Origin of the sequence: Pseudoalteromonas sp. 13-15 (assembly GCF_001468205.2) — a bacterium.
Lineage (GTDB): Bacteria > Pseudomonadota > Gammaproteobacteria > Enterobacterales > Alteromonadaceae > Pseudoalteromonas > Pseudoalteromonas marina.
In genome coordinates this window covers 288,356-749,728 of the sequence record NZ_CP019162.1, presented here as the reverse complement: position 1 = coordinate 749,728, position 461,373 = coordinate 288,356, and the positions used below count along the sequence as shown (strand labels likewise).

The following is a 461,373-nucleotide window of genomic DNA, read 5'->3' as shown; positions in this document are numbered from 1 at the left end:
CCGCTGGCTTGCAGAGCAAGCTGAAAGTTTAGGCGTAGAAATATTTCCAGGCTTTAGCGCACATTCACTTATTATTGAAGACGACACGGTAAAAGGTATTGTTACGAGTGACATGGGTGTTGATAAAGAGGGTAATGAAAAAGATGGCTACATGCCAGGCATGGAGCTAAGAGCTAAATATACTATTTTTGCTGAGGGCTGCCGAGGCCATTTAGGCAAACAACTTATAAACCAGTTTGCACTTGATGCTGACTCATCTCCTCAACATTATGGCTTAGGCTTTAAAGAAATATGGCAAGTAAATGAGTCTAAGCATCAACAAGGTAAAGTAGTTCATGGCACAGGTTGGCCGTTAAGTGGTGATACGAGCGGTGGTGCATTTATGTATCATAGCGAAAATAATCAGGTCGTTGTTGGCTTAATTGTTGATTTAAATTACACAAACCCGCATTTAAGCCCGTTTGATGAATTCCAGCGAATGAAACATCATCCTGTTTTTAAACACGTACTTGAAGGCGGTGAGCGTATTGCTTATGGCGCGCGTGCTATTGCAAAAGGTGGATTACACTCTTTACCTAAAATGCATTTTCCTGGCGGATTATTAGTAGGCTGTGATGCAGGCACATTAAATTTTGCAAAAATTAAGGGAAATCACACAGCAATGAAATCGGGCATGATAGCCGCTGAAGTCATTTTTGAAGCATTAGAAAATGAACAAGCTAATACTGATTTAGTAAATTACCACACGCAGTTTGAACAATCTTGGGCTTATAAAGAGCTTTATCAGTCTCGTAATTTTGGTCCGGTGATGCATAAGCTAGGTAAATTTTTAGGGGGTGCATATAACACGCTCGATCAAAATGTATTCAACGGTGCTTTACCATTTACCTTTAAAGATGATGTACCAGATTACTCTACGCTGGTTGATGCTAACATTGCTGAAAAAATAGCTTACCCTAAGCCTGATGGTTCACTTAGTTTTGATAAACTTTCAAGTGTGTTTTTATCAAACACTAACCATGAAGAGTCTCAACCTTGTCACCTAAAACTTAAAAACACAGCAATACCAATAAAAGTTAATCTTGTGAAATTTGATGAACCTGCGCAGCGCTATTGCCCAGCAGGTGTTTATGAGGTGCAAGAAATAGAAGGTAACAACGAGTTTGTAATAAATGCACAAAACTGTGTTCACTGTAAAACCTGTGACATTAAAGATCCGAGCCAAAACATCACGTGGGTTACCCCAGAGGGCGCTGGCGGCCCTAATTACCCCAATATGTAATATCTTTTACATATAAATTATAAACATATCCTAAATTGCAGGGGCTTCGGCCCCTTTTTTGCGCTATGCTGATTGTATAACTAATAAAAAGAGTAAAGCTTATGCCGTCGTCAAATGTTGTTTTTCGTTTTTTAGCAGAACCTACCGACGTTAATTTTGGTGGGAAGGTACATGGTGGTGTGGTTATGAAGTGGATTGACCAAGCTGGCTATGCCTGTGCTGCTGGCTGGAGTGGTCATTATTGTGTAACCGTATCGGTGGCAGGTGTTAAATTTAGACGCCCTATTCTGGTTGGTCAAATAGTAGAAGTGGAAGCTAAAATTGCACATACCGGTAAAACAAGTATGCAAATATTTATACAAGTTCGGTGTGGCGACCCTAAAACACAGAACATGGTTGAAACAAATCACTGTGTAATAAGCTTTGTTGCCATGGATGAAACAGGTTACCCCGTTGCAGTGCCAGAGTTTAAAGCGGTCACCAATGAAGATGTAAAATTAGAAAACTACGCAATTAAAATGAAAGAAATTGCGATAGAAACCGAAAACTTACTTCATCAAGTGTAAATACGCATTAGCTAATTTTTGTACTGTAAAAATCACCTAATGCTTTGTAAAAAATACAATTTATTTAAAATCGCTAAGCCCCAGTAGTTAGCGATTTGTTTAATAAAAAAACTAAATAACCCAAATTTCTAATCCAAAAATACTAGTTTAGATGTTTTAGTAATCAATTTAATCATTGGCATGTTCACTGCAAATAAGTAATTGAAGTTTGAAAAATCAAACCATTTTATTTTTTAAAGGAGCTATTTAATGATTAAATCACTTTCACTTTCAGCACTGGCGCTAGCAACACTTGGTTTTAACTCTGCGGCGCAGGCAGATATTTCCGATTTTGATTCTCCACGTATTTATACCGGTATAGGTTACGGACAGTACTCTTTTGAATTTGAAGACAGTGAAAACGATACTGATTTTGATGATGACGCACAAATGCTCAAAGGATATGTTGGTACGCAATTTAATAAATATTTAAGTGTAGAGCTGGCTTATCAAAACTTTGATGAAGTTAGCGATATTGATAGCAAAGCTGAGATTGACGGTGTGTCATTGGCCGCGCGTTTAGGTATCCCATTAACTGAGAGCTTTTCGGTTTATGCCAAAGGTGGTTGGTTAGAATGGGATGCAGATATAAAACAAGAACTCCCTGTTGGAAGCGTTTCTACTTCACAAGACGGCGGTGATGCATTTTATGGTGCTGGTTTAGAGTTTGCTTTTTCTAGCAATGTGCAAATGCGTTTAGAGTACGAGCGTTACAAACTAGACGATGATATTGATCCTGATATGGATGTAGCATCAGTGTCACTGCAATACATGTTTTAAACTATAAACAGGTTGTTTAACAAAGGTAAGCTTAGGCTTACCTTTTTCTACTTTATATAAACCACTCAGTCTAAAAGCTATTTTAAACCACTTAGTCTAATTAAATAAATTGCTATGCTGTGATGCGATGGTCTGCAAATAAAGGTAGAATGCCCGCCTATTCTATTTGTACTTGAGTGACATGAGCGACTACAACATTTCGGCCGTTGGCCACATACAATCTCCCTATAAACAAAAGTTTGCCATACCAAGACAACCTCGTTTAGTACCTGAAGCCAAAGCAAAACTTATTTTTGCGCCTGATTTTAACCGCGAAGAATTTGTACGCGGTATTGATGAATTTACCCACATTTGGTTATTGTTTCGCTTTCATGAAACCGCAGATAAAGGCTACTCGCCCATGGTACGCCCTCCTCGCTTAGGCGGTAATGAACGCAAAGGTGTATTTGCTACTCGTGCTACTTTCAGACCAAATGCCATTGGTATGAGTGCAGTAAAGCTTGAGGGCATAGAATATAAAAATGGCCAACTCAGTTTATTACTTGCCGGAATAGACCTGCTTGATGGCACGCCCATCATTGACATAAAACCCTACTTGCCTTATTCAGATGCCATGCTTGACGCAAGTGCTGGCTTTGCAGATACACGCCCAGAAACACAAATGAGCGTAGAGTTTACCCCTGAAGTGACTTTATTCATTGAGCAACAAACTCTATACCCTGATTTATTAAACTTTATTAGTAATGTTTTAAAACAAGATCCACGCCCTGCTTACAAAAAACAAAAAGACGGCGAGCAGAGCTATGGAATGACATTGTATGATTACAATATACGCTGGCAAGTTAATGGCGAGCACAACCTAGTAACAAGTATAGAAAAAAGCTAAATAACTCACTTAGCGCTTTTGTGTAAAAGCAACCGCTGGTAAACTTAAGCTCTATTAAAAGAACATATTACTCTATTTCGGAAAAATAATGCGTACCAGTCAATATATACTCGCAACACTTAAAGAAACGCCTTCAGATGCTGAAATTGTATCGCATCAGTTAATGCTTAGAGCCGGTATGATCCGTCGCGTCGCTTCGGGTTTATACACTTGGTTACCCTCTGGTTTACGCGTTTTGCGTAAAGTTGAAAACATTGTTCGTGAAGAAATGGACAAAGCAGGCGCAATAGAAATGCTGATGCCTGTCATACAGCCTGCTGATTTATGGGAAGAGTCAGGCCGTTGGAGCGAGTTTGGTCCAGAGCTAATGCGCTTTACAGACCGTCATAATCGTGAATTTGCACTTGGTCCAACACATGAAGAAGTAATCACCGATTTTGTTCGCAAAGAAGTGAATAGCTATAAACAGTTACCACTTACTTTATATCAAGTACAAACTAAAGTACGTGACGAACGACGCCCTCGTTTTGGTGTTATGCGCGCACGCGAATTCACCATGAAAGACGCTTATTCATTTCATTTGAGTGAAGAATGTTTAAATAATACGTATCAAGCAATGCACAAAGCATACTGTAATATTTTCGAACGTTTAGGCCTAGATTACCGCCCAGTAATTGCTGATACAGGGTCTATTGGTGGTAGCGTGTCTCATGAATTCCATGTTTTAGCCGAATCAGGTGAAGACGCTATCGCATTTAGCGATGGTAGTGATTACGCCGCTAATATTGAAAAAGCCGAAGCCCTTGCCCCAACAGAGCCTCGTGCTGATGCTACAAAAGAATTAAAAGCGTTCCCGACTCCAGATGCTAAAACAATTGAAGAGCTTAAAAAGCATTACGGTGTTAAACCACACCGTAGTGTTAAAACGTTAATCGTTTATGGTGCCCCAGATGAAAACGAACAACGTGGTTTAGTTGCCCTTGTTATTCGTGGCGATCACGAATTAAACGAGTTAAAAGCACAAAATCACCCACTTGTTGACTCGCCTCTTGAAATGGCAAAAGAAGCAGACATCATTGCTGCAATTGGCGCAAAACCTGGCTCACTAGGTCCTGTAGGATTAACAATGCCAATTATTGTTGACCGCACAGCCAACGTAATGGCTGACTTTGTAGCCGGTGCTAATAAAGACGACGAACACTTTAGCGGCATAAATTGGGACCGTGATGTAACTAACTACGACGTTGCTGATATTCGTAACATTGTAGAAGGCGATCCTAGCCCTTGCGGCCAAGGCACATTACAAATTAAACGTGGTGTTGAAGTAGGACATATATTCCAACTTGGCACAAAATACTCAGAAGCCATGAAAGCAGGCGTATTAAACGAAGATGGTAAAAACCAAGTAATGACCATGGGTTGTTACGGTGTAGGTGTATCGCGTATTGTGGCTGCTGCTATTGAGCAAAACAACGATAAATACGGTATTATTTGGCCACAATCTATTGCGCCGTTCGACCTTGCTATTGTACCAATGAACATGCACAAGTCGCATCGTATTCCTGATATTGCAAACAGCCTTTACCAAGGTTTAAAAGATGCAGGTGTGGATGTGTTATTTGACGATAGAAAAGAGCGCCCAGGTGTCATGTTTAATGATATGGAGCTTGTAGGTGTGCCTTTCACACTTGTAATTGGCGAACGTAACCTAGACGAAAATAAAGTAGAGCTTAAAAATCGTCGCACAGGTGAAAAGCTAATGATTGACATAGATACCGCTATTGAAAGCATTAAAGCAGCTATGCAAGCCTAAACACTTATTCGTTATTCAATAACGTGAATGCAAAAACCGCTTTTTTGAAGTGACCCCAATAAGTTGGACTCATTTTTAAGCGGTTTTTTTATGCCTAAATTTTGTGTCATATAGCTTTACTAAAAATGTCGTATCACTGTCATTTTTTCTCTCTAAAGTAATTTATAGCTAACAAAACTAACGAGGGACAATATGAAAAGTGCTGAACAAAAGGCTAAATACCCTGCTATATGGATATCAGATGTTCACCTAGGCTATAAAGATTGTAGAGCTGATTATTTACTCGATTTTCTAAGCGCTGTTGAGACTGACGTTTTATATTTAGTTGGCGACATTATTGACTTATGGTCTATGAAGCGCCAATTTTATTGGCACCCCTCGCACTATCAAATACTTAATTGCATTCAACAAAAAGCGGCCAACGGAACACGCGTAATTTATATACCAGGAAACCATGACGAAACCTTTAGAAACTATATAAATCAAACCCTGTTTGGTATAGAGGTCCACCAGCAGTATATTCATGTAACTCAAGCCAATAAACGCTTTTTGCTCGTTCACGGCGATGACTTTGATAGCGCAACTCGTTATAACAAAATTATTAGCATTGCTGGCGATGCAGGCTACGATTTGCTTTTATTTTTAAATCGTTGGAGCAATAAAATAAGAAAGTTGTTTGGGGGTAATTACTGGTCGTTAGCGTCGTGGATAAAAGCACGAGTTCATAAGGCACGCGAAGCAATAAATGCATTTGAAGACGCAGCTATTCATGAGGCAAAAAAACAAAACGTAGATGGAATTATTTGTGGGCATATACACCACCCTAAAATAAAAGTGTGCGACGGCATAGTGTATTGTAACGACGGCGACTGGATAGAAAACTGCACCGCCTTAGTTGAACAAGCCGATGGGAAAATAGAACTACTTCACTGGTCAGATACACACACAGTTTTAGACAGCGCCGACATATCTAACATTTCATCGCCACTAATGAGTAATGACGATGCGAAACCTAAAAAGTCGGCAGCCTAATTGCTGACTTTAAACCAAGTCATAAATTTTAACCCTTGTTGACGGTCTTAAACAAAAAAGCATCACTTAAGTGATGCTTTTTTAAGATGAGTAGCACACTATCTAAATAGTACATCTTCTCGGTTAAACCATTTAACGCAAAATGCGAGTAACGCACCTGCAATAAGAGCGGTTGCTAAAAATATGAGCCCTACAAACGTGTAATCTACAGTGCCTTTAATTATGTCTTTAATGGCTAATGCAACGTTGGTTACCGGAATAAACGCGGTTTTAGCAGTCAATTCCATATTTGGCATTATTGAAATAATAATAGGGAAAAACACCCCCATACTTAAAGGAGCCATGTAGTTTTGTGCTTCTTTAAACGTACGCGCATAAATAGATATAGCTAACGCTAAAGAAGAAAATATGGCAGCCAATGGCAGTAATAATACAAAAATCATCAGCAAATCGGTAACCGCCAAAGTACTAAATGCCGTTTTTATAAAGTCTAAGTCTGCGAACGCCAGTGCAACAGCAACCCAACACCCCATACTCACAACCGTAATAGTGGTTGATGCAATAGAGGTGGTCAGTAATGTTATAAATTTACCTAATACCAGCTCTGTGCGTGTTATGGGTGTAAGTAAGAGTGTTTCTAGTGTGCCGCGCTCTTTTTCACCGGCCCCTAAGTCAATTGCAGGATATGTAGCGCCCATTAACACCAATGGAATAAGTAAATATGGTAAAAAGCCACCTATTTTTTCACCTAAGTTTTCACGTTTATCGGCCGTATCTACTTTAACAACTTCAATAGGGGTAAGGATAGCTTTGTGCGTAGACTCTTCTATCCCAAAGCTTTTTAATTTTTTGGCTTGCAATACGTCGCTGTATTCTTGAGCTAGTTCTTTGACCCGATCAAATAAAAAATTTATTGATTTTGCGTCGTTAAATACCACTTCCCATTTGCTTTGTTCACCACTGTCGAGTGTATCTTCTGCGTTACTTGGCAAATAAATACCCATATCTATATCGCCGGCAGTAACACCTGCTTTGAGCTCTTCTATTGTATTAAAGGTTTTACTGCCCTTATAAAGTTCAAAGCTTTTGTGGTAAAACACTTTGTTGGTAAATTCTGGTGCATATTCACCATTAATAATTACGTAAGTATTAACTTTTTGGTCAGCTTCAAGTGCCGCTTGCGAACTAATAAAAGCCATAACGGCAAAAATTATTGGGAAAATAAGTACTGGCAGCGCCACAACAAACATAAGCGTTTTTTTGTCGCGAAGGAGCTCTTTTAATTCCTTTTTATATACTTCAAACATTATGCTTCTCCGTTAATATGTTCATAAACGCTTGGTTTAACTCTTCACTGTTTCCGGCTTGTTTAAACTCTTCAACTGTGCCATCAAAGCAGCTTATGCCTTCGTTAATTACCGCTACACGGTCACATAACAATGCGACTTCATCTAAATGATGGGTAGAAAAAATAACCGGTGTGCCTTGTGCTTTTAAACCTTTGATAAATTCGATCACTGTTTGTGTGGTCATGATATCAAGGCCTGTTGTAGGCTCATCGAGCACAACTACTTTTGGGCGATGTACAACTGCACGGGCTATATTTGCTTTTTGCTTCATACCAGTTGATAAATTTTCAGCGCGTTTATCTATAAATTTATGCATATCGAGTAATGTAAAAAGCTCATCACAACGTGATGCTATATCGCTTTTTTTCATCCCGTGAAGTTTTGCAAAGTACTCTATGTTTTCTTTAACGGTCAGACGACCATACAAGCCAGTAGAGCCTGATAAAAACCCAATCGACTTTCGCCCTAAAAGAGGTTTTTTAACAATATCGTTGCCATCAATTGTAATAGAGCCTTCATCAGGCTTTAAGGCTGTTGAGATCATTCTTAAGGTGGTTGTTTTACCTGCGCCATTTGGGCCTAACAACCCTAATACTTCGCCTTCAGCGCAGCGAAAACTGACATCTCGTACTGAATGAAAGTAGTCTTTATCTTCACGCGGATCGATATCATCTACTTTATTTTTTTTATGGTCTTTCGTCAGCTTAAAACGTTTTTTAAGCCCGGCAACTTCTATCATGCGCATGTCCTTCGTTTGGGTCTAAAGTAATCCGTATTATTGTAAAATGTGTCGTTTTTATTATCTTCATGCCAGCCAGGCACACCTAATAATGGTAAAGGCGAAAGGTGTGAGTTATCGGCTAAGCAATGTTCTATTTTAATCTTCTCATAAAGTACTTGATCAAGGTACTGGTATTGCATTGCTAAATCTTTACAAAATATTTCGTCGGGCACATTTATAAATAATGCTTTTCCTGTGAGCCCTATATAAGGGCGAGTCAACATTTCGTAATTGGCATGACCAAACATAAAAGCCTGAATTGACTCTCCCCACTCATGGCGGTGCTCTACAAATGCTTTGTGCCATTGATGATCACGCAGCCAGGTTTGCCATTTACTGTCACTAATGGCAAGTACAACACCACATTCATCAAATAGTGTGAGTGCGTTTCTGTGTTTGGTGCGCTTCGTTAAACCATATTCGGCAATGTCCTGAACATGCCGATGATTTATAAGTGATTTTGTTTTAGGAAATAAGCACCAAATAAAACCACCGAATAGATCGTGCCAATTTTCTGTCCGTGTGGGTACTTCACCCGTTTCAAAAATTACTTGTTCGTAATAGCGCTCAGCAAAGTCTATTTGTGCATCGTCAACAAACTGTATCGGTAAATTATTCTCGTTCGTTGCATTTAAATAAGGAGTAAACCATTTTGGTGAAGGCCATTGAGTTTGCTCATTAAGTTTAAACAAGCTGTTTAGGTGATTAAATGCACCCGTTTTTAGGCAATTGGGTTGCCATTGTTCAGGAGGAGTAAAACGCTTCATTATTATAAATTTCTAACTTGTATAGGCCTTTAATTTTGTAACAGTTTACCGCAAAAGCTAGCCCTACTTAATAGAAGTTAATATACTTATTTAATCTTAAAACAATAATCGAGTTAATATGAAACGCAATTTATCTCTCACACTTCTTGCCAGCGCTGTTTTAGCTGGCTGTGCAGCAACAAGCATAACTCCTTCAGATGTAACTAATGGCTATAACAGTATAAAAGCCGATGAGTTAGCAAAACACATAAAAGTATTGGCATCTGACGAATTTGGTGGCCGAGCGCCTTCGTCACCTGGCGAAAAGCTAACATTAGATTATTTAACAACCCAATTTAAAGCATTGGGTTTTGAGCCAGGCAATGGCGATAGCTTTTTACAAGAAGTCCCCCTTGTATCACTAGAAGCTGATTCAAACATGGTTTTATCAATTGGTGGCAAAGATTACCAATACAAAAAAGACATGGTTATGGGCAGTAGCCGCATTAGTGAAAAAGAAGGCATTGAAAATTCTGAGCTTGTGTTTGTAGGCTACGGCGTTAATGCACCAGAGTATAACTGGAACGACTACGAAGGAATTGATGTTAAAGGTAAAACCGTGGTCATGCTTGTAAATGATCCTGGTTTTGCAACTAAAGATCCTGCTTTATTTACTGGCGACGCAATGACGTATTACGGTCGTTGGACCTACAAATATGAAGAGGCAAGTCGCCAAGGTGCTGCAGGCGCTATTATTATTCACGAAACAGCACCCGCTTCGTATCCTTGGTCGGTTGTTGAAAATTCGTGGAGTGGCGAGCAATTTGGTTTTCAAAAAGAAAACAACAATATGGACCGTGTTGCTGTAGAAGGCTGGGTTACTAGTGATGTGGCAAAAGAGCTTTTCAGCAAAGCTGGTTTAGATTTCGATACCGTCAAAGAAAATGCCGCAAAAGGTGCTTATCATGTTGATATGGGTGATTTAACCGCCTCTGTTAATGTGAGTAATACAATTAAAACGTCAGTGTCTTACAACTTTATTGCGACCTTACCGGGCAGCGAATCGCCAGACGAACATGTTGTATATTCAGCGCATTGGGATCACTTAGGCACAGATACAAGCCGCAAAGGTGACCAAATTTATAACGGTGCTCACGATAACGCAACGGGTACTGCAGGCTTAATAGAAGTTGCAGAAGCATTTACTAAATTGCCAAAGCACCCTAGCCGCTCAATGACATTTTTAGCAGTAACCGCTGAAGAGCAAGGGTTACTTGGCTCTAAGTATTACGCCGCAAACCCTGTTATTGCAGCTAACAAGACGGTTGCTAATATCAATATGGATAGCTTAAATTTATTAGGCAAAGTAAAAGATATGAGTGTGGTAGGCATTGGTAAATCTCAAATGGATGAGTTTTTAGCTAATGCAGCAAAAGATCAAGGTAGAACTTTATCAGGCGATCCTAAACCATCGTCGGGTGGTTATTACCGTTCTGATCATTTTGCGTTTGCCAATATGGGCATACCTGCAATGTACGCTGGTGGTGGTACTCAAGCAGCGGATGAAGAAACAGCCAATTATCGCAAGCGAATGAGCTTAGTATTACGCGGTTGTTACCACCAGCCTTGTGACCGTTACCGCGATGAGTGGGATTTATCGGGCGCTGTTCAAGACTTACAATTATTTTATAAAGTAGGTTTTGATATTTCTGAGCAAGAGCAATGGCCTACTTGGAATGCAAACTCAGAATTTCAACGCAAATAGCCAAGGTTTTAATATCGAAAAACTCAATGTGAGTAATCGATTTAAATACGATTAAATGATATTGATTATCATTTACTAAAATTATACAGTGTTACCCTGTTTATTAATTTGGTAACACTGTATGAACTCAATTACACAAATAGGACTAGTTACGCCCGCTTCAAAACGCTTTGTTAGCCAAAATAAACGTTTATTACTCCCTCTTTTTTTGTTGGTATGCTTTGCTGTGCCAACACTTCGTGATATTGCAGTTACCGCACTAAGCGACGCGTTTTTTCAAGTCAGTGTATTTGTTGCTGCTACGTTACTGATTTATTACTACGCTATTGAGCGTTTACCTCAGTTGGAGCTTAGTTATCTAAGTGCCAAGTCACCGGCTTTAGAGGTCTTTTTTGCGGCTTTACTAGGTGCCTTACCCGGCTGCGGGGGCGCTATAATAGTGGTTACACAATTTACCAAAGGCCAAGCAAGCTTTGGTGCTATTGTTGCCGTACTGACAGCAACAATGGGCGATGCTGCATTTTTACTTTTAGCTACACGCCCTTCTGAGGGCGCTGTAATAATGGCTATAGGATTAGTTTTTGGAACTATATGTGGTGCTTTTGTAAATACAGTTCATAAACACGACTTTTTACGCCCTTCATTAAAAGAACAAACGCACCAAGTTAAAATATTGCCTACGCGCATTATTAGAGTCAGTAAGCCTATTTGGATGTTGGCGATTTTTCCAAGTTTAATCATCGCGTTTTTAATCGCATTTAACGTGGACTTTAACCAATTTGGAAGGCACACAAGCACTGGAATACATTTATTTGGTGCGGGCATGGCTCTATTTATTGTCACGGTATGGGCTTACTCGTCTAAAGGCGAAACATATAAACAAATTACCAGTGAGGAGGATGAATGTAATCCACCCTCTAAAGTGGTTAAAGTGCTCCAAGACACACACTTTGTGACTGCATGGGTAGTGGCGTCGTTTATGTTATTTGAAATACTCGTGAATGTAGCCGGACTTGATTTAAAAACATGGTTTGCCCACTACGCTTATTTAGCACCGATGATTGCTGTGATCATTGGTTTTTTACCCGGTTGTGGGCCGCAGATAATAGTCACAACGCTTTATATACAGGGGATTATTCCATTTAGCGCTTTAACAGCCAATGCAATTTCAAACGACGGAGATGCGTTATTCCCTGCAATTGCGTTAGCCCCCAAAGCCGCAATAATAGCTACGTTATATACCGCACTTCCTGCACTCGGAGTTGGCTATGGCTTGTATTTTATTTCGTATTGAATTTTAGGCATAAAAAAGCTCAGCGACCACTGAGCTTTTTTAGGTTAAAACTTTACTTTATACAGCAGCAGGTTCTGCAGCTAACTCTTTTGGATTAGGGCCATAATCGTTCTCGCCTTCATGCGAGTCTTGTGCAAGGAACACAATTAAAACAATCCAACCAATAATTGGCACTAACCAAAGTAACTGCCACCAGCCAGAGCGGCCTGTATCGTGTAAACGGCGTGCACCTGCGCTCAATTGAGGGATCAATAAAGCCAAGCTGTATATTGTGCTTACAAACATCGTGTTTGTAATACCATCTATAACACTTGTTAAAAGTGAAAAAATAAAGTTAATTAGCACAAACATCCAAAATGCTTTGCGGCGATTACGTCCTGAAAAATCTGCGTAGCTACGCAGTGCGTTCATATAATGTTCCATAATATTTCCTTAGTGTTATTTTTTATATTCCCTAACGGGGTCTTTAAATTACTTATTAGTAACATTTGTATCTTAATTAAAAACGGTTTGCTTTAAAACAAAAAACCAGCAAATTGCTGGTTATTTATTAGGGCGTGTTGACCTTTGCGGATTGAAATTTGTTCAATCTAGGGTCGATTAAATCGCGGCGCGAGGTTTGTAACCTAGTGGGCTAAGTAAAAACCGAGTAACAAAGAGTTTATCGCCCCTAGGCAGAACCCGAAGGGCAGCGCATGTTTGGCATTTATGCTACGTTATCGCCTATTTATGGGGAATAACCACACTTCATAGGCTCTGCCTTGCCTAAAAACCAAACATACTGCTGCAAATTAAACCATCAAAGATCAACACGCCCTAGGTTAAAAAATTATATTTTTAACTCATTGCCATCATCATTGCCGATGGATTTTCTAAGTACGATTTCCATAAGTTATTAAAGCGAGCAATTGTTCCGCCATCAATAACACGGTGATCACCAGACCAACTGACTTGCATAATAGCCTTACTTACAACATGGCCGTTTTCATCAAAGCGTGGTAAATGCTGCAATTTACCTAGCGCAACAATAGCTACTTCTGGTTTATTAATAATTGGTGTGGCAATTGTGCCGCCAATTGCACCAATATTCGAAATGCTAATTGTACCGCCTTTTAAGTCTTCAGGTGGTACTCGCCCTTCGCGAGCAGACTCAGTAAGGCGTGTAAGTTCATTAGCCACATCAACAATATTTTTACTTTGGCACGACTTAATATTTGGTACCAATAAGCCAATTTTAGAATCGACTGCTATACCAATATTATGATCGTTAAAATAAGTAAGCTCAGAGCAATCTTGATTTACTTTAGAATTAAGAACCGGGAATTCTTTCATCGCAAGCGACAGTGCTTTAACAAAGAAAGGCATCATAGTGAGCTTAACGCCTTGTGCTTTGTATTGCTCTTTCATTGAAGCTCTTAGTGCAATAAGGTCTGTTAAATCTATCTCATCACAAAATGTAAAATGTGGAATGGTTGAAACAGAAGCAACCATTTGTTTTGCCATCGCCGCTTTTATGCCTTTAATTGGCTCTACACGCACGCCAGAGCTCTGCGTTTTACTTTGTGTGTTGGCTACATTGCTATTAAGCGGTGATGTATCAATACTGTTAGGTACTTCACCTTTAATAAACTCTTCTATATCTTGCTTATAGATACGTCCATTTTTACCACTACCCGGCACTTGTGTTAAATCAACATCAAGCTCACGTGCTTTACGTCTAACAGCCGGTGATGCAACGGCCTTTGTGTTAACCACTTTTGCTGTTTGATTAACTTTTACTGGTGCTGCTTGCTCTGCTGCATTTGTTTGCGCTTTTACTACGGCTTGGTTTACATCTATGTTTTGTTTAGGTGCACTTCCAGCAATAGTCATTTGAAACAGTGGGCTATGTACTTTAGCTATTTCGCCTTTCTGATAATACAGCTTTTGTACGGTACCGGTGTACTTGGCCGGTATTTGCACAAGGGCTTTATCAGTCATTACATCACAAACAGCTTGATCTTCTTCAATTTCATCGCCTTCGGCGACTAACCAGTCGACTATTTCGCACTCAACAATCCCTTCGCCAATATCTGGTAAAATAAAATCTTCTAATTGTTCAGCTGTATTGTTGTTTTGGGGTGCACTGTTATGTTCTTGCGTTTCAACGTCAGCCGCTTCGCCTGCTACATCCATTGCAAACAAGGGTGCATGCACTTTAGCTATTTCGCCTTTTTGATGGTAGAGCTTTGTAATTACTCCATCGTGCACAGCAGGTATTTGTACTAGGGCTTTGTCGGTCATCACGTCACAGATGGGTTGATCTTCACAAACGCTATCACCTTCTTTTACTAGCCATTCAACCACTTCGCACTCAACAATGCCTTCACCAATATCGGGTAATATAAAATCTTTAGCCATGGGAACCCCTAAAAATCCATTGATTGTTTAATTGCAGCTAATACTTTGAGCGCATCAGGCACGTACTCTTTCTCAAGCGCCAGTGGGTAAGGTGTATCTAAACCACACACACGTAAAATAGGTGACTCTAAATGGAGGAAACACGCTTGTTGAATTGAGGCAGCAATTTCTGCACCAAATCCATTTGTAATAGGTGCTTCATGGCTTATCACTAAACGGCCAGTTTTAGTGACTGATTTAGCAATTGTGTCTATATCCCACGGCAAAATACTACGTAAATCTATAACCTCACAATGTATCCCTTGCTCACTTGCTTGTTTTGCAGCATCTTCAATAATTTCCATTTGAGCGCCCCAAGCAAGTACTGTAATGTCACTACCTTCTTGCACGACTTCAGCTTTACCTAACTCTATTGAATAATCTTCTTCAGGTACTTCACCCGTCGATGCGCGGTACAAACGTTTGGGCTCAAAAAATATAACCGGATTGTCATCTTTAATACTTGCACGCAGTAAGCCTTTAGCTTGATATGGATTACGTGGCACCACTATTTTTAAACCTGGCGTATGTGCAAAGTAAGCTTCTGGTGATTGCGAATGATATAAACCACCAGCAATACCACCACCATATGGTGTACGTACAGTTAAGTTACCTACATTAAACTCATTACCACTACGGTATCTGAATTTTGCTGATTCATTTACTATTTGGTCAAAGGCCGGGAATATATAATCTGCAAATTGAATTTCAGCTAACGCGGGTGCACCAAATGCCGCTAAACCATTTGCAAAACCTAAAATACCTTGCTCAGTTAAAGGCGTATTAAATACACGGTGTTTTCCGTATTTTTCTTGTAAACCTGAGGTCGCTCTAAATACACCACCAAAATACCCAACATCTTCGCCAAATATACACGCTTGCGGGTGTTCATTCATGGTTATATCTAGAGCAGAATTAATTGCATGTAGCATGTTCATTTTAGCCATTACTTAATTCTCCCTGCAGTAACTGGGTAAGCATCTGGGTGCTTTTGTATATGTTCTTTTAGTTCATTGTATTGACGAACAAGTGAAGGGATTGGCGCATCGTAAACATCTGATACTAGCTCTTCTAAAGCAGGCTTTTGCACTACTTCTGCACGCTTTAATGCCGCTAATATATCTTCACGTATAGACTCTTTTGCTTTTAAATCGTCTTCTTCGTTGAGCCATTGCTGTTTTACTAGCCACTTTTTAAATTTTTCTATTGGGCATGTTTTGTAATTAGCCTCTTCGTCTTTTGAACGGTAACCACTTGGGTCATCAGACGTAGAGTGAGCGCCTAAACGGTAAGCTATCGATTCAATTAAAACAGGTTCGCCTTGTGTTGAGGCAATTTCACGTGCTTTTTGCGTTGCCGCAAACACAGCAAGTGCGTCTGTGCCATCGACCCTAATTGTTTTAATGCCATAACCCACACCACGTGAAGCAATACCATCACCTTTAAATTGCTCATCTGCCGGGGTCGAAATCGCATAGCCGTTGTTACGTGCAAAAAATATCACGGGTGCTTTATGCACTGCAGCCATGTTTAATCCTGCATGAAAGTCACCTTCAGATGCAGCGCCTTCGCCAAAGTAACAAATAGTAACGTTATCAATAGTGCTTGCAAGCTCGCCTGTTTTCGCATCTATATGCTTTACTTTTTGTCCATATGCATACCCTGTAGCTTGTGGTATTTGTGTGCCAAGAGGAGAAGAAATAGTCATATAGTTTAATTCGTTCGAACCATAATGAATTGGCATTTGACGACCTTTGCCTAAATCTAATTCATTTGAAAACATTTGGTTCATAAATTGGTCTAGCGTAAAACCACGGTAATGCAGTGCAGCTTGCTCACGGTATTGCGCCATTATCATGTCTTCTTGGTCAAGCGCAGCAGCGGATGCCGTAACGGCTGCTTCTTCACCTAAACATTGCATGTAAAAGCTTACTCGGCCTTGGCGCTGAGCACCTTGCATACGTTCATCTAATAAACGTATAAAACGCATAGTCTCATAAAGTTTAATTGCGGTATGTTTTGAAATAGCGGGTGCTGTCGCACTTGGGTGAATGTCGCCATCCTCAGTTAAAATACTAAGGGTTGGAATATTAAGCGCATTGCCGTCAATAAATTCTAGCGCATGGTTAATATTCAGCGATACGTTATTTGGATTACTCATAACCTACCTTCTGTTGTTGTCAGTAAAATAGTGCCCCTTTTACATTATTATTATGGGTGATCATTGCTGAATAAACTTTGCAATATCTGCACTATATTTAATTAAAGCTGCCAACACTTTACGTTAACGTAAAGTGTTATTCAACAAATCTGTGACGAAACAAAAGTAAATATTGGTTAAATAAGTGGCAAGTTAACAATACAGCTACTTAAATTATTAGTAATCAGTTAGTTAACTTGCAGGGCAAAGAGGTCTAATGAGTTGAATTATACAAAGTTACTGTCTATTGCCATTGGAACAACGGTGAGTAATGCACGTTGCCCTAAGGCTACTTTTGCATTTGGGAATATGATTGCTTCTCCTTCAACGTCCGCATAATAAGGAGTATTACCATCGGTTGCGAGCAGTTCTCCTTTTGCAAAGCCAGTAAAGTTCTCTGCATCATCAGAAAATGGAAAACTAAAATCCTCTTGAGTACGATTAATTGTACGGTGAACAGCGAACAGCTCAAAGTCGCTTGCATTAAATTGTGGGTATTCAACTTCTTTTTGACTAATTAATGCAGTTAACGTTTGTTTTGTTTTTTCAAAACGTGTCATATCGTTTTGGCCAAATGGTTTTACTTGCCCAAGCTCAACTGTAAACGAATCTGCACTATGAACAAAGGATGAGTAATAACTAAACGTTGTCGCTGGCGACTTCATCATTAATACAGTATTTACACCACAACTTAGTAAAAATTGTAGCTGTGCTTTTTTCCATGGTTTACCGTGCAAAAATGGATACACAGCAAATTTTTCATTTTTTGAACCACGAATAGCCGTGTGCAAATCGTAATGACTGCGCTCACTGCCCTTTTCGCCTCTGGCAAAAAAGTCAGTTACGTAGCGTTCAAGTTTTGCCGCTCGAACGCGCTCGTCATTCATTTCAACACCATCAACAGTGTGGTGTCCATTAAATAAACGATTAAGATTTTCTTCAACAAAGCGCAAACCAATATTAATTGATTTAGGGTTACCGTATATAAAAAGGACTCGCTGATTGAGCTCAAGGTTTTGGGAAATAATTTGCTTTATTAGCTCATCACAAATTTCAATAGGCGCCGTTTCGTTACCGTGTACAGCACTTGATAACACAATATCTTTTGAGGTAGTAACCGCTGGCTGAAACTCAATAACCCCAGTATCGTGTACATTAACTTGGGTTCCATTGTTGAGCATAAACTGGCTCGGTGCTAGGTGCCATTCATTATCTCGGCTAATGGTTAGAAAATCACCGGTTGATTGCAATAAATTTAAATAATTGGGTGTGGCTGACATAATAAAAGCCCTTTATAGTGTGAGAGATACAAAAAAACGGCTGAATAATTCAGCCGTTTTTAAATAGTTTAAGCAGGTTTAGCTAATAACTGAATCAACTAATTGTTTAGCTTCTTTTTCTAAAAGAGCTAAATGTGCTTCGCCTTTAAATGATTCTAGGTATATTTTATAAATATCTTCAGTACCGGATGGGCGAGCAGCAAACCAGCCATTTTCTGTAACAACTTTTAAGCCGCCAATCGCTGCATTGTTACCAGGAGCATGAGTTAATTTTTGTAAAATAGGCTCTCCAGCCAACGTTTCGGCTTTCACGTCGTCTGCACTTAAAGCTTTTAAACGCGATTTTTGTGCACTACTTGCTGGCGCATCTAGACGCTTATAAAGTGGCGACCCAAATTCTTGTTCTAGCTCTTTATAAAGCGCTGATGGTGTTTTGCCCGTTACTGCTAGTATTTCAGCTGCAAGTAAACCCATAATAAAGCCGTCTTTGTCAGTACACCATACGCTGCCATCAAAACGTAAAAACGCAGCACCTGCACTCTCTTCACCACCAAAAGCAAGATTACCTTTGTTTAGGCCTTCAACAAACCATTTAAAGCCTACCGGTACTTCTTTTACCTTTCGCTCATTACGCGCAACAACACGATCAATCATCGAACTCGAAACAAGCGTTTTACCAATCTTTACGCTAGTATTCCACTCGCGATGGTTTAATAGGTAATCAATAGCAACAGCTAAAAAATGATTCGGATTCATTAGGCCATCGGGTGTAACAATGCCGTGACGGTCGTAATCAGGGTCGTTACCAATCGCTATATCAAAATCGTCTTTTAATTTAATTAAATTAGCCATCGAGTAAGGCGATGAACAATCCATACGTATCTTGCCATCTTTATCAAGTGGCATAAATGCAAAACGCGGATCAACACTGTCGTTTACTACGGTTAGATCTAAATTATATTTTTTCGCAATGACTGGCCAAAAATTTATACCTGAACCACCTAATGGATCAATACCTATTTTAACGCCCGCATCACTAATGGCTTTTAAGTTAACGATATTTTCTAAATCGTTAATATATGGAGTCATTAAATCTTCGTAGCGGATAAACCCTGAGCGAGAAGCTTTAGCGAATGGGAAAAGTTCAACCTCTACTAAATCTTCAAGTAATAACTTGTTAGCCCTGTCTTCAATCCAGTTAGTTACGTCTGTATCAGCAGGCCCGCCGTTAGGTGGGTTATATTTAAAGCCGCCATCTTCAGGAGGGTTATGTGAAGGCGTAACAACAATGCCATCTGCAAGCTCATTAGGATTGCGTTTATTGTGACAAACAATTGCATGGCTAATAACAGGGGTTGGAGTAAAGTCGCCATCTTGCTGAGTAATTACTTGTACTTCGTTAGCAACAAGCACTTCTATTGCAGAGTTAAAGGCAGCTTCACTAAGCGCATGGGTATCTTTACCTAAAAATAATGGCCCAAAAATATCGTTTTGTTTACGGTAATCACAAATGGCTTGTGTAATTGCTAAAATATGGGATTCATTAAATTTTACATCATAAGAGCAGCCGCGGTGTCCAGATGTACCAAAGGCAACGCCATGCTCTGGGTTTTGTTCTAAATCTGGCTCATTTAAATAATAAGCCGAAACTAATTTAGGAACATTAACAAGTGCTGATTGTGGAGCAGTTTTGCCTGCGCCTGAGTGAATAGCCATTATATTTCCTTACAGGTAATCGCGAATTTTTTCAGCTTGCTCTGCACTGTAACCTAGGCAAAGAGCTACTTCATGAAGCATCATTTTTTTACGTGTTGTATTAGAGTTAGTCATTACCCAATATTCACTGTCGGTGATATTTTTAGGGTTCATGCTACTTCCACTATTTACTAAATCTTCTTTGCTCGTTGCGAAATAAACACGGTCACGGCCTTTAATATCCAACACAGCAGAAAAATCAGATTTATGAGTGCGATAAAAAGCACTTAAAATAAATAAGAAGCGACCCACCACGCCTTTTTGCATTGCTAGTTCTTCTTTATTTAATACATTAAAAACGTTAGCATTTTTTTGCTTCACTGGTGTGACAGTTTTTGGAACTTCAGCTTCTGCTACAGCGTGCTTTAATTCTGGCGCAGTAGATGGCGCAGATGTAGTTGTTGTTTGTTGATTTTGTGTTATTTCTACGTCAGCGGTTAATTGTTTTTCGCCGCTCATGTTTAATAAACGACGCAAAATTGTGGATGCACTTTCACCAATACTTTGCGTGTTGCTGGCAATGTATTGATATAACTCGTCGTCTATGTCGATTTGTTTCATGGTCTTCCTGTCATTACGGGTCACATTTTTTTCTCACGCCTGATTATACCCAATCCAATAATAAATGCGAGTTACAACAAGCACTCGCAGGCATTTCGAAAATCTATAACTAATTAGGTAAATTTTTAGTCAATCAATTTCTCTAATTTTCGAATATCATTTAATAAAATGGTTAATTAGACACTATTTTTTGCTTTTTTAAGTATTGCTCGGCAAACTAAGGCGAAATTTTTAGGAGCAACGTATGCAGCTAAATTATAAGCAACTGGGACAAGGTCCTGATGTTATTTTAATACATGGACTATTTGGTTCATTAGAAAACCTGAACGTAATTGCTAAGCCGTTAAGTGAGCATTTTACAGTTACCAATGTAGATTTGCGAAACCATGGCCTCTCCCCTCACAGTGATGAGATGAGTTATCCTGCTATGGCAAAAGACATTGTTGAGTTACTTCGACACTTGAATATAAAAAAAGCACATATAATTGGTCATTCTATGGGTGGCAAGGTTGCTATGGAGCTTGCATTAACTCAACCCGAGTTAATTGAAAAATTAATTGTGCTTGATATAGCACCCGTTACCTACCCACCGCGGCATACTAAGATATTGCAGGCGCTTAACGCAGTTGCATCTGAGCATATAGAAGACAGAAAGCATGCCGATGATTTAATGCAGCCTTATATTGACGAACTTGGCGTTCGTCAGTTTTTATTAAAAAGCCTAGCTAAAAACGAAGCAGGAAAATTAACGTGGCGATTCAACTTACCTGTTCTAGATAAGAAATATTCAAATATACTCTCAAACGTTAATGAAAACAATTCTTGTTTGTGCGATACTCTTTTTATCAAAGGTAACGATTCAGATTATATTTTACCCGAGTACCGCACTGCAATTGTCACGCGTTTCAAGAATACGAAAGCAAAAATCATTCACGGTGCTGGTCATTGGTTACATGCGCAAAAACCTATGGCTGTAAATAAGGCAATAAGTGACTTTTTAATTCAAAATTAAAGTAATTTTAATCGCTTGTTTTTGATTACACGTACTAAATATATAAATATTTTTGTGCTATAGTACGCGCCGTTTAATTTAAAGGTTATACGTTGATGGTCAGTCAGTTAATTAACGAATTTGATACCCTAGGGTTGTATTTTGGCTTAGCCGGTATTTTGATATTCATCGGCTTGGCAATTAAAGACGTACTTAAAAGTGGTAATGTGCCTAAGTTTGGTCGCTATATAGTATGGACTGTACTCTTTTTAGGCTGTTCAGGCTTTATTGCTAAAGGACTTATTCAAGTATTTTGGCAAGGCGCAGGTGTAGGTTAGGCATGGCGAAGTCAGAAACAGATAGAACAACACTCGATTTATTTGAATACGAAAAGCGTCCAGGCCGACCTAAGACCAATCCTCTTTCGCGGGATATGCAGTTAAAGGTTAATAAACGTAATCAAATAAAAAGAGACAAAGCACGTGGTTTAAAACGTGTTGAATTTAAAGTTTCATCGCAGTTGTATCAAGCGTTAAGTGATATGGCAGATGCACAAAATATTAGCCGCAGTGCGCTGATTGAAACGATTTTACAAGAAAGATTGGCTATTGATACATAAAAGGTTATAAATCCATGGCAAGTGTAGGCATTTTTTTCGGAAGTGACACAGGTAACACAGAACACGTAGCAAAAATGATCCAAAAAGAATTGGGTAAAAAGCTTGTGGCTGTGCATGATATTGCAAAAAGCTCTAAAGAAGAGATTGCAGATTTTGATTTAATCTTATTTGGTATTCCAACGTGGTACTACGGCGAAGCACAATGTGATTGGGATGATTTTTTCCCTGAGCTTGAAGAAGTAGACTTTGAAGGCAAACTTGTTGCTATTTTCGGTTGTGGTGATCAAGAAGATTATGCTGAATACTTCTTAGACGCTATGGGCATGATCAACGATATTGTTACTGAACGTGGTGCTATTGTTGTAGGTCACTGGCCTACTGAAGGCTACGATTTCGAAGCCTCAAAAGGTATGGCAGACGATAATCACTTTGTCGGTTTAGGTATTGATGAAGATCGTCAACCAGAGCTCACAGAGCAACGCGTAAAAGCATGGTCTGCCCAAGTATTTGATGAAATGTGTTTAAGCGAGCTTGCTGACTAATCCATCCGATATACCGCTAACTGTTTAAATAGTTATCAAACAGTTAGCGTTTTCTTTATTTACTGCAATATAAATCATTTCTTCTTTGCACTTGAGGCCTAGGCACGTTATCCTATTTGTTGCTTATGTATCGTGAGCATCTTTGCAAGATGTCTAGTATAACCAAATAAAATTGAGACAGATTTAATGACTGATCATAACTTGGAACTTAAAAAAGCCGGTTTAAAAGTGACTTTACCGCGTATTAAAATTTTAGAGATTTTACAGTCTCCAGATAACCAACACATCAGTGCTGAAGATGTTTACAAAATTCTTTTGGATTTAGGTGAAGAAATTGGCCTTGCAACTGTATATCGCGTACTCAACCAATTTGATGATGCAGGCATTGTAAGCCGTCATCACTTTGAAGGCGGGAAATCGGTATTTGAATTATCGGGCAGTACTCACCACGATCACTTAGTATGTTTAAAGTGTGGAAAAGTTGTTGAGTTTGAAGATGAGATGATTGAACGTCGCCAGCTTGAAATAGCTCAAGAAAACGGTATTACTTTAACAAACCATTCTTTATACCTTTACGGAGAGTGTGATGATAAAGCTGCATGTAAAGCGTTTAGTGATGCAAATAGTTAGTATATCCTAGCTATAAAAAAACCTGCTATTTGCAGGTTTTTTTGTGCCTATTATTTAAAGTATTACTACACCCACAAGTGAGCGGGCGTAGTAAAAATAAGCTTATTGTGTTTTAGACCATGAGTCACGAAGACCTACTGTTTGGTTAAACACAACATTTTCTGACTTAGAATCTCTTGAAAAGTAACCGGTACGTTCAAACTGGAACCCCTGCTCTGCTTGTGAATTAGCAAGCGAAGGCTCAAGTTTAGCATTAGTTAAAACAACTAATGATTCTGGGTTTAATGTCGTTTCAAACTCATCAGCTGCAGCTGGGTTTGGCACATTAAATAAACGATCGTACAAACGAACTTCAGCTGTAATAGCCTCAGAAGCTGATACCCAATGAATAACGCCTTTAACTTTACGACCATCACTTGGGTTTTTGCCTAGTGTTTCATTATCATAAGTACAATAAATAGTGGTTATTTCACCGTTTTCGTCTTTTTCTACACGATTAGCTTTAATAACATAAGCGCCACGTAAACGAACCTCTTTATCGAGCACTAAACGTTTAAACTTATTATTTGCTTGCTCTTTAAAGTCTTCTCGTTCAATGAATATTTCACGCGTAAATGGCACATCGCGACGACCCATCTCTTCCTTATTCGGGTGATTAGCCACCGATAAGGTTTCTGTGGTGTCTGCATCGTAGTTTTCGATGATCACTTTAACCGGATCGAGTACAGCCATTGCACGAGGAGCATTTTCATTTAAGTCATCACGAATACACGCTTCTAGCATACCCATTTCAACCATGTTCTCTTGCTTAGTAACCCCTATTCGTAAACAAAATTCACGAATTGAAGCCGGTGTATATCCACGGCGACGTAAACCTGCAATAGTAGGCATACGTGGGTCGTCCCAACCTTCAACGTAATTATTTACAACAAGGTCATTTAACTTACGTTTAGACATAATTGTGTATTCAAGATTTAAACGAGAAAACTCAATTTGCTGTGGATGACATTCAATGCTGATGTTATCAAGTACCCAGTCATATAAACGACGATTATCTTGGAACTCTAGTGTACATAGTGAGTGCGTAATACCCTCGATTGCATCAGAAATACAATGCGTGAAATCGTACATTGGGTAAATACACCATTTATCGGCAGTTTGATGGTGATGAGCAAAACGAACACGATAAATAATTGGATCGCGAAGCACCATAAACGAGCTTGCCATATCAATTTTTGCACGAAGAACACATTCGCCTTCTTTGAAACCACCCGCACGCATTTTTTCAAATAATGCTAAGTTTTCTTCAGGAGATGTATCTCTGTATGGGCTATTTTTACCTGGCTCCGTTAAAGTTCCGCGGTATTCACGTGCTTGGTCTGCTGTTAAAAAACAAACATAAGCTAACCCTTTGTTTATAAGCTCAACAGCATAGCCGTATAAAATATCAAAATAATTAGAAGAATACTTTATATCACCATCCCAGTTAAAACCTAACCATTGAACGTCTTCTTTTATAGAATTAACGTAGTTAATGTCTTCTTTTTCTGGGTTTGTATCGTCAAATCGTAAGTTACATAAACCGTTATAATCTTTTGCAATACCGAAATTTAAGCAAATTGATTTTGCATGGCCTATGTGTAAAAAACCATTGGGCTCAGGTGGAAAGCGCGTGTGCGTTGCTGCATGCTTTTTACTTGCTAAGTCTTCATCAATTCGGGTTCTAATAAAGTTACTTGGGCGATTCTCAATTTCCGCCATAGGAGTACGATCCTCTAAATATTACTTAATTACAAAACTAATGCATTATTACAAAAACAGTCACTAACATACAGCAATAGATTACACTTTATCTTACTTATTGATTAACTTTAATTCATCTAATCTGTTTTTAACGAATAAAGTTTGTTTTAGCGCAATATTTAATTCATAGAAGCGCTTTATAGTGCGTCAATACCGTACTTTATAAGGATTAAGAGATGGCTACACTTAACCAGCACCGTGTATATATACCCAGTAATGCACGTGCTAATCATTACTTACTTGCAGAAATTACCCCTAACGATAGTTTTTACTCGAGCTTTAACTCAATAAACTGTTGTTACGAAAGACTAGCACGTCAATTATTTGCAGCATGCGATGAATATGAGCTCCATAATGTGCATATTTTAGCAAACGACAAACTTCCTGTTGTGAGATTCCATGATGAGTCTTATCAGTTAGAAACTAATAAGCAAATGCTCATATTTTATAACCCACGTTATCACGAAGCGCATAAACTCTATTATTCAACAGACACGCAAAGTAAAAAGGTACGCTTACTCTTTTTAGCTACGGGCGAAGATATACGAGCTAACTCCGCTGTATTTCACAAAAAAGTCCAAAAAGTATTAACGGTAATGCAAGAACAATTATTTATTGATCAACCCCAATTTAAAGTGCGTGATCATCAACATTTAACTTACGACTTATTTGCTAAAAATAAAGGGAACAAAGAAACCTACGGCTACAAATTAAGAAGTTTGTACCCAAGATATCAAAATCGCCAATGTGAAATACCTATAAACCATGCCGAGATGACATACGCCACATTTTCTATCCCTGTATCAAGGGCTATTAAAACTCAATTTCAAACTTTAATTAATAATGGCGATTTTAAACAATTTTATAATTACTTTTTAGATAGCTTCAAACGGTGCTGCGAGCTTAATAAGCTAACACATGGGGCATTAATAGCTAATGGTGCCAAACCTATTGTTAGAAATAGTAAAGTGGATATTAACGAAGGAAACGAAGAGCTTCAAAAGCTGAGCTTTGACATAGACTCAAATAAAACACAGCTAAAGTGCTTTTACGATGAACAAAGATTAGTTGAAACAATTCATTTTGTTATTGCAGCTGCCAATCATAACAAGCAAGAAATTGGTTATGGCAAATTTATGAATCAGGTTGAAAAAACGATTTTTCAACTTTGTGATGAGCTAGATATAAGTAAAGAAAGACAAGATCTAACCGTCAGGTTTTTTCAACATATCAGTTACCCGTTTTAATTAAGTGCTCAAAACAAAAAGGCTCGCAAATGCGAGCCTTTTCAAAGATTAAATAAACTGATTACCAGCCTGTTTTCTCTTTAAGTGCTTTACCGATATCAGCAAGTGAACGTACAGTTTGTACGCCAGCAGCTTCTAATGCAGCAAATTTCTCATCTGCAGTACCTTTACCGCCTGCGATGATTGCGCCAGCGTGACCCATACGCTTACCTTCTGGTGCAGTAACACCAGCAATGTAAGATACAACAGGTTTAGTTACGTTAGCTTTGATGTACTCTGCAGCTTCTTCTTCTGCAGTACCACCAATTTCACCAATCATTACGATTGCTTCAGTTTGTGGATCTTTTTCGAACATTTCTAAAACGTCGATAAAGTTAGTACCTGGGATTGGATCACCACCAATACCAACACACGTAGACTGACCAAAACCAGCATCTGTAGTTTGCTTAACCGCTTCGTACGTTAAAGTACCAGAGCGAGAAACAATACCTACTTTACCAGGCTTGTGGATGTGACCAGGCATGATACCAATCTTAGTCTCACCAGGAGTGATAACACCTGGACAGTTAGGACCGATCATACGAGTACCTGTTTGATCTAGTTTAACTTTAACGTCAACCATATCAAGTGTAGGGATACCTTCAGTGATACAAACAATAAGCTCGATGCCAGCATCGATTGCTTCTAAGATTGCATCTTTACAGAAAGGTGCTGGTACGTAGATAACTGAAGCAGTTGCGCCAGTTTCTTGTACTGCATCACGTACTGTGTTGAATACAGGAAGACCAAGGTGCGTTTGACCGCCTTTACCTGGGCTAACACCACCAACCATTTGTGTACCGTACTCAAGCGCTTGCTCTGAGTGGAAAGTACCTTGGCCACCAGTGAAACCCTGACAGATAACTTTTGTATCTTTATTGATTAATACAGACATTATTTGCCCTCCGCAGCAGCAACAACTTTTTCAGCAGCGTCTGTTAATGATTCAGCAGCGATGATGTCTAAGTCAGAGCTCTTAAGAACTTCACGACCTAATTCAGCATTAGTACCTTCTAAACGTACAACTACAGGTACGTTTACGCCAACTTCTTTAACTGCGCCAATGATACCTTCAGCAATCATGTCACAACGTACGATACCGCCAAAGATGTTAACTAAAACAGCTTTAACATTGTCGTCTGAAAGGATGATTTTGAATGCTTCAGAAACACGTTCTTTAGTCGCGCCGCCACCAACATCTAGGAAGTTAGCTGGCTTGCCACCGTGTAGGTTTACGATGTCCATAGTACCCATTGCTAGGCCTGCACCGTTAACCATACAACCTACGTTGCCATCTAGTGCTACGTAGTTAAGCTCAAAGCTTGCTGCATGTGCTTCACGCGCATCTTCTTGAGATGGATCGTGGAACTCACGGATTTTTGGTTGACGGTAAAGTGCATTACCATCGATACCGATTTTGCCGTCAAGACAGTGAAGGTTACCTTCGTCTGTGATTACTAACGGGTTGATTTCAAGTAGTGCGAAATCGAAATCGTTAAACATTTTACCAAGACCCATGAAGATCTTAACGAACTGTTTCATTTGTGTTGGGTTAAGACCCAATTTGAAACCAAGTTCACGTGCTTGGTAAGCTTGAGGACCTACTAGTGGATCGATCTCAGCTTTGTGGATAAGTTCTGGTGTTTCTTCAGCAACAGTTTCAATTTCAACACCGCCTTCAGTAGACGCCATGAAAACAACTTTGCGAGAAGCACGATCAACTACTGCACCTAAGTACAATTCGTTGGCGATATCTGTACAGCTTTCTACTAAAATTTTAGCAACTGGCTGACCATTTTCGTCTGTTTGGTAAGTAACTAGGTTTTTACCTAACCAGTTAGCTGCAAACGCTTTAACTTCATCGATAGTTTTAACTAGCTTTACACCGCCAGCTTTACCACGTCCACCTGCGTGAACCTGAGTTTTAACAACCCACATATCACCGCCGATTTTTTCAGCAGCTGCTGCAGCTTCTTCAGGTGTATCGCAAGCGAAACCTTGAGAAACTGGTAAACCATATTCGGCAAAAAGTTGTTTTGCCTGATACTCATGCAAATTCATGATGCTTTATCCAATTTTTTATACTAAAAGAGCTGAATATTTATTCAATAAACAACTATCCCAAATTGCGCACCTAGTATAGTTGCCAAGGCTTAACATGAAAACCCCAGTACGACCAAAGGCGCAAAAAAAAAGCTGTGAATTGTGGTTCACAGCTTATATTTCATACTACTTGATTAAACATCCAGTAATAAGCGAGTTGGATCTTCAAGTAACTCTTTAATAGTTACTAAGAAACCAACAGATTCTTTACCATCTATTTGGCGGTGATCGTAAGAAAGTGCCAAATACATCATAGGAAGAATTTCAACTTTACCATTTACTGCCATTGGACGGTCTTGAATTTTGTGCATTCCCAAAATTGAAGACTGTGGCAGATTAATGATAGGTGTAGATAGTAATGAACCGAATACACCACCATTTGTAATAGTGAAGTTACCACCTGTCATGTCGTCAAGCGTTAGCTTTCCGTCACGGCCTTTAAGTGCTAATTCACGAATGCCTTTTTCAATTTCAGCAACTGATAACTTATCACAGTCTTTAAGAACTGGTGTTACTAGACCACGAGGTGTAGAAACAGCAATGCTGATATCAAAGTAATTGTGGTAGACAATGTCGTCCCCATCAATTGACGCATTTACATCAGGGAAACGTTTAAGTGCTTCAGTAACTGCCTTCACGTAGAAAGACATAAAGCCTAAGCGAATACCGTGACGTTTTTCGAATACTTCTTGGTACTGCTTGCGAAGGTCCATGATTGGCTTCATGTTAACTTCGTTAAACGTAGTTAACATTGCAGTAGAGTTTTTAGCTTCTAGAAGACGGTTAGCAATCGTTTTACGTAAACGTGTCATAGGAACACGCTTTTGAGTACGATCACCCATTGGCGCAACTGGAGCAGCAGCTTCTGCTTTCTTCGCTGATGGTGCCGGTGCTTTCAAGAACGTATCAACGTCTTCTTTAGTTACACGACCATTTTTGCCAGTTCCTTTGATTTTAGAAGCATCTAGTCCTTTTTCAGCAATTAAACGACGAACAGATGGAGTTAATACATCTGAGCTATCAGTTGAATCTGCAGCAGGAGCCGCCTCTTCTTTAGCAGCAGGAGCTGCAGGTGCACCACCTGCTTTTACTGAACCGATTACTTGCTCACCAAGAACAGTATCGCCTTCAGCGTTAATGATGTCGCCCATGATACCGTCTTCTTGAGCTACTACTTCAAGAACAACTTTATCTGTTTCGATATCTACCAGGTTTTGATCGCGCGTTACTGCGTCTCCTGGTTGAACATGCCATGTAGCAATTGTTGCGTCTGCAACTGATTCTGGGAGTACAGGTACTTTGATGTCCACTTCTTTACCTTCTGATGCTGGTGCTGATGGCGCCGATGGCGCGTCTTCTGATTTTTCTGCTTCACTTGAAGATGTGCTTTCGCTTGAAGGCGCTGCATCAGCATCGCCAAGTAAACCCATAACTTGATCACCAAGTACGGTAGCACCCTCTTCTTGAGAGATTTCTGTAATTACACCGTCATGTTGTGCAACTACTTCTAACACTACTTTGTCTGTCTCAATATCTACTAAGTTCTGATCACGAGTTACCTTGTCGCCAACACTTACATGCCATGTAGCAACGGTAGCATCTGCAACCGACTCAGGAAGAACAGGAACTTTAATTTCTGTGCTCATCGCTTATCCTTTATTTTCTATAGTAAGCGCGTCAGCAACGAGCGCTTGTTGTTCTTTAGTATGTACTGACATGTAACCACACGCTGGTGATGCAGATGCTTTACGCCCAGCGTATTTCAACTTAGCACCTTGTGGAATTGCGTCAACAAAATGGTGTTGAGAACAGTACCATGCACCTTGGTTTTGTGGCTCTTCTTGACACCATACAAAATCAGTAACGTGTTGGTAACGTTCCATAATAGTTTTCATTTCGTCATGTGGGAACGGGTATAATTGCTCTACACGAACGATGGCAATATTATTTTGTTCCAGCTTACGACGCTCTTGTAGTAACTCGTAATAAACTTTACCACTACAGAAAACAACGCGTTCAACGTTCTCAGGTTTAATATCATCAACTTCGTCGATCATATTATGGAATACACCGTTTGAAAGTTCTTCAAGTGATGAAACTGCAAGAGGGTGACGTAGTAACGATTTAGGCGTCATAACAATCAATGGACGACGTAAAGGTCTTACTGACTGACGTCGTAACATTGCATATACTTGCGCAGGTGTAGACGGAACACAAACTTGCATGTTGTGATCAGCACAAAGCTGTAAAAAACGCTCTAAACGTGCAGAGCTATGCTCTGGACCTTGGCCTTCATAACCGTGTGGTAACAAAATAGTAAGACCACATAAGCGACCCCACTTTTGCTCACCTGAACTCAAAAATTGGTCAAATACAACTTGCGCACCATTTGCAAAGTCACCAAACTGAGCTTCCCAAAGTACAAGAGAAGTTGGTTCGGCAGTCGCATAACCATACTCAAATGCAACTACTGCTTCTTCAGACAGTACAGAGTCGAAAACTTGGAAAGCGCCTTGATCTTCACTTAAGTGTTGTAAAGGAAGATAAGTCGCACCATCTTTTTGACTGTGAACAACGGCATGTCTATGGAAGAAGGTACCGCGACCAGAATCTTGGCCTGTCATTCTAATGTCAGTGCCTTCGGTTGCGATAGTTGCATAAGCAAGTGTTTCTGCCATTCCCCAATCAAGCGGTTTTTCACCAGTAGCCATTAACTTACGATCATCGTAAATCTTTTTAACGCGCGACTGAGCTTTATATTCTTCAGGGTAGCTCGCTACCTTTTCGCCAAGTTCTTTGAGCTTTTCAACCGAAACACTTGCGTCGTAATCAACATCCCAATCGTGGCCCACGTATTTAGCCCAATCTGAAGAATGAGAGGTTTCTGGTTGAATTTCAGATACAACGCAATTACCGTCGTCTAACCCATTACGGTATTCATCGGCAAGTGCTTTAATTTCTTGTTCTGAAAAAGAGCCTTCAGCGATTAGTTGATCTGCATAAATAAGGCGCGGAACTGGGTGTTTTTTGATTTTTTGGTACATCAAAGGCTGAGTAGCATTTGGCTCATCAGCTTCATTGTGGCCATGTCGACGATAACAAACTAAGTCAATAACTACGTCACGCTTAAATTTGTTTCTAAAATCAAGTGCTATTTGTGTAACAAATGCAACCGCTTCAGGATCATCAGAGTTAACGTGGAAAATTGGTGACTGAACCATTTTGGCGATATCAGTACAGTAATCTGTAGAACGAACATCGTCTTGTTTAGAGGTAGTAAAACCAACTTGGTTGTTAACAACAATTCGAATACTGCCACCACAACTAAACGCATTAGTTTGAGACAAGTTAAACGTTTCTTGTACTACACCTTGACCTGTTACAGCAGAATCACCATGAATTGTGATCGGTAATGCTTTTATTCCCGTAGTGTCACCTAAACGATCTAAACGAGCGCGTACAGAACCCATAACTACTGGGTTAACTATCTCAAGGTGAGAAGGATTAAAAGCAAGTGCCATATGAACGTTGCCGCCCTTAGTGGCAAAGTCCGATGAATAACCCATGTGGTACTTTACATCACCAGAACTTAATGAATCTTTATGCTTGCCAGCGAATTCATCAAAAAGCTCTGATGGATTTTTACCTAAAACGTTCACTAAAACGTTCAAGCGTCCGCGGTGAGCCATACCAATTACGGCTTCTTGTTGGCCACTTTCACCAGCTCGGTGAATTAGCTCTTTAAGCATAGGTACTAATGCATCCCCACCTTCTAGTGAGAACCGTTTTGCACCAGGGAACTTAGCACCCAAATATTTTTCAAGACCATCAGCTGCAGTTAACCCCTTGAGGATACGTAGCTTTTCTTCTTTTTCGAATTTAGGCCTAGATTGAACAGATTCTAAACGTTGTTGTAACCAACGCTTTTCTTCTGTAGATGTGATGTGCATATACTCTGCACCGATAGAACCACAATATGTAGTTTTAAGTGCTTGGTATAATTCACCTAAAGGCATAGAGTCTGAACCAACTGCAAAAGACCCTACATTAAACTCTCGCTCAAAATCAGCTTCTGACAAGTCGTGGTAATCTAGCTCTAAATCTCGAACACGCTCTCGTTCCCAAATACCTAATGGATCTAGGTTTGCATTTTGGTGTCCACGAAAACGGAAAGCATTAATAAGTTGCAGAACTTTAACCTGTTTAAGGTCACCGCCGCTACCCTCTGCTACCACTACTTCTCTATGCTTGTTTTTTGCAAGCTGTGCAAACTGTGCACGAACTTCTGAATGCTTAACTTCAACATCCACACCATTAACTTTTGGTAATTGTTCGAACACTTCTCGCCATTCATCTGGCACAGAAGTCGCATCATCTAAATACGCTTCATAAAGCTCTTCTACATAAGCAACGTTACCGCCGTTTAAATGTGAAGATTCTAACCATGCCTTCATCACACCTTCGTGCATTTATAAGCCCTTTTCTTTAGCGCAGAAATTAATAGTTATAATAACAAGATGGCTAGTAATGAAAACTAGCCATCTTACGTTTCTATGTAGTTAAACTGAACGGTTTAATAACATAGATTTGATTTGCCCAATTGCTTTGGTCGGATTAAGACCTTTAGGACAAACGCTAACACAGTTCATGATACTGTGACAACGGAACACACTGAACGCATCGTCTAGGTCTGCTAGACGCTCTTCTGTTGCTGTATCTCGGCTATCAGCTAAGAAACGGTAAGCATGAAGAAGGCCTGCTGGACCAATGAACTTGTCTGGATTCCACCAGAACGAAGGACACGATGTTGAACAACATGCACATAAAATACACTCATATAAGCCGTCTAATTTATCACGTTCTTCAATAGACTGAAGACGTTCACCTGCAGCAGGCGTGTCATTAATTAGATAAGGTTTAACTTTTTCGTATTGAGTGTAGAACTGACTCATGTCAATAACAAGGTCACGTACCACAGGTAATCCAGGAAGAGGACGAACTACTATTGTACCTTTACCGTTATTTTGTAACGTAGATAAAGGAGTAATACATGCTAAACCATTCTTACCATTCATGTTAACACCGTCAGAACCACACACGCCTTCACGGCATGAACGACGGAATGAAAGTGAAGGATCTTGCTCTTTTAATAATAAAAGTGCATCCAGAACCATCATGTCGTGACCATCGTCAATTTGCAAGGTGTAATCTTGCATACGCGGTGCGTTGTCAACATCTGGATTGTAACGATAAACTGAAAATTGTACTTGTGCCATCGTCTCGCTCCTAGTATGTACGTGCTTTAGGTGGAAATGCTTCACGCGTCTTAGGCGCGTAGTTTACGTCACGCTTACTCATTTCATCCGTAACAGGATTGTATACTGAGTGACATAACCAATTCGTGTCATCACGATCTGGGAAGTCGAAACGAGAGTGTGCACCACGGCTTTCTGTACGGAAGTTTGCAGCTACTGCTGTTGAGTAAGCTGTTTCCATTAAGTTATCAAGCTCAAGACATTCGATACGCTGCGTGTTGAAGTCTGACGATTTATCGTCAAGACGAGCATGTTGTAAACGCTCGCGAATTTCTTTAAGTTCTTGAAGACCAGTCGCCATTGAATCACCTTCACGGAATACCGAGAAGTTAAGCTGCATACATTGTTGAAGATCTTTCTTAATTTGAACAGGATCTTCACCTTGACCAGCTGTTGAGTTTTCCCAACGGTTATAACGTGCAAGAGACGCTTCTAAGTCTGATTCAGAGGCAGCTTTTGATACTTCAACATCTCTGAGGTATGTACCTAAGAAATTACCTGCAGCACGACCAAACACTACTAAATCAAGTAATGAGTTACCACCAAGACGGTTTGCACCGTGCACAGATACACATGCAATTTCGCCTACAGCAAATAAACCTTCAACTACTTTTTCATCGCCTTGAGCGTTGATTTGAAGTACTTGACCATTCACGTTAGTAGGTACACCACCCATCATATAATGACATGTTGGTATAACTGGAATTGGTTCTTTAGCTGGGTCTACGTGAGCAAATGTTTTTGCAAGGTCACAAACACCAGGAAGGCGTAGGTTAAGTGTCTCTTCACCTAAGTGGTCAAGCTTAAGCTTGATATGAGGACCCCAAGGACCATCACAACCACGGCCTTCACGAATTTCTGTCATCATTGAACGTGCAACAACATCTCGAGAAGCTAAGTCTTTTGCGTTAGGTGCATAACGTTCCATGAAACGCTCGCCATCTTTATTTAAAAGATAACCACCTTCACCACGACAACCTTCAGTTACAAGTGTACCTGCTCCTGCAATACCCGTCGGATGGAACTGCCACATTTCCATGTCTTGCATAGAAATACCAGCACGTGTAGCCATACCAACACCGTCACCAGTGTTAATGTGAGCATTTGTGGTTGAAGCGTATATACGACCAGCACCACCAGTAGCTAGTACAACCGCCTTTGATTTGAAGTAAGTGATTTCACCTGTTTCAATCTCAATTGCAGTACAACCAACAACATCGCCGTTATCATTTTTAACTAAATCAAGTGCATACCACTCAGAGAATACATTTGTTTTATTTTTAACGTTTTGTTGATAAAGAAGATGTAATAAAGCATGGCCAGTACGGTCAGCTGCTGCTGCAGTACGTGCTGCTTGTTCGCCACCAAAATTCTTTGATTGGCCACCAAAAGGACGCTGGTATACACGGCCATTTTCAAAACGTGAAAATGGTAAACCCATGTTTTCTAATTCAGTAATTGCTTCTGGCCCAGTTTGACACATATACTCGATAGCGTCTTGGTCACCGATAAAATCGGAACCTTTAACGGTATCGTACATATGCCATTCCCAGTTATCTTCGTGTGAATTACCAAGCGCTACTGTAATACCACCTTGAGCGGATACGGTATGTGAACGCGTTGGGAATACTTTCGATATTAGTGCACACGTTTTGCCAGATTCAGTAATAGCCAAGGCAGCGCGCATACCTGCACCACCTGCACCGATTACTACGGCGTCAAATTCACGAACAGAATATTTCACTTAAACACCCCATAATACAATTAGACCAATAGCTACGTAAGCAACGGCCATTAGGTTTAGAACAAACCCTAAAAATGCGCGTAACTTTGAGTTTTTAACATAGTCTGTTAAAACCTGCCAAAGGCCAATGCGGGTATGAACCATAATGCATACTAGGGTTACTAGTGTAAACCCTTTCATAGCTAGGTTAGAGAAGAGGCCTGTCCAGGCTTCGAAAGTGACTTCCGGCGTCGCTAAAAAATAGCCGATAATAAAAATAGCATATGCGCTAATTATTAATGCCGTGGTACGTAAAGATACATAATCTTGTACACCATCACGTTTAAGAGTTGCTTGATTTAAGACCATATCCACACTCCCGCTAATACAGCGAATACAACGCCAAGAGCCATTGCAATTTTAGCGCTTAGGTTACCTGATTCAAGTTCTTCCCAGTGTCCCATATCCATTACCATGTGACGGATACCACCAATAAGGTGATAGCCTAGTACTGAAATAGTGCCCCAAGCTATAAATTTGGCAATGAATCCGTTAAACAGACCCTTGACGAATTCAAAACTTTCAGCTGACGAGAGAGACTCAGACCAAGCCCAAATGACAAACGTTAAAGCAAAAAATAATGCAACACCGGTGACGCGGTGAAAAATTGATGCTTTAGCCGTTGCCGGCATAGATATAGTTGTTAGATCTAGATTTACAGGTCTTTGCTTTTTCACAGTTACTTGCCCATCTTGCTCACATTGGAGCTCATCTACTTGCTTTTCTAAAAACCCACCAAATGTTTCTGGTGGAACTATCAAGATAAACGAATTAAAACATTAAAAGTTCACATTAATGTAAATTTTTTGAATGTAAAAATATCTTTACCCAAATACAATACGGTTTTAAAACCTCCGTTAGTATATATACCCATAAGGCTTTTTACAATTCTTGTTTATTTAGAGATGTTTGCGAATTAGCCAATAGTATAATACATATATGATACAGAATATTTATTATACAAATGTGCATAATGTTTATAAAAATTGACTTTAACCCCCTCTTTCACGTTAAAATGCGTAGATGTGCTTAAAACAGATTTCAGAACTTTAAAAATCTAAAAATCAGAATAGATATCTTAATAGGAGATACATAGCGATGGCAGATAAAAAAGCCACAGTTCATATTGATGGACTTGATCCAATCGAACTTCCAATTTATCAAGGCACTGCTGGCCAAGATGTAATCGACGTACGTACGTTAGGTTCACATGGCCACTTTACCTATGACCCAGGTTTCATGTCGACTGGTTCTTGTGAATCTGCAATCACCTACATTGATGGTGGTAAAGGTGTTTTACTTCACCGCGGTTACCCAATTGAGCAACTTGCTGAAGAATCAGACTATATTGAACTTTGCTACTTACTTCTTAACGGTGAGTTACCATCTAAAGAGCAATATGATGCATTCGCAGAGAAAATTACTCGCAGCACAATGCTAGATCAAAAAATTGCTAATTTCTTCCAAGGTTTCCGCTTTGATGCACATCCAATGGCAATGCTTTGTGGTGTTGTGGGTGCTCTATCTTCTTTTTATCATGAAGATTTAGATATTACTGATGCTGAACAACGCAAAACAAGTGCTATTAGATTAGTTGCTAAATTACCTACAATTGCTGCAATGGCATACAAAACAAACATTGGCCAGCCTTTTGTATACCCACGAAATGACCTTAGCTATGCAGAAAACTTCTTACACATGATGTTTTCTGTTCCAGCTGAAGAGTACAAAGTAAACCCGATTACTGCTAAAGCAATGGACAAAATATTCATGCTTCACGCAGACCACGAACAAAATGCTTCTACATCTACAGTTCGTCTTGCGGGTTCTTCGGGTGCGAACCCATATGCGTGTATTTCAGCTGGTATCGCTTCTTTATGGGGCCCTGCTCACGGCGGTGCTAACGAAGCATGTTTAAACATGTTAGAAGAAATTGGCTCAGTTGATCGTATCGATGAATACGTAGCTAAAGCAAAAGATAAGTCAGACCCGTTCCGTCTAATGGGCTTTGGACACCGTGTTTACAAAAACTTCGACCCACGTGCAACAGTAATGCGTCAAACGTGTCACGAAGTATTAGAAGAGCTTAACATTCAAGATCCTCTTCTTGATATTGCAATGAAGCTTGAGCAAATTGCCCTAGAAGACCCATACTTTGTTGAGAAGAAACTATACCCTAACGTAGATTTCTACTCAGGTATTATCTTAAAAGCGATTGGTATTCCAACAAGCATGTTCACTGTAATTTTTGCAATGGCACGTACTGTTGGTTGGATCACTCACTGGGACGAAATGCTTTCTCAGCCTGGTCATAAAATCAGCCGCCCTCGTCAAATGTATACTGGTTACACTGCCCGTGACTACGTATCTACCGACAAGCGCTAATATTATTTAGCTTAAAAAGGCCGCTTTTGCGGCCTTTTTTGTGTTCAATACTTGAGAATTATTATAAACCCATTACAATTTGCGCCTCAAAATGACCATGTTGAAGAGCTATGCCTGCTTTAGAATTTGATATTAATAAAATTAGAAATGACTTTCCTACTTTAAAGCAGCAGATAAATGCTAACCCACTTGTTTATTTAGACTCTGCAGCAACCACTCAAAAACCCCAATCAGTCATAGACGCTATAAATGAATTTTATACTAGCCAAAATGCAAATGTACATCGCGGCCGTCACACATTGAGCGAGCGTGCAACAAGCTTATACGAGCAAGCTCGTGACAAAACAGCCAAGTATTTTAATGTATCAAGTAAAGAAATTGTTTGGACTAAGGGTGCTACAGAGGCAATAAATTTAGTAAGTAATGGTTTACGAAGCCGATTTAACCAAAACGATACTATTATTATCTCAGTATTAGAACATCATGCTAACATTGTGCCTTGGCAAGTACTTAGTGAGCAAACAGGCGCAAAATTATTAGCACTACCAGTTAATGATGATGGAACATTAAATATTAAACAATGCTGTGATTTTATTAAGCAGTCTAAACCTAGTTTGTTTGCAATTACACAAGCATCTAACATGCTTGGTAATATCACAAATTTAAAGCCCATTATTACTGCTGCAAAAGAAGTAAATTCACTCGTTTTAATAGATGGCGCTCAAGGCGCAATGCATTTAAAGCCTGATTTACATAACTTAAACTGTGATTTTTACGTGTGCTCAAGCCACAAGATGCTTGGCCCCACAGGTTTAGGTGTACTTTATGGCAAATATCAAGAACTTAATTCTTTAGATGTGTATCAAACTGGCGGGGAAATGATAGATAAGGTGTACCTTACGCATAGTACTTATCGCCCTGCACCTGCAAAATTTGAAACAGGTACTCCTAATATTTCTGGCGTAGTAGGTTTTTCTGCGGCTTTGGATTATTTAAACGCCTTACAAAACGAACAATTACAAAAGTATGAGCAAAAACTGTTTAATTATGCGGCTGAAAAACTGGTAACCATTAAAGGTATTATAATTTACAGTAATCTATCTGACAATACTGGCACGCTAAGTTTTAATTTTAAAGATGAGCATCCTTACGATTTGGCAACATTACTTGACGGTTATGGCGTTGCAGTCAGAGCAGGCCACCATTGTACGCAACCGCTTATGACTCATTTAGGAATAAATGGCACCTTAAGAGCCAGCTTTTGTTTTTACAATACCTATGAAGATGTTGACATATTCATCAACTCACTCAAAGAATGTATCGCCTTATTAGATTAAATGTCGCTTTTATATATTTTATTAGGATAACTCATGACAAATACGTTTAAAAAAACCACTGAGTCAATTGAAAAAGCGTCTTCTTGGCAGCAAAAGTATCGTGAAATAATGCTTTTAGGCAAAACTTTACCCGCTTTACCTGATGCTTTAAAAACAGAAGCTTCACTAGTTCCCGGCTGTGAAAGCAAGGTATGGATGTTCGTTGAATTTGATTTAAAAGAAAATACGTTAGTAGTCATTGGTGATTCAGATACACGTATCGTAAAAGGTTTGCTAGCAATTATTTTATCTTTATATAACGGACTGACACCAGAGCAAGTAGTGAAAATAGATGCGTATGAGGAGTTTGATAAGCTAGGTCTTATTAGCCACTTAAGTACATCACGTGGTAACGGAATTAAAGCCATGGTTGATAGAATCCAAACCATGACACAGCAAAAAATAAGCTAAGTAGTGCTAAACCTGCAAACGCTGCTTTTTATCTAGGTATTTGCGAATAGCTTTGGCTGCTACAAAAAAGCCGAAACTTCCTGTAATCATCGTTACAGAGCCAAAACCGTTATTGCAATCCATATTCATGCTGCCATCTGCACTTTGCTTTGCATGGCAAACACTACCATCACTCCCTGGATAAACTAATTGCTCTGTTGAGTAAACGCAATCAACATTAAATTTTCGTTTAGGGTTATTACTAAAGTTATACTGTTTACGTAATATGTAGCGCACCTTTGCAAGTAAAGGATCTTGCGTTGTTTTAGCTACATCACCGAATGTAATTTGACTAGGATCGGTTTGACCACCAGCACCACCAGTGGTAATAATAGGCATTTTATTTCGCTTGCAATGGGCAATGAGTGCTGCTTTTTCTTTGACTGCATCAATGCAATCGATTACATAGTCAAAGCCGTGAATGTGCTCTTTAATATTTTCAAGTGTTATAAAGTCATCAATGACATCAATGTTGCATTCTGGATTTATAAGTTCACAACGCGCTTTCATTGCGTCGACTTTAGCATGACCAATCGTTCCAGATAAGGCATGGATTTGACGGTTTACATTGGTCGCACAAATATCATCAAGATCTATGAGCGTTATTCTACCTAAACCGGTGCGCGCAAGCGCCTCAGCTGCCCAACTCCCCACTCCACCAATGCCAACAACACAAAAGTGAGCCTCTTGAAGCCAATCAAATTGCTGATGACCATATAAACGTTTAATGCCACCAAAGCGGATGTCAGTTATTTTTTCACTCATTTACCAGTCCAGTTCCCATGGCGAACGCCATGCTTGAAAATTATCATGTTGTAACAAGGTTAAAAACGCATCACCGTTACTAGGCAAAAGCGTAAATTGTAAGTTCTCACCCTGCCAAGTAAAGCTCAATGCATAAGCATGCAAATATGTTCTATCTGAAGCCGTGCCTGAGTAAGCAATATCACCCAATATTGGGGATCCTATACTTTTTAAGGCAACTCTTAGCTGGTGTGTTTTACCCGAGAAAGGTTTTAAAATAAACGCTCTAAAACCCGCTTTAAAACTAATTGAATAAAAACGGGTAATTGCAGGATTTAAATTAGATGCCAATAGCTTATAGGTACCACGGCGCGATTTGGCCATGTCTCCTTTAACCCAACCTTGCTTTTTTTTAGGTTTAGAGTCTGTAATAGCAAGATAAAACTTATCAATAGTATGCTGTGCGAAAAGCTCAGTAAAAATTGCTGCAGCGCTTTTATTTCTTGCTAAAATAATTAGACCCGAAGTTACTTTATCTAGTCTATGAACTGCGTAAAGTTTCTCATTAAATTGTCGCTCAGCTAGCACAACAAAGCCAGGTCCATCTTCTGAATGAAAGCTGAGTTCTGCTGGTTTTTCGACAACATAAAAATCAGCATGCTCACATACCACGTTTAATATTAAGTTCATTCAAAGGTCACGCGTTTTTATTTTGTAAAAACGCAATTACTTTTGCTAAATCTTCAGCGGTATCAACACCTGCATGCGGAGCTACTTTTGCCTGCTCTATTTTAATACTATAACCGTGATATAAAACACGCAGCTGCTCTAATGACTCTAATAACTCCAAAGGTGAAACACTAAGTGCAATATATTGATTAATAAACCCTGCTCTGTAAGCGTAAATACCCACGTGGCGTTGAAATGATGAAAGCTCTAAATCTCTTTTTTCTTCTAACATCGCATGTCGATCAAACGGAATACTTGCACGCGAAAAATACAACGCGTTTTTATTTATATCGCTAACAACCTTGACTGCATTAGGATTAAATATGTCGTCTTTATGTTCAATGGCAACGCTTAATGTAGCCATGGGTGCTGATGATTCATTTAACAACTTAGCTACTTGTAAAACGTTATCGGGAGCTAGTAATGGTTCATCACCTTGAACATTTACAACTATGGTATTGCTATCTAAATTTAATAAAGCAACTACCTCCGCTAAGCGCTCGGTGCCTGACTGGTGATCTTCACGCGTCATCACAACATCATTAGTAAACTTACTAACCTCATCAAATACTTTTTGATGATCGGTTGCAATTATCACTTGGCTTGCACCTGATAAACATGCTTTCTCATAAACATGTTGAATCATAGGTTTACCACAAATATCTGCTAGCGGTTTTCCTGGTAATCTTGTTGAAGCATAGCGCGCAGGTATAACGACTACGAATTCCACTTTTCAACCTCTTCTAACGATAACTCTCTTGCTTCATTTTCAAGTAATACCGGAATATCATCTTTAACAGGGTATGCGAGTTTTGCAGCAGTACTAATTAGTTCACTGTTGTCTTTATCAAAACGTAATTTTCCTTTACATACAGGGCATGCAATTATGTCGAGTAATTTAGTATCAAAGGCCATTTAGGATCCCTTTTTCTTTTAATATTGAAGTTAATTTATTTATTACAGCCTGTGTTGGCTTTGCATTTACTGGTAAATAATACCAATTATCTTTGGCAAACTCGCTGCATTTTACGGCGTCTTTTTCGGTCATTAGAATATTATCGTTACCAAATTGGGTAAAATCTTCGGCTGTGTATAGGTGATGATCCCTAAAGTGATTTGAAGATAATAAAGTTATCCCCTGTTTTTTTAAGGTATTTTCAAAACGCTTAGGATTACCTATTGCGCTTACTGCATGGCCATTTTTAATCGATTCACTAACAGGAAAAGAACTTTTTACTGACCTGAGCGCTGCGGGCTCTAATGTGTAGTTATTACTATTCTGCCCTCCGTTTTCAACAATCAAATCAACCGACTTCAAACGTGCAGGAGTTTCTCGTAATGGCCCTGCAGGCATTAGCAACCCATTTCCAAATTGGCGTTCACTATCGACGATACAGCATTCAATAGTGCGTGCCATTTTGTAATGCTGCATACCATCGTCAGAGATAATGATATCTAAATTATAATCACGCGCTAGTAACTCAATATTGCGTTGTCGGTTTGGCCCTATCGCAATTGGGCATTTTAGACGATGAAACAGAAGTTTAGGCTCATCACCCGCCTCAGCAGCTGGCGTATTATCTTTAACAATTAAAGGATAATTACTCGCCTTACCACCATAACCTCGGCTAATGATTCCAACTGACAACCCTTGTTTTGTTAAAAAGTCATAAAGCCATAATACAAATGGTGTTTTACCATTTCCACCCACACTAATGTTACCAACAACAATAATAGGTATGTCGCTTTTAAATTGCTTAAATATTCCAAAACGATACATCTGCTTTCTGGTAATCGAAATTAGCCAAAATAAAGCTGACAATGGCAAAAAAAGTAATGTAATAAGTCCAACTGGTTCATACCAGCTTTTTTCGATTTTATTCACGGTTACTCGCCAAACTGCATTTTACACAACGCTGAATAAGTTCCATCGTTTGAAAGTAAGCTGGTGTGATCGCCACTTTCAATAACACGGCCATTATCGATAACGTAAATTTTATCGCTATTTTCAATTGTAGATAATCGATGTGCAATGACAATTGATGTTTTATCTTTCATTAAGTCATCAAGCGCATGTTGAATCAGTTTTTCGGACTCTGTATCTAAAGCGGATGTTGCCTCATCTAATATTAAAATAGGGGCATCTTTTAAAATAGCTCTGGCTATAGCAATGCGTTGACGTTGACCACCAGAGAGCATCACTCCGTTTTCACCTACCATCGTATTTAGCTTTTCAGGTAAGTCTTTTACAAACTCCCACACGTGGGCCTGCTTAGCTACCTGTAATAACTCGGCATCTGAAATATCTCGCTGAATTCCATAACATATATTGTTAGCTATAGTGTCGTTAAACAGCACAACCTGTTGCGATACTAGCGCAAATTGGCGTCGCAGATCTGTAAGCTTATAATCATTTAAAGGAATACCATCTAACAGTATTTGACTTGGTAAGTCTAAATCATAATAACGTGGTAATAAATTAGAAATTGTTGATTTACCTGAACCCGAACGCCCAACTAACGCAATACTTTCGCCGGCTTGAATTGTAAGCGTTAAGTTATTTAATACAGGTTCATCTTTTGTGGGATATTTGAAAGTCACATTTTTGACCTCAATTAAACCTTTGGCTTTTGTTACAGATACTGTGCCTGTATCTTTTTCTATATTTTCGTCAAGTATTAAAAATATACTTTGCGCTGCAGAAATACCGCGTTGCATATCACTATTAACGTTAGCTAACTGTTTTAGCGGACGAAGTAACATCATCATCGATGAAATAAGCACAACAAAGTCGCCTGAGCTAATGCTGTCTATCATTGAGGGCATTGATACCACCCACAAAATAACGGCCATAGCACTTGCTGCAAGTATTTGAATAACTGAAACACTTAATGCCTTTGTAGCATCCATTTTTATACGTTGTTGTCGGTTATGATTGTTAATTTTAGAAAATTGATTAATTTCTCTCTCTTGACCGCCAAAACCATGAATCACTTTATGGCCACTGAGCATTTGCTCTGAGCTTCTTGTTACTTGCCCCATAGCTGATTGTATATTTTTAGAAATATGACGAAAACGCTTAGATACTATTGCAACGATCAGCGCAACTAAAGGAATAATAACTAAAAATATCAGAGATAATTGCCAGCTTGTATAGAACATTACACCAAGCAGAAACACAACAAATGCCCCTTCTCGCACTACAATCAGTAATGCTTTGGTTATTGCTTGTTGAACTTGTTCTGTATCAAACGTGATTTTAGAAATTAGGTCACCTGTTGAATTTTTATCGTGAAATGAAACAGGTAGATGTAAAATATGTTCAAATAATTCCTGGCGGAGTGAACGAACAACTTGCGAGCCTACATAGCTTAGGCAATAAGATGACATAAAATTAAAAATACCACGACCAATAACCAAAGCTATTACTACAAAAGGAGCGTATTTTAATACTTCGTTATTTCGTTGATTTAAACCTTCATCAATAAAAGGCTTCATTAATTGAATAAATAAAGCATCCATACCTGAATAGCCAATCATGCCGACAATAGCAACTATTGCCACGCTTTTGTAAGCACCTACGTAAGAAATTAAACGCTTGTAAATTTGTGTAGTACTTTGATCCATAATACTCTCTTTATTCAATTACAGACCCTATTGTATCCTTGCTAGAACTAAAACAAAACGTCAATCTTTTATAAACCAGTGGCTTTGGTAATCTCGTGCTGTAATAACAGTCACAGTCTTTTCGTAAAACTCCACCGTAATTTGCCCGTGTTGCCCAGTAACATACTGCAAGGCATTAATATTTCTATAACGCTCAACAACCTCAGTTTTAGGAAATTGCCACTGCCCTTTGTAAGCACTTGAATGAATAACAACCTGTGGCATAACTGCAGTAATAAATTTATTACTTGATGACGTACTACTACCGTGATGGGGACTAAGTAACACTGTACTTTTTAAAATATCGCTAGAGTTTATCAGTTGCGACTCTCTATTTTTTGAAATATCGCCTGTAAACAAAACGCTGTACTCTTTATATGAAACCTTTATTACGCACGACTCATCATTTTCATTACCATACAAGGGAGTTGGGAAACTTTTAATTATTAGCCCAGCCATGTTTACTTCATTTGGAATACACCCCTTTGAAGGTCCATTAGGGTGAAATTCATTAAATGAAAACTTTAAACCTGCACCGATAAAATGAGATAAACCACCGGAATGGTCATTATCAAGGTGACTAACTACAGAATGAGTCACTGCAATATTATTTATATCAATAAAAGGTAACAAAATACTTTTAGCACGGCTAAAACGATTAAAGTAACTAGGTCCAAAATCATAAATAAACCCTTTATCATCTTTTTCAATAAGCGCCATAAGACCGTGCCCAACATCGAATACATGTAATTTCCATGTAGGCTTATCAGCAAGTAAATAATCAATATAGAGCATGACTAAAGGTAAAAAAGCGAGCCGCCTATATGGCGAAAAATAAAAAATTAAAAGAGCAAGATAAGCATAAATAATGACACTTAGACCAATAATTCCTATGTTTAGCCAACCAAAACCTGCTGGTAATTTATTTAAACAGGTAAAAATAAAAGCTAGACCGCTATCGATAAAAATAATCACCATACTAATATCAAATACGGCACTTATAGCCGTTAATAAAATTAAACAAGGCATTAAAATAAATGAAAGAAATGGAATTGCGACTAAGTTTATGACTAAGCCAGCAATACTCACGCCATTAAAAAAGTAAAAAGACAGAGGCAGTAAACCAATAAATAGTGCAGCCTGAATAGTAATTAATGCAAAAAGTACCTTTAGAAATGAATTGGTAAAGTGAGGTACATTTTTAATAACTAAAAAAATAACCACGACTGCAGAAAATGAAAAATATAATCCAGGATTAAGGGTATTGAACGGATTAACAACGAGTACAATAACAAGCGCAAACAAAATACTGCGCCATCTCATTTGCTGCCTTTGAAAGTAATATAGAAGTAAATAACAGCCAAGCATTATTAGTGCACGAGTCGCTGAAACCAAAAAGTTACTTAAATAGACATAAACAAACGCTGATACAAAACCAATCGCACTGTAAGCAATTGAAAAATTGATCGTTTGATTATTAAACAACTTAACGTGGATAAATACCCACTTTGTAATGAAGAAACCAAACCCGAACACCAACCCAATGTGTAAGCCTGAAATAGCAAGTAAATGGCTTAAACCCAGTGATTGCATCAGCTGCTTATCACTCGGTGTCATTAACGTCTTATCCCCTGTTAATAAAGCATAGTAAAGCCAATTTAGTGTTGTATTTTCGTAAGTATTTTTAATGAAGCTTTTATAACTTTGAACACTATTTTGTTCTGAATTGCTTTTGATTTTTAATTCTTTATTAAGAACTTTTCCTTTAAAGAAAATTCGCTGCTTAAATGCATACAGTTCGTTATCAAATACATTAAAGTTCTTATTACTTCTAAATTTTTTTAAATTAACACTTGCCACAAAACGATCATTAGCACGCAATGGGTGATCTAAATTAACGCTTAACATCGCACTAGGTGCACTCAAATTAGAATAGTATTTTCCATTAATACGCACTAATTTTGCTTTGACATATTGGGGAGCTTTGTTTGAGATGACTTCTTGTATTACAACTTCGACTGGATATGCGTACTTTTCATCATTAATTATGTGCTCAAAGTTATAAAAAATATGATAATGCGCTATAACGATACAAATTCCACAAATAAAGCCTAACAATAAAGACAAAAACGGCTTAAAATAAGCGCCTATTATTACAATGGACACTGTAATAATAATAAATTCGAGAGTTTCGTAATAAAACACGGTTGAAATACAGCCAATTACAAAACCAAGACTGATCCACACTGATGTAAATGGTTGCTTTAAATGGCTAAGAAAACTATCCAAAGATTTTTACCCGATCCGAATAAAATTAGACATCACAAATCGTTAAAAATTTTTGGTAAGCTTTTGCAAGATGCAAATCTTTGGCACTTAAACAGACGTTCTGCTCGAGGAGCCTTTGCAGTTGGTTTATTTTTTGCTTTCATCCCTGTTCCCTTTCAAATGGTTTTAGCCGCAGCGACTGCTATTTTATTTAGAGTTAACTTACCTATCTCAGCAACACTTGTTTGGCTTACTAATCCGTTAACCATGCCACCTATTTTTTATGGGTCTTACCTCGTTGGTACTCTTGTTTTAAATCAACCAGAACAACACTTTGCTTTTGAGCTTAACTGGACTTGGTTTGAGCAGAGTATCGAAACTATTGGTCCTGCATTCTTAGTTGGCTCACTTGTATGTGCCTCTATAGCATCAATCATAGGCTATTTTGGCATTGATATTTTATGGCGCCGCTCTGTTGTAAAGGCAAGAGCTGCACGCAAATAATATCGATCCTTTGAATAGTATAGACGAAAAAAAACCCAGCTAGAAAGCTGGGTTTTTTATTCAAAAATATTTAAAAACGAAATACGCGTCGAATACCAATTAATGGTAATAGAAATAACGCTAACCAAGAGGTACTGGCTGAACTTCTTTCAAAAAATTCGGCCTCTGGCGGTGCGCAATCTTCAATTTCACCATTCTCCAGAGGAGTTAATTTAACTGCAACAGCGACGGTTTCAAATTCAATATTACCGTTAATATCGGTCACTACACCACCAAGTGTGTCACGCTTTTCTACTGTTTTGGTGGCAACACCAAACACTTCGTTATTCTCATTAATAACATTAGCTTCAACAACTGTGTATGGGTAATCAGTTTCACCATCTGATTCATAACATGGTAAAAAGTCATTAATGTTAGTTATTTTATCTTCACCAATTTTATAAATAAATGCGGCTTTATCTCGTGAACTGTCCGATCCACCTAATTCACTCTCACCAACAATATAACCTTGATTATTGATATCGTTAGCAGTCGAGTTTGCTGCTAAAAAGAAGTTTGTAGGGTAAACAGTGTTACCAGTAGCGATATCATGATAAAAGAATTTTCTTACCCGAGTGTTTTCAACTATTCGAGTTACATAACCAGCAATAATATTTTCATCATTTATTGCTGAAGAAATCCCTGTCTGATTAGAGTCATTTTCTTGGTCAATATAAGTAACAACTTCGCCATCTTTGAAGTACACAGGCATTGTAACAAATGTATTATCATTATTTTTATAACGTGTATGTGAGGAGCCTACTGCAACACCATTTGCATTTACTGCAAAAGCAGTACTGGTAAATGTGTCTTCTTCCACTTCATCTTCATCTGGAGTTAAAGCTAACCCAAGTTCTTCTACAGAAGTAATATTAAGGGAATCATCCAACTGCCACTTGACAGCTCGCTTGTTAAAAATTCCGCCAAGAAAATTGCTATTTAATAGATTAATACAAGAAGAAACAGGTTCATCTTCGCCATCGCAATTTTCATCAATATCTTCTAATCTTTCAAAGTTAATATCCGTTGACACATTGCCTACAACAATATAACCGGTATTAGTTTTAACAATATCATTGGCTCGGCTTGTACCCCCGTATTCATTGAATTCAGGAACAAGAGGTACTTCTGTGCCATCAGCACCTATTACAATTCCTCGTTCGATAAAATCATGAGTAAACCAAGTCTCAGCTTCATCTTCATCCTCTGGTGTGAAAGAAACTTTGTCATAGGGTGCACTCCCCCAACCAACTGAAACTCCATCTTCGCTCACAGCGTTGTAAACGTTAAAAGTGGAACGAGTTAAACCATCATAGTCTACTGAAGAAACATCAAAAAGAGACTGTTCAACAACTTCATTTTCGTTAAATCTAATACCGGTAAACGAATTTAGTTTTTGATATTCAAAATTAGTCGATAAACCAGATAAAAATCTAACCATAAAGTTATGCGCATCAGGATTAGTCAAAGCTGCATCATTATTCTCGATATCATCAAGAGTAAAAGTTATAACCTTATCACTTAATTCAAAAGATCTAACTTCATTATCGTAGGCGCTTTCAATTAAGCTATCAGTAAAATCAATATAACTGGTATCTATGGGTAAGTTATATAATCCATTTGCTAAACCAATTATGTGCCCGCTTTCACTTGCATCAGTAACGTAAGAAAATTTTGCATTATCGAGTGTGCCTAATTCACTTAATTGATATGTTGCACTAATAGCTGATGTACTCAATGTCGCTAGGATACTGGCAGCGAGTAATTTATATTTCATTTTAGTCCTTACTACTGATTCTGTAATTCTTCAAGTTCTTCCCATCGCTCAAAAGCGGCTTCAAGGTCAGACTCAAGTTGTGCTAAATGGTTCAATGCTTTGGTTGTTATGTCACTGTCTTGTTTAAAAAAGTCAGGATCGCCTACCACATTTTGCTGGGCTTCTACGTCAGCTTCAAGTTGCTCCATTTTATTAGGCAACTGCTCTAATTCAAGTTTTAATTTGTAAGAAAGCTTATTCGTTTTAGCGGCTGGCTTTGCAGCAGGGGTCGGTTGCTTCTCTACTTTTTTTGCAGCTGGTTGAACAGCTTGTTTTTCTTGTTCTGCTAAATAACTTACATAAGCTTCATAGTCACTATAACCGCCGACTATATCTGTCACTTTTCCGTTACCTTCAAATGCCCATACACTAGAGCATGTATTATCGATAAATTCACGGTCATGGCTTACAATAATAACTGTACCTTGATACTGATTAATAATGTCTTCTAACAGCTCAAGTGTTTCAATGTCTAAATCATTGGTTGGCTCATCCAATACCAGGATATTCGATGGTTTTAAAAATAGCTTAGCAAGTAATAATCGGTTTTTTTCGCCGCCAGATAAGGCCTTAACGGGTGTTCTAGCGCGCGCAGGTGGAAACAAAAAGTCTTGTAAGTAACCTAATACATGACGAGAGCGCCCCCCCATCATGACTTCTTGCTTACCTTCTGCAACATTGTCTTGTACTGTTGCTTCTTCGTCTAACTTTTCACGGTATTGATCAAAGTAAGCAAATTCTAGATTAACACCCTGCTTAGTTTCACCGCTGTCAGGTGCTAAGTCACCAAACATTAGTTTTAATAGAGTTGTTTTACCCACACCATTAGGACCGACTAAACCGATACGGTCGCCACGCATAACTAAAGTAGAAAAATCGCTTACAATCGTTTTCTCTTTAAAAGCATGAGATAAATGCTTAGCTTCAAAAACTAATTTACCTGAGCGGTCTGCGGTTTCGATATTGAAATCTGTTTTACCAACTTGATCAACTCGTTGCTTACGCTCATTACGCAATTGTTTTAATTCACGAACACGGCCTTCATTACGAGTTCTTCGGGCTTTTACGCCCTGACGGATCCACGCTTCTTCTTCAGCTAATCGTTTATCAAAGAGTGCATTTTGACTTTCTTCTACTTTTAAGTCATGCGCTTTTTGTTCTAGGTAAGTGGCGTAGTCACCTGGGTATGAAATAAGTTTGCCGCGGTCTAAATCCAAAATACGCGTAGCAATTGCACGAATAAACGCACGATCGTGAGATATAAATACAATCCCACCTTTAAAGTCTTTTAAGAACTGCTCTAACCACATTACACTTGTCATATCTAAGTGGTTTGTTGGTTCGTCTAATAGCAACAAGTCTGGCTCACTAACTAATGCACGTGCCAGTGCAACCTTACGTAACCATCCACCTGAAAGCGATTCAAGTTTAGCATCAGGTGTCAGCTCAAGCTTAGTTAATACTAATTGAATACGGCTATCGAAGCGCCAGCCATCAGCGGCTTCTAACTTATTAGATAAGCGCTCAAGTTTATTTAATAATTGATCGGTACATTCAGTTTGTAGTTCATTACTCACATGGTGATAATCGATAAGTAAATTGGCAATTTCTGGCATACCTTGTGCAACATAATCAAATACGGTACCGCTGGCCCCTTTAGGTGGATCTTGTTCAAGACGAGAGATCTTTAAACCACCGAGCTGGTTTATTTCACCATCATCCAATATTACTTGGCCGTCTAATACTTTTAACAGCGTTGATTTACCTGCGCCGTTACGCCCCACAATACAAACTCGCTCACCACTTTCAATAACAGCATCTGCGTTGTTAAGTAACGCATGTGTACCAAAGGCAAGCTGTGCTTTCGAAATTCTTATTAAATCCATAATTCTACAATGCTCTTAATCTGCCAGTGCTAAAAATATTTGCACTTGTTCTGCAGTAAAAGGCCAAAACAATTGTTGGCCATGTTCATTTTTTAAAACAGGAATACTTACCTGATATTGCGCAATAAGCTGTTTGTCAGTCATTATGTCTGTTAACAATAAACTGCCCTCGCTCATTAATAACGGTGTTATTAATGCGTGGGCTTGTTCACATAAATGACACCCTTCCGTATGGTATAAAGTCCACTTAGCCATGGGTAATTAACCAGCTGTTATGAATTTTTTTATTACGCTTAAAGTCTGGTGAGAGTGTTTTCTCAGAAATATTAACGGCTTTTAAACCTAAACCAATCAATCCAACTTCATCCATAACAAAGCCACGCTTGTTGTTAGAAAAAATCAATGTTCCAGACGGGCTAAGAATTTTTTTAACCCAAGTAAGTAACTTAATGTGATCGCTCTGCACATCAAACGCATCTTTCATTCGCTTTGAATTTGAAAATGTTGGAGGGTCAAGAAAGATTAAATCATATTGCGCAGTCGCATGCTCTAGCCATTTAAGGCAATCTGCTTGCTCAAAACGGTAACGCGTGTTGCTAATATTATTTAAATCAAAATTATCTTGGCCCCATTTTAAATAGGTCTTGGATAAATCAACTGTGGTTATAGCCTTTGCCCCACCAATGGCTGCATGAACTGATGCACTTCCTGTGTAGGCAAATAAATTTAAAAAACGTTTGTCCTTGGCATTTTCTTGAATGAAGCGACGGACTAAACGATGATCTAAAAATAACCCCGTGTCTAGATAATCAAATAAATTAACCTTAAATTTAGCACCAAACTCTTCAACAACCATCGTTCTATTTTGCTTAGCCATAGGGGTGTATTGCTCTTCACCTTTTTGCTTTTTGCGAACTTTTACAGCTATGTTTTCAGGTGCTATGTTTAGTTGTTGCGCTGTTAAGCTAATGACGTCCTGAAGGCGCTTATCAGATACTTTTTCATCTATTTCTTTTGGTGCAGCGTACTCAAAAATTACAGCGCTATCGTTATATACATCAACCGCTACATTGTATTCTGGAATATCAGCATCATAAACGCGATACGCGTCGACTTTGTTTTGCTTTAACCAATTTTTAAGACCTTGTTTATTTTTTTTAAGACGGTTAGCAAACGACATTGAACCTTCATAATTAAGGGCTTTTTTGTCATCAGTCGTCAAACTAACTTGCTTGTCATCTAGTTGATATAAGTTAAGCTCAACATCTAATGGACCATTTTTAAATTTATAACGTTTTAATTTAACAAGCTTTAAAAGTTTAAATAAACTCTCATCCATGCCCAATAACGCCAGTTTCCAATGGTTAAAATGCTTTTTAAAGCCAACACCTAAATTACGGTGTAAATCAACTAACTCAGCCATAGAGCCAATACGTTCACCATAAGGCAAATTTGAAATAACCACACCTGGTAATTTAGCTACTGCGGTTAACTTGGTTGCATCGCTTTGCTTAAATTTAATTATGTCATCAAGCTCTGCACGCTTTGCATTATCAATGGCTTTACTTAATACCTGAGCATCGTAGTCGTGGCCTATTAGCCAAAGTTTCGGATCGGTTATATTCGCAAGTAGTTCTTCTTTTAGCGCTTTAAATTTTGCCACTCTAAAACTAGGTAAACGTTCAAAAGCAAAACCTTCACGAAACAAACCTGGCGCTTCATTACGTGCCATACCTGCGGCTTCTATTAAAATAGTACCTGCACCACAACAAGGGTCAAACAGAGGTTGTTTAACGTTATCTAGCCATCCGCTGCGTTTAATAATTGCAGCCGCTAAATGCTCTTTTATCGGCGCTTTACCTTGTCCCTGTCGGTACCCACGTTCAGATAGTCTTGGTCCTGAGTAGTCAATATATAAAGAAACACCGTGGCGATTTAAACGTGCAACAACACGAACATTGGCATCCTGTTTATCAACATTAGGGCGTTGCTCGTACAAATCATTAAAGTAGTCAACAATAGCATCTTTAATTACTAAACCTGAAAACTGTGTATTCTTTAACGAATCATTAGTACCGTTAAAATCTACAGCAAATGTTTGCGTTGGGCCAAACCATTCTTGCCAAGGTTGAAAACGAGCAAATTTATACAAGCTATCTTTATCATCAACGCCTTCTTTTTCTTCGATAAGCATAAGCACACGAGTTGCAAAACGGCTTGATAAACAAACCTTTTGCGCTAGTAATGAGTCAGCCTCAAAACGAACAGAACCAACAGTTTGCTTAGACACAGCAGCGCCAAGTTCTGTTAACTCATCAACCAATAAATTTTCGATTCCGATAGAAGTAAGTGCGATAAATTGCAAAGTAGTAACCCTTAATAGCTAATTGCGCAGGATTATACCATAGGTTGAGGGACAAACACGCCATAACACATGCTTAATAGCGTAAATTACTTAGGCAGTTTTAAATTTAATTTGCTGAGGTAAGATGGGATGAACACGATTATTTAAAATTTTGATAACTTCAAATTGAGCAAGAGATAAATTTTCGTCTAATTGAAAATTCTCGCTTAAATTTAAGCAAACCGAGGCATCACTACAGTGATCGACAATCAAAAAGTCGCCCGTTTGCGCCTTAGAGACTAATTTAACGACTGCTTCAACACTTGGTTGGCTGCCGGTATATTCATTAAAAAACCAGCTTTTTGCTAGCACAGGTTTTAAATGAAACTTGACCGCTGTAGCATTTAACGCTATTTGACATATTTGTGCACCAGACCAGATTTCAAACCCGTCCAGATAATTATAAACTTGTTCGTAAAATGCAGCATCTTCTAAACTAAAGTTAGGGTTTTTGATAACTAAATCTGTTAGCTGCCTTATTTTATAAGGTGTGCAAAGCTGCATTTTATCGTTCAAATCAAGTAATAAACGATTTTTATTAGGACAAGCAATCCACTGCCATTGCTTTGATGCTTGTAACATTTGCTCCTCCTTGTGGGCTTTATTAAAAACAGTATCAGTTCAAAGTATAACTGCTTTTGACCATTTTATACATAAATGCTTAGAACATTTATCGAACGATCAAAAGCTTAGATAACTGATCCTTATAAGCCGTTTACGATCGATTTTACCAATTCAGGGCCTTTATAAATAAAACCTGTATAAACTTGGACTAAACTAGCACCCGCATTAAGCTTCTCTTTAGCTGAATTAGCATCATCAATTCCGCCAACACCAATAATAGGTAACTGGCCTTTTGTTAATCGTTTTAATTCACTAACTACTTCTGTAGAACGTGTTCTTACAGGGTGTCCTGATAAACCACCGGCTTCCTCAGCATACTGCTGACCGATCACATCACTTCGTTCTAGTGTTGTATTAGTTGCAATTACCCCGTCAATTTTATTGTTTAGCAGTGATTCACTTACCTGTTCGATTTGAATAGGATCAAGATCCGGGGCAATTTTAACAAGCATCGGAACTTGCTTATTATGTTTTGAAATTAAATCTAGCTGCTCATTTTTAAGACTTTGCAATAAATCATCAAGTGCAGCACCGTATTGTAAATCTCTCAGGCCGGGTGTGTTTGGTGAAGAAATATTCACGGTAATATAAGAGGCATGCTCAAAAACTTTTCTCATACAATGTATGTAATCGTCTTTACCTTGCTCATTAGGGGTATCTTTATTTTTACCTATATTAATACCTAATATGCCGTTGTAATTTGCTGCTTTTACATTACTAATTAAATTATCAACACCTTTATTATTAAAGCCCATACGATTAATAATAGCGTTTGATTCTGGCAATCTAAATATACGGGGTTTATCGTTACCTGCTTGCGGGCGAGGTGTAACAGTACCCACCTCTATAAAACCAAAACCCATTTGGCTAAATGCATCTATGCACTCTGCATTTTTATCTAAACCTGCAGCTAAGCCAACCGGATTTTTAAATTCAAGACCTAAAAAGTTAACGGGCTTATTTGCTACAGATTGCGACCATGCGGCACTCAAAGGCGTATTAGCAAAGCGGCTTAAATTATTAAGAGCAAATTCATGTGCCCACTCCGCATCACGGGTAAACATAAAACGGCGAGCTAAATCGTAAAACATGAATATATTCCTCTTTAAATTACAGACAAAAAAATACCTCAGTCAAGGCTGAGGTATTATATAACATTTTTAATAATTAGCTTATTACTTAGTTAATAAATAATAATGCGCGTAATTATTTTATTTTGCTGGTGTATCACAATTGTGACTCAATAGCATTAGTTCACGCAATGCCACTGAGAACTTGGCAAAATCATGACTTTGCGACGTTTTAAATTCAGCCAGCATTTGCTTCCAACGAGTAAGTAATAACTCTTGCTTATCCATCCACTCATCAATTTGGTAATCAACGTCTTTTTCATCTGCTTCAAAGCTATTTAAAACAACCTGAGCCAATGTTCGTTGCTGCCAATCTAACTCTTCACGATAAGATGAACGGGCCAACGCTTGCCAATGGTTAGCAACAGGTTGGTTAGTTATTTGATCTAAGAACCAATGTAAGCCCATTCTTGCACCAAGCTTAAAGTAAGTATTAGACACCATAGCAATGCCTCTACGCGAATTGTTAGCAATTTCTGCTAAGTCCATCACCGAGAACAAGCTAGATAATGAAACGATGCGCTTAGCTATATCTAGTGGTACTCCACTATCGGTTAATTTAGTTGCAGCTTCATCTATGCGAGCACTTTCCTTTTCAACAATATAAGTGTTCAAGTTATCACTCAAATCACTAAATGTTGGTGAGAAATACTCAATACCTTGCTCAATCGTTTGTGATTTATTGCGATGACGCAAGAACCAACGAGTTGCTCTGCGAACAGTTCTACGAAGCTGATAAAGCATTTCTGTTTGTACAGCAGCAGGAATTTTATTATCTAAAGCGCTGATTGATGACCACGTATCACGCATTTCAAATATTTCACTTGCAATTGAGTAACACATCGCAATTTCTGCTTCGCTTGCACCTGTTTCTTCGTGCATACGAACCATGAAATTTAAGCCCATGTCATTAACAATATTATTAGCAAGTTTGGTTGCTATAATTTCTTTACGAAGTGGGTGATTATTCATGGCGTCATTAAATTTCTCACGAAGTGGACGTGGGAATGATTTAACAAGTAATTGGCGATAATACGGGTTTTCTGTAATATCATCCGTTACAAGCGAATCTTTTAACACCATTTTAGCGTATGAAACTAACACTGAAAGCTCAGGACGCGTTAGATCTTTGCCTGATGCTGCTCGCTCTGCTAGCTCTTCATCACTTGGAATAAACTCTATAGCACGGTCTAATTTACCATCTTTCTCAAGGGCATGAATAAAGCGAATTTTTTCCTTAAGTGTCGATGTACCACGAGATTGCGTGATTGAAATTGTATGTGTTTGACGATAACAGTCTTTTAATACCAATTCTGATACTTCATCAGTCATAGAATAAAGCAGTTCATCACGCTGCTTAAGTGTTAAATCACCTTCAGCAACTAAACCATTAAGTAAAATTTTAATATTTACTTCATTATCTGAACAAGCAACGCCGCCAACGTTATCAATAAAGTCAGTATTTACGCGTCCGCCTTGTTCAGCAAATTCTATGCGTCCAAGTTGCGTAGCACCTAAGTTACCACCCTCACCTAGCACTTTAGCACCCAGTTCTTTACCATTTATACGTAGCGCGTCGTTTGCACGGTCGCCAACGTCAGCATCGGTCTCTTTTGTGTGCTTGATGTATGTACCAATACCACCATTCCAGAGCAAATCAAACTCCATCATTAATGATGCTTTCATTAACTCGTTAGGTGTCATGCTTGCTTTTTTTGTACCCAGCATTTTTTTCATTTCTGGGCTAAGTGTAATCGATTTTGCAGCTCGAGAGAAAATACCACCGCCGGCTGAAATAAGGTCTTTGTTGTAGTCTTCCCACGAAGAACGAGGCATATTAAATAAACGTTCACGCTCTACATACGATTTTGAGGCATCAGGATTAGGGTCTACAAATATATGCATATGGTTAAATGCAACTTGTAAACGAATGTGCTTAGACAGCAACATGCCATTACCAAATACGTCTCCAGCCATATCGCCAATTGCAACTACAGTAAAATCAGTAGTTTGGCAGTCAATATCCATCTCACGGAAGTGACGCTTAACAGACTCCCATGCACCTTTAGCGGTTATGCCCATTTTTTTATGGTCGTAACCTACAGAACCACCCGATGCAAAGGCATCACCAAGCCAAAAGTTGTACTCATTTGCAATACCGTTAGCTATATCAGAAAAAGTTGCTGTTCCTTTATCAGCAGCCACTACTAAATACGCATCATCTTCATCATGACGAACAACATTACTTGCTGGCACTATTTCACCACGTGCAATATTGTCAGTGATATCTAATAAACCTCTAATAAAGATTTTATAACACTCTTGGCCTTCTTTAATGAAAGCATCGCGCTCTGATGGTAGCTGTTTACAAACAAATCCACCTTTAGAGCCAACAGGTACAATTACGGTATTTTTAACTTGTTGCGCTTTAACTAATCCCAAAACCTCTGTTCGGAAGTCTTCACGACGGTCTGACCAACGTAGTCCACCGCGAGCTACCTTACCAAAGCGTAAATGTACGCCTTCAACACGAGGCGAATAAACAAATATTTCAAAAGCAGGTAACGGTAACGGTACGTCAGGGATCAAACTAGGTTGTATTTTAAATGATACGTAAGATTTAAACTGGTTCTGAGCATCTTTTTGGTAGTAGTTAGTGCGCAGCGTAGCCACAATCATATCTACGTATAAACGTATAATGCGGTCATCATCAAGGTTGGCTACGTTTTCAAGCTCAAGGTAAATTTGTGCTATTAACTTGTCCAGTGTTTTAGAACTCGCAGGGCTCTTAACAGAAAAACGTTTAGCAAATAAGTTAACGATTTGAGACGCAATATGTGGGTAGTTAGCAAACGTACTTTCAATATATGTTTGAGAAAAAGTAACACCAATTTGGCGCATGTATTTAGCATAAGCACGCAAAATAGAGGCTTCACGACCCGTTAAGCCACCCATTAGCACTAAACGGTTAAAACCGTCATTTTCTAAACGGTTATTCCATACATTGGTTAAAGCCGCACGAAAACGAGCAGACACCTTATCAAAATCATCCATCCCTTTACTGTCAATCAGCATAGAGAAATCCATAATCCAATTAATTCGGCCATCACTAGTTTTAACCGAGTAAGGTGTTTCACCTATTACACGTAAACCAAAGTTTTCTAGCATTGGCATTACATCTGATAAATGAATTGGCTCATCTTTATGAAATAAGCTCAAACGAACAATATTTGTATTCGCCTCTTCTTGAGGGCGATAAAAAAGCATCTCAAGTTTATTTTCTTCACTTAATAGCTCTAGTTTTTCAATATCAACTACTGCGGCACTCGGTAACACTTCATCTTTGTATGAACGGGCGAACGCGTTACAATATTTACGGTTTAAATCATTTCCACGCGCTTCACCTGCAGACTCTAAAAGCGCAGATTGTAGTTTGTCTTCCCAAGTACGGGCAGCTTCTATTAAATTATTTTCGATGTCTTTCACATTAAATTCGATATTGTTGTCAGTCACACGAACAGTGTAATGAGTACGTGCTAGTGTTGACTCGGAGAAGTAAGTGGTAAATTCGACTTTTTCGTCAGAATTAAATGCATTGCCTAAAATATCTTGAGTTTCCCTGCGCAGAGCTGTGTTGTAGCGCTCGCGAGGAACATAGACCATACAAGAGAAAAAACGACCATAAGCATCTTTTCGCACAAATAAGCGACACATATCACGCTCTTGCACTTGTAATACACCGGTTGCAACTTCAAGTAACTCATTTTCGCGTGCTTGTACTAACTCATCACGCGGATAAGTTTCTAAAATATTTAATACGGCTTTGTAAGCGTGAGTGCCTTTTGCAAAATCACACATATCCATTATGCGTGTAATTTTGCTTTTTAAAACAGGAACATCAGCAGCACTATTATTATAAAAATTAGATGAAAATAAACCAATAAAACGGTCTTCACCAATAACATTCCCTTTATCATCAAAACGTTTTACACCAACGTAATCGATATAAGCGGGACGATGCACACGAGACTGTGAATTAGTTTTAGTTAAAATCAGTAAATTACTGCTGCGTGCTTCCTGGCGAGCCACCTCAGGTAACTCAGAAAGCAAGCGAGTATGCTCTTCAGTAGAGTTTTTTAACAACCCTAAACTTGTATCCATTTTACCTTTAAGCTGATAATCACCCTGAACAGGACTTAACTCGTATTCACGATAGCCCATAAGGGTGAAATTATCGCTAACTAGCCAATCTAAAAATTCAACGGTTTCTGCCACTTCACTTTTATTTTTGCCGTGGCGGCGCTTAGGTAGCTCTTTACTTACTTCAATTAGTTTTTTTCTTATCGGCTGCCAGTCTTCAACAGCAACAGACACATCAACAAGTACGGATTCTAATTCTTTTTTGAAAGACTCAATGGCAGACGAATCTGTTTGGCGGTCAATTTCTATGAAAAAAACTGTTTTTGTAGATGTAGATTCTTGCTCTGCTTTTAAATTAGATAAGCCTGAGATTTTAGCGCTGTCATCGCGTTGAATTTTAAGTGGGCTATGAAGTAATAAGTGAGAGGCGATATTTTCACGAGTCATGGCCATACGAACAGAATCAACTAAAAACGGCATATCTTTAGCAATAATTTCTACGATGGTATGTGATGACTGCCAGCCATCTTTTGCCACTTCGGGATTGAAAACGCGAATAACGGCGTCGTCAGTAGTATTTTTTTCTAGCGAATTCCAAAGGCTGAGTGCAGCACCGTATAAGTCACTGTCGTTTCGATTTGCCAAATCCTCTTTAGACATATTGCTGTACAAGGCTTTGGCGAATTTCTCAACGAGTAACACATTATCAGCGTGAACTTTTTTCTGGATAAGCTTACAGACATTATCTAGGATAACCGAGGCTTGGCCTTCATTTCGTGTCATTGTATGTTCCTTAATCTATTACTGCTCAAGAGCAGGAATTTGTACAGCCATTTATTAGTGTGGAGTCAGATAAATTCTAACCCTTTTACAGCTAATAAACAGCTTTTTCGATGAAAACATTTCAAGCTTTTCAGCTATTTGGTCATCTATTCACAAATTATAGATATAAATGGCCAATAGTGGCCATTTAGGAGCAATATTATTCACATTATTTTTTCTGGTCGGTCCACAGAAGACTTCCAATTGCAGGTAATAACAGGACTGCACCTAACATATTTACTAAAAACATGAAGGTAAGAAGTATCCCCATATCAACTTGGAATTTCAAATCTGAAAAAATCCATGTGCTTACACCAATGGCAAGAGTAATACCGGTAAATAGTACTGCACTACCGCGTTCAATGAGTGCATTACGATAAGCAATCGACAATGGTACATTTTGTTTAAGCTGCCCCATCATCGACGAAAGTATATAAATACCGTAATCCACACCAATACCTACACCTAGGGCAATAACAGGTAAAGTTGATACTGTTAAGCCAATTTCTAGCTGTACCATTAACGCTTGCGCAAGCGTTGATACTATATAAAGCGGTAACACCACAGCAATAGTCGCTTTTACGCTTCTAAAACTCAGTAAGCATAATGCAATAACAGCACCGTATACGTATAGCATCATTGGTATTTGGGCCTCAGACACTGACTCGTTTGTAGCGGCCATTACGCCGACAGGACCAGACGCTAATTTAAATGCAAGCTTTTCTGTCCCTTCTTCATTTGCGAACTGTTTAACGCTTGCAATGACGCGGTCGATAGTCTGCGCTTTGTGATCATCTAAAAAGATAATAACAGGCATCACAGAACAATCACCGTTAAGTAAACCCGTGCTTGTTTCAACACGTGCTGTAGACTGCACTAATGAAGCCGAATTACGCGGCAAGCTCTGCCATTTTAAATTACCTTCGTTGTAACCCGCATTAACAGACTGAGCAACCGAACTTAAACTAACGGCAGATTGAACACCTACAACATTTTCAACTTTGTATTGAAAACGGCTAATGCGCTCCATTACATCATACTCTGTACATGCTGCTGGGTAAGCTTCAACTATCACTTTTAAAATATCTGACGAAATAGTGTATCTGTCCGATATTAAAAAAGTATCCTGGTTATAGCGAGCATCTTGATGAAGTGACGGCGCGCCTGCATGTAAATCACCTATCCGCATTTTATCAGCTTGCCAGTAACCCAAAGCAAATAAAACAAGTGTAAAGCCAATAATGATTTTAGCTACTTTAGGGTCGGTCGCTTTAACCAATAAATCCCTAACTTTATCAAGCATATTTGGCTTGTTAGCATCACCTGATTGAATATGTATGCTATTTTCAAATTGCATGTATGATGCCCAAACAGGCAATAGAATTAAGTTAGTAAATATAATAACCGCAACACCTAAGCTAGCAGTAATTGCAAGCTCACGGATAATACCTATATCAATCGTCAACAAAGTTAAAAAGCCAACAGTGTCTGATAAAAGAGCAATACCACCTGGAATTAAAAGCGCTCTAAAACTTGATTGACAGCAAACTCGCGTACTTTTCCCTTCGCTTACTTTTTTACCTATCGCGTTTATCATTTGCACGCCATGGCTCACACCAATAGCAAATACTAAAAATGGAACTAATATCGACATTGGATCAAGTCCAAAGCCAAGGCTTGAAAGCAACCCTAACTGCCATGCAACCGCAATGATCGAGCATGCAATGGGTAAGATTGTAAGCTTTAAGCTTCCACAGAACAGCCAAACCATAATAAATGTGAAGGCTATGGCAATTGCAAAAAATAACACAACGCCTTTAGCCCCTTCTGCAATATCACCAGCCATCTTTGCAAAACCGATAATATGAATACTTACTTTATCGGTACTCAGAGGCTCTCTTAACTCTGATTCGAGCTTTTCTGCAAAGGCTAACGTGTCTAACTTTTCTTGCGTTTGTGGGTCAGTTTCTAATAATTGCGCTGTTACCATTGCACACGAATAGTCGCTTGCAATCATACGACCAACAACTTTTGCTTTTTCTATATTTTCTTTAACAACGGCTAAGCCACGTTCATTTGCCTTAAAGTTTGCAGGAATAATTGGGCCACCGGCAAAACCATCCTCAACCACTTCGACAAATCGGGCGCTAGGAGCAAATATAGAGTTTACGAGCGGTCTGTTTACACCGGGTATAAAATAAAGCTGATCATGAACAGCTTTTAACTGAGTAAAAAATTCTGGATTGAATATGTTACCACTGTCATCACACACTGAAATTAAAATACTATTTGCACCACCAAACTGCTTTTCATGCTTGGTATACACTTTCATGTATTCGTGATTTAAAGGGATATTTTTATTAAACGAAGCATCTAGTTGAATGTGCGTGGCTTTAAAAATAAGCAAACAAGTAATAATTGCAAAACTTATAAGCACAACTAAGCGATGTCTAAAAATCGCTTTTTCTATAAAATCTAAAATAGTATGCATTAAGGGGTCAACTCCTTCACTTTAATGCCATCTTCAGTAGCCATTACCAATTTATTATTTTTAATCACACCATCAAGTATCGCTTTACCATCGGCAAGTTGCTCATGAGTTAATAAACCATCCTGTAAGTGAAAAATCACCCCGCTATTTGCTAGCATTAACCACTGTTTGTTATTGTAATTAATAATGCTGTTTACAGTAGCAGCTTTCGTACTTTCAAGGTGAAGCCACTCTTCTTCATCACGCTGCTTGCTGAAAACATTACCTCTAAGCCCTGCGACTACTTCTTGAGAATTATCTGAATTAAAAGCGAAGAAAGAACCTGGGTATATTTCTTCAAGACGCAGCCAAGTTTTACCGTTATCTGTGCTTCTCGCTAGTAAGCCCATCTCACCAACAAGCATTAAGCCTTCAGAAGTTTGTTCAATTCGATTGAAATGTGGCAGGATTGATGCTGTTTCGGCCTCGTATCCTTCAGGATCATTGTTTTTTAAGTCGTTTAAATAATCTCTGTCTTCACTGAACAATAGAGAATCTAAAAATCGTTTTTCCCACTGTTTACCACCATCGGTGGTATGGTAAAACATGCCATACGCACCCACGGCAAAGCCTTCTAATTTATCTTTAAATAAAATATCTAAACACGGCTTATCTAAAGAAGGCTTAGCCTGTTGTAATTGCCAATTATTACCACCATCAACAGTGTTAATAATTGTGGCATCGTGCCCACATGCCCAACCGTTGTTTTCATCACTAAAATCAACAGCGGTTAATAACACTTGCGTAGGCACTAATTCTGCTTGTTGCCACATTTCACCATTTGTACTTTTTATAACTGTGCCATGTTTACCTACAGCAACTAATTCATTACCTGTATTGATAATGTCAGTTAATAGTGTTTTTTGTGCATTAGGCGCACTAATTGCGTTTTTTGGTGTATCTTGAGCAAAACTCGCACCGCTTATAATCAGGCTGGCACATACCAAATACTTCATAAATTTTAATCGCCTTGAACTGAAAGGAGTGTTTGTCTTTGTAAACGAGGAAAGTTTTTGCGTTGAAAGACAAACGCGATGAGAAAGGAAAAAAGCACCTAACTTAAAATTAGGTGCCTAGTTTTAATTTATCTACCTGCGCGACGTAATGCGCTAGATGTAAATTCATTATCATTAAATGATTTTGAAAAATCGTACATTTTTTCTTGGTTATCTAAACCAATTGCTAAATAACGACGTGAATTCAGATCATGATAAACTTCTAACGTACTCCACTGAGTGGGTACTTCGTAGTAGTTAAGCCCGTAAGCCATTGCTACACGGTAAAGCTGATCACGGTTATCGTAAATGTCTGTTACCGTTACTTGCCAGCTATCTTCATCTATATAAAACACACGTTTTTTATAAATGTGACGCGTATCATCTTTAAGGTTAGCCTCTACTACCCAAACACGGTGCTTTTCATAACGAGTATGCTCAGGATTGATGTGGCCAGGCTTTAAAATGTCATCATACTCTAGCTTGTCACTGTGAAGCTTGTAGCTATTATATGGAACATAAAGCTCTTGCTTACCTTTAAGCGTCCAGTTGTAACGGTTTGGTGAGCCATTGAACATATCAAAGTCATCAGTAGTACGTAAGCTATCTGCTGCAGTACCCGGTGCGTCATAAGCAACATTTGGTGCACGGCGAACACGACGCTGACCAGAATTATATGTCCATGCTTGGCGTGGCGTTAATATTTGGTCCATAGTTTCATGCACTAGTAACGCAGTACCCGCAAGACGTGCCGGTTGAGTAACACTCTGTTTAAACTTAAATAATATGTTTGAGTCTTGCAGCTCGGCAGGTGTAGCACTTGGATCAGAATATTTAACAAGTAGCTGTTCATCAAAACCAACATAGTTGTAAGAGCCTGATGCTGTAGGTGCAGCTTGTCCACCAAAACGCTCGATTGACTCACCTCTAAAACGTAATAAATGGTTCCAGATTGCTTCTAAACCTGTTTTAGGGATAGGAAATGGAATACCAATAGCCGTATTTTTAATTCCGTTTCCGCCTTCAATTAATTCGGCAGTAGGCGCAAACTCTTTAGTTGCATCATAAACAAACTGAGGATATGAGGCCGAACGGCGTGTCTCATACACTGGCATTTTGAATGTGTCTGGATACGCTTCAAACAAAGCAATTTGGCCTGGGCTCAAGTTAGCTTTATATTTATCGATGTTTGATTTATCAATAGTGAAAAGCACTTTATCACTTGAAAAAGGGTCTAGGTGATGCATGCCAACTTCGTACCCTGCAGGAGCTGCAGTAATACCATTGTTCCATGCTGGAATTGAGCCGTCAGCGTTACCTGCTTTTTCGGCGCCCATTGGCGTTAAATCTTGACCTAAACGCGCTACTTCTTCAGCTGATAGTTTTGCTAAAGTAGCATTACTTGCAAACAAGCTAGCAAAAGCTGCTGCAATGAGGGTAGGTTTTTTAAGCATAATAATGTTACCCCTAAATAGAATATTTTAAATTGAAAGAAACGTAATCGCGGTCTGAGAAGGTGTTTACACCACCACCGCCCCAAAATGAGTTGTAGCTCACGTCAAGTGACCATGCATTTTGGTAGTTAAAGTTCATAGTAGCACCTAATGACTTACGATCTTCAATGAACAAGAACATCGGATCAGGTGTGTTACCATTTACGTCATGTGAAAATACAAAGCGAGGTGAAAAGTTAATACCGTTGTAAAGGTTAAAATAGTCACCCTTAGCAATTAGTCGGTAACCCCACGATGAACCCGTTGCAAACGACTTTTCTTCAGGACCATTTGAAAGACCTAAATGCAACGTTGAGTAATCTGTTGTACCTGGGCCAGTGATAACACCACTTCGACCAGTACCTGACACATTTAAACGCATTTCATCGTAATCTGGCATATCGTGAATTTTAACGGCGCCCACTTCACCTACCACAGCCCAACTGTCAGCTCCTAGAGATGGGCCAAATAAATGCGTTGCAGTAAACTGAATTTGTGAGGTATCCCGTTCAATATAACCTTTTGCAACTTCACCTGGACCTACAGAACTGATTGCATCACCAATACTCATTTGCGAAATACCGGCAAAATCAGGACGAATACCAGCAACAGCTAGCTGTTCAGGCATTGCTGTGTAAAGTAATTCTACATCATCAATTTGCAGAGGCTCGTCTTGTCTAAAAGCAAATTCACCTGCAAACGCAGTCTCGCCAATAGTCGTATTAAAGCTCACACCATAAAGTTTTATATCTTCAGGGTATTCATTCTCAGCTTTAGAAAATGCAACTAAGTCAGCAACATTATCATCAGTGATTTCTGTTGTAGAAAGCATTGCTAAATCTTGTGCAATGGCAGCTTGAGAAAAATTAGATACACGCCCTGAAATAAGAGGACGACGGCTGTGGTAATTTACGTGGTAAAGCGCAATTTCAGTGTCATTCCACTCGGGTAAAAATATGCCTAATCTTAAACCATATTGACCACCATCATCTGGTTCAGTTTTACCGTTACTACCTTTACCTTTAAGTGCAACCTTGGTTGGGTGCGCTAGGTACATATTAGCTAGTAGAGCTTGGCCTTCTGCACTTGTAGGATCAATACCCTGAGCCGCAGCTACTTGAGCATAGGTTGCAGTTAAGTTATTTAAACTTTCAGTTAAAAATGCAACATCTATATCAGGGTTAGACGTAAAGCCTAGCTGAACGTTTTGTTGGTAACCATTTTCTGCTGCAAAGTCATTGGTAGAAAAATAAGTACCTGCAGCTGGCAAGCGAGTCTCATGCCATTGGTACTGATAAAAACCTTCTAGGGTGATGTTATCAGTAATACCCAATGATGCCCAAAGCATACCAACAGGAATAAATGCTTCTTTAAGCTCTGCGCCTGGCGCTTTCAATCTATCGATATCTACAGGGTTAACATTTATACCATGAGATATAAGCGTGCTTTCACCCCAGTTAACAACTTGTTGACCAAGACGAACTGAAAGTGGGTTTTTGCCGTCGTTTAAATCAAAGTCAGCCCACACAAACGCATCTAATAAGCGAATATCTGCACAGCTTTGTTCTTTTGTATCTTCATCATCACAAGGATCTACGCTTTGACCTGATGTAGGGTTTGCATAGGCAAAGTCACCATCCATCAAAGCAAAGTCATAAAAGTACATAAAACGAGTAAATAGACCGTAGTTATCTTTGTTTATTGAAAGGTCATGTGTTCCCTTTAACAGTTTGGAAAATGAATCACCGCTGTCAAAGTTAAGATTACCTGCGTCACCATTATTTGAATACGATCCAGGCTGTGCCCAAACATCTTGTGAAGAATAAATAGTATTTAAGGCTGGGTTGTAACCAGTCCAATCAAAAGCAGGGTTATTACTTTTACCTATTAAGCTAAAGTCTCTATCTTCTACACGAATACTTTGGCCGTAAGAAAAAGTTGAATCGAAGGTTATATCAAACCCTCCGGCGTCGAATGTTACAGCCTGTGAACTTGCTGTAGTTAAAGCTAAACTAGCGGCTGCTAAACCTATAGCGATTTTGTTTTTAACAAAAAGCGATCTTCTTATCATTGTGGTTCCCCCCTGTCGCGGGTCATATTGTGTGATCAAGTTATTGTTTTTAGTGTAATCGTAACGATAGAAGCGAATTGTATAAATTACAAATAGTCGCATTCAATCTGTCATATATATAGTGTGTCAGCTGACGTTTACGTATTGGTAAGACGTCATACCAGATAATTTATACACGTTATTTAACAATAGAACAAATTGAAATTAACAAAAAGACAATATTTTTATGGTTTTATAACATAAAAATAGCGCTCTAAGCCACTCGTTCAATACGAATAAATTTATTTTCAGGGGTGAGTAACATTCTAAAACGCCCTCTGACACCTAAACTTGTAACAAACGGTCTTAAATGATCGGCAGAAAACCGAATTGACTTCCCACCCTCTTCAACCACTTGCACAGAACTATACCGACCGTGGTAATAATCCATACAGTCGTTATAGCTCAATCTTAAATTAAAGTAATATTCAAGCATTTAATTAAGCGCTTTTTCAACCTTCTCGAATAAGTCGTCACTTAGTCCATCTAAATTAGATAAACGTTCTAATTGCGTCTTCATAAGCGCTGAACGTGTTTTATCATAACGTTTCCAAGACATAAACGGTGTTAGCATTCTTGACGCATTTTGTGGATTTATTGCATTCAGCTTAACAAGTAAATCACCAAGCAATTCATATCCTTGCCCGTCAGCACGGTGAAATTGCTGAGTGTTAAAGTAGCTAAAACTCCCCACTAAAGCACGGACTCTATTGGGATTGGAAAAATCAAAACTTGGGTGCTCGTATAATGACTTAATATTAATAATAGCATCTTCACCTGTTTGCATTGCTTGAAGCGCAAACCATTTATCCATAACAAGTACATCATGTCGCCATTGACTATCAAAGTGCGACAATAGGTCATCACAAAGTGAATGAGAGGCTTTTACCACAGCGCTAAGTGCACCCAATACATTGGTCATATTTGACGAGCTAGCAGCTAACTTAATAAATTTATCTGTTTGTTTGCTCGGCACCTTTGCAAGATAATGCAGGCAAATTTGCTGTAGTGAGCGCACAGCAACCGCTTCGGCGCTTATGCTGCCATCGTCATGTAATGAACCAAAACATGCAATAAGCTCATCATTAAGGCTTGTGGCAATTTGTATTTCGAACTGTGCTAGAACACGAATAATTTCATCAACAGGAATAATTTCAAATTCTGCGGCTAAAGTGTCAAAGCTAGGTAATTTTAATAACTCTGCAATTAACGCTAAATCGCCTTGTTTTGAAACAATTAAAACACGCAAGGCTTCAATTATCTCGTCACTTAATTGAAATTGTGTATCTGAGTTAACTGCTGCTTTTACTGCTTTTATGAACAATTGTTGCTGCGCATCCCAACGTGAAAAATCACTTCGTGCAAAACGCATAATATGCAAAAGCTCAAGCTCAGTTGTTTGTTGAGTTAGAATACACGGAGCAGAAAAGTCTTCTAACAACACAGCAACGGGTTTGCAAGTCACATTCTCAAAAGTATAACTCTGCTTTTTATCAGTAACATCAAGCACATTACTAACTTTTAAACCTTTGTACTGTAATTCGATACTATTGCCAGATTCGTCCAACAACTCTATGGCAAACGGGATGTGCAACGGTTTGCTATCGGGCTGATTAATCGGTGCTTTTTGCTCTATTGTTAGTGTGTAGGTGTTTGAGGCACTGTCGTAATGCTCTATGGCATTCAAGCGAGGCGTACCCGCCTGACTATACCAACGCTTAAATTGCTCTAAATTAACACCTGATGCGTCACTCATAGCACTGACAAAGTCGTCACACGTAACTGCTTGACCGTCATGGCGTTTAAAGTAAAGCGCCATCCCTTTTTGAAAGTTAACCTCACCAAGCAAGGTATGCATCATTCTTATTACTTCAGCACCCTTGTCGTATACTGTTACGGTATAAAAGTTATTCATTTCAATAACTTTTTCTGGTCGAATAGGATGTGCCATAGGCCCTGCGTCTTCACTGAACTGATGCGTACGCATCACCTTAACAGCATCAATGCGGTTGAGTGCACGCGATCCAAGATCACTACTAAATTCTTGGTCTCTAAATACAGTTAGCCCCTCTTTAAGTGATAACTGAAACCAATCTCTGCACGTAACACGATTACCAGTCCAATTGTGAAAGTATTCATGACCGACTATGGACTCAATAGTATGGTAATCTTTATCCGTTGCTGTTTCTTGATTGGCCAAAACACATTTACTGTTAAATATATTTAAGCCTTTGTTTTCCATTGCACCCATATTAAAGAAATCTACGGCTACAATCATGTATATATCAAGGTCATATTCTAAATTAAAACGCTCTTCATCCCATTGCATAGATTTTTTAAGTGATTGCATCGCATGCGGTGTTTTAGGCAAATTACCCTTATCTACAAATAATGCTAAATCAATTTTTCGGCCACTTTTAGTTGTATAGGTATCGTTTAATACATCAAAATCACCAGCAACTAATGCAAATAAATAGCTTGGTTTTTTAAATGGGTCTTGCCATTTAGAAAAATGACGGCCGTCAGGTGTCTCACCTTTGTCAATTTGGTTACCATTAGATAATAAATGCGTATAACTTGAATCAGCAATAATAGTCACATCAAACGTAGACAACACATCAGGACGATCCATGTAATATGTTATCTTTCTGAAGCCCTGCGCCTCACACTGTGTACAATACGCTCCACCAGATAAGTAAAGACCTTCTAAAGATGTATTTGTCTCAGGAGATATCTCAGTCACAATACGTAATTTACAACGCTCTGGTAAGTTATTAATAATTAGCTGCTCATCAACAACGCTATAATCTGTTATTTCAATCGCATCTATCGATAAGGACGTTAAACGTAAATTTATGCCATCTAGTATTAGAGGTGATTGATTATCACCAACACGCGTTAACGTCAGTACGCTTGTTACCGTTGTATTTGTAGGCTGAAGATCAAACGTTAAGTCTGTGTGGTCTATTAAAAAATTTGGTGCTTTATAGTCTTTGAGATATTGAGCTTGAGGGGTTTTTGAGTCGGTCATGATTACTCCAAAAAAAGCGCCTCTATATGAAGAGGCGCTACTAAATTTAGGCTGATTGTTTCGGCTTAATACGTAAAATTTTAATACCGAGATACGCATATATAACAGCTAAAACGGGATTAATTAAGTTAAAGAAAGCGTAAAGTGCGTAATCGAAAGGGTTTATTAAAAGTACACTTTGCATGTAAGCACCACATGTATTCCAAGGAATAAGTGGACTGGTAATCGTACCGCCATCTTCTAAGGTACGAGATAAATTAACTGGCTTTAAACCGCGCTTTTCATATTCATCTTTAAACATACGTCCAGGAACCACAATAGCAATATATTGATCGGCTGCAATGAGATTAGTACCAATACACGTTGCAATGGTAGAGGCAATTAAAGAGCCTGTACTTTTCGCTATTTTTAAAATACTTTTTACGAAAATGTCTAACAAGCCTGTTTTTTCCATAATAGCGCCAAACATAAGCGCAGTCATAATTAACCACGTCGTTGTTAACATTCCCGCCATACCACCACCGCTAAGTAGTGAGTCCATTTTGTCATCACCGGTATCGATGCTAAAACCGTCAAAAAATGTCGTCCATACTAATTTGAAATACCCAACCACTTCGCCTTGAGAAGTATCAATTTGAGAACCAATTAAGTCAGACTGAAATAGCATAGCCCAAACAGCACCAACCACAGCACCAATAGAAATAGCAGGAAAAGCAGGCATTTTTTTAATTGCTAGCACTAAAAGCACAATTAAAGGAATGAGCATCTCAAAACCAATATTGAAGTTTTGCTCCAAAATTAGCGTAATTTCGTCTAAACGCCCAGCCTCATTAGAAGCCGTTGCGTTAAAGCCCATAAATATAAATATAATAAGCGCAATCACAAAGCTAGGAACTGTTGTCCATAGCATATGCTGAATATGTTCAAATAAGTCAGAGCCAACCACTGCGGGCGCTAAGTTAGTTGTTTCAGAGAGTGGGCTTAGTTTGTCACCAAAATACGCACCAGATATAACAGCACCAGCTGTAACTGTCTGATCTAAACCAAGACCCGTAGCAACACCTAATAAAGCAACACCAATTGTAGCTGCAGTGGTCCACGAGCTACCAATGCTCATAGCCACAATGCCACAAATTAAACAACTTGCTGCATAAAACCAACTAGGGTTAATTACTTGCAGGCCATAATATATTAGCGTTGGTACTGTGCCCGATAACAACCAAGTACCTATCAAAGCACCTACCATTAATAAGATGAGTATAGCGCCAAGAGAAAGTGTTATGCCCTCTATCATAGCTTGCTCAAGCTTTTTCCACGTGTAGCCGTTTTTTAGGCCAATTAGAGCAGCTGCGAAGGTTGCAAATAAAAGTGCAATTTGGTTTGGTCCAGATGACGAGTTGTCACCAAATAAGTAAACCGCAGCCCCTAACAAGCAAATTAAAACTGAAATAGGAATTAATGCATCAAGAAATGAGGCGGGTTTTACTGGTTTATCATCCAATGGGTTCAAAGTTGAGACTCCTACACACATACAGCGTGTTTAATTATTATTTTTAGCACTTAGTGCGTATTAACTGAGCATTTCTAAGCCGGCTCAATTTTTAATAGTTAGAGATTATAACAATTTAGGCTGTGATAGGTAGCAAAAAAGGCGCACGAGCGCCTTTTTTGTAGTGGTAAAACCAGTTTTTACTTTTTGGCGATGCGACCAAAGTTAATGTAGTCCTGAGTAATTAAGGCAGCTTCTTCAAGGAACGGGTCAAGCTCATCAATTACATCTGGTACATCATCTAGGTTTTCAACCGGATCTTTACCTAATCGTTTCAAGCGCTCATTTGTACGAACTAATGCACGCGCTTCACCTTCTTCTTTTTCTTTAATACGCGTGGCTTCAACTAAAGAAATCGTTTTACGATCTTTTTCTTCGTTGTACAACGCTATATCATCAAACACGTAGCCGAACTCAGGTTCAGATTTAATACGATCTTTATGCTGCTTTTCTAGGTAAGGAATAACTGGAGTTAAATTTCCTAACTTTTTATATTTTGCTTTAACAATGCTATCCCAAGGAAGTGCATTATCTTGTTTACTTTCACCCCACTCGGCAGGATCTATAGCCGATGGAAATGAAATGTCAGGAATAACACCTTTGTGCTGAGTACTGCCGCCATTAATACGGTAAAATTTAGCTATGGTGTATTGCACGCTACCTAATGGGTTATCGTAAAGATCATACGCTCTTGCAAGACCTTTATGTTGCTGCACAGTGCCTTTACCAAATGTTTGTTCGCCAATAATAACAGCGCGACCATAATCTTGCATTGCAGCGGCAAAAATCTCAGAGGCAGACGCACTGTAACGATCAACTAAAACCGTTAATGGCCCGTCGTAATAAGTAACGCCATCACGATCTCTTTGCTCTTCAATTCGGTTATTTAGAGTATGTATTTGTACAACAGGACCTTGATCGAAAAATAAGCCAGAAAGCTGGGTCGCTTCGTATAACGAACCACCACCATTTTGACGTAAGTCGATAATAATACCGTCTACTTTAGCCTCTTTTAATTTAGCTAACTCAACTTTTACGTCTTTAGACAAATTATTGTAAAAACCTGGGATTTCAATAACCCCAATCTTGCTTGATAAATCAGAATATTTAGCTTCAAACACTTCTGACTTTGCAGCTCTGTCTTCAAGACGGATTTTGTCACGAGTAATTTCGACCACTTTAGGTGTGCCATGAGCATCTGCACCTTTCAAATATTGCAAACGTACTTTCGTACCTTTAGGGCCTTTTATTAAATCTACAACATCGTCTAAACGCCAGCCAATCACATCGGTAAAATCTTCACCGTCTTGTGCTACGCCAATAATACGGTCATCTGCTTTAATTTGTTCGGTTTTGTCTGCGGGACCGCCTGGTACAAGACTACGAATTACGGTGTAATCTTCGTCAGGAGTTAGTACAGCACCAATGCCTTCAAGTTCTAAGTCCATATCCATTTTAAATTGTTCAGCACGTCTTGGTGATAAGTAAGACGTATGCGCCTCAATAGTGCGAGCTAAAGAATTTAAAACAATTTGAAATGCATCTTCTGAGTTAGATTGAACTAGACGCTTTTCAGCGTTTTTGTATCGCTTGGTAAGAACCTCTTTGATTCCTTCCCAATCTTTACCAGTCATTTTTAATCGCAGTGCATCGTACTTAACACGCTCTCGCCAGATCTCGTCTAGCTCTGCTTGCGATGTTGGCCACGTTGCATCTTCACGATCAAAAAAGTATTCATCTTGTTTTTCGAACGTCATTTCATTTTCTAATAAAGAAAGTGAATATTCGTAACGTTCAAAACGGCGCTTTAGGCTTAAATTAAAAATATCAAACGTAAAGCCTAGCTTGCCGGTAGTTAAAGCGTTGTCAAAGCTATCGCGATATTGCTCAAAGGATGCAATATCACTGGCTAAAAAAACGCTTTTATTAAAATCAAGGGATTCGATGTAACGATCGTACACTTTACTAGAAAGTTCATCGTTAAATCGAACCGGGATATAGTGTGAACGAGTAAATAAGCTTGCCACGCGCTTACTGGCAGTGCCATGTTGACTTTCTTGCTTGAGTAGAGGTAAATCATCAATGGTGACAGGCTCTACAGCAGCAAATAATGAACCTGAAAACAGGGCTGCAACTACCGGAATGAGCGTAAACTTTTTACTCATACAAACTCCTTAATTTATGTACAACTTAAACAGTGTATAAGCTGTCTGCTTTGGTTTTAACTTGCATACCAGTCACTAATTCAACATGAACGTCGTCTTTATTTACTTCAGTGATTACTGCATTTACAAGTGCTTGGCCTAGTTTAACTTTAACCTTGTTATTAACCTTGACCTCTGTTGCTGGTAAAGGTTCAATTTTACCTGAACGTTTAGCGGGTGCAGATTTAGTTGCTTTGCTAGCTGACGCATTTTTATCAGCGCCCTTGTTTGCATGTGCAGGCTTCTTCTTAAAGTTTTTAGAATCTGAGTCTTGACGTGGACGCTGTTGTTTTTTGCGCTTAGCCATTTTTGCACGGCTTTCTTCTAGTGCTTTTTGAGCATGATCAATGTGCTCTTGCTCAACTTTTTCACCTTCATTGCCATCAAGGTCAATACGAAACTCCGACTTTGTCACAGCTTCTAAATAACGCCAGTTAGACGTGTATTTTCTTAGTGCTTGACGAACTTGAGTCTTGCTTACTTTTTCAGACCCTTCAATACGCTCAGCAATATCTTTAAAAATACCGACTTTAAGCGGTTTGATACCGTCTTTTTGTTTAAAACATTGTGGAAATTCTTGGTACAAGAACTCCAATACTTCATTAATATCTTTTAGCTTGTTTGTGGTTTCCATTTTAGAACCTATTTTTCACATCTTTTCATCAAGGGACGAATCAACATAGTGTATTACCCAGTCGACCAGTTCTTCGAAATCGGCTTCAAGTACAGCCATATCACCTCGAAGGTGTTCCCAAATACCATTTATTATTTCATCGATTGATTCACAATCTAAATCATCTGGGAGTTTGTCCCAAGCAATGTGAATCAAATCATTGAGCGTTTCCGCTACATGTTCTTCTTCGCCTTCCCAGTCGCCTACATCTTGTATAGCAAATAGGTAGTCTTGAACATTTAGCAAATCTTTCATTACAAGCTAGCCTCAAAGCATTTAACCAATGCTTCTAATCCCGCTTTGTCATCAGTGTCAAATCTAGAAATACTAGGACTATCAATATCTAGCACTGCAAATATTTTACCATGTTTCATGATAGGTACAACAATCTCAGAGTTCGATGCTGCATCACAGGCAATATGCCCATCGAAGGCATGAACATCTTCAATTAGTTGTGTTTGCAACGTAGCTGCAGCCGTTCCACATACACCCTTTCCAACTGGAATACGGATACATGCTGGGTTACCCTGAAATGGGCCTAGCACTAATTCTGACGGCGAATCAATAAAGTAAAAGCCCGCCCAATTTACATCCTCTAAAGAGGTAAATAACAGCGCGCTTATATTTGCCATATTAGCAATTACATTCGACTCACCGGCAATCAGCGATTCAGTTTGTTTAACTAATGACTGGTAAAAATCGTGCTTTTGCATACCAAACTACTTCTTATTAAACATACAGTAGCTAAAGGTACTCTTTGTGATGAAAAATTGGAACCTTTTGCAGGTAAAAAAAAGGAATTTCCGTAGTTTAAAAGCGTCCTTGGTTAATAAAGACGCGATTATGATTTTGAAGTTTTACGAAGACCAAATAAAAACAGCCCTGCCGCTATTGCTGACATAACACTATTTATTAAAAATATTTCGCCTGTGGAGGCACTTAAAAGAAAGCTAAAAATAGCACCACCAAGTAAACCAAGCGTTAAAACACCGGAATAGTTTACTTTTGAATATTTAAACATTAATAAATAGCCTGGGACAACAAATGCAGCCATTGTTAAGCCAACAATATGCGCATTAGATATGGCTGTCATCAATAATGAAAAAAATATAGAGACAAATTCACCTTGTAGCGTTATTGAATAATAAATACCTAATAGGCTACCCACAATCACAGGAGAAAGTAATGAAAGCGCAACGCTTTTTGCTAATTGGTGTTTCATTTAATAGTCCTTAACAACACACTTAAACTCTATTTATAAGCATGCACCAAGAACCCAAAGTTAGAAACAGAGACTATGGTCGTAAATTACGAACAAAAATAAAACACATTAAACTACAAACGACCTACCGTTTTCGGCTAATAATTTTAATAAAGGTAAAGTTATTGCTTTTGAGTAACAAGACAGGTGATTCATTTTCAGATGTTAAACAGGAGAGTTATTTGATGTCTTCAGCTTCATGCTTAATTTTAAAATTGATCAAACATAAATGCCAATTGCAATTGATAGTCAAATTCAAAAAACAAAAAAGCCCGCTGTTTAGCGGGCTTTATTATAATGGTGGAGAGATAGGGATTTGAACCCTAGATAGGCTACAAACCTATGCCGGTTTTCAAGACCGGTGCATTCGACCACTCTGCCATCTCTCCTAAAGTGCTATAAACTACAAGTAAGAGTGTACTCATAGTTATTGTAATAAGTGGTGGAGAGATAGGGATTTGAACCCTAGATAGGCTACAAACCTATGCCGGTTTTCAAGACCGGTGCATTCGACCACTCTGCCATCTCTCCGCACGGCCTGCATAATAGGGAAACCCGTTGGCTTTGTGAAGCTTTTTTTTAAAAAAATTGCTTAAGTGCTTAAAAAACAATTAATTTGTTCAAAGATAAAACAAAAACTTTCTTTTTGGTGGTTAAATGAACTTTAATTAAAAAATTAATGTCTATTGATCCACAAAGGTTTGCCCAAACATATAAGAGTTGGTAATCTAATTCTAGTTAAATTATCGAAACACACGTTTCACTTAAAGGAGCTCTACAATGGCGTTTAATCAATCGTACAATACCGCTAAACCGGTAATGTCTACCATTGAAACAAACAAGGTACTTAAAAACACCTACTTTTTACTTGCGATGACACTTGCATTTAGTGCAGTGACTGCCGGTATCTCAATGGCACTACAATTACCTTACTTTATGGGAATTGTGTTCACACTGGTTTCGTTTGGTTTATTATTTGTTGTAAACAAAAAAGCTGACACCGCATCTGGTGTATTTTGGGTATTTGCTTTCACAGGTTTAATGGGGGCTGGTTTAGGTCCAATGTTAAACCATTACGCTGCCATGCCTAATGGCCCAATGCTTATAATGCAAGCTCTTGGTTCAACAGCACTTATTTTCTTTGGTCTATCTGCATATGCGCTCAACACCAAAAAAGACTTCTCTTTTATGGGCGGCTTTTTAACGGTTGGCCTAATTGTGGTTATTGTTGCAAGCATTGTTAACATATTCATCGGTAGTTCTTTAATGTTTATGGTGCTTAACGCTGCGGTTGTATTAATTATGTCTGGCTTAATTTTATTTGATACAAGCCGCATTATTAACGGCGGAGAAACTAACTACATTCGCGCTACAGTATCTTTATACCTAAATGTGTACAATCTATTTACTTCACTACTGCACCTACTTGGCGCAAGTGATGACTAATTAAATAGTTCTGTTAAAATAGCCCCTTTATTGGGGCTTTTTTATTGGAATTGTTTTGGCACGATTTGTTCTTTCATTACACACACCACCATCAGATCACGACACCAGTCAACGCATAATTAAGTTTGCTAATGCGTGTTTATCTCAAGGGCACACCATAGACGCAATATTTTTGTATCAGCAAGGCGTTTATCATGCATCAACACATTTTGACTTAGCCTCTGACGAACTTCAAATTAGCGCATTATGGCAAGCGCTATCAAGTCAAAATATTAATCTTATGCTGTGTGTAACCGCGGCAGAAAAAAGAGGCTTAGATACGTCAAACACAGGCGTATTTTCTGTTGCAGGTTTAGCTGAATTCGCAATGCTTGTAAGCGACGCTGATAAATGGGTGCAATTTAAATGATTAATGTATTAGTAATGAGTCAAAGTAGCCCATTTGATGATCTTAACCTGCGCGATGCCCTCGATATGACGTTAATTTTTGCAGCTGTCGATCAAAACATAAGCTGGTTATTTAGTGGCCCCGCTGTTTTAGCATTAAAAAAGAATCAAACCCCTTCCACCATAGGTATTAAAGATTTTTTTAAAAACATAAAAACGCTAGAAGTTTATGACGTAGAAAACATCTATGTATGTGAAAAATCGCTCCTTGATTATGGCCTAAGTAAAACTGATTTACTCATAAACGCGCACGCGGTTACATTTGGTGAACAACAAACACTTATCAAAAAACAACATCACGTGGTGACCTTATGAGCACACTACATATTTTTTCAAAACCATTAAATTACTATTCTGCTAACCAGCTAGAAAACTTAATTTGTGCTGATGACCGTATATTGCTTTTAGGTGACGCATGCTTTGCTAATAAACAATTTAAACAATTTTCAGATACCCTCTTAGTACTTGAAGAGGACGCACTCGTTCGTGCAATTAAGCTATCAAATAACGACACTGCCATTAGCTATGACGAGTTTGTGTCTCTTACTTTAACCTCTACGCAATTAATTACTTGGTAACCCATGCTTGAATTTAACCAAAAAACAATAGACACAGATAAGCAAGGTTATTTACTCGACCATACACAATGGTCTAAGCAACTAGCCCCCATTATTGCAGAGCAAGAAAACATATCGCTTAGCGAACAACACTGGGAAGTGATTAACTTCGTCCGCGAATTTTATCTTGAATACAACACAAGTCCAGCCATCCGCATGCTAGTAAAAGCCATGGCCAAAGCACTCGGAGAAGATAAAGGTAATAGTATTTACCTTTATAAATTGTTTCCAAAAGGCCCAGCTAAACAAGCCACAAAAATTGCTGGATTACCAAAACCAGCAAGGTGTATTTAATGAGAAGTAAATCGAGTAACAAGCAACCCCCCGCTTCCTCAACCAAGCGTAATACGGGTCGCACGTATTCTAGAAGTGCAATTAAAAAGCCTACAAACAAAAGAGAAATAAAACCTCAAATAGACGCTAAAGACAAAAAAATTGTACTTTTTAACAAGCCATTTGATGTGCTTTGTCAATTTACAGACGATGCAGACAGAAAGACGCTAGCTGAATTTATTCCTATCAAGGATGTATATGCTGCAGGACGGTTAGACCGCGATAGCGAAGGTTTATTGCTGCTCACAAACTGCGGGAAACTACAAAATACATTAACAGCACCTAATAAAAAAACCAATAAAACGTACTGGGTTCAAGTAGAAGGTGAGCCTTCGACTGAGTCAATACAAGCTTTGTGTAAAGGCGTTGAGCTTAAAGATGGGCTCACACTGCCTGCTAATGTAAAAATGATAGAAGAGCCTAACATTTGGCAACGAACTCCCCCTGTACGTGAACGAAAGTCTATACCTACCTCATGGCTCAGTATTACCATTAATGAAGGTAAAAATAGACAAGTTCGCCGAATGACAGCTCATATTGGCCATCCTACTCTTAGGCTAATTCGTTACAGCATAGGTAATTACACTTTAGCCGACATTAATACTGGTGAATATAAAATCATTAAAGGTAGCATTAATGCATAAACCAAATGTAACAGTAGCCGCAATAGTTAAAAACCATAACGAATACTTATTAGTAAAAGAACGCGATAAATTTACTAAGCAAATTTGCTATAATCAACCGGCTGGTCATTTAGAAAAGAACGAAACACTAGCTCAAGCAGCAAGCCGCGAATTATATGAAGAAACAGGTTTATCGCTCACCCCTACTGGCTTTTTAGGTGTTTATAACTTGTACGCTGACAACGGCGTTCATTACCTAAGGTTTTGTTTTTTATTTGATGCTAGTGGCACCAACCAACAACTTAACCCTATTGATGATGATATTATAAGTGCCCATTGGTTTAACCTAGAGAAAGTTAAATCTTTACCACTGCGAAGCCCACTCGTTCAAAAGTGCTTTGATGACGCGGTGACGCGTCCGCTATTAGGCCTAGATACTATTTTCAACTAATAAAAAATTAAGGCATATTAATGGTGTGTTTTAAAGTTTACTCTGCCTAGAGGGATTACTTAGTGACGTGGGGTGTGTAATTGCTCCAGCCTATTCTTCTGACTTGCATCCATGTAAGGATACGTACAAATAGAGCAAAACTTTCACGCCATCGCTACCCCCTCACCTAAACCTTTGTAATAAAAATTTAATCTAACTTTCAGAGTGTAATGCAATACAGTTTCTGCCTTGGTCTTTTGCATAATACAGTGCGTTGTCGGCTCCTTTAACAAAGCTTACCTTATCGTCTTGGGAACTAGCCGTTGAGTTAACGCCCATGCTCACTGACAAAAAGCCACTGTAGGTATCCTCATGCACAATTGCTAAAGCTTCAACGGCCTTTTGTATTTGCTCAGCAATAAATAATGCACCTTCCTTATCAGTATCAGGGAGCAATACAACAAACTCTTCACCACCATATCTGGCAACAAAGTCTTCAGGACGATTTACTGTCGATGCAATAGTTTGAGCCACTTCATATAAGCAAGAATCCCCAGCCAAATGTCCGTAACGGTCGTTAAACTGTTTAAAAAAATCAACATCAATAATTATTAACGATATTGCCCCTTCACACTCCTTCGCTTTATCAAATTCATGAGCAAGTTTTTCATCAAATCGACGCCTGTTAGCAATTTTGGTTAATGAGTCCAAAAATGCCATATCCCTTAAAATATCCTCAGCCTCTATTCGCTCGGTTGCATCTTTAAATACGGCTAAAAATTCTTCGCCTATCTTTATGCCCGATACCTCCATAACAACTTGTGTGCCATCACTACGTGCAACTGTGTAATTATTGGCAGGTATATCGTCATTACTACTTTTCGCTTTTTTCAAAGCTTCAGACCATAAATTTTGAGCTTGCACTCTGTAGTGCGGATCTGGGTAGGCCTTTTTCCACCATGCATGTAGGTTAGGCACATCCTCAACAGTATAACCAAACACATCTACAAACCGTTGGTTTACCCTAAGGATATCACCGGTTTTGCTACACACATTACACACTGGCATAGGGAGCACTGAAAATAATTTAGCATAGTGACTTATCTCATGTTTTCGCATTGGGTTTAAGGTACTGCGTGATAAAAAGCTCATCGGCATTTCTTTACTTTCAGCGCTCAATTGTTCATGCATTTGTAAAGCAAAATACCATTCTAGCCACCAGTATTCTAATTTATCTAAAAGCTTCATTTCGAGGCTAAGCACTTCTGTAGTGTTTTTAATTAAATTAAACAAATCACTGATTTGGTGATGGGATTGCGCTTGCTGAGCATGCTTGAGTTTTATTAGTTCATAAAAAAGATGGTAGGCTGACTTTTTTAATTCTTGCAGGTTTATGATTAAAAGCTTATTTGAGATGAGATTTACTTGGTGTTTGTTTTGTTCTACAAACGATCTAATTTTATTAATTTTGTATGCGTGATTCATATATTCATTCCATTGATTATATTTTACAGCTTATTGAATGGGCTAACCCATCAAACTTTATCATTAATGAGTGTATATATACTCTAATCACTTTTAAAGAACTTATTATTAATTTTTAACATATGGCTCGTATTTTGTTCTGTACGTTAAGCGTAGAATTAGAATCAACTTTTATCAAAAAAATGTTATGTAAGCGCCTTAGGTATCTTAGCTATTTATTATATTAATAAATTACTCACTAATTGTAAGGTTTGCCTTGTTAGTCTCTTTAAGCGCAAACAAAATACATGCTATAATCGCGGCCTTTCCAAGTTAACAGTAATCTGTATAAGCGAAATTATTCATGAGCGAAAATAGTCACATTAAAGTCATCGTTGGTATGTCCGGCGGTGTTGATTCTTCAGTATCTGCATATTTGTTACAACAACAAGGCTACCAAGTAGAAGGCCTGTTTATGAAGAACTGGGAAGAAGACGACAATGACGAGTATTGTGCCGCTGCAGAAGACCTAAAAGATGCGCAAGCCGTGTGTGACAAGTTAGGTATCGAACTTCATACTGTTAACTTTGCAGCTGAATATTGGGATAACGTATTTGAATACTTTTTAGAAGAGTACAAAGCAGGCCGCACACCTAACCCCGATATTATGTGTAACAAGGAAATCAAATTTAAAGCCTTCTTGGAATTTGCTGCACAAGCACTCGGAGCTGACTTTATTGCGACAGGCCATTATGTGCGTCGTGAGCTTCGGGACGACAAATATGTAATGTGCCGTGGTTTAGATAACAACAAAGACCAGAGTTACTTTTTATACACGTTAAGTCATGAACACATTGCTCAAACGCTTTTCCCTGTAGGCGATATCGCCAAGCCAGAAGTGCGCCGCATTGCTGAAGAGCAAGATTTAATCACACATGATAAAAAAGACAGCACTGGTATTTGTTTTATTGGTGAACGTAAGTTTAAAGACTTTTTACAAAAATTTTTACCTGCCCAACCAGGTGTTATAGAAGACACTGAAGGTAATAACGTTGGCGAGCACGAAGGCTTGATGTACCACACACTTGGCCAACGAAAAGGCTTATTAATTGGCGGTATGAAAGAAGGCTCAGGCGAACCTTGGTACGTTGTAGACAAAGATGTCGAGCGTAACGTACTTATTGTTGGCCAGGGTAAAGACCACCCTCGCCTATATAGTAATGGTTTAAATGCTAACCAACTTCACTGGGTAGACCGTGTAGGTCCAAAAGGAACAACGCGTTGCACAGTTAAAACACGTTACCGTCAAGAAGATATAAACTGTACTTTGCTTGTTGGTGATGACGGTATGGCCCGTGTGTTATTTGATGAACCTCAAAAAGCGGTTACACCAGGTCAGTCTGCAGTATTTTATGCGCAAGAAGTTTGCTTAGGTGGCGGTATTATTGACTCGGTGATCAAGTAATGAATGAACACCAAGTTATGGCGCTTGCCGCGATGTGCCAAGCCGCTAAACAAGTACAAAAAATAGCGCAGTACGGCAGTAATAATGAACACGATTTAGACATATTACTTTCTAGTATTGTACAAACATCGCCAGCATCACCAGAAGATGTATATCAAGGCACTCACAATTTACGAGATGGCTACAAAACGTTGATGGAACAGCTATCAGCGGGCGCTCAGAAAGACGTTGAGATTGTAAAATATGTAGGTGGCTTGATGCAGCTTGAGCGAGCACTTAGCGCAAACGACAAAAGCTTAAACGAATTAGGTAAACGTATTGATGATATTCATCGTCGTTTAGACCATTTTGCTATAACCGATGACACCGTTGTTGCCGGTTTGGCAGATATATACTCGTCGGTGCTAAGCCCCCTTGGGCACCGAATACAGGTTTATGGTAAACCCGAGTTATTAAAACAGCAACTCACTCAAAATAAAATCCGCGCATTACTACTTGCCGGCATCAGAAGTGCAGTATTGTGGCGACAAATGGGCGGTAAACGCCGTCATTTTTTCTTTGCAAAAAGAAAAATAATCGCCATTGCTAAAGCAAAAATTTAATTATCGTTCAAACAAAAATTTAGGAGTTATTATGGAGCTTTCAGCGTTAACGGCTATCTCGCCAGTTGATGGTCGCTACGGCAGCAAAACCACTGAACTACGCAGTATTTTCAGCGAATTTGGATTAATTAAATACCGTGTAATTGTTGAAGTGCGTTGGTTGCAAGCGTTAGCTGCAGCAAGCGACATTAAAGAAGTGCCCGCATTTAGCGACCAAGCAAATGCACTTTTAAACGCTATTGTTGATAACTTCAGTGAAGCCGACGCGCAGCGCGTTAAGGATATTGAACGAACAACTAACCACGACGTTAAAGCCGTTGAATACCTTTTAAAGGAAAAAGTAGCTGATAACGCAGAGCTACATGCTATCAACGAATTTATTCACTTTGCATGTACCTCAGAAGACATTAACAACCTATCACATGGTTTAATGTTAACTGAAGCACGTGACAGCGTATTACTGCCATACTGTGACCAATTACTTAACGCCATCAAAGAAAAAGCCATTGAGTATAAAGCAGTGCCAATGATGACTCGTACGCACGGACAACCTGCTACACCATCAACTATGGGTAAAGAGTTTGCAAACGTATACATGCGTTTAAAGCGTCAACGCGATCAAATTGCGCAAGTAGAAATGCTTGGTAAAGTAAATGGCGCTGTTGGTAACTATAACGCTCACCTTAGCGCTTACCCTGATTACGACTGGCATATTCATGCAGATAAATTTGTATCGAGCCTAGGTTTAACATTGAACCCGTTTACCACACAAATTGAACCACATGATTACATTGCAGAATTATTTGATGCAATTGCACGTTTTAATACTATTTTGCTTGATTTTGACCGTGATGTTTGGGGTTACATTGCCCTTAACCACTTTAAGCAAAAAACCATTGCTGGCGAAATTGGCTCATCAACTATGCCACACAAAGTTAACCCTATTGATTTTGAAAACTCAGAAGGTAACTTAGGTTTAGCAAATGCAATTTTTGCACACCTTGCACAAAAACTGCCTGTATCTCGCTGGCAGCGTGATCTTACCGATTCGACAGTGCTACGTAACCTTGGTGTGGGTATGGGTTATGCGCTTATTGCATATCAATCAACGCTTAAAGGTGTTAGCAAGCTTGAAGTTAACGAACCACGTTTACTTGAAGAGCTAGACCAAAACTGGGAATTGCTCGCAGAGCCTATTCAAACAGTTATGCGTAAATACGGCATTGAAAAGCCATACGAAAAACTTAAAGATTTAACCCGTGGAAAGCGCGTAAATCAAGAAATAATGGCTGACTTCATCGATGGTTTAGATCTTCCTGAAGTTGCTAAAGTAGAAATGAAAAAACTAACACCGGCTAATTACATTGGCCGTGCGGTTGAATTTATTGATGATTTAGTTTAATTATTAATCACCACTATCAAAAAGCGAAAGGGTTATCCTTTCGCTTTTTTTGTATAAAAAGCAAAGCAATTACCGGCAGGCAAACGTATGTATCAATTAAAAATAAACGATTTATCTGAACAAGAATTTTTAACCCACTTTTGGCAAAAAAAACCTCTTTTGATCAAACAAGGGTTTAGTCACTTTGAAGATCCACTTGATGCAAACGAACTTGCTGGCTTAGCAATGGAAGACGCTATTGAATCGCGTATTGTTACAAATCACAGTAACGACTGGCAAACCCATCAAGGGCCATTCGAGGACTTTGATTTACTCACAGAGGAAAATTCAACGTTATTAGTGCAAGCAGTCGACCACTGGCATCCAGAGGCAGCCCAGCTGCTAGAACCGTTCAGATTTATCCCTAACTGGCGCATTGACGATTTAATGATCAGCTTTTCTACCCCTAATGGTGGTGTTGGCCCGCATTTAGATCAATACGATGTTTTCATTATTCAAGGTGAAGGAAAGCGTCATTGGCGAGTTGGCCTACCCGACCCAACTCTTAAGCAATTTGCTCAAAATAAAAAATTATTGCAAGTTGAAGCCTTTGAAGCAGTCATAGACTGCATTTTAGAACCCGGTGATATTTTATATATTCCACCAGGCTGCCCGCATGAAGGCTACGCGGTTGAAAATGCACTTAATTACTCTGTTGGATTTAGAGCACCAAATCAGCAAGATTTACTATCAAGCTTTGCCGATCATGTTATTGACACTGAAAGCGGTCAAAAACGCTACACAGACCACAACTTAGTTACAAGAGCCTCAAAAGGTGAGCTTACAAATAATGAAGCTGAAAAGGTTAAGCATCTTATCGCCTCAATGCTAGAAGATGATGGTCTATTCAAGCAATGGCTTGGCAAAACCTTAAGCCAACCCAAACATGAAATGGACTTGGCACCAGTAGAACCTGCTTTTACCCAAGATCAAATAGCAAACGAATTGGCAGAGCCAGATACTATTTTTGAACGTGTCGGTGGAACACGAGCAATTTATCAGCAGTGTGAAAATGAGCTTTTAGTAAGTATTAATGGTGATAATTTCACTCTTCCTATCGGGGACATAGCAGCAGTAAAATTACTAACAGACGAAACCGAGTTTAATACTAATGAGTTAACTAACGCTCAAAATAGTCTAGTTTTTGTTCAAATGTTTACTATACTTGTTAATGAAGGCATTTGGTTTAACGCAAACCAAGAGTAACAAGTAGGAGGCAATTGTGGGTTATCGTATAAACAAAGTTGAATGGGATCGACAAAAAAATGAGTTACAACAAATAAGGGAGCGTGTATTTGTTTACGAATTACATATCCCTAAACGTGTTGAATTTGATAACCTCGATAAATTAGCTTTGCATGTGCTTGTTACAGACGACAGCTTTTGTCCCGTCGCAACAGCCCGCCTGTGTGATGATGGCTTAATTGGACGCTTAGCTGTACTGCCTGATCATAGAAACCGAAATGTTTACTGCTCGTTACTTAATTATATTTTTGACATAGCAGTAGAACAAGGTATTGAATCAATTAGCGTTAATTGTGTTCTACACGAAGTTGAACGATTTAAACGTAACGGCTTTATAAAACAGGGTAATGTGTTTATGGAGGCAGGTATACCTAGGCAAAGAATGAAATGCCCGGTTAGGTGTGCTGATACAGCACCTTTCACACTAGTTCATTAATTAAGTTGTAAGGGTAATCAAAGCTTGATTACCCTTTTTGGATTATTTTGGTTCGTGAGCCCACAGCTTATCGTTATCGTATAACTCGTAAAGGCCATGTGCTCTTTTCACTAATAGGTTAGCAAAGTCTGCCTGTGTTTTATCTCGTGCGCCCGCACTCATAATCTGGTCTGCTTTTAACTGCCATTGCAATGAAAAATAACGCATAGCATCACGCGCATCTGACGCTGCACCCACTTCAGCATGGTCTGTTGGTAATTGCCCTGAAACAACCCAATACGTTTTTCCGTTTTGCGCTTTAAATTTCCACATGGCGCAAATAGGAGCTAAAAAGCGGCTGTCTTGCTCAACTACAGATTTAGGCATAATGCCTTTTTCTGCTAGATACTTTTGTGCTGTTTGAAAACATCCACGTTGCCATGCAACACGTTGTTGCTCGGCTAATGCTTGCTCTTCAGGTGTTAATTGTTTTTGTTGTTGTTCCATTGTAATGACCTTATTACTTCTTTTTAAACACTGTAAGGTCTTAGTAAATAAGGTGCAAGCATAAAACAGGCTGCTTGCACTTTAAAAACTCTGACTGCTTTGTTTTTATACAAATTGCTATTTTATATTATGGTCAAACGAACCAACATCCCCCGGAAACACAACGGGCGACTCAAAACCATCATGACTAACAGATGAAATACCAAAGTAATAATTGTCTATTACTACATTCTCAAGTGTGAAATCAGAAACATTACCAACGTATTTACTAAACTGCCATTGCGGCTCGCTTGTGTAACGCCAATATATTTTATAACCGGAAATTGTGTCATCGTTACTTTTTTGCCACGAAAACGAAGTACTAGCCTTTACTGCGCCAGTAATTTTAACGTCTTTAGGAGGGGCTGGAGCCCAAGCCATTGATGCCATAGTTACCGCATTGAGTGACGTTAGTTTAGCTGCATAATCAAAATCAACCCCGTCAATCGTATCGCCATATGTAACGCCATTTTCTGTTCGTAGGTCTTGGTGTTGACGATCATAATGCTCGTTTGTTTCCATTATGCGCACTGCTGCAAACCCAGCATCGTTAAATGGACGATGGTGCCCGCCTCGTGCAAACCTGTCTAGCCTGTAAACAAGCATTGTATCAAGATTGGGGATGTACCTATCTGCAACAGTATCAATATAACGGGCTAAATTTCTACTTGCAGAATCAACCTCACCACCCGTAAATCGACGAGTACGAGCCTGTGCTTTTGTTTCAACAACACGTGTGCCCTCTGAAAAAATACGTGCGGTTGTGTTATCAGTCACTCCATTTATACCGGTAATATTGCCAATCATGTCATTATTTAAAACACCATGTACTTGCCAGTTATTCTTTTGAGCGTGCGCGGTTAAAATTTTACCACCAAATAACCCCTGCTCTTCCCCTGATAACGCAGCGTAAACCACAGAGCCGTTAAATTTATATTTACTCAGTACGCGTGCCGCTTCAATAACACCAGCAACACCCGATGCATTATCATTAGCGCCAGGAGAGTCACTAGTAAAATCCATTACATCGCTTACACGTGAGTCTATATCACCCGACATCATCACCATTCTATTTGGTTCAGTACTGCCGCGTTGAATAGCAACAATATTTACCACCTCAACAGGATCAGGTATGCGTTTTTCGCCTGAAATAGTGTCTGATACCTCAATAACCTCTAAGCACCCACCACATTGTGCGGATATTTTTTCAAACTCAGCTTTAATCCAACGTCGAGCAGCACCAATACCTCGAGTGTCAGATTTAGTCTCTGAAAGTGTATGACGTGTACCAAAGTCCACCAGCGTTTGAATATCGCTGCCAATTCGCTCTGCTGACACACTTGCCGCAATATCATGCAGATTTTGTTGATCTTTATATTGCATATCAGCCGCAATAACGCCACTTGATGCTGAGCAAGCAAACGCAAGCATGCTTAGCTTTAATAATTTAATTGATGGTTTAAGCATTTATGTAGCTCCTTATTTTTATTGGTTTACAATTACCTATGTATTTGTATATCGCAATTAATTTGAGGTAGATACGAAAATAAGCACGCTAAAGCGCAGAAAAGAATAGTACTAATTCGAGTTCAATATAAAAATAGTTACCAAAGTTATAAAGTAAGGTAGCAGACCAAATATCCAAAGTTTTAACCCAAGCGTGTAATGCCTAAGCACTGTTGTATTCAACCTTGCACGAACTCTGCTTTTATAATCAACAGCGTTACCCAACGCTAAATGCATACCCCCTAAAATTAACGCTAAATAAAGTGTACTGAACACGATTAAATTATTTCTAACGGAATCAGTAAGTAATTTTACATAATCAAAATAAAAGAAAAGAGCAAATAAACCAATATAAATAGATAGCACCATACCGATTAGGACACTCGCCTTGTACCCCGTTTGCGTATTATTTGGGTCAACTTTTTTTAGCCATTGAGCACACACAAAATGTACAGCACAAATAAACGATCTCATCTTCTACCCTTTAATTAATGAGTAAGTTGGATATTGTTATAACCTATAAAACGGTCATGTAACCCCACACTTAATAACACTGCAGCAGAAAACATAAACAAAAGTATAAACACCACACAATTAACGGCTGTGCTTGTTTGCACGCTAGTAGAAAAAAAATGTAAACATAAAGCCAAAACAACAATGAATATTGCAAACTTGTTGAATACAAAATAGCTGGGTATTTCAAATGCCCACAACGACGTTTCATTTATAAATTGCCTGTAACCATAAAATACAAAGGCAATAGCACCCACTAAAGCAACGGTGAAAGTAATTAGCGTGATGTCTAACGCCATATTTTTATAAATAAGCAAATAACCGAGTCGAATTGAGTAAATAAAAATAGCGAGCCAAATTAACAGCACAGGGCCTAAAATTAATCCCATTTTTCTCTCCTTGAATGTTTTAAATGATTTAACTTAAGCCAAAATACTACACGGTAAAGCAAATCAATAAATTTATAACCAAATAACTTAAGTAAACTTTTTATTTTCGTGCCAAACTAAGAAACTTAGACTCTGGATAATAGAGCGATCCCAAGCACCTATTGCCGGTAAATTCGCCTTGTTTTTATTAAAAATCCCAGACTAGTAAAATTTAATTATCATCATGATTTAACACGTTAGTAAATCACTTAATCAGAGTTCCGGTTAAGTAGTCAATTTAAAAAGTAAGAGTATGCGCCAGTTAAAAAATGAAACGTTAAAATGTAACCTTGTACAATTTAAGCAAACCACGCTTGGTCCTATCTATGTTTATGAAAACGCGCAATACCGTTGGTTAACACTTGACGAAAAACGTGAACAAGATGCTGTTATTCAGGGCGTAATGAGCAAAAGCAAAACAGAGCAAGTTTTGGTACCTGTAAATCAAAGCATGCTGCTGTTTTTATTAAAACCGGTAACCAATCTTAAAATGTTAAATTTAGGGTTGGGAACCGCGGGCGTTGAGCGAGTTATCTATTATCTATTCAATAAAACAAAATTTTTAAATACTCTACACACCTTTAACACCGTTGAAATTAACCCTGATGTGGTTGAAATTGCACAAACACATTTTTATTTGCCAAAACCACACTCTGTATTTTTAGAGTCAGCAGAGCAATTTATCCAGCAATGTAAAATTAAATACGATGTGATCACCATCGACATATTCAGTGGAGAGTACCACCAACCATTTTTAAACAGCGCTCTTTTTTGGCAAAACGTGACGCGCTGTTGCAATTCAAGCAATCAAATAACACTCAATTTAAACCCTAAAACAGGTCAAGAGTTACAGCTGTTGTTGGCCTTGTTAAGAAAGTACTTTAAAGCAATCGCACTTGTTGAATTTAATGAGTATAAAAACATTGTTATTGTTTTAAGCCCTAGCTCACTAAAACACATTACCGTCGACAATATTCAAGATTCTGACGTTTTTAAACATCTTGCTCCCAATTTATATAAAGATATTAATCATATTTACCACATTGAATCTTTTTAATTAGCGACCGGGTTCATGCTTTTCATGGCAAGGCAAACTGGTTTCTAACTGTTCCCAATTCGCTTTTGATGTAACAAAATTATGAGATATAGGTTTTTCTGCAATATCTGAATCCAGTAAACCTAATCGAATACGAAAACGGCTTTTATCACTGGTATTTTCGCTATAAATAGGCGAACCACAGCAGGCACAAAAATACCGTGTTCTACCGGGTTTAAACGCGTACCCACTTAATGAGTCTTGCCCTTGAGTGATTAAAAACTCATCAGCGTTTACAAAACCATTTGTAGCAAACGCTGTTCCGCTATTTTTTCTACACAAAGAACAGTGACAGTGAATAATACTGGTAATATTGCCTGTAATTTTCACATTTACTTTTCCACACAAACAAGAGCCTAAATACATAACACTTCCTTATTAATTTCAAAAATAAGCACAGGCGTATGTTAACTATAAAGTTATTTGATATGAATAAGTTTTAGTTATTTACTGAGCGCGACTACAAAATTTATATAGCTTTTGCTTAAACTTAAGCGCGTTAAATTTTTTTGGTTTACAATAAATCAGTTATTGGTTATAAATAAAACGAAATTTGGTAATGTATTATTTAAATTATTAAACAAAACGTTATTACCAATAACAATTTATTCCTGTTTATGCTATCAATAACAATTAAATAAAGAGTAAACAATGCGCTATAAAAACGTTCTTCTGCCAATGTGGTTAATCACGTTAGTAGCATGCAGCCAAAATCACCAACATCCTTCCACAAATCAATGGCTGTTAATCGATAATTTTGAAACGCAAACGCTAACATGGCAAAAAGCTGATACAGACAATCAAACCAATCCATACATAGCTAACCCACAAGTGACAAAAATTTCACGAGAGGCTGAATCCTCAAATCATTACTTATTAAAAAACCAGCCGCCGAAGGCATTATTGGTAATCGAAAAGCACTCAGTTTTACTAAGCTACCAAAAGTAGTTGAAGTGGGAGAAACCTATACATTTTTTACGCGCATAAATGTAGAAACGTTTCCTAACAATCACGCTTTTGGCTTAAGTAACTTACAGCCCAATGAAATTAAAAAGCATGGTTACAATGCGTTTGAACCTACCTTACGTGTAACAGACAAAGCCGAGTCGAATGGATTTAAAAACGATGGCGCTTTAATGGTCAAAACAGATAAAGGTTACAGCAACATTCAAAACTACAACGCCGCCCAATCAGCAAAGCCCCTTAACACAAATCAATGGTACAGCATCTGGTATGTAGTGAATAACGCGCCTACAAAAATGCAAGGCCAACAATACAATGTGTATGTTCAAGGCGGTGAGTTTACAACGCAAACACTCGTGTATAAAAATGCAAAATTTAGAATGAAACGTGAACAACCACTTATTTACTTTTTGGCAAACGCAAATACTGGTCCGGCTAAAAAGCCCTATGGTAACGGCGGTTTAAAATACGACGACTTATATATGAGCCGAGGCATTAACCTTTCAAACCCTGTTAGATAAAAAGCCTGTATAAGTAATAACTAACCTGAATTTTAGATATAAAATCTCTCAACTAAAGCTCATATTAGTTAATACAAAACTGCATTTAAAAATACTTAAATGGTATAATACTTCACATTATTTGCTATTTAAGTTTTTAAAATGTATCGACTCTTTGAAAGAATGACCAACGCATTTCCTGAGGAAAAACCCACTCAGCCGCCTTCTACTTTATTTGCGTTTTGCCGCCATTACACCAAGGGCATGGAACTCTCGTTAGTGCTTATGTCGATAAGTGCTGCGCTGTTAGCAATTTTAGAAGTATCGTTATTTAGTTATATGGGCCAATTGGTTGATTGGCTAAGTACCCATACACCACAAACCCTATTTGTAGAGCAAAAAACTGAACTGATAAAAATGGCTGTTATGCTGTTAGTCGTTTTGCCTATTGTGGTGTTTTTTCACGCCGCTATTTTGCATCAAGCCTTATTGGGTAATTACCCTATGTCGATTCGCTGGTCAGCGCATCGGTATTTACTTCGCCAAAGTGTAAGTTTTTACCAAAATGAATTTGCAGGGCGTATTGCTACCAAAGTAATGCAAACGTCTTTAGCTGTTCGCGAGGCGGTAATGAAACTGCTTGATGTACTTATGTACATAGTGGTTTATTTTGGCGCTATGGTGTTTTTAGTTGCTGAAGCTGATTGGCGCTTGATGATCCCTTTGCTTGTATGGCTTGCCTTGTATGCTTCAATACAGGTTTACTTTGTGCCTAAACTTAAAAAAATTGCCAGCTCACAAGCCGATGCACGATCAGAAATGACGGGCCGTATTGTTGATAGCTACACTAACATTTCAACTATTAAACTTTTTTCGTACACCCAACGCGAAGAGCAGTACGCCAAGCAAAGCATGGATGTATTTTTACAACCCGTATATAAACAAATGCGCTTAGTAACCAGCCTTAACTTTGCTATTAATACGCTTAACTATTTGTTGGTATTTAGTGTTGCCGCATTATCGCTTTATTTATGGTCAATGAGTGCAATTAGCGCTGGCGCTATAGCCGTTGCAGTTAGTTTATCGCTTAGGTTAAACGGTATGGCGCAGTGGATCATGTGGGAAATAAGCAGCCTGTTTGAAAATATTGGCACCGCCACCGATGGTATGAAAACACTATCAAACCCAATAAAAGTAGACGATAAACCAAACGCAAACACCCTTGAAGTAACCCAAGGCAGTATTGAGTTTAAAGATATACATTTTAATTATGGCAAAGCCGCCAACGAAACTAACCGTGGCCCGGTAATGAATGGGTTAAATCTTAATATTAAACCCGGTGAAAAAATAGGTTTAGTTGGCCGCTCTGGCGCGGGTAAATCAACGCTTGTTAACCTACTACTGCGCTTTTACGATACTGACTCTGGCACAATTAAGATTGACGGTCAAAATATTACTGACGTAAGCCAAGAAAGTCTTCGCCGCTATATTGCTATGGTAACGCAAGACACTTCCCTGCTTCACCGCTCTGTTAAAGATAATATTTTATACGGTCGCCCCGATGCAACCGAAGCTGAAATGTTAACCGCCGCAAAACAAGCTAAAGCGCTCGATTTTATTAGCGATTTAGAAGACTCAAAAGGTAATAAAGGGTTTGATGCACAGGTTGGCGAACGTGGTGTAACTTTATCGGGCGGTCAACGCCAACGTATTGCCATTGCACGAGTGTTACTTAAAAATGCCCCTATTCTTATTTTAGACGAAGCGACCAGTGCACTTGATTCAGAAGTTGAAGCGGCTATTCAAGCAAGCCTTGATGATTTAATGACAGGAAAAACGGTTATCGCTATAGCGCATAGGCTGTCTACCATTGCACAAATGGATAGACTCATCGTGTTAGATAATGGTGGCGTCGTTGAGCAAGGCTCACACGATGAACTCATTGCACAAGGGGGCATATATGCAGGCCTTTGGGCTCATCAAACAGGTGGATTTATTGGGGTAGAATAACACTTAATACAAAAAACCGACGTAGTAGTACTAACACTAAAACGTCGGTTTTTATTTATTAAGCTACCAAACGAAAACCTATTAGTACCAACATCACAATGTTGGCAATAAAGCTAATTAAAAAGAAATACGTACGCGGGCTTGGGTTTTTCTCTGTTGCAATCACATAGTATAAAATCATGTGAATTAAACGCGCAACTACATACACCCACACACACATTGCAAAAATTGCGCTTTGGTAATTAATTACAAATGCAAATAACACCGTGCCTATAAATAGTGCGCTGTTTTCTAATGTATTTTGAAACGTACGGTGCGCTCTAAATATAAAGCTTTCGTGCGATAAATCGTCGCTAATTTTACCCGGCACTGCACCAGGCTCCTTGGCCTTGCTAAAGGTCGCAACACCCCACTGCACCACCAGCATAATTAAGTAAAAGTAGAACCCTAAATAAGCAGATAAAGACACGTCATTCATTGTTAAATCCTTTATTTTAAAACTAAGTAATTAAAGCTGCATTACTTGTGCAAATTAAATACCAAATAAAAACTATATCTATTCAGTAGCTTGCAATATGTTGGAAATTACTTTTGTAATAACTACATATTACCAAGTGCCATTTTACAACGGGCTTTTTAAGTTCTGAGGTTTAAAGTAATACACACAACGCCATGGTCAGTGGTTAAGTCGTCTCGCTCATATTCGGGGTTAATTAAATGCCTGTCGTACGTATTATGGTTACTTACTTCAAAAAAACTATCATCGTAGCTTGGGTCAAACTCGCACGACAGTAAAATATAATCAAGCACTGAGCTGCTTGTACCAAAGTAGTGAGTTGCTTTACGCGTTAGTCGTGCTGTTTGAGCAGTGTTTTCACCATCACTGTTATTTGCTTGTTGAGCATCATCAGCAGTAATTACTAGTTTTTCAAATAATGCCCACGAATCATACAAACAGTACTTAGCTAGGTAGGCTTTGGCATCCATTGCGGGCGCAAACCTTAATGTATTGGTTAGCAGGTGGTTAAGTACGCCATCAGAAAGGTCGTTGTTAAAATCGCCCATTAATACCATGGGGTTTTGAGTCGCCTCTCGTCGGGTGATCATTTGTATCATGAGTAAAGTCGCTTCGCTGCCACGTTGAATTGTTGAGCCCCAACTCCCTGCTACATTCGCTTTTAAAATATCGACAATGTTTTGCTCGGCTGTTACCGCTTTATTGTGTTCGTCTACCTCAAGCATGCCCCGCTTAGATTTAAAGTGCACTACATAGCAATCTGTATCTCCTAAGTGAGGTAACGTAACTGTGGCCCTGAGTACTTTACGACTAAATGAAAACGCCTGTGTTAAACCAAGTGAGCATGCGAGTTCCTCATCATGCTCCACTGCTATTACATCAATAATCGGGTATTTAGAGGCAATACCAACAACAGGGTGCTTAAAAATAAAATCATCTATAACATGGGGTTTATCAACTACAGCAAAATGGTTATAACCTTGGTTTAGCATTAATTCTTTAAGTGACTCAATACTAAATATTTCCTGAAAACCAATTACATCGGGCTGCTGCTCGTTTATGTATTCGGTGATCCAGCGCTGTTTTCTTGCCCATTGCTCAGCGGTGTATATACGTTCAAATTCGTAATAGGCGTTAGGTGGTTCAAGGTAGTTAAACAAATTAAAGGTGGCTATTTTAAGCTCGGTATTATTAATTACAGGCTCTGTGGGGAAGTTAACTGATTCGTCGTTTATTTTATTTGGGTTATTGATAACTAAACACCTACATTTAATACTGCAATGATTATAACGCAGGAAGGCCGTATGTATAAGTCGTGAATTATTCTCATCTATAAATTTACTCCGTTTTTTTACGTTATACTCTTTGCCTAATTTATTAAATGTATTAGGTTTTATGAACTATTCACACTTTGGCAGCAAATTTACTCAACCCAATGGCATTACACAGCTAATGGAAGATCTTGGTAATGCTAAAAACAGTAATAACCCTAATTTAGTGATGCTTGGCGGAGGCAACCCCGCCTCTGTGCCACAAGTAAACACAGCGTTTATTAACGAGCTAAATCATTTAGTAAAAAATAATAAAATAGCTCAAATAATGGGCCTTTACGATGGCCCAACGGGTAACGATGAGTTTAGAGCAGCCCTTGCCAATCAGTTAACACAAGAATATGCGTGGAATTTAACAGCGAGCAATATTGCATTAGGAAATGGTAGCCAAGCTAACTTTTTTATTTTATTTAACCTATTTGCAGGAAAAATGGCTGATGGCAGCCATAAAAAAGTACTTTTTCCACTTGCGCCAGAATACGTAGGCTATGCCGACCAAGGTTTAACTGACGATATGTTTGTGGCCATTAAACCCGAAATAGAAATACTAAATACACCAAACGGCTCTAAACGGTTTAAATATGTAATTGATTTTGATGCGGTTAAGGCTGTACTTGCCAACGACAACAGCATAAGCGCATTATGTGTGTCGCGCCCTACCAACCCAACGGGTAACGTAATCACCGACGATGAAGTTCATCAACTAGATTTGCTCGCAAAGCAATACAATATCCCCCTTATTATTGATAACGCCTATGGCGACCCATTCCCTGGCTGTATTTATACCGATGCAAACCTAATCTGGAACTCAAACATTATATTGTGTATGTCACTTTCAAAACTGGGCTTACCAGGCCTGCGCACCGGTATAGTGGTTGCCAATAACGAGATTATTAAAGCAATTAGCCGCGTTAATGGCGCTATGGTGTTATCACCTAATAGTTTTGGGCCAAGCTTAGTCACCCGCTTAATCAAAGACAATAAACTACTGCCTCTGTGTAAAAATACCATTTTGCCTTTTTATAAAAATAAAGCACAGGTCGCTGTTAGCCTATTTGATGAAATATTTGCTGACTTACCGGTTTATTTACATAAGGTAGAAGGCGCATTTTTTATGTGGCTATGGTTTAAAGATTTAAAAATAACTAGCGAACAGCTTTACCAAAAACTAAAAAAACAAGATGTGTATATAATTCCTGGCCACAACTTTTTTATAGGTATTGAAGATAGCTGGGAGCACAAACATCAATGCGTGCGTATTAATTACGCCACCGATGAAGCAACGCTCAAAAAAGGCCTAGAAGCAATTAAAACACTCATAATGTAAATACACATACAGTGTCATTATGAGTTTAATTGATACCCTCATACTCGTTTAAAGTTCATGCAAACGCGTTCTATCCCCTTTAAATTTATATATAAATTGGTATCCTACTCGACCTTTTTTAGCATATGCTTACATAAAAGCACCCGTAAATAAATGTCTATAGCTGCACCGCACTTATTTTAAGTGGCGGCAATACACAACAGGCTTGGCGTATAATTATTGGTTTTAAACGTTAGGTGTAACTTTAAATAGCAACATGCAATAACACTATTAAGGTAAATTATGCGATTAGGTCCAGGATTACTCGTCACTGCTGCCTTTATTGGGCCAGGTACAATCACTACAGCCAGTGTGGCAGGCGCAAACTTTGGTTTTGCGCTTATTTGGACATTACTATTTTCAGTTATTGCCACTATATTACTGCAATCAATGGCGGCACGCCTTGGCGTTGCAACAGGCCAAGACTTAGCGCAAGCACTTAGGGCAAATATTCAAACCCCGCTATTTAAATCGTTAGCCATATTTTTAGTGATCAGCGCCATAGGTGTTGGCAGTGCAGCATACGAAGCGGGTAATTTAAGTGGCGCGAGTATGGGATTAATTGGCATATTTCCAAACGTTAATCCGCAAATATGGACCCCTCTAATTGCTTTTTTAAGTGCCGGGTTACTTTATAGCGGCAAACATAAAGTGGTAGAAAACGCACTTATAGTATTAGTGATTTTAATGAGCTTGGTGTTTATATCGACATTGATCATGGCTTCACCATCACTGGCTGATATATTGTCAGGCTTTACGCCAAGCTTGCCCGAAGGCTCAATAACAACTGTTTTAGCGTTGGTTGGTACAACCATAGTGCCGTACAACCTGTTTTTGCACTCTGGCGTTTTAGCAGCTAAGCACGACAGCAAAAGTGACTTACAAAAAGTAATTAAGCAAACCAATGTTGATACTGGCCTTTCAATTACTTTGGGTGGTGTAATCACATTAGCTATTTTATCTACCGCGTCGGTCGCTTTTTATGGAACAAACGCAGGGCAAATTAGCGCAGCAAACATGGCAGTACAACTAGAGCCCTTGCTCGGTGATGGAGCCCATTACTTTTTTGCTATAGGGTTGTTTGCCGCAGGGCTAACTAGCGCAATAACCGCGCCGCTTGCTGGGGCCTATGCCGTATGTGGTATGTTAGGTTGGTCAAACGATATGGCAAGTACTCGCTTTAAAAGCGTTGCTATTATCATCTTATTATTTGGTGCTGCGGTAGCATCTCTTGGGTTAGACCCTGTCGCAGTTATAATATTTGCCCAAGCAGCTAATGGTTTATTACTTCCTGTTATCACTATTTACTTAGTGTGGTTAGTAAATCAAAAATCGGTCATGGGGAAATTTACCAACTCGTTTATTTTAAACCTAGTTACTCTACCTGTGTTAATGCTTATTTTTGGCTTAAGTAGTTACAAACTCATTGGTTTATTTTTTTAATAAAGTATAAAAAGGGTTTTAAAAAGCCGTGGTTTTCATTAAACAGCGGCTTTAGCTAAGGAACTAGCCTTAAAAAACACTTAGTTTAACTTTATGTTTTCAAATACTTTAATTAGTTTTGCAAACGCGTAACCGCCAATAGCGCCTGCAACCAATTGTAAATAAAAGCCCCACCCTCTTGCGCCAGCAATAATGGTTATATTCATAATAGACTCAATCGCAATGAGCGCCGTCGCAAAAGCGGCTATACCCGCTATAACAAACAGCCCAGTACTATGTGCTTTTAATTTTTTATTAATAAACCAAGTCACTAAAAAAGCAATAGTGAGTGCAAGGGCAATAATAGCGCCATACGTAGGAAGTAAACCTAACCAATCTTCGAGTGTTAAATTAACACGGTCTGCAAACTCCACAACTACACCTACATTAACTAATTGATTGACAACGTATTGGCTATGAAACAAGCTAGCAAGCGTAAACGTTAGTAACCAAGCAACTAAAAATGAAGGGAGTATGCGTGTTAAAAACAACATGGTTATCTCAATTTAAACTAAATAATTTTTCATACAGTAGCAAAGGCTTGCGCGGTAAACAATGCATCTCGCTTTTTATACTATTCCTGCTCTTCTCATTTAACGTCAATGCAAACAATGCATTACCTAAAAAACAATATACAACGCAAACATTCGCTACACAGCTAAACTCGCCTTGGAGTATGGTGCAACTGCCCGATGGCACATGGTTAATAACCGAACGCGACGGCCACGTAGTGGTTATTAAAAATAACGAGCAAAGTAGAATAAAATTACCACTTGAAGGTTTATACGTTGCAGGTCAAGGTGGTTTACTTGATATAGTACTCACGCCTAATTTTGCTAAGTCCAAAGAAGTTATTTTTACCTACGCCCAAGGCAATCTTGATGCAAACAGGCTCGTAATAGCTAAAGCTACCTTCAACGGTACACGTTTTACAACGCCAACCATCATTTACAACGTAGCCACAGATAAAGACACACCACAACATTACTCTGGTCGCGCCCTTATTCTCCCCGATAACACTATACTGTTTTCAAGTGGCGATGGTTTTGACTACAGAGAGCAAGCACAAGTAGTAACTAGCCAGCTTGGCAAAACACTGCGCATTTCAGCAAATGGCAAAACACCCAAAAATAACCCTTTTATTGACCACAAAAACCCAACAGCTCATGCAGTGTATTCATATGGGCACCGTAACCTTCAAGGTTTAGTGTACGACTATGACACGCAACAAATTGTAAGCCACGAACATGGCCCCGCAGGTGGCGACGAGCTAAATTATTTAACGGCTGGAAATAATTACGGTTGGCCAGTCATTACAAACGGTGACGATTACTCGCAAGCGCGCATATCTCCATTTAGAGACTACCCAGGCATGCAAAAACCAAGCGTAGATTGGACGCCATCAATCGCTCCATCGGGTATGGCGTATTATGGCTCTAAACACGCCGCATTCCCTTCGCTTCAAAAACATGTGCTCATCACCACGCTTGTAGATAAAAAACTCTACAGCGTTAATTTAGCGAATGGTAAATTCACCCAGTCGCATGTATTTCCAGAAGCAACAGGACGATTAAGAGATGTATTTGTAACTACTCAAGGTAATGTAGCCATATTAACTGATGGGAAAGATGCTAAGCTGATGTTGTTTAAAGCTGATTAATTCACAAAGAGGATTTGAGGCGCTCCGCTTTTAGAGAAATATAATGGGTTATATTAGGACGCTTTAGCTATTTGCAATTTGATGTCTGAAGTCAAGATTTGACCCCTTTATCTCATTTAGTTTAATTGTCAGTGTATTAGTACCAAAATCTAATATGGCTTGGTATTTTCTAAAAAATGGCGAGACTAATAACCCATGTATTGAATTGCCACCACCAGCGGCCTGAACATGGTCTAGGTCTAGTGATACAAACTGCGTACTTTTATACACCTGCCCTGCCAGTTCAAATTTTACAACGTCTGTTAAGCCCATTTCGTGTTCGGTTGTACCTAAACCTGCGTCATTTTCTTCGCTTAGTGCCTCTTGTATTCCAAGCTATTTAATACATGCTCTATCTAAAACAGATGCACCCGCCGCTGTATCTAAAATTAAACGTACTGTATGCCCATTTATTTCAGCCTGAACAATTTGATGACCTGTTTCTGATACTTCAAATTGCAAGCTTGTAGCTTTAGCTAATTCCATGAATGTTCCTTATTTAGGTTAATTAACTAACACTTTACTGCAGTTACCTTCCAAAACAACAGAATAAATAGTAAGCCAGTGGCTTTTCACTTACATCCCATTTGCAGTTAAAATATGGCAGAGATTTTTAAGCTAAAAAAACAAAAACTAATTTTTTTAGAGCCAGTTTATTAACAAAGAGGGTGAGAGGCGCTTCGCTTTAAGAGGAAAATAATGCACAAACTAAAGTTACTTCGAGTTAATTGCGACTTGATGTCTGAAGTCAAGATTTGCCCCCTGTATTTTCATAAGTGATTGCTCCCAACCTTTAATTATACGTACATTACTCAAGTTCCGGGATTGTTTTAAGCACAGCCTGATTATACATTAATAGCGCCTGTTCTTTAATTGGGCTGGGTAAGTCACAGATAATCTCCGGAATCTCACGTAACCCTTGTTCCAAACCTGATACCATTTGTGATTTTGTTACTTTTTTTGAAGTAACGAAATCCTCAATTTGTTTAAGTGATTGCTCCCAACCTTTAACTAACTCTCGGATAGTTTCATTGTCCAAGTTTTTAAACTCATCACTTAAGTCGAAATAGGCTTTTAAATATCTATCGAATTTCGTCATCCTCAAAATTTACACCTATATCGCAGTACGTATAACACTTACTATAACCGGTTTGTGGCGCTCTTCCACAAATCCGGTTGATAGTTTTGTTATATGTACATTTACATCTGAGCAAAATATGACAGCCCTTGAGTCAACTGTTCTACTGTCAGGACTGTACCCGATTGATCGTCGATCGTGATACCTTCACACTTAGTATTTAGTATGATGGCGGTAGTAAAGGCTGATAAAGCTTCACTTTCTCTTCCACCAAAACGAAGTTGATAAACCTGCCCGTTAGTTAATTTGGTGGGCAATTGAGAAGTAAAATCATCAGGTAAATTCGTGACGGGATATGAATAAGATTCAACGCCTGCGACTTCTCCGTTAATCTTCGCTGGCAAAAAACCGCTGTGGCTCTTAAGCTCAATATTTTTTTCATACTCGATAGAATAACCAAGCTCAGCAGAATATTCATTTAACTTTGTAGTAGAAGTATTGCAATCAAGTGCAAGAACAACGAATAAGCTCATCGACATAAAGACATCCTTTCTAAATTAAACCTCAAAACGACAACGTACATATAACGCCCTGTTAACAGGCAAAAAATAGTTGGTTAAAATTAGCGACGAAGGAGCAAAAACCAACTGTTTTTTGCCCTTGTTTAACAGTTTGTTAGCTGTACATTCCATAAGTTATTGCATACCAGCCATTTTATATAAAAAATACGCAAAACCAGAAAACGCTAGAACACCAACAACTACCATTATTGTTAATGTTTTTGATTTTGTCATTGAATCTACAAGTGCAACTTCGGTTTGCATCCGAATAAGATCTAGATTGTCATTAGATTCTTTTAACTGAGGCTTACCACTTTTCTGTTCCATGAAAATATACTCCATTAATTGAAATGATTCTTGTACTGCTAACGCCCAATTAACGGGCTAAAAATAGTGGGCTAAAATGGAGCGAAGCGAAAAGCCCGCTGTTTTTAGTCCTGTTGAATGCCTTGTTAGCAGTACGATAACTCAAACTCTGAATTATTTAAAATACTCTCGATAAGTTTCTGATAGCTATTGGGATTACAAACATAACCAGAATAGTTTTTGTTATTGAAACTAAATTGATGGAGAGAAGAAAGCATAACTTTTTGACTATCTAGATACTCCTCAAATGAGGTAACACTCACGGCAGAACAAGAAAAATCAAAGAGACCATTTATTGATAATTCAGTTATTACACCTTCAGATACTTGGATATAAAACCACTGTAATTTAGAAAGTTGATTACTAAGATCTCGTAAACACAAAGATACGGCTTTCTCGGCTGTTTTAGATGAACTTTTGACCAAGGCATTAGATGGAAGGTGAATTACACTCCCAATAAAATTTCCTGATTTTTCCTCGACACCTATTTCTAACACTGAACTTTCCTGTACTGCTAACAATTTTGTCTACGACATTTGTCGTTTTATAAACCGACAAATGTCCATAAATTACAATGCATTTATCTTAACCATCAAATAAACACCTGTAAACAATTAGTTAACTGAAAATTATTTTTAATCAGTGCGAAAATACACCGAAATGGTTGAGATCAGTAATATTGGACAAAACAACATACACTGTCTATATATACAGTTAAATTTTGCTAGAGATTCATATCATGAAATCACCTTTTTTAACTATGATAGCCGAACAAATGTATCTAAAGCGTTATGCTAAAAGTACCATTAAAGCGTATTTATACTGGATAGCTTCGTTTATTCGTTTTAACTCTATGAGGCACCCAACAACGATGGGAGATAATGAGGTCGAACTTTTTTTAAATCATTTAGTCAACCAACAAAATGTTGCTCCTAATACTCAAACACAAGCCTTAAATACGTTGAGCTTTTTATTTAAAGAAGTGATTAAAAAGCCACTCTCATTATCATTAGGTTTTATTAAGAGCAAACGAGCAACTAAACTACCGGTAGTTTTAACGCAGCAGGAAATAAATAATTTTTTTAAAGTGTGCTCTGCGAAGCATTATTTACCCTGTGGACTACTTTATGGCAGTGGTATGCGATTAATGGAGGTACTGCGTTTACGAGTACACGATATTGACTTTGACTATAACTGCATTCGAATTTGGGATGGCAAAGGAGGTAAAAATCGTGTTGTGACGCTTGCAGTAGAGCTCATACCGCAATTACGTTCTCAAATACAATTAGTTGATAGTTACCTGCAATTAGATCTGAAAAACCCTTTATATAGCGGCGCTTACATGCCGCATTTGTTACGTAAAAAATATCCAAACCATAACAGACAATTAGGTTGGCAATATTTATTTTCATCACATAAATTAAGCATTGATCCTGAGAGTAAGCAGCTGAGGCGTCATCATATTGATGAAAAGCAATTACAACGCGCTGTTAAACAGGCTGCTGACGATGCAAAAATTAGGAAACACGTTACACCACATACCTTACGCCATTCATTTGCAACGCACCTATTGCAAAGTGGCGCTGATATTCGTACGGTTCAGGCACAATTAGGCCATAGTGATGTGCGAACAACCCAAATATATACTCATGTTTTACAGCAAGGAGCCAATGGTGTTGTAAGCCCATTTTCGAGATTATAAAACCAGCAAAAGTTTTTAATTGTGTGTCACGCGTTAAAGTACGCCTTATACAAAATAGCGCCGATAATGTATGAAGCCGATCCTTACACAATGAATTTCACTGCGAATTAATATCTCAGCTTTTACCTTTAACCTCGAACCTTTTCCCTTTAACCTTTTACCCACAAAAAAGCCGCTGTTCGTTTAAAACAGCGGCTTTTCTACTTAAAACTTAGAGCTTATAGCTAAAAACTAATAGCTAGTACTTTAAGCTTTACCAATCACTTCAAGTCCACCCATGTATGGGCGTAATACTTCTGGTACGACTACTGAACCGTCAGCTTGTTGGTAGTTTTCTAGTATGGCAACTAGTGTACGGCCAACGGCTAAACCTGAGCCATTTAGTGTATGTAGTAACTCTGGCTTTTTAGCACCTTCACGGCGAAAACGAGCTTGCATACGGCGCGCTTGGAAATCGACCATATTTGAACAAGACGAAATTTCGCGGTAGGTATCTTGCGCCGGTAACCATACTTCTAAGTCGTATGTTTTAGCTGCGCCAAAGCCCATGTCGCCCATACATAAAATTACTTTACGGTATGGTAGTTCTAATGCTTGTAAAATTTGCTCTGCGTGGCCTGTTAGCTCTTCAAGCGCTTGCATTGAATCTTCTGGTTTAACTAGTTGTACTAGTTCAACTTTATCAAACTGGTGCTGGCGAATTAAACCACGTGTATCGCGACCGTAGCTGCCCGCTTCACTTCTAAAACATGGTGTGTGCGCAGTTAAGCGAATCGGTAAATCACTTTCGTCGTAAATTTCGTCGCGTGCGCTGTTAGTCAACGGTACTTCTGCTGTAGGGATTAAGCTAAAGCCAGCTTGTTGTTCACCGTCGTCGTTTACTAGGCCTAATGTATGGAATAAGTCGCCTGCAAACTTAGGTAATTGGCTTGTGCCGTATAGGCTTGCGCTGTTTACTAAGTACGGTACATACATTTCTGTATAGCCGTTTGTGTCTGTGTGGGTGTCTAACATGTATTGCGTTAGTGCACGGTGCATACGTGCTACTTGGCCGCGCATTACTGTAAAACGTGCGCCACTAATTTTAACGCCCATTTCAAAGTCTAGACCGTTTAGGTCTTGGCCTACGTCTACGTGATCTTTTACTTCAAAGTCGTACTTTTTAGGCGTGCCCCAGGTAAGTATTTCAACGTTGTCGTCTTCATCAGCGCCTTCTGGTACTGATTCGTCTGGCAAGTTTGGAATTGCTAAAGCAATGTCGTTAATGGCGTTGAGTACTTCGTCTTGCGCTTTTTTAGTTGCGTCTAATTCGCTGCCTAAGTTTGCCACTGCGTCTAATAGCGGCTGTGCGTCTTCGCCTTTCGCTTTTGCTTGGCCAATGGCTTTAGCACTGGCGTTACGTTGACTTTGAAGCTCTTGCGTTTTTACTTGTAATGTTTTGCGTTGCTCTTCAAGTTCTGTCACTTTTGCAACATCAAGCTCGTAGCCACGAGCCGCTAAGCGTGCTGCAGTTTGCTCAACGTCTTGTCGTAAATATTTAGAATCTAACATGTTAGTTTTTTAACCTTTTTGCATTACCAGCTGAAGGCCCAGCCAAGCCATAAAAATACAGACCATCACATTTAAGATGATATTGAGGGCCATTTTAATAAAGTGACCTTGTTGTAACAACAACAACGAGTCCATTGAGAATGTTGAAAAGGTGGTTAATGCACCTAAAAAGCCAATACCGATAAGGGTTTTAGCGGGGCTTACAGTGATAATTTGTTTATCTATCAAACCGTATAAAACGCCCATTAACAATGAACCCAGAATATTAACCGCCAACGTACCAAAAGGGAATCCCCTACCAAGGAGTTTTAGCATGGTTTCGCTAATAAAAAATCGTAAACAAGCACCTGAAGCCCCGCCAAGGGCGATCATCATATAAAGTTTAATCATTTTCGTATCGTTTAAGTGGGCTCTGCGCGTCGCGCTCTTTTAGGTAATCGAGTTTTTGTTTAATTTTTTGCTCAAGGCCGCGATCGCTCGGTAGGTAATATTCCTTGCCGTCCATTTCTGGGGGTAAGTATTTTTCACCGGCGGCAAAGGCACCCTCTTCGTTATGCGCATAGCGGTATTCAGCACCATAGCCTAAGTCTTTCATTAAGTTGGTTGGTGCGTTTCGTAAATGCTCAGGCACTGGGTAACTTGGCTCGTTTTTGGCATCAGCTTTTGCTTGATTAAACGCCATATAAACCGCATTACTTTTGGGTGCGCTGGCCAAATATAAGGTGGCTTGTGCAATGGCGCGTTCGCCCTCACTTGGGCCTACACGCTGAAATATATCCCATGCGTTTAATGCCACTTCCATAGCCCGTGGGTCGGCGTTACCTATGTCTTCTGTGGCAATGGCAAGTAAACGTCTTGCTACATAAAGTGGGTCGCCGCCACCGGCTAAAATACGGCAATACCAATACAGCGCACCATCGGGTGAACTGCCTCGTACCGATTTATGAAAAGCCGAGATTAAATCGTAAAATTCATCGCCGCCTTTATCGTATTTAGCCAAATGCGTAGGCAGTACTTGGCTTAATACGTGCTCGTCTACGTTGTATGTGCCGTTATGCTCGGTGGTTAAATCAACCGCTTGCTCAAGTAGGTTTAATACTTTACGGGCATCGCCGCCGCTTGCTTGGCAAAGCGCCTTTTTGGCGTTATCGGCAATCACAATGTTTTTTTGGTTTAGTTGCTCATCTTGCTCAAGTGCGCGCTCTATTACTGTGTATAGGTCGCTCTCTTGTAATGACTTTAAAACATAAACGCGTGCACGCGATAAAATCGCATTATTAAGTGCAAATGAGGGGTTTTCGGTTGTCGCGCCTACAAATATAAACGTGCCGTCTTCTATGTGAGGTAAAAATGCATCTTGCTGCGATTTGTTAAAGCGGTGTACTTCATCCACAAACATTAAGGTGCGTTGCCCGCGGCTTTGTAGGTTATCGTGTGCTTGCGTTACGCTGTCGCGAATATCTTTTACGCCTGCGGTCACAGCCGACATTTGTATAAGCTCGGCATCGGCGTGGTTTGCAATAATTTGCGCCAAGGTTGTTTTGCCCACCCCTGGTGGCCCCCACAAAATTAAGCTGTGGCAGCGCCCTGCAAAAATAGCTTGATGCAAAGGTTTGTCGCTACTTAGTAAATGCTGCTGACCTATGTATTCATCAAGCGTTGTTGGGCGCATTCGCGCCGCAAGTGGGCGTACGTCGGGTCCAAAGTTAAAGCCTAAATTACTCACCGTGGCTTTGATCGTCTATTTCAACACCTTCTGGCGGTGTAAATTCAAATACTGTGGCATCAAGCTCGGTGTTTACTTTGGCATCGTTAAAAGTGAACGATGAAAGTTGGCCCGAGTTATCTGTCACTACTAATGTTGCAAGGCCTGCTTGGTTATCCACAAATGTAATATCTAACTGCTCTACTTGGCTTTCTACGCCTTTATTTGGCGTAACACTATAGCCAGACTCTGTTGCTTGAACACTGTATTTTTCCCATTGTGCTGGGTCTTTTGAGGTAAGTAATACAAACGGCGTTGAGTCTATTAAGCTGTGAGTATTCATTATGGTTACTTGCTCAGCAAAACTGTCGAAGTAATAGGTTTTATCACCATTAGATACAAATAAGGTGTCGTCTGGGTTGGTTTGTTCCCAGCGTATCATCATAGGTTGTTTAAGGGCGATTGTACCCTCGCCTTGCATTACGGCTTGGCCTTCTTTGTCTGTTACTTTTTGTGCAAACTGCGCTTTAAAGCTTTTAAGTGTTGCCAGTTTGTCTTGCAGTGCTTGGCTGTCGTCTGCAAAACTCGGTGCGGCAATTAAGCCACTCAATACTAATAATAAACTGTTTAATTTTTTCATTGGTTTGCTCCATTAGGTACTAATACATCGCGAGCACCATTATGACCTGGTGAACTTACGATACCTGATGTTTCCATTTGTTCTACTAAGCGTGCTGCACGGTTATAGCCTACGCGTAACTTACGTTGTACTGATGAAACCGATACCTTGCCTGTCTCAATTACAAATGCGACCGCTTCGTCGTAAAGTGGGTCTGACTCTTCATCTGCACTTTCACTTGCTTCACCGGGTAGTAAAATATCTTCAGTGGCATCGCCATTAAGAATTTCATCTATGTAATTAGGCTTAGCACGCGCTTTCCAATCGTTAACGACTGCATGTACTTCGTGGTCATCTACAAATGCGCCATGCACACGCTCTGGCACGCTTGTGCCTGGCGGTAAATAAAGCATGTCACCCATACCTAGTAAGTTTTCGGCTCCTTGCTGGTCAAGTATGGTGCGCGAATCTATTTTACTTGATACCTGAAACGCCATACGCGTTGGTATATTGGCTTTAATTAAGCCTGTTATTACATCAACTGACGGGCGCTGTGTCGCAAGTACTAAGTGAATCCCTGCTGCACGTGCTTTTTGCGCTATACGTGCAATAAGTTCTTCTACTTTTTTACCAACAATCATCATCATGTCGGCAAACTCATCAATTACCACAACAATGCTTGGTAGTTTTTCAAGCTCGTCGGGGCCGTCCTTCATACCGTCTGTGTCTTTAAAAAGTGGATCCATAATGGGGTAGCCCGCTTCTTTGGCATCAAGTACTTTTTGGTTGTAACCTTTTAAATTACGCACACCCAACGCCGACATTAATTTATAACGACGTTCCATTTCACCTACACACCAACGCAGCGCGTTAGCCGCTTCTTTCATGTCGGTAACAACTTCACATAATAAATGCGGTATCCCCTCGTAAACCGAAAGTTCAAGCATTTTAGGGTCAATCATGATCATACGTACATCATCTGGGCCCGATTTATACAGTAAGCTTAATATCATTACATTAACGCCCACTGACTTACCCGAGCCCGTTGTACCAGCTACCAATAAATGTGGCATTTTACCTAAATCGGCACATACAGGTTGCCCTGCAATGTCTTTACCTAACACCATGGTAAGCGGTGATGGATTTTGCTCAAATTTAGGCGCATTTATTACTTCAGACAAGCGTACTATTTCACGGTGTTTGTTAGGCAGCTCTATGCCTATGTAAGTTTTACCCGGAATAACTTCAACAACACGTACACTAATAGCTGAAAGCGAGCGGGCTAAATCTTTTGATAAACCGGTAATTTTAGACACCTTAATACCTGGTGCTAAATCAAGCTCAAATCGCGTTACAACAGGCCCAGGATATACACCAACTACTGTAGCTTGTACGTTAAAGTCGAGAAGTTTTGTCTCTACAAGGCGAGATACAACATCGAGCTCTTCTTGCGAAATTGGGTTTTTAGCTTTATCGGGTCTGTCGAGTAAATCAAGCGACGGTAAAGGGCCTGGTGGCGGCTCTTGGTCAAGCAGTTGTTCAAATTTTTCTTTTGCTGTTGGTGGTGGCTGATACGCAGGCTTTGCTTTAGGCATAGGCCTTGCTGGCGATACCACTGTTGTAACTGGTTTTTCAGGTTCTACAACTTGGCTTTGATCAAGCGCGTTTAGTGCCGCTGCCGTATCCATTGGTTCATCATCTATTGCACTAAAACCAATTTCTTGATCGAGTATATCGTCAAGCTCATCAAATGGGCTGTAGTCGTCACTGATTTGTGGCTCTGCAAAAGGTGTTTGCGGTTTATTAATGGCTTTTTGAGGTGCGTTGTTTTTCGCCTCTACTGGCGCTTCAAGCTGCTCTGTGAGATCGTCGTTAAACTGAGCATCTGCATTGTCATTATTTGTGTTTGCAGCAATTCGTTCTCTGTTTATCCAACCTTTTATGTACGAAGTAATAAAGCGATACAACCTAACCATTAAATCGCCTAGGTAATCTACAAAATCAACCCACGACACGCCCGTTAAAAGGGTTAATCCTGCAAAAAAGAAACACAATAGCAAAATTGATGTGCCGGTAAAATTAAACGCCGGCATCATGGCAGTCGCAATGACATCTCCCACTACCCCGCCTGATGAAAAATTATAAATATCGTCGAAGTTAATACTGCTAATTGCCGTAGCTGAGGTCACAAACAGGGCTAAGCCTATAATGCGAAGGGCTAATGTTGTGTAATCAAGCTGTAAAATACGGTGCGGCTGTTTAAACAATAAATAGCCGAATAACTGAATCGCCGCCGGAACTAAATACGCAAGCCATCCAAAAGTAAGCAGCAGTATATCGGCAACCCACGCACCGGCTGTGCCTGTAATATTTTTTACGTTTCTAAATTCGCCGGTTTGTGACCACGAAGGATCTGCCGGATCAAAACTGATTAAGGCACATAAAATAAATATTGCAGCAAAGGTACTGATAATCAGCCCTGTTTCTAATAGTCTTTGCACACCGTTTAGGCGCATAACTTCCTATCCCTCTTATTATTCTATTTATTACACTTCAACAGCAGTCAAATACCTTAGCAGGAAATGCAATTTGATGCACTTTATCTTAATGTGTATGGCCTGATTATGAACACGTTTTTATAAATTTGAGTCTGTTTACCCTTAACAGTTAAACTTATGCAATGTAAGGGCGAATAATTACGCCGTCTTCACCTTTTACTTCTTCCATAACTACATAGGTGCGACTTTCACTCACGTTTGGCAATTTTAAAAGAATGTCTCCTAATACACCACGGTATTCTGACATATCATTAACACGCGTTTTAAGTAAAAAATCAAAATTACCCGACACTAGGTGACATTCTATTATCTCTTCGTGCTTTTTCACGGCTGCACTAAACTCGTCAAATACGTCTGGCGAGGTTTTGGTAATCGTAACTTCTACATACACCGATAACCCCTGGCCTAACTTAGCCGGATCGACCACCGCTTTGTATCCGAGTATGTAACCTTCTCGCTCGAGCTTTTTTACGCGCTCTAGGCAGGGCGTGGCGCTCAGGCCAACTCGTCGGGCCAGTTCAACATTTGAAAGACGCCCATCATGTTGTAATTCCATCAAAATTTTACGGTCTATTCTGTCTAATAACTGATGCATAAGGCTCACTAGTTTTTTATTCTGTTTATTTTTATTATTTAGATAATAACACTAGATTGGCATTTAAAAAAGGTGAGACACACTGGCTTGTCATGAATATAATAGTGAAAAATTTCAATCCGTTCTTAATAAGGCAAATGTTATGATTATTGGTGTACCTAAAGAAATCAAAAACCATGAATACCGCGTAGGTATGGTTCCTGCTAGTGTTCGTGAATTAGTTAATCACGGCCACCAAGTGGTTGTAGAAACGAATGCAGGTATGGGTATTGGTTTTACAGATGAAGATTACACCCAAGCAGGTGCAGACATTTTAGCAACTGCGGCTGACGTTTTTGCAAACGCAGACATGATTGTAAAAGTAAAAGAACCACAAGCAGTTGAACGTGCAATGCTTCGTGAAGACCAAATTCTTTTCACTTACCTTCACCTTGCACCGGATCTTCCACAAACTGAAGACCTTGTTAAGAGCAAAGCGATTTGTATTGCTTATGAAACAGTAACTGACTCTCGTGGTGGTTTACCACTTTTAGCGCCAATGAGTGAAGTAGCTGGCCGTATGTCTATCCAAGCCGGTGCACAAGCCCTTGAAAAATCTAACCACGGTCGTGGTATGTTACTAGGCGGTGTACCGGGTGTTGAGCCGGCTAAAGTTGTTGTTATCGGCGGCGGCATGGTTGGTCGTAGCGCTGCACAAATGGCTGTAGGCCTAGGTGCTGATGTTGTAGTACTTGACCGTAATATCGATGTACTACGTGCACTAGACGCGCAATTTGGTAATAAAGTAAAAGCTATTTACTCAACGGCTGATGCACTTGAAAAACACGTACTAGAAGCAGATTTAGTTATTGGTGGCGTACTAATCCCTGGCGCTGCTGCTCCTAAGCTTGTAACAGCAGAGCACATCAAAGCAATGAAGCCTGGCGCTGCTATTGTTGACGTTGCAATCGACCAAGGCGGTTGTATCGCAACTTCTAAAGCAACCACACACGCTGATCCTACTTTCATCGTTGATGAAGTTGTTCACTACTGTGTTGCTAACATGCCGGGTGCTGTTCCTCGTACGTCTACATTTGCACTTAACAATGCAACATTGCCGTTTATCATTAACCTTGCAAACAAAGGTTACAAAAAGGCATTGCTAGACGACGCTAACTTCCTAAAAGGCTTAAATGTAATTAAAGGCCAAGTAACGTACAAAGAAGTTGCTGAAGCATTTAACATGGATTACGTTGACCCACGTACAGCGGTTGAAAACGCTTAATTAAGCGTTTGTACCAATAAAAAAAGCAGCTATAAAGCTGCTTTTTTTATGTCTAATTTAAATTCAATCTAAATAAACCGTTTAATAATAAAGTCTACTTTTACCCGTTTTGCTTGGCCAAGTAACTTTTTAACTGGCTGAGGGTAATCTTCCATGGTTTCTAAATCGTCTGGCCCTGTTAGTCGGCGACAGTGCTTAAGAATTTCATGCTTTTCGTTATCAATTGCTTGCATAATAGTTTGCTCAGGATCTTCAATTAATATCCCGTTTTCTATGTCTAAGCCCCATGCTCGTGGGTTTAGGTTATGCCCACTCAATAAATGCTTTGATCTATCTGCACATATTCCTTTTAAATGGAAAGAGTTATTGTCGTGTTTCCAAAGGTATACATTTAAGTTACCGTTATCTATATGGCGTTTTTGTGTTTTAACAAATTTATGCAAAATAGTTTCGTATAAATAAGGCAACGCACCAATTTTACTAAACGGCTCACTAGGTGGCATATAAAAATCATTAGCGGTTTTATCACCCACAACAATTGTAATATGTTTGCCTTGTTTCAAAAGCCTGCGTAACGAACGCATAAGCGGCGCAGGAAAATTGAAGTACGGTGTATAAAGTACTAACTCACGCTCTGTTGTATCAAAAAGGGCTTTGATCATACGATTAAGTTCGTTATGACGACGCCCAAGCCCTAAAAACAAACGAATATTTAACGCATTATTGCTTGCTTGCTCAGCCGACTTATAACTTGCTGCTTTTAGATCACGCATTAATTGCTTTTGTTCAAGTTTAAAGTCAATTAATCGCTTGAGCGGACGCGTGTCGATACGAGGCACTGCCACTGAACTCAATAGCTTTGATTCAATAAAGTCTATTACAGAGTCACACAGGCCTTTTTGCGTAATTAAAAAGTAACGGTCAAGCCTGTAGCGGTCACTGTGCTGTAAATACACATTATTTAAGCTAGCACCGCTGTAAAGCAACGTGTCGTCTATTACAAAACCTTTTAGGTGTAATACACCAAACAGCTCTTTCGCTTTTACCGGTACACCAAATACTTGTACATTTGATTTAAATTTTTCTAGATAGTCACAGTATAAACTTGCGTTCCCGTCTGATTTCTCAGCACCAATAAGCCCACGCTGGGCACGATGAAAATCGACCAGTACTTTTACTTCAAGTGCAGGGTTGGCTAAAGACGCATTGTGTAATGCCTCTAAAACTTCGCGGCCTGCTTCATCATCTTGCAAATAAAGCGCAGTAATATAAATGCGCTTTTTTGCGTTAGCGATTAAATTAAGTAATTGTGTGCGGTAATCTTGCGCATTGGTTAAGACGTTAACGTCTTTTGAAGTCAACCCAAATGCGGGTTTTTCCTGCCAAAATAACATAGTTGCCTATTCATTTAGGTCACATAATCTATCAGTGACAAATCAAAATTAGGTAAAACATAACAAAAAAAATCAAAGTGGTCATGAATTAACGACGTTTTGTTGCTTGTTAGTCTATTTATTGAGCTAGTTTACCCTGCAAGGCATAAAAGTATGTTTGTTTAGTACATAAAAATGAACAGGTTTTCGATTTACTAAAAAAAATAATCTCAGATTTTGTTTACTTCTGCCTTGTTTTTCTTAGAATCGAGCGCATTAATGACCGTATAGAATCGTTTAGGAAAATATCATGACTGAAGCAAAACATAGTAAGCTACTAATTTTAGGCTCTGGCCCAGCTGGTTACACAGCTGCAGTGTATGCAGCCCGTGCAAATTTAAACCCTGTTTTAATTACAGGTATGCAACAAGGTGGTCAATTGACTACTACCACTGAAGTTGAAAACTGGCCGGGTGATGCACACGGTTTAACAGGCCCTGCACTTATGGACCGCATGAAAGAGCATGCTGAACGCTTTGAAACCGAAATTGTGTTTGACCACATAAATAAAGTTGATGTTTCTAAACGCCCTTTCACACTAACTGGCGATCAAGGTACATACACATGTGATGCACTTATTATTGCTACAGGCGCATCTGCAAAATACTTAGGCTTAGAGTCTGAAACAAACTTCCAAGGTCGTGGTGTATCGGCGTGTGCAACATGTGATGGCTTTTTCTATAAAGGCCAAAAAGTAGCAGTAGTTGGTGGTGGTAATACCGCCGTTGAAGAAGCACTATACTTATCTAACATTGCTGATGAAGTCCATGTAATTCACCGTCGCGATAGTTTCCGTAGTGAAAAAATTCTTGCTGATCGTCTTACTGAAAAAGCGGCAAACGGCAACGTGGTAATGCACTACAACCGTACACTAGACGAAGTTTTGGGCGACCAAATGGGTGTAACAGGCATTCGCATTAAAGATGTAGCATCTGATACTACTGAAGATTTAGATTTGGCGGGTGTATTTATAGCAATTGGCCACAAACCAAACACAGATATGTTTGAAGGCCAGCTAGAAATGAAAGACGGCTACCTAGTTGTTGAGTCAGGTCTTAACGGTAACGCAACGCAAACAAGCGTACCAGGTGTTTTTGCTGCAGGTGATGTGTCTGACCATATTTACCGTCAAGCGATTACATCTGCTGGAACAGGCTGTATGGCAGCCCTTGATGCAGAGCGCTATTTAGACAACCTATAACGTTTATTTTTATAAAAGGGGCTGAACAATCAGCCCCTTTTTTTACGCCTAAAATATAGTTACACTTTTAAAACAAATTATAAAAAGTAAACACGTTATGACTAACCAGCTATACCAACTAAGTGATACAGATATAGCATTTCCCAATCCAGAATATGCATTATTTTCTCCAGACGGCCTACTAGCTGTGGGTGGTGACTTGAGCCTAGCTCGCCTTTGCAATGCTTATACTAATGGGATATTTCCTTGGTTTAGCGATAACGAACCTATTATGTGGTGGTCACCAAGTGAACGTGGCATTGTGGAGTTAAATGAGTTTCATGTTAGTAAAAGTTTACGTAAGCACCTAAAAAAATACCCCGTAACAGTGACAGTTAATAACGCCTTTGTTGAAGTCATTGAAGCATGCCGTGACCAACGCATTGATACCGACGGTACTTGGATCACTACTGATATGCTTAGTGCTTACATAAATGCTCATCATGCAGGCATAGCGCACAGCTTAGAGGTGTGGCGCAACGGAGAGCTTGCAGGTGGACTGTATGGAATTATGCAAAATGGTGTCTTTTGTGGCGAATCGATGTTTCATCATCAAACTAATTGTTCTAAATTAGCTATGTGGGCGCTTGTGAATTGGTTAAAAAACCATGATGCTCATTTTATTGATTGCCAACTCGAAAACCCATATTTGATGAGTTTGGGAGCAAAAGTTATTCCTCGAACTGATTTTTTAGCTAAACTTAACACTGCACTTACCTATAACGTTAATCCTACTATGTGGGAACCACAGGAACTTATTGCAATCTATGAATGAAAACCTGACAGCCCGTGTTGGTTTAAGCCAAGAATTTGCGTGTAGTTATCTGCCCAACAGGCGCGAGCAACTATTAGTTATATTAGATCCCACTTATTATTGCTCAGAAAAGTTCGAATCTTTGTTAGCAGTCGGCTTTAGGCGCAGTGGTAACCAAATATACCGCCCTCACTGCCCCGTTTGCAGTGCATGTAACTCTGTTCGTGTTTTAGCGCAAGAATTTATGCCATCAAAATCACAAAAACGTAAACTAAACAAAGCAAAAACACAGTTTACGGTCACTTACTCTACTAGCGAACGAGCAGAGTATTATCCGCTGTACAGTAAATATATAACTATGCGCCATCAAGACGGCAGCATGTACCCACCACAGCCTGAACAATTTCAAAGCTTTTTATTTTGCAGTTGGCTTGAAATCACATTTATCGAACTTTGGCATCAAGACACTTTAGTAGGTGTAGCTGTAACCGATTGTATGGACAACGCTATTTCTGCTATTTACACGTTTTTTGACCCTGACTTTGAGCACTATAGTTTAGGGTCAATTATGATATTAGAGCAGCTAAAATTTGCTAAAGCGCAAAATAAACAATTTGTGTATTTGGGCTATCAAATTGATGAGTGCACCAAAATGAAGTATAAAACTCAGTTTTTACCCGCACAAAAACAGCTTAATGATGAGTGGGTGGCTATTTAATTTGCAAATATAGCCCCTGCGCCTTTACTTATTGGTGTATTTTGGGCAAAATCTGCAGCGTTTAACTATTAAAGAGGTGTTACGCTAAACATGGCGAAAGAAGACGTAATCGAAATGCAAGGGACTGTCCTTGATACTTTACCAAATACAATGTTCCGAGTTGAGCTAGAAAATGGTCACGTAGTTGTGGCTCATATTTCAGGTAAAATGCGCAAAAACTATATCCGTATTTTAACCGGCGATAAAGTAACGGTAGAAATGACTCCTTACGATTTATCGAAAGGTCGTATCGTATTCCGTGCTCGCTAAGTAAGTGCGTAAACGAGATTTAGTTTTTGGCTAGTGTGTAACTAGCTTTAAGCGTTTATTAAATGTAATTGATGGACTTTGACTAGCAATTACATTTAATAAACAAAAAACCCAGCTTTTGCTGGGTTTTTTGTTGCCTAAAATAAAAAATGGCCCGGTATTACAAGCGAGCCATTTAGAGTCTTATGCCGTTTATGCTGGTGTTAAACTACTTTCGTAATCAAAACGGATTTTCTTGTCTTTTACCGACACCTTCACTGTGCCGCCATCAGCCAACTTACCAAACAGTATTTCGTTTGCGAGTGGCTTTTTGAGCTCTTCTTGAATAACACGCGCCATTGGGCGAGCACCCATCGCTTTATCGTAGCCTTTTTCAGCTAACCATTCACGTGCCTTAGAGGTCAATTCAAAATTAACCGACTTCTTATCAAGCTGTGCCTGCAGTTCAACAATAAATTTATCAACCACCAACAAAATAACTTCACGTTCAAGATGGTTAAACCAAATAATGTTATCTAAGCGGTTTCTAAACTCTGGTGAAAATGTTTTGTTAATTTCACCCATTGCATCGTGTGTATGATCCTGCTCACTAAAGCCAATTGACTTGCGAGTTGTTTCTTGCACGCCGGCATTAGTGGTCATTACCAGCACAACATTTCTAAAGTCAGCTTTACGGCCATTGTTGTCGGTTAATGTACCGTGATCCATTACCTGCAATAAAATGTTGTAAATATCTGGATGCGCTTTTTCAATCTCATCGAGTAAAACCACCGCATGAGGGTTCTTAATAACAGCCTCGGTTAGCAAACCGCCCTGCTCAAAACCAACATAACCTGGCGGTGCACCAATTAAGCGGCTAATTGCATGACGCTCAACATATTCCGACATATCAAAACGAATAAACTCAACACCCATGCACTTTGCAAGCTGCTTAGTTACCTCTGTTTTACCAACACCGGTTGGACCAGCGAATAAGAAAGAACCCACTGGTTTTTCTTCACTTGTTAGCCCTGAACGTGACAAACGGATTGCCGATGTAAGTGCATCAATTGACTGATCTTGACCAAACACCAACATTTTAAGATTACGATCAATATTTTTAAGCGTTTCTTTGTCCGATGACGATACATTTTGTGGTGGAATGCGCGCCATTTTGGATATGATCATTTCAATGTCTGATACACCAATGGTTTTTTTACGTTTAGAGCTTGGCTGCAAACGCTGGTTTGCACCGGCTTCATCTATTACGTCAATGGCTTTATCAGGTAAGTGACGCTCGTTAATGTACTTAGCACTCAGCTCAGCCGCAGCTTTTAACGCTTTTTGTGTGTAACGAATACCATGGTGTTCTTCATAGCGATCTTTTAGGCCATTCAGAATTTTAGTGGTATCGGCAACACTTGGCTCAAGTACATCAATTTTTTGAAAACGACGAACTAATGCACGGTCTTTTTCAAAAATATTTTTATACTCATTGTAAGTTGTTGAACCCATACAACGGAGCTTGCCACTTGAAAGTAATGGCTTAAGCAAGTTAGACGCATCCATAACCCCACCTGATGCAGCGCCTGCCCCAATGATGGTATGAATTTCATCAATAAATAAAATAGAGCCTGGTTTTGCTTGTAGCTCTTTTAATAAACTTTTAAAACGTTTTTCAAAATCGCCACGATATTTTGTACCAGCAAGTAATGCACCCATGTCTAACGAGTACACTACTGCATCTGCAATCACTTCAGGCACTTGCTCGTTAACAATACGATAAGCTAACCCCTCAGCAATCGCTGTTTTACCCACTCCTGCTTCACCTACAAGCAATGGGTTATTCTTTTTACGACGACACAACACTTGTACCGCACGTTCAACTTCACTGTCACGGCCAATCAATGGATCAATATTACCATCGCGTGCTTGCGCATTTAAGTTAGTAGTGAAGCTGTCTAGCTTGCTGACCTCTTCATTTTGAACTTCTTGCACTTCTTCGTTTATGTCGTCCGTATCGTCGCCTAAATCATCATCGGTTTTTGAAATCCCATGAGAAATAAAGTTAACAATGTCTAAGCGCGAAACATCATTTTTCTTAAGCAGATAAACGGCTTGGCTTTCTTGCTCAGAAAAAATAGCAACCAACACATTTACGCCGGTAACTTCGTTTTTACCTGATGATTGAACATGAAACACTGCACGCTGCAATACTCGTTGAAAACCAAGCGTAGGTTGTGTTTCACGCTCTTCTTCTAAATCGGGGATAACCGGTGTTGTTTCATCAATAAATTCAAGCAATTCGTATTTTAAGCCTGAAATGTTAACACCACACGCATTTAGCGCTTCTGAAGCAGAAGGGTTATCTAATAGCGCAAGTAAAAGGTGCTCGACAGTCATAAACTCATGACGGCGAGTGCGCGCTTCACGAAACGCGGCATTTAATGTAAGTTCTAAGTCTTTGTTTAGCATTGGCAACCCCTTACTGAGATAATAATGTATACCACAACAAACAGGTGTGTGATCACCCTAGTTGGTATTTATTCCTGCTCACAACTACAAAGCAGCGGATGCTCGTTATCACGCGAGTAGCGGTTAACTTGTTCAACTTTGGTATAAGCTACATCAGCGCTGTAAACGCCACAAATGCCTTTACCTTTTTCGTGAACTTGAAGCATCACGTCGGTTGCTCTATCGCTATCCATATTAAAAAACGTCGTTAAAACTTCTATTACAAAGTCCATCGGCGTGTAATCGTCATTATTTAAAACAACTTTGTATTTTCGCGGCGGCTGTAGCTTTTGCTTTTCGCTGTCGCGAACTGTATCGATAACACCTGAATCTTTCATACCACTCATAATTAAATATAGTCTTGTCTTAGGAACTCAAGCAAACTTGAATAAAAAATAAATAAAATGTTAAAAAATAGCTCAAAAAGCTTGACTGATTGATTAAATAAACTACAGTCAAACATAGGTTGATTAATCCTTAATCAGTCTAGCAAATAATATGGTTTAGAATAACTAAATTAGTCAACTTATTGAAGGATGTAGAAGTATGGCTTGTGGTAAAGTTAAATGGTTTAACAATGCTAAAGGTTTTGGTTTCATCGTTGAAGACGGCTGCGAGAATGATATTTTCGCCCATTACTCTACAATTGTAATGGACGGTTATAAAACGCTTAAAGCTGGACAAGATGTAACATTCGAATTAGAACAAGGCCCCAAGGGCTTGCACGCTAAAAATATTGCCTTAGACGGCGACATTTTAGAGTGACGGTTGTTTTATTCGACTAAAGCGAGCGACCTATTAGGCTCCTCGCTTAATTCCTCACACTTCTATTTACCCACACCGATATAAATTGTTTCTTTTTCTTTATTTTCAACCCTTATCCTTGATTTTATTTCATATACCCCAATATTCTAAGAGTTGACCGTTTAACTGCTTGTGAGCAGGCTCAAACTCTAGCCCTTTGTATTCAAGCTTGTTACACTCTTGGTGCTAAAAATTAGGCAAAACATAGCAACTAGCTCAACTTGCTGAGCACATAAAATATACTAGTCTAAAGGCTAATTTATTTTTATTATATTTTTAGCTATAAATATGACCACAGTTCGTCAGGTGTGACTATTCTGCTTTAACTGTAAAGCTACACGAGTACCAACACCTAACAAACTATTCATTATCTGAACGTATATATTAAAACACTATGATATGTACTCTCTCAGCTTTAATGATTTCTTTGCATTGTTGAATAAGGCCAATTGGCCGACTATCTAGGAATGATGATGACATCAAAAATTATCTATACAAAAACGGACGAAGCTCCGGCACTAGCAACTTACTCGTTGCTACCGATCATCCAAGCATATACAAATGCAGCAGGTGTTGAAGTTGAAACTCGCGATATCTCATTAGCAGGTCGTGTAATTGCTAGCTTCCCTGATTATTTAACAGAAGAACAACGTATTGGTGATGCACTTGCTGAACTAGGTGAGCTTGCAAAAACACCTGAAGCTAATATCATCAAACTTCCAAACATTAGTGCTTCAGTTCCACAGTTACGCGCTGTAATAAAAGAGCTTCAAGCAAAAGGCTATGCCCTTCCAGATTATCCTGTTGAGCCTAAAAACGACGAAGAAAAAGCAATTCAAGCTGCATACGACAAAGTTAAAGGTAGTGCGGTAAACCCTGTATTACGTGAAGGTAACTCTGACCGCCGTGCACCTGGCTCTGTAAAAGAGTACGCACGCAATAACCCACATTCAATGGGCGCGTGGAGCAAAGACTCTGCCTCTTACGTTGCAAGCATGAGCGAAGGCGATTTCTTTGGTTCAGAGCAATCAACAACTATCGAAGAAGCAACTGACGTGCGCATCGAGCATGTTGCTATAAACGGTGATACAACTGTTCTTAAACAAAGCACACCACTACTAGCTGGTGAAGTAATTGATGCTTCTCGCATAAGTGCTGCTAAGCTACAGGCTTTTTTAGCTGCTGAAATTGATGCTGCCAAAGAAAAAGGCGTTTTATTTTCGCTTCACATGAAAGCGACAATGATGAAAGTGTCTGACCCAATCATATTTGGTCACGCTGTTAAAGTATTCTATAAAGACGTATTTGCAAAACACGGTGAGCTTTTTGAAGAGCTAGGTGTTGATGTTAATAACGGTTTAGGCGATGTTTACTCTAAAATTCAAACATTAGACGATGCTAAACGCGCTGAAATTGAAGCCGATATTCAAGCTGTATATGCTGACCGCCCTGCTATTGCTATGGTTGATTCTGACCGTGGTATCACAAACTTACACGTGCCAAGTGATGTGATCATCGATGCATCTATGCCTGCTGCAATCCGTTCAAGCGGTCAAATGTGGAACAATGACGGTAAATTACAAGACACAAGTTTTGTAATTCCTGATCGTTGTTATTCTGGCGTTTATCAAGCAACTATTGATTTTTGTAAAGAACACGGTGCGTTTGATCCAACGACAATGGGTAGCGTTCCAAACGTTGGCCTTATGGCTCAAAAAGCAGAAGAATACGGTTCACACGACAAGACGTTCGAAGCAAAAGCAGCGGGTACTATTCGTGTAGTTGATACAGCAGGTAATACGCTTCTTGAGCACAGTGTTGAGCAAGGCGATATCTGGCGTATGTGCCAGGTTAAAGATGCACCAATCCAAGATTGGGTTAAACTTGCTGTTAACCGTGCACGTGCTACTGGCGTTCCTGCTATTTTTTGGTTAGACGAAAATCGTGCACACGATGCTCAGCTAATCAAAAAAGTAAATAAATACCTACCAGATCACGACACAGCTGGCCTAGATATTCAAATTTTAGCTCCACTTGAAGCCACTTTATTCTCTTTAGGTCGCATTAAAGAAGGTAAAGATACTATTTCTGTAACAGGTAACGTACTACGTGATTACCTAACAGATTTGTTCCCAATTTTAGAGCTGGGCACAAGTGCTAAAATGCTTTCAATTGTTCCACTTATGAACGGTGGTGGCTTATTTGAAACTGGCGCAGGTGGTTCTGCACCTAAGCACGTTCAGCAGTTTGAAAAAGAAAACCACTTACGTTGGGATTCTCTAGGTGAGTTTTTAGCACTTGCAGCATCACTAGAGCATTTAAGTGTAACTACAGGTAACAACAAGGCTCAAGTACTTGCAGATACGCTTGATAAAGCGACGGGTACTTTCCTTGCTGAAAACAAATCGCCTTCACGTAAAGTTAAAGAAATCGATAACCGTGGTTCTCATTTCTTCTTATCTTTATTTTGGGCTCAAGAACTTGCTAAGCAAAATGACGATAGCGAACTTAAAGCACAGTTCACTCAAATTGCGAGCGATTTAGAAGCAAATAAAGACGCGATCGTAAACGAATTAAACGATGCTCAAGGCCCAGCAGTTGAACTAGGTGGTTACTTCCAGCCTAACGACGCAGCCGCTTTTGAAGCAATGCGTCCAAGCACTACATTTAACGATATCCTTGCTAAATTAGTGTAATAAATAGTAAAAATAAAACCGCTTACTTATAAAAGTAAGCGGTTTTTTTATGCCTATGAAAAAGGCCGCTTAATGCGACCTTTTAAAGTTAATATCAACTCGCTTAATCAAATCCCAATTGTCGGGTTGATATAACGCTTACTATTTACTTAGTGTAAGCTCTTGGCATGTTTGAATCAGTAGTATAACGGTCACGTAATTTATCTTGGCGAGACTGTGTAGAAACCTCAGTCCCATTAATAAACATACGACTTACGTTACTGCTTATTTCAAACGGATCATTAGTCCACATCACTACATCAGCGGCTTTACCCACCTCAATACTGCCCGCATTAATACCGAATACGTCAGCAACATTTGATGTAATAGCTTTCAGTGCACCTTGTTGGCTCATACCATAAGATACAGCGTTACCTGCGTCATAGCGAAGCTGATAAATATTGTGACTTGCATCTCCACCAACCGTTAAAAGTACTTTAACACCGGCTTTTTCAAGTAAACCTGCATTATTTAAGTTAGCGTGTAAAGAATCGAAGCTTCCTGGTAAGTTGTCCATAGCGCTAATAATTACTGGGATATTAGCTTTAGCAATATGCTCTTTAACAACAACAGCATCCTGTGCTCCACTTAGTACTAAGTTAACACCAAATTGCTCTTTCACTTTAATAAGCTCAATAATATCAGCAGCACGCGATACGCTTATAACCAATGGCATGTCGCCAGAAAGTACTTTAGCCATTACTTTGTCTTCAGTACTTGGTTTATCGTCGTCTTTTTTATCTTTTTTGCTCAATTTAGTTTGATGGGCATCTAGCTTATTAATTAATGTTTGCAAAGTAAAAGCGCGCGAGCCTTTTCTTCGCTCACCTAAATGCACAACTAACGCTGCTTGTTTTTGAACGTCACTGTCAAGGCTGCCACTTAAATCAACCACACTAGCCAAACCTGCAAAAATACTATCGCCGCCATAAGGGGTAATTACATCTCGTGTAACGCCGCCTTTACGTGCATAAGGTATTAAGCTTGAATGTGCGTTATATGCAAGGCTCACATCAAAATCTATACCTGCTTTGTCGTCACCCGCATCGCGAGAGCCTGCAACCGCACCCACTTCAACTAAACCAAGTTGATTATTGCTTGCAATAAAACCAGGAGTAACAATTTTACCATTGGCATCAATAATTTCATCAGCACTTACTTCTGCCGGGTTAATAGCTGTAATTTTCCCGTTATCCATAACAATGCTTGCGCCTTTTAATACGCCTTGCTCTGTTGATGTATGGATAGTTGCATTAATAATAGCCAATGACTGTGCGTTTACAGCACCAGAGGCTAGTAATCCGGCAGCAACCAGAGATAGCGAAAACGAACGTGATAAATTTTTCATTCTGGGTGCTCCTTATTTTTGACCTAACATAAAATCACTGGTTGCCTGATAAGTACTATCGTTTCTATCGTAAACTTTTGCACCATCAACAAACACTTGCTCAGCTTTTGCGTAAACGCTAAACGGGCTTTGGTTCCAAATAACCACATCGCCTTGTTTACCTGCCTCTAGCGAGCCTGTCTTATCGTCAATACCTAAAGACTTTGCTGCGTTAGTTGTGATCCACTTAATTGCATGCTCTTCTGAAATATCAAAGCCATTTTCATTAGCACGGTACATTACTTTAGCCGCTTCTTGGTTTAAGCGTTGAATGGTTGTGTCTGAATCTGAGTGAACAACGGCACACGAGTTTTTAACCGCATCAACAATGGCAACGTTTTCTTGAACCATGTCGTAGGCTTCCATTTTAAAGCCCCACCAGTCTGGCCACAATGCAGCACACGAGCCATTATCAGCTAACAAATCTGCAATTTTGTATGCTTCAATACCGTGATGGAACGTACCCGCGTGATAATTAAATTCTTTAGAAAGATCAATCATCATCGCCATTTCTTCGGCTTTATAACAATGATTGTGGATCATTACTTCGCCTTCAAGAACGCCACGTAATGTATCGTACTTTATATCGCGATTCGGGGCTTCAGGGTTTTTACCTTCTGCGTATTCTGCATCGTACTTATCCCATGCTCGCTTATATTCTTGCGCGCCAATCCACGCAGTGCGGTAACCAGCCATATTACCCATACGTGTTGAAGGCAATACGCCTTTACGACCATATACGCGTTTTGGGTTTTCACCACATGCCATTTTTAATCCATACGGTGCATCAGGAAATTTCATTCCTTGCATTGTATGCGCAGGCACGTTTTTAAGTGTTACACCACGTCCGCCAAATAAATTAGCAGAGCCGGGTAAAATTTGTAACGAGGTAATACCGCCTTCGCGCGCACGGTTAAACCCTGGGTCTTGCGGCCAAACAGAGTGCTCTACCCACACTTCGGCCGTATTTGGGCTGGTCATTTCGTTACCATCTTGATGTGATTCTACCGATGGATTTGGATAGGCACCCAAATGTGAATGAACATCAATAATACCTGGTGTTACCCATTTACCTTGTGCATCAATCGTTGTGTCTGCTTTTACAGTTAAGTCTTTACCTACTTGCTGTACTTTACCATCGACCAATAGTACATCAGCGTCATTTAAGCGTTCGCCGGTACCTGTAAGAACAGTCGCGTTTGTGATGAGTGTGCTTGTTGTAGAGATTGGCGTGTAAGTACTTGGGTATGGGTTTTTGTTAATAGTAATCTTATCATCTTGCGGGCCATTTTCTTGGCAACCTACAAGTGCAGCGGCTAAGCCAACTGCTAATAAAGAGGGAGCAAATTTATTCATGTTGTTTGGTTCTCCTGTTTTTTTAATACTTTAGCGAAAGCTTGGGCATAAAGCTAAAAAAACAGGTGAAAACGCGGTAAATTAAGATGAATTTACGTGATTATTTTTTTATATAATTGTTATATAGCTTTTCTAGTGCGCCCTCTGTGGTGAGGGACGGATCTTTGCTGATAAAATGTTTGACCGTGCGAGTTACAAAATCTGAATTTTGCTTATGTAATTTAGAAAAATCTTTAATAAGAGTATTACCATCTTTAGCCGCTGTTACCTTGTCGTGGCGATGACGGTACTGACTAAGGGCTTTGTTAAAATCGCCGTTGTAGTCTTCAACTAAAATTTTATAAAAGTCACTTTTTTGCACATTTAAAGAGGTAATGCAGTAATTCAGTGCGTCTTTAAAATCGGTGAAAACGTTACCTTCTACATCAAACTCTTTGGTTTTTTCGCGTACTGTGACACGTGCCTCTTCAGTGGCGTAACTAAAACCAGTAAATGCCAATCGCTCTGCGGCTTCTTTTCCTAATTTCATACCGGCCTGAATACTATGAGCAAACTCATCACTCATATCACTTAATTCGTTTTCTTCCCACATATTGTAGACACGCAGTGCTTTGGCGTATTTATTAGACAGCTTTTTTTTAATTTTGGTAAAGCGCTCGTCAATCGTCATTAGTCGTTCGTTATGTAATAACGCATAACATTCATAACAAGCAGGAATTGAAATAAAGTCGGCATCCTCGCCTAAATCAATAATACTTTGCAGCATATGAAGAGGCGGGCAATGGTCTCGCTCCGTTGCTTCGCAGCCACAATAAAAACACTGATTAAAATGTTGTTGTTCGCAGGCATAGGCTTGTTGGTAATAACTGGCTAACGCTTTACTCACTGTTTATCCTAAAAATCTACACATCAATTTAAGGGGCGATAATACCAGCCTAAAAAAATATGTCAGTATCAATAAATTATTTTTATGAAAGTGTGTCAAAAAACACACTTAAAAATATGCTTTTTCATGAGCCTATAAGTAAGTGTGTACATTAAACATACTTGCTTACAGCTTGTTGCGTTTGGTTAACAGCTTTTTTGCTTAATTAGTTTAATAATTAGCTTGCAACCGCAAACAACGAGGAAAAGTAAAATGAATACATTTAAAACAGCATTATGTACAACACTTGTAATTGGTAGTGCAGCATTAGCAGCACCTGTATCAGCAACACAATTTGTAGCAGCCGACTCAACGCCAGGCACACAAATTTGTATGGCTGTTGCGTCTAATAAAGCATATGTACTACGCAAAACACAGCAGTCATTGAACGTTAAAAAAAGCATTATTAGCAATAAACTAACGTGTAATAACTTACCTATGGGTGATTTTGTAGCGCGTTATAATTTAGATAAAAGTGCTAATTACTTAAATATTGAAAGCAGTACTCGCACTTCAATTAAAGATTTAGCAAAGGTGTCATCACCTGAAATCGTTGTTATTTCGTCTCCGCAATAACATGTTTAAACGTTATAGCTAAGCAGGCATAACTATAACCTGCTTAGTTTTATTTTTAACTTTATTGCTTAAAGAACACCCGCAATTAAACCAAATAAACCGCCAAATACTCCACCCCAAACAACTAACCAACCTAAGTGCTCGCGTATCATTGTTTGAATTATTTCTTTCACCATTTTAGGGGTTAATTCATCAAGGCGTTCATCAACAAGTTTAAGAACTGTGCTGTGCAACCCTTGAGCACTATTTCCTTGTGAAAGCGTTCGCGTTACTAACGCTTTGAAGTCCTCTGTTTGAGAAATTTGTGCCAACGAAAGTTGCATTTTTTCAATAAATTTTTCACGCATTGGCTCTATTGCAGCAGTGCCTCCAAACATACCCAACATGCTACCAAATTGCGATTGCTCTATAACCTCGAGTAAATTATCGAAAGCTGGATTTAAATCAACATTACTAATGATCGGTTCAAAGTCGATATTAGGCTGCGCCTTGTTGAGTAAATTATTAATTTTTTGTTCGGAGAAAAACTCAGTGAGTATTAGGTTTCGTATAGCAACTTTAAAGCTCTCAAACTTGAGCGCAATAACGCCAGACCCATATAAAAACGGCACCTTTTCAAATAGCATATGAATAGCCAATAAATTGGTCACTGCGCCAGAAAGTGCAAATAACCCCACCGACAAAACTACTGGCTGATCAAATATCAATCCTGCAGCTACACAAATACTTGCTAGTAAATTGGTTATAAAACTTTTGTTCATTTTTACTCCATTACAGTTAGCGTCACTTTGTGCGACACATTCGCTAATTTTACAACGTTTAGTTTGTTAAATTAATCCCTTTTTGCCATAGTTTAAGTGTCTGTATAAAATACGAGCAACTATTATGTGGAAAGCAATTAACGAGCACATTAGCCAAGCTACAAATACTGACTTTAAACACACACAAAAGCGACAACTCCAAAGCACAACAACCGATAGATATTTTCATATAAGCAATGGCACACAAAGCTACTTTGTTAAAATTGCGCTCAAAAGCGAGCTTGAGCGATTAGAAAGTGAATCTAGGGGCTTACAGATGCTTACTAATAATAGTTATTTTAATGTTCCAACCTGCATTACATCAGGTGCTAACATTGAATTTTCATTTATCGTACTTTCGTGGTTAGAGCTTGATGAGCAGCCCTATTACCAATGGCAAAAAATGGGCACTCAACTAGCACAAATGCACCAAAAGCATGACCAGGCAATGTTTGGCTTTGATATAGATAATCACTTAGCTACCACAGTTCAACCAAATCGTTGGCACAAAAAGTGGGGTGTATTTTTTGCCGAAGAACGCATAGGATGGCAATTACAACTATTAGCCGAAAAAGGCATTAAATTTGCCAATCCCGAGCACATAATTAGTGAAGTTAAAGCACAACTACATAGTCATGTTGTGAGCCCATCTTTGTTACATGGTGATTTTTGGCGAGGCAACTTGGGCTTTTTAAAAGGAGTACCGACCGTATTCAATCCCGCTTGTTATTATGGTGATCGGGAAGTGGATATAGCAATGAGCGAGCTATTTGCGCCACTACCCGATGAATTTTATGTAGCCTATAATAAGCAATACCCTCTTTTACCAAGCTATCAAAAACGTAAACATATTTACCAACTATACCCTATTTTAAATCATGCAAATATTTTTGCTGGGCACTATCTTACTGAAGCTAAACAACATATCGATAAGCTAATGCAATAAGTGTAAATAAACTGTCATAACACGCTAAACAGACTATATTTAAAGGGTTCTAAGGAGTTCAGTTTTGCGTCATTAAGCCGTGGTTAGAATAAAAACATTCCAAGCTCAGCTTAAGTTATTTGTATTTGGAGTGATTATGAAAGACTTTTTATCACAACGTATTAGCTGCCCGTTTTGCGGACACCACATTCATTTGGATTTAGATGCCAGCATGGGCGATCAGGACTACATTGAAGACTGCACTGCCTGTTGCAACCCAATCCATTTAAATATGCACATAGACCATGCACACAATAAATTAGAGCTACACGTAGACAGTGACGACGAACAAATTTTTTAATTTTGATGACGCAGGTAGTTTTCTACGGTGTTAACAATAGTGTAAGTTTGCTGATCGACCTCTATATTTAGCTCATCACCCACTTGCGCTTTACCTAAGTTTGTAATTGCTAAAGTTTCTGGGATCAAATGCAACCAAAAGCCCTGCTCGTCAATCTCGCCTACTGTTAAACTAGCACCATTAATGGCAACAAAACCTTTATACAATACATATTTTTGCCACTTTACCGGTAAACTTACCTGAATTTTGCAGTTGCTTTGAGTATTAATTATTTGATTTATTTTAGCCGAACAGTGAATGTGTCCCGAAACAATATGCCCACCCAGTTCTGTGCCAAAAGTAACAGAGCGCTCGTAATTTACTAAACTGCCCAGCTCAAGAAGCCCTAGATTAGTTAATTGAAGTGTTTCGTCAATCACGTCAAAGTGAACTTGCGCGACTACATCTTGGTTACTTAGCTCAACTTTTACTACTGTTAAACAACACCCATTAATCGCAATACTGGCTCCTAAATCTAGGTGTTTTACGTAGTCATCGCTCACCGACACCACTAAACGTAACACACCCTCATTATGGGTTTTAGACACCACAGTAGCTTGAGTTTGTACTATACCTGTAAACATAAAATCTCGTTAAGTTATGACAAAGTAATAGTTTAACGTATCGAATTATAAAATCATTCACTCCTTAGATTTTTATTTCAAAGACAATAGATTACAATTACAGCCTTACTCATTAAATAGCTGTTTTTATGACCTTTTGTAATTGGGAAGCTAAGCGTTTAATTTCTCTCGCGCTGCCTGTTTTTTTAGCACAAGTTACCCTTATATTAATGTCGGTGGTCGACACCATAATGGCAGGTCAGGTCAGCCCTACTGACCTAGCTGCGCTTTCTATTGCTACTGGTATTTGGAACCCACTACTTTTAGCGTTGCAAGGTATTTTGTTAGCACTAACTGGCATAATTGCACAATTTACCGGCGCCAATGACAAAAAAGGCATAAGCCACTATTTTCAACAAGCTTTATATTTAACCGTTTTACTGTGTATTACAGGCTTTAGTATTGCCTACTTGGCCAACATTATTATATTACAGCTAGATACAAGCCCTGCTATTGCGAGCCTCGCTTTCGACTATATCCAATTTGTTAAATGGGGAGTGTTTGGATTTTTATTTTTTACAACCTACCGAAACATGACCGAAGGCATGGGCATGACAAAGCCGGCCTTTTATATTAGCTTACTCGGATTAGCCGTTAATATTCCTGCTAACTACATTTTCATAAATGGTTTATTTGGCCTTCCCGCCTATGGCGGAGCTGGCTGTGGTATAGCAACAGCTATTGTTTTAACAGTGATGGCATTAGCACAGGTCACTTATTGCCAAATGAGTAAAAAGATAGATGCCAAAGGGCTACTCACACCGTTTGAAAAACCAAATATAACGACTATCGCCACTATTACAAAATTAGGTATTCCTATCTCTTTGGCTACCTTTTTTGAAGTAACACTTTTTGCGTGTATTCCACTCTTTATTGCCCATTTAGGAGCGGTTGCTGTATCAGGCCATCAAATTGCAGCAAGTGTTACCGCGTTACTGTTTATGATGCCGCTAAGCCTCTCTATTGCCATTAGCATTCGAATTGGTAACTTGTATGGTCAGAACAAGTTTGAACAGTTAAAAATAGCCGTATCGACAAGTTATCTACTTTCTATATTAATCGCACTGTTCTTAGCGTTTATAACATTTATAGGTCGTGATGTGATAAGCCAGCTATACACAGACAGCCCTGCGGTTATTGCCCTTGCGACCTCAATTATGATTTTAGCCTGTATTTATCAACTACCCGATGCCCTGCAAGTTGCAGCAAATGGCATTTTAAGAGGATTAAAACACACAGCCCCTATTTCTTACATCACGTTTATTTCGTATTGGTTAATCGGCTTTAGCTTAGGCTACGTATTGGCAAGAACAGATATAATTGTGCCGGCTATGGGGCCGCACGGATTTTGGATTGGTATAATTGTCGGGCTCACTGTTGCAGCCATTTTGTTAATGATAACCGTTAGTAAGCGCTTTAAACATGAACCATTTATTAGCCAACAAGCTTAATTTAAATAACATAAAGCAGTCAGTATTAGTATGCGTGTTACTAATAATACCGGCTACTATGCTAACCGCTTGCACAGAGGCCCCCAGTAATACAAACAACACCTATATAAAACGCCTTGAAAATATAACCGGCAACAAATCAGAAGACCTCCCAGCGCTTAATTCACTCAAATTAAAGCCGTTAACCGAACTCAACAACAATAAAATAACACTGGGTATAGTTGAGCTTGCAGGAATAAGCAGTTGTAACTTAAATGTGGTGATAAGTGAGCACAATAACCAACTGGGTAAAACAGCAACCGCTGCAGGGCGTTTGAAATATCAAATAGACTTTATTCAACACGCCAACAGCTGCTTAGCCTCCCTCGATGAATCCTCAGTAACGTATAAAAAAATACATGAAGCAAAATATCAAAAACAAGCTGATTTACTATATTACTTTAATGCAGCCCTTATTGAGGAACCAGAGCTCAACCGCACGTGGTCACTAACCGCTTCAGAATTAAGTAAAGAGCCAGCAGGCTTTAGCGACACAATTGAGGCTATGCGTAAACTGACTGCTATTAAAGCGCAATTAGCTCAGGCTCAATTTGACAAAATAAACACAGATGCAATATACCAAGCACTCGAAACGCTTAATAAATATAGGTTTAATCAATCATTAATTAAATCTGTCAGGCAACAAATAAGGCTAAATAAAATCGCCACGGGGTTGGTGCGTAACATCAATTTAAGCACCCTATGCCCAGTGGGTAAAAACAAAGATAAAGCTAAAATAATGAATAACATATTTCAAAAGTTCTATCTTTCACAAATTCAGCCTTACCAAGCACAACTCATTGGTTTTCTTGAAGTGCTTCAGCCTTTATTAAATCAACTGTGGTACCAAGAACGTGTAACAACAAATGAAATTAATCAGCTGATTAAAGCAAACTCAAATACCAATTTATTAAATCAATTGAAAAGCTCTGCTAAACAGCATGTTATTTGGTGGCAAGAGTTTTATAAAACGTGTGAAATCAGCCCAATATGAATAAAAAAACGGCAAATAAACCTAAAAACACGAAACGTGCTTGATTCACCAACCGCCACGCTATATATTAGCGGCCGTTGTTAAGCAATTAACACTTACTTAAATATAGTAATACGACTGTAGCTCAGTTGGTTAGAGCACTACCTTGACATGGTAGGGGTCGGTGGTTCGAATCCACTCAGTCGTACCAATATTAATCAGATGTATAATTGAAGGAAAGAGCACTACCTACTCTTGACCACCCGGTCCGAGGGTCAGTAACTCAAATCTCCTCAGTCGTACCAATATTTAAGTAAAACCTCAAAAATTGTACGACTGTAGCTCAGTTGGTTAGAGCACTACCTTGACATGGTAGGGGTCGGTGGTTCGAATCCACTCAGTCGTACCAATCCAATAAATATAAACTCAAGAAAAAGCACTACCTATCCTTAATAACCCGGTCCAAGGGTCTGTAAATCAAATCCACTCAGTCGTACCAATTTAATAAATATAAACTCAAGAAAAAGCTCTACCTATCCTTAATAACCCGGTCCAAGGGTCTGTAAATCAAATCCAGGCAGTCGTACCAATTCAAAAAATATAAACTCAAGAAAATCTTCTCCCTACTTTTATAGCGCTTTCCTTGGGTCAATAAATAGAATCAACTGAGTTGTGAAAATTAAAACTTATAAAGTTGCTAGTCAGAGAGCGCACCAAGTACATACACAAGTGGCGCATTCCAATTAATCGCAACCTCGTTAGTTGAAAAGCTACACCAATCGTCAACGTATGATTTTGCTGGCTCATTGAATAAGTAGTTACAATTATCTTGTTGTCCTGAATGAGGGCCACCTACAAGCATTCCTGGTACAGGCGCAACAACATTATCACTGTGTGAAATTCGATGATGTGGATACAAAGGTGTTTTAGTGCCAAACCCAGTAACAAAAGAGTACCCCGTAGGGTTTCGCCCTAATACATAATCGACAAGTCCATGAGCTGCATTTTTATAATCGTTATTTTTATTTATCTGAGCGGCTTGTAGCAAAACCATCGCTTTATTTAACGCGGCTGAGTTACTCCCCCATACAAAGTCTGATTTTTGCATAGCAACATTGTATGGACTGCTTTTATGTTGGTTCAAATATATATCAGCTAAGTCATTTTGCTTTATTTTAAGGGCTTCGTATTCTTGTTTAGATAATAAGTCCTTTGCTTTAAACAGCAAACTACTCAAAGAAAGGTACGATACATTTCGCCACGCTGGAGCCACGTAATCAATATTTATCTCTTTATAAATAGTGTAAAAGTTTTTATTTTTAGTGGTTATAAATAACTCTGCAGCGGCCCAAGCAAATTCATCCTTTAAATAATGATCTCCATATTCACCGCTTTTAATATCACTTGGTTGCTCATAATATTGTGTTTGGTTTAAAAGCGCCCAACGCCATGCTTTTATGGCTGCATTTGAATATTGCTTACTCTTATTGGGGTAGTAAGGTTCAATCACCCGGCTAGCCATGGAAAGCGTAGCTGCAAAATTAAGGCTTGCTGCTGTTGATTTCCCTATCATTAAGCGTAAGCGTTGATCTTCATGTGGCATTTCATTCCCTGGCCATTCACGAGTTGTTAGCTTATGATATACACCCCCATCATCGCTTTGCATAGTGATCAGCCATTCAAGATTCCATAGGGCTTCGTTTATAATATCAGGAACGTTATCTTCAGATTCAGGTATGTTTAGGGTTTGTTTTTTATAAACATCAGGGTAATGTTCAAACGCTGCAAGCAGTGTATACGTGCTAATACCTGAGTTAACAACATACTTGCCATAGTCGCCTGCATCATACCATCCTTTTTGTGAGTCTATTCGTTTGCCTTTGTACCTTGGCTCAGCAGAGGGATGATAGCCAATAATGTCATCTTTATGACCCATTGGTCTTGCATAAATTCCCGCGAACTTCTCTTCAATAGGAGTACTAGAGCGGTTCAAATAATAATATCTTAAAGCGGCTTTACTAAGTGAATCATAAACATCATCACTAATTCGAAATAATGAAGAATCTGCAACACCCTTTACACGCAAAAAATAGTGACCCGAAGTGACAACTTCAGAAAAATCGGCAAGCTTGTGACCATCATTGCCAGAAAGAGTCCATATTTTAGCTGCGCTCAACTGAGCGGTATAAACCACCTTGTTCGTTTTCGCATTAATTACATCAAATTGCGAAGCTGTTACGTTCGGTATTGCAGCAATTTTTTCACTTTTATTTAAGTAGCCTAATTGATTAATTGCAATTTGCTGATTTGAGGATAACTTACTTAATTTACTAGGATTTTTTTTTACTAATACCGAGCAAGAGGTCAGAGCAAGCACATTCAGTAGCAGTAATGATAAAATAATATGTTTCATATGACCCTTTCGTATAAATAATGTCGAAGCAAAAAATAGAGCACTTGCTATTAAGTTATAATAAGTGCTCTTGTTTATTATTCACTGCACTTTAAAGTGGCCATTTTTTGCGCATTGGGTTCAAATTGAACATTAGCAATTCGTATTTTAGCTGCGCCTTCGCTTGTTAACACAAAGGGGGCACTCGAGCGTTCAAACTCCACTCCACTTTTAGCAAAGCATAATAAATCTATAGAAACGGTATTCCAGGTGTTCAATTTAAACTCTTTTAGCATGGGCGAAATATTCAGCTCTGCGCATTTACCTTTTGCGCATCCCATTTGAACATAAAGTTCATTTCTAGGAGGGGTTTCGACTCTCACATCAAACGTTAGCGCGCTTTTATTGATCAAATATTGAGATAGATCTTCTCGGTACCAGGATGAGCTAATCAGTACAGAAGCATTATTAGCACCACTCCACGTAAATTCTTTTGCATCACCTTGAATATTTTTATCGGCTTCAATCATCGTTAAGCCTTTAATATTTCCTGATGGCGTGTGGATGTCTTTTGTTTGTCCACCCGACTGCAATTGATAATTCCAGTCCCCTTTCGCTCTTCCTTGCATTATTTGATAAGGGGTGTTGACAGGTGTTTCAAAAATAAAGTCATTCTTTGTACTTAATTTATTAAGTATCACATTATCTTTATAGGTTAACCCAAATCCATATGCAAAAAGTGGATCATAGTTTTCATCGTAACGATTTAATACAACTTGTGATGCATATTTAGGCCATGAAAAGGAAAGCTTACCTTTAAAATCAAATTGAATATTGCCATCATTATCTTTAAACAAAACATCAGCTACACCAACACCTTCACTACCAGGTAGCCAAGCTGCTACAAACGAATCTGATGCATTGATTTCTCTGTTTACCCATAAAGGTCTGCCCGATAAAAACACCGATACAACTTTTATACCTTGTGATTTCAATGACTCGATTAATTTGGCGTCACGGTGAGAATGAGCCTGATAAGCAATTGATTTTAGATCGCCAATCCACTCTGCATACGGATTTTCACCAAACACAACAATGGCAACATCTGGTTTTACATCAAAACTACCATCAGGGCTTAGCACTGCATTGCCGCCCGCTTTGTTTACCGCTTGCTTTATACCATCAAAAATTGACGTTCCCCCTGGAAAATCAGATTTAACATTACCTTCGCCTGTCCAGTTAATTGTCCAACCACCCGTTTGCTTACTCATATTTTCAGCACCATCACCCGCAATTAATACCTTACTATTTGGGTTAAGTGGTAAAAGGTTATTATTATTTTTCAACAACACTAACGATTCTCTAACTGCTTGCCTAGCAATTGCTTTGTGCTCAGGAGCACCTAATAATTGTTTTTGGTTAGCATATTTACGTGTTGATGGAAGCCCTTTATCGAATAGCCCCGAACGTATTTTAACGCGTAAAATACGCCTAACTGCATCGTCTATACGTTCAACAGGGATAATTCCATCTTTAACCTGCTCTACTGTATTACCTATAAAAGCCCTCCAATCTTCTACAACCATAAACATGTCTAGTCCGGCATTAACAGCCTGCGGACAGCTATCATTGCTACATCCGGGTATTTTACTGTGCGAATTCCAATCACCCACTATAAAACCATCAAAACCAAGTCGCGTTTTCAAAACATCAGTAAGGAGATATTTGCTGCCGTGTAAGCGCAAGCCATTCCACATATTATGAGAGCCCATTATACTTTGCACACCTGCTTTAAGAGCTGGCAAATATGCCGCCGCATGATTTTTAATTAAATCACTTTCACTTTCTTGGTTGTCACCTTGGTCAATACCCTGATAAGTGCCTCCGTCACCAACCCAATGCTTTGCGGTAGAGTAAATATGATCGTCATCTAAAAAGTTAGCTGTGTTTACTTTCCCCTGAAGGCCTTCAATCATCTCTTTAGCATAGCTGGCAACTATTTCAGGGTCTTCAGAATAACTTTCGTAGGTTCTCCCCCATCGATCATCCCTTGCAACGGCAAGTGTTGGGGCAAATGTCCAGTCTATACCTGCAAGTAAAACTTCTTTCGCTGTGGCTTCTCCAATTTTATAAATTAAATCTGGGTTACGTGTTGCACCTAAACCAATGTTATGTGGATATAAAGTAGCACCAATAAATTTGTTATTGCCGTGTACTGCATCAATGCCATATGTAACGGGAATAGCTAAACCGCCTTGTGATGTATCCATTGAGGCTAAATAAAGCTCGTCCATAAAAGACACCCAATCAGATACACTCGCATTACGGTTATTGTGTAAAAATGTTCCACCACCATTCAAAACCGATCCTAAATGATATTTTTTTACATCTTGAGGCGTTACCCAGGTTATTTCTGCTTGTACCATTTGACCCACTTTTTGTTCTAGTGACATTTGGCTTATTAAATGAGTAATACGTGTTTCCAACTCTGCATTTTTTTTTATTGCTGGTTCAAGAGTAGGCCAAAGTGTTATATCGTTTTTAGCAACTGTGTTAACAGACGCAAAGCTCATAAAAGAGCCAAGTAAAAATGAAGAATAAGTTAATTTCATTAATCTAATAACCTGATACTTTGTTAGTGTGGCAAACAGTTTTATTACAAATGCGGCATAATGTCGTTCAAATAGAGGTTTTAAGCGTATAAATGCACGCAATTTACTCTATTTGAACGCCCGGCTATTTTAAATATTAGAGATTATTAGATAACATACAACGACAATGAGAACACACGTGTACCAAACAAAAATTTTAATAAAGGTGTATTAAATTGTGAAAGAAGTACTTTTTAACACTCACGATCTCGCTTTAATTTTTACCATTTTTATATGCTTATCATTTAGTGTATTTTTAGTAACATTAAAAAAGGGTAATAAACTTAGTAACTATTTACTTGCTTGCTTTTTATTAACTCAAGCTGCAATTCCTACGGATAACCTTATTAACTTTGGTGAGGCATTTCGAGCGTTTGCGTTAAGTTTATCACCCAATCTATTTTACACATTTGGATTAGCTTTTTGGTTAGAAGTGCCTTTGCTTCTGCTTTATATCAAATCGTTAGTTAACAAAAACTATCAGCTAAAAAAACGCGATTCGCTATTATTCATACCGTTCATTTTTTATGCCGCTTATTTCACTGTTGATTGGCTTATGATAGAAAATAGCATCAAACTAGATGTACTTAAAAATGACACAATTGAAACCACAGCATTTATTGACCGAGCTATTTATTTTTTTCGGGAGTGCTTTCGATTTTCAATTAGCGTTTTATGTTTTTTAGAGTTACAAAAATACCAAAAAAACATTAAAAATGAGTTTGCAGAGCTTGAGAGTGTCGACCTAACTTGGCTTAAATTCCTTGTCATTGGTTTTTTAGTAGTACACCTAAATTCAATATTTGTCTCTTTGGGTATTATTATGTCTTACGAGATAGGTATTCTAGTAGACCATGAATTACTTGGGCTTACAGCTAATTATGCAATTCTTTTATTAATCACAAGTTTAATCTACTTTAGTGCTGGTAATTCAAGAATATTTCAGGGTATTGACGATGAACTAACAGCTGAACAGCATAAAGCACCAGATTCGTTTGAACCCGAAAAAATACAAAAGATCGAAAGCTATTTGCTACAAAATAAGCCTTATTTAAACCATTTACTCACACTTGATAACCTAGCAAGTCAGTTAAGTATGGGATCAAGAAACTTGTCATCTATAATTAATAGGCACTTTGGTAAAAACTTTTTTGAGTTTATAAATTATTACAGAGTTGAAGAAAGTAAACGGCTGTTACTTTTAGAGGAAAATAAAACAGTGACCATGTTAGACATTATGGATAAAGCAGGATTTAACAGCAAAGCAACTTTCAATACATTTTTTAAAAAACTAGTGGGCGTAACCCCCACTCAATTTAGAAAAGAATATTGGGAAAGCCAAAACAAAAATTCGAGTTAAATCCCTAAAGCTAGCGCATGTAGTTTTTTAAAATATACGCCTCATGATCAGGCATAACATCAGCAGAGCGGCTAATAACCGACTCTATATTTTTGAGCCTACGCTTTATTTCATCTTGGGTTAGCCTATCAACCAATGGATGATAGCTTTTAGGTTTAATTCCTTGACCGTGCATAACTGCAAGCCAAGATGTTTCGTTAAACAGCTCATTATCATGTCTAAAAATACGACCATTTTCACTAAACATCTCTATTTTTTGCTTCAAAGAATCAGGCATTTCTATGTTTTTGCAATAACGCCAAAACTCACTGTCTTCTCTATTTGTTAGTTTATAATGTAAAATAATAAAATCACGTATACGATGATATTCCGTCTCAGTTTGCTGATTAAATAAATCAATATCACACTGTGTAAAATCTTTACTAGGGAATAATGTCATTAATTTTGCTATCGCCGATTGAATCAAATGCAGACCAGTTGATTCTAACGGTTCTACAAAACCTGCTGATAAACCAATAGCGATACAGTTTTTATTCCAACTCTTTTTGCGCATACCCGTTACCCATTGCAGCTGGTTAATATCTGCTAAAGCTTCAGATTCAATTGTATTTAAAAGTAAAGCGTGTGCTTTATCATCGCTCATAAATTCACTTGAATATACATACCCATTACCTACTCGGTTTTGCAGTGGTATTCGCCACGTCCAACCTGCACTTTGTGCTGTAGACTGAGTATAAGGGTTAAGTGCCTTTTTTGATAAACACGGCATTGCAATCGCTTTATTACACGGTAATAAATGAGTCCAATCCTCGTAGCCAGTTTTCAGAGCCTGCTCAATTAATAAGCCCTTGAAACCAGAGCAATCGATAAATAAATCACCATCTAATACCGTATTATCATTAAGAACTAACGATTCAATTTCCCCTGAAACTGGGTTTAGGTTTACCTCGTCAACCTTACCCTCAATACGACACACTCCTCTGCTTGTGGCATAATTTCTTAAAAATTTAGCATAAAGTGTTGCGTCAAAATGATAAGCATAATTAATACCTGCTAACGCGCTGTTTTGCTGAGTTGACGGATGCATAAATTTATTTGCATACGCACCAACCGATGCAAGTGAGTAGCTAGATAAGTCGGAAAATTCAGGATCATTTTGCATTTTCAACCAAAAGTGATGAAAAGGCAGTGCCTCCATATTAGTGCCATAACTTCCAAATGGGTGAAAATAACGGTGTCCTTTTTCTTTCCAATCTATAAATTCTATACCTAATTTAAACGTCGCATTAGTAAAACGTATAAACTCAGATTCATCTATATCAAGTATGGTATTAAATAATTGAATTTGTGGAATTGTAGCTTCACCTACAGATACAGTACCTATGTCTGCAGACTCCACTAAAGTGATTTGACAATTATCGCAGCCAATTACCTTCGCTAACGCAGAGGCGGTCATCCAACCTGCTGAACCACCACCTACAATAACAATCGATTTTATATTATTTGCATCATTCATAATGTTTACCTAAAAAAAGCAAAGCACGCGAAATAAAAAATAACGCGTGCTTTTATTAAGAGGGTTAAAAATTACCTTTAAAAATAATGCTAAACCTACGCTCATTCGCGAACCAGGAGCGAGAAGCTCGATTGCCATCATTGTCTATTTGCATTGAAGTTCGAGCAACCTCGTTAGTTAGGTTAGTGGCTTGCAGACCTAATTGAAACGAGTCAGTAATGTTATAAAATACAGAACCATCAAGTTGACCGCCAGCTTCATTATAAATGGGAAGCTGCGTAATAACGTCTTTACTTGTTAATAAATATTCAGAACGCCAATTGTATGCCAAACGCGCATTAACACCGTACTTTTCATACATAGCGACTAAATTGATATTATCCTTAGAAAGCCCTTCAAGAGGTAATCCTTCAAATGCCACATTATCGCCTTCTGTTGAGTCAGGTTTATCTGGCGATAGCCCTGCATTTGGCGATCCTTCTTCCTCGATATAGGTATAGTTAAATTGCATACCAATGCCACTAAAGGCACCAGGTAAAAAGTCGTAAAACTGCTGGTAAGCCAGTTCAAACCCTTGCACAGAACCTTCATCACCATTGGTAGCACCGTTTACTTGTACTACCTGTGTTGCGCCATTATTAGTAAATTCTCTATCCACTGAACCATTAATAAAGTAGTTACTCATGTCTTTATAGAAAAATGATGTTGTAAGTGACCCCACTCCCTCAGAAAAATACCATTCAAGCGCTAAGTCGTAGTTATACGACTCCATTGGTTTTAAGAATGGATTGCCTGAATTTGCCGTATAACGAGAATAACGAGCGTCTGTAATTTGTCTATCACTTGAGCTTTCATCATAAGTAATCACCAAATCTTCCGGTGTTATGCTTACAAAGTTTCTTAAGTTTCCTAAATCAGGTAATGCAATGGCTTCTGAAAAACCAAAACGCAAAATTAAATCGTCTTTTAAATTAAGTTTAACGTTTAAGCTTGGCAAAATATTAGTATATTCACTGCTTGCTGTTTGTTCTGTAAATCCTGCATTACCAAAGGCGGCTTGTTCAGGGGGTAAAAAGTTATCTGGGTCTGATGGGTCGTTAACGTCACCCACTGTATCTGGAAATGTTAAAAAACCATCAGTTTCATTTTTAATTTTTACATAACGAAGTCCTACATTACCGCTGTAAAACATGCTGCCTAATTCACCCTCAAAATTACCCTTGATGTAAAAAGCATTATTAACTTCAGAGGTTTCATTAATCTCGTTATTTAAAAAGTTACCTATTGTGTCACCGCGGCTTGATAAACGCTGCCAATTTGGCGACAAAGATGCAAACGCTGATTCAGCATTAGCGTAATCTTTAACTAAAGATTCGCTAGGAAACAAAAAGGCACCTTCAGATGCTACGTTTAGCACACCACCTCTTGCAAAATTATCAAATGTAATTTGCTCATAGCTATTGTTTAAGCTTGCACCAAGCTCATCACCTTCGGCATCAAACCATGCATTACCATTACCTGCCCATGCTTCTGATAACCACCCCCAATTATAAGTAGACTGGCGTGTTGTTTGGTCGCGTTTAGCATAACGAGCGCCTACTTTAACACTGGTAAAAAAGCCACTATCAAATGTATATTGTGTGTCAGCTGCAAAAGCGACTTCGTCACCTTCATTATCAGAGATATGATCCATAGCACTGCGCCAAAAATAATTATTTGGGTCAGTAAAAAAACCAGCGTCGTCATTATTAGCCGGATCTAGCAATGTGATATCTGGTAAATTATTACCATTTTGTTCTATGCCTACTACAGCTCTTGTTGCTCCCATGATTGAAAAGTCAAAAATTTCAGAAGTGGATTCAACATATTGGGCATCAAAATTAAACGACCATGTATCGTTTGGTCGATATTTGAGATTAAAGCCATAATCGTCAACTAAATTATCTTGATCTCTAAAGCGGGTAACCATGGCATGCTGAGCACCAAACTCGCCAGATGGTTGACGCTCTGCATCATTTCCGCGCCAACCTGCGTTAGATGTGATAAAACCTGACTCAAACAAACCTTGTTCTGTTACTTCAAATTCGGTTCCTTCAAGAGCAACTAAATCGTTGATTACAGCATCATCTGCCATTTCAATCGCATGCTCAGTCCATGCTAATGACGAATCAGAACGTATAAATTGAGCTGTTGCTAGTAACGTTCTGCTTTCGTTTTCAAACTGGAGCGCACCGGCAAAACCTTCCCTTTTTCTATCATCTTCTTTTCTGGTTAAACGTGTTGTTCGCGGAACAAACACTGCCTGCCCATTAACCAGTTCATTTTGTGGCTCGTACCGGCCTATTTGTGCACCGTCTGATTGAGCTTTTAACTCTGAGTTCGAGTAATTGACAAGTACGCCGAGCCTGCCAGAGTCTAAATCAAATATATCGCTGTATAAGCCAGAAAATGACGGCGTTGTTTCGTCTGCAAATTCGCTGTAACTAGCATCTAGTGTAAAAGCAACTACACGCCCTTCTGCATCAAAAGGTTTTCGCGTCACTAGATTCACCGTGCCTGCAATGCCGCCCTCTATCATATCTGCCGACTGATTTTTAAACAGCTCAACAGAGCCCATTAATTCAGGTGGAACATCCTGGAAACTTAACCCTCGCCCTGAATCGGCAGTAAACGTATCACGACCGTTAAACTCGCTTCGTGTGTGCGTTAATCCCCTAACAACAACACCGCTTCCCTCAACGCCGTAGTGATCAGGATCGTTTGCAGCAGCAAATCGTTCAATAGAAACACCCGGTAAACGGGTTATTGCCTCAAGGACGCTTCTATCCGGTAGAGACCCAATATCTTTTGCAGATATAGCATCAAGAACGGTTTCAGCTTCACGTTTCATATTCTGTGCATTGATTAAATTTGAACGTGTTCCTTGAACTATTACTACTTCAATATCTTCGTCTTGTTGTTTTTTTTTGTCATCTTCTTGAGCTGCATATAGGTTGCCGGATAAAGACGTTGCAATAATCGCAGATGCAATTACGGACAGCTTAAATGTACTGTTCTGTTTTTTTATCATTCTAATTTCCCTCATTGAAGTTCAAAAAGTACTGATCGTATTTTTTAAATTTCAACCCTTTTAGTGTGTGTGGTTATCATGCAAAGCTAGAATCAGATAAATAGCGGGTAAAATCGCCTAACTAACCACAAATACATCTATTTGAACGCCAAAATTAGTTTTTATTTGAACATGACGCTGAGTTTAAATACTGTCACATTGATATATTAACCATGAGAATCAATAACTTATAAAATAAAACTTAAAATAAACAATATATTAACAAAATTAACTATTTTTATCTTTAAGAGATGTATAAATTTACGTTAATACGTGTATCTATACGTTCAAATTCATATTTAACTTACACTTAGACGACGTTAATAATTTCCTTTGTTAATTTATTTTTATCACACACAAATAAAGAGTTGATAACAATGGTTAATAAAAATATAAAAAGTCTTTTTGTACTTACAGCATTTGCTGTATTAGTAGGCTGCGCTAAAGATGAACAATCAATACAGACCCCTCCACTGTATTTAAACGAATCAGCCTCTATTGATGAGCGCGTAAACGATTTAGTAACAAGGCTTACATTAGAGGAGAAAGTTGCTCAACTATTTGATAAATCCCCAGCAATTGAGCGCTTAAACATACCAGAGTACAATTGGTGGAACGAGGCGCTGCATGGTGTTGCAAGAGCGGGGAAAGCAACAGTTTTCCCGCAAGCAATTGGTCTTGCTGCTACATTTGATGAAGACTTGATGTTAAGAGTTGGTACCGCAATTTCTGATGAAGGCAGAGCTAAACATCATGCTTTTTTAGAAGAAAATAACCGTTCTATGTACACAGGCCTTACCTATTGGTCGCCAAATATTAATATATTTAGAGATCCACGATGGGGACGCGGACAAGAAACTTACGGTGAAGATCCATACTTAACAACGCGAATTGCAGTTAATTTTATAAATGGTTTGCAAGGCGACAATGCTGAATATTTAAAATCAGTTGCAACACTTAAGCATTATGCTGTACATAGCGGCCCAGAAGTTTCAAGGCATAGCGACGACTATACAGCATCCGAGAAAGACTTAGCTGAAACCTACCTCCCTGCATTCAAAGATGTCATTGCACAAACAAAAGTTGCATCTGTAATGTGTGCTTACAATAGCGTAAATGGCACGCCGGCTTGTGGAAACAATGAGCTTATCCAAAATAAACTAAGGGATGAATTTAATTTTGATGGCTATATTGTATCGGACTGTGGTGCTATTGCAGATTTTTACGATGTAAAGTCACATAACATCGTAAATACTGAGGCTAAAGCAGCTGCAATGGCGCTTAAAACCGGTACTGACTTAAATTGCGGCGACCATCATGGCAATACATACAGTTACTTATCGCAAGCAGTAAAAGAAGGTTTAGTAGAGGAAAAAGATGTTGATAAAGCCTTAAAACGGTTGATGTATGCCCGTTTTAAACTTGGCATGTTTGATAACCCCGAAAATGTACCATATTCAGACACTACTATAGATATTGTAGGCTCTAATAAGCATTTAGCTTTAACACAAGAAGCAGCTCAAAAATCTTTAGTACTTTTAAAAAATGAGCAAGTATTACCATTAAAGGGAAATGAAAAAATAGCCCTTATAGGTCCAAATGCTGATAACGAAGCTATTTTGTTAGGCAACTACAATGGCATGCCAATAGTTCCAATAACACCTAAACTAGCACTTGAACAACGTTTAGGCAAAAATAAACTTACGTATACTGCAGGCTCAAGTATTACCGGTGAAGTTTATACACATTACCAGCCTATTGAAGCAAAGCATTTTTTTCATCTAGATCATAATAATCAAATGCAACCAGGATTAATTGCACAATACTATCCTTCAAGTAATTTTGACCGCCAACCTGTAAAGCGTCAAATAGAAAAAAACCTAGATTTTAGCTGGGAGCGCTCTCCTATTGACAACTCTATAGAACAAGAATTTGCTGTAAAATGGACAGGAATCATTAAACCCCAAGAAACTGCTGAGTATCATTTTAAATCAAACAACGTTGATTTCACACTTAATGGCCAGAGCGTTAATGGCGCTATAACACTTGAAAAAAATCAAAGTTACGAGCTAAACGCTGAATCTAAATTTAACCACTATTGGCATAGTAACGTTATTAATCCAACGGCGAGTCTTACTTGGTTGAAAAACCCTCAAGGGCTTACACAACAAGCACTCAGTAATGCTAATGAAGCGGATGTAATTGTATTTGTAGGAGGCATTAGTGCTAATCTTGAAGGTGAAGAAATGCCACTGCAAATAGACGGGTTCTCTCATGGTGATCGCACCAATATTAATTTACCTAAAAGCCAACTTAATTTACTCAAAAAGCTAAAGCAGACAGGAAAACCTATCGTACTTGTAAATATGAGCGGTAGTGCAATGGCATTAAATTGGGAAAACGAAAATATTGACGCAATTATCCAAGGTTTCTATCCAGGTGAAGCGGCCGGAAGTGCGCTAGTAAACCTACTTTACGGCGACTATAGCCCATCAGGTAAATTGCCCATTACATTTTACAAGTCTGTATCTGATCTACCTGATTTCAAAGATTATTCAATGAAAAACCGTACCTATAAGTACTATGAAGGTGAGGTACTTTACCCGTTTGGTTTTGGCTTAAGTTATGCTGATTTTAAATACAAAAACACACGTTATTCAATAAACGCAGACTCAGGAGACTTAAACCTAACAACAACAATTGCCAACCAAAGCAGTTTTTCAGCTGACGATGTTGTTCAAGTTTATATCTCTATGCCTGATGCACCGGTAAAAACACCAAATAAGCAATTAGTGGGCTTTAAACACATTACCCTAAAAAACGAATCGAAAAACGATATTAAATTTACTATTCCTAAAAATAAACTCTCTTATATTAATGAGCAAGGCATTGACGTTGCCTACAAAGGACGCTTAATTATAACAGTAGGCTCTGGACAGGGTATTAAAATACCAAAGGATAAATTTACAGTGACTAACATTGTTCTATAAAAATAATAAAAATTTAGGAAATATAAAATGGAAAATACAGCAACAGATCCCACACTCAGTGGTGCATCTATTAAATTAGCAAATAATGAAAATGAGAATTTGCTACGTATATTTTTTATTGCGTGCGTAGCTGCGATTGGTGGTTTTTTATTTGGCTTTGATAGCGGTGTAATTAATGGCACAGTTGATGGGCTTATAGGTGCTTTTAACTCAGACAATGTAGTAACAGGATTTAATGTAGCAAGTATGCTTTTAGGCTGTGCTATTGGTGCATTAATAGCAGGTAAGAGTGCCGACCATTTTGGTCGTAAAAAGGTATTACTTGCGACCGCTGTTCTTTTTATTATCAGTGCATGGGGTTCAGGCATTGCAGGGGCGTCGGGAGAGTTTATAATTTATCGCTTAATTGGTGGGTTAGCAGTAGGTGCAGCCTCTATAATAACACCTGCTTATATAAGCGAAATTGCCCCAGCACGTTTACGTGGCACGCTTACTTCTATTCAGCAAATTGCTATTATTCTAGGACTATTTTTCTCTTTTTTAAGTAACTATTCATTAGTACAAATATCTGGTAACTCCACCGACGTACTTTGGTTTGGCTTTGATACGTGGCGATGGATGTTTTGGATAGAGCTAGTTCCTGCAACTATGTTCTTAGTCACTTTACTTTTTATTCCAGAAAGCCCGCGTTTTTTAGCAATGAAAAACAAACAACAAGCAGGCTTAAAAACTTTATCACAGTTATTTGGTGCTAAAAACGCCAAGTCAATGTGGGAAGAAATTAGGCAGTCATTAGGTAACAGCGAAAAAACAAAAATAACTAACTTATTTCAGGCAGGTACTTTTAGCCTAAAACCTGTAGTTTATATTTCAATTGGGCTTGCCATACTACAGCAACTAGTCGGTATTAATGTGGTGTTTTATTACGGAGCAGTACTCTGGCAAGCAGTTGGCTTTTCAGAATCAGATGCGCTTTTTATCAATATTATTAGTGGCGTAATCAGCTTGGTAGCCTGTTTCATTACCTTATCGCTTATAGATAAAATAGGCAGAAAGCCATTTTTACTAATTGGATCAATAGGCATGACCTTCTCACTTGTCGGTTTAGTTGTTGCATTTTCTAACGGCACTATAGACCCTCAAGGACAATTACAACTTGGCGACTGGGGTTTTACCGCACTTGTACAGGCCAACTTATATGTATTCTTTTTTAATCTTTCATGGGGTCCAGTAATGTGGGTAATGCTCGGCGAGATATTTCCAAATAACATAAGGGGATTAGGCTTAGGGGTTGCAGGACTTGCTCAATGGCTCGCTAACTTTTTAGTCACCATGACCTTTCCGATACTGCTAGCTGGCGGAGGGCTTGCACTTGCGTATTCGCTCTATGCTTTTTTTGCTTTTATATCAGTACTTTTTGTTATTTATTTAGTAACTGAAACCAAAGGAACGAAACTAGAAAACGTATAATTTTACCGTCATGAATTATTTAACTTAGAACTACAACCCTTTGCGTCTATTCTGTTAATTGATTAGACGCATTGCCTTCTTTTTGATTGAACCTCATAAAAAAGTATAGATACGAACTTTAAGCAAATTTTCTAAATCGTCTACATAACACTAAATAATCGCTTGTTTAGTTGTTTTTATTGGCTGAGCTTGATTCTCTTTCTATTAATTCAAAATCTAAAATATGCCTTAAGTCTACGCTTTTTACATTGCTTAAATCGTTATACTGACCCGATGCAAGTAAAGTAATCGCAAGCTCAGCCATTTCATTAATGGGCTGTTTTACCGTAGAAATATTTGGCCACACTATGGTTGCAAGTTGCGTGTCATCAAAACCAACAACCGACAGTTCGCTTGGAATATTAATGCCTTGTTTTTGAGCTATTGGGATCACGCCTGCTGCCATATCATCGTTTGCAGCAAAAATAGCTGTAGGTTTATCATCAAGCGAAAGTAAATTCATTGCCGCTTCCATACCCGATTGATAAGTAAAACTGCCCTGCTCTATATACTCAGGAGGCGTTATTATTTTATTAGAGCGCAGTGCATCTAAATAACCTTGGTAACGCAAACGGCTTACACCTTGTTTAGTGTCGCCAATAATATGTGCAATTTTGCTATGCCCTTGATTTATTAAATGCTCTGTAACATCAAACGCCGCTTGATAATCGTCCATGCATATATAAGGGGAGCGATTTAATTTTGTATCTGGCGTTATTCTTACAAATGGTACTTGTGCTTTTGTAAGCACATCTAAAACCTGTTCGTTGTCGCACATAGGAGGCAGTAAAATCATGCCATCAACCTGTGTAACATCAATAAGTTGCTTTACCGATTCAATTGTTTTGTCAATATCGCTATGCGCTTCGTCAACAACAAGGTGGTAGCCCAATGCGCGGCATTTTTTAAGCGCAGCCAATAAAAACTGGCTTATGTAAGAGTCACTTGGGTTATCGTACAGCAGTCCTAAAAAGAATGACTTAGTACTAGCTAGGCGCCTAGCTGACACATTAGGTCTGTAGTTTAATTGCTCAACAACCGCCATTACTTTTTCGCGGGTTTTGTCGCTTACCTTGTTGTCTTGGTTGAGCACGCGCGAAACCGTCATCATTGATACGCCCGCCTTTTCGGCTACATCTTGTATTCTTGCTCTTTTAAGGTCGGCCATTTCTTATTACCTACTCACAACCAATCGATTATTAAAATTAACTTTAATTTTTTATTATACATAATGGGAAAGTCTAATATTGTTTGCATTGTTTTTTAAATAATTACTATTAATACAGAATCAAAATAATAATATCAGATATTAGCGCTAACAAAGGCCGTGAAAATACAAATATCTTTTCATTAACACACTTAAAAATAAACCCGAACAGCATATTACATATAATTTTGAATAAATTAATGGCGTTTAGCTCTCGCTATAAAATACAATAAATTTAGATCATCTTTAGCCAATAATTTAAAATTTATTCTCTTAATTTATTTTTGACTTCTAAAATGCATCACTAACTATGCAACAAATTTAAGTATTGATTATAAAGCATAGTTTAAAAACTAGCTTGACTTAACAATATCAAATCAATTATGTTAGCGCTAACATTAAGACAACATTTAAGTGCAACATTTATGTTCCTTGGTATCGATTTAGGCACTTCAGGTGTAAAAGTAATTATTTTAGACGAGCAAGACCAATTGCTTGCTCAAGCAAATGGAGCTTTGAGCATTTCACGCCCTGCACCACTTTTTTCTGAGCAAAACCCTACCGATTGGTGGCTTGCTACATGTAGTGCAATCGAGGAGCTTAAAAATACTCACCCTGCATTACTAAAATCGGTAAAGGCAGTAGGCCTTTCTGGGCAAATGCATGGCGCTACGCTGCTTGATAAAAACAATAATATTATTCGCCCCGCCATTTTATGGAACGACGGGCGCAGCGCAGCGCAATGTGTGAAGCTTGAGAAACGCGAACCTAATTCTCGTAATATTACCGGCAACATAGCAATGCCGGGTTTCACTGCCCCTAAATTGGTATGGCTAAAAGAGTTTGAGCCAGAAAACTTTGTAAAAGTAGCCAAAGTATTATTACCAAAAGACTACCTACGCTTTTTAATGACCGGTGATTTTGCATCAGATATGTCTGACTCAGCAGGCACACTGTGGCTAGACGTAGAAAAAAGAGCCTGGTCTCAAAAAATGCTTAGTGCTTGCGACTTAACAGAGCAACACATGCCTACCCTATATGAAGGCACACAGATTACAGGCAAATTAACAGCCCAAGTTGCTGAAAAATGGGGAATGGAGCAAGTCCCCGTTGTTGCAGGGGGTGGCGATAATGCCGCAGGCGCTGCCGGTGTTGGCGTAGTAAAACCTAAACAAGCATTTTTATCGTTAGGCACGTCGGGCGTTTACTTTGTTGCTAACGAAAAATACCTGCCTAACCCTGAAGGTGCAGTACATACTTTTTGTCATTGTATTGAAAACACCTGGCACCAAATGTCAGTGGTGTTAAGCGCAGCAAGCTGTTTAAACTGGGTTACTCAATTAACCGGTTTTGAAAACGAAGGCGCACTTCTTGAACAAGTGAGTAAATGCGACTTTAGCAAACCAAGTTCAGTGATATTTTTACCCTATTTAACTGGCGAACGTACACCGCACAATAACCCCGATGCCAAAGGCGTGTTTTTTGGTTTAGACAGTGATACCGATGCAGCAGCCCTTGGCCGTGCAGTACTGGAGGGCGTTGCTTTTGCCTTTGCCGATGGACAACAAGTACTGCTTGATGCTGGTGCGCAAATTGACGATGTAACCGTCATTGGTGGTGGCGCTAAAAGTCCGCTCTGGGGGAAAATCATCGCAAGTGTACTTAATCGTCCCCTTATTTACCGAGAAGGCTCAGAAGTTGGTCCCGCATTTGGCGCTGCAAGACTTGCCCGAATAGCAGTAACACAACTCTCTGCACAACAAGTGTGTGTTAACGGCAAAGTAACGCAGACAATTGATCCAGATCCAATCATGCAAGACTTTTACGCACAGCAATACAGCGCATACAAAGCACTTTACCAAAGTCTAAAAAAACACTTTTAATACACGATTATAAAATTAATGGAGCACATCATGAGTGAGCAATTTTTTAAAAACGTAGAAAAAATTAAATTTGAGGGTGAAAACTCTAAAAACCCATTTGCATTTCGTTACTACGACGAAAATAAAGTCGTTCTTGGTAAAACAATGAAAGAGCACCTTCGTTTTGCAGCGTGTTACTGGCATAACTTTTGTTCTACAGGGTTTGATATTTTTGGTGAAGGTACATTCGACCGTCCTTGGATCCAACCTGTCGGCAACCAATTAGAACTTGCGGAACAAAAAGTAAAAGTAGCTTTTGAGTTTTTCGAAAAGCTAGGCGTTCCTTACTTTTGTTTTCATGATGTTGATATTGCCCCTGAAGGTAAAACACTTCAAGAAAGTCACGATAACGTAACGCACATAGCAAACATTATCGAAAAAGAAATGCAGCGTACAGGTGTAAAATTACTGTGGGGTACTGCTAACTTATTCTCAAACAAACGTTTTTGTGCAGGTGGTGCAACAAACCCTAATCCTAATACGTATGCATATGCAGCAGCGCAAGTTAAACATGCAATGGAAATTACACATCGTTTAGGCGGTGAAAACTACGTACTTTGGGGCGGCCGTGAAGGTTACGATACACTACTAAATACAGACCTTGCACAAGAAAGCGAACAGTACGCACGCTTTTTAAAAATGGTGATAGAGCATAAGAAAAAAATTGGCTTTAAAGGCACATTATTAATTGAGCCAAAACCACAAGAGCCAACTAAACACCAGTACGATTACGATACAGCAACAGTGGCAGGCTTTTTACATAAGCATGGCTTACAAAACGAAATTAAAGTAAACATTGAAGCGAACCACGCAACACTTGCGGGTCATAGCTTTCATCACGAAATTGCGGTTGCTTGTGCAGAAGGTATTATGGGTAGTATTGATGCTAACCGTGGCGACATGCAAAACGGATGGGATACAGACCAATTCCCTAACGATGTAGCCGAATGCACACTCATCATGTATGAAATTTTAAAAAACGGCGGTTTTACAACAGGTGGCTTTAACTTTGATACTAAGCTTCGTCGTCAATCGTGTGAACGCGATGACTTATTCATTGGTCACATTGGCGGTATGGATACAATGGCTAAAGCATTACTCAATGCAGCAGCAATGATTGAAAGTGGCGAGCTGTCTGACTTTGTTGAAAAACGTTACGCTGGCTGGAAAGAAGAGCTAGGTCGAAGCATTCTAAATGGTGAGCAATCACTTGAGAGCCTTTCAGCCTTAGTACATGGACAAAATATAAACCCAGAGCAGGTATCAGGACGCCAAGAACTGCTTGAGAATATTGTTAACCGTTACCTATAATGACATAGCCTCGGTTTTAAAACCGAGGCAAACTTTATTAAGAACCAACCACACAGATCAGAAATGTTCACAATAGTTATTGAGACGTGCGTTTTTCAGCCGCTAAAAACCCTAACTTGTTGATAAAAATTAAATTTTGGTTGTTCATATAATCTAAAAAATTACGTTATTATAAATGCACAATTGCAAAATCACCAAAATACACACAGTAACGTTGAGGTTTTTGCTATAGATTACTTTAGATTTAAACAAGGAGCTTTGGTTATAAAATACTGAAAATAGCCCATGAACAGATATGTACGTTATCAGGCGGCAGCAAAGCATTGAGTGAGAGCATAAATCATCGTTTAATGTTTATAAGCTAATAAATAAAAACCGCATACACATTTAACTTCACCAAACTAAAGCAATAATCAAACTGCTGTAAGGATAAACTGCCCAAGAAGCTCATCAAACTTTCAAACGTGAGTTAATTACTTCTTATTTAAGCCTTTCCCCGTTGCAGCCCAGTATATGCCACCAAAAATATGTTCGGTCAAAAACTCACTGTTATAAACCGCGCTTGTATGCCCAAGAGCCGTATAAAATGAGCGGCCACCGTCATAGTTTTGGTACCACGAAATTGGATGAAACGCCCCCATACCTTTACCTATTTTATTATTGCCCCAGTCAACATGTGGATTATAACTTTGCTCATCTACCGTTAGTAAATAGTTTAATTTACTCAGTTCTGGACCAAATTCGTACCATTCGTCAGTCCATAACATTTGCTGTGGCATATGATTTAAACCAATAAAGCTAGTATTGGCCACTTTACTTAAAACTGCAGTTTGAATAACTGGGTGAATACTAAAAGAGCGCCCTACTAACCTTTGATACCACGGCCAATCGTACTCAGTATCAGACGCACTATGAACTCCAACAAACCCCTTTCCAGATTTTATAAATTGCTCAAATGCTTTTTGCTCTTGAGTGTTTAAAATATCTCCCGTGGTTAGTAAAAATATCACGACATCAACATTAGCTAAATATTTGTCATTAAAATAATGACTTTCTTCGTGCCAAACTAAATTAAAATGATGTTTGTTAGCTAAACCTTCAATTGCTTTAACGGCGTTAGTTTTAGACTTATGATGCCACCCTTCGTTTTTGGTGAATAAAAGGACATTAAATTGTTTTTTAGGCAACGTTTCAAATCCTACCCCATAGCTTTTGGTTGCAGTTAAGAGGAGTATAACTGGTATAACAAGGGCTGAAATAAAAACTCTGAAAAAGGCAAAAAACATAATATTCCTTATAAATTTATTAGCAAACAGCAAGTTAATAATTAAATAGTGGGTTGGGCTAAAGCTAAAAATACAAATCATCTTAAACTATAAAATTTAACTTATCCTAAGTTCTATTTTTTATAGTGTCTACACATCAATTACGTTATTTCAACGTGGAAAGACCCCTTTTAAAGCAGCTTCTAGTTCTTGAAATTTAATTGGTTTAGTAAGCACCTTATTCATTCCCACCTTAAAACAGGATGCTTTATTATCTTTTTCTGCATTAGCGGTTAATGCGTAAATTGGTACATCGCTGACTAATTCATCTCTTATATATTCTGCTGCTGTTAAACCATCCATTTCAGGCATCATGATATCCATTAATACTAAATCAAACTTTTTACGCGAAAATAAGTCAATCGCTTCACGCCCATGATTAGCAAGCGTAACTTTATGATTTAGCTTTTCTAAATACGCCTTAATAAGGACTTGATTTGTTTTGTTATCCTCAGCGACTAAAATAGCCAGTGCCGATTGTGTATAAATTACATTATCAACAATATCGCTTGTGTGGGCCTCTTCAAATGGAATAGAAATAGTAAACGTACTACCTAAGCCAAGCTGGGTATCTACTGTTATTTCTCCTCCCATTATGCCCAATAAATTTTTTGAAATACTTAACCCTAAACCAACCCCTTCACTTTTGCGGTTTATGCTGTCATTCACTTGGCTAAATGGCTTAAAAATTAAATCTAAATGCTTTTTAGCTATACCAATACCCGAGTCTTTCACTTCAAAAACGAGCTGCTCATTTTGTAAAACTACATTTAAATTTATTTGACCATGTGTTGTGTACTTAAACGCGTTACTCATTATGTTAAATAATACTTGTCCTAATCGGTACTGATCTCCAACAACGTATTGTGGGATGCTTTCATCGATGTGCGTTGTAAAAAGAATATCATCTGACTTTTCAATAATATTAAACTGACCTACTATATTTTCAGTTAGTAGCTTTATATCAAATGGTTTTTTTAGACATGAAACCGTGCCTGATTCGATTTTTGAAAAATCGAGCACATCAGTTATTAGACCATATAAGATCTCAGTGCTAGAGTTAGCATAATTAACAAGTTGCTGTTGCTCGGGGCTAAGCTCTGTATCAAGTAGTAACTCAATCATACCCATAACGGCATGAATAGGTGTTCTAATTTCATGAGACATCACACTCAAAAATTTAGATTTTGTTTGGCTTGCTTCTTCTGCCTTTAAGGTTTGTGCCTGAAGTTCAAACTCGCGCTGTTTAGAAATAGTAATATTTTTTGCAAGCCCCATGTAACCCAAAAAGTGTCCTAACTTATTATAAAGAGGTTTACCGCTTAATATGACCCAAAAATTTTTATCGGCTTCAATCTCAAATTCAAAATTATGAAAATCGTTACGGTCATCAATTAGCAGGTTAAATTGCTGCCATTTTTCTGTATTTTGCTTTTCATTATCTGTAATGATGTGTTCAATTTTATGACCAATAAAAAGCTGATCGTACACATTCCCTATGGTTTCAATATTATTAATACTTTCAAATACCATTAGCGGGTTTAATCGCCAAAACCACTCTGACCCATACTCTTTAAATAGGCTAGAGAGTGTCGTAAATTTATGTATAAGCGATAAAGCTTTGTTCGTTTGTTTAGCTAACTTAATTTGACTTATTAACGTAAAAAACGCCTGCTGCAACAATATTTTTATTGTGTCTGAATTAACAAGTTGTTCGCACTGCTGTGCATCTACATTTGTAAAAATAAATATGCCTTTATCGAATTGTGTGTTCACACTAAACAATAAAGAATTTTTTAGTTTTAATGTTTGAATTGAATATAAAATCGAAAATTCGAGCTCTTCAATTTGTTGAGGGTATTGGCATATAACATAACCGTGCTCAGCTGTTTGCGTAAACAAAGAACACTCAGACCACATTTTATTACTAAACTGGTCATTAGTGGTCGCTATTGTCTCGTAATACCTATATTTGTACCTATTGATGATTATACAGTCAGTATATTTAAGCCTTGACTCAAATACCGATCTCAACAGATTCAACAAATCAGCGCCGTACTCACAATTAGCTAAATCTATTAAATGTTTTTGTAATTCAGATACACACAGATGTTCTGTTTTATTCACACTCATTTTCCTCATCAATATGCATCGCGTTTTGCAAAAGGGAAATTTTAAATGGGCCTTGCTCAATTAAATATAGATTAAAAAACAATATAAATCATCATGTTAATTGTTATAAAACTTTTGGAATAATAAATGCAGTTTACATGTGAAATAAATAAAAATTCAAAGGCTCAAAAATGAAAATAGTGTGTATTGGTGGCGGACACGGATTAGCTCAGGTTTTAAGCGCAATTAAGCCAATGAGTAGTAATATAACCGCCATTGTCGCAACCACAGACAATGGTGGTAGCACAGGTAAAATTAGAGCTTCACAAGAAACCATTGCGCTTGGAGATATACGCCGTTGCTGTTTGCAGCTTGCAGGTAAAAAATCTACGTTCAACGCAATTTACGAACATAGATTTACACAAGGACAACTTGCTGATCATTGTTTAGGTAATTTAACACTACTTGGTTTAATGGAGCTGACCGGATCTGCAACCAAAGCCATTGCGCATTTTAATATTATGCTTGGCAATACAGAAACCGTATTACCCATGACAGAAGTACCCACTGACCTTGTTGCTGAATTAAATAACAATGAAAAAGTAATGGGCGAATGTGAAATTGATTCACTGACTTCTTTACCTAAAAGTGTATCACTATCAAAAAATGTTCCTGCAGGTCCCGGCTGTGTAAACGCCATTTTAGAAGCCGACTTAATTATTATTGGCCCAGGCAGCATTATCACAAGTATTTTACCCGCATTTTTAGTTAATGATATAGCGGCAGCTATTCAAAAAACATCGGCGTGTCGTATTTTTATTGAAAACTCAAAAGAAGAAAAAAGCGTAATGAAAAACACCCAAACCGCTGGTGTGGATTGGCTTACAGAGCAACTAGGATTTAAGTTGTACGACTTGAGCATTCCGCCTTCTGCAATTGAAGAAATATTACAGGGCAGCAAAAACATCATTAAGAACAGGGCTCATTTGCATGACATAGATGAGCTAAACAATGTGTTTTCTGGATTACTAAAAATGCCCATTCAATTGAGTAATCATTTTTAAATATTTTGGATAATGGATTCTAGCTGTTTAAACGTCTCTGCGCTTTGCTCATCAGCTATTTTTAACAAACTGTTGAGATCCTCAGCGCTATGCTCAATTTTTACAATGGACTCGATTGAATTACACGTGTCTCCAAGACCCGAAGCGCCAAAACTGTACGCGCTGCTTTTAAGACTATGCGCGCTAATTTCAATTTCACTGAGGTTTTGTGTATTGATCAAAATATCAATTGTTTTTTTAGATTCGTTTATAAACGTTTTTAGCAGCTCTACTGCTAACTCGTTGCCTACATCACTTTTGAGCTGTTCAATTGTTGAGTAATTAATCATATATATCTTTTGGGGTCAGTTATGGATTACAACGTTGTTTTATTTGTCGACTCTTCGATGCTCGGTGGTATAGAAACACACCTCGTTGAACTTTCAAAGCTTCTTACTCAAAACCGCATTAGCAATAACATTATGTTTTATGAGGATCATAAAAATCAAGCATTTTATGCTCTGCTTAATAAAGAAAATATAAGGTATGAATTTTTAAAAGGAAACTTAAGCAGCTTACTTAAAAAGTTAAAAACGTTTGACTCAAAAACGGTTGTTCACACCCACGGCTACAAAGCAGGAATATTTGGCCGTTTAGCATGTAAAGTAACAAAGCATCGCTGTATTAGTACCTATCATGCTGGCGAAGCGGGTACCGGTAAGTTAAAAATTTACAATAAGCTAGATAAATTACTTTCTCCATTATCGACCAATTTTGCCGTATCAGAGCAAATAAAAGCATCATTAAAAAACGCCACTTTGCTCGAAAACTTCATCGCAATAAACTCTTCTAACAGTCACTTTAATCGGTGTGATAATAAAACCTTAAATATTGGTTTTGTGGGGCGACTATCTTTTGAAAAAGGACCGGATATATTTTGTAGATTAGCTGAAAACATGCAGCAAGATTTAGACATTAAGTTTCATATTTTTGGAGATGGCCCATTAAAAGGTGAGGTACCGAACTTACACAATCTTCAGTATCATGGCCTTGTTGAACGTAATGATATATGGAGCAAAATTGATGTGTTGCTCATTTGCTCTAGGGAAGAAGGACTTCCCATGGCATTGCTTGAGGCTATTTCTGAGCAAAAGTTTATAATTAGCAGTGCTGTTGGTGCAATTCCTAGTATTATCAAACACGATGAAACAGGTTTTTTAATGTTAGAAGCTAATGCACAGCACTGCCAATATCAGGTCGAAAAGCTGCTTTTACTTCCTGAAGAACAGACTAAAAACATTATCAATAACGCGTATAACATCCTTGAGGAGCGATTTTCGGGAAAACAACAATTTTTGCTCTTGCAAAAAGCTTACACAGGTACATAAAGTTACTCGAGCTCTTCCCAGCTTTTAATTTTTCTGTAAAGTGTAGAAGGGCTGACATCGAGCAGTGATGCAGCCTTAGGCACATTCGACACGCATATTTTTATAACGTGCTCAATGTATTCTTTTTCTGCAAGCCATAGGGGTTTAACTTCGCTTTGTGATGTTGCCATATCAAAGGCGGGTGTTTCAGTACTTACTGGCTGCTCGCTGATAATTGGCGTGTGTTGCGTCTGCGTTTTTGTACTGACCGGTAATGCGGGGATCATATCGGTATCAATATATTGTTCAGGATGAAGTACCAATACATTACGGATCACATTTTCGAGCTGCCTTACATTGCCTGGCCAACTGTACTGCATAAGCAACTGTTTTACGCCTTCTGAAATACTTTTATAAGGATGATTTTCTTCTAAAGCTAATTTTACAAATAAGGCTTCGGCAATTTCAATAATATCTGTTCCGCGCGCTCTCAGAGGTGGCAGCTCGATAGGAATAACATGGAGTCGGTAATATAAATCTTCTCTAAAACGGCCGTTTTCAACTTCAATAAGCGGGTCTTTATTAGTTGCACAAACAAATCTAACATCAACTTTTACTTCTTTTTCACTACCCACTTGCTGGTAGCTCCCTGTTTGAATAAATCGCAGAAGTTTACTTTGCAAATTAATGTCCATCTCACACAATTCATCTAAAAACAGCGTCCCGCCGTTAGCCTGCCCTGCAGCACCGACTCTATTAGCAATGGCGCCAGTAAACGCCCCTTTTAAATGCCCAAAAATTTCACTTTCAATTAAATCCTTTGGTATTGCTGCACAATTTAAGGCGACAAAAGGCTTATTCGCTCTATTAGACGCTTGATGAACAGCTCGTGCGCACAACTCTTTACCCGTGCCACTTTCACCTGTTATGAAAACAGTGGCCTTACTGGCAGACGCCGAACTTATAATTTGATAAACAGACTGCATTTGCTTTGAGCTGCCAATCAAATCAAAATACTTTCCGTTTTCGTATTTATTTTTGTATTGTGTAACGGTTTGCTTTAAGTTTTTAATTTTAAGCGCGTTGTTAACCGTTATTCTGAAGCGGTCTGCTTCTATTGGTTTTTCTAAAAAGTCACTCGCGCCTAGTTTTATTGCCTGAATAGCCATTTCTTTTGTTGCATGACCAGTTAATACAACAACTTGAGGCGAGTTATCGGGTTCTAATGTCGCTAAAATATCAAGCCCATTCATATCAGGCAGCATAACATCAAGTACAATTAAATCGGGGTGAACCTTATTAATTATATCCATGGCCGTTTGGCCATCACTTGCCACAAGTGTATTAACACCCGTTGGTAATAAGTAGGATTGGTACATCATTGCTAAAGACTGCGTATCTTCAACGATTAGAACTGTAGGTGGCATAAAGTCGTCTCAGTTGGCAAGTTGCCATAAATTCAAACAGATAGAATATATGCCTTTAATATAGCTATAAAGTGTCAAGTAATGCAAACTCAGTTAATTATAATTAATGAGGCGTCGTCAATTTCTTTAGAAAGGGTAACTTGTGAATTTTTCCACAAGCAATGTGCAAACTCTTCAGACGTTTTACAATCTTGAGGAATAATTTTAGTTAGTTCACCTATCTCATCTTTATCGGTGAAACGATTTTCAGTCCAGCCATCGGTGTACAACAAAATATGTTCAACATCGTCAAGCCCTGCTTCGTATAGTGTGTAGTTATGCTCTTTTGACAGACCCAACAGTGGTCCTGTGCCTGTTAATTGGTGTACTTTGCCATTATTGAGTATTACAACTGGCGGCGGGTGCCCGGCATTTAACCAAAATAGTTTATTGTTCTCAATAAAACAAATAACAAGCGTGACTAAACTAGACTTACAAAGTTGCTGCTTATACAAAGCGTTATTAAGTGCCGCTAACATATTTTGATAAGGCAAACCGGTGGCCAAAAAACCACTTATAAACCCTTTAATTGCAAAACTTTCTTTAAGCGCTTGCAAACCATGCCCCATCATATCGCCAAGCACAAATGCACTGCATTCATCGTTAATGGGCATAAAAAAGTCACCACCGTTTCCCAAGCTAATAGACCCAAAAAGATGCGCGCTTTTATCATTTTGTAAATGAATTTTAGACGGTGTAGATTCAAATGTTGTTTGATACGATAAGTAAGCAAAACGGTGTGTTACTCGTTCAATGCTCTGCAGCAATTTATTTTTTTTAACTGGCTTAATTAAATAGTCATCTACACCTAACCGATTAATTTTACTTATTACCTCTTCGCTATCGTCACCTGTTAGCATAACAACCGATAACTGTGACTTTAAATTTGACTGGTTGAGCTTTTCTAAAAGTGGCTCACACGTTCCATTTTTTAGCTTGTGGTCAAGCAGCAATATTCGTGCATCGGCAGTTAAAATTGCTTGCCAGCCGGCTTCAATACTTTCGCAAGGAACAACTTGAAAGTGATCTTTTAAATAGGCGCTCATAAGTGCGAGCTGGGTAACATCATCGTCAACGTATATAACGGTGGGTCGTTTATCTATGTGCTCTAGTGGGAAAGTAAAATAGTTTTTACCTTTATCTGATGCGTACTCTGCCTCTTTGAAGTAGTGGCGAATCAGTTCAACTCCCATACCACCTTCAACCAAAGTGCCTGAGCCTAGTTTCCACTGAGAGTTATTTTTTTCAAATAAATTGTAAGGCGTAAGCTCATCAATAAATGTAAGTGTATAACCATCGTTATTAGCTTGGCTTATGCGTAAAAAAATATGCTGTTCTGATCCCTCGTTGTGCCTTATCAAATTAGTTAAATATTCAGTTGCAACTAAACCCGCAGCATCTACTTCATCTTTTTTTACGTTAAGTGCTCTCAAAACATGTTTAAGAACCAATCTGATCTCGCTAAGCGTTGGCCAAAGCAATTCAAAACGTCTTTCAAATAAAATATCCATATTGCCCTTAGTGGTGCTCAAACAACCACCTTTGTTTATTAATTTTCGACTTAAGGTTGTTACATAATTTAGGCCATTTGTTTTTATGCTTATTTAAAACACTAATAATACGCTCCCCCAGTGGAGCAAAGTTATGTTGGCTTATTAGTAATTTAATATTGCTATGACCGGCTTGCTTTAGCTCTTTTATACCTTTGCATAATGACTCCTCGTCATTTACACCAAGTGCCACGGCTACAAAGGTTAATTCACTACACAAACTTAGAGAATGAAGCGGTACATTGTTTCTGTTTAGTTTTAATGCCGGCGACATATCTATTAAAATATAGTCATACTCTTGTTTTAAGCGAGCAATCGCGTCATTTAATACATGCTTGTTTTTAGCAGGCTCAATAGCCGCTAAATGCTTAATTGTAAGCAAATTTACTTCTTGGTAATTGGTAACACCTAACTGGCACGAAATATCATCAAAGCGCCACGGGCTGCACGTATCGGGTAACTTATCGTCTGAGTTAAATGTATTAATTGGGTTTAAATCAATTATAAGCACCGACTTATTTTGGCTTTGTAAGCGTTTTGCAACGCTCACACATGCGGTAGATGCCCCCTCAGCCCCACATAAAGATATAAACGTTACGCATCGCGCATCGTTATCAATCATGGTATTACATATCACTTCTAACTCATGATATTGACTTGGTATTAATTTCATAAGCCCACCACTAACGCAAGTATGGTAATTACATCCAGGAAATTTTCTTTAAACTGGCTTAATAAGTCTTGCCCTTTATCAGGAACATATAATGTATCCCCTGCTCTGAGGACTGGAATATTTGCTGAGTTTGGCGATTTAATAAAGGCTTCTAAATCAAACACTCTTGATTGCTCTTTACAACAAGAATGATTAACCACAACTATTTTATCAATGAGTGCAGAATTTGAAGGGCCGCCGGCCTCAGCTAATACATCTAAAATGCTCATTGTGTCGTCAAAGTTATATCTACCTGGCTTTTGTACCGCCCCCATAATGCGTACTACGCGTTCTTTAGGTGTACGTAGCCAGTCTTTATTTTTTTCTGGAACAAAAATAGTGTCTCCTGGTAATACATTAGGAAATAATGTTTCGTCACCGGTTTCAAAGTACATCGCTAAATCTAACTTACTCACTTTAGCTCTATTACCGTTTCTGTGAGTTACTCTAATATTACGAATATCTGCAGTCCCTGTTGGGCCATCAGCAGCCGCTAAAATATCGATAAAATGCATGTTTTCGTTGAACGAATAACGCCCAGGTGAACCAACCTGCCCCATAATATAAATAGACTTGCTTGACTCTTGACGTATCCACTGCGATTTATTATCAGCAGGGTCAACGGGGAGTTCCTCTACAATGACAGTGTCTCCGGCAACTAGGTTTGGCAATGGTGTTTCACCGTCTGTTATGGTGTATTTTTCAAGGTCGAAACGCTGGGTTACATCACCGTTTCTAAGTATTTTTATATCGTTGATATTAGCGCCTTTGGTAGGTCCGCCTGCGTGTGCTAATAAATCGGTAAAGTCCATTTCATTACTCCACTCATATCTGCCCGGAGAAGTAATGGCACCAATTATTTTAATGGCGCGTTTGGTCGGAATTTTAAGCCAGCTTTTTTCATTGACGTCTGTTTTTTCTGGAACAAAAATAACATCGCCCGGGTTTAAGTCGGGCACTTTTGTGGTTACCATCCCTTCACTGTAGCCTTGTAAATCAAATAAAATGCTTTCCCCTTCTGGTGTTAATATTTTTATATGGCGGGTTTCAGCAAATCGAGTTGGGCCACCAGCATTCGCTAAAATATCCAAAAAGTTGGTACTGTCTGCCGCTTCATAAGCACCTGGTTTTTGAACCTCACCCATAATATAAACGGTACGAGAAGTCGTGTTTACATCATCAACCATAATAGGCACATATACTGTCGAACCCGGCTGCAATAACTGCATAGTGCTACCTGATGGTTTATCTAAATACGCTTTTAAATCAAAAATAACCGGCGATTTATCTACAATCACCCTAATTTTAGTAACATCGGCATAACGCGTAACCCCTTCAGCGCGCATAAGCGCATCTAAAATAGTCATTTCTTCTTTGTATGAAAAACTTCCCGGGTTATGTACTTCGCCTAAAATAGTGACCGCATTACCGTCGTTGGCATCTCCAGTTGCACTGAGTGTTTGGGCATCAAAGTCTATTTGTACATTACCCAGTAACGGTGAAACGGGCACAAATACGGTATCTTGGCTTTTAAGCGCAGGTAATAAGCTAATATTGCCCGAATCTAGGTACGCTTTGTAATCAAACTCAATAATTTCTTCGCCACGTCTTATTTGCAATCTATCTAGCTGAGCCCCGGGTCTTAAACCGTCTGCTTTCGAAATCACCATTTGGATATTACCATCTGCAGGAATACTCACTTGCGATGGCGTATTAACGTAGCCCATAACATTAATAAAAATATCTCTGCTACGTATCTCTACATAAAAGTCATCCATTGCTACAAATAAGCCACCTAACACTGGAGTAAGCTCTAGCTCAACTTGTGATATAGTTTTGTTAGCTACAACAAATTGCCCAACCTCGGGCAAATTAATTTGCCCTTTGTTGTCAACTTCAAAGGTTTTATCAAAATCGACTTCTCCAGGAATATACAAAAATAATTTATTGCCTACCTGCACCGTATCGTCATCAGCGTTAGAAACTGAGAAAGCATGAAACGAAAAAAGTAATAATGCGATTGTTAATAAATATCTCATAACTTACTCCTGCTTACTTTTAATAATTTTGGTCCAACTCACTAACGATTTAGCTTTATTGTCCTGTAAATTATTGGTGTTGGCGTCAAGTACTATGGCCTCTACACGGCGGTCTGAATGACGCACTGAGTCGGTTTGTGGCTCATCGCTGTAAGGTTTTAAGCTGCCCTGAGTAAGCGTTGTAATACTTTGCACTGGCACACCATAAACCACTAACCAATGTTTAACCGTTTCAGCGCGTTTTAAAGCAAGTTCATAGTTGCTGGCCATTTCTCCCATCGAGTCGGTATGACCGACTAGCAATATAGAAATGCTTTCAAGCTCTTTAACTAAATCAGCTGCTTGAGCAAGCCTGACTGCGTATTTAGGTGTGATCTCAAACGCCTTGAACGCAAATTGATTATCACTATTGAGTAAATCAGTAATTTGCTTTTTAACGCTAAATAAAGCAGGTTTATTCTCTTTGACCACCGCACATTGAGTTAACTTTTGTACAGTATCAAAATGCTGCGTTAACTGGTTAAGCCCATGATAATGAATAAGTAAGTCGTGTTCTGCATCTTCCCACATTTGAGCTGCAATAAGTCTGCGAATACGGTTTTCGTATATTTGTGCTTTTAACAATTGTGCAGGCATACAGGCTTTAATGTCTTGAGACTTTAACAGCTCAAGCTTTAGCACTAAGTGCTCAAATTCACTGCGAACCACCTCTTCGGGCTGTGTGTAATTTAAATCTTTTTGCTCATCATCTAACGGGTAGTTTTGGTACTTTTCTGCCCAACCTCCTTGTCCTTCATCAGGCCAAGAAGCACACCCACTTAAAAATAAAGTAATGATAATAAAAATGTGTGCTTTCATATCCCTCTCCTTAAACTGTTAGATTGAATCAATAAATGGAATTGTTTTATCTACTCTTAATAAGTTCATTAACTTGAAAGGCTGACCCGTCACATTAAGTAAAGAAAGTTGATGGTTTTTCTTTTCAATTCGTTTGTATAAAAACACAATTGCGCCAATACCAGACGAATCTATAAACTCTGTTTTTGAAAAGTCTAAAATAATAAAATTAGTGTCTGTTCCCACCAACCCTTCAAATTCATCTTTAAATCCGTCAACGGTAAAGCCTGAAAAATCAGCAGGAAGCGAAATTACGGTTTGTTCTTGTGAATTGGCTAAATTAGTCATGGTAGTTACCTATTAATGAGTAAAGTTCTCTATTACTAATACAAGAAACGAACCAATTTTAAGCTACTGATAATTAATAGGTTTTAATGATAGGTATATAGTTGAAAGGGAAGTTAGAGCATAATGCAATTAAGACTGAAACATCCTATTGCATTATGCAATGCATGATTACTGGCCTTTACCAGTAAAAATAACAACAAGGGTTTTAAATAGTATGGTCAATTCCATGTAACACCAGCTACGAGGTGATGACGTACTTAGCATATAGGCATAATCCCAGCCTATTTTGTTTCTTGCATCATCAATGCTTTCATCGTATCCATTCATTACTTGTGCAAGCCCTGAAATGCCGGGTTTTATGCCATAAGTACGTTGTGAAAAATAAGGAATGTCTTTTTCTAGTTTTGAATAAAATACGGGGCGTTCTGGGCGCGGCCCAATCAGTGACATATCCCCTACTAACACATTCCACAGCTGCGGTAATTCATCTAGCCGTGTTTTACGAATAAACCTACCCACTGGCGTTATTCTAGGATCGTCCTTAGATGCCCATACTGCACCGCTTTTTACTTCAGCATCTACAACCATAGAACGAAATTTAAGCACATTAAACAATGCAACAAAGCTGTCACTGCTCTCACCCACTCTTAGCTGATTAAATAACACAGGCCCGCGTGAAGTTAGCTTTATTGTTAGTGCAACCAATAACATAACAGGCGACAACACAATTAAACCTAAAGCGGAGCCAATTATATCAATACCGCGTTTAACACACTTAATGGCACCATTTTGTTCGCTATTGCCTTTATGCACCCGCTGCCAGTGGCTTTTGTAATCGCCTTTTTCATATTTAATGATGCCCCATAAAGCTAAAAAATAGGCATTAAGAATATAGTTAACCTTATCTACAACAGGTATTTTAGCCGTGATATTAAAAACCCTTTTAGTCAGTTCGATACCATGAAGTAACGCAATGGCCCCACAACCTAACTTTGCCAGCATAACATTTGAAAACAGCGCCATTGAAAAAAGCAAAACATAAATTAAAGCCAGCAACAACGGCATAATACCGCGTAGTACTTTGTGCGAAATAAAGTTAAAACTCACCCAGCCCAACTTAGGGTTAAAAAGCGTTAACAGCACCTTTATTTGCTGCCAATTACCTGCGCCTAACCTTACGCGTCTTGCATAGTCGTGACTTTGTTCATCACACTCTCTTTCAACAATATTAATGTTTTTATCTACAATTGCTTTACCGCCATTTTTTAATGCGTTCATTGATAAAATAAAGTCGTCGTTAATGGCACTTTCATCCAGTAAATCTGTGTACTGTGAACGAATGGCAAACATCGCACCTGGCACACCAATCACCGCCCCTAAAGATGACTCCATACTTTTAACGTTGTTTTGATATTGCCAGTAATGCTTTTGCTCTTGTGTGGCTTGTTCATCTAAAACATACACCCCGGTAATAACATTAATTTTTTTATCTTTAAAATCAGCATCAATATTAGTCAGTACATCAATACTTAATAACGCGCTTACATCAGTAAACAATAAAACATCGTAATTCGTTTTGGTTAGCTTAATTAATTCGTTAATACCATGTGCTTTGCCACAATTATACTTATTAAAGTGCAAATGGCACTCAACGTGTTGTGTTGCTAAATGAGCCTGGGCAAGCATCGCCTCTTCGTATGTTTTGTCTGTACAACCATCAAGGTATACATGAATCGCATACATATCTGTGCTGTAAAGCATGGCGCCCAAATTATGTAACTTTTCTTTAATGTGATCTTGCTCATTGTAGGCACAAATCAAAATACCAAAATGGGTGGTTGCTTTGGTATTCTTCAAACTAATTAATCGCTTACGCTTACCATGACTAAATAACTTTAAAAGTGCTACATAGCCCACGTGGTGGTATATAACTAACGCAATTAACACCGCTAATATTATTAATAAATAAGTCATTATATTTTCCTCACGATGTAATACTGTTGTAAAAGTGGTCGTACTCTGCACTCATTTTTGTAGCACTTGCGATTGAAAATACGTGCTGACGAATACACTCTCCATGTTTTATATAAATGGCTTCAATCAGCGCTTTTTTGAGCCCAACCTCATCACCAGGCTTTACGAGCACACCTTGCTCGCTGGTTAGTACCTCTTTAATTCCGCCTACATCGGTAGCAACAATGCTTTTTCCGCACGCCATTGATTCCAAAATAGATAGCGGTAACCCTTCACGCTGCGAATACAGACACATCACATTAATTGCTGAATAAAATAGCGGCATATTTTGTACATTACCTAAAAAATGAACGCGATCTTTAATGCCAAGCTTAGTGGCATAATCCAGCAATTCAGTATGTAAACTACCGCTACCAGCAAATACAAGTTCTGTATAAATGGGCAATGAATTAAGAATTCTTAATAATGCAAAGTGCCCTTTACCTGGCTCTAGCCGTGCTGAACAGCCAATTAAGTTAATATCTTGCGGTAAGTGCAGTTCTTTACGGGCGTTTGGTTCATCCCCGCAAACAAATTGTTTAAAATCGATACCATTGAGTATTGTTTTATCGGTTTGAATAGCTGTTTCGTTATAAAAATCGTTAGCGACTACCTGCGCATCAGCAACCCAACTAATTTTTGTCAATTTGTTAAGCACTTTAGTAATTAAACGCTGCTTAAAACTTTTTAAATACCAGGCGTCATGAATAGTCGATACATGTTTAACGCGTCTATTGCGTATACATGCCATACTTGCATAAAGCATTGGCCCTATGTGATGGCTGTGTATTACATCAATATTGAACTTTTTAATAACCTCGGTAAGTTTGCTTACCGTATTCATATCAAACTTTGCAGGCTTATTTAGACAAATTAACCGCCCTTCAAACGATGCTAATTGTGGCCAACCTTTAACAGCCTCGCCCAACGTTCCTTCAAGTGATACAACCACACTTGAGCCTGCAAATTGGCTTTTTTGCATTAGCGTGACGGCCATTTTTTCAAGGCCACCTATTTTAAAGTGCTGAACTAGATGTAAAACGTTCATATTATTTCCCCTGTTCAATAGAGTTAATCGCTGAGCTAAACACCAAATCTACAGGTGTATTTTTAACAATAGGTAAAATGGTAACTACCTCTAAAGAAGATAGTTTTTCTATGGTTTGAATATCTTTTAAGTGGCTGTCAAATAAGGTCGCTACAAACACAATTGTGCTACTTGTAAACACACCTAAAATAATACCCACAATAATGGATGCGACTAACGACGTATTAATTGGCTGCGTTGGACTGTAGGCGCGTTCAATGGTTTTTACTTTATCTGGCCCTTCGTACTTAACCAATTTGCCTGTCACTTTGGCCATTTCATAACGGCTTAACATATCTTTATAAAGCGATTGTTTAACATCGTAATCTCGCTCTAGCTTTCTTAACTGCTTTTCTACATCACTGGTTACTAATAGCCTTTCACCAACGAGTTTTACTTGTTGCTCTAGCATGTCGTACTCTTGTTGGTGTTGAGCTACTTCATTTTTGGCCTCTTCTAATTTTAGAATTTGCGAAACCAGAACACTGCTTTCATTGTCTTTACCACTAGGCAGTGTGTTTGCCATTTGCCATAGCTGTTCAATATTGGTGGGGTCTAAGTCTTCTGCGCTCTCTAATAGTGATTGCTGGCGATTACGTATACTTTGTAGCTCTCGTTTTTTTGAAATAACCTTACTGTGTTTTTCGGTATATCGTGTTTTTAAAAAGCTTAACTCTGACTCCGCAACAATAATTTTTTCTTCAATGCGCCCTAAAATTGGGTTTGCTTGGCCCATTTTAGTAGCCAGTGCTTTTAATTTTGCTTGCGCACCCGACAGTACAATTGTTTTTTGTTGTTGATCGCTCAATAATTTATCAAACGTTTGACGGTTACTGTGCAGCACAGCCGGCAAGGTATTGCTGTTTGTTGATTTAAAGGCAGCAAGTGCCTCTTCAGATAATTCAAGCTCATCACGAATGCTGTTCAGCTGCTGATAAAAAAACTGCTCAGAGCTATCAAGCGATGCTCGGGTGGGCGCAAGTAAACGTTCTATAAACTTCTCGACTACTTTTTCAAGCACTAGTTTCATTTTACTTTGCTCATGCCATATAAAATTAACCCGTACCAGCTCATCCCCTACCAACGACAAAGACAATGCCTGAGATAACTCTTGGTGAATTTTTTCTATTTGCGCAGGCGTCGCATTTTCTGGCACTAATTGCGTTTCTTTTGCTACTGCAATAAGTACCTTCCTGCTTATAACGAGTGTACGAAGTGCTGCCATCCGATTAGATAAATCAAATGAAAAAGATAAATCATCAAGATACGGGTTAAGTAATGCCGACTCCTCTATTAAAATAGTGGCATGATTGATATATTTTTTTTGTGCAGTCACTGTGAGCAATATAATGACAAAAGGCACCACTAAAAGTGGGATCACAAATAACTTTGCACGTGTGTATACAGCGTACAAGGTTAAGTAAAGTAATCGTTTTATTTGCTCTCTAACTAACATAATCCCTACCTATCTATTTGCATATTGCTATGCGAAATGTGGCGTTTGTTTGCAAATTAATAATTTAAACTGCAAATATCGCGCTATACATAAGGTGTTGCACAGGGTGCGCCAACTGTTGTGAATTTAATAAAAATAAGCAGTTTATTAGCGGGGATCACGCTTTTGAGACTCAGCTCTCAAAGGCCTAATTAAATGACATGTTAGAGGGTGTTGGTTTAAAAAATCACGCTACACAGCGTGATTTAAAATAAATAAGTCTTGTTGCACTTTTAGCGCTTTTGACTCCCAACTGTGGTTCTTTGCTAATTGTTGTTGCGATAATTTTAGGGTGCTGCGCTCAATGGTGTTTAAACTAACGGCTTCATCAATTTTATTAATAAATTGATCATGCGTTTTGCCAATAAAAATTTCTGTTTGATATTGTTTTACTGCGGGAAAATCGGTAGCAACAATAGGCTTTCCTGCCGCTAAATATTCTTTAAGCTTTAATGGGTCACACGCTCTAATTTGCTCGTTATTAACAAACGGTAAAACAGACACGTTCCAATGTGTAGAAAAACTCGCTAACCGAGCATGCTCAATTGCAGGAATATGCGTTACATTTTTAAATTGCAACAACTGCGCAGTAGGCCCCACAATATCGCCGACAAGCACTAACTGATAACTGGGTCGTTGCGCGACTAACGCAGTGAGTAATGCAATATCTAACCAGGCATTAATACTGCCATAGAAACCAATAATGGGGCCATTTAAGTGGCTTATCTCTGGTGCAATTTCACTTTTAGAGGTGAACAAATCGTAACTAACACCATGGCTTAACATTTTTGTTTTGTGCTTAGGCATTTTGTTCATTAAAAACGCGCTAATGACATAAATTAAATCAGCGTTTTGTATCAAGCTATTTTCACAAGGGGCAACAAGTGACGCATCAACGCCGGCCAATGCACTAAAATCGTCACCGCAGTAATAAATTAATTTATCGTGTTTTTGTTTTGTAATTAAATATTCGGCTGTAGGCACGCTTAACCAGTAAATAACAGGCTCATCATAAATATTTTTAAAGTATTGAGAATACACCCACTTATTAAAACGTTTTACTAATGCGTTGTCATGCCAAGGCAATACGGGGAGCTTATAAACATGCAATGCTTCTGGCGTTTCAATCGTTGCGCTATTTGATTCGCTAAATAATTGTTTTAATTTATTAAATACACGTTTTAAATCGTTTAATTTAAGGCTTGGTTTTCGCATACCAATTGAATTAACCCAATGTACTTCATGATGTTTAGCCAGTTCAGCAAATAGGTGCTGTGTGCTACTGGGGTGGCTTGCCCAATCCTCTGCAAAAACAACAAATCTCATATTATGATTCCTTTATGTATTTAACTACTTTTGCTGGATTGCCCGCAGCAATACTAAAGGCGGGTATGTTTTTAGTTACAACACTACCTGCGCCAATAATCGCCCCTTCACCTATGGTAACGCCTCCAAGCACGGTCACTCCGGTGCCAAGCCATGCCCCGCGCTTTATAATAATGTCGCCAATTTGGTTTTCATCATCACTTTGCCCCTGGGCTCTTCGTTCACAATCAACCGGGTGTCCAGGAAAACCCGCTAAAAATACACGCCCTGCTAACCTAACGTCGTCTTCAAGGGTTATGGTACGTCCTACCGAAAACGCATTTTGCCAACCAATATCCACATTGTTACCAATGGTTAGAGTGGGTGTTGTTTGCCCTCCTACCCGCCCGCAAAAGGTAGAAATACCCGACATTCTCACGCTGTCTTTACACACAACCTTAAGCTCACCCAGCACTTGCGGCATACCTGAATATAAATAAAGCTGCTTTTTACTGCCTTTAATTTGGCTTTTGAAAAGGGGCGTAAAATAAGTGATACGTAAAAATTCGTGTATAAATTGTTTTAAAAATTGATGAACAAAATAAAGCGATGAATGAAAAAACGGGATAACAATCATTTGTGGATTGCGAATCGTTTTTGCAAATTGAAAAAGTGATTTTGCAAAAGGATGAGGGCTACATTTAAGCCAATGTTTAACGTGTATGATCATAGTTTTATTCCTTATTGCTCTCAACAGTGATTTTTTCGAGTGCGATTGTTAGCGCTAAAATAATGTAAAGCGGCCAAGTAAAAGCTTGTGTTAGGAAAGTACCTGCAACCATAAAGCCTATTAAACCTGCTTTTAATGCATTTGCATTCACTGCAACTTGGTCGTTAGGGTTAAGTGCATTGATGCAATACACGCGTGATAAGCTGCGATATATACTGGCAATTAATAATACAAATATACCTATACCTACAAAGCCTGTTTCGCCTAATACCTGAAACCATGTACTGTGTACTGCATGATTCTTGCCATCCCAATGCGGACTGTAAAAATAATAATTTACGTAAAAGTTATCGACTCCCACACCCGTTAGCGGATTAGAAAGCGCCATATTAATTGCCGCTTGCCATGCATATATTCGACCCATTGCAGACGCATCAACCCCGTCTTCTGCTGCGCCTCCACTTTGCCTTTCACCAATGCCTGCAAACACCATCATTGCAAGCATGGCAACAGCTGCACACATTCCTACTACAATTGGGTTTTTTACTTTTTGATATAAAAAGAAACTTAAAATAGCAGCAATACCCAATAAGCCGCCTCGGCTTTGTGTGGCTATCACACCAGAAATAGCTAACAACAATCCTACGGCTGCAAATAAACGACGATATTTATTCGCACCTTTATCAAACAGCTCTGCGGCTAAAAAAGATACCGGAAACATCAACACTAACGATAGATCGTTAGGGTCTCCTAATTGCGAGCGGTACTCTCGAGAAATAGTGACACGCGTGCCCTCAACCAAGCCAATACCATTCATTTTGTTACTTAGTGCAACCAACGCCACCGAAATACCCGAAATCATTATGCCCATTCGTACTAAACTAAAATGCGAAAATCGGGTTAACCACCAGCTAATGGCAAATACCATAATGAAAACCTTCACTAGCACACCAGTCCAATACTCTATGGCCATACCTTTATTGGAGGCACTAAATACGCAAACGGTGAGCCAAACAAACCAAATTACAAACACTAAGTGTGTTGAACTCCAATGAGGTTTTAACGATTTTGAAATGAATAAATGCCATGCAATAGCCAGTAATGAAGCTAAGGCCAACATTTTAGGAATTTTAAGGGGCATTAATACAACAAAGACTTCATGTAGCCTAAAGTAGCTAAACAGTATAAAAAGAATAATAAATACCGTGCTTATTTTAACGGCTAAAAACCCTGCAAAAGGTAACAATAATAAAGCAAAGGCTGCAATGGGACCAAAGCGCATGTAAAGCATTAATGTTAATGTCATTACAAATAACCCGTTGATCATCAGACAATATTTTTTATACCAACTAATCATACACTTTACCCCGCATTGTTTGCTGGGTCAGTGCTAAAATTGCGGGTTTGTATTTATAAAACAAAGCAATTAAAAAGCAGATAAAAACAATGCATTGAATAAGCTCAAAATAGGCAGTTTGTGTAATGCTTAAAAAGTATATTAAAGAAAAACACACCCAGCTGGGCAGCAAACGCGTAACACTAAACGTTAAACTTTCTAATTGTTGGCTAATAACAATAAGTAAACTGGTTTTAATTAACTGCGCAATGCAAAGTGCAACCACTACGCCGTATACGTTATATCGAGGAACTAAAACGGCTAACAAAGCCAGCACAGCGAATGCGCTAACTGCATTAACCACAGTAACAAACGCACCATTGTAATGGATGTAACACCCTATATTGAGTAAATCACTATGGTGCTTAATAACCACAATAAAAATAAGGCTTGGTAACAACCAAGTATGCAACTGATAATTTTGTGGTAACACTAAACTAAAAATAGACGGGGTGATGATAAGCATAAACGCGCATAGTAAAATGGCCGAATCTAAACACAGCGTGCACAACTCGACATAACGTTCTCGGTTTTTAGCCAATTCATCAAAACGACGTGAGAACCACCACATTCTAATGGGTTCAAAAGCGAACGAGGTCATAACGGCAAACTGTAAAGCGACATAATATTGAGCCAGTTTTTCTTTGCCCTCACTGGCAACAATAAACCAATTTTCGGCCCCATTATTTGCATACACAAATAAAGACGAGGTAACAATACTGATTAAAAAAAGCCCGTTTTTATAACTTATTTTCCATGAAACACGTTTAAAGCTGATACCCAGCGGCTTCAATACCAAAACGATAGCAATACATAATACTAAAGCGCTCGACACCACACCCGATACCATTACCCCAGTAACACCATGGCCTAAATAAAGTAAACCAACGGTTAGAAGTGTTTGCCCCATACCTTGAAGCACAGCTAATATACAAAATTGTTTTGCCATTTCGTAATATCTAAAATAACAAAATAAAATAGAAAGTAGAGACGAGAGCGCTAAGTTAATAGCCAACAGTTTAATATCTAGTGTATTTAGTGTTACCGGTAATAACGCGCTTAAATAATCAATACAGTAAAAAACCAAGCACACAAATACACTACTAACAATGGCACACACCAGTAATGCATCTCTGAATAAGGCACGTTTATGTTGTGGGTTGTTCATTTGTTGCTTAAACAATAAATCGGGTAAACCTAAGCACAATAACAACGACATAACCGCCGAAATAGACACCAAAAAATTTAGCTCACCAAATTCTGTCTGGCTTAAAATACGCGTAGTTATAGGTAATAAAGCAAACCCTAATACTTTAAGAAATAAAGTGGATATACCAAAGTATGCAATTTGCTTAATCCCATTCATAGCAACACCTATATCCCTTGAACCCAGTGAGATAACTTTTTGGCTTGCGAATTTGCATTAAAGCGTTTTGTCGCTAACCTTTTTGCATTTAGCCCTTTTTCGTAGCGCTGGTAAGGCGTTAGTGCACAAAAGTCATTAAGCATTTGCTCAATACCAGTAATGCTTGAAGGCGCACATTTAGCGCCAACATCGTCATTTACAATTTCTTTTGCACCCATTAGCTCAGTAGTTAAAACAGGTATACCGCTGGCCATGGCTTCTTTAAGTACAACCGGCCCCGTGTCGCGATCGCCATTTTTAGACACGCAAAACGGCGCAATTAAAGCCGAATAATTGCTGGTGTTTATTGCTAACCACTGTGGACTTTTCGAGCCTAAAAAGTTGACCTCATTCGTAATGCCTAGCTGTTCGCAAAAATATTTTAGGTCATTTAGTAAAGGGCCATCGCCTACTATATCTAGTGTGATTGAATGTTTTTTGCTAATTTTTTTGATTGCCGGAAGTAAAAATTGTAATCCCTTTTTTTCAATTAACCGACCAACAAAAATAAGGTTAACCGATTCTGTTAATCGATTTGGTTTATTATTAAACAAGCTCAAATCAATACCACAATGCAGTAGCTGTATTTTTCCTGCGCTGTATTTACTGAGTTTTACAGCCATGTCTTTACATACCGCAACTGAAAAGTCGCACAACGATAATTTAAGCTTTAAATCATCATCATTCACATAAACATCGTGACCGTGGCCAATGGATGACACACTCACGCCGGCTATTTTGCTAGCGATAATGGAGTAAGCCAGTGGTGCATGCATAAAATGACAATGAATATGAGAGATTTTTTTTGCACGAATGATTTCAGCAATATTTAACCCGTAGCCCATTAAAGACATGACCGAAATAGACTTAAAACGACTTGCAATAACACCGCCTTTTACCGCCATTAGTGGGCTTTTAAGTAGTGTATTAACTGCCGATGGTGTTGATTTTTTAATAACAATCACCTGCACATTTTTATTTAAATGAACACAGTAATTTAAATTTTCAAACGTCAGTACGGTCACTCTATGCCCTGCATTCACCAGCGCGTTAATTTCAGTTACAACAAACGTTTCTGAAGGTATGTGAAAGCTAGGTACAACGATACCAATATGTTTCATAGTTAAAACTCCTAATAAACTTAACGGTTACATCGCAAAATCTGTGCCCGGCATAAAACGCTAAAAACCCCCTATAAAAAGTCAATTTGCGAAGGCTTATCGCAATTTGCAAATCATAAAACAAAAAACAGCCCGCAAATGCCTATTAATGGTTGGCGCTTATCTTGCGTAGTTAACGTTAATGAAAAACACAAAAGGTGAGTACTATGAGTATTCAGGTAAGCGTTATTATTCCTAACTTTAACTGTAAGCAGTATTTAGCTAAGGCTATTTCAAGTGTTGTTAGGCAGCATAATATTGAGTGTGAAATACTTATTATTGATGATGGGTCAACTGATGGAAGCGTTGAATGGTTAAATAAATTACAACAATCACTTCCTAACATGCGTGTTATAAAGCAGCAAAACTGCGGGGTTGTTAGTGTCAGAAATAAAGCCATTGAACTTGCCAAAGGCGACTACATTGCTTTTTTAGATGCTGACGATTACTGGACTGAAGATAAATTATTTAACCAGGTTACCTACATGCAAAATAATCGTGATTGTGTGCTGAGCTTTACCAATTACATGCATGTTAATGAACAGTACGAACCCATTATTGATTGTTTTTCCTATTGGCCTGAGTTTACAAAATTTATTAATTGGAACACTGAGGATTACCAAAACCTTAAATCACCAATGGATTTACTGCTGTTTGCAAACGTTATAGGTACCTCGTCTGTTGTGGTGAAAAAATCAGCCATTTGTTATGTAGGTAAGTTTGATCAATCACTCAATAGCGCAAGCGATTGGGATTGTTGGCTTAAGCTAGCACGTATTGGTAATGTGGCTTTTTCGAATCAGGTATCAATGGGCTATTTAATGAGAGCAGGCTCTATTACTGCCAACAGACAAAACCGTTTAACTGCGATGCAAATAATAATAGATCGCTGTAAAAACGATATTGGCGTGGTTTCTCGGTTTAAAGCCAAAGCCAGAATGCTCGAATGTTATAGCGAATACTACCGAGAAATAGGTTATAAGTTTAAAGCTTTTTGCTTAGCCACTGCTGCATTTTTATTGTTTCCTCATAGGCGAAATCTTCAACACTTAGTACATGACATAAAACAGTCTATTAAATAAATTTAAAATACATGTAAAACACTAAGGTTAAAAAGGCGCTTATTATATTGAGCGCCTTTTATTTTAGACTTATTTTATAGCTTAACATTTTGTGATCACTGCCTTTAAAGTCCGTGACCACTAGGCTTCGTAATAAAACTTGTTCGCTCATTACACAGTGATCTATAGGTAAGCCAGTCAAAATAGAGTGCCCTTTTTTAAAAGGCATAAAGCTTGAGTATCGATGTTGCCCAAAGCAGGTTTGAGCTTGCTGCCACTCAAAATATGAAGACCAAGGTACTACATTTAAATCCCCTGCGACGAGCCATGCGCCCTTTTCATTTTGTGTTGAAAGCTTTAATGCCGCCAATAGCGTATTTCTATTTTGCCAATGACGTTTAGAGCGTGGTGAAGGCGGGTGCGCAATAAACGTAGTCAACAGCGTATTACCCACCATAAACTTTAGTTTTAAATACCCTAACTTGTCGCCATCTAATTTAACTTGTTGCTTATAAACCATAGGTATTCGCGATAAAACAACCATACCATAGGGTATTCCCTCAACCTCCTCATAGCCAAACATGTCGGTAGTGGTTATAAATTGAGTTAACAGGTGGCGATTTTTATCACTAAATTCCTGTAAAATAAGCACATCCCAATTTTCATCACGCAAACTCAGTAAATGTGTTGAAAGGTATTTATTACTATAATTAACATTAATTTGCTTGATTGATAAAGCCTCTGAATTAACAGGCGATGTCACGGGAAAAGACACCAAAATAGGGCCTAGCCCCAGCGCGCAAAGTAGGATCACCACTGCAGATAATTTGTACAGTTTTAACAACATAAGTGCGCCCCCGCACATCAACGCCGCAATTAACATCTGTATTCGTAAAGATGAAAATACATCGGCATAAAAGCTAGTTAAGGGATTAAACGCGAGTAAGATAAATACGACTGCTGCACATATAAAAATAATCCGCAAAACTAAATAGTGCGGATTATTACTTTCTGGGATATTTGACATTACTTTTTAAACCTAACCATTTTAATAACTATTATCTGATAACAAACTGTTGTTGTGCTTGAGCAGGTTCGTACTGCCAAGTGAATAAAAGCGGTTCGGTCGACTCATCGTAAAACCAAATTTCAGCAATCAGTTCAATATCTTGATTGCTTAACACTAATTGCGTATCGAGAGCGGTATTACTAAGAGGCCCTCTGTAAATACAGTTGTTATAATCTGCTCGTTGAGATGCCACCTTTTTTTGGCACACATTTAAGTAGGCTCTTGCATCGCCCATCCCTAGGTCAACATCAACATCAAGTGAATACTTAGTAGATAAATTAAATTCGTTATCAACAGTGATTGCGTTAATCCCTGTTGGATTATTTGCTGGTGTAGAGGTAGAAGATACCGTCGCGACTGCTGGTGCTTTTGTCTCTTCTGAACCACCGCCGCCACATGCTGTTAACCCTATTGATAGTGATAAAATTAATAGTGCTTTTTTCATTACTGTTCCCCTCTTACAACAACATTACTAATACTGTAATCGTTAAACCACGTTGGCTTTTGTTTACCCGATGATTGAGCAAACTCTGCAAAACTTCCGTAAGCGTCGGTTATGTCTACCCCTTCAAGGGGATGCAGCCATTGCATACCGACCTCCATTGCCCACGGTAAACCGTTTTCGTTAAGAAAATACAAGCCATTGCTTTGTACGCTGGCATCATCTGCGTTTGTAACGCTGTAGAGTGATGTATCAAACGCTTCAGTTGGTGCCTGGTTTTTAATGTGTACTTCCCAGCCTCGGGCGTTTTTACCGACTAAAAAATCACCGTGGTAAAAGCCATTAGTTGCAAAAATAAACGGGTCAAGCAGCGTACCGGGAGATGCACTTTTAGCTTTTGGTTCTTTTAAAGGAATACTCATGCTAAAGGTAACTTTAACGTTTTCATCACAATTATCTTCTGTTCTAAAGTAACTACAGCCCGACTCTTTTGAAACGTGGGCCCAGGTATCTTGCATGAAAATGAGGATAGCTTCGTTTCTACCTGCCTCCAAAGGACTCGCTGTTTGCGGTTGCCCGTCAATAATAAAGCTAATTGCATCTTCATCGACTTCGTCTCGTAAAATAGTGTGAGTGGTATTATTGACAGTTTCTTTTAATCTCACAGCAAAGCCATTATGGTATGTGGCTCCAATACCAATTAGTTGACCATCAATTTTATAGCCAACCACATTACTCCCTTCCATAAGCTGTGTGGTTCTGTAATTGAGCACTAGATCATTAAAGTCGTAATCACCTGCAAACGGCCATCTATCCTCAAATGCAAGGGTTACCCAATCATTTTCGCCAGGGTAAACAGCGCTTGCATAAGTGGTAATTTCGTAATCTTCTACTTCGCCGCCCAGCACACCGCCTGTTGCCGTGATCAGCGACGCCTCTGTGCCATCTGTGACTCTGAATCGAGCCCATGTTTGGCCCACTTTGGTGTTACTTGGCACCGTGATTAAAATGCTGTTATCGCCTTCATTTATGGCGCGTTTAGTTACCATTCTTTCGTCTTCAGTAAAACGGCCATTTTGGTCCCAATCAAACCACGCATATAAAAAGCCAGAAGTAGACGCGTTAACAATAATTTGCGAGTCTTGCCCTGCCGAAATCGCCGTTACAAAACTTACGCCATCGTCTGAATCATCAATAGGAGACAATAGTAAATCGGCATTGGTATTAATATTTTCACCACCCACCGAGCTTCCCAAATAAATTAAATCTGAGCCGGTACTATTAGGGTCAAATAAATGCCTTGCGCCACTTTGCTCAAGGCTTGTGTTGTAAGGCGCTGGCGCGTCACCAAAATCAATTGAGCTGTCAGTTACTTTTACTTCTGCAATTGCACAGCGCGCACCGTCGTTTTGACTTGATTTAGGCCCCGATGTAAACACATTTGCCACCGGGGTGTAGCCAACGACTGGGCTAACACTTAAATCAACTTTATGGATTTTACCGCTTTTATTGTTACTAAAATAAAACTGGCCCTTCACATCAAAATAAGCCGCGCCAAATGCGCCAGTATCATCGCCTACATCAACTTGAGTAATTAACGTATGGGTATTTGCTGCAATATCTATTTCGTATAAATTGCCATTTGGCTCAACCGCATATAAAAGGTTACTAGTTGGGTGAAAAGCAAAGTCATAAATAGACAATTTCCAAGTGTTTGTATTGGTTAACAAACTTGCCGTAATAGATGCATCTAAGTCACCATCTAAATTAATACCATATAGGCCAAAGTTAGGATGATAAACATAATAGGTAGCTCGTTGGTCATTGCCCTCACCTACAACTTGTATATCACCGACGTAAAAATTAGTGGCAGGTATACCTTGTACGTTTAGCCGCTTCATTTCGTAGTTGCTGCCAAGCTGCACTACGCTACCAGGCGTTTGCTTACTGTAACCGTACATGTATTGATCTTTATAATTAAAACCGACTGCATTAACGCTGTTAGTATTTAATTCGTTAGCGAACGTTAGCTGCGATGCTAAAACGGTAGGTTTAGCTGAAACTAAATCTATTCCGTATAGTTGCGCGTTAGCATCTTGCATTAAAAATGCCTGGCTTGGGCACGACTCGAATGGTTGACTAAGCACAGCGCATGGAAATATAACTAAGCATGCTGTTGCAAGTTTATTTAGTTTCATAATTTAGCCCTTAAAAAGTTAAGTAATTAAACTGTTGCAGGGTCTATTCCAAAACTTAACTTTATGAATTTATTATAAATAAAATAAATGCAGTATAATCCTAATGCAGTTTGCAATTGACAAGTTTGCATTTTGCAAAATGTGAGAGAATACACTCGCATGTTTACTTACAATTTAAGTATTATTTTTTACCAATAACTATGCTTTACTATTATTGGTTTACGCTAATTAGCTGAGCTTTTTGATTAAGGGGGAAAAATGAGCATTGTTACAGATATATTTTTATGGCTTTTAATTGAAACAGCCTTCGGTTTCTTGTTTTATGCAACAGGTTGTATGCTGTTAAAAGTTACAACGATTGGAAGCTATAAAATGGAATTTAAAGATTATGCTAGTTTTAAACAAAGGAAATCCAAAAAAGTAGTGCCGGTTATTGCGCTAGGCGTTGGCTTCTATATAACTATGATTACCCTGCTCGCTTTCATTAATAGTTAACTACATAGCTAAAAAACACGTTAGCGCTTATCACTGGTTAAATCGATGTTGCACGCAACATACCCATATTAGTATCTCCCACAATTTAACAAAACAATGGGGATAACTCTCACTCATTTTCAAAACATTAAATATATTTTTTACTGCACTAATTAGTACTAACCTTGCACCTAAAGTGTTCGTTTTTAAATCTCTAAATCCTAAAAGCACATTAATATCACTATTAATCAAAAACTTAAACTTATGGCTAGGTTATTGCTTTATTGAACACTAAGCACGTTAATTAACGGCATACATATTGGTTGAAAAAGCAACCAGAGGCAAAGAGGCCCGTACACAATTGTATTTAATTACAATTGTGACGGGCTTTTTTGTGTGTAAAATTTAAACCGTCACTGAAGGAATGCCTAATGCAAACCGCGCAAAAAATACTAATAATTGGCAATGGTATGGTCGGACATCATTTTGTAGAAAAAATGCGCCAAAGCGATGCTAACGCAAACATCACCGTTTTATGTGGTGAAGCAAATTTAGCTTACGACCGTGTTTATTTATCAAGCGTATTTGATGGTAAAACAGCAAACGATTTAGCGCTAACAACTTTAGAAAATTATCAACAACTCAATATTAATGTATTCACTAACCAATGGGTTGAAGGCATAGATAGAGTAAACAAAGTTGTTAATACCCAAACAGGCGATCAATACCCGTACGATAAGCTTGTTCTTGCTACGGGCTCGTTCCCGTTTGTGCCGCCAATTAAGGGAAACGATCAACCACATTGTTTGGTTTATCGCACCCTAGAGGATTTAGAGCAAATAAAAGCCAGTGCCGCAGCCAGTAAAAGTGGTGTAGTTATTGGTGGTGGTTTATTAGGACTTGAAGCCGCGAACGCCATTAAACAATTAGGACTTGATACACATGTTGTTGAATTTGCGCCGCAGCTTATGGCTGTCCAGCTCGACGAGCAAGGCGGCACGCTATTAAAAAATAAAATAGAAAAACTGGGTGTGACTGTTCATACATCAAAAGCGACCAGCGAAATAGTTAAAGGTGAAACTAGCCGCTTTAGATTAAACTTTTCAGACGACACTTATTTAGAAACCGACTTAATTTTATTCTCTGCCGGTATTCGTCCTTATGATCAGCTAGGTAAAGTGGCTGATCTAGAGCTTGGGGAGCGTGGCGGTATAGTCATCAATAACCAGTGCCAAACATCAGACCCTGATATTTTGGCTATTGGCGAATGTGCCCTATGGGACAAAAAGTTATTTGGCTTAGTGGCGCCGGGTTACAACATGGCTCGCGTTGCAGCAAGCCAGCTAAGTGGCGGCGAGCTTGAGTTTTTAGGTGCAGATATGAGCACTAAATTAAAACTATTAGGTGTAGAAGTAGGATCTATTGGTGATGCGCATGCAAAAACGCCCAACTGCAAAGAGCTCATTTATCAAGATCCAATTAGAGATTGCTACAAAAAAATTATATTAAATGAAACTGGCGATAAGCTTTTAGGCGCTGTCCTTGTTGGCGATACCAGTGATTACGATACGCTACTTCAATACATGTTAAACGACATGGACTTACCAGAGCACCCTGAATGTTTAATTTTACCAGATAGCGCCGGCGCCCCTTCTCTTGCGGGCAGCGCCCTACCAGATACAGCCACTATTTGTTCGTGTCATAACGTGAGTAAAGGCGACATTGTGGGAGCTATTGATGGTGGCTCATGCGATTTAGCCTCAGTTAAATCATGCACCAAAGCTGCCAGCGGTTGCGGTGGTTGTGCAGCGTTACTTAAATCGGTAGTTGACGACGAACTGGCAAGTCGAGGCGTTGAAGTAAATAATCACCTCTGTGAGCACTTCGCGTATTCGCGTCAAGAGTTACTCCATATGGTTAAAGTAGAAAGCATCAAAACCTTTGATGATTTAATAGCTAAACATGGCAGCGGCCATGGCTGTGAAATATGTAAACCCGCAGTGGCCTCTATTTTAGCCTCAACATGGAACGATTTTATCCTAGAGCCAACCCATGTAGGCCTTCAAGATACAAACGACACCTTCCTTGCCAATATGCAAAAAGACGGCTCTTACTCTGTTGTACCGCGTATTGCTGGTGGTGAAATTACACCCGACAAACTCATTGTCATCGGTCAAGTAGCTAAAGACTTTAATCTTTATTGTAAAGTGACTGGCGGACAACGCATCGATTTATTTGGTGCACGTTTAGAAGAGCTGCCTGTTATTTGGGAAAGACTGATTGAAGCTGGCTTTGAGACAGGTCACGCTTATGGTAAATCTCTGAGAACGGTTAAGTCGTGCGTAGGAAGTACATGGTGTCGCTATGGTGTACAAGACAGTGTAGGTCATGCCATCGATATCGAAAACCGTTATAAAGGATTGCGCTCTCCTCATAAAATTAAAATGGCAGTGTCAGGTTGTACCCGCGAATGTGCTGAAGCACAAAGTAAAGACATCGGTATCATAGCAACTGAAAATGGCTGGAACTTATACGTGTGTGGTAACGGTGGCATGCGCCCTCGCCATGCAGACTTATTTGCTACCGACTTAGATACAACCACGCTTATAAAATACATTGACCGTGTATTGATGTTTTACATAAAAACCGCCGACAAGTTACAGCGTACTTCAGTATGGATGGAGAACTTAGAGGGCGGCCTTGATTACCTCAAAAGTGTAGTGATTGACGACAGTTTAGGTATTTGCCAAGAGCTTGAAGAACAAATGGATTTGGTAGCGAATACATACGCATGTGAGTGGAAAAAAACAGTAGACAATCCAGAAGCAACAAAACGCTTTCGCCAATTTGTTAATAGCCCACAAACCGATGACAACATTTTGTTTGTGCAAGAACGTAATCAAATTCGCCCAGCCACAGACGCTGAAAAACGCGAACAACAGATAACTCAAAACCGTATTGCGGTAACAGAAATACAAGAGGAGCAAGCTGATGTCTTGGCATAATATTGGAACAACCGATTGCCTTGTTGCTAACAGCGGCGTATGCGCACTAGTTAAAAACCAACAAGTGGCTATTTTTTACCTACCACAAAATGAATGCCCTTTATTCGCAGTCGGTAACTATGACCCTATCGGTAAAGCGAATGTGTTATCGCGCGGAATTATAGGCTCTTTCAGTAATAAATTTGTTGTAGCTTCACCTTTATATAAACAGCATTTCTGTTTAAAAACAGGCCAATGTCTTGAAGATGAGTCAATTCAGGTCCCCGTGTTTGATATTAAAATTGAATACGGCAACGTATTTATAAACGCTGAGCCTAAAGCAATAGCAGCTGTAGCTTAGAGGAATAATTATGAGTGTGCTCTCTTATTTTTCGGGTGTTGAAAACATCTGGTTAAACAAAGTAATTAACAAGCTAACCAATGGGGTTAAGTTTACCGACAAAAAGGCTAAAAATGGCCATGTTTATATTATTGGTGCGGGCCCAGGCGATGCCGAACTCATTACTGTTAAGGCTCAGCGATTAATTCAATCTGCCGATATTATTTTGTATGACTGGCTAGTAAGTGAAGATTTATTAAGCACATTACCTAAAAAAGCACAGCGAGTATTCGTAGGCAAACGCGCTGGTAAACACTCTATGTCGCAAGCGAATATTTGTGATCTTTTAGTTAAGTATGCTCAACAAGGGTTAAATGTAGTGCGCTTAAAAGGCGGCGACCCGAGCATTTTTGCTCGTATAAATGAAGAAGCTGACGCGCTAACACAAAATAATATTAGTTTTGCAATTGTTCCTGGTGTGACAACCGCTTGCGCTGCATCGGCATATACAGGTATTCCCTTAACTGCTCGTGATGTAGCTCGCAGTGTAACTTTTTTAACCGCTCAATTTGCCGATCCTAAAAAGTTACCTAATTGGCAAAATTACACATTTATGCAAGGTAAAAACAACCCAACACTTGTTGTTTACATGGGGCTGAGTAGGCTTAACGAATTATGTAAAGGCTTAAAATCAGTAGGTTGGCCCGACAACACTTCTATTGCCTTAATAGAAAATGCAACAACAACTAACCAAAAAATAATAACAGGGTCTATTAACGATATATCGAATAATGAATCAGTAGCTACGTTAATGGGGCCAACGCTCATTATCATTGGTGAAGTAGTTAATCATACAATGAATATTGACCCAGCGCTTTTAGTGCAACATGTTAACGCTTAACGCACTATCCGTGCTTATTCTTCCCCAGGAATAAGCGCGTTTTTTAATACCGGTACACCGTGTGGCAAAACTCTTTTTTAATGCACCAAAAAGGGGCTTTTCGTGTTGCTAAAATAAATCTGTTTTTACTTTATTAGTTTAAAGTAATACACAAGCAGCTGTTTTAAATTGATTTTAATTTGAATAATAAAATCTTTACATATATGGAATAGAGGTTGCACTTCATAAACAAAAAAGTGCGGAAATAACTCCATGCAAACAGCAAACCCTCTCACAAAACAATTTTTACTTGCGGCTAAATATCAAGAAATAGACGCGCTAAAACAATTACAAAATAGCTGTGCGTCGTTAACAAAATTAGGCGACTTTGTTCATCAATTGCAAAAAGAACGTGCTATGAGCAATATATTTTTAGCGTCTAAAAGCCTACAATTTAATTGCGAACTTAAAGAGCAAATAACGGTAACGCAAACGACCCAACGTTATTTTTATGACTCTTTAAAAACAACTTTTATTACCGACACCTCCTTAAATGGTCATTCGCGGCTGTATAATTTAATTTCTCATAGCTTGCAATCACTCGACGCATTACCCTCGCTTCGTTATCAAATAGCGAATCAAAACATTACACCCGTTCATGCTACCCAGTCATTTACAAACCTAATTGCCGGCTTGTTAAATATAATTTTAGAAGCAGCCGATGGTGCAAACGATCCGCAAGTCATTCGCCTTTTAGTGGCTTATTTTAACTTTATGCAAGGTAAAGAGTATGCAGGACAAGAGCGTGCCTGTGGCGCTCAAGCTTTTGCCGAAAGTAAGTTTTCATGCGAACAAAAACAGCAACTTGCTCATTTTATGCAAGAACAAGAAAACCGTTTTTCCTTTTTTAGTGAATACGCCGACAATCATTTATTAAAATGTTACTCATCACTTATAGAGCACCCGGTTAATAAACAAGTTGATCAACTAAGAAGCCTGCTACAAAAACTAGACGACCAAAATGCACAACCTTTATCTCAGTTAAGTGAAGTGTGGTATGAGGTAACGACTACTCGCATCGATATAATGCATAAAATTGAGCAAAATATTAGCGACCATTTAATTGATAGCGCAGCGATGCGGATTGCTGGCGCACAACGAAAGCTTAACTCAAACAAGCAAATATTAAGCTCACTAGAACAAGAGTATATTCCTGTTTCAGATGGACAACTCGCTCTTAAAATAGGTGAGCCTTCAAATTCGGCGGTAAGTAAGCTGAGTAGTAATAAAACAATGTACGATTTAATACTTGAGCAAGCACAACATATAAAACAAATAAACCAAGCATTATTAGATGCCAAACAGCTAATAAGCGAACAAAAAGTCATTCATCAAGCTAAATATATTTTAATCGAGCAGTTAAAAATAAGTGAAGAACACGCTCATAAACAGCTTCAAAAACAGGCAATGGAATCGCATAGCTCACTGTATGCAGTGGCTAAAAAAATAATTGAATTGAGTGAGTGTGAGTAAAAATAAAAGGCTAATGAGCCCAAACACGTATATTCAACTTTTAATTTTAAAATAAATTATTGGTGAAGTTCTAATGAAAGCTTCTTTTTAATTTTAGTTTGCCACTCAAGTGCAAGCTCGGGGAGTTCAAGTGCTGCTAATAATACGCTTTCATAATCTGGGTATTGTTTATCAAAAAACGCCTGGAACAACGTTTTAACCGAAATGTTGTGTTTGGCTTTATGTTCAATAATAACGGCATCGCCTGTTTTAGCCATCCCTTGCTCAAGCACTCTAAAATAAACACCCGTGTGGTAATACTGGGTAAACAGTTTTAGGCTTTGTTTATTATTAAGTGCAATAGCTAATTTAAAGCACGGCACACGGGGCTGACTTACTTCAAGTAGTGCAGTACCTAAACGAATACGATCCCCTATATGAATTTTTTTCTCATCAAGCTCTAAAATTGTAAAGTTTTCGCCAAAGGCACCGACTGCTAAATCATCATTTTTAAGGGTGCGCTTCCAATAATCGTAATTATTGTGCGAAAACGCATAAACCGCTTTATCAATACCGCCGTGATTAACTAAATCGGCTTGTTCATCACCTATTATGTTTAGTTTTTCAATAACAACAGGCTCATTGGTTGGCGTTTTAAATATACCGGTTTTGACCTCTTTGCCGTTATGCACAACCGTTTTTATTTTAGAGATATTGGTAGAGATTATATGCATTTACTTAATTGCATCCTGTTCGATACCTTGCCATTTATTTAACGCTTGCTTGTCACTTTGTTTAAACTCAACCCAATTTGATGAGTCTTTAAAATGCTCTTTTTTCCAAAACGTGGCGTGGTTTTTTAAGTAATCCATTATGAATTGTGCGCCTTCAAAGGCGGCTTGGCGGTGGCGGCTGGTTACGCCAACAAATACAATTTGCTCACCAAGGGCTAAATAACCGACTCGATGAATAATACTTATGCGAGCAAGTTGCCAGCGTGTTTGTGCTTGCTCGGCTATCGATTGCAGTAGTTGCTCAGTCATACCTGGGTAGTGTTCAAGCTCAAGGGCAATTACGTTATCGCCGCTGCTAAATTCTCGCACCAGCCCTGTAAACGTCACTACGGCACCATCACTTTTGTTATTGCTACAAAGTGCGTCATGTTGCTCGCCTACTGAAAAATCCTGCGTTTGTACGTTAATGCTTATACTCATTAGCCACCTGTCACTGGTGGGAAAAAAGCAAGTTCATCCCCTGCTTTTACAAGCTCATCGCTTGATGACATAGTTTGATTAAGCGCACACAATACATCACGTTCTTCAAGCCATGCCTGCCAATGTGGGTTTTGCTCAACCAGCATGTGTTTAAACGCTTTAATGCTAAGGGTATGCGCTATATTAACGGTTAACTTGTCGCACTTTAGCCGCTCTTTTAGTTGGCCAAAAAAAAGTACGATAACATGCCCTGCAGCTGCATTCGTATCATTTAAATTAGTCTCGCTGCCAGCTGCCATGCTTGCCCCCTGCTTTTTGCGTTACACGCATACCGTGTATTTCCATAAGCGGATCGGCGGCTTTACACATATCAAATAGTGTAAGGGTCGCCACAGATACAGCGGTGAGTGCTTCCATTTCAACGCCCGTTTTACCTGCTAATTTACAGTAACTGGTGACTTTAATTTGGCTATGTGCTTCATCAAGCTCAAAATCAACAGCTACTTTACTCAGTGCAAGCGGATGACAAAGCGGAATTAAATCGGCGCACTTTTTAGCGCCCTGAATACCCGCAATACGGGCAACGCCTAGCACGTCACCTTTTTTATTTTGATTAAGCAACACTTGCTCAAAAGCGTGTTTGCTCATTTTAATGTAGGCCTCGGCAGATGCATCGCGCAGAGTAACCTCTTTTAGCGATACATCAACCATGTTTGCTTGGCCATTTTCGTCTACGTGGCTCAGCATATTATTGCTCTCGCGATTCGCATTTTTTACCAATAGTAATATGCGGGGCAAAGTTACATGGCTTATGCATTGAGTCTAACTGATCTTTTATAATACCTGTCCAGGCTGTTTTACATGCACCCGTAGAGCCTGGCATACAAAAAATAACGGTGTTATTGGCAAGGCCTGCCAACGCACGCGATTGAATAGTTGAGTTACCAATTTCGCCGTACGAAATATGTCTAAATAGCTCTCCAAATCCATCTACGCTTTTATCAAACAACGGGGCAAATGCCTCTGGTGTTGAGTCGCGCTCGGTAAAGCCCGTACCACCGGTTACTAAAATAGCGTGAATGGTGTCATCGGCAATCCATTGCGATGCAACTGCTCGCATTTGGTAAACATCATCTTTAACTATATCTTTATCAGCTAAGTGATGGCCTGCTTCAGTAAGGGCTTTAATTAAATAATGGCCTGACGTATCCGTAATTTCATCGCGTGTATCGCTTACTGTCATTACGGCAATGTTTAATGCGATTTGTGACTCAGTTGTGTGGCTCATAGGGTTCTTCTCAGTAAATTAGGTTTGTGTTGGTCAAATTGCTCGTTAACAGCTTTAAATTGCGCCGGTGTGTTGGTATTAATAAGTGCGTGCGCTTTATTACATTTTAGCGTTTGCACACCAATACTACGGGTAAACTGTTTAATTGATTTATGACTATTTGCGTTTATGAGTAATTGTTTTAAATGACGTTTAACGCTTTGGGTGTTACGAATATACAGGGGTAACGGTTCATTTTCAAAGTGCCACGCATGTATTTGTGACTGATTTGTTTGAAAGTGGGGGTTATCGCTTGCTGCAGATACAATTTGCGATAATAACGTGCAAGTAAGTAATGGCATATCAACAGCGCTTACAAGTATATCCTGCTCTGTTGCCATTAAGGTTGAATAAATCCCGCCAAGCGGGCCAGAGCCTGGGTATATGTCAGGTATATATTGCGCAGTAGCACTTTGTACATTACGGCTTATAAGTACATCACTTGCTCCTGCTGCTGTTAATAACTCACGTGCATTTTGCAGTAATGTTTTATTTTTTAAAATGAGGTTGGCTTTATCGCTGCCCATTCTGGATGATTGTCCACCAGCAAGTACAACGCCCATGAATACAGCCTTATCACTCATTTTAGCCGCCTAACATTGCTAAATGGGTTGTGGCGCCCGTTAAGCGCTTATCAAGCTCATGGCTAATGGTTTTATTGCCCATTGCTGCTTGAATTGCATTTACAGTGGCTGGCATATCTTGCGCATTTAAATGCGGGCGTAAATCTATTCCCTGCTCGGCAAACAAGCACAAATGCAATTTGCCTAATGACGATACTCTTAATCGGTTACAGCTTTTACAAAAATCTTTACTGTAGGGCATAATTAAGCCAATCCGACCCTCAAAATCGGGGTGACAAAACTCCTCTGCAGGGCCGTTTAATTTACCTCTTACTACCTGTAACCAACCTTGTGCTAAAAGCTGCGTTTTAACACTTTGCCCGCTTAAATGGTTTTGTTCAAAAAAGGTGGCACCATTACCTGTTTCCATTAATTCGATAAAGCGTACCGTTACTTTTTTATGTTTTACCCAGTCTAAAAAATCATTTAATTGGTTTTTATTAAATTGCTTAGCCAGCACTGCATTTATTTTTATATCTTTTATACCCAGCTCAATTGCCCGGTCTATCCCTTTTAAAATATGGGTTAGCTTGTCGTGTCCTGTAATTAATTTAAACATGCTCGGGTTTAAGCTATCTATACTAATGTTTAGCGCATCTAAGCCAGCGCTGTAAAACTCATCAATTTTTTTAAATAAGTTAAAACCATTGGTTGTTATGGCGACTTTTTCTATGCCAGGGGTGTTTTTACATTGCTTTATAATGTCGGTTACGTCACTGCGTAAACACGGCTCACCGCCCGTAATGCGCACTTTTTTTGTGCCTAATTGCGCAAACGCATTTACTAAGGTGTTTATTTCGTTTTTATTTAAAAAGTTACGCGGGGTATCGCACTGATACCCGTTTGGTAAACAATAGGTGCAACTAAAGTTACACACATCTGTAATTGAGAGGCGCAAATAGTTAAACTGCCGACCAAATTGATCATTAAGCATATGCTTCCTTGGTGTTTATGTTATTTGTCTAAATAGCACTTTAAATGACAACCGCAACATCAATACTGTTAGCGTTTTTTGTAGTATGCTGCTTTATTAATTGGCTTAACTGGGTTTTACACGACCCACAGTTAGTGCCGCATTTTAGTTTAGCCCCCAATTTTTCTACTGTATTTTCACCACATTTAATGGCGTTTATAATGGGTTGCTCGCGAACTTTAAAGCAACTACATACTTGCGCGCCTTGGGTAAATTCTTCATCGGGCATGGCATACAACAATGACTGTAATTGGCTAAAGGTTATTAAAGGCTCTGCAAATAAATGATTTATCCACTCAAGTGATATGTCTTTTTGAGCTAACGAAACAACCGCAACAAACACTAACTGCTCGTTTTGAATACATTGAACATGCATTGCTTTTGCACTGCCCATTGCCGACCACTGCCCTTGTAACCCTGTCAGTGTTTGGCAATAATAAAGCAAATCAATTTGCGGCTCATTGAGCGCTAACTGGTAGTTAACACAATTACTTGCGTTAACTTTAAGCCAAAAATCACTGGTTATTTTAAGCTCTGTTTTGCTAAAAACTTGCATGTACTGAGCAAACTGCGCTTTAACTAAATCAACAGCACCATGCTTACACTCAGCCTGGCCCGAAATAGGGTCAACAACCGATTGATAAAGCCCACTTACCGTAGCGGATGAGGCAAATTGCTTGTTCCAGTGAATAGGCATAAAACACTCACCTTTACGCACGGCATCCGTTATTTTTGCATGAGCTGTAACCTGCCCAGTTTTAGCATTGGCAGTTATTAAATCGTTTTCTTTTATATTTAGTCTGCTGGCATCAATGGGGTTTATTTCAATGTATGGGCGGGTTATATGAGTAGAAAGCGCTGTACTTTTTCCGGTGCGACTCATTGTATGCCACTGATCGCGTATTCGCCCTGAGTTCATTACAAACGGGTAATCGCTTGACGTTTGTTGCACAGGAAGTTTGGGCGTTATAGGTATAAAGCGGGCTTTTTTATCTGCGGTGCTAAATTGATTATTAACAAAAACCTGCCCGTTTTTGTATGGCTCATTTTTTAGTACCGGCCACATAACTGGTTTTAAGTTATCGTACTGCTGCTGCGAAAGCCCTACTAAAGCTGATAAATTTAATAGCCTATCACCGTTATTTTCAAAATCAGTAAGTTGTGCCCATTCTTCAAAAATTCCACTGGGGTCTGTAAAATCAAATCCTTCAAAGCCCATTTTTTTGGCAACTAAGCACATTATTTGCCAATCATTTTTAGCTCCTGAGAAAGGCTCAACTAGCGGGCGTTGCCTTGATATTCTGCGCTCTGAGTTAGTTACTGTGCCGTTTTTTTCGCCCCATCCTGTTGAGGGAAACGCCACATTAGCAAATTTTAGCGTATCACTTTTGGCAATACAGTCAGACACAACCACCAGCTCACATTGCTCAAGTGCATGTTGTATGGCTGCGTTATTAGGTAGGCTTACCATTGGATTGGTTGCCATTACCCAAATAGCTTTTATTTTTCCTTTGGCGATTTCATCAAACATATCAATCGCATTACACCCTGCTTTTTTAGCTATTGTTGGTGATTGCCAAAAACGCTGCACTAACTGTTGATGCGCTTCGTTTTCAATGTCTAAATGTGCTGCTAATTGATTTGCCAAGCCACCTACTTCACGCCCACCCATAGCATTAGGCTGCCCAGTTATAGAAAACGGGCCACATCCAGGTTTTAACAATTTACCCGACGCTAAATGCGCATTTATAATGGCATTACACTTATCAACCCCTGAACTTGATTGGTTAATACCCATTGAATAAAAACTAATGGCGGTTGGGCTTTTTGCAAATAAGGCGTAAAAGTCACTGACTAGCTGCGCATCGATATCACAAAAGTCACTTACCGCTTTTATACTCCACTTTTTAGCATCTGCAAGCGCTGTTTCAAAGCCGTTTGTATGCGCGTTTATAAATTGTGTATCTAAATAGTTATGTTCACTTAAATAATTAAGTAAGCCGTTATAAAGTGCTGCGTCGCTGCCTGGTTTTATATTTAAAAAGGTATCGGCAAGTTCGGCTGTATCGGTTTTTCGTGGGTCGATAACCACAACTTTCATGTTTGGATTAAGCTTTTTTGCGCGCTCCATACGCTGGTAAAGCACCGGATGAGTCCAAGCTGCATTTGAGCCAATTAAAATAAGTAGCTCAGTTTGCTCTAAATCGTCGTAGGTACATGGTACTACGTCCTCACCAAATGCACGTTTATAACCGGCAACCGCCGATGACATACACAGCCTTGAGTTTGTATCTATATTGCCTGAGCCTATGTAGCCTTTCATTAATTTATTGGCAACGTAGTAATCCTCAGTGAGTAACTGCCCCGATACATAAAACGCAACCGACTCCGGTCCATGCTCTTTAATAATGGCGTTAAATCTATTAGCAACGAAATCAGTTGCCGTATCCCAGCTACCGGGTTCGTTATCAATAAGGGGCGATGTTAAGCGGTTATCACTGCCGGTGGTGTCAAGCAAATGCGTGCCTTTAACACATAAACGGCCAAAATTAGCGGGGTGCTCGCGCGTGCCTTCAAGTTTTGTTGGGGTATTATTTAATAATGAAATATCAACCCCGCACCCTACACCACAATAAGCGCAGGTAGTTTGTTTAAGCAAAGGCGTGTTTGAACAAGTGTTTAAAGTTTCCATACTGCTCTCTTATTATTTGCGTTAAGCGCTCTGTGATACAGGTTCATCTACTGGGGTTAGCGTGGCTATTTTATTATTAAGTTCACTGCTAATAACGCTTTGCACTAGTTTTTCACACCCTCCACAACCCGTACTTGCTTTAGTGGCTTGCTGCACTTTATTTAAATCGCTATAGCCTTGTATAACCGCGTGTTCAATAGTGTGTTTTGTGACTTTGTGGCACGCACAAATAATGGCATCTTGTGGCAAATCATCAGCGTTTAGCTCGCCCGCGTCACCTGCAAGCGGCATTATTAATGACTCTGCGGGCACACTAAGCTCAATGCTATTTAAGTGATACTGCAATAAATTATCGTAATCACTGGTATCGCCAACCAGTACAGCACCTATGAGCTTATTGCCTTGCTCATTAGTGACTACTTTTTTGTAAATACCGCTTAGCTGATCTTCAAAGTAATAGCTAATTGCGCCTTCACTGCGTGCATGGGCATCACCAATTGAGCCCACTTCAACACCCATTAATTTAAGCTTGGTGCTCATATCGGCGCCGCTAAATTCATCAGTATTGTTTGAATAGTTGCTTAAAGGTGTGTTTGAAGCTGTACTTGAAGAAAGCTGCTTTAAAACATGCCCCGCCGCTACTTTTGCCATCGCGTAGCCCGGTGCTACAAGACCAAAAATAAAGTTATTCCAAAGGGCGCATTCGCCTATAGCGTATATGTTTTTATCACTCGTTTGGCAATGGTTGTTTATTACGATGCCGCCGCGCTCACCTATTTCTAAATTAAACTCGCGAGCTAGGTTATCGTATGGGCGAATACCGGCCGAAAATACTATCATGTCGGTTTCTAGGGTTTGACCACCCTTAAAGCACATTTTATAACGGCTGTTTTCACCCTCTATAATTTGCTCTGTCGCCACTGAGGTATGCACTTTAACGCCAAGTTCAGTAATTTTATTTTTAAGTAATCGCCCACCAGCACCATCTATTTGTACGCCCATAAGTTGAGGTGCAAATTCTATTACATGGGTTTGCAAGCCAAGCTGCTTTAACGCGTTGGCTGCTTCTAGCCCTAATAAACCGCCACCAATAACAACGCCGACTTTACTATCTTTTGCTGATTTTTTTATAGCGTGTAAATCGTTAATGGTTCTGTAAACGAGGCAATGGTCACGATCTTTACCTGGAATGGGTGGCACAAATGCAAACGAACCCGTTGCCAGTATTAGCTTGTCGTATTCAAATGACTCGCCTTTTGCAGTAGTAACTTTTTTTGCATCTCGGTTTATATCAACCACTTTAGAATGAGTATGGAAACACACTTGCCAATCTTGATAGGTTTTACTGCAGGTAAGTGCTAAATCGTCTTCGGTTTTACCTTTAAAAAATGACGAGAGCTGAACGCGGTCATAAGCGAGGCGGTCTTCACCACTGAGCACGGTAATATCAACATTTTTGTTATCACCTTGCTGCGATACTAGCTGCTGTACAAAATGATGCCCAACCATCCCGTTTCCTACGACGACAACACGCTGCTTGCTTGGCATTAAAATCACCTATTTTGTTCAAAGTACTCAATGCATAAATGAGTACTTTAAACGTATAATTTGTTATGTAGTTGTTATAGCAATATGCAAGCCAGATATATAATCAATATATTACAGTGACTTAACCAACTTGGTGCAGTAAAAAAGAAGTGGAAGCACCACAAGCTGGCGCTATTGCACCAACTTGTAACGCTTCAAATTAAATAACCAGAGTTCTGGTTAAATACTTAAAATTTAGCGCTCACCCACACCCATAGTTTTTGGGTATCAACTTTGCCTGCAGCGCTATCGCCTGCTGAATAATCGGCATATTTAGCGCCAACGGCATAGGTTTTATTAATAGGCTTAACGTATTGCACGTTTAGCTCTGAGCCTAAATCATCAACGCCATTTGCATTATCGTTTGCATCAAAGCTGTGATAAGCCACTAACCATTTACCGTCAAAGGCTTTACCATTTAAGCTTACATAAGTGTCATCAAGCCCTTGTGCAGGCGTTGCTAAAAACGTATCAGCCCAGCCATTAAATTTATGCATAGTGGCAAGCGGCGTGGCAAAACCATAATCGCCATCATCAGAGCCCAGTGACTCAATACCGGCTTTTAGTGTCACGTTTTTAATACCTAAACCGGCTAAATCAACGCCGCCTTCAAATGCATAATAATCAGCATCAAAATCACTCATGCTCGTTGATGCAGATTGCGTGGCGTACTCTGCTTTATAGTAAACCTTAGTATTGCTGAGTGTTTTATTCCCACTAAAAGAAACGCCATAAGTATCTAAGCTGTCATCATCTACTGCGTCGTTACTTAATAAGTAACTGTATAAAACCACTTTACCTAAGCTTGTTTTAAAACTTGCATTGATAAGGTGATCGGATGAATCAATATCTTTGCTTTCGGCAAATATACGGTTGCGCTTGCTTATGTAGCTATAGTGCAAATTAATATCATTAAACGTGTAATTGACTGTTGCCGCATCAAAAGTTTGCCTGTCTTGTCTAAAGCCAACGTGGCCCACAAACCGCTGTCCATCAAGCGCTATTACTTGCCTACCAACTTTAATTGATAACGAATCTTTCGCGTATTTTATAAAACCTTGATCTACTTCTGTAGTTTCTGGGTCGGCTATTACTGAGTAATTAGTATTTTTACCCAGTGTATTGTTGTAATCGTCTACACCTAACAGGCTTCGGCTGTCTTCAACTTCAATAAGTGCAGAAAAACCATTCACTTCATCTGTTTTATGAGTAAGGCGTGTACGCAGCGTTAAGCTACTTGCATCTTTTAACGCATTATCTTGCTCTGCGCTTTCAAAACGCAGTCTAAAGTTAAGATCGGTTTGCGCTGCAACACTAATTGAAGGCGCAGTTAAGCTACCCAGTATAAAAATAATAGGTAAGTTTTTTTTATGATTTAACATGTTTATCTCTTAGTTTTTAATTATGAGTACACACACCAAGGCTATAAATAAACACAACGAAATACTTTTCCAGACTAAAACCGGATCGCGTTTCATTATTGAGTCTTTCGGGGCGGTACTTTTTAAATGTGGATTAGGTTTATTGATATCGCTTATAAATTCAGAAAATGCGTGGTATCTAAATTCGGGTTTGGGAGCCAATGCTTTCATTAAAGCCTGATCTAACCAAAACGGGATATCTGCTCTGTGTTTACGAATACTAGTGTATTGCCAGTGACTGTAATCTTTTGGTACATGATTATGCGCGAGTGGCTGATACGGCAATTTTGAACATAATAATTCGTACGCAACAACGCCTAGCGAAAATAAATCACTTTTAAAATCAGCGTGCATAGTGATAAGCGTCTCTGGTGCGGTGTAATCTACCGTACCTTGCGGGCAATCATCAGCAATTTGCTTTACCGACTCATCCATAGACGCAACACTTACCGTGCCGTAATCGATTAATGTTACTTTGCCGTGAGCGTCTATCATCACGTTATCGAGTTTTAAATCGCGGTGCACCATATCCAAACGCTGAAACGCTCTAAGTGCTTGTACTATTTGTTCAATAATACTGCGCACTTGGGTAATTTCTGGATGCGGCACATCATGCTTCCAATCACTCAGTGTTTGCCCATCCATGTATTCGCAAATATGATATAAAAATCGGCTTTGCGATTGCGTATTTAAAACCTTCATTACATTGGGGTGATTAATACGTTGCCCCACCCAGCCTTCTCTTATAAAGCTTTGAAGGTAGTGCACATCGTCTTCAAAATTTACCGAAGGCGCTTTTAATACAACCGGCGGCGTATCGGGTGTTTGTTGCACTAAATAAATGTGCGAGCGGCTACTAGCGTGTAATTCACGGATAACAGTAAAGTCATCAATTTTTTGGCCAACTTTTAACGGTGGCGGAATTTTTCGCCTTGTTAAAGAGTGATATAACTCGTCTAAATTTTGTTTTGCAATACTATTCACTTTTACAAGTAGGCAGCTTACGTTGTCGTCACTGCCTCTTGCTATGGCAAGCTCTGTCACTGCTTTTGCTGCGTGTTCTAAATTAGTATGCTCATCAATTAGCTTTTGTATATCACTGTATGGCAACACATCGTGTACACCATCGCAGGTAAGTATATAAATATCATCAGCTTTAAGTTCAACTTCGTATACATCAATTTCTTGATGAAGCTGTGCGCCTAAAGCTCGCGTTAGAGTATCGTTTACTTTATGGTCGCGTGTTATCGCCTCCATACTTTTTGCACGTAACCGCGTAATTCGGGTATCACCTAAATGAAAAATATAACCCGTGGCCGATTTTAAAATAAGCGCTGTGAACGTGGTCATCCAATCTGCTTGGCGCTGGCCAAGGTGATTGTAGTTAACCGATTGCGAATAAAGCCACTGATTTAAACTGGCCAATACCTTAGATACCGACTTTTTAACGGCCCAACTTGGTGGTGTATTTAAATACTCATTTATAAAGTGCGTTACCGATAACTGTGACGCTTGTTTAGCATTTTTTGCTGATGAACACCCATCGGCCAAGCAGGCAATAACCCCTTTTGACTCTTTTTCTTGCGCTTGAGTATTAAGAGCAGCAAACGCATCTTGGTTTTCGGTTTTTATACCTTTGCTACTGTGCCCACCAAACTCAACATTAAGTTCGTTTGTAAGTGCGCTGGCTTTTTGGGTTTCATCAAACATATGTATGCCTTAAGTCACAGAAATAAGTTCAACGGTGCCATCTTCGTTTACTTCTGTGATGTGGCCATCGGGCTCTTTCATGAAAAATAATGCACCTAAGCCTAATAATGCGCTTGCCGCAATAATCATAAAGAATGTTTGGTAATCAACTAATGAGAGCGCCGTTAAATACACAACAGCTCCTACATTGCCGTAGGCGCCCGTCATACCCGCAATTTGACCCGTTAAACGGCGTTTAATAAGTGGCACAGCGGCAAATACAGCGCCTTCCCCCGCTTGCACAAAAAACGAACACGCCATGGCCGCTGCAACTGCAAGCCAAAGCGGCCAGCTAGCGTCAACTAAGCCCATAACAAAATAACCTACAGCTAAGCCTGTGGTAAGTACAATAAGTGTTTTACGACGACCCATTCTATCTGAGATCCAACCACCACCGGGGCGAGAAGCTAAATTCATAAACGCATACGCTGATGCAAGCAAACCTGCGTATACCATATCAAGGCCAAACACCTCACTAAAAAATAATGGCAACATAGATACAACGGCAAGCTCTGAGCCAAACGTTGTAAAATAAAGAATATTTAAAACTGCAACTTGTTTAAATTCGTAACGGTGTGATTCAGGAACAGGTTGCTTAAAAATATGGCCATTTATGTCGTACGTTTTATAAACTTCGTAAAGATAAAGCAGCACCAAAAATACATATGTACCAATAACAAAATTTTCAGAAAGTAAATTTGCACCAGTAGGAGAAAGCTTCCAAGTAAGTAGTGCTAAAGCACCGTACATAGGTAGCTTCATTATAAGAAGTAGTACAAAGTCGCCTTTGCTGGTTACTTCCATTGCTCCTACTTTTTTTGGTTTAAAGTAAGTGCCACCTTTTGGCGTGTCAGTTACGCTGATGTACCAAATAACACCAAAAATGACACTTAATACACCGGTTAGGCCTATCGCATAACGCCAGCCATCGTCACCACCAAACATAAGCGCTAATACAGGTAATAGCATTGCAGCAGCTGCCGAACCAAAGTTACCCCAGCCACCGTAAATACCTTCTGCTGTACCCAACTCGTTTGCCGGGAACCACTCGCTCACCATACGAATGCCCACAACAAAACCCGCACCAATAAAGCCAAGTGCAAAACGCGCGATAGCGGCTTGCTCAAACGTGGTGGCCATCGCAAACATAAAACATGGGATGCTACATAAAATCAGTAATGATGCATAAACGATGCGAGGCCCAAATTTATCAGTTAACATGCCCACAACCACGCGAGCAGGAATGGTTAGTGCCACATTTAAAATAAGCAGCGTTTTTACTTGTGCCATAGTAATACCTAGCGAACCCGCTATAGCGCCTAATAATGGCGCATGGTTAAACCAGACAAAAAATGAGATAAAAAACACCATCCAGCTTAAATGCAGTATTTTCATTTTTCCGCTAAACGATATGAGATTAAACCCAGTACTCGGTTGCATGTTATTTTTCCTTAGTTACGTTTGTAGTTATTTATAGCGGCTACTACTTTATTATTAATTAAACCACTGTATTTGTTAATTTCACGTTAACCATGCTGAGCAATTAGTGAGCCAATAATTTATTTCATTAAAAATCATTAACTTATGTTTTTTCTAATTCGTTATAATTTTCATTTGCACTGTTAAGGTAATCAATGTGAGCACTAACAGTGCAATTACTTTTAACCCTGTTCTTGCCCACATATTCTAAAAATTGCTATTGTGTATAAAAATAATGAGAAGCCGCTAATGACTAAACCAGCCCTGACTTACCAACAACAACTACGCTACTCGCGCCACATAATGCTTCCTAAATTAGATATAGAGGGGCAAGAAAAAATATGGCAATCTCATGCGCTTATAGTCGGTTTAGGTGGTTTGGGCTGCCCGGTTGCTCAGTATTTAGCTGCCTCAGGTGTGGGTACGTTAACGCTTGTAGATAACGACGTGGTTGATGCTACTAACTTGCAAAGGCAGGTGCTTTATAAACAAACGGATGTAGGGTGCTTAAAAACTCACGCCGCCAAAGCGCAGTTAATTAGCTTAAATGATGAAATAGATATACATACAATCGATGCATTTTTAGACGAAAAGTCAAAGCTTGACGAGCTATTAAAAAATATTGATATAGTCATTGATTGCTCTGATAACTTAACTACACGTAATGTATTAAACACAGCCTGTTATAAAACAAAAACCCCACTAGTATCGGGCGCTGCAATTAGAATGGAAGGCCAAGTTGCCTGTTTTACAATGCAAGAAAATAGCCACTGTTATGAGTGTTTATCGCAGTTTATGTCAGATCAAACACAAAGCTGCTCAGAATCAGGCGTGCTATCGCCCATTGTAGGATTAATTGGCAGTATTCAGGCCACTGAAGCCTTAAAAATGCTTGCTGGATTACCAAGCGGGTTGAACGAGCATTTACTGTTGGTTGATGGTTTGAGTATGGAGTTTAGTCGCTTTAAAATCACAAAAAACAGTCATTGTGTTACGTGCAGCTAAAACCCACTTCAAACTACTCTAGATTATGAATAGTCGCATAAAGTGTATCGCCTACTTTGTAGTTATTTTGATCCCACACTCTTGGTGAAAGTAAGCAGTACAAGCTTTGTCCGTCTACATCTAGCTTAAGTTGCCATATTTTATCTATAAGTTCTGCACTGTGCAGCGTACATATTAAAACATTGCTGTTATTTGTGTTTAATGGCATTTCTGCACTTACTGATATTTGCTCACACTCTAATATAAGTTTATTACCTTGCTCTACAGCGCTGGGTAATGCAAATAGCTGCTGCTCGCTTTTGTGTAGTTTAAGCAAATACACACCGTATTTTTCATCAAATGTAATGATTTGAAAGTTAATTAAGCTCAGCGGTGCTTGTTTATTGTTAGCGTAAATAGCTTTAGCCACCTGCGCACTCGGGCCATGGTTAATTACTTTACCGTTATTGAGCTGCACCAGGGTATCGCAACAAAATAATAGTTCTTTTAACGAGTGGCTCACTATAATAAATTTAATAGTAAACGTTGCCGCCAATTCACTTAATGTTGAGAGTGTTTTAAAGCGCAGCGGCCAATCAAGTGCGCTAAATGGCTCATCTAAAATAATTAATTTTTGACCTGCCAACAACGTCCGTGCAAACACCACCCGTTGGCGCTCCCCGCCAGACAAGCTTTGAACGTTGCGTTTAAGTAAGGGGTGTAACTCAAGTGCATCAATAACTTTTTGTTCAGTTAAGTCAGTTTGCCTATTAAAACAATGCTTTTGTGTAAACGCTAAATTACCTGCTACATCCAAATGCGGAAATAATGGGCAGGACTGAACTTGCAACGTAACACCGCGTTGTTCAGTTGGTATATGATGTACCGATTTATCATTTATATAAACACTCTGCTCACCTTCAAGGCCACTAATACAACGTAGCAAGGTGGACTTACCCGAGCCCGATGGACCAAAAATTCCCGCAATAGTAAAAGATTCAAGGTGAAGGTTTATGTCTAAATCAAAGCTGTTAAGCGATTTATAAAGGGCTAACTTAATCATATTATTGCTTAACCCCCACTATGCTTTTATTAAATTTAAATAACAGCACTAAACACGCAAATGAAATAGCCAGTAAAATAAGCGAAAGCTGATGCGCCGCTGCATAGTTTAACGACTCAACATGGTCGTACAAAGCAATAGAAACAACCTGTGTTTCTCCTTGTATATTGCCACCAATCATCAGCACTAAGCCAAACTCCCCGAGCGTATGCGCAAACCCCAGTGCAAATGCACTACCAATACTAGGTTTTAACAATGGCAATATTAAGTAAAAAAAACGCTTAAAGTGACTCAAACCCAAGGCAATTGCAGCCTCGTTATAGGTGTGGTTAATCTGCTTAAACCCTGCCACTAAGGGTTGCATTACAAACGGCAAAGAATAAAAAAGCGAACCAATAACAACACCCTGAAAACTAAACGCAAGCTGGGTACCTGTTAGCCAAAACCAAAATTGCCCAACAGCATGTGTGGGCGAAAATAAAACCAGTAGATAAAAACCAAGCAAGGTCGGTGGCAATACTAACGGCATTGCAATAAGCGCTTCTAAAAATGGTTTAAATTTACCTTTGTACCCCGCTAGTTTGTATGCAACAGGAATACAAAAAACAAGCAGCAACACAGCCGTTATAAAAGCTAACTTTACCGTCAGCCACAGTGCTGTTAAATCACTTTGAAGCATTGCTATCCTTTGTTCTATATCCTAATTCAACAAGCTTAAGTTGAGTGCTGCTGGTCATTAAAAAGTCCATAAGCTTTTGAGCGCTTGCCAGTTTTTTACTCGATTTAATAATAACCCCCTGTTGAATAATTTCGGGATACTCGCTAGGCGGTATTAACTTGTACGATAAATACTGTGGGTCCTGGCTATTATTAAACGCCATTTTTAATGTAGAGACAGCCACGATCCCTACAGATGCATTCCCACTTTGAACAAACTGAAAAGCTTGCGTAATATTATTACCATACACATAATTTATTGGCTTTTTAAAATTGGCATTCGCGTAAAATTCAGACGCCTGCCCATAAGGTGAAAAACGCGGATTAGCTATCGCCACTTTATTATTTACTTTATTAGCATTGGGCTGCCACACAGCAAGTTCACCAAGTGCATAGGTAATTAAGCTACTTTGACTAGCAAATCCTTCTTTTATTAAAGCTTGCGGGCGTACATCGTCAGCCGATACAAACACATCAAATGGCGCTCCATGTACAATTTGAGAATATAAAACACCGCTAGAAGCCGCTGATATTTTTACTTGTATACCCGGTATTGGGGAGTCTTGCAGTAAGGTTTGTAACACGGTTTTAAAATTACTTGCCACCGCAACATGTATTGTTTCTTTTGCGTTTAACGAGCTTGAAAACACGCAAATACTAAACAAAAAATAACCCAGCCATGTATTGTAAAGCTTTGACATTGTAAGTATTGTTTTAAAAAATGAATTAAGTAAGCAATATATATGAACGATGTTTGCAATGCACCCGGTTTATTACCAATAGAAACCGCAATCAGTAATATGTTAGATGCAATTAGCTTTAATAAGCATACCGAAACAATACCTGCAATGAGTAGTGTTGGCCGAATTTTGGCTACTGATGTTCAATCAACAATTAATGTGCCCGCACATGACAACTCTGCGATGGACGGCTATGCATTGTGTATTAGCGACGGCCTAACCACCTACACGCAAATAGGCAGTGTATTTGCGGGTCAAACCTTCGACAAAACGCTAACGCCCGGTCAATGCGTAAGAATTATGACCGGTGCAGCACTTCCACCAGGTGCTAACGCCGTTGTTATGCAAGAAAACGCCACAGTAAATAATGATGAAATTACGTTTACAGGCACTATTGAGCACAATAACAATGTCCGTTTTGCAGGTGAAGATATTACAAAAAACAGTGTGGTATTAAAAGCAGGCAGAAAGCTTAAAGGCGTAGACGTTGGATTATTAGCCTCTATTGGTATTAACGAAGTAAACGTTTACCAAACACTCAAAGTAGCCGTGTTCTCAACTGGAGACGAACTAATAGAGCCGGGTAATGCACTTCCTGCAGGCGCTATTTATGAAAGTAATCGCGCTGTGATTATTAGCGAGCTTAATAATCCAAATATAGAGGTGATTGATTTTGGTATTATTCCCGATGATAAAGCGCTTATTCAAAAAACCTTTTTAAAAGCGGACGAGCAAGCCGATGCCGTTATTAGCTCTGGTGGTGTATCGGTTGGTGAAGCCGACTTCACAAAAGAAGTACTAAACGACATTGGCGATATACACTTTTGGAAAATAGCCATGAAACCAGGCAAACCATTTGCTTTTGGTAAATTGCCTAACAGCTACTTTTTTGGTCTACCTGGCAATCCAGTTTCTGCAGCCGTTACGCTTGAGCGACTTGTAAAACCAGCATTGACCAAACTATCTGGCAATGAGCCTAAACCCACACTTCGTTTAAAAGCAGTCACAACTCAACAAATTAAAAAGCGCCCAGGCCGAACAGACTTTCAACGTGGTATTGCAAGTAACGACGAAAACAACAACCTTGTTGTCACACCTGTTGAAAAACAAGGCTCAGGCGTATTGTCGTCTCTCAGTAAAGCTAACTGTTTAATTGTAGTCCCTGCGCAAAGTGGAAACATTGCACAAGGCGAAACTGTTGAAATAGAACTACTATAACGGCAGTTACAAAATACAAAAAGCCCAACTCGGTGTTCACCTTGTTGGGCTTTTTAATATTAGTTTATAAAACTAACAGTGGTTTAAAACACCGATTCAAAATCACCATTTGGAAATAAAACACCTGGGATCCCGCGAACTGCAGTAACCTCAGCAATTTTTGTATCACCAAAGTATAAGCCGCCGCTGTAATTACGACCCGCTTGTTTTACATCTAACCAGCGACCGTTTTCACCTTTTGCAACTAGGCTAATATTACCATTAACATCGCGAATACGAAGATCCAACGCCTGTCCTTGAGCACTCACATATATATCCGTTGATGTTAGCTCTGTTAAATTATCTACAGCACCCACATAAGCAAATTTAAAATCGTTAGCGGCACTTAGTGGAAAATCTAATTCGAAGGTAAAGGCTAAATCATCATTTTCTTCACCAATAAAAGGTGACGATTCAATTGCAGTTATATGAAACGCAGTACTTTGAACTTCGCTTTCAAAGTCACCTTGAAAATCGAAAGACGATAACGTAGTGGATACCTCGCCAAATGAGTCCACAAAACGGTTTAGGTTTAACGATAAATCGCCAGCTAATTCACCATTAGCTTTATTAATAACAACATTAGTAGTAAGTTGTGCAATACCTGTATCAGCATCAGGATTTGTTTCGTTTACAACGTCAATACCATCAAACTGAATCAGCAACTCGCTAACATCAACACTCAGTAAAGTTGAGCCATTGGTTACCGTAGCACTCATTACACCCTCAATTTTATTACCTAGCACGCCACTTACTCTAAATGTAGGAATAGATAAGTCTATGCTAATCGGTAAGTTGTCGTAGGTACCCGTTATAGCCCAAGTATAAGGCGATTTACTGTAATCAATGTCTAAATCTCTCAGCGAATATTGCCCAGCAGGCACTGAATCATCAGCCAGCGGTGAATAATTAGTTATAACCTCGTTAAGCGCATTAGTCAGTGCTGTAAGCGTTGCTTGAGTATCTTCGTCAAACGCACCCTCTAGTTCAGCAAATTTAGCGTCGAGTTCATTTGAGTAGCTTTTTTCTTGAAGCCTTGCAACACCAATAATATTTCTAACATCAACAAGCAGCTCTCTTGAATCTATGCTCTGTGCTTCACTCACACGTGGCTCCCACTGCTGATAGGTAGTAACACTCGCAATGGTTTGGTTTACTTGGCCAGCTACATTAGGAAGTAAGCCATTTCCCTGTTCACTAAACAGGTTATCAGGAATATATTGAGCAGCTAATTGACTGTAATCTTGCCATGCTTGTTGTTCGCTATCATTACTAGAAAAGGCATTAAATGCAGTATCAACGTTAAAGTTAATATCGGCTACACCCGCAATAATAGCAGCATAAGTAAAGGCGTTAGTTACCATTTCAGCTTCAACACTGGCTGTAAGGTTACTGTGCGTTAAATGATAAAACGGCGTGGCAGATAAACTTGCTTGCACTGCACTTAAGCCTGCATCAGTAATCGCTGTACTTAAAGGAGAAAAATACACCGCGTTAACACCAGGAGCAATAAATGCATCTGCTTTATAATTTAATGTAACAGACGTTGGTTCTTGAAAATCAACTAAACGGTTGCCGTTTAAATCATTAGGGTCATCACGTGCTGTTCTGCCACACCCTGTAAATCGTGGACAAGATAACAACGTATCATCAGGTATAAATTCAAAGCGGCTGTATGTAAGCGGCGTTACACTTATGCTAAACGTATTAATGTTATCTACTTCAATCGACTCTTGAATAACACCTTCGTTATTTAAAATATTGAGTGTACCCTTCGGCGACTGCCAGTTGGCGACATAAAAACGGGCTGTTGAATTAGTTGTAATTTGAGTTACAGCCACGCTTTCGTTGTTATCAGAACTAGAAGATGATCCACCACAACCCGCTAATGCTAATGTAACCCCTAAAGGTATAATTTGTTTTAACATCTTCATTCCTTAAAACTTAATGTTCATGTACCAATTTATATTTGCATAATACGCTTTATCCAAATCTAAACTATCGGTTTGCAGATTAAGACCAAAATACTCGCTTTCAATACCCACTAAGTAAGCTTTGCTTTTAGTTTCATAGCCAGCTTGTACTTTCCAATGATCCCAAAAATGAACTCGCCCTTTTAACTGGCTAAATGTATCTTGATCGTAGCGTTTAAGAGTTAATTGAGTCGAAAATCGATCATTTATTCTATAATCAGCAAACGCTTGCATGCGCATTTTCATATCAAAATCATGAGATTGCGTATTTCCAAACGACGACGTTTTTAACGATACAGTTGGCTGCGTAATTATATCGCCATCATCGTTTTGGCTAAATGGGATCTCGGTTGTTTGCCCATTTACAAACCCACTGTCTTCATAATCTGTTTTGTACAGCAAATCTTTAACGCTAAAGCCTACATGCAACTCGTCATTTACTTGCCAATTAGCAAATATATCTAGGCTATAACCCAAGCCTTCTGGGTTTTCAGATGGCGTAAATTTTTTAAATAAAATATCTTTTGAATAGTTATAATCTACAGAAATATCGCCTTCTACTTCATCGCTGTAAATACGCCCGTCAACAATCCCGTCTTGAAAATGCGTACTAGCAAAAATAGAAAGTTTTGGTGTAATGGTTAATGCGTTTTTATCTAAAAATTTAAAATCGTAAGACGCAAATATACCATTAGAAGTTGCTTGTTTAGCGTCTAAATAATAGGTGTAGTATCTATCTTCAAAAGCTAAATTATTTTTTTCAATGTGTGTGTATTTTGCCGTATCTGGATCAAAATTTAGTACGTAGTCAAAGCGACTTTGTAAACCAACTTTAAAATTACCGTACCCAACACCAACTTCAAAAATATTGTACGTAAATGCACTGTCACCCGATGTTAGCGGCGCATCAAAGTCATCAACAAATGCCTGAACTGGTTGCGCTTCGGTATAGATTTCTGCGTCAAAATGAGTAAAAACTTGAAACTGATTATTAGCGGATGCAAGTGGAGATAGTAGAGCTGATGAAAATCCTAGCAAAAGAATTTTTTTTTTCATAATTTAATCGCTTTCAATAAAAAAAGGGAAAAGCACGCAGCTTTTCCCTTTAATAGTTTAAAAATTACTTGCTTGAGTCAATTAAATCAACATCAGTGTAATCCATTGTTACACCATCAATGTAAGAGATTGAAAGCCCATTAGTAACTTTAGTAGCAGTACCAAACGACATCATCATGCCGTTGTACATAGCTTTAACGTCGCCAGTGTAACCTGTAGACTCAGCACCCATAAGAGATAATGTGTAACCCATTGCTGCGTCACCTTTAACCATTACATCTAGCATGCTTTGATCTTCATCACCGCTTGCGTCAACCGTACCCATAACTTTAAAGTCTAGGTCGCCAGACATACCTTCAAGAGTAACAGTACCCTTGTCAGTCGCGTCATCAGCAGTTACATTTAACATACCAGTAAACCCAGAATCACCGTCCATAATTGTCACGTGGTTCCAAGTTTCAGTATTAACGATTTCAGCATCATCTACTGTGTCAGCATCAACTTCGCCGTCAAAAGTAAATATTAAACAAGAATCAATTTGAGTCTCGTCAATAGTACCGGCTGCAAAATCAACACAATCTGCAAGAGCATTAGTTTGCGTGTCTGCAGTCACTAGCTCAACCGTAGCATCACCGCCAACTAACGTAGCGCCCCAAGCAACAACTAACTGATCACCTTGGTAAGATGCAAATGCGTTAATCTTTTCACCTGTGGTTTCATTGTTAAGTATCAGTATTAAATCGTCTAAGCTGTAAGCATAAGTCCAGTTAGGTTGACGAGTAGATGTACCTTCACCCACATTCCCCATATCAGCAAGTTCGTTAATTACATCACCTAACACGTCAGCTGCATCAAGAACCGCTTCTCCACCAGTGCTTGTAAGTACAGTCATTGTGCTAAGTGACTCTGATGTTGCTTTAACAGATACAAGTACTTCAAACTTAGCAATCGCTTCTTGCGCTGTTAATTGTAGAGCATATGCTGTAGCAAACTGCTCTGATGCAAGTTCAGCTTTAGCAGCAGCTGTAACAGCCATTGCCTCTGCAGCATCAATTAATTCTTGTGCATCGGCACTGTCAGCATCTAGAGCTAAGTAAGCTTCTGCAGCAGCTAATGCTTGAGCAATAGCAACTTCTAATGCGTCAACACTTGCAGCAAAGTCAGAAGCCGCAACAATAGCAGCATCAGCTAGTACTAACGCAGCGGCTGCATTATCAGCGTTGTCTACCATTGCATTTTCAGCATCAGTAAGCGCAGTTGTTGATGCTGTTTCAGCAGTCATTGCAGCCGTTTCAGCCGCTTGCGCTAGTTCGTTAGTTTCTGTAGCAAGGGCAGCTGCTGCTGCAACTTCTGCCTCAAACTCAACCAGCTTTTCTTCAGCTTCAGTAACAAGTAATGCAAGTTCTGTGTTAAACGTTGCAACTTTTTCAATTTCAGCTGAAGAACCTGTTACTAACGCGTCTGCATCATCTAAAATCTGTTGGTAATCAGAACTATTTGCCACAAGTAATGTAGCTACAGATACTAAACCTTGAGACTGAACAAACAATGCATTCGATTCACCGGCTAAATCAGCTACTGCAGCTTTATTCACAAGTAACTCAACTGCATTTGCAAACGCAACAGCTGTGTCTGCGTCAACTACAGTGTCTCCACCTTTTGCTTGTACTTCAACTAAATCAGCTTCTGCAGTAGTTACTGACTCTTGGATTGAAACTAAATCAGCTTCTGCAATAGTTACCGCAGCAGTTACTTTGGCTGCAAGTTGCATGTAGAAACCATTGCCTACTGTACAATCGTCAGTACAACCAATTTTCTCAAGTGCTTTTTTAGATTTTTCAGCAGCATTAGCTAAACCAGCATCACTTGCTGCACCACTTTTAACGGCTTTATCTTTTGCAGCTTTCGCTTTTTTAGCAATACCGGTTGATTGCGCAGCAAATGCAGCTTTTTCAGCGTCAGTTGCATCTGGATTGTTTACAGCAAATGCAGCCGCAAGAGCAGCTTCAATATCGCTTTCTTCACCAGTTGCTATTGCAAAGAAAATATTAGCTGTATTTGTAGCAGCTTGTTGTAATGCAGTTGCTAGTGCAGCGATGTCTGCATCGTCACTACCTGTTACTTTACCTGCTTTAATACCAGCAATAAGTTTTGTCATATTGCCGTTAATATCAGCAAGACCTTGAATAGATGAAGCAAGTTGAGTTAACGATAAAATACCATCGTCTAGCATTTCTTCGCCGTCAACGTCAGTTAAATCGACTGCACCGCCGTTAGAAACATCACCTAGTAAAGAAGCTAGTAAAAGTGCTGTATCTGGGCCTAAAACTTGAACAAGCACATCAACACTAGAATTAGCAATACCAGCAGCATCAACACCTTCGCCAGCATCAATTAAAAGTTGTGAAACAAGTGTTGTTAAGAAAGTCGCGTTTGCTCTAAGTGAACGCGCTACGTTTGCATCGCCAAAAACGCCACTTGCGCCAGATGCATCAGCTTCAACCGCTGGAATAAATTTAACAACAGAAAGCTCTAAGTCTGTTTTGTACCATTCGCCAAACTCAATTGCTGTATCGCCATCGTTAACATCATCTTCTGCTGGTGCTTCGTCGTAAGTGCCACAACCTAAGTATGCATCACAACGTAGGTAGCTATCGTCGCCTTCTGCTGATGTTTTAACAGTAATGTATACAGGACCTGAAAAGTCATTTTCTAAGTAAACGCTGTAACGGCCACTCTCATTTGTTAAAACAGCGTCTGGGTTTGCTGCTAAAATACTTGCAGCAACTGCTGCATCTGCAGCTGCTTGAGTTGACTCTTCAGCAGAGAATGTTTCAGCTTCCGCAGATGCTGCTAAACGAAATGGTACTGCAACCATTTCACCAGTTGCATCTAATGTTGAAACGCTAACCACCGCGTTCATCATCGCACCTTTAACCGCTTTACCTGTAACTTCTACGTTAAATAAAGCTGTGTCTTCTGAGCTAAAAGACTCAACTGGTGGTGGTGGTGCAACATAGTTATTGCCATCGTTGTCAGAACCACACGCCGTTAAGCCGAGTGTGAGTGCAACTGATGCCGCTATTGGTGTAAATTTGATCATACGCTTCGCCATTTATTTCTCCTTGATAGCCATGAAATAAGTATCTGAAAAAGTTTGGTTAAACTTGGGAAAGTATATTAGTCGTTTACAAAAAATGTAAACAAGCACAATAATCTAACCTTTGTTACTAGAACTTTAAAAGTACCATTAAGCTATGAGTTGTTGCTACATATTTATACATATAAAATGATGTAATTTTAGTTTAACGCCATGTTTTAATTTTTATAGGCCTTAATTAAATTCAATAACCTAGGTTACAGCCACAAAAAACCAACATGTTGGTTTATAATATATCGTGTTTATTGATTGATTATTACATTAAATTTAGTTTGTTAAATTTTTTCTTCAAGTATTTGCGACAGAACATTAAAAATAAATGCAGAACTGAGATAAAGCAACCCAAAAGAACTGAGCTCTTAATTGAAAGTAAACCTTTAGAACTAGAAAAGCCAATCCCTTGTTTTTTACTTATTTTAAAATCCTGCTTAATTGTTACTGCATTATTAATATTGTTACGTTAACCCTAACTGACTATAAGGGTCTTTTAATTTCACAAAGTTAATAATGCAGTAAAAAATTATTAAAAGGGAACTCTTACAACCCCTTCCATCAATACTCTGGCGCTTCGGCTCATACTCGCTTTAGTAACTTGCCAGTCGCCATTAGCCTTTTTAGCTTCAGCGCCTACTTTTAACGTGCCCGAGGGGTGACCAAAATTCACTTCACTCAATGCGCCACCACCAGCAGCCATATTTACTAACGTACCGTCAATTGCTGCTGCGGTGCCAATTGCAACGGCGGCTGTTCCCATCATGGCATGATGTAATTTACCCATCGACATAGCACGTACTAATAAATTAATACTGCCAGCATCAATGTGTTTACCGCTTGATGCGTTATACGCCACAGGCTTAGCAACAAACGCAACTTTAGGTGTATGCTGGCGCGCTTGTGCTTCATTTAAATTAGTAATTAATCCCATTTTAACAGCGCCATAAGCACGAATTGTTTCAAGCTTTTTAAGCGCAGCGTCATCGTTATTAATGTCGTCTTGCAGCTCAGTGCCGGTATAACCAATATCTTCAGCATTAATAAAAATAGTTGGAATACCCGCATTAATCATCGTCGCCTTTAGCGTACCAACATCTGGCACCTCTAAATCGTCAACAACATTACCTGTTGGAAATAAAGCACCATCCCCATCAGCAGGGTCTACAAACTCAAGCTTTACTTCTGCTGCAGGGAACGTCACGCCGTCAAGCTCAAAGTCACCGGTTTCTTGCACTTCGCCATTAGTCATAGGTACATGCACTAAAATGCTTTTTTTAATATTAGCCTGCCAAACACGCACAATAGCTATGCCATTATCCGGCACACGGTTTTTATCAACTAAACCATTACTAATAGCAAAAGCCCCCACGGCTGAAGTTAAATTACCGCAGTTACCGCTCCAATCAACAAACGCTTTTTCAATTGCGACTTGCCCAAACAAGTAATCAACATCGTGATCGGCTTGCTCACTTTTACTTAAAATAACCGTTTTGCTGGTGCTTGATGTTGCACCGCCCATGCCGTCGGTTTGTTTACCATAAGGATCGGGGCTACCAATAACACGAAGCAATAAATTATCGCGCGCCTCACCTGCCACTTGGGCAGGCTTTGGCAAATCGGTTAAATTAAAAAACACACCTTTACTAGTGCCGCCACGCATGTAGGTCGCGGGCACTTTTATTTGTGGTTTAAACATATTTTTAAATCCTTATTACGCGTTTGTCGCTTCTAAAAAGTCTTGAGCAAAACGCTGTAATACACCACCAGCAGCGTAAATAGAAAGCTCTTCTTGCGTATCTAATCGGCATTTCATTGCTGCAGTTAGCACTTCACCATTTTTGCGGGTGATCACAAGCTCTAATGTTGCGCCCGGTGCTGGTGCGCCTTTTACATCGTAACTTTCACTACCATCAAGGTTTAGTGTTTTACGGGTAGTGCCTGGTGCAAACTCAAGCGGTAAAACGCCCATGCCAATTAAATTTGTGCGGTGAATACGCTCAAAGCCTTCAGCAGCTATAACTTCAACACCTGCAAGCCTTACCCCTTTTGCCGCCCAATCGCGCGACGATCCTTGCCCGTAGTCTGCACCGGCAACAATAATAAGCGGTTGTTTACGTTTCATGTAAGTTTCGATTGCTTCCCACATGCGCGTGTTTTCACCCTCCGGCTCTAAACGTGCGTAAGACCCTTGCTTAACGTCACCGTTTTTATCAAGTACCATTTCGTTAAGTAATTTAGGGTTTGCAAACGTAGCACGCTGCGCAGTTAAATGATCGCCGCGGTGCGTTGCATAAGAGTTAAAGTCTTCTTCTGGTACATTCATTTTAGTGAGGTATTCGCCCGCAGCACTGCTTGCCATAATTGCGTTAGAAGGTGATAAATGATCCGTTGTAATGTTATCGCCCAATACCGCCAAAGCGCGCATACCACTCATGGTGCGCTCACCAGCAAGTGCTCCTTCCCAATAAGGCGGGCGGCGGATATACGTACTTTGCGCTCGCCAATCATAAAGTGGGTCGTTGTCTTCACCGTAATCTACGGTTAAGTCAAACATAGGCTCGTACACTTTTTTAAATTGCTCAGGCTTAACGCTTTGCTGAATTACCGCATCTATTTCTTCATCGGTTGGCCATAAATTTTTAAGCGTTACATCATTACCTTGTTGATCTTGTCCTAAAATATCTTTTTCAATATCAAAACGAATCGTGCCCGCAATAGCATAAGCTACAACCAAAGGCGGTGATGCCAAAAAGGCTTGTTTAGCATAAGGGTGAATACGCCCGTCAAAGTTACGATTACCCGAAAGCACAGCCGTTGTGTATAAATCGCGATCTATCACTTCTTTTTGAATAACAGGGTCAAGCGCCCCACTCATACCATTACAGGTAGTACACGCAAAGCCAACAATACCAAAACCAAGTTGTTCAAGCTCAGGCAATAGTTTTGCGTCTTCAAGGTACGATTGCACGGCTTTTGAGCCCGGCGCTAACGACGTTTTAACCCAAGGTTTGCGCATTAACCCTTTTGCATTGGCATTACGCGCTAACAAACCTGCAGCTATTACATTGCGCGGGTTGCTAGTATTAGTACAGCTGGTAATTGCCGCAATAATACACGCACCGTCTGGCATTAAGCCTTCTTCGTTTTCAACAACGCCCGAAATACCTTCTTTCGCTAAATCGCTGGTTGAAACACGACGATGTGGATTAGAAGGCCCCGCAATATTGCGGCCAACGCTTGATAAATCAAAGGTCAGAACACGCTCGTATTTTGCGGTTTTTAAGCTATCGCTCCAAAGGCCTGCTGTTTTAGCGTAGTTTTCTACAAGGGCTATTTGCTCTTCATCGCGCCCTGTTAAACGTAAATAGTCTATTGTTTTATCGTCGATATAAAACATGGCCGCAGTCGCACCAAATTCTGGCGTCATGTTTGAAATAGTTGCTCTGTCGCCAAGCGTTAAAGCATCGGCGCCTTCGCCGTAAAACTCTAAATAGGTCGATACAACTCGCTGCTCGCGTAGAAACTCAGTAATCGCCAACACAATATCGGTAGCGGTAATACCAGGCTGGCGAGTACCCGTAAGCTCTACGCCTACAATATCGGGTAAACGAATGTACGACGCACGGCCAAGCATAACGCTTTCAGCTTCAAGCCCGCCTACCCCTACAGCAATAACACCTAATGCATCAACATGCGGGGTGTGGCTGTCGGTACCTACAAGCGTATCTGGGAATGCAATGCCATCGCGGTTTTGAATAACAGGCGACATTTTTTCAAGGTTAATTTGATGCATAATGCCGTTACCTGGCGGGATCACATCAATATTTTTAAACGCGGTTTTAGTCCAGTTTATAAAATGAAAACGGTCATCGTTTCGGCGGTCTTCAATAGCACGGTTTTTTTCAAATGCCTCAGGATCAAACCCTGCATGTTCAACCGCTAACGAATGATCAACAATTAACTGCGTTGGTACTACAGGATTAACTTTAGACGGTTCGCCACCTTTAGCCGCAATGGCATCGCGCAAGCCTGCTAAATCAACAAGGGCCGTTTGGCCTAAAATATCGTGGCACACCACACGCGCCGGATACCAAGGAAAATCTAAATCTTGTTTACGCTCAATTATTTGGCTAAGTGCATCGGTAAGCATGGCAGGATCGCAGCGGCGTACTAAGTTTTCTGCAAATACACGCGAGCTATAAGGAAGTGTGGCATAAGCGCCTGGTTTAATGGCATCAACAGCGGCTTGGGTATCGTAGTAATCTACATTTGAGCCCGCAAGCGGTTTGCGGTACTGAGTGTTATTAATTATGGTCATAATAAAAATTCGCTAATAAGTGACGGGAAATAAAAAGGCAAAAAGGTGAGCTAGGCTCACCTTAAATGCTAACTAATTAGCCTCTTGATTCAATTGGCGTATAGCTGCGTGCGTCTGGCCCTGTGTAATCTGCACTTGGGCGAATAATACGGTTATTAGCACGTTGTTCTTTAACATGTGCTGTCCAACCAGTAACGCGGCTCATTACAAATATTGGCGTAAACAACTTAGTGGGAATATCCATAAAGTGATAAGCCGATGCATGGAAAAAATCAGCATTACAAAATAACTTTTTCTCGCGCCACATTACTTCTTCACAACGAACAGAAACCGGGTAAAGTACATCATCGCCCACCTCTGCTGCTAATTTTTCAGACCACTTTTTAATAATTACATTACGCGGGTCCGACTCACGGTAAATAGCATGGCCAAAGCCCATAATTTTATCTTTACGCTCAAGCATACCCATTACTTCTTGCTCAGCATGCTCTGCGCTAGTAAAGCCTTCAATCATATCCATTGCAGCTTCGTTAGCACCACCATGTAATGGCCCGCGTAACGTACCAATCGCACCCGTTACACACGAATGAATATCAGACAAGGTAGAAGCACATACGCGCCCTGTAAATGTAGAGGCATTAAATTCATGCTCTGCGTATAAAATAAGCGACACATTCATTACTTGCGCAAACAACTCGCTTGGTGCTTTGTCGTGTAATAACGTTAAAAAGTGTGCGCCTACTGAATCGTCGTCTGTTTGTGTTTCAATACGAACACCATCGTGTGAAAAGCGGTACCAGTAACAAATAATACTTGGGAACACTGCAACCATGCGGTCAATCGCATCGTTTGCTTGGCTGAAATCAAGTTCCATTTCAAGGTTACCCAACATAGAGCAACCTGTACGCATTACATCCATTGGGTGCGCGTCTTTAGGAATATTTTCAAGCACGGTTTTAAGTGCATCTGGCAAGCCACGTAAGCTTTTTAGTTTTGCTTTGTACTCAGCCAACTCGCTAGATGTAGGTAACTCACCGCGTGAAAGTAAAAACGACACTTCTTCAAACTGCGCTTTTTCAGCCAGCTCGCTGATGTCGTAACCACAATACGTTAAGCCCGAGCCACTTTGGCCAACTGTACATAATGCCGTTTGGCCTGCTACTTGTCCGCGTAAACCTGCGCCACCTAATGCTTTATCTACCATGATCTTCTCCTATCTTAAATTTGTGTGTTGTCTAATTTAATAATTATTATTTGTCAGATTTTGATGAAAAAAGGTTATCGAGTGTGTTTTCGTATGTGTGGTAATCTAAAAAGTCATAAAGCTCAGCTCGGGTTTGCATGTTTTCAATTTCGCTTTGTTGCGAGCCTTCATTTAAAATAGCCGAGTAAACGTTAAGTGCCGCTTTATTCATCGCTCTAAACGCACTGAGTGGGTAAAGCACCATTTCAACGCCCACATCACTTAGCTGCTCTTTGGTATAAATTGGCGTTTGGCCAAACTCAGTAATGTTAGCCAAAATAGGCACATTTAACGCATTGGCAAATGCTTGGTAATCGGCAAGGTCGTGCACGGCTTCAGCAAAAATAGCATCGGCGCCAGCTTCAACACAGGCTGCTGCGCGGTCAATAGCCGCATTTAAGCCTTCTTTTTGAAACGCATCGGTACGCGCCATAATGTAAAAATCGCTATCGGTTTTGGCATCTACCGCGGCTTTAATACGGTCAACCATTTCGCCTTGGCTTACAATTTCTTTATTTGGGCGATGGCCACAACGCTTTTGCGCCACTTGATCTTCTATATGAAAACCCGCCGCGCCTGCTTTGGTCATTTCTTTAACGGTACGTGCAATATTAAACGCCCCGCCCCAACCGGTATCGGCATCAACAAGTAAAGGTAAATCGCTTGCACCGGTAATACGGCGAATATCTTCAAGCACGTTGTCTAGGCTAGTCATGCCTAAATCAGGCATACCGAAAGAGGCATTAGCAACACCCGCACCCGAAAGGTAAATAGCTTGGTGGCCCATTTTTTCAGCCATCATTGCTGTGTAGGCATTAATAGTGCCCACTACTTGTAATGGGCGGTTATTAGCAATAGCTTGTTTAAATTTATATCCTGCTGACATGTCATTTCCTCTCTTTGAACGGTGGCTACATGGAGTAACTTATATTTTTAATCTTTGTATATGACGCTTTAACTATTTTGCTTAACTTTTAGCTTTTAGCGTCTTTTACCAATCTGTATGAGTAAACAATTATTCAGATTGGTATAAATCAAATTTGGTTTGAATATTCGCTTGCGACGCACTTATATGGCGCTTCATTAGCATTTCGGCCAGTTCGCCGTCGTGGTTTTCAATCGCGTTAATAATGGCTAAGTGTTCGTCAAACGCTTTTGATACACGCGGCCCCACCATGCCCATTTGCACGCGGTACATGCGTATTAATTGATACAGGTCGTTACAAAGCAAGTGAATCAAATGCGCGTTTTTACTGCCTTTTATAATGCGATAATGAAAATCTAAATCGCCTGCTTCTTGGTAGTAAGACTCGCCTTCTTTAACGCGCTGTGTTTGTAAATGTTGATTAAGTAATTGCTTTAAGCCTTTAATTTCATCAGGCTCCATATTGTCGGCAGCTAATCGGCACGCCAAGCCCTCAAGCGAGCTGCGTACCTGGTACACCTCAATTAAACGCTCAGCAGTTAGTGCTACAACACGGCAACCTACATTGGCTTTGCGCTCAACTAAATAACAGCTTTCAAGGCGGTTTAGCGCCTCACGCAATGTTGCGCGGCTTACGCCGTAACGCTTTGCAAGCTCAGGCTCCGAAATTTTACTACCTTGGGCAATAGTGCCCTCAACAATCTCACGGCGCATATTTACAAATACCTGATCGGATGCTGTGGTAACGGGCGCTTCGTTTGAAAATGAGTCTGTCATAAGTTATTTTTTAGATTGTCGACAATTCGTATCGCCATAATGGGCGCATTAAAAAAACATGTCAACCCTAAAGCCTAACATAAAGGCTAAAAAACAGCCTCATTGTCGACACTATTAGTCTAAAGTATGATCATAATAGTTTATAAATACCTAAAAACCACAAAGTGTCGACAGCGGCAGTTAATTAGGGGGCGCATTTTTATCACTGAAATTTAGTTATTTAAATGCTAAAATCGCGCTTTATTTTTTAATGTACGAGCTAGCGCGTGAACGCCAATACTTTTATTCCTGAGCACTTTATCGACGACGTAAAAACCTACCTGCCAACTCATTTAAAGTTAGATGACTTTATTAATGCGTGTCGTCGCCCACTCAGAAAATCTATCCGCGTTAATACATTAAAAATAACCATTGAAGACTTTATTAAAAAAGCCGAGCAAAAAAATTGGCAACTTACGCCAATTCCTTGGTGTAGCGAAGGCTTTTGGCTAGAGCGCCCGAGTAATGAAGAACAAAATCTAGCCCTAGGTAATACCGATTTGCACCTAAGCGGCGCCATGTACGTGCAAGAGGCAAGTTCAATGCTGCCGCCTATCGCGCTTAAGCAAAGCATACAAACAAGCAACACAGTGCTTGATATGGCGTCGGCGCCGGGATCTAAAACATCGCAGCTAGCAGCACTAATGAACAACCAAGGCGTGCTAGTAGCAAACGAGCTTTCGTCGTCGCGTTTAAAAGTATTGAGTGCCACCTTAAAACGTATGGGTGTGGGTAACTGTGCGCTTTCACACTTTGATGGCGTTATATTTGGTAACTACATGTATGAATGTTTCGATAGCATATTGCTAGACGCGCCCTGCTCTGGCGAAGGCACCGTACGTAAAGATGCAGACGCATTAAAAAATTGGTCAATCGAATCAAACATTCAAATAGCCCAAGTACAAAAAGACTTAATAAAAAGCGCATTTTACGCGTTAAAACCCGGCGGCACGCTTGTTTATTCAACCTGTACGCTCACCCCGCTCGAAAACCAGCAAGTATGCGAATATTTGCTTGCAGAATTTGGCGAGTTTATAACGCCCGAGTCGCTTAGCGATTTATTTCCGGGCGCCGATAAAGCAACAACGACCGAGGGCTATTTGCACGTTTGGCCGCAAACCTACGACAGCGAAGGCTTTTTTATTGCCAAGTTTAAAAAGCACGCAAGTTGTAACAACCCAAACCAAACAGTTAAAAAAGGCGCATTTCCGTTTGTTGAGTTTGATAAAAAACCAACAACTGCATTTATGAGCGAGCTTAAAAAACACTTTGGTTTAACAAACTTACCCGGCACATTAATGCAGCGCGACAAAGAACTGTGGTTATTCCCGCAGGGGTTTGATGCAATTCAAAACAAAATTAAATACGCACGCTTAGGTATTCAAATAGGCATTATTCATAAAAATGGCGTAAGGCTAACCCACGAGTTTGCTACAGTTTTAGGCAGTGCGTGTAAAACCAATACGTATGCGCTAAATGGCGAACAAGCAAACGACTACTTTAATGGTAAAGATGTACGACTAGCCGAGCCTACAAAAGAGCTAGGCGAAGTGGTATTAACTTTATGCGGCTGCCCAATTGGGCTAGGAAAGTGGCAAAAAAATAAGATCAAAAACTCACTACCGCGCGATCTAGTGCAAAATACCCAGTTAATAAACTGGGAGTAAACACACTTAAATCACGTATAAAATGTGTACAACACGTTTAAGTGTTTGTATTAACTACAGTATAAAAAATGCACTAAAAATATGTAATTTTAAGAGCTTTGGCTATACTTAAAATACTTTCAACTTCTCCCTATGAATTAGAAAGTTTTTAGTTAGCGCAAGGCTCAAAAGAGCCCGTTATAGCCCAGAGTTTCCCTATATCACTCTGGGCATTTTTTTGCGTTTTTGAATATATATTAAAAATCAAATAAAAATCCATAAATAGATTAAAAAATCATAAGTTTAGATAAGTTATAAAACAACAAACTTATCGAATACAGTATTAGTAATGTCTTCTCATTTACTCCTCATTTACTTCTCTTCGTGCAAATGATCTTTTAATAATAAGAACCTGCGCTTCTAACGTTAACAAGCTCTAAGTCTGCAAGTAATTACAAGCAATTTAGCTTTAATTTCGGGGGTATGGTTTTAGATGTAATAACTGATGTCTGTAATCTGACACCTAAAATCTTTTCCTGAAAACAAAACCTATTTACACTGTTTTTTAAACATCCAGCTGTTTCTGACCGGCTCAAAATGAGCGCCAAATTTAAGCGACAAACATAAAATAGGCAAAGCATCTACCTGCTTAGCAATATCGAACGCACGAGAAAACTTATGCCCGTGCTTAGCCGCCAATTTTAGCTCGTTTACATACAACGCTTTATATTTTGGAGGGAGTTGTTGCCAGTTCATTAGCGCTATTTCTATAGCGCCTAAATGCACCTCAATTTTATACGGGCCAACACGCTTAGCTTGCTGAATATAATCGTACACCCGATCGGTTGGGCCATTTTGGTAACTCACTACCTTTGCCAACGCAATCCAGGTTTCGGACCAGGTTTCACGAAGCGCTACCGACTTTAATAATAACTGCTCTATTTGCTGGTAACTTGCAGCTATATCATCTGGCTGGTTTGTACTAACCGCTAACTTAAGCAATTTTACATGCGCCATTAACTGCAAATAATGCGGATGGATTGGGTCGAGCGAGCTTGCCAAACTTATAGCGTCGTCAGCTAAGTTAAGCTGCTGTATATCAATATTATTACCCGTAATTTCCTGCAGAGTATTTTTTGCATTAAAGTACCACGCATTAGCGCGCATACTTTGTAAACTAGTATAACAAATAGCCAGTGTAATAAGTGTCAACACTAAAACATTAACGTATTTAAACACCTTGCTAGTATTACTCATTAAATAAAGACGCCGTTAAATTAAGCGGGTTAGTTACAAACAATGCTTCAGCCTGCTCGGCTCCTATTAAATCGCTAACAATTCTTTTTGCTTTACTTAAAATAGGCGGCCTGCGTATAACCGAATGGGCATCACTTGCAACGTAAGTCACCAACCCATTTTTAAGCATATCAAGGCTAATAGCTTGTGCTTGTTCGCCCCACTCGCCTTCAATGCTAGAGGCCGTTAACTGGAATTCACAACCCAATTGCTTTAAGCGCTCTATGTAAAAAGGCTTAGCTTGTATATCGCGGTTGCGCTCAGGGTGCGGAATAATCGTTTTAATATTTTGTTTAGCCAACCAATTAATAAACTTATCAAACCCTTGCGGTACATGCGAATGCGGTAGCTCAAGTAACACATAATTAGCGCCATTTACATTCCCAATAAACGGCAGCTTTTTGCTCATTACCAAGGTCATAAGCTCTACATCTAGCCTAACTTCTGCGGCTACTGCTAGCTGTATATTAATATTGGCATCATGCGCGGCGTGTTTTAAATTAGCTAGGTCGTCATAGATGTGTGAAGCCGCATTATTAAAGCGGCCTAAATGAATGTGCGGTGTGGCAACCATGTGGGTTATACCATCGGCCTGCGCCATTGTTAAAAGCGCTAAAGATTCTGTTAAGTCTTTAGCACCATCGTCAAGCTCAGGCAATATGTGGGAATGTATATCTATCATAATAACGTTATTTACGACTGTTCAGATTCTTGAGTGTAATCGTAATAGTCGTAGTAGCCATAATTATGTTCTTCTTTCGACTTGGTTATATCTACTTGGTTAACAACAACCCCAGCAATATGCGCCTTTGACTCAAACAAACGCTCAATACCTGCTTTAGTAGTTTTAATACGTGTTAAATCTGCTTTAACTACATAAATAACCGAGTCAGTATTTTGAGCAATAACGAGTGCGTCACTCACCGCTTGAGTAGGCGGCGTATCTATAATTATATGGTCGTAAGTACTTTTTAATCTAACCAGTAACTCATTAAAACGGTTGCTCGACAGTAACTCTAAAGGGTTTCCCGGTATTTGCCCACTAGACATAATAGTCACGCCCGACTGCTCGTCAATATGCGTACATTCGCTTAATTGCTCAGTACCTACAATTAGGTTACTTAATCCTGGATGAAATACCGGTATATCAAAGCGTTTTGCAATACTGGGTTTACGCAAATCAGCGTCAATAAGTAACACTTTACCCATTTGCGCAAGCGACATTGCTAAGTTGGTAGATGTTGTCGTTTTACCTTCACCTGGCGAGCTTGAGGTAACTGCAATTACTTTGTGCTCACGGTCAAGCTGGGTTAACAACAAACTGGTACGAAACGTACGTACCGACTCTGCAAAACGCCTGTAATGCTCGTCGAAATAGGCATGTATACCAAATGTGCTATTTTTAGGCACTTTTACAAACGGCAGTATACCTAACATGCGTTGGGCTAATTTATTTTCCACGTCGTTTTTATTTTTAACCGTGTCGTTAAGTGCATCAAACACAAAGCTCATTACCACTGAAAAACCAAAGCTTGCTATAAACGCCAATACTACAATAAGTATTTTGTTAGGTTTACTTGGGTCCTTTGGTGCGTATGCGCGGTCGGTAAAACGTGCCGCTGCCGAGCTAAAGTCACTAGTTACTTCGGTTTCGCGCGAGCGTGATAAAAACGTATTAAATATATTACGGTTAGTTTCTACTTCGCGTTTAAGCTGGTTGTAGGCGGTTTCTTTACGCGTGATCTCTTGATATTCTGCACGTATTTTAACTAAATCGGCCTCAAGTGCACTAACTGTACGGGTAATACGGTTAAGCTCTTTTTCAATACCAGTAATCAGCCCTTTAATTTGCTTGTTTAAGTTACTTTTAACGGTAGCCAGCTCAGCCTTTGCCGATATTATTTTAGGGTGCTTAGGGCCGTAAACTTCGCTTAATTCACTTACTTTACGCTCAACTAAAATAACTTCGCGTTTTACATCTTGCACCACTTTGTGCGATGTGATTTCAGGCATACTGCCTAAAAGCTCTACATTATTACCGTATTCACTTATTACACGGTTAATACTTTGTAGATTATTTTTTTCGGTACGGGCAGTCACTAATTGCTCAGATGTTTGCTCCAGCTCTTGTGTTACAAGCCCTGCAATACCTTCAATATCAACTAGCTTTTGCGCTTCGCGGTAGGCTTGTAGTTTTTCTTCCGATTCGTCAAGTTGCACACGTAACTGAAATAAACGCGTATTTAACCAGCTAGACGCTTGCTGAGTAATGCCCATTTTTGCGCGCATTTGGCTTTCTATGTAAACCTCACCCACGGTGTTAGCCACTAAGGCCGCAAGTTTTGGATCGCTCGACTCAAAACTTATACTTACTAATTGTGTTTTACGGATAGGCGAAACCGACAGTCTTGCTTTAAATACCTCAAGCAAGCTAAGCATTTCTAAATCTTGTTGTTCTTGCTCTGTAAGTTGTAGCTTTTCGGTTTTGTTTAAAAAAGGAAATAACCCTTTAAAAAAACCGGTAGCTTCACCAATAAAAGAAGGCTTAGAGATAAAATCTGCATGAGCTTTTAAATCAAGCTTAGTAATTACCTCACGGGCTATACTGTCCGACTTCATAACCTCAAACTGAGTGAGATAGTATTCTTTTTTAGATGAATCAAGCCCGTAAACTTCATCAAAGCTTACCGCTTTGCTTTGCTCAGCCTCAATAAGTAATGTGGCGGTTGCGGTATAACGCTTTGTTAACGTTAAAGTTAACAAAATAGTTAACAATGTTACTATTAGCGAAAAACTTAAAATACTCCATTTATTACGTTTAATAACATTTAAATAAGCGCTTAAATCTATTACTTCTTCGCTTTGTGAGTTTTCGTGTATTTGGTTCATTTATTATTGCCCTAACAATTGCTTAAAACAAGCGCTGTTCTATTTTTATTGTATCGCCCGCTGCAATTTGGCTATTTAAATTACCTTTTTGTTGCTGCTGCTTTGTTTGCTCTTTAAATATGTATATTTTATCAAGGGACGCTCGCTCGGTTAAACCACCGGCAAGCGCCACTGCTTGGTTTACTGTCATCGCGGGTTGGTACGGGTATGCGCCAGGGCTTTTAACTTCGCCATGTATATAAAACGGGCGGTATTCAGTCACTTGTACATATACGTTTGGGTTTACTAGGTAGCCGGGCTTTAAGCCTTGGGTAATTAGGTTTTCAACTTGCGTAGTGCTTAAACCAGCCAATTTAATTTTACCTAAAAACGGGTAACTTACTTCACCACTATTACCTAAAAGTGCAGTAACCTCTAGGTCGGGCTGGCCAAATACTTTTATTTCAACCTTATCGCCCGCGCCTAAAACGTAATCTTGCGCAGCATGCGCAAGATTACCCATTACTAAATTTATAAATAAACCAGTAATAAAAATACCAAATTTCATTAATTAGCCTTTAGTGCAAATGTAAAGTTAATACCTACAACCATACGGTCAAACTTTAGCGCGTCTTGCGTAGAGTCTTTATCTATAAAGTCAACATAGGTCGAAACCATACCAAAACTGTTTGTGGTATAACTTACTGCAAAGTTAGCATTGCTTGTTTTGTCTTTTCGGCCAATTTCACCTACGTATTTTTCGTCGGTGTACGACAGGCCAGTACTTGTGCTTAATTGGTCGTTCCAGTCGTGTGTCCAGGTTGCGCGGTATACACTTTCACGAATGTAATCGCCTTCAACTAGCGGGTCTTTTGCGGCGCGGCTGGTAGTAAAGTCAACAAACGAGTAGCTAAGTGGTTGCCATGTAACGCCCGCTTCCCAACTAAGTCCGCTAAAGTTTTCGCGCTGCTCTGTGGCAAAATCCTTTTTTTGGTAACCTAATTTTACCGAGCCCGATGTAAGAGCCGTTGCATCCCACTCCATACCAAGCAATACTTTCACGTCGTCTGAGTCACGGCTTAAACCATTAGCGTCAATAACATCGTAACGGTAATCTTCTTGTTTTAGCTCTAAAAAGGTACGCGTAGCCGCTTGAGTATTGTAGTAACCAACAATACCAAGCGTGGTTCTGTCGTAATCACGAAATTGCGAAATAGCCCTAAAGTTTTGGTATTTTTTATTAAAAAAACCACCCAAAAATGCTATTTGTGCCTTTGAGCTTTCGGCGCCAAATTCATAACGGCCATTTATACTTTGCTGTTGGTATTCAACTAGCTCGTTTACGGCATCGCCTAGGCCTTCGGTTAAACCGCTACCGCGTGGTTCAAACAACCAATCGGCTGTGGCATTAAAGTCAAGCCTGTGCTTGCTAGTAAACTCGTTATGGGTTGCAGCACTTAAATTAACTTGCGTAAAGTTATCGGCGCTGTCTTTATTATGCAAACTTGTGCTGGTTGCAATGTTAACATTGTAATAGTTAACGCCGTCTTCGATCAATGCGTCAACATTTGGCGCTATAGTCAAAATTAAACGCGACTCTTCGTCAGTAGGGGTACTAAAAAAGTTATCGTTACTGCTAATACCCGTGGTTAAAGTAGGTGTTATTTGTGCGCCATCTTTAGTCATAACACTGCCAGGGTTCAGCTCTGCCATTGCGGGTGTTGCTACTCCCATACCTGCAACTAATAGTACACCTTTCACGGGGTTAGTAAGCGTTTGCATTTTTAAATCCCTTAAATATTGTTAAAAAATAATTTTTATATCAAACCATAACGACCAGTGCTTAATATAATGTGCATCGTACTCTACACGTTTAGTAATTATGATTAAGGTGTCGGTTTAGCCCCGCCACCCATTAATTTGTGCACAGCCTGTAATACCTAGTTTTGCTTTATGCCTAAGCATATAAAAGTCGGCCTCCTTACGGTATTCCTCGTTATGGGCCACCTCATGCGGGCGTGGCCCAACAATCGACATATAGCCTTTTAATACATTTAAAACTTTAGTAGCTTTTATAAGCTAGTGAGGGATATAAAGCCTTAATGAATAAGTTAAGCATTAATGCTATTTTTTACCCACAGAGCACATTATTACTGTGTTATCAAATCCTGCTGCTACTTCTTTTATTGCATGAATTGACTCAGCCTCTAATTGCTTTAAATGAGTAACTCTTGCTTGTAACATTTTCATTTTATCTCTCGCCATGCTTCAACGTATATTAAGTAGGTGTTACATAGTTCACTGTCACCAGCTATAAATTTTGAGTTTATATGATTTACACACGTATAAAGTTTAAACGCCAGTTTATTAAAGCATTTGCTTTAGTTGCTTATTAAACTCATCACCCATATGGCTTGATTGCATTGCATATTCTACATTTGCCAGCATATAGCCTAATTTTGAGCCACAATCGTGCGACTTACCTTTTAGGTGGTAAGCTTCGAGCGTTTCGAGGTGGCGTAGTTGCAGTAATGCATCGGTAAGTTGTATTTCGCCGCCTGCACCCGGTGGTGTGTATTCGAGTAAGTCCCAAATAGTGGGTGATACAACATAACGCCCTGTTATGGCTAGATTGCTTGGTGCTTCATCGTTATTTGGTTTTTCGACCATATTTTTAATGGTGGCGTTTTCGCCTGCGCTTATGTTTTTACCTGCTAGGTCTACCACGCCGTACTGGTGTACTTTGGCTTGTGGTACGGGCTCGACCATTACTTGGTTGTGGCCTGTTTGATCAAACCGTTTGATCATTTGGCTTAAGTTATCGGTTTTTGGATTTGACTTGTATTTGTCGATTATTACGTCGGGTAGCATTACGGCAAACGGGTTGTTGCCTACTATAGGTTTAGCAGCAAGCACTGCGTGGCCTAAACCTAATGGTGCCGATTGGCGAACCGAAATGACAGTTACGTCTTTTGGTACTATTGAACGCACCTCCTCTAGTAGGCTGCGTTTTACGCGTGCCTCTAGTGTGGCTTCTAGCTCAAAGCTGGTGTCAAAGTGGTTTTCGATGGAGTTTTTAGATGCGTGAGTAACCAGTACTATTTCTTTTATGCCTGCGGCTACGGCTTCGTTAACTACGTATTGAATTAAGGGTTTGTCTACCAGAGGGAGCATTTCTTTTGGAATGGCTTTTGTGGCTGGCAACATACGCGTACCCAAACCTGCAACAGGAAGTACAGCTTTTAAAACTTTCAATTTAATTCCTTTTGAATTTTTATCCTATTATAAAATCACAAAAAGGAGAAGCAAAAGCTCAAATCCTTTTAACGTACTCCACATACCGTGTGAACTTTCATTATACACAACACAATTATGTACTCAACTATAAAAACATCCTTTAACACTGTTTTTTGTTAATTTTTTGTTTCGAGAAAGTAGATAACAATCGCCATGCTATAGTGTTAAGTAATGCTTTTTACTTATCTACCTTTTTTTCTGTAATAATACTATACTTGTTCAGGCTGTATATTAGGGATTATTAACTAAAGGAACGTATGTGCGCTTAAGTGTTTGCATTTTAATTGTTATGTCGTTTTGTGTGTACGCGCAAGATGCACTTATGCATTTACGTAACAGCGATATACTAAACCGTGCACAACAACATTACGGCGACGAAGGCTACGCCCGTATTAAAAATTGGCTCAGCTTTATTGATAGCAGCCAAGGTAAAAGCGAGTGGCAACAAATACACTTAGTTAACGACTTTTTTAATAAACACATACAATATCAAACCGACGACGACCTATGGCAAAAAAAAGATTACTGGGCCACCCCGCTGGAAAGTTTAGGCGTTGGTATGGGCGACTGTGAAGACTACGTAATAGCCAAGTACTTTACGCTAATTGCACTGGGCATGCCGGAAGATAAAATACGGTTAATGTATGTAAGGCAAAAAACAGTAAACCAGCCGCACATGGTATTAATTTATTTTGAAGAGCCTAACCAAATACCGCTTGTGTTAGGTAATTTTAATACTAAACTTTTACCCGCTAATAAACGGCCCGATTTAAAACCTATATACAGCTTTAACGGCCAAGGTTTATGGCTAGCTAAAGCAAAAGGGTTGGGTAATAAAGTAAAAAATAGCCGTGGTGTGTCGGCCTGGAACACCATGCTGCAACGCATAGAACACGGTGAGCTTGCGCCCACCAACAGTAACATTAAAGGAACTAGTAGTTATGTATCGACTTTTTAAAAATGGACTTAGTTTAAAAACCCAAGTGTATGGGTTAATTATTTTAATTTCGGTTATTTCGTTTTTTGTTCGTGTAGTTACCGACGTACAAACCACCCGCCACTATTTGCAAACCCAAATGGGCAGCCACGCGCAAGACACAGCCACCAGTTTGGGGCTTTCTATTTCGCCGTACCTTGACGACGAAAGCTTAATGATTGCCCAAACCATGGCTACGGCTATTTTTGATAGTGGCTATTATAAGCAAATTAAATTTACCGACATGCAAAGCAATGTGGTGTTTGAGCTTACTAACCCTAAACGGGTTGAGTCGGTACCTGGCTGGTTTATTAATGCGGTAGAGCTTAACGCCCCCACTATGAGCAGTGAGCTTAATAATGGCTGGGTTATGGCTGGCACACTTAATGTAACTAGCCATGCTGGGCAGTCGTACTTAACTCTTTGGGAGCACACTAAACGCAGCTTTTACGGATCGTTTTTATTACTTGCGGGATCGCTTGCGGTTGCGTTTTTAATTTTAGGCACTGTGTTTAGGCCGCTAAAAGCCGTAGAACACCAAGCGCAATTGGTAACTCGTAAACGCTTTACCTTAAACGAGCAAATACCGGTTGCCCGCGAGCTACGTACAGTAACTAAAGCCATAAACAATATGGTTATTAATTTACAAAGCACGTTTGACTCGTTAACTAAACAAACCCAAACCCTCACTGAAGAAGTATACATAGACCCACTTACTGGGCTTGGGAATCGTCGGTCGTTTGAAAACCATTTTAGCTCGGTGGTTGATACAGTAACTGAAGATGCGCCAATAACCGCAATGATGATCACCCTGCCTTCGCTTACTAATATTAACCAAACCGTTAGCTACCAAGACGGCGACGAACACGTTTACGATGTAAGCACTACTTTGCAATCTATATTAAGCGAGTTAACTAACACTAAACTGTTTAAGCTTAATGGCAGTACGTTTATAGCGCTGGCCCCATTTGACGTACCATTTTTAAATAAAACCAAGCTAGATATTAACGATGCTTTTAGCCAAAAGAAAAACAGCTTACATGTAAATGGGTTTGCTAATTTGTCGCTTGTGAGTGTTGAAAAAGGCTCGAGCTTAGGGAGTGTGCTTTCGGCGCTTGATACCGGTTGTACCATTGGTGAAACCGCAGCTACCAATAAAGTAGATAAAGACACCCTATTTAGTGTTAAACAATGGCGTGCGCTAATTCAGTCGATTATTGATTCGGGCGAGGTGAGTTTTTCGTTGCAAGCTGTTAAGCAAGCTAACTCAGAGCACCAGCAGTGCTATTTTGAGGTTTTTGCACACTTTATACACGAAGGTGAAAAAGTAAATAACGGCCATTTATTTGCTATGGCCGAAAAGCTTAATTTAACCGAAGAGCTCGACAAAAAAATAATACGCAATTTTGTAAACGTTAAAGAGCAATATCCAAAAGATGTGTTTGCCCTTAATTTAAGTAAAGCCGCGTTATATTCTACCGATTTTATAGAGTGGCTTAAGCTTTACGCGACTACGAAACCTATTTTAAAAACTAACTTATTGTTTGAGCTACACGAAATAAGCTTACTTTATAATGTGCATGTAGCCAGTTTACATATAGATGCCATTAAAGATATTGGTATTAATGTTTGTGTAGAACATTTTGGTACCAGTTTAACTTCGTTTAGGTACTTACAAGGCCTAGACATTGAATTTGTAAAAATTGACGGCAGCTACATACAAGGCCTACTAGATAACACCCAAAGCCAATTTTTTATTCAAACGGTAAATAATATTTGCCACGGTTTTGGTATTAAAGTTTTAGCCTGTTTAATTGAAATACCTGAGACTTTAAAAGCACTTGAAAAACTGGGCTGCGATGGCGTACAAGGTAATTTAATAATGCCGCCTTCGCAAATAGTAAAAACTAATAATAATGGCGTAAATAAAGAGTTTACTTTTTGCTCTAATACGCTAAAATTTTGTAATTAGACACTCAACCATGGGACGAGACATGAAAAAACTAATTTTAGCTGGCTTAATTGCTAGTGCCACTGCAGTGGTTACATTACCTGTATATGCACAAGCAGACAGCGCTGGCCTTGTTAGCGTATTAAATAATGTGACTGCAGATACTTCGCCAGAGCAACTTCAAGCAGACTTACTTGCTGCTATTGAAGCTGCTTGTAGTGATTGTTCTGCTGAAGACGTAGAAGCGTTAATTAACGATGCAGTTGCTGCTGTAGGCGCAGATAGCCCGTTAGTTGCTGATGTACTAGGCGCAATGAGTGCTGCTGGTATTGATAGCGATACGCTTACATTAGCTGCTGTAACTGCGGGTGTTGATGCAACGACTGCTTCTGAAGCAACGGCTGCTGGTAACCCAAATGCACCAGGTCAAAACCCTGGTAATAACGCTGCGCCAAATAGCAACGCTAATCCAAATGCACGTTCACGTGTGCCTGCATTTGTTAGCTTACCAACACCTCCGGGTGCTGGCGGAAATGGCGGCGATGACGGTATCTCTGAAGTTGATAACTAAAATCAACCTTTAATAAAAAAACGCAGCCAGTTGGCTGCGTTTTTTGTTATGTGTACTGCACAAATATGCAATAATGCGGAATATACAAGTTTTGAGTTGTTAGAAGACAGATTTCAGTTAAGTAAATATGTGTTAAACATAAGGGTAGATATAAGTTCTCAGAAGTTAGAAATCAGTTTTTAGGTTAAGTATCAGTAACAAACGTTTATAGGGAAATTAGTGAACCGTTTAATTTTTGTATTGTTGTGTAGCATTTTATTTTTATTCCCTTTACCTTTAGGCAGTTACAGACCTTGGGCCATACTTGCTATAGGCCTTTTAATTAGTGCTACGTTTGTAACGCACTTAGTTTACGGTGCTATAAATAACAACCAACCTTTGTACCCTCCTTTGTATTCGTGGCCTGTGTTTGCGGCATTAAGTGTTGTTGTTGCGGTGTGCGCTGTGCAAATGTTTACGGTAAGCGTTGACCCTTTTCAAACTAAGCAAATGTTATTAAAAACTAGCTTTATGATTTTGTTTTGCTGGCTTATTTTTATTTACTGTAACAGTGCTGCGCGTATTAAAAAGCTAATTTATGCGGTTATTTGTGCTGGTGTTTTTCAGGCACTGTATGCCAGTTACTTAAATTTATCGCCCGATGTAGTTAGCCCTATTTTTGGGTATAAACATACCGACCGTGCTATTGGTACATTTACGTATTCTAACTTTTTAGCTAACTATTTAGCGCTGTGTTTATGTTTGGGTATAGGTGTATTGGTAAGTGAGTTAAAGCGCAATAACGGTAAAGGTAAGCACACTTTAAAGCAAACTATTAGAGCTTGGGCCGAAATACTTTTAAGCTCTAAAATAGTGTTACGTATTTCGTTAATAATTATAATTGTGGCGCTTATTTTAACGCGCAGCCGCATGGGTAACTCGGCCTTTTTTATTGCGTTAATGGTGGTAAGCTTTTTGGCGCTGTTTGTTTATAACAATAAACCCAAGGCGTTTAAGTTATTAATAGTGAGCTTTTTTATCATTGATTTGATTATTATTGGCGCTATCTTTGATGTTGAAAAAGTAAAGCAGCGTATTAGTGAAACAAGCATTGCGTCTGAAACTCGCGACGAGGTGGTTCGCGACTCTATACCGCTTATTTTAGATAAGCCTTTATTGGGCTCGGGCGGCGGTACGTTTTACACGGCGTTCCCTGCGTATCAGTCGGAGCCTTATTCAGGCTATTACGACAACGCCCATAACGATTATATTCAATTTGCTGTAGAGCTGGGTATACCTGCTACAGCGGCACTTGGTTTGTTGGTTTTGTATTGTTTGTGGTTGTGTGTGGCAACTATGCGCAAGCGCAAAACGGCGTTGTTTCAGGGTGTGGCTTTTGGCTGTGCTATTGCGATTATTGATATGTTATTGCATTCGTCGGTAGATTATTCGCTCCAAGCTGGTGCAAACTCTATGCTGTTTATGGTTATTTTATGTTTGGCGATTTTGAGTAATAAAATAGTCGTTAAACGTGTACGCAGTTTTAAATAGGTATTTTTAGTTTTAAGTTTTTAGAAATGTTTTATTTAGGTAAGTAGCAATATATCTAAATAATTACACCAACACTGTGTGTTGCTAAGTGCTTATGTCACCACCGAGCAGTGAATGAGAAGTGATTCAAGGGCTGGTAAATATTTATGGGTTTAACTTTGTTTTTCTCTGTGTAGCGCCAACGGAATTTTTCAAGTTAGTTGTCGCATCAAGCTAAATTTTATGCCGCCCGCACTTCTCTTTTTTCTCTGGATTCAAATTTACTTCATTGATGATTGTCAAATTTCGAGACTTTCCTGACCAACGACTTGGATTCTGTAATTTCGCAATTTCATTAACCCGATGACGCTTCGCCAGGATCACTTTGTCTAAGCCTAAATGACGCTGATTTGGCGTGACAATCCTAATACTGGTGTGCAAGTGCTCATCGTTGTACCAATCTACAAATCCGTTAACCCAGTTCCTTGCGCTAGCGCGATGTCTTCGAAGGCTTTTTCTGGATATTCTGGACGATACTTTGATGTTTTAAATCATGACTCAAAATACGGATTATCGTTACTCACAGATGGTCGGCTAAATGAATGGACATCCCAGCTTTCACTAGACAGTTTTTAACTCAGAATAATAAGCTTCTTCAAACTTAGCGGGTGAAACACCGCCTGTATGTGAGTGGCGCTTTTTTGGATCGTAAAACATTTCTATAAATTGAATATCTCAGTTTTCGCATCTTCGCGTGTCGAGTATATCTTACGCTTGACTATTCGCTTTTTAATTGTCGCAAAAAAGCTTTCAGCAACCGCATTAGAATAACAGTTCCCAGCGCGGCTCATTGAAGGCACAAGATTATGTTCTTTCATAAATACGAAATAGTCAGCGCTACAGTATTGACTGCTTTGATCACTTAACATCATTACCTCAGCCTCCGGTTGATGTTGATATAAAGCCATCAACAGTGCGTTTTTAACAAGCTGCTTATTCATATTTTTATTCATCGACAACCCACAATACGTCGAGAAAATAAATCCATCACTGTTGCCACATATAAAAAACCTTCTTTGGTTCTTATGTAAGTTATGTCGCTTACCCACTATTAATTCGGCGCTGGCGGGTTATATTGACGTGCTAATAAGTTATCTGCAATCCGCGATGTCTCACCACCTTTAATATGGCTACACTTATACCCTATTTGCGCTTTAAGCTGATGTTATCGCATGATCTTAGGAACACAGTTTACGCTGCATAGCTTAAGGCTTCACGCAAGTCTGAATGTATCCAAGGGCTACCATACGTGCCGCCCTGGCCACATAAAAACCACTGCGATGCAGCTTAAAAAGGCGGCACATCATCGTAATGGAAAACTCATTTTGATGATCACGAATGAAGCCTTACTTTACTCGGGGTTGCTGGCAAAGTACCTTGCAGCCTTTTTTAAAATATCCCATTCCTCCGTGACACGTTTCATTTGCGCTTCTAAATTAGCGATATTCAATTTTTCATCAGATGATTGAACGGACTTAGATTTATCTGATAACTGGATCCGACAGTGATATAACGTTTTGGTATAAATATCTAATCGTTCAGCGACTTCCGCAACTGAATATCCATGCTGTGTCATTTGTTTAACAGCCGCTTATTTAAACTCTTGGGTATAACGCTTGCCTTTGCTCATAAAACACCTCTTATTAGAAGTTACAATGTAACTTATTGGGTGTCTAGCAAACTATGGGGAGTCCATTCATGCTAAATCTCCGATTATTGAAATTTGTTATGCATTCTTTACTCTTCGAAAGAAATATAGATAGCGTTTGTAAGGCAAACCCTGAGTATTCGTTTTGTGTAAAGTAACTCATTACTTCGAAAGAAAAGCGGTGATCATTAAATGATGCTGGCCCAATATTCGTAAGTAATGAGCTCAAAACCTCAACAATTCAAAGTATAGATTATTAAGGTACAAAGACTATAAATGCCACATATGCGAATATCCGATTTGAGCAAAATCTAAAAATTAAATTTGAAATAATAATTATGATTTATTCAATTAATCTTTGCTCTAAAAGCGCAGCGCCTCATACCCTCTTTGTGAATCGTTCACTTAATGGTTTCATCCATCAAGTTAAACGTATTCGTTTTATTCTGGCAAAGAAAAAACATATGGCACAAAGAGAAGTAAATGAGGAAAACAAAAGCAAAAAGACTTTAAGCTAATTACTACTCTAAAAGCGCAGCGCCTCTTACCCTCTTTGTGAACATTTTACTTTTTTGCTTCTAGCAATCACTGAATCGCGCAATATATTTTTAGATAAATGTAACTATGTGTGTATTGAACACACAAGCTAGGTTAATTGTTCAAGTTCGGTGATAAGCACTAGAGCCTCTGCATTAGTTGACCCACACACATCAACTGTGGCACTAAAATCACTACATACTTTTGGCCTAGACTCATCACCAAATAACTTACATAAATTGCGCTCATCTAGCTGAATACAACGTTCTCCGGCCTTTTTGCCATTTGGCATACCCGGTATTGGCGAGCTAATACTTGGCGCAATACAACATGCACCGCAGCCTAATCGACACGCCATTGGCTCTGTTTTCATAACACCCTCAGTTTAAATTAACCATATATTTAACAATACAGACTCCTTCTTAGAGCCAAATATTTATTTGTAATACACATATGTAATGCTTTGTTACATCTTCAAACGCCTTGTAAACACTTTATTGTTTATTATTGCCCTATCACCACTTTTATGAAGGAATGCCTTGTGGCTACTAAAAAACAAATTGTTCTTCCAATCGCAGTTTTAGCTGCCGGAATTGCACTGGCAATTGGCTTTTCAAATATGAAAACCCCGCCTGAAGAAAAACCAGCGCAAGATACTCGTCCACTGGTTGCTGCGCAAACAGTCAACATTGATGCAATAACACTCGACGTAAAATCGTACGGGGTTGTAAAACCTAAAGACCGTACTGAGCTAATTGCACAAGTTAGTGGCCAAGTTATTTCCGTAGCAGATGAATTTGTTGAAGGTGCATTTGTAAAACAAGGCGACATATTAGCACGAATTGATCCAAATGATTACGAAGCCGATTTTATTGAAGCACAAGCAGGCCTTGCTCAAGCAAGTTCAGCCCTTGAAATAGAACGTGCCCAAGCGCATGTAGCAAAAGCTGAATGGGAACGTATTAAATCAGACTCAAGTGACTCAACTGCATCAGAGCTTTATTTACGTAAACCGCAATTAGCCGAAAAGCTAGCGCGTTACCGCTCTGCTCAAGCCAGTGTTAAACGTGCAAAGCGTAACCTTGAACGCACTTATATAAAAGCCCCATACGACGCTATTATTAATGCACGCACAATAAGCTTAGGCTCTGTAGTAAACCCGGGCAGTAGCTTTGGCGCATTAAGTGCCACATCGGTGGCAGAAGTACGTTTACCTGTAGCAGATAGCGAAATGCAATACCTAGCCAATGGAGGCATTGGTGCTACTGTTACCCTTAATGCTGAATTTGCCGGCAAGCAAACGTCTTGGCAGGCCGAAGTTGTTCGCAGCGAAGGTGTAATAGATCAAGTAAGCCGCATGAGTTATTTAGTTGCGCAACTGCCAACGCCATACGCCGATAACACTAAACCACTACGTTTTGGTTCATACATTAATGCAACCATTGAGGGCAGAGCCCTTGATAACGCAATTATTGTCCCGCATCACCTTGTTAAAGATAAACAAATTGCCATTTTAAACGCGAACAATACTCTAAGCTTTAAAACACTAAATATTGTTCGTGAACAAGATGGCATGGTAATAGCCGACCAAGGGTTACAACTTGGCGAACAGTTGATTACCTCAGCACTAGAATACCCAAGCGAAGGAATGGCTGTTAAAACGGATGAAGATGACGAACAAGGTGAAGTAACACAGCTTGCTCTTAAAGAGGACACCTTATGAGTACCTCTGAAAAGGGCCTAATTGCCTGGTTTGCTCGCAACCCTGTTGCAGCAAATTTAATCATGATTTTTATTCTGGTTGGCGGTTTATTAACAGCCTTAACGATTCGTAAGCAAGCATTTCCGCAATTTGAAAGTAACTGGGTGAGTGTTCAAGCCGTTTACCCTGGCGCCGCACCGCAAGAGGTTGAAGAAGGCATTACAATAAAAATTGAAGAAAACCTAGAGGGATTAGAGGGTATTAAACGCTTTATAACTTACTCTAATCGTGGTTATGCACAGGCGTGGATTGAAATTGAAGAAAAATACGACCTTCAAGAAGCTTTAGACGAGATAAAAGCCCAAGTAGATTCTATTAACTCGTTTCCAGCGGGTATGGAAAGACCAATAATTCAGCGCGATAAGTTTCAACAAGAAGTGATGTTTATTGCGCTATATGGGGATATGACCTATGCCCAACTAAAAGAACTAGGTACCGATTTAGAAGATGAATTACTCGCTTTACCTGGTGTTAATTTAGTCAGTTTTTTTAGCGGCTTAAATTATGAAATAGGCATTGAGATTAGCCCCGACAAACTGCGTGAATACGGCCTTACTTTTAGAGATGTATCAAATGCAGTAAGAAACTTTTCAACTAATATGTCGGCAGGTCAAATCCGTTCAGATAACGGGTATATTTCTATGCGTGTTGAAAAACAAGCTTATAAAGGCAATGAGTTTGAGCAGTTGCCTTTAATTACCCTTGCTGATGGCGCACAAATATATTTAGGCGATGTAGCCACCATTAACGATGGTTTTGAAGAAGGCTTATTATATTCAAAATACAATGGTAAAAATTCGTTAATGTTTGATATTGCAGCATCTAAAGATCAAGACATTACCGACGTTGCCAAAGTACTTAAAAATTACATGGCCGAAAAAGAATCTAAATTACCACAAGGCGTAAAACTAACCCCTATGGTTGATTTAACCTACTACCTGCAAGGTCGTCTCGATATGATGATCGATAACATGGTATGGGGTGGTGTTTTAGTTATGCTGGTATTGGCATTGTTTTTACCGCTTAGATTAGCATTTTGGGTAATGATGGGTTTACCGGTTTCTTTTTTGGGTGCCTTTTTGTTTATGCCGATAGGCTTTTTAGATATCACCATTAATATGGTGTCGTTGTTCGCCTTTATAATTGTACTCGGTATTGTGGTGGACGATGCTATTGTCGTGGGCGAATCGGCCAGTGCCGAAATAGAAAAACACGGCCACTCACTCGATAACGTAATCCGTGGTGTTAAACGTGTTGCAATGCCCGCTACATTTGGCGTACTCACCACCATTGCTGCTTTTTTACCACAAGCTATGGCATCAGGCCCAGGCGCAGCATTTTCTAAAGCGATTGGTGTTGTTATTATCCTGTGCTTGATTTTTTCGTTAATTGAATCAAAACTTATTTTACCGGCCCATATTGCCGCAATGAACCCACGCAAACCTAATCCTAAAAACCCATTGCACAAGGTGCGTATGGTTGTTGATAAAGGCCTTAAATCGTTTGTTCAAAATTACTACACACCGTTTATAGGGCACTGTATTCATTATCGTTATACCGTAATTATTGGGTTTATATGTATTTTAATTATGAGCGCAGGCATGTTTGCAGGCGGTTTAGTTAAATTTGTGCCAAACCCTAAAATACAACATGACTTTCCGCGTGTGGTTGTAGAAATGAATCTTGAATCATCAGAGCAAGCAACACTTGAAACAGCTAAGAAAATTGAAGCGGTACTTCTTAGTGTAGATGAAGAGCTTGAAGCACAATATGGTCAAAAAATGATTCGTGACCTCTCGGTAAGCCTTCGTGGCCGTACCACTGCACAATTAATGGCTGTGCTCATTGAACCTGATAAACGCCCTATTGATACCTTCACCCTTAGCTCATTATGGCGTGAAAAAATGCCACCATTGCCGGGCGTTAAAACGTTGACCATTGAAGATAACTTATTTGGCGGCGGACGAGATGACGGCGACGTAAGTTTTAGACTGCAAGGTAAAGATACCGACAAACTAAAAGAAGTTGCTTCGTTATTAAAAACTAAATTACAAAGCATGGAAGGCGTAGGCGATGTTAACGACTCACTACAAAGCGCTACCGATGAAGTGCAACTTGATTTAAAACCACTTGCATACAGCATGGGATTGACCCTTGCAGACGTTGCATCGCAAGTTAGCTTTAGTTATTACGGATTAGAGGCACAACGTATTTTACGTGAAGGCGAAGAGATCAGAGTGATGATCCGCTACCCTGAAAACGAACGTAACTCTATTAGTAACATACACAGCACACGTATTATCACGCCAACAGGTGTTGAAGTGCCGTTAAGTGAAGTTGCACAAATCAACATTGTAGATGGTGTAAACAGAATCCGCCGTGAAAACGCAAACAGAACAGTTAATGTATGGGCAGCCATTAATACTGATAAAGTTGAACCTTTTGCCATTGTAAAAGAAATCACTGACGAGTATTTACCAACCCTTTTACAAAATTACCCAGGTGTTACCAGTAATGTCGCTGGTCGAGTGCAAGAGGAAATGGAAAGCGCTGATGAGCAATTACGTGATTTTGCAATTTCACTAATGATTATATTTGCATTATTAGCCATTCCGCTTCGCTCATATTCACAACCATTGATCATTATGTCGGTTATTCCATTTGGTGTGGTCGGTGCAATGTTTGGGCATATGGTATTAGGAATGACCATGAGCGGCCTTTCAATGTTTGGCATCATTGCAGTAGCCGGTATTGTAGTTAACGATTCGTTAGTTATGGTTGACTTTGTAAATAAAGCGCGTGCTGAAGGTGTACCTATAAAAGAAGCGGTTATGCAAGCGGGAGCTCGTCGTTTTAGAGCTATATTGCTAACCTCAGTGACCACCTTTATTGGCGTGTTACCTATTATTATGGAAACGAGTTTACAGGCACAAATTGTAATACCTATGGCAGTATCACTCGCCTTTGGTGTGCTATTTGCCACCGTGATTACGCTTATTCTTATACCGTGTCAGTATGTCGCACTTGAAGATACAAAACGAATGATTCTTAAGTGGCGTGGTAAACACCCTATTGTCGATGGCCAACCAACAACGACCAATAGCTAATTAAGTAAAACCCCAACCAAAAAAGCTCGGCAACATGCCGAGCTTTTTATTTATAGTTAAAAATAACCTTCAATTATTTGCTAACTTCCCCTTTTCACTGGTATTTTGACTCTCAGTTTACTTTCTTAAAGGATTAACCATGGGTACATTTCAACTTATTTTATTTATCATATTTGCAGTACTAACCATTGTTGGATACAGAAAAAATAACCGTAATTTAATGTTATTGGGTGCCATTGTTGTAGCGTTTGCCTTTGCAGGATTAGATTTTATGATGGGGGTTGATCATAGCCTGTCAGCTTATTAATAGTTAACGGCAAAAATACACTAAATAGTAAAATTAGTGCTCGTTTTTTATACCCGATACGTTTAGGTACTTAATATTAAAAAGCATAACAATTAAGGAAAACCATGAATTCACCTCAAATAGATCACATTCCTCAAGAAGCGTTTGATTGGTACGACGAATATGCCCATGGTTTAATGGACCGCCGTACTTTTATGAAAAAGCTAGGTGGCCTTGCAGCACTGGGGATTTCAATGAGTGTGCTCACCAGCGCGCTTTTACCTAACTATGCACTTGCAGAGCAAGTCTCGTTTAACGATGACGATATTAAAGCCACCTACGAAGAATTTGATTCGCCAAACGGGCATGGTAAGGGTAAAGGTTATTTAGCGGTGCCTAGCAAAATTGAAGGTAAACTGCCGGTTGTATTAGTTATTCACGAAAACCGTGGTTTAAACCCTTACATAAAAGACGTAGCAAGACGCTTAGCCAAAAAAGGTTTTATTGTTTTTGCTCCCGATGCACTTTTCCCGCTTGGTGGCTATCCGGGTAATGATGATGAGGGGCGTGCAATGCAACGCACGATGGACAGAGCTAAAATTCAAAACGACTTTGTAGCCGCCGCTCACTTTTTAAAAGCCCACCCTAGCAGCAACGGCAAATTAGGCGCCGTAGGCTTTTGTTTTGGGGGTTATATTGTTAACTACTTAGCCGCAGTTGATAGTGACTTACTCAGCGCGGGCGTGCCCTTTTATGGCACACCTGCAAGTGAAAGCTTACACAAAAATATTAAAGCCCCTTTAATGATTCAATTAGGTGAACTTGATAAACGCGTTAACGCCACATGGCCTGAGTATGAAAAAAGCTTAAAAGCTAACAATGTTGAGTACACTATGCACATGTACGAAGGTGCTAATCATGGTTTTCATAACGACTCTACTGGGCGTTATGATGAGCAAAAAGCAGAGCTTGCTTGGCAGCGTACCTTAGCGTTTTTTAATGAAAAATTAAGCTAAACACCATAAAAAACGCCGCATAAGTTGAATAATGTGGCGTTTTAAATTTAATTATTTAGCGACTTAGTTATATAGATGTTTAGCTATTTACATGTCTGCGCTTTAAAACAAGTAGCGACATAAAAACCAGAATAAACACACTAAACGCCCCGGCACTGCTTGAGCCATCTTTATTCTCTATTTTTGCTATTTTTTCTTCTTTAACCCGCGTTTTAAAGCGTGCTAATTCCGCATCTAAATTTAGGCTCATATCGGTAACCGCTAAATTAAACCCCTCAAGTGACTTTTCATTGAGCGTTTCGTCAATACCAATAGCGGTGGTTCTTTTTTCAAGCTTGCTGATGCCTGGCGCTCTAAAAAGCATTTTTTTACTTTTTATATCAAAAACAGCAGTGTCGACGAAGGTTTGAATCGTATTTTCGTTACCGGGAATAACGTACATACCTACAATGGTCCAATACAATAATGCGGCGTTATTTTCATAGGTTTGCGTTACTTGATCGTAAGAAACCAATGCCATCACGTCTACATCGTACAGTCGCCCTACTTGTTCAAGCGCTGAAAACCCTTCTCCACCTTTAAGATACGTACTTGGAATCACTTCTATGCGGTCAATGTAATCGTACTGCAAAAACGATTTTTTAACTTTTTCGAGCAACTTTACCTCATTTTGGCTTTCAATTGCGTTTGCTCGCCAATCTTTAGAAGGCACAAATGAAATGCCCACTGTAACAGGTAATTTTAACACTGGAATTTCTGGTTTATACGTAGCACGGCTATCTTCGTTTGGATAAAGAAAGTCAACCAAACTGCTAGAGCGCGTATTTTTACCTGCATTATTACTCACAAGCGCACTACATGAGGTCAGTAAAAAAACCATCAACATGACAAAAAACGTATTTTTTTTCATTATTATTCCTTTTTAATTAAATTCAGTTACGTGTAAAAGCTCGCCTGATGGTCCCCATAAATAAATCACCTTGCCCCACAGCTCTTGTTTTATCCCTTCAAAGCGAATATCAAAGTGAGTTAACTTACTAATAGTGTTAAAAGCTTCATTTATGTTTAATACGCACACTTGCAGCATTAAATTTTCAGAAAATTCTTGGTTGTAGTAACGCTGTAAAAAGAGGCTGCATTCACCTGATGTTGCAATACTTAAATCAGCTGATGCCTGCTCAACATTAAAGCCCAGCGCCTGATAAAATGCACACGATTGTTGATAGTTTTTACACGGCACAAACACTCTGATGTCATCTATTTTCATTGTTTTCCTTTTATTATTTAGGTGCGGAAGGCTTAATAACTTATTTATGAAAGTGACTTTAGAGACTAATAAACTTTCAGGGTTAAGGGTTGTCCTTGCTAAGAGCCATTTACTATTTGTTGTCTGTATAAATTAGGCTAAAGGGCGTAAGCTGGACGCATAGGCATTGCTCGACTTTTGCTTAGCCCGCTCGGCTGCACACATAGCGCAGTTATTCCACGTCCACTAAATTAAATAAACTCAAGCCACTAAGGTCAACATGCCCTATCGCTTTTACCATCAAGCGCGGTATTAAGCGCTCAATAAATTACACGTAGTTAATATCAATGTTCTCTTTTTCATCTGAATTTAGCAGTGAGTTAAATTGTTGATAAATTTCATCTTTTGAGCCTAAAAGTTGAAAATCGTAACCATTGCCGTTTCCGTCAATAATTATTGATAACCAATTATCACTTATATTAACAATAGAAATTCGCTTAACCTCGATCGACTCTTGATCTGATATAAACTTAAAGCGACTCAAATTTGGCTTTGTGATTTTTATAGTGCCGGCGCTTCTCTTGATTAGATTATGTGGGGAATGTTTAGCTTTATATTCATCGGTAAATCGATACCTAAAAGATAAGCATGCAAAAAATAACAGCAAAAAAGAAGCTTCAATTTCATTGTTTATATACCAAATTATAAAAAAAGCGATAAACATAACAACGGCAATAAAAGCAAAGCCGTTTTTATAATGAGCGTCCGTGATTTTCAACTTAGCGATTCCTTTTCAAATATACAATACGTATAAAAACTAATGATTAACTAAAATAAATTAAAGAGCTTAATTTATCCATTACTTTTATATGATTAGCCACCAATAAGAGCGACTTAATAATTAACACAGCTTAGTGCTTAGCGATGCCTTAATCACTTTGCCTTCATTTATGTCTGCGTTAATCGTACAGCTTGCACCATTAATTAAGTTTAAATTAGGTGCAACATGCCCAATATCAGCATCAAACAGTACGGGGAAAATACATTTACCAAGTGCTAATTCTATTGCTTGGTAATAATCAATTTGCTTATGGGGGCTATCAATAATGGCACTGCGACCAAGTATAATACCGTTTACATCAGTAAGGACGCCATTTAGTTTTAATGCAATGAGACTACGTGCTACAGCTGTTGGGCTTAGCTCTGCGTTTTCTAGAAAGAGCACAAGTCCCTCTGGTGCATACTCTTGTTTAAAGCGATGTAAATCGAGGTAAGGCGAGCCAAGCAACAAGTTAAGCGTGTCTAAACAACCGCCAAAAAGCCGGCCTGTTATTTCTAATTTACGCGCATCGTTGTAATTTAAACATTGCCATTGCGTTGGCTCAGTAAGTTCAAACAACGCATCAGGGTCGCTCTCATAATTAATTAATTTAGTTTGGTATGATGCTGAAGGTACTTGTTCAAATTGCTCGCCTTTGGTGAGCGCTAAAACGTGAAAAACATTTACACAATTATGATCAGTTTCATTTGGATGTAGCTGCATTAAATTAGCAGTATGAAGGGTTGCCCAACCACAACGAGAAGTGAGCACACACGCTAATGTACTAACATCAGAGAACCCCACTAACCACTTAGGTTTAGCCGTTTTCACTATGTTAAAGTCAATATATTGCAAAACGTCTAGCGCAAGCTCTCCACCCCATGGCGGCATAATTGCCGCTATATTTTCGTCGGTAAGAAAGTGCATTAGCTCTAAAGCTCGCTCTTTAGCGCTGATATTTTGCCTTACACTGTCACCTTCAATTACTTTATACCCTTGCGACTTTAAACCATTTAGCACAGTGTCTAATCGTGTTTGAAAGTGATTATCAACACCTGAAGAAAACGCACAAATTGCAATATTATCATTAGGTTTAAGTGGCTCAGGAAAATTAATTAAGGACATCAGTACTCTCAATCATTAGGTTATAGTCAACCTAACGTACCCAATAAAGTAAACAAAGTCGAGATTATTAAAGGCATAAAAAAACCGATGTAATCACATCGGCTTTTATGTAAACGCTAAAGTGAGGATATATTAAAGGTACTCAACTTCAATGATTTCGTATTCAACGTCGCCCTTTGGTGTTTTAATGGTAACTGCATCATCCATTTGCTTACCAATCAAACCACGAGCTATAGGTGAGTTAACAGAGATTAAGTTATTTTTAATATCTGCCTCATCATCGCCAACTATTTGGTATTTAACTTCGGCATCAGTCTCTACATTAACAATAGTTACTGTGGTACCAAAAATAACCTTACCTGTGTTAGGCATTTTAGTTACGTCGATTATTTGAACATTTGAAAGTTTAGCTTCAATTTCTTGAATACGACCTTCACAAAAACCCTGTTGCTCACGCGCAGCGTGGTACTCAGCGTTTTCTTTTAAGTCACCGTGTTCACGCGCATCAGCAATATCAGCGATGATTTTAGGACGGGTAACTGTTTTTAATTCGTTAAGCTCTTTACGCAGTAAATCTGCGCCACGAACTGTCATCGGAATTGTTTGCATATTTTCTCACTTAACACCAAGGCCTAATTAGGCCTTGGTACATTTCCTTAGTTCAATCGCAGGTGTAGCTCTTGAACTGACGCCACTTTACTGCGGTCATCTGCTTTGTTAGCAGTACAGTTAGCGAATGCCGCGTTCAAGGTAGTCGTATAGTTGGTTTTATTTTGCAATGCACCACGACGTAACACCTTCGAATCTTCGATCGCTTGGCGACCTTCGGTGGTATTAACGATATAGCTGTATTCTTTATTCTTAATGTAATCAAGAATATGTGGACGACCTTCGTAAACTTTATTTACGCGACGAACGTTAATACCCGCTTCTTCAAGCGCTTTGGCTGTGCCACCTGTTGCGTCTAATTCAAAACCTAACTCGGTCATGATTTTAGCTAATTCAACAATACGTGACTTATCGCTATTACGAACAGATAATAACGCGCGACCACCGCGTGGTAAAGTATTGCTTGCACCTAATTGTGCTTTTGCGAATGCTTCGGCGAAAGTATCACCAACACCCATTACTTCACCTGTTGAGCGCATTTCTGGGCCACGGATAGGGTCTACACCTTGGAACTTAGCAAACGGTAAAACTACTTCTTTAACGCTGTAGTAAGGAGGGATAATTTCTTTAGTAATGCCTTGGCTCGCTAAAGATTGGCCCGCCATACAACGTGCAGCTACTTTTGCAAGTGCAACGCCGGTGGCTTTAGATACAAATGGAACCGTACGCGCAGCACGTGGGTTAACTTCAATTAAATACACTTTGCCATCTTTTACTGCAAACTGTGTATTCATTAAGCCTACAACACCTAGTTCAAGAGCCATATCGGTTACTTGCTTGCGCATTACATCTTGCACTTCTTGCGATAAAGAATGTGCTGGTAATGAACAGGCAGAGTCACCAGAGTGAACACCAGCTTGTTCAATGTGTTCCATAATACCGCCAATGATTACTTGCTCGCCGTCACATATTGCGTCAACGTCAACTTCAATTGCGTTATCTAGGAAATGGTCTAATAAAACAGGCGCTTCATTTGAGGCTTGAACTGCTTCGGTCATGTAACGACGTAAATCGTCTTCGTCGTATACAATTTCCATTGCACGGCCACCTAATACATATGATGGGCGAACAACCAGCGGGAAACCAATTTCAGCTGATTTTAAAATAGCTTCTTCAGTTGATGTAACCGTTGCGTTTTCTGGCTGTAGTAGGTCTAAACGCTCTACTAACTGTTGGAAACGCTCACGGTCTTCTGCACGGTCAATTGCATCTGGCGAAGTACCAATCACCGGCACTCCATTGGCTTCTAGCTCACGTGCTAGTTTAAGTGGTGTTTGACCACCGTACTGCACGATAACACCTTTTGGCTTTTCAACACGTACAATTTCTAGTACGTCTTCAAGGGTAATTGGCTCAAAGTAAAGTCGGTCAGATGTATCGTAATCGGTAGATACAGTTTCAGGGTTACAGTTAACCATGATGGTTTCGTAACCGTCGTCACGAAGTGCAAGCGCAGCATGTACACAACAGTAATCAAATTCAATACCTTGGCCGATACGGTTAGGACCGCCACCAATAACCATGATTTTATCTTTGTCTGTTGGGTTAGCTTCACACTCTTCATCATACGATGAGTACATGTAAGCGGTGTCTGAACTAAATTCTGCAGCACACGTATCTACACGCTTGTATACTGGCACAATATTTAGTTGATGACGTTTTTTACGAATTTCAGCTTCTGACACACCCGCAATTTCAGCAATACGCGGGTCGGCAAAGCCTTTACGCTTAAGCTTGCGTAAAAAATCTGCATTAAGGCCAGCCATTCCGCCTTCAGCGATTCTTGCCTCATCTTTTAAAATGTCTTCAATTTGAACCAAGAACCAGCGGTTAACTTTAGTCAGCTCGTAAACGTCTTCAACGCTCATACCGTGTCGCATTGCATCTGCAATGTACCAAATACGCTCAGCACCTGGCTCACGTAATTCACGGATGATTTTTTCTTTTGCCTTAGGGTCATCAAGTGCAACAATTGGATTAAAACCTGTTGCGCCAACTTCAAGACCGCGTAATGCTTTGTGTAATGACTCTTGTTGGTTACGACCAATTGCCATTACTTCGCCCACTGATTTCATTTGCGTGGTTAAACGGTCGTTAGCACCGGCAAATTTCTCAAAGTTAAAGCGAGGTATTTTAGTTACAACGTAATCAATTGAAGGCTCAAAAGAGGCTGGTGTTTTACCGCCAGTGATATCGTTTTGAAGTTCGTCAAGCGTGTAGCCTACTGCAAGTTTTGCTGCAATTTTAGCAATTGGGAAACCCGTTGCTTTAGAGGCTAGTGCCGATGAGCGCGATACACGTGGGTTCATCTCAATGATAACCATACGGCCATCTTTAGGGTTAATACCAAATTGTACGTTAGAGCCACCGGTTTCAACACCAATTTCACGCAGTACTGCCATAGAGGCATTACGCATAATTTGGTATTCTTTGTCGGTTAACGTTTGCGCTGGTGCAACAGTGATTGAATCACCTGTGTGCACGCCCATTGGGTCAAAGTTTTCAATAGTACAAACAATAATACAGTTGTCTTTTTTGTCACGAACAACTTCTGTTTCGTACTCTTTCCAACCTATTAGTGATTCATCAATTAGTAATTCGTTTGTAGGTGACAGGTCTAAACCACGCTCACAAATTTCTTCAAACTCTTCCATGTTGTAAGCAACACCGCCACCGGTGCCACCCATGGTGAAAGAAGGACGAATGATACACGGTAAGCCTATGCGGCTCATTGTATCTTTAGCTTCTTCCATTGAGTGTGCTATCTCTGCACGAGGACACTCAAGACCAATATTTTTCATTGCAGTGTCAAAGCGTTCACGGTTTTCGGCTTTGTCTATTGCATCAGCTGTTGCGCCAATTAACTCTACGCCATGCTTAGCCAATACACCGTGCTTGTCTAAATCAAGTGCACAGTTTAATGCTGTTTGGCCGCCCATTGTAGGCAGGACTGCATCTGGCTTTTCTTTTTCGATGATTTTTTCTACTACTTCCCAGTGAATTGGTTCGATGTATGTTGCATCAGCCATTTCTGGGTCGGTCATAATCGTTGCTGGGTTTGAGTTAACAAGGATAACTCTATAGCCTTCTTCTCTGAGTGCTTTACACGCTTGTGCACCAGAGTAGTCAAATTCACAAGCTTGACCAATAACAATTGGGCCTGCGCCTAAGATAAGAATGCTTTTTATGTCGGTACGTTTTGGCATTATTACTCCAGTTAAATTAGTGTTTACGCGCTTGCATCAAATCGATGAAGTGGTCAAATAATGGGGCTGCATCATGCGGGCCTGGACTTGCCTCAGGGTGACCCTGAAAACTAAATGCTGGTTTATCTGTACGATGAATACCCTGAAGCGTACCGTCAAACAGTGATTTGTGTGTTGCACGAAGCGTGCTTGGTAGGCTTGATTCTTGGGCTGCAAAACCATGGTTTTGTGCTGTGATCATCACTACATCGCGCTCTAGATCTTTAACTGGGTGGTTACCACCATGATGGCCAAATTTCATTTTTTCTGTTTTAGCACCTGAAGCAAGCGCTAATAACTGGTGACCTAAACAAATACCAAAAATGGGTGTGTCGGTTTCTAAAAATGATTTTATCGCGTCAATTGCGTATGTACATGGCTCAGGATCACCAGGGCCATTAGATAAGAAAATACCATCGGGGTTTAATGCGAGTACGTCAGCAGCACTAGTTTGTGCAGGTACTACGGTAAGTTTACAACCACGGTCAACAAGCATACGTAATATATTACGCTTAACACCGAAGTCATAGGCTACAACATGAAACTTTTCATCGGCGGTATCTAAGGTTTTAAACCCCTCGCCTAATGTCCAGCTTGATTCGCGCCACTCAAAATTTTCCTTGGTTGAGACAACTTTTGCTAAATCCATACCTTTTAAGCCTGGGAAGGCTTGCGCGGCTTGTAGCGCTTTTTGTTCGTCTAGTTCGTCACCAGCAATAATACAACCATTTTGAGCGCCTTTGTCGCGCAAAATACGTGTTAGCTTTCTGGTGTCGATGTCCGCAATACCTAAAATATTACGTTCTTTCAAGTAATCATCTAACGATTGCTCGTTACGAAAGTTACTTGCTAGCAGTGGCAAATCACGGATCACTAGGCCTTTAGCCCATATTTGATTCGCTTCTTCGTCTTCGCTGTTGGTACCCGTATTACCGATATGTGGGTACGTCAAAGTTACGATTTGTTCCGCGTACGAAGGGTCAGTCAAAATTTCTTGATAACCAGTCATAGACGTATTGAATACCACTTCACCGACTGACATGCCGTCAGCGCCGATTGCAGTACCGCGAAACACTGTGCCGTCTTCTAGGACTAACAGAGCGGATTTAGTCAAGTTAAACCTCCTAACAGTAAAAAACGGGAGTAAGCAAATTGCTTATCACCCCGCCAATACCCAGAGGGATCGTCAAAACCAGATTTTGTATGAGATTAAATTGTTTTACGCAGTCTTAAATGAGGCCGATATAACCGCTAAATCTTCAACATTTTTTCTTGCCTAAAACTCTTATCATTCCCACTGAACCCCTGATTTTACTAGCCACTTGGGTATAATTGGAAACACGCATTTAGTAATTTTTGGCAAATTGGCTGTATACTACATGATGTTGGGTTTTAGGTCTAACATTATTTGGTAAATCATAACAAATAAGTGCTTTTAGCTAAAATTAGACCCAAACACCCAAAATAGATACTAAACTACTTTAAATCGAGCACATCTTGCATATCATAAAGTCCTACCGGTTTATTTTGCAACCAGCTTGCAGCTCTTATAGCGCCTAGCGCAAAGGTCATTCTCGAACTTGCTTTGTGCGTTAATTCAAGCCTTTCCCCCATTGTGGCAAAATAGGCGGTATGTTCACCTACTATGTCACCTCCTCTTAGGACTGAATAACCAATTTCGTTTTGAGATTTTTCAGTTTCAATTTGGCTTCGATCGTATACAGCAACCTCTTCGTGGTTCCACCCTTTTGCATCTGCAATTGACTCACCAATTGCCAGAGCCGTGCCCGATGGCGCATCGATTTTATGACGGTGATGCGCTTCAAATATCTCAATATCTAAATCGTCACCGAACTTAGTGGCAACCGTTTGAACTAAATTTAGTAACACATTTACGCCAACACTGTAGTTACGAGCAAATACAATAGGTATATGTTTAGCAGCATTTTCTAATAATGCCATGTCATCGGCCGTTAAACCTGTTGTGCCAATAACTAAGGGGAGAGATTGTTCAACAGCACGCTTTAAGTGGCTACGCATACCGTCTGGCAGGGTGAAATCAATTAACACATCAACACTTTCGAGTGTGTTTTCGTCGCTAAAACATACGTTTTTATCGGCAGCGCTATTGACTTGGTTCACATTAACTCCAATTAACGATGACCCACTACGAACATAGGCGCCTGTTAGTTGTGTTTGCTCTTTTATTGTTGCGGCTTCCAATAAAGCTAAACCCATTCTGCCATTAGCACCAAAAACACCTATTCGAATCATCACTATGCCTTATTTATTTTTGTTTAAACCGTAAACCGATCGTTTTGTATATATTGAGTGTATATATCGCTCAGTTAACATCAATCACTGAAAGTAACGTACTTAGTAGATTTTATCTAAAAGTCATGTAATAGTCAGTCAACCCTTTAATAAAAGAATAATAACAATACCAGTTTACTTTAGCCATCTATACATTTAAACTTCCCCTTCGCGTCGATTTGGTCTTTGGCTTGCGGGCGCTGCATTGTTCTACTATTTGTTAGCTTTTAACAACGTAGATAGACTTGCTAAATTCAGCTAAAAGAGGAATTTTTGGCTGTGGTAATTAATTGGTTTCGAGGATTATGATGCAGCCATCATTTAATAAAAACAAAGCAATACTTTCTTTACTACCCCTACTAACATTTGTAGCCCTATTTTTAGGTTCTGGTTTATACCTGCAATCTCAAGGGGTTGATTACGCTTTTTATCAACTGCCAGCACCGGTGGCAATATTACCCGCTATTATGCTTGCCTTTATACTTAATAAAGGCACTGTTAATCAATGTGTTGAAACCTTTATAAAAGGCGCTGGGCATAACAACATTATTACGATGTGTTTAATTTACCTGCTTGCTGGTGCTTTTTCTGCAGTGGCCAGTGCAACAGGGGGGGTTGACGCCGTAGTTAATGCGGGTTTATCACTGATACCGCCCGCTTTATTACTTCCTGGTTTATTTTTAATTGCCGCGGTTGTATCTACAGCCATGGGCACATCAATGGGCACTATTGGGGCGATTGGCCCAATTGCTTATGCGGTGTCGATCAAAACAGGTATAGACCCAGCCCTTATGGCGGGTACTATTGTGTCTGGCGCTATGTTTGGCGATAACTTATCAATTATTTCAGATACCACGATTGCGGCTACACGTACGCAAGGTTGTGAAATGAAAGATAAATTTAAAGAAAACCTTAAAATTGCAGTACCAGCCGCAATTTTAACAATCGGTTTATTGTTTTACCTTACGCCTGCAGCGCAAGTGGTCGAAACCCAAGATTACGATATTTGGTTAGTGCTACCTTATGCCTTTATTTTAGTTCTCGCCGTAGCAGGTCTAAATGTATTTGTTGTGTTATTTAGCGGTATTATATTTGCTGCATTAATGGGCTTTACCGGTAGCTACGAAGGGTCTAGCTTTGTTAAAGATATTTATCAAGGCTTTACCGATATGCAGGAAATATTTTTACTTTCTATGTTTATTGGTGGCCTTTCTGAATTTATTCGCATTAACGGTGGCCTTGATTACATTGCCCAAAAAATTCAAGCCATTACTAAAGTAATTGCTAAATGGCACCGTAAAGTAGCTGACCAACTTGGTATTGCAGCCCTAGTCATGACAAGTAACATTTGTATTGCCAACAATACCGTTTCAATTATTGTGGCAGGTCCTATTGCTAAAAAACTCGCTGACGATGGTAAAATTAGTGGCAAACGCTCTGCAAGCCTACTTGATATTTTTGCTTGTGTAACTCAGGGCTCTTTACCTTATGGAGCACAAGCACTTTTACTTGGCGCTACGTTTAAAATTAGCCCTTGGGAAGTCTCAACATCGTCTTATTATTGTTTCATTTTAGCATTTACCGCTATAGCAATAATTTGTTTGCGTCGTAATAAAGCTTAAAACCTTTGCCCCACTGTTGCAGCTTAAAAACAAGCTGCAACATATTACTCTACATATTACTCTACATATTAATCACTTTTGCTATAATGCGCGCTTTCGCGTGTCACTCAAGTTATAGTTAAATACAAATTATGAAATTAAATAAAATACTCTCCTTTTTTACCCTTACATCCATTGCTTTATCGTCTTCTGCTTTTGCCGCTAATTGGAGCAGCACAGCATTACACATTAACAATGGCGACCAAAAAAACCCTTTTACTGAGCAAGAGTCAGATACCACTGTTTACTCAGTTCAACATGCATCGGGTTACGATTACGGCGACAACTTCTTTTTCATTGATTACAGTAAAGACGATAAAGCTGACGGCTATCAAGATAGCGATTTTTACGGCGAATGGTATTCAACTGTTAGCTTATCGGCGCTTAGCGGTGAAAAAATTGGCACCGGTGCGTTATTAGATGTTGGCCTTACTGGCGGTATAAATATTGCTGGCGATGCTAAAATGGTGAAATACCTGCCGGGTGTTAAATTAAGCTGGGATGTACCAGGTTTTAACTTCTTTCAAACGATAGTAACAGCCTATATTGACGACAGCGAAGGTGTTGCTAAAGGCGGCGCCCCCATAGAAACAAATAGTTGGATGTTTGATGTAGCTTTTGAATACCCTTTTACTATTGGCTCACAAAAGTTCAGCTTTAAAGGGCACGCAGAATACATTGCAGAACGTGAAGACGAATTTGGAAACGATGTAGAGGCATGGATACTCGCACAACCTATTTTAGTATGGGACATGGGTCATGCCTTTGAAATGAAAGAAAATACGTTGCTACTCGGCATGGAGCTTCAATACTGGCATAACAAGCTAGGAACTGAAGTGACAGAGTCAGTTCCGCAAATACATGTAGAGTGGACCTTTTAAGCAATTACACTGCGTTAAAATCACATAAATTGGAGCCCTATTAAGCGCTCCTTTTTTTATGCCATAAAAGTATTTAATTGAATGGCTGTAAATACTTAGTTATTGTCGTATTTCTTTTAAGCCTCATGCTTTACCTTTGAAGGAATAATGAAATGATGTCAATTAAAGTGATGTGTTTTGCTGCCTTGTTAGCTTTCACTAATAATGCTTTAGCAAATAGTGAAGTAAATACAGAGTCCCTATCTTACGATGCCCTTTTAAGCAGTTATCAATATGACTTTAAAGTAAATTACTTTAGCGTTGAATCACAAAAGCAGTCTTTAAAGATGGCGTATATTTACCTAAAGCCTACCAAAGAAAAGATGCCTACCGTGACACTCATGCACGGCAAAAATTTTAATGCTGATTATTGGACGACTACAGCGCAGTACTTACAATCGCTTGGCTTTGGTGTATTAATTCCTGATCAAATTGGCTTTGGTAAATCATCTAAACCCACTAATTATCAGTATTCGTTTGCATCGCTTGCCTACCATACACATGCGTTAATGGACTCCCTTAACTTAAAACAAACAATTGTAGTTGGCCATTCTATGGGCGGCATGTTGGCAAGTCGCTTTGCTTTAATGTATCCCAATACAACAACTAAATTGGTTTTGCTTAACCCTATAGGGCTTGAAAACTACTTACATTATGTTGAATACAAAGACACCAACTTCTTTTATAAAAATGAGCTTGCTAAAACGCCCAAGGGCGTAAAAAAATATCAGCAAAAAAACTATTACGATGGTAAGTGGAACGCTACATATTCAGCATTAACGAACTTTATTACAGGGCAAATACAAGGGCCGGATAAAGCTCACATGGCGTGGGTTAATGCTAAAACATACGATATGATTTTCACTCAACCCGTTATTACTGAATTTAAAGACTTTGCCGTGCCAGTTGAGTTAATTATTGGTACCCGTGATAGAACAGGACCAGGCCGCAACTGGAAAAAAACCGGTGTAGATTACGAGCTTGGTCGATACGATAAGTTAGGCAAAAATGCCGTATCGCTTATCCCCAATGCTAAATTATATGAGCTCGATAATTTAGGCCACTTACCACATATAGAAGACTTTGAGCGCTTTAAAACTGTATTTAAAGAAGCACTCGCTGCTGAATAACACACATAAATACACATAACCGACAAAATAAAACCCCTGAAAGTATTTTACATTCAGGGGTTTTATTTTATTAGCGCATCAACACTATACGCCACTGCTTTATACTGTTAAGAGCTCAACTAAAGTGAGCACTGTGGCCTTTTTCCTTGCGAGTTTGCAGTACTTTGCTCACTTAATGCTTTTGTCATTTGCGACTGCAAATTATTAATACGACTCGTTGGTGCTGGGTGTGTAGACAAAAACTCAGGCGTTGCACCGCTTCCCGCTTTACTCATGTTTTCCCAAAGCGTAACCGACTCTTTTGGGTTGAAACCCGCCTTAGCCATTAAATCAAGACCAATGGTATCGGCCTCAGATTCATGAGAACGGCTAAACGGTAAAACCACACCATATTGAGCGCCTAATCCGAGCCCTTGCATAATTTCATTACGGTACTGCACGTTACCCATTTCAAGCGCAACACTACCCAATTGCATTCCCGTACTTAACAACGAGCTTTGTGATACACGTTCATTAGAGTGTTCTGCAATTACGTGTCCTACTTCATGCCCTAAAACGGTGGCAACTTGATCTTGGTTAGTCGCTATTTTTAGTAATCCGGTATGAACACCAATATAACCGCCAGGCAAAGCAAATGCATTTGCTGAATCATCTTCAAATACCACCACTTCCCAGTTTTGAGATGCATACTCATTAGGTAAAACGGCAATTACTTTTTCAGCAATACAATTTACATATGTATTGGTTTTTGGATTTTTATTAATTGGCTGATTTTTTTTCATGTCAGCAAAGCTAGCCGTACCCATTTCGCTCATTTGCTGATCCGAATAAAGCGCTATTTGAGTACGCCCTGTTGGCGATGTTTTACACCCTGCTAAAACAGCCGTTGCTACTAGTGCCAATACCATTTTTTTCATTGTATTACCTTAAGTCATTTATACTGCAAGTAGGATAGCAAACACAGTGCCAGTTTAAAATCATTGGTTTAAGGTAAGTACTTTGCGGTGAAGTAAGTAACGTTCCGGCTAAAGTACGTTTATACATATACAATGCCCTGCTACACTATAGCCCTTGTTTTAGTTACCTTGAGTTTATGTATGGGCGCCTCGTCTACGTCTTTTAATACCCGTATTTTATTACCTTTATTGGCAAGTATTGTCGCTATTACACCCCTTGCAATTGATATGTATTTGCCCGCAATGTTGGTTATTGCGAACAATTTACAAACTAGTATGCCAAATGTACAAATATCGCTAAGTATATATTTAGCCGGTTACTCATTGGGTATGTTATTTTTTGGCCCTATAGCGGATCAAATTGGCCGCCGGAAACTGGCTAAAATTGGTTTAACATTATTTGGTTTAACCTCTACTGCGTTAGCATTCACAACAGAAATTCATACTTTTTGGGCACTAAGGGCAATACAAGCGTTCACTGGTGCTGCTGCTACGGTAGTCGTGCCAGGAATCATTAGGCATATTTATCAGCAAAATACGGCAAAAGGTATGTCGTATGTATCGATGATCATGATGGTTGCACCTTTAATAGCGCCGTCTGTAGGCTCTTTTATTTTAGGGTTTTCTGTTTGGTCTACCATATTTTTAGTATTAGCAGCTTACAGTTTTATAATACTTGTGTTTGTGCAAGTATATTTAATTGATATACCTATTCATACCAGTGAAAAAAAAGGTTTAGCCTTATTTTTTGACAGTTATAAAACTGTTTTGAGTAATACCGATGCACGCGCCGATATTTTAAGCTCAATGTTTGTATCGTTTGGCTTTTTTTGCTTTTTAACCTCAGTGCCTTTTATTTATTTAGACTTATACAAAGTGTCGGAGCAACTGTTTGGGATATTATTTGCCTTTAATGTGATGGCATTAATGTTTGGTAACTTTTTAAATACGCGTATTGTGCCGCGTATTGGTTCACGCAAAATGTTATATATTGGATTGGTATGCGGCTTTATATCAGGATTGTGCCTTTTAACTTTTAGTATTTTACATTTATCGCTTTATTATATAGTGGCAGCAATTGCACCATTAATGATGAGTTTAGGGGTCACTGCCAGTAATGCTGATTCGTTAATACTCATGAAGTTTGAAAAAAATACCGGCACGGCTACTGCTGTTATTGGTACGCTTAGGTTTGGCAGCGGTGCCTTGGTAGGCCCCATTCTTGCTGTTATGCATGCTCAAAGCTCTGTGCCGTTTTCGAGCCTCATGTTTAGCGCGGTACTACTGACGATATTAGTGCAAATAATTCATTTTAAAAAAGACAAAAAAAATGCCTCAATTTGAGGCATTTTTAAAGTGTTAAACGGCTAAATTAAGCGTCAGCCGCTTTTGAAACCATAACCATTGCCGGGCGTAATAAACGTCCATTTAATGTGTAGCCTTTTTGCATAACAGCAAGCACAGTGTTTGGTGTTACATCGTTGCTTGGCTGAATTGACATAGCTTGATGGAACTCTGGGTTAAATTGCTCGCCTTGTGGGTTAACAATTTCAACACCGAATTTAGCAACAGCATCGTTAAAGCTTTTAACCGTCATATCAATACCTTCAAGCAACGGCTTTAACGTTTCGTTTTCTTTATCAGAAAACTCAATAGCGCGCTCAAGATTATCAATCACAGGAAGTAATTCGTTAGCAAACTTTTCAAGTGCAAATTTGTGTGCTTTTTCTACATCTTGTGCAGCACGACGGCGAATGTTGTCAACGTCAGCAGCGGCACGGATCACACTGTCTTTCTGGTCTGCAATAGTTTGCTTAGCAGCTTCTAGCTCTGCGTAAAGCATCGCAATTTCAGCTTCAGGGCTTTGTTCTTCTGCATGTTGTTCAGCGGCATCCACGGCTGCTTCTACATCTGCTTGCATTTGTTCAATTTCTTCGTTTAGTTCTACTTCTTGCTCTGGGTTTTGTGTCTGCTCAGACATAAAATACATGCTCCAATTCTTTTCAATTGCGGTAATTATGGGGATTGAATAAAAAGATTCAAGAGTTCGATGACTCAATTAATTTAAATTCTTGGATTATTTGTTCTATTTGCGCTGATTTTGGGCAGATTATACAAAAGCGGCTTTGGTATTCTTGGTTTTGAAAGTAAGGAACGCTGATGGTTATTAGATCGTTACATTCACTAAACGGAAGTCTTTTACCGCTGATCACCGAAACACCATTTTTAAATGCCAGTGCATCTTCAACAAAATTTAGAAATGACACGCCTATATTTAGGCTTTGCTCACAATTTATTTTTTTATAAAGGTAGTTTTCACCCACAACAATACTATTGTCTGAACCTAACTTTTGACTTAGCTGCCGTGTCCATTGAGTAAGTGAATCATGACAGTTTTTAGGCGCTGTGTTTGCCATTGCTTGCATTCTATACAAGCCTTCCATCAATGTTTGTTGACTAAATACTGTATTTAACCACGTTGCAAACTGGTAACGAACCGTATCTGAAGCATCATGTGGTTTATCAATGCAAATATTATGGCTTTGGCCTGCTCGATCTATCAATAAAATAAGCCAATCGGTAGAATCAAAATCAAGTACTTCAACCCTAAATACATGCTGTGAGCTCACTTGCGGTAAACCAACACAACAGCATACCTGATACTTTTGACTCAAGCCATGTGCCAATTCAACTAGTTGTGCTTGCTCTGGCTCCCAGTAACTAGCAATATCTGATAATGGAAAAAACTCATCAAACCAATAATTAAACCCTTCATCTGTAGGTACTCGTCCTGCAGAAGTGTGGGGGGAATACAATAAACCTACTTTTTCAAGACGGGCCATTGCATTACGAACGGTTGCTGAACACACAGCCATGCTTTTTAGCTTGGCAATTTTTGTTGATGGAACGGGCAATCCCTCACCGTTACAGTACATGTTCATTACAGCTGAAAATATTTGCTGATCGCGCGGATTTAATTTCATGATATCTACATCTTGTTGCATGAAAGGTATATCGGGGCATTTGCTGCTATTTCAAGTCATTTCCCCTTTGTTGAACAATATAAAACAAATTTATTTTAAACTAAATTGAATCATACTCATTTAGGTAAAATCTGTATTTTCAAACACTTTGCTTTTGAGTTACTCTACAAACATCAAAATTTTTAGTGTGCAGATTATGAACTCACCTTTCAATACTATTGGCCTTATTGGCAAACCAAACCACCCAAAAGCGGCTGCCACTTTGCAGCGTTTGCATACATTTCTACTGGCACTTGGTTTTGAAGTGATTGTTGAAAAGCGCACTGGTGGACAGTTAGTCGATGTACCCAAAGAAAACCTTGTTAAACTGGTTGATTTAGGAGAGCAAGCCGACCTTGCAATTGTGGTTGGCGGTGACGGAAACATGTTAGGAGCTGCGCGCGTGCTTGCTCGTTTTAACATTGCTGTAATTGGCGTTAACCGAGGTAACCTTGGTTTTTTAACCGACTTAAACCCTGAAGGTTTTGAAGCTAGCCTAGAGCACGTTCTAAGTGGTGAGTATATTGAAGAAAATCGCTTTTTATTGGAAGTAGAAGTTTATCGTCACAATGAACTAAAAAGTGCCAATTTAGCGGTAAACGAAGCCGTATTGCATGCAGATAAAGTGGCTCATATGATTGAGTTTGAGGCATTTATAAATAGCGACTTTGTATTCTCTCAGCGCTCTGATGGGCTAATTGTATCTACGCCAACAGGATCAACTGCTTACTCACTCTCTGGTGGCGGTCCAATATTAACGCCTGAACTAAATGCAATATCTTTGGTGCCTATGTTTCCGCACACGTTATCAAGCAGGCCATTAGTGGTAGATGCCGATAACGAAGTGAGGCTAAAACTTAGTTTAGACAATACTGACAGCTTGCAAGTCAGCTGCGACAGCCACGTTGTGCTTGCCGTTTTACCTGGTGATGAAGTCGTCATTAAAAAAGCAGATAAAAAATTGCGGTTAATTCATCCAAAAAACTACTCTTACTACAACGTTTTACGTACGAAATTAAATTGGGGCAGTCGTTTATACTAATTTTATTGCTAAAGCGTTGTCTTTAGCGCAAAATGCAGATTACAACAATAATACACCAATTTTTAGGAACAAATAGCAATGACATATGTCGTTTTTTTTGCCTTGCTACTGTTAATTACACTTCTAGCAACCTACTTAAAAATAGAAAGCAATCGTCGCAAAGCAATTGAAGCTCAAAAAAAGCAATTTAACGAACGTGTATCACAAGTTGGCGCCCGTCTAAAGTCAAAATTAAATGAGCTAGTAGAAGCGAAAATTCTTCGCCCTAAATACGCACCTCGAATTCAAGCAATCGTTTCTAACTTTTTTGTAGTACAAAAGCATACTGACGAGAATTTGCAAACCCTTGAAGATGTATCTGATCTATTAATCAATACTTTATCCAACGAACTGACTAAAGCGAACCAAACGGGCAATGGCCAAAGTTTGGAAGAAAATATCCAGTATTTTGTGTCTGAACTTCCACAGCAAGGTATCTCGTATAACAAAACGTTTTACTCAGAAGCGTTACCAAACCTTATCGAATTAATTAAAACCAACGACTTGCTACAACCCCTTGATAATGAAGAAAATGAATACATCCCAGAAAATCAAGACCCAAACAACCAACTCAATCAACATGTTAATATTGCCTAAATAATAAAAAATTAATTTGCAAAAAAGCTAAACACTGTATAAATTACCAGTTAATTAACTGGATGGATGAACAGTATGTTAGTTGGTTTAGAAATTAAAAACTTTGCAATTGTAAGTAACTTAAGCACTGAATGGCATAACGGCATGACGGCGATCACGGGTGAAACCGGCGCGGGTAAATCGATTGCCATTGATGCACTTTCATTGTGTTTAGGCGAGCGCGCTGAAGCCTCTGCTGTACGACCTTCTGCAGACAAAGCTGAAGTATGTGCTCAATTTGATATAAGCGCACTCCCGCTCGCTCAGGCTTTTTTAGAGCAACATTTTCTGACCAGTACTGATAATGATTGCTTACTTAGACGCGTTGTTTGCAAAAATGGTCGCAGTAAAAGCTATATTAATGGCAGCTCAGTAACTGCATCTCAGCTCAAAGAACTTGGCCAGTATTTAATTTCTATACATGGACAACACGCTCATCAACACCTTTTAAAAGCTGAACATCAATTACAACTACTTGATGCATATGCTGGCCATCAAGACTTGGTTGTAAAAGTAACTGAAAGTTATAAACAATTCGCCAACCTTCAAAAAGAATTTAAACAGCTTGAGCAACAGCAATTACAACAAGCCGCTCAAAAACAGCTACTAGAATACCAAGTGGCAGAACTTGACGAGTTTGCGTTACAAGACGGTGAGTTTGAACAAATTGAAGTCGAACATTACAAGCTAAGTAATAGCCAAACCATTTTAGAGTCATGTCAAAAAGAGCTGCAATACCTATATGAAGGTGAAGAACAAAGCGCGTGTTCTGTTTTACAGCACAGCGCACAACAATTTGCAGATTTAGCACAATATGATGAAAGCTTAGCAAGTGTGGCAGCAATGCTAGAAGAAGCTGCTGTTCAAGTAGAAGAAGCTAGCCGAGAAATTCGCAATTATACGGAACAAGTTGATTTAGACCCAGCCCGTTTAACAGAGATAGAAAATAGGTTAAGTGGCGCAATGGACTTAGCTCGTAAGCACCATATAAAACCGCAAGGATTAGTTGAATTTCATCAGTCAATTTCAAAAGAACTCGAGTCAATTAGTAATAATAGTTCGCGTTTGGAGCAACTTGACTCTGAAATAAACGATGCATTGCTTGACTACAAGCAAGCAAGTGAAGCGCTAAGTATTAGCCGCAGAAGTTATGCTAATACCTTAAACACCTTAATAAGCGAAAGTATGGCAAATTTATCCATGGAAAATGGTGTATTTGAAATATCGCTTACTGAAGATCCTGAGCGCGCCCCCAATCTTTTAGGGCATGATAGCGTTTCGTTTTTAGTATCGACCAACCCAGGGCAGCCCCTTCAGCCTTTGGCTAAGGTGGCGTCTGGTGGTGAGCTTTCGCGTATTAGCTTAGCCATTCAGGTTATTATTGCCCAAAAAGTAACAACACCAACATTGATATTTGATGAAGTAGACGTAGGTGTTTCTGGACCTACAGCCTCTGCTGTTGGAAAGTTATTAAGGCAACTTGGTAAATCGACTCAGGTGATCTGTGTTACCCATTTGCCGCAGGTTGCAAGTAGTGCGCATCAGCAATTTTTTGTAGCAAAAGAAATTGCTAAAGGTGAAACCTTTACCAATATGCTGGCACTAACAAAAGATGGTAGAGTAGACGAAATAGCAAGGTTGCTTGGCGGCGACAATGTTAGTAAAACAGCAAAAGCAAACGCAAAAGAGTTAATAAAAAGCGCATGTGTAATTTAGGCTTAATTAATAACCAACTAGGGTTTCAATTTTCAGCAAGGCCTTTATATGATTACTAATACTGCTTTAATTCTTATTATTGTGAGCTGGCTACTGGTTTTAATTAGTATATTGTTAACTTTATTTAGCCGATATAAACACACACAATTTAAGAAACACTTAATGAGCTTTTTAAATGTAACGTTATTCGTTCAGCTTATTCTTAGTGTTTACAATTTAATGAGTTACCAGGATGGTAATTCGAATAATTTAATTTTTAGTTATACATGTGTTTTGCTCACCCAAATACTGTGTAATGTATTTTGTTACATGAGTTTAAAAAGACGTATTGCTAAAGTTAAGTCAACACTTGATTCGTTCTCAATGGAATAATAAAACTACTCTGAGCAAGTCTTATTTTTACCTTGCTCTTTAGCTTTATAAAGCAATTCATCTGCGCGCTTGATATCAATGTCTATAGAATCGCTTTCATGGGATTGAACAACCCCCATACTAATCGTTAAGCTTAAGCTCGCAAAAGATGTATTAACCGGAAATTTTTTTAGCGCAGCATGTATTTTATTTGAAATCTCTACGCCCTTTGCATTAAATACATTAGGAATTGCAATCAAAAACTCCTCCCCGCCCCAACGTGATGCAACGGCATTTTTAGGAATATGTTGCTTTAAAATATTAGCTAAGTGTATGAGTGCTTCATCACCAAAACTATGTCCGTACTCGTCGTTAACTTTTTTAAAATTGTCTACATCGCACAAAATAAGTACAAACGGTGTTTGCTCCTTCGTGAGCGCTAATTTAAATTCACTAAGCTTATTCATTGTAAAGCGTCTGTTTGGTAACCCCGTTAAAGGGTCAATAGTCGCCAACAGTTCATTTTTTTTACTCAGTGCTAATATTTTTTGATTGTATTTTTCCCTTGAGTTCTCATAAAAGCCACTCAACATTGCGACAATAATAAATGAAAATATAACTCGATAGGGAAATTGATCAGGTTGATAGTTATAAATACTAAAGGTATGCGCACAATAAAAAGCTAATATAACCGCTAATAAAAACAAAACAATATCAACGATACCGCGCTTTAAGCCTCTAATTGAAAATGTGACTGGCGAAACTATGAATATCCAAATCGGACCAGTTCCCTGCGCGCCTCCAGTTAAAACAAGGTAAATCATCAATGCATAAAGGTTATAAAGGATAGCACTAGCTGACTTTTCAAGGTTTTTATAAACACTAAGCGCCCATGCGTAAATTAGCGAAGAACATATTAAGGTAAAAAATAAAAAATAATCGCTGTTGGTCAATGCAATGCAGCCCATCACCAAGGTTGCTATAAAGCCTATTGATGAGAAAAATCTAACTATTAGTTTTCTTTCTGGATTATTTGAATGTTCATGCATAATAAGCGCTATTTTTCTTATATTATTGAGTTAATTTTCAGCAAAGTTATCACCAATTTTTCTGAGTAACACTCAATACTCCCCTTTTTCAGCAGTTAAATCAAGATTAAAGTATTACTGATGTAAAATTAATACTAGTACCTTTTTTAACAAATTATAAGTTTATGAATCTTAAAACTATTCATGAGAATAGCTTGGTCATTCAACCAAATTATCATCGAAATTAAAATGGTTAAAAATAAATGGTACCTAATTCGTTTCAAACACAAAAAAGCAAGCCACTTGGCTTGCTTTTAAATTGTCGATTTCTGAAAATATTAAATTAAACTTTTAAATAATCCATAATACCTTCAGCTGCATTACGGCCTTCAAAAATAGCGGTTACTACTAAATCCGAACCACGCACTATATCGCCACCAGCAAATATTTTAGGGTTAGTTGTTTGATGTGTAAATTCACCTTGCTCTGGTGCGTTAATACCGCCCCAATGGTTTATTTCTACATCATACTTTTCTAACCAGTCCATTTTATGTGGCTTGAAACCAAACGCCATAATTACTTGCGTTGCTTCAATAACATGCTCTGAACCGGCGACCTCTTCTGCGCGGCTACGACCATTCGCATCTGGCTCACCCAGCTTAGTTTTAACCATCTTTACGCCAGCAACATGGCCGTTAGCGTCTAGCACAATACCTTTTGGTTGAACATTATATGTAAATATAACCCCTTCCTCTTTGGCATTTTTAACTTCACGCTTAGAGCCTGGCATATTTTCTTCATCACGGCGGTACGCACACGTTACTTTTGCAGCACCCTGTCGTATAGACGTTCTTACACAGTCCATCGCAGTATCACCACCACCTAACACAACGACCTTCTGGTTCGCCATATCAATATAAGCTTGATTCGCTTCATCATAGCCCATAACTCGGTTAGTGTTGCCGATTAAAAACGGCAGCGCATCGTGAACACCCGGTGCATCTTCATTTTCAAGCCCAGCACGCATGCTCTGATACGTACCCACGCCCAAAAATACTGCATCATAGTCGGCTAAAATATCATCCATAGTGATATCTACACCTACTTCAACATTCAGCTTAAATTCTACGCCCATTTCAGTGAAAATCTCACGGCGTTTTTGCATCACTTCTTTCTCTAGTTTGAAAGAAGGAATACCAAATGTGAGTAATCCACCAATTTCTGGGTGACGATCAAACACAACAGGCTTAACACCATTTCGAACTAAAATATCCGCACAACCCAAGCCCGCGGGCCCTGCACCAATGATAGCTACTTTTTTGTCAGTCCATGTTACGTAAGACATGTCTGGCTTCCAGCCCATTTTAAACGCGGTATCGGTAATATATTTTTCAATGTTACCTATCGTTACTGCGCCAAACTCTTCATCGAGCGTACATGAGCCTTCACACAACCGATCTTGAGGACAAACACGGCCACATACTTCAGGCAAACTGTTTGTTCGATGAGAAAGCTCCGCAGCTTCTAATATACGCCCTGTGCGAATTAGTTTAAGCCACTGTGGAATGTAATTATGTACCGGACATTTCCATTCACAGTATGGGTTACCACAATCCAAGCAACGATCCGCTTGAGAGTTAACCTGATTTTCTGAAAAGGGTTCGTAAATTTCTACAAATGATTTTTTACGTGACGAAATTGGCTTTTTGCGTGGATCTACACGCTGCACGTCTATAAATTGATATACATTTTCGCTCATACTGCCCCCTTATTGCGCCTGAACACGTAGTTCGGCACTACTACGGGCGCGATGCCCGAGTAAACTTTTTACGTCACTTGATTTAGGTTTTACTAATTTAAACATAGGTAAGTAGAGCTCAAAATTAGCTAAAATACTTTCTGCTCTGCATGAGCCTGTTAGCTCTAAATGCTCAGCAATTAATCCACGTAGGTGCTCTTGGTGTGACGTTAACGCTTCTAATGTCACAACTTCGACAAGCTCTGGGTTTATGCGTTTCTCAAAGTCGTTTCGCTCATCTAAAACATAGGCAAAACCACCGGTCATACCCGCCCCAAAGTTAACACCTACATTACCAAGCACACACACAACACCACCGGTCATGTATTCACAGCCATTATCGCCAACGCCTTCAACAACTGCTTGCACGCCTGAATTACGAACTGCGAAGCGCTCACCTGCGCACCCTGCAGCAAACAATTTACCGCCCGTTGCACCGTATAAACAGGTATTACCAATAATCGTAGCTTTATGACTTTCAAATGATGAACCCACTGGCGGACGAATAACTAGCTTACCACCAGCCATGCCTTTACCAACGTAGTCATTAGCGTCACCAACGAGGGTCATTTCAAGGCCACCTGCGTTCCAAACACCAAACGATTGACCAGCTGTGCCATGGAGCTCAATGGCTATCGGATCAGCCGCCATACCCTGATTTCCGTGTTTATCAGCAATGTAGCCTGATAGCATTGCACCAACAGATCTGTCTGTATTACAAATTCGGCTAACAAGTGAAATACCACTTGAAGCATCTATCGCTTCTTGCGCTTTTCCTAATAGGCTTTCGTTAAGCTTGCCTAAATAATGTGAGCTATTTGGCGCGCTACAAAATAACGTTTCGCCTGTTGGATTGTTTGGCTGCGCAATAACAGAAGATAAATCTATCTTTTTCTGTTTGGCTGTTTTGCCCTCAATTGCTTCAAGTAAATCAAGACGACCAATTAAATCTGTTAAGTTTGCAACACCTAGGCTTGCCATGATTTCACGCGCTTCTTGTGCAATAAACTTAAAGTAGTTCATCGCCATTTCAGGTAAGCCATGGTAATGCTTTTGACGAAGTGTTTCGTCTTGCGTTGCAACACCGGTTGCACAGTTATTTAGATGACAAATACGTAGATATTTACACCCTAATGCCACCATTGGGCCTGTACCAAAACCAAAGCTCTCAGCACCTAAAATAGCAGCTTTAATAATATCTAAACCTGTTTTTAAACCACCATCTGTTTGCAAACGAATACGATGACGAAGGCCATTTTCTACAAGGGCTTGTTGTGTTTCAGCTAGACCTAGTTCCCATGGGCTGCCTGCATATTTTACAGACGTAAGCGGGCTTGCGCCTGTGCCGCCGTCGTAACCCGATATGGTAATTAAATCAGCATATGCTTTAGCTACACCCGTTGCTATGGTGCCAACACCTGGTTCAGACACTAGTTTTACTGATACAAGTGCTTTTGGATTTACTTGCTTTAAGTCGAAAATTAGCTGAGCAAGATCCTCAATAGAATAAATATCGTGATGTGGTGGCGGTGAAATTAACGTCACGCCAGGTACCGAATAGCGAAGTTTAGCAATGTAAGGTGTTACTTTTTCACCTGGAAGTTGCCCGCCTTCACCTGGTTTTGCACCCTGCGCGACTTTGATTTGAATGACATCTGCGCTACGTAAATAATGCGGAGTAACACCAAATCGACCTGAGGCAACTTGTTTAATACGTGAGTTTTTCTCAGTGCCGTAACGAAGTTTATCTTCACCACCTTCACCTGAATTTGAACAACCACCTAGGCGGTTCATTGCAATTGCGAGTGCTTCATGTGCCTCTGGCGATAAAGCACCAATACTCATTGCAGCTGAGTCAAAGCGTTTGTAAAGCGCTTCTGCAGGCTCTACATCATCAATACTAATTCCATTTTCTGGTAATTTAAGTGCCAGCATATCGCGTAATGTTGAAATAGGTCGATTGTTAACAAGCTTTGCATACTCGTTGTAATCTCTGTATTCACCAGAGCGAACTGCTACCTGCAGTGTTTGGATTACATCTGGGTTATATGCATGGTACTCACCACCATGTACATATTTAAATAAACCGCCATGGCTAAGTAACTTGCGTTTACTTAAGGCAAGCTTATGTAAGCTTTGTTGATCGTCATCAAAGTCTGTAAAACATGCGCCTTTAATGCGGCTAGCCACACCTTTAAAACACATATCAACAACAGCATCTGATAAACCCACCGCCTCAAATAACATTGAGCAACGGTAAGAAGCGACTGTACTAATGCCCATTTTCGACATTATTTTGTATAAACCTTTGTTTACCGCTTTACGATAAGCAAGGGTTACCTCGCAGTAAGATTTATCGATGATTTTACTGTCGCTCATCGCTACCAACGACTCATACGCTAAGTATGGGTAAATAGCTGTTGCGCCAAAACCAAGTAACACTGCAAATTGATGAGGGTCTCTTACGCTACCCGTTTCAATTATGATGTTTGATTCACAGCGTAAATTGTTATCAACCAAACACTTTTGCACTGCACCTACAGCCATAGCCGCAGGGATAGGTAGGTTTACATCGTCAAAATTACGATCAGTTAAAATAAGCATGATAGAGCCAGCAGCTGCTTTCTCTTTTGCTTTATCGCAAATGCGTTTAACTGCGTTTTCTAAGCCTTCTTCAACAGTGTAAGTAATATCAATTTTACAATAGCTGTAATGCGCTTCATCTGCATTTAGTAGCTGCTGCATGTCTGCATACATTAAAATAGGTGTATCGAACTGTAAGCGCTTAGCGTGCCCTGTTGTTTCGTTAAACACATTTTGTTCGCTACCAATACACGTAGCCAAAGACATAACATGGTTTTCGCGAAGAGGATCAATTGGCGGGTTAGTGACTTGTGCAAACTTTTGACGGAAATAATCGTATAGTGAACGATGCCCTTCGCTTAACACAGCAAACGGAGTGTCATCACCCATTGAGCCAGTCGCTTCTTGCCCGTTTTCACCCATTACACGAATAACGCTATCCAACTCTTCATTGGTATAACCAAACATTTTTTGATATTTAGCTAACGTTTCATCGTCAAATGAACGATTGCCTGCATCTTGCTCTTTTAATTCTTCAAAGGGAGTCAAGCGCTTAACATTTTCTTCAAGCCACGACTTATAAGGATGGCGAGATTTTAAATCTTGGTCGATTTCGTCTGAGTGCCAAATTTTCCCCAATTTAGTATCAATTACTAAAAGCTCACCCGGACCCACTCGACCTTTTTCAACTACTTCATCGGCGGTGTAATCCCAAATGCCGACTTCAGAAGCAAGGGTAATAAAACCATCTTGTGTGATTACATAACGCGCAGGACGAAGACCATTTCGGTCTAAGTTACAGGCTGCAAAACGGCCATCTGACATAACAATCCCCGCAGGACCGTCCCATGGCTCCATATGCATGGAATTAAAATCATAAAATGCACGTAAATCGTCATCCATAGCGCGGTTTTTTTGCCATGCAGGCGGCACCAGCATGCGCATAGCACGGAATAAATCCATGCCACCGGCTAAAAATAGTTCTAGCATGTTATCAAGGCTTGACGAATCTGAGCCTGTTTCATTAACAAACGGCGCTGCGCTTTGTAAATCTGGAATAAGTGGAGACGAAAATTTATACGAGCGAGCACGAGCCCACTGACGGTTACCCTCAATGGTGTTAATTTCACCATTGTGCGCTAAATAGCGGAAAGGTTGAGCAAGTGGCCAACGAGGCTGTGTGTTTGTTGAAAAGCGTTGATGAAAAACACAAATTGCGCTGGTCATACGAATGTCAGCTAAGTCTAAATAAAAATTAGGCAAATCTGCAGGCATCATAAGGCCTTTATAGATAGTCACTAACCCAGATAAACTTGCAATGTAAAATGATTCATCGTCTGCTAAACGTTTTTCAGCACGACGGCGCGCTACGTATAAGCGACGTTCTAAATCTTTTGAACGCCAACCTTCAGGTGCGCTTACAAAAATTTGCTCAAAGCCCGGTAATTGCTGCACAGCAATTGGACCTAGCATTGATGGGTCGGTAGGCACTTCGCGCCAGCCTAAAATATTTAGCGTTTCTTTTTCTAATTCTTCGCTAAGAATTTCCTTTGCAGCTTGTGCTAAAACAGGATCTGAATTTAAAAAGATCATGCCTACTGCATAGTTTTTACCAAGGTGCCAGTTATGCTCACTTGCAATAGCACGGAAAAAACTATCTGGTTTTTGCAAAAGCAAACCACAGCCATCGCCTGTTTTACCATCAGCAGAAATACCGCCACGGTGTTGCATACGATCCAACCCAGTAATAGCAGTACGAATAAGCCGGTGACTAGCCTGACCATTAACTTGGGCAATTAAGCCAAAGCCACAATTTTCTTTCTCTAATTTCGAGTCGTATAACATAGACCCCTCCCCTTGCTTCACTGTTAGCGTTAATGAACTGCTCGACGATTTGCTAACAGCCGGTCAAAACTAGCCTCTATATCAAATAGAGTCAACAGTAATTTGAATACATATTCACATTCTTGAATATTTCTCACTTCATAGCAAGATTTCTTTTTTATCATTTTTATTAACATTTAGCGGTGTTTTCATCGTTATTTTTTCATGACACTGGTGTCAAGTTTAACATTTTGTAAAAATAGCTCTAAATAAAAACACAGTTTACGTAAACGTAAACCTAAATATTAGTGAATAAATATTCAATTAAAGGAATTTATAAAATGTGGGGATTATGCAAATAATATTACCCCTTTTCATTAACGAATTATAAAAGGGATAAATACAGGTAGAATTATGTTCCTTATTCTTCATTCAGCTTAAAAACTGTAATTTAACCACTCATTACTTTGATTAATTATTCGTAAATAGAAAAATAAAACCAGTCAAAGCTTAAATGTCACCCCGCTATTTAATCGCCTGAGTAGCTTAGCTTTAAAATACACTTACACTTTGAGTTCACTGTGGTGCCGACGTTATTGGTTTTCTTGTACCCGCAACGCAGTATCTACTCTTTATATATTGCTTTTTATGTGTCCGAAGCGGACACATAAAGTGTCCGCGGACATATTACTTTAATAAATAAATTATTAAGTATATTAATATCAATAGGTTAAATTTTGGCATGCTAATCGTATAGTGTAATTTAGTAATTATTATTTGGAAGAATTATGTTCACTTTAAGCTTATTTTTACTCTCGCCACTAGCCGCTATTTTTGCAGCACTACTTTATGTCATGTTTGAAAAAAATATAAATTCATTTAGTTAAGGTTGAATAATGATTAAAGATACCAGTGCTCAAGACATACAAGTTAAAACACCCGCAAACCATAAAAAACGTTTTCTTTTAATTATCGCTGTGTTGTTGCTTGTTATTGCTGCTACTTATGGAGTTATGTCAGGCTCGGATGCAACTAAATCATTTAGCCAAGAAAAGGTGCAAATAGCAAAAGTAGAAATTAAAACGCTTATTCGCGATGTAGCCGCAAGTGGAAAAATTGTTGCCGCCAATGCACCACATATCTACAGCCCAGAGAGAGGCTTTGTAAGCTTGCACGTAAAAGCTGGCGATACAGTTACCAAAGGCGACGAGCTTGCTGTACTTCATAGCCCTGAACTTACCAATGAATTAAAACAACAACAATCCGTATTACAACGCTTAGAGGGTGAACTTAAAAGGCAACACCTACAATCAAGAAGAGACACTTTAACCCTTACAAAAACACTCGATATGGCAAGTGTAGAATTAAACGCAGCACAAAGAGAAGATCGTCGCGCAAAACTATCAATTAAAAAGCATTTAATAAGCCAAATAGACCTTGAAAAAGCAATAGACGACTTATCACGTGCACAGCTTACCTATAAACACGCACAGCAAGAGGTGGCACTTGCTAAAGATACACTCGCATTTGAATTGCAAGCTGCTAAAAGTGATGTAGAGCGTCAGCAGCTGATCGTTGATGACTTACATAGAAAAGTAAATGAGCTGTCAATTCGGGCCACAGTGACAGGCATTGTTGGCAATCTGCTTGTGCAACAAAAAGCAGCCGTCACGCAAAGTCAGCCTCTGATGACACTCGTTGATTTAAGTCATTTTGAAGCACAGTTGCAGGTGCCAGAAAGTTACGCAAACGAACTCGGGTTAGGTATGGACGTAGAGCTTAAGCTAGGGAACGAAACAATAATGGGAGTGCTCTCGGCTATATCACCCGAAGTTAATAATCGCGAAGTAACCACACGTGTTCGCTTTACAAGCAACAGCAATAACATTCGCCAAAATCAACGTTTAACCGCGCGTATTTTACTAGACAATCGCCAAAATGTGCTGCAGGTAAAGCGAGGCGCTTTTATGCAACAAGGCGGCATTGTTGCATATAAAATAGACGGAAATTTTGCAAGACGTATACCTATATCCGTAGGTGCCACCAGCATTAACGCGGTAGAAATTTTAAGCGGCTTAAATGAAAACGACGAAATAATAATTTCTAGCTACAACCAATTTAACCAAGTAGACACGCTTTTATTAAATTAGAAGCGCTCTCAACCAGCGCCAATTTAAGGAAAAACCATGTTACAAATGAAAAACATAAGTAAAGTATACCAAACTGAAATGGTTCAAACTCACGCATTAAGAGACTTTAATTTAAATGTAAATGAAGGCGAATTTATAGCTGTCACAGGCCCTAGCGGCTCTGGGAAAACTACCTTTTTAAATATTGCCGGTATGTTAGAACCCTTTAGTGAAGGTGATTATATTTTAGATGGTGTAAATGTGGGTAACCTAAACGACAACCAACGTGCCGATTGCCGAAATCAAAAAATTGGTTTTATCTTTCAAGGTTTTAATTTAATACCAGATTTAAACCTCTATGAAAATATTGAAGTACCTCTTCGTTATAGAGGTATTAAAGCAAAAGAACGTAAACGTAGAATAGAGCAATGTTTAGAACAAGTAGGCTTAGCCTCCCGCGCTAAACATTTACCTCAGCAACTTTCTGGCGGCCAGCAACAACGCGTCGCTATAGCCCGCGCACTTGCCGGCGAACCACGTTTTTTACTTGCCGATGAGCCCACCGGTAACTTAGACAGCCTAATGGCTCGCCAAGTGATGGAATTACTTGAGCAAATAAATCGCGATGGCGCCACCATTATAATGGTGACACATGACAGTGAATTAGCCCGCCGCGCACCGCGCAACATTCAAGTAGTTGATGGACAACTTGCTGACTTTACTTTGTACCAAGGTACACAGCCAATAAAAGTCGCACAAGGAGTATAATTCATGCTGGTTCATTATATTGATCTGAGTTGGCGTAGCTTTAAACGCACACCACTCGTAAGCTTTTTAATGGTACTTGCCATAGCAATTGGTATTGGCATCACCATGACTAGTTTGAGTGTGTATCACATGATGTCGGCCGATCCAATCCCGCACAAGAGCAGTCAGCTTTTTAGTGTGCAGTTACAGATAATGGACGATGGAAGCACATGGTGGACGTCAGATAACCAGCCTCTTCAACTAACTTATCAAGATGCTGCAAATCTTTATCAATCCCAAGTAGGTGCTCAACGTTTAAAAATGGTACGAAGTGGTTTTTCTGTTTACATAGACTCTGACAAAGTAAAACCGTTTAGTCAAAGTGCAAGACTTACCACTCCTGAATTTTTTAATATGTTTGACCTCGAATTTTTACATGGTAGCAAGTGGTCACAGCAACAAGAAGACAATGCAGCGCCCGTTGTTGTCATTAGCGAGGAGTTAAACAATAAGTTATTTGCTGGCAAAAATTCAGTGGGTCAGGTTATTTACCTTGACGATGCTAGTTACGAAGTGATTGGCGTTACAAAAAACTGGCCTCTAACCATCAAATATTACGACTTAAACAATGGTGCATTTAACCAACCCGAACAACTTTTTATGCCATTTAGCCTTCTTGAGGCAAAGCAACTTGGTAATTGGGGAAATACTAATGGTTGGAAGCATGAAGATGTTCGAAGTTTTACTGCCAAATTACAGTCAGAAATGGTTTGGATTCAATTCTGGGTTGAATTAACGACCGAGCAACAAAAAAATGATTACGAGAATTACTTACTAGCTTATATGCAAGAGCAGCAAAAGCTCGGTCGATTTAATCGTAAAGAGCTCGCTTTTGGGCTTCGAGATGTTAATCAATGGATGGCTTACAATAATGTGGTTAGTGAAGATAACAAAATTTTAGTGGCTCTGAGTTTTATGTTTTTGGCTGTGTGTTTGGCTAATATACTTGGCTTATTACTTGCCAAATTTTTACGTCGAGCGCCAGAGGTTGGTGTACGCCGTGCTCTTGGTGCTAATAAACGGCAGATTTTTATGCAACATATCATTGAAGTCGCTATGTTAGGGCTTTTGGGCGGGCTACTTGGGATTGTATTTGCGCAGTTTGGCCTATTGGGTGTTCGTCAGAGCTACAGTTATTACGAAAGCTTGGCGACTATGGATTTAAGTATGTTACTAAGCGCCCCACTTATTGCAATCAGTACTTGTGTAATTGCCGGGCTTTATCCTGCTTGGCTGGTGTGTAAAACCAACCCTGCAATTTATCTAAAAAGCCAATAAGGACGAACACAATGATATTAGAAATTAAACCTATTTTTCATGCGCTGTGTCGATCTAAGGTGGGTGCAATTTTGCTACTTATACAAATAGCAATTACCACTGCAATTGTTAGTAACGCAGCATTTATAATTCAAGACAGAGTAACCTACCTTAACCAAGAAACTGGCTACCCGGAAGACGAAATACTTGCTTTTCATGTCATGCATTTTGGTAAAGATGTTCAAAGCCATCAGCAATTTGAACTTGATGAAGCCATGCTTCGAGCTTTACCCGGCGTTAAAGACGCCATATATATTAACAACATACCGTTATCAGGTAGTGGCAGCTCATCTGACTTCAGTATTAACTCTGCACCAGAGCCAGGGCTTTCAGCAAGAACGGCTTACTTTTTTACGGATGATCATGCAATTAATACACTTGGCATTGAGCTTGTTGCAGGACGAAACTTTACTCAAGATGAGATTGTTGTTACCAACGATAATGATCAACGAGCCAATGTGACAATTGTCACTCAAGCATTACTCAATGAGCTTTTTCCTGATGAAGAGGGCTTAGGAAAAACGATTTTTCTTGGTGATATTCCACTGAAAGTTGTTGGTGTAATTAAGCATGCAAAAGGGCCTTGGTTAAAAGACAGCCGCCCAAATAATATCGCATTAATTTCTTACATTAATCCCAATATATCTGGCAACTTTTTAGTTCGCACTGCGTCCAATGAGCGAGCAGACATAGCTAAACAGATTGAAGACGCAATGCTTAAAAATTATAACAAGCGTGTGATTATTCGAATTCGTGGTTTAGATCAAGACAAAGCGCAATATATGGCTGAAGACACATTGATGATGCGTATGTTAGTTGTGCTTATTACTATACTTTTACTTGTCACTGCTTTAGGGATCTTTGGCTTAACCTTATTCAATATAAGTAAGCGCACCAAACAAATTGGAACCCGTCGCGCTTTGGGCGCTCGTAAATCTGCAATTGTTAATTATTTTTTAGTTGAAAATGCATTGATTTGCATTGCTGGATTAGTTTTAGGCGTTATTGCTGCCCTCATACTTGGGCAATTGCTAATGCAACACTTTTCAATAGCTGCATTACCCTTAGGCTATGTCGCAGCAACTGCCGTTATGGTTTTTATCATGAGCCTTCTAGCTGTATTTGGCCCTGCTAAGCGTGCAGCAAATATTTCGCCAAGTATCGCAACCCGAACCATATAGCGCTGCTCCCAACCTATGCTACACTGGCAAAATACGGTGTAGCATTTTCTAAATAATAATAAACAGCGATTAAATTCACATGGAAAAAATACTTATCGTTGATGATAACCCGGCTGTTTTAGAGGCATTATCATTACTACTGGAAATACATAACTTTAATGTAGTTACCGCAACAACGCCCTTTGAAGCGATTCAAATTGTGCAGTACCAACGCATTGCTCTCGTTATTCAAGATATGAATTTTACCAGCGATACCACCTCAGGCGAAGAAGGTAAAACTTTGTTTTATGCGCTGCGTGAAGAGAACCCACACCTTCCTATTATACTAATAACCGCTTGGACTGAATTGTCAACGGCTATTGAACTTGTTAAAGCAGGCGCTGCTGATTACCTTCCAAAGCCATGGGATGACCACAAGCTTCTTACGTGCATTAATAATTTAATAGAGCTGGGGCGCACTAAGCAACTTGTAGCCATGCACAACCGCCAACAAAAAGAGCGAGATGATAAATATAACACTGCTAACTTAGCAGGCCTTATTTTTAAAAGTACCGCAATGGAGCGATTGGTCACAATGGCATTACAAGTGGCTAAATCTGATATTTCTGCACTCATAACAGGTCCTAATGGCAGTGGTAAAGAGTGTATTGCCACTATTATTCAAAAAAACTCTTCACTAATAAATCAGCCCTTCATAAAGGTAAATGCCGGCGCCCTACCCCAAGAGCTTTTGGAGGCTGAATTGTTTGGTGCTGAAGCAGGTGCTTATACTGGTATAAGCAAGCAACGTATCGGTCGTTTTGAGGCAGCCGATGGTGGAACATTATTTTTAGATGAAATTGGCAACTTGCCGCTTTCTGGGCAAATGAAGTTGCTAAGAGTGTTGCAAACAGGTGAATTTGAACGGTTAGGGTCCACACAAACGCGCAAAGTAACTGTACGTGTTATATCAGCTACCAACGAAAATTTATTACAAGCAATAACCGAAGGTCGTTTTAGAGAAGATTTGTACTATCGCCTTAACGTTATTGAGTTAAACGTACCTGCGCTTTGTGAACGCGTTGATGATATTGCGCCACTCATTAATCACTTTTTACCACATAGAGAGCTAAGTATTGATGCAGAGCAAGCCCTTAATCGATACCAATGGCCAGGTAATGTAAGAGAACTTGAAAACGCCTGTAAACGTGTTGGTGTAATCAAGCCTAATGGTTTGCTTAGTGCAGAAGATTTTGGCCTAACACCATCATCGCCAATAAAAAATAACGACGTAAAAAAAGAACCTACAAAATTCGAAATTGAACAATCAATACGCGCTAATCAGGGGGTTATAGCCAAAGTAGCACGAGAATTTGGTTTAAGCCGCCAAGCACTGTATAGGCGCTTACAAAAAATGGGTATTGATTACTAATGTTTAATTTTATTAGTGGCTTATCGTTAACTCAAAAAATAATGGCTATATGTGTTTTATGCAGCGTTTTACCTGTTGTTAGCATTACAATAATTTCACAACATCCGCTGTATTACTCTGTGTTGTTGGTCATAGCAGCTATGCTAATAAGCATCTTGCTAGCTAGAGCTTTAACAAAGCCTATTAAGCTAGGGTTGCAATCGCTAGAAACTGGCTTACTTAATTTTAAAGATGGTGAACTTTCTAGTTTATTAGCCTATAAAAACAACGATGAGTTAGGAAAGCTATGTCTGCTTTATAATCAAACGGCAAAACAACTTCGTCAAGAAAAACAGTGGATTTATCAACGAGAGTTAATGTTAGATAAAGTATTACAAAGCTCTCCCCAAGCACTTTTACTTGTTAACGATAATAAAATTGTTGTATTTAGTAACTTAGTCAGCCGCACTTTATTTAATAGCAAAACACAACTAGAAGGCACGCAACTTCACGAGTTATTGTCTGATGCACCTATTCAACTTACTAATGCTATTGAGCAAGGCGTGGATGGCTTGTTTAATATTGAAATAGATAGTCACGATTCTCAAACTTGGCATTTATCGACTGGCGAGTTTTTGCTTAATAATCAAAAACATCACTTGTACATATTTAAACAACTGACCCGTGAACTCAGCCGCCAAGAAGTAGCAGTATGGAAAAAAGTTATTCGAATAATAAGCCACGAGCTCAATAACTCTCTTGGCCCTATGTCATCAATGCTACACAGCGCTCAGCTTTTAGCTAGCCGCGTAGATGAGCCTCGCCTTGCAAGAGTGTTTTCAACAATCGATGAAAGAATAAGTCACTTGACTGAGTTTGTTCAAGGCTACGGCAAATTTGCAAAGCTCCCTACACCACAAAAATCAGCGATAAATTGGCAAAACACATTAAATGATCTGAATAGACAATGGCAGTTTAGCTACACAGTAAGCAGCACCCAAAGCATATTACATGCAGATCAGGCACAACTTGAGCAGCTGCTTATCAACTTACTCAAAAATGCACACGAGTCAGGCTCAAGTCCGTCTAAAATAAACATAGATATAACGTTCTTTAGTAATACTTGCATAGTAGATGTAAGCGATGGCGGAAAAGGCATGAGTGAGCAGGTTATGGCTAATGCCCTTGTACCTTTTTATTCTACAAAAAGTACAGGAAGTGGTTTGGGGTTAGCTTTGTGCAGAGAGATTGCTGAAGCACATAAAGGACAAATAAGCTTACATAATAAATTAAGTGGTGGTCTAAACGTGCAAGTTACCCTGCCGTGCAGATAAGTGATGTTGTTAAAAAAACTAAAAACAATAAAGCCACTTAACGTGGCTTTTATTATCACAGCACTATAGAAATAGAGTTCACAAAATAAGATTACTCAGCGTCAGCTTCTTTGTACTTAGCCGCTGTTTCTGTGATTAACGGTTGTAATTCACCACGTTGGAACATTTCGATGATGATATCACAACCACCAATTAGCTCACCCTCAACCCAAAGTTGTGGGAATGTAGGCCAATTTGCGTACGCAGGAAGCTCAGCACGAATGTCTGGGTTTAGTAAAATATCAACGTATGCAAACGGTTCGCCACACGACATAAGTGCTTGTGAAGCTTGTGAAGAAAAACCACAGTTTGGTAACTTAGGTGACCCTTTCATGAAAAGGATAATTGGGTTTTCTGAAATTTGCTGTTTAATTTTATCAATGGTTTCCATCTACAACCTCAAAGTAACGATAGCTAAATATACTTAGGTCTTGAAAATAACTCATCGTGACCATAAATATATAACTTAAAATGGGCAAATAAAGCCACAATTGAAATAGTCTTTCGCAATAGCATTGCTGTTTGCTTAAACTTGAGTAAAATACTCAACAATTATAGTAACACTATATTCCCACTTGGTATAGGTAAGTGGTCTGTTTCAACAGGCATTACGTATTACCAAATGGACTATCAACTAAAAAAGATGGAGATAAAAAATGGCATTTGAACTACCGTCACTACCATATGCAATCGACGCACTTGAGCCACATATTTCAAAAGAAACATTAGAGTTTCACCACGGTAAGCACCACAACACGTACGTTGTTAAGCTTAACGGTTTGATCCCTGGTACAGAGTTTGAAAACAAATCTCTAGAAGAAATCGTATGTTCATCAGAAGGCGGTGTATTTAACAACGCAGCGCAAATCTGGAATCACACGTTTTACTGGAACAGCCTATCTCCAAATGGCGGCGGCGAGCCTACTGGCGCAATTGCAGATGCAATTAACGCTAAATGGGGTTCTTTTGATGCGTTCAAAGATGCATTAAACGACAAAGCAGTGAATAACTTCGGTTCAAGCTGGACTTGGTTAGTAAAACTTGCCGATGGCTCTTTAGACATCGTTAATACATCTAACGCTGCTACACCACTAACTGACGAAGGCGTTACACCTGTTCTTACTGTAGATTTATGGGAACACGCATACTACATTGATTACCGTAACGTGCGTCCAGATTACCTTAAAGGTTTTTGGTCACTTGTTAACTGGGAATTTGCAAACGCAAACTTCGCTTAATTAGCACTTACCGCTAATTTAAAAAAGACGCTAAAGCGTCTTTTTTTATGCCTATTATTTATACTTTTAAACTCTGTCATTTGACAAAATAGTCTTCTTCAACATGATCTTTTTTCACTTAAATTTTTAATTTTATTCCACAAACATAGACTTTCGCGACTAAACTTTAAAATGTAAGCACCTTTTACAGCGGGTTTCGGAGGTTATTATGACGATTTTTGAGCATTACCAAGCACGTTACGAAGCGGCACAAGAAGAAGAGTACAGTATCGCCGAGTTTCTTGAGATATGTAAAACCGATAAATCTGCCTACGCGAGTGCACCAGAACGCCTTTTAATGGCCATAGGTGAACCCACAATGGTTGATACCGCAACGGACGCACGCCTCAGTCGGTTATTTTCAAATAGAGTAGTTGCACGCTACCCTGCCTTTACCGATTTTTATGGTATGGAGGATGCCATTGAACAAATTGTTTCTTATTTAAAACACGCCGCTCAGGGGCTTGAAGAGTGTAAACAAGTTCTCTACCTACTAGGTCCAGTCGGCGGTGGCAAATCATCTATTGCTGAAAAACTAAAGTACCTCATGCAACAAGTACCCATCTATTCAATTAAAGGGTCGCCGGTAAACGATCACCCATTATCTCTGTTTGATCCCATTGAAGACGCTAATGTGCTAGAGCAAGAATACGGTATTAAGCCACGTTATTTAAAAACAATTATGTCACCGTGGGCAGGCAAACGGCTGAAAGAGTTTAATGGCGATATAAGTAAGTTTAGAGTGGTAAAACGTTATCCATCTATTCTGAATCAAATAGGCATCGCTAAAACAGAGCCTGGCGATGAAAACAACCAAGATATATCCGCATTAGTAGGTAAAGTAGATATACGTCAGCTTGAACATTTTGCGCAAAATGACCCCGATGCCTATGCTTACTCAGGTTCACTTTGTATGGCAAATCAAGGCTTGATGGAATTTGTAGAGATGTTTAAAGCCCCTATCAAAGTACTCCATCCACTACTAACGGCCACGCAAGAAGGTAATTACAATGGGACTGAAGGTATTAGCGCTCTTCCCTTTAATGGCATGATCCTCGCTCATTCAAACGAATCTGAATGGCAAACCTTTAAAAATAACAAAAATAATGAGGCCTTTTTAGACCGTGTATACATAGTCAAGGTACCTTATTGTTTGCGTGTCACTGAAGAAATTAAAATTTACGACAAACTTCTTCAGCATAGTGAACTTCATAGCGCACCTTGCGCGCCTGGCACCTTAAAAGCTTTGGCACAATTTACAACTCTTTCACGATTAAAAGAGCCTGAAAACTCAAGCCTATATTCTAAAATGCGAGTGTACGATGGTGAAACACTCAAAGACACTGATCCAAAAGCAAAGTCGTATCAAGAGTATCGCGATTACGCAGGGGTGGATGAAGGCATGACGGGCCTTTCTACTCGCTTTGCATTTAAAATTTTATCTCGGGTGTTTAATTTTGATAACACAGAAGTGGCTGCGAACCCTGTTCACTTATTTTATGTACTTGAACAACAAATAGAGCGTGAACAATTCAGCAGCGATGTTGAAGAACGCTACTTGAGCTTTTTAAAAGGCTATTTAATCCCTCAGTATGTTGAATTTATTGGTAAGGAACTTCAAACTGCGTATTTGGAATCATACTCAGAATATGGGCAAAACATATTTGATCGCTATGTTATTTATGCCGATTTTTGGATTCAAGATCAAGAATATCGTGACCCTGATACAGGCCAATTATTTGACCGAGCTGCACTCAATGCAGAGCTTGAGAAAATTGAAAAACCAGCGGGCATTTCTAACCCTAAAGATTTTCGTAACGAAATAGTCAATTTTGTACTACGCGCACGGGCTCATAACAATGGCAAAAACCCGCTGTGGACGAGTTATGAAAAATTACGCACTGTCATTGAGAAAAAAATGTTTTCAAACACAGAAGATCTGTTGCCTGTTATTTCGTTTAATACTAAAACCTCAGCTGAAGATCAGCAAAAACACGAAGACTTTGTTAATCGCATGGTCGAGAAAGGCTATACACAAAAGCAAGTCAGATTGTTATCTGAGTGGTACCTACGTGTTAGAAAATCGCAATAACCTTCATGGTTGTGGTTTTAGGAGGTCATTATGTCGCATTTCATAGACAGACGTTTAAACGGTAAAAATAAAAGCACCGTAAATCGTCAACGCTTCATTAGGCGTTATAAAAAACAGATAAAAGAAGCGGTGTCAGATGCAATAAATAAACGCAGTGTAACCGACTCTACATCGGGGGAAAGTATATCTATTCCGCAACGTGATATCAGCGAGCCTACCTTTCATCAAGGTAAAGGTGGGAATAAGAAACAAATACACCCAGGTAACGATCAGTTTGCAACAGGTGATAAAATAGAGCGACCAAAAGGTGGTCAAGGTGATGGTTCTGGACAAGGTGAGGCAAGCGACTCTGGCGAAGGGCAAGATGAATTTGTGTTCTCTATCTCAAAAGATGAGTACCTCGATTTACTTTTTGAAGATTTAGAACTTCCTAATCTTCAAGAAAATCAACTTGATAAACTTGTACAAATGAAAACCCACCGAGCCGGTTTTTGCAGTGAAGGTATGCCAAGTAATATTGATATTGTTCGTTCGTTACAAGGATCACTTGCTCGACGTGTTGCGATGAGCGCTGGAAAAAAGCGCCGCTTAGCCGATTTAGAAGCTCAGCTAAAAATATTAATACACGAACCTCATAGCGATAAAGCCGCTGTTGCACTTTTACAAAAAGAAATAAACCTACTTAAACAGCAAATTAAAGCTGTGCCATTTATTGATAACTATGACTTGCGTTTTAGAAATTACGAGAAGCGCCCCCACCCCACCAGCAAAGCGGTTATGTTTTGTATTATGGATGTGTCAGGCTCTATGGACCAAGCCACAAAAGATATGGCAAAACGATTTTATATTTTACTATATCAATTTTTAACGCGCAGTTATAAAAACATTGAAGTGGTCTATATCCGTCATCATACGCAAGCTACTGAAGTAGACGAACAAACATTTTTTTACTCTCAAGAAACTGGGGGAACTATCGTATCGAGCGCACTTAAACTGATGGATAAAATAATTAAAGAGCGTTACAACGCAGACGAATGGAATGTATATGCAGCACAAGCATCTGACGGTGATAACTGGGCTGACGATACTCCTCATTGCGGACAAATATTACGTAATAGCATTTTAGATGCTGTTCGCTATTTTGCCTACATTGAAATCACAACACGTGCTCATCAAAGCCTATGGCGAGAATATTTAAATATTACGCAAACACATTCCAACTTTGCCATACAGCACATTCAAAGTGTTGAAGACATTTACCCTATATTTAGGGAGCTTTTTAAAAAAGGTCGGCAACAACAAGGGGCTGCATAACCAAGCGAGGTATTAATATGAATACTAAACGAATGAGTGACGGCCCTGACTGGACTTTTGATTTGTTAACTGAGTATCAAACAGAAATAGCCCGCGTTGCAGACTTTTACCGGTTAGACATTTACCCTAATCAGATAGAGGTGATCACCGCCGAACAAATGATGGATGCTTACTCAAGTGTTGGGATGCCTATTGGTTACAACCATTGGTCTTACGGGAAAAAATTCATTCAAACTGAGCAAAACTATAAACGCGGACAAATGGGCCTCGCGTATGAAATAGTGATTAATTCAGACCCCTGTATTGCATATTTAATGGAAGAAAATACGTTACCGATGCAAGCACTAGTTATGGCGCACGCATGTTATGGCCACAACTCTTTTTTTAAAGGTAATTATTTATTTAAAACATGGACTGATGCCAGCTCTATCATTGATTACCTGGTATTTTCTAAAAATTATATACGTCGCTGCGAAGAAAAATACGGTGTAACAGCAGTAGAAACCTTACTAGACTCATGCCACGCACTCATGAACTATGGCGTTGATCGTTATAAACGCCCGCAACAAATTTCGTTATTCGAAGAGCAAAAGCGCCAAGAAGAACGCGAGGCTTATTTGCAATCTCAAGTGAACGAATTATGGCGAACAATCCCCGAACATCACCAAGAAGCAAAAAAGAAAGAACGCCACTTTCCTCAAGAGCCGCAAGAAAATATCTTGTATTTTATAGAAAAAAACGCACCACTTTTAGAACCTTGGCAACGTGAAGTTATTCGTATAGTGCGTAAAATATCACAATATTTTTACCCACAAAAACAAACACAAGTAATGAATGAAGGCTGGGCCACCTTTTGGCATTACACCATTTTAAATCACCTATATGATGAAGGTAAACTTACCGACTCATTTATGCTGGAATTTTTACAAAGCCATACAAATGTTGTTTATCAACCACCTTACAATAGTCAGTATTATTCAGGTATCAACCCATATGCTCTGGGATTCAATATGATGGTTGATATTAGGCGACTATGCGAACACCCAACAGAAGAAGATAAAAAGTGGTTTCCTGAATATGCCGGAAGTAATTGGCTTGATACCCTTCATTTTGCAATGCAAAACTTTAAAGATGAAAGCTTTATAAGCCAGTTTTTATCCCCTAAATTAATTCGCGACTTTAAGCTATTTACACTTATTGATAACGCGAGCGCTCCGCATTTAGAAATAGGCGCAATTCATAACGATAGTGGCTACAAAGCGGTAAGGGAAGCGCTTTCGGCTCAATATAACTTAAGTAATCATGAACCTAACATTCAAGTGTACGATGTTGATATCAGAGGGGATAGAGCGCTTACGCTTAGGTATGTGCCGCACAATAATATACCTTTAGCAAATACACATGAGGAAGTACTTAAGCATCTTTATAGATTATGGGGGTTTAAAGTAAAACTTGAACAAGTAGATAATAATGAAAAAATAACGACTATCGGACAATGCCCTAAAGATGACTCTCGACATACAACCGAGTGATTAAACTCAGAGCGGCAGACTAAAAATAATTAATAAAAAATGACGCTTAAGCGTCATTTTTTATATCGGCATAGGCAGTTACTTTATTTCGTCCATTCTTTTTAGATTGATACATAGCTTTATCTGCAGCTTCTATCCAGCGCTCATGGTCTTTAAACTCATTACTAAAACAGGCAAAACCAATACTCACTGTTACTTTAACTTCAAGTTGTTTATACATAACAGGACTTTGCTCAATTAATACCCTTAAGCGTTCAGCAAAAATTTCAGCCCCCTTTTCATCGGTATCTAATAAAGTAACTACAAACTCCTCACCACCGTACCTTCCTGCGATGTCAGTTTCGCGTAGTGTCGTTTTTAAAAGTTTTGACAAGTGGCGTAGTGCTTCATCACCACACGTGTGGCCATATTCATCATTTACGACTTTAAATCGATCGATATCAAACATCAGCAATGCACTAGAACCGCCATTGCGCTTAGTACGCAAAAACTCTTGCTTGAGCGTACTCTCCCAATGACCACGGTTATACAATTGAGTGAGGCTATCTGTTTGGCTTACTTGCTCTAGGCGGGCATTTAAATCCTCTAATTCTTTTTTATTTACCGCAATATCAGTTACATCATATAAGATAATACATATATGACTGACTTCTGCACGAATATTAGTTAAAGGTATAAAAGTTGCATTTTGATACATATACTCGGCTTTACCAGTGATAGGACGGTAATTTTTAAACCTAAATATATAAGGTTGCTGTTCCCATATTGTGAATGAGCGATTTTTTAAAACAAATACTGATTCAGATTTACTTCTAAACCATTTTTCGTCTATTGCAGGAAACAAATCAAATAAATCTTTATGCTTTACCGCACTTGGTAATAAGCCGGAATGGTTTTCCATGAACCCATTCCAAACACACACTCGGTAATCTCTATCAAGTACAACAAGACCCACATCAACGGTATTAAACATATCCATTAACCAATGGATCTCATTCATATCTAAATCAGCAGCCATAACTTAATCTTCTAATAGGTAAGCAACTTTGTATTTCAAAGTTTTTAGTGAGTCTTCGGTAAATAACAACATTAAATCAAAGTTTATGTTGTGATTTTCAATGCCATAGCTAATTTCAATTGCAAGAGTGCGTTGCCAACGAGACTTGTTTGCTTTTACCAGTTCAGACACATCTCTATGCTGACCTAACACAATTGGGTGTCCTTGGCTGAATGACATGTCGAGCTGCTTAGAAAGACCCGTAAGAATTGCACCAATAAGGATGTTACTAATATCCATTAGTAGCTCAAGCTCAACGTTATCGGTGAGTACACCGTCATAATTCATTAAAGACGCAATTTCTTTAAAACTAGAATCGTTGAGTAATAATAATGCTTCGCCAGATACACCACCACCTATAAAGCCCTGGCACACACCAGAAGTAGACGCATTATTATCTATGGAGCGAAGTGCCATATCTAGCTCACTCACCTCGAGAATATTTACATTAGGGATTGGTAATTCGACAAATACATTGAGTAACCTTGCTAGTAAGTCACCAGCCTGCCCCATTGCGACATTCGTCAGTTCTTGGTAGATGTCTCGAACGTCAGGGTCAACTTGCTCACCTAATGCATGGGACAAGCGTTCACGCATAGCTTTGTCTTTAATTCCATGATGCTCTATTATTTCGGCAAGCTTTTCTGGTGAGCAGGGTTTTTGAATAAAATCGATAGCGCCTAAATCAATCACTCGTTGGTGGGCATTAGGTTGTATGTCGCCAGATACCACAACAGTAAGCACATTTAAGCCTAACTCTTTCATTGCCATCAACACTTCATACCCGTCCATTTCAGGCATGTTTAAATCAAGGAATAGAATTTCTGGGTCAACCGCTTTTATTTGCTTTATGCAATCAACACCGTTAATTGCAAACTCAACCTTTATGTCCCAGTCTTCCGGCAATGAGCGAGCTAACTGGCGCCTCGCTAATTTGGAATCATCACATACTAATACTGATGTTGGCATACTATCTCTCTATTTTTAAACCAAGTATTAACATCACAAAATGATAGTGGCTTTTATTTTTATTATTTAAGATATTTTTTGTAACTATATGTTAATCAAAGTTTCAGCGGTTTACAATTTATAAATCTCATAACTAATTCTTATCAAGCAAGAATGCATAATCGCTTGGTTACTCATACGCAGTATAATACACTGTCGCTTATTGCGTTAATTTAAAAGGAAATACCTTATGTATCGTACGTTCGCGTTTGTGCTGAGTGCATTTTGCTCCGTTGCTATGGCAGCCGATTACCCAGAAAATACACTAGATGCAGGAAAAGTGTCAGTACAGGGCAAACCAATTACTTTAATGGGTGAAGGTGTCTCAGTAGGTGAAAGTGCACCTGACTTTAAAGTAGTTGATGGTAACTTTACGCCTGTAACGCTCAAAAACTACAAAGGGCAAGCATTACTAATTAGCGTAGTACCAAGTTTAGATACCGGTGTGTGTAGTTTACAAACTAAGCACTTTAACGAAAAAGTGGCGCTAGAATTTCCAAGTATTGAAATATTGACTGTAAGCGCTGATTTACCGTTTGCCCAAAAACGATTTTGTAAAGCAGAAGGTATAGATAAAGTCATCACATTATCTGATTCGGTATGGCGTGATTTTGGCCAAAAATATGGTGTGATTATAAAAGATATGGGGCTTCTAACGCGCTCTATTTTTATACTCGATAAGAGCCACAAAGTGATTTATAAGCAATTAGTGAGTAACCTATCTACCGAGCCAGAATATGACAGCGTAATAGAAAAGCTTAAAACCTTATAGGTCTTTCTGTAAAACAAAAAAACCGCCAGCTGGCGGTTTTTTTGTGCGCTTTAAATTAACCTAAAAGCTCACCTAACTGTGCACTTACAACTTCTACGGCTTGTGTACCGTCAAGTTTATGGTACTGCGTGTTGCCTGCAGCTGCTTCAGCTTGGTAGTAATCAACCAACGGCATAGTTTGCTCATGGTAAATACCTAGACGTTTACGCACAGTCTCTTCTGTGTCGTCAGCGCGCACAATTAACTCTTCACCTGTTTCATCGTCTTTACCTTCCACTTTTGGTGGATTGTAAACAACATGGTAAACACGACCCGAGCCAGGATGAACACGACGTCCGCCCATACGCTCTACAATTACTTCATCAGCAACATCAAATTCAATAACGTGATCAACTACTACGCCATTTTCTTTCATTGCATCTGCTTGTGGAATGGTACGTGGAAAGCCATCTAGTAAAAAACCTTTTTCGCAATCAGCTTTAGCAATACGCTCTTTAACTAAACCAATAATGATATCGTCAGAAATTAGCTGACCTGCGTCCATTACTTTTTTTGCTTCTAAGCCAAGTGGAGTGCCTTCTTTAATTGCAGCACGTAGCATATCGCCAGTCGAAATTTGTGGAATACCGTACTTGTCCATTAAAAACTGAGCTTGAGTACCTTTACCTGCACCCGGCGCGCCCAAAAGAATAATGCGCATATCATTGTCCCCTAGTATGAGAGTTTATTTTTAAAGCCTGAATTCTTCCATAAGCGCCGCTGATACTCAAGCAACTTATACTAATTGCCTAGTTTATAGCGCATAAAAAAAGGAAGCCTCGGCTTCCTTTTTTAATATGTACAATATTTATACTTTTAATAACTTAATATAAATTTATTTGCTTAGCTCTAACATTAATTTATTTAGGCGTGTAACAAACCCTGTTGGGTCTTTTAATGTTCCGCGCTCTGCAAGTAATGCTTGGTCTAATAGTACATGTGACCATTGTGAAAATTTATCTTCATCTTGTTCGTCATTTAAATGTTTCACAAGTTGATGCTCTGGGTTTAGCTCAAACACAGGCTTAGCCTCTGGCGCCGCTTGACCAACAGACTCCATTAGCTTTTGCATTTGCGAACTCATGTCGTTGTCATCACTTACAACACATGCTGGAGAGTCAGTTAAACGGTGTGTGAAACGCACTTCTTTAACATCATCTCCTAAGGCTGTTTTAATGCGTTCTACTAAGCCGGCCATCTCTTTTTCAGACTCTTCTTGGGCTTTCTTTGTCTCTTCATCATCAAGCTTGCCTAGGTCTAAGTCACCACGTGTGATTGACTGAAGTGGCTTATCTGCAAACTCAGTTAGGTGGCTCATCATCCACTCGTCAACACGGTCGCTTAGTAATAATACCTCAATGCCTTTTTTGCGGAAAATCTCTAAATGCGGCGAATTTTTAGCAGCGGTAAAGGTATCGGCTACCACGTAATATATTTTATCTTGCCCTTCGTTCATGCGCTCAACATATTGCTCAAGCGACACATCTTGCGTCTGTGAATCTGTATGAGTAGAAGAAAAACGAAGTAACTTGCAAATCGCTTCTTTATTTGCAGCGTCTTCCGCTGGGCCTTCTTTCATCACCTGACCAAACTCATTCCAAAATACTTGGTAATCGTCAGATTTGTTTTTAGCCATACGCTCAAGCATTTTAATGATACGCGAGGTACACCCTTTACGAATCGCTTGGGTTACTTTGTTATCTTGTAAAATTTCACGCGATACATTTAATGGTAAATCGTTTGAATCTAATAAACCCTTCACAAAACGTAAGTAGCTTGGCATAAACTGCTCAGCATCATCCATTACAAACACACGTTGAACGTATAGTTTTAAACCACTTTGACGCTCACGGTTCCATAAATCGAAAGGTGCCTTTTTAGGGATATATAAAAGGCTAGTGTACTCAGTTTTACCTTCAACTTTATTATGTGCCCAGCTTAGCGGATCTTCCCAGTCATGGCTCACATGCTTGTAAAACTCTTTGTATTCTTCATCAGAAAGCTCTGATTTATCACGCGTCCACAATGCAGTGGCGCGGTTAATGCTTTCCCACTCACCCGGTACTGCTGGAATTTTTTCGCCATCTTCGCCTTCAGATTCTGGTACTTCTGCTTTGTACATTTGTACAGGCGTAGAAATATGATCTGAGTATTTGGTCACAATGCTACGTAAACGGAATTCGTCTGCAAATTCTTTTTCGTCTTCGCGAAGGTGTAAAGTAATTTCGGTACCACGGCCTTCTTTCTCAATTTCTTGCAGCGTGTACTCGCCTTCACCTTTAGACTCCCACTCATAAGCAGTTGTTTCACCCGCTTTACGTGTGCGAACAGTCACTAAATCGGCAACAATAAATGCAGAGTAAAAACCAACACCAAACTGACCAATAAGTTGTGAATCTTTGCTTTGATCGCCCGTTAAGTTTTTGAAAAACTCAGCAGTGCCCGATTTTGCAATAGTGCCTAAAGAGTTAATCACTTCTTCACGCGTCATACCGATGCCGTTATCTGAAATAGTAACGGTATTGGCCTCTTTATCTGCGCTGATACGAACGCGAAGGTCTGCATCACCTTGGTAAAGATCACCATTTGAAAGCGCTAAAAAACGTAGCTTGTCGGCTGCATCTGATGCGTTTGATACAAGCTCACGTAAAAAAATCTCTTTGTTTGAATAAAGAGAATGAATCATTAAGTTTAATAGTTGTTTTACTTCTGTTTGAAAGCCTAATGTTTCTTTTTGTGCTGCAGTCATTTATATATCTCCAATTAGCAAAGTGTCTGCGTTATGCACTTAATATGGGGGGAGCTAATAGAACTTCAAGGGAAAAAATTAAAAAATGTAATGTTAATTCACACTAAAATGGGCTTGGGCAATGGATGTGAATTGCTTGATTTGTAGTGGGATGTTCAAAAAACAGATCGCTTGCATGCAACTGTAAGCGTTTTGATAGCTTTTCACTGTGTGCACTCTTATACAGGTCGCATCCTAAAATAGGGTGGCCTATAAAATGACTATGTATGCGTAGCTGATGAGTACGCCCAGTCAAAGGAGAAAAGCGTACATAAGTTCTAACAGGGTTAGTAAGGCGCTTTATAACTTTAAACTCGGTAACAGCAGGCTTCCCCTCTAGTTTGCAGATTTTTACACGCGGAAATAACTGTGTGTCTTTAGCTATGGGCGCATCAATTTGCCCTCTATTTTCGCTAACACACCCCTGCAGCACTGCTACATAATGCTTTTTTACACTACGTAATTGAAACTGCTTATTTAAACGTTTTGAGCTCAAATCGTTTAGGCTTACAAGCATTATCCCCGATGTGCCTAAATCTAATCGATGAACTAATTTAGCGTTTAAAAAGGCCGGCGTTACTCCTTTTTGCCCATTTACTAGACGATAATGTACTGAGTCCCAATTTTCTGAATTTTTCCCTGATAAACTCAGCAACCCGCTGGGTTTATTAATGACTAAAATATCGTTATCTTGATACAAAATACTGAACGTATCTATGCATTTTGGCGCTATAAAATTATCGACAATAGGGTTTGTTTGGCTGCTTTTCATGCCTATTAATCATTATCTTTAGAGTAAAGTAGTTTTAAATCTAACACTCGTTGACGCAGATTATCCGCTTTTGCTTTATTTGCCGTAACAGGCTCACCAACAGATACAGAGACTAACGACCACTTTAAGCGAGGTAATTGCCACTTTGTTTTTCGGCTAAACATACTGCCCCATAGCCCACCTAAATGCACAGGCACAACAGCAACAGGCGTTCGCTCAATTATTCTCTCTACACCTCTTCTAAACATATCAACACAGCCATCACCTGTTAATTTACCCTCAGGGAAAATACCCACAAGCTCGCCGCGTTCAAGTGCCTCTGCAACATCGTCAAACGCCTTTTTAAAAGCTTTAGGGTTTGCTTTTTCGCTATCAATCGGTATTGCTTTAGCCATTTTAAATAACCAGTGCAACGCAGGAGAATAATAAATTGGCGCAAAAACCATGAAACGAATTGGTCTTGGTGACGCTGCTAAAATAAACATCCAATCAACAAAACTGACATGATTGGCAACAATAACCGCTGCACCTCCCTCTGGTATATTTATTTCGCCTCTGGTTTTCACGCGATACATGCAAATAGCTAAAATATAGATAATAAAACGCAAGAAAAATTCAGGTACTTTGGTATAAATATACACTGAAATCAGTAAGTTTAACCCTGCAAGTAAAAGCAATAACTCTGAGATACTCCACTCTAAAATAGACAATGTCACAATACTTAAAATGGCACTGCACACCATAAACAGTGCATTAAGTACGTTGTTAGCGGCAATAACACGAGACCGACACGCCTCTTCTGTTCTTTGTTGTATCAAAGCATACAGAGGAACAGTATAAAAACCTGATGCTATACCAATACCGGCCATCCACACAAAGTGCCAGCGCATATCGCCAGTATTTAATACCTGCTTTAAGGTTAATAATTCATCGATTTGCACACCATAACTTAAAATAGCGGGCTCTATACTGAGTAAGTATAAAAATAGTGTAATTAAAATGGCGCCAAAGGGCACTATGCCTAACTCAATACGCGAACGCGAAAGCTTTTCACATAATAAAGAACCAATAGCAATACTTAACGAAAATACCACCAGCGCACTGGTTACTACTAATTCGTTACCGCCCATTACGTGCTTAACATAGTTTGGTAATGTGGTTAGCACAATGGCGCCTATTAACCAAAACCAGCTTATACCTAAGACTGATTTTCCAACAGACTCTGTTTGCGAATTAAGTGCTGAAAACACATTTTTTGTAGAGGTATAAATATTGTAGGTAAACGCTAAGTTAGGTTCATTCGCTGCACTTATTGGTATAAAGCGGCTACTCACATAACCAATTACTGCGAGCACGAGTACTGCAATGCTAATAATTTCGGGGCCTACGTCTTGCGTAATGTAATAAGTACCAAAAATAGTCCCTAGTAAAATGGCAACAAAGGTACCCGATTCAACTAACCCATTTGCTTTTGTTAATTCGTTCGGGGCAACGTGCTGCGGTAAAATAGAATATTTTAACGGACCAAAAAATGTACTTTGAAACCCCATGAAAAATATAGTGCTAAGCATAAGCCAAATAGACTGGGTATAAATAGATAGTGCCCCTACAACCATAATAGGAACTTCGCAAAGTTTTACAAACCTGATTAATTTTGATTTTTCTGTTTTCTCAGCAAGCTGCCCTGCCATACCCGAAAATAAAAAAAACGGTAAAATAAATAAGCCTGCTGCAATGTTTGAATAAAGCGCACCATCGGCCAATGTTGCAGCTTGAAAAACCAGTAAAATAAGCACCGACTGCTTATATACATTATCGTTAACGGCAGAAAAAAACTGGGTAATAAACAAAGGTAAAAATCGTTTACTATTAAGTAACCCGCTTTGATTTGTTGAATGCGTTTTCATTGTGATCCTTACGTTTTAACTCTAAATAAACCTATCTCAAAAAAGGCTTTGATTACTTAGCCGTCAAATTAACTGCATACTGTTTTTAGCTAGCTTACCTTAAAAACAAAAAAGCCTACATAAATTAATTACGTAGGCTTTTACATATCTTTTCAAACAGTCGCTTTAATGAACTATTCTTGTGTAACCACGCGGCGCCCACTAAAAGCATGCATTAGGGTTCTACCATCAACTAAATCAAGTTCGCCTCCAACCGGAATACCGTGCGCTATGCGCGAAGCACCCACATTGTTTTTATGGCAAAGCTGGGCAATATAATGCGCAGTCGTCTCACCCTCAACACTAGGATTTGTTGCTAGTATTACTTCGTTAATGCCGCCTTGAGAAAGTTTTTGCTCTAAAACATCTAACCCTATTTCTTTAGGGCCAATACCATCAATGGGTGATAAATGCCCCATAAGAACAAAATATAAACCTAAATACTGACCCGTTTGCTCAATAGCAAGTACATCAGTAGGCGACTCAACAACACATAACGTACCGCTGTCTTGGCGTTTTGTACTTAAGCAAATGTCACATTGAGGTTGCTCACAAAAAGTTCGGCACGTTTGGCAATGACCTATTGCTGTCATTGCCTTAGTAAGCGCGCTACCTAGTTGTGTACCACCTTTGCGATCACGTTCAAGCAAATGGAATGCAATACGCTGTGCAGACTTTGGGCCAATACCCGGTTGACACCGCAATGCTTCAATAAGCTGATTTAAACTATCTGAAAGTTGCATTGTTTATTAAAACGGCATTTTCATACCTGGTGGTAATTGCATACCGCCAGTTACTTTGCTCATTCGTTCTTGCGTTTCTTCAGCTACACGGCGCACAGCATCGTTACATGCCGCTGCAAGTAAGTCTTCAATCATGTCTTTGTCGTCTTCCATAAGGCTTTCATCAAGCTCTACGCGACGAACATTGTGGTTACCAAGCATGGTTACTTTAACTAAGCCTGCACCCGCTTCACCAACAACTTCCATTGTTGCAATTTCGTCTTGGGCTTTTTGCATGCGCTCTTGCATTTGCTGCGCTTGCTTCATCATGTTACCCATTCCACCTTTAAACATAATTTTCTCTCTTTCTTTTAATCTTTAATTGTCATGAAGATAAGGGCGATTGTATGTAATTACAATGCCTGAATACTGTTTTCGTCAATTTTGGCGCTAAATAACTGTTGAAATTGTACTATGTTTTCGTCACTTGTGATCACATCTATTGCTTGCTGATGGCGCCCTGCATCTATTTTTTGTTGAATTAAATAAGGCGAATCGATAACCCCTTGAGCAAATTTTATACTCAGCGACACATTGTGATCGTAAATACTCGATAATGCGGCATCAAGTTTTTGGCGAAGCATTGGCGTATCTAGGTGTTTTTGCGATTCATCAACATCTATATGTAAGTTACTTCCCTGCTTCGTAAAAATTGAATGCAGCGCAAATTGGCGCATTCGTCCACCCAGCCCCATACGTTTTATCAAATAAGCCCACTCGTCTTGCTGATGAGCAAACTTTATTTCACTTATTGGGCTTTGAAAATCATCTGGAACCGGAATACTTTCCTCTTGTGGAGCTGGAGCAGGTACACTTTGAGGGTTAATTTGTTCTAGTAACTCAGGCGCTAAATTTTCAGTGATTGTTTGATGCTTAGCTTTAAAATCAACTTTTTGTGCTTTTGTAGCGACTACACTGGGGCGTTGTGCTTGGCTCCCGCTAACAGGGAGCTCAGACTTTTTTTCATGCTCGCCTGTATTATAGTCATCCCACGGCGGTGGGTTAGTAGATTGTACAGAAGCCGCTTGAGGGTGTTCTGCGTTTTCAGAATGAGTGTGTATATCTGTATTAGTGGATTCACTTTGCTCTACAATTGGCGAACCAACCAGCCTGTTATTTTGCTCATTATTAGCAGTTTCAGGTTTTTCAGACACTGGCGGCTGAGCTATATTATTACCCGATAACCTGCCTGAACCTGATATATTTCTGTCACGTAAGATGCGTGCAATGGCCGATTGTGCCTGAGACTCTTTATCATGCAGTGAAGCTGCATCCAAAGAGACTGGAGCGCTTGGAGATTCAGCCTGTTGCGATGTGCTTTGAGTTTGAGGATTAAAACCTTGATCTAGCGCGCTACTCATTACATCATCGAATTGTGCAGCTAATGTTTGCTCTACATCATTGTGCTGCATGTATGCTTCATTTTCGCTGTTACGCTGTACTTGCTCATCACTTATTTGCTTCGCAGGTGTATTTTGGCTCGTTTCAGTTTGAGCCTCTTCGTTTTCAACCTGTAAATGCGCTACGTGAGCAGAATCAACAGGCGTGTCAGTAGCCGTGGGGCTTACTTGCTCATGCTGTTCTGCACTTATAATCGATTTTTCAGCTGGTTGCTGTACGGCGCTTATGTCGCTGTGTTTAGCAGCGTTATTAGTACTTTCAGGCTTATTTTTACTTAAAATATCACGCAGTGCATTGGCTCGGCTTTCAGTGTTACCTGCCGGCAATTGAGGCGTGCTTATCTCGTCCTGCTGATTTTCGTTTCCTGCAGGCTGAAATGCAAGTAACCTCAGCAAAATCATTTCGAACCCTAAACGTGGCTCAGGGGCCCATTGTAAATCTTTTTTACCGTTTAAAAGTAACTGGTAATAAACCTGCACTTGCTGTGCACTTGTGTGCTCTGCAACGTGCTTTATGTAATCAGCATTGGTCTCATCAAGCCCAGCAGCTTGAGGCACTAATTGGGTAAGCTGGGTTAAGTGCGTTAATGAAATTAAATCATCAAGTAACGCTATATAATTTGGGTTTTTGCTCGCTACATTTGCTATTTCGCTCATGAGCGCAGCGCCATCTTGACTTAGTAATGCTGCTAATAAACTTTGGCTGTAGTGTGTATCCATTAAACCAAGCATAGCTTGAACCGCTTGATTATTAATATCACCATTCGTTTGTGCTATAGCTTGATCGGTTAAGCTAAGCGCATCGCGCATACTGCCATCTGCAGCTTTTGCAATAACGCTAAGTGCATCGTTATCAAAGCGCAGTTGTTCTTGAGTCAAAACGTGTTGAAGCTGTGTTTTAATTTCACTTTGCGATAAGGCGTTTAAATTAAACTGTAAACATCGCGATAAAATAGTAACGGGTAACTTTTGGGGATCGGTTGTTGCGAGTAAAAATTTCACATGCTCTGGCGGTTCTTCAAGCGTTTTTAAAAGCGCATTAAAGCTATGCTTTGAAAGCATGTGAACTTCATCTATTAGGTATACTTTGTAACGCCCGCGCGTAGGTGCGTATTGAACGTTATCAAGTATTTCACGCGTATCTTCTACTTTAGTACGAGAGGCGGCATCAATTTCTAGCAAGTCAATGTAGCGCCCTGCTTCAATATCCGTACAGCTACTACATTGCCCACAAGGAGATGCCGAAATACCTTCGTCGCAATTTAAGCTTTTTGCAAAAATACGTGCAATAGTTGTTTTACCAACACCTCGGGTTCCAGTGAATAAATACGCGTGATGCAGTCTATTTTGTGTAAGCGCATTAACAAGCGCTTGTTTAACATGAGACTGCCCAACCAATTCATGAAAGGTTTGTGGACGCCATTTTCTCGCTAGAACCTGATAACTCATCGATTATTCGCCTTCGAATTCAACCAACTTTAAGATTTTGATACCCATTTTTTCTATGCGTTGTTCGCCACCTAATTCAGGCAGTGATACAACAAATGCTGCATCAGTAGCCTCACCGCCTAACTTATTAACTAGTTTAGCAGTCGCTTCAATAGTACCGCCAGTGGCTAGAAGGTCATCAACAAGAAGTACTTTGTCACCAGGTACAATTGCATCAACATGAAGTTCTAGCGTGTCTTCACCGTATTCTAGTAGGTAATCTTGGCGAATAACTTCGCGCGGTAATTTGCCAGGCTTACGCACTGGAATAAAAGGAATACCTAAAGCATAAGATAAAGGCGCACCAAAAATAAAGCCACGTGATTCTGTGCCAATAATTTTTGTAAAACCTTGGTCTTTATATTCGGTTATAAACGCATCAATAGTAGCCTTGAACGCTTCAGGGTTGGCCATTAATGTAGTTACATCGCGAAACATAATGCCCGCTTTAGGATAATCAGCAATTGTTGCAATGCTGTTTTTAATAATTGCTGGTGTTACTTGAGTCATAAGTTTTACTGCTCAACGGTTGATATTACAAAGCAGGTGATTATAACCTTAAGTGAACTTTAATTGCGAGTTTGCTGTGACTTTAACGAAAATATTGAACAGTTATAGAGGATAGAAAAGCAAAGCATTAAGGCTGATGCTGACAACAGCCTTAAACTATAAATACGTTTTAGGTTAAGCTGGTGATCCAACCTAAAATTGCATTTAAACAACCAATACCTGCAAATACCGCTAGAAAAGCAATAAAATAAGTAGCGTTAAACGGATCTTTAAAATCTTTATCATCTGACATGGTACAACCTTTTATTAAGCACGATAAATAAGGCTGCCATGATAGACGATGTAAAAACATCAATAAAGGCCTTAATCTTGATTTTTTGTCACGATTACACCGCGTTCAATCAACGCATTGAGTGTCACAAGCGCCCCTTGTGTTATTTGCTCTTCGTTAAACTGAGGAGCCTGCATAATCACCTGTTGGCAGAGGTTATCAAATGTAATGCCCTCAACGCTTTCAATGATAGAGAGTAATAAAGCCGTCATGGCATTAGTTGCTAAAAACTGTACTTCATCTTCTTCATCTCTATAAACAACAAAATAGTTAGGTACAGTCGATGGTTCTTTTGGCCGGACTTGGTCACTTATAGTTTGCACTGGATATTGGTAACTCAAATTTCTCGCTACGCTTGATAGAAATAATGGACTTTTAGTTAACGCTGTTTGTTGTAGTTTTCTCTCATTGGGGTCTTCGTTTGCTATTGAAACGTCAAGCTCTACCCATTCATAATGCGCAAGCTCTAACATAAAAGCAGGATCATAGTTTTTCATTTTATAACTACTGGACAAGTAATTAATAAACTCCCCTGCTATATCTAAAAAGTATGGTGATTGACAATTATATTCACTAAAAAACTGCCTGATCAATTTGTTCCATTGTTTGTCACTATAAAGCGTTTTTAACACTGGATAACCAGAAGAAATGAATCCCTCTATGTTATTAAAGAATAAGTCGCGATATATAGCCATGCGTCTATCTTCAATATCAGTTGGCTTTTTATTTTTTTTTGGCTCACGTATGTGTGCCATAAATTCATTTTGAACATCTATAAAGCTCATAGCTGGATACTCATTACTGTGTGATTCGCGTTAACTTCAAGCTCGTTGTTTTGAAAGCTCAGTATTTAGATACTTTTGTTGCAACTGAATAATAATATCAAGCTCTTTAGTGAGTACATTTATTTCTGGAATATTAAAATCTCGCTCAAGAAGCGTTGGAAATACGCCATGTACCCTATAAGCTTTATCAAGCAACTCCCAGACTGGATCAATAACATCGGCGCCATGGGTATCGACTATTAAATCATTAGCCTCATTATAATGTCCCGCAACATGCCCATAAGCGATACGTTTTGTAGGTAAGCCAGCTAAGAAAGTATTTGCGTCATAACCATGGTTTATCGAATTAACATAAATATTATTTACATCAAGCAACAATTTACAATCTGCTTGCTCTAAAATTTCAGTTGTAAATTCAAGTTCAGATAACTCTTGGCCTGGCGCACCGTAGTAAGATACATTTTCCATCGCAATAGGTCGTTCAAGAATGTCTTGCACTTGCTTAATTCGGGGGACAACATGCGCTATTGCCTCTTCGGTAAAAGGGATGGGCATTAAATCATACATATGACCTTGACCAGAGCAATAACTCAAATGCTCACTGAACATTTTAATGTTGTGCTGATCAAAAAAGACTTTTAGCGATTTAATAAATTCAATATCAAGCGGCTCTGGCGAACCTATTGATAAAGACAAGCCATGACACACAAAATTATTAGCATCGGTTAATGTTTTAAACTGCTTTTTAAATCGGCCGCCCAGTTTTAACCAATTTTCAGGCGCAACTTCTAAAAAATCAATTTGCTTTGGAACGTGTTCTAATAACTCATCTAGCATTTCACGGCGCAAACCTAAGCCAACCATTCCAAATTCCGAACTGTGCATTTGTGTCATAACTGCCTCTACTATTAACAAAAAAGGGCCCGTGGCCCTTTAGCATAACTTAATTAAATTAAGAAATTAACGGCCACCACATTTACCTTCGCCGCACTTGCCTTCTTTTTTACCTTTTGCGTCGCCGCCACATTTGCCTTCGCCGCACTTGCCTTCTTTTTTACCTTTTGCATCGCCGCCACATTTACCTTCGCCGCACTTGCCTTCTTTTTTACCTTTTGCATCGCCGCCACATTTACCTTCGCCGCACTTGCCTTCTTTTTTACCTTTTGCATCGCCGCCACATTTACCTTCGCCGCACTTGCCTTCTTTTTTACCTTTTGCGTCGCCGCCGCACTTGCCTTCTTTTTTACCTTTTGCGTCACCGCCACATTTGCCTTCACCGCACTTGCCTTCGGCAGCATCTAATTGATAACCTGAAACAAGCTGCTGAAATTCAAACGGGTTTGCTTGTACATCAGCAGATACTAAACTCGCAGAACCCACGACGACTGCACCTAATGTTAATGCGATTGTATTATTTTTTACTGTATTCATTATCTTTGCTCTCTATACTCAATGTGTAAGTCATTGCAATGTAAATATCGTTTTAAATTGCGTGTATGTTTAAGTAGACCTGTGATGAAATAAAAACTTTCATTTTTATTTTTATTTAATCGAAAAAATTTGCCCCCTGCGCTCTCACTTTAACTATGAGTAACAATTACAGATTTATCAATATGCAATTTACAGGTAAACTAGCGCCCTTATTTTTAATAATATAATCGTTTTATGAAACTTGTTTTAGCACCTATGGAAGGTGTTGTAGATTTTAAAATGCGCCAACTGCTAACTGACCTTGGCGGGTTTGATTTATGCGTGACCGAATTTGTAAGAGTTGTTCAAGCACGTTTACCTGAAAAAGTATTTTATCGATACTGCCCTGAACTAAATAATAATGGCTATACCCGAGCAGGCACGCCCGTGCGTATACAATTGCTTGGACAAGAGGCAAATCCGTTAGCTGAAAATGCAGTGAGAGCGATTGATTTGGGTTCCCATGGTGTTGACCTTAATTTTGGATGTCCTGCGAAAACAGTTAACCGCAGCCGTGGTGGTGCCGTTTTGCTTAAAGATCCCGAGCATATGTATACCATAATTAAAGCGGTTAGAGATGCGGTAGATTCAAAACATGAAGTCAGTGCAAAGATACGTTTAGGATTTGATGACGACAGTAACAGCCAAGAAATTATTGATGCGGTTGTAAATGCTGGCGCTAATAGCGTAGCAATTCATGCAAGAACAAAACGCGATGGATACAACCCGCCAGCATATTGGGAAAAGATACCTCCTATAATAAAAGGTAAAAATATTACCGTAGTTGCTAATGGTGAAATATGGCAAGTTGAAGACGCAATGCTATGCCAAAAAAGAAGCGGTTGCAGTGACTTAATGCTTGGCAGAGGCGCCCTATCTCATCCTGATTTAGCTAAAAAAATAAAAGCACATGTCAATAACGAGCACTACGAGGGTTTAGAATGGGAGCATGTTCTTTATCACTTAATACACTCAGCTATTCATCATGACCCAGCTAAAGATGAAAAATATTTTGCATCTAGAACTAAACAATGGCTAGGTTATTTAAAGCGTCAATATCCGCAGGCGATAACATTGTTTGATGAAATTCGTAGGTTAAAAACCAAAGAAGACGTATCTGCCGTTTTAAAAAAATATGCAAAAGCACCACAACTTGATTCAAATCATGACAGATAATTAAAAGCAATTAGATAATATCAGTATAACGAGCAGTTAATGTAAAAGGGTTATACTGATAATGAACCACCAAAAGCGCTTACATGATGAACTAACACAAGTTAAATCAAACATACTTGTTATGCTTTCTAAATCGCCCCACCCCGCCCATCAAGGCTTGATCACCACATTAAAACATACAGCAAATAATGAATGGTTAGATCTTGCTGCAAAAAGGCTCGGCCCTGAGTATGCCAACTTAATTAATCGTATGACTATGTTAGAGGCCGCAGTGAGTCAAATTGATATAGGTCAATACGGCTATTGTTGTGATTGTGAAGACAAAATTGCAACCGCATTACTTCAAAAAGACCCTGCAACACAGCGCTGTACAAAATGCGCAATTAAACGAACATCTAACTAATGTTTAAAGTCTTAGTTATAAGTTTCTGTAGCTAATGCCTGTAGACATATTAGTTTTGAAATTGATTTAACCGGGGTGCAAAGTTTTTGAGCCAGTAGACAAGTAAAAACAGAGCAAAACCCCTGCACCCTACTCATTACTCATGCCCATTACCTATATTGGCTAGAGGCAGCTAAACATAAACTGCCCCGGCCGGAACTCAAAAAAATAACAGGGTATGTTAAAATATACTCTGCGTAATTACGTATTAAAAAACATGTATCTACACATCGAGGCTTTGCATTCCCATAAGCCTCGGCAAATAAACAACCCCTGGGTTAATAACAAATCTGACCACAAAAACTAAACGATTGTCCTGGATAAAGAATAATATCTTCAACTAAATATTGCGCGGTTTGTTCTGACACTTTAAGACGCTTTGACAAATTAACTTTAGCCTGTTCAATTGTCCATGCATGGTAATGAATACCTATATCTGTTTCCATCATTGTAAGCATGAGCAACTTGTCCTTATTAGACAGTTTTGTATTGCTGGCCATAGCAGGCAAGTCTAAGTAATGTGTTTGCCAGTCAAGTCCATTAATCAATGGCTCTTTAGATAAATATTGCACAACAAATGATTTGGTGTGATTTTGTTTAAATTTGACATTAATAACTGCACTTTCAAGCGCTTTAATTTGTTCGTTAATAATAACAACCCACTCTAAAGGCGAGTTAACCGCGTTGCCATAATAATTGAGTTTACTCTGATACCACTCTGAACCATTAGAAAGCCCTCTTAAACCAACACTCCCTCTAGGCTTATAATTATCCAAATAATTAGAAAAAGCTCTGATATGGCTTTTAATTGCACCTTGTGTAGCCTTGTTTTCGATAGCTTGCGCTACATATTCCTGTAATAAAGAATACTCTAACTTGTTTAGTTTTAGATTACTTTGCTTTGCAATGTCTAACTTAGCTTGTGTAAATTTAAGCCAACTAATAGTTTGCTCAACGGTGCTAGCTGAACGGTTAAATAAACTCATATTATGTAGAACGTCTACTTGGGCTGGCCAAGGAAAAAAACGCTCAGGAAATCGTTCTGCAATAACCAAATAATTAACTTGGGTAATTTGATTAGGTGTTAACTTCATCGTCATCAATTGCTGATAAATAGCGTGACGTTTATCAAGATATTCGTTCGAGTAAACAATGTTTTCTTCTGTAACTTTTTTATTATTTGTTTCTTGACCTAATATCAACACAGTATTTAAAGACTTTAAAGCGCTGCGTGCCTCATCAAAAGAACTAAAACTATCACTCTTATCAGTACAACCAACAAGATTTAAAAACAATAACAATGATACAAAAAACGTTTTATACATAGTGATCCTAATAAAAAAAGCCCCTGAGGGGCTTTTTAAAAATTGCTAATGTTAGCTAATATTAAATTTTAACACCGTTGCGAGCGGCTTTATCTTTAATGTAAGTAGACCAACCTTTTGCAAACTTACGTGTGCGTGGGTCGTCCATAGCTTTAACAATAGCAGCATAAGCTTGCTTATACTTGCCTTGGTAGTAATACGCCTCAGCTAAATCTGAATAAATTGTACCTTTTTTGTCAGAGCCAAGCTCTAACGCCTTGTTCAAGCGAACAACGGCAGCACTGAATTTCTCAGATTGTAAAAGTAATGAACCTGCTTTGCGGTAAAGCTCAGCGTCGTCATCAAATTTAGCAGCTTCTTCATAATACTTAGCAGCTTTCTCTATATCTTTAGAGCGATGATAGTTACTTGCAACAGCGTTGACATTTTGCTTAGTACGTTTAACTTTTTCTTCTTTAATTGCCTTTTCAAGCGTTACTGCTGCTTTGTAAGGAATTTCATTTAAAGAGTAAAAGTTAGCAAGTACTTTGTATTCAACTTCGTTTTCAAAGTAACCGTTTTTGAAAGCCACTTCCATTGTTGCAAGGCCTTTCTGATAATCCTCGGTTTGTAGGTAGTATTTACCTAAACCAATCCAAGCTTTTTTATCATCAGGCCAAACTCTAACAATTTCTTCACCCACTTTAACCATGTTAGCAAAATCTTTGGTTTCAAAGTATGCGCCAAGTTTAAGCTGGTAAGGGCCTTTGTTAGGCTCTTTTTGAAGAGCTATTGCTTTGTTAGCAGGCTCAAAAACATCACTGAATTGCTCTAACCGAAAGTTGGCTTGCGCAATACGAGTATATACAGTTGGATCTTCCTCACCTGTGAAGTCCATCCAAGCTGTGTATGCCTTTTTTGCTTCTTTGTATTTCTCAGTACCCGCGTACAAATCACCTAATAACTTAAGTGTTTGTTCATGGTCTGCAAAGTTCAAAATATCAGGCGCTACTGCTAGCTTGCTGTATTTGATTGCATCAGCGTAGTTTTCTTTCTGCGCGTACATGCTACCTAAGTAACGATTTACAGTCGCTTTATCAAACTCATCTGAAGGGTCAATCTCTCTCAGCAATACAATCGCTTCGTCAACTTTTTCTTCGTTATACAAGTCAAACGCTTTAATTACTTTTTTACCAGTACGCTCGCCCATGATCTTAGTTTTTGCTTTCTTACGCTCTTCAATTTTTGCGTAATCTGGCGCCGCTAATACAGATGAACTTAAAGTTACACCTGACACAGACATAAGAATTGCAAGAGCAGTTACTTTAGATAAATTTCTCATTACTCGCCTCCTTAGCCCTGATTAAGTTTAAAGTCTAGTTGAACTTGTAAACCAACTTGTTTTTGTGGCTTACCATCAATAATTTTCGGACGGTATTTCCACTTACGAAGTGCACGTTTAGCTTCACGGTCAAAGATACGTTTAGGCTCTGCGTCGATTACATCAACGTCAATAACCCCACCTAACTCATCAATTGTGAACGAAAGTTGTACCCAACCCTCTTTACCATCACGCGCTGCTTGCGTTGGATATTTTGGTTCAATACGAACGATAGGTGTCGCATCACCATCTCGTCCAAATGCACCCGGACCACTTAGTCCACCAGCAGAACTCCCTACGCTGATGCTTGGCATATTAAATGACATTGCACCTGGGTTAGGATTAGTATCCGGCTGTGGCGGCTGCGGTTTAGGCGGCTGCTTTGGCGGTGGCGGAGGCGGAGGCGGTACACGCTTCCTCTCCTGCACCTTAGATTCAGGCGGATTCGTCATAATTTCGACTATGATCTGCTCTTTTTGTTCCGTATTACGGTCAGCCCCACCAGAGATGAGGTAAGCCATGAAGTAGAACAAGCCGAAAGTAACTGCCCCACCTGCAATCAGTGAAAACAGAAAACGAATCATTACTGATCTCCAGCTATTGAAATTCTTAGGTTATCGCCCGTTGCTTTAATCTGGTCCATAACTTTAACCACTGTGCCGTGTTTTGCTTCTTTATCAGCCTGCAAAATTACAACGTCAGTAGGTTGTTCTGCTAATAAGCTTTCAATTTTCGCTGAAACACGTTCAACGTCAACTTGCTGCTTATCAATCCAGATTGCGCCATCACTGCGTATAGCAATAAAAATGTTTGCATTTTTTTGCTTCGTAGCTTGGGCAGCTTTAGGTTTATTGACCTCGATACCAGCCTCTTTAACGAACGATGTAGTTACGATAAAGAAAATAAGCATGATAAATACGATGTCAAGCATTGGTGTCATATCTACCGCTGCTTCTTCTTCTTCACGAAAACGTTGTTTACGTGCCATATTTAATTCTCTCTCTAGTGATGAGGCATGCTATCTACAAGTTTGGCTTTCACCATTCTCGCTCTTGCCTCAAGGCGTGAGCTAAAGAAAACTCCAGATAGTGCCGCAACCATTCCAGCCATTGTTGGGATTGTTGCCATTGAAATACCTGATGCCATTAAACGTGCATTACCAGTACCTTGAGTTGCCATGGTTTCAAAAACCGCGATCATACCCGTTACAGTTCCAAGTAAGCCTATTAAAGGACAAACAGCTACTAATGTTTTAATCAACAACATACGCTGATCTAATTTTTCAGACGCTTCAGAAATCCATGCTTCACGGATTCTGTGTGCGTACCAAGACGTAGTGTCTTGGCGGGCATCCCACTTAGCAACAATATCCTTCGTTAAACGAGGAAACTCTGCAAGTAAGAACCAATAGCGCTCAATCATTAAAACCCACATCAGAAAGAGTGCTATCGCGACCACGTATAAAACCTGGCCGCCTGTGCCAACAAAATCCCTGATAGATTCCCATATCTCCATCAGGACTAGCATTAGGCTTTCTCCTTCTCCGCGTGAGTAGCGATGATACCAGCGCTTTGCTCATCAAGGATATGTAATACCGACTTACTACGACCTGCAACAATAGAGTGAAGTAGAATAAGTGGTAGTGCTGCAATTAGACCTAGCGCTGTAGTTACAAGTGCTAGAGAGATGTTACCAGCCATGATCTTCGGATCGCCCGTACCGAACAATGTGATTGTTTGGAACGTTAAAATCATACCGATTACTGTACCTAGTAGACCTAGTAATGGTGCGATAGCAGCAAGGATCTTGATGATGTTGATACCAGCTTCAACACGTGGAGTTTCACGTAAAATAGCTTCATCAAGTTTAAGTTCAAGGTTTTCAACATCTTGAGATTTGTTGTCATGGTACACTTTAAGAATACGACCCAGTGGGTTGTTTGTATTCGGTGTAGACAAGTTCTTAAGTTGTGATTTGATCTTAGAAGTAGTAAGCGCTAAGTCAATGAAACGAACTAAGAAGATTAATAGACCTACAGCAAGTAGTACAGTGATGATATAACCAACTTCAGCACCTTGCTCGTAGTATTCCATTAGCGTTTTCTTCTGCGTATTAATACGTAAGATTGCGCCGCGTGTAGGGTCAATGTAAACGCCTGCGTAGCTATCAGAAGATGTTGCTTCTAGGTTTGAAATGCCATCTAAAATGTAGCTATCAGGTTGTTTACCTAAAGGCTGGATAGACTTTGTTTCTGGCGAGTAGATTAAGTAACCTTCGTCAGCAACTAAGTTAAAGTTACCAATACGAGTGATTTTCTTAACCGCAGTGTTTCCGTCAAGGCCAGCAACTTCAGATTCAAAAGTAGATACTTTTGCTGATTCTGTCATTTCTGTTTGAAGTGAAATCCAAAGCTCTTCTAACTCACGAACTGTTGGAAGTTCTTTAGCTGCTGCTAATGAACGAAGTACTTCAGCACGACCTGGCTTTTCAGCACTTACTAAAGATGCTTCGATAGAACCGATAGCGTCTTGCGCTGCACGACGTACAACACCAAACATCTCACCTAGCGTACCTTGAGCATTTTGAAGAGCTTGCTCTTTTTCCGCTAAAGTGTTTTCGTTTTGTGCGTATTGCTTAGCTAAAGAATCACCACGTGCTTTTTCAGCAGCTAGTTGGCTTTTAGCTTTATTAAGTAAAGATTGCTTGTCAGCACGTTCTGATAAGAACTCTTGCTCACGTTGCTTATTGATCTTACCTTCTGAGATACGCTCTTGCTTAACTTGCTCAAGAATTTTGTCTAAAGCGTCAGTGTTTGCGTGTGCGTTAAGCGCGGTACCTGCAGAAACAGATAGTACTGCTGCAACAGCAAAACCTTTAAATAGTTTCTTCATTATTGATTACTCCGCGCCAAAGATTGGTAGTTTAACAAGTTCTAGTGTCGCTTGCTTACGTGCCATGCGGATCACTTCTTTAACAGGTTTTAGGTATTCTTCACCTAATTTTTTCCACTGTTTAGTGTTGTTATCCCACACCCAAGCATGTTTCAAGTCAAAAGACTGAGCAACATAAGTAATACGACCTAAACGACCGATATCTACGTTGATATTTTTGCCATCAATTTCAAGCGTACCTTGAGAAGCAGTTACTGCAGAGCTGTAAGCTGTTTCAACTGTGTATGCTTCAAGAACTTGACGGAATTTTTCAGACGTAGTAACAGAGGCAGATGCCATGATGTCACGAAGTCTTTCAACACGGCCTAGACGCGTTTCAAGATTGAATGGAACGTCCGCTTTGATGAATTGCTCAAGCGTATCGATCATGCGATACATCAAAGGCACAACGTTTTGTTTAGTGTTATCGATAGTCGCGATTTGACGATCGAACGACTCAATCGATGCATTTTGGTCAGCGACCAAACGTGCAACGTGATCGTTATACACTTTCATAAGTTCAGTCTCATCAACGATGCTACGGTACTCAGCGATTAGCTCTTGAGTTTGACCATATACATTGTCAATTTTAGTTTGAGACTTAACAGCAGCCTTTTGAATTTGTTGACCTGCTTTTTGCACGTCATTCAAAGGATCTGCAATCACATTGCTGCTTGCAAATGCAAAAGCGCCAACCAACGCTGTTGCTACAAGACTCTTTCTGATTTTAACAGACATAGTTCCCAACCAATTAAGTAATGTTACTTTTATAATTTAATTATCCTCCGAGGAGAACAACCCTGATATCTTTTAATAGATATCAACCTTTCAATAATGCTAAATGCAATAAGCGCTGTCAACTTGATGTTAGGTGTAATTAGCAAATAAATCACCTGCCGATGGACTACATTAAAGTAGCACCAATAAAATGTTAACATTATTGCAACCAACTGTATTATCAACAATCCTAGCAAACCCCAATAAGGTTGATGTTTAACTGGATAGACCTCTAAACAAACAACATAAATGCAACATTTAGTTCAAACTAGATGTATATAAAAAAAAAATAAAAACATTTAAAAAAAAACTCTTTTAGGGGCTCTATTTGACGGTTTTTTATCATTTTTAAGCACTTTAACTCAAAAAAGGAACGGTTTAACGCACAAAAATCAAACGTTACACATATTGAAAGTTGTAAAGCTAATAGAAGGGTTTCAATATCAAATTTGTGAAGGTTTTCTGACACTCAATTACAATCAAGCAACGCTCTAAACTCATAGACGAAATAAGGCCTCATTAATGGCTTGGGCACAATCAAAATTAAAAAAAGCTTTCTTTAGTTAATTATTTTCATGATGCTTAAACCGAGTCTTTGTCTAAGCTCACTGTAAATTACTTATTAGCTAACTATCCAAACTCAAAGTTTTGGCGACTACCCATATAATCCAGTTTGAAGCTGAGTTTTGTAAGTATTAATACTTCTAAAACTTGCAAGTTAATCTGGAAGGTAATAAAAATATTAGAACTTTATGGGGAGCACAAAATTAATAATACATAGAATTCTGTTTAGCATATTTAATTAGAATTAGGTTTTCTAAGAAAATTAAACCATATGATGGTCTTTTGGGGTTTAGATATAATAAATGAGCGCTATTAATGATTGGAGGTATTATGATTTATGGGTATATGAGGAACTTTCTGAGTATGTGAGAAGTTTTAAGGAATAATGGTGAAACAGAGACCTGCTTCACCAAGATGAACATGAGTTCACATAATTAAAATTATGCTGCTTCAACGTTCTCAGCTTCAGGGCCTTTTTGACCTTGTTTGATGCTGAATGTCACTGCTTGACCTTCGCTAAGAGTGCGAAAACCAGAACCAGAGATTGCGCTGAAGTGTACAAACACGTCAGGACCGTTTTCTTGTTCAATGAAACCAAAGCCTTTAGCTTCGTTGAAAAACTTTACTTTACCAGAAACCGACATACTAAATTTTCCTGTAAGTCAATAATTAAAAATTCTGCCACGTTATTGTGGCAATAGCCTCCTTGAGTCAATGCTCATAAAATAGAGGTATAGTACAGGAACAAGTAATAACCTAACTGGTAACCTTAAACGCAGCACAATATCCGTAAATTCAATTCATAAAAACTCAAAGCAAAGTAAGATTAACACATTCTATTTTTTTTCGCTCTATTAATTGAAAATAATTTCTAAAAAAACTTACTCCGGGACTAAAAACAGATAAGACATTGATTAAAATAAATAAAAATAAAATATTATTGTAATATTTATTATAAAATCCTAATAAAAATACAGCGATTGTTAACTCTTAGCAGGCTAATTTCTGTTCATAGTAAAACAAACAAAAAATAATGATTAAGTAACAAGCCAATTTACAGCTTTTTTTACAAGCCTTGAGCCTAAATATTTACATACAAAAAAGCCGCTGAAGTAAGCGGCTTTGATTTCAAATACTTAATTTTACTTTAAAACAGCCCAATCAATTACGGATTCAGCTTTTATTGGTACGACTTCAGAATCACCAAGCGTATAACTTGCAGGTACAGTCCAAGGCGACTTTTGCAGTGTAATTGTATCGCTATTACGCGCCAAACCATAAAAGTCTGGCCCAAAGTGGCTTGCAAAGCCCTCTAGTTTATCTAATGCATCAGCCTCTTCAAATGCTTCTGCGTAAAGCTCAATAGCAGCATGAGCCGTGTAAGCTCCCGCGCAACCGCACGCAGCTTCTTTCTTGTCTTTATAATGAGGCGCAGAGTCAGTACCTAAAAAGAACTTTTTACTGCCACTCGTAGCTGCAGCCATGAGTGCTTGCTGGTGAATATTTCGTTTGAGTATAGGCAAACAGTAATAATGAGGACGAATCCCCCCTGCTAACATGTGGTTTCGATTATACAGTAAATGGTGGGCAGTAATCGTTGCCGCAACATTACTTGGCGCATTATTGACAAAATCAACCGCATCTTTTGTCGTTATATGCTCAAGTACTATTTTAAGCTCTGGAAAGTCATTAACGACATCACCTAGAATCGTATCTAAAAATACTTTTTCTCTGTCAAAAATATCAATCGAAGAATCCGTCACTTCACCATGTACTAGCAAAAGCATACCAACATCTTGCATAGCGCTAAGCACTGAATATATATTTTTGACGGACGTTACTCCAGAATCAGAGTTGGTTGTCGCGCCGGCAGGATATAGTTTAGCAGCAAATACTTTGCCTGATGCCTTAGCCTTAATTATTTCTTCAGGTGTTGTCTTATCAGTGAGGTATAACACCATCAAAGGCTCAAAGTGACCTTGTGGCTTAGCAGCCATTATACGCTCTCTGTAAGCTAAAGCGGTGTCCGTGCAGGTCGCTGGAGGAACCAAATTTGGCATTATAATAGCGCGCCCCATATAGCGGCTAATATCGCGCACAGTGTCTTTAAGCTGATCACCATCGCGTAAATGCACATGCCAATCGTCAGGTCGGGTAATTGTTAACGTTTTTACAGAGTTTGTATTATTACTGGTCATCACTTCATTCCACAGCTGAATTTATGTGATCATAGGCATATGATGTTTTCGAGTAAAGATTTTATTAAAATAATCGTTCACTAATTTACCCTATTTTATTTACAGCTTTGTTAAAACGTTTATCGTTTTATTTTGTAGAACAGTTGATATTAGGTTAACTTAATGTGGTGTTTATAAAAAAAGAATAATAAATTTTGCCTATGTCGAACAGTATCGATACCTCTAAAGCGCTTGAAGTAAAAACAGATCAGCTAAGTATCATAAATCAGTTTTCATCAAGCCTATTACAGCTAGACACCTTAGATGAGCTATTTGAATATGTAACGACTCAAGTTGTAAATCGTCTTGGATTTGTTGACTGTGTTATTTATCTCGCTGATGAATCAGCCTCTAAACTGAACCTTGTTGCTTCTATGGGAATCGATCGCCAAAGATATAAGTATAAAGCCCAACGAAAAGTAATTAATTTTAACGAAGGAATATCAGGTTTTGTTGCAACAACAAAAAAGGCAATAATTTTAGATGATGTCACAAAAGATAGCCGCTATATTGCAGACGAACGCCCTGCTCAATCAGAACTTTGCGTGCCTCTTGTATACAAAGAACGTATTCTAGGTGTTATTGATTGTGAACACCCCGCCATGAACTACTTCACTAATGCACACCTTGAAATATTAACAACAGTGGCACACCTTTTAAGCGCTAAAATAAACCAAGTTAACATGGTAAATAGCCTGCAATCGACTGTTGAGCAGTTAAATGACGCGCAAAAGCTTGAAAATAGTCTTCTTCAAATAGCCAACTTAACCTATAAAGCCAGTGACTTAGATACATTTTTCGAATCTTTGCACACTATTATTAATAGCTTATTAAGGGCTGATAACTTCTTTATTGGCCTTTACGATAAACAAATCGACATTCTAGATATTGTTTACATTGTTGAAGCTGGAATTCAAACAAACACACATCAAAAAATCTCTAAAGAACAACTTAAAGACACCGCGTCTTACTTTTTATTGCAAACTGACCAAGCGATGTTATTAACAAAACAAGACTACATTGATCATATAGAGCAAGGTCATTTTAAATTAATTGGTCGTCAAGCCGAATCTTGGCTAGGTGTACCATTTAAAGCCAATGAACGTATGAGTGGTGTCATTGTTGTGCAAAGTTATCATGAGGCACATCATTATAATGAGCACGATAGTGCTTTGCTTACCTATGTGAGCAGGCAAATAAGTATGGCAATAGATAGGCAGTTAGCTAGGCAGGAGCTTGAACACAAAGCTTTACATGATGGATTAACTGGGCTTGCTAATCGTTCATTACTTATTGAACGAATAAAGCATGCAATTTTACGCTTAACGCGTGTAAAAAAAGGCACTGTTCATGCCCTACTTTATTTAGATTTTGACCGTTTTAAAAGCATCAATGATGCGCTCGGCCACGAAGTTGGCGATCACTTTTTAATTAAAATTTGTGAGTTGATCAAAGGTACAGTTCGTAACACTGACACTTTTTCACGCTTGGGTGGCGACGAGTTTGCTATTTTAATGGAAAACATTACACATCGTAATCAAGTTAAAGAGGCACTAGGGCGCATAAAAGAAGCACTTTCTAAACCAATAAATGTTGATGGCCATTTATTGCAAGCCTCTACCAGCATAGGTATTGCCTATACTGATAATGTTGACGATAAAGCATACCTGTTACTGCAACAAGCAGACGCCGCTATGTACGAGGCTAAATCAACAGGCCGCGGACAAGTTAAGTTTTTTAACAACACAATGAGAAAAAAGCTTAAAACACACGCCGACATAGAAAACGACCTACAGCACGGTATTGAACACAACGAATTTGAACTCTACTTTCAGCCAATTTTTACAATCTTAGATAACCACGTTATTGGCTTTGAAGCACTTGTGCGTTGGCACCACCCTAAAAAAGGGTTTGTTTCACCTAATGACTTTATTCCTATTGCAGAAAAAACAGGCCAAATAATTAACCTGGATTTACACCTACTCGACTTAGCTGCACAGCATATTTCAAAGTGGCACCAACAAGGTCATCGTTTCTTAAAAGTGACAGTAAATGTATCATCGCGTCATTTTGCAAGCCTAGATTTTGTAGCTCAGGTCCACGCTATCTATAACAAATACCAATTGCCTTTAGGTTCTTTGTGCTTAGAAATAACCGAATCTGGATTAATAGAAAACTTAGAGCTCGCCACACAAATTATCGAAGGGCTCTCACCTCTAAAAGTAAAACTATGTCTTGATGATTTTGGAACAGGTTACTCTGCACTAGGCTACTTACATCAGCTGCCCATTCATATTCTGAAGATCGATAAAAGCTTCATCGATCATGTACAAGATTCAACAAATCCCTTGGTTGAGGCTATTTTGTCACTTGCTAAGTCGTTAAAACTTGAAGTTGTTGCTGAAGGAATTGAAACCACCGGACAGCTAGAGACTTTGCAAACTACGCATTGTGAATACGGACAAGGTTATTTAATGTCAAAACCAGTTCCAGCAAAAGAAGCTATATTACTAATTAATCAACCACTTTAGCCCCACATCTGTAAAGTTAAGGCTTGGGGCACTTTGAGCGCGGCGCGAGGTATATAACCTAGTGGGGTAAATAAATACCCAGCAACAAAGAGCAAATAGCCCCAAAAACAACCCAAAAGGCAGCATACTTTTGGGTTTATTGTTCGTTATTGCCTATTTATTAGGAATGACCACAATACATAAATTATGTTTGCCTGCATGACAGCTGTAAAGTCAATCACCAAAGATCAACCTTCCTACACTCCAAAGTATTTTTATTTTCTACAAAGGTCACTACTTTTTTATCTATTAGCGTTAGTTAACTAAGCGAGTTAAAAATTTTTTATACCAGCCCCTTTACCTTTAAACATGAAGTAAATTAATACAAGCAGTAAAAAATCGGCTTTAATCTAGTTACTTACGCTAAACTATAAAAATATTAATCAGTAAAACTATATTTATTAGGTTAATTTAGACGTCTAGACGTTGAAACGTTTTTTATATAAGCGTAGTATTGAAAAATAATGAGCACTACTCAAATTTTCCATGAGAATTATTAAAGATGATTGGTATAAAACACTTAAAAACTATTGCAACCCTTAAAGAAACCGGTTCATTAGTGAATACTGCCCGCGAATTATTCTTAACTCAGTCGGCTTTATCACATCAAATTAAAGACTTGGAAAACAAGTTAGACTGCCAGCTGTTTGAACGCAAAACGCAGCCTGTGCGTTTTACCCCGCAAGGCATGTTATTGCTTGAGTTAGCCCACGAAATACTGCCGAAAATTGAAGCAACTAAATGTCGTTTAAAAGAGAGCCTTAATCAGCCAATTTCAAAATTACGTTTAAGTGTAGAATGCCATGCTTGTTTTCACTGGCTACTTCCAACAATTAAAGATTTTAATAACTTTTGGCCAGATATAAAAATTGATTATGAACGTGGTTTTAGTTACGACGCAATTCCAGACTTACTTAACGATGAATTAGACTTAGTACTCACATCAGACATTCGTGAACCCGATAAGCTAGAGTATGCCCATTTATTCGACTTTAAGTTAAAATTAATTGTTGCACCTGATCACGATCTTGCCAAAAAAGCATACGTTACAGCGTTAGACTTAAAAAATGAAACCATTATTTCTTACCCTATTCCGCGCGAACGCCAAGATATATTTAAACATTTCATTCAAAATGCACGTTTTGATGGGACGTTAAAAAACGTAGATCAAGGACTACTAATTTTTCAGCTAGTCAGTGCTGGAATGGGTGTAGCTGCATTACCTGATTGGTTGGTTACACCATATGAAAGCCAAGGACTCATCAAATCGATTCCACTAGGTGCACTAGGTTTAACTCGACCAATGTACTTAGCGATGAAAAAAGATATGAAAGATAACCCTGTATATCGCCACTTTTTAAATACGTGTAAGTTAAATAACGGTCGATAAACTACTCGTTAATGAGTAACATAACTTACATTATTGATTTTATGTTGCTCATTATGTTCGCTTTGAAAAAGTTACTTGGCGGCTTGCTTATGCCGCTCCCTTTACTTGGTCTTTTTACATTTATAGCTTTGTTTTTAGCATTCAAGGGTCGCAAGTTTTCTTTAGTAATTGCATTTTTTGGACTTTCAACATTGTTGGCAATCAGTACACCGTTTGTTGCTAACCTGATTTTAAAAAACAACGAGCCAACAAGCCTTTCTTTTCACCCTTCAAAACACCCAGAATTAGACAAAATAGTAGTGCTTGGATGCGATATAAATCCTAACCCTGTCTTAAGTGCCAATAACCAATTAGGTAATTGCGCGCTAACCCGACTAGTTGAAGGAGTCAAACTCGCTAAGTACTACCCAAAATCACAGCTTATTGTTTCTGGCGGCGGTTATGAGAATATTACTAACAGCAGCTTGATGTATCAAACTGCCATTGAGTTAGGCATTAATAAAAACAGGCTTTTGCAAAACCCAAAGGCAATGGATACAGCGCAAGAAGCTGCGTTACTAGCGCCTAAGCTAGTTGATTTTAAAGTAGCGTTAGTAACTTCGGTACTGCATATGCCCAGAGCCCAGGACTTGTTTTCGGCCCAAGGTGTAACAAGCATTCCTGCAGCAACTGACTTTCACAATTTTGCAGCGCTTCCTTTTCATAAACAGCTCGTTCCAAATGCGCAAGCACTACTAGCTGTAACCCAATACAGCCATGAAGTTATAGGAACAACGTGGGTAAGAGTCCGTCGATGGCTAGACCCTGAGGCACTTTAAACAACTTGCATAAAGCCAACTGTTAACCTGTAAATTTGATTTGTTTACAATGAATGTTTGTCGAGCAAGAAAATAAAATATCAATACTTTAAGATATGTGGGTAAAGCTCTTCACTAGATTTTTTGTTAAACAATAACGTCACTTTACTGTCGTTGTTTTGTAGGTGGGTGTTTTGTCCAAAGCCGATAGAGTATAACTAAAAATATCCCTAACAATAATATACTCAGTGCGGTTAAGCTCTCTACACCTATAGACTCAAATGTAGCTCCAAAAGTATAGCCTCCGCCAACTAATATAATGACCCATAAAGCAGCTGAACAGGCATTTAAAGTGCTGAATAGCCGCCAAGATATATCGGTTAGACCTACAGGGAGCGCTCCAATTGTGCGCATACCTTTAGGGTATCGATATAAAAAAATGTAAGCCATACCGTAACGGTTAGCAAGCGCACTCGCTGTTTTAAATAGTTGACCCATTTTATTGGGCTTCTCAAGCCATGAAGTGCCATAAGCTCTTGCAAGAGCAAACCGTATCTCATCGCCAATATACCCTCCCATAAAAGTAGCTAAAATAACTAACTTAATATCAAGCGCGCCGGTTTGAGCAGCATAACCTGCAAATAAAGGTAACCAGCCGCTTTTCAATGCACAATAGCCAAATAGCAATAGGTAAACAAATAAGCCGTACTGCTCAAGTAGAGCTAAAACACCTTCCATTGCGGTCCTTATAAGGTCATTTTTAATAAAACTAGAAATGCATAACGAATTAAGTAAATTAAAAGATCTTTATGAGAGACCAAACCACTTACCTTACTTTTACAACCGGTTTATTTTATTTGCTTTCATTTAAGCAGTGTATATAAAGAAAGCGTGTCTACTTCCCACGCTCTGAACACTCTCAATTTATACTCAACTCACTAGACAACAAATTTAAACACGCCCTCACTTCAATATAAGTAAATAAAGTCTATTAGAGCAGAGCTTGTACACTATCCGTTGTCGCCCCTATTTAACTGGCGTTAAATTCAAGGCTTTAAATTTTAAAATATAACGAGTACTAAAATTAATAATCTTAAATATCACAGTACTTTAAACAGGATTATCAATATCAATAAAGCTAACTTCAAAACCATACTCCAGAGCAAGTAGCTCGCCCAGAGCTTTTATACCGTAGCGTTCGGTTGCATGATGGCCTGCTGCAAAAAAATCAATATTTTGTTCTCGTGAACTATGAATAGTTTGCTCAGACGCTTCACCTGTTAAATAAGCGTCAATACCTTGCTCCGCAGCTAAATCAATATAACCTTGACCTCCACCAGTACACAGCGCAATAGTTTGTATTTTACTTGAACGAACTAAGCTTGTGAGAGGGGCTCGATTAAGCACCTTAGCTATTTTTGATGCAAATTCATCTCCACCTAGCGCTGTTTTAAGGCGCCCTTTCACTGCTACACTGTTAGCAACAGGCTCAAGGCCTTCTTGAATTTCAATATCTAATAATTTTGCAAGCTGCGCGTTATTACCAATCTCTGGGTGAATATCTAAAGGGAGGTGATAAGAAAATAAATTAATATCGTTAGCCAATAAGGCGCCTATTCTCCGCTTTTTCATCCCGGTAATAGGTTGAGACTCGCCTTTCCAAAAATAACCATGATGGACCAAGATAGCGTCTGCTTGCTCATCAATTGCAGCGTCAATTAAAGCTTGGCTCGCTGTTACTCCGGTAACAATTTTTTTTATTTCATTTTTACCCTCAACTTGTAATCCATTTGGGCAAAAATCCTTAATATTGTGAGGCTTTAAAATATCATTTAATAATTGGTTAAATTCTTGACGTTGCATACGCGTAACCTTACTTTGCACTGAATTTTGTGCAAATTTTGGCGTTTATTGCTTTAAAATGGAAGGAAAATCGCAAAAAATTGAAAAACTGATTCAAAATAGGTATAAATAGCTTCTCTTTATCTGTGTTCACAACGTATAGGGTCTCTGATGAGCAAACTAGACAAAACAGAAGTACTATCTGCCTTTGAAGCAGCGTATGAAGCTGCTAATGGTAAAAAACCTGAAATTACAACTAAACCAGGCTGGTACAGCATCGATGGCGGAAAAAACTTACGCCTAGCTGACGTAGCTGAGCTAACTAAAGAATTAAGCAGTGGTAAAGCAACACCGGCACCTGCTGAAAAAGCGCCAGCTAAAAAAACTAAAACCAAAAAAGCTGCGCCTGTTACTGCTCAGAAAAAAGCGCCATTCACTGTGGTTACACAAAGTGAAGATGGTTACACCGCAGAAGAATTGTGGATTGTAATCCTAGCGCGTAAAGATCATGACTGTCGCCTACCGCGCGGTGTTGTTTAATCAACATTAATGATTTTAAAAGAAACCGCGTTAAGCGGTTTTTTTATGCCTGCTGTTTATAATTTGTAAAATAAAAAAGCGGCATAAAAGCCGCTTTTTAAAGACGTTAATTAAAATTCTTACTTTTCAAAATAAAGCGGCTGGCGTGCTTTTTTGCCAACCTCATTCATCGTTTCTGCATTAAATAAACGACCATTAATCATTGTATAATCAACCTTATCAGAGCTGCGAATATCAATTAACGGATCGCCATCAATCACCATTAAATCAGCCAGTTTACCCACTTCAAGCGAGCCTACGTTTTTATCAAGCCCTAAGTACTTAGCTGGATCGAGTGTTGATGCGCGTATGGCTTCTAGTGGCGTCATGCCACCTTGGGCAAACATCCACATTTCCCAATGTGCACCTAACCCCTCACGTTGACCATGTGCTCCTAAGTTAACTAAAACACCTAAGTCTTGTAGCTCAGCCGACACACGTGCGTTGTTAAAATGATTATAGTGATGATCGGGTGCTTTAACACGACGCATAGAACGCGGCAGCAACTGATTTTGAGGCACAAATTTACTTAAACGAGGGTGATTCCACACGTCAGTTTTATCATACCAATAGTTTTCACCCCATATACCACCATAGGCAACAACAAGCGTTGGTGTGTAACCCACATCACTTTGTGACCATAATTGTTTTATATCATCGTATATGTTTTCTACGGGAATGGAATGCTCAATACCTGTATGCCCATCAACCACCATGCTCAAATTATGTTGCAGTAGCGAACCGCCTTCTGGCACAACCATCATTTCAAGTTCGCGACCTGCTTCTACGACTTGTTGGCGCTGCTCACGACGGGGTTGATTGTATGATTTAACACTAAAAGCACCGACTTTCTTTAAGCGTTCTAAGTGAAATTTAGCATCTTCTAACGAATCAATATGCGAGGTATAACCCGGCATATTAGCCCCATACAAAATAGTTCCTGTAGAAAAAATACGCGGACCAACAATCATGCCTGCTTTTTGCATTTCGCTTGCAGTAAATATTTCGGTGGTGTCGTTAGAGGGATCATGAATGGTCGTTACACCTAAAGCTAAACCTGCAAAGTTTTTCCAATTTTGCTGAGGAATTATTTCATTGCTCCCTTGAGAACCATGAGCATGGGCGTCAACAATACCCGGCATGATAGTTTTACCAGTAACGTCAATAACTTCTGCATCTTTTGGTATGCTTAACTCAGAAGCTGGGCCCACAGCTTTTATATGCTTGCCATCAGTAATTATTACTCCGTTTTCAATGACTTTATCACCATTCATCGTAATAATTTTACCGCCAGTTAAAGCAATCATGCCTTTTGGCTCATTCACCTTCTTACTAAATCCGATGTTTTCGCCATTTTTAACTTTAAAATCAGCGTCGCTTTTACTGTTAATCGCAAATACACCGTTTAAATTTGCATGGTAAAGCTCAGGCCCTAGTGTCCAATAAAGTTTGCTGCTATCGGCACTCCAGCTAATACTTTCACCAGCACGCACAGATAGCTGCTTTATAGGGAATTTACTGTCTTTAGGTCCAATATTTATGGCCTTCCCACTTTCAACTAATGGCGTTACATACACTTTAAATCGCTCAGCAAAAGCAAGATACTCCCCATCTGGAGATACTCTAAATTCAGTAGCATGCTCAGATTCATAAAGTTTAGATACTTTTTTGCTTTCTAGCTCTACAACACTCAGCGATGGTTTTGGCCATGGGCTCATTACAAATACACGGTCGTTGTCTGCCCCAAACTGTGGTTGATATCCACTTTTAGAAATCAGCTCACTTTTACCGCCTTTTGCGCTAACGCTATAAATACCTGGATTCAATGACCATTTAGGATTTAAAATACTGCCACTGCTGGCTTTACGGTAGACAACCGTTTTACCACTTGGGCTAAACGTTGGTTCTACATACTTGCCTGGCTCTTGTGTAATTGTGTCTCCTCGACCACTGCGAGAAGATACAACGCGCACTTGCCCTTGCTTGTTATCGTTCCACGTGGTGTAAACTATTTTTTTACCATCGCGAGAATACTGCGGAAATAATTCAAAATGATCTGTTTGTTTTGTTAAACGCTTAATTTTTCCAGATTCTAAATCGCGTTTATAAATATAACCTAACGCTTCAAAAATAGCGGTTTCACCGTCGGGGCTTACTTGCACATTACGCAGCATTTTTACGTCAAATTCATCAGTGTCTAAATTTTGAGTAAAACGAAGCGCTGGTTGAATCTTTTTAGTGGTTTCTACTTTAAATGCAATCGGACTAACTGATTTGTCAGTCACGTCAACAGATTGAATTTTACCACCCGCCCAAAAAACCAATTCTTTATTATCGGGTGTCCAGGCAATTGTAGGATATACGCCATGAATAGCCCACGTTTCTTGCATGTCACGCTCTAACTTATCGTACACCTGCGTGTGCTCACCCGTGCTTAAATCATAAAGATACAAACTAGTTTGAAAGTCGTCTCGCTTAATGTAAGCAAGCGTTTTTCCATCTGGTGATGGAGTTGGTCTAATTGCGCCACCCATACCATCAATAATTGTTTCTATTTCACCTGTTTCACGATCGTAGCGCTTAATTTTATATATACCCGCTACAGAATCCTTCGAATAGTGAAACGTTTTGCCTGGTGTAGCATCATGAGAAAAATACACATAACGCCCATCAGGTGAAAACATTGGCTCACCTAAATCTTTTTGGTCGTTCTCGCGTTTAGTCAGCTGAACCCCTTTACCACCCGCTTTATGGTATAGCCATACTTCACCAGCACCAAGTGAACGACTAGCCGTAAAATGTTTACGCGCCACTAAAAAATCGCCATCAGGGCTCCACGCTGGACTATTTAACAGTCTAAACGTTTCGTTGGTTACTGCACTTTGGTTTTCACCGTTTAAATCCATAACCCAAATATTGTCGCCGCCACCTTGATCAGAAGTAAACGCAATGTGTTTACCATCGGGGCTAAAACGAGGTTGCATTTGCCATGCTATATCAGAGGTTAATTGTGTTGCAGTACCGCCACTCATTGGCATTGTGTAAATGTCGCCTAGTAAGTCAAATACAATGGTTTTGCCATCTGGGCTAATATCAATGTTCATCCATGTGCCTTGTTCTACGCTAATTTTAGCGTCAACAAATTGCCCTTTAGGAGAATCTACTTGCCATTTTTGTTCATCTTTTTTATCGGTTGATTCAGCATGTGCTTGCCCAAGAGCTAATGACACTGACAAAGCCAACGCCGTATGCAGCAATTTCTTCATAACTTTCTCGCTTATTATTGTTGCTGTGTGTTTTAACCGATTGCAACAAAAACAACCAAAAGTTACCAGCGTTATTTGATAAAGCGCAGTTTATTACGTTTAATGCCAAGAAATGGGGTCAAATTGATAGTAGTTAACCAGCATTCTATATATTTCTGGATCGTAGCGTCGTAACTCTGCTGGTTTTTCAATAAAGGTTTCGGTGATCACCGCAAAAAATTCGGCCTCGTTTGTTGCGCCATAACTATGAATAACGTGAGGCATACTATACGCCACATGACTTTTAAGCTGCGTAAAGGCACGACTAAATACCCTTGCCCACTCTTTATAATCAGCCGAGCTTTTTAAAAGTGGCGTACCTGTTGTTTTACCTGTTTCCTGGTCTAACTGATGAGCAAATTCGTGAAACACCAAGTTATGCCCATCACTGGGTAAGCGGCTTCCTTCTAATACATCATGCCAACTGAGTACCAATGTTCCCCCAGGCCACGATTCACCTTGTCTCACCGTATTATGATAACTGACTAAACCGGCGCTATCTCGCGTGGTTTGTGGGGCATAGTAAGCACTTGGGTACAATAATATTTCTTTTACATTAGTATAAAGAGGCCACGGTTTGTTAAGCACGAGTACGCAGGCATCAGCAGCAACAATAAGTTTCATGGCAGGTGTGAGCTTTAATCCATCGCAGCCAATAAAGCGCTTTTCATTTAAAAACCAAACAATATGTCTCTCAAGTTTGGCTCTATCAGCATCCGTCATCTTTCGGTAAATAGGCATACAGCGCAGTAAGATATCTTTTTGCTGAGAGCTTAAACCCATACGTTGATACTTATTGCGCCAAAGGGAGGCTTGAATAGAAGGCCATTGCCAAAGTATCGCCACAAATAACACTAAAACACCAATTAATAGTCCATTTATCATGGCAATACCCTTAACATATATATGCCTTTATAAATATGTTCACCGGGATGAATTTTCAACTGCTGTGGTTACTATAGATTTTAAAATACTTTTTTATCACCGTCATTTACATTTAAAATGATCACACTCAGCTTTTAACACCTTCACAAAGCGCGCAACGTGTAGGCCATCCATTAAAGAGTGATGTACGTCAACAGATAGTGGCATCGTACCAGTTTGTTTGTCGTATTGACCGAATACAAATTTAGGGATCCCTAAACTTTGCCCTTCGCTAAATGCATGTGAAAAAGCGCTAAAATTAAGCCATGGTAAAACAGATATATGAATTAAATCAGCTTGCCCCTCTGTATTGGCAAATGCGTCGCTAAATAGTGAGTTTGACTTAGATTGTTTACTTACTTTTTCGCTATTGGCTGAGAACTCTTTGAAAGAGCCCAAATAATCAAAATAACTAAATACAAAGCACTCGTCTTCATCAAGTTCAACAACACTTGCACGGATGCTTGTAAGTAACCAGGGCTTGGATTCTATAATTCGTAACATAATTGGTTCATAAGCGAAGCAAGCTTTTAGTGTGCAATAAACATAGGCTTGAAAAAACGATATATTTTGAGCCTTACAGTAATCAAACAGTGTTTGTGCGTTTAGCTGAACACACACATTAAAGTATGGCTGGATAAAATTTTTAAATAGTTCAAAATGTTGTTTACGAGGCCAGCTATCAAAGTCGATAGGCTGCATATTCGAAGTTGACGTCATTATACATACCACACTTAATTAAAAATAAAGTGTAACGTTGTTTCATAAAAATAGCATTAATAACAAAAAAGGGGACGCAAATGCATCCCCTTTCTTCAAGACCTAAATATAAATCTAAAGGCCATTTTGTATTATTTCTTGAGCAAGCTCATCTGCAATTAAGTGCGTCGATTTTTGCTCTTTTTCGCTGCGAGCAAAAATTTCTGTTAGCGTATTAAAAATACCCTCAACGTGTTTATTAGAGGCCTCAACGGTATAACCTTCTGGCGCAGTTTCGTAATAAACATTAATAATACCCCCTGCGTTTATAACGTAATCTGGCGCATACAAAATGCCTTTTTCACGAATAATTTCACCATGGCGTGATTGTGCTAACTGATTATTAGCACAACCAGCAATAATGGTTGCTTTGATACGAGGTATAGTGTCATCGTTTATGGTTGCGCCCAATGCACAGGGTGCATACACGTCTACATCTAAGTCATAAATGTCATCAATACCAACCGCTGTTGCACCAAAATCGTTAACAACACGATCAATTGCAACCTGGTTTATATCTGTCACAAACAACTTAGCACCTGCATTAGCTAAGTGCTGACACAAGCCGTAAGCAACAGCCCCTAAACCTTGTACAGCTACTTTTATGCCCGAGAAGTCTTGGTGGCCGCGTTGGTGCTGCAGTGCAGCTTTAATGCCTAAAAAAGTACCGTATGCAGTAAAAGGAGATGGGTTTCCACTTTTGCCCTCAAGGCCTAGAACGTAATTTGTTTCTTTGTTCATTAAAGCAACGTCGGCACAGGTAATATTGACGTCTTCTGCTGAGTAATAGCTACCATTTAAACGCTCTAATTGGCGACCAAATGCACGGAAAAGTTGTTCTGATTTAATGTCTTTGGCGTTACCAATAATGACAGATTTTCCACCACCAAAAGGAAGGCGCGCAACCGCATTTTTGTATGTCATCCCTTTTGATAAACGCAAAACATCATACACTGCGTCTTCATCTTTAGCGTAATCCCACATTCTACACCCACCAACAGCAGGCCCCAACTTGGTACTATGCACAGCAATAATTGCTTTTAAACCTGACTCTTTGTCAGAACAAAAGACTACTTGTTCATGGTTATCAAATTCAACTTGATTAAACACAGCCACTTAAAATACTCCGAAAAATTGACCCGTGAGAGGGTGTACGCGCTGGAAATTGTCGAGACTTTACCACTTCAAGATAGTGTTCGCCACACATCAAGATGATAAAGCTAACAAACACCAAGTGATTAAATTAAATAATCAACTTATAACTTATTAACAAATAAAAAATTTAAAATAAATTACAAAAATAGACATTAAAACTAAAATAACACCAGGGTACACTTCTTTACGTTTACGTTAGCGTAACCAGTGATTTTTCCGTAAAGTTTTTAATACATCTACCATTAACACACAAGCAATTGTTATTTAATGATTTATATTTATATAAACAATTACCACACAACTGGTAAGATCAGTTTTCACTCAATATTGATGATTTTAAAATAAAAAAGCGAGCACATGGCTCGCTTCATAAACAAAGATAACAATTACTTTAATTTGCTATCAAGCTCAGCAATTTTTGCCTTCCAAATCGCAGGACCTTGCGTATGTGCATTGGCACCTTCGCTATCTACTGCAACCGTTACAGGCATGTCTTCAACTTCAAACTCGTAAATCGCTTCCATACCTAAATCTTCAAACGCAACTACACGCGCTTTTTTAATCGCTTTAGATACTAAATACGCAGCACCACCTACAGCCATCAAGTAAACAGATTTATGCTCTTTGATTGATTCAACCGTTGCAGGGCCGCGCTCTGCTTTACCAATCATGCCTACAATGCCGGTTTTTTCTAGCATCATATCGGTAAATTTATCCATACGTGTTGCTGTAGTTGGGCCTGCTGGGCCTACCGCTTCATCACCAACAGCGTCTACAGGGCCAACGTAGTATATAAATTTATTATCAAAATCAACGCCTTCAGGTAAGCCTTCGCCAGAGTTAATCATGTCTTGCAAACGTTTATGCGCTGCATCACGGCCAGTTAAAATGGTGCCTGAAAGTAAAACGGTTTCACCCATTTTCCATTCTTGAACATCATCTTTCGTCAGCGTGTCTAAATTTACACGACGTGTCCCCTCACCTACTTCAAAAGTCACTTCAGGCCAATCCTCAAGCTTAGGCGCTTTTAAATCAGCAGGACCTGAACCATCCAAAGTAAAGTGCACGTGACGAGTTGCTGCACAGTTAGGGATCATCACCACTGGTTTTGATGCTGCATGGGTAGGAGCGGTTTTAATTTTAATATCAACAACCGTTGTTAACCCGCCCAGGCCTTGTGCACCAATACCTAGTTTGTTTGCACGTTCGAATATTTCTAGGCGAAGCTTTTCTTCTGTAGTTTCCGCCCCACGCTCCATAAGCTCATGGATATCAACCGGATCCATCAATGACTCTTTAGCCATTACTGCAGCTTTTTCTGCAGTACCACCAATACCTATACCCAGCATGCCTGGCGGACACCAGCCAGCACCCATTGTAGGCAGTGTTTTTTCTACCCAGGCAGCAACATCGTCTGAAGGGTTTAACATAACCATTTTACTTTTGTTTTCAGAGCCGCCACCTTTTGCTGCAACCATGACTTCTACTTCGCCACCAGCTACCAAATCGATGTGAACAACCGAAGGTGTATTATCTTTTGTGTTTTTACGAGTACCAGCAGGGTCTGCAACAATAGAAGCACGAAGCGGGTTATCTGGATTCAAATACGCACGGCGAGTACCTTCATCAACCATTTGTTGAACTGTTAAGTCTGTTTTATCCCACTTAACATCCATACCCACTTTTACAAAACACGTAATAATACCTGTATCTTGACAAAGCGGACGCTTGCCTTCAGCCGACATACGCGAGTTAATTAAAATTTGCGCAATAGCATCTTTAGCAGCTTTACTTTGTTCTTTGTTGTAAGCTTTTTCTAATGCTTGAACAAAATCAAGTGGATGGTAGAACGAAATATATTGCAATGCATCTTCAATGCTATCAATAAAGTCTTGCTGACGGATTGTACTCATAATGGTTCCTTAAGTTAGCTTTACGCTTAAGCGTAATCTATACCAAACCGGTGACGGTGGTTTGTACTGTTTTAATTACAACGTTGATTTTATACTAAACGCTGCCAAAAAAATTTGACTTATGATACCCTCCCAGCCCGTTTGGAGCCAGTTCTTATAGGGGTAGTAAATGCTAAACAATAAAAATAATTGTATAAAATTATCAATAACACAAAATTGTATTGATGTATTTTCGCATTTTTCTCATCTGCCTCATGCCATACTGCTCGACTCTGCTAATAGCGACCATGTAAATAGTTGCTACGACATAATTTCCATAGAACCTGAACACTTGCTTGAAGTGAGCGATAACAAAACATTATTCAATGGCGAGCCAAGTAAGCTAACCTGTTTTGAGATAATGAATACCCATTTGCGCAAACTCAGTAACACAAAAGCACCTTTTGACTTGCCATTTAATGGAGGCTGGTTAGGTTATTTCGGCTATGACTTGGGTCGTATAATTGAAAAAATGCCAACTATAGCAGAGCAAGATATACACTTACCGCAAATGGCTGTAGGCCTTTATTTAGATGCACTCATTTTTGATAGACAGCAAAATGCGTGGTTTTATGTTTCACAGCCACATGTTGAAAGACGCGCGCTTTACGAGAAATATCTAGCATCAACTCCGATTGACGCAAAGTTTGAGTTAACGTCTGAGTGGTTTTCTAATATGAGCCAAACCCAATACGCCAAAAAGTTTGCTGTAATTGAAGACTATTTAAAAAGCGGTGATTGTTATCAAATTAATCTAGCGCAGCGCTTTAAAGCCCAATATAGCGGTGACCCTTGGTCAGCGTATGTTAAATTACGCGAAGCTAATAAAGCGCCTTTTTCAAGTTTTATTAATCATCCTGCAGGCGCTATTTTGTCAATTTCGCCTGAGCGCTTTATATCGATCCAAAACAATATTGTAGAAACTAAACCAATAAAAGGGACACTTGCACGTAAAGCTGACGCCCACGAAGATAGTGCGCAAGCGTTAAAACTTGCAAACTCATCCAAAGATCGCGCTGAAAACGTGATGATTGTAGATTTACTTCGTAACGACTTAGGTAAAGTCGCCAAACCCGGCAGCGTTAAAGTGCCTTCTTTATTTGCAATTGAAAGTTTTCCGGCCGTACACCATTTAGTAAGTACAGTAACCGCCGAACTTGATATCAATAAAACAGCCGTTGATCAACTCGAGGCCGCTTTTCCTGGTGGGTCTATTACTGGGGCCCCCAAAATACGCGCGATGGAAATTATAGAAGAACTAGAACCTCATCAGCGCAGCGTTTACTGTGGCTCTATAGGTTATTTAAGTGCCTGCGGTAATATGGATACCAGTATTACTATTCGTACTTTAGTTTGCTATAAGCAGCATATTTACTGTTGGGCCGGAGGCGGAATTGTCGCTGATTCTAAAGTCGAATTGGAATACCAAGAGACTTACGATAAGGTAAATAAAATTTTACCTTTATTAAAGAGTAGGTGATCTTGAATAGTGACTTAATTAAAACGCGCTTTCAATTAAGCCCAACCGCTGCGCCAAATCAAATAAAAGACTCTCGAAATAAACGCGCCAGTGCCGTTATGTTGCCCATTATAGATGTAGCCGGACAGGCACATATTTTACTGTGTAAGCGCCCTACTTATTTGCATCATCACCCAGGTGAAATTTGCTTACCCGGTGGTAAATTTGAGGCAAGCGACAAAACGCTTCGTACAACGGCACTACGTGAATTGAAAGAAGAGTTAAACATTGCGCACAAAGATGTAAATATCCTTGGCAATTTACCAGAGTACTCCACCTTAACTGGGTTTAGTATTCGTCCCTACGTATGTGTTTTGAATAAAAATACGCAGTGGGTAAACGATCACAATGAAGTACAGGCTAGCTTTTTACTCTCCTTAGATGAATTAAGTACTGAAGCTAACTGGCAACCTTTGCCATTTCAACGTTTTGGTAAAGAAATCACTCTGCAGGGGTTTGTTACCCCCCATGGGTTACTTTGGGGAGCAACTGCTAGCATTATAAAAAACTTTACAAAACAACTAGCCTTACCAGTTTAAATCTTCGTTAATAATAGTTACATGCTAACAATTCCGCGTTATTATGCTCGACCGTTCAAAGAGCAGCCTCGGGCTGAGTAAATTAATAAGAGACACACACTATGATCAGTGCATTTGATATGTTTAGCATTGGTATTGGCCCTTCGTCATCACACACCGTTGGCCCAATGCGCGCATCACGCTTATTTGTTAATGAACTCCATGAAAAACAGCTATTAAAAAGTGTTACCGATATAAAAGTAGAGTTATATGGATCGTTAGGTCAAACAGGTATAGGTCATGGTTCTGGCAAAGCTGTTGTACTTGGCTTAGCAGGCTATGACCCAGAAACAATCGATGCCGATTTAGTCGATGATATTTTATTAACTATCGAGCAAGAACAAGTTATTTATTTAAACCAAACACACAAAGCCAACTTTCCTAAGCAAGGTGCTATTGTTTTTCATCGTCGTAAAACGCTCCCAAAGCACTCTAATGCAATGGAGATTATTGCTTCAAATAATGGTGAAAAGCTTTATAGCAAAGTGTACTACTCTATCGGCGGCGGCTTTATTGTTACCGACGAAGAATTTGAAAACGAAAAGCAAGCAGCGCTCGATATTAGAGAAGAAAACCCAGCGCCATACCCTTTTAGTAGCGCAAAAGAGCTACTTGAAATGTGTAAAGACTCAGGCCTGAGTGTATCTAGCTTGATGATGAAAAACGAACGCACACTTCGAACCGAAGACGCTATAAAAGATGAGTTATTTCATATTTGGCAAGTAATGAAAGCCTGTATTGAGCGCGGAATGCGTACTGAAGGAATTTTACCTGGCGGTTTAAAAGTAAAACGACGTGCCCCCAGCCTGTACTTAAAACTGAATATCGAGGTGAGCAACGATCCACTCAGAGCAATGGATTGGGTCGATCTATTTGCACTTGCCGTTAATGAAGAAAATGCCGCCGGTGGACGAGTGGTAACAGCCCCCACTAATGGTGCTGCAGGCATTCTACCCGCCGTGCTTATGTACTATCATACATTTGTAAAAGAAGTAGACCGCGACATTGCCACGCGTTATTTACTAACAGCCGCTGCAATTGGTATTTTATATAAAAAAAATGCGTCTATTTCTGGTGCCGAAGTGGGCTGCCAAGGCGAAGTGGGTGTAGCGTGTTCAATGGCCGCCGGAGCATTAACTGAAATTGTGGGTGGTAATGTTGTACAAGTTGAAAACGCAGCTGAAATAGGCATGGAGCATAATTTAGGTTTAACGTGCGACCCTGTTGGCGGCTTAGTGCAAGTTCCTTGTATTGAACGTAATGCGATGGGGGCTATAAAAGCCATCAATGCTTCTCGATTGGCAATTCGTGGTAGTGGCGAGCAAAAAGTATCACTTGATAAAGTAATAAAAACCATGCTTGAAACAGGTAATGATATGAAAACAAAATACAAAGAAACCGCGCGCGGTGGTTTAGCCGTTAACATTATCGAGTGTTAGGCTAACCTTAAACAAAAAAACCGACTATCAATAAATAGTCGGTTTTTGTTATCAGACCCAGTGCTACTTTACAGGTAACTCTATATCTTCAAATAACTTATCTACATCGTCTTGATTACGTAATAAACTCGCGCGCTCCACACGCTCTTTTGTTAAATGCGGCGCAAATCGTTCTATAAAGTCATACATATAAGTACGTAAAAAGCTGCCTTTTCTAAAGCCAATTTTTGTAGTGCTAGCTTCAAATAAGTGACTTGCATCAATGCAGACTAAATCAGTATCAGTGATTTCATCAATCGCCATTGAAGCCACTACCCCTACGCCAAGCCCTAAACGCACATAGGTTTTAATTACATCGGCATCAGTCGCCGTAAATACAATATGCGGCTCTAACCCATGGGCGCTAAATGCTTTGTCTAATTCAGAGCGACCCGTAAAACCAAATACATAAGTAATAAGCGGGTATTCGGCAATATCCGCTACCGTTAAACTATTGGCTTTTTTAGCCAGTGGATGATCCTTTGCAACAACAATACTGCGGTTCCAATGATAACAAGGCAACATAACTAAATCAGAGTATAAATGAAGCGCTTCAGTTGCAATGGCAAAATCGGCATCGCCCCTTGCTGCGGCATCAGATATTTGTTGCGGTGTACCTTGGTGCATATGCAATGATACTGCAGGGTATTTTTTCATAAACCCCTGAATCACACTAGGTAAAGCATAACGTGCTTGAGTGTGCGTTGTTGCTATATTGAGCTTACCTTGGTCTGGTAATGTGTGCTCGTTAGCTACCGCTTTTATACCTTCTACCTTTGAAAGTATCTCACGCGAGATATTTATAATATCTTCACCGGCACTAGTTACATGCGTTAAATGCTTGCCACTTCGCCCAAAAATTTGAACACCTAACTCATCTTCTAACATACGTACTTGTTTAGAAATACCAGGCTGTGAGGTAAATAAACTCTCAGCCGTTGCTGAAACATTTAATTTATGATTTTGTACTTCTACTATGTATCTGAGTTGTTGTAATTTCATGGTTGCATTTTTACGTTGTAATTTATTATAAATAAAGGCAATTCTATAAAGCTAGATCAGTTTTACTGGTAGCGTTGATTAAGCTTATAGCGTGCATTTATCGAAGTGGTGATCAAGGCTAGCATAATAAATATACTTGAGGTAGCCAAGATTAGACGAATTAATCTCATAGTCCTTATATTTAACGACAGTTAATTTACCTAATTTGAAGTTAATTCGCGCAAAACTACCCCGATGGCTTATATTTAATGTAATATTAAAAAATTAGGTTATGAATCCGAGAATTACACCATGATCGTGTCTATTATAATTGTCCTTATAGTTGCTTTGGTTGTGATTGCACTTTGGGTAAGTGCTGTTCAGCAACACAAAGAAAAACAAGAAAATGAGCGCCGAAAAGAACTCACAAAACAAAAGGCGATCATTGAAGAAACTGAAGAAGCATTAATGAACCAGGCTAATATTCCGCTATCTGAAAACGTTATTAGGGTTCTACAAAGCCGAATTGCCGAAGCACTCAAAACAATGGTTACGCATTCGCCAACCTCAAAAGCGCTAAAGAGCCGCTTAGAAGAAATGAAACAGCATCTCTCTAACCCGGTGCAAGGAACCAGTAGTGAGTCACTAGCATTACCAAGTAACGACAAACAGCTTGTTGCGCTAATTCAAGGGATTAAAAAATTACGTGTGATCCTACGTTCTGAACACACTAAGGGCCGTGTTAATAGCCAAGTATTTACAGGCGAAGACAAACTACTTGAGAAATTACAGCTTAAAATAAATATAGAAAGCCAAATTAAACGCGGTATTTCGGCACGTTCTGCGAGTATGGTTGGCTCTGCTAGACAATATTTTGAAAAAGCCTACGCAACGCTTAGTGCAGTGCCTTATTCAGACGAATATGTAAATGCTAAACGTCAAGAAGTGGAACGTTACTTAGAGGAAATTAGCGTCGAGCTAAAAGCATCTAACGCAAGCGCCCTAAAAAAGAAAAACGAGCAAGAACAAGACGATTTAGATGTGCTGTTTGCTCCAAAAAAGAAATGGTAACAGCAGCTTTCCACTGAATAATAAAAAAAGCCCATACTGTGTATGGGCTTTTTTAGCATTAAATTTTATAACCGAGAGTTTAGCTTCCCCAACAGGGATAAATCACATAACGTCGCTGGTAGTTATATATCAAAACAAAACTTTGTTATTTATGATAAAAACGCGAATTTAACAATAAATAACACGGTTAATATCCATACACTAATTGTTATTTCACTGCGTTTACCACAAAGCAACTTAACCGCCGTATATGAAATAAAGCCAAGCGCAATACCATGCGCAATTGAAAACGTAAGCGGCGTCATTAACAGCACAACGGCTACTGGAATAGCGTCTGTCATATCGTCCCAGTCCACAAACTTTAGGTTTTGTAACATAAGTACAGCAACATATAAGATTGCGCCCGCTGTTGCATAAGCTGGTACCATATTAGCTAACGGTGCAAAGAACATCATTAGCAAAAAGCAGCAACCAACTACCACTGCAGTTAAACCTGTACGCCCACCAACAGATACACCCGCAACTGACTCTATATAAGATGTGGTTGTTGAGGTACCTAACATTGCACCTGCAATGGTAGCTGAGCTATCGGCACTGAGTGCACGTCCTAAGCGTGGCATGTTTCCTTTTTCATCTGCAAGACCAGCCTTTTGCGTTACAGCTACAAGAGTACCTGACGTGTCAAACAAATCGACAAACAAAAATGCAAAAATAACACTAAGCATTGAAAGTTCTAAAGCAGCAGCAAAATCCAACTGCATAAAAGTAGGTAAAATTGAAGGCGGTGCAGCAATAATTCCCTGGTATTCAACTAAACCTAAACCAAGTGAGATAGCAGTAACCAATAAAATACTGATCAACACTCCACTTTTAAAATCACGATATAACAATGCCGCAATAATAAAAAAGCTAAATATAGCCAGTAACGGTCCCGCAGATGTTATGTCACCCAACTGCACAAATGTAGCGGGGCTTGCCACAATAATGCCTGCATTTTTAAGTGCTATTAAGGCTAAAAATGCGCCAATGCCTGTCGCAATAGCCCGTTTTAAAACTAATGGAATGGCATTTATTATCCATTCTCTAACCTTAAATAAACTTAGTAATAAAAATATACAACCCGACATAAATACTGCGCCCAACGCAGCTTCCCAGGTGTATCCCATACCTAATACAACGCCATACGTAAAGAAGGCGTTTAACCCCATGCCAGGTGCTAAAGCTAATGGGTAATTGGCCCATAACCCCATAATAAAACAACCTATTGCAGCAGCAATACAAGTAGCAACAAAAGCAGCACCTTGATCCATTCCCGCTTCTGCTAACATCGCAGGGTTCACGAATACAATGTAAACCATTGTGATAAAAGTAGTCATTCCGGCGATGCATTCTCGTCGAACCGTGGACCCATTTTCGTTAATTTTAAATAAAGCTTCTAACATAATGAACTTACAACAATAAAAAGTAGTGAGATTTTATCATAAAAAGTATATTTTTCAGGACATTTTACCTTGCGATATACTAAACTATTGAAGTAGTTAACTATACCGAATGACAGCATATGATAAAAACCACACCAACAGGTTATGATTTAGAACAACAATTAGACAATATTTTGTCTTTTGTGACACAACCAGGCGATACTAATTCGTCACCTGAAAATGATAGCTCTCAACAAAGTACGCTGAATAAGGCGCTATATTATTTAAAAAATAACCAGCCTGCTTTAGCTGCAAAGTGGATGCGCTTATCGGCAATGTCTGGTGATCACCGAGGGCAATTTTATTTAGGCTTGTTTTTTGTAAAAGGCCAAGGTGTTCCACAAAGTGTATTTCATGGAGTTGCTTGGCTTAGCTTATCGAGTAGCCAGGGCCATGAGCCAGCTACAGTTGCGCTTGCTGATTTAAGAAAATATATAGAAACAAAGCGTTTTAAGGATGCCCAATGTTATGCAGCCAGTTTATATGAACAAATTCATCAATTACAATATGCCCATTTAATCCCCCCTGCCCCTTAGTAAAAGCCCGAAACTTAGCTCGTAAAAGTACTGTATACAGTACAGAGCTATAATTTAAATTTATAAAAAACGTAAGCAAACCTTTTCAACCTGTATAAAAAACACTCACCCACTAACATTCCAATTTAAATAAAAGCGATAAATATCAACAATATAAACATTAAAATACATATCCTTAAAAATAGAATATAAATTTGTATAAAAAAATAGCAAAAAAACACTTGCGCCATAACACTGTATAAACTACTGTATACATGTACTGTATATAAACCCAGTGAGCGAGATGATATGTTACAGCCAATAACCGTAAGAACAGTAAAAAGCTATCAGCAAGACGAACTATCTGATTGTGTTAACGTGATTCAAATTGAAGATGATATATCGGCAACGTTTGAGCTGTTAAAGGTGCTACACCAGTATAATAGTTTAAATGCTTGGACTTTATTAATCGCACCAGATCATGTTCCTAGTAAAGCTTTGCTTGATTCATGTTCAATAGACACAAGTAAACTATTAGTCATTAGGCAAAAACATTTAGTAAATTTAGAATATGTACTGCGTAGCGCACTGCATAATGGTAACTTTGCAGCGGTCATTACATGGACTGATATGTTAAACAATCAGTTATTGAGCAACTTATCGCTTAACTTAAGTAACACAAAAACAAAGTTATACTGTTTTACTAAAAATTCTGACGTACTTGATATACCTTACATACAGCAAGCTTGCTAAAATGATGTTTTAAATCTTATGTAACAATTATGAATTATTTAAATAACAACACTTGCTTTTGTGGAAACCAAAAAAATTACGAAGATTGCTGTGAACCACTGCTATTAGGTGATAAACAAGCAGAAACACCCGAGCAGTTAATGCGCTCTAGGTATACAGCTTACGTACAAAAAAATGCTAAATACGTATACCAAACATATGCAAGTGAAAAGCAAGCTGAAAACCCTGTAAATGAAATTAAAGAATTTGCCACCAGTTGTCGATTTGTAAGCTTATCTGTTATTGAAACAAACAGCGATGAAAATAAAGGGGTCGTTGAGTTTAAAGCTACCTATTTTTATCAAAACCTATATTGTGTGTTACATGAGCGCTCTCAATTTATAAAAGAGCAAACCCAGTGGCGATATCTCGATGGTATTATATTTCCGGTCGCTGATATAAAAGTTGGCAGGAATGATGATTGCCCTTGTGGCAGCGCAAAAAAATACAAAAAATGCCATAGCGCGTAATCCCCTCTTTTTAAGTGAAGTACATTGTTTACTTTACTCCGTTGCTAATTAAATACTCACATTTAATGCATAGCTTCGTAAATTTATTAAACACAACTTTCTCTATAACTTTTAGGTTTAGTACTACCCCTATTAATTAAGTGGTTAATATTGAAGGAAAAAGTAGTGTTAATAACAATTTAACAGTTAAAGCCCTAAAACAATGTGAAATACTTTGAGCTAGCTCAAAAGAAAAAAGCTTGAAGGTAGTCTATAGGCATAAAAAATGGGCCAATGGCCCATTTAAATAATTTGATATGCACAAACGCTAATTATTACTCGTCGTTATCAAGGTCTAGCTGTTGACGCTGTGCAGGTTTTGCCAATATTTCTAAGTAAAAAGACATCAATTCTTGCTTTTCAATATCGCTAATACAGTTGCTGATTTCAGCTACATGAACCACTTGCGCATCTTCAACCGTTTTACCAAACTTACAGTCAAATGCCCAATAATCTGCATCTTCTGGTAGAGTTTTGTTGCGCTCTCTTTTCAAATATTTTTTCACTTCATGCTTTGCAGCATCAACCATACGAGGGTATTTGATTTTCTCGTGATTTAGCGTGAATGTTTTCTTCATTACGTTCCTAATTACCTTGGTTTAATGATAACGGCATTCATGTCATACCATTTGTAGCCATTATAGCAATTGCATTTAATTTTTGGATGCTTTTTTTACATTAAATCAATTTTTAGTCAATTCGGATTTGGTGCAGTCGTAAAATTTAATCAGTGATGGGTAGTGTAACTAGACACTATTTGATGAAATCATAAATTATGCCATCGTCAAATGTAATGGTTCACGCTGATTTACGTCTGTTAGAACGTCATAAAAGCCTGCGACATCCATTTTTGGATTATCTATTTCTATTTCGTCTTTTTGTAAACGTCTTCGCACAGCAAGTTCACAATTATCTATAATGGGTAGGGGTATGTGGTTTACATCATCTCTAATCGAAAAGGGCTCAGGGTTTAAACACTGATTTAGCTTTATATCGACCATGCCTTTATTCTCACCAACCAAAGACAAACGCTGTGCATTAAACTGCCCAATTAGCATATTAAATTCACTGGGTGCTAATAGCTGCTTTGGTCCTGCTCCTAATTGCTCTCTTAACTGCGCTTCTTGAGTTGTGTTTTCTTCAATTTCAGTTTTAGGTAAATGAAATTGACTAAAATCTAAAGCATCTTGTGAAAGCATTGCTAACAGCAATGAAAATTCACCACGGCGGTCTGCATGTACACTTTGGTTTAACCGAGTACTTAATTGCTGCTCTGTGATTAACAAATCATCGATTTGCATAGACTTTAGCCGATTGGAATGAGTAATGAATATTTATCGGCTTTATTTAAATTTTCTTTAGCTTTTTTCTTTACTTAAAGGCACATTTTGCTATTATCAGCGCCGTTGCATTGGAGGGGTTCCCGAGCGGCCAAAGGGATCAGACTGTAAATCTGACGGCTCAGCCTTCGCTGGTTCGAATCCAGCTCCCTCCACCACTTTTCTTACCGCTAAGTTAAGTGGGGCCAAATGTAACAAAAATAGTGTGGAGGGGTTCCCGAGCGGCCAAAGGGATCAGACTGTAAATCTGACGGCTCAGCCTTCGCTGGTTCGAATCCAGCTCCCTCCACCACTTCTTCTATATTCCTATATTCCTATATTCCTATATTCCTATATTCCTATATTCCTATATTCAAATTAGCTTAAAACACCCACTGTAAACTTGTTCCGTTTGCTTTTAGCCAATCTGATGCAATTTTATGATCAGGAAAAAATGCCTCTACTCTAGCCCAAAAGTCCTTACTGTGGTTTAAATACTGCAAATGAGCAAGTTCATGCACTATTACATAATCAATCACGGCATGAGGAGCCCCTATTAGGTGTAAATTAAAAGTTAGCTCTCGCCTGCTGTTGCAACTCCCCCAACGGCGTTTATATATGGCAATACTTAACTTTTGAGGCAATTCTTCTTTCATTATTTTGCAATAATAGCTAATACGCATTTCAATATACGCCGCCAACTTCTCTTCTAAATACTGTTTAATCAAACTTTCGTATTTACCATTGTGATTTTTTATTCTAGTAGAGTGTGTTACCAACAAAACATTATTGTGTTCTTGAATATCAGATAACGAACTTTCTAAAAAACTTAATTTAACCCACTCAGAAAACATCTTAATTTTATTATGGATAAGGGGATACTGCTTAGTATCGACTGCATTAAGCTGCTTTTTTAATTGTGCTTCAATCCAGGGCTGCTTTTCAAGTAACCAACTATCGATTTGTTTTTGGGCAACATAATGGGGAGCATATATAGTAACAGCTTGATCATGTACCTTTATAGCGACTGTTTTTCTTCGTTTACTTTTTTTTAGCTGGTAATCAAACACTACTTTCTCTCATTGACCTAATTTTAAGTATTCACTACAAAAATTTATATACTAATTTGATGTAACCCCATGTTGGTTATCATCTGTGTCATTCATATGATAGCAAAATGCTTCTCTATCAGTTTGACAAAATAAATATAAAAAATAATAACTTGAAAACTATACGTTAAAAAATTGAAACAAACTCATTTTTTATACCCCTCTAGTCAATTAAGTATTTATTTATATGATGAATATATTAAACTGGCTACCTAAAGACTAATTTTTGAGCCAATATGCTATCTGCATTTTTTATTACAGACCACGACCCTAGCCTAGTAGTTAACGGCGTTTACGACCCTCTTTTAGTATCTATATCTGTTTTAATAGCAATATTTGCTTCTTTTTTTACAACCCGATTAATTGATTTAGCCAAAGAAACAAAATTTCATAATTATGAACGCCTAGCAAAATTTACTGCCGCAGCAATATTTTCGGCCGGTATTTGGAGTATGCACTTTATCGGTATGCTGGCCTTCTCGCTCTGCACAAATATTAAATACGACCCAACAATAACTATATTGTCTTTTCTTCCTGCTTTTTTTGCTTGCCTATTTGCAATTTCTATTTTAATTAACAATAAAGCGAGCTTCAAAATACTTGGTTTATGTTCTGTATTATTAGGCGCAGGCATTGGCACAATGCATTACAGCGGCATGGCCGCTATGGAGTTGGCTCCTTTATTACGCTACGACCCACTTATGTTTGTTTTATCAATATTTGTTGCAATAGCACTTTCTTTTATTGCTCTTTATAGTCGATTTAACTTAGATAAATTTTTCCCTACATTAACGCCTCTACAAAGCCGCACCATAAGCGCAATTATTTTGGGCCTTGCTGTTGCAGGAATGCACTATATGGGCATGGCAGCAACCCGTTTTGTTGCAACTTCGCCACTGCTATTCGATGATATTAACGCATCCGCCGGTCTTACATTTGTCGCAATTGCTGTTGCTACAGCTACGGTTGCTATTACAAGCGTTGTCGCGGTTATTAACGGAATGGTTCGTTATAAAATGTTGCTAGAAGAAAAGTCTGCCGATGAGTCTCGCCTGAATGCCATACTCGAAACAGCCATCGATGCCATAGTAACGATTGATCACAGAGGGCATATTTTAAGTTTTAATGCCTCAGCCACACATATTTTTGGCTGGCAAGAACATGAAGTAAAAAACAAAAATATAAAAATGTTAATGGATGAAAAGCTCGCTAAGCATCACGATGAATACCTCTCTAATGCAAAAGATGTTAACTCAAACAAAGTGCTCGGTGTAAACCGTGAAATTTTTGCAAAACATAAAGAAGGCCACCTTTTTCCTATTAGAATAGGCATTGGCGAAGTTAACCAGCCAGGACAAACTCCATTATATGTTGGCTATATCACTGATTTAACCGAACAACGTGAATTACAACGTAGCCTTGTTGAAAAAGAGCAAAAATACCGTTCTTTAATAAACAATATGCCGGGTGCTGTATTTAGATGTAGGCTAGATGATAATTGGAGTATGTTATTCATAAGTCCAAGTATTTTAGAGTTAACAGGTTATCAATCAAATGAATTTACCGAGCATTGCTTAGAGTTTAACGACCTTATTTTAAAAACTGACCAACAGGCAGTAAAAGATGCAGTAACTACTGCAGTTAAAGAAAAGCGCCAATATTCTATCGAATATAGAATTCGTCATAGAAATGGTAAAGTTTTATGGTTATTAGACCAAGGTAGTTTTTACTTTAATAATAAAGACGAAGCTCAGTGGATAGATGGCGTGTTTATTGATATCACCGAGCGTAAAGAGTACGAGGAGAAGCTCGAAAAAGCGAAACTCATCGCTGAAGAAGCCGCACAAGCAAAACAGTCGTTTATGGCTAATATGAGCCACGAAATACGCACCCCTATGAACTCTATTATCGGCTTTAGCGACCTGCTCATGGATACACCACTCAATAATGAGCAGCAAAAGCACCTTGTTACCGTTAATAACGCAGCCCGTTCGCTTCTTCGCTTGCTTAACGAGGTACTCGATTCAGCTAAATTAGAACGAGGTAAGTTGACCATTGAAGCAGTTCACTTTAGCCTTAAACCTGTTATAGACAGCATCATTTCAACGTTTTGGTTAGAAGCAAAAAAGAAAGATCTTTTACTTCATCTTACTATTAAAGAATCAGTGCAAAATACCTATTACGGTGATCCAGACAGGTTAAGACAGATTTTAACTAACCTTATTGGCAATGCGATTAAGTTTACAGAGCATGGCTCTGTGACCATTACCGTAAGCACCACACAAAATGGGCATTTATTTTTTGAAGTGCAAGACACCGGCATTGGGATTGAAAAGGATAGAGTGAGCGCTATTTTTCAACCTTTTGTCCAAGCTGACGGAACGACTACCCGCCGCTTTGGTGGAACAGGGCTTGGAACAACTATCAGCAAACAACTTGTTGAGCTGATGGGGGGAACTATAAATTTAGTCAGTGAAATTAATAAAGGCACCTGCTTTTATTTTTCGCTTCCTCTTAAAGTGGGTGATGAAGAAAAAATTGACTATTTTGATGGCCTTCATACACAATTACCTGCCTTAAGAATTTTGGTCGTTGACGACATAGAACAAAATACTGAGCTCCTCTCGTTATTACTTTCCAGGGATCATCATGCGGTTACAAAAGCAAGTAATGGTCTTGAGGCAATTGACACCTTCATACAACACGATTTTGATGTCATTTTAATGGATATTCACATGCCTGAATGTGACGGTATTGAAGCCTCGATAAAAATACGTGAGATAGAAAAACAACAACGGTTAAAAAACATTCCTATTATTGCTTTAACCGCCAGCGTTTTACAGCAAGATAAACTGTTAGCTAAAAAAGCAGGCATGAACGGGTTTGCAAACAAACCAATTGACATTAATCAATTAAATCAAGAAATTGCACAAGTACTTGGTTTGGGTGTTTCGAAAGAAATCGAGATAGCACAAACAGATCCAAATGCAAAACACATCGACTTTAAAAAAGGGTTAGCGTTATGGGGATCAAAGTGTAAACAGTTGACTGAAATCACTAAATTTATTAAAAACAATGACAAACGCTTCGACACACTTCTAAACGAGCCTCAGCTAAACACTCAAAATAGCTATAGTCTAATACATACCTTGAAAGGGATTGCTGGAAACCTTGGTCTTATTGCACTAATGAGGCTTTTATCAAATCTAGAGCAAGCTATTAAACAAGACGAGGACGTTGATAATATTTTACAATCAATAAAAGCTGAGCTGGCTGTTATTTCTCAATTGTTAACGACAAAAGAATGTGATCAACCTAATAAACCTGAAAGTAAAAACAATGTAGTGTCAATTGATGAATTAACAGAGCTGTGTAAAGCACTTTATGACTCAGCACAAAACGCTGAATTAAACGATAATGCATTGACAAACCTGCAAAAGTTTTCAAGTGACCCCTTTTCAGATGACATTGCCGCAATAGCCGATGCATTTGATGAATTTGATTTTGAAAATGCGATTCTCAAATTGGACGCATTACTAAAAAAACTAAACGATATATGAGTATATAGATGATTTTTTCTGCACAAAGGCCTCGGGTTTTAATTGTTGATGATGAGCCTGCGAACCTTAAGGTTATGCGAGAAATACTGGGCGATCAGTACCGGCTGTCCTTTGCAAAATCTGGAGAAGCAGCCTTAACGTTGCTTGAAAAAGAATTACCCAAACTCATTTTACTCGACATAATGATGCCAGATATGAATGGGTTTGAAGTATGTGAACACGTTAAACGTAATCCAAAAACAGCACACATCCCCATTATTTTTGTCACAGCCCTTGGTGACGAGAGCGATGAGTATAAAGGGTTTGAATTAGGCGCGGTCGACTACATAACCAAGCCAATAAGCCCTGCTATTGTAAGAGCGCGTGTTAAAACACACCTTTCTTTGGTACAAGCAGAGCAATTAAAGCAAGCACATATAGATTTAGTTCAGCGCTTAGGGCGTGCCGCAGAGTATAAAGATACCGATACGGGTGAGCACATAGTTCGTATGAGCCAGTACAGTAAAGTTCTTGCGTTAGGCATTGGCATGTCAGAAAATCAAGCAGAGCTTCTACATCAGGCAGCCCCTATGCATGATGTTGGAAAAATAGGCATTCCCGATGCAATTTTATTAAAGCCCGGAAAGTTATCAGAGCAAGAATTTGAACACATGAAAGAGCATGCCTTAATTGGCGCAAAAATCTTAGCTAATTCATCATCTCCATTGCTTCAACTCGCGCACACGTTGGCAATAGAGCATCACGAAAAATGGGATGGAACAGGTTACCCTTACGGTTTACAAGGCGATGAAATTTCAATCGAAGGAAGAATTGTTGCTGTTGCAGATGTATTTGATGCACTCACATCTAAGCGTCCATATAAAGACGCGTGGAGTGTAGAAAAAGCAATTGCTCATATGAAAGACCAAGCAGGTAGCCACTTTGACCCAGCTATTATTGATTTATTAGTTAATAAACTAGACGAAATACTCAATATCAAGCAAAGCAATCAAGAGCGTTAACTCTTTTTAGCACTGTGCGAGCCCTGCTCAACAGATGGGTAAAACATCTTGATATGTTCATAATCATGAGATGTTATTTCATGGCTATTACCGCTTTCATCTTTAAAATATATTGAGAACGTAACACCGTGGTCGGCTAATACTGTTTTTATGTCCATTGATTTGAAGTGCGCAAGCCACGCTATAAATTGTTCTCCAGTAGCACCAAACGCAATTCCTTTGCTGCGAACTTCACCTTCAAACAATGCTAAGCGTGTTGTGGTATTTTGGTCTTGGAGTGTTAAAGGCCCTTTGCCTGCCTCGTCCCAAAACGCAAGCTCCTCAACTACTTTAAAACCAAGTACTTTTTCATACCAAGTCACTGCATTCGAAAGATTATTTACGTTTATGTGGCAGTGATCAACCCCCGATAATAAAGGCATTGTTTTGTTGCTCATATTACTCACCGATCTCTGACTTTAACTGCTCTAAAAACGCATCCATATAGTGAGTGCGTCTTTGCGCTTCAGCTTTAGCTGATGGCGTGTTCATACTCTTAGCAATATTTAAAAGTTTTATAAAAAAATGATCTAAAGTAAATTTTTTATCGTCAGGCTCTCTAGTTGTACAAAAAGGGTCGTCAGGGCTGTAAAGTAAACGCCCTATAGAGCCCCCTACTTTCATGCAACGGCTAACACCAATCGCACCAAGAGCATCCATTCTATCTGCATCTTGTACTATTTGCGCCTCAAGCGTTTTAATTTTAATGTTAGCACTAAAGCTATGTGCCGCTATTGCATGATGAATTTCTTCAAACAAGTTTGCGTCATAACCTAAGCCTTTTAAAAACCCAATCGCTTTATCGGCTGCCATAGTCGATGCTTTGGCTCTGTCAGGGTGATTTTTAGCCACTGCGACACAGTCGTGTAACCATGCTGCAGGTAAAACTATCGCCATATTGGCATTTTCAGCTTCACAAAGTTGTATTGCCACCCTAACCACACGTTCTATATGGGTAATATCGTGAGCAACATCAGCATGCTTAAGCGATGTAATAAAGTCACGACATTGCCCAGAGAGTATTTGTAATGCGGGAGATAACGTGGTTTCTGCCAAGGGAGTTTCCAAAATTTATTAACATATTGAATTAGTCATACTTTACCGCGCTTTATAGGCTTCATGCAAAACATTCATTGTATGTTGCCCCTGCCTTGACTAAAATACAGCGCTTATTTAATACAACCGAGAAGCCTTATGTCATCTGCCGTTTATCTCCAAGCTGGTCGCGATAAATCATTAAAAAGAAAACACCCATGGTTATTTTCTAAAGCCATTAAAAAGATCAAAGGTAAACCGGGACTGGGCGATACGGTAACTATTCACGACAGTGAAGGTAAATATTTAGCAACAGCAGCCTATAGCCCGCATTCTCAGATCCGAGCGCGTGTTTGGAGCTTTGACGAAAAAGAAATTATAGATCAACACTTTTTTGAGAGACGCTTACGCCGAGCACTTGAAGCTCGTAGCCAAGTAATTGAAGAAGGCGGATTAACTGGTTACCGATTATGTGCCGCTGAGTCTGATTACTTACCGGGTGTTACAATCGATAAGTTTGATAATGTACTTGTATGCCAACTACTAAGCGCAGGTGCAGAGCGCCACAAAGGTGAAATTGTAGGCGCACTGATGGCTATATTTCCAGGCAGCAGCATTTACGAACGTTCAGACGTAGACGTACGAACAAAAGAAGGGTTAGAGCCAATTAAAGGGGTACTTTGGGGCTCGGAGCCAACGCAGCCAGTGCTTATTGAAGAAAATGGTTTAAAGCTTGAGGTAGATATTTTAGAAGGTCATAAAACCGGGTTTTACCTAGATCAACGCGATAGCCGTGCAGCACTTGAGCGTTTTTCAAAAGATAAAACAGTGCTTAACTGCTTTAGCTACACAGGGACATTCTCACTTTATGCGCTTCGTGGTGGCTGTACACATGTTACCAACGTTGACGTATCACAACCAGCACTCGATACCGCTAAACGTAATGTTGAGCATAATAATTTAGATTTAAATAAAGTCGATTTTGTTAAGCAAGATGTTTTTAAACTTTTACGCCAGTACAGAGACGAAGGTAAACAGTTCGACACCATTGTTATGGACCCACCTAAATTTGCCGACAACAAGGCGCAGCTAACAGGTGCATGCAGGGGCTATAAAGATATCAATATGATAGCTATGCAAATATTAAAGCCAGGCGGCACACTATTAACATTCTCTTGCTCTGGCTTAATGGAACAAAACTTATTTCAGAAAGTAGTAGCAGACGCAGCACTAGACGCGGGTAAAGACTTGTTAATAATGGAGCGTTTAAACCAAGCAGCTGACCACCCAATTGCGGGCAGCTACCCTGAAGGCTTTTACTTAAAGGGGCTTATCTGTAAAGTTTATTAATTAACATTTAATTGGTTAATTAAACTCTATTATCTCAAGCCCTGCCGTAATCGTGCCATCATCTTCTTTGCTGGCACGTATTACCTTAGCGGTCGCTTTTAAAGGGGCAATACTTGGATGGGTTGATGCAATATCAACAGACAAAAGTGTATTTGGTTCTAATAAATCATCTAAATGCAGCGACAATCCCGTTGCACTTAAATCTACACATTCAGCAGTGTAAGTTAAGCCGGCAACCGGCTCAATAGTTGTAAGCATTGCAGTAGCGTTTACCTGCATGCGTCTATAGTTTCGTTTATCTTCTGTGAACATAATTCCCTCTAAACTATTGTGTTTATTTGCTCTAACAGTGCACTTATGGCAAACGGTTTGACTACATAAGCATCACAACCAGCGTCAAACCCTGTTTTCTTCTCAAGCTCAGACTCAAGGCCTGACACCATAACCACAGGAATGTTTTTAGTTTCTGGCGTATGTTTTAGCATTCTGCATGTATCATAGCCATCAAGGCCTGGCATACATACATCGAGTAAAATAATGTCAGGAGGATTGGCAATTGCAGACGCAAGACAGTTCTGACCAGAGTCAGCATAACTAACGTCAAATTTAGACTCAAGTGCAGGTTTGAGCATTTCGTAATTAAAATACTCATCATCTACAACTAATAGTCGTTTTGTTTTAGGTTCAATCACCGAGGACATGCTTATGTCGTTTCCTTCTCAAAACAAAAATAAATCCTACCTTTAAGGTACTAACCTTCTTGATAAATGCAAGCATTATTCAACTTCTTTTATAGCATTTAAAATTCGTTTTGACGAAATAGGATAAGGCGTCCCTAACGTTTGTGCAAATAATGAAACTCTTAGCTCTTGTTGCATCCAAAATATAGCTTCTATCTCGCTGGGTATTGGCATACCTTTGGGTATTTTATTAGTCAGCTTTTTATACTCAGCTGCCACTTTATCAAGCTCAAGTACACACACTCTGTCTCTGTTTGGGTCAACAGGGAGCTTTTCTAATCGCTTTTGAACCGCTTTCAAATAACGAATTAAATCAGTCAGCTTAGTCGCACCATGCTGACTCACAAACCCTTTAAAAATTAACGACTCAAGCTGAGACTTAATATCGCCATGCGCAGTGATCATGGTCAAATCAACCCGCCCTTTCATTTTTTTATGAAGCGCATGCGCAATGCTAAGAACTTGTTCAACGTGAATAGCTATATCGACTACAGCGTCACCTAGCTCGCCACGTATTTCTTCTTTTACACTTTCAAACTCACTGCTCGTTCTAATATCGCCATATTTGAGTAATAAGCTATCAACACCCGCGGCAATACAATCATTAATTAAATCGGCTATTTTTCCAAAAGGATTAAAGTACAATCCCAACTTAGCCTTATTAGGCAGATTTTGCTGTAAATATTTAATAGGTGAAGGCACATTTAATAATACCAATCGGCGAAGGCCTTGCTGGTGTGCAATCTGTGCCTTTATTTCGTTATCAAATAGCTCAACCGCAGCACTTGATTTTTTATCCACCAGCGCTGGATACGCTTTTATTTCGTACTGGCCTTGCTTTTTAACGTATGACTTAGGTAGTTCACCAAAGTTCCATTGTGTTAAGTCTGCTTTTTCTATACCGTCATCCGCAACTTTAGAAAGTGTTTCGGTTACCTCTCCTTGAAGCTCTGCTTTGAGCTTCGCAAGGTCTAGACCGCGAGCAAGTAGTTTATTGTGCTCATCGCGTACTTCAAAATGTAAGCGTAAATGAGAAGCAAGTGATGTTAAATCCCACGCTTCAGGATCAACGCGTACACCGGTCATTCTCAACAAACGTGTGGTAAGTGCGTCAAGCAACGTGCCTTGCATCGGCTCTACCGCCGCAATAACAGCATCGGCATAATTAGGAGCGGGCACAAAGTTACGTCGAAGTGATTTTGGTAGCGATTTAATCAAGCCACTAACAAGTTCGTGCCTAAACGCAGGGATATGCCAATCAAAGCCGGTTTCTTGCACTTGATTTAATAAGGCAACGGGTATTTGCACCGCAACACCATCAACCGCTTGACCTGGATCAAAGTGATACGTAAGCGGTAATATTAAATTATCTTGCTGCCATGTATCTGGGTAATCAAACTCTGTAATACTGTTTGCACCATGGCGCATTAACTCATCGCGAGTCATATGTAGATAGTGTTTATTTTGTTGTTTTTGAGTTTTATACCACTTTAAAAAAGCGGCTCGATTGTTAATTTCTTTTGGTATTTTTTTATCGTAAAACTCAAATAAGGTTTGTTCATCAACTAAAATATCACGTCGGCGCGACTTATTTTCAAGAACTTGTATATCTTCGATTAGCTCACGGTTAAACTGTAAAAAACGCTCGTTTAAACCTAGCTCTTGTTCAACCAGTGCGGTGCGTACAAACAGCTCACGACTAACCTTAGGATCTATATTGCTATACACACAGCGGCGCTTATTAACAACTAACAACCCATATAAAGTTTGTTGCTCAAAGGCAATAACAGCCCCAGGTTTTTTCTCCCAGTGGGGCTCAGAGTAGCTGCGTTTTACCAAATGTTGGGCTAAAGGTTCAACCCAACTGATATCGATTTTTGCATTCGTGCGCGCATACAATTTACTCGTTTCAACAAGCTCTGCTGACATAATCCATTTAGGCGCTTTTTTAAATAAACCTGACCCCGGAAAAATATGAAACTGACTATTACGCGCACCTTTGTAAGCTTGTTTTTCGTCCTTAAAACCAATATGGCTAAGCATACCGCTTAGTAAGGCTTTGTGTACGGCTTCACTATCAGCAACATCACTTGTTGCCTTCATGCCCATTTCGTTACACACAGTACTTATTTGATATACAATATCTTGCCATTCACGCAGGCGCATATAGGCTAGGAAGTCTTTTTGGCATAATTTTCTAAACTGACTGTTTGTCAGCTCGCTTTGTTGCTCTTCTAAGTAATTCCACAAATTTAAAAAGGCAATAAAGTCTGAATCAGGATCATCAAAGCGGCCGTGTTTTTCATTCGCTGCTGCGCGTTTTTCCTGAGGTCGTTCACGTGGGTCTTGAATAGATAAAGCAGCCACAATGATGATAACTTCACGAAGTGCACCTAACTTATGCGCTGTTAACACCATTTTAGCTAAACGCGGATCTACGGGTAATCGGCTCAGCTCCCGACCAGATTGCGTTAATGCAGTTTTATTATCTCGTTTAGCTGACTTTACTGCCTGTAACTCCTCAAGCAGAGTCAAGCCATCATTGATATTTCTGCTATCTGGCGCTTGCACAAATGGAAATTGCGCCATATCACCCAAGCCCAAAGCAAGCATTTGTAAAATAACAGAGGCTAAATTTGTACGTAGAATTTCCGGATCAGTAAACTCGGGGCGAGATAAAAAGTCATCCTCAGAATACAAGCGAATACAAATACCCGCCTCAACACGCCCACAACGGCCCATACGCTGATTAGCACTTGCTTGTGAAATAGGCTCGATTGGTAAACGCTGTACTTTTGTACGATAGCTGTAGCGGCTTATGCGCGCAGTACCTGGATCTATAACATAGCGAATACCTGGCACGGTCAATGACGTTTCAGCCACGTTAGTCGATAAAATAATGTGACGGCGCGAATGCGGTGCAAATATTCGGTTTTGCTCTGCATTTGATAAACGCGAATACAATGGGAGTACATCAGTGTGTTTTAAATTTCGCTTACTCAACGCGTCGGCAGTGTCACGAATTTCACGTTCACCATTTAAAAATATAAGTATGTCGCCAGGGCCTTCTGCGCACAGCTCGTCAACGGCATCAAAAATACCTTGTAACTGGTCACCTTCTGCTTCCATACCCTCTTTTTTAATATCGCTAATTGGGTTGTAACGAACATCAACAGGGAAAGTACGACCTGATACCTCAATAATTGGCGCATCGTTAAAATGCTGAGAAAAACGCTCAGGATCAATCGTTGCTGAGGTAATTATAACTTTTAAATCTGGACGCTTAGGCAGTAAGTTTTTTAAGTACCCTAAAATAAAGTCAATGTTTAGGCTACGCTCGTGGGCTTCATCAATAATTATGGTGTCGTATTGATTTAAAAAGCGATCTTGCTGAATTTCGGCCAGTAAAATACCGTCTGTCATCAGTTTGATGTATGTGCTGTTAGAAACCTGATCGCTAAAGCGGATTTTAAATCCCACTTGTTGGCCAAGTTCACACTTCATCTCATCAGCAATACGATTTGCAACGGTGCGTGCTGCTAACCTACGTGGTTGTGTATGACCAATAAACCCATCAACTCCTCGGCCAAGCTCTAGACACATTTTAGGTATTTGCGTCGTTTTCCCCGAACCCGTTTCACCGGCAATAATAACAACTTGGTTATTTGCTATTGCGTCTTTAATGGCTTGTTTTTTTTGACTTACAGGCAGCTGCTCAGGGTATGTTACCTGTGGCAAGTTAGCTAATCGTTTTTCTTTTGATTGTTGGCTACGGGTTATATCTGCGGCTATTTTTTCAAGCGCATTGGCTTGTTTAGTTTCGTCGGCTATTTTTTTAACACCATGAAGGCGTTTTTTGAATATGAATTGATCTTTTTTTAAGCACGTTTTTAGCTCGCCAAACAACTGACCTAGGTTAACCACCCGCATACCTTATAAAATATGTAAAAGAGCCATAATTGTATCAAAGTTAACGGCTCGGGTTAATCCTACAAATCATTAAACACTCAGTTGTTTGACATTTAATCACATGTATCAGTCTGTATTCCTATTCGTCTTTAAAAATACCTACATAAGTTGCTTGCGTATTCGATTTACTCGCGCGATACATCCCCGACGTGTTAAACGGTAAACTAATATTGCCCTGCGTGTCGATTATAATAACACCGCCTGTACCACCTATTGGCTTTAATACCTTGTTTATTACTTCATCACCGGCTTGAGAGATTGTACTGCCTTGGTATTTAACACGAGCGCAAATATCACTTGCCACGTTGTAGCGAATAAAATATTCACCATGGCCGGTTGCTGATACCGCACATGACTCATTCTCAGCAAACGTACCAGCACCTATAACAGGAGCATCTCCAACACGGCCGTAGCGTTTTGCCGTCATTCCACCAGTTGATGTGCCTGCAGCTAAATTACCATTTTTATCAAGGGCAACAGCGCCAACAGTGCCCATTTTAAAGTTATCTGGTAGCGCATTGTGTGCAGCCTGATATGACTTAGTTGTTGCTTTGGCTTTATCGAGCTTATCTTTTGCTTTAAGCAGAGCATCGTAACGATGTTTAGTATCAAATATGTTATTTTCGATAAGTTCAATACCTTGCTCTTTTGCAAATTCCTCAGCACCTTGCCCACTGAGCATAACGTGCACTGAGTTATCCATAACTAAACGAGCAAGTTTAATTGGGCTCTCTACATGTTTTACACCTGCAACAGCCCCAGCTTGGCGGTTACGCCCATCCATAATTGATGCGTCGAGTTCATGCCCACCGTCGTATGTATATACTGCACCGCGCCCTGCATTAAAAAACTCAGACTGTTCTAATACTGTAATTGCAGCAATCACCGCATCTAAGCTTTCCCCGCCTTTTTCAAGTACGCTGTAACCTGCTTCAACAGCTTCGGATAATTTAGCACGATAGGCTTTTTCTTGTTCAGGTGAAAATTTTGCTTTATCTATTGTTCCTGCGCCACCATGAATGGCAATGGCAAGCGGAGATTCTTCACTTAGTGCACTGTGACTAAACCCTATGCACGCACTGGCTAAAATAGATAATAAGATTATTTTTTTCATGACTGGCCCTTATCAAAAAAGTAATAAAACCAATGTGAACGGTTAAAACGTAAATTTCAACTAAAGTAAGTTTAAAGGCATAAAAAAAGCGCCTTGAGGCGCTTTTTATAGTTAACGTGTTTAAATTAAGCTTGTTTGGCTTTTAAACGCGCTAAACGTGCTACTTGGTGAGTAGACGTTAAGAAAGAGTAAATTGGTGCTAAATAGCCGCGCTTACGAAGCTCTAAGAAGTCTGCATCGCTTAGCTCATTTAGTTTTTTCTCGTCGATAAGGTAAATACCATTGATGTCTTTTTTCTCGCCTTTGATGTCTACTGTTAACGTTTGTGCTATCAGTAGCTCTTTGTCAGCAAGGAATTTAGTGAACGCATCTGTTACTTGAGAAAATTCAATGAAAGACACTAGCGACTCTTTGCGACGTTTTAGGTAATCTGTTTCTTCACCGTTTTCAAATAACGCATTACCGTCTGTTTCGCTTACAAGTGGGCTTGCTTCATCAATAACAATACCAAATTGGTCTTGCTCTGGGTGTTTAACTAAACCTAGTGGGTAACGTGTAGACGCCATTGGTGCAAAAGAAGCTGTCCATTTGTCGCCTTCAACAAATAAGTTTTCGCCTGGCTCTAGGCCAAACATTGCAACTGCTTGGAAAGTACCTGCTTCGTTATTTTTAACAAACGACATAGGAAACTCATTTGCTACACGCGCAAACTCATGTGCAACTACAGGCACTAAATGCTGAGTTTTCATAAATTCTACATTGATGCCGTTTTGAATTTTAATGTTGGCATGTTTTTCATTGTGTAAAGGCTGTACTTGTTGCTCCGCCATGTTACTGCTCCGTTTTTAATTTTATAAGTTTCATTGTTAATGCACTAAGGCTAATGCTTTTGAGGCGAAAAAGGAAGGGAAAGTTTTATGACATAAGCCATCTAAAAATAAAATTTAAATAAATCTGCACGTTGCCAAAAAACATACACGTAATAATTTTAAAATGCGCTTAAAAATAAAGCGTTACGCGGCTATTTAGCATACAAAACCAAGCAACCCATTTACAATAGTTAACAGATATTCACCTATAAACTTACTCATATTGGGGAATATTTAAACAAACAAAAAGGCAGCTAATTTAGCTGCCTTTATAAAATTGAGTGAGTACTGCAAATTTGATTAAATTATGGAGCCCAATAAACTTCAATATTTATATCAGGATGGTTTAGCACAGCACGCAGAGGCATATCGTTAACATCGCCCCCTGCCTTAGCTTGCTTATAAACAGCGAGCTTTTCTTCACCGCTAATAAGTAGTTTTACCACTTTAGAATTTGCTATTGCATGCAAAGTAAGCGTCATACGCTCGGTAATACTCCCCGTCACGTCGCTTTGTATTGCGTTAATCGCGCAAACCGTTTGAGTGGTGGTTAAACCATTTTCTAATCCATCTGCGTGTGGAAACAAAGATGCAGTGTGCCCATCAGGCCCCATACCTAAAATAGTTACATCATAAGGCGCTTTGAGTGCGCTATACTCGGCTTCACATTTTTCAGCACCTTGTTGTGCAGTAGAAGCATCGTTTTTCATTGTTATAAAGTTGGCTGCATTGCCAAAATTTTGCAACAACGTACTTTTAATAAAAGCTTCATTACTTTTCTCGTGATTTGGCTCAACCCAGCGCTCATCAACCATGGCTACGTCAACGTTCTGCCAATCTAAATCAAGGGTTGATAAATGCTTATATGCTGCAGCGGGTGATGACCCACCTGATACCATTAGTACCGCGCGGCCATCATCTTTAATACCATCTATTAATGATTGCTCTAAGGTTGCCGATAACTCTTTTGTTAGTGCATCTTTGTCATCAAAAAATTTTTCAACTAAAGTCGCCATAATTATGCCTTATCACCTGTGTTAAACCACACATGGTTGTTTTCTGCTAATAGTTCATCGGCATCATCAGGCCCCCACGTACCGGCGCGGTAAAGTGCAGGCTTACCTTTTTCTTGCCAACGCTCAACAATCGGGTCAATCCATTTCCATGCTTGACGAACCTCATCACGGTGAATAAACAACGATGGGTTATTTGCAGCCGCATCAAGCATTAAACGTTTATATGCATCAGAATGGAAACCGTTACTGTAAGCTTGTGATAACTCAATGTTCATCGTTACCGGTTCTAATTGCATTTCAAGGTTATCCAAACGTTTTGACATAAGCGTTAGCTGAATCGTTTCTTCAGGCTGAAGGCGAATAACTAAGCGGTTTGGTTCAATGTTGCCAACATTTTCTTCATAAATATTGTGCGATACTTTTTTGTACTCAACCACTATTTCAGCACAACGTTTTGCCATGCGTTTACCTGTACGAAGGTAAAATGGTACGCCAGCCCAGCGCCAATTATCAATGTGTGCACGAATAGCCACAAAGGTTTCTGTTTTACTAGCGCCTTCGTTTAGCTCTTCTAGGTAGCCAGGAACTATTTTTCCGTTTAAATCGCCCGGTACATATTGGCCGCGTACTATGTTGCTATCAACATCTGAATCAAAAAGTGGACGAAGCGCTTCGAGTACTTTTAGTTTTTCGTTACGAATACTATTAGCATTAAGCTTATTAGGTGCTTCCATTGCAACAAGGCACAAAAGCTGTAATAAGTGATTTTGAACCATATCACGAAGTGCACCGGCTTTGTCGTAAAACCCAGCTCTGCTCTCAAGGCCTACGGTTTCAGAAAGACTAATTTGAATATTATCAATCGATTTAGCATCCCACATGTTTTCAAATAATGAATTTGAAAAACGCAGTGCCATTAGGTTTTGTACTGTTTCTTTACCTAAGTAATGGTCTATACGGAAAATTTGGTCTTCTTCAAAAAATTCAGCAATTTTAGCGTTTATTGCTTCTGCAGATTCACCACAGTAACCGATTGGTTTTTCTACTACTACACGCGATGTTGGCGTAATCAAATTTTTTGTAGAAAGAATTTCACAACACTTGCCATAAACGGCTGGTGGTAAAGATAAGTAAAACACGCGAGATTTAGTGCTATCGTGCTCATCTAAGATCTCTTTAAGTACATCCCAGTTATCGTCAGCTTCAGTAACATTACTCACCACTGGCACTAAATAAGTAGAAAATGCTTTCCAATCTTTGGCGTTAAATTCACCTTTACTTAAAAACTCTTGCAGTGCTTTGTGCGCTGTTTCAATGTATTCGGCACGTTTGCTTTCTTCACGAACTGTTGGCAGGATGCGTGAGCCTTCAGGTAAGTTCCCTTCTTGATATGCTCTGTACATTGCAGGTAGTAATTTGCGTAACGCAAGATCACCACCGCCCCCAAAAATTATGATATCAAAAGGATTAAGCATAGTTACTCTCTACGTTGTGATACCCCGTCCTAAAATAAGTTCGCGGGTATGCCTGTTTATAACTTGGATTATGATAGCTTTTATAATGTGTTAAAAAGCCTGCTGAATTGTTCTTAATTGATGATATATTATTATTTTTTTATCATCTACGCTTTATTAAATGAGCCTTAGGATTCTGTATCTCCTCTCACAAAAATACAGACCCTAAGCACTCCAGCGCTACCCGTTCAAAGGTACTCGGTTTACCTACTTTTAAGTAGGTTAAATTGTTACTGCGTACGGTGTTGCTTGTAGTACGCCATCAGTCCACTTGTAGAGCTATCGTGATCGTGATTTACACTATCATCTGTCAGCTCACTTTCAATTTTAGATGCCAAGCCTTTACCCAGCTCAACACCCCATTGATCAAATGAACAAATGTCTAAAATCATGCCTTGGCAGAAGATTTTGTGTTCGTATAACGCAATTAAACGCCCTACCGTTTTAGCATCAACAGTGTCTAGCAACATTGATGTTGTTGGACGGTTTCCTTGATGAATTTTGTGATTTAGTAGTTCATCAATCTGCGCCTGCGATTTACCTTTAGCTGTTAAGTCGGCTGTAACTTGTTCTGCATCAACGCCACTCATCATTGCTTCTGTTTGAGCAAAAAAGTTTGATAATAAAATGTCATGATGCTTATCAACATTAATTTGTGGTTTAACAGATGCAATAAAATCTGCTGGCACAATCACGTTGCCTTGGTGCAGGCATTGATAAAACGCGTGCTGACCGTTAATACCAGTCATACCCCAAATGATTGGTACCGTGGTGTACGGTACTACTTTGCCTGCAAAGTTAACATGCTTACCGTTACTTTCCATCTCACCTTGTTGTAAATACGCAGGTAACATGTGAAGAGATTGGTCGTAAGGTAAAATTGCTTGCGACGTGTACCCTAAAAAGCTGGTATTCCAAACACTTAACAAAGCCATTATTAAAGGAATATTCTGCTCAAGCGGCGCATTTTTAAAGTGTTCATCAACTTCAAAAGCACCTGTTAGTATTTCTTCAAATGCGTCATAACCTAAATACAGCGCAATCGGTAAGCCTATCGCACTCCATAATGAAAAGCGACCACCTACCCAATCCCACATAGTGAATACGTTTTCATCAGCAATACCAAAGGCAGCTGTTTTTTCTAAATTTGTACTTACTGCAACAAAATGTTTAGCAATTGTGCTTTCATCTTTTGTTGTTTCTAAAAACCAATCTACCGCTGTTTTAGCGTTCGTCATGGTTTCTGATGTAGTAAATGTTTTTGACGAAATAACAAATAATGTTGTTTCGGGATCAATATTTTTAAGTACAGAAGCAATTTGTACACCATCGGCATTTGACACGTAGTGCACATTTAACGTGTTGTCTGCGAGTGCTTTTAACGCCTCAGTTGCCATTTGAGGACCTAGATTCGACCCGCCTACCCCAATGCTAACAACGTCTTTCACCGCTTTGCCCGTATAACCAAGCCATTGGCCGCTTCGCACTTTCTCAACAAATACTTTAATTTTTGCAAGCTCATTATCAACCGCTTGCGTTACATTTTCTCCATCAACAATTAATGGAGTATGCGCACGATTACGTAATGCTGTATGAAGTACAGCGCGTTCTTCGGTGATGTTGATTTTCTCACCGCTAAACATTTTGTCTCGCCAAGAGGCAATATCGCACTCTTTAGCAAGCGACACTAAATTAGCAAAAACATCGTTATCAATTAATTGTTTAGAGTAGTCGAATAATACACCTGGGATCTGAGTTGAAAACTTAGAAAAGCGGGTACCGTCTTGTGCAAATAACGTTTTAAGATGTGTTTGTTTCATCTTAGCAGCACTTTGTTCAAGGGCTTGCCAACTTGCTAATTGCGTTCGGTTCGACATTTAAATATCCTCTAAAAATTTTAACCGGTTGATTTATAGTTTCTTTTTATAATGTAAAAGTCTTTAATCCGCGCTAAACACACTAAAATAAAACGCTGATAGTATAGTTAAAAACGTAAAAAAAGCGCTGCTTTTACTATTTTATACGCAGATGATAACGCAATTTTTGTCTTTTGACACCGGTATCATAAATATTTTGCAAATTATTTTACCCGCAATTTCAAAGGCACCCACAAAGCTTAATCGATTAAGCTGCTATGTTCGTGAATTTTACTAAACGTTCAGTACTTTTTTAATAGTTATGACATTTATGTGAATAAATAAAAATCGGCTACCAGAGCCGATTTAATTTGAATCCTATTAGTGTCGTATAATTAGAGACTCAATGCCAAACCACCCTCTAAGTTATACACTGTTTGATACCCTAGTTGTGTTAGGTTAGCAGCCGCAAGCTTTGATCGGTTACCGCTACGACACAACAATATATATTTACCGCTCTTACTAAGCTGACCTTCCATCAACGCATTAGCCATTCTACTAAGCGGTATATTAAGTGTTTTTATTTCTTTGGTGCGAAACAATTGCGATACATTATTGGCACCATGCTCGTATGGCTCTCTGGTATCAATCAAATACGCATCGTTTTTAGTAAGCATTGCCTTTGCACTATCAAAATTTAATTGCTGAATATATGATTCGGGCAACGCGGTGACATAACCACACAATTGTGACCTTGATTTTTCTTTAGCCTGATCATCCAGCTGTTTTTTAATAACAAATTCATCAATACTCATTTGGCCGTTTATTAATCCGTTTAATAAAGGTGTTTGTTGTTGCTCTGCCTCCCAGTTCATCGCAAAACATTGTAAATAATCATGTCCTGAACAAATCACACTTGTTTCATCTAGCTGCTCAGCAAGCGCTAGAATAGAATGAGCCATGGCCTTTGCATTGCCACCAGCTAGAGACGTGTTCCCCAAGCCTGCGGGTAATATTAGGTCACCACAAAAGCAATAATTAATGTGATTATCCCCATTTTTTAGAACATAACTTACGCTATCTTCACTGTGTCCTGGTGTGGCTATTTTTTCTAATCGTTGGTTATTGAGGTCAATATACGCTGCATGTATTGGCCACCCCAGTTTATCTATTTCAATGTCATCGCATCGACTCCCCAATACACTGCGTAATAAAGTAACGCCGCAATGGCGCTCTTGGTGAGCATGCGTATTAAGCACTGCCTTAATAGTGAGGTTTTGTGTATTAGCTATTTTTTCTAAACGCGGTATGAGCTCTACAATAGGATCTATAATAATTGCCTGTTTATTCTCACTTACATATAACCAACAACAGGCTCCTTGGTGCCTAAACTGCGTTAAACCAAGAGCGCAAACATCTTGGTAAGGTGTTGCGCTATCAGATACGATTAAACAGTTAGCCTGCAAAATGGCTTTTAATGCACGTATAGATTCACACGCATTTGCAATTTCTTCGGCTGTAGCTGCGGGACCAAACGATAGCCTAATTGCATTTTCACTCTGCCATTGGTTAACGCCCATAGCATCAAGCACAAAGCTCGTTGAAGAACCCGTACTACATGCGGATCCTCCACTGACACGAATACCAGCAGCATCAAATAAATCAATCACTTCTTTGCTTGTTAGTTCATTTACCGCAAAGTTGAGCGTTGTTGGTACCGAATGCTCAAGACTATGATTAAACGTAACATCACCAAAAGTATCTTCAATCGCGCATTTTATTTGCGCGCGGTAGCTATTGAGCACATCGATTGGTTTAAACGTGGTATCTGACCTGTCTAGCAGTAAGCTAAATAGTTTATTTAACCCGGCAATACCGGGTAAGTTCTCGGTACCCGAACGCATCCCGCTCTCTTGCCCGCCCCCTGCTATAAACGGTGTATAGGCACTGCCAGCTCGTATATATAAAAAACCGATGCCTTTGGGTGCATAAAGTTTATGGCCCGAAAAGGGAGCATAATCTATTGTGGTCGCGCTCAGATTAAGTTGCTTTTTGCCCAATGCTTGAACACAATCGACCATCCACGACACGTCAGGGTTTAAAAAACGGATCGTTTGTTCAATAGCATCTAAATCTTGATACACACCGGTTTCATTGTTTACCGCCATAGTGCATATCATAAGCGCATTAGGAATGTGTTCTGCAATAAAAGTAAGGTCTAGAATTCCATTGCTATCTACCGGAATTGCTAAAATTTTGGCATTAATGCCCAATACATCATTCCAATGCTTTAAGGTATTAGGTACCGCTTTGTGCTCTGTAGCACCATACAACAGTACTGGATTATCTATTTTATGAGTTTTAGCATTAATGAGTGTGGATACGACAGCGGTTTGAATGCCTTCAGTCGCGCCAGAGGTAAACAAAATATTTCCCTCTTTTGCGCCTATTACTGTTCGTGCGTTTTCACGGGTTTGCTCTAACAAATGCTTAGCTTGAATACCTGTAATGTGTGGGCTTGATGGATTACCAAAGCAAATTTGCATTGTATGAGAAACCACCTGAGCAATGCATGGCAACACCGGCGTTGTTGCATTTGCATCGAGGTAAACTTGCTCAGAGCTAAATAAAGAGTCAGACATCTAAAAACGCACCTTATTACTAAAAGATATATCTTATTACCAATATTACATAACTTTAGACGTATTGAGTAATAATCAATTAGTACTGACGGTGCGTTTTCTATGCCTTTTTGAACTAACCCTCTGTCAGTTTATTATTTAGCTCTTCTTGCGTTGAAGACCAAGCGGTAATCAATGCCTTAACAAGCGAAGCCAAAGGAATGGCAAAAAATACCCCCCAAAAGCCCCAAAGACCACCAAAAAACAAAACTGCGACAATTATAAATACAGGATTTAAGTCAACCGCTTCTGAAAATAACAATGGCACAAGTACATTGCCATCAAGGGCCTGAATAATCCCGTAAATAATCAAAATAGTCCAAAATTGAGTTTCTAATCCAAATTGAAATAACGCCACAGCAGCGACCGGAATAGTCACCAGCGCAGCACCCACAAACGGAATTAACACAGAAAAACCAACTAACACACCTAATAAGGCTGCGTAGCGTAAATCTAAAAATGTAAACGCGATAAACGAAACGCCACCTACAATTAAAATTTCAAACACTTTCCCGCGAATGTAATTCATAATTTGTTGGTTCATTTCGTTCCATACTTGCAAAATTAAACGACGCTGTTGCGGAATTAATTTAGCCACACTACCCGTTAACTCTAGCTTATCCTTAAGCATAAAAAACACGAGCAACGGCACAAGCACTAAGTAAATTAACCACGCCACTAAATCTTTTAACGACGTTAATGAAAACGATAAAACGACTTGGCCAAACTCAATGACTTTAGCCTCGACAGTAGCAACAATACCTTGTACTTGGTCGGCATTTATTAAACTTGGGTATTGCTCAGGTAAGGCAACTAAATACGACTTACCTTGCTCTAACATATGAGGGGTTTCTTGCACTAAGTTACTGGTTTGTTTCCACAAAACAGGGCCAATCACTAAAATTAAAGTAAGCATAATGCCTGTAAATATAAGCATTACGATCACGGTTGCAGTAAATCGGCGTAAGCCAAGGCGCTCTAAATGTACAACAGGCCAATCAAGTAAATAAGCAATAACTAATGCCACTAAAACCGGCACAATTAACGAGCCAAAAAAGTACAGTAAGGCAACAGAAACAAGTAGCAAAAATAATAAGGTGACCGAATGAGGATCGGAGAATTTTCTTTCGTACCATGTTTTTATATATTCAAACACGTAATGGCTCCACTAATAATAAACCTTGTTGCTTATCTAAGTTGTAACTGTAAGCATATTTTTTTAAAAACCGCTCAATATCATCCACGCTCTCATCACTAGCAATTGTAAATGTGATGGCTTGCTGTTTAGATAATGCTTCACGTAGCCCTAATTTAAACTGAATAAACTGTTGAGGACATCTATATATTCGTAAATCTTGGTGTAACATACTCGTTTTACCGATTTGTTAAAATGAATAATAAGTCGCATTGCTGTGCATCAGTAGCCAGTAAAATATCAACAAATGTAACTTTTTCTTAAAACAATGCCTGCAATGGTTTATTCTGTAATACATAGTTAGTAGTAAGGACAGGTTAATGTCTCGCACGCATAATAAAGCGCATTTACCAAGTAATCCAACACTCAAAGAGATTAATTGGTATAAAAAGCAAATAAATTGGGGGGAGCTTCCTCCTTTTTATCATTTAGTTGCCTCTTCAGTTAGCGAGTCTGAAGGTGTTTTAGAGCATGGATTTGATAACGCCGTAAAACAACTTATCGACAGACGTAACTGGAATCTAGACATACTCGACGGCTTTGAGGACGATTTAGGTGAGATCCATACCAAACATAAACCTCGCATTGCATTACATCAGGTATTTACAGACAGGGGCTTTGAACTGTGGGCACTGCCTTATGCAAAAGATATTGTTGTTGACCAATACATAAAAGATAACCGCTTTATGGAGTTTAGAGTATGGGATCCGCATTCAATGAAAGTGCTTTTAAGGCTAAATCAACTACATAAATTTATTGGTTTTTACTTTGAGCGCGGTGATAAAGCCGATAAAGCCCTTATTTTACATTCACACAAAGTGGTTCATAAAATTATTACTTTTTTGCAGCGGGAGTTGAACGTAATAAAGATAGATGGAGTCTCAATAAAAGAACTCTACCAGTTGTGCGAAAAAGACAGCCGTGCAAGCAGTGACGAAATAGACATAGCCAAAATTGCCATTGGCGAGCCAATAAACAAGGAATAAGATGCAGCTAAAATCAGCCTTTATCTCTTTATGCAGTGCCGTACTTACATTTAGCCTTCTAGTAAGTGAGCCATTAAAGGCGCAAACTAACTTTAATCTTCCTGACTTGGGAACTTCTGCATTACAAGTACTCCCACTCGAAAAAGAACAAGCGATTGGGGAAGTAATGATGATGCAAATACGTGGTGGCTCACCGATTATTAACGATCCCGTATTGGATGAATACCTAACTACCATTGGTAGAAAGCTTGTTGCAAACGCAAACGATGTACGTTTTCCGTTTTCATTTTTTTGGATCAATAACTCTGACATTAACGCCTTTGCTTTTTACGGCGGACATGTCGGTGTGCACACAGGCCTTATTGCGCAAGCCGATAGCGAAAGTCAGTTTGCATCTGTGCTCGGTCACGAAATCGCTCACGTGACTCAGCGCCATTTAGCACGCAGAATTCAGCAACAACAAGATAACAGCGCAATGACTATAGCGGGTATGATAGCCGGTATTTTAGCAACTATTGTTGCCCCTGACGCTGGCATTGCCATTATTTCAGCTAGCCAAACACAATCTGCGTTTAGCCAATTAACGCACAGTCGTTCTGCTGAACAAGAAGCTGATCGAATAGGCATGCAAACACTTAATAATGCAGGGTTTGATGCACGTGCATCTAGCGACTTTTTAACTAAACTGGCTGCACAAATTCGTTATAAGTATAAACCACCTGCATTTTTGCTTACTCACCCACTGCCAGAAAGTCGAGTGTCTGATGTGCGTCTTCGGGCTGAACAGTACCCAAAGCGTCGCTTACCTGCAAGCCTCGAATTTAATCTTGCTAAAAGCCGAGTGCTTGCGCGTTACGACAACAAACCAGAAAATGCTGAAGCCTTATTTAGAAAACTCCTTCGTGAAAACAGCTACAGCAATACAGCACTTAATTACGGTTTAGCGTTAAGTTTACTTGATCAAGAAAAACTGGATGAAGCAGACACTATTTTAAGCAAGCTATTAAAAAGTGACCCTAAAAATTTATTTTATATTGATACGCAAACTGATTTACTGATAGCGCAAAAAAAAGCCGACGAAGCCGTTTCATTTTTAGCTGAACTACATAATTACCGCCCTAACAATCAAGTAATTACGCTCAACTATGCAAATGCAGCATTAGAAGCTAAGCAATACGAACTTGCTGAAAACGTGCTTAAAGGTTTTTTATTAGAAAAACCAGAGCATAGTTTAGGTAAAGAGCTACTGGCTGACGCGTACAAAAAAACAAGACAAATTGGCGGCCTATCACGAGGCAAACGCTGACGTGCTATCTCAATACGGTGCTTACATGAAAGCCGCTGATGAAATCCAAAAAGCGCTTAACTTCGTAGAATCAACAGAGTTAATAAAACAGCAGCGATTAAAAGCATTACTTACTCAGTACCGCCGTTTACAAAAAGAGCTTGCAAGGCTTTAAGTCTGCAAGTTGTTGCCCTAAAATAGAGGCAATTCACACTATGGAAACTTTTATGTCTGTTACTATTTATCATAATGCGCGTTGTTCTAAATCACGTGAAACACTTGCCCTTTTGCAAAGTAAATCAATTGAGCCCACCGTTGTTGAGTATTTAAAAACGCCTTTAACATCTGATCAAATTACTACACTTATAGAACAACTTGGTTTTAGCTCTGCTCGTGATTTAATGCGTACAAAAGAAACCGAGTACAAAACGCTAAATTTAAAAGACGAAACAAACGAAACCACGCTTATAAACGCCATGGTTCAGCATCCAAAATTAATTGAACGCCCTATTGTTGAACACAATGGTAAAGCCGCAATTGGTCGCCCACCAGAAAACGTTTTAAGCGTTTTATAATGAGTACAACCATCGTGGTACTTTACCACTCCAGCCATGGCTCCGTTGAAGCAATGGCCCATGAAATAGCTGAGTCAATAGAGCAACAAGGCGCAACAGCCCTACTGAGAACGTTTGTAGCTAAAAACCCGCATGACATTGTTATTAGTAAAGATGACCTTATACAGTGTGATGGCTTGGCTTTTGGTACACCTACCCGATTTGGTATGATGGCTTCTCAAGCCAAAGCATTTTGGGAAACCACCAGCGAACTATGGCTCAAAGGCCAACTAATTGATAAGCCCGCATGTGTGTTTTCATCGTCAAGCAGTATGCACGGCGGTAATGAGGCCACACTGCTTAATTTATCATTGCCCTTACTACACCACGGAATGATGCTACTTGGTGTACCTTACGATGTGCCCGAATTATTAGGCACTCAAACTGGCGGTACCCCCTATGGCGCTACGCACGTTGCCGGTAGCAACAATAGTGCCCAGTTAAGTAAAGACGAAATTAAAATATGCCAAAGCGTAGGTATACGCCTGACAAAAATTGCGAGTAAACTTCAATGAACACAGCGCAACCCCCTGCTAAAAAGCCAATAACCGTAAAATTTCAACGCATTGCATTAATTGGCTATATTGGCCTGCTCGTTTTAATGCCATTATGGATGTACTTTGTGCCGCCTCAAGAAGGCCCGCTCGATGTTATGTCGCTATTTGTACCTATAATTCCTCTATTACTACCGCTTAGAGGTATTATAAAAGACAGTACTTATACCTACGCTTGGGCAAACTTTGTTGTTATGCTTTATTTTATTCATGGCTTAACTATGCTTTGGGTTGCACCTGACGAGCTGATTTGGGTGTTACTTGAGTTGTTATTTGCATCTTTCATGTTTATTGGGTGTACTTATTATGCAAGACACCGCGGGCAAGAGTTAGGCTTAAAAATTCGCAAACTAAAAGAAGATTTAGCTGACGAAAAAGCCGCTAACGAGCTTCACAAGTAAAATAAAAAAAGCGCGTTTACTATTGAATAAACGCGCTTTTATACATTCTAAATATGTATTAACTATTTAAACCAATTCACTTAGTGCAGCCAACGTCACGATACCCGCTAAACCTAGCTGAGCTAATAAGCTCAACAACGAAAAGCCCCTCAATACAAATAAACCCCAAGGGTGTTTTATATGTGGATACAAAGCGCAGCGCTTTAAGCTCATAGCAAAGAAAAAACAAATCACCGTAACCATAGTTAAACCAAGCGTTAGTTCACTTTTTATGGTCAGCGCTTCATCAAAAAAGAAAAATAACTGTAATGGCAATAATAAAGTCACAATAGCATGTAAAACATGCACTTTTTTAATACGATCAAATTGCCCTTCTGGGGATAGCTCTTTAATTCCAAAATCACGCTCTAGGCATTTAACTAGGTTTTGCGCTTTAATGCTCACAGCCAATCGGTAGCAACTTAGGCCCTCGTTATTACGCGCTCTAAAATCAAAGCCTGCTTTTATTAGCATCACCATTAACGATTCATTTTTAGAGAGCACAGCATAATGCAATGCAGTATTACCAAGGCTATCAAGGGCTTTTTTATCTTGCTTAGGTAGTAAGGTTTGTACAACGTTTACAAAACCACGCTCTGCCGCCCACATGAATGCTGTTTTACCGTTATCATCAGCTAATGTGCCTGTTGCACCTTGCTCAATAAAGCGCATAGCCATTGTTTGCTTGGCCGTTTTTTTACGTAAGTGTGTTAGGAGCGCTTGCTCAAGTAAAACCACCGAATCAACATCAGGCGATACTTGTTTCAATAAAGTAAAATAGTCTTTACCCATTGCTACTTTGTCACTTGCAAGCCCACTTAAAACTTCTAAGTCAGCAATTGACTCAGGTATAAAGTGGCTTAAGCGATCTCTAAAATCAACTTCTTTCCATAGCGATAACGCATCGACTGCACTAAGCTTACTGCCATTATTTAAAGCATGCTCAATGAGCGTAAAATAACGTTTGCTAAAAAATAAATTAAATAATGAAAGCGGTGTTTCAACTGCATTTTGTGCGGCAACACTCGCGTACTTTTCTAAACGCTGACACAACAATAGCACTAAGCTCTCTGGAGTATATTCGTTATCGTAAAAGTGGGTTTTCATTGCGCCTACGTATGCCTGTGCATCTTCGTCGTATTCACAAATATGTTGAAAATAGCATTCTTCAAAAGGCTCAAGCGGTGTTAACCACGCCAAATAATAAATCGGGGGCAAAACAGTGGTACACACACCATCGTCTTCATTGGTAGAACGACAAGCTGGCCAAGCTTCTAAAGCATCTAAAATAAAGGCACCGTTTTGCTCTACAAGGCCTTTAATGAGTAACGGATATTCCTTTGGCCAAATCAGTACATTTTCCATTAAAACAACACAACTCCAGTGTAGCTTGGGTAAGTGGTCAGGTTATAACAGCTTTCAGCTGACACCACGCTTAATCAAAGAGGCGATATTCTAGCACAGCCAGATCGCCACGCTAGAACAAAGTAGATGAATAATGAAAAATATAAAAGCAGCCAAGTAAGTAATTACATGGCTGCTTTTTAGGTTGGAGTTGGGCTTAATCTCTTCCACACAAAAAGATTAATTATTTATTCTTTAACTCGCTAATTACTTGGTCAATGCCTACATCTGAAATGCGCTGAATTATCTCTTTTTGCTTAGCACTTAAAAGCGAAATACCCTCGGCTACAATATCATACACCTTCCATTGATTATCTTTACCTAGGCGTAACTTAAAGCTTAAATCAATTGTGGGGGCGTTAGGCTCTATAATTTGCGTATTAACCGTGGCGTATTCTGAATCGCTTTGTGCATTATTGTGCTCAAAAACCACTTTTTGGCCTGTGTATTTCATTAATGCACCGGCATATGTACCAGTTAAGTAATGCTCAACCGCGTTAATAAAATCAACAGCTTGTTGGCGCTCAATGCCTTTAATGTGTTTACCTAATAGTTTAAAAGACACAAACTTAATATCAATATGTGGCATTAAACGTTTTTCAACAATTTCCGACATTTCACTTTTACTGGCATTACCTTTACTGTTCACTTTGCCTATATCTGCAAAAAGGGTGTCTGCTACAGACTCTAAAAGTATATCTGGTGATTGCTGAGCTTGTGCATAAAGCGATGTGCTTAAAAATGCAGTAGCAATTAAAAATAGTTTAATAAGTTTCATAATATTTTTTGTTTGTGTGATTAAGTTAAGGCTAATTTACGTCATTAATACGCAATAAAAAAGGCACAAATAAGCAACTTATTAATGCCCAAAAAGCACCAATAGATTAAGTAATTAAATTTCAATAAGTTAATAAAACCTATTAACACACCGTATACATCCCCATTTTCGCTCGCCTTGAATTTATAACCTCCCCACCCTCATCATTTGTTTTTTCGATAAACCAACTATCAGCGAGCAGCTATGAAATCCTTTTTTAAAATACTTATTTTATTAATCGCCTCACTTTTTATTAATACCACAGCATTAGCGCAATCAAACCATGGCTACGCAGTCGACGTACTTAAAGGCACGGGTAATATAAATGGAATAAAATTAGCTTATCAATACCATATGCCAAAAATGCAAAACTTAGTTGGAGATACCCGCTTTTATATCGAAACCAGTGTAAACCTGTGGGAATTTGCGCATAACCACCATTCACAATCTAACATGGTATTAGCGGTATCGCCTGTATTGCAGTTTCCAGCGTTTAGTTTTAATAACACCCCGTTTTATGTTGAAGCAGGCATTGGTGTTTCACTTATTGACGAAACACAGTTTGGTGGTAAAAATTTAAGTAGCCATTATCAATTTGAAGATCGTATTGGACTCGTTGCCGATTTAGGCGATACAAACATTGCTTTGCGAATTATTCATTATTCTAATGCGGGGTTTCAAAAGCCCAATCCAGGCCTTGATTTTATGACCTTATCGGTTGCCAAGCGATTTTAATACCCTCTGATTTGTTTGCTGGTAATTACTATTTAAAAACGTAAAATAATAAGCAAACAAAAACTGAGAAATTAAAATGCAAACATGGCAAGTAATCCTCATTGTGGTGATGGTATTTGGTGTTGTAATAGGAAATATTGCCTTGATAAAACACAGTGCTAATATGGAATTTAAAAAGTCAGACTCGCACTTAAAAAACAAACAAGACACAAAAAAGCCCTGATAAATCAGGGCTTTTAATTTAAAAAATAAGCTTAACCTACAAGCCAATGTGCCATTAACGAAATAATCGGCAATGTTATAAGTGTTCTGAGAATAAATATTACAAACAGCTCAACAATGTTTACTGGGATTTTGCTTCCTAACAGCAGCGCCCCCACTTCAGACATATAAATAAGCTGAGTCACACTCATCGCGGCAATGATAAAGCGTGTTACATCACTCTCAATAGTCCCAGCTGCAAGGATTGATGGGATAAACATATCGGCAAAACCAACCATGATTGTTTGTGCTGCAGCCTCAGCTTCAGGCACTTGCAACAATTCTAAAAATGGAATAAACGGCATACCTAAATATTGAAATAGCGGCGTGTATTCTGCAATGATTAATGCAAATGTACCCACTGCCATAACAACAGGTAATACAGCAAATACCATATCAAGTGCGTTGTGTACGCCTTCTTTTAATGTCCCCACTACACCCGGCGATTTATCTGCCTTGGCCAGCGCTATATCTAAAGAATGACCCACTAATGATTTACCTTCAGGCACCAGCTCTGCGTTTGCGTCAGGCTCTGAGCCATCAATAAGTAAATCTTTTTTAAACCTAAGCGGTGGCAAGCGCGGCACAATAATAGCGGCAGTAATACCTGCCAAGCACACCGTTAAATAAAACGGAGCGAATAAATACTCAAGCTTTACTTGGCCAATAACCACTAAACAAAACGTAATTGAAACAGCAGAAAATGTAGTACCAATAACAGCGGCTTCGCGTTGTGTGTAGTATTTATCCTCGTACTGGCGCGCAGTCATTAATATTCCCACACTGCCATCACCTAACCACGATGCCACACAGTTAACGGCACTTCGCCCTGGAACGCCAAATAACGGGCGCATTACTTTAGTTAATAACGTACCTACCAACTCAAGCAACCCAAAGTTAAGTAACAAAGGAAGTAAAAGTCCTGCCAGTATAAATACCGAAAACAACACAGGAAGTAAGTCGTTTAACACGAGTGCCCCTGTATTTTCAGACGTGATCGCATGCGGCCCCACGCCTAAAAAGGTCATTAATACAAATGCAGTACCAAATAAACGCGTAAGCAACCAAACCCAACTAACATTAAATAAGTGGTTTAACAGTGGTACTTTACAAATCACTTGAGGCTTAAAAACACTTACAATGAGTGAAAACGCACCCGTTATACAAATTATGGCAGTAATAATGGCTTGTGCTGTATCTGCAAAAAATACTTGCATGGCTTTGGCCATCATTGCAATAGGAATGGTCATTGCTTCACCGCTCGACACCGGCGTCATAAACAAAAACACACCAATTAGCGAAGGCACAAGGAACGCAAACCAAGTACGCCAATCGTACTTAGGTGAAGTTGATAATTGAGACATATTTTTAACCTATAAAAACCACAAAAAGAGCTAAGCGCTCTTTTTGTGGTAAAACGTATTATTATTTATATTTTAATGCCGCGCTTAATAAGTGCTGCTTCTAGTGCTTGCTGTAAACCATTCATGGTACCTGGCTCTAGCGTTTCGCCTTTATCGTCCATCCAGGTTAAGCTTGTGCCACCTTGCTTAGTTTTACTCACTAAAATTTGGTATTGGCCTTCATCTATTGGTAATTGCGCAACATCGTCGCCCCAAATCGAATCCCACATACTGCTTTCTGGTGCTTTATAGTCAGCTGTAATTAAACCTGTATCTTGGTTTATTTCAACAATAGTAAACGACAAACGCTCTAAAAAGCCTGAAAAACGATCAAATACCGCATCGTAAGATTGCTCAGTAACCAGCGCTGCATTACCTTTATTGTCAAAGCCCATTTCTAAAGAAATAATACCTTGGCGCTTGCGCATATCAACTTCAAGCTGGCGATAGCGGAAATCAAATTCAGTAATAACTTGGTTAAGTGCACGCACTTCTAATTGCTGTTTAAGCAAGTCTGTAAGTGTTGTATCACCTTTAAAATCGATTAACTCAGCACGTAAAGAGGCTGTACGTTCATGCGATTTTTTTTCAATAGAAAATCTAAAACGTTGCAGGTCATCGTTTTTTTCATCGCCCCACAACCAGCTTTCTTCGGTTTTAATAATTGCGTACCAATCGGTTTCAATAATGCCAAGTAGCTTATCTTCTTTGGTAGTAGCGGTGTTATTTTCAGCTAAAACAGCTTTAATTGAATCCCAAATAAAGTCATCTAAATCAACAATGCCATCGTTTTTATCAAAATATACACGTGCTAGATTATCAGCCTCTTCGACCCAGCTGCCTTTTGCTACAGTGAGTACTTGAGCTGGTGGACGATAATTGGTTGCGTCTGGATTATTGTTATATTGACCTACTTCCATTTTATAAACTGGATCTTGAGCCGGCTGAGATAAAGACGCTGGCGCTTTTACTGGCTCATGCGCGCGGTAATTACGTTCATTATGCGCATCGTTAACAAATACACTACACCCTGATAAACTTACCAATACACTTACTGCAAGTGCTTTTGGGATCCAATACTGCACAGATAATTCTCCTTAGCATACCCTTTAATTGTTTTAACAAATATATGAGTGGGTTATGCCGATTTGGTTCAGTGTAAAATCAATATTAACTTTACATTTTTATTTGGCTGCTTAATTGCAATAAAGTTCAGCACCTCAACTTAGAAAAACTAAGCGCAAATAAGCAAATTTTAACTATGGTACTTTCCTGTGCTAGTAAAAACAAGAAACACCGTACTTTAAACGCGCTTAATTAGCCCGCATTGTAGTTTACACACTGTTTTGTGTTAAACTTCGCCGCCGAGCAAGTCCTCGAGTGTATTTAGTAGTGTTATCCATTGCGTTGTTATAACCCTTGTAACTTAGGTATTTTAACCCATGACTGCATTTTCAAATCATCAAATTGTGTTAACTGCTATCGGCGAAGACAGGCCTGGTATTGTCAGTGAACTGACGCAACTAGTCAGCGACTGTCACTGCAATATTATTGACAGCCGCATTGCCATTTTAGGCTGCGAGTTTACCTTTATAATGTTATTGCAGGGTGATATGTCGGCCATAAGCCGAATTGAACATGTGTTACCAACCAAAGCAATGGAACTTGGCTTGTTAACCATGATGAAACGCACAACCAGCCATACTCCTAGCGAGTTTTGTGCCGGTTACACATTAGAATACACGGGTATAGATACCCCTGGTACGCTAAGCAAAGTGACACGCTTTTTTGCCGATAACCACATCAGCATTTGTTCTTTAAAGTCAGATACGTTTAATGAAGAAACTGACACTAAAATGCGCTGTGAAGTAGAATTTAATATCCCCATAGATGTAGACATAGATAAATTTAAAATTAGTTTTGAGAGCCTTTCTCATACCCTAAACGTAGATTATATTTTTAAACGCATTCGTTAAGGAAATAGCATGAACACAATTAGTCCATTACAAGCTGGTGATACAGCACCCGCTTTTAGCTTACAAAACCAAAACGACGAAACAATCACATTAAGTGAATTGTTAAAAGAGCAACAAGTACTTGTGTACTTTTACCCTAAAGCGTCTACACCAGGTTGTACCGTGCAAGCAGAAAACCTGCGCGACCAACAAGCTGAGCTTGCTAAATTTAACACCCGTGTTGTAGGCATCAGCCCAGATCCAATTAAGCGCCTTAAAAACTTTGAAACTAAAAAAGAGCTTAACTTTGATTTACTCGCCGATGAAGATCACGCCATTGCAGAAGCATTTGGTGTATGGGGCTACAAAAAGTTTATGGGTAAAGAGTACGACGGTATTCACCGCTTAACGTTTTTAATAGGTCAAGACGGTAAAATTAAACACTTATTTGATAAGTTTAAAACCAAAGATCATCACCAAGTGGTGCTTGATTATTTGGCAGCAGAATAAGCTCGCTAACTACGACCAAAAAAATACATAAAGCGTTGCCCTAGAGCAGCGCTTTTTTATGTTATTTACTAAATAACGTGGTTAAATAAAGCATCTTCTAAAAATAAATAAACAACTGCACGTTTTGAATTTAAAGTTACAGTTTGTTCCTTTTTGTTTTCAACAATAAGCTTTATTAGGTTACTCATATATGAGACAAGAATTAAGAACTAAAATCATTGAAGTATGTGATAAAAAAATTGCCAGTAAAGGTGATAATGTAGGTCTGTCTTTCTACGCTTTTTTTGCTAATAAAAACAACAATCCTGAACTTTTAATGGAAGCTGCTACTTGGTGGATTCAAACTCATCAGTTAGATCACTTCGTTAAAGCTCATAAAATAAAACAGATGATGCTGAGTAATTTATAAGCCCTAAAGTGTTCATATTCAATGTGCATAATGCTTTAAGCAACAGTTAAAAGCGCGATTTAAAGTCTCTAAATCAAGGAGTGTGTATGTCTTTTGTAAAAAAGCTATTTCGGTGGTCACGAGGCAGGCAAAAATCGGGCTATGATAAAATGCTGCTTTGTGGTGCATTTTGGCCCATAAAGTTTGATGTGTATTTATTAAAGTTCCCAAAAGGAAGTGAAATACCACCGCACACTGATCTTGTTAAGGATGGTCAACATTACAGACTAAATATTGTGTTAAAAAAAGCGGATATAGGCGGAGAGTTTATTTGCTCTAGCCTCATATTTGAAACAGAAAGGATCAAGTTATTTCGCCCTGATATCAGCAGGCACCAAGTATCAAAGGTAGAAAAAGGTAACCGATATATACTAAGTATTGGCTGGATAAAAAATACTTAGTCAAAAACTCCCCTTAAAGTGCACTTTAATCTAGTACTCACCATCTTTCACGGTATAGTCTATTGATATATTGAGCATAAAAAACAAAATATAAGGATTTAAATTTGAAAAAGGCAGTTAGATTTAAAGCGTATTTAGTGGCTTTAATCACATGTATTATTGGGTTTCAGTTTTCGCCGGCAAGTAATCAGTTTTATGCAAACCCGTTTTATATTGGCGGTTTTATTTTTGCAATCGTACTAATTGTTAATGTTATTAATTACTTCTGCCCAAAGTGTAAGAAAAACCAAGTAATGCAATCGGCTAAAGGCTATCGCCTTCCAACAAATAAGTGCTATCACTGCGGGGAAGAAATTAACTAACATTGTCGGAGGCGCTTTGCTTATCCGACCTACGTGTTTAAATAAGCTGGTGTGGTGGTTTATATACAGAGTGAGTAATGGAGTTGTGGTGTTGGGTTTCGTTTCACTCAACCCAACCTTTTATCTACAGAGTATAACTTAACGCAGAGCAGCTTATCGCTTACAGCTAACCACTTAAAGCCGCCTTTGCGCTTTAACTAATTCCTAAATACTTGTGTACTTGTATTGATAGGCGCCAGTTTTTGGCTATACAGGTGTCGATTGCTAATTTGGTTGCAGATACCTTTTGGCTTATTGGCTGCAAGTAAACAAGTTTAGGATTAACACCTGTTTTGGCAAACAGCGCTTCAAGCTCTTCTACGTGCTTTTGCATCGCTACTGGGTGCTTTATCTCGTTTGCACGCTTCATGGCGCTGGTAAGTACTTCATAACCGCCGCGCATGTTTATTTTAGGCGAAACGGTAACCCATGTTTGCTCCGGGGCAAGTATTTCAAACGTGCCGCTGGTTTCTATTTGTGTAGTAAAGCCTTGTGCATGTAATAAGTTACATACTGGGTTTAAATCGAACATGCATGGCTCGCCGCCGGTAATTACAACATGCTTTGCGGTATAGCCACGTGATTTAAACAGCTCAAGTACTTGCTCGGCGCTGGCATCGGCCCAATGATCTGAGTCGGCTTTTTTCTCTACGGTTTCGTCAAGAGACACTTTGTATACGTTGTCTACATCCCATGTTTGTTTTGTGTCGCACCACGAACACCCTACAGGGCAACCTTGCAGGCGTAAAAATATTGAGGGTGTGCCAGTAAAGCTTGCTTCACCTTGAATGGTTTCAAACACTTCATTAATTTTGTACAAAAGAGATCTCACTTACTACCTAGCAGCAACATTGCTACTATTAAAGACGAAAAAGCGCTGAGCAAAAATTGTTATTTAAGCCGCGGCCGTGTAGTATATCGCGCCCTGATATAAACCTCTATTAAAACTAAGAGCAAAACAGATATGACGCAAAAAGTAGTTGTTATTTATTCCGGCGGTATGGACTCGTTCACCGTATTAAATAAAGCCCTGCAACAAGGCCATGATGTATATGCCCTCTCATTTGACTATGGTCAGCGTCATGTAAAAGAGCTTAAAGTTGCTGCGCAAGTATGTGAAAAGCTTAATGTTCCACACAAAATAGTTGATATTTCAGCTATTAATCAGCTTATTGGTGGCTCATCATTAACCGATAACATTGATGTACCAGAAGGCCATTACGAAGAAGAGAGCATGAAGAGCACGATTGTGCCAAATCGTAATATGATTTTGCTCTCGCTTGCAGTTGGTTACGCAGTATCACTTAAAGCAAGCCAAGTTTATTACGGTGCTCATTCTGGGGATCATGCTATTTACCCCGATTGCCGTCCTGAATTTGTGCAAAAAATGGATGATGTATGTCGTATTGCAAACTACGATGCAGTAGAGATTTTTAGCCCATATCTTAATAACACCAAAATTGATATTTTAACTGACGGTATTAAAATGGGTTTAGATTACAGCCAAACATGGACATGTTACAACGGCCGTGAAAAGGCCTGTGGTAAGTGTGGTGCGTGCCAAGAACGTTTAGAAGCATTTGCACTAAACAATATTACAGATCCGTTAGAATACGAATAAGCAACACATAAATAAAAGAGAAAGGCTATGTTACATAGCCTTTTTTATTGCATAGTAAATTAATTACACGGCATTTCAGACTCTATAGCCAGCGCCTTACGCGAGCTTTATAGATAGTAAATTCATCACCAAATAATTTAGTAAGCGCACGTTCTTCTGGCATTATTTGAAACAACGTTAAATAGCCAATAAACCCAATAACACCTAACATTGCCCAAACAGAGCTTAACCACACACCCCACCCAGCTAAAATAAATGCAAATCCTAAATACATGGGATTACGTGAAATTCGGTAAATACCGCTGGTAACTAATTTTGATGCCTGTTCTGGTTTATTGGGGTTTACTGTGGTTTTGGCTAGCTTAAAGCTCACAACACCCGCAACACAGCTTGCACAACCAATAATAACTAAACTTGCCGCCAAGTAGGCAACAAATACAGTAAAGTCAATAACACTGTAATGCGCTATAAGCGCCATAATGCCTGCAAAAAATAGAACAACTATAACGGGAGGTATTTTATTATTTAGCATAATAACTCTCTGATAAAATTAGTTTATAAAATAGTGTGTTAGTAACTATATGGCGATTGATTTGACATTAAACAACCCTGTTACTGTATAAAGTATGAACACCAGACAAAAAGCACTGATTTACATGTATATAGCCACAGTGTTAATTGATTGATTTCAAATCATCGCCCTTTACAAATAAAGTTACAATTGTCAGCTTTATCTAAATTGAAGAAAGCGTATACTTTAAAAATAAAAATATAAAAGGAATATAGTTATGTCTGGTACTACGATGATTGTACTTATCGTGCTTATATCTGTGGGTTCGGGTGTGGTTTACGATATGTATAAAAAGCATTTAGAGTTTAAACATAAAATGCAAAACAACAATAGCGATGCTCATAAACAACTTGCTGAAACAAAAGCAGAAGTGGTTGCACTAAAAGAACGTGTACAAACACTCGAAGCCATTGTGACCGACTCAAGCTTTAACGTTAAGCAAGAAATAAACAAACTGTAAGCGTTGTTAAACGCTTACTTGTTCACTAAGACCCTTAAAGGTAGTTTGGGTATAAATGGGCATTTTCTGGTTGCTCTATTCCATGGGCTGCTAGAAACCCACCTATAGCTTGTCCACATCCCTGAGGTGCTCGCCCGCTGTCTATTTCAAAGTTTAATTGATTAGCTTCTTGCTTACCCATTGAGCACAAATCAACTGTATTTGGTGAGCGCATTGCAATGCTTAACTTACCAATACTTTCTACCGCCACACTTTTACTAAAGCGGGCAAAACCTTGATACTTAAACTGCTCATTTACGTAGTCGTTGCTAGTATTAACTAAGGCTGTAATAAAACCATGTAAAAAGTGGTTAGTAGACGAACCCGTAGCTAAAAACGCAATTGTTTTGTTATTAAATTCATTAAGCTGAGCGTTGTCGCAATGAAGCTTTACTGTATACAAGTGTTGCTGCTCGTTTATAACTTGATGGCTGGTAAGCTCAACAGTCGAGTCAGCAAAAACAATACGGCTGATTAAATCATTAATGTCATCATTATGCCGAGCTTGTATGACTAGTTCAGGGTTTTGAGCCATGACAGGTAAGTCGTGATGATTATTAAATGGTGTGCTAATTGCACCATTTTGTTTTAACTGAAACAACTCTCTAACTTCGTGCTCACGCGCTACTTTTAAAGCTAAAAAAGCAGTTTGAATAAGTTCTGAAGTAGGTAAGTTTTCTTCTACTATCCAGCGTCTACCAAATAGCAATTTTTTTGCTTTATCGGCATTTTGATGGCCACTTTTTTTGTAGTTGTCAGGGCTTAGTACTGCAACTTGTAGGTATATTTCATCGCCTTTTTGTGCAGCAAGAACTCTAAAGTGCGCCGAAAACTCTATGCTTTCGAGCACTTCATTTACACTTTCAAGTGTATGCTTGTAACGTAAAAAATGCTGTGGAACGACCCAATTATTATTAGCTAATTGCACAAGCGGCGCATAGGGAATTGGCTGCTCGTAGCTATGTTGCCATTTTTTGTCGTTACTAAGTAACGTATTTAGGTGACTATTTTTATCTGACATAAATAAACCAAATAAACTCGCACTGGGCAAGATATTAACTGTGCTTACATTACGTGTTTTGTTATGTAATTAGATCACAGCCGCCCGACAAAATTGGGCTTTTTTAACTATCGTATAGACTTTGATAGTCGCTTATAACTTTTTGATAATAAAGCTCATCTTTATTGAGCATTTTATTATAATGATTTAACAGTCGTTGAATGTAGGCCGTATGCTGTTTATTATTTAAGTCCCACATGGCATCACCTGTTTTACTTACCGTTTGGTTGCTTTTAAAGCTAACCTCTATGAGTTCGTATATACGGTTTTTATCGCTTACAATGTGCTCACTATGTAAACCCAAATTAAGCTTGTGTAAACCACTGCGCAATAAATAGGTGTGGTGAATTGGGCATAAAATAAATCGCACATGCTTTACAGACTCTAGCGAGTTGTTAGCTATTATTTGCTGTACTAAACGCAGCGCTAGTTCACCACCTATACCCGCTATAACCACTACCTGATTTGTTACATCATCAAGCTTTATACTTCCAACGTCCTGACACAAGACCTGCCATTCAGGCTTTTTATCACCAGGCGTCCTTAATTTTTTGTTACGTGTAAGCGTTGCCTCAAGGTCGGCCATGACATTGGATAAAATATCAACAAATATGACCTTATCCGCAGCTGAGCGCTTTAACAAAGCCATTCCCAAATAGCCATGATCGCAGCAGCAATCCCAAATAGTGTTTTGCTGGCGAGTGATCAGCGCATCAATTGCAGCCAGTCGTTTACTGAGCTTCATTTAATCAGGCGAATGTGACATTTTATAGACAAGCGCTTTTAAACTTTTATCACTGTCTATTTCAATAAAGCGTGCGGTAGGTGCAAGGCGCTCTACAAATTCAATCGCACCTTGTGTGTGCTCAGCAATAAGTGCTTTAAATGCATCCTCAGTTAGCTCGGGGCTATTGGCGCATAAGAGCAATTTAGTTGTTTGATTAAGTAACTCAGGGAGCCTACGAAGCACTTTTTGGTAATCTTTAGTTAAAATAAAGCTGCCTTTTTGAAAACTTGGTGGGTCAACAATAATCAGATCAAACGGAGCCGCTTTTTTTAATTTACCAAACGACTTTAAAATATCGTGAGGTAAATAACTCACGCCTTTATCAAAGCCATTTAACTGATGGTTTTGCTTACCTACTTTAAGTACTCCTTTGCTCATATCCATATTCATTACGTGATCAGCGCCGCCTTGCATTGCTGCTAACGAAAAGCCGCACGTGTACGAAAATAAATTAAGTACTTTTCCATGCTTACTATTGGCCATTACAAACTCACGGCCATTTCGCATATCTGGAAAAATCCCGGTATTTTGGCGGCTTTGCAAATCAACTAAAAAGCGAATTCCGTTTTCGGTTACTGTATGCGGGTTAGGAAGCGCTCCAAACATAACGGTATTTTGGCTTTGTACACCCGCGCGCTGCTGATAAACAAGCGAGGTAATTAACTCTGGGTAATGCGCTTGCGCCCATTGCCAAAGTGTTTCGGTTAGCTGATTAAGCGTGTTGTCGTCTATTTCATCGTAAGAGACTAAAAATAAGCTGGGCGGGTAAAAATCTAAATTTAAGTGGCTTAATGCCTCAATACTATGGCCTCGCCCGTGAAAAACACGACACAGTTCGTTATTTAAAATAGGGGCACTCTCAAGTGCCGTGATAAGAGGCGTAAAATTTATAGTCATTTTTTAATTAATCAACTGTTGTTGTAGTTCGTGTATTTCGTCGCGCACAGTGCCCGCCTTTTCAAATTCTAAATTACTCGCATACGCGTGCATTTTAGTTTCAAGCTGCTTGATTTGCGTTGTAATTTCTTTCGCGCTGAGCACCTTTTTAGACTCTTTACGAATAAGTTGTAGGTTATCTTTAGGTCCAGCTTCTTCGCCTACATCCATCACATCAAGAATCTTTTTGGCTAAAGCACGTGGCTCTATGCCGTTATCTATATTGTATTGATGTTGAATTTCGCGCCTGCGGCTTGTTTCATCTATCGCTTTTGCCATAGATTTAGTCACTTTATCGCCATATAAAATAGCACGGCCATCTAAGTGACGCGCGGCACGACCAATAGTTTGAATAAGCGAGCGCGTTGAACGTAAAAAACCTTCTTTGTCGGCATCCAGTATGGCAACCAGTGCCACTTCCGGCATATCTAAACCTTCTCTTAGTAAGTTAATGCCTACTAGCACGTCAAACACCCCTGCGCGTAAATCACGAATTATCTCTACGCGCTCTACAGTATCTATGTCTGAATGCAAATAACGTACTTTTACGCCGTGTTCACTTAAGTAGTCAGTTAAATCTTCAGACATACGTTTAGTAAGCGTAGTCACTAATACGCGCTCACCTTTTTCAACACATTGGTATATTTCTGATAATAAATCATCAACTTGGTCGCCAACAGGCCTTACTTCTATAAGCGGGTCTAAAAGCCCTGTTGGACGAATAATTTGCTCTGCAACTTCCCCGCCACTGCGCTCCATTTCAAAGTCGCCAGGCGTTGCCGATACATAAATGGTTTGCGGAGCAATGGCTTCAAACTCTTCAAACCTAAGTGGGCGATTATCCATGGCTGAGGGCATTCTAAAACCATATTCTACAAGGTTTTCTTTACGGCTTCTGTCGCCTTTATACATAGCGCCAATTTGCGACACCGTTACATGGGATTCATCAATAATCATTAATGCGTCATCAGGCAGGTAATCAAGCAATGTTGGTGGCGGATCGCCAGGAGTTCGCCCCGATAAATATCGACTGTAGTTTTCTATTCCTGAGCAATAACCCAATTCGGTCATCATTTCTATATCGTACTGAGTGCGCTGCGCAATACGCTGCTCTTCTACCAATTTATTGGCACTGAGTAATTGAGCTCTTCTATCTTTTAGTTCTATTTTAATATTTTCGATTGCGCCAAGAATTTTTTCTCGCGGAGTTACATAGTGCGTTTTAGGGTAAATAGTGGCACGCACAATATGTTTTTCAACAGCGCCTGTCAGCGGATCAAAAATACTCAAGCGCTCTATTTCGTCGTCAAACATTTCTACCCGCACTGCATATGTTTCTGACTCTGCCGGGAATATGTCGACCACTTCGCCGCGAACTCGGTAAGTACCACGGCTAAACTCTATGTCGTTACGGGTATATTGTATTTCGGCTAAGCGGCGAAGCATGTCACGCTGGTCAACTTTTTCGCCTACTTTTAAAAGCAACATCATTTTCATGTATGACTGAGGGTCACCCAAACCATAAATAGCCGAAACCGATGCAACAATAATGGTATCGCGGCGTTCAAGAAGTGCTTTAGTAGCACTTAAACGCATTTGTTCTATGTGCTCATTTATTGAAGCATCTTTTTCGATAAACGTATCGCTCGATACAACATAGGCCTCTGGTTGGTAATAGTCGTAATAAGAAACAAAATATTCAACGGCATTTTTAGGAAAAAACTCTTTCATTTCACCATAAAGCTGCGCAGCCAACGTTTTATTGTGGGCCATAATAATTGTTGGGCGATTTAAGTCGCTAATAATATTAGCCATGGTAAAGGTTTTACCCGTACCTGTAGCCCCTAACAATGTTTGATGAGCAAGCCCGGCCTCTAAACCTTCGCACAACTGCTTTATTGCGGTGGGTTGATCCCCTGCTGGTTTAAACTGTGATTTTAACTGAAAATGATCACTCAACTATTGCACTCCTGTAACGACTGACTGCTCAAAGACTCAAGCTCTTTTATAAACCATTTATACGCTACCAATGCGGTAAATAAATTACCGACAGCAGCACCTATAAATAATCCCGTTAACCCTGCAAAATGACTACCTAAATAAGCAAACGGAACATAGAAAACAAACAACCGAATAATACTTAAAAACAGCGCGTTCATTGGTTTATGCAAAGCATTAAACGATGAGTTCGATAATATGATCACACCTTGCAGGCCATAACTAAGTGGAATGATATAAATAAAAAGTTTAATTACATCTATTACCGCTTGCTCTTTACCAAATAACTGACTTATAACGCCAGAAAAAATAATCAGTAAAATATAAATTATGAACTGCCAAACCATGACGAACTTCAAGGTACCTATGTATGCATCTTTCACTCTACATAACTTTCCAGCCCCAAAATTTTGACTAACAAATGGAGGGAGTGTCATTGATAAGGCAAGCACTAAAATACTTGCAATAGACTCTATTCTGCTACCAACACCAAACGCAGCAACAGCCTCAGGGCCATGATTAGCAACAAGTGCAGTCATAACTGCCATTGCAACAGGCGTGAGCATATTAGCACCTGCAGCAGGTACACCTATTTTTAAGATTTTTCGGATTGCCCCCACAACCGTTTGTGAGCCCGCTTTTAAGCTAAGTAGTCGCTTTTTTACAGTTAATATATATAAAATAATCACAACAGCTACAGCCCAAGCTATTACACTTGCAATCGCAGCTCCTTGAATACCCATAGCAGGTATAGGGCCAAAACCAAATATCAGCATTGGGTCAAGTAATGCATTTATTAGCCCAGCCCCTCCCATTACAATACTTGGCGTTTTAGTATCGCCACTGGCACGTAATACGGAGTTACCAATCATTGGTGTGATCAAAAATACACTGCCAATAAACCAAATATTCATGTAGTCATGAATTAACGGAAGCACCTGCTGTCCTGCCCCCAATAATGTAAATACAGGGTCAATAAGTAGATAACCAATAAGCGATAACGCAAGCACCAATACAACAGCCACCATTATAGAGATGCTGGCATCAAACCGGGCTTCATCTATTTTGTTACTGCCTAATGCTTTTGCAATGACAGCTGAAGTACCTATTCCTAACCCTATAGCCAAACTAATTACGGTAAATGTAACAGGGAATGTAAAGCTCACTGCCGCAAGGGGCTCAGTACCTAACAAGCTAATAAAAAAGGTATCAACAATATTAAACATCATTAACATGATCATGCCAAAAATCATTGGAACAGTCATGGTTTTCAACGTGGGCAAGATGGGATCGTTTAGTAAATCTGGGCGAGTCTTGGTATTTTGTGTTACGCGCATGAAATAAATAGCCTCTTTTACTGAGTTGATTATTTTAAAGCATCAGGGCAATTCAAGCCACGGATTTATCAATAGATTTAATGCAATAAAACTGCTTAAAGTGCGCCTTGGAAGTAAACATTGCTTTTTAAACGGTTTTGTTAAAACAGCGGCTTAACGCGTCAAAAAACAATTAAGACACATAATTGTTACTTTTATTACAAAACACACGCGTTACCTGATGCTTTTTTGCACAAATCTCCTTTTTGATTTATCGTAACGAAAAATTCCACTCATCGTATCACACACAATAAAACAAAAACTTTAAACCATTGTTTTTAAAGGAAATAAAAATAATGATTTAAAAGCTTGAAATCGTTGTAGCACTCTAAATTACTGGTGCTGCTGATGTTCTTAAAGTTTCATAAACAGAGTTATCCACAGAAACCGTGGATAACTCATTGGACCCCGCATTTATAAAGGGTTTAAGAGAGATACATTTTTACTACTAACTTAAAAAGTGATGAGATTTGCTTTTTAAGTGTTTTATAACCTTTGCAAACCTATTTCATCAGGTTAGTAAATTTTATTTGCAATTTGATTATTAAGCTAACCTGTTTTCAGCATTTATAATTGCAAGTTATTGATTATATTATTTATGAGCACCTTTGCTTTTACTTGCGTATATGGTTAGGTGCTAAAATTACAAATGTTTAAAAAGCATACGCTTTAGATTTTATTACTTAGGATTAAAAATACCCTAACGTCAGGTTTTTGAGTATAAATAGCTAAAACGAAGAGTCAGTACTTTTAAATTTTGTGTTTTACACAGACCAAATCATTTCAAAGTCGTATTTTATTTACTCAATTGGCTATAGCAAACGATCACTTAGCGCTAGTTTACCACTGATGGTTTTATTGAAAGGCCAATAAATGGTTTCAAATAAAGCTATAAAACACGCAGATTGCACATAAAAACAACGAATAAACCTCTTTTTTTAATTTATGACTTTTATATGTTGACACTTTGCAGCGCGGTCATTAATATTTCGCCCCGTTGAAAGGCAAGACGCTTCCCCCTTAGCTCAGTTGGTTAGAGCGACGGACTGTTAATCCGCAGGTCCCCCGTTCGAGTCGGGGAGGGGGAGCCAAGCTTTTTAACCATAAACGATTCCCCCTTAGCTCAGTTGGTTAGAGCGACGGACTGTTAATCCGCAGGTCCCCCGTTCGAGTCGGGGAGGGGGAGCCAAGTTTATGTATATGATGTAGTTCCCCCTTAGCTCAGTTGGTTAGAGCGACGGACTGTTAATCCGCAGGTCCCCCGTTCGAGTCGGGGAGGGGGAGCCAATATCATAAAAGTCAAAATTTAGTTCCCCCTTAGCTCAGTTGGTTAGAGCGACGGACTGTTAATCCGCAGGTCCCCCGTTCGAGTCGGGGAGGGGGAGCCAATTCTCAACAATTCCATAGACATTTACTACTATTTCCACTACCCTTCTACTCTAGAACTAAAACATTGAAAAAAAACTAATAAATGTTGCATTTAGTTAAATAATCAAGGACTTGATTCCTTTCCTCTGTAATATCAAAAAGATTGAAAAAATGGCTGGATTTAAAAAACTTATTTTAATACAAATAATATCTTGGTTATTGTGTGTTGCAGCAGGGAGCTACTTCATTTCAGTGGGCTTTGATAACGCAGTGAGCGAAGCACAAAAAAGTGCTCAAGTAACCGTTAGTAAGTATATAAATGAGCTGTCTATAGACGATATTTCTGCAGAAAATTTAAAAAAATCAATTGCAAACGGCAATACCTTTTCAAACTTCACGCTTAGAGATTATCAAGGCGCGGAAGTTTTCAGTGTTAATTCGTCTGAAGAGTTGCCAGCATTCGCCGAGTTTATTCAGTCTCAATTTAACTCTATACGCCCCCAATTTGCTGTCAACGATGCAGCAGATGTAAAAGTAGAATTTACGCTCAACATTCAACAACTAGCTTCGCAGCTACAAACGGCCCTCTTCATAGTAATACTTATATCAGCGGTGTTGGTGATCATTCCTATCATCTTACTTAAGTCAATTTTTTACCAGCTGAACAAAAATATCAGCACTACAGTATCTGATATCATTGATATATATATTAACCAAAACCAAATTGATGACGATCTACAAACTGCACTCGATGGTTCTAGTCTCAAAAAGCTAGGGAAAGATTTAGTTCCAAGCTTTAACCGGTTATCGCACTTTTTAAAGTCTAAAAGTCAAGATATACAAAATGCAGCAATGAGCATTAAACAAGAAGCCTATAAAGACGTTATCACTTCTTTAGGTAACCGAAATATGTTTGTTGAGTATTATGAAAAGCATATCGAGAACTGCGAGCAAAGTACGTTTGGCTCGTTAGCTATGGTGCGCTGTAGTGAGTTACAAGCAATTAATCAAAGCCGTGGCTACCAAAAAGGTGACGAGTACGTAAGGGGTGTTGCTGATATAATTAAACACTTGAGCGGCACTTATACTGGCAGCCAATTGTTTAGACTAAACAGCTCTGACTTTGCTGTTATTTTACCGCATACACCGCTTAAAGAAGCTGAGCGCTTTGGTGAAAACTTACAGTCCCGCTTTACTCAATATCAACAAAACCAAGAATTAAGCTCTGTGGCTAATACCGGCATTGTGGGTTACGAAAAAGGTAAACCATTAGGCGAGCTGCTTTCGGTGGTTGATAACGCGATGAGTATGGCTCAGTCTAAGCAAACTAATGCATGGCACGTACAACGCGAAACCGATTTAGTTAACAATGTAAGCGCAGGCTTTGGTAACCAAAACTGGCGTAAAGTAATAAACGAAGTTATTGAATCAAAGCGCGTGCATTTAGTAATGCAAAATATTATGCCTTTGGGTAAAAGCATTAAGGCATACGCCGAGATACAGGTTAGGTTTAAAACCGAAGATAACCAAATGCTCCCTACTGCATCGTTTTTAGCCATGGCTGAAAAACTCGATATGGCAATAGAAATTGACCGCCTTATTATTGACTCATCGCTTGAAAAAGTGAAAAGCCGTAACTTATCCGAGAAATTCTTTGGCTTAAATGTAACGGCCTCAAGTGCACATAACGATCAGTTTGTAATTTGGCTAGAGCGTCGCCTATTAAAAGATACCCATATCGCATCTAAACTCGTTTTCGAAGTAAGTGAGTTTGGTTTACAACAAAATATTAAAGCCAGTAAACGCTTTATTGATATGATTCACCGAGTAGGTGCACGTATTACCGTTGAGCGATTTGGTGTCGGTTTAACATCATTCAAGTTTTTCCGTGATTTAAAACCCGATTTTATAAAAATGGATGCCAGTTACACTCGCGGTTTAGAAGACGATAAAAATAATCAATACTTTATGCGTCTAATGGTAGATCTAGCACACAGGATTGGCGTGAGTGTATTTGCCGAAGGTGTAGAGAGCCAAGAAGAAAAACACATAATAGAAACCTTGTGCTTAGATGGCGTTCAAGGCTACTACATCGAAAAGCCGAAAGATATTTAACCCCCTATTTTAAAAAAGAGCACTCGTTGCTCTTTTTTTGTTTGTGCCCTTCCCCTTTATTTAGCGCTACGGTGATCACTGCCCCCCTCAAATTAGTATGATTAAAGTCATCATGTTAAAGAAAAAAGTATGTCTAACTCATAGGTCTATTACATCATTATTACTGTTAGTTAATTTAATAATGTTTATTTAAATGATAATCACTGCACATGTTGTTAATCAGAGCAGAAAAAAGGATAATACACGGGACTTTAAAAGCGCGAGGCTCGCATGACTGAATATGTATTGTTATTGATTGGAACCGTTCTAGTTAATAACTTTGTGTTAGTACAATTTTTAGGCTTATGTCCGTTTATGGGTGTATCAGGAAAACTTGATACAGCAATCGGCATGTCTTTAGCTACCACCTTTGTACTTACGCTTGCTTCAGTAACTAGTTACTTGGTTAATCAGTATATTTTAATCCCTTTGGATATAGAATTTTTACGCACCATGAGCTTTATTTTAGTTATTGCCGTTGTAGTGCAATTTACAGAAATGGTGGTACGTAAAACAAGCCCTACACTCTACCGTTTATTGGGTATATTTTTACCACTTATCACTACAAACTGTGCAGTACTAGGTGTTGCTTTACTTAATATAAAAGAAGACCACTCGTTTTTACAATCAGCAGTGTATGGTTTTGGTGCTGCGGTTGGCTTTTCATTAGTGCTCGTACTATTTGCAGCGCTGCGCGAACGCCTTGCTGCTGCTGATGTTCCAACACCTTTTAAAGGTGCCTCTATTGCTATGATAACCGCCGGCCTTATGTCTATGGCGTTTATGGGTTTTACCGGATTAGTGAAATTTTAATATGACCTTGTTTTATGCCTTAATTGCGCTTGGCTCACTCGCGCTGGTTTTTGGGTTAATTTTAGGCTTTGCTGCAATACGCTTTCGCGTAGAAAGTAACCCCATTGTTGAACAAATCGATACCATTTTACCGCAAACGCAATGTGGTCAATGTGGTTACCCAGGCTGTCGCCCCTATGCAGAAGCAATTGCCAATGGGGATGAAATTAATAAGTGCCCGCCTGGTGGTGAAGCCACCATGAAAAAGCTTGCTGGCCTGATGGGCGTTGATGAGAAACCCCTTGCCGGTGGAGAGCAAGCCGAGCCAATTAAAACCGTTGCATACATACGCGAAGACGAATGTATTGGCTGTACCAAATGTATTCAAGCCTGCCCTGTAGATGCCATTGTAGGTGCTACTCGCCAAATGCATACTGTTTTAATAGACGAATGCACAGGTTGTGATTTATGCGTTGAGCCCTGCCCTGTAGATTGTATTGATATGCTACCGGTTGCTGAAACAAAACAAAACTGGAAATGGCAGTTAGATGCTATTCCTGTTACACAAATAGATTAGAGGTTTGAGTGGAAAAGTTACTTGAACAAATACAAAAAGGTACTGTTTGGCAATTTCCTGGTGGCGTGCATCCTCCACAGCAAAAATCACTTTCTAACGGTGCAAATATTGCTCGCCTTCCACTACCTGACAAACTTGTAGTTGCGCTAAAACAACACATTGGCGCTAATGGTAAATTACTTGTAGAAAAAGGCCAACGCGTACTTAAAGGTCAAGCCCTAACTAAACCCGTTGCTAACTGGTCTGTACCAGTACATGCTCCTAGTTCGGGTGTTATTACAGAAATAGCGCCAAAGCCCTCGGCTCACCCGTCTGCACTGCCAGAGCTAAGTGTTGTTATTGAGCCTGATGGAAAAGACGAATGGTGCACACTTAACCCAATAAGTGAGCCAAAAACACTAAGCCATACTGAGTTAGTTGATATAATTCATCAAGCGGGTATCAGTGGCATGGGTGGCGCTGGTTTTCCAACTTATATCAAGGCCGATACAAAGCAAAAAATAGACTTCTTTATTGTCAATGCTGTGGAATGTGAACCCTATATAACCGCTGACGACACACTAATGCGTGAGCACGCTGCTGAAATTATCCAAGGCATTGAATTAATGCAGCAACTTTTAGACCCAACAATTTGTATTGTGGGCATAGAAGACAATAAGCCAGAAGCTATTGCTGCAATGACTAAAGCGGCTGAACATAACAACAAAATTATTGTTCAAACCGTGCCAACAGTTTATCCCTCAGGTGGCGAAAAACAGCTAATAAAACTGCTGACTAATCGTGAAGTACCCAGCATGGGAATTCCTGCTGATATTGGTGTACTCATGCACAATACAGGTACCCTTTATGCCGTACAACAAGCTGTTTACGAAGGGAAACCTCTTATAGAGCGAGTGGTTACAGTAACGGGTAACACTATACACAAACCAGGTAATGTATGGGCTTTATTAGGTACAGAAATCAAACACCTGCTCGACTGCCAAGGGTTTTCGCCAGTACCACAACAACGTGTTGTAATGGGTGGCCCAATGATGGGCTTTACATTGCCCACCGTACGGATTGGTGTAATTAAAACAACTAACTGTATTTTAGCCCCTGATCATAAAGAGCTTGCAGAGCCAGGACCTGAAAAAGCCTGTATACGCTGTAGTGCGTGTGCAGACGCGTGCCCGGCTTCGTTACTACCGCAACAATTACAGTGGTTTGCAAAATCTAAAGAGTACGACAAACTCCAAGAACATAACCTGTTTGATTGTATTGAATGTGGTGCCTGTGCGTATGTGTGCCCAAGCGAAATCCCACTTGTGCAATATTACCGAGTGGCTAAAGTTGAAATAAAAGAACAACAAGCTGAAAAAATAAAAGCAGATAGAGCAAAAGAACGCTTTGATGCGCGCAAGGAGCGTTTAGAGCGTGAACAAGAAGAGCGTAAAAATCGTCATAAGCGCAAGGCACCAGCTAAGTCTGATGATGAAAAGCAAAAAGTAGCGGATGCCCTTGCCCGTGTTAAAAACAAATCGAACGATGGGAATGAAAAGTCAGCCGTTGCTGCTGCAATAGCTCGCGCAAAAGCCAAAAAACTTGAAGGCCAAAATACTGAGATTGAGCCAGATAATAGTGAAGTAGCTAAAGAGCGTGCACTGCGCAAAGAGCAAGCTCGTAAATATAAAGAGCAAAAAGAGCTTTCTGAAGACGCTACAACCCCTGACGACAAAAAATCCGCAGTCGCTGCCGCAATTGCTCGTGCTAAAGCTAAAAAGGCAGCACAAGCACAAGGGGCTCAAGCAAATACAGATGATGCCGATACAGCAGCGCCTACTGATGATAAAAAAGCGGCTGTAGCCGCCGCAATTGCACGCGCTAAAGCTAAAAAGGCAGCGCAAGCACAAGGGGCTCAAGCAAATACAGATGATGCCGATACAGCAGCGCCTAATGATGACAAAAAAGCGGCCGTAGCCGCCGCAATTGCACGTGCTAAAGCTAAAAAGGCAGCGCAAGCACAAGGTGCTCAAGCTAATATAGGTGATGCCGATACAACAGCATCTACTGATGATAAAAAAGCGGCTGTAGCCGCTGCAATTTCTCGTGCTAAAGCTAAAAAAGCCGCTAAAGAAGCTGATAAAATAGAACAATTGGACGAATCGAACAACACTGTAGAACAAGCAGACAATGTTAAATCTGAAAGCTCAGAAGCAGACTCACCAGCAGAGAACAAAAAAGCGGCTGTAACGGCTGCGATTGCCCGTGCTAAAGCTAAAAAAGCGGCAAAAGAGGCGCAGCAAACACAAAGCGATGAAGATACTGATCAAGTGGCGATAACTGAGCCTGAAACGCCAAGTGAAGCTACCCCAGAACAAACCGCCGCCGAAAAGAAAAAAGCTGCAGTGGCCGCCGCTATTGCTCGCGCCAAAGCCAAAAAGTTACAAAAAGAAGGAAATGATCAGTCATGAAATTAACCATGGCCAGTTCGCCGCATAATCATAGCCATAAATCGCTAACACGATTAATGCTAACCGTTATTGCTGCATGTATTCCTGGGCTCATTGCTCAAGTTTTCTTTTTTGGTACAGGTGTACTTATTCAACTCGCCCTTGCTTTTGTGGCTGTCACAGCTTTTGAAGCAGCAGTAATGCTAATACGTAAGCGCCCTGTTTGGCCTGCATTAAGTGATAGCAGTGCATGGTTAACCGCTGTGTTACTTGCCTTGAGCATCCCACCATTTGCACCGTGGTGGATTGTTATAATTGGTAGTTTATTTTCCATAGTTATTGTAAAGCAGCTTTATGGTGGCTTAGGTTTTAACCTATTTAACCCCGCTATGGCAGCCTATGTTTTGCTACTGGTATCGTTCCCTGTGCAAATGACTGCGTGGTTACCTGTTACAGATCTAGCTAGTAACCCTATTGGCTTTACAGAACAATTACGCCTTATTTTTACGGACTTTACCTCTACTGGTTATAGCTTAGATCAAGTACGTGCAGGTATTGATGGCACTACAATGGCAACGCCACTAGACACTATTAAAACAGATGTAGCTCATGGTTTAACAGTGAGCGAAAGCATGCAAAAGCCTATTTTTAACGAATGGGCAGGCCAAGGTTGGATGTGGGTTAACCTTGGTTTTTTAGCTGGCGGGTTGTATTTACTAAAAGAAAAAGTAATTAACTGGCATATTCCTGTTAGTTTTATTGGTAGCTTAGCATTATGCAGTGCTATTGGTTATATAGCGGCACCGGGCACAGAGCCGGGTACTGTATTTCACTTGCTAAGTGGCGCAACTATGATGGGCGCATTTTTTATTGCAACCGACCCAGTGTCGGCCTCAACCACAAATAAAGGTCGCTTGATTTACGGCGCACTAATTGGGTTATTTGTTTATTTAATTCGTACCTTTGGTGGTTTTCCTGATGCGGTTGCCTTTGCAGTACTATTGCTAAATATTGCAGTACCACTTATTGACTACTACACACAGCCACGTACTTATGGTCATGGAGCAGTAAAATGATTGTTTCATCTATGGCAAAAAACGGCGCTATTTTAACTGCGTTTGCCCTTGTAACTACTGGGCTAGTGGCAACTATTGATGCATTAACGGCGGATAAAATTGCAGAGCAAGAGCAACTATACTTAACATCACAATTGCACGAAGTACTTGACCCTAACACCTACGACAATGACTTGTCGAAAGACTGTATCGTTATTAAAGATGAACGACTAGGACCATATAATTCGCAAGTTATCTACCGTGCACGAAAAAATAACCAACCAGTCGCCCTTGTTGTTAGGCACGTAACACCAAACGGTTACAGTGGCGATATAAAGCTTTTAACCGCCATATTACGCGAAGGAACTGTAGCGGGTGTGCGAACCACTAAACACGAAGAAACACCAGGGTTAGGCGACAAAATAGAAATTAAAAAGTCATCATGGATCACCACATTCAAAGGCTTAACTGTGCACAGTGAAGACGATAACCGCTGGGCTGTGAAAAAGGATGGCGGCCAATTTGATCAGTTCACTGGGGCAACAATTACGCCTCGTGCAGTTGTAAATTCAGTTAAAAACGCCGTATTATTTGCGCAAAATGAGTTTGATACTATTTTTACAGCCCCAAGTAGCCAGTGTGAAGAGGTAACCCAATGAGTGAGTTAAAAACACTGTACAAAGAAGGGATGTGGGTAAACAACCCTGCTCTTGTTCAACTTTTAGGGCTTTGTCCGCTGCTTGCTGTGACATCGACTGTTACAAACGCACTGGGCTTGGGCCTTGCAACACTTTTGGTATTAATTGGATCAAATGTAAGCGTATCTATTGTACGAAACTGGGTACCAAAAGATATACGTATTCCCGTTTTTGTAATGATCATTGCTGGGTTTGTAACCATTGTTCAATTACTGATGAACGCCTACACATTTGGACTTTATCAATCGCTGGGCATATTTATTCCACTAATTGTAACTAACTGCGCAATTATAGGCCGCGCCGAAGCGTACGCCTCAAAAAATCCAATTCATTTATCTGCCTTTGACGGATTAATGATGGGACTTGGATTTATGCTTGTACTCGTTGTACTGGGTGCAATGCGAGAACTCATTGGCCAAGGTACGTTATTCGACAGTGCCGATTTATTACTGGGTCCGTGGGCACAAAGTTTACGCATTGAAGTGTTTAGCTTTGACAATCAGTTTTTGCTTGCTATTTTACCACCTGGCGCATTTTTAGGGCTTGGGTTACTCATAGCCGCTAAAAATGTGATTGATGCACAAATAAAATCAAAACAAATTGCACCGCCAGAAGCCGAAAAAGGCCCTCGTGCACGTGTTACCAGTTTAACTTAAGGGGAAACGTACTGCTTTTTAAGTAAGTACGTTTAAGTTATATGAATAAAGAAAAACGCTACCAAATACTTACACGCTTGCGCGATAACAACCCAAACCCAGAAACGGAGCTTGAATATTCAAGCCCGTTCGAGTTACTTGTTGCTGTTACACTGTCAGCGCAAGCCACTGATGTTGGTGTTAATAAAGCAATCAGAAAACTATTCCCTGTTGCAAATACACCACAGGCTATTTTAGATATAGGCCACGATAAACTCCGTGATTATATAAAAACCATAGGCTTATTTAATTCTAAAGCTGCCAACGTTTATAAAATGTGCCAAATATTGGTAGATAAATATGACAGCATCGTACCTGAAAACCGCGAAGCCCTAGAAGCCCTACCCGGTGTTGGCCGAAAAACAGCAAATGTGGTACTCAACACCGCCTTCGGCTGGCTAAAAGATAATGAAGGTAGATACTTTTTAGCAGTAGATACTCACATCCAACGTCTTGCAAACCGTACTGGTTACGCTAAGGGTAAGACTGTTGAGCAGACTGAACAGGCTATAATTAAAAATACGCCAAATAAGAAAGAATTTATGTTTAACCTCCATCATTGGTTTATTTTACATGGGCGCTATACGTGTACAGCGAGAAAACCAAAATGTGGAAGTTGTATAATTGAGGATTTGTGTGACTATAAAGAGAAAACTGAGTCATAGTTAAGAGTAGTTATTTTTTAATTAGCATAAACCTTTTAACGGTCACATCTTTAGTTTCTATTTAAGAAGCTGGCGATTTGATTCTCATATGAGCCTTTATTCGGCCAGCACCAATTAAATTGAAAATTTGCGTTAACTTCAGAATAGTTTGAATTTAAGCGAGGTGTTGCAAATAGATTATGATTTATTAATTAGAGCCCAGCTAAAACCTAAAATTTAAATACGGAGTTAATTGGAAGCTATTTCCGGTTTGTGCCATAAGCCGACCTTGAGACACATAAAGATTAAGACTGCAAAGATACGAAAGCGGAAGTTAGCTTTGGCCTGTTTAACGACAAATATTCCGACAAAGCAGTCATGACTATTAGTTTATTGTTAAATCTAATCTTTCTTTTCGTTCATCTACTCAATAACCCCACGCTAAACGTGACTTTAGCGTGGGGTTAGAGTTCACAGTCATTTTATCTGGATAGCTCTTTTATTTTTTTCTCTGAAAACCAGCGATATAAAACAGGTAAAACAAATAATGTTAACAGTGTTGCAGTTACCAAGCCGCCAACAATAACACTCGCTAAGGGGCGCTGTATTTCTGCACCAACACCATTAGACATTAACATCGGTATCAAACCTAAAGCTGATGTTATAGCAGTCATAAGTACAGGTCTTAATCTTGAAGTAGCGCCTTCAAAAACGGCTTTAGATGCTTCTAGACCGTCTTTAATACGTTGGTTGATACTTTCTACCATAACGACCCCATTCAATACCGCTACACCAAATAAGGTAATAAAGCCAACGGAGCTTGGTACAGACAAGTATTGTCCAGATAAATATAAGGAGAAAACTCCGCCAATTACAGCAAGCGGCACGTTGACCAATATCAGCATAGCTTGACCAACAGAACCAAAGGCAAAGTAAAGTAGTAGTGCGATTAGTGCTAACGATAAAGGTACAACTATAGCTAACCTATTTTGAGCACGTTTTTGACTTTCGAACTGGCCGCCAATCGAAACAGAATAACCTGAAGGTAAGTCAACCTTTTCAGCAATTACCGTTCTGATATCGGCAACCACGCTTCCCATATCTCGATTTTGTACATTTGCTTGGATAACGACTCTTCGTTGTACATCATCGCGTCTAACTTGTGGTGGGCCTGACTCAAATGAGACTGAGGCTACGTCACCCAGTCGCACCCAAGCACCAGTAGGTGATTGAAGCCGAATATCAGCAATAGCTTCTTTGTTACTTCGGTACTCTTCCTCTATGCGAACGTAAATATCATAACGTTCATTACCATTGATTATTTGTCCGGCTTCAACACCACCAATACCATCACGCACAACCTCCATTATGTCACTCACAGACAATCCAAAGCGCGATAGTTCTTGCCTGTTAGGACTTATCACCAATTGCGCTTCACCAGCAATTTGCTCCAATGCAACATCCCTTGCACCTTCAATGTTTTTAATTGCTGTTTCTATTTCTTGACCTTTAGCCGCCAGTACCTCAAGTTCAGGCCCAAACAACTTTATCGCCAACTGAGCCTTAACACCAGATAGTAGCTCATCGACACGAGTCGCAATAGGTTGAGAAAAGTTGAGTAGCAACCCAGGGAATTCTTCTAAAGATCTCTCCATTTTTCCTTGAAGTTCATATCGATTAGATGCACTGGTCCACTCAGAAACAGGCTTCAACCCTATGTAAATTTCGATGTTATTCACAGGCTCTGGGTCTCCACCTATTTCTGCTCGACCAATTCGGCTTAATGCATAGGTTACTTCAGGGAAAGCCATTAGTTTTTCTTCTAGAATTGGTGCCACAGTGAGCGCGGTATCTAAACTGGAAGAAGGTGCAAGCGTTGCTCTTAAGTTTATCGTCCCTTCTTCTAACTCAGGTACAAATTCAGTACCAATTAATGGAACTAATGCAAAGGCAGAGAAAACTAATATAAGTGCGGCTGAAATGACTAATTTGGTGCGTTTTAGTGCGAATGTAAGCCCTTTTCTGTAGAGTTTGTCTAATGGCCTAAGAACAAAGCTTTCCCTCTCTTTTACACCTGACTTAAATAAATAAGTTGCCAGTGCAGGTACGATAAACAACGCAACCACAATCGCAGATACAACGGCTAAGATGATGCTTATTGCCATAGGTTGGAATAACTTTGCTTCAACCCCTTCAAAGCTGAACAATGGCGCAAATACGACTAAAATAATCGAGGCAGCAAAAAAGACGGGACGAGCCACTTCTTTACCTGCATTTTGCAGACGTAATTTAATGCCGTGCTCATCGTGTTCTACATCGTGCGGATCTGCGTCAGAAGTTGGAACACGTTCCTTTACCGATTTCGAATGTGTCGCGTCAGGTCTATTTAAATGTTTAAACATATTTTCAACCATAACCACTGAGCCATCTACAAGCATACCAATAGCGACCGCTATGCCACCCAGTGACATAAGGTTTGCAGAAATGCCCCACCAAGCCATGATCATTAACGCGATACCAATTGAAATTGGAATAGATATTAATACCAAGAAGGTTGCACGTATATTCATTAAAAATAGTGCTAATACAATACAGATGAAAATAAATGCTAGTAATAGTGCATCAACTACTGTATCAACGGCTTTTTCAATCAAATCAGCCTGATCATAAAATGGTTCAAAGCGAACACCTTTAGGCAATGCTTGATTAATTAATGGGATTCTTGCATTGATACCATCAATGGTGGCTTTAGTATTAGACCCCATGCGTTTTAAGACAATGCCAGAGACAACTTCACCTAAATTTTCGACTTTACCGTCTTCGGTTTTGCGCGTCATTGTGACAGCACCTTGACGAATTTCACTGCCCATTTCAACTTTAGCAATATCCGAAACCGTCACAACTGTCCCATCAACTGTTTTGACGGGAACTTGTTTGATATTACTAATACCAGCGTCACCACTTTCAAACCAACCTGCACCTCTAATAACAAGCTGCTCTTGCCCACGGTTCATATACCATCCGCCAACATTGGCATTGTTGTTATCTAGGGCACCAACAACGTCTTCTTGCGTTAGGTTATAAGAAAGAAGCTTAGATGGATCTACATTTACTTGGTACTGCCTAACAATACCTCCAAAGGAGAGTACATCAGTAACACCATCGACAGGCATAACGAGTAATTTTACTACCCAATCATTGAGACTCCTGAGTGCCATAGCATCATAGCCTGCATCTTTATCTGAAATAAGAAGGTACTGAAATACTTGGCCTAGCCCTGAGGTGTTTGGCCCCATTTCGGGTGTGCCGACACCTTCTGGTATCAGTTCTTTTGCGGCTTGAAGACGCTCAAATACAAGTTGTCTTGCAAAGTAAATGTCGGTGCCTTCTTTGAAAACAACCGTGACGCCAGACAAGCCTGTTTTAGAAATTGAGCGCACTTGTTCTACATCAGGTAAGGCATACATGACCGCTTCAATGGGGTACGTAATGAGTTGTTCAACTTCTTCAGCAGCTAGTCCTGGCGCTTCAGTATTTACAGCAACTTGAACATTAGTAACATCAGGAAAGGCATCTAAATTTAGTTTTGGTATAACCATAATTGCGCCGACAATTGTGGCAAACAGCGCAATCAAAATCAGGAGTCTATTATTAACAGACCAATCTATTATTTTATTAAACATAGTCTTGCTCCTTAGTGGTTATGCGGATCAAATCCGCCTTTAGCGATTTCAGAAGCAACAAAAAATGCGCCTTTGGTTACAATTCGCGTCCCACTATCAAGGCCAATGATTTCCCTAAAATCACCTAAGGCTCGGCCTAGTTCTACTTCTACAGCTTTAAATTCTCCAGGGTGGTCTTCGACAAATACGGTCCAATCACCATCTGCGCTGCGGATCAATGCTTCTTCTGGCACAGCCATCACTTTCTGCTTTGTGGCAAACTGAAAGTAAACTTTTACAAACATACCTGAATGAAGGTTATCATCAGCATTCTGTACCCCCAATCTAATAATTCTTGTACGAGTTACGGGATCAATTGTATGGGCTTCTTGGATAACTTTGGCATTGTAACTCTGGCCTTCTAATTTAAGTACCGCAGGAGAATCAATTGATAAATTTAGCTTTTTATTTGGAGAAACTTTTGCTTCAACCCATAGTTGTTTTTCATCAGCTAACAACATGACTGAATCCCCAGCATCAACACGTTGCCCTTGGATAAAGTCGTCTTGAAGCACGACACCTTCACGGTGCGCCGTTAATGCATATTGCCCAAATGCTTTAATGTCTTTGTTAGAAATACCATTTATTGCTTTTTCAGTTAACCCTAAAGCAATGAGCTTGCCATAGCTCGCATTGTATGTTGTTTCAGCTTGTAATAATCGACTTTCACTCACCGTCTTATTACCCAGCTTTTTTACACGTTGCCATTCGGTTGAAGCGATTAAATAGTCAGCTTGTGCTTGTGCCATTGCTTCACTAAATAATGTAACTAACTTCTGACCTATTTCTACATACTCGCCAAGCGCTGCATGGCGACTGATAATGACTGACTCTGTACGTGGTGATACCACATAACTTTTATAGCCATTAGCTTTTATTTCGCCAGGTGCATATACGGAGCTAAATTGATATTCAGGCTTAACACTTTCCACTTTAATTTTAGCAAGCGACATCTTCTTTGGATCAATAGTGATACCTTCTTCATGTTCTTCTTCTCCCTCTTTATTACCACCTTCATGGCCGTGCTCGTCATGGTCACCTTTATCTTCTTCATGTCCCTTTTCGTGTTCATGCTCATCTTGATGTTCTTTTTCTTCTTGTTTCGAAACGTTTGTGACAGAACCAGTTCCATCTGACGACTGTGCAAAAGCATCATGATTTGTAGTAAACCCAACTAACAGGCTGCTAATTACTACGGCTAAAAATTTTTTACTAATTACTGTATTCATTTTTGTAACCTATATTTTTAATAAATTTAAGATTTCGTTTTTCGCTACTGAAAAAACAAAGCGCTCAAATCTCAAATTTGGATAACTGACCCATACTTAAAATGAAGGATATTTCTGCAAGCTTGAATTGATTTTCCAAACGTATTCCTGCATGAAGCCCTTCCGCACGTTGATTTAATGCAAGTAAGTAGTCAGAAGTATTAATATCACCAGCTTGCCAGCGCTTATTTAATAAGTTTTCGCTGCTATCTAATCTGCCTTTTGTCAGTTTTTGCCATTGCTCATAATATTTTCTACTGACATTAAGCGATTCATAATTAGCTTTTGCTTCAAAAGACTGCTTTCGATATACCGACTGAAAATTCGCCTCGGCTGCAATGGCTTCTGAATAAGCGGCTTTAACATTATCTGTATAGTTATTTCTGATGTTTAAAGGCATTGAAAAAGTCACACCAACCAAGTCTTCATCTCCACTTTTCCCTGCGCTAACGCCAATGGTTGGATTAGCTTTAGATTCCATAGTGGTTAGTTGAGCTTTAGATTGTTGTCCCTTCCATTTCGCTCTAGCAAGTTTAACTTTTGGATGTTCCTCAACCCACTGGGAGTTAAATGAGTAGCTTGTTGCTCCAAAAGTAAATGAAAACAAATTGGTAGTATTAGGCGTCCAATCAGGCAATAACTCCTGAACCTTTACCTCTGCATTTTTCAAAGCAATTTGAGACTCAGATATTTCACTAAAAATTTGCGACAAGTTTAAATAGACTAGCTCAGCGTCAAGTGGCTCTAGAAGTCCAGCTTTTCGTTTGTCTTCAACAATTCCAACGAGCGTTTGCAATTGCTCTTCTCTTTCTGAAAGTAACTGAGCAGCTTTTTTTGCTGCTTGCCAATTAACTAATGCAGTTAAGGCATTAGCCTTTTTAGAATCGAGTAGAGATAACAATTGTTGCTGGTTTGCATAAACATCAATTTCACCAATGGTTTTATTTGTTGATTGCTTATCCCAAAAATCTATCGTTTGACTGATACCAATAGAGTAATTATCAAAATCACCTTCTTTTTCATAGCTTGCTTCAAGCTCTGGGTTATATACGGCTTGAGTTAAGCTTTTGGCTCTATGATTACTTGCATTAAGTAACTCTTTAGCCGCAACAACTTCGGGATCTTTATTTATTTGACTATCTAGCCATGAAATACTTTTCTGTTTGCCATAAGTGGCAACTGAAAAACTCACAGCCATGCATAAAGACAGGGTTAAACCTGTATTTTTTAAAAATATATACATAAAACTTCTTAATTTTTTAATTTATAAACACGAACCCTTTATCCTTCTCATGGACAAATAGGTCATTAAAAATCAATCTAATTAAGAAATGGGTGGGCGAAGTATCGCTTCAAGGTAAGTATTTGTTTGATCAATTTGATAAGGCGTTTTATTGATAATGTTTAGTTTGCCCGTGGTATTTGAATTACTGACTAAAATCCAAGATAAGTGGCTGCCACTGCAATGACCGCAGTGATGACAATCTTTTTCATTATGCTGCTCATCACCTACATTATCATTTGAGACATTTCGATCATCTGCATGATCATGTTGAGTTTGAAGGTGCTCTATATCTATTTGGTGATTCTCAGATGTTGAGGATGCTACAGCAGTTAACGATTGTAAAACAATCGAAATAACCAAGAGCATTTTTAGTACAACATTAAGGTTCAAAGTTATCACCAGTTAAATATAGTATTTAAAATACTAGCAGAAACTATTTTCTTAAACTAGCTTTTCAATTCAGTTTCCACGCTTTTACATTAAATAATTTTTTATTTGACTCTATAGCCACTATAGATTTTATACTTATTTTAATATTATTACGGAATGTTAAATATGTCAGAAAAATGTAGTGGTCAGTGTCAATCATCTTCTACCAATGAAGATGTAAAAATTGATACACAATTAGATAACTATAGTGGCGCGTTTGTCAGTACATTTAAAGTACCTCAAATGGACTGTCCTTCAGAAGAGAGATTGATTAGGTTAGCACTTGACTCAATTGAGCCTTCAGTTGGGTTGCAATTTGATATTCCTAGCCGTTTAGTCAAGGTTTTTCATGATGAAAATTTAGATGAGATAACAAAAAAATTACAACAACTCAATCTCGGTGCAGAGTTGGCATCAACTAAAGAAAGTTGCAGCACCGAAGCTGCAAAAGCAAAAGATCTAGCCCAAAAAAATGAGATGAAAGAAGCATCAACGCTAAAATGGTTGTTAGCCATTAATGGAGTCATGTTTTTTATAGAAGTAATTGCTGGGATTATTGCGCAATCTGCTGGCCTTATTGCCGACTCATTAGATATGTTTGCTGATGCTGCTGTTTATGGTTTAGCTATATATGCTGTCGGTAAAAGCATAAGCATGAAACTTAGAGCGGCACATATATCTGGTGTACTTCAAATTATTCTAGCGCTAGGTGCTTTGAGTGAAGTCGTAAGACGCTTTATTTACGGTAGTGAACCTATCTCTTCTTTAATGATGATATTTGGTGGAATAGCACTAATCGCTAACATTGCTTGTCTGTTTTTAATATTTGGCAACAAAGAAGACGGCGCTCATATGAAAGCGAGTTGGATTTTTTCCGCAAATGACGTAATCGCAAACGTAGGTGTAATCTTAGCTGGCTTATTAGTTACAGTAACTAGCAGCCGTTATCCAGATTTAGTGATTGGTTTGATTATTGCTGTTGTCGTTTTAAACGGTGCTCGCCGCATCTTACAGCTAAAGTCTTAAGTAGAAAGTAGTTAAAAGAATGCACCCGTCATATTTTAAACCATATATATCATACGTGATAATGATTTTAATCGCGGTGCAGTCTGTGTTTTTTTCGCAAGAAGAGATTGAAGGAAACTTAATTGAAAGTTCTTTTAATATATCACTAACTGAGTCTATTACCCCGCTAAAAGCTCCTGAAAGCTCTAATTTATTTGAGGAGGGTAATAGCCAAACTTTAATTGATAATTGTAATTTTTGTTGCTGCTGTCAGTTATTTTTAAATACAGATTCTTCTTGTAATATTTTACAAGCAATAGAATATTTCCCTACCTACGCCTTAGTTTCCCCTGAGCTAAAAGGCTATATCTCGGTGCCATTCCGCCCACCTAAATACGCCTAAATTTTATAGAAAATTAAGAAAGGTCAAATGTTAATGACCTAAATATCACATATAAATTTATAGGAAAGTATACATGGCACTTAATACCTGTGTGCATCGCAAGATAGCAATTTTAAGGTGTGTAACACCTCGGCTTAAATATATCGCGTTTCTCGCTTTGTCACTTTTTACATTTAATGTTTATGCCTTTGAGAAGCAGTTAAACCTTCAAGAGGCAATTCAGTGGACGCTTAAACAAAATCCAGAACTTAAAATATTTGATTTCAAGCAAACGGCATTAATTGGACGAGAACAAATCGCAAGTTTAAATCCTGCTTATGAACTAGAGCTTGAAGCTGAGAACTTTGCAGGCTCAGGTGAATTTAATACATTCGACAGTGCTGAATTAACAGTCGCTCTATCTTCGGTTATCGAAATGGGAGATAAACGCTCAGCGCGGATTGGAATTGTTTCAAAATCAAGAACACTACTCACTGCTGAAAAAGAAGTCTCTGCGCTTAATTTAATGGCTCAAGTCACTGAGAAGTACGTGGAAGTACTTGCAGCCCAACAAAGAGTTATATTGGCAGAAAATGCTTTGAGCTTAGCACAAGAAACCTTAGAGATTGTATCTCAGCGTAACCGCGCAGGTGCTACTCCTGAGGCTGAAGTGAAACGCTCAAAAGCAGTTATTGCTCAGGCTAACCTCACCCTTCAATCTGAACAAAAGCGCTTGGAATATCTAAAGCTTTCTTTATCAGCTTACTGGGGAGAAACATCAGTGTCATTCTCTAGAGTAACTGGAGATCTGTTTCAGTTTGGCAATGATAGTGATTTTAGTAGTCTCTTTGCGAAATTAGAGAAAAACCCTGCTATTCAAGTTTATGCAAGTGAGCAGCGACTAAAAGAGGCCGAGTTACAGTTGGCTAAAACAGAGTCAACGGCCAATATCAAATGGTCTGTTGGTGTTAGGCGCTCTCAAGAAGCCAATGATACGGCACTGGTCGCTGGCTTTAGCTTACCTTTGTTTGCTGAAAAGCGAAATTCTGGCGCAATCGCTAGTGCGCTAGCAGAGCGTGACCAAGTTGCCATAGAGAAAGAGGCGACTAAGTTAAGATTTAGAAATCACTTACTACGAGCATACTCCAATAGAAAACAAGCCATATTAACAGCTAATTCATTAAAGCAGTCGGTTATCCCAATGCTTGAAGATGCACTGGAAGATACTCAAGACGCCTATCAAAAAGGTCGATATGGATATCTTGATTATGTATCGGCTAGACAAGAGCTGTTAAATGCTCGGCGAACCCTTATTGACGCGGCATCTGCTGCCCTAATTTATGGCGCAGAGATAGAAAAACTAACAAACGAAGCGCTGTCACTCTAAATAAACATCACTTTAAGTTTAATAACAATTTATTGATTCAGTGATTAACTGAATCGTTTAGGAATTCAAAATGAAAAACTATTTACTCGCACTATTGATTTTTATTGGGTATCTATCACCCATTCAAAGTGTTATCGCTAGTGAAGATGAACATGAAGGCGAAGAAGGCATTAGCAAAATAAACAATAACATGGCAAAAAGGCTTGGTGTTGAAACAGCCTATTTAGCTTCAAAAACGTTGAACCAAACTATCCCTGTATACGGCTCTACGACGATAGGCGCTGAACAATTATTTCAAGTTAGCGCTAGATATAACGGCGTTATAAAGACAATAAACTTCACTGTTGGTGATACGGTAAAAAAAGGCGATCTATTAGCCGTTATTGAATCTAATGAGAGCTTAAATACTTATAAAATAACATCGCCTGTTTCTGGGACTGTTTTACAGCGAAATGGAAATATTGGCGGTATCACGCAAAACACTAGCTTGTTTGAAATCGTCAAATTTGACACCTTGTGGGCTGAATTTAAGGTGTTTACCAGCCAATATAATCAAATCAAAGTCGGTCAGCATGTTGATATTGAGCAAGGTGAACACGCATTCAGTTCAGTCATCACTAATATTATTCCAGCTAAAGATCAGCCTTATGTTTTAGCACGGGTACGATTAAACAACACTGAGTTAAAGCTAACGTCAGGTCAATTATTAAAAGGCAACGTGAAGATAAACCAATTTGAGGTGGATTTAGCGGTCGAGAAAGTTGCCATACAAGAGCTAGGTGGACAATTAGGTGTCTTTGTAAAAGAAAATGAAGAGTACGAGTTTGCACCACTTGTCCTTGGTCGTTCAGACAAAAACTATATCGAGGTCATTGATGGCCTCAGTAAAGACGCTGAATATGTAAACAAAAACAGTTATCTGATTAAAGCAGATATCTTGAAATCTGAAGTAGAAGACGACGATTAGGAGACGCAATATGATTGAATCAATTTTGCGTCTTGCAATAAATAGGCGCTATTTAGTATTAAGCTTGCTGATGGTAATCATCGGCGTTGGTATGTGGAGTTATCAAAAACTTCCCATTGATGCTGTTCCAGATATAACAAACGTACAGGTACAAATAAATACCTCTGCCCCCGGTTATTCACCTTTAGAAGCGGAGCAAAGGGTAACTTTTCCAGTAGAAAACGCATTAGCTGGACTACCAAAGCTGTCTCACACCCGCTCTCTTTCAAGATATGGTTTATCCCAGGTGACCGTTATCTTTGAAGAGGGAACCGATATTTATTTCGCACGCAACTTAATCAATGCAAGATTAGCTGCGATAAAAGGCGTTATTCCCTCTGGCTTAGAGCCAGAGATGGGTCCTATTTCCACAGGGCTTGGTGAAATATTTATGTATACCGTACAAGCTTCTCCTGACGCTAAAATGCCTAATGGAGAGCCTTATACCGCTATTGCCTTAAGAGAAATACAAGACTGGATCATTAAACCGCAATTGGCTCAAGTTAAAGGCGTCATTGAGGTCAACAGCATCGGCGGCTATAACAAGCAGTATCATATAACGCCGAAACCCGAAAAATTACTTTTTCATCAGGTAAGCTTTGAAGACGTTTCTGATGCATTACGTAAAAATAATGATAACCGTGGCGCGGGTTATATTGAGCAAAACGGACAACAAGTGTTAGTGCGCTCCATCGGGCAACTTGCGACAATGGATGAAATCCTCAATGTCATCATCAAAAAGAACGATGGTATTCCTGTAAAAATAAGTGATGTTGCCAATGTTGCTATAGGCAAAGAACTTAGAACAGGGGCTGCTACTCGTAATGGCATTGAGACAGTGCTTGGTACAACCATGATGCTGATTGGTGAGAATTCTCGCACCGTTGCTTTAGAAGTGGAACATAAGCTCAGCGAAATACAAAAATCTCTGCCAAAGGGCATTACCGCAGAGCCTGTTTACGACAGAACAACGTTAGTAGATAAAGCGATTGCAACCGTTACCAAAAACCTCGTTGAAGGTGCGCTTTTAGTTATTGTTGTGTTATTTATTCTACTTGGAAATTTACGTGCAGCTCTCATTACCGCTGCTGTTATCCCTATTTCCATGTTAATGACAATCACAGGTATGGTGCAAGCAGGAGTATCTGCCAATTTAATGAGTCTCGGCGCATTGGACTTTGGCTTGATAGTGGACGGGGCTGTAATCATCGTTGAAAACTCTGTCCGTAGGTTAGCACAGGCCCAACACAACGGTCATAGGCAAGACTTAAGAGAACGCCTAAATACCGTTTTTGAAGCCACTTCAGAAGTGATACGTCCAAGCTTGTTTGGTGTGGCAATTATCACTGTTGTTTACATCCCCATTTTCACGCTAACTGGCGTTGAAGGGAAAATGTTCCACCCTATGGCGGCAACTGTCGTTATGGCGTTAATTTCCGCAATGATCCTTTCAGTTACACTGGTTCCTGCTGCTGTAGCTGTGTTTATGAAAGGTAAAATCAGCGAAAAAGAAAGTGTAGTTATTCGTTCAACCAAGTCTATTTATGAACCATTGTTAAAAATGGCGATGAAATTTCGTTGGATTATTGTTTCATTCTCAACGCTGTTAATGGGGTATAGCCTTTGGTTAGCAACTACGCTTGGGACAGAATTTGTTCCTCAATTAAATGAAGGTGATATTGCACTACAGGCATTAAGAATTCCATCGACTGGCCTAGAGCAATCAGTAGAAATGCAAGAAGTACTTGAGCAACGTATTAAAGCGTTTCCTGAAGTTGATAAAGTATTCTCGCGCATTGGCACACCAGAAGTAGCAACCGACCCAATGCCACCGAGTATTGCTGATATCTTTGTTATTTTAAAACCACGTAAAGAATGGGCCGAACCTTCAAAACCAAAAAGTGAATTAGTTGAAGAAATGGAAAAAGTACTGAAAAACATTCCAGGCAACAACTATGAATTCACTCAGCCTATTCAAATGCGTTTCAATGAATTGATTTCTGGCGTTAGAGCTGATGTCGGCATCAAAATATTTGGTGATGATTTGGATCGGTTATTACTTACCGCAAAAGATATTCTAAATATTGTGAAAACCGTGGATGGTGCCGCTGATGCTCGAATAGAACAGGTCACAGGTGTTCCATCTTTATCAGTAATTCCTAAACGAGAAGCGCTTGGTAGGTATGGATTGAACGTTACCGAATTGCAAGACTGGGTTGCCACTGCGATTGGCGGTGAATCTGCGGGGATCATTTATGAAGGTGACAGACGGTTTGAGTTAGTTGTTCGCCTACCAGAGCAAATAAGAACGGATATCGATAGCTTGAAGCATCTGCCGCTTCCACTTGAGAATGGTAACTATGTGCCAATTGAAGAAGTTGCAGAGCTTAAATCAGAGTCTTTACCCGCGCAGATTAGCCGAGAGAACGGAAAAAGAAGAGTTGTGGTTACCGTCAATGTTCGTGGTAGAGATTTAGGCGGTTTTGTAAAAGAAGTTAAAGCTAAAATTAATCAGGAAGGAGAAATTCCAGCAGGATACTGGCTTGATTATGGTGGAACGTTTGAACAACTAGAATCAGCAAGTAAGCGATTAAGCCTAGTTGTACCGATAACATTGGTTGTTATCCTAGGTATTTTGATTATAGCATTTGGTTCATTAAAAGATGCATTAATCATTTTCAGTGGCGTGCCTTTAGCATTAACAGGGGGCGTATTTTCACTTTATTTAAGAGACATGCCCTTATCAATTTCGGCAGGTGTCGGCTTCATTGCATTGTCAGGTGTCGCAGTATTAAATGGCTTGGTTATGTTGGCTTTTATTCGAGATCTTTGGCATGAAAAAGGCGACCTATACGTAGCGATCATTGAAGGTGCCATCATTCGTTTAAGACCTATTTTAATGACGGCACTGGTCGCAAGTTTAGGTTTTATTCCAATGGCGTTAAACACTGGAATTGGTGCAGAAGTACAACGACCACTAGCAACAGTTGTTATCGGCGGTATTGTATCTTCTACCATTTTAACTTTGTTTGTATTGCCTATTTTATATCAATGGGCGCATGGCGCTGAGAGTAACAAACAGCAATCCGACGAAATCTAAAAGCAAAAAAGCAGCTTAATTACTAAGTTATGCCTAATTAAGCTGCTTTTTATATTGTATGCTCCAAAATTTTATTGATAAAACTTACTCTGCTTCATCCCTACAATTTTCATTTAAAAACTCAAACTCTATCGTCGTATGCGATAAATGATAGGAAGATAATTTAGCTGCAACCTCTTGTTTAAGCTTAATTAATTCTTTAACGTCAAAGTTGTCACTCAGCTCAAGGTGCGCTGTTAAAACGTGACTTTCACCATCCAGTGACCAAAAATGCATATGGTGTATACCATTTACTTCAGGAAATTCAATTAATGACTGCTTAATACGCTCTTGGGTCTCTTTATCGGGTGCAGCTTGAAGAAAAAGCACCAATGTTGATTTAAGATTTTTGAAAACGTTAAATAAGATAAACAGCGTAAACCCTATTGATAATAGAGGATCTAATATCGGCAGTTCAACGAACAACAATACAATAGAGACTATAAGAACGGCAACCCAACCGAGTACATCTTCAAGTAGGTGCCATGTCAGCACTTTTTCATTTAGTGTTTCACCCGCTTTTAATTTGAATACCGCATAACCATTTACGGCAACACCGAGTATGGCTAGCCCTAACATCCCCTCAACTACAGGCATTTCAGGATTGGACAGCTTAGGTATTGCTTCAAATAAAACCCAAATAGAGCCGATAATCAAAACAATACTATTTACCAATGCACCAAAAAGTGTAAGTCGGCGATAACCATAGCTGAATTTGTCTGATGCTTCTTTATCTGAAAAACGACTTAAAATCCACGCAAAACCTATTGAAAGACTATCACCAAGATCGTGAACGGCATCCGCCATTATCGCCGTACTGTTTGTGAGCCAACCACCTATAAATTCGATAATGGTAAATATCACATTAAGGAAAAATGCCCAACCAATCCGGTCGTCTTTACCATGCTGATGACTGTGACTATGGTTGTGCATTTTGTACCTCCAGTACTTTTTTATTTCTTATTTTTGATACATTCATATTAATCAAATGTCGGATCACTCGTTGATACAACCAACGTTTTACACCTGATAGATTAGTACCTTTTTCGAGATAGAACTTATCTGGTGAATCATAAAGCCCAAAGTCGTCATGAATACCTTCTTTTTGAATATAGGTATCCTCTCCACGCCAATCCGTACCGGGTGAAGATAAGCACTTTGTTGCAACACCATAACCACAAAACTCATCTTTTGCTTGGCTAAATTTCTGCTGTAGTGAGCTTAAGTATTGCTCATCCAATATAAAGCCCTCTAAGTTTATCCAACGCCCTTCAAAGTAAACTTCTACCCAACTATGAATGATGTATTTAGGTGCTAACCAAAATACAAGCTTAGGATAGCACCTTTTTATAGTTGCTGATCAATGGTAAAACCTTGGAAACGACACTGGATACCTAGTCCACGCAATAGTGCCATTAACAGATTACCCTTAGTATTACATTGTCCATAACCATCTGCTAGCACATCGCTTGCTGAAATATCATCACTCTTGTTATAGCCAAACATTATTTCATCTTTTACAAACTGATAAGCGGCACCAATTTTGTTGAAATTATCCAAATTTTTCCACCCTCGTTGATCGATCAGGGATTGGATATCTTTGTGTTCAAAATTAACGATATTCGTATTGTTTAAATATTTCTCAGTCATTTTTATATATCCCTTTCGTTGCATACCTATACTATAGATCCTATAGTAACTATAGAGTCAAATGTCTGGGGGAAATTGATGAAAATAGGCGAATTGTCAAAAAAATCGGGCTGTTCAATACAAACGATTAGATATTATGAAAGAGAAGGATTACTGTTAAATCCAAACCGTTCAGAAGGTAATTTCAGGCTGTATGATAGTAAAGCACTTAAACAATTGGAATTCGTAAAGCATTGTCGCAGCCTAGATATATCACTCAATGATATTAAACGTCTTATCGAATTAAAAAATAAGCCAGAAGAAAGCTGCTCTAGCGTTAATGCATTAATTGATCAGCAACTTGCACTAGTGAATAAACGTATGAAAGAATTAAGGGCGCTTAAAGCTGAATTACAACAGATGGCAAGTGCTTGTGGTTCAGACAATACAATTGAAGCGTGCGGCATCATCAAATCATTGGATAGCTAAACTAAATATAACTTTAGATTAGTAGTATTCACAAAGGCAATAATGTAAACCATTGGCAAATTAGCACAATCATTAAATTTAAATGTAGAAACCATTCGTTTTTATGAACGAGAAGGGCTGATTACACAACCTGAAAAACCAATATCTGGTTATAGACAATATGACGAAACAATAGCAGGACAACTTAGGTTTATCACAAAAGCCAAAGCGCTCGGCTTTACGTTAAGAGAAATAAAATCGCTAATGTCTATGGACAGCAACTGCACTCAAGTTGAGCTATTAAGCCGACAAAAGTTAGCAATCATTCGAGACAAAATTAATGACCTTCAACGTTTAGAGAAAGTAATTGTGGATATGACAAATACCTGTATGCAAAACGAAGATCCAACACATTGCCCCATAATTGATTCATTAAAATGATTGACTCCGTACTTATATACGGAGTTTAGAATGATGGTAATATCAACCAATAGACTTTCAAATGATAAATAAAATATTAGACAGAGTAGGCTCTAGTGGCGTTTGGCTAGCGGCACGGCCTGCTTCCCTGCATTAAGGTCACTTGCATCGGCATTAGGACTAGGCTTCTTCTCTCACTTCGAAGGAATAGCTGTAAATACGCTTTTACCTATTTTTGCATCTTTGGAACTATTGGTAAACTTATACAACTGGCACAAAAATAAAAACCATACCAGAGCTGTCTTCAGCATTCTAGGGCCTGTAGCAGTGCTATTAACGCTTTATCCTCTTTGGCTATATGATTGAAGCACATACCTATTTTACTTTGGTATTTGCTTAATGGTCGTTATGTCGGTTTTGGATATCGTAAAACCAGTAAGGGAGCAAACATGCAACGTATGGCTAATTGCCGTCGTTGAAACGATTAACGGTCAATGTCTGCTTTTCGCTCTTTACCGAAGTTCAGCTAAGTGCCAGTTGCAGACGTTCGATAATGAGATTCATGAGCCAAAATTTGCTCTTATTCTCTCTTAGGGATTTTCTAATTAATTAGCTTTCACGCGTTGTTTACGGCATCTGCAACTTTTTCTGCAATTTCATATACCGTATTAGTTGCTGAATTAAGAGCAAACTTATCCACAAGCGTAGGACTCAACTTCATAATCTCATCTTTACTAATATTATGCCAAATAGGAAGAATGACTTTTTCACCCTCCATCTCTTTTGCGACTAATCCATTTAGTTCATATTGTGTCCAGTTTTTTTCGAAAAAACTTTTAGATAAAATAATTAAACCAAACCTAGATTGAGAAAGGCCTTTATCAATGGACTTCCTTAAACTATCACCAATTCTTAGTGCGTATTCATCATACCAAACTGAAACTCCCTGTTTTATGAGCTCATCTGCTAATGATTTCACAAAATCAGCTTTATCTTCAGAGGCGTGTGAAATAAATAAGTCGCTTGCTTTACCATCTTGCTTAGTTAAATCCTTAGCAAAACTGATCGGCATATTTTTTAATTGAGACAATATGTTTCCCTGAATTTTTAATTCTTCATTTAATGATTGATTAAGTGCAATATTCTTTCTTTTTTGAACTTTACCACCAAATTTTTCTTTATTTCGCTCAGCTAACTTTCTGGTTTTTTGAGCTATTTTTGACTTAACTTGTCGTCTAGCTTTAATAACAGACTTTTCTTTACTTTTTAAGGCCTTCCTTAATTTATGTATATCGTCATAAGGATCTGCATTTTTTAATTTTTTTACTGCCCACTCGAACTCTATCTCTCTAGTAATTACATTTTGTTCAAGTTTTCGTATTTCTGCATCTAGAAAGTTAACACCTTTATATTTGGGATGTTTCAAATTTATTCCTTAAATGCTTAACATTTCTTAGTGTTCGAAGGGCACATCTGAGCGGATGTAAAGCTCGCCTTTATAATCTATATAGTTTTAACAAATAACTTTAGATATTACTATCACAGTTTTCCATTGTATTTAACCAACCTCAATGGCCGGTAATCGCTCTTTGCCGAAGTTCGCCTAAGTGCCATGAGCGGGCATTAAAGCGTAACTCGTTTCTGCCCCAAAACGTGTTGAGGCGAATGCCTCAAAAGAGCGATAAGCGGTCGATCAGGTGAGTCGTTTTTAACTTAGTAAGAATAAGAGGACACTTTCCTCTTTTTACATATTTATAAAAGTTACATAAAGCAGAATATATATAGCTAGCAATAACTTATGCTTTTTGCTATTAATACAAACTCATAAAATAAGGACGTTTTCGCGCTAAAAAAGGGAAAGTGTCCTCTGATAAAGTTGTTAGCAGCTTGAAGGACTTAATGGACATGGATTTTCATACTAAACTAAAAAACGCAGAGTTTTGGTTTACACAAGCGTCTCAAATGTTTGAAGCATCAAAAGCTTTATTTAACTCAATGACTTCAAAGGATTCATCAGATGAACTTCGAGTTGGTGCGCATAAAGGATCTCTTTTTTTACTAGGAATAGCCACTGAAAATGCTTTCAAAGGAGTTTTGGCTTTTAAAGAAGAACTAAAAATTGAAAATGAGAGACTAAAACCAATTACCCCAAAAGGTGTTTCTCCCCATGACTTGGAATGGCTTTCAGAAAAAATAGGCCATACTTTTTCTGAAAAGGAGATAGAGTTGTTTAAACGCTTAAGTGTATACACCATCTGGGCAGGTAAATACGGAACACCTCTAAAGAAAAGTGAGTTCCTCAAAGATAAAGGGGCACTGTTTCAGAGCGAATCCGATTACGATGTTATATCTGACGTTATCTCAAGGCTCAAGATCGAAGCTGGATTCAATAAGAATTCAGGATGGCCATCATTACGCAGCTAACAAACGCATAAACACTCGCTGCGCTCGCTAGGGACAAAACACGTAGGCTCCCTGCGCTTCGCTTGGTATTGTAGCCTACGTATTTTTGTCCGTTATGCGGGCCGTTACGAACGTCCGGAAATGGCACTTAGCTGAACTTCGCCAAAGAGCTACAAGCAAACATTGAGTTATTGGTTTTAATAATTAGCTTTTAACTAAATTTAAATAAACTTTAAAGCTGGTAGTTTGATTATTTGAACTGACCTCTATATCTCCACCGTTTGCTTGCGCTAGAGCTTTAACTATTGCAAGCCCTAAACCTGCTCCGTCACTGTGTCGTTGCCGCGACTTATCAGGTCGATAAAAGCGGTCAAATAAATAAGGTAAATGCTCAGAAGGTATTCTCTCCCCTGTATTAATCACTGAAATGCATATTTTTTCAGCGGTGGTCATTTCACTGTTTACAGTGATTGATGAGCCTTTTGGAGCGTACCTAATTGCATTGGATAGTAAGTTTGATAATAATTGACGAAAGTGTAATTTGTCACAATAAAAACAAAGGTTTTGACCTTTTTTATTAAATGCAATCAATGAGTCTTCAGCCAAAGCGTCAAAATACTCAAATAACACTTCAATTTCATCATGGCTTTTTAGAGTGTTTTGAACTGGTTTAATTAGCCCGTTTTGAGTTTTGGCGAGCCAAAGCATATCACTAACCATTTTCGTTAATCGCTCGAGTTCTTCTAAGTTAGAAAATAATAATTCTTGATACTCTTCCAACTGCCTTTTTTTAGATAATCCAACCTGTGTTTGAGTAATTATATTCGTTAGTGGAGTTCGTAGTTCATGAGCAATATCACTAGAAAAATTTGATAAGCGAATAAATTCACCCTGGAGCCTGTCGAGCATTGAGTTAAACGACTGCACCATATTAACAAGCTCAATAGGCACTTTATTTTCATCGAGCCTTACATCCATTTTATTAGTTTGGATATCGTGTATTTTCTGACTTAAACCTCGTAAAGGGTTTAATCCTTGATGTACAGCAAACCAAGCCACCAATGAAATGAGTACCGCTGAGCCAAACATAATGGCCCAAAGGCTTTGTTGAAATTGATTGAGAAAGTGTAAATGAAAGCTCATGTCTATCGCTGTAGTAATTTTGTATTGCTGTTGCTCAGTACTTAAATTACTCACCAGAGCTCGGTAGGTGTGGGTATCATTTTGCCATGAGGTAATGTTGTTACGGTTAAAGCCAGTTGAAGCCTTAGCACTCATTACAAAATCACTAAAATCTCGTTCAGAGCTTTGAAAAATGAGATCTCCTTTTGCGGTATTTACCTGATAGTAAACACCGTGATGACCCGCTACAGCGTTAGATAATTCATTTTTAAATTTCAGGTTTGATTTATAGTGTTGTCTTAAAACTAATTCAATAGATTGATTAATAACATGCAGTTCACTACTATCTTGCTGGAAAAAATGATGTTTTATCGAACTATTTATTAAGGTGGCAACTAAAGTTAAGCACGCAATAACGGTTACAGCCACAAACAACACAACACGCATCGTAAGTGATAAAGGCCGTGACTTAATAGCCATCAGTTTCAACCTCTAATTTATAGCCCATACCGCGAACTGTATGAATTAATTTAATAGTAAAGTCATCATCAACTTTTGCTCTTAGCCTACGAATGGCAACATCAATCACATTGGTGTCGCTATCAAAATTCATATCCCATACTTGAGAAGCAATTAACGAACGTGGCAGTACTTCACCTTCGCGCCGTAACAATAGTTCAAGTAAGCTAAACTCTTTATTACTCAATAAAATACGCTTGCCTGCACGTTGTATTTTTCGCTTTGGAATATCCATTTCTAAATCAGCAACGATCAGTATATCGTCAACTGTTTGTACTGCACCACGGCGAATAAGAGTGCGTACTCTTGCTAAAACTTCAGCAAAAGCAAAAGGCTTTATTAAATAGTCATCAGCACCAAGTTCGAGCCCCTTTACTCTATCGTCTATGCTATCGCGAGCAGATAAAAATAGTACTGGGGTTTTGTTATCTGCTTCACGTAGCGACTGTAAAATTTTCCAACCGGATACGTCAGGTAACATGACATCAAGTATTATTACATCAAATAATTCGGTCATTGCTAGGTGATGACCGTCAAGACCATTGCGCGCCAAAGAAACCTGAAAACCAGCTTCACTTAGTCCCTGTTTTAAATAATCTCCCGTTTTTGCTTCATCTTCAACAACTAATAAGCGCATACAATTCCTTCATTAAAGTCCTAACAACTACCTCTGCAAATATTATGCAGTATCTGTCACTACAGCAACATGACACCAAGATTACAACTTTGTAATGTTCGCGTCATGTTGAAGACAGGTCTATTTTCTATACTCAATACATATTCTGCTATGAAGGAGTAAGGAAATGGGGTTTAAAAAGTCATCACAACAGGTTAGCACACCACGAAGACGATTTGTTCAAGGCTTAATTGCAGGAGGTGTACTTGCTGCTTTTCCGAGTGTATTACATGCTGCATCATCTTTAGTAGCAGGAACAATAACAGGCACTGTGCCCGAACTTAGCGGCGAAGTAATTGATCTGGTTATAGATGAATCGCCGGTTAACTTTACTGGCGTAGTACGTATGGCGACAACTATCAATGGATCTATACCCGCTCCTACCTTGCGCCTCAAAGAAGGCGATGACGTTACTATTAGAGTAACAAATAAGTTATCAGTACCGAGTTCAATTCATTGGCATGGCATTATTTTACCGTATCAAATGGATGGCGTACCAGGTATCAGCTTTAAAGGCATTATGCCGGGCGAAACCTTTGTTTATAAATTTAAACTGCAACAAAGCGGTACATATTGGTATCACTCACATAGTGGCTTTCAAGAAATGACAGGCATGTACGGTGCATTAATTATTGAACCGCGAGAAAACGATATTATTAGTGCAGATAACGAGCATGTTATTCAATTATCTGATTGGACTGATGATGACCCAATGGCGCTGTTCCGTAAATTAAAAGTACAGAGTGATGTATTTAATTTCAATCAACCCACTGTCCCAGAGTTTTTCGATGACGTTTCAAGCAGCAGTATTTCAAATGCTCTACAGCGCCGAAAAATGTGGAATCAGATGCGAATGAATCCTACAGATTTAGCTGATTTATCTGCATCAGCAATGACTTTTTTAATGAACGGTAGTACTCCAATGGCAAACTGGCGTGGATTATTTAAAGTCGGTGAAAAGCTTAGGTTAAGGTTTATTAATGGCTCTAGTAATAGCTTTTTTGACGTGCGTATCCCCGAGTTAAAACTAACGGTTGTACAAGCAGATGGGCAAAACGTTGAACCAGTGACAGTTGATGAATTTAGATTCGGCCCTGGTGAAACCTACGACGTAATTGTTGAGCCTAAAAATGATGCCTATACGATTTTTGCTCAAAGTATGGATCGCTCTGGTTACGCAAAAGGAACTTTATCAAGCTCGCCTAATATTGATGCGCCAGTACCTGCACTTGACCCTGTTGAATGGTTAACGATGACCGATATGATGGGCAATATGACCCACGGCGGTGAGCACTCTGCAATGGCTGGTATGGCAGGCATGTCAGGTATGAACTCTAAAGAAATGGATCATAGCGCTATGGGCCACGGTGCAATGGCGATGGATCATAGCAAACATGGTATGTCTGAAAACCCATTAGCGGTTGCCAGCTCTAAAGTGCGTCATGCAAAAACGGAGTATGGAGCTTCAGTTGATATGCGCGTTGATATGCCTAGAACAAATCTTGATGATCCTGGTATTGGTTTACGTAAAAATGGTCGTCGTGTTTTAACACTTGCAGATTTACACTCACTTGAAGGGATCACTAACCAGCAAGAGCCAGAAGCTGAAATTGAGCTGCATTTAACCGGAAACATGGAGCGTTATAGCTGGTCATTTGATGGCTTAGAATTTGGTAAAAGCACGCCAGTGCATATGAAGCATAACCAACGTTTAAGAGTTATTTTACAAAACGATACCATGATGACGCACCCTATGCATTTGCATGGTATGTGGAGTGATTTAGAAAACGAGCAAGGTGATGTGCAAGTGCGACGTCATACGATACCTGTTCAACCCGCACAAAGAATCAGCTTTTTAACCACCCCTCACGATGTAGGTCGCTGGGCTTGGCATTGCCATTTATTATTCCATATGGATGCCGGTATGTTTAGAGAGGTAGTCGTATCATGAAACAATTAAAACTATCTAAATCATTAGGTTTATTAATGTTAACAGGGGCTTCATTAATTAGTTTCCCTTTATTAGCGCAAAGTGAAATGGCACAAATGAATAGCGCTAAGATGCAACCACAAGGAGGAAGTGCACCTAAAGATGCAAGAGACCCCCATGCTTACTCTGCGGGAACAACTTTAACAGAAGGCCCATATGCGCTTGAGGGCAATGAGCGATTAACACTCGCTGATGAGCATCCATTTTACGCATTACTAGGCGATCGTCTTGAATATAACGAGCAAGCAAACGCAGGTGTATTTGACTTACAAGCATGGTACGGCACTACCTTTGATCGATTGGTAATTAAAACCGAGGGTGATTTCAGCGAAGGAAGTATTGAAGAAAACCAAACCGATATTTTATGGGGTCACGCCGTATCAGCATATTGGGATACTCAAGCAGGTGTTCGTCTTGATTACAATAAAGAAGGTGAAAATCGGCAATGGTTGGCTTTTGGCTTACAAGGTTTAGCCCCTTATTGGTTTGAACTTGATATGACAGCATACGTAGGTGAGCGAGGCAATACCGCATTTACGTTAGAGGCAGAGTACGAACTATTACTCACGCAAAAGCTAATTATACAACCGCGAGCCGAAATTACACTTTATGGCAAAAACGATAAACAAAACGAACTTGGAAGTGGCCTATCAAGCAGCGCGATTGGCTTTAGGGTTCGTTATGAATTTACACGCCAGTTTGCGCCCTATATTGGCGTTGAATGGAGCAATAAATTTGGCAATACCGCCGACTATGCCACATCAAGTGGACAAAGTAGCAACAACACCGCATTTGTTACGGGTATTAAATTTTGGTTTTAATCATTTTAAATAAGAGGTAATTATGAAGTTTTTTAATTCTGCAGTAGCTATTTTAGGTTTAGTACTTACATTTTCCGCATCAGCGCATATATCACTCAAGCAATCAACACCTGCGCAAGAAGCCATGTTAATGAAAAGCCCAGAGCAACTTTCGTTAACTTTTGGTGGTGAAGTAAGGCTAGCAAAAGTCATCATCAAAGATGAAAAAAATAAATCAATAAACTTTGATTTCAAACCAAGCTCTACCCCAAGCACAGACTTTAGTTGGTCATTGCCGAGCTTAGTCCAAGGCACTTACACGGTTAAATGGACAGCACTGGGTGGTGATGGACATAAAATGACCGACACGTTTAGATTTATGGTACACAAAAGTGAATCGCATAAGATGATGCAAGTACAATCTAATACCCACAGCAAACATAATCATTAAGTAGCAACATAATGCAATTAAGTGAATGGTCAGTACTCTTACTATTATTAAAACTAGCAAGCTATATCGCAATTTCAGGGCTTGCGGGCACTTTATTAATGCGCTTTATGTGTGGCAACAGCAATGTTGCAGGGCATCACTTAATTAGCTTTTATCAGTTCTTAAAACGTTGGCAAATTACGTGTGTAGTTACAGGTAGTATTGCTGCACTTTTACAAGTACCAATAGAAGCTGGAGCAATGGCTGAATCAGGCTTTATGGGAATGTTTGACCCCTTTATGCTTGAAATTGTTTGGCAATCAGTCATAGGTGACCAAGCAACGTTTAGAATACCAGCGCTTATTATTGCTCTAATTAGCGCATGTATGTGGAGTGTGGAATCAGATGATAACGTAGCAGGTTATAAAAACGTTGCCGTTATACTAATCATGCTTGGGTTTATCGCTTATAGCTTCACTTTTACTGGGCACAGTGCAAATGAAAATGGGTTAGTGAAAAGTATTTTAACCTTTCACCTTATTGCCATTGCGAGCTGGTTAGGGTCATTGTGGCCGCTTTACAAAAGCTGCACTTTACTACCTACCAGTGAAGTAAAGCGGTTAATGCATTACTTTGGTCAACTCGCTATTGTTATTGTATTTGTACTACTTATTTCGGGCTTAACTCTGCTCCTGCAGTACCTAGAGTCATTTTCTGCATTGTTTACATCAAATTATGGGCAACTAATTTTATTAAAGCTGTTACTCGTCAGCGCGATGCTGTTACTAGGTGCATGGCATAAGCTTTTTTTAGTCCCGCAAATCACTCAACAACACCATATAAGTATATTAAAACGCTCGATCACTGTTGAAATATTAATTGCCCTATTTGTACTTATTACAACAAGTGTATTTACAACACTTGTTGGTCCGCCTATTTAACGATTAATAAAAAAGGAAAATGTATGTTAATTAAATCCTCTAATTTAAAAATTTTATTGCTACTAATTTTTAGCGCTGTTAGTTCTTTTGCTGTGAACGCACACACCCATGAAGAGCACACAAAAAAAGGCTGGGTCTTTGTTAATGTTGATAGCGAAGCTGCAAAGGCAGTTAGCTTATTTCATGCATCCCTAAAACAAGGCGATGCCAAAGGTGCCCGTAAATTACTGGCCGACGATGTCGTCATTTTTGAAGGCGGAATTGTTGAGCGTTCTGCAGATGTATACGCGAACCATCATATGATAGCGGATATGAAATTCTTAAGTGCAGTTGATAGTGAACTGCTAGAGCATCAAGTTCACACAAATGGAGACATAGCTTACTCAATTTCAAGAAGTAAAACTCAAGGAAAGTATAAAGGGAAAGATATTAAGTCTACGGGAATGGAATCAATCACATTAAAAAACACCGATAAAGGTTGGAAAATCACTCATATTCACTGGTCTAATTAAGGAGTTAACAATGCGAGTAATCTACATTACCTCAGCGTTTTTTTTATCATTAACTATGTCATTTTCGGCAATGAGTATCGAAAAACAGCATAAAACATCAATAATCTATGAAAATTCAGAAAAACCTGAAATTGAGCTTACCGTTTATAAAAGTAAAAATTGTGGATGTTGTAATAAGTGGATTGCTCATTTGAGTGAAAACAATATTCAAACAAAAGCAATTAACGTTAATGACATGGGGTCGATTAAATCTCAGTATCAAATAAAACCTAATATGCGCTCATGCCATACAGCCGTGTCAGCCGATGGATTTGTATTTGAAGGTCATGTTCCCGTTAAACATATAAAACAGTTTTTATCTGGGCAACACGCTCCGCACATTACAGGCTTAAGTGTACCAGCCATGCCTATTGGCACTCCCGGAATGGAAATGGAGGGTATATTTCACAAATATAATATTGAACTACTCACTGACAACTCAAATGAAGAAACCTACAGATACATAAGTAAATCCAGCGAGCAATTTTAGCCTAACGGCATAATTCTTGAGTTAATTATTAAATACCCATTTTACACAACAGGAAACACTGATTTGTGAGCTTGATAGTGTAAAAATTACTCACATGTAAAAACAAAATACAAAACTTTTAAGGAGCAATACAATGTCACACTATTCAAAATTTTTTTTAATGATAGCAACATCCACAATAACCATGTTTGTATTGATGTATTTGAACACCTACCAACTTAGTCATGTTTATTTTAGTGAAACTCGTACTTATATGGCGCTTTATATGGGAGCCACGATGGCAGTGATAATGCTACTTTTCATGCTCAATATGTATAAAGATAAAAAGAAAAATATAACAGTACTCATTGCTAGTGTTGCCGTATTTGCAGGAAGTTTATTTTTAGTTCGCTCACAAGTGACTGTTGATGATAGCTCATGGATGTCGGCGATGATCCCACATCATTCAATTGCCATACTCACCAGTGACAGGGCAAAAATCAAAGATAAACGCGTTCAAAAGCTTGCTACAAATATAATTGAAGCCCAAGAGCGAGAAATAAAAGAAATGCAATGGCTCCTAAAAGATATAGAGCAAAACGGCATTGCACAAACCAATGCTCAAGCACAATTAAGAGCTGTTCCAGATTTCAATTCAAATAAATAAATAAACCGCATAACATAAGGAGTAAAGCATGAGTAAATCAGCCCAACTTTTTAGAATGGCAACAGATGAGCATATTTGTCCGTTTGGTTTAAAATCAAAAGACCTACTAGAGCGAGAGGGATATACAGTTGATGATCAGCTTTTAACTTCTCGAGAGCAAACAGATGAATTTAAAAAACAACACAGTGTAGAAACTACACCTCAAGCATTTATTGATAATAAACGTATAGGTGGCTACGACGATTTACGTGATTACTTTAATAAGCCACAAGCAGCCCAAGAAGGTACAACTTACACGCCCGTGATTGCGATTTTTTCGGTTAGTTTTTTGCTTAGTGTGGCATTTAGTTTTGCATCGGATAATAGCTTATTATCAATGCAAACCGCTGAACTGTTTGTAGCCCTAACAATGGCAGTGTTAGCAATACAAAAGCTTCAAGACTTATTTAGCTTTACTAATTCATTTATAACCTATGACTTAGTCGCTATGAAAGTAGTCAGGTACGCTTATGTTTACCCATTTTTAGAAGCATTTGTTGGCATTGGAATGATAGCCGGGTTACCAGCCTATATTATTGCCCCTATTTCATTATTCATAGGTGGGGTTGGTGCTGTTTCAGTGATAAAAGCAGTCTATATAGATAAACGAGAGTTAAAATGTGCGTGTGTAGGCGGTGACAGTAACGTACCACTAGGGTTTATCTCTCTAACAGAAAACTTATTTATGATAGCTGCCGGTATTTGGATGTTTGTTAGGTAAATAACAGCTTTAATTTAAAAATATGATGACGAGCTTATTTATAGCACGAACCAGATTCAGTAGTTGAGTCTGGTTCTGCCTGAACTTAAAATGCCATCAATTTGCTCTGGCTTCTCTAAGGTATCTTGAAGTTACAACGAGACTAAAGTTTTTTATCAATTGCATGATTTAAAAAAGCACTAGCCCTCTAATTTTATTAAATAGATCTAATCTAAATTTGATTCCAGAATTCTTTTGGCAATAAATTTTTAATCATCCTAGTGTTTAAGAATTTATAAATTTAATTAATAAATTTTGTGAAATTTTTCTAGTCCGCTTAGAGCGAGAAGCAGACGGTCATCTTTTTATATCAAATGCATTTAAGATTTCCTGACTTGAATTAACTGTTGTATTGTAAATAGTAATTTTGCTTCTGTATAAGGAGCGATATAAGTATCGTGAGATAAGGTTTACTTAGCTACTTTTTGTTAATGTAAATAAGGTAATAATTAATTTTTAAGGTTGAAGTAATGGAATATAACAATCTATCCAAGCTTGTAAAAAAAGTTCTCAAAACAGATCAAAGTGGTAATACAACAATGCCCTCAAGACGCGAAATGACAAGCAAAATTTTTGCGTTTATTATGCTTATTCCTGGAATTACTAGCATTGTGATGACAGTAACAAGCGAAGGAGGGGAAAGTATTTTCTTCGCTATTTCTGCAAGCTTCTTTTTAAGTATATCAATATTGCTTTTTGGTCGAAAGAGCCGCTTAGAGTTTAACGGGACAGAAAAACAGCTTAATTTAAAAACCGCATTATGGGGTTACTTTCAAAGAAGTAAAATTGTTGTACCGTTTGATACACTATCATTTGAATTAAGTAGTATAGGCGCGCAAGGCCCTTATCAAATTAAGTTTGTTGATCAGTTATATGAATTTAAACAGTATACAGATGCTAAGATGTTCATTTCGTTTTTATATACGAAATATAATACTACTGCAGTTGAAACCATATCGGATTGGCCTAATAAAACACCGATAAGGTTTGCTCAAAGTGAATTATATAACTCACCTCAAGTTACTCATGATACTAAAAAAGCTAATTCAAACTCTCACCTGGAAGATGAAGATTTTAATAGTGAAGATCTTGTTTTCATTGAAATATGGGATCGCAAATCGCTAATAAAACTATCCCTGCCATTTTTTGTTTTTACAGCCATTGCCGGCTTAGTTAAATACGGAGTGCTGTAATGTATTTTAAAGAACTATCTAGTGAGCTAGCTATTTATCGACAACCGAGGTTAACTAGATTATTGCTAGTTTTGTTGTGTGGTTTCTTTTTATTTATCGGGCTAATTAATGTGTTTAATTCTGATGAAGCAAAATCATTACCGATATGGGTATCTGGGTTTATATGCTGGCTAGGGTGGAGTGGTTCGTTTGGTGGCTATGTATGTCGTTTTGATCTCGCAAAACAAACCTTGGAATTAAAGTCGAGTAGTTTATATACTATTTTTAAACGTGTTTATAAATTATCAGATATTAAAGGTTTTAAAGCTATACCTAGAAAAGGCTACACACATGACTATAGATTATATGCAGTGTTAACTGATAATACTCATATTGCTTTCGCAAACTACAAAGGACGAGGGTTTGCAGTTAAGGAGTGTATAAAAATGGCTGAATTTGTCAGTAAGCCTTATCAAATCAATATTGATACAGCTTCATTATGATTTTCTTAGAACAAAGTAGCGTGGATTAACATTTTTTTAGAAACCAATGCCAGACGCTTACTTCAGGTCTGGCATTGGTTCAAACTTAAGCATCGATCTGTTCTGATACTTCTAACGCATCATCAACTTCTATTCCCAAGTACCTGACAGTGCTTTCTAGTTTTCTATGGCCAAGTAGAAGCTGACAGGCTCTTAAATTTTTAGTTTTTTTGTAAATTAGTGATGGTTTAGTACGTCTCATAGAATGAGTGCCATATTGAGTCTTATCTAACCCAATTGAAGTGACCCAAGAATCAACTATACGTCCATATTGACGGGTTGAAAGGTGTTCTGAGGAATGAATTCGTGACTTAAACAAGTAATCATAAGAGTTGAGAGTAAATTGCTCTATGAGCGCCACAATTGATTTCCTTGTATTCCCAGTAATTTCAAATTGGACGGGCATACCAGTCTTTTTTTGAACGACTATTGCCCTTGATTGAATTGTTTTACCATGTGCGATGTCGTTAACTTTTAGTGAAACTAAATCACACCCTCTTAGTTTGCTATCTATGGCTAGGTTAAATAGTGCTAGATCTCTTATTTTATGAAAAAGTTCTAGTCGTATTCGGATAGCCCATATTTGCTGTAATTTCAGAGGTAACTTTTGTCCTACAAGCTTATTTTTATTCCAAGGCTCTTTAGGCTGATATATTGTTAACTGGTGCATTAGTTGTACTCCGGTGTTTATGGAGTTTTAAGCTTAGCCCGCTACAAAAGAATTCGGGTATGAGCGAGAAGCAGACATTGAAAAGTTAAATTTATTCCTATTTCTTTGAGTAGAAGCTTAATTTTGTCCAATAACATTATTAAACGCCGTTTTGGGGCAAAATAACATGCCTAATTCCGAGCTGTTTTAATCACATGTTTACAAAAGTGATTATTGGTGAAATTATCAGGATATGTAATATACGCCGTTTTGGTGTGTTATAAACCACCAAAATAGTGTTCAATAAGCCGTTATGTTTCAAATGGAATCTATGAATTTAAACGATTTTCAAAAAAAAGTACTTAAAGAAGCTAGTTCCACTTTTGGTTATGGTGGCTTTGCAGTGAAATCTAGCATCCGACACATGGAACGCTCCGTATTGTTGCGTGAAAGTATGCCAGAAATAGCAGCTTTTGTTGCAATTACCGCAGAGGAAGAGTCAGCAACGGCAATATTTGCAGCGTTAAAAAAGCGACGATATGCTAATGCTAATAAATTGAAATTTTGGGATCACAAACACAAATCAGGTATTTCACAATTCTTTGATTTAATTGGTGGCGCGCTGGGTATTTTAAAAAATGAAATTCCATTGGAGCTTTTTTTTGACTCTTTAAACGGAAACAAAAAAGAAAAACTGTGGGTTAGAATGCCAATTGGTGAAGATGGAGACAAAAAGATATGCATTGTTCCACAGCCACCACTAAATCTTGTCTCTGTAGAGCCTAACGGAAAAGCAACCGATTATTTATTGAAAGTTCGTGAAATAGCATCTGATCGTGGCATTGACTCGATATTCAAATACATTCAAGAAATTGCAAATGAAAGAAATAAAATGCTTTATGCATCAAATTCCTCAGTTTCTAAAGTTACTAACATCGATGAAGTCCTTACAAAGCACTTGAGTTCTGCATACCGTAATCATCTTATTTATTTACTTATTGATCAGCATGCACATCAAAATTTGGTTCAAGAAGCTTTAGATGTATTTCTAATTATTCTCAAAAGAATCGACGAAAAAGAAACATAATCGAGGTGCTAATTGTGGGCCTGCACCTGGTAAACTATCAATGACCGCTCATGGCACTCTCCAGCCACTCGATAAAATAATAATTGATAAAGTGTTTTTCTCCGCCTGATGGCTCTTAGCTTATCCGACCTACTCTGGCACTAACTGAAAATACTCTTACTCTAAATTTAAAGTTAAGCTCTAATCAAAAAATATCAATTTTTGTGCCCTACTTTGCTTCAAATTGTAGTTATTATTCTCAATCTGTGACTCAAAATCAGCTTAAGTGATGGTACCCACAAACCCAAACCCGATATCTTATATTTCATAATTTATACGTTGATATTTGTCGAATTAAAATATTTTAACTAGCTTAAAGGCTGGCTGGTCAGTAACTTACATACATATAAAACTAAAAAGCACCCTGATTAACTCAGAGCGCTTTGCGTTTAGGACAAATAAACAAGGGTTATACAAATTTAATAAGGAGATGCTTAAGCATGACCTTCATGCTTGGGGTGTTACTTTTTCGATAATATTCGTAGTTATAGATACCTGTTATCATTCTAGTGCAAAAAAAACTTAGAGCGATAAACCAAGCGAAGTTTTCAGTGGATTGGAACTGTAAACACAATATAGCTGAGCCACTAAATGCGATAATCGAATAGGTAATTTCTATTCGATATTGGCTAAAAGCCTTTAAAATTTTGGACATTAAAAACCGTCATCAAAAGCATCAAAAGAATCATGTTCTATAGAGTCACCTATCGACTCTTCAATTTCATAAACAGTCATTACCCTGTCTGGCTGGCCCACCACATTGCCACCAACATCTACGATATTAGTACTGGCATTTGTGATAGGTAGTCCTGTTGTTGGATTAATAGCAATATCATTAGCGTCGTTTTTCATTTTTAAACCTTAATAATCATTAATTAATGCTTTCAAATTTAATGATTTCGTGATAAAAAACAAACTTGTTTGACTGCGCAGCTCAGCAACAAACAGTTTGAATAAGGCATTCACTTTTCTTCTATTTTCACTTAATTTTTTTAGTAAAAACCCTCTCCTCTTTATCTAAAAAGTTTATTAATAAGTTTAATTTGAAGGCGGCTTTTGTCTGCAAGACAGGTTTTTAGATCGCATTTTTCGGCACGAAAAACTGCAAAATAGCGCCTCAGAATGAGGCCAACAAGCGCGTAATGTGGTGTAGGCGAAGCCGTAGACACATGGAGAAAGCGCGAATGTACAGCTGGTCTGTACTGACCGCGATAGTGTTTCGCATCAGCGAAATTCGATTAAAATTTGGCACAAATTGATATCGAACCATAATTTTCGTCAGAAAATAAAAGCGAAGAAAAATGCGGATAATGGGGCACCCATCGCATTGTCTGAAGCGGCAGTATGGCGGTCAGTACAGAGCGTAGCTCGGTGCATTCGCGCTGGGTATAAAACGCTAGCGCGATAGCGCGTTGAGCCAGCTCGTTGCGGAGCAACACCAGAGCTGACGGGCGTTTTAGACCTATGGTTGAGTAGCGAAGCGACGAGGCCATCCGCTGAAAGCGGCTTTTGTTGCGATAATTATCGCGACAATCATTCCGTACATGCTGCCAGAGCATCTCGGAATGAAAAACGGCAATACATTTATAAAATGATGATAATTTTTGTGTTGCGGTGCTAGTTAATTTTAATAATTAACTCACCAAAAGGATTTTTGAATTGACTCAGCAACCATCAAAAGATTTAGAAACGAAAAACCCGCTTCATACTCACTACCCTCGCTATTTTGATATTAATATGCGGTATTATCTAGGCGAAAATAACCACCAAAAAGGGGTTAACAGAACCAAGGTCTCGGTGCTTATTGCAATTCGGTTTTCTATTGTTACACCAGGCATTGTGCGTTGGCTCTACGGCATTAATCATCGCCTCGCGTTGGAACACCTAAACAGGCTAGAAAAAGATGGTTTACTGCGTGTAGTAAAAACACACCGCAGTCCAGATGGTCGCGTCTATGTGCCTACCTATACTGCTGCCAAATTTGCCGAGGAGTTAATGGGCATCGACGTGTATTTTAGGAGTAATAAAAACCCTGCTCTGCAGTTCAACCAAAATAATGTAGCACACAACCTTATAAACGCATTTGTAATGTTGCGCGGTATACATAATTATCACAGTGATGAAACGTACGCCCCAATGTGGAGTGGATTCATTACCGAGCCTGAATTTAAACGTATTAATAACCTATCTGATGCACGAACTGTGGATGGTGCTGTGCGACTCCTAGATGGCTCTGTTGCAGCAGTTGAAATTGAGCATTCATTTAAAAATAAAACGGCACGACAGGTCATTTTACTAAAATATTTGGCCTCGTTAAAAAAAAACGATTACAGTAAGATTTTTTTATTCTCTCAATCGGTCAAAATTTTTGATGACATTAAACGACTCCACGAACAACTATTTGAGGAAATGCCGCAACGTTTTGACAAGAAGACACGAGCACCACTTCTCAGTGAGAGCGATGCTGAGCTGCTGCGTGCCTCAATAATATACCGAACTAAATTGTGCTCTGAAATTGAAAAAATGTTTTACTCGTAATGCAGTAGTATCAACATTGAGACATCATGATTATTTTATTTATTCAATTGTTTAGAGTAAAAAATCTTAGCTTCATCGTCACCAATGATTTTTGCATACGTTATACAGCGCCTTATATCTGCTTTTGCCAATCTAAAAGCGGGGTTTTCGTTTTGGTTTGATAGCTCATAATTTCCTAATCGATTGAGGTTTCCCCGAGCCCACACACCCTCAGCATGCGACCCCTTATTGACTTTAGGGCGACGAGATAGTCTTGGCCTAGCAAACTCTTCACTTTCACTAGAGCATTGAGTAAAATAGGAAAATTCAATGGCAGTAATACAGTTACCCATTTTTTTAGGCTTAAACGTTACGCGTACATCTGTGTGGGCATTAATTTTTTCAATAGCAGGTAACAGGATGCGGTTTTTAAAATCGCGCCATGCTCCATATGATTCAGATAAAAATAATTTTTGTTTCATCTCTGGCAACTGAAAATTCACAACTACCGCGCCCTGTCGTTTGTAATTTTTATAATTTCGCACCTCGTTTAGGAGTGCATACAACCGAAATGATGCTAGGCTGTTTAATTTTACTGTGTTATGAAAAAATAACCTTGTGAAATTTTTCTCTATATTAAAAATATACGGCTCGATTTCTTCTGAAAACTCAAGTGTAATGAAAGACCCTTGATTTTTCACCTTTTCGTATGAAGCGCTACTCACCCAAGGAATTGAAAGCGACTGCCCGCTATCGTCTAAAATGCTTACAGATTTATCTCTGAGTGACTCTGCGGCAGAACTCAGCTGCTCATAAACGCTGTACTTACTCAGGCCGAAACACTTGGCATATTCCGTTGGATAAATCAGAATTTTTCCTGGGTTAGACTTTTTGGAGTTTACTTTAGACAGCGCGAGATTTATTAATCGCTGCTCATTAATATCGAGCGAATAACCCGCATGTAACAGCTTATTGCCGAAAACAATTCTTGGAGAATTTTTACTACTCATTTCTCTACCTCATTTCTAGTTTATGCTGTTATGCTAACCGCGGCTCAACGAATAAAAGAAATTTCGGTAAGTTTTTTGGTAAAAAAAGTTTTATTTATTTACAGTGAAAATGGCCCCCTAAACCGTATAAATTGCCTACTCATTTCGTATAAAATGCCACAATAAACATATAAATTGCCCACCAAAACAGTAAATATTTTATTTAATTTCAATAAGATAACCCCCTCTAAAAGTATTAAAATAGAAAAAATAAAAATACAGGCACATTTGCAACTTTTATAAATTTATTAATTCATTTCTGACGGTTAAAAAATAAATTAATTATTTTTTTATTTTTTATTTTTTATTTTTTTACCCCGCCACTATCATTTGTAATAAAACTACTGAGTGAACTGACTTACTGAAATACGCAAAAGGGAGATAGACATAAATCTACCTCCCTTGTGCATTTGACCTATGGCCTTGCCAAACATGATTACAATGACCTCGCTTTTGAGGCATCGTAACGAAACCCTGTATTTGCGCAGGACCCCCTCCCAGGTTTGATACTCAGTAACTGAGTAAAATGCCCTATTAAACGCTATTGCAGTTAGGGCAACGAATCAGCAAATAATGATTCAGGCATATTTTGGGAGACATGATCAGGCTGTTACTTTTTAATTTGAAAATAACCATTATGACCTAGTTCAACTGCTAATTATTTCCAATTTCACACTAAGCAAAAACATCATCTTCAAAGTCGCACGGCAGCTCCACACGCTCTATTGGGTCGCTAATTAGAGCATGCATAATCTCGTAGGTGAGTTTTCGCATAGCATACTGGTTGAGCGCTCTATTTGCTGTAATTTCAGGGCCAATAACCTCCCACAGCTCATCTAAATTCGCATTATCACTGCGTAATTCTAATAAGTTTATCTGGTGGTCATTAGCGGTGATTACTCGGCTAAATGAGTGTAATAAATTTAAAAAATCCAATGTTGATACGTATGTATGTTTCATTTTTTCACTATCCTTGTGTGTTTTGTTATCAAAATCGATAACGTATTAGTAAATAAAATCAGACATGGGTATTTAAAACGGTTTACGAAAAAAATTTTTAAAAAAGCGAACAAATGTTCGCTTAGGGGGTTATGCATTGTCGATAATATCGACCCAATCACTTTCTGTTGCTGCAAAAAATGCAGTTGGCGTTTGCATAAATATTTGCTGGAACTCTTCAGAGAACAGCTCACAAAACTGTGTTATTTGCTCTATGTAGATAAGTAAAAAAAGCGTCATGTCGTGCCCTTCTAAATACCTATTCTCAAAACTTGGATTTTTTTCCAACATACTATTTGAAATACTAATGCCAAGTATTTTTCCAACGCTATCTCTATGTAAATAGATGTAATTATTGAAATTTAACTCTAATGTTTGTTCATTAACTACATCTGCTAACAATAAAATTGTAGAGCAGTCATCCCACGGAGATCTACTGGCTCGAACGTATTGGCGAATAAATTGAGATTTAATATTTTTCATGATTTGTCCTCGTTAATTGTCCTGAAATTAACTAGGGCCATGCAATGGGTAAAAGTGAAGAATTGCGTTTTGTTGGTTTAATTTGCAAAAAGAATAAAAATCATTAAGGTTAAAAAAGTTCCTAACTTTGAGGTAGAACAATATGACTGATTATATTTGGCTATTACCTGCGACCATACTAACAATAGTTTTAGTCAAGCTTATTAAAAAGTCCAGAAAGTAAACCTACACTTTAAGTGCATAAATAATTCAGTGTGAAAAATAACTTAAGCCTACCTATTGATAATAAAAATATTGAACAATTAATGAACCAACCCTAACGATCGCTTAAAAAAAACACAAATAAAATTACTTTATCCTCCATTTATCTAAAAAAAATTAAATAAAATTTTGTATATTTTTCTGAATTTTAATCAAGATGAAACGTAAATCTCCATTTGGCGGAGGTATTCAGAAGTTCATCAAAAAAATCACTAAACTTTTGAAATTTATTGAAATTAGTTATCATAGTACTATTAGTTTGATTAATTAAAACTTCAAGCTAACCAATTCTTTTTTTAATAAATTAAAGGTTTCTATGCAAATTATTTTTTCTAATAATGATGGACTTCAAATGCAAAAAGGATTTGCGCTAGCGATAATTACCAATCAAGGTAAGATTATTCAGTCAGGAATGGTTGTTGAGTCAATGGTCTTTGAAGCCATGTTGGCCCACACTATTGAAACCTTTTGTTCTAAGTTTACAAGTATTGACCCTAATTATTTTAAAGAACCTCAATAGCTAAGCCCTTTAGCTAAGTAATATTAAGTATGGCCTGTTGCAAGGTTAAACTTGCAACTGACCTCTTCGTAATTACGTCAAAAGTCATAACCACTAACTAGCTCACCAGTATGTTTATGCAGACGTAACAAACGCCTCTTATCATTATGAAATTCAAGTAAAAGCTCAAAGTAATCAGCATTTGAGGTACCTAACAGACGCTCAAATACATTATTGAGGCCACCTTTATCGCCGCTAAATGTATTTAATTGTAAACTGATGCTTTTAAAAGTGTCTTTAACTAGTTGACGAATAGCTAGACGTTCGTCGTTGGAAAGTTTTATAAGGTTTTTAGTAATTGATAACCACCGATCAGTTACTTCATCACGAAATGAGTTATCAATTCTAGCTAACTTATTTTTACTAATACTAATCTGCGACTCAACATCACGTGCCTCAGACTCAAGTTTGGATATTTTGTTAGCAATGGCCTGTGGCGGAGTTCCATTTAAAGTCAGAAGAGCCTCAGTAAATAAATCTATATCACCATTAATTTTAACTAAACGCGCCCTAAGATTAGCCTCTTGGCTGTTAATGGCCTCCCTATCTCCACCTTTTAACAAAATACGCTGTAGGTTAACCTTATCTTGGCAAAAAGTGACAACTGCTTTTTCTATCACATCAATTTGGACGGTTGAATTCATTTCACAGTTATTTTTTCGCCGTGCTTCAACACAGCCATATCGTTTATGGCTGCTTTTTACTTCATTCAAACATTTGTTTCGATAAACAACATGTGAACCTACAGACTTTCCGCAATTGCCGCATTTAAATACACCTACCCCAGATAAAATACCAACAAACTTCTGTGATTGTTTAGTAGCGCCACGCTTAGATGAATCAGCGACTAAAAAGTTAAATTCAGATTCACTCATCAGCGGAGGATAATAACCTTTAAGGCCATACTCTGCATTCCCTACTTTTACATTGAGCTCACCAATAAGTGAACGACGCTTAACCTCTTTATATACATTGGCACCAGTATGATGAATAGTGCCTGCACCAAACTCACTATTAATTAACATTGCTATTTTTATGCCGCCATATCCTTTTTTAAAAAGCTCTATTTTGCGGAGCATAATTTTTTTATGATGTGGCTCAAATTCAAATATTTTTTTATCATCATTCCACACAGTCCAACTAGGCGGCTTACCACAATTTACTCTGAATCCACGCTTGCCCGCACTCCAATCATCACACTGCTGTTTCAATACATCTCGTACACGTTGAGATTTGGTTTCACTCTCTTCATTTGCTCGCATGAAGATCATCAACATGGCAAGTAACTCAAACGGGTTTTCATCAATAAGTTGGCTGTTATATTCTTTGTTGTCTATTGCGGTTATTACTGTAATACCAGCATTGATTATCTGAGTTACAATACTTGCGCATTCTGAGACCTTCCTTCTTGACATTCTATCTAGACTTTCAATAAGCAAAACTGAGCCTGAAGGGATATTACCGTCCTCTATCGCTTTTAAAAATACTCCAAATGCACCTTTTTTAATATTATTTCCATGATATGCACTAAGGCCTAGATCTCTCATTGTAAGAGACTCATCCAATAATAATCCTCTTTCCTTAGCTACTTTATTTGCATAATCTAATTGCCTTTTAAGGGAATGTCCCTTGGCTTGCTCTTGAGTAGAAAATCTCACATAGCTGAACAACAAAGGTTTTTCTGACATAGGGCTTTTCAAATCGTTAGTTATCTATTATGAAAGGACTGTATCACAATCTAGTTTAATTATACATTGTCTGGCCGACAATCGCTGTCGACACACACATCGATCGTGTATCGAACCGCACTAAATTTGCTATGGGTAAAAACGTTGTTGAAGTAGAAAAAAAGCTCGAAAAAGTAGTGCCAAAAGAGTTCAAAGTTGATGTCCACCACTGGTTAATTCTTCATGGCCGCTACGTGTGCACAGCCCGTAAGCCTAAGTGTGGTAGTTGTATTATTGAAGACTTGTGTGAGTTTAAAGATAAAACAGAGTAAAAGATAAGTTTACGCATAGTGATCAACTTTTTACTTTAAAACAGTTGTAGGACATTCGCTTGCGTGAACTTTTATTGAGAATGAAACATTAAACATGGACGTGCATAAAATATAATTAATGCACATTTACAAAGTATTAATTTCACAAGTGCCAATGCATTGGTTATGCTACTGAGTATTATAAGATTTTATTACGAAAACCCCTATGTTGCCTTTACTGCGTATATTATTAATTGAGCAAGACCAAGCCACTTTAAAAGAGTTGTCTACAAATCTCTCTAAAGCGATACCAAATTTTGAGCGAGACGATATCCATATCGATATTCTTGAGCGTTTTACGCTTAAAGATGCGATAACAAGCGTTGAAGAAGATGGTGATATTCAGGCTGTTGTACTTAGTTGGGATTTACAAAACAAGGTTGGCGAGAGAACGTATAGCCGCTTTATTGAGCAGTTAAAAGCCATTCGATTAGAGCTTCCAGTTTATGTAATTGGCGATGATACTAAAGGACTGGAAATAGTCAACGAGTCAGAAGAAATTGAATCGTTTTTCTTTAAAGACGAGGTTATTTCTGACCCCGAAGCTATTTTAGGCTATATGATCAACGACTTTGACGACCGTTCAGAAACCCCGTTTTGGACTGCGTATCGCCGTTATGTTGGCGAGTCGAACGATTCATGGCACACACCAGGCCATAGTGGTGGCTCTAGCTTTAGAAACTCGCCTTATATTAAAGACTTCTATCAGTTTTATGGCCGCAATGTGTTTGTTGGCGATCTGTCTGTATCTGTCGATTCGTTAGGCTCTTTATCTGATAGCACCAATACCATTGGGCGTGCTCAAGAATCTGCAGCTGCAACGTTTGAGGTAAAGCATACCTACTTTGTTACTAACGGGTCTTCTACTTCAAATAAAATTATTTTACAAACCCTGTTACGTAAGGGGGATAAGGTCATTATTGACCGTAATTGTCATAAATCTGTTCATTATGGCATTTTGCAATCAGCCAGTTTACCCATTTATTTATCGAGTATATTAAACCCTAAATATGGTATTTTTGCGCCACCTTCGTTAGCCGATATAAAACAAACAATAGAGCAAAATACCGATGCAAAACTACTGGTGCTTACCGGTTGTACTTACGATGGTTTATTAAGCGATTTAAAACAAGTTGTGGATTTTGCCCATCAACACGGCATTAAAGTATTCATTGACGAAGCCTGGTTTGCTTACTCTTTGTTTCACCCGAGCCTGCGTTACTACTCAGCCATTCATGCTGGAGCCGATTATGTCACTCATTCAGCACATAAAGTGGTATCGGCGTTTTCACAGGCGTCTTATATTCATGTGAATGATCCAGACTTCGATGCAGATTTTTTTAGAGAAATTTACAGTATTTACGCCAGTACATCGCCCAAGTATCAGCTTATTGCCTCGCTTGACGTATGCCAAAAACAATTGGAAATGGAAGGCTATAAATTACTTAATGCCTTGTTAAACCATGTCGACGAATTTAAACAACAAATGGCATCGTTGAAATACATTAAAGTGCTGGGTAAAGACGATTTTATGGAAATATTTCCACACTTTAGTGAAGATAATATGGGTCACGATCCACTAAAAATCCTTATCGATATTAGTGAATTACCCTACTCATTAAAAGACATTCATAAGTTTTTATTAGATGAAATTGGCCTAGAAATAGAAAAATACACTCACAGTACAATTTTGGTATTATTAACGCTTGGTGGTACTCGTTCGAAGATTATTCGTTTATACAATGCATTAAAAAAACTTGATAGTGGGAGAGTAAAACTAGCCAAATCAACAAGGCGCTCTCGCTTGCCAGAAAGTTTACCAGCCATCGATTTAGCGTGTATTCCAGGCGATGCTTTTTATGGCGAACGCGAGTCGGTGCCTATTGCTAAAAGCAATAATCGTATTTGTGCTGGTTTAGTTACCCCCTATCCTCCAGGTATACCGTTATTAGTTCCAGGGCAACACATCACTGAAGAACATATCGAATACTTAAAAGAGCTTGCCGGTCAAGGGTTAACTATTCAAGGTAGCTTTGATGGTGAAATTTATGTTCTAAAAGGTAAAATAGAAAAATAACCAGTATTTTACCCATTCACTTAATTAAGTGAGCTATTTTGAGGCTGGAAAAACGTGTTGATAGCTAGGCAAAAATATCACTATTTAGTTGCTCTAAATGAACATTTTGTAACGCAGGTAGCGACATGTTTAGCCTCGAAAAATGATTAAGTATTATTGCGGATTAGTATTACATACAATATTCTACGAGAAATTTGTCAGCAGTTTTTAAACCCTGCTGATGTTATTTTCAAAACCAAATACTTTTCTATTGGACAGGCCTTATTTTATATAGCCAACATTAATTAACCGATTAAATACAAACAACGCCTGAGTGTGCCATATAACTCGTTGATATCGATTGGTTTAGGTACATGAAAGATGAAACCTTGCTGGTAGTAATGTCTTACGTCTTTATCCATTACATTGGCTGTTAACGCAATAATAGGCAAATTTGGCAGTATTGTTTTTATCTGTTGATTAGCCTCAATCCCATCCATAATTGGCATATGAATATCCATAAATACCAAATCAAACAACTCTAGTTGAACTGCCTCAAACGCAAGTAAACCATTTTCTACAATTGTAATATCGGCATTTGTTTTAGCCATCATGGCTTTAATCAACACTTGATTAATACTGTTATCTTCGGCAACAAGAATTTTTTTCCCCTGTAAATTAGGCGCTTTAAACGATTTTTTAGGGGCTTTATCTGCTATGTTATTTGCTTTAGGTATTGGTAATTTAATTGTGACAGTTGTACCAAGCCCTTGCTTACTTTGGATATCAATTTCGCCGCCCATCATTTTAACTAAACTAATAGTGATAGACATGCCAAGTCCTGTTCCACCATATTTTCTGGTTGTAGATGAGTCTGCTTGAGTAAACCGCTCAAAAATGTGCTCAGTAACTTCCTTGCTCATCCCTATTCCTGAGTCTACAACCTCTAGGTATATAGCCTCTTTACCTTCAAAAACTTTATTGCTCGCATTTATTTTAACGCTTCCCTTCTCAGTGAATTTAACCGCATTAGAGCTTAAATTTAATAGTATTTGCTTAACTCTAACTAAATCACCCATCCAATATTCGTTATAACTTTCATCTTTATTTACGGTAAAGCCGATACGTTTTTCACTAACTAAGGAGTCTAAGTCATAGGTTATAGAATCTAATACCTCAGTTAATGAGAATGATGCTTTTTCTAACTGTAGTTGGTTGGACTCTATCTTAGAGTAATCTAAAATATCGTTAATTATGGTTAAAAGACTTTGCCCCGAATAAGAGGCATTTTTAAGAACTGCCCTTAATTTCTCAGGTAAACTAGTATTTTCTAGCAGTTGCAAACCACCTAGAATTGCATTCATAGGAGTGCGAATTTCATGACTCATATTAGCCAAAAAGTCACTTTTTGACTGAGCTGCATTTTCAGCAGCTAACTTTGCAACGAACAATTTTCTTATTGCATCTACTTTTTCGGTTACATCGTAATTTACACCAACTACTTTTATGGCAACGCCATGCGAATCTCTCAATATCTCTGCACTTGCTTTAATTGTCCGGATATTTCCATCAGGGTGTACAACGCGAAACTCTGGGTCGTAAATGCCTACCCCGTTGATTGCTTCATCCAACATACGCTCATTATGTTCAGCGTCATCAACATGAACTCTATCTAGCCATGCTTGGTATGTGCAGGAAAACTCTAACTCTGAGATGCCGTATAATTTATACATCCAAGAATCCCATACTAATTTTTCTGTTTTTAAATCTAACTCCCATACTCCAATACCCGCAGAGTCATTGGCTAATTGCATTCGTAAAGCAAAGGAATCCACTTTTTCTTTCGCCGTTTTAATTTGTTGCTCACTCTGCTTTTGATGAGCTATATCTTGAACGACAGACCAAATAAATGTTTCACCTTTGCTATCTGTAATTTTTATACCCGATAATAATACGGGATATACATTGCCGTTTTTATGTATATATTCTTTTTGATACGGCCCATACTGGCCATATTTAGCAAGTAATTCTAGCTGTTCATGTTCTTGTTTTTCGTACTTTTCAGGGGTGAGCTGCCAATAGTCCATTTGATTTAACTCATCAACGCTATAGCCTGTGATTCTGCCAAACTCCTCATTCACAAACTCAAAGCTGCCGTCAGATATTGAATTAATTGCAATACCAACGGGTGCCAAATCAACAAACTTTTCAAACTTTTCTTTTTCTCCCAAAAACGCTTGTTTAAATCGCTGCTTTTCTGAAGCTTCGGTACTGATTTGTTTTTGGGCTATTTCTATATCGGATATGTCTCGACCAACCGCCAATATTAATTGACTGCCCTCTATGAATAATCCAGTCAAGCTAACTAAACAGTTAAACGTTGTGCCATCTAAACGCGAATGTATCCATTTAAAACTATGAAAGCCCTGTTCTATGGCGCAATTTATATGCGCTTTAGCTAAAACATCTGAACGATTACCACAGGGTTGTAACTCGGGTGACAAGTCAGCAGGACTAAGGTTTAAAAAATTGCCCATGCTATTAACACCGTGCATATCAATAGCTGCTTGGTTGCATTCTATAAACTTACCTGAGCTTAAATCGATAACTGAATACGCGTCGGCCGAAGCGTCAAAGATTTTTTTGTACTTATCTCGTTCATAAGTAAGCTCAGCAATCGCTCGCTTTAGTTTTGTGTTTTCTTGCTCAAGATTATTTTTACTGGCAGGCACTACTTCTAACTCATTAACTACGCGTTTTACATAGTATAGAAGCGATGTAAAAATTTGGCAGCTTAATTGCAGAAAAAATCAATTATCTAAAGAGTTTATGCAAAAAAATCATTAACTATTTTCTACACAAACACAGCATTTGATAACTAACTTTCTATTAACTCAGAGCTATTTAAAAACTCAGCCATAGTGACCAAACGTTTACCAACAATAAATTGAACACTCGCATTGACCCATTTCTCAGAAATGTTCTTATAATTTAATTTAGCCAGTAACCACACTGTAGCTATAAAAAGCAGTACTGACGACAAAGAGTAAAACCAAATCATGTGCAGCTCTAAATACTGATATAAATCAATTCCAAAAAGTAGATCAAACCCAATAAAAACATAAGCAAGATAAAAGGGAACTGACATAAGTAGCAACTTGGTCAATTCTAATTTATGAGAACAAACACGGTAAAAATCTTTTTGTAGTTGGTTAACTGGTTTTGAATAGTCAATGTTTGAAATTAAAACAATTTGGCCAATATTTCCTGCAAGCCCAATGATGGCAAACAGATTGAGAATAAAGGCTGAAATGATTGGCGCTGAAAAAGTAAAGCCTGCAGCAATATACTTCCACAACAGTACAATAATAATAAGAAACACACAGCTTTCAATTATTCGTGCCCATTTCATTTTATTAAGTGCTTTTATTTGTTTATTTATTTTTATTTCAGCAAGCTTTGCTTGATTAATTTCAATAGCACTATGTGTATCAGTGCTTTGTTGTTGCCAAGCGCTTTTAAAGTTATCTAAATTCATGTTAAGAATCCCGTGTTTCAAATTGAAGTTTTAATGTGTGTTTAATTCGACTAATTCGCGTAGCAACATTGGTTTTACTGATCCCTAAGCTATTCGCTATGCTTTCGTAAGATTCACTCTCTAAATAAAGGAGCATAATCGCCTTATTTAATTTATCGAGTTGACCAATAAACTCATATAACTGCTTTACCACCTCGTTGCTCTCATCTTCTTGCGATAAGTCAGCAATCTTCACTATGCACTCTTCATTTGCTTTATCTTCTCGACGACTGTCTTTTCGGTAATAAGATATAGCTACATTTAGCGAAATTCGGTACATCCACGTTGAAAACTTATAAGCATTGTTGTAATTATCATAAGCTAGCCACATCGTTGTTAATATTTCTTGGGCTAAGTCTTGTCGGTCATCTTTGTTTTGACAGTATGAATTCACAATCTTATAAATAATGCCTTTATGTTGCTCCATTGCTTGAGCAAATTGTGTTTTTTTAGTTGTGGTCATTTACTGGTTAATCCATCACTTTTTCTTAATTTCATAATATTAAGACTTTAAAGTTTGTTTATTTAATAGCATAAAGCACTCTAGCCCTATTTACGGGTATGCCTTCGATATGCTTTAAATACTATTTAAAACATATCGACCCTAAAGTAATATCTGCTTAGTTTATTATCTAGTTATTCGCAGCAACTGCGAAAAAATCACAAGTTCAAATAAAATTTTTCAATTCAAGCGTTAAACGCGTTGTTAACTCTCTATTTTTAGTCGATGGTAAATATTGCTGAAGAGGCTTTATTAAGTGGGTTTAATATTTAAACGGTGGCTTTTAACCTCTCTGTTAAGGTTAAATAAACTGAAGTATTTTTTGATAGTAGCTAGCTAATCATGCATAAAATTAGTGCTTAAAATAACCTTTTTGTAAAAAATGTATAGTTTGATAAGCAACATTTTCGTTGTAGCGCATTTCAGAGTGGCTTACATTAATAGTAATAAAATCATGCATGTTCGCTAATTTTGTGGACTCAACCGATACAAGCCCATCATTAACACCATTAAATTTATCGTTAGTTAAGCTAGACGACTTTGTACCTGCTATTACGCCAAACTTTACAGTTAACTCTCCCAAATTATTACCAAGGCTATTCACACCTGTAACTAATGATTTGCTAATGCCGCCTCCTAAAGTAATTAACCAAGAGTTTTTAAAATGATCAGCCAGTTCACTCCCTTTATTTGGCGTGCCTATTAAAACGCTATTTCCTATAGCCACATTTTTTAGTGTGTGATTAGCGTTTTGTAAATATGCTCTAATTACTAACCCACCTAAAGAATGCCCTACAAAGTGCACTTTTGAAGAATTGATAATACAGGCATCAATTTGTTTTGTTGTGTCTTTCAATACTGCCTCAACACTTTCGCCAATTGTTGCGTAATCTAAACTGCATACTTTATACCCTGTTTGCTCTAGCCTTTGAGCTAATTTCCACATGGCCCAATCGCTTCTTCCTAATCCATGTGCCAGCACAATAAGATCTTTATCAATATCATCGCCCGACGAAGCTTGGTTCGTATTTACGCAACCTGTTGCTGTAAAAAGTGTAATAAACAACACGAATGTAATTTTTAATAGCATTATCTAACCACCTAAATTTTTACGCATCGAACTGAAAACATATACTCTTTATTAAGCTTCGCACGGCGAATTTCGCCCTTGTGAGAGTTCCACCACGAATAAGCAAGTGTTCTTGCATAAGCCTCAGAATTAGTTGCATTGGTGCTTGTCCAAAACTCGGTATACATACCCTGAGTGATATACCAATTTCCTAATTTGACCCCCGCAGGCATAGCAGAAAAGCCGTATTTATTTACTTGCAATTGATTAAAACGCTTAAAAATAGTGTCGGGTTGTTTTGCTTTTAACGTAATTGCCACGTCGTCTTGTCCACGCCACCCAAGTTTATCCACGTCTGTTTTATCTATTCCTATAGCTATCTCTAAAGTTTTGTAGTCTTCATCAGAGGCGACTCGCCATCCTTCTGGGCAAAGGTTTCGCGTATCTGTTACGTCATACCAATCGTAAAGCCTACCATAAATAGCTAAATTACTTTTATCATCATTAGGTATAAAGCCAGTATTAACCTTTGAGCCATCTTGAAACTTAGTCACACGAAGGTTTTCAGCTAACCATATTTGTTTACCAATCGTAACTGTTCGATAAATATTACCTTCATGATCCTGAACCAACGCGCTATTTATTGATGGTTGTGAAGTGTTTTGTTCGCTAATAAGTTCATTCGCTAACGCTGTTGAGGCCGACATAAATATTCCCAATATATAAATGAAATGTTTCATAGGTGCTCGACTAGTAAATATTGCTTTCTACAGTTGCCATTTAAATGCTGTTTGTTGTTCCGAAAGCGTCCATAATTTTGTTAAAACCTTTTTATCTAACACAAATGATTCGAGCTTACATTCGCCTACAGGGCCGCCAAAGTTTAAAAATCCGGTTGGTCCGTAGTAGGCATGCTGTTTTAGGTTACTTTGAGCTGCGCACATTACTTCTGGATAAGCGCCTTTTTCAGCTGATTGAGCAACACCCAGTTTGACCATAAATGACCACGATAACCTAGTAGCAAAACTTGCTGTTTCCCTAATTAATGATGTGTTTGATGCCCCAGGATGACAAACATATACTTCCACATTTTTATCGGCCGCTTTAACTTTATTTTGTAGCTCGTAAGCAAACATCATTTGCGCCAATTTACTTTGGCTATACACTTTATTTGCGTTGTAATTTTTATCCCAGTTCATGTCTTCAAACTGAATTGTTTTAAGCCCCATTTTGTGCCCTTCACTCGACACCACAACAATACGTCCCTTCGATGTGTTAATTCGCTCAAACAACAAACCACATAATAAAAAGTGGCCATAATGGTTAACCCCTAACTGGCTTTCAAAACCATCTGCTGTAAATTGTTGCTGCTCAACTTGCGCTATTGCACCATTACAAATTAGTGCGTTAATTTGAGGTACTTTTATCAAAATTTCTGTGCAAGCAGTGCGTACTGATGTCAAATCGGCTAAATCCAATGTTATAAAGCTGACGTTTGCGCCACTGCCAAATTCATCCTTGAGCTTTGTAATTGCCAGCACAGATTTATTTGGATTACGATTTAGCATAACAACATTGGCTCCCTTAGAGAGTAATATGCGAGTTGCTTGAAAGCCCGCGCCTGTATTTGCTCCCGTAATTAGATAAGTTTTACCATGCAAAGCGCTTAAGTTTTCAGGTGTCCAGCCGTTAGGCCCAAATTGATTTTTTTGCGTCATAATGTTGTCCAAGATGAATAATGTTAATTTTAATATGCAGACATTATAATCTCAGCCACACATGCTAAAAGGCGTAATAATCCTTAAAACATGCCTATTTGTATCACTTTGTTGAGTTACACAAACTCTAATGCTAATTTTACCACCTGTTTAATGAGTGATTATTGACTATGAGTAAAGCCAAAATACTACAACTAATTAATAGAAAAATGAATGAAAGCGGCATGGTACAAACAGGTATTGAAGGCATTCAATTATTTAAAATCACAGACCCTATTGAATGTTCACCAGCGGTCTATGAACCTTCTGTCACGGCTATTGTTTTAGGCACAAAAGAAGCTATTTTAGATGGCAACAAACACCTTTATGACAACACACAATACATATGTTGCACAATGCCTATGCCTATTGAAGCTGGTACTCCAAAAGCCTCGACAGATAACCCATTAATAGGTGTATACATTTCGATAGATACAGGAATTATGACCGAGTTAGCACTCGAGATTCAAAGCGCAACTAGCACCCAACAAATACCTAACGTGAGTTATCCTTCACAAAGTATTTTAACTGCCGATTGGGACCCTAACTTTACCGATGCGTTATATAAAGTGTTGTTGCTCGACGATGATGCTGTTGATTTAGCCATATTGAAAAAAGCACGCTTGCGTGAGCTATATTACGCGCTGTTAAAAGGTCAAGCAGGCTATGCATTTAAACGAGCATTTGGTGTGGGTAACGAGATTGCACGTTCAATTGCCTTTTTATCATCTCATTTGCATGAAAACATAACCATTGAAGACATGGCTAGCCAAATAGGTATGAGCCGTGCTGTATTTCATCGTAAATTTAAACAAGCAACTAACATGTCCCCTATTCAATTTGTTAAATCAATGAGGCTTAACCATGCCGCCATGAAAATAACACAAGGTACCAATGTCAACGTTGCTGCCATGGAAATGGGTTATGTAAGCAGTTCTCAGTTCAGCAGAGAATTTAAAAGAATGTATGGCTTATCGCCCAAGCAATGGAGCCAACAAAATTAGCACAATAAAGGCGATATTTTAACGGCTTATACATGTAAAAGAGTGAGTACCTAACTTGTGAAAAGTTATACTTATTAGCTTAGTAACACTGCATAACCCAACTTATCTTATGGTTCATAAATAATTTTATAACGATCTTTGCCAGACTTTTTAATTTGGTACATTGCCGCATCTGATTTTTTTATTTCATCATCTATGTCAGTGCTATTGTTTGGTGATACCACGTTTAACCCCATACTTACGGTTACATTTATTGTGTTTTCACCTTCAACAGGCACTTTAAGATCTCTAATTGCATTTATAAGTTTTTCGGCAACGGGTTCAGCATCGTCTACTTCTTTTAAAATAACAGCAAAAGCAAACTCTTCACCACCAAAGCGGCAAAACACATCATCAATTCTCAATATGTGCGTTAATATGTTTGCTAATTCAACAAGTACGCGATCACCCACATCATGACCATAGGTATCGTTAACAGCTTTAAAGTTATCAACATCAAATAATCCAAACGCAATTATACCCCCACGCCTGACACTTCCTTTGACTAATTTATTAACTTGATCTGAAAAAAAGCGACGATTAGGAATTCCAGTTAATGGGTCAAAAAACGCTATTTTTTCAAGTTGAGACTTAGCTTGTTGTAATTCAAATGTTCTTTCTTGTACTAAATTTTCTAGGTTAACTTTTAACTCTTTTAAATCTTTATTTCGTTTTTCTAACTGTTCGGTTTGAAATTTACTTTTTGAAACATCCCGTTGAATTGCTGCAAAATGAGTAACCTCACCAAACTTATTTTTCAACGGAATAATATTCATTTCAACCCAATAGGGCCTTCCTCTAACATCATAATTTAACAGTGTTTCAGTTACTTCTTCTCGACGTTCTAGCGCAGCGTATATTCTTTGTTTGCCTTTAGAATCGGTCAAATCACCTTGTAAAATTCGAGGCGTTTCACCAATAACTTCTGCTGAGGTATAGCCAGTGAGTACTTCAAAAGCCTTATTTACGTAAATTATTTTAGGCCCTTCAGGGTGTTTGATATTTTTTGCATCGGTAATAACAACCATGTCTTGCGTATTTTCGACCACATCTTGAAATGAAATTTGCTGCTTAGCGTCAGAAATATCAGTGATGGTTACAACAATAAAGTTTTTATCATCGTCATGTCCTTCAAAGTAAGCGTTAGCCATAAACCAGCTTATGTCTTTTTTTGCCCCGCCAACAACACCTATAATTTTATTAACTACTTTATTTTTTGTAGCTTTAACAATATTAACTGGATAATCATCAACAGACATTAGATTGCTTTGCTCGTCAATGAGTGTCCAATTAGGGTCATAAATGTCTCGCCCTATTGCTTGCTCGTAATCTAAATTTAGTAACTGCAAACCGATTGGGTTTATGTAAACAATTGATGTATCCCAGTTATGAATAATCACACCTACTTGTGCATACTCAAGTAAGTTTTTAAAATTTAAATCACTGATACCATTCATGAATGATCTCATTTAAAAAAATATTAATACCAAAAAGGTAGTAAACAAATAGAGAAAATGAAACCAATTAGTACCTAATTTAATTTAAAAACTGCTCATTATTTAAACCTTAAAAATAAAAAAGCAAGCCATAGTGGCTTGCTTTTTGTGCCCGTTCAAAGGCTACACACTTTCAACATAAATTTTAAAAACGGTAACTAGCACCAAACGTAATACGACGGTCTGTAAGGCCTTGGAAACACAATAACGACCCTTCGTTAACACAAGACTGGCTAATTTCAGACTCAGTAATATTTACGGCTTCTAAGCCAATATTAAGCTGCTCATTTACATCGTAGCTAATACTTGCATTAAGCTGACCACGGTCCTCTTGCACTACAGGGAACCCCCATGGGAAGCTTGACGTGCTACCAAAATCGTTTGAGCGGTAACCTTCACGCCATGTGTAACGCATACGTGCCGATAAACCGAACTTTTCGTAGTATAGAGTAAAGTTATACGCATTTTCTGATAAGTTAAGCAAACCTTGTATTTCGCTTACTTCAATACCCGGTGTACCGGTGCTTGCAGCAAATACGTTACTCGCTCTTGAAGTAGCCTTATTGACTGTTTCCCCGCCCGAGAACTCTTGAATTGTGTAATTAGCTAAAACACCAAAACCCGACGCCCATCCTAAATCTTTTTCAAAGCTAGATAGGTCATACTGGAACGCAAACTCAATCCCTTTTTGGGTTGTTTCGCCAGTGTCATTTACTTTTGTCTCAGTACCTACACATACACCACGACCATTTTCAGGACCAAACACGTTAATGTCTGCAATTGGGTTAAATATGCCACCCCCTTCACATGGGTCTGTTAAATCACGATAGCCTGTTACTGGGTCTTCTACCGGCGATGTTAACTGATTAACATGAAGCTCTTTACGCGTTTTATGGAAAATACCTACACTAAATACGCTCGCCTCAGTAAAGTACCAATCTGCTGATAAATCATAAGATAATACTTCTTCTGGTTTTAGTGCTGGGTTACCAAATTCAACTTCATCATTTGGGCTCGTGCTATAAGTAATAGAAGTAGATAAGTCGTTATAGTCTGGACGACGAATGTCTTTACCTGCACCAAAGCGAACCACTACATCTTCTGAGACGTCGGCAACTAAGTTTAAACGCGGTAGGATAAAGTTGTAGTCTGACTCATTTGTAATACGCGTTACTAGCTCATTGCCACTGCCGTCTTGCGTTACAGAGTTACCTGTCGATTCAACATCAGTTTGAATATAACGTAAACCAAAGTTACCGCGGAACATGTCGTATTCAAAGTTAGCTTGTGCATAAAAAGCGTGGGTAATTTCTTCAATATCAAAAAAGCCTGAAGAACTTGACGTTGGTGCATTTAGCGTACGGCTAGAGCCATGAGTTTGTAATGCTTGCTGAAGTGTTGCAAGTACTGCATCTGGGTCTGATGCCACGAGTTCTGGGTCTATCAGTAAAAAATCGCCTATGTATAACGAACGACCATCAGCCTCATTAAAGTTATCAGGACCCGCAACTAAAAGATCAGCGAATAAATCACCTCTTGGGCTATCTGCCATAGAGCGCAGACCAACACTTGATGTGATTTCGTTTTGCTTACTCGCCGATTTGCTATAACGGTAACCAAAATCAACAGAGGTAACTATTGAGTCTGTGTAATATGTTGAATCTATACGGAACGCATCTTCAGAGTTCTCGACGGTATCTTGACCAATGTTTACGTCGCGTAGTACTACATTTGCAGGGTCAAGTAATTGCTCAACCGTAGGCGCATATTCAGCACCTTGTGCAATACCAAAAGTAAGTGCTCCACCTGACAGGTCGTATTCAAAAGGCACACTGTTATCATTACCACCACCAGCATCTAAAGGTGCATTAGGGTTAATGAAGTTAAGTGTAGTATTAAAGCTTGGTGTTGTTGTATCAGAAGATGACGACGCTATTTCAGCGCTTACAAACCATTTATCACCTTGCCATTCACCGCCTAGCCTAAAAATATTACTGTCGGTAACACGAGAATTTGTATCACTCGAAAAACGTAAATTTGGATCGTCATCATCATTTGCTAAATTAACTGGGATTACACCGCGTAAAGCCGCTTGAATTGAACCTAAATTAGTTCCACCTAAAGAACCTAGATTAATTGTTTCAAATTCATCAGGAACCGAAATGTCATTCAATGCACTGACACCCGACGCTTGAACACGAGAGCTCTCTTGACGACGTTCTTGATCGTTTACAACAGCATCAAAATAAAACTTAGTATTGTCATTTGGTGCCCACTCAAGCGTACCTACAAAGTTCTTTGTTTCGTATTCGTAGTTATCGTAGTCTTGAACAAAAAATTGAATAGGTAAAAAGTCAAAAGACTGTGCACTGGCTACTCCACTATCAGAGGTTACAATGTTGTCTCTGTCTGCACGAGGGCGAAATGCTGTTACGTCTTGCTCGGCATAACTGCCGCTTACTAAAATACCAAACTCACCAAAGTCGCCTTCCCAGTTATCTGCAAAAGTACCAGAAAAACGAGGTTGTAAGCCACTATCAGTGCTTAAACTACTATTTTCGCCTTGTACTCTAATTGTGGCTAATTGTTCACCTAGTTGGAGTGGACGTATTGTTTTAAGGTTTATTGTTCCGCCTACTGAGCCTTCAATTGTTTTGGCTTCAGGCGATTTTATAACTTCTAAACTAGAGATAATAGAAGCCGACACATCTTCAAAGCTAATGCCGCTGCGTCCAGAGCCTGAACCCACAGTTGAAACACCATTTATTTCAGTACGGTTTGCATCGGTACCACGAATTTGAACACCCGTACCTACACCAGCCTGACGCGTGATCTGAATACCCGTTACGTTCTCAAGTACTTCAGCTAAATTTTGGTCAGGTAACTTACCAATATCCTCTGACTGAATAATTTCTACAAGGCTGTCTGCTGAACGTTTTTCAGCAAGCGCATTAGTTAAAGATTGACGTATACCAGAAACTTCAATTACCTCTAGGTCATCCTTAACATTTTTTGTCTCTTCCTGCGCATGAACAGATAAAGACATATTCATTGCCGTTGCAGAGATAACCGCCAGTGTGATTTTTGATAAATTATGATTCATAGTTTTTTCCTGTGTGTGTGAAACGCTATGCTACTTGTTACTTTTCATACAAAAGTGAATTAATGCATTACAAAAGGTTAACTGAATATTTACACTCAAAACCAAAAAGGTCAACCACTTTGTAAGTCAAATATTATAAAATTATTCAAATTTGTTATTACCAAAAATTAATTCCCCATACCTGACAACTACAACAATGTAGGAAAAAAATACAACCACCTGTAATACATATAGTTTTCAAATCAGGTATGCAGCACTATAGTAGTAGTTAAATTGTATTTTTAAGTTCATTATTCCGTTATATTATTTAGCTATAAATTGAAAGCTTTTAATTATAAAAGTATAAAAAGCCCCAAAATTGGTTAACCAATTAAAGATCTATTAGACTTTTGGCTAGAATAAAAAGGTACAAAAATAAAACAGACTAATCGTATTTACGCTTATAAAAATGCAAAGGAGTTTTTTGGCTTACAACAAAGGCTGTAAAAGTTGAATGGAATTTAATCTGCGATCAGTTTAGATGGTTTAGTTTAGAAAAGTCAGTGATAAAGGTGTGCACATCCACGTAGATACAAAAACCCCCCAATTAGTTAAACCAATTGGGGGTTTTTATAAGTTACTAACTTTTACAGTTTATAACTTAAACCTAAGAATAAACGTGGGCCGTAATCGTTTACTTCACCTAAGTTATCTTCAACAAAAAAGTCTTGAGATTTAGGAGCACTGAATAGATTAATTGCCTCTGCTTTAACTCTAAAGTGCTTGTTAATTTTGTACGATGCACGCATTTCCCATACGCCTACCGAATCAACATAACGTAAGCGTGTGCCATTACTTGTATAAGGTTGGAAATACTCACTACGGTATTTGTAAATAACCGCAGTATCAAAGCCACCTATTTGGTAATAAAGTTGGCTGCTAAATACATGCTTAGAAAACCCTGGTACAGAACCTGGCTCAACAATGCCTTCTTTAAGCTGAGTTGTATTGCCATCAACGTCTGTTACAAATGTATCACCGTATAGGCTGTCTTCAAATTCAAAATCAGTGTCGGCATAGTTATAACCAAACTTAACACCTATACCATTGTCCCAACGGTATGAGAATGATGTTTCTAGGCCTAAAATCTCACTCTCTTCGTCGTTTGTTACTGAATTTGTAATAGGCAATGAAACGGTTTCCCCCCCTACAACAAAGTCTTCAATAACTGTGCGCTGTTGAAAGCCGCCTTGGAACTGTTTGTAGTATAGGCTTAATGCAAAAATTGAATCTTCATTAGGGTACCACTCAAATGCTGCATCGTAGTTCCATGACATTAGAGGCTGCGTATCTGGGTTACCAGAGCCGTTTACACCCACTAACAAGTCACTAATTGTAGTGGCCGTATCAGATGTGTCTTCTTGAAAAGAGCGGCTATAACCTAAATCAGAAGGGTCTGCACGCGACATACCACGGTAAATACCCGCACGTAATAAAATATCTTCGCTGTAATCGACCACTAAGTTAAAGCTAGGTAAGAACTTGGTGTAATCACCGCCCCCTTTTATTTTATCAAGTGTGCCTGTGTCTGATTCAACAAGAGAAAGAACCCCTGTATCACTGGTAACAACGTCAAAACTATTTCTAAAACCAATTGATGTAACTTCAGTATCGACAATACGCAAACCAAAGTTACCACGAATAAACTTACCAAACATTTCTGTATCGTAATTAGCCATTAAGTAAGCAGCCGTTGTTTTTTCAGTTACGTCAATGGTTCCTGCGTTTTGGTATTCAACCTCAGGGTATTCAAATACTCCCCCCTCATTAGACGCGACAACAGCTTGAGAAAAACACTCATTATCGTAAGTCGCCCATGAAGAGCCTGTCCCTGTGTCTACCACATTGCCATCGCTATCTACATGCGTGATGATATTTCCATCTGACACACTAGACAAAAAGCCTGATTCAGGAAAATCAATTTGACAACCTTGAAGCACATCGAGCGCTTCAGCACCTGAACCTAGAGTAAATTGATTACGAGAGCCGTTACCGTTCGTTCCACCAAATTGTGTAAAGCTAAGCTCTGAGGTACGAACGCCACCTTGAATTGTGGTGAACATACCGCTATCAACTAAATAGTCAAAATCTAAACGAGCAGACACAACTTTGTTATCTCTCACGTTTTCACGGTCAATACGCGTTCTTAAGCTGTCAGTAAAATTAGATATATCTGTTACGTCAAAATCAGTAAGCGTAAAATGTGGAATGTTATCGCCCATATCCCACGAGAAATAATTACGTCCAGCGGTTCTGCCTCGGTTAGAAATTTGCAGTTCTTCACGCGAGGTTTTTGAATACGCTAAATCTAAATCTATGGTCAGTCTATCATTTACAGTATGTTCGATATTTAAGCCGTAACCACGGTAATTTTCTTCACGGGAAAATTGCTCACCAGCTGACTCAATACGCTCTTCACCTTCCCAATGTAAAATGCCGCCTACATCGTTAGTGACAAGTGATGGGCCGGTTACACCTGGTGTTGCGCGCTTTTGTAAGAAAATTAAATCATGGCGTGCTTCTCGTTGTGTTCTATCAGAAATTTGGCTATCAAAATTAATATCCCATTCTGCAGACGGCTGGTACTGAAAGGCAAAAAATACCGCGTCACGCTCGTCTGAAGTTTCGTTTTGACGAAAGCTTCGGCTGCTGCCAGTCCATGCGTATGGAGTACCATCACTCACGGCTTTGCCTGTGTCAGGGTCAATTTCTGTGTCATAACCTTGGTTATTACTTCCGTTTACTTGATCCTCACAATCACCTGCACTACTGCGGTAAAAACCTTCATTCGTATTTGTTGGATCATTTAAACATGCCCAAAGAGACGAACCTGATGGGCTAGAGCTTCGGTATTCTGCTTCTGGCTGCGAAATATCTTGTCGTTGCACACCAAAAGAAAAGCCAACTGCCTGACCATTATCAAACTCAAACTGGTCAACATAGCTAAATGTGCCACGATAACCTAAATCGCTTTGTAGTGAGTTATCTACATTACTCTCGTCAGGGTTGTAGTTAAGTTTAACCTCACCTTGCAAACGCTGCTTGCCATAATCCAATGGGGTAACCGTTTCAAGTGCGATAACACCCGCAACCCCACCTTCAATCATCGAAGCATCTTGGGTTTTATAAATAGCTACTTTTTTTACAAGTTCTGATGGAAATTGTGAAAAGTTTACTGAGCGGTCACCGCTACCATTGGTCGCTTCACGGCCGTTTATGTGTGTTGCACTTAAAAATGGGCCTAGGCCGCGAATGGTAATTTCTGTCGCACCGCCATTTTCACGATGCGATGCTGCGCCTGTAATAGATTCTAGTGCTTCACCTATCGATAAAGCGGGTAAATCACCAATATCTTCAGATGAAAGACCATCAACAACGGTTGTGGCTTCGCGCTTTATGGCTATTTGATCTTGAATTGTTCTGCGTGTACCTGTAACACTGATGATTTCTACATCAGGCTCGACCTCAGTCGCTTTTGCTTGTTCTTGTTGTGCGTGCGCTGAAAATACACATGAGCTTGCTACACTCGCAATAGCGGCTGTTCGTACCCATTTAGCTACAGGGCTCAGTGCAAATTGACCTGAACGCATTTTATTATTTTTTGAAGACTTCAACGACATTTTTATGCTCCGTTGGTTATTGTTGTGTGATTGTTGTGTGTTGACTTGTTATTCATCTGTATAAGTTATGTGACAACTGTTGTTAATATACTCAAGTAACCACGGATGATCAACCAATTTTACAACCAAAGCATTACCAATTAACATACCAATTTTAACAAACCAGTATTACCAAGGGGTCAGGCGGCGTTATAATGAAAAATAATTAGAAAAGCAAACGCATTTTTCGGTCATATTTTACTCACAGGCATAAAAAACCCCAAAAAAGGGGCTTTTTAATTAAGAGTGTTTACTTAGGTTAGTCGTTATTAACAACCCATGTTGAGCCAACACCTACATCACTTGCTTGAATGTAGTAAAGCCCTTTTGCACCTGCCACAGCTTGTAAACCTGCTGGGTCGGTTTCAAGTAATGTGCTTGCTGCGAATACATATTCAAGTATTTCTTTACCGTTTGCAGCTGGGTCTTGATCAATAGCGCCATCGGTATCAAATGAGCCGTTACCATTTAGGTTTCTGATTGCAACCCAATCGCCACTTGTATCACCAGATACACGGCTATCCATGTAACCAAAGTTGTTGCTTAATACTGATGTATCATGCTTGATTAAATCACAGTCGTATTCAAAAGCATGGTCGCTATCAAGCGTATTTGGATAGAATAATCCTTGTGTTAAGGCGCTACTTTCAATGGTATCTGCATCAGTTTGATCACCTAAGCCATTAGCAATGAGGTTTCCATCAAAGTTTATGACAAATGCATTTTTAGTTAAGCCATAGAGTACAGGAGCATTATCCACTGTAAGTTCATCACAATCACCCACAGGGGCACGAGAACCTATTTCAGTACTAAACACGATTGGTTGCTGAGAGTTCAAAACGGTGTTGTTAGTTACCGTTAATGTGAAGTCACCCGCCGCATCTAATACAGCTTGGTTGCCTGAGTTTGGTATACCACCATCAGCTTGAGAGAATGGATTTGCAGTAAATACAATTCCACCAGCCTCTTTATTACCAGAACGAATACCTGCAATGTAGTTGTTACTAACTGTGTGGCCTAGCGGTGTAATTAGCACACCAGCAGGACGATCGCTCGAGCTTGCAATATCAGTAGTACGAATAATAACGTTGTCTGTCACGTTATTAAAACCACCATCTTCTAGTGAAATCCCGCCATTAGGGTTAACCACAGTGTTACCTTTGATAGTTGCACCCGATGTTTGCACACGCATTAAACGACGACCGGTTACAAAGTTTTCTACTCGATTATATTGAATAGTAAAGTTTGCATCGTCAGCTGCATCTGAACCGGTAGTACTACCCGCATTAATTAAATGAAGGCTTGAGTTACCAAAATTTGGATTCGCACTGGTGCCACTAAATAAATTGTATTGAACAACATGGTCGCTGCCTGATGAAGCAATTTTAATAACGGAGCCATTTTCAGCATTATCACGATTACTAAATGTATTTCGCTCAATTAGCGCGCCCGTGCCTTTGATCATTAACCAGTGGTAAGTCGAATTATTTAACTCGGCTTCATCGCCATCCATTGTGTTTTGAGTAAACTCGAAGTTATTCCCTTCAGAATAAATAATTGCACTTTCTTGGGTTTCACAAAATGAGCCTGATTTTGTATCTATATTTTTAAACGTAAGGCCTGTTAGCGCTGCACCTTCTACACCTGAAGCAACGTGAATACATACTTCGCCACTAATAACTGGCGTTTGTTCTTCAACAGCGCGAAGCGTTACACCACTGGTGAGTAAAACTTCATCCATATCAGCGTAAACACCGGTATTAAGGCCAACAACATCACCATCAGCAAGGCCGCCACTTACCGCACTTAGTAGCTCTGTTGGTGAGCTAACAAGTTGGGAATAAATTACCGTCTCTAGTGAGCCACTTACAGAACCCTCAAATCCGTCGTTATCGGTGTAAGAAGCACTCACAGATATAATTGCACCCGCATATGCCGCAGGTGAAAACGTATTACTGTTTGTATCGGCTACTTCAACGTCATCGGCAAACCAGCTATAGGTAACATTTGTTTCTTCAATACCATTATTATCTGTTAGTTGCGCTGTTAATTCACCGCTAACTAAGTAAGGTGATGTGCCTATAATTGTAATACTTCCCGCTTCATCAACCGCAACAGCCGATACGGGAATTGTTTTTTCTGATGTATTATCTTCTACAAAACCATTGTCATCTGTATAAGTCACTTGTACCGATACAGCTTGCCCAATTAAAGCAGCCTCTACAATATATTCGCTTTGGGTTGCACCAACTATTTCTTCATCGTCAGCAAACCATTGATAAGTGACTTCTCCAGATACACCATCCATATCAGTAATATCAGCACTAAGCGTATTACCCACTGTGGGTGTGCCACTAATTGCTACATCACCTTGCGCATTAACACGCGCAACAGGCGCAGTGCCAACAGACGTCACTGACTCAGCAAACCCACGATCGTCTTCAAACGATGCTGTAACGGTGATCACGCTATTAAACTGTGCTTCATTAAGCATGAGTGACGAAAGAACTTCTCCCTCAATTACTACGTCATCCGCCAACCACTCGTATACAACTGTTAAACTATCAAAACCATTTTCGTCTTCAACATTCGCGGTCAGCTCTGACCCGATAAGTGCATCACCTGTTATTGTTACGCTTGCTGGAAATGCAATGGCTGCTACGTCAGCGGTCGGATCTGAAATATGTGACTCGTTAACACCACCATCATCAGTGTATTTAGCTTGAGCTGTGATAGCTAAACCAATTTGATCGTCCGTAAGTGTAAACGATGCGCTATTAGCGCCTTCTATTACTTCGTTATCTGCATACCAAAAATAAGAAACAGTTCCTGATATACCATCAGGATCTGACACGTTTGTTGTTAATGTTTGACCGCTTGTGGCTGTTCCTGACAGAGCAATAGAGCCCAGTTCGTTGTCATTGTTGTTTGCGTCAGTGTCACAACCAACTATTGCCGCTGCAATAGCGCATAGTGCAAAGTGTTTTAAATTCATGATGCCTCTATTCTCCATTTTATAGGTTAAATATTTGGCCAGCTATTGTGTGTGTTACCAAATAATCATATTAGTTGTTACCAAATTTACTTTATTTGAAAATAATTTGTTAACCAACTTGGTCATATAACCACAATAGAAATGATATTTCCAGCTTATTTACTGATGTCAATGTACCTTTTTACCTATACAAGGCACATAAGTAACCCACCAACCTATTTAAAGGATGCATAAATGTACAAAAATCAGCATTGACAAAAAATAAATTTTTACCAATTGGCTTTACAATAATGACACTAAAATACAAATGACTATTTAACTAATGAGCGTATTAATAGAATTGCTAGAACAAGAAGATGAGTAATTAGTTGAAAAGGAAAGTAACAGAGAAAAGCTTTCTCTGTTACTAAATAACCGAAGTGAAGGGTATCGAATTAGCTTAGCGCTGAGTTGTTAAAATAATCAACGGGTTCAATCGAGCCTAAAGTAACGGGAACTCGTTGATGTAAATCGTCAGGAGTTATATCTAAAATTCGAGCGCCACGCGATGTGGCTTTGCCTCCCGCATTTTCTACGAGCATTGCAAGCGGGTTGGCTTCATATAAAAGCCTAATTTTGCCATTGTCATTACCAACGCGTTTATCCTGTGGGTATAAAAATAAGCCACCGCGACATAATATCCGGTGTACATCACCTACCATTGCCGCATTCCATCGGATTGAGCTTTTTTCAAAGCTTTCAGATGTGTAAAGCAACTTGTCAAAGTACACTTGTGTAGGCTCATCCCAGTAACGATAATTTGCCATATTTACGGCAAACTCTCGGCTTTGCGAAGGAATTTGTAGTTGTGGATTAGTGAGTAAATACCCACCATGTGTTGAGTCAAGGGTATAACAACGTGTTGGCCCACCGGTGGTCATTACGAGCAATGATGAAGGGCCATATAATACATAGCCTGCACACACTTGGCTTACACCCGGTTGGTTAAACTGCTCATCACTGTCAAAAGGTACGTCGTCTCTTGCCAAATAAATAGTGAATATTGTGCCTATTTGACCATTTACATCGATATTAGAAGAGCCATCGAGTGGATCAAAAGCAACAATAAAAGTGCCTTCAGGGTGGCCACCAACCGCATGATCTTCTTCTTCAGAGGCAACGGTTCTTACAGAGCTGTCGTCAAGAAGAATATCTTTAAGTAATTGGTTGGCAATTATGTCTAGTTTTTTTTGAACTTCACCCTGAATGTTTTCATTCATTGTGGAACCCAAAACACCTGCAAGTTCACCTTGACCAACCCTAAACGCAATCTCTTTACTTGTGGCTAAAATAGTACGGATAAGTAAAATTAGATCCGTTCTTACACCATCTTCTTTTAATACTGTATTGAGTCTTTTCATAAGCTATACCGATTTACACAATTAAGATCTTTAAAGCACTGGATAAGTCTTGTTACCATATGCTGCTCAGAGTGACGAAGCCACACGCGTGGGTCATAGTACTTTTTGTTAGGTTTATCATCACCGTTAGGGTTACCAATTTGACCTTGTAGGTAGGCCTCGTTGCTGTTGTAGTAATCTAAAACACCGTTCCAACATGCCCACTGCGTATCGGTATCAATGTTCATTTTAACTACACCATACGTTAATGACTCTGCAATTTTTTCTTCCTCTGAACCACTGCCACCATGAAATACAAAGTTAATTGAATTACTCGGTAAGTTAAATTTTTTCGCTACATATGCTTGTGAGTCTTTTAAAATAGTAGGCGTAAGGACAACATTTCCTGGTTTATAAACACCATGCACGTTGCCAAAAGAAGCGGCAATGATAAAATTAGGACTAATAGCACTTAAGCGTTCATAAGCGTAAGCAACATCTTCTGGCTGAGTATAAAGCGCTGAGCTATCAAGGTGAGAATTATCAACACCGTCTTCTTCTCCGCCTGTACAACCAAGCTCAATTTCTAGTGTCATCCCTATTTTAGCCATGCGTGCTAAGTAGCGCTCACATATCTCTATGTTCTCTTCTAGCGGCTCTTCAGATAAATCGATCATGTGTGAGCTAAACAACGGCTTACCTGTCAATCTAAAATGCCTTTCACCCTCATCCAACAAGCCATCAATCCATGGTAATAATTTTTTGGCTGCGTGATCGGTATGAAGCATAACGGGGATCTCGTAGTGCGCCGCAACACTATGTACATACCTAGCTGCGCTCACCGCACCAAGTACTGCACCTTGTTGTTCTGGTAATGAGAGGCCTTTACCACAAAAAAACTGTGCACCACCATTTGAAAGCTGAATAATAACAGGTGACTTCATTTCTTTCGCGGCCTCAAGAGTTGCATTAATTGAGGTTGTGCTAACTACATTTACAGCTGGCAGCGCATACTGGTTAGCACGCGCATGGTTATATATTGCACTTACCTCGTCACCCACTATTACGCCAGGTAAAATAGTTTGAGATAAATCGTTCATTTTAGCACTCCCTGCTATTTTATTGCTTGAATACAAGAGTCTGTAATAGCTTGCCAGTTTTCTTGTGCAACCCATTCCTTTTTAGCAACCCATGTACCACCTACAGCAAATACGTTATTTAAAGAAAGATAATCCATTTTGTTACTTTCACTTACCCCACCCGTTGGGCAAAAGCTAACCGCTCTAAATACACTCGATACAGCCGACACAAACGGAGCCCCTCCTGCTAGCGATGCAGGGAATAATTTTTGCTCCTCAAAGCCATACTCTAGCGCCATTAGAATATCACCGGTATTTGATACGCCGGGTAAAACAGGAACACCACACTTTGTTAGTGCAGTTAGTAATTTAGGAGATACCGCTGGGGTTACAATAAAATCAGAACCTGCTTCAATTGCTTGCTGTAAAGTAGCTTCGTTAATAACGGTACCTGCGCCAACTTTAAGCTCTGGGACTTGCTCTTTAATCGCTTTTAAAGCATCAATTGAGGCGTCTGTTCTTAGCACAACTTCAACCAAAGTAAGGCCTGCTTTAGCCATAGCTTTTGCAATTTGAACACCCTGCTCTGGGGTATCAGCTTGAATTATAGGTAGCAGAGTTTGCCCTGACATAAGTTCAGAAAAGCGAGTCATAACGTTGTTCCTTTATTTTAAGTAGTTTGGCCGGGGTATGGAGGCCTTAAATTTTATTAGATACCAGCTTCAACCATTGCATGTTGAAAAACATCTTTTGGTGCAATTGCACCCGGTTGTTGAATCACAGCTCCGGCTGCTTTAGCGCCAAGTTGAACTGCTGTCGCAATTGACTTACCTGAAAGTCGAGCGCCTAAATAAACACCATTAAAGGCATCGCCTGCTGACGTTGTATCTACCACTGTGGTGACAGGTATTATTGTGTGGCTTTGAAGTGTTTTGTTTTGTTGTGTAATAACAGATTCTGGACCATTTTTAACCACAACCTCATTAATTTGATATGGCTTTAAGTACTCTATTACCGCCTCAACGCTGTGAACATCATATAATGTTGTTAGGTCTTCAACTCCTGGGAGAGTTATATCTGCAAGACTAAATGCTAAATGATACTGCACTTTAGTATCCTCTACACTGTCCCATAAACGAGCTCGGTAGTTAGGATCAAATACAATTTTAACCCCAGCACTTTTTAGTTGCTCTAAAACCTTCCAGAATTGATCTCGTGATGTTTTATCTATGATGGCTAAAGAAATCCCTGAGAAGAAAAACATATCACCTTGGCATAATTGGTCAACGCACTCGGCATTTAAAAACTCAACTGTTTTTTTAGCCGCAGAATCACTTCGCCAATAAATAAAGCTTCGCTCGCCGTGCTCATCTGTCTCAATGTAGTACATGCCGGGCACTTTGCTTTCGTGGCTAAATACATACTGTGTATCAAGCTGTTCACTTTCAAAGCGTTCGCGCATTTTTTTACTTAGGTTGTCTTGCCCTAAAGCCGTAATTACAGATGTGCTTACTTCAGGAAAACAGCGTTTCAAATATACCGCTGAATTATATACATCGCCTGCAAAAGATTGATGTAACGTAGCAGCGCTCATAGCCCTGAGCTCTACCATGCATTCACCCATAAAATAAATAGTATTCATTTTTGAAAGTATCCTTTGTAACTAACTGCTATGCACAAGCACTACCGTGTTGGCATAGCAGTTGAAGCAGATTAATCAGGCTTTTTAAGAGGTTCAATTTTAGGGATTAAAATCCACACTGCAGCCATTGCTATTATGGCAAGTGATGCACCAATTATGAATGCCGGAGCATAATTACCATCAGCGGTTAATATTGGTACAAGTGACGTAAGACCTACCGCACCTAGTTTTGCAGCCATGCCAGAAAAACCAGATAAAGTACCTACCGCTTTTTTACCCAGCAAGTCACTTGGTAAAGTTTGAACATTACCAATAGCTGTTTGAAAGCCAAACAAAATAACGGCCATGATAAGAACAGCTGTTGTTGGTCCACCTGGGTTAGCCATAGCCAGTAATGCAGGAAGCATGATTAAACAACCAAGTGTAATAGTGAGCTTGCGTGTTTTGTCAGTATTCCAACCTGATTTAAGTCTATTTTGAGCAAGTAGACCACCAAACCATGCACCAAACATTGCGCCTACATAAGGAACCCAGCCATATATACCAATAGATTTAACATCCATGGCATACACTTCGTTTAGATAAATAGGGATCCAGAAAACGAATAACCACCAGATTGGGTCAATCGCCGCAGAAGCTATAATTACACCCCAGCTTTGTTTACGTGAAAGCAACTCGCCAGTAGAAGGGTTATATTCTTCTTCATCTTCGCCTGTTACATCGCCGTTGTCATCAACACGTCTTTGACCTGTTAAAATGTACTCGCGCTCTTCTTCGCTTATCCAAGGGTGAGAACCTGGTGGCGCTTTTACTAAAATTAACCATGGAACTAACCATAGAAAACCCAAGGCACCTACAAAAACAAACACCATTTGCCAGCTAAAATACACTGTTAAGTAAGCGATTAGAGGAATAGCGATAATGCCACCAATTGCAGCACCAGAGTTAAAAATACCCTGTGCGAGTGCGCGTTCTTTAGTTGGGAACCACTCAGCGTTTCCCTTGGCAGCGCCTGGCCAGTTACCGGCTTCAGCTACCCCTAAAATGGCACGAAAAATACTCAGGCTTAAAACACCTTGTGCAAATGCATGCGCAATGGTTGCCAACGACCACACACCAATTGATAAAACAAAACCAAAACGGGTGCCCACCCAGTCAAATATTTTACCAAAAATAGCTTGGCCAAATGCGTAGGCAAACACAAACACGATGGAAATATTTGCGTATATTTGTTTACGTTCTAATGCTGATTCATCAGGGAACATTTCTTCTACAATATCCGGCCAAAGCACACTAAGTGCTTGGCGGTCGATATAATTAATGATGGTTGCTAACGCGATTAACGCAATAACCCACCAGCGTAAGCCTTTAAGTTGCATAATTATTCCTCAAGAAAGTCTTCACGAGCTGGACTAAAAGTATCGATTAAAATACCACCTGTTGGGCATGTAGCGCCATGATCTGCAAACGGGGGAATAAAACAGCTGTCACCGGGTCTTAAAATTTCAGTGACGCCGTCAATGTTAAAGTGAAATTCACCTTCAACTACATAGGTTACTTGTGAGTGTCTATGGGCATGGTTATAACCAATTGCGCCTTTTTCAAACCAAATTTTAACGGCCATAAGCTCTTCGTTAAAACCTAACATTTGACGCTTTAAACCATTGCCTAAATCTTCAATTTCAGTTTTGTCACCAAATGAAAAATGTGCACTTTGCTTTTGCATCCTAATTACTCCTAATTATTCTTCAACGCATAAACGCCAAGTCGGTCGTTTAAGGTGAATGACTTATTTTTAAATGTGAATGTGTTGCTTGCTTTGCTGTGCGCTTTATTAATAGCGACTAAATAGGCTTTGTTCTTAATGATTAAATGCACGAGCAATAAATTACCCTGCTCGATATAGTTGGCAGCTGACACACGGCTAACAGCCTCTAGGGTATATTCTTTACTAGGGTTATATTCACCGTGAGGCTCTAAGATAGATACAAACGTATGCTGTTTTTGATCTTCTACGCGACGAATAAAGCCATTTTCATTACGCAAATTAAAGTGTGGATCGTTTGCACCAATTTGAGTAAACAAGAATTCTTCATCACCCGAAACTAAACTTGTTTGCGTATAAAAGCGTCCGTTATCATTTAGCCATGTCACCTTAGCAAGGCCATTTTGAGGTGTCGCTTGTGCTTTAAGCCATAAATGCTGGTAACCATTATTACTGCCTAATGCAGATAGCTGTGATGCATTCGCTTTTAAGTCAAAACTTGTGTCAATGAGCTGCCCTTTATAGTGAAGGGGTAAATCAAATTGATGTTTAGACTTGGCATTGGCATTGGCATTAAAAATATCTAATGTGATAGTACTCTCAAGCTCTGGTAAGTTTATTAAAGCAAGGGTTCGCTCTAGCTCTACGTTTTTGTAAGCCGAGCTAATTGAACCGTTTGCCACAGTACCAAACTCATTGGTAGTGAAGTAATTTAGTGTTGGGTGATTGTTGTTCCCCACTTTTACATTAGCATTGAAATGAGATGTTTCATCTACCACAACTGTATTGTGTGCAACGGTATGCTTGGCGTAGGTTTCATTTTCTGGAAGATAACGACCACCAAACTTAGCTTCAACGTTTAAAAAACGAGCCGCGCCATAGTCAGATACAATTTCGTTACCTCGATCATAAAACTGCCAAGTCAATTTATCAAAATGGCCATGGCCTAAACCTTGTGCCGCAGGTTTAAATAAAACAGCTTGATCACCACCTACTTGCGTTCTCATAACCACAAGCGCGCCTTGCTTACCATCATTACCATCACCAAACGCTACAGATCTAAACTCGTAAGGTGTTTGCATTTGATTGTCTAGCGCTTGAGCTACTTTCAAGCCATCGCCAGATAAAATTGTTTGGTTTTGTTTTTTCGCAATATCTAAATAACCGGTGTCGTTTGTTAGCCCATAAGCTGCTGTAACGCCATGAACCAGCTCAATAGTCTCGATACCTTTACTTTTTATAGCGTCATTAATTGGGAAGAATAAACCGTTGTAGCTAAGTTGAATAGTGGTATCAATCGCTTTGAGTAGCACACCATCGCGGTATTCAAAAATATTACGTTGCGGCTCGTTATTCTCTATTGCTTTAGCAAACGTAACAAATGGCAATAATGCAAAACGCTGATAATACGGCCCTTCGTTGTAGTAGCCTTGTGGTGAAAACAGCATTTCTAATTGCTTAATAAAGCCACCTTTACCCGACTTGTCTAGGTCATATAGCGATTTTTCCACCCACTCTGGCTCGTCTAATACATAACCTGCCATACCTACACCAGCCGTGGCCCATGTACCATGATTGTGTACTTTATTAAACGTTGACGGTTGACCCTCTGATGTAAACAATGAAACAGGGCGTATTAAATCATCCTCTATTACTTTTACCTGTGCGGCGCTTAATGAATCATAAATAAGGTCGTAAGCTTGTATGGTATAAACAAGCCACATAGCTTCATTCAGGCTTTGCCAAAATAGCTTGCCAGGGTTTTGTGATTTAACTTTACGCTTTGGATGAACGTCAAGTGTTGGATAAAGAGCTGCGTATTCAAGCAGCATGTCGCGAACATAAGCAGCATATTTATCGTCTTCGCTTAATTGATAAATAATCCCCGCGTTGTACATTACCTGATAGTTCTTTTTATGGCGTTCGTGCGTATATCCGCCCCCACCATCTTTTGGTACTGGCACCGTGATAGGCTGCTTTATTTGCTCATCTACTTGCGCTTTTAAATCGTTATACGCCGTTACAAACTGCCCCTCACCCTTTATTGCTTGGCGCATGAGCTTTACATCGTCAATTGTGATTACAAGGTTTGGATGTGACCCAGCACTGGCGACTGATGACAGTAACAATGAAAATAAACCTAAAAAAGCGGCTTTTATGTGTGTTGTTCGTTTAAAAAAATTCATCAGTTTACTGCCCCTCATTTATCACGTTGTTATTTTCAAGAATTGCGGTATGCGGACCTTCAACTCTTAGCTCTTTTACACTTGGGGCGGGTGTTTCTTTAAATGTATTTTTTAATACTTTTGTGATTGGCTCGCCAACAGTATGCTCAACGACTATGGGTGCAGAATTAGTGAACTCGTTATTTTCAATATTAGTAACCTGCACACCATGAACATAAATACTGGCTTTTTCTTTATTGCGTTTACCAAGGCCAACATTGTTAAGCGTATTATTTTTCATCTCAAAATGAGGGCCAAATGTACTCTCGTCAGATCCGCCTCGGTAGAGCTTTACTAAACTACCTTTTACATTTTTAAAGCTATTGCCCGTAACCGTCACGTACTCTGCGTTGTAAACACCTAAGTCTTCGATTTCTGTATTTAGGCGTAATACATCACCCGTAATTTCATTAAATGTATTATTATTTAATACAACGGTATCGGCCATAGCCCCTTTACCAGTGACGAAAAAATGAAATGAATGATTAATATCTAATGCATTGATTTCTGTATTTGTCATTTCAAAGCGGTAATTTTCTATCATTCCCCACTTTTGTGTACGAACCACACTGTTACCAATGGCGTCAGGGGCGTTCTCACCTGAAATTGATAAACCATCAATTTTTAAGCTGCCGCCATCATGAATTTCAAATAAGGTAGAACGTTGAAATGTAAGCTTCGATTGGCCTTCTTTCTTTGCCTTTATGGTAAGTGTTTTGTTTATTTTTACTAATTTAGAAATATCGTATTGACCAGGTGCCAATACCAATACATCACCTGTATTAGCATTTTCGATAGCATTTAATAAAGCATCTGCACCCGCTTTAACATTGATTGTTTTGCCCGAATCAAATGCTGTTAATGCAGGTGTTTTAGGATACCAACTTACACCTACTTCTTCTTTTTGTAATACTTTTAAGTTGCGTCTAACGCCTACATTTAACTTTTTAGATATTGGGTAAAATAATCCATTTTTGGCTTTTTTTAGCTTTATATCTTGCTTTTCTACACCATAAGCTAGCTCATCTAACACGTTGGTATTGGCAGCATTATTACTAAGGACTAAACCAGTCACGTCGTCAAATGTTGTAAATGGCTGATTACCACCTTGATTTACAATCAAATTGTTGCTCATTGTGCTGTTTATTGGGACTGCACTGCGTTCAGCATCACTTCCTGCCGCGAGCTGTATATGACGTACATTTACGAATGTATTATTTTCGATTGTGGCGTTTTCTACCTGATGGTAGCGATTAATTGATGAATTAGGTACGCCATTCATCACAGTGAAACCACTCCCGAAGCGGTAGCCAGTTAACCCTTCTAGGTAGTTATTTTTAATGATTTGGTCTTTGTTGATTACGCGAATACCGCCAGTATGATCAACACCATTACCAATAAATACGTTTTCTTCTATTAGATTACCATTGCCGTGGCGTAGCGTTAATGTGCCTCGAGCTTCATAAAACAAATTATTCTTAAGGGTATTTTTACCTGACTTAACAGATATTATTTCAACTTCACCATTAGTGCGTTCAAAGTAGTTGTTTTCAACCAAGGTATACGAGTCAGTTAAAGAATAATGACTTGTACCTATACGTAGTGTTTCGCCACCATTAGATCCAAATGTAGGACGGTAGCCAAAATAATTATTATCAATTTTGTGATGATTTTGTTGGCTTTGAGGAGTATTTAATCGAACAGCGACTGTCACACCTTTATTTCTTTTTCCCACTAGGTGACTGTGGTCAAACCTATTGTGTTGGCCGTATAGCGCTACCCAGTAATCTGACTCTCGCTTATCTGGATTATTGTAATTGTCGATCACAACGTTGGTAACACGTGAGTGGTAAGCTAACTCTTTTTTATCACGACGAAACTCAATTACTGCAGAACTGGGTGTATAGCCATCTTTAAAAACTAAACCCGACACTTCAAGATATTGACCCGCAAGACGAAGATTAGATTGGCCTGATAAAATAACGCTGCCATGTGTTTCAGCTGTTAACGTAATAGGTGCATTTTTTTTACCCTGGCCCTGTAATAAAATTTCAAAATCAGACCAAGTTCCATTTTTAAGAATAACTTTATCGCCTGCAAGTAGGTTTGCTGCAATATCGTTGAAAGCCTGTTGGTCCTCTACAAAATAATCTTTGGCCGCTATGTGTGTTGATAGGCAACCGATGAGAACTAGACTAAGCTTTATTGTATTAATCAAACGCATAGTTAACTCTTTTTCGTTGTGACTAAGTAAATGCGCTATCAGGGTTAAATAGACTGACAATACATAAAGACTTAAGTCAATTGGTGTCATGTGTGTTGAAGCGCTTTAAGTCATAAGCTTAAAGCGCTTTAAAGCTAGAAAAGAATTACTTTTCTAGTTTTTTGAAGTAATCAAATATCTCTGGCACGTTGCCTTGACCCATACCTGCGTCAAATGCAGCTTGTAAGTTAGCAGACGAACCTTCAGCAATTTTTGATTGAGTGCCTAAATCTTCAACCATTTGTAAAAAATAGCCTAAGTCTTTATTTGCATTGGCGATAGAAAAACCCAAGTCGCTTACATTATCAACCGCGTAGTTTTTACAAAAATGCATAAACGGGGAGTTTGACGGACCAGTAGACATTATGTCGAACAATTGCTGGCGGTCTACACCTGCAAGCTCTGCAACAGCAAACGCTTGTGACATAGCACATACAGTCGTCATTCCCATAAAGTTATTGATTAACTTAGTTGTGTGGCCAGCGCCTAAATCACCTAAGTGAAAAACGTTCTCGCCTTGGTCTTCTAATACAGATTTCACTTTATTAAAGGTCGCCATATCGCCAGACGCCATAATATTTAATAAACCATCTTTGGCATGTGCAGGTGTACGACCTAATGGCGCGTCAATCATACCAGCACCCTTAGCAGCTAAGTCAGCACCAATTTTTTTAGTTGAAGATGGTATCGATGTACCGAAGTCCACAAGCACTGCGCCTTCTTTGATCCCAGCTAAAATACCATCATCTGCGTAAACAATTTTTTCAACAACAGCTGAAGTTGTTAGACAAAGCATTACAATATCTGCACCTGAAGCAAGTTCTTTCGCCGTGCTTGCTGTTTTTGCGCCTCGAGCAACACATGCAGCAACTGCATCTTTGCTTAAATCCATAACAATCAGCTCATAGCCTTTGTTTTGTAAATTTTCGGCCATATTGCCGCCCATAAGGCCTAGACCGATGAAACCGATTACAGGTTTTGACATGAAAAACTCCTAGATATGATGGCGCAAACTTTTATGATAATGAGTAATGATTTACCCCATAAAATAGGTACGCTCTGTCTTTTATTTAATTCAGTAGAGCCACTATATTTAGTTAAATAAATAAGTCTTTTGTGCTTTATGAAAGTAAAAATGTTGAACCAAATTTTCATTGGTTTTGCATTTTTTATGCTCTTATTTAAATTTAAAATTTAGTGTAACTCTGATTGATTGCTAACCCATTTAGTAACAACG

387 protein-coding genes, 10 tRNA genes and 8 pseudogenes (1 of these 405 running past the window's edge) are annotated in these 461,373 nt (G+C 39.0%); 162 read left to right on the top strand and 243 right to left on the bottom strand.

Translation table 11 applies throughout. The features are described 5' to 3' along the window. From ATS72_RS03515 to ATS72_RS03490, 6 genes are all read left to right on the top strand, one after another. Positions 1–1,282: the 3' portion of an electron transfer flavoprotein-ubiquinone oxidoreductase gene (locus ATS72_RS03515; protein WP_058428855.1), read on the top strand. The gene continues 365 nt to the left of window position 1, outside the view; the window shows 1,282 of its 1,647 coding nt (coding positions 366–1,647); its start codon lies off the left edge, out of view; its stop codon occupies positions 1,280–1,282. A 101-nt stretch (positions 1,283–1,383) separates the two neighbouring features. After that, entirely contained in the window at positions 1,384–1,848 is a 465-nt protein-coding gene (locus tag ATS72_RS03510) for an acyl-CoA thioesterase (protein ID WP_008131184.1), read from the top strand. Positions 1,849–2,097: 249 nt separating this feature from the next. Next, the gene (locus ATS72_RS03505; RefSeq protein ID WP_058428854.1) at positions 2,098–2,667 is read left to right on the top strand and encodes an outer membrane beta-barrel protein; all 570 of its coding nucleotides are present in this window, start codon (positions 2,098–2,100) and stop codon (positions 2,665–2,667) included. A gap of 181 nt (positions 2,668–2,848) precedes the next feature. Continuing rightward, positions 2,849–3,553 (top strand): tRNA (N6-threonylcarbamoyladenosine(37)-N6)-methyltransferase TrmO, encoded by a 705-nt coding sequence (gene tsaA / locus ATS72_RS03500; protein WP_058428853.1) that lies wholly within the window; start codon positions 2,849–2,851, stop codon positions 3,551–3,553. 88 nt (positions 3,554–3,641) lie between these two features. Next, positions 3,642–5,366: a proline--tRNA ligase gene (locus tag ATS72_RS03495; protein ID WP_058428852.1), complete on the top strand. Its 1,725-nt coding sequence runs from the start codon at positions 3,642–3,644 to the stop codon at positions 5,364–5,366. 192 nt (positions 5,367–5,558) lie between these two features. Beyond that, complete coding sequence (locus tag ATS72_RS03490) at positions 5,559–6,398, top strand: UDP-2,3-diacylglucosamine diphosphatase (RefSeq protein WP_008131192.1); 840 nt, start codon at positions 5,559–5,561, stop codon at positions 6,396–6,398. Between the two features lie 98 nt (positions 6,399–6,496). Here the strand turns inward: ATS72_RS03490 and ATS72_RS03485 are convergent, their stop codons facing one another. From ATS72_RS03485 to ATS72_RS03475, 3 genes are read right to left on the bottom strand one after another with little or no spacing between them, the layout of a single operon-like run. Further along, positions 6,497–7,705 (bottom strand): ABC transporter permease, encoded by a 1,209-nt coding sequence (locus tag ATS72_RS03485; protein ID WP_006793028.1) that lies wholly within the window; start codon positions 7,703–7,705, stop codon positions 6,497–6,499. Further along, the gene (locus tag ATS72_RS03480) at positions 7,698–8,486 is read right to left on the bottom strand and encodes an ABC transporter ATP-binding protein (RefSeq protein ID WP_006793029.1); all 789 of its coding nucleotides are present in this window, start codon (positions 8,484–8,486) and stop codon (positions 7,698–7,700) included. The genes ATS72_RS03485 and ATS72_RS03480 overlap by 8 nt, the downstream gene beginning before the upstream one ends. Then, complete coding sequence (locus ATS72_RS03475) at positions 8,483–9,295, bottom strand: DUF3025 domain-containing protein (protein WP_058428851.1); 813 nt, start codon at positions 9,293–9,295, stop codon at positions 8,483–8,485. The genes ATS72_RS03480 and ATS72_RS03475 overlap by 4 nt, the downstream gene beginning before the upstream one ends. A gap of 118 nt (positions 9,296–9,413) precedes the next feature. Between ATS72_RS03475 and ATS72_RS03470 the strand changes: the two genes are divergently transcribed. After that, positions 9,414–11,039 (top strand): M28 family metallopeptidase, encoded by a 1,626-nt coding sequence (locus ATS72_RS03470; protein WP_058428850.1) that lies wholly within the window; start codon positions 9,414–9,416, stop codon positions 11,037–11,039. A 121-nt stretch (positions 11,040–11,160) separates the two neighbouring features. After that, positions 11,161–12,333 (top strand): putative manganese transporter, encoded by a 1,173-nt coding sequence (locus ATS72_RS03465; protein WP_058428849.1) that lies wholly within the window; start codon positions 11,161–11,163, stop codon positions 12,331–12,333. Between the two features lie 57 nt (positions 12,334–12,390). Here the strand turns inward: ATS72_RS03465 and ATS72_RS03460 are convergent, their stop codons facing one another. The 7 genes from ATS72_RS03460 to seqA all read right to left on the bottom strand — a co-directional run bounded on the left by ATS72_RS03460 (position 12,391) and on the right by seqA (position 20,568). After that, on the bottom strand, positions 12,391–12,756 hold the full coding sequence (locus tag ATS72_RS03460; protein ID WP_058428848.1) for a DUF805 domain-containing protein: 366 nt from the start codon (positions 12,754–12,756) through the stop codon (positions 12,391–12,393). Between the two features lie 414 nt (positions 12,757–13,170). Further along, the gene (locus tag ATS72_RS03455; RefSeq protein ID WP_058428847.1) at positions 13,171–14,733 is read right to left on the bottom strand and encodes a dihydrolipoyllysine-residue acetyltransferase; all 1,563 of its coding nucleotides are present in this window, start codon (positions 14,731–14,733) and stop codon (positions 13,171–13,173) included. An 8-nt stretch (positions 14,734–14,741) separates the two neighbouring features. Then, positions 14,742–15,719 (bottom strand): alpha-ketoacid dehydrogenase subunit beta, encoded by a 978-nt coding sequence (locus ATS72_RS03450; protein ID WP_008127400.1) that lies wholly within the window; start codon positions 15,717–15,719, stop codon positions 14,742–14,744. Next, a complete protein-coding gene (locus ATS72_RS03445) occupies positions 15,719–16,933 on the bottom strand; it encodes a thiamine pyrophosphate-dependent dehydrogenase E1 component subunit alpha (RefSeq protein ID WP_058428846.1) in 1,215 nt (404 codons plus the stop codon). Before ATS72_RS03445 ends, ATS72_RS03450 begins: the two co-directional genes overlap by 1 nt. Positions 16,934–17,199: 266 nt before the next feature. Next, positions 17,200–18,252, bottom strand: coding sequence for a succinylglutamate desuccinylase (astE, locus tag ATS72_RS03440; RefSeq protein ID WP_058428845.1), 1,053 nt, complete (start codon positions 18,250–18,252; stop codon positions 17,200–17,202). A 78-nt stretch (positions 18,253–18,330) separates the two neighbouring features. Next, positions 18,331–19,968, bottom strand: a complete 1,638-nt coding sequence (gene pgm / locus ATS72_RS03435; protein WP_058428844.1) for a phosphoglucomutase (alpha-D-glucose-1,6-bisphosphate-dependent) — start codon at positions 19,966–19,968, stop codon at positions 18,331–18,333. 9 nt (positions 19,969–19,977) lie between these two features. Next, positions 19,978–20,568, bottom strand: coding sequence for a replication initiation negative regulator SeqA (gene seqA, locus ATS72_RS03430; protein ID WP_006793039.1), 591 nt, complete (start codon positions 20,566–20,568; stop codon positions 19,978–19,980). 244 nt (positions 20,569–20,812) lie between these two features. Here seqA and ATS72_RS03425 point away from each other — a divergent pair, with 244 nt between their 5' ends. The 5 genes from ATS72_RS03425 (at position 20,813) to fur (ending at position 23,350) form a co-directional block, all read left to right on the top strand. Beyond that, complete coding sequence (locus tag ATS72_RS03425) at positions 20,813–21,580, top strand: alpha/beta fold hydrolase (protein WP_058428843.1); 768 nt, start codon at positions 20,813–20,815, stop codon at positions 21,578–21,580. Between the two features lie 95 nt (positions 21,581–21,675). Continuing rightward, entirely contained in the window at positions 21,676–21,897 is a 222-nt protein-coding gene (locus tag ATS72_RS03420; protein ID WP_006793041.1) for a DUF2788 domain-containing protein, read from the top strand. A 2-nt stretch (positions 21,898–21,899) separates the two neighbouring features. Next, a complete protein-coding gene (gene ybfE / locus ATS72_RS03415) occupies positions 21,900–22,178 on the top strand; it encodes a LexA regulated protein (RefSeq protein WP_002962928.1) in 279 nt (92 codons plus the stop codon). Positions 22,179–22,192: 14 nt separating this feature from the next. Beyond that, positions 22,193–22,720 (top strand): flavodoxin FldA, encoded by a 528-nt coding sequence (gene fldA / locus ATS72_RS03410; RefSeq protein WP_039037073.1) that lies wholly within the window; start codon positions 22,193–22,195, stop codon positions 22,718–22,720. A gap of 186 nt (positions 22,721–22,906) precedes the next feature. Beyond that, entirely contained in the window at positions 22,907–23,350 is a 444-nt protein-coding gene (fur, locus tag ATS72_RS03405; RefSeq protein WP_006794887.1) for a ferric iron uptake transcriptional regulator, read from the top strand. A 102-nt stretch (positions 23,351–23,452) separates the two neighbouring features. Here fur and glnS read toward each other — a convergent pair whose 3' ends face one another. Beyond that, the gene (glnS, locus tag ATS72_RS03400; protein ID WP_058428842.1) at positions 23,453–25,111 is read right to left on the bottom strand and encodes a glutamine--tRNA ligase; all 1,659 of its coding nucleotides are present in this window, start codon (positions 25,109–25,111) and stop codon (positions 23,453–23,455) included. A gap of 218 nt (positions 25,112–25,329) precedes the next feature. Between glnS and ATS72_RS03395 the strand changes: the two genes are divergently transcribed. Further along, complete coding sequence (locus ATS72_RS03395) at positions 25,330–26,400, top strand: DUF3083 family protein (RefSeq protein ID WP_058428841.1); 1,071 nt, start codon at positions 25,330–25,332, stop codon at positions 26,398–26,400. A 61-nt stretch (positions 26,401–26,461) separates the two neighbouring features. Here ATS72_RS03395 and sucD read toward each other — a convergent pair whose 3' ends face one another. From sucD to sdhC, 8 genes are all read right to left on the bottom strand, one after another. Next, positions 26,462–27,334, bottom strand: coding sequence for a succinate--CoA ligase subunit alpha (gene sucD, locus ATS72_RS03390; protein ID WP_008127375.1), 873 nt, complete (start codon positions 27,332–27,334; stop codon positions 26,462–26,464). Beyond that, positions 27,334–28,500, bottom strand: a complete 1,167-nt coding sequence (gene sucC / locus ATS72_RS03385; RefSeq protein ID WP_006794719.1) for an ADP-forming succinate--CoA ligase subunit beta — start codon at positions 28,498–28,500, stop codon at positions 27,334–27,336. The genes sucD and sucC overlap by 1 nt, the downstream gene beginning before the upstream one ends. 176 nt (positions 28,501–28,676) lie before the next feature. After that, on the bottom strand, positions 28,677–30,188 hold the full coding sequence (gene odhB / locus ATS72_RS03380) for a 2-oxoglutarate dehydrogenase complex dihydrolipoyllysine-residue succinyltransferase (protein WP_058428840.1): 1,512 nt from the start codon (positions 30,186–30,188) through the stop codon (positions 28,677–28,679). Between the two features lie 3 nt (positions 30,189–30,191). Continuing rightward, positions 30,192–33,011, bottom strand: a complete 2,820-nt coding sequence (gene sucA / locus ATS72_RS03375; RefSeq protein WP_058428839.1) for a 2-oxoglutarate dehydrogenase E1 component — start codon at positions 33,009–33,011, stop codon at positions 30,192–30,194. Between the two features lie 90 nt (positions 33,012–33,101). Continuing rightward, entirely contained in the window at positions 33,102–33,818 is a 717-nt protein-coding gene (locus ATS72_RS03370; RefSeq protein WP_006794722.1) for a succinate dehydrogenase iron-sulfur subunit, read from the bottom strand. Positions 33,819–33,828: 10 nt separating this feature from the next. Beyond that, complete coding sequence (gene sdhA, locus ATS72_RS03365) at positions 33,829–35,601, bottom strand: succinate dehydrogenase flavoprotein subunit (RefSeq protein WP_006794723.1); 1,773 nt, start codon at positions 35,599–35,601, stop codon at positions 33,829–33,831. Further along, positions 35,602–35,949: a succinate dehydrogenase, hydrophobic membrane anchor protein gene (gene sdhD / locus ATS72_RS03360; protein WP_006794724.1), complete on the bottom strand. Its 348-nt coding sequence runs from the start codon at positions 35,947–35,949 to the stop codon at positions 35,602–35,604. Beyond that, positions 35,940–36,317, bottom strand: a complete 378-nt coding sequence (gene sdhC, locus ATS72_RS03355; protein WP_074210168.1) for a succinate dehydrogenase, cytochrome b556 subunit — start codon at positions 36,315–36,317, stop codon at positions 35,940–35,942. Before sdhC ends, sdhD begins: the two co-directional genes overlap by 10 nt. A gap of 421 nt (positions 36,318–36,738) precedes the next feature. Between sdhC and ATS72_RS03350 the strand changes: the two genes are divergently transcribed. The 3 genes from ATS72_RS03350 (at position 36,739) to ATS72_RS03340 (ending at position 39,812) form a co-directional block, all read left to right on the top strand. Then, entirely contained in the window at positions 36,739–38,025 is a 1,287-nt protein-coding gene (locus ATS72_RS03350; RefSeq protein WP_006794726.1) for a citrate synthase, read from the top strand. Positions 38,026–38,135: 110 nt separating this feature from the next. After that, entirely contained in the window at positions 38,136–39,362 is a 1,227-nt protein-coding gene (locus ATS72_RS03345) for a SufS family cysteine desulfurase (protein ID WP_058428838.1), read from the top strand. A gap of 33 nt (positions 39,363–39,395) precedes the next feature. After that, the gene (locus ATS72_RS03340; RefSeq protein WP_058428837.1) at positions 39,396–39,812 is read left to right on the top strand and encodes a SufE family protein; all 417 of its coding nucleotides are present in this window, start codon (positions 39,396–39,398) and stop codon (positions 39,810–39,812) included. A 6-nt stretch (positions 39,813–39,818) separates the two neighbouring features. Here the strand turns inward: ATS72_RS03340 and tcdA are convergent, their stop codons facing one another. The 7 genes from tcdA to ATS72_RS03305 are packed head-to-tail and all read right to left on the bottom strand — an operon-like array spanning position 39,819 to position 47,279. Continuing rightward, on the bottom strand, positions 39,819–40,616 hold the full coding sequence (tcdA, locus tag ATS72_RS03335; RefSeq protein WP_006794729.1) for a tRNA cyclic N6-threonylcarbamoyladenosine(37) synthase TcdA: 798 nt from the start codon (positions 40,614–40,616) through the stop codon (positions 39,819–39,821). Continuing rightward, entirely contained in the window at positions 40,617–41,285 is a 669-nt protein-coding gene (locus ATS72_RS03330) for a TIGR01621 family pseudouridine synthase (RefSeq protein WP_058428836.1), read from the bottom strand. 7 nt (positions 41,286–41,292) lie between these two features. Continuing rightward, the gene (gene kdsB, locus ATS72_RS03325) at positions 41,293–42,054 is read right to left on the bottom strand and encodes a 3-deoxy-manno-octulosonate cytidylyltransferase (RefSeq protein ID WP_008127352.1); all 762 of its coding nucleotides are present in this window, start codon (positions 42,052–42,054) and stop codon (positions 41,293–41,295) included. Continuing rightward, a complete protein-coding gene (locus tag ATS72_RS03320; protein ID WP_006794732.1) occupies positions 42,042–42,239 on the bottom strand; it encodes a Trm112 family protein in 198 nt (65 codons plus the stop codon). Before ATS72_RS03320 ends, kdsB begins: the two co-directional genes overlap by 13 nt. Continuing rightward, positions 42,229–43,209 (bottom strand): tetraacyldisaccharide 4'-kinase, encoded by a 981-nt coding sequence (gene lpxK / locus ATS72_RS03315; protein ID WP_058428835.1) that lies wholly within the window; start codon positions 43,207–43,209, stop codon positions 42,229–42,231. The genes ATS72_RS03320 and lpxK overlap by 11 nt, the downstream gene beginning before the upstream one ends. A 2-nt stretch (positions 43,210–43,211) precedes the next feature. After that, a complete protein-coding gene (msbA, locus tag ATS72_RS03310; protein ID WP_039037083.1) occupies positions 43,212–44,951 on the bottom strand; it encodes a lipid A export permease/ATP-binding protein MsbA in 1,740 nt (579 codons plus the stop codon). A 60-nt stretch (positions 44,952–45,011) separates the two neighbouring features. Beyond that, a complete protein-coding gene (locus tag ATS72_RS03305; RefSeq protein WP_058428834.1) occupies positions 45,012–47,279 on the bottom strand; it encodes a DNA internalization-related competence protein ComEC/Rec2 in 2,268 nt (755 codons plus the stop codon). Here ATS72_RS03305 and ATS72_RS03300 point away from each other — a divergent pair. After that, positions 47,259–47,762, top strand: a complete 504-nt coding sequence (locus ATS72_RS03300) for a DUF2062 domain-containing protein (RefSeq protein WP_058428833.1) — start codon at positions 47,259–47,261, stop codon at positions 47,760–47,762. The genes ATS72_RS03305 and ATS72_RS03300 overlap by 21 nt on opposite strands. A gap of 70 nt (positions 47,763–47,832) precedes the next feature. Here the strand turns inward: ATS72_RS03300 and ATS72_RS03295 are convergent, their stop codons facing one another. The 21 genes from ATS72_RS03295 to ATS72_RS03195 all read right to left on the bottom strand — a co-directional run bounded on the left by ATS72_RS03295 (position 47,833) and on the right by ATS72_RS03195 (position 77,000). Continuing rightward, positions 47,833–49,578 carry a DUF3466 family protein gene (locus ATS72_RS03295; protein WP_058428832.1) on the bottom strand — a complete coding sequence of 582 codons (1,746 nt, stop codon included), beginning with the start codon at positions 49,576–49,578 and terminating at the stop codon, positions 47,833–47,835. Positions 49,579–49,589: 11 nt separating this feature from the next. Further along, positions 49,590–51,503: an ATP-binding cassette ATPase Uup gene (gene uup / locus ATS72_RS03290; RefSeq protein WP_010556423.1), complete on the bottom strand. Its 1,914-nt coding sequence runs from the start codon at positions 51,501–51,503 to the stop codon at positions 49,590–49,592. A gap of 15 nt (positions 51,504–51,518) precedes the next feature. Then, positions 51,519–51,758 (bottom strand): glutaredoxin family protein, encoded by a 240-nt coding sequence (locus tag ATS72_RS03285; protein WP_006792808.1) that lies wholly within the window; start codon positions 51,756–51,758, stop codon positions 51,519–51,521. Further along, positions 51,751–53,868 (bottom strand): bifunctional 23S rRNA (guanine(2069)-N(7))-methyltransferase RlmK/23S rRNA (guanine(2445)-N(2))-methyltransferase RlmL, encoded by a 2,118-nt coding sequence (gene rlmKL / locus ATS72_RS03280; RefSeq protein WP_058428831.1) that lies wholly within the window; start codon positions 53,866–53,868, stop codon positions 51,751–51,753. Before rlmKL ends, ATS72_RS03285 begins: the two co-directional genes overlap by 8 nt. 90 nt (positions 53,869–53,958) lie before the next feature. Further along, a complete protein-coding gene (locus tag ATS72_RS03275; protein WP_058428830.1) occupies positions 53,959–54,489 on the bottom strand; it encodes a cell division protein ZapC in 531 nt (176 codons plus the stop codon). 122 nt (positions 54,490–54,611) lie between these two features. Beyond that, the gene (gene pyrD / locus ATS72_RS03270) at positions 54,612–55,622 is read right to left on the bottom strand and encodes a quinone-dependent dihydroorotate dehydrogenase (protein ID WP_010556420.1); all 1,011 of its coding nucleotides are present in this window, start codon (positions 55,620–55,622) and stop codon (positions 54,612–54,614) included. 120 nt (positions 55,623–55,742) lie between these two features. Continuing rightward, entirely contained in the window at positions 55,743–60,584 is a 4,842-nt protein-coding gene (locus ATS72_RS03265) for an NAD-glutamate dehydrogenase (protein WP_058428829.1), read from the bottom strand. A gap of 208 nt (positions 60,585–60,792) precedes the next feature. After that, positions 60,793–63,114, bottom strand: a complete 2,322-nt coding sequence (locus ATS72_RS03260) for an efflux RND transporter permease subunit (RefSeq protein WP_058428828.1) — start codon at positions 63,112–63,114, stop codon at positions 60,793–60,795. Further along, entirely contained in the window at positions 63,114–64,109 is a 996-nt protein-coding gene (locus ATS72_RS03255; RefSeq protein WP_058428827.1) for a WD40/YVTN/BNR-like repeat-containing protein, read from the bottom strand. Before ATS72_RS03255 ends, ATS72_RS03260 begins: the two co-directional genes overlap by 1 nt. Before the next feature lie 128 nt (positions 64,110–64,237). Beyond that, complete coding sequence (locus tag ATS72_RS03250) at positions 64,238–65,602, bottom strand: DUF1329 domain-containing protein (protein ID WP_010556417.1); 1,365 nt, start codon at positions 65,600–65,602, stop codon at positions 64,238–64,240. Positions 65,603–65,615: 13 nt separating this feature from the next. Then, positions 65,616–67,712: a DUF1302 domain-containing protein gene (locus ATS72_RS03245; protein ID WP_058428826.1), complete on the bottom strand. Its 2,097-nt coding sequence runs from the start codon at positions 67,710–67,712 to the stop codon at positions 65,616–65,618. Positions 67,713–67,965: 253 nt separating this feature from the next. Next, the gene (locus ATS72_RS03240; RefSeq protein WP_008127316.1) at positions 67,966–68,187 is read right to left on the bottom strand and encodes a DUF2835 domain-containing protein; all 222 of its coding nucleotides are present in this window, start codon (positions 68,185–68,187) and stop codon (positions 67,966–67,968) included. Further along, on the bottom strand, positions 68,188–70,782 hold the full coding sequence (gene pepN, locus ATS72_RS03235) for an aminopeptidase N (protein ID WP_058429170.1): 2,595 nt from the start codon (positions 70,780–70,782) through the stop codon (positions 68,188–68,190). It abuts the gene before it with no gap. Positions 70,783–70,828: 46 nt separating this feature from the next. Next, a complete protein-coding gene (nhaC, locus tag ATS72_RS03230) occupies positions 70,829–72,292 on the bottom strand; it encodes a Na+/H+ antiporter NhaC (RefSeq protein ID WP_010556414.1) in 1,464 nt (487 codons plus the stop codon). A gap of 179 nt (positions 72,293–72,471) precedes the next feature. Beyond that, positions 72,472–74,496, bottom strand: coding sequence for a carboxy terminal-processing peptidase (gene prc / locus ATS72_RS03225; RefSeq protein ID WP_006792820.1), 2,025 nt, complete (start codon positions 74,494–74,496; stop codon positions 72,472–72,474). A 25-nt stretch (positions 74,497–74,521) separates the two neighbouring features. After that, on the bottom strand, positions 74,522–75,169 hold the full coding sequence (gene proQ, locus ATS72_RS03220; protein WP_006792821.1) for an RNA chaperone ProQ: 648 nt from the start codon (positions 75,167–75,169) through the stop codon (positions 74,522–74,524). Positions 75,170–75,184: 15 nt separating this feature from the next. Continuing rightward, the gene (locus ATS72_RS03215) at positions 75,185–75,463 is read right to left on the bottom strand and encodes a hypothetical protein (RefSeq protein ID WP_006792822.1); all 279 of its coding nucleotides are present in this window, start codon (positions 75,461–75,463) and stop codon (positions 75,185–75,187) included. Continuing rightward, positions 75,463–75,921, bottom strand: a complete 459-nt coding sequence (locus ATS72_RS03210; RefSeq protein ID WP_006792823.1) for a GAF domain-containing protein — start codon at positions 75,919–75,921, stop codon at positions 75,463–75,465. Before ATS72_RS03210 ends, ATS72_RS03215 begins: the two co-directional genes overlap by 1 nt. 128 nt (positions 75,922–76,049) lie before the next feature. Further along, positions 76,050–76,430: a hypothetical protein gene (locus tag ATS72_RS03205; RefSeq protein WP_008127308.1), complete on the bottom strand. Its 381-nt coding sequence runs from the start codon at positions 76,428–76,430 to the stop codon at positions 76,050–76,052. A 337-nt stretch (positions 76,431–76,767) separates the two neighbouring features. After that, positions 76,768–76,858: transfer RNA gene (locus tag ATS72_RS03200), tRNA-Ser, on the bottom strand. 51 nt (positions 76,859–76,909) lie between these two features. Beyond that, positions 76,910–77,000 (bottom strand) — tRNA-Ser (locus tag ATS72_RS03195). Positions 77,001–77,249: 249 nt separating this feature from the next. On the opposite strand from ATS72_RS03195, the gene ATS72_RS03190 reads away from it, so the two are divergent. From ATS72_RS03190 to ATS72_RS03160, 7 genes are read left to right on the top strand one after another with little or no spacing between them, the layout of a single operon-like run. Next, positions 77,250–77,915, top strand: a complete 666-nt coding sequence (locus ATS72_RS03190) for a Bax inhibitor-1/YccA family protein (protein ID WP_006792828.1) — start codon at positions 77,250–77,252, stop codon at positions 77,913–77,915. 55 nt (positions 77,916–77,970) lie between these two features. After that, on the top strand, positions 77,971–78,324 hold the full coding sequence (gene tusD / locus ATS72_RS03185) for a sulfurtransferase complex subunit TusD (protein WP_006792829.1): 354 nt from the start codon (positions 77,971–77,973) through the stop codon (positions 78,322–78,324). Beyond that, on the top strand, positions 78,321–78,677 hold the full coding sequence (locus tag ATS72_RS03180) for a DsrE family protein (RefSeq protein WP_058428825.1): 357 nt from the start codon (positions 78,321–78,323) through the stop codon (positions 78,675–78,677). Before tusD ends, ATS72_RS03180 begins: the two co-directional genes overlap by 4 nt. Further along, entirely contained in the window at positions 78,674–78,940 is a 267-nt protein-coding gene (locus tag ATS72_RS03175) for a DsrH/TusB family sulfur metabolism protein (protein ID WP_006792831.1), read from the top strand. Before ATS72_RS03180 ends, ATS72_RS03175 begins: the two co-directional genes overlap by 4 nt. Positions 78,941–78,943: 3 nt before the next feature. Next, entirely contained in the window at positions 78,944–79,273 is a 330-nt protein-coding gene (locus ATS72_RS03170; RefSeq protein ID WP_058428824.1) for a TusE/DsrC/DsvC family sulfur relay protein, read from the top strand. Beyond that, positions 79,273–79,956 carry a pseudouridine synthase gene (locus tag ATS72_RS03165; protein WP_058428823.1) on the top strand — a complete coding sequence of 228 codons (684 nt, stop codon included), beginning with the start codon at positions 79,273–79,275 and terminating at the stop codon, positions 79,954–79,956. The genes ATS72_RS03170 and ATS72_RS03165 overlap by 1 nt, the downstream gene beginning before the upstream one ends. Next, positions 79,949–80,386, top strand: a complete 438-nt coding sequence (locus ATS72_RS03160; RefSeq protein ID WP_058428822.1) for an NUDIX domain-containing protein — start codon at positions 79,949–79,951, stop codon at positions 80,384–80,386. The genes ATS72_RS03165 and ATS72_RS03160 overlap by 8 nt, the downstream gene beginning before the upstream one ends. Positions 80,387–80,578: 192 nt before the next feature. Here ATS72_RS03160 and ATS72_RS03155 read toward each other — a convergent pair whose 3' ends face one another. Then, entirely contained in the window at positions 80,579–81,850 is a 1,272-nt protein-coding gene (locus ATS72_RS03155) for a sensor domain-containing diguanylate cyclase (RefSeq protein ID WP_058428821.1), read from the bottom strand. Between the two features lie 343 nt (positions 81,851–82,193). Between ATS72_RS03155 and mnmA the strand changes: the two genes are divergently transcribed. The 5 genes from mnmA to ATS72_RS03130 all read left to right on the top strand — a co-directional run bounded on the left by mnmA (position 82,194) and on the right by ATS72_RS03130 (position 87,018). Beyond that, positions 82,194–83,294, top strand: a complete 1,101-nt coding sequence (gene mnmA, locus ATS72_RS03150; protein ID WP_006792837.1) for a tRNA 2-thiouridine(34) synthase MnmA — start codon at positions 82,194–82,196, stop codon at positions 83,292–83,294. Further along, positions 83,294–83,896, top strand: a complete 603-nt coding sequence (gene hflD, locus ATS72_RS03145; protein WP_006792838.1) for a high frequency lysogenization protein HflD — start codon at positions 83,294–83,296, stop codon at positions 83,894–83,896. The genes mnmA and hflD overlap by 1 nt, the downstream gene beginning before the upstream one ends. 31 nt (positions 83,897–83,927) lie before the next feature. Further along, positions 83,928–85,298, top strand: coding sequence for an adenylosuccinate lyase (gene purB, locus ATS72_RS03140; RefSeq protein ID WP_058428820.1), 1,371 nt, complete (start codon positions 83,928–83,930; stop codon positions 85,296–85,298). Between the two features lie 87 nt (positions 85,299–85,385). Continuing rightward, positions 85,386–86,543, top strand: coding sequence for a cupin domain-containing protein (locus ATS72_RS03135; RefSeq protein ID WP_058428819.1), 1,158 nt, complete (start codon positions 85,386–85,388; stop codon positions 86,541–86,543). Positions 86,544–86,559: 16 nt separating this feature from the next. Beyond that, entirely contained in the window at positions 86,560–87,018 is a 459-nt protein-coding gene (locus ATS72_RS03130) for a GNAT family N-acetyltransferase (protein ID WP_058428818.1), read from the top strand. A 42-nt stretch (positions 87,019–87,060) separates the two neighbouring features. Here the strand turns inward: ATS72_RS03130 and ATS72_RS03125 are convergent, their stop codons facing one another. The 3 genes from ATS72_RS03125 to ATS72_RS03110 all read right to left on the bottom strand — a co-directional run bounded on the left by ATS72_RS03125 (position 87,061) and on the right by ATS72_RS03110 (position 89,951). After that, positions 87,061–87,504 carry a DUF4826 family protein gene (locus tag ATS72_RS03125; RefSeq protein ID WP_058428817.1) on the bottom strand — a complete coding sequence of 148 codons (444 nt, stop codon included), beginning with the start codon at positions 87,502–87,504 and terminating at the stop codon, positions 87,061–87,063. A gap of 117 nt (positions 87,505–87,621) precedes the next feature. Then, positions 87,622–89,010 carry a M28 family peptidase gene (locus ATS72_RS03120; RefSeq protein WP_058428816.1) on the bottom strand — a complete coding sequence of 463 codons (1,389 nt, stop codon included), beginning with the start codon at positions 89,008–89,010 and terminating at the stop codon, positions 87,622–87,624. Positions 89,011–89,537: 527 nt separating this feature from the next. After that, entirely contained in the window at positions 89,538–89,951 is a 414-nt protein-coding gene (locus tag ATS72_RS03110; protein ID WP_058428814.1) for a hypothetical protein, read from the bottom strand. Between the two features lie 292 nt (positions 89,952–90,243). Here ATS72_RS03110 and ATS72_RS03105 point away from each other — a divergent pair, with 292 nt between their 5' ends. Further along, positions 90,244–91,047, top strand: a complete 804-nt coding sequence (locus tag ATS72_RS03105) for a hypothetical protein (RefSeq protein ID WP_058428813.1) — start codon at positions 90,244–90,246, stop codon at positions 91,045–91,047. Here the strand turns inward: ATS72_RS03105 and ATS72_RS03100 are convergent, their stop codons facing one another. Then, positions 91,048–91,452 carry a GFA family protein gene (locus ATS72_RS03100; protein WP_010556403.1) on the bottom strand — a complete coding sequence of 135 codons (405 nt, stop codon included), beginning with the start codon at positions 91,450–91,452 and terminating at the stop codon, positions 91,048–91,050. It lies immediately after the preceding gene. 285 nt (positions 91,453–91,737) lie between these two features. On the opposite strand from ATS72_RS03100, the pseudogene ATS72_RS03095 reads away from it, so the two are divergent. Together ATS72_RS03095 and ATS72_RS03090 are read left to right on the top strand one after the other, a co-directional pair. Beyond that, positions 91,738–92,570 (top strand): annotated as a pseudogene (locus tag ATS72_RS03095) (hypothetical protein). Positions 92,571–92,711: 141 nt separating this feature from the next. Further along, positions 92,712–94,559 (top strand): ABC transporter ATP-binding protein, encoded by a 1,848-nt coding sequence (locus tag ATS72_RS03090; protein ID WP_058428812.1) that lies wholly within the window; start codon positions 92,712–92,714, stop codon positions 94,557–94,559. 58 nt (positions 94,560–94,617) lie between these two features. On the opposite strand, the gene ATS72_RS03085 is transcribed toward ATS72_RS03090, so the two are convergent. Further along, positions 94,618–95,037 carry an MAPEG family protein gene (locus ATS72_RS03085; protein WP_010556400.1) on the bottom strand — a complete coding sequence of 140 codons (420 nt, stop codon included), beginning with the start codon at positions 95,035–95,037 and terminating at the stop codon, positions 94,618–94,620. 158 nt (positions 95,038–95,195) lie between these two features. Beyond that, entirely contained in the window at positions 95,196–96,236 is a 1,041-nt protein-coding gene (locus ATS72_RS03080; RefSeq protein ID WP_058428811.1) for an endonuclease/exonuclease/phosphatase family protein, read from the bottom strand. A 235-nt stretch (positions 96,237–96,471) separates the two neighbouring features. On the opposite strand from ATS72_RS03080, the gene ATS72_RS03075 reads away from it, so the two are divergent. Together ATS72_RS03075 and ATS72_RS03070 are read left to right on the top strand one after the other, a co-directional pair. Continuing rightward, positions 96,472–97,734 carry a valine--pyruvate transaminase gene (locus tag ATS72_RS03075; RefSeq protein WP_010556398.1) on the top strand — a complete coding sequence of 421 codons (1,263 nt, stop codon included), beginning with the start codon at positions 96,472–96,474 and terminating at the stop codon, positions 97,732–97,734. A gap of 282 nt (positions 97,735–98,016) precedes the next feature. Beyond that, on the top strand, positions 98,017–99,216 hold the full coding sequence (locus tag ATS72_RS03070; RefSeq protein ID WP_010556397.1) for an Nramp family divalent metal transporter: 1,200 nt from the start codon (positions 98,017–98,019) through the stop codon (positions 99,214–99,216). A gap of 80 nt (positions 99,217–99,296) precedes the next feature. Here ATS72_RS03070 and ATS72_RS03065 read toward each other — a convergent pair whose 3' ends face one another. Further along, on the bottom strand, positions 99,297–99,749 hold the full coding sequence (locus tag ATS72_RS03065) for a hypothetical protein (protein WP_010556396.1): 453 nt from the start codon (positions 99,747–99,749) through the stop codon (positions 99,297–99,299). On the opposite strand from ATS72_RS03065, the gene ATS72_RS03060 reads away from it, so the two are divergent. Further along, positions 99,734–100,915 carry a PQQ-dependent sugar dehydrogenase gene (locus tag ATS72_RS03060; protein WP_058428810.1) on the top strand — a complete coding sequence of 394 codons (1,182 nt, stop codon included), beginning with the start codon at positions 99,734–99,736 and terminating at the stop codon, positions 100,913–100,915. The genes ATS72_RS03065 and ATS72_RS03060 overlap by 16 nt on opposite strands. Positions 100,916–100,978: 63 nt before the next feature. Here ATS72_RS03060 and ATS72_RS18940 read toward each other — a convergent pair whose 3' ends face one another. The 6 genes from ATS72_RS18940 to ATS72_RS03035 all read right to left on the bottom strand — a co-directional run bounded on the left by ATS72_RS18940 (position 100,979) and on the right by ATS72_RS03035 (position 103,455). Next, positions 100,979–101,227 carry a hypothetical protein gene (locus tag ATS72_RS18940; RefSeq protein ID WP_010556394.1) on the bottom strand — a complete coding sequence of 83 codons (249 nt, stop codon included), beginning with the start codon at positions 101,225–101,227 and terminating at the stop codon, positions 100,979–100,981. 63 nt (positions 101,228–101,290) lie between these two features. Beyond that, on the bottom strand, positions 101,291–101,440 hold the full coding sequence (locus ATS72_RS18935; RefSeq protein WP_010556393.1) for a hypothetical protein: 150 nt from the start codon (positions 101,438–101,440) through the stop codon (positions 101,291–101,293). Between the two features lie 322 nt (positions 101,441–101,762). After that, positions 101,763–102,053, bottom strand: coding sequence for a hypothetical protein (locus ATS72_RS03050; RefSeq protein ID WP_010556392.1), 291 nt, complete (start codon positions 102,051–102,053; stop codon positions 101,763–101,765). A 101-nt stretch (positions 102,054–102,154) separates the two neighbouring features. Continuing rightward, positions 102,155–102,571 carry a hypothetical protein gene (locus ATS72_RS03045; protein WP_058428809.1) on the bottom strand — a complete coding sequence of 139 codons (417 nt, stop codon included), beginning with the start codon at positions 102,569–102,571 and terminating at the stop codon, positions 102,155–102,157. Positions 102,572–102,727: 156 nt separating this feature from the next. Further along, complete coding sequence (locus tag ATS72_RS03040; protein ID WP_010556391.1) at positions 102,728–102,919, bottom strand: hypothetical protein; 192 nt, start codon at positions 102,917–102,919, stop codon at positions 102,728–102,730. Positions 102,920–103,044: 125 nt separating this feature from the next. Next, entirely contained in the window at positions 103,045–103,455 is a 411-nt protein-coding gene (locus ATS72_RS03035) for a hypothetical protein (RefSeq protein ID WP_010556390.1), read from the bottom strand. Positions 103,456–103,697: 242 nt separating this feature from the next. On the opposite strand from ATS72_RS03035, the gene ATS72_RS03030 reads away from it, so the two are divergent. Further along, on the top strand, positions 103,698–104,660 hold the full coding sequence (locus ATS72_RS03030) for an integron integrase (RefSeq protein ID WP_058428808.1): 963 nt from the start codon (positions 103,698–103,700) through the stop codon (positions 104,658–104,660). Between the two features lie 246 nt (positions 104,661–104,906). On the opposite strand, the gene serS is transcribed toward ATS72_RS03030, so the two are convergent. The 6 genes from serS to lrp form a co-directional block, all read right to left on the bottom strand. Next, positions 104,907–106,211: a serine--tRNA ligase gene (serS, locus tag ATS72_RS03025; RefSeq protein ID WP_008127231.1), complete on the bottom strand. Its 1,305-nt coding sequence runs from the start codon at positions 106,209–106,211 to the stop codon at positions 104,907–104,909. 9 nt (positions 106,212–106,220) lie between these two features. Then, positions 106,221–106,601 carry a fluoride efflux transporter CrcB gene (crcB, locus tag ATS72_RS03020; RefSeq protein ID WP_010556384.1) on the bottom strand — a complete coding sequence of 127 codons (381 nt, stop codon included), beginning with the start codon at positions 106,599–106,601 and terminating at the stop codon, positions 106,221–106,223. Then, on the bottom strand, positions 106,594–107,937 hold the full coding sequence (locus ATS72_RS03015) for a replication-associated recombination protein A (RefSeq protein ID WP_058428807.1): 1,344 nt from the start codon (positions 107,935–107,937) through the stop codon (positions 106,594–106,596). The genes crcB and ATS72_RS03015 overlap by 8 nt, the downstream gene beginning before the upstream one ends. Next, complete coding sequence (gene lolA, locus ATS72_RS03010; RefSeq protein WP_010556382.1) at positions 107,930–108,556, bottom strand: outer membrane lipoprotein chaperone LolA; 627 nt, start codon at positions 108,554–108,556, stop codon at positions 107,930–107,932. The genes ATS72_RS03015 and lolA overlap by 8 nt, the downstream gene beginning before the upstream one ends. Beyond that, positions 108,553–111,051, bottom strand: a complete 2,499-nt coding sequence (locus ATS72_RS03005) for a DNA translocase FtsK (protein WP_058428806.1) — start codon at positions 111,049–111,051, stop codon at positions 108,553–108,555. The genes lolA and ATS72_RS03005 overlap by 4 nt, the downstream gene beginning before the upstream one ends. 157 nt (positions 111,052–111,208) lie before the next feature. Continuing rightward, positions 111,209–111,688 (bottom strand): leucine-responsive transcriptional regulator Lrp, encoded by a 480-nt coding sequence (gene lrp / locus ATS72_RS03000; RefSeq protein ID WP_006792871.1) that lies wholly within the window; start codon positions 111,686–111,688, stop codon positions 111,209–111,211. A gap of 142 nt (positions 111,689–111,830) precedes the next feature. On the opposite strand from lrp, the gene ald reads away from it, so the two are divergent. Next, complete coding sequence (gene ald, locus ATS72_RS02995) at positions 111,831–112,952, top strand: alanine dehydrogenase (RefSeq protein ID WP_006792872.1); 1,122 nt, start codon at positions 111,831–111,833, stop codon at positions 112,950–112,952. A 68-nt stretch (positions 112,953–113,020) separates the two neighbouring features. Here ald and pssA read toward each other — a convergent pair whose 3' ends face one another. After that, positions 113,021–114,346: a CDP-diacylglycerol--serine O-phosphatidyltransferase gene (gene pssA / locus ATS72_RS02990; RefSeq protein WP_058428805.1), complete on the bottom strand. Its 1,326-nt coding sequence runs from the start codon at positions 114,344–114,346 to the stop codon at positions 113,021–113,023. A gap of 289 nt (positions 114,347–114,635) precedes the next feature. On the opposite strand from pssA, the gene trxB reads away from it, so the two are divergent. The 4 genes from trxB (at position 114,636) to infA (ending at position 117,406) form a co-directional block, all read left to right on the top strand. Further along, positions 114,636–115,586, top strand: a complete 951-nt coding sequence (gene trxB, locus ATS72_RS02985; RefSeq protein ID WP_058428804.1) for a thioredoxin-disulfide reductase — start codon at positions 114,636–114,638, stop codon at positions 115,584–115,586. A 97-nt stretch (positions 115,587–115,683) separates the two neighbouring features. Then, positions 115,684–116,400: a leucyl/phenylalanyl-tRNA--protein transferase gene (gene aat / locus ATS72_RS02980; protein ID WP_058428803.1), complete on the top strand. Its 717-nt coding sequence runs from the start codon at positions 115,684–115,686 to the stop codon at positions 116,398–116,400. Then, entirely contained in the window at positions 116,393–117,097 is a 705-nt protein-coding gene (locus ATS72_RS02975; RefSeq protein ID WP_039037126.1) for an arginyltransferase, read from the top strand. The genes aat and ATS72_RS02975 overlap by 8 nt, the downstream gene beginning before the upstream one ends. Before the next feature lie 90 nt (positions 117,098–117,187). Continuing rightward, positions 117,188–117,406, top strand: a complete 219-nt coding sequence (gene infA / locus ATS72_RS02970; RefSeq protein WP_002962494.1) for a translation initiation factor IF-1 — start codon at positions 117,188–117,190, stop codon at positions 117,404–117,406. Between the two features lie 192 nt (positions 117,407–117,598). Here infA and clpA read toward each other — a convergent pair whose 3' ends face one another. Then, positions 117,599–119,860 carry an ATP-dependent Clp protease ATP-binding subunit ClpA gene (gene clpA, locus ATS72_RS02965; RefSeq protein WP_010556376.1) on the bottom strand — a complete coding sequence of 754 codons (2,262 nt, stop codon included), beginning with the start codon at positions 119,858–119,860 and terminating at the stop codon, positions 117,599–117,601. A 68-nt stretch (positions 119,861–119,928) separates the two neighbouring features. Next, positions 119,929–120,237 (bottom strand): ATP-dependent Clp protease adapter ClpS, encoded by a 309-nt coding sequence (gene clpS / locus ATS72_RS02960; protein ID WP_021032429.1) that lies wholly within the window; start codon positions 120,235–120,237, stop codon positions 119,929–119,931. A gap of 208 nt (positions 120,238–120,445) precedes the next feature. Here clpS and cspD point away from each other — a divergent pair, with 208 nt between their 5' ends. Both cspD and ATS72_RS02950 read left to right on the top strand, forming a co-directional pair. After that, positions 120,446–120,664: a cold shock domain-containing protein CspD gene (gene cspD, locus ATS72_RS02955; RefSeq protein WP_006792879.1), complete on the top strand. Its 219-nt coding sequence runs from the start codon at positions 120,446–120,448 to the stop codon at positions 120,662–120,664. A 512-nt stretch (positions 120,665–121,176) separates the two neighbouring features. Then, entirely contained in the window at positions 121,177–123,399 is a 2,223-nt protein-coding gene (locus tag ATS72_RS02950; protein WP_058428802.1) for an NADP-dependent isocitrate dehydrogenase, read from the top strand. A 145-nt stretch (positions 123,400–123,544) separates the two neighbouring features. On the opposite strand, the gene ATS72_RS02945 is transcribed toward ATS72_RS02950, so the two are convergent. The 3 genes from ATS72_RS02945 to ATS72_RS02935 all read right to left on the bottom strand — a co-directional run bounded on the left by ATS72_RS02945 (position 123,545) and on the right by ATS72_RS02935 (position 127,067). Beyond that, complete coding sequence (locus ATS72_RS02945; protein WP_058428801.1) at positions 123,545–124,786, bottom strand: amidohydrolase family protein; 1,242 nt, start codon at positions 124,784–124,786, stop codon at positions 123,545–123,547. Between the two features lie 12 nt (positions 124,787–124,798). Then, on the bottom strand, positions 124,799–126,181 hold the full coding sequence (locus tag ATS72_RS02940) for an amidohydrolase (protein ID WP_058428800.1): 1,383 nt from the start codon (positions 126,179–126,181) through the stop codon (positions 124,799–124,801). A 100-nt stretch (positions 126,182–126,281) separates the two neighbouring features. Further along, the gene (locus ATS72_RS02935) at positions 126,282–127,067 is read right to left on the bottom strand and encodes a hypothetical protein (RefSeq protein ID WP_008128423.1); all 786 of its coding nucleotides are present in this window, start codon (positions 127,065–127,067) and stop codon (positions 126,282–126,284) included. A gap of 252 nt (positions 127,068–127,319) precedes the next feature. Between ATS72_RS02935 and ATS72_RS02930 the strand changes: the two genes are divergently transcribed. Continuing rightward, on the top strand, positions 127,320–127,682 hold the full coding sequence (locus ATS72_RS02930) for a DUF3718 domain-containing protein (protein WP_039037130.1): 363 nt from the start codon (positions 127,320–127,322) through the stop codon (positions 127,680–127,682). A 68-nt stretch (positions 127,683–127,750) separates the two neighbouring features. Here ATS72_RS02930 and ATS72_RS02925 read toward each other — a convergent pair whose 3' ends face one another. Further along, complete coding sequence (locus ATS72_RS02925; RefSeq protein ID WP_058428799.1) at positions 127,751–128,443, bottom strand: hypothetical protein; 693 nt, start codon at positions 128,441–128,443, stop codon at positions 127,751–127,753. Positions 128,444–128,567: 124 nt separating this feature from the next. On the opposite strand from ATS72_RS02925, the gene ATS72_RS02920 reads away from it, so the two are divergent. Next, entirely contained in the window at positions 128,568–129,428 is an 861-nt protein-coding gene (locus ATS72_RS02920; protein ID WP_058428798.1) for a fructosamine kinase family protein, read from the top strand. Between the two features lie 136 nt (positions 129,429–129,564). Beyond that, positions 129,565–129,768, top strand: coding sequence for a CPXCG motif-containing cysteine-rich protein (locus ATS72_RS02915; RefSeq protein ID WP_006792887.1), 204 nt, complete (start codon positions 129,565–129,567; stop codon positions 129,766–129,768). Here ATS72_RS02915 and ATS72_RS02910 read toward each other — a convergent pair. After that, complete coding sequence (locus tag ATS72_RS02910) at positions 129,765–130,391, bottom strand: riboflavin synthase (protein WP_058428797.1); 627 nt, start codon at positions 130,389–130,391, stop codon at positions 129,765–129,767. The two genes, ATS72_RS02915 and ATS72_RS02910, sit on opposite strands and share 4 nt — an antisense overlap. Before the next feature lie 128 nt (positions 130,392–130,519). Between ATS72_RS02910 and ATS72_RS02905 the strand changes: the two genes are divergently transcribed. The 4 genes from ATS72_RS02905 (at position 130,520) to ATS72_RS02890 (ending at position 133,302) form a co-directional block, all read left to right on the top strand. Next, positions 130,520–131,881, top strand: a complete 1,362-nt coding sequence (locus tag ATS72_RS02905) for an MATE family efflux transporter (protein WP_058428796.1) — start codon at positions 130,520–130,522, stop codon at positions 131,879–131,881. Further along, on the top strand, positions 131,853–132,914 hold the full coding sequence (locus ATS72_RS02900; protein WP_058428795.1) for a DUF3080 family protein: 1,062 nt from the start codon (positions 131,853–131,855) through the stop codon (positions 132,912–132,914). Before ATS72_RS02905 ends, ATS72_RS02900 begins: the two co-directional genes overlap by 29 nt. Positions 132,915–133,027: 113 nt before the next feature. Continuing rightward, positions 133,028–133,104, top strand: a tRNA-Val gene (locus ATS72_RS02895). 121 nt (positions 133,105–133,225) lie between these two features. Further along, positions 133,226–133,302: transfer RNA gene (locus ATS72_RS02890), tRNA-Val, on the top strand. A 288-nt stretch (positions 133,303–133,590) separates the two neighbouring features. On the opposite strand, the gene ATS72_RS02885 is transcribed toward ATS72_RS02890, so the two are convergent. Both ATS72_RS02885 and ATS72_RS02880 read right to left on the bottom strand, forming a co-directional pair. Beyond that, a complete protein-coding gene (locus tag ATS72_RS02885; RefSeq protein WP_058428794.1) occupies positions 133,591–135,306 on the bottom strand; it encodes a glycoside hydrolase family 9 protein in 1,716 nt (571 codons plus the stop codon). 77 nt (positions 135,307–135,383) lie between these two features. Further along, entirely contained in the window at positions 135,384–137,897 is a 2,514-nt protein-coding gene (locus ATS72_RS02880; protein WP_058428793.1) for a glycoside hydrolase family 3 protein, read from the bottom strand. Positions 137,898–138,114: 217 nt separating this feature from the next. Between ATS72_RS02880 and ATS72_RS02875 the strand changes: the two genes are divergently transcribed. Next, a complete protein-coding gene (locus ATS72_RS02875) occupies positions 138,115–139,296 on the top strand; it encodes a helix-turn-helix domain-containing protein (protein WP_058428792.1) in 1,182 nt (393 codons plus the stop codon). A 10-nt stretch (positions 139,297–139,306) separates the two neighbouring features. On the opposite strand, the gene ATS72_RS02870 is transcribed toward ATS72_RS02875, so the two are convergent. Further along, positions 139,307–140,812 (bottom strand): tryptophan halogenase family protein, encoded by a 1,506-nt coding sequence (locus tag ATS72_RS02870; RefSeq protein WP_058428791.1) that lies wholly within the window; start codon positions 140,810–140,812, stop codon positions 139,307–139,309. 64 nt (positions 140,813–140,876) lie between these two features. Next, entirely contained in the window at positions 140,877–143,882 is a 3,006-nt protein-coding gene (locus tag ATS72_RS02865) for a TonB-dependent receptor (RefSeq protein WP_058428790.1), read from the bottom strand. Positions 143,883–144,298: 416 nt separating this feature from the next. Between ATS72_RS02865 and ATS72_RS02860 the strand changes: the two genes are divergently transcribed. Together ATS72_RS02860 and ATS72_RS02855 are read left to right on the top strand one after the other, a co-directional pair. Further along, on the top strand, positions 144,299–146,911 hold the full coding sequence (locus tag ATS72_RS02860; protein WP_058428789.1) for a glycoside hydrolase family 3 C-terminal domain-containing protein: 2,613 nt from the start codon (positions 144,299–144,301) through the stop codon (positions 146,909–146,911). A gap of 27 nt (positions 146,912–146,938) precedes the next feature. Then, complete coding sequence (locus ATS72_RS02855) at positions 146,939–148,381, top strand: sugar porter family MFS transporter (RefSeq protein ID WP_058428788.1); 1,443 nt, start codon at positions 146,939–146,941, stop codon at positions 148,379–148,381. A 166-nt stretch (positions 148,382–148,547) separates the two neighbouring features. On the opposite strand, the gene ATS72_RS02850 is transcribed toward ATS72_RS02855, so the two are convergent. Beyond that, the gene (locus ATS72_RS02850) at positions 148,548–149,588 is read right to left on the bottom strand and encodes a LacI family DNA-binding transcriptional regulator (protein WP_058428787.1); all 1,041 of its coding nucleotides are present in this window, start codon (positions 149,586–149,588) and stop codon (positions 148,548–148,550) included. Positions 149,589–150,052: 464 nt separating this feature from the next. Between ATS72_RS02850 and xylB the strand changes: the two genes are divergently transcribed. Further along, positions 150,053–151,510, top strand: a complete 1,458-nt coding sequence (xylB, locus tag ATS72_RS02845; RefSeq protein ID WP_058429169.1) for a xylulokinase — start codon at positions 150,053–150,055, stop codon at positions 151,508–151,510. Between the two features lie 30 nt (positions 151,511–151,540). Further along, positions 151,541–152,860 carry a xylose isomerase gene (xylA, locus tag ATS72_RS02840; RefSeq protein WP_058428786.1) on the top strand — a complete coding sequence of 440 codons (1,320 nt, stop codon included), beginning with the start codon at positions 151,541–151,543 and terminating at the stop codon, positions 152,858–152,860. A gap of 473 nt (positions 152,861–153,333) precedes the next feature. Here the strand turns inward: xylA and ATS72_RS02835 are convergent, their stop codons facing one another. Both ATS72_RS02835 and ATS72_RS02830 read right to left on the bottom strand, forming a co-directional pair. Beyond that, the gene (locus ATS72_RS02835; RefSeq protein WP_058429168.1) at positions 153,334–154,146 is read right to left on the bottom strand and encodes a ThuA domain-containing protein; all 813 of its coding nucleotides are present in this window, start codon (positions 154,144–154,146) and stop codon (positions 153,334–153,336) included. A gap of 150 nt (positions 154,147–154,296) precedes the next feature. Then, positions 154,297–156,312 (bottom strand): response regulator, encoded by a 2,016-nt coding sequence (locus ATS72_RS02830; protein WP_235591544.1) that lies wholly within the window; start codon positions 156,310–156,312, stop codon positions 154,297–154,299. Positions 156,313–156,488: 176 nt separating this feature from the next. Between ATS72_RS02830 and ATS72_RS02825 the strand changes: the two genes are divergently transcribed. Next, entirely contained in the window at positions 156,489–157,361 is an 873-nt protein-coding gene (locus ATS72_RS02825; protein ID WP_058428784.1) for a gluconeogenesis factor YvcK family protein, read from the top strand. Here the strand turns inward: ATS72_RS02825 and ATS72_RS02820 are convergent. Further along, positions 157,358–157,690 (bottom strand): Hpt domain-containing protein, encoded by a 333-nt coding sequence (locus ATS72_RS02820; RefSeq protein WP_058428783.1) that lies wholly within the window; start codon positions 157,688–157,690, stop codon positions 157,358–157,360. The genes ATS72_RS02825 and ATS72_RS02820 overlap by 4 nt on opposite strands. 21 nt (positions 157,691–157,711) lie before the next feature. Between ATS72_RS02820 and ATS72_RS02815 the strand changes: the two genes are divergently transcribed. Next, entirely contained in the window at positions 157,712–158,728 is a 1,017-nt protein-coding gene (locus tag ATS72_RS02815) for a glycosyltransferase family 4 protein (RefSeq protein ID WP_058428782.1), read from the top strand. 2 nt (positions 158,729–158,730) lie between these two features. On the opposite strand, the gene ATS72_RS02810 is transcribed toward ATS72_RS02815, so the two are convergent. From ATS72_RS02810 to ATS72_RS02745, 14 genes are all read right to left on the bottom strand, one after another. Next, positions 158,731–160,134 carry a sigma-54-dependent transcriptional regulator gene (locus tag ATS72_RS02810; RefSeq protein WP_058428781.1) on the bottom strand — a complete coding sequence of 468 codons (1,404 nt, stop codon included), beginning with the start codon at positions 160,132–160,134 and terminating at the stop codon, positions 158,731–158,733. A gap of 89 nt (positions 160,135–160,223) precedes the next feature. Beyond that, a complete protein-coding gene (locus ATS72_RS02805; RefSeq protein WP_058428780.1) occupies positions 160,224–161,684 on the bottom strand; it encodes a SpoIIE family protein phosphatase in 1,461 nt (486 codons plus the stop codon). A 7-nt stretch (positions 161,685–161,691) separates the two neighbouring features. Further along, on the bottom strand, positions 161,692–162,396 hold the full coding sequence (locus ATS72_RS02800; protein WP_058428779.1) for an AAA family ATPase: 705 nt from the start codon (positions 162,394–162,396) through the stop codon (positions 161,692–161,694). Next, positions 162,393–164,474 (bottom strand): SLBB domain-containing protein, encoded by a 2,082-nt coding sequence (locus ATS72_RS02795; RefSeq protein ID WP_058428778.1) that lies wholly within the window; start codon positions 164,472–164,474, stop codon positions 162,393–162,395. The genes ATS72_RS02800 and ATS72_RS02795 overlap by 4 nt, the downstream gene beginning before the upstream one ends. A 3-nt stretch (positions 164,475–164,477) precedes the next feature. After that, complete coding sequence (locus ATS72_RS02790) at positions 164,478–165,332, bottom strand: OmpA family protein (protein WP_058428777.1); 855 nt, start codon at positions 165,330–165,332, stop codon at positions 164,478–164,480. An 18-nt stretch (positions 165,333–165,350) separates the two neighbouring features. Continuing rightward, positions 165,351–165,659 (bottom strand): STAS domain-containing protein, encoded by a 309-nt coding sequence (locus tag ATS72_RS02785; protein ID WP_006792900.1) that lies wholly within the window; start codon positions 165,657–165,659, stop codon positions 165,351–165,353. A 168-nt stretch (positions 165,660–165,827) separates the two neighbouring features. After that, the gene (locus ATS72_RS02780; RefSeq protein WP_058428776.1) at positions 165,828–167,633 is read right to left on the bottom strand and encodes a sugar transferase; all 1,806 of its coding nucleotides are present in this window, start codon (positions 167,631–167,633) and stop codon (positions 165,828–165,830) included. A 10-nt stretch (positions 167,634–167,643) separates the two neighbouring features. Continuing rightward, entirely contained in the window at positions 167,644–168,720 is a 1,077-nt protein-coding gene (locus tag ATS72_RS02775; protein WP_058428775.1) for a glycosyltransferase, read from the bottom strand. 1 nt (position 168,721) lies between these two features. Continuing rightward, complete coding sequence (locus ATS72_RS02770; protein WP_008131305.1) at positions 168,722–170,215, bottom strand: GumC family protein; 1,494 nt, start codon at positions 170,213–170,215, stop codon at positions 168,722–168,724. Between the two features lie 231 nt (positions 170,216–170,446). After that, positions 170,447–171,580 carry a glycosyltransferase gene (locus ATS72_RS02765; protein ID WP_058428774.1) on the bottom strand — a complete coding sequence of 378 codons (1,134 nt, stop codon included), beginning with the start codon at positions 171,578–171,580 and terminating at the stop codon, positions 170,447–170,449. A 1-nt stretch (position 171,581) separates the two neighbouring features. Continuing rightward, on the bottom strand, positions 171,582–172,289 hold the full coding sequence (locus ATS72_RS02760) for an acyltransferase (protein WP_058428773.1): 708 nt from the start codon (positions 172,287–172,289) through the stop codon (positions 171,582–171,584). Between the two features lie 4 nt (positions 172,290–172,293). Continuing rightward, on the bottom strand, positions 172,294–173,646 hold the full coding sequence (locus ATS72_RS02755; protein WP_058428772.1) for an O-antigen ligase family protein: 1,353 nt from the start codon (positions 173,644–173,646) through the stop codon (positions 172,294–172,296). Next, a complete protein-coding gene (locus ATS72_RS02750; RefSeq protein ID WP_058428771.1) occupies positions 173,639–175,051 on the bottom strand; it encodes a lipopolysaccharide biosynthesis protein in 1,413 nt (470 codons plus the stop codon). The genes ATS72_RS02755 and ATS72_RS02750 overlap by 8 nt, the downstream gene beginning before the upstream one ends. An 8-nt stretch (positions 175,052–175,059) precedes the next feature. Next, positions 175,060–176,211: a glycosyltransferase gene (locus tag ATS72_RS02745; protein ID WP_010556338.1), complete on the bottom strand. Its 1,152-nt coding sequence runs from the start codon at positions 176,209–176,211 to the stop codon at positions 175,060–175,062. 206 nt (positions 176,212–176,417) lie between these two features. Between ATS72_RS02745 and ATS72_RS02740 the strand changes: the two genes are divergently transcribed. Further along, on the top strand, positions 176,418–177,332 hold the full coding sequence (locus ATS72_RS02740; protein ID WP_058428770.1) for a glycosyltransferase family 2 protein: 915 nt from the start codon (positions 176,418–176,420) through the stop codon (positions 177,330–177,332). A gap of 58 nt (positions 177,333–177,390) precedes the next feature. Here the strand turns inward: ATS72_RS02740 and ATS72_RS02735 are convergent, their stop codons facing one another. From ATS72_RS02735 to ATS72_RS02725, 3 genes are read right to left on the bottom strand one after another with little or no spacing between them, the layout of a single operon-like run. After that, entirely contained in the window at positions 177,391–178,338 is a 948-nt protein-coding gene (locus ATS72_RS02735; protein ID WP_058428769.1) for an endonuclease/exonuclease/phosphatase family protein, read from the bottom strand. 31 nt (positions 178,339–178,369) lie between these two features. Further along, positions 178,370–178,825 carry a hypothetical protein gene (locus ATS72_RS02730; RefSeq protein WP_058428768.1) on the bottom strand — a complete coding sequence of 152 codons (456 nt, stop codon included), beginning with the start codon at positions 178,823–178,825 and terminating at the stop codon, positions 178,370–178,372. Continuing rightward, entirely contained in the window at positions 178,825–181,020 is a 2,196-nt protein-coding gene (locus ATS72_RS02725) for an LruC domain-containing protein (protein ID WP_058428767.1), read from the bottom strand. The genes ATS72_RS02730 and ATS72_RS02725 overlap by 1 nt, the downstream gene beginning before the upstream one ends. 258 nt (positions 181,021–181,278) lie before the next feature. On the opposite strand from ATS72_RS02725, the gene ATS72_RS02720 reads away from it, so the two are divergent. The 5 genes from ATS72_RS02720 (at position 181,279) to ATS72_RS02700 (ending at position 187,231) form a co-directional block, all read left to right on the top strand. Next, positions 181,279–181,515 (top strand): hypothetical protein, encoded by a 237-nt coding sequence (locus tag ATS72_RS02720; protein ID WP_058428766.1) that lies wholly within the window; start codon positions 181,279–181,281, stop codon positions 181,513–181,515. Between the two features lie 410 nt (positions 181,516–181,925). After that, the gene (gene nirB / locus ATS72_RS02715) at positions 181,926–184,499 is read left to right on the top strand and encodes a nitrite reductase large subunit NirB (RefSeq protein ID WP_058428765.1); all 2,574 of its coding nucleotides are present in this window, start codon (positions 181,926–181,928) and stop codon (positions 184,497–184,499) included. Further along, positions 184,486–184,839 carry a nitrite reductase small subunit NirD gene (gene nirD, locus ATS72_RS02710; RefSeq protein ID WP_058428764.1) on the top strand — a complete coding sequence of 118 codons (354 nt, stop codon included), beginning with the start codon at positions 184,486–184,488 and terminating at the stop codon, positions 184,837–184,839. The genes nirB and nirD overlap by 14 nt, the downstream gene beginning before the upstream one ends. A gap of 10 nt (positions 184,840–184,849) precedes the next feature. Beyond that, the gene (cobA, locus tag ATS72_RS02705) at positions 184,850–185,719 is read left to right on the top strand and encodes a uroporphyrinogen-III C-methyltransferase (RefSeq protein WP_058428763.1); all 870 of its coding nucleotides are present in this window, start codon (positions 184,850–184,852) and stop codon (positions 185,717–185,719) included. A gap of 252 nt (positions 185,720–185,971) precedes the next feature. Continuing rightward, on the top strand, positions 185,972–187,231 hold the full coding sequence (locus ATS72_RS02700) for a nitrate- and nitrite sensing domain-containing protein (protein ID WP_008131277.1): 1,260 nt from the start codon (positions 185,972–185,974) through the stop codon (positions 187,229–187,231). 56 nt (positions 187,232–187,287) lie between these two features. Here ATS72_RS02700 and ATS72_RS02695 read toward each other — a convergent pair whose 3' ends face one another. The 12 genes from ATS72_RS02695 to ATS72_RS02640 all read right to left on the bottom strand — a co-directional run bounded on the left by ATS72_RS02695 (position 187,288) and on the right by ATS72_RS02640 (position 200,236). After that, a complete protein-coding gene (locus tag ATS72_RS02695) occupies positions 187,288–187,944 on the bottom strand; it encodes an MOSC domain-containing protein (RefSeq protein ID WP_058428762.1) in 657 nt (218 codons plus the stop codon). Next, positions 187,945–188,424, bottom strand: coding sequence for a molybdopterin synthase catalytic subunit MoaE (gene moaE, locus ATS72_RS02690; protein WP_058428761.1), 480 nt, complete (start codon positions 188,422–188,424; stop codon positions 187,945–187,947). It lies immediately after the preceding gene. Continuing rightward, positions 188,424–188,723, bottom strand: a complete 300-nt coding sequence (locus ATS72_RS02685) for a MoaD/ThiS family protein (RefSeq protein ID WP_058428760.1) — start codon at positions 188,721–188,723, stop codon at positions 188,424–188,426. Before ATS72_RS02685 ends, moaE begins: the two co-directional genes overlap by 1 nt. Next, complete coding sequence (moaC, locus tag ATS72_RS02680; protein ID WP_058428759.1) at positions 188,701–189,171, bottom strand: cyclic pyranopterin monophosphate synthase MoaC; 471 nt, start codon at positions 189,169–189,171, stop codon at positions 188,701–188,703. Before moaC ends, ATS72_RS02685 begins: the two co-directional genes overlap by 23 nt. Position 189,172: 1 nt before the next feature. Beyond that, complete coding sequence (gene moaB, locus ATS72_RS02675; protein ID WP_004587753.1) at positions 189,173–189,712, bottom strand: molybdenum cofactor biosynthesis protein B; 540 nt, start codon at positions 189,710–189,712, stop codon at positions 189,173–189,175. Next, complete coding sequence (locus ATS72_RS02670) at positions 189,709–190,335, bottom strand: molybdenum cofactor guanylyltransferase (RefSeq protein ID WP_058428758.1); 627 nt, start codon at positions 190,333–190,335, stop codon at positions 189,709–189,711. Before ATS72_RS02670 ends, moaB begins: the two co-directional genes overlap by 4 nt. A gap of 1 nt (position 190,336) precedes the next feature. Further along, positions 190,337–191,308 carry a GTP 3',8-cyclase MoaA gene (gene moaA / locus ATS72_RS02665; protein ID WP_058428757.1) on the bottom strand — a complete coding sequence of 324 codons (972 nt, stop codon included), beginning with the start codon at positions 191,306–191,308 and terminating at the stop codon, positions 190,337–190,339. Between the two features lie 40 nt (positions 191,309–191,348). Next, a complete protein-coding gene (locus ATS72_RS02660; protein ID WP_058428756.1) occupies positions 191,349–194,039 on the bottom strand; it encodes a nitrate reductase in 2,691 nt (896 codons plus the stop codon). 21 nt (positions 194,040–194,060) lie between these two features. Further along, complete coding sequence (locus ATS72_RS02655) at positions 194,061–195,587, bottom strand: FAD-dependent oxidoreductase (RefSeq protein ID WP_058428755.1); 1,527 nt, start codon at positions 195,585–195,587, stop codon at positions 194,061–194,063. Between the two features lie 227 nt (positions 195,588–195,814). After that, positions 195,815–197,008, bottom strand: coding sequence for an alginate export family protein (locus tag ATS72_RS02650; protein ID WP_058428754.1), 1,194 nt, complete (start codon positions 197,006–197,008; stop codon positions 195,815–195,817). Between the two features lie 9 nt (positions 197,009–197,017). Then, positions 197,018–198,757 (bottom strand): bifunctional protein-serine/threonine kinase/phosphatase, encoded by a 1,740-nt coding sequence (locus tag ATS72_RS02645; RefSeq protein ID WP_058428753.1) that lies wholly within the window; start codon positions 198,755–198,757, stop codon positions 197,018–197,020. Between the two features lie 9 nt (positions 198,758–198,766). Continuing rightward, positions 198,767–200,236, bottom strand: a complete 1,470-nt coding sequence (locus ATS72_RS02640) for a NarK family nitrate/nitrite MFS transporter (RefSeq protein ID WP_010556319.1) — start codon at positions 200,234–200,236, stop codon at positions 198,767–198,769. Between the two features lie 288 nt (positions 200,237–200,524). Here ATS72_RS02640 and ATS72_RS02635 point away from each other — a divergent pair, with 288 nt between their 5' ends. Beyond that, the gene (locus tag ATS72_RS02635; RefSeq protein WP_058428752.1) at positions 200,525–201,280 is read left to right on the top strand and encodes a HesA/MoeB/ThiF family protein; all 756 of its coding nucleotides are present in this window, start codon (positions 200,525–200,527) and stop codon (positions 201,278–201,280) included. A 13-nt stretch (positions 201,281–201,293) separates the two neighbouring features. Here the strand turns inward: ATS72_RS02635 and ATS72_RS02630 are convergent, their stop codons facing one another. Genes ATS72_RS02630 through modA form a run of 3 tightly spaced genes read right to left on the bottom strand, consistent with a single transcriptional unit; the run spans position 201,294 to position 203,740 of the window. Beyond that, entirely contained in the window at positions 201,294–202,322 is a 1,029-nt protein-coding gene (locus ATS72_RS02630) for an ATP-binding cassette domain-containing protein (protein WP_058428751.1), read from the bottom strand. A 1-nt stretch (position 202,323) separates the two neighbouring features. Then, positions 202,324–203,001 carry a molybdate ABC transporter permease subunit gene (gene modB / locus ATS72_RS02625; protein ID WP_039037176.1) on the bottom strand — a complete coding sequence of 226 codons (678 nt, stop codon included), beginning with the start codon at positions 202,999–203,001 and terminating at the stop codon, positions 202,324–202,326. Further along, positions 202,988–203,740: a molybdate ABC transporter substrate-binding protein gene (gene modA, locus ATS72_RS02620; protein ID WP_058428750.1), complete on the bottom strand. Its 753-nt coding sequence runs from the start codon at positions 203,738–203,740 to the stop codon at positions 202,988–202,990. The genes modB and modA overlap by 14 nt, the downstream gene beginning before the upstream one ends. Before the next feature lie 42 nt (positions 203,741–203,782). On the opposite strand from modA, the gene moeA reads away from it, so the two are divergent. Further along, positions 203,783–204,997 (top strand): molybdopterin molybdotransferase MoeA, encoded by a 1,215-nt coding sequence (gene moeA / locus ATS72_RS02615; protein ID WP_058428749.1) that lies wholly within the window; start codon positions 203,783–203,785, stop codon positions 204,995–204,997. An 83-nt stretch (positions 204,998–205,080) separates the two neighbouring features. On the opposite strand, the gene ATS72_RS02610 is transcribed toward moeA, so the two are convergent. From ATS72_RS02610 to ATS72_RS02575, 8 genes are all read right to left on the bottom strand, one after another. Beyond that, positions 205,081–206,964, bottom strand: a complete 1,884-nt coding sequence (locus ATS72_RS02610; protein WP_058428748.1) for a hypothetical protein — start codon at positions 206,962–206,964, stop codon at positions 205,081–205,083. A 9-nt stretch (positions 206,965–206,973) separates the two neighbouring features. Continuing rightward, complete coding sequence (locus ATS72_RS02605; protein ID WP_058428747.1) at positions 206,974–208,065, bottom strand: hypothetical protein; 1,092 nt, start codon at positions 208,063–208,065, stop codon at positions 206,974–206,976. Between the two features lie 64 nt (positions 208,066–208,129). Continuing rightward, on the bottom strand, positions 208,130–211,180 hold the full coding sequence (locus ATS72_RS02600) for a hypothetical protein (RefSeq protein WP_058428746.1): 3,051 nt from the start codon (positions 211,178–211,180) through the stop codon (positions 208,130–208,132). A gap of 568 nt (positions 211,181–211,748) precedes the next feature. After that, positions 211,749–212,915, bottom strand: coding sequence for a 2-methylaconitate cis-trans isomerase PrpF (prpF, locus tag ATS72_RS02595; RefSeq protein ID WP_058428745.1), 1,167 nt, complete (start codon positions 212,913–212,915; stop codon positions 211,749–211,751). 15 nt (positions 212,916–212,930) lie between these two features. Further along, the gene (gene acnD, locus ATS72_RS02590; RefSeq protein WP_058428744.1) at positions 212,931–215,537 is read right to left on the bottom strand and encodes a Fe/S-dependent 2-methylisocitrate dehydratase AcnD; all 2,607 of its coding nucleotides are present in this window, start codon (positions 215,535–215,537) and stop codon (positions 212,931–212,933) included. Positions 215,538–215,613: 76 nt separating this feature from the next. Further along, positions 215,614–216,741: a bifunctional 2-methylcitrate synthase/citrate synthase gene (prpC, locus tag ATS72_RS02585; protein ID WP_006794389.1), complete on the bottom strand. Its 1,128-nt coding sequence runs from the start codon at positions 216,739–216,741 to the stop codon at positions 215,614–215,616. A 46-nt stretch (positions 216,742–216,787) separates the two neighbouring features. Continuing rightward, positions 216,788–217,666 (bottom strand): methylisocitrate lyase, encoded by an 879-nt coding sequence (prpB, locus tag ATS72_RS02580; RefSeq protein WP_006794390.1) that lies wholly within the window; start codon positions 217,664–217,666, stop codon positions 216,788–216,790. A gap of 129 nt (positions 217,667–217,795) precedes the next feature. Then, a complete protein-coding gene (locus ATS72_RS02575; protein WP_010556308.1) occupies positions 217,796–218,482 on the bottom strand; it encodes a GntR family transcriptional regulator in 687 nt (228 codons plus the stop codon). Positions 218,483–218,748: 266 nt separating this feature from the next. Here ATS72_RS02575 and rsmF point away from each other — a divergent pair, with 266 nt between their 5' ends. Continuing rightward, positions 218,749–220,188 (top strand): 16S rRNA (cytosine(1407)-C(5))-methyltransferase RsmF, encoded by a 1,440-nt coding sequence (gene rsmF, locus ATS72_RS02570; protein WP_058428743.1) that lies wholly within the window; start codon positions 218,749–218,751, stop codon positions 220,186–220,188. A gap of 528 nt (positions 220,189–220,716) precedes the next feature. Here rsmF and ATS72_RS02565 read toward each other — a convergent pair. The 8 genes and pseudogenes from ATS72_RS02565 to galU form a co-directional block, all read right to left on the bottom strand. Beyond that, positions 220,717–221,424 (bottom strand): VpsP family polysaccharide biosynthesis protein, encoded by a 708-nt coding sequence (locus tag ATS72_RS02565; protein ID WP_058428742.1) that lies wholly within the window; start codon positions 221,422–221,424, stop codon positions 220,717–220,719. Next, positions 221,417–222,145 (bottom strand): tyrosine-protein phosphatase, encoded by a 729-nt coding sequence (locus tag ATS72_RS02560; protein ID WP_058428741.1) that lies wholly within the window; start codon positions 222,143–222,145, stop codon positions 221,417–221,419. Before ATS72_RS02560 ends, ATS72_RS02565 begins: the two co-directional genes overlap by 8 nt. Before the next feature lie 11 nt (positions 222,146–222,156). Next, positions 222,157–224,352 (bottom strand): GumC family protein, encoded by a 2,196-nt coding sequence (locus tag ATS72_RS02555; protein ID WP_058428740.1) that lies wholly within the window; start codon positions 224,350–224,352, stop codon positions 222,157–222,159. Between the two features lie 22 nt (positions 224,353–224,374). After that, entirely contained in the window at positions 224,375–224,899 is a 525-nt protein-coding gene (locus tag ATS72_RS02550; RefSeq protein ID WP_058428739.1) for a polysaccharide biosynthesis/export family protein, read from the bottom strand. After that, the gene (locus tag ATS72_RS02545) at positions 224,899–226,113 is read right to left on the bottom strand and encodes an outer membrane beta-barrel protein (RefSeq protein WP_058428738.1); all 1,215 of its coding nucleotides are present in this window, start codon (positions 226,111–226,113) and stop codon (positions 224,899–224,901) included. Before ATS72_RS02545 ends, ATS72_RS02550 begins: the two co-directional genes overlap by 1 nt. Further along, positions 226,097–226,389: pseudogene (locus ATS72_RS02540) on the bottom strand (sugar transferase); the annotation flags it as partial. The pseudogene ATS72_RS02540 and the gene ATS72_RS02545, both read right to left, overlap by 17 nt. Positions 226,390–226,461: 72 nt before the next feature. After that, positions 226,462–226,581, bottom strand: a pseudogene (locus ATS72_RS18930) (sulfate adenylyltransferase subunit CysD); the annotation flags it as partial. A gap of 117 nt (positions 226,582–226,698) precedes the next feature. Beyond that, a complete protein-coding gene (gene galU / locus ATS72_RS02535) occupies positions 226,699–227,586 on the bottom strand; it encodes a UTP--glucose-1-phosphate uridylyltransferase GalU (protein ID WP_058428737.1) in 888 nt (295 codons plus the stop codon). Between the two features lie 301 nt (positions 227,587–227,887). Here galU and ATS72_RS02530 point away from each other — a divergent pair, with 301 nt between their 5' ends. From ATS72_RS02530 to ATS72_RS02515, 4 genes are all read left to right on the top strand, one after another. Continuing rightward, positions 227,888–228,586, top strand: a complete 699-nt coding sequence (locus ATS72_RS02530; protein ID WP_058428736.1) for a transglutaminase-like cysteine peptidase — start codon at positions 227,888–227,890, stop codon at positions 228,584–228,586. Then, the gene (locus tag ATS72_RS02525; protein WP_058428735.1) at positions 228,570–230,576 is read left to right on the top strand and encodes a bifunctional diguanylate cyclase/phosphodiesterase; all 2,007 of its coding nucleotides are present in this window, start codon (positions 228,570–228,572) and stop codon (positions 230,574–230,576) included. Before ATS72_RS02530 ends, ATS72_RS02525 begins: the two co-directional genes overlap by 17 nt. A gap of 22 nt (positions 230,577–230,598) precedes the next feature. Continuing rightward, positions 230,599–231,126, top strand: a complete 528-nt coding sequence (locus tag ATS72_RS02520; protein ID WP_058428734.1) for a hypothetical protein — start codon at positions 230,599–230,601, stop codon at positions 231,124–231,126. A gap of 219 nt (positions 231,127–231,345) precedes the next feature. Further along, positions 231,346–232,656, top strand: coding sequence for an O-antigen ligase family protein (locus ATS72_RS02515; RefSeq protein WP_058428733.1), 1,311 nt, complete (start codon positions 231,346–231,348; stop codon positions 232,654–232,656). A gap of 213 nt (positions 232,657–232,869) precedes the next feature. Here ATS72_RS02515 and ATS72_RS18925 read toward each other — a convergent pair. The 4 genes and pseudogenes from ATS72_RS18925 to ATS72_RS02505 form a co-directional block, all read right to left on the bottom strand. Further along, positions 232,870–233,237, bottom strand: a pseudogene (locus tag ATS72_RS18925) (integrase core domain-containing protein); the annotation flags it as partial. 117 nt (positions 233,238–233,354) lie between these two features. Next, a pseudogene (locus ATS72_RS18910) lies at positions 233,355–233,683 on the bottom strand (transposase). 363 nt (positions 233,684–234,046) lie between these two features. Continuing rightward, positions 234,047–234,271, bottom strand: a complete 225-nt coding sequence (locus ATS72_RS18905; RefSeq protein ID WP_201797335.1) for a transposase — start codon at positions 234,269–234,271, stop codon at positions 234,047–234,049. 718 nt (positions 234,272–234,989) lie between these two features. Beyond that, positions 234,990–235,253, bottom strand: a complete 264-nt coding sequence (locus ATS72_RS02505; protein ID WP_058428731.1) for a YkgJ family cysteine cluster protein — start codon at positions 235,251–235,253, stop codon at positions 234,990–234,992. Between the two features lie 168 nt (positions 235,254–235,421). Here ATS72_RS02505 and ATS72_RS02500 point away from each other — a divergent pair, with 168 nt between their 5' ends. From ATS72_RS02500 to ATS72_RS02490, 4 genes are all read left to right on the top strand, one after another. Continuing rightward, complete coding sequence (locus ATS72_RS02500) at positions 235,422–236,603, top strand: efflux RND transporter periplasmic adaptor subunit (protein WP_058428730.1); 1,182 nt, start codon at positions 235,422–235,424, stop codon at positions 236,601–236,603. Further along, positions 236,600–239,749, top strand: coding sequence for an efflux RND transporter permease subunit (locus tag ATS72_RS02495; protein WP_058428729.1), 3,150 nt, complete (start codon positions 236,600–236,602; stop codon positions 239,747–239,749). Before ATS72_RS02500 ends, ATS72_RS02495 begins: the two co-directional genes overlap by 4 nt. Before the next feature lie 139 nt (positions 239,750–239,888). Beyond that, a complete protein-coding gene (locus tag ATS72_RS18820; RefSeq protein ID WP_006792439.1) occupies positions 239,889–240,056 on the top strand; it encodes a hypothetical protein in 168 nt (55 codons plus the stop codon). Positions 240,057–240,160: 104 nt separating this feature from the next. Further along, complete coding sequence (locus ATS72_RS02490) at positions 240,161–241,051, top strand: dienelactone hydrolase family protein (RefSeq protein WP_058428728.1); 891 nt, start codon at positions 240,161–240,163, stop codon at positions 241,049–241,051. A 79-nt stretch (positions 241,052–241,130) separates the two neighbouring features. Here ATS72_RS02490 and rhlP read toward each other — a convergent pair whose 3' ends face one another. From rhlP to dapB, 8 genes are all read right to left on the bottom strand, one after another. Next, positions 241,131–241,961 carry a rhombotarget lipoprotein gene (gene rhlP / locus ATS72_RS02485; RefSeq protein WP_058428727.1) on the bottom strand — a complete coding sequence of 277 codons (831 nt, stop codon included), beginning with the start codon at positions 241,959–241,961 and terminating at the stop codon, positions 241,131–241,133. Between the two features lie 12 nt (positions 241,962–241,973). Continuing rightward, positions 241,974–242,318 carry a hypothetical protein gene (locus ATS72_RS02480; RefSeq protein WP_058428726.1) on the bottom strand — a complete coding sequence of 115 codons (345 nt, stop codon included), beginning with the start codon at positions 242,316–242,318 and terminating at the stop codon, positions 241,974–241,976. Positions 242,319–242,625: 307 nt separating this feature from the next. Next, positions 242,626–243,075 carry a hypothetical protein gene (locus ATS72_RS02475; RefSeq protein ID WP_006792435.1) on the bottom strand — a complete coding sequence of 150 codons (450 nt, stop codon included), beginning with the start codon at positions 243,073–243,075 and terminating at the stop codon, positions 242,626–242,628. 123 nt (positions 243,076–243,198) lie between these two features. After that, positions 243,199–244,242 carry a S66 family peptidase gene (locus tag ATS72_RS02470; RefSeq protein ID WP_058428725.1) on the bottom strand — a complete coding sequence of 348 codons (1,044 nt, stop codon included), beginning with the start codon at positions 244,240–244,242 and terminating at the stop codon, positions 243,199–243,201. A 132-nt stretch (positions 244,243–244,374) separates the two neighbouring features. Then, positions 244,375–244,851 carry a transcription elongation factor GreA gene (gene greA, locus ATS72_RS02465; protein ID WP_006792433.1) on the bottom strand — a complete coding sequence of 159 codons (477 nt, stop codon included), beginning with the start codon at positions 244,849–244,851 and terminating at the stop codon, positions 244,375–244,377. Between the two features lie 47 nt (positions 244,852–244,898). Continuing rightward, the gene (gene carB, locus ATS72_RS02460; protein WP_006792432.1) at positions 244,899–248,117 is read right to left on the bottom strand and encodes a carbamoyl-phosphate synthase large subunit; all 3,219 of its coding nucleotides are present in this window, start codon (positions 248,115–248,117) and stop codon (positions 244,899–244,901) included. 16 nt (positions 248,118–248,133) lie between these two features. Continuing rightward, entirely contained in the window at positions 248,134–249,270 is a 1,137-nt protein-coding gene (gene carA, locus ATS72_RS02455; RefSeq protein ID WP_058428724.1) for a glutamine-hydrolyzing carbamoyl-phosphate synthase small subunit, read from the bottom strand. Between the two features lie 362 nt (positions 249,271–249,632). Further along, positions 249,633–250,430, bottom strand: coding sequence for a 4-hydroxy-tetrahydrodipicolinate reductase (gene dapB / locus ATS72_RS02450; protein ID WP_058428723.1), 798 nt, complete (start codon positions 250,428–250,430; stop codon positions 249,633–249,635). Between the two features lie 347 nt (positions 250,431–250,777). Between dapB and ATS72_RS02445 the strand changes: the two genes are divergently transcribed. The 3 genes from ATS72_RS02445 (at position 250,778) to ATS72_RS02435 (ending at position 254,180) form a co-directional block, all read left to right on the top strand. Then, positions 250,778–252,091, top strand: coding sequence for a Na+/H+ antiporter NhaC family protein (locus ATS72_RS02445; RefSeq protein ID WP_058428722.1), 1,314 nt, complete (start codon positions 250,778–250,780; stop codon positions 252,089–252,091). Positions 252,092–252,222: 131 nt separating this feature from the next. Further along, on the top strand, positions 252,223–253,011 hold the full coding sequence (locus ATS72_RS02440; RefSeq protein ID WP_008132074.1) for a hypothetical protein: 789 nt from the start codon (positions 252,223–252,225) through the stop codon (positions 253,009–253,011). Between the two features lie 152 nt (positions 253,012–253,163). Continuing rightward, positions 253,164–254,180: an alpha/beta fold hydrolase gene (locus ATS72_RS02435; protein WP_058428721.1), complete on the top strand. Its 1,017-nt coding sequence runs from the start codon at positions 253,164–253,166 to the stop codon at positions 254,178–254,180. 119 nt (positions 254,181–254,299) lie between these two features. Here ATS72_RS02435 and ATS72_RS02430 read toward each other — a convergent pair whose 3' ends face one another. After that, positions 254,300–255,097 (bottom strand): M48 family metalloprotease, encoded by a 798-nt coding sequence (locus tag ATS72_RS02430; protein WP_058428720.1) that lies wholly within the window; start codon positions 255,095–255,097, stop codon positions 254,300–254,302. Between the two features lie 180 nt (positions 255,098–255,277). Between ATS72_RS02430 and ATS72_RS02425 the strand changes: the two genes are divergently transcribed. Next, entirely contained in the window at positions 255,278–256,480 is a 1,203-nt protein-coding gene (locus ATS72_RS02425; RefSeq protein WP_058428719.1) for a Bcr/CflA family efflux MFS transporter, read from the top strand. Between the two features lie 28 nt (positions 256,481–256,508). Here the strand turns inward: ATS72_RS02425 and grpE are convergent, their stop codons facing one another. Both grpE and ATS72_RS02415 read right to left on the bottom strand, forming a co-directional pair. Beyond that, entirely contained in the window at positions 256,509–257,117 is a 609-nt protein-coding gene (grpE, locus tag ATS72_RS02420; protein WP_058429167.1) for a nucleotide exchange factor GrpE, read from the bottom strand. Between the two features lie 58 nt (positions 257,118–257,175). Next, positions 257,176–258,141, bottom strand: coding sequence for an HrcA family transcriptional regulator (locus tag ATS72_RS02415; RefSeq protein ID WP_058428718.1), 966 nt, complete (start codon positions 258,139–258,141; stop codon positions 257,176–257,178). 175 nt (positions 258,142–258,316) lie between these two features. Between ATS72_RS02415 and nadK the strand changes: the two genes are divergently transcribed. The 3 genes from nadK (at position 258,317) to recN (ending at position 261,592) form a co-directional block, all read left to right on the top strand. Beyond that, positions 258,317–259,201: an NAD(+) kinase gene (gene nadK, locus ATS72_RS02410; RefSeq protein ID WP_010557611.1), complete on the top strand. Its 885-nt coding sequence runs from the start codon at positions 258,317–258,319 to the stop codon at positions 259,199–259,201. Between the two features lie 78 nt (positions 259,202–259,279). Continuing rightward, entirely contained in the window at positions 259,280–259,837 is a 558-nt protein-coding gene (locus ATS72_RS02405; RefSeq protein WP_010557610.1) for a hypothetical protein, read from the top strand. Between the two features lie 75 nt (positions 259,838–259,912). Next, positions 259,913–261,592 carry a DNA repair protein RecN gene (gene recN, locus ATS72_RS02400; RefSeq protein ID WP_058428717.1) on the top strand — a complete coding sequence of 560 codons (1,680 nt, stop codon included), beginning with the start codon at positions 259,913–259,915 and terminating at the stop codon, positions 261,590–261,592. A 377-nt stretch (positions 261,593–261,969) separates the two neighbouring features. On the opposite strand, the gene ATS72_RS02390 is transcribed toward recN, so the two are convergent. From ATS72_RS02390 to gltB, 3 genes are all read right to left on the bottom strand, one after another. After that, a complete protein-coding gene (locus ATS72_RS02390) occupies positions 261,970–262,992 on the bottom strand; it encodes a GGDEF domain-containing protein (RefSeq protein WP_235591546.1) in 1,023 nt (340 codons plus the stop codon). 322 nt (positions 262,993–263,314) lie between these two features. Further along, positions 263,315–264,730, bottom strand: coding sequence for an FAD-dependent oxidoreductase (locus tag ATS72_RS02385; protein WP_006792417.1), 1,416 nt, complete (start codon positions 264,728–264,730; stop codon positions 263,315–263,317). A gap of 9 nt (positions 264,731–264,739) precedes the next feature. Then, positions 264,740–269,197 carry a glutamate synthase large subunit gene (gene gltB / locus ATS72_RS02380; protein ID WP_058428714.1) on the bottom strand — a complete coding sequence of 1,486 codons (4,458 nt, stop codon included), beginning with the start codon at positions 269,195–269,197 and terminating at the stop codon, positions 264,740–264,742. Positions 269,198–270,072: 875 nt separating this feature from the next. Between gltB and ATS72_RS02375 the strand changes: the two genes are divergently transcribed. The 6 genes from ATS72_RS02375 (at position 270,073) to ATS72_RS02350 (ending at position 277,334) form a co-directional block, all read left to right on the top strand. Next, the gene (locus ATS72_RS02375; protein WP_058428713.1) at positions 270,073–271,326 is read left to right on the top strand and encodes an efflux RND transporter periplasmic adaptor subunit; all 1,254 of its coding nucleotides are present in this window, start codon (positions 270,073–270,075) and stop codon (positions 271,324–271,326) included. 36 nt (positions 271,327–271,362) lie between these two features. Further along, entirely contained in the window at positions 271,363–272,073 is a 711-nt protein-coding gene (locus ATS72_RS02370; RefSeq protein WP_058428712.1) for an ABC transporter ATP-binding protein, read from the top strand. Between the two features lie 3 nt (positions 272,074–272,076). Next, the gene (locus tag ATS72_RS02365) at positions 272,077–273,390 is read left to right on the top strand and encodes an ABC transporter permease (RefSeq protein ID WP_058428711.1); all 1,314 of its coding nucleotides are present in this window, start codon (positions 272,077–272,079) and stop codon (positions 273,388–273,390) included. A gap of 11 nt (positions 273,391–273,401) precedes the next feature. Next, positions 273,402–274,610, top strand: a complete 1,209-nt coding sequence (locus tag ATS72_RS02360) for an ABC transporter permease (protein ID WP_058428710.1) — start codon at positions 273,402–273,404, stop codon at positions 274,608–274,610. A 79-nt stretch (positions 274,611–274,689) separates the two neighbouring features. Then, entirely contained in the window at positions 274,690–276,021 is a 1,332-nt protein-coding gene (locus tag ATS72_RS02355) for a sigma-54-dependent transcriptional regulator (protein ID WP_058428709.1), read from the top strand. Next, positions 276,021–277,334, top strand: a complete 1,314-nt coding sequence (locus tag ATS72_RS02350; RefSeq protein ID WP_058428708.1) for a sensor histidine kinase — start codon at positions 276,021–276,023, stop codon at positions 277,332–277,334. The genes ATS72_RS02355 and ATS72_RS02350 overlap by 1 nt, the downstream gene beginning before the upstream one ends. 91 nt (positions 277,335–277,425) lie before the next feature. Here the strand turns inward: ATS72_RS02350 and ATS72_RS02345 are convergent, their stop codons facing one another. Beyond that, positions 277,426–277,764 carry a Grx4 family monothiol glutaredoxin gene (locus ATS72_RS02345; protein ID WP_006792409.1) on the bottom strand — a complete coding sequence of 113 codons (339 nt, stop codon included), beginning with the start codon at positions 277,762–277,764 and terminating at the stop codon, positions 277,426–277,428. A gap of 265 nt (positions 277,765–278,029) precedes the next feature. On the opposite strand from ATS72_RS02345, the gene ATS72_RS02340 reads away from it, so the two are divergent. The 4 genes from ATS72_RS02340 (at position 278,030) to ATS72_RS02325 (ending at position 283,588) form a co-directional block, all read left to right on the top strand. Further along, positions 278,030–278,611 carry a superoxide dismutase gene (locus tag ATS72_RS02340; protein ID WP_006792408.1) on the top strand — a complete coding sequence of 194 codons (582 nt, stop codon included), beginning with the start codon at positions 278,030–278,032 and terminating at the stop codon, positions 278,609–278,611. Positions 278,612–278,819: 208 nt separating this feature from the next. Then, a complete protein-coding gene (locus ATS72_RS02335; RefSeq protein ID WP_006792407.1) occupies positions 278,820–280,742 on the top strand; it encodes a PrkA family serine protein kinase in 1,923 nt (640 codons plus the stop codon). 30 nt (positions 280,743–280,772) lie between these two features. Continuing rightward, positions 280,773–282,056 carry a YeaH/YhbH family protein gene (locus tag ATS72_RS02330; protein WP_058428707.1) on the top strand — a complete coding sequence of 428 codons (1,284 nt, stop codon included), beginning with the start codon at positions 280,773–280,775 and terminating at the stop codon, positions 282,054–282,056. A gap of 17 nt (positions 282,057–282,073) precedes the next feature. After that, positions 282,074–283,588 carry a SpoVR family protein gene (locus ATS72_RS02325; RefSeq protein ID WP_058428706.1) on the top strand — a complete coding sequence of 505 codons (1,515 nt, stop codon included), beginning with the start codon at positions 282,074–282,076 and terminating at the stop codon, positions 283,586–283,588. Between the two features lie 46 nt (positions 283,589–283,634). On the opposite strand, the gene ATS72_RS02320 is transcribed toward ATS72_RS02325, so the two are convergent. Further along, the gene (locus ATS72_RS02320) at positions 283,635–284,606 is read right to left on the bottom strand and encodes a sensor domain-containing diguanylate cyclase (protein WP_006792404.1); all 972 of its coding nucleotides are present in this window, start codon (positions 284,604–284,606) and stop codon (positions 283,635–283,637) included. 3 nt (positions 284,607–284,609) lie between these two features. After that, the gene (locus ATS72_RS02315; protein ID WP_058428705.1) at positions 284,610–285,614 is read right to left on the bottom strand and encodes a response regulator; all 1,005 of its coding nucleotides are present in this window, start codon (positions 285,612–285,614) and stop codon (positions 284,610–284,612) included. Between the two features lie 229 nt (positions 285,615–285,843). On the opposite strand from ATS72_RS02315, the gene tpx reads away from it, so the two are divergent. Further along, positions 285,844–286,425 carry a thiol peroxidase gene (gene tpx / locus ATS72_RS02310; protein ID WP_006792402.1) on the top strand — a complete coding sequence of 194 codons (582 nt, stop codon included), beginning with the start codon at positions 285,844–285,846 and terminating at the stop codon, positions 286,423–286,425. A 55-nt stretch (positions 286,426–286,480) separates the two neighbouring features. On the opposite strand, the gene adk is transcribed toward tpx, so the two are convergent. The 12 genes from adk to ATS72_RS02250 form a co-directional block, all read right to left on the bottom strand. Next, positions 286,481–287,125 (bottom strand): adenylate kinase, encoded by a 645-nt coding sequence (adk, locus tag ATS72_RS02305; protein ID WP_006792401.1) that lies wholly within the window; start codon positions 287,123–287,125, stop codon positions 286,481–286,483. Between the two features lie 174 nt (positions 287,126–287,299). Then, positions 287,300–289,213, bottom strand: coding sequence for a molecular chaperone HtpG (gene htpG, locus ATS72_RS02300; RefSeq protein WP_058428704.1), 1,914 nt, complete (start codon positions 289,211–289,213; stop codon positions 287,300–287,302). A 103-nt stretch (positions 289,214–289,316) separates the two neighbouring features. Next, positions 289,317–290,024: an RluA family pseudouridine synthase gene (locus ATS72_RS02295; RefSeq protein WP_058428703.1), complete on the bottom strand. Its 708-nt coding sequence runs from the start codon at positions 290,022–290,024 to the stop codon at positions 289,317–289,319. A gap of 5 nt (positions 290,025–290,029) precedes the next feature. Next, on the bottom strand, positions 290,030–291,931 hold the full coding sequence (locus ATS72_RS02290) for an MFS transporter (protein ID WP_058428702.1): 1,902 nt from the start codon (positions 291,929–291,931) through the stop codon (positions 290,030–290,032). Positions 291,932–292,104: 173 nt separating this feature from the next. Then, the gene (gene recR / locus ATS72_RS02285) at positions 292,105–292,713 is read right to left on the bottom strand and encodes a recombination mediator RecR (RefSeq protein ID WP_008132248.1); all 609 of its coding nucleotides are present in this window, start codon (positions 292,711–292,713) and stop codon (positions 292,105–292,107) included. 6 nt (positions 292,714–292,719) lie between these two features. After that, positions 292,720–293,046, bottom strand: coding sequence for a YbaB/EbfC family nucleoid-associated protein (locus ATS72_RS02280; RefSeq protein ID WP_006792396.1), 327 nt, complete (start codon positions 293,044–293,046; stop codon positions 292,720–292,722). 59 nt (positions 293,047–293,105) lie between these two features. After that, positions 293,106–295,601: a DNA polymerase III subunit gamma/tau gene (dnaX, locus tag ATS72_RS02275; RefSeq protein ID WP_058428701.1), complete on the bottom strand. Its 2,496-nt coding sequence runs from the start codon at positions 295,599–295,601 to the stop codon at positions 293,106–293,108. A gap of 3 nt (positions 295,602–295,604) precedes the next feature. After that, the gene (apt, locus tag ATS72_RS02270) at positions 295,605–296,150 is read right to left on the bottom strand and encodes an adenine phosphoribosyltransferase (protein ID WP_006792394.1); all 546 of its coding nucleotides are present in this window, start codon (positions 296,148–296,150) and stop codon (positions 295,605–295,607) included. A gap of 169 nt (positions 296,151–296,319) precedes the next feature. Beyond that, on the bottom strand, positions 296,320–296,442 hold the full coding sequence (locus tag ATS72_RS18995; protein ID WP_008132255.1) for a hypothetical protein: 123 nt from the start codon (positions 296,440–296,442) through the stop codon (positions 296,320–296,322). A gap of 71 nt (positions 296,443–296,513) precedes the next feature. Continuing rightward, a complete protein-coding gene (locus ATS72_RS02260) occupies positions 296,514–297,266 on the bottom strand; it encodes an HvfC family RiPP maturation protein (protein WP_006792392.1) in 753 nt (250 codons plus the stop codon). 36 nt (positions 297,267–297,302) lie between these two features. After that, complete coding sequence (locus ATS72_RS02255) at positions 297,303–298,160, bottom strand: HvfB family MNIO-type RiPP peptide maturase (RefSeq protein ID WP_058428700.1); 858 nt, start codon at positions 298,158–298,160, stop codon at positions 297,303–297,305. Between the two features lie 66 nt (positions 298,161–298,226). Then, the gene (locus ATS72_RS02250) at positions 298,227–298,697 is read right to left on the bottom strand and encodes an HvfA family oxazolone/thioamide-modified RiPP metallophore (RefSeq protein ID WP_058428699.1); all 471 of its coding nucleotides are present in this window, start codon (positions 298,695–298,697) and stop codon (positions 298,227–298,229) included. Positions 298,698–298,931: 234 nt separating this feature from the next. On the opposite strand from ATS72_RS02250, the gene ATS72_RS02245 reads away from it, so the two are divergent. Continuing rightward, positions 298,932–299,912: a tRNA-dihydrouridine synthase gene (locus tag ATS72_RS02245; RefSeq protein ID WP_058428698.1), complete on the top strand. Its 981-nt coding sequence runs from the start codon at positions 298,932–298,934 to the stop codon at positions 299,910–299,912. A gap of 61 nt (positions 299,913–299,973) precedes the next feature. Then, positions 299,974–300,315, top strand: coding sequence for a TraR/DksA C4-type zinc finger protein (locus ATS72_RS02240; protein WP_039036742.1), 342 nt, complete (start codon positions 299,974–299,976; stop codon positions 300,313–300,315). A gap of 317 nt (positions 300,316–300,632) precedes the next feature. On the opposite strand, the gene ATS72_RS02235 is transcribed toward ATS72_RS02240, so the two are convergent. The 9 genes from ATS72_RS02235 to pyrC form a co-directional block, all read right to left on the bottom strand. Continuing rightward, positions 300,633–301,679: a hypothetical protein gene (locus tag ATS72_RS02235; protein WP_039036741.1), complete on the bottom strand. Its 1,047-nt coding sequence runs from the start codon at positions 301,677–301,679 to the stop codon at positions 300,633–300,635. A 61-nt stretch (positions 301,680–301,740) separates the two neighbouring features. Further along, the gene (locus ATS72_RS02230; protein ID WP_058428697.1) at positions 301,741–303,000 is read right to left on the bottom strand and encodes a tetratricopeptide repeat protein; all 1,260 of its coding nucleotides are present in this window, start codon (positions 302,998–303,000) and stop codon (positions 301,741–301,743) included. 11 nt (positions 303,001–303,011) lie between these two features. Further along, a complete protein-coding gene (locus ATS72_RS02225) occupies positions 303,012–303,623 on the bottom strand; it encodes an energy transducer TonB (RefSeq protein ID WP_039036739.1) in 612 nt (203 codons plus the stop codon). After that, a complete protein-coding gene (locus ATS72_RS02220) occupies positions 303,623–304,027 on the bottom strand; it encodes an ExbD/TolR family protein (protein ID WP_006792384.1) in 405 nt (134 codons plus the stop codon). The genes ATS72_RS02225 and ATS72_RS02220 overlap by 1 nt, the downstream gene beginning before the upstream one ends. A 14-nt stretch (positions 304,028–304,041) precedes the next feature. Beyond that, positions 304,042–304,566, bottom strand: a complete 525-nt coding sequence (locus ATS72_RS02215; protein ID WP_004588135.1) for a MotA/TolQ/ExbB proton channel family protein — start codon at positions 304,564–304,566, stop codon at positions 304,042–304,044. After that, complete coding sequence (locus tag ATS72_RS02210) at positions 304,566–305,930, bottom strand: MotA/TolQ/ExbB proton channel family protein (RefSeq protein WP_006792382.1); 1,365 nt, start codon at positions 305,928–305,930, stop codon at positions 304,566–304,568. The genes ATS72_RS02215 and ATS72_RS02210 overlap by 1 nt, the downstream gene beginning before the upstream one ends. A gap of 6 nt (positions 305,931–305,936) precedes the next feature. After that, the gene (locus ATS72_RS02205; RefSeq protein ID WP_006792381.1) at positions 305,937–306,707 is read right to left on the bottom strand and encodes a DUF3450 domain-containing protein; all 771 of its coding nucleotides are present in this window, start codon (positions 306,705–306,707) and stop codon (positions 305,937–305,939) included. 1,043 nt (positions 306,708–307,750) lie between these two features. Further along, on the bottom strand, positions 307,751–307,954 hold the full coding sequence (locus ATS72_RS02195; protein WP_006792379.1) for a cold-shock protein: 204 nt from the start codon (positions 307,952–307,954) through the stop codon (positions 307,751–307,753). 498 nt (positions 307,955–308,452) lie between these two features. Next, positions 308,453–309,508, bottom strand: a complete 1,056-nt coding sequence (gene pyrC, locus ATS72_RS02190) for a dihydroorotase (protein ID WP_058428695.1) — start codon at positions 309,506–309,508, stop codon at positions 308,453–308,455. A 200-nt stretch (positions 309,509–309,708) separates the two neighbouring features. Here pyrC and ATS72_RS02185 point away from each other — a divergent pair, with 200 nt between their 5' ends. The 3 genes from ATS72_RS02185 (at position 309,709) to ATS72_RS02175 (ending at position 314,325) form a co-directional block, all read left to right on the top strand. After that, a complete protein-coding gene (locus ATS72_RS02185) occupies positions 309,709–312,078 on the top strand; it encodes a bifunctional diguanylate cyclase/phosphodiesterase (protein ID WP_058428694.1) in 2,370 nt (789 codons plus the stop codon). 541 nt (positions 312,079–312,619) lie between these two features. Further along, positions 312,620–313,507, top strand: a complete 888-nt coding sequence (locus tag ATS72_RS02180) for a LysR substrate-binding domain-containing protein (RefSeq protein WP_008127992.1) — start codon at positions 312,620–312,622, stop codon at positions 313,505–313,507. A 41-nt stretch (positions 313,508–313,548) separates the two neighbouring features. Then, on the top strand, positions 313,549–314,325 hold the full coding sequence (locus ATS72_RS02175; RefSeq protein ID WP_058429166.1) for a YdcF family protein: 777 nt from the start codon (positions 313,549–313,551) through the stop codon (positions 314,323–314,325). A gap of 144 nt (positions 314,326–314,469) precedes the next feature. Here ATS72_RS02175 and ATS72_RS02170 read toward each other — a convergent pair whose 3' ends face one another. Both ATS72_RS02170 and ATS72_RS02165 read right to left on the bottom strand, forming a co-directional pair. Then, entirely contained in the window at positions 314,470–315,042 is a 573-nt protein-coding gene (locus tag ATS72_RS02170; RefSeq protein ID WP_058428693.1) for a DedA family protein, read from the bottom strand. Positions 315,043–315,414: 372 nt separating this feature from the next. After that, entirely contained in the window at positions 315,415–316,167 is a 753-nt protein-coding gene (locus ATS72_RS02165; RefSeq protein ID WP_058428692.1) for a Nif3-like dinuclear metal center hexameric protein, read from the bottom strand. A 150-nt stretch (positions 316,168–316,317) separates the two neighbouring features. On the opposite strand from ATS72_RS02165, the gene ATS72_RS02160 reads away from it, so the two are divergent. Further along, a complete protein-coding gene (locus tag ATS72_RS02160; RefSeq protein WP_008127699.1) occupies positions 316,318–316,686 on the top strand; it encodes a hypothetical protein in 369 nt (122 codons plus the stop codon). A gap of 119 nt (positions 316,687–316,805) precedes the next feature. Here ATS72_RS02160 and ATS72_RS02155 read toward each other — a convergent pair whose 3' ends face one another. The 5 genes from ATS72_RS02155 to ATS72_RS02135 form a co-directional block, all read right to left on the bottom strand. Beyond that, entirely contained in the window at positions 316,806–319,991 is a 3,186-nt protein-coding gene (locus ATS72_RS02155; protein WP_058428691.1) for an amidohydrolase family protein, read from the bottom strand. Positions 319,992–320,090: 99 nt separating this feature from the next. Further along, positions 320,091–320,915, bottom strand: coding sequence for a M90 family metallopeptidase (locus ATS72_RS02150; RefSeq protein WP_058428690.1), 825 nt, complete (start codon positions 320,913–320,915; stop codon positions 320,091–320,093). Between the two features lie 102 nt (positions 320,916–321,017). Beyond that, positions 321,018–321,656 (bottom strand): CatA-like O-acetyltransferase, encoded by a 639-nt coding sequence (locus ATS72_RS02145; RefSeq protein ID WP_082650887.1) that lies wholly within the window; start codon positions 321,654–321,656, stop codon positions 321,018–321,020. Between the two features lie 132 nt (positions 321,657–321,788). After that, entirely contained in the window at positions 321,789–322,829 is a 1,041-nt protein-coding gene (locus ATS72_RS02140; protein ID WP_058428688.1) for a Leu/Phe/Val dehydrogenase, read from the bottom strand. A 425-nt stretch (positions 322,830–323,254) separates the two neighbouring features. Then, positions 323,255–324,781 (bottom strand): fumarate hydratase, encoded by a 1,527-nt coding sequence (locus tag ATS72_RS02135; RefSeq protein WP_006792366.1) that lies wholly within the window; start codon positions 324,779–324,781, stop codon positions 323,255–323,257. Positions 324,782–324,950: 169 nt separating this feature from the next. Between ATS72_RS02135 and pabB the strand changes: the two genes are divergently transcribed. From pabB to ATS72_RS02120, 3 genes are all read left to right on the top strand, one after another. Then, on the top strand, positions 324,951–326,300 hold the full coding sequence (gene pabB / locus ATS72_RS02130) for an aminodeoxychorismate synthase component I (protein WP_058428687.1): 1,350 nt from the start codon (positions 324,951–324,953) through the stop codon (positions 326,298–326,300). Between the two features lie 2 nt (positions 326,301–326,302). Beyond that, entirely contained in the window at positions 326,303–326,878 is a 576-nt protein-coding gene (locus tag ATS72_RS02125; protein WP_058428686.1) for an NUDIX hydrolase, read from the top strand. Positions 326,879–326,979: 101 nt separating this feature from the next. Then, entirely contained in the window at positions 326,980–328,356 is a 1,377-nt protein-coding gene (locus tag ATS72_RS02120) for an L-serine ammonia-lyase (protein WP_008127692.1), read from the top strand. 63 nt (positions 328,357–328,419) lie between these two features. Here ATS72_RS02120 and cysB read toward each other — a convergent pair whose 3' ends face one another. Then, on the bottom strand, positions 328,420–329,397 hold the full coding sequence (gene cysB, locus ATS72_RS02115) for an HTH-type transcriptional regulator CysB (protein WP_006792362.1): 978 nt from the start codon (positions 329,395–329,397) through the stop codon (positions 328,420–328,422). A 291-nt stretch (positions 329,398–329,688) separates the two neighbouring features. Here cysB and ATS72_RS02110 point away from each other — a divergent pair, with 291 nt between their 5' ends. Then, the gene (locus ATS72_RS02110; protein ID WP_006792361.1) at positions 329,689–330,447 is read left to right on the top strand and encodes a hypothetical protein; all 759 of its coding nucleotides are present in this window, start codon (positions 329,689–329,691) and stop codon (positions 330,445–330,447) included. A 149-nt stretch (positions 330,448–330,596) separates the two neighbouring features. Here ATS72_RS02110 and ATS72_RS02105 read toward each other — a convergent pair whose 3' ends face one another. Then, a complete protein-coding gene (locus ATS72_RS02105; protein ID WP_167378159.1) occupies positions 330,597–331,889 on the bottom strand; it encodes an NCS2 family permease in 1,293 nt (430 codons plus the stop codon). A gap of 119 nt (positions 331,890–332,008) precedes the next feature. On the opposite strand from ATS72_RS02105, the gene ATS72_RS02100 reads away from it, so the two are divergent. The 3 genes from ATS72_RS02100 (at position 332,009) to ATS72_RS02090 (ending at position 333,705) form a co-directional block, all read left to right on the top strand. Next, positions 332,009–332,464: a tetratricopeptide repeat protein gene (locus ATS72_RS02100; RefSeq protein WP_008128067.1), complete on the top strand. Its 456-nt coding sequence runs from the start codon at positions 332,009–332,011 to the stop codon at positions 332,462–332,464. A 288-nt stretch (positions 332,465–332,752) separates the two neighbouring features. Further along, positions 332,753–333,196 (top strand): SulA-like leucine-rich domain-containing protein, encoded by a 444-nt coding sequence (locus ATS72_RS02095; protein WP_006792358.1) that lies wholly within the window; start codon positions 332,753–332,755, stop codon positions 333,194–333,196. Positions 333,197–333,225: 29 nt separating this feature from the next. Next, positions 333,226–333,705 (top strand): YchJ family protein, encoded by a 480-nt coding sequence (locus ATS72_RS02090; protein ID WP_058428685.1) that lies wholly within the window; start codon positions 333,226–333,228, stop codon positions 333,703–333,705. A gap of 314 nt (positions 333,706–334,019) precedes the next feature. Here the strand turns inward: ATS72_RS02090 and ATS72_RS02085 are convergent, their stop codons facing one another. Further along, entirely contained in the window at positions 334,020–334,322 is a 303-nt protein-coding gene (locus tag ATS72_RS02085; protein WP_006792356.1) for a DUF6172 family protein, read from the bottom strand. A gap of 195 nt (positions 334,323–334,517) precedes the next feature. After that, a complete protein-coding gene (locus tag ATS72_RS02080) occupies positions 334,518–335,045 on the bottom strand; it encodes a VC2046/SO_2500 family protein (protein ID WP_058428684.1) in 528 nt (175 codons plus the stop codon). A 112-nt stretch (positions 335,046–335,157) separates the two neighbouring features. Here ATS72_RS02080 and ATS72_RS02075 point away from each other — a divergent pair. Continuing rightward, positions 335,158–335,242, top strand: a tRNA-Tyr gene (locus ATS72_RS02075). 49 nt (positions 335,243–335,291) lie between these two features. Next, positions 335,292–335,376, top strand: a tRNA-Tyr gene (locus ATS72_RS02070). A 70-nt stretch (positions 335,377–335,446) separates the two neighbouring features. Here ATS72_RS02070 and ATS72_RS02065 read toward each other — a convergent pair. Beyond that, positions 335,447–336,133 carry a M48 family metallopeptidase gene (locus ATS72_RS02065; RefSeq protein WP_058428683.1) on the bottom strand — a complete coding sequence of 229 codons (687 nt, stop codon included), beginning with the start codon at positions 336,131–336,133 and terminating at the stop codon, positions 335,447–335,449. Between the two features lie 275 nt (positions 336,134–336,408). On the opposite strand from ATS72_RS02065, the gene ATS72_RS02060 reads away from it, so the two are divergent. Both ATS72_RS02060 and ATS72_RS02055 read left to right on the top strand, forming a co-directional pair. Continuing rightward, on the top strand, positions 336,409–339,732 hold the full coding sequence (locus ATS72_RS02060; RefSeq protein WP_058428682.1) for an MHYT domain-containing protein: 3,324 nt from the start codon (positions 336,409–336,411) through the stop codon (positions 339,730–339,732). Positions 339,733–339,740: 8 nt separating this feature from the next. Continuing rightward, complete coding sequence (locus tag ATS72_RS02055; protein WP_058428681.1) at positions 339,741–340,733, top strand: response regulator; 993 nt, start codon at positions 339,741–339,743, stop codon at positions 340,731–340,733. Here the strand turns inward: ATS72_RS02055 and ATS72_RS02050 are convergent. Together ATS72_RS02050 and ATS72_RS02045 are read right to left on the bottom strand one after the other, a co-directional pair. After that, positions 340,730–341,170, bottom strand: coding sequence for a VOC family protein (locus tag ATS72_RS02050; protein ID WP_058428680.1), 441 nt, complete (start codon positions 341,168–341,170; stop codon positions 340,730–340,732). The two genes, ATS72_RS02055 and ATS72_RS02050, sit on opposite strands and share 4 nt — an antisense overlap. Before the next feature lies 1 nt (position 341,171). Next, positions 341,172–341,828 carry an HD domain-containing protein gene (locus tag ATS72_RS02045; protein WP_058428679.1) on the bottom strand — a complete coding sequence of 219 codons (657 nt, stop codon included), beginning with the start codon at positions 341,826–341,828 and terminating at the stop codon, positions 341,172–341,174. Positions 341,829–341,966: 138 nt separating this feature from the next. Between ATS72_RS02045 and ATS72_RS02040 the strand changes: the two genes are divergently transcribed. Then, positions 341,967–343,157 (top strand): class I SAM-dependent methyltransferase, encoded by a 1,191-nt coding sequence (locus ATS72_RS02040; RefSeq protein ID WP_006792348.1) that lies wholly within the window; start codon positions 341,967–341,969, stop codon positions 343,155–343,157. 15 nt (positions 343,158–343,172) lie between these two features. Here the strand turns inward: ATS72_RS02040 and ATS72_RS02035 are convergent, their stop codons facing one another. The 11 genes from ATS72_RS02035 to ATS72_RS01985 all read right to left on the bottom strand — a co-directional run bounded on the left by ATS72_RS02035 (position 343,173) and on the right by ATS72_RS01985 (position 358,283). Then, positions 343,173–343,469: a PilZ domain-containing protein gene (locus tag ATS72_RS02035; protein ID WP_006792347.1), complete on the bottom strand. Its 297-nt coding sequence runs from the start codon at positions 343,467–343,469 to the stop codon at positions 343,173–343,175. An 8-nt stretch (positions 343,470–343,477) separates the two neighbouring features. Beyond that, positions 343,478–343,858 carry a response regulator transcription factor gene (locus ATS72_RS02030; protein WP_008129771.1) on the bottom strand — a complete coding sequence of 127 codons (381 nt, stop codon included), beginning with the start codon at positions 343,856–343,858 and terminating at the stop codon, positions 343,478–343,480. 75 nt (positions 343,859–343,933) lie between these two features. Next, positions 343,934–347,821 (bottom strand): ATP-dependent RNA helicase HrpA, encoded by a 3,888-nt coding sequence (gene hrpA, locus ATS72_RS02025; protein ID WP_170865574.1) that lies wholly within the window; start codon positions 347,819–347,821, stop codon positions 343,934–343,936. A gap of 124 nt (positions 347,822–347,945) precedes the next feature. Continuing rightward, positions 347,946–348,980 (bottom strand): isoaspartyl peptidase/L-asparaginase family protein, encoded by a 1,035-nt coding sequence (locus ATS72_RS02020; RefSeq protein WP_058428677.1) that lies wholly within the window; start codon positions 348,978–348,980, stop codon positions 347,946–347,948. A 125-nt stretch (positions 348,981–349,105) separates the two neighbouring features. Next, positions 349,106–349,810, bottom strand: a complete 705-nt coding sequence (locus ATS72_RS02015) for a SapC family protein (RefSeq protein ID WP_006792343.1) — start codon at positions 349,808–349,810, stop codon at positions 349,106–349,108. Positions 349,811–350,154: 344 nt separating this feature from the next. Next, a complete protein-coding gene (pgl, locus tag ATS72_RS02010; RefSeq protein WP_058428676.1) occupies positions 350,155–350,865 on the bottom strand; it encodes a 6-phosphogluconolactonase in 711 nt (236 codons plus the stop codon). Positions 350,866–350,867: 2 nt separating this feature from the next. Continuing rightward, positions 350,868–352,340, bottom strand: coding sequence for a glucose-6-phosphate dehydrogenase (gene zwf, locus ATS72_RS02005; RefSeq protein WP_006792341.1), 1,473 nt, complete (start codon positions 352,338–352,340; stop codon positions 350,868–350,870). A gap of 269 nt (positions 352,341–352,609) precedes the next feature. Beyond that, on the bottom strand, positions 352,610–354,256 hold the full coding sequence (gene pgi / locus ATS72_RS02000) for a glucose-6-phosphate isomerase (protein ID WP_058428675.1): 1,647 nt from the start codon (positions 354,254–354,256) through the stop codon (positions 352,610–352,612). 374 nt (positions 354,257–354,630) lie between these two features. Further along, on the bottom strand, positions 354,631–356,877 hold the full coding sequence (locus ATS72_RS01995) for an aminotransferase class V-fold PLP-dependent enzyme (protein WP_058428674.1): 2,247 nt from the start codon (positions 356,875–356,877) through the stop codon (positions 354,631–354,633). 115 nt (positions 356,878–356,992) lie between these two features. Then, on the bottom strand, positions 356,993–358,072 hold the full coding sequence (locus ATS72_RS01990) for an AI-2E family transporter (protein WP_058428673.1): 1,080 nt from the start codon (positions 358,070–358,072) through the stop codon (positions 356,993–356,995). After that, a complete protein-coding gene (locus ATS72_RS01985) occupies positions 358,065–358,283 on the bottom strand; it encodes a hypothetical protein (RefSeq protein ID WP_006792337.1) in 219 nt (72 codons plus the stop codon). Before ATS72_RS01985 ends, ATS72_RS01990 begins: the two co-directional genes overlap by 8 nt. A 148-nt stretch (positions 358,284–358,431) precedes the next feature. Here ATS72_RS01985 and ATS72_RS01980 point away from each other — a divergent pair, with 148 nt between their 5' ends. The 5 genes and pseudogenes from ATS72_RS01980 (at position 358,432) to ATS72_RS01960 (ending at position 361,951) form a co-directional block, all read left to right on the top strand. Beyond that, positions 358,432–359,097 carry a hypothetical protein gene (locus tag ATS72_RS01980; RefSeq protein ID WP_006792336.1) on the top strand — a complete coding sequence of 222 codons (666 nt, stop codon included), beginning with the start codon at positions 358,432–358,434 and terminating at the stop codon, positions 359,095–359,097. Position 359,098: 1 nt separating this feature from the next. Continuing rightward, positions 359,099–360,557: pseudogene (locus tag ATS72_RS01975) on the top strand (M48 family metalloprotease). 52 nt (positions 360,558–360,609) lie between these two features. Beyond that, positions 360,610–360,957 carry an arsenate reductase (glutaredoxin) gene (gene arsC, locus ATS72_RS01970; RefSeq protein WP_058429165.1) on the top strand — a complete coding sequence of 116 codons (348 nt, stop codon included), beginning with the start codon at positions 360,610–360,612 and terminating at the stop codon, positions 360,955–360,957. Beyond that, on the top strand, positions 360,957–361,511 hold the full coding sequence (gene wrbA, locus ATS72_RS01965) for an NAD(P)H:quinone oxidoreductase (RefSeq protein ID WP_006792333.1): 555 nt from the start codon (positions 360,957–360,959) through the stop codon (positions 361,509–361,511). The genes arsC and wrbA overlap by 1 nt, the downstream gene beginning before the upstream one ends. After that, a complete protein-coding gene (locus ATS72_RS01960) occupies positions 361,508–361,951 on the top strand; it encodes a DUF2069 domain-containing protein (protein WP_058428672.1) in 444 nt (147 codons plus the stop codon). The genes wrbA and ATS72_RS01960 overlap by 4 nt, the downstream gene beginning before the upstream one ends. Before the next feature lie 66 nt (positions 361,952–362,017). Here ATS72_RS01960 and ATS72_RS01955 read toward each other — a convergent pair whose 3' ends face one another. Beyond that, positions 362,018–363,355 carry an ankyrin repeat domain-containing protein gene (locus ATS72_RS01955; protein WP_006792331.1) on the bottom strand — a complete coding sequence of 446 codons (1,338 nt, stop codon included), beginning with the start codon at positions 363,353–363,355 and terminating at the stop codon, positions 362,018–362,020. Positions 363,356–363,578: 223 nt separating this feature from the next. After that, positions 363,579–364,172, bottom strand: a complete 594-nt coding sequence (locus tag ATS72_RS01950; protein ID WP_058428671.1) for an MlaC/ttg2D family ABC transporter substrate-binding protein — start codon at positions 364,170–364,172, stop codon at positions 363,579–363,581. 243 nt (positions 364,173–364,415) lie between these two features. Between ATS72_RS01950 and ATS72_RS01945 the strand changes: the two genes are divergently transcribed. Next, entirely contained in the window at positions 364,416–364,946 is a 531-nt protein-coding gene (locus tag ATS72_RS01945) for an acyloxyacyl hydrolase (protein ID WP_058428670.1), read from the top strand. A 76-nt stretch (positions 364,947–365,022) separates the two neighbouring features. Next, positions 365,023–365,169, top strand: coding sequence for a DUF2897 family protein (locus ATS72_RS01940; RefSeq protein ID WP_006792328.1), 147 nt, complete (start codon positions 365,023–365,025; stop codon positions 365,167–365,169). A gap of 31 nt (positions 365,170–365,200) precedes the next feature. Here ATS72_RS01940 and ATS72_RS01935 read toward each other — a convergent pair whose 3' ends face one another. Beyond that, entirely contained in the window at positions 365,201–366,571 is a 1,371-nt protein-coding gene (locus ATS72_RS01935; RefSeq protein WP_058428669.1) for a YjiH family protein, read from the bottom strand. A gap of 65 nt (positions 366,572–366,636) precedes the next feature. Continuing rightward, a complete protein-coding gene (bamC, locus tag ATS72_RS01930) occupies positions 366,637–367,695 on the bottom strand; it encodes an outer membrane protein assembly factor BamC (protein ID WP_006792326.1) in 1,059 nt (352 codons plus the stop codon). Between the two features lie 357 nt (positions 367,696–368,052). Between bamC and ATS72_RS01920 the strand changes: the two genes are divergently transcribed. The 5 genes from ATS72_RS01920 to ATS72_RS01900 all read left to right on the top strand — a co-directional run bounded on the left by ATS72_RS01920 (position 368,053) and on the right by ATS72_RS01900 (position 370,286). Further along, a complete protein-coding gene (locus tag ATS72_RS01920; RefSeq protein WP_008129801.1) occupies positions 368,053–368,586 on the top strand; it encodes a glycine cleavage system protein R in 534 nt (177 codons plus the stop codon). A 9-nt stretch (positions 368,587–368,595) separates the two neighbouring features. Further along, the gene (gene bcp / locus ATS72_RS01915; RefSeq protein WP_058428668.1) at positions 368,596–369,075 is read left to right on the top strand and encodes a thioredoxin-dependent thiol peroxidase; all 480 of its coding nucleotides are present in this window, start codon (positions 368,596–368,598) and stop codon (positions 369,073–369,075) included. Positions 369,076–369,265: 190 nt separating this feature from the next. Further along, positions 369,266–369,484 (top strand): DUF6500 family protein, encoded by a 219-nt coding sequence (locus tag ATS72_RS01910; RefSeq protein ID WP_058428667.1) that lies wholly within the window; start codon positions 369,266–369,268, stop codon positions 369,482–369,484. Between the two features lie 86 nt (positions 369,485–369,570). After that, a complete protein-coding gene (locus tag ATS72_RS01905; protein WP_010557543.1) occupies positions 369,571–369,924 on the top strand; it encodes a 2OG-Fe(II) oxygenase in 354 nt (117 codons plus the stop codon). Positions 369,925–370,028: 104 nt separating this feature from the next. Continuing rightward, the gene (locus tag ATS72_RS01900; RefSeq protein WP_008129805.1) at positions 370,029–370,286 is read left to right on the top strand and encodes a hypothetical protein; all 258 of its coding nucleotides are present in this window, start codon (positions 370,029–370,031) and stop codon (positions 370,284–370,286) included. 193 nt (positions 370,287–370,479) lie between these two features. Here ATS72_RS01900 and queE read toward each other — a convergent pair whose 3' ends face one another. Continuing rightward, positions 370,480–371,145, bottom strand: coding sequence for a 7-carboxy-7-deazaguanine synthase QueE (gene queE, locus ATS72_RS01895; RefSeq protein ID WP_008129807.1), 666 nt, complete (start codon positions 371,143–371,145; stop codon positions 370,480–370,482). Positions 371,146–371,289: 144 nt separating this feature from the next. Here queE and queC point away from each other — a divergent pair, with 144 nt between their 5' ends. Then, positions 371,290–371,946, top strand: coding sequence for a 7-cyano-7-deazaguanine synthase QueC (gene queC / locus ATS72_RS01890; RefSeq protein ID WP_006792320.1), 657 nt, complete (start codon positions 371,290–371,292; stop codon positions 371,944–371,946). Between the two features lie 82 nt (positions 371,947–372,028). On the opposite strand, the gene ATS72_RS01885 is transcribed toward queC, so the two are convergent. Beyond that, positions 372,029–372,478, bottom strand: a complete 450-nt coding sequence (locus ATS72_RS01885) for a methyltransferase family protein (RefSeq protein ID WP_006792319.1) — start codon at positions 372,476–372,478, stop codon at positions 372,029–372,031. Positions 372,479–372,734: 256 nt separating this feature from the next. Between ATS72_RS01885 and ATS72_RS01880 the strand changes: the two genes are divergently transcribed. Further along, positions 372,735–372,977 (top strand): hypothetical protein, encoded by a 243-nt coding sequence (locus ATS72_RS01880; protein WP_008129811.1) that lies wholly within the window; start codon positions 372,735–372,737, stop codon positions 372,975–372,977. 34 nt (positions 372,978–373,011) lie between these two features. Here ATS72_RS01880 and ATS72_RS01875 read toward each other — a convergent pair whose 3' ends face one another. From ATS72_RS01875 to ATS72_RS01855, 5 genes are all read right to left on the bottom strand, one after another. Next, a complete protein-coding gene (locus ATS72_RS01875; protein WP_058428666.1) occupies positions 373,012–374,037 on the bottom strand; it encodes a hypothetical protein in 1,026 nt (341 codons plus the stop codon). 103 nt (positions 374,038–374,140) lie between these two features. After that, positions 374,141–374,821, bottom strand: coding sequence for a tRNA (adenine(22)-N(1))-methyltransferase TrmK (locus ATS72_RS01870; protein ID WP_058428665.1), 681 nt, complete (start codon positions 374,819–374,821; stop codon positions 374,141–374,143). Continuing rightward, positions 374,822–375,760 (bottom strand): class I SAM-dependent methyltransferase, encoded by a 939-nt coding sequence (locus ATS72_RS01865; RefSeq protein WP_058428664.1) that lies wholly within the window; start codon positions 375,758–375,760, stop codon positions 374,822–374,824. A 3-nt stretch (positions 375,761–375,763) separates the two neighbouring features. Continuing rightward, positions 375,764–377,758, bottom strand: coding sequence for an excinuclease ABC subunit UvrB (gene uvrB, locus ATS72_RS01860; protein WP_058428663.1), 1,995 nt, complete (start codon positions 377,756–377,758; stop codon positions 375,764–375,766). Further along, complete coding sequence (locus ATS72_RS01855) at positions 377,755–379,134, bottom strand: MATE family efflux transporter (RefSeq protein ID WP_039036698.1); 1,380 nt, start codon at positions 379,132–379,134, stop codon at positions 377,755–377,757. Before ATS72_RS01855 ends, uvrB begins: the two co-directional genes overlap by 4 nt. A 1,053-nt stretch (positions 379,135–380,187) precedes the next feature. On the opposite strand from ATS72_RS01855, the gene ATS72_RS01850 reads away from it, so the two are divergent. The 12 genes from ATS72_RS01850 to nth all read left to right on the top strand — a co-directional run bounded on the left by ATS72_RS01850 (position 380,188) and on the right by nth (position 389,606). Continuing rightward, positions 380,188–380,264, top strand: a tRNA-Asn gene (locus ATS72_RS01850). 21 nt (positions 380,265–380,285) lie between these two features. Beyond that, positions 380,286–380,362 (top strand) — tRNA-Asn (locus tag ATS72_RS01845). A gap of 21 nt (positions 380,363–380,383) precedes the next feature. Next, positions 380,384–380,460: transfer RNA gene (locus ATS72_RS01840), tRNA-Asn, on the top strand. A 24-nt stretch (positions 380,461–380,484) separates the two neighbouring features. Beyond that, positions 380,485–380,561, top strand: a tRNA-Asn gene (locus ATS72_RS01835). Positions 380,562–380,712: 151 nt separating this feature from the next. Further along, entirely contained in the window at positions 380,713–382,656 is a 1,944-nt protein-coding gene (locus tag ATS72_RS01830; RefSeq protein ID WP_058428662.1) for an EAL domain-containing protein, read from the top strand. A gap of 270 nt (positions 382,657–382,926) precedes the next feature. Further along, positions 382,927–383,508: an electron transport complex subunit RsxA gene (gene rsxA / locus ATS72_RS01825; protein ID WP_008134172.1), complete on the top strand. Its 582-nt coding sequence runs from the start codon at positions 382,927–382,929 to the stop codon at positions 383,506–383,508. Between the two features lies 1 nt (position 383,509). After that, positions 383,510–384,064: an electron transport complex subunit RsxB gene (rsxB, locus tag ATS72_RS01820; protein WP_006794774.1), complete on the top strand. Its 555-nt coding sequence runs from the start codon at positions 383,510–383,512 to the stop codon at positions 384,062–384,064. A gap of 8 nt (positions 384,065–384,072) precedes the next feature. Further along, on the top strand, positions 384,073–386,514 hold the full coding sequence (rsxC, locus tag ATS72_RS01815; protein ID WP_058428661.1) for an electron transport complex subunit RsxC: 2,442 nt from the start codon (positions 384,073–384,075) through the stop codon (positions 386,512–386,514). Then, complete coding sequence (gene rsxD, locus ATS72_RS01810; RefSeq protein WP_058428660.1) at positions 386,511–387,569, top strand: electron transport complex subunit RsxD; 1,059 nt, start codon at positions 386,511–386,513, stop codon at positions 387,567–387,569. Before rsxC ends, rsxD begins: the two co-directional genes overlap by 4 nt. Continuing rightward, entirely contained in the window at positions 387,566–388,207 is a 642-nt protein-coding gene (rsxG, locus tag ATS72_RS01805) for an electron transport complex subunit RsxG (RefSeq protein WP_058428659.1), read from the top strand. Before rsxD ends, rsxG begins: the two co-directional genes overlap by 4 nt. Further along, a complete protein-coding gene (locus ATS72_RS01800) occupies positions 388,204–388,902 on the top strand; it encodes an electron transport complex subunit E (RefSeq protein ID WP_008131414.1) in 699 nt (232 codons plus the stop codon). Before rsxG ends, ATS72_RS01800 begins: the two co-directional genes overlap by 4 nt. Positions 388,903–388,943: 41 nt before the next feature. Next, complete coding sequence (nth, locus tag ATS72_RS01795; protein WP_058428658.1) at positions 388,944–389,606, top strand: endonuclease III; 663 nt, start codon at positions 388,944–388,946, stop codon at positions 389,604–389,606. A gap of 461 nt (positions 389,607–390,067) precedes the next feature. Here the strand turns inward: nth and ATS72_RS01790 are convergent, their stop codons facing one another. The 4 genes from ATS72_RS01790 to ATS72_RS01775 all read right to left on the bottom strand — a co-directional run bounded on the left by ATS72_RS01790 (position 390,068) and on the right by ATS72_RS01775 (position 396,259). Further along, positions 390,068–393,268, bottom strand: a complete 3,201-nt coding sequence (locus tag ATS72_RS01790) for an efflux RND transporter permease subunit (RefSeq protein WP_058428657.1) — start codon at positions 393,266–393,268, stop codon at positions 390,068–390,070. An 11-nt stretch (positions 393,269–393,279) separates the two neighbouring features. Continuing rightward, positions 393,280–394,536, bottom strand: a complete 1,257-nt coding sequence (locus tag ATS72_RS01785) for an efflux RND transporter periplasmic adaptor subunit (protein ID WP_010388432.1) — start codon at positions 394,534–394,536, stop codon at positions 393,280–393,282. A 64-nt stretch (positions 394,537–394,600) separates the two neighbouring features. Then, complete coding sequence (locus ATS72_RS01780; protein WP_010388430.1) at positions 394,601–395,818, bottom strand: TolC family protein; 1,218 nt, start codon at positions 395,816–395,818, stop codon at positions 394,601–394,603. An 81-nt stretch (positions 395,819–395,899) separates the two neighbouring features. Continuing rightward, positions 395,900–396,259, bottom strand: coding sequence for a hypothetical protein (locus tag ATS72_RS01775; RefSeq protein WP_227006932.1), 360 nt, complete (start codon positions 396,257–396,259; stop codon positions 395,900–395,902). Between the two features lie 156 nt (positions 396,260–396,415). Here ATS72_RS01775 and ATS72_RS01770 point away from each other — a divergent pair, with 156 nt between their 5' ends. The 5 genes from ATS72_RS01770 to ATS72_RS01750 all read left to right on the top strand — a co-directional run bounded on the left by ATS72_RS01770 (position 396,416) and on the right by ATS72_RS01750 (position 403,169). Continuing rightward, entirely contained in the window at positions 396,416–397,315 is a 900-nt protein-coding gene (locus ATS72_RS01770) for a cation transporter (RefSeq protein ID WP_002962256.1), read from the top strand. An 85-nt stretch (positions 397,316–397,400) separates the two neighbouring features. After that, positions 397,401–397,697: a hypothetical protein gene (locus tag ATS72_RS01765; RefSeq protein WP_232007049.1), complete on the top strand. Its 297-nt coding sequence runs from the start codon at positions 397,401–397,403 to the stop codon at positions 397,695–397,697. Between the two features lie 73 nt (positions 397,698–397,770). After that, on the top strand, positions 397,771–399,063 hold the full coding sequence (locus tag ATS72_RS01760) for a TolC family protein (RefSeq protein ID WP_002962255.1): 1,293 nt from the start codon (positions 397,771–397,773) through the stop codon (positions 399,061–399,063). 70 nt (positions 399,064–399,133) lie between these two features. Further along, on the top strand, positions 399,134–400,030 hold the full coding sequence (locus ATS72_RS01755; RefSeq protein WP_058428656.1) for an efflux RND transporter periplasmic adaptor subunit: 897 nt from the start codon (positions 399,134–399,136) through the stop codon (positions 400,028–400,030). A gap of 10 nt (positions 400,031–400,040) precedes the next feature. Further along, positions 400,041–403,169, top strand: coding sequence for an efflux RND transporter permease subunit (locus ATS72_RS01750; protein WP_002962253.1), 3,129 nt, complete (start codon positions 400,041–400,043; stop codon positions 403,167–403,169). An 84-nt stretch (positions 403,170–403,253) separates the two neighbouring features. Here ATS72_RS01750 and ATS72_RS01745 read toward each other — a convergent pair whose 3' ends face one another. After that, complete coding sequence (locus ATS72_RS01745; protein WP_002962252.1) at positions 403,254–404,141, bottom strand: cation diffusion facilitator family transporter; 888 nt, start codon at positions 404,139–404,141, stop codon at positions 403,254–403,256. Next, positions 404,128–404,858 (bottom strand): annotated as a pseudogene (locus ATS72_RS01740) (transglutaminase-like domain-containing protein). The gene ATS72_RS01745 and the pseudogene ATS72_RS01740 overlap by 14 nt, the downstream one beginning before the upstream one ends. A gap of 78 nt (positions 404,859–404,936) precedes the next feature. On the opposite strand from ATS72_RS01740, the gene cadR reads away from it, so the two are divergent. From cadR to ATS72_RS19020, 3 genes are all read left to right on the top strand, one after another. Continuing rightward, a complete protein-coding gene (gene cadR, locus ATS72_RS01735; RefSeq protein WP_002962247.1) occupies positions 404,937–405,326 on the top strand; it encodes a Cd(II)/Pb(II)-responsive transcriptional regulator in 390 nt (129 codons plus the stop codon). 51 nt (positions 405,327–405,377) lie between these two features. After that, on the top strand, positions 405,378–405,746 hold the full coding sequence (locus ATS72_RS01730; RefSeq protein WP_028834999.1) for a MerR family transcriptional regulator: 369 nt from the start codon (positions 405,378–405,380) through the stop codon (positions 405,744–405,746). A gap of 102 nt (positions 405,747–405,848) precedes the next feature. Continuing rightward, a complete protein-coding gene (locus ATS72_RS19020) occupies positions 405,849–406,091 on the top strand; it encodes a MerC family mercury resistance protein (RefSeq protein ID WP_327077832.1) in 243 nt (80 codons plus the stop codon). Positions 406,092–406,341: 250 nt separating this feature from the next. Here ATS72_RS19020 and ATS72_RS01720 read toward each other — a convergent pair whose 3' ends face one another. Further along, positions 406,342–407,151: a toll/interleukin-1 receptor domain-containing protein gene (locus ATS72_RS01720; RefSeq protein WP_002962239.1), complete on the bottom strand. Its 810-nt coding sequence runs from the start codon at positions 407,149–407,151 to the stop codon at positions 406,342–406,344. Between the two features lie 479 nt (positions 407,152–407,630). Here ATS72_RS01720 and ATS72_RS01715 point away from each other — a divergent pair, with 479 nt between their 5' ends. Then, complete coding sequence (locus ATS72_RS01715; RefSeq protein WP_139295581.1) at positions 407,631–408,149, top strand: hypothetical protein; 519 nt, start codon at positions 407,631–407,633, stop codon at positions 408,147–408,149. Between the two features lie 183 nt (positions 408,150–408,332). On the opposite strand, the gene ATS72_RS01710 is transcribed toward ATS72_RS01715, so the two are convergent. Both ATS72_RS01710 and ATS72_RS01705 read right to left on the bottom strand, forming a co-directional pair. Further along, a complete protein-coding gene (locus ATS72_RS01710) occupies positions 408,333–409,730 on the bottom strand; it encodes a heavy metal sensor histidine kinase (protein WP_010388405.1) in 1,398 nt (465 codons plus the stop codon). Continuing rightward, positions 409,720–410,406 carry a heavy metal response regulator transcription factor gene (locus ATS72_RS01705; RefSeq protein ID WP_010388408.1) on the bottom strand — a complete coding sequence of 229 codons (687 nt, stop codon included), beginning with the start codon at positions 410,404–410,406 and terminating at the stop codon, positions 409,720–409,722. Before ATS72_RS01705 ends, ATS72_RS01710 begins: the two co-directional genes overlap by 11 nt. 166 nt (positions 410,407–410,572) lie before the next feature. On the opposite strand from ATS72_RS01705, the gene ATS72_RS01700 reads away from it, so the two are divergent. The 10 genes from ATS72_RS01700 to ATS72_RS01655 all read left to right on the top strand — a co-directional run bounded on the left by ATS72_RS01700 (position 410,573) and on the right by ATS72_RS01655 (position 418,767). After that, positions 410,573–412,396, top strand: coding sequence for a copper resistance system multicopper oxidase (locus ATS72_RS01700; protein ID WP_010388409.1), 1,824 nt, complete (start codon positions 410,573–410,575; stop codon positions 412,394–412,396). Further along, positions 412,393–413,256, top strand: a complete 864-nt coding sequence (locus ATS72_RS01695; RefSeq protein ID WP_002963237.1) for a copper resistance protein B — start codon at positions 412,393–412,395, stop codon at positions 413,254–413,256. Before ATS72_RS01700 ends, ATS72_RS01695 begins: the two co-directional genes overlap by 4 nt. 22 nt (positions 413,257–413,278) lie before the next feature. Beyond that, positions 413,279–413,686 carry a copper resistance CopC family protein gene (locus ATS72_RS01690; RefSeq protein ID WP_010388411.1) on the top strand — a complete coding sequence of 136 codons (408 nt, stop codon included), beginning with the start codon at positions 413,279–413,281 and terminating at the stop codon, positions 413,684–413,686. An 11-nt stretch (positions 413,687–413,697) separates the two neighbouring features. Further along, entirely contained in the window at positions 413,698–414,606 is a 909-nt protein-coding gene (locus tag ATS72_RS01685; protein ID WP_010388414.1) for a copper resistance D family protein, read from the top strand. 23 nt (positions 414,607–414,629) lie between these two features. Next, on the top strand, positions 414,630–415,118 hold the full coding sequence (locus ATS72_RS01680) for a YybH family protein (protein ID WP_002963057.1): 489 nt from the start codon (positions 414,630–414,632) through the stop codon (positions 415,116–415,118). Between the two features lie 10 nt (positions 415,119–415,128). Beyond that, a complete protein-coding gene (locus ATS72_RS01675; RefSeq protein ID WP_002963058.1) occupies positions 415,129–415,647 on the top strand; it encodes a DUF411 domain-containing protein in 519 nt (172 codons plus the stop codon). A 133-nt stretch (positions 415,648–415,780) separates the two neighbouring features. Continuing rightward, a complete protein-coding gene (locus ATS72_RS01670; RefSeq protein WP_010388415.1) occupies positions 415,781–416,293 on the top strand; it encodes a DUF305 domain-containing protein in 513 nt (170 codons plus the stop codon). 28 nt (positions 416,294–416,321) lie between these two features. Continuing rightward, positions 416,322–417,053, top strand: coding sequence for a MauE/DoxX family redox-associated membrane protein (locus ATS72_RS01665; RefSeq protein ID WP_002963060.1), 732 nt, complete (start codon positions 416,322–416,324; stop codon positions 417,051–417,053). 509 nt (positions 417,054–417,562) lie between these two features. Continuing rightward, complete coding sequence (locus tag ATS72_RS01660; RefSeq protein WP_010388416.1) at positions 417,563–418,285, top strand: hypothetical protein; 723 nt, start codon at positions 417,563–417,565, stop codon at positions 418,283–418,285. Beyond that, the gene (locus tag ATS72_RS01655; protein ID WP_010388418.1) at positions 418,285–418,767 is read left to right on the top strand and encodes a hypothetical protein; all 483 of its coding nucleotides are present in this window, start codon (positions 418,285–418,287) and stop codon (positions 418,765–418,767) included. Before ATS72_RS01660 ends, ATS72_RS01655 begins: the two co-directional genes overlap by 1 nt. A gap of 85 nt (positions 418,768–418,852) precedes the next feature. On the opposite strand, the gene ATS72_RS01650 is transcribed toward ATS72_RS01655, so the two are convergent. Beyond that, positions 418,853–419,476 (bottom strand): tyrosine-type recombinase/integrase, encoded by a 624-nt coding sequence (locus ATS72_RS01650; protein ID WP_010388419.1) that lies wholly within the window; start codon positions 419,474–419,476, stop codon positions 418,853–418,855. Positions 419,477–419,786: 310 nt separating this feature from the next. On the opposite strand from ATS72_RS01650, the gene ATS72_RS01645 reads away from it, so the two are divergent. Beyond that, positions 419,787–420,542: a hypothetical protein gene (locus tag ATS72_RS01645; protein WP_058428653.1), complete on the top strand. Its 756-nt coding sequence runs from the start codon at positions 419,787–419,789 to the stop codon at positions 420,540–420,542. A 693-nt stretch (positions 420,543–421,235) separates the two neighbouring features. Here the strand turns inward: ATS72_RS01645 and ATS72_RS01635 are convergent. Beyond that, the gene (locus ATS72_RS01635) at positions 421,236–421,433 is read right to left on the bottom strand and encodes a hypothetical protein (protein ID WP_002963063.1); all 198 of its coding nucleotides are present in this window, start codon (positions 421,431–421,433) and stop codon (positions 421,236–421,238) included. Positions 421,434–422,240: 807 nt separating this feature from the next. Between ATS72_RS01635 and ATS72_RS01625 the strand changes: the two genes are divergently transcribed. Further along, a complete protein-coding gene (locus tag ATS72_RS01625; RefSeq protein WP_002962291.1) occupies positions 422,241–423,119 on the top strand; it encodes a hypothetical protein in 879 nt (292 codons plus the stop codon). Positions 423,120–423,154: 35 nt separating this feature from the next. On the opposite strand, the gene ATS72_RS01620 is transcribed toward ATS72_RS01625, so the two are convergent. From ATS72_RS01620 to ATS72_RS01610, 3 genes are all read right to left on the bottom strand, one after another. Next, positions 423,155–424,108 carry a replication initiation protein gene (locus ATS72_RS01620; protein WP_002962290.1) on the bottom strand — a complete coding sequence of 318 codons (954 nt, stop codon included), beginning with the start codon at positions 424,106–424,108 and terminating at the stop codon, positions 423,155–423,157. Between the two features lie 714 nt (positions 424,109–424,822). After that, complete coding sequence (locus ATS72_RS01615) at positions 424,823–425,107, bottom strand: hypothetical protein (protein WP_004589244.1); 285 nt, start codon at positions 425,105–425,107, stop codon at positions 424,823–424,825. Positions 425,108–425,236: 129 nt separating this feature from the next. After that, positions 425,237–425,629, bottom strand: a complete 393-nt coding sequence (locus tag ATS72_RS01610; RefSeq protein WP_004589243.1) for a hypothetical protein — start codon at positions 425,627–425,629, stop codon at positions 425,237–425,239. 577 nt (positions 425,630–426,206) lie between these two features. On the opposite strand from ATS72_RS01610, the gene ATS72_RS01605 reads away from it, so the two are divergent. Further along, positions 426,207–426,410, top strand: coding sequence for a hypothetical protein (locus tag ATS72_RS01605; RefSeq protein WP_004589242.1), 204 nt, complete (start codon positions 426,207–426,209; stop codon positions 426,408–426,410). 77 nt (positions 426,411–426,487) lie between these two features. Here the strand turns inward: ATS72_RS01605 and ATS72_RS01600 are convergent, their stop codons facing one another. Then, a complete protein-coding gene (locus ATS72_RS01600; protein WP_004589241.1) occupies positions 426,488–428,137 on the bottom strand; it encodes a recombinase family protein in 1,650 nt (549 codons plus the stop codon). Between the two features lie 71 nt (positions 428,138–428,208). Between ATS72_RS01600 and ATS72_RS01595 the strand changes: the two are divergent. Together ATS72_RS01595 and ATS72_RS01590 are read left to right on the top strand one after the other, a co-directional pair. Continuing rightward, positions 428,209–428,448 (top strand): annotated as a pseudogene (locus ATS72_RS01595) (endonuclease III); the annotation flags it as partial. Between the two features lie 205 nt (positions 428,449–428,653). Beyond that, on the top strand, positions 428,654–430,564 hold the full coding sequence (locus ATS72_RS01590; RefSeq protein ID WP_008131420.1) for an aminotransferase class V-fold PLP-dependent enzyme: 1,911 nt from the start codon (positions 428,654–428,656) through the stop codon (positions 430,562–430,564). Positions 430,565–430,848: 284 nt separating this feature from the next. Here the strand turns inward: ATS72_RS01590 and ATS72_RS01585 are convergent, their stop codons facing one another. From ATS72_RS01585 to ATS72_RS01560, 6 genes are all read right to left on the bottom strand, one after another. After that, positions 430,849–433,275, bottom strand: coding sequence for a PAS domain-containing hybrid sensor histidine kinase/response regulator (locus tag ATS72_RS01585; protein ID WP_058428652.1), 2,427 nt, complete (start codon positions 433,273–433,275; stop codon positions 430,849–430,851). A 146-nt stretch (positions 433,276–433,421) separates the two neighbouring features. Further along, positions 433,422–434,081: a hypothetical protein gene (locus tag ATS72_RS01580; protein ID WP_058428651.1), complete on the bottom strand. Its 660-nt coding sequence runs from the start codon at positions 434,079–434,081 to the stop codon at positions 433,422–433,424. Between the two features lies 1 nt (position 434,082). Beyond that, on the bottom strand, positions 434,083–434,583 hold the full coding sequence (locus tag ATS72_RS01575) for an RNA polymerase sigma factor (RefSeq protein WP_039036685.1): 501 nt from the start codon (positions 434,581–434,583) through the stop codon (positions 434,083–434,085). Positions 434,584–434,974: 391 nt separating this feature from the next. Next, positions 434,975–435,712: an alpha/beta fold hydrolase gene (locus ATS72_RS01570; protein ID WP_058428650.1), complete on the bottom strand. Its 738-nt coding sequence runs from the start codon at positions 435,710–435,712 to the stop codon at positions 434,975–434,977. A gap of 11 nt (positions 435,713–435,723) precedes the next feature. Next, positions 435,724–436,398: a fibrobacter succinogenes major paralogous domain-containing protein gene (locus ATS72_RS01565; protein WP_058428649.1), complete on the bottom strand. Its 675-nt coding sequence runs from the start codon at positions 436,396–436,398 to the stop codon at positions 435,724–435,726. Positions 436,399–436,458: 60 nt separating this feature from the next. Further along, complete coding sequence (locus ATS72_RS01560; RefSeq protein WP_008131435.1) at positions 436,459–437,409, bottom strand: SDR family oxidoreductase; 951 nt, start codon at positions 437,407–437,409, stop codon at positions 436,459–436,461. A gap of 170 nt (positions 437,410–437,579) precedes the next feature. On the opposite strand from ATS72_RS01560, the gene ATS72_RS01555 reads away from it, so the two are divergent. Continuing rightward, complete coding sequence (locus tag ATS72_RS01555) at positions 437,580–438,452, top strand: AraC family transcriptional regulator (protein WP_058428648.1); 873 nt, start codon at positions 437,580–437,582, stop codon at positions 438,450–438,452. 107 nt (positions 438,453–438,559) lie between these two features. Here ATS72_RS01555 and ATS72_RS01550 read toward each other — a convergent pair whose 3' ends face one another. The 13 genes from ATS72_RS01550 to ATS72_RS01490 form a co-directional block, all read right to left on the bottom strand. Then, the gene (locus ATS72_RS01550; protein ID WP_058428647.1) at positions 438,560–439,948 is read right to left on the bottom strand and encodes a sensor domain-containing diguanylate cyclase; all 1,389 of its coding nucleotides are present in this window, start codon (positions 439,946–439,948) and stop codon (positions 438,560–438,562) included. 184 nt (positions 439,949–440,132) lie between these two features. Next, the gene (locus tag ATS72_RS01545; RefSeq protein WP_058428646.1) at positions 440,133–443,090 is read right to left on the bottom strand and encodes a TonB-dependent receptor; all 2,958 of its coding nucleotides are present in this window, start codon (positions 443,088–443,090) and stop codon (positions 440,133–440,135) included. A 626-nt stretch (positions 443,091–443,716) separates the two neighbouring features. After that, complete coding sequence (locus tag ATS72_RS01540; protein WP_058428645.1) at positions 443,717–446,749, bottom strand: TonB-dependent receptor; 3,033 nt, start codon at positions 446,747–446,749, stop codon at positions 443,717–443,719. Between the two features lie 298 nt (positions 446,750–447,047). Continuing rightward, the gene (locus tag ATS72_RS01535; RefSeq protein WP_058428644.1) at positions 447,048–449,783 is read right to left on the bottom strand and encodes a hypothetical protein; all 2,736 of its coding nucleotides are present in this window, start codon (positions 449,781–449,783) and stop codon (positions 447,048–447,050) included. A gap of 434 nt (positions 449,784–450,217) precedes the next feature. After that, positions 450,218–451,183, bottom strand: coding sequence for a class 1 fructose-bisphosphatase (locus ATS72_RS01530; protein WP_010558054.1), 966 nt, complete (start codon positions 451,181–451,183; stop codon positions 450,218–450,220). After that, entirely contained in the window at positions 451,180–452,262 is a 1,083-nt protein-coding gene (gene fbaA / locus ATS72_RS01525) for a class II fructose-bisphosphate aldolase (RefSeq protein ID WP_058428643.1), read from the bottom strand. Before fbaA ends, ATS72_RS01530 begins: the two co-directional genes overlap by 4 nt. Before the next feature lie 14 nt (positions 452,263–452,276). Beyond that, positions 452,277–452,894: a bifunctional 4-hydroxy-2-oxoglutarate aldolase/2-dehydro-3-deoxy-phosphogluconate aldolase gene (gene eda, locus ATS72_RS01520; protein WP_058428642.1), complete on the bottom strand. Its 618-nt coding sequence runs from the start codon at positions 452,892–452,894 to the stop codon at positions 452,277–452,279. Positions 452,895–452,950: 56 nt separating this feature from the next. Continuing rightward, complete coding sequence (locus tag ATS72_RS01515) at positions 452,951–453,883, bottom strand: sugar kinase (RefSeq protein ID WP_058428641.1); 933 nt, start codon at positions 453,881–453,883, stop codon at positions 452,951–452,953. A gap of 71 nt (positions 453,884–453,954) precedes the next feature. Next, the gene (locus ATS72_RS01510; RefSeq protein ID WP_006794595.1) at positions 453,955–455,262 is read right to left on the bottom strand and encodes an MFS transporter; all 1,308 of its coding nucleotides are present in this window, start codon (positions 455,260–455,262) and stop codon (positions 453,955–453,957) included. Between the two features lie 2 nt (positions 455,263–455,264). After that, a complete protein-coding gene (locus tag ATS72_RS01505; RefSeq protein ID WP_006794594.1) occupies positions 455,265–455,609 on the bottom strand; it encodes a cupin domain-containing protein in 345 nt (114 codons plus the stop codon). Between the two features lie 11 nt (positions 455,610–455,620). Then, on the bottom strand, positions 455,621–457,834 hold the full coding sequence (locus tag ATS72_RS01500) for a heparinase II/III domain-containing protein (RefSeq protein WP_058428640.1): 2,214 nt from the start codon (positions 457,832–457,834) through the stop codon (positions 455,621–455,623). A gap of 4 nt (positions 457,835–457,838) precedes the next feature. Continuing rightward, positions 457,839–460,097, bottom strand: a complete 2,259-nt coding sequence (locus tag ATS72_RS01495; protein WP_058429164.1) for a polysaccharide lyase 6 family protein — start codon at positions 460,095–460,097, stop codon at positions 457,839–457,841. 145 nt (positions 460,098–460,242) lie between these two features. Continuing rightward, the gene (locus tag ATS72_RS01490; protein ID WP_008131457.1) at positions 460,243–461,121 is read right to left on the bottom strand and encodes an NAD(P)-dependent oxidoreductase; all 879 of its coding nucleotides are present in this window, start codon (positions 461,119–461,121) and stop codon (positions 460,243–460,245) included. Positions 461,122–461,373 lie beyond the last annotated feature (252 nt).

What these genes read in the sequence shown, in the direction of transcription:
- ATS72_RS02165 (WP_058428692.1), bottom strand. Translation starts at nt 316,167, where the DNA reads ATGCAACGTCAAGAATTTAACCAATTATTAAATGATATTTTAAAGCCT.
- ATS72_RS03505 (WP_058428854.1), top strand. Translation starts at nt 2,098, where the DNA reads ATGATTAAATCACTTTCACTTTCAGCACTGGCGCTAGCAACACTTGGT.
- ATS72_RS01790 (WP_058428657.1), bottom strand. Translation starts at nt 393,268, where the DNA reads ATGTTTAATAAAATAATAGATTGGTCTGTTAATAATAGACTCCTGATT.
- ATS72_RS02480 (WP_058428726.1), bottom strand. Translation starts at nt 242,318, where the DNA reads ATGAAAATAGATGACATCAGAGTGTTTGTGCCGTGTAAAAACTATCAA.
- ATS72_RS03240 (WP_008127316.1), bottom strand. Translation starts at nt 68,187, where the DNA reads ATGCTTGAATATTACTTTAATTTAAGATTGAGCTATAACGACTGTATG.
- ATS72_RS02205 (WP_006792381.1), bottom strand. Translation starts at nt 306,707, where the DNA reads ATGTCTGTTAAAATCAGAAAGAGTCTTGTAGCAACAGCGTTGGTTGGC.
- ATS72_RS01935 (WP_058428669.1), bottom strand. Translation starts at nt 366,571, where the DNA reads ATGTCTCAATTATCAACTTCACCTAAGTACGATTGGCGTACTTGGTTT.
- pepN (WP_058429170.1), bottom strand. Translation starts at nt 70,782, where the DNA reads ATGACCGACTCAAAAACCCCTCAAGCTCAATATCTCAAAGACTATAAA.
- ATS72_RS03155 (WP_058428821.1), bottom strand. Translation starts at nt 81,850, where the DNA reads ATGAATCACGCATACAAAATTAATAAAATTAGATCGTTTGTAGAACAA.
- ATS72_RS03040 (WP_010556391.1), bottom strand. Translation starts at nt 102,919, where the DNA reads ATGGAACAGAAAAGTGGTAAGCCTCAGTTAAAAGAATCTAATGACAAT.
- ATS72_RS03470 (WP_058428850.1), top strand. Translation starts at nt 9,414, where the DNA reads ATGAAACGCAATTTATCTCTCACACTTCTTGCCAGCGCTGTTTTAGCT.
- ATS72_RS03085 (WP_010556400.1), bottom strand. Translation starts at nt 95,037, where the DNA reads ATGAATGACGTGTCTTTATCTGCTTATTTAGGGTTCTACTTTTACTTA.
- ATS72_RS02945 (WP_058428801.1), bottom strand. Translation starts at nt 124,786, where the DNA reads ATGAAAAATTTATCACGTTCGTTTTCGCTATCTCTGGTTGCTGCCGGA.
- proQ (WP_006792821.1), bottom strand. Translation starts at nt 75,169, where the DNA reads ATGGAAACCACAAACAAGCTAAAAGATATTAATGAAGTATTGGAGTTC.
- ATS72_RS02550 (WP_058428739.1), bottom strand. Translation starts at nt 224,899, where the DNA reads ATGAAATTTGGTATTTTTATTACTGGTTTATTTATAAATTTAGTAATG.
- ATS72_RS02930 (WP_039037130.1), top strand. Translation starts at nt 127,320, where the DNA reads ATGAATACATTTAAAACAGCATTATGTACAACACTTGTAATTGGTAGT.
- pabB (WP_058428687.1), top strand. Translation starts at nt 324,951, where the DNA reads ATGCTAAACAATAAAAATAATTGTATAAAATTATCAATAACACAAAAT.
- cysB (WP_006792362.1), bottom strand. Translation starts at nt 329,397, where the DNA reads ATGAAATTACAACAACTCAGATACATAGTAGAAGTACAAAATCATAAA.
- ATS72_RS18820 (WP_006792439.1), top strand. Translation starts at nt 239,889, where the DNA reads ATGGGTACATTTCAACTTATTTTATTTATCATATTTGCAGTACTAACC.
- ATS72_RS02055 (WP_058428681.1), top strand. Translation starts at nt 339,741, where the DNA reads ATGATTTTTTCTGCACAAAGGCCTCGGGTTTTAATTGTTGATGATGAG.
- ATS72_RS02790 (WP_058428777.1), bottom strand. Translation starts at nt 165,332, where the DNA reads ATGAAAGCACACATTTTTATTATCATTACTTTATTTTTAAGTGGGTGT.
- ATS72_RS02230 (WP_058428697.1), bottom strand. Translation starts at nt 303,000, where the DNA reads ATGAGAAATTTATCTAAAGTAACTGCTCTTGCAATTCTTATGTCTGTG.
- ATS72_RS01670 (WP_010388415.1), top strand. Translation starts at nt 415,781, where the DNA reads ATGTCACACTATTCAAAATTTTTTTTAATGATAGCAACATCCACAATA.
- ATS72_RS01950 (WP_058428671.1), bottom strand. Translation starts at nt 364,172, where the DNA reads ATGAAACTTATTAAACTATTTTTAATTGCTACTGCATTTTTAAGCACA.
- ATS72_RS02365 (WP_058428711.1), top strand. Translation starts at nt 272,077, where the DNA reads ATGCTGGTTCATTATATTGATCTGAGTTGGCGTAGCTTTAAACGCACA.
- ATS72_RS01615 (WP_004589244.1), bottom strand. Translation starts at nt 425,107, where the DNA reads ATGAAACATACATACGTATCAACATTGGATTTTTTAAATTTATTACAC.
- ATS72_RS01755 (WP_058428656.1), top strand. Translation starts at nt 399,134, where the DNA reads ATGAAAAACTATTTACTCGCACTATTGATTTTTATTGGGTATCTATCA.
- hflD (WP_006792838.1), top strand. Translation starts at nt 83,294, where the DNA reads ATGAATGAACACCAAGTTATGGCGCTTGCCGCGATGTGCCAAGCCGCT.
- ATS72_RS02750 (WP_058428771.1), bottom strand. Translation starts at nt 175,051, where the DNA reads ATGAATGGGATTAAGCAAATTGCATACTTTGGTATATCCACTTTATTT.
- glnS (WP_058428842.1), bottom strand. Translation starts at nt 25,111, where the DNA reads ATGGCGGAAATTGAGAATCGCCCAAGTAACTTTATTAGAACCCGAATT.
- ATS72_RS03190 (WP_006792828.1), top strand. Translation starts at nt 77,250, where the DNA reads ATGGCGTTTAATCAATCGTACAATACCGCTAAACCGGTAATGTCTACC.
- ATS72_RS02850 (WP_058428787.1), bottom strand. Translation starts at nt 149,588, where the DNA reads ATGGCCGACCTTAAAAGAGCAAGAATACAAGATGTAGCCGAAAAGGCG.
- bcp (WP_058428668.1), top strand. Translation starts at nt 368,596, where the DNA reads ATGAACACAATTAGTCCATTACAAGCTGGTGATACAGCACCCGCTTTT.
- ATS72_RS01540 (WP_058428645.1), bottom strand. Translation starts at nt 446,749, where the DNA reads ATGTCGTTGAAGTCTTCAAAAAATAATAAAATGCGTTCAGGTCAATTT.
- ATS72_RS02095 (WP_006792358.1), top strand. Translation starts at nt 332,753, where the DNA reads ATGTTACAGCCAATAACCGTAAGAACAGTAAAAAGCTATCAGCAAGAC.
- ATS72_RS01940 (WP_006792328.1), top strand. Translation starts at nt 365,023, where the DNA reads ATGCAAACATGGCAAGTAATCCTCATTGTGGTGATGGTATTTGGTGTT.
- ATS72_RS01980 (WP_006792336.1), top strand. Translation starts at nt 358,432, where the DNA reads ATGTCTCGCACGCATAATAAAGCGCATTTACCAAGTAATCCAACACTC.
- ATS72_RS02430 (WP_058428720.1), bottom strand. Translation starts at nt 255,097, where the DNA reads ATGAAAAAAATGGTATTGGCACTAGTAGCAACGGCTGTTTTAGCAGGG.
- dapB (WP_058428723.1), bottom strand. Translation starts at nt 250,430, where the DNA reads ATGATTCGAATAGGTGTTTTTGGTGCTAATGGCAGAATGGGTTTAGCT.
- ATS72_RS02905 (WP_058428796.1), top strand. Translation starts at nt 130,520, where the DNA reads ATGACCTTTTGTAATTGGGAAGCTAAGCGTTTAATTTCTCTCGCGCTG.
- ATS72_RS18940 (WP_010556394.1), bottom strand. Translation starts at nt 101,227, where the DNA reads ATGGGCTTAACAGACGTTGTAAAATTTGAACTGGCAGGGCAGGTGTAT.
- ATS72_RS01500 (WP_058428640.1), bottom strand. Translation starts at nt 457,834, where the DNA reads ATGAATTTTTTTAAACGAACAACACACATAAAAGCCGCTTTTTTAGGT.
- ATS72_RS02370 (WP_058428712.1), top strand. Translation starts at nt 271,363, where the DNA reads ATGTTACAAATGAAAAACATAAGTAAAGTATACCAAACTGAAATGGTT.
- ATS72_RS03510 (WP_008131184.1), top strand. Translation starts at nt 1,384, where the DNA reads ATGCCGTCGTCAAATGTTGTTTTTCGTTTTTTAGCAGAACCTACCGAC.
- ATS72_RS02685 (WP_058428760.1), bottom strand. Translation starts at nt 188,723, where the DNA reads ATGGCAGCTGGCAGCGAGACTAATTTAAATGATACGAATGCAGCTGCA.
- ATS72_RS03480 (WP_006793029.1), bottom strand. Translation starts at nt 8,486, where the DNA reads ATGATAGAAGTTGCCGGGCTTAAAAAACGTTTTAAGCTGACGAAAGAC.
- ATS72_RS02745 (WP_010556338.1), bottom strand. Translation starts at nt 176,211, where the DNA reads ATGAAACATATTGGTATCGTTGTACCTAGCTTTCACATACCTTCAGAA.
- ATS72_RS01985 (WP_006792337.1), bottom strand. Translation starts at nt 358,283, where the DNA reads ATGTTACACCAAGATTTACGAATATATAGATGTCCTCAACAGTTTATT.
- sucD (WP_008127375.1), bottom strand. Translation starts at nt 27,334, where the DNA reads ATGTCTGTATTAATCAATAAAGATACAAAAGTTATCTGTCAGGGTTTC.
- ATS72_RS02150 (WP_058428690.1), bottom strand. Translation starts at nt 320,915, where the DNA reads ATGATAAATGGACTATTAATTGGTGTTTTAGTGTTATTTGTGGCGATA.
- adk (WP_006792401.1), bottom strand. Translation starts at nt 287,125, where the DNA reads ATGCGCATTATTCTTTTGGGCGCGCCGGGTGCAGGTAAAGGTACTCAA.
- ATS72_RS02415 (WP_058428718.1), bottom strand. Translation starts at nt 258,141, where the DNA reads ATGCAACAAGATGTAGATATCATGAAATTAAATCCGCGCGATCAGCAA.
- ATS72_RS03065 (WP_010556396.1), bottom strand. Translation starts at nt 99,749, where the DNA reads ATGTTGTTTTTAACACGCATACTCCCTTCATTTTTAGTTGCTTGGTTA.
- ATS72_RS03180 (WP_058428825.1), top strand. Translation starts at nt 78,321, where the DNA reads ATGATTAATGTATTAGTAATGAGTCAAAGTAGCCCATTTGATGATCTT.
- ATS72_RS02340 (WP_006792408.1), top strand. Translation starts at nt 278,030, where the DNA reads ATGGCATTTGAACTACCGTCACTACCATATGCAATCGACGCACTTGAG.
- ATS72_RS03455 (WP_058428847.1), bottom strand. Translation starts at nt 14,733, where the DNA reads ATGGCTAAAGATTTTATATTACCCGATATTGGTGAAGGCATTGTTGAG.
- ATS72_RS02565 (WP_058428742.1), bottom strand. Translation starts at nt 221,424, where the DNA reads ATGAGTAATACTAGCAAGGTGTTTAAATACGTTAATGTTTTAGTGTTG.
- ATS72_RS03345 (WP_058428838.1), top strand. Translation starts at nt 38,136, where the DNA reads ATGCCTGCTTTAGAATTTGATATTAATAAAATTAGAAATGACTTTCCT.
- ATS72_RS01590 (WP_008131420.1), top strand. Translation starts at nt 428,654, where the DNA reads ATGTTGCCTTTACTGCGTATATTATTAATTGAGCAAGACCAAGCCACT.
- ATS72_RS02440 (WP_008132074.1), top strand. Translation starts at nt 252,223, where the DNA reads ATGAAATTAAATAAAATACTCTCCTTTTTTACCCTTACATCCATTGCT.
- carB (WP_006792432.1), bottom strand. Translation starts at nt 248,117, where the DNA reads ATGCCAAAACGTACCGACATAAAAAGCATTCTTATCTTAGGCGCAGGC.
- ATS72_RS02185 (WP_058428694.1), top strand. Translation starts at nt 309,709, where the DNA reads ATGTCGAACAGTATCGATACCTCTAAAGCGCTTGAAGTAAAAACAGAT.
- msbA (WP_039037083.1), bottom strand. Translation starts at nt 44,951, where the DNA reads ATGGATCAAAGTACTACACAAATTTACAAGCGTTTAATTTCTTACGTA.
- ATS72_RS02195 (WP_006792379.1), bottom strand. Translation starts at nt 307,954, where the DNA reads ATGTCGGTTTCTGGTAAAGTAAAGTTTTTCAACGAAGCTAAAGGCTTT.
- ATS72_RS01750 (WP_002962253.1), top strand. Translation starts at nt 400,041, where the DNA reads ATGATTGAATCAATTTTGCGTCTTGCAATAAATAGGCGCTATTTAGTA.
- ATS72_RS02925 (WP_058428799.1), bottom strand. Translation starts at nt 128,443, where the DNA reads ATGAACAAAAGTTTTATAACCAATTTACTAGCAAGTATTTGTGTAGCT.
- ATS72_RS18935 (WP_010556393.1), bottom strand. Translation starts at nt 101,440, where the DNA reads ATGGAATTAGCTAAAGCTACAAGCTTGCAATTTGAAGTATCAGAAACA.
- ATS72_RS02725 (WP_058428767.1), bottom strand. Translation starts at nt 181,020, where the DNA reads ATGAAACTAAATAAACTTGCAACAGCATGCTTAGTTATATTTCCATGC.
- ATS72_RS02280 (WP_006792396.1), bottom strand. Translation starts at nt 293,046, where the DNA reads ATGTTTAAAGGTGGAATGGGTAACATGATGAAGCAAGCGCAGCAAATG.
- ATS72_RS03495 (WP_058428852.1), top strand. Translation starts at nt 3,642, where the DNA reads ATGCGTACCAGTCAATATATACTCGCAACACTTAAAGAAACGCCTTCA.
- ATS72_RS02820 (WP_058428783.1), bottom strand. Translation starts at nt 157,690, where the DNA reads ATGATTAATTACTCAACAATTGAACAGCTCAAAAGTGATGTAGGCAAC.
- ATS72_RS02120 (WP_008127692.1), top strand. Translation starts at nt 326,980, where the DNA reads ATGATCAGTGCATTTGATATGTTTAGCATTGGTATTGGCCCTTCGTCA.
- ATS72_RS02320 (WP_006792404.1), bottom strand. Translation starts at nt 284,606, where the DNA reads ATGGCTGCTGATTTAGATATGAATGAGATCCATTGGTTAATGGATATG.
- tcdA (WP_006794729.1), bottom strand. Translation starts at nt 40,616, where the DNA reads ATGAGTGAAAAAATAACTGACATCCGCTTTGGTGGCATTAAACGTTTA.
- nirB (WP_058428765.1), top strand. Translation starts at nt 181,926, where the DNA reads ATGCAAACCGCGCAAAAAATACTAATAATTGGCAATGGTATGGTCGGA.
- ATS72_RS02080 (WP_058428684.1), bottom strand. Translation starts at nt 335,045, where the DNA reads ATGCAAATCGATGATTTGTTAATCACAGAGCAGCAATTAAGTACTCGG.
- ATS72_RS02910 (WP_058428797.1), bottom strand. Translation starts at nt 130,391, where the DNA reads ATGTTTACAGGTATAGTACAAACTCAAGCTACTGTGGTGTCTAAAACC.
- mnmA (WP_006792837.1), top strand. Translation starts at nt 82,194, where the DNA reads ATGAGCGAAAATAGTCACATTAAAGTCATCGTTGGTATGTCCGGCGGT.
- ATS72_RS03490 (WP_008131192.1), top strand. Translation starts at nt 5,559, where the DNA reads ATGAAAAGTGCTGAACAAAAGGCTAAATACCCTGCTATATGGATATCA.
- ATS72_RS02655 (WP_058428755.1), bottom strand. Translation starts at nt 195,587, where the DNA reads ATGCCAAGCAAGCAGCGTGTTGTCGTCGTAGGAAACGGGATGGTTGGG.
- ATS72_RS02740 (WP_058428770.1), top strand. Translation starts at nt 176,418, where the DNA reads ATGAGTATTCAGGTAAGCGTTATTATTCCTAACTTTAACTGTAAGCAG.
- ATS72_RS03070 (WP_010556397.1), top strand. Translation starts at nt 98,017, where the DNA reads ATGCGATTAGGTCCAGGATTACTCGTCACTGCTGCCTTTATTGGGCCA.
- ATS72_RS03030 (WP_058428808.1), top strand. Translation starts at nt 103,698, where the DNA reads ATGAAATCACCTTTTTTAACTATGATAGCCGAACAAATGTATCTAAAG.
- ATS72_RS02110 (WP_006792361.1), top strand. Translation starts at nt 329,689, where the DNA reads ATGATCGTGTCTATTATAATTGTCCTTATAGTTGCTTTGGTTGTGATT.
- ATS72_RS02375 (WP_058428713.1), top strand. Translation starts at nt 270,073, where the DNA reads ATGATTAAAGATACCAGTGCTCAAGACATACAAGTTAAAACACCCGCA.
- ATS72_RS01660 (WP_010388416.1), top strand. Translation starts at nt 417,563, where the DNA reads ATGGAATATAACAATCTATCCAAGCTTGTAAAAAAAGTTCTCAAAACA.
- tpx (WP_006792402.1), top strand. Translation starts at nt 285,844, where the DNA reads ATGTATCGTACGTTCGCGTTTGTGCTGAGTGCATTTTGCTCCGTTGCT.
- ATS72_RS02390 (WP_235591546.1), bottom strand. Translation starts at nt 262,992, where the DNA reads ATGCATGAACATTCAAATAATCCAGAAAGAAAACTAATAGTTAGATTT.
- rsxA (WP_008134172.1), top strand. Translation starts at nt 382,927, where the DNA reads ATGACTGAATATGTATTGTTATTGATTGGAACCGTTCTAGTTAATAAC.
- ATS72_RS02975 (WP_039037126.1), top strand. Translation starts at nt 116,393, where the DNA reads ATGAATGAAAACCTGACAGCCCGTGTTGGTTTAAGCCAAGAATTTGCG.
- ATS72_RS01800 (WP_008131414.1), top strand. Translation starts at nt 388,204, where the DNA reads ATGAGTGAGTTAAAAACACTGTACAAAGAAGGGATGTGGGTAAACAAC.
- rsxB (WP_006794774.1), top strand. Translation starts at nt 383,510, where the DNA reads ATGACCTTGTTTTATGCCTTAATTGCGCTTGGCTCACTCGCGCTGGTT.
- ATS72_RS03260 (WP_058428828.1), bottom strand. Translation starts at nt 63,114, where the DNA reads ATGCATACTATTTTAGATTTTATAGAAAAAGCGATTTTTAGACATCGC.
- sucA (WP_058428839.1), bottom strand. Translation starts at nt 33,011, where the DNA reads ATGCACGAAGGTGTGATGAAGGCATGGTTAGAATCTTCACATTTAAAC.
- ATS72_RS02060 (WP_058428682.1), top strand. Translation starts at nt 336,409, where the DNA reads ATGCTATCTGCATTTTTTATTACAGACCACGACCCTAGCCTAGTAGTT.
- ATS72_RS01530 (WP_010558054.1), bottom strand. Translation starts at nt 451,183, where the DNA reads ATGAAAAGACTCAATACAGTATTAAAAGAAGATGGTGTAAGAACGGAT.
- ATS72_RS03285 (WP_006792808.1), bottom strand. Translation starts at nt 51,758, where the DNA reads ATGGCTAAGTGGACTTTATACCATACGGAAGGGTGTCATTTATGTGAA.
- ATS72_RS02470 (WP_058428725.1), bottom strand. Translation starts at nt 244,242, where the DNA reads ATGTCCTTAATTAATTTTCCTGAGCCACTTAAACCTAATGATAATATT.
- ATS72_RS01535 (WP_058428644.1), bottom strand. Translation starts at nt 449,783, where the DNA reads ATGAATTTAAAACACTTTGCACTATGCGCTATTGCAGCGGCAATAGTT.
- ATS72_RS02650 (WP_058428754.1), bottom strand. Translation starts at nt 197,008, where the DNA reads ATGTTAAATCATAAAAAAAACTTACCTATTATTTTTATACTGGGTAGC.
- moeA (WP_058428749.1), top strand. Translation starts at nt 203,783, where the DNA reads ATGAACGATGTTTGCAATGCACCCGGTTTATTACCAATAGAAACCGCA.
- ATS72_RS01550 (WP_058428647.1), bottom strand. Translation starts at nt 439,948, where the DNA reads ATGAATGGTATCAGTGATTTAAATTTTAAAAACTTACTTGAGTATGCA.
- ATS72_RS02250 (WP_058428699.1), bottom strand. Translation starts at nt 298,697, where the DNA reads ATGAATACAGTAAAAAATAATACAATCGCATTAACATTAGGTGCAGTC.
- crcB (WP_010556384.1), bottom strand. Translation starts at nt 106,601, where the DNA reads ATGATTAAACTTTATATGATGATCGCCCTTGGCGGGGCTTCAGGTGCT.
- ATS72_RS01955 (WP_006792331.1), bottom strand. Translation starts at nt 363,355, where the DNA reads ATGGAAAATGTACTGATTTGGCCAAAGGAATATCCGTTACTCATTAAA.
- ATS72_RS01685 (WP_010388414.1), top strand. Translation starts at nt 413,698, where the DNA reads ATGCAATTAAGTGAATGGTCAGTACTCTTACTATTATTAAAACTAGCA.
- pyrC (WP_058428695.1), bottom strand. Translation starts at nt 309,508, where the DNA reads ATGACCAGTAATAATACAAACTCTGTAAAAACGTTAACAATTACCCGA.
- ATS72_RS02235 (WP_039036741.1), bottom strand. Translation starts at nt 301,679, where the DNA reads ATGTATAAAACGTTTTTTGTATCATTGTTATTGTTTTTAAATCTTGTT.
- ATS72_RS01745 (WP_002962252.1), bottom strand. Translation starts at nt 404,141, where the DNA reads ATGCACAACCATAGTCACAGTCATCAGCATGGTAAAGACGACCGGATT.
- sucC (WP_006794719.1), bottom strand. Translation starts at nt 28,500, where the DNA reads ATGAATTTGCATGAGTATCAGGCAAAACAACTTTTTGCCGAATATGGT.
- ATS72_RS01650 (WP_010388419.1), bottom strand. Translation starts at nt 419,476, where the DNA reads ATGCACCAGTTAACAATATATCAGCCTAAAGAGCCTTGGAATAAAAAT.
- fldA (WP_039037073.1), top strand. Translation starts at nt 22,193, where the DNA reads ATGGCAAGTGTAGGCATTTTTTTCGGAAGTGACACAGGTAACACAGAA.
- ATS72_RS01700 (WP_010388409.1), top strand. Translation starts at nt 410,573, where the DNA reads ATGGGGTTTAAAAAGTCATCACAACAGGTTAGCACACCACGAAGACGA.
- ATS72_RS03445 (WP_058428846.1), bottom strand. Translation starts at nt 16,933, where the DNA reads ATGAGTAATCCAAATAACGTATCGCTGAATATTAACCATGCGCTAGAA.
- ATS72_RS02345 (WP_006792409.1), bottom strand. Translation starts at nt 277,764, where the DNA reads ATGGAAACCATTGATAAAATTAAACAGCAAATTTCAGAAAACCCAATT.
- ATS72_RS01610 (WP_004589243.1), bottom strand. Translation starts at nt 425,629, where the DNA reads ATGAAAAATATTAAATCTCAATTTATTCGCCAATACGTTCGAGCCAGT.
- ATS72_RS01490 (WP_008131457.1), bottom strand. Translation starts at nt 461,121, where the DNA reads ATGTCAAAACCTGTAATCGGTTTCATCGGTCTAGGCCTTATGGGCGGC.
- ATS72_RS03255 (WP_058428827.1), bottom strand. Translation starts at nt 64,109, where the DNA reads ATGAAGTATTTGGTATGTGCCAGCCTGATTATAAGCGGTGCGAGTTTT.
- recN (WP_058428717.1), top strand. Translation starts at nt 259,913, where the DNA reads ATGTTAGTTGGTTTAGAAATTAAAAACTTTGCAATTGTAAGTAACTTA.
- ATS72_RS02645 (WP_058428753.1), bottom strand. Translation starts at nt 198,757, where the DNA reads ATGTTTGATGAAACCCAAAAAGCCAGCGCACTTACAAACGAACTTAAT.
- ATS72_RS03350 (WP_006794726.1), top strand. Translation starts at nt 36,739, where the DNA reads ATGGCAGATAAAAAAGCCACAGTTCATATTGATGGACTTGATCCAATC.
- ATS72_RS02800 (WP_058428779.1), bottom strand. Translation starts at nt 162,396, where the DNA reads ATGAAATTAATACCAAGTCAATATCATGAGTTAGAAGTGATATGTAAT.
- ATS72_RS03175 (WP_006792831.1), top strand. Translation starts at nt 78,674, where the DNA reads ATGAGCACACTACATATTTTTTCAAAACCATTAAATTACTATTCTGCT.
- ATS72_RS02720 (WP_058428766.1), top strand. Translation starts at nt 181,279, where the DNA reads ATGAGCATTGTTACAGATATATTTTTATGGCTTTTAATTGAAACAGCC.
- ATS72_RS01570 (WP_058428650.1), bottom strand. Translation starts at nt 435,712, where the DNA reads ATGCTATTAAAAATTACATTCGTGTTGTTTATTACACTTTTTACAGCA.
- ATS72_RS02810 (WP_058428781.1), bottom strand. Translation starts at nt 160,134, where the DNA reads ATGCCACCTACAGTTCTAATCGTTGAAGATACGCAGTCTTTAGCAATG.
- ATS72_RS03160 (WP_058428822.1), top strand. Translation starts at nt 79,949, where the DNA reads ATGCATAAACCAAATGTAACAGTAGCCGCAATAGTTAAAAACCATAAC.
- ATS72_RS02350 (WP_058428708.1), top strand. Translation starts at nt 276,021, where the DNA reads ATGTTTAATTTTATTAGTGGCTTATCGTTAACTCAAAAAATAATGGCT.
- ATS72_RS02260 (WP_006792392.1), bottom strand. Translation starts at nt 297,266, where the DNA reads ATGAGCTTTATAGATGTTCAAAATGAATTTATGGCACACATACGTGAG.
- ATS72_RS01705 (WP_010388408.1), bottom strand. Translation starts at nt 410,406, where the DNA reads ATGCGCTTATTAGTTGTTGAAGATGAAGCAAAAACGGGAGATTATTTA.
- eda (WP_058428642.1), bottom strand. Translation starts at nt 452,894, where the DNA reads ATGACTCGCTTTTCTGAACTTATGTCAGGGCAAACTCTGCTACCTATA.
- ATS72_RS01495 (WP_058429164.1), bottom strand. Translation starts at nt 460,097, where the DNA reads ATGCGTTTGATTAATACAATAAAGCTTAGTCTAGTTCTCATCGGTTGC.
- ATS72_RS01910 (WP_058428667.1), top strand. Translation starts at nt 369,266, where the DNA reads ATGAGACAAGAATTAAGAACTAAAATCATTGAAGTATGTGATAAAAAA.
- ATS72_RS03475 (WP_058428851.1), bottom strand. Translation starts at nt 9,295, where the DNA reads ATGAAGCGTTTTACTCCTCCTGAACAATGGCAACCCAATTGCCTAAAA.
- ATS72_RS01645 (WP_058428653.1), top strand. Translation starts at nt 419,787, where the DNA reads ATGAATTTAAACGATTTTCAAAAAAAAGTACTTAAAGAAGCTAGTTCC.
- ATS72_RS01715 (WP_139295581.1), top strand. Translation starts at nt 407,631, where the DNA reads ATGGATTTTCATACTAAACTAAAAAACGCAGAGTTTTGGTTTACACAA.
- ATS72_RS02870 (WP_058428791.1), bottom strand. Translation starts at nt 140,812, where the DNA reads ATGAATGATGCAAATAATATAAAATCGATTGTTATTGTAGGTGGTGGT.
- ATS72_RS02805 (WP_058428780.1), bottom strand. Translation starts at nt 161,684, where the DNA reads ATGGATATTTTATTTGAAAGACGTTTTGAATTGCTTTGGCCAACGCTT.
- ATS72_RS02900 (WP_058428795.1), top strand. Translation starts at nt 131,853, where the DNA reads ATGAACCATTTATTAGCCAACAAGCTTAATTTAAATAACATAAAGCAG.
- ATS72_RS02145 (WP_082650887.1), bottom strand. Translation starts at nt 321,656, where the DNA reads ATGCAGCCTATCGACTTTGATAGCTGGCCTCGTAAACAACATTTTGAA.
- ATS72_RS01580 (WP_058428651.1), bottom strand. Translation starts at nt 434,081, where the DNA reads ATGAATTTAGATAACTTTAAAAGCGCTTGGCAACAACAAAGCACTGAT.
- ATS72_RS01880 (WP_008129811.1), top strand. Translation starts at nt 372,735, where the DNA reads ATGTCTGGTACTACGATGATTGTACTTATCGTGCTTATATCTGTGGGT.
- ATS72_RS02225 (WP_039036739.1), bottom strand. Translation starts at nt 303,623, where the DNA reads ATGATTCGTTTTCTGTTTTCACTGATTGCAGGTGGGGCAGTTACTTTC.
- ATS72_RS03485 (WP_006793028.1), bottom strand. Translation starts at nt 7,705, where the DNA reads ATGTTTGAAGTATATAAAAAGGAATTAAAAGAGCTCCTTCGCGACAAA.
- prc (WP_006792820.1), bottom strand. Translation starts at nt 74,496, where the DNA reads ATGAGTAAAAAGTTTACGCTCATTCCGGTAGTTGCAGCCCTGTTTTCA.
- moaB (WP_004587753.1), bottom strand. Translation starts at nt 189,712, where the DNA reads ATGAGCCACACAACTGAGTCACAAATCGCATTAAACATTGCCGTAATG.
- astE (WP_058428845.1), bottom strand. Translation starts at nt 18,252, where the DNA reads ATGTCAGCCACACCCAATTATTTAAATTTATTGCAATCAACCGGTGAT.
- ATS72_RS01785 (WP_010388432.1), bottom strand. Translation starts at nt 394,536, where the DNA reads ATGAATACAGTAATTAGTAAAAAATTTTTAGCCGTAGTAATTAGCAGC.
- ATS72_RS02335 (WP_006792407.1), top strand. Translation starts at nt 278,820, where the DNA reads ATGACGATTTTTGAGCATTACCAAGCACGTTACGAAGCGGCACAAGAA.
- ATS72_RS01690 (WP_010388411.1), top strand. Translation starts at nt 413,279, where the DNA reads ATGAAGTTTTTTAATTCTGCAGTAGCTATTTTAGGTTTAGTACTTACA.
- ATS72_RS01830 (WP_058428662.1), top strand. Translation starts at nt 380,713, where the DNA reads ATGGCTGGATTTAAAAAACTTATTTTAATACAAATAATATCTTGGTTA.
- ATS72_RS02695 (WP_058428762.1), bottom strand. Translation starts at nt 187,944, where the DNA reads ATGCATATAATCTCTACCAATATCTCTAAAATAAAAACGGTTGTGCAT.
- ATS72_RS01620 (WP_002962290.1), bottom strand. Translation starts at nt 424,108, where the DNA reads ATGAGTAGTAAAAATTCTCCAAGAATTGTTTTCGGCAATAAGCTGTTA.
- ATS72_RS02760 (WP_058428773.1), bottom strand. Translation starts at nt 172,289, where the DNA reads ATGATCATACACGTTAAACATTGGCTTAAATGTAGCCCTCATCCTTTT.
- ATS72_RS02290 (WP_058428702.1), bottom strand. Translation starts at nt 291,931, where the DNA reads ATGAAAACGCATTCAACAAATCAAAGCGGGTTACTTAATAGTAAACGA.
- modB (WP_039037176.1), bottom strand. Translation starts at nt 203,001, where the DNA reads ATGCTTCAAAGTGATTTAACAGCACTGTGGCTGACGGTAAAGTTAGCT.
- ATS72_RS03090 (WP_058428812.1), top strand. Translation starts at nt 92,712, where the DNA reads ATGTATCGACTCTTTGAAAGAATGACCAACGCATTTCCTGAGGAAAAA.
- ATS72_RS01760 (WP_002962255.1), top strand. Translation starts at nt 397,771, where the DNA reads ATGGCACTTAATACCTGTGTGCATCGCAAGATAGCAATTTTAAGGTGT.
- ATS72_RS02325 (WP_058428706.1), top strand. Translation starts at nt 282,074, where the DNA reads ATGAATACTAAACGAATGAGTGACGGCCCTGACTGGACTTTTGATTTG.
- ATS72_RS02255 (WP_058428700.1), bottom strand. Translation starts at nt 298,160, where the DNA reads ATGACACAAATGCACAGTTCGGAATTTGGAATGGTTGGCTTAGGTTTG.
- ATS72_RS01635 (WP_002963063.1), bottom strand. Translation starts at nt 421,433, where the DNA reads ATGAAAAACGACGCTAATGATATTGCTATTAATCCAACAACAGGACTA.
- ATS72_RS02780 (WP_058428776.1), bottom strand. Translation starts at nt 167,633, where the DNA reads ATGACTTATTTATTAATAATATTAGCGGTGTTAATTGCGTTAGTTATA.
- moaA (WP_058428757.1), bottom strand. Translation starts at nt 191,308, where the DNA reads ATGCTTAATGATCAATTTGGTCGGCAGTTTAACTATTTGCGCCTCTCA.
- ATS72_RS01855 (WP_039036698.1), bottom strand. Translation starts at nt 379,134, where the DNA reads ATGCGCGTAACACAAAATACCAAGACTCGCCCAGATTTACTAAACGAT.
- ATS72_RS02865 (WP_058428790.1), bottom strand. Translation starts at nt 143,882, where the DNA reads ATGATAAAAAAACAGAACAGTACATTTAAGCTGTCCGTAATTGCATCT.
- tsaA (WP_058428853.1), top strand. Translation starts at nt 2,849, where the DNA reads ATGAGCGACTACAACATTTCGGCCGTTGGCCACATACAATCTCCCTAT.
- ATS72_RS02545 (WP_058428738.1), bottom strand. Translation starts at nt 226,113, where the DNA reads ATGCAAACGCTTACTAACCCCGTGAAAGGTGTACTATTAGTTGCAGGT.
- zwf (WP_006792341.1), bottom strand. Translation starts at nt 352,340, where the DNA reads ATGCTTAATCCTTTTGATATCATAATTTTTGGGGGCGGTGGTGATCTT.
- ATS72_RS03205 (WP_008127308.1), bottom strand. Translation starts at nt 76,430, where the DNA reads ATGAAACACCAATTAGCAAAAAGCGTTGCGCTTTCATTACTTTCTCCT.
- ATS72_RS02755 (WP_058428772.1), bottom strand. Translation starts at nt 173,646, where the DNA reads ATGATTAGTTGGTATAAAAAATATTGTCTGATGATCAACGGGTTATTT.
- pgm (WP_058428844.1), bottom strand. Translation starts at nt 19,968, where the DNA reads ATGGCTATTCACTCAGGCGCAGGCAAAACTGCTCCACAATCAGCACTT.
- ATS72_RS01515 (WP_058428641.1), bottom strand. Translation starts at nt 453,883, where the DNA reads ATGAATACTATTTATTTTATGGGTGAATGCATGGTAGAGCTCAGGGCT.
- rsxD (WP_058428660.1), top strand. Translation starts at nt 386,511, where the DNA reads ATGAAATTAACCATGGCCAGTTCGCCGCATAATCATAGCCATAAATCG.
- ATS72_RS03330 (WP_058428836.1), bottom strand. Translation starts at nt 41,285, where the DNA reads ATGAACTTAATATTAAACGTGGTATGTGAGCATGCTGATTTTTATGTT.
- ATS72_RS02825 (WP_058428784.1), top strand. Translation starts at nt 156,489, where the DNA reads ATGAAAATAGTGTGTATTGGTGGCGGACACGGATTAGCTCAGGTTTTA.
- xylB (WP_058429169.1), top strand. Translation starts at nt 150,053, where the DNA reads ATGTTCCTTGGTATCGATTTAGGCACTTCAGGTGTAAAAGTAATTATT.
- ATS72_RS03395 (WP_058428841.1), top strand. Translation starts at nt 25,330, where the DNA reads ATGGCTACACTTAACCAGCACCGTGTATATATACCCAGTAATGCACGT.
- ATS72_RS02220 (WP_006792384.1), bottom strand. Translation starts at nt 304,027, where the DNA reads ATGGCACGTAAACAACGTTTTCGTGAAGAAGAAGAAGCAGCGGTAGAT.
- ATS72_RS03110 (WP_058428814.1), bottom strand. Translation starts at nt 89,951, where the DNA reads ATGGGATTAATTTTAGGCCCTGTGCTGTTAATTTGGCTCGCTATTTTT.
- ATS72_RS03135 (WP_058428819.1), top strand. Translation starts at nt 85,386, where the DNA reads ATGTATCAATTAAAAATAAACGATTTATCTGAACAAGAATTTTTAACC.
- ATS72_RS03005 (WP_058428806.1), bottom strand. Translation starts at nt 111,051, where the DNA reads ATGCGCCTAAACGGTGTGCAAAGACTATTAGAAACAGGGCTGATTATC.
- ATS72_RS03265 (WP_058428829.1), bottom strand. Translation starts at nt 60,584, where the DNA reads ATGACACGAAATGAAGGCCAAGCCTCGGTTATCCTAGATAATGTCTGT.
- lrp (WP_006792871.1), bottom strand. Translation starts at nt 111,688, where the DNA reads ATGCATCAGTTATTAGACAGAATAGACCGTAAAATTTTGATGGAATTA.
- htpG (WP_058428704.1), bottom strand. Translation starts at nt 289,213, where the DNA reads ATGACTGCAGCACAAAAAGAAACATTAGGCTTTCAAACAGAAGTAAAA.
- fbaA (WP_058428643.1), bottom strand. Translation starts at nt 452,262, where the DNA reads ATGAACGATTTATCTCAAACTATTTTACCTGGCGTAATAGTGGGTGAC.
- acnD (WP_058428744.1), bottom strand. Translation starts at nt 215,537, where the DNA reads ATGACCATAATTAATAACACTCAGTACCGCAAACCGCTTGCGGGCTCA.
- ATS72_RS02445 (WP_058428722.1), top strand. Translation starts at nt 250,778, where the DNA reads ATGCAGCCATCATTTAATAAAAACAAAGCAATACTTTCTTTACTACCC.
- ATS72_RS02600 (WP_058428746.1), bottom strand. Translation starts at nt 211,180, where the DNA reads ATGGCGAAGCGTATGATCAAATTTACACCAATAGCGGCATCAGTTGCA.
- ATS72_RS03105 (WP_058428813.1), top strand. Translation starts at nt 90,244, where the DNA reads ATGCGCCAGTTAAAAAATGAAACGTTAAAATGTAACCTTGTACAATTT.
- ATS72_RS02885 (WP_058428794.1), bottom strand. Translation starts at nt 135,306, where the DNA reads ATGAAACATATTATTTTATCATTACTGCTACTGAATGTGCTTGCTCTG.
- ATS72_RS03215 (WP_006792822.1), bottom strand. Translation starts at nt 75,463, where the DNA reads ATGAAAGATTTGCTAAATGTTCAAGACTACCTATTTGCTATACAAGAT.
- queC (WP_006792320.1), top strand. Translation starts at nt 371,290, where the DNA reads ATGACGCAAAAAGTAGTTGTTATTTATTCCGGCGGTATGGACTCGTTC.
- ATS72_RS02915 (WP_006792887.1), top strand. Translation starts at nt 129,565, where the DNA reads ATGAAAGACTTTTTATCACAACGTATTAGCTGCCCGTTTTGCGGACAC.
- ATS72_RS02660 (WP_058428756.1), bottom strand. Translation starts at nt 194,039, where the DNA reads ATGGAAACTTTAAACACTTGTTCAAACACGCCTTTGCTTAAACAAACT.
- ATS72_RS01675 (WP_002963058.1), top strand. Translation starts at nt 415,129, where the DNA reads ATGCGAGTAATCTACATTACCTCAGCGTTTTTTTTATCATTAACTATG.
- ATS72_RS02525 (WP_058428735.1), top strand. Translation starts at nt 228,570, where the DNA reads ATGTATCGACTTTTTAAAAATGGACTTAGTTTAAAAACCCAAGTGTAT.
- ATS72_RS01905 (WP_010557543.1), top strand. Translation starts at nt 369,571, where the DNA reads ATGTCTTTTGTAAAAAAGCTATTTCGGTGGTCACGAGGCAGGCAAAAA.
- ATS72_RS18905 (WP_201797335.1), bottom strand. Translation starts at nt 234,271, where the DNA reads ATGACACAGCATGGATATTCAGTTGCGGAAGTCGCTGAACGATTAGAT.
- ATS72_RS03045 (WP_058428809.1), bottom strand. Translation starts at nt 102,571, where the DNA reads ATGTCGATGAGCTTATTCGTTGTTCTTGCACTTGATTGCAATACTTCT.
- ATS72_RS02135 (WP_006792366.1), bottom strand. Translation starts at nt 324,781, where the DNA reads ATGAGTACAATCCGTCAGCAAGACTTTATTGATAGCATTGAAGATGCA.
- ATS72_RS02860 (WP_058428789.1), top strand. Translation starts at nt 144,299, where the DNA reads ATGGTTAATAAAAATATAAAAAGTCTTTTTGTACTTACAGCATTTGCT.
- fur (WP_006794887.1), top strand. Translation starts at nt 22,907, where the DNA reads ATGACTGATCATAACTTGGAACTTAAAAAAGCCGGTTTAAAAGTGACT.
- sdhD (WP_006794724.1), bottom strand. Translation starts at nt 35,949, where the DNA reads ATGGTCTTAAATCAAGCAACTCTTAAACGTGATGGTGTACAAGATTAT.
- xylA (WP_058428786.1), top strand. Translation starts at nt 151,541, where the DNA reads ATGAGTGAGCAATTTTTTAAAAACGTAGAAAAAATTAAATTTGAGGGT.
- ATS72_RS02880 (WP_058428793.1), bottom strand. Translation starts at nt 137,897, where the DNA reads ATGAAATTAACTTATTCTTCATTTTTACTTGGCTCTTTTATGAGCTTT.
- ATS72_RS01870 (WP_058428665.1), bottom strand. Translation starts at nt 374,821, where the DNA reads ATGAAGCTCAGTAAACGACTGGCTGCAATTGATGCGCTGATCACTCGC.
- pgl (WP_058428676.1), bottom strand. Translation starts at nt 350,865, where the DNA reads ATGGCGACTTTAGTTGAAAAATTTTTTGATGACAAAGATGCACTAACA.
- cspD (WP_006792879.1), top strand. Translation starts at nt 120,446, where the DNA reads ATGGCTTGTGGTAAAGTTAAATGGTTTAACAATGCTAAAGGTTTTGGT.
- ATS72_RS02920 (WP_058428798.1), top strand. Translation starts at nt 128,568, where the DNA reads ATGTGGAAAGCAATTAACGAGCACATTAGCCAAGCTACAAATACTGAC.
- ATS72_RS03245 (WP_058428826.1), bottom strand. Translation starts at nt 67,712, where the DNA reads ATGATAAGAAGATCGCTTTTTGTTAAAAACAAAATCGCTATAGGTTTA.
- ATS72_RS03320 (WP_006794732.1), bottom strand. Translation starts at nt 42,239, where the DNA reads ATGGCCTTTGATACTAAATTACTCGACATAATTGCATGCCCTGTATGT.
- ATS72_RS02180 (WP_008127992.1), top strand. Translation starts at nt 312,620, where the DNA reads ATGATTGGTATAAAACACTTAAAAACTATTGCAACCCTTAAAGAAACC.
- ATS72_RS03120 (WP_058428816.1), bottom strand. Translation starts at nt 89,010, where the DNA reads ATGCTTAAACCATCAATTAAATTATTAAAGCTAAGCATGCTTGCGTTT.
- ATS72_RS02775 (WP_058428775.1), bottom strand. Translation starts at nt 168,720, where the DNA reads ATGAACGTTTTACATCTAGTTCAGCACTTTAAAATAGGTGGCCTTGAA.
- ATS72_RS02670 (WP_058428758.1), bottom strand. Translation starts at nt 190,335, where the DNA reads ATGAGTGATAAGGCTGTATTCATGGGCGTTGTACTTGCTGGTGGACAA.
- ATS72_RS02015 (WP_006792343.1), bottom strand. Translation starts at nt 349,810, where the DNA reads ATGGCGGAGCAACAAGTACAGCCTTTACACAATGAAAAACATGCCAAC.
- ATS72_RS02105 (WP_167378159.1), bottom strand. Translation starts at nt 331,889, where the DNA reads ATGTTAGAAGCTTTATTTAAAATTAACGAAAATGGGTCCACGGTTCGA.
- ATS72_RS03210 (WP_006792823.1), bottom strand. Translation starts at nt 75,921, where the DNA reads ATGCAAAAGCACGATTTTTACCAGTCATTAGTTAAACAAACTGAATCG.
- ATS72_RS02730 (WP_058428768.1), bottom strand. Translation starts at nt 178,825, where the DNA reads ATGAAAAAAGCACTATTAATTTTATCACTATCAATAGGGTTAACAGCA.
- ATS72_RS03460 (WP_058428848.1), bottom strand. Translation starts at nt 12,756, where the DNA reads ATGGAACATTATATGAACGCACTGCGTAGCTACGCAGATTTTTCAGGA.
- seqA (WP_006793039.1), bottom strand. Translation starts at nt 20,568, where the DNA reads ATGAAACAAATCGACATAGACGACGAGTTATATCAATACATTGCCAGC.
- ATS72_RS03125 (WP_058428817.1), bottom strand. Translation starts at nt 87,504, where the DNA reads ATGGAACAACAACAAAAACAATTAACACCTGAAGAGCAAGCATTAGCC.
- ATS72_RS02085 (WP_006792356.1), bottom strand. Translation starts at nt 334,322, where the DNA reads ATGAAGAAAACATTCACGCTAAATCACGAGAAAATCAAATACCCTCGT.
- ATS72_RS01665 (WP_002963060.1), top strand. Translation starts at nt 416,322, where the DNA reads ATGAGTAAATCAGCCCAACTTTTTAGAATGGCAACAGATGAGCATATT.
- odhB (WP_058428840.1), bottom strand. Translation starts at nt 30,188, where the DNA reads ATGAGCACAGAAATTAAAGTTCCTGTTCTTCCTGAGTCGGTTGCAGAT.
- ATS72_RS02020 (WP_058428677.1), bottom strand. Translation starts at nt 348,980, where the DNA reads ATGAAAAAAATAATCTTATTATCTATTTTAGCCAGTGCGTGCATAGGG.
- cadR (WP_002962247.1), top strand. Translation starts at nt 404,937, where the DNA reads ATGAAAATAGGCGAATTGTCAAAAAAATCGGGCTGTTCAATACAAACG.
- ATS72_RS03075 (WP_010556398.1), top strand. Translation starts at nt 96,472, where the DNA reads ATGAACTATTCACACTTTGGCAGCAAATTTACTCAACCCAATGGCATT.
- ATS72_RS02100 (WP_008128067.1), top strand. Translation starts at nt 332,009, where the DNA reads ATGATAAAAACCACACCAACAGGTTATGATTTAGAACAACAATTAGAC.
- ATS72_RS02035 (WP_006792347.1), bottom strand. Translation starts at nt 343,469, where the DNA reads ATGTTCACAGAAGATAAACGAAACTATAGACGCATGCAGGTAAACGCT.
- ATS72_RS01510 (WP_006794595.1), bottom strand. Translation starts at nt 455,262, where the DNA reads ATGCAACTTAAAGGCTTACGCTGGTGGGTTATTGCGTTAATCGCGTTA.
- ATS72_RS03370 (WP_006794722.1), bottom strand. Translation starts at nt 33,818, where the DNA reads ATGGCACAAGTACAATTTTCAGTTTATCGTTACAATCCAGATGTTGAC.
- ATS72_RS02765 (WP_058428774.1), bottom strand. Translation starts at nt 171,580, where the DNA reads ATGAGATTTGTTGTTTTTGCAGAGGATTGGGCAAGCCACCCCAGTAGC.
- ATS72_RS02495 (WP_058428729.1), top strand. Translation starts at nt 236,600, where the DNA reads ATGAGTACCTCTGAAAAGGGCCTAATTGCCTGGTTTGCTCGCAACCCT.
- gltB (WP_058428714.1), bottom strand. Translation starts at nt 269,197, where the DNA reads ATGTTATACGACTCGAAATTAGAGAAAGAAAATTGTGGCTTTGGCTTA.
- prpC (WP_006794389.1), bottom strand. Translation starts at nt 216,741, where the DNA reads ATGGTAGATAAAGCATTAGGTGGCGCAGGTTTACGCGGACAAGTAGCA.
- ATS72_RS02030 (WP_008129771.1), bottom strand. Translation starts at nt 343,858, where the DNA reads ATGTCCTCGGTGATTGAACCTAAAACAAAACGACTATTAGTTGTAGAT.
- ATS72_RS01545 (WP_058428646.1), bottom strand. Translation starts at nt 443,090, where the DNA reads ATGAATCATAATTTATCAAAAATCACACTGGCGGTTATCTCTGCAACG.
- ATS72_RS02050 (WP_058428680.1), bottom strand. Translation starts at nt 341,170, where the DNA reads ATGAGCAACAAAACAATGCCTTTATTATCGGGGGTTGATCACTGCCAC.
- ATS72_RS01920 (WP_008129801.1), top strand. Translation starts at nt 368,053, where the DNA reads ATGACTGCATTTTCAAATCATCAAATTGTGTTAACTGCTATCGGCGAA.
- ATS72_RS02355 (WP_058428709.1), top strand. Translation starts at nt 274,690, where the DNA reads ATGGAAAAAATACTTATCGTTGATGATAACCCGGCTGTTTTAGAGGCA.
- ATS72_RS01710 (WP_010388405.1), bottom strand. Translation starts at nt 409,730, where the DNA reads ATGGCTATTAAGTCACGGCCTTTATCACTTACGATGCGTGTTGTGTTG.
- ATS72_RS02735 (WP_058428769.1), bottom strand. Translation starts at nt 178,338, where the DNA reads ATGTCAAATATCCCAGAAAGTAATAATCCGCACTATTTAGTTTTGCGG.
- ATS72_RS02090 (WP_058428685.1), top strand. Translation starts at nt 333,226, where the DNA reads ATGAATTATTTAAATAACAACACTTGCTTTTGTGGAAACCAAAAAAAT.
- ATS72_RS01995 (WP_058428674.1), bottom strand. Translation starts at nt 356,877, where the DNA reads ATGTCTGACTCTTTATTTAGCTCTGAGCAAGTTTACCTCGATGCAAAT.
- modA (WP_058428750.1), bottom strand. Translation starts at nt 203,740, where the DNA reads ATGTCAAAGCTTTACAATACATGGCTGGGTTATTTTTTGTTTAGTATT.
- ATS72_RS01780 (WP_010388430.1), bottom strand. Translation starts at nt 395,818, where the DNA reads ATGTATATATTTTTAAAAAATACAGGTTTAACCCTGTCTTTATGCATG.
- ATS72_RS02610 (WP_058428748.1), bottom strand. Translation starts at nt 206,964, where the DNA reads ATGTTAAAACAAATTATACCTTTAGGGGTTACATTAGCATTAGCGGGT.
- ATS72_RS02295 (WP_058428703.1), bottom strand. Translation starts at nt 290,024, where the DNA reads ATGAAAAGCAGCCAAACAAACCCTATTGTCGATAATTTTATAGCGCCA.
- ATS72_RS02835 (WP_058429168.1), bottom strand. Translation starts at nt 154,146, where the DNA reads ATGTTTTTTGCCTTTTTCAGAGTTTTTATTTCAGCCCTTGTTATACCA.
- apt (WP_006792394.1), bottom strand. Translation starts at nt 296,150, where the DNA reads ATGACTCAAGTAACACCAGCAATTATTAAAAACAGCATTGCAACAATT.
- ATS72_RS02815 (WP_058428782.1), top strand. Translation starts at nt 157,712, where the DNA reads ATGGATTACAACGTTGTTTTATTTGTCGACTCTTCGATGCTCGGTGGT.
- ATS72_RS02630 (WP_058428751.1), bottom strand. Translation starts at nt 202,322, where the DNA reads ATGATTAAGTTAGCCCTTTATAAATCGCTTAACAGCTTTGATTTAGAC.
- ATS72_RS03275 (WP_058428830.1), bottom strand. Translation starts at nt 54,489, where the DNA reads ATGTTACAAGCATCAAAGCAATGGCAGTGGATTGCTTGTCCTAATAAA.
- infA (WP_002962494.1), top strand. Translation starts at nt 117,188, where the DNA reads ATGGCGAAAGAAGACGTAATCGAAATGCAAGGGACTGTCCTTGATACT.
- ATS72_RS01600 (WP_004589241.1), bottom strand. Translation starts at nt 428,137, where the DNA reads ATGTCAGAAAAACCTTTGTTGTTCAGCTATGTGAGATTTTCTACTCAA.
- ATS72_RS02425 (WP_058428719.1), top strand. Translation starts at nt 255,278, where the DNA reads ATGGGCGCCTCGTCTACGTCTTTTAATACCCGTATTTTATTACCTTTA.
- ATS72_RS02170 (WP_058428693.1), bottom strand. Translation starts at nt 315,042, where the DNA reads ATGGAAGGTGTTTTAGCTCTACTTGAGCAGTACGGCTTATTTGTTTAC.
- ATS72_RS01695 (WP_002963237.1), top strand. Translation starts at nt 412,393, where the DNA reads ATGAAACAATTAAAACTATCTAAATCATTAGGTTTATTAATGTTAACA.
- moaE (WP_058428761.1), bottom strand. Translation starts at nt 188,424, where the DNA reads ATGAGTATAAGCATTAACGTACAAACGCAGGATTTTTCAGTAGGCGAG.
- ATS72_RS02040 (WP_006792348.1), top strand. Translation starts at nt 341,967, where the DNA reads ATGTCATCTGCCGTTTATCTCCAAGCTGGTCGCGATAAATCATTAAAA.
- ATS72_RS03050 (WP_010556392.1), bottom strand. Translation starts at nt 102,053, where the DNA reads ATGACGAAATTCGATAGATATTTAAAAGCCTATTTCGACTTAAGTGAT.
- ATS72_RS02555 (WP_058428740.1), bottom strand. Translation starts at nt 224,352, where the DNA reads ATGAACCAAATACACGAAAACTCACAAAGCGAAGAAGTAATAGATTTA.
- ATS72_RS01875 (WP_058428666.1), bottom strand. Translation starts at nt 374,037, where the DNA reads ATGTCAGATAAAAATAGTCACCTAAATACGTTACTTAGTAACGACAAA.
- purB (WP_058428820.1), top strand. Translation starts at nt 83,928, where the DNA reads ATGGAGCTTTCAGCGTTAACGGCTATCTCGCCAGTTGATGGTCGCTAC.
- nirD (WP_058428764.1), top strand. Translation starts at nt 184,486, where the DNA reads ATGTCTTGGCATAATATTGGAACAACCGATTGCCTTGTTGCTAACAGC.
- ald (WP_006792872.1), top strand. Translation starts at nt 111,831, where the DNA reads ATGATTATTGGTGTACCTAAAGAAATCAAAAACCATGAATACCGCGTA.
- prpF (WP_058428745.1), bottom strand. Translation starts at nt 212,915, where the DNA reads ATGTTTAAACCACAAATAAAAGTGCCCGCGACCTACATGCGTGGCGGC.
- ATS72_RS03340 (WP_058428837.1), top strand. Translation starts at nt 39,396, where the DNA reads ATGACAAATACGTTTAAAAAAACCACTGAGTCAATTGAAAAAGCGTCT.
- ATS72_RS03420 (WP_006793041.1), top strand. Translation starts at nt 21,676, where the DNA reads ATGGTCAGTCAGTTAATTAACGAATTTGATACCCTAGGGTTGTATTTT.
- ATS72_RS02950 (WP_058428802.1), top strand. Translation starts at nt 121,177, where the DNA reads ATGACATCAAAAATTATCTATACAAAAACGGACGAAGCTCCGGCACTA.
- ATS72_RS02520 (WP_058428734.1), top strand. Translation starts at nt 230,599, where the DNA reads ATGAAAAAACTAATTTTAGCTGGCTTAATTGCTAGTGCCACTGCAGTG.
- ATS72_RS02315 (WP_058428705.1), bottom strand. Translation starts at nt 285,614, where the DNA reads ATGCCAACATCAGTATTAGTATGTGATGATTCCAAATTAGCGAGGCGC.
- ATS72_RS03170 (WP_058428824.1), top strand. Translation starts at nt 78,944, where the DNA reads ATGCTTGAATTTAACCAAAAAACAATAGACACAGATAAGCAAGGTTAT.
- ATS72_RS02940 (WP_058428800.1), bottom strand. Translation starts at nt 126,181, where the DNA reads ATGAATAAATTTGCTCCCTCTTTATTAGCAGTTGGCTTAGCCGCTGCA.
- ATS72_RS02560 (WP_058428741.1), bottom strand. Translation starts at nt 222,145, where the DNA reads ATGATAGATATACATTCCCACATATTGCCTGAGCTTGACGATGGTGCT.
- pgi (WP_058428675.1), bottom strand. Translation starts at nt 354,256, where the DNA reads ATGTCGAACCGAACGCAATTAGCAAGTTGGCAAGCCCTTGAACAAAGT.
- ATS72_RS03250 (WP_010556417.1), bottom strand. Translation starts at nt 65,602, where the DNA reads ATGCTTAAAAAACCTACCCTCATTGCAGCAGCTTTTGCTAGCTTGTTT.
- ATS72_RS03300 (WP_058428833.1), top strand. Translation starts at nt 47,259, where the DNA reads ATGGCTAAGAAAACTATCCAAAGATTTTTACCCGATCCGAATAAAATT.
- ATS72_RS03465 (WP_058428849.1), top strand. Translation starts at nt 11,161, where the DNA reads ATGAACTCAATTACACAAATAGGACTAGTTACGCCCGCTTCAAAACGC.
- clpA (WP_010556376.1), bottom strand. Translation starts at nt 119,860, where the DNA reads ATGCTAAACAAAGACTTAGAACTTACATTAAATGCCGCGTTTCGTGAA.
- ATS72_RS01605 (WP_004589242.1), top strand. Translation starts at nt 426,207, where the DNA reads ATGCAAATTATTTTTTCTAATAATGATGGACTTCAAATGCAAAAAGGA.
- greA (WP_006792433.1), bottom strand. Translation starts at nt 244,851, where the DNA reads ATGCAAACAATTCCGATGACAGTTCGTGGCGCAGATTTACTGCGTAAA.
- ATS72_RS02175 (WP_058429166.1), top strand. Translation starts at nt 313,549, where the DNA reads ATGTTGCTCATTATGTTCGCTTTGAAAAAGTTACTTGGCGGCTTGCTT.
- ATS72_RS01945 (WP_058428670.1), top strand. Translation starts at nt 364,416, where the DNA reads ATGAAATCCTTTTTTAAAATACTTATTTTATTAATCGCCTCACTTTTT.
- ATS72_RS02855 (WP_058428788.1), top strand. Translation starts at nt 146,939, where the DNA reads ATGGAAAATACAGCAACAGATCCCACACTCAGTGGTGCATCTATTAAA.
- ATS72_RS02435 (WP_058428721.1), top strand. Translation starts at nt 253,164, where the DNA reads ATGATGTCAATTAAAGTGATGTGTTTTGCTGCCTTGTTAGCTTTCACT.
- ATS72_RS02635 (WP_058428752.1), top strand. Translation starts at nt 200,525, where the DNA reads ATGACTAAACCAGCCCTGACTTACCAACAACAACTACGCTACTCGCGC.
- ATS72_RS02700 (WP_008131277.1), top strand. Translation starts at nt 185,972, where the DNA reads ATGCAAACAGCAAACCCTCTCACAAAACAATTTTTACTTGCGGCTAAA.
- serS (WP_008127231.1), bottom strand. Translation starts at nt 106,211, where the DNA reads ATGTTAGATTCTAAATATTTACGACAAGACGTTGAGCAAACTGCAGCA.
- grpE (WP_058429167.1), bottom strand. Translation starts at nt 257,117, where the DNA reads ATGTCTGAGCAGACACAAAACCCAGAGCAAGAAGTAGAACTAAACGAA.
- rsxG (WP_058428659.1), top strand. Translation starts at nt 387,566, where the DNA reads ATGATTGTTTCATCTATGGCAAAAAACGGCGCTATTTTAACTGCGTTT.
- aat (WP_058428803.1), top strand. Translation starts at nt 115,684, where the DNA reads ATGACTAACCAGCTATACCAACTAAGTGATACAGATATAGCATTTCCC.
- ATS72_RS02575 (WP_010556308.1), bottom strand. Translation starts at nt 218,482, where the DNA reads ATGACAGACTCATTTTCAAACGAAGCGCCCGTTACCACAGCATCCGAT.
- rhlP (WP_058428727.1), bottom strand. Translation starts at nt 241,961, where the DNA reads ATGAAAAAAAATACGTTTTTTGTCATGTTGATGGTTTTTTTACTGACC.
- ATS72_RS02155 (WP_058428691.1), bottom strand. Translation starts at nt 319,991, where the DNA reads ATGAAGAAATTGCTGCATACGGCGTTGGCTTTGTCAGTGTCATTAGCT.
- dnaX (WP_058428701.1), bottom strand. Translation starts at nt 295,601, where the DNA reads ATGAGTTATCAGGTTCTAGCGAGAAAATGGCGTCCACAAACCTTTCAT.
- ATS72_RS03165 (WP_058428823.1), top strand. Translation starts at nt 79,273, where the DNA reads ATGAGAAGTAAATCGAGTAACAAGCAACCCCCCGCTTCCTCAACCAAG.
- ATS72_RS18995 (WP_008132255.1), bottom strand. Translation starts at nt 296,442, where the DNA reads ATGTCAGATGATAAAGATTTTAAAGATCCGTTTAACGCTACTTATTTT.
- moaC (WP_058428759.1), bottom strand. Translation starts at nt 189,171, where the DNA reads ATGCTGAGCCACGTAGACGAAAATGGCCAAGCAAACATGGTTGATGTA.
- arsC (WP_058429165.1), top strand. Translation starts at nt 360,610, where the DNA reads ATGTCTGTTACTATTTATCATAATGCGCGTTGTTCTAAATCACGTGAA.
- ATS72_RS01555 (WP_058428648.1), top strand. Translation starts at nt 437,580, where the DNA reads ATGAGTAAAGCCAAAATACTACAACTAATTAATAGAAAAATGAATGAA.
- ATS72_RS02505 (WP_058428731.1), bottom strand. Translation starts at nt 235,253, where the DNA reads ATGAAAACAGAGCCAATGGCGTGTCGATTAGGCTGCGGTGCATGTTGT.
- trxB (WP_058428804.1), top strand. Translation starts at nt 114,636, where the DNA reads ATGACTGAAGCAAAACATAGTAAGCTACTAATTTTAGGCTCTGGCCCA.
- ATS72_RS02215 (WP_004588135.1), bottom strand. Translation starts at nt 304,566, where the DNA reads ATGCTAGTCCTGATGGAGATATGGGAATCTATCAGGGATTTTGTTGGC.
- ATS72_RS03425 (WP_058428843.1), top strand. Translation starts at nt 20,813, where the DNA reads ATGCAGCTAAATTATAAGCAACTGGGACAAGGTCCTGATGTTATTTTA.
- clpS (WP_021032429.1), bottom strand. Translation starts at nt 120,237, where the DNA reads ATGAAAGATTCAGGTGTTATCGATACAGTTCGCGACAGCGAAAAGCAA.
- ATS72_RS01505 (WP_006794594.1), bottom strand. Translation starts at nt 455,609, where the DNA reads ATGCAAAAGCAAAGTGCACATTTTTCATTTGGTGACAAAACTGAAATT.
- ATS72_RS01865 (WP_058428664.1), bottom strand. Translation starts at nt 375,760, where the DNA reads ATGACTATAAATTTTACGCCTCTTATCACGGCACTTGAGAGTGCCCCT.
- nadK (WP_010557611.1), top strand. Translation starts at nt 258,317, where the DNA reads ATGAACTCACCTTTCAATACTATTGGCCTTATTGGCAAACCAAACCAC.
- ATS72_RS01885 (WP_006792319.1), bottom strand. Translation starts at nt 372,478, where the DNA reads ATGCTAAATAATAAAATACCTCCCGTTATAGTTGTTCTATTTTTTGCA.
- pssA (WP_058428805.1), bottom strand. Translation starts at nt 114,346, where the DNA reads ATGTTATTTTGGCAGGAAAAACCCGCATTTGGGTTGACTTCAAAAGAC.
- ATS72_RS02385 (WP_006792417.1), bottom strand. Translation starts at nt 264,730, where the DNA reads ATGAGCGAAAATGTATATCAATTTATAGACGTGCAGCGTGTAGATCCA.
- ATS72_RS01960 (WP_058428672.1), top strand. Translation starts at nt 361,508, where the DNA reads ATGAACACAGCGCAACCCCCTGCTAAAAAGCCAATAACCGTAAAATTT.
- ATS72_RS02605 (WP_058428747.1), bottom strand. Translation starts at nt 208,065, where the DNA reads ATGAAAAAAAAAATTCTTTTGCTAGGATTTTCATCAGCTCTACTATCT.
- uup (WP_010556423.1), bottom strand. Translation starts at nt 51,503, where the DNA reads ATGGATTTAATAAGAATTTCGAAAGCACAGCTTGCCTTTGGTACACAT.
- pyrD (WP_010556420.1), bottom strand. Translation starts at nt 55,622, where the DNA reads ATGTTTTACGATTTAGCTCGCCGTTTTATGTTTACCCGTGATGCGGAG.
- ATS72_RS02785 (WP_006792900.1), bottom strand. Translation starts at nt 165,659, where the DNA reads ATGACTAATTTAGCCAATTCACAAGAACAAACCGTAATTTCGCTTCCT.
- ATS72_RS03100 (WP_010556403.1), bottom strand. Translation starts at nt 91,452, where the DNA reads ATGTATTTAGGCTCTTGTTTGTGTGGAAAAGTAAATGTGAAAATTACA.
- ATS72_RS02160 (WP_008127699.1), top strand. Translation starts at nt 316,318, where the DNA reads ATGAGCAAACTAGACAAAACAGAAGTACTATCTGCCTTTGAAGCAGCG.
- ATS72_RS01680 (WP_002963057.1), top strand. Translation starts at nt 414,630, where the DNA reads ATGTTAATTAAATCCTCTAATTTAAAAATTTTATTGCTACTAATTTTT.
- ATS72_RS02330 (WP_058428707.1), top strand. Translation starts at nt 280,773, where the DNA reads ATGTCGCATTTCATAGACAGACGTTTAAACGGTAAAAATAAAAGCACC.
- ATS72_RS01770 (WP_002962256.1), top strand. Translation starts at nt 396,416, where the DNA reads ATGTCAGAAAAATGTAGTGGTCAGTGTCAATCATCTTCTACCAATGAA.
- cobA (WP_058428763.1), top strand. Translation starts at nt 184,850, where the DNA reads ATGAGTGTGCTCTCTTATTTTTCGGGTGTTGAAAACATCTGGTTAAAC.
- ybfE (WP_002962928.1), top strand. Translation starts at nt 21,900, where the DNA reads ATGGCGAAGTCAGAAACAGATAGAACAACACTCGATTTATTTGAATAC.
- ATS72_RS02360 (WP_058428710.1), top strand. Translation starts at nt 273,402, where the DNA reads ATGATATTAGAAATTAAACCTATTTTTCATGCGCTGTGTCGATCTAAG.
- ATS72_RS02240 (WP_039036742.1), top strand. Translation starts at nt 299,974, where the DNA reads ATGAACCACCAAAAGCGCTTACATGATGAACTAACACAAGTTAAATCA.
- wrbA (WP_006792333.1), top strand. Translation starts at nt 360,957, where the DNA reads ATGAGTACAACCATCGTGGTACTTTACCACTCCAGCCATGGCTCCGTT.
- ATS72_RS02795 (WP_058428778.1), bottom strand. Translation starts at nt 164,474, where the DNA reads ATGAGATATTTATTAACAATCGCATTATTACTTTTTTCGTTTCATGCT.
- prpB (WP_006794390.1), bottom strand. Translation starts at nt 217,666, where the DNA reads ATGTCAGCAGGATATAAATTTAAACAAGCTATTGCTAATAACCGCCCA.
- ATS72_RS03450 (WP_008127400.1), bottom strand. Translation starts at nt 15,719, where the DNA reads ATGGCTAAAATGAACATGCTACATGCAATTAATTCTGCTCTAGATATA.
- recR (WP_008132248.1), bottom strand. Translation starts at nt 292,713, where the DNA reads ATGCAACTTTCAGATAGTTTAAATCAGCTTATTGAAGCATTGCGGTGT.
- ATS72_RS01565 (WP_058428649.1), bottom strand. Translation starts at nt 436,398, where the DNA reads ATGTCGGCCTCAACAGCGTTAGCGAATGAACTTATTAGCGAACAAAAC.
- ATS72_RS01655 (WP_010388418.1), top strand. Translation starts at nt 418,285, where the DNA reads ATGTATTTTAAAGAACTATCTAGTGAGCTAGCTATTTATCGACAACCG.
- ATS72_RS02245 (WP_058428698.1), top strand. Translation starts at nt 298,932, where the DNA reads ATGAAACTTGTTTTAGCACCTATGGAAGGTGTTGTAGATTTTAAAATG.
- ATS72_RS01575 (WP_039036685.1), bottom strand. Translation starts at nt 434,583, where the DNA reads ATGACCACAACTAAAAAAACACAATTTGCTCAAGCAATGGAGCAACAT.
- lolA (WP_010556382.1), bottom strand. Translation starts at nt 108,556, where the DNA reads ATGAAAAAATTAAACAGTTTATTATTAGTATTGAGTGGCTTAATTGCC.
- ATS72_RS02770 (WP_008131305.1), bottom strand. Translation starts at nt 170,215, where the DNA reads ATGTTAGTTAGAGAGCAAATAAAACGATTACTTTACTTAACCTTGTAC.
- ATS72_RS02405 (WP_010557610.1), top strand. Translation starts at nt 259,280, where the DNA reads ATGACATATGTCGTTTTTTTTGCCTTGCTACTGTTAATTACACTTCTA.
- ATS72_RS02640 (WP_010556319.1), bottom strand. Translation starts at nt 200,236, where the DNA reads ATGCAACCGAGTACTGGGTTTAATCTCATATCGTTTAGCGGAAAAATG.
- ATS72_RS02490 (WP_058428728.1), top strand. Translation starts at nt 240,161, where the DNA reads ATGAATTCACCTCAAATAGATCACATTCCTCAAGAAGCGTTTGATTGG.
- nth (WP_058428658.1), top strand. Translation starts at nt 388,944, where the DNA reads ATGAATAAAGAAAAACGCTACCAAATACTTACACGCTTGCGCGATAAC.
- ATS72_RS01560 (WP_008131435.1), bottom strand. Translation starts at nt 437,409, where the DNA reads ATGACGCAAAAAAATCAATTTGGGCCTAACGGCTGGACACCTGAAAAC.
- ATS72_RS03295 (WP_058428832.1), bottom strand. Translation starts at nt 49,578, where the DNA reads ATGAAATATAAATTACTCGCTGCCAGTATCCTAGCGACATTGAGTACA.
- ATS72_RS02210 (WP_006792382.1), bottom strand. Translation starts at nt 305,930, where the DNA reads ATGAAGAAACTATTTAAAGGTTTTGCTGTTGCAGCAGTACTATCTGTT.